The organism is Salmonella sp. JXY0409-18 (genome assembly GCF_020268625.1).
GTDB classification, from domain to species: Bacteria; Pseudomonadota; Gammaproteobacteria; order Enterobacterales; family Enterobacteriaceae; genus Salmonella; species Salmonella enterica.
This window is the reverse complement of the sequence record NZ_CP084216.1, coordinates 749,290-1,210,662: the sequence shown is the minus strand read 5'-3', so window position 1 is coordinate 1,210,662 and position 461,373 is coordinate 749,290. Positions and strand designations below refer to the sequence as shown.

416 protein-coding genes, 9 tRNA genes, 3 rRNA genes, 2 other RNA genes, 6 pseudogenes, 2 CRISPR repeat arrays and 1 other annotated feature (1 of these 439 only partly in view) are annotated in these 461,373 nt (G+C 51.8%); of the genes and pseudogenes, 175 read left to right on the top strand and 261 right to left on the bottom strand.

Annotated features, from left to right (window positions below):
- On the top strand, window positions 1-164 hold the final stretch of the coding sequence (gene mltF, locus LDB27_RS05785) for a membrane-bound lytic murein transglycosylase MltF (protein ID WP_000734243.1). It extends 1,381 nt beyond the left edge of the window; the window shows 164 of its 1,545 coding nt (coding positions 1,382-1,545); its start codon lies off the left edge, out of view; the stop codon is at window positions 162-164.
- A 50-nt stretch (window positions 165-214) separates the two neighbouring features.
- On the opposite strand, the gene tadA is transcribed toward mltF, so the two are convergent.
- Genes tadA through murQ form a run of 4 tightly spaced genes read right to left on the bottom strand, consistent with a single transcriptional unit; the run spans window position 215 to window position 3,695 of the window.
- A complete protein-coding gene (tadA, locus tag LDB27_RS05780) occupies window positions 215-766 on the bottom strand; it encodes a tRNA adenosine(34) deaminase TadA (RefSeq protein ID WP_001134560.1) in 552 nt (183 codons plus the stop codon).
- A gap of 24 nt (window positions 767-790) precedes the next feature.
- The gene (yfhb, locus tag LDB27_RS05775; protein WP_000253558.1) at window positions 791-1,426 is read right to left on the bottom strand and encodes a phosphatidylglycerophosphatase C; all 636 of its coding nucleotides are present in this window, start codon (window positions 1,424-1,426) and stop codon (window positions 791-793) included.
- A gap of 3 nt (window positions 1,427-1,429) precedes the next feature.
- Window positions 1,430-2,791, bottom strand: coding sequence for a PTS transporter subunit EIIC (locus LDB27_RS05770; RefSeq protein ID WP_000361666.1), 1,362 nt, complete (start codon window positions 2,789-2,791; stop codon window positions 1,430-1,432).
- A 10-nt stretch (window positions 2,792-2,801) separates the two neighbouring features.
- On the bottom strand, window positions 2,802-3,695 hold the full coding sequence (gene murQ, locus LDB27_RS05765) for an N-acetylmuramic acid 6-phosphate etherase (protein WP_001048531.1): 894 nt from the start codon (window positions 3,693-3,695) through the stop codon (window positions 2,802-2,804).
- Window positions 3,696-3,810: 115 nt separating this feature from the next.
- Between murQ and LDB27_RS05760 the strand changes: the two genes are divergently transcribed.
- On the top strand, window positions 3,811-4,659 hold the full coding sequence (locus LDB27_RS05760) for a MurR/RpiR family transcriptional regulator (protein WP_000995694.1): 849 nt from the start codon (window positions 3,811-3,813) through the stop codon (window positions 4,657-4,659).
- Between the two features lie 38 nt (window positions 4,660-4,697).
- Here LDB27_RS05760 and LDB27_RS05755 read toward each other — a convergent pair whose 3' ends face one another.
- Both LDB27_RS05755 and LDB27_RS05750 read right to left on the bottom strand, forming a co-directional pair.
- Window positions 4,698-5,615, bottom strand: a complete 918-nt coding sequence (locus LDB27_RS05755; RefSeq protein WP_000684032.1) for an oxidoreductase — start codon at window positions 5,613-5,615, stop codon at window positions 4,698-4,700.
- A gap of 21 nt (window positions 5,616-5,636) precedes the next feature.
- Complete coding sequence (locus LDB27_RS05750) at window positions 5,637-6,833, bottom strand: OFA family MFS transporter (RefSeq protein WP_001276367.1); 1,197 nt, start codon at window positions 6,831-6,833, stop codon at window positions 5,637-5,639.
- Between the two features lie 115 nt (window positions 6,834-6,948).
- Between LDB27_RS05750 and LDB27_RS05745 the strand changes: the two genes are divergently transcribed.
- Window positions 6,949-7,875, top strand: a complete 927-nt coding sequence (locus tag LDB27_RS05745) for a LysR family transcriptional regulator (protein ID WP_001022473.1) — start codon at window positions 6,949-6,951, stop codon at window positions 7,873-7,875.
- Between the two features lie 37 nt (window positions 7,876-7,912).
- Window positions 7,913-8,173, top strand: a complete 261-nt coding sequence (locus LDB27_RS05740) for a YfhL family 4Fe-4S dicluster ferredoxin (RefSeq protein WP_001196290.1) — start codon at window positions 7,913-7,915, stop codon at window positions 8,171-8,173.
- A gap of 111 nt (window positions 8,174-8,284) precedes the next feature.
- On the opposite strand, the gene acpS is transcribed toward LDB27_RS05740, so the two are convergent.
- The 12 genes from acpS to rseD form a co-directional block, all read right to left on the bottom strand.
- Window positions 8,285-8,665: a holo-ACP synthase gene (acpS, locus tag LDB27_RS05735; protein WP_000986043.1), complete on the bottom strand. Its 381-nt coding sequence runs from the start codon at window positions 8,663-8,665 to the stop codon at window positions 8,285-8,287.
- Window positions 8,665-9,396, bottom strand: a complete 732-nt coding sequence (gene pdxJ, locus LDB27_RS05730; protein WP_000818972.1) for a pyridoxine 5'-phosphate synthase — start codon at window positions 9,394-9,396, stop codon at window positions 8,665-8,667. Before pdxJ ends, acpS begins: the two co-directional genes overlap by 1 nt.
- An 11-nt stretch (window positions 9,397-9,407) precedes the next feature.
- A complete protein-coding gene (recO, locus tag LDB27_RS05725; RefSeq protein WP_000399377.1) occupies window positions 9,408-10,136 on the bottom strand; it encodes a DNA repair protein RecO in 729 nt (242 codons plus the stop codon).
- Window positions 10,137-10,147: 11 nt separating this feature from the next.
- Window positions 10,148-11,053 (bottom strand): GTPase Era, encoded by a 906-nt coding sequence (gene era / locus LDB27_RS05720; protein WP_000102230.1) that lies wholly within the window; start codon window positions 11,051-11,053, stop codon window positions 10,148-10,150.
- The gene (rnc, locus tag LDB27_RS05715) at window positions 11,050-11,730 is read right to left on the bottom strand and encodes a ribonuclease III (protein ID WP_001068341.1); all 681 of its coding nucleotides are present in this window, start codon (window positions 11,728-11,730) and stop codon (window positions 11,050-11,052) included. The genes era and rnc overlap by 4 nt, the downstream gene beginning before the upstream one ends.
- Window positions 11,731-12,003: 273 nt before the next feature.
- Window positions 12,004-12,978 (bottom strand): signal peptidase I, encoded by a 975-nt coding sequence (lepB, locus tag LDB27_RS05710; RefSeq protein ID WP_000002563.1) that lies wholly within the window; start codon window positions 12,976-12,978, stop codon window positions 12,004-12,006.
- Window positions 12,979-12,994: 16 nt separating this feature from the next.
- Window positions 12,995-14,794, bottom strand: coding sequence for a translation elongation factor 4 (gene lepA / locus LDB27_RS05705; protein WP_000790154.1), 1,800 nt, complete (start codon window positions 14,792-14,794; stop codon window positions 12,995-12,997).
- Between the two features lie 251 nt (window positions 14,795-15,045).
- Entirely contained in the window at window positions 15,046-15,525 is a 480-nt protein-coding gene (gene rseC / locus LDB27_RS05700) for a SoxR-reducing system protein RseC (RefSeq protein ID WP_000589087.1), read from the bottom strand.
- Window positions 15,522-16,478: a sigma-E factor regulatory protein RseB gene (gene rseB / locus LDB27_RS05695; protein WP_000812021.1), complete on the bottom strand. Its 957-nt coding sequence runs from the start codon at window positions 16,476-16,478 to the stop codon at window positions 15,522-15,524. The genes rseC and rseB overlap by 4 nt, the downstream gene beginning before the upstream one ends.
- Window positions 16,478-17,128, bottom strand: a complete 651-nt coding sequence (gene rseA, locus LDB27_RS05690) for an anti-sigma-E factor RseA (RefSeq protein ID WP_001168374.1) — start codon at window positions 17,126-17,128, stop codon at window positions 16,478-16,480. Before rseA ends, rseB begins: the two co-directional genes overlap by 1 nt.
- 31 nt (window positions 17,129-17,159) lie before the next feature.
- Window positions 17,160-17,735 carry an RNA polymerase sigma factor RpoE gene (rpoE, locus tag LDB27_RS05685; RefSeq protein ID WP_000003307.1) on the bottom strand — a complete coding sequence of 192 codons (576 nt, stop codon included), beginning with the start codon at window positions 17,733-17,735 and terminating at the stop codon, window positions 17,160-17,162.
- Window positions 17,732-17,896: a rpoE leader peptide RseD gene (gene rseD / locus LDB27_RS05680; protein ID WP_014344135.1), complete on the bottom strand. Its 165-nt coding sequence runs from the start codon at window positions 17,894-17,896 to the stop codon at window positions 17,732-17,734. The genes rpoE and rseD overlap by 4 nt, the downstream gene beginning before the upstream one ends.
- Before the next feature lie 263 nt (window positions 17,897-18,159).
- On the opposite strand from rseD, the gene nadB reads away from it, so the two are divergent.
- Complete coding sequence (gene nadB, locus LDB27_RS05675; RefSeq protein WP_000989187.1) at window positions 18,160-19,782, top strand: L-aspartate oxidase; 1,623 nt, start codon at window positions 18,160-18,162, stop codon at window positions 19,780-19,782.
- On the opposite strand, the gene trmN is transcribed toward nadB, so the two are convergent.
- Window positions 19,767-20,504, bottom strand: coding sequence for a tRNA(1)(Val) (adenine(37)-N(6))-methyltransferase TrmN (gene trmN / locus LDB27_RS05670; protein ID WP_000083343.1), 738 nt, complete (start codon window positions 20,502-20,504; stop codon window positions 19,767-19,769). The two genes, nadB and trmN, sit on opposite strands and share 16 nt — an antisense overlap.
- 129 nt (window positions 20,505-20,633) lie before the next feature.
- On the opposite strand from trmN, the gene srmB reads away from it, so the two are divergent.
- On the top strand, window positions 20,634-21,968 hold the full coding sequence (gene srmB, locus LDB27_RS05665) for an ATP-dependent RNA helicase SrmB (protein ID WP_000219174.1): 1,335 nt from the start codon (window positions 20,634-20,636) through the stop codon (window positions 21,966-21,968).
- Window positions 21,969-21,985: 17 nt separating this feature from the next.
- On the opposite strand, the gene LDB27_RS05660 is transcribed toward srmB, so the two are convergent.
- Complete coding sequence (locus LDB27_RS05660) at window positions 21,986-22,885, bottom strand: LysR family transcriptional regulator (protein ID WP_000365861.1); 900 nt, start codon at window positions 22,883-22,885, stop codon at window positions 21,986-21,988.
- A gap of 102 nt (window positions 22,886-22,987) precedes the next feature.
- On the opposite strand from LDB27_RS05660, the gene eamB reads away from it, so the two are divergent.
- A complete protein-coding gene (gene eamB / locus LDB27_RS05655) occupies window positions 22,988-23,575 on the top strand; it encodes a cysteine/O-acetylserine transporter (protein ID WP_000188414.1) in 588 nt (195 codons plus the stop codon).
- A gap of 61 nt (window positions 23,576-23,636) precedes the next feature.
- On the opposite strand, the gene grcA is transcribed toward eamB, so the two are convergent.
- A complete protein-coding gene (gene grcA, locus LDB27_RS05650) occupies window positions 23,637-24,020 on the bottom strand; it encodes an autonomous glycyl radical cofactor GrcA (RefSeq protein WP_000627811.1) in 384 nt (127 codons plus the stop codon).
- Window positions 24,021-24,338: 318 nt separating this feature from the next.
- On the opposite strand from grcA, the gene ung reads away from it, so the two are divergent.
- Window positions 24,339-25,028: a uracil-DNA glycosylase gene (gene ung / locus LDB27_RS05645; RefSeq protein WP_000179978.1), complete on the top strand. Its 690-nt coding sequence runs from the start codon at window positions 24,339-24,341 to the stop codon at window positions 25,026-25,028.
- Window positions 25,029-25,143: 115 nt separating this feature from the next.
- Here the strand turns inward: ung and LDB27_RS05640 are convergent, their stop codons facing one another.
- Window positions 25,144-26,181, bottom strand: a complete 1,038-nt coding sequence (locus LDB27_RS05640) for a tRNA/rRNA methyltransferase (protein WP_000997366.1) — start codon at window positions 26,179-26,181, stop codon at window positions 25,144-25,146.
- A gap of 203 nt (window positions 26,182-26,384) precedes the next feature.
- On the opposite strand from LDB27_RS05640, the gene trxC reads away from it, so the two are divergent.
- The 5 genes from trxC to LDB27_RS05610 all read left to right on the top strand — a co-directional run bounded on the left by trxC (window position 26,385) and on the right by LDB27_RS05610 (window position 32,109).
- Entirely contained in the window at window positions 26,385-26,804 is a 420-nt protein-coding gene (gene trxC, locus LDB27_RS05635; protein WP_001098732.1) for a thioredoxin TrxC, read from the top strand.
- 72 nt (window positions 26,805-26,876) lie between these two features.
- Complete coding sequence (tapT, locus tag LDB27_RS05630; protein ID WP_000183645.1) at window positions 26,877-27,557, top strand: tRNA-uridine aminocarboxypropyltransferase; 681 nt, start codon at window positions 26,877-26,879, stop codon at window positions 27,555-27,557.
- 53 nt (window positions 27,558-27,610) lie between these two features.
- A complete protein-coding gene (gene pat, locus LDB27_RS05625) occupies window positions 27,611-30,271 on the top strand; it encodes a protein lysine acetyltransferase (protein WP_000082636.1) in 2,661 nt (886 codons plus the stop codon).
- A gap of 114 nt (window positions 30,272-30,385) precedes the next feature.
- The gene (gene pssA / locus LDB27_RS05615) at window positions 30,386-31,741 is read left to right on the top strand and encodes a CDP-diacylglycerol--serine O-phosphatidyltransferase (protein ID WP_000949286.1); all 1,356 of its coding nucleotides are present in this window, start codon (window positions 30,386-30,388) and stop codon (window positions 31,739-31,741) included.
- 44 nt (window positions 31,742-31,785) lie between these two features.
- A complete protein-coding gene (locus tag LDB27_RS05610; RefSeq protein WP_001264473.1) occupies window positions 31,786-32,109 on the top strand; it encodes a YfiM family lipoprotein in 324 nt (107 codons plus the stop codon).
- Here LDB27_RS05610 and LDB27_RS05605 read toward each other — a convergent pair.
- From LDB27_RS05605 to rluD, 9 genes are all read right to left on the bottom strand, one after another.
- Window positions 32,106-33,407: an MFS transporter gene (locus LDB27_RS05605; protein WP_000807820.1), complete on the bottom strand. Its 1,302-nt coding sequence runs from the start codon at window positions 33,405-33,407 to the stop codon at window positions 32,106-32,108. The genes LDB27_RS05610 and LDB27_RS05605 overlap by 4 nt on opposite strands.
- 103 nt (window positions 33,408-33,510) lie before the next feature.
- Window positions 33,511-33,966 (bottom strand): DUF4385 domain-containing protein, encoded by a 456-nt coding sequence (locus tag LDB27_RS05600; protein WP_000985653.1) that lies wholly within the window; start codon window positions 33,964-33,966, stop codon window positions 33,511-33,513.
- Between the two features lie 256 nt (window positions 33,967-34,222).
- A 5S ribosomal RNA gene (rrf, locus tag LDB27_RS05595) occupies window positions 34,223-34,338 on the bottom strand.
- Between the two features lie 201 nt (window positions 34,339-34,539).
- Window positions 34,540-37,546, bottom strand: a 23S ribosomal RNA gene (locus LDB27_RS05590).
- Between the two features lie 193 nt (window positions 37,547-37,739).
- Window positions 37,740-37,815: transfer RNA gene (locus LDB27_RS05585), tRNA-Glu, on the bottom strand.
- A gap of 85 nt (window positions 37,816-37,900) precedes the next feature.
- Window positions 37,901-39,442: ribosomal RNA gene (locus LDB27_RS05580) — 16S ribosomal RNA — on the bottom strand.
- The 16S, 23S and 5S rRNA genes sit together here with 1 tRNA gene alongside, the layout of an rRNA operon.
- Before the next feature lie 455 nt (window positions 39,443-39,897).
- Entirely contained in the window at window positions 39,898-42,471 is a 2,574-nt protein-coding gene (gene clpB, locus LDB27_RS05575) for an ATP-dependent chaperone ClpB (RefSeq protein WP_001235092.1), read from the bottom strand.
- A gap of 129 nt (window positions 42,472-42,600) precedes the next feature.
- On the bottom strand, window positions 42,601-43,332 hold the full coding sequence (gene yfiH / locus LDB27_RS05570) for a purine nucleoside phosphorylase YfiH (RefSeq protein ID WP_000992639.1): 732 nt from the start codon (window positions 43,330-43,332) through the stop codon (window positions 42,601-42,603).
- Complete coding sequence (rluD, locus tag LDB27_RS05565; RefSeq protein ID WP_225519927.1) at window positions 43,329-44,309, bottom strand: 23S rRNA pseudouridine(1911/1915/1917) synthase RluD; 981 nt, start codon at window positions 44,307-44,309, stop codon at window positions 43,329-43,331. Before rluD ends, yfiH begins: the two co-directional genes overlap by 4 nt.
- Before the next feature lie 131 nt (window positions 44,310-44,440).
- Here rluD and bamD point away from each other — a divergent pair, with 131 nt between their 5' ends.
- From bamD to pheA, 4 genes are all read left to right on the top strand, one after another.
- Entirely contained in the window at window positions 44,441-45,178 is a 738-nt protein-coding gene (gene bamD, locus LDB27_RS05560) for an outer membrane protein assembly factor BamD (RefSeq protein ID WP_000197659.1), read from the top strand.
- Window positions 45,179-45,449: 271 nt separating this feature from the next.
- Window positions 45,450-45,788 (top strand): ribosome-associated translation inhibitor RaiA, encoded by a 339-nt coding sequence (gene raiA, locus LDB27_RS05555; protein WP_000178449.1) that lies wholly within the window; start codon window positions 45,450-45,452, stop codon window positions 45,786-45,788.
- Window positions 45,789-45,890: 102 nt separating this feature from the next.
- Window positions 45,891-46,016, top strand: a sequence feature (Phe leader region).
- Complete coding sequence (pheL, locus tag LDB27_RS05550; protein WP_010989056.1) at window positions 45,892-45,939, top strand: pheA operon leader peptide PheL; 48 nt, start codon at window positions 45,892-45,894, stop codon at window positions 45,937-45,939. Its footprint overlaps the feature before it by 48 nt.
- Window positions 46,017-46,038: 22 nt before the next feature.
- Window positions 46,039-47,199, top strand: coding sequence for a bifunctional chorismate mutase/prephenate dehydratase (pheA, locus tag LDB27_RS05545; RefSeq protein WP_000200080.1), 1,161 nt, complete (start codon window positions 46,039-46,041; stop codon window positions 47,197-47,199).
- Here the strand turns inward: pheA and LDB27_RS05540 are convergent.
- The 3 genes from LDB27_RS05540 to aroF are packed head-to-tail and all read right to left on the bottom strand — an operon-like array spanning window position 47,160 to window position 50,327.
- Window positions 47,160-48,068 (bottom strand): SMP-30/gluconolactonase/LRE family protein, encoded by a 909-nt coding sequence (locus tag LDB27_RS05540; protein WP_000210991.1) that lies wholly within the window; start codon window positions 48,066-48,068, stop codon window positions 47,160-47,162. The two genes, pheA and LDB27_RS05540, sit on opposite strands and share 40 nt — an antisense overlap.
- A gap of 57 nt (window positions 48,069-48,125) precedes the next feature.
- Window positions 48,126-49,247: a bifunctional chorismate mutase/prephenate dehydrogenase gene (gene tyrA, locus LDB27_RS05535; RefSeq protein WP_000225192.1), complete on the bottom strand. Its 1,122-nt coding sequence runs from the start codon at window positions 49,245-49,247 to the stop codon at window positions 48,126-48,128.
- A gap of 9 nt (window positions 49,248-49,256) precedes the next feature.
- Complete coding sequence (gene aroF / locus LDB27_RS05530; RefSeq protein WP_001168062.1) at window positions 49,257-50,327, bottom strand: 3-deoxy-7-phosphoheptulonate synthase AroF; 1,071 nt, start codon at window positions 50,325-50,327, stop codon at window positions 49,257-49,259.
- Between the two features lie 439 nt (window positions 50,328-50,766).
- On the opposite strand from aroF, the gene LDB27_RS05525 reads away from it, so the two are divergent.
- Window positions 50,767-51,285 (top strand): YfiR family protein, encoded by a 519-nt coding sequence (locus tag LDB27_RS05525; RefSeq protein ID WP_001212376.1) that lies wholly within the window; start codon window positions 50,767-50,769, stop codon window positions 51,283-51,285.
- The gene (dgcN, locus tag LDB27_RS05520) at window positions 51,278-52,498 is read left to right on the top strand and encodes a diguanylate cyclase DgcN (protein WP_001030989.1); all 1,221 of its coding nucleotides are present in this window, start codon (window positions 51,278-51,280) and stop codon (window positions 52,496-52,498) included. Before LDB27_RS05525 ends, dgcN begins: the two co-directional genes overlap by 8 nt.
- A gap of 156 nt (window positions 52,499-52,654) precedes the next feature.
- On the opposite strand, the gene rplS is transcribed toward dgcN, so the two are convergent.
- The 5 genes from rplS to ffh form a co-directional block, all read right to left on the bottom strand.
- Window positions 52,655-53,002, bottom strand: coding sequence for a 50S ribosomal protein L19 (rplS, locus tag LDB27_RS05515; protein ID WP_000065257.1), 348 nt, complete (start codon window positions 53,000-53,002; stop codon window positions 52,655-52,657).
- A gap of 40 nt (window positions 53,003-53,042) precedes the next feature.
- A complete protein-coding gene (gene trmD, locus LDB27_RS05510) occupies window positions 53,043-53,810 on the bottom strand; it encodes a tRNA (guanosine(37)-N1)-methyltransferase TrmD (RefSeq protein WP_000469807.1) in 768 nt (255 codons plus the stop codon).
- Between the two features lie 44 nt (window positions 53,811-53,854).
- Window positions 53,855-54,403 carry a ribosome maturation factor RimM gene (gene rimM / locus LDB27_RS05505; protein ID WP_000043266.1) on the bottom strand — a complete coding sequence of 183 codons (549 nt, stop codon included), beginning with the start codon at window positions 54,401-54,403 and terminating at the stop codon, window positions 53,855-53,857.
- 18 nt (window positions 54,404-54,421) lie between these two features.
- Complete coding sequence (gene rpsP, locus LDB27_RS05500) at window positions 54,422-54,670, bottom strand: 30S ribosomal protein S16 (protein WP_000256453.1); 249 nt, start codon at window positions 54,668-54,670, stop codon at window positions 54,422-54,424.
- Between the two features lie 252 nt (window positions 54,671-54,922).
- Complete coding sequence (gene ffh / locus LDB27_RS05495) at window positions 54,923-56,284, bottom strand: signal recognition particle protein (protein WP_000460052.1); 1,362 nt, start codon at window positions 56,282-56,284, stop codon at window positions 54,923-54,925.
- Window positions 56,285-56,449: 165 nt separating this feature from the next.
- On the opposite strand from ffh, the gene LDB27_RS05490 reads away from it, so the two are divergent.
- The 3 genes from LDB27_RS05490 to LDB27_RS05480 all read left to right on the top strand — a co-directional run bounded on the left by LDB27_RS05490 (window position 56,450) and on the right by LDB27_RS05480 (window position 59,273).
- On the top strand, window positions 56,450-57,241 hold the full coding sequence (locus tag LDB27_RS05490; RefSeq protein WP_001537507.1) for an inner membrane protein YpjD: 792 nt from the start codon (window positions 56,450-56,452) through the stop codon (window positions 57,239-57,241).
- Between the two features lie 19 nt (window positions 57,242-57,260).
- The gene (locus tag LDB27_RS05485; RefSeq protein WP_127913513.1) at window positions 57,261-58,547 is read left to right on the top strand and encodes an HlyC/CorC family transporter; all 1,287 of its coding nucleotides are present in this window, start codon (window positions 57,261-57,263) and stop codon (window positions 58,545-58,547) included.
- Window positions 58,548-58,667: 120 nt separating this feature from the next.
- Window positions 58,668-59,273, top strand: coding sequence for a hypothetical protein (locus tag LDB27_RS05480; protein ID WP_001287934.1), 606 nt, complete (start codon window positions 58,668-58,670; stop codon window positions 59,271-59,273).
- Between the two features lie 34 nt (window positions 59,274-59,307).
- Here LDB27_RS05480 and grpE read toward each other — a convergent pair whose 3' ends face one another.
- Window positions 59,308-59,898 (bottom strand): nucleotide exchange factor GrpE, encoded by a 591-nt coding sequence (gene grpE / locus LDB27_RS05475; RefSeq protein ID WP_001518875.1) that lies wholly within the window; start codon window positions 59,896-59,898, stop codon window positions 59,308-59,310.
- 122 nt (window positions 59,899-60,020) lie between these two features.
- On the opposite strand from grpE, the gene nadK reads away from it, so the two are divergent.
- The 3 genes from nadK (at window position 60,021) to bamE (ending at window position 63,133) form a co-directional block, all read left to right on the top strand.
- Window positions 60,021-60,899 (top strand): NAD(+) kinase, encoded by an 879-nt coding sequence (gene nadK / locus LDB27_RS05470; protein WP_001059159.1) that lies wholly within the window; start codon window positions 60,021-60,023, stop codon window positions 60,897-60,899.
- An 85-nt stretch (window positions 60,900-60,984) separates the two neighbouring features.
- Window positions 60,985-62,646 carry a DNA repair protein RecN gene (recN, locus tag LDB27_RS05465; RefSeq protein ID WP_000880965.1) on the top strand — a complete coding sequence of 554 codons (1,662 nt, stop codon included), beginning with the start codon at window positions 60,985-60,987 and terminating at the stop codon, window positions 62,644-62,646.
- Window positions 62,647-62,794: 148 nt separating this feature from the next.
- On the top strand, window positions 62,795-63,133 hold the full coding sequence (gene bamE, locus LDB27_RS05460) for an outer membrane protein assembly factor BamE (RefSeq protein ID WP_001203445.1): 339 nt from the start codon (window positions 62,795-62,797) through the stop codon (window positions 63,131-63,133).
- 161 nt (window positions 63,134-63,294) lie between these two features.
- Here the strand turns inward: bamE and LDB27_RS05455 are convergent, their stop codons facing one another.
- Window positions 63,295-63,585, bottom strand: a complete 291-nt coding sequence (locus LDB27_RS05455; protein ID WP_001112990.1) for an RnfH family protein — start codon at window positions 63,583-63,585, stop codon at window positions 63,295-63,297.
- On the bottom strand, window positions 63,575-64,012 hold the full coding sequence (locus tag LDB27_RS05450; protein WP_001543334.1) for a type II toxin-antitoxin system RatA family toxin: 438 nt from the start codon (window positions 64,010-64,012) through the stop codon (window positions 63,575-63,577). Before LDB27_RS05450 ends, LDB27_RS05455 begins: the two co-directional genes overlap by 11 nt.
- Before the next feature lie 188 nt (window positions 64,013-64,200).
- Between LDB27_RS05450 and smpB the strand changes: the two genes are divergently transcribed.
- From smpB to LDB27_RS05410, 8 genes and pseudogenes are all read left to right on the top strand, one after another.
- Window positions 64,201-64,683 (top strand): SsrA-binding protein SmpB, encoded by a 483-nt coding sequence (gene smpB, locus LDB27_RS05445; RefSeq protein WP_001518569.1) that lies wholly within the window; start codon window positions 64,201-64,203, stop codon window positions 64,681-64,683.
- A gap of 614 nt (window positions 64,684-65,297) precedes the next feature.
- Window positions 65,298-76,772, top strand: a complete 11,475-nt coding sequence (gene bapA, locus LDB27_RS05440) for a biofilm-associated protein BapA (protein ID WP_001128841.1) — start codon at window positions 65,298-65,300, stop codon at window positions 76,770-76,772.
- A gap of 64 nt (window positions 76,773-76,836) precedes the next feature.
- On the top strand, window positions 76,837-78,246 hold the full coding sequence (locus tag LDB27_RS05435; protein ID WP_225519926.1) for a TolC family outer membrane protein: 1,410 nt from the start codon (window positions 76,837-76,839) through the stop codon (window positions 78,244-78,246).
- Window positions 78,243-80,423: a type I secretion system permease/ATPase gene (locus LDB27_RS05430; RefSeq protein WP_000196158.1), complete on the top strand. Its 2,181-nt coding sequence runs from the start codon at window positions 78,243-78,245 to the stop codon at window positions 80,421-80,423. The genes LDB27_RS05435 and LDB27_RS05430 overlap by 4 nt, the downstream gene beginning before the upstream one ends.
- A gap of 7 nt (window positions 80,424-80,430) precedes the next feature.
- Window positions 80,431-81,594 carry an HlyD family type I secretion periplasmic adaptor subunit gene (locus LDB27_RS05425; RefSeq protein ID WP_072101562.1) on the top strand — a complete coding sequence of 388 codons (1,164 nt, stop codon included), beginning with the start codon at window positions 80,431-80,433 and terminating at the stop codon, window positions 81,592-81,594.
- A 71-nt stretch (window positions 81,595-81,665) separates the two neighbouring features.
- Window positions 81,666-82,028: a transfer-messenger RNA gene (gene ssrA / locus LDB27_RS05420) on the top strand.
- A 165-nt stretch (window positions 82,029-82,193) separates the two neighbouring features.
- Window positions 82,194-82,796, top strand: a pseudogene (locus LDB27_RS05415) (integrase arm-type DNA-binding domain-containing protein); the annotation flags it as partial.
- A gap of 42 nt (window positions 82,797-82,838) precedes the next feature.
- Window positions 82,839-83,423 carry a tyrosine-type recombinase/integrase gene (locus tag LDB27_RS05410; RefSeq protein WP_223173005.1) on the top strand — a complete coding sequence of 195 codons (585 nt, stop codon included), beginning with the start codon at window positions 82,839-82,841 and terminating at the stop codon, window positions 83,421-83,423.
- A gap of 669 nt (window positions 83,424-84,092) precedes the next feature.
- On the opposite strand, the gene LDB27_RS05405 is transcribed toward LDB27_RS05410, so the two are convergent.
- Together LDB27_RS05405 and upx are read right to left on the bottom strand one after the other, a co-directional pair.
- Entirely contained in the window at window positions 84,093-85,436 is a 1,344-nt protein-coding gene (locus LDB27_RS05405; RefSeq protein WP_225519925.1) for a hypothetical protein, read from the bottom strand.
- A gap of 621 nt (window positions 85,437-86,057) precedes the next feature.
- Window positions 86,058-89,876 carry an anti-phage protein Upx gene (gene upx, locus LDB27_RS05400; RefSeq protein ID WP_060647174.1) on the bottom strand — a complete coding sequence of 1,273 codons (3,819 nt, stop codon included), beginning with the start codon at window positions 89,874-89,876 and terminating at the stop codon, window positions 86,058-86,060.
- 1,654 nt (window positions 89,877-91,530) lie between these two features.
- Between upx and LDB27_RS05395 the strand changes: the two genes are divergently transcribed.
- From LDB27_RS05395 to LDB27_RS05370, 6 genes are all read left to right on the top strand, one after another.
- A complete protein-coding gene (locus LDB27_RS05395; RefSeq protein WP_000022120.1) occupies window positions 91,531-92,478 on the top strand; it encodes an ankyrin repeat domain-containing protein in 948 nt (315 codons plus the stop codon).
- 210 nt (window positions 92,479-92,688) lie between these two features.
- Complete coding sequence (locus tag LDB27_RS05390) at window positions 92,689-93,096, top strand: hypothetical protein (RefSeq protein WP_024132306.1); 408 nt, start codon at window positions 92,689-92,691, stop codon at window positions 93,094-93,096.
- Entirely contained in the window at window positions 93,093-94,340 is a 1,248-nt protein-coding gene (locus tag LDB27_RS05385) for a relaxase/mobilization nuclease domain-containing protein (protein ID WP_079849570.1), read from the top strand. The genes LDB27_RS05390 and LDB27_RS05385 overlap by 4 nt, the downstream gene beginning before the upstream one ends.
- 180 nt (window positions 94,341-94,520) lie before the next feature.
- On the top strand, window positions 94,521-94,793 hold the full coding sequence (locus LDB27_RS05380; protein ID WP_000370213.1) for a hypothetical protein: 273 nt from the start codon (window positions 94,521-94,523) through the stop codon (window positions 94,791-94,793).
- Window positions 94,794-94,834: 41 nt separating this feature from the next.
- Window positions 94,835-95,221 carry a hypothetical protein gene (locus LDB27_RS05375; RefSeq protein WP_001530968.1) on the top strand — a complete coding sequence of 129 codons (387 nt, stop codon included), beginning with the start codon at window positions 94,835-94,837 and terminating at the stop codon, window positions 95,219-95,221.
- 29 nt (window positions 95,222-95,250) lie between these two features.
- Window positions 95,251-95,571, top strand: coding sequence for a hypothetical protein (locus LDB27_RS05370; protein ID WP_000708235.1), 321 nt, complete (start codon window positions 95,251-95,253; stop codon window positions 95,569-95,571).
- Between the two features lie 153 nt (window positions 95,572-95,724).
- Here the strand turns inward: LDB27_RS05370 and LDB27_RS05365 are convergent, their stop codons facing one another.
- The gene (locus tag LDB27_RS05365) at window positions 95,725-96,147 is read right to left on the bottom strand and encodes a hypothetical protein (protein ID WP_000650716.1); all 423 of its coding nucleotides are present in this window, start codon (window positions 96,145-96,147) and stop codon (window positions 95,725-95,727) included.
- Between the two features lie 923 nt (window positions 96,148-97,070).
- Between LDB27_RS05365 and LDB27_RS05360 the strand changes: the two genes are divergently transcribed.
- A complete protein-coding gene (locus LDB27_RS05360) occupies window positions 97,071-97,634 on the top strand; it encodes a helix-turn-helix domain-containing protein (protein WP_000072438.1) in 564 nt (187 codons plus the stop codon).
- Window positions 97,635-97,716: 82 nt separating this feature from the next.
- The gene (locus LDB27_RS05355; RefSeq protein ID WP_157747415.1) at window positions 97,717-97,947 is read left to right on the top strand and encodes a hypothetical protein; all 231 of its coding nucleotides are present in this window, start codon (window positions 97,717-97,719) and stop codon (window positions 97,945-97,947) included.
- A gap of 213 nt (window positions 97,948-98,160) precedes the next feature.
- Here the strand turns inward: LDB27_RS05355 and LDB27_RS05350 are convergent, their stop codons facing one another.
- The 3 genes from LDB27_RS05350 to LDB27_RS05340 all read right to left on the bottom strand — a co-directional run bounded on the left by LDB27_RS05350 (window position 98,161) and on the right by LDB27_RS05340 (window position 99,668).
- Window positions 98,161-98,469, bottom strand: coding sequence for a hypothetical protein (locus tag LDB27_RS05350; RefSeq protein WP_001026702.1), 309 nt, complete (start codon window positions 98,467-98,469; stop codon window positions 98,161-98,163).
- Window positions 98,470-98,484: 15 nt separating this feature from the next.
- Entirely contained in the window at window positions 98,485-98,694 is a 210-nt protein-coding gene (locus tag LDB27_RS05345; protein ID WP_000794735.1) for a helix-turn-helix transcriptional regulator, read from the bottom strand.
- A gap of 122 nt (window positions 98,695-98,816) precedes the next feature.
- Window positions 98,817-99,668, bottom strand: a complete 852-nt coding sequence (locus tag LDB27_RS05340; protein WP_000800626.1) for a DUF6387 family protein — start codon at window positions 99,666-99,668, stop codon at window positions 98,817-98,819.
- Between the two features lie 340 nt (window positions 99,669-100,008).
- Here LDB27_RS05340 and drt3a point away from each other — a divergent pair, with 340 nt between their 5' ends.
- Together drt3a and drt3b are read left to right on the top strand one after the other, a co-directional pair.
- Window positions 100,009-101,283, top strand: a complete 1,275-nt coding sequence (gene drt3a, locus LDB27_RS05335; RefSeq protein WP_001530977.1) for an antiviral reverse transcriptase Drt3a — start codon at window positions 100,009-100,011, stop codon at window positions 101,281-101,283.
- Window positions 101,274-103,286, top strand: a complete 2,013-nt coding sequence (gene drt3b, locus LDB27_RS05330; protein ID WP_001185451.1) for an antiviral reverse transcriptase Drt3b — start codon at window positions 101,274-101,276, stop codon at window positions 103,284-103,286. Before drt3a ends, drt3b begins: the two co-directional genes overlap by 10 nt.
- 1,329 nt (window positions 103,287-104,615) lie before the next feature.
- Here drt3b and LDB27_RS05325 read toward each other — a convergent pair.
- The 4 genes and pseudogenes from LDB27_RS05325 to hin form a co-directional block, all read right to left on the bottom strand.
- A pseudogene (locus tag LDB27_RS05325) lies at window positions 104,616-104,836 on the bottom strand (helix-turn-helix domain-containing protein); the annotation flags it as partial.
- Window positions 104,837-104,863: 27 nt separating this feature from the next.
- On the bottom strand, window positions 104,864-105,403 hold the full coding sequence (gene fljA, locus LDB27_RS05320; RefSeq protein WP_000389002.1) for a phase 1 flagellin gene repressor FljA: 540 nt from the start codon (window positions 105,401-105,403) through the stop codon (window positions 104,864-104,866).
- Between the two features lie 67 nt (window positions 105,404-105,470).
- Window positions 105,471-106,991: a FliC/FljB family flagellin gene (locus LDB27_RS05315; protein WP_000079792.1), complete on the bottom strand. Its 1,521-nt coding sequence runs from the start codon at window positions 106,989-106,991 to the stop codon at window positions 105,471-105,473.
- 363 nt (window positions 106,992-107,354) lie between these two features.
- The gene (hin, locus tag LDB27_RS05310; RefSeq protein ID WP_000190917.1) at window positions 107,355-107,927 is read right to left on the bottom strand and encodes a flagellar phase variation DNA invertase Hin; all 573 of its coding nucleotides are present in this window, start codon (window positions 107,925-107,927) and stop codon (window positions 107,355-107,357) included.
- A gap of 690 nt (window positions 107,928-108,617) precedes the next feature.
- On the opposite strand from hin, the gene iroB reads away from it, so the two are divergent.
- The 4 genes from iroB to LDB27_RS05290 all read left to right on the top strand — a co-directional run bounded on the left by iroB (window position 108,618) and on the right by LDB27_RS05290 (window position 115,791).
- Window positions 108,618-109,733 carry a salmochelin biosynthesis C-glycosyltransferase IroB gene (gene iroB / locus LDB27_RS05305; RefSeq protein WP_023230705.1) on the top strand — a complete coding sequence of 372 codons (1,116 nt, stop codon included), beginning with the start codon at window positions 108,618-108,620 and terminating at the stop codon, window positions 109,731-109,733.
- Between the two features lie 80 nt (window positions 109,734-109,813).
- Entirely contained in the window at window positions 109,814-113,470 is a 3,657-nt protein-coding gene (gene iroC, locus LDB27_RS05300; RefSeq protein WP_001111825.1) for a salmochelin/enterobactin export ABC transporter IroC, read from the top strand.
- Between the two features lie 109 nt (window positions 113,471-113,579).
- The gene (locus LDB27_RS05295) at window positions 113,580-114,824 is read left to right on the top strand and encodes an esterase family protein (protein WP_001239938.1); all 1,245 of its coding nucleotides are present in this window, start codon (window positions 113,580-113,582) and stop codon (window positions 114,822-114,824) included.
- Window positions 114,825-114,855: 31 nt separating this feature from the next.
- Window positions 114,856-115,791: an alpha/beta hydrolase gene (locus LDB27_RS05290; RefSeq protein ID WP_000274359.1), complete on the top strand. Its 936-nt coding sequence runs from the start codon at window positions 114,856-114,858 to the stop codon at window positions 115,789-115,791.
- A gap of 41 nt (window positions 115,792-115,832) precedes the next feature.
- Here the strand turns inward: LDB27_RS05290 and LDB27_RS05285 are convergent, their stop codons facing one another.
- On the bottom strand, window positions 115,833-118,007 hold the full coding sequence (locus LDB27_RS05285) for a TonB-dependent siderophore receptor (RefSeq protein WP_001530963.1): 2,175 nt from the start codon (window positions 118,005-118,007) through the stop codon (window positions 115,833-115,835).
- A 1,043-nt stretch (window positions 118,008-119,050) separates the two neighbouring features.
- Window positions 119,051-120,103 carry an SPI-2 type III secretion system effector PipB2 gene (pipB2, locus tag LDB27_RS05280; protein ID WP_024132307.1) on the bottom strand — a complete coding sequence of 351 codons (1,053 nt, stop codon included), beginning with the start codon at window positions 120,101-120,103 and terminating at the stop codon, window positions 119,051-119,053.
- 517 nt (window positions 120,104-120,620) lie between these two features.
- Between pipB2 and LDB27_RS05275 the strand changes: the two genes are divergently transcribed.
- Window positions 120,621-121,550, top strand: a complete 930-nt coding sequence (locus tag LDB27_RS05275; protein ID WP_000178742.1) for a VirK family antimicrobial peptide resistance protein — start codon at window positions 120,621-120,623, stop codon at window positions 121,548-121,550.
- Between the two features lie 293 nt (window positions 121,551-121,843).
- On the top strand, window positions 121,844-122,740 hold the full coding sequence (locus LDB27_RS05270; protein WP_000701508.1) for an antimicrobial resistance protein Mig-14: 897 nt from the start codon (window positions 121,844-121,846) through the stop codon (window positions 122,738-122,740).
- 721 nt (window positions 122,741-123,461) lie between these two features.
- On the opposite strand, the gene LDB27_RS05265 is transcribed toward LDB27_RS05270, so the two are convergent.
- From LDB27_RS05265 to tctD, 3 genes are all read right to left on the bottom strand, one after another.
- A complete protein-coding gene (locus LDB27_RS05265) occupies window positions 123,462-124,475 on the bottom strand; it encodes a HoxN/HupN/NixA family nickel/cobalt transporter (RefSeq protein ID WP_001059350.1) in 1,014 nt (337 codons plus the stop codon).
- A 132-nt stretch (window positions 124,476-124,607) separates the two neighbouring features.
- Complete coding sequence (locus LDB27_RS05260) at window positions 124,608-126,023, bottom strand: sensor histidine kinase (RefSeq protein ID WP_000872340.1); 1,416 nt, start codon at window positions 126,021-126,023, stop codon at window positions 124,608-124,610.
- The gene (gene tctD, locus LDB27_RS05255; RefSeq protein ID WP_001237934.1) at window positions 126,010-126,684 is read right to left on the bottom strand and encodes a transcriptional regulator TctD; all 675 of its coding nucleotides are present in this window, start codon (window positions 126,682-126,684) and stop codon (window positions 126,010-126,012) included. The genes LDB27_RS05260 and tctD overlap by 14 nt, the downstream gene beginning before the upstream one ends.
- 154 nt (window positions 126,685-126,838) lie before the next feature.
- On the opposite strand from tctD, the gene LDB27_RS05250 reads away from it, so the two are divergent.
- The 9 genes from LDB27_RS05250 (at window position 126,839) to csiR (ending at window position 137,378) form a co-directional block, all read left to right on the top strand.
- On the top strand, window positions 126,839-127,816 hold the full coding sequence (locus tag LDB27_RS05250) for a Bug family tripartite tricarboxylate transporter substrate binding protein (protein WP_000744413.1): 978 nt from the start codon (window positions 126,839-126,841) through the stop codon (window positions 127,814-127,816).
- Window positions 127,817-127,827: 11 nt separating this feature from the next.
- Entirely contained in the window at window positions 127,828-128,262 is a 435-nt protein-coding gene (locus LDB27_RS05245; protein WP_001530979.1) for a tripartite tricarboxylate transporter TctB family protein, read from the top strand.
- Between the two features lie 10 nt (window positions 128,263-128,272).
- Entirely contained in the window at window positions 128,273-129,787 is a 1,515-nt protein-coding gene (locus LDB27_RS05240; RefSeq protein ID WP_000382034.1) for a tripartite tricarboxylate transporter permease, read from the top strand.
- Window positions 129,788-130,088: 301 nt separating this feature from the next.
- Window positions 130,089-131,066, top strand: coding sequence for a glutarate dioxygenase GlaH (gene glaH, locus LDB27_RS05235; protein ID WP_000993105.1), 978 nt, complete (start codon window positions 130,089-130,091; stop codon window positions 131,064-131,066).
- A gap of 25 nt (window positions 131,067-131,091) precedes the next feature.
- Window positions 131,092-132,360, top strand: coding sequence for an L-2-hydroxyglutarate oxidase (gene lhgO / locus LDB27_RS05230; protein WP_046380581.1), 1,269 nt, complete (start codon window positions 131,092-131,094; stop codon window positions 132,358-132,360).
- A 21-nt stretch (window positions 132,361-132,381) separates the two neighbouring features.
- Window positions 132,382-133,830: an NADP-dependent succinate-semialdehyde dehydrogenase gene (gene gabD / locus LDB27_RS05225; protein ID WP_001176533.1), complete on the top strand. Its 1,449-nt coding sequence runs from the start codon at window positions 132,382-132,384 to the stop codon at window positions 133,828-133,830.
- A 14-nt stretch (window positions 133,831-133,844) separates the two neighbouring features.
- Window positions 133,845-135,128 carry a 4-aminobutyrate--2-oxoglutarate transaminase gene (gabT, locus tag LDB27_RS05220; protein WP_001095309.1) on the top strand — a complete coding sequence of 428 codons (1,284 nt, stop codon included), beginning with the start codon at window positions 133,845-133,847 and terminating at the stop codon, window positions 135,126-135,128.
- Window positions 135,129-135,258: 130 nt separating this feature from the next.
- Complete coding sequence (gene gabP, locus LDB27_RS05215; protein WP_000531287.1) at window positions 135,259-136,659, top strand: GABA permease; 1,401 nt, start codon at window positions 135,259-135,261, stop codon at window positions 136,657-136,659.
- Between the two features lie 41 nt (window positions 136,660-136,700).
- A complete protein-coding gene (gene csiR, locus LDB27_RS05210) occupies window positions 136,701-137,378 on the top strand; it encodes a DNA-binding transcriptional regulator CsiR (RefSeq protein ID WP_000126152.1) in 678 nt (225 codons plus the stop codon).
- A gap of 21 nt (window positions 137,379-137,399) precedes the next feature.
- Here csiR and lysM read toward each other — a convergent pair whose 3' ends face one another.
- Both lysM and LDB27_RS05200 read right to left on the bottom strand, forming a co-directional pair.
- Window positions 137,400-137,849 (bottom strand): peptidoglycan-binding protein LysM, encoded by a 450-nt coding sequence (gene lysM, locus LDB27_RS05205; protein WP_000522406.1) that lies wholly within the window; start codon window positions 137,847-137,849, stop codon window positions 137,400-137,402.
- A gap of 99 nt (window positions 137,850-137,948) precedes the next feature.
- Window positions 137,949-138,107, bottom strand: coding sequence for a YqaE/Pmp3 family membrane protein (locus LDB27_RS05200; protein WP_000508175.1), 159 nt, complete (start codon window positions 138,105-138,107; stop codon window positions 137,949-137,951).
- 182 nt (window positions 138,108-138,289) lie between these two features.
- Between LDB27_RS05200 and LDB27_RS05195 the strand changes: the two genes are divergently transcribed.
- From LDB27_RS05195 to LDB27_RS05185, 3 genes are all read left to right on the top strand, one after another.
- Complete coding sequence (locus LDB27_RS05195) at window positions 138,290-138,589, top strand: ArsR/SmtB family transcription factor (RefSeq protein WP_000137434.1); 300 nt, start codon at window positions 138,290-138,292, stop codon at window positions 138,587-138,589.
- Between the two features lie 9 nt (window positions 138,590-138,598).
- Entirely contained in the window at window positions 138,599-139,126 is a 528-nt protein-coding gene (locus tag LDB27_RS05190) for a rhodanese family protein (RefSeq protein ID WP_000022017.1), read from the top strand.
- Between the two features lie 78 nt (window positions 139,127-139,204).
- The gene (locus LDB27_RS05185) at window positions 139,205-139,384 is read left to right on the top strand and encodes a hypothetical protein (RefSeq protein WP_000494935.1); all 180 of its coding nucleotides are present in this window, start codon (window positions 139,205-139,207) and stop codon (window positions 139,382-139,384) included.
- 89 nt (window positions 139,385-139,473) lie between these two features.
- On the opposite strand, the gene stpA is transcribed toward LDB27_RS05185, so the two are convergent.
- Window positions 139,474-139,875: a DNA-binding protein StpA gene (gene stpA / locus LDB27_RS05180; protein ID WP_001051100.1), complete on the bottom strand. Its 402-nt coding sequence runs from the start codon at window positions 139,873-139,875 to the stop codon at window positions 139,474-139,476.
- Window positions 139,876-140,774: 899 nt separating this feature from the next.
- Between stpA and alaE the strand changes: the two genes are divergently transcribed.
- A complete protein-coding gene (gene alaE, locus LDB27_RS05175; RefSeq protein WP_000492669.1) occupies window positions 140,775-141,224 on the top strand; it encodes an L-alanine exporter AlaE in 450 nt (149 codons plus the stop codon).
- A 34-nt stretch (window positions 141,225-141,258) separates the two neighbouring features.
- On the opposite strand, the gene LDB27_RS05170 is transcribed toward alaE, so the two are convergent.
- A complete protein-coding gene (locus LDB27_RS05170) occupies window positions 141,259-141,609 on the bottom strand; it encodes a DUF2002 family protein (protein WP_000281304.1) in 351 nt (116 codons plus the stop codon).
- 161 nt (window positions 141,610-141,770) lie between these two features.
- Here LDB27_RS05170 and LDB27_RS05165 point away from each other — a divergent pair, with 161 nt between their 5' ends.
- Complete coding sequence (locus LDB27_RS05165) at window positions 141,771-142,097, top strand: DUF883 domain-containing protein (RefSeq protein WP_001519557.1); 327 nt, start codon at window positions 141,771-141,773, stop codon at window positions 142,095-142,097.
- 83 nt (window positions 142,098-142,180) lie between these two features.
- Here LDB27_RS05165 and LDB27_RS05160 read toward each other — a convergent pair whose 3' ends face one another.
- On the bottom strand, window positions 142,181-143,515 hold the full coding sequence (locus tag LDB27_RS05160) for a PLP-dependent aminotransferase family protein (RefSeq protein WP_001138466.1): 1,335 nt from the start codon (window positions 143,513-143,515) through the stop codon (window positions 142,181-142,183).
- A gap of 88 nt (window positions 143,516-143,603) precedes the next feature.
- Between LDB27_RS05160 and LDB27_RS05155 the strand changes: the two genes are divergently transcribed.
- The 12 genes from LDB27_RS05155 to emrB all read left to right on the top strand — a co-directional run bounded on the left by LDB27_RS05155 (window position 143,604) and on the right by emrB (window position 156,955).
- Window positions 143,604-144,035, top strand: coding sequence for a carboxymuconolactone decarboxylase family protein (locus tag LDB27_RS05155; RefSeq protein WP_000209815.1), 432 nt, complete (start codon window positions 143,604-143,606; stop codon window positions 144,033-144,035).
- 271 nt (window positions 144,036-144,306) lie between these two features.
- The gene (gene nrdH, locus LDB27_RS05150; RefSeq protein WP_000028870.1) at window positions 144,307-144,552 is read left to right on the top strand and encodes a glutaredoxin-like protein NrdH; all 246 of its coding nucleotides are present in this window, start codon (window positions 144,307-144,309) and stop codon (window positions 144,550-144,552) included.
- A complete protein-coding gene (gene nrdI, locus LDB27_RS05145; protein ID WP_001275402.1) occupies window positions 144,549-144,959 on the top strand; it encodes a class Ib ribonucleoside-diphosphate reductase assembly flavoprotein NrdI in 411 nt (136 codons plus the stop codon). Before nrdH ends, nrdI begins: the two co-directional genes overlap by 4 nt.
- Window positions 144,959-147,076 (top strand): class 1b ribonucleoside-diphosphate reductase subunit alpha, encoded by a 2,118-nt coding sequence (gene nrdE, locus LDB27_RS05140; RefSeq protein WP_001543279.1) that lies wholly within the window; start codon window positions 144,959-144,961, stop codon window positions 147,074-147,076. The genes nrdI and nrdE overlap by 1 nt, the downstream gene beginning before the upstream one ends.
- 10 nt (window positions 147,077-147,086) lie before the next feature.
- Window positions 147,087-148,046, top strand: a complete 960-nt coding sequence (gene nrdF / locus LDB27_RS05135) for a class 1b ribonucleoside-diphosphate reductase subunit beta (RefSeq protein ID WP_000777908.1) — start codon at window positions 147,087-147,089, stop codon at window positions 148,044-148,046.
- Between the two features lie 354 nt (window positions 148,047-148,400).
- Window positions 148,401-149,603, top strand: coding sequence for a glycine betaine/L-proline ABC transporter ATP-binding protein ProV (gene proV, locus LDB27_RS05130; protein WP_000985529.1), 1,203 nt, complete (start codon window positions 148,401-148,403; stop codon window positions 149,601-149,603).
- Complete coding sequence (proW, locus tag LDB27_RS05125) at window positions 149,596-150,660, top strand: glycine betaine/L-proline ABC transporter permease ProW (protein WP_000775015.1); 1,065 nt, start codon at window positions 149,596-149,598, stop codon at window positions 150,658-150,660. Before proV ends, proW begins: the two co-directional genes overlap by 8 nt.
- Before the next feature lie 69 nt (window positions 150,661-150,729).
- The gene (proX, locus tag LDB27_RS05120) at window positions 150,730-151,725 is read left to right on the top strand and encodes a glycine betaine/L-proline ABC transporter substrate-binding protein ProX (protein WP_001216613.1); all 996 of its coding nucleotides are present in this window, start codon (window positions 150,730-150,732) and stop codon (window positions 151,723-151,725) included.
- 164 nt (window positions 151,726-151,889) lie between these two features.
- Window positions 151,890-153,074 (top strand): MFS transporter, encoded by a 1,185-nt coding sequence (locus LDB27_RS05115; protein WP_000165765.1) that lies wholly within the window; start codon window positions 151,890-151,892, stop codon window positions 153,072-153,074.
- A gap of 496 nt (window positions 153,075-153,570) precedes the next feature.
- Window positions 153,571-154,101, top strand: coding sequence for a transcriptional repressor MprA (gene mprA, locus LDB27_RS05110; RefSeq protein ID WP_000378431.1), 531 nt, complete (start codon window positions 153,571-153,573; stop codon window positions 154,099-154,101).
- 126 nt (window positions 154,102-154,227) lie between these two features.
- A complete protein-coding gene (emrA, locus tag LDB27_RS05105; protein WP_225519924.1) occupies window positions 154,228-155,400 on the top strand; it encodes a multidrug efflux MFS transporter periplasmic adaptor subunit EmrA in 1,173 nt (390 codons plus the stop codon).
- Window positions 155,401-155,416: 16 nt separating this feature from the next.
- Window positions 155,417-156,955 (top strand): multidrug efflux MFS transporter permease subunit EmrB, encoded by a 1,539-nt coding sequence (gene emrB, locus LDB27_RS05100; protein WP_001187297.1) that lies wholly within the window; start codon window positions 155,417-155,419, stop codon window positions 156,953-156,955.
- 48 nt (window positions 156,956-157,003) lie between these two features.
- Here emrB and LDB27_RS05095 read toward each other — a convergent pair whose 3' ends face one another.
- From LDB27_RS05095 to pncC, 15 genes are all read right to left on the bottom strand, one after another.
- Window positions 157,004-158,374 (bottom strand): carbohydrate porin, encoded by a 1,371-nt coding sequence (locus LDB27_RS05095; protein ID WP_000645140.1) that lies wholly within the window; start codon window positions 158,372-158,374, stop codon window positions 157,004-157,006.
- A gap of 345 nt (window positions 158,375-158,719) precedes the next feature.
- Window positions 158,720-159,235, bottom strand: coding sequence for an S-ribosylhomocysteine lyase (gene luxS, locus LDB27_RS05090; protein ID WP_001130194.1), 516 nt, complete (start codon window positions 159,233-159,235; stop codon window positions 158,720-158,722).
- A 149-nt stretch (window positions 159,236-159,384) separates the two neighbouring features.
- Window positions 159,385-160,941: a glutamate--cysteine ligase gene (gshA, locus tag LDB27_RS05085; RefSeq protein ID WP_000611821.1), complete on the bottom strand. Its 1,557-nt coding sequence runs from the start codon at window positions 160,939-160,941 to the stop codon at window positions 159,385-159,387.
- A 76-nt stretch (window positions 160,942-161,017) separates the two neighbouring features.
- The gene (locus LDB27_RS05080) at window positions 161,018-161,443 is read right to left on the bottom strand and encodes a YqaA family protein (protein WP_001279499.1); all 426 of its coding nucleotides are present in this window, start codon (window positions 161,441-161,443) and stop codon (window positions 161,018-161,020) included.
- Window positions 161,440-162,006, bottom strand: coding sequence for a fructose-1-phosphate/6-phosphogluconate phosphatase (gene yqaB, locus LDB27_RS05075; protein WP_000271296.1), 567 nt, complete (start codon window positions 162,004-162,006; stop codon window positions 161,440-161,442). The genes LDB27_RS05080 and yqaB overlap by 4 nt, the downstream gene beginning before the upstream one ends.
- A gap of 235 nt (window positions 162,007-162,241) precedes the next feature.
- A tRNA-Arg gene (locus LDB27_RS05070) sits at window positions 162,242-162,318 on the bottom strand.
- 196 nt (window positions 162,319-162,514) lie between these two features.
- Window positions 162,515-162,591 (bottom strand) — tRNA-Arg (locus LDB27_RS05065).
- Window positions 162,592-162,653: 62 nt separating this feature from the next.
- Window positions 162,654-162,730, bottom strand: a tRNA-Arg gene (locus LDB27_RS05060).
- 61 nt (window positions 162,731-162,791) lie between these two features.
- A tRNA-Arg gene (locus LDB27_RS05055) sits at window positions 162,792-162,868 on the bottom strand.
- 3 nt (window positions 162,869-162,871) lie between these two features.
- Window positions 162,872-162,964 (bottom strand) — tRNA-Ser (locus tag LDB27_RS05050).
- Window positions 162,965-163,267: 303 nt separating this feature from the next.
- The gene (gene csrA / locus LDB27_RS05045) at window positions 163,268-163,453 is read right to left on the bottom strand and encodes a carbon storage regulator CsrA (RefSeq protein ID WP_000906486.1); all 186 of its coding nucleotides are present in this window, start codon (window positions 163,451-163,453) and stop codon (window positions 163,268-163,270) included.
- 234 nt (window positions 163,454-163,687) lie between these two features.
- Entirely contained in the window at window positions 163,688-166,318 is a 2,631-nt protein-coding gene (alaS, locus tag LDB27_RS05040) for an alanine--tRNA ligase (RefSeq protein WP_000047221.1), read from the bottom strand.
- Between the two features lie 235 nt (window positions 166,319-166,553).
- The gene (gene recX, locus LDB27_RS05035; protein WP_001294862.1) at window positions 166,554-167,054 is read right to left on the bottom strand and encodes a recombination regulator RecX; all 501 of its coding nucleotides are present in this window, start codon (window positions 167,052-167,054) and stop codon (window positions 166,554-166,556) included.
- A gap of 116 nt (window positions 167,055-167,170) precedes the next feature.
- Window positions 167,171-168,232: a recombinase RecA gene (gene recA / locus LDB27_RS05030; RefSeq protein ID WP_000963150.1), complete on the bottom strand. Its 1,062-nt coding sequence runs from the start codon at window positions 168,230-168,232 to the stop codon at window positions 167,171-167,173.
- A gap of 84 nt (window positions 168,233-168,316) precedes the next feature.
- On the bottom strand, window positions 168,317-168,814 hold the full coding sequence (pncC, locus tag LDB27_RS05025; RefSeq protein WP_000132239.1) for a nicotinamide-nucleotide amidase: 498 nt from the start codon (window positions 168,812-168,814) through the stop codon (window positions 168,317-168,319).
- A gap of 194 nt (window positions 168,815-169,008) precedes the next feature.
- On the opposite strand from pncC, the gene LDB27_RS05020 reads away from it, so the two are divergent.
- Window positions 169,009-169,254 (top strand): hypothetical protein, encoded by a 246-nt coding sequence (locus tag LDB27_RS05020; RefSeq protein ID WP_000053776.1) that lies wholly within the window; start codon window positions 169,009-169,011, stop codon window positions 169,252-169,254.
- Between the two features lie 37 nt (window positions 169,255-169,291).
- On the opposite strand, the gene mltB is transcribed toward LDB27_RS05020, so the two are convergent.
- Window positions 169,292-170,371 (bottom strand): lytic murein transglycosylase B, encoded by a 1,080-nt coding sequence (mltB, locus tag LDB27_RS05015; RefSeq protein ID WP_000476811.1) that lies wholly within the window; start codon window positions 170,369-170,371, stop codon window positions 169,292-169,294.
- Between the two features lie 252 nt (window positions 170,372-170,623).
- On the opposite strand from mltB, the gene srlA reads away from it, so the two are divergent.
- From srlA to gutQ, 7 genes are all read left to right on the top strand, one after another.
- Window positions 170,624-171,187: a PTS glucitol/sorbitol transporter subunit IIC gene (srlA, locus tag LDB27_RS05010; protein WP_000573333.1), complete on the top strand. Its 564-nt coding sequence runs from the start codon at window positions 170,624-170,626 to the stop codon at window positions 171,185-171,187.
- Window positions 171,184-172,155 carry a PTS glucitol/sorbitol transporter subunit IIB gene (locus LDB27_RS05005; RefSeq protein WP_001527957.1) on the top strand — a complete coding sequence of 324 codons (972 nt, stop codon included), beginning with the start codon at window positions 171,184-171,186 and terminating at the stop codon, window positions 172,153-172,155. Before srlA ends, LDB27_RS05005 begins: the two co-directional genes overlap by 4 nt.
- 11 nt (window positions 172,156-172,166) lie before the next feature.
- Entirely contained in the window at window positions 172,167-172,529 is a 363-nt protein-coding gene (gene srlB, locus LDB27_RS05000; RefSeq protein ID WP_000111553.1) for a PTS glucitol/sorbitol transporter subunit IIA, read from the top strand.
- An 11-nt stretch (window positions 172,530-172,540) separates the two neighbouring features.
- Window positions 172,541-173,320 carry a sorbitol-6-phosphate dehydrogenase gene (gene srlD / locus LDB27_RS04995; RefSeq protein WP_001077372.1) on the top strand — a complete coding sequence of 260 codons (780 nt, stop codon included), beginning with the start codon at window positions 172,541-172,543 and terminating at the stop codon, window positions 173,318-173,320.
- Between the two features lie 76 nt (window positions 173,321-173,396).
- Window positions 173,397-173,756 carry a transcriptional regulator GutM gene (gutM, locus tag LDB27_RS04990; RefSeq protein WP_000255198.1) on the top strand — a complete coding sequence of 120 codons (360 nt, stop codon included), beginning with the start codon at window positions 173,397-173,399 and terminating at the stop codon, window positions 173,754-173,756.
- 197 nt (window positions 173,757-173,953) lie between these two features.
- On the top strand, window positions 173,954-174,727 hold the full coding sequence (gene srlR / locus LDB27_RS04985; protein ID WP_000804536.1) for a glucitol operon DNA-binding transcriptional repressor SrlR: 774 nt from the start codon (window positions 173,954-173,956) through the stop codon (window positions 174,725-174,727).
- Window positions 174,720-175,685, top strand: a complete 966-nt coding sequence (gene gutQ / locus LDB27_RS04980) for an arabinose-5-phosphate isomerase GutQ (protein WP_001278206.1) — start codon at window positions 174,720-174,722, stop codon at window positions 175,683-175,685. The genes srlR and gutQ overlap by 8 nt, the downstream gene beginning before the upstream one ends.
- Here the strand turns inward: gutQ and norR are convergent.
- Complete coding sequence (gene norR, locus LDB27_RS04975) at window positions 175,682-177,202, bottom strand: nitric oxide reductase transcriptional regulator NorR (protein ID WP_000010814.1); 1,521 nt, start codon at window positions 177,200-177,202, stop codon at window positions 175,682-175,684. The genes gutQ and norR overlap by 4 nt on opposite strands.
- 185 nt (window positions 177,203-177,387) lie before the next feature.
- Between norR and norV the strand changes: the two genes are divergently transcribed.
- Both norV and norW read left to right on the top strand, forming a co-directional pair.
- Entirely contained in the window at window positions 177,388-178,827 is a 1,440-nt protein-coding gene (gene norV / locus LDB27_RS04970; RefSeq protein WP_000026004.1) for an anaerobic nitric oxide reductase flavorubredoxin, read from the top strand.
- Window positions 178,824-179,957, top strand: a complete 1,134-nt coding sequence (gene norW, locus LDB27_RS04965; protein ID WP_000086343.1) for an NADH:flavorubredoxin reductase NorW — start codon at window positions 178,824-178,826, stop codon at window positions 179,955-179,957. Before norV ends, norW begins: the two co-directional genes overlap by 4 nt.
- 96 nt (window positions 179,958-180,053) lie before the next feature.
- Here norW and hypF read toward each other — a convergent pair whose 3' ends face one another.
- The 12 genes from hypF to hycA all read right to left on the bottom strand — a co-directional run bounded on the left by hypF (window position 180,054) and on the right by hycA (window position 191,905).
- Entirely contained in the window at window positions 180,054-182,294 is a 2,241-nt protein-coding gene (gene hypF, locus LDB27_RS04960) for a carbamoyltransferase HypF (RefSeq protein ID WP_000963426.1), read from the bottom strand.
- Window positions 182,295-182,439: 145 nt separating this feature from the next.
- Entirely contained in the window at window positions 182,440-182,985 is a 546-nt protein-coding gene (gene hydN, locus LDB27_RS04955) for an electron transport protein HydN (protein ID WP_001078787.1), read from the bottom strand.
- Window positions 182,986-183,185: 200 nt separating this feature from the next.
- Window positions 183,186-183,995: a hypothetical protein gene (locus tag LDB27_RS04950; protein ID WP_000936697.1), complete on the bottom strand. Its 810-nt coding sequence runs from the start codon at window positions 183,993-183,995 to the stop codon at window positions 183,186-183,188.
- Between the two features lie 26 nt (window positions 183,996-184,021).
- Window positions 184,022-184,492, bottom strand: a complete 471-nt coding sequence (hycI, locus tag LDB27_RS04945; protein ID WP_000132985.1) for a hydrogenase maturation peptidase HycI — start codon at window positions 184,490-184,492, stop codon at window positions 184,022-184,024.
- Entirely contained in the window at window positions 184,485-184,895 is a 411-nt protein-coding gene (locus LDB27_RS04940) for a formate hydrogenlyase maturation HycH family protein (RefSeq protein WP_000003725.1), read from the bottom strand. Before LDB27_RS04940 ends, hycI begins: the two co-directional genes overlap by 8 nt.
- Window positions 184,892-185,659: a formate hydrogenlyase subunit HycG gene (gene hycG, locus LDB27_RS04935; protein WP_000067419.1), complete on the bottom strand. Its 768-nt coding sequence runs from the start codon at window positions 185,657-185,659 to the stop codon at window positions 184,892-184,894. Before hycG ends, LDB27_RS04940 begins: the two co-directional genes overlap by 4 nt.
- Window positions 185,659-186,201 (bottom strand): formate hydrogenlyase subunit HycF, encoded by a 543-nt coding sequence (hycF, locus tag LDB27_RS04930; protein ID WP_000493767.1) that lies wholly within the window; start codon window positions 186,199-186,201, stop codon window positions 185,659-185,661. The genes hycG and hycF overlap by 1 nt, the downstream gene beginning before the upstream one ends.
- 9 nt (window positions 186,202-186,210) lie before the next feature.
- Window positions 186,211-187,920 (bottom strand): formate hydrogenlyase subunit HycE, encoded by a 1,710-nt coding sequence (gene hycE / locus LDB27_RS04925; RefSeq protein WP_001288155.1) that lies wholly within the window; start codon window positions 187,918-187,920, stop codon window positions 186,211-186,213.
- 17 nt (window positions 187,921-187,937) lie between these two features.
- Complete coding sequence (locus tag LDB27_RS04920; RefSeq protein ID WP_000110563.1) at window positions 187,938-188,861, bottom strand: respiratory chain complex I subunit 1 family protein; 924 nt, start codon at window positions 188,859-188,861, stop codon at window positions 187,938-187,940.
- A gap of 2 nt (window positions 188,862-188,863) precedes the next feature.
- Window positions 188,864-190,690: a formate hydrogenlyase subunit 3 gene (gene hycC, locus LDB27_RS04915; protein WP_000097041.1), complete on the bottom strand. Its 1,827-nt coding sequence runs from the start codon at window positions 190,688-190,690 to the stop codon at window positions 188,864-188,866.
- Window positions 190,690-191,298: a formate hydrogenlyase subunit HycB gene (hycB, locus tag LDB27_RS04910; RefSeq protein WP_001079163.1), complete on the bottom strand. Its 609-nt coding sequence runs from the start codon at window positions 191,296-191,298 to the stop codon at window positions 190,690-190,692. Before hycB ends, hycC begins: the two co-directional genes overlap by 1 nt.
- Window positions 191,299-191,443: 145 nt before the next feature.
- The gene (gene hycA / locus LDB27_RS04905; protein ID WP_000158075.1) at window positions 191,444-191,905 is read right to left on the bottom strand and encodes a formate hydrogenlyase regulator HycA; all 462 of its coding nucleotides are present in this window, start codon (window positions 191,903-191,905) and stop codon (window positions 191,444-191,446) included.
- A gap of 209 nt (window positions 191,906-192,114) precedes the next feature.
- Between hycA and hypA the strand changes: the two genes are divergently transcribed.
- The 6 genes from hypA (at window position 192,115) to flhA (ending at window position 198,100) form a co-directional block, all read left to right on the top strand.
- Window positions 192,115-192,471 (top strand): hydrogenase maturation nickel metallochaperone HypA, encoded by a 357-nt coding sequence (gene hypA, locus LDB27_RS04900; protein ID WP_000544461.1) that lies wholly within the window; start codon window positions 192,115-192,117, stop codon window positions 192,469-192,471.
- A gap of 68 nt (window positions 192,472-192,539) precedes the next feature.
- A complete protein-coding gene (gene hypB / locus LDB27_RS04895) occupies window positions 192,540-193,412 on the top strand; it encodes a hydrogenase nickel incorporation protein HypB (RefSeq protein ID WP_000337631.1) in 873 nt (290 codons plus the stop codon).
- Window positions 193,403-193,675, top strand: a complete 273-nt coding sequence (hypC, locus tag LDB27_RS04890; protein ID WP_000334871.1) for a hydrogenase 3 maturation protein HypC — start codon at window positions 193,403-193,405, stop codon at window positions 193,673-193,675. The genes hypB and hypC overlap by 10 nt, the downstream gene beginning before the upstream one ends.
- Window positions 193,675-194,796, top strand: coding sequence for a hydrogenase formation protein HypD (hypD, locus tag LDB27_RS04885; RefSeq protein ID WP_001212962.1), 1,122 nt, complete (start codon window positions 193,675-193,677; stop codon window positions 194,794-194,796). The genes hypC and hypD overlap by 1 nt, the downstream gene beginning before the upstream one ends.
- Window positions 194,793-195,803, top strand: a complete 1,011-nt coding sequence (gene hypE / locus LDB27_RS04880) for a hydrogenase expression/formation protein HypE (protein ID WP_001059959.1) — start codon at window positions 194,793-194,795, stop codon at window positions 195,801-195,803. Before hypD ends, hypE begins: the two co-directional genes overlap by 4 nt.
- Before the next feature lie 218 nt (window positions 195,804-196,021).
- The gene (gene flhA / locus LDB27_RS04875; RefSeq protein ID WP_000122691.1) at window positions 196,022-198,100 is read left to right on the top strand and encodes a formate hydrogenlyase transcriptional activator FlhA; all 2,079 of its coding nucleotides are present in this window, start codon (window positions 196,022-196,024) and stop codon (window positions 198,098-198,100) included.
- A 61-nt stretch (window positions 198,101-198,161) separates the two neighbouring features.
- Here the strand turns inward: flhA and LDB27_RS04870 are convergent, their stop codons facing one another.
- Window positions 198,162-198,506: a nitrous oxide-stimulated promoter family protein gene (locus LDB27_RS04870; RefSeq protein ID WP_001117938.1), complete on the bottom strand. Its 345-nt coding sequence runs from the start codon at window positions 198,504-198,506 to the stop codon at window positions 198,162-198,164.
- Window positions 198,507-198,687: 181 nt separating this feature from the next.
- On the opposite strand from LDB27_RS04870, the gene sitA reads away from it, so the two are divergent.
- The 4 genes from sitA to sitD are packed head-to-tail and all read left to right on the top strand — an operon-like array spanning window position 198,688 to window position 202,119.
- Window positions 198,688-199,605: an iron/manganese ABC transporter substrate-binding protein SitA gene (sitA, locus tag LDB27_RS04865; protein ID WP_000182930.1), complete on the top strand. Its 918-nt coding sequence runs from the start codon at window positions 198,688-198,690 to the stop codon at window positions 199,603-199,605.
- Window positions 199,602-200,423 (top strand): iron/manganese ABC transporter ATP-binding protein SitB, encoded by an 822-nt coding sequence (gene sitB, locus LDB27_RS04860; protein WP_000083153.1) that lies wholly within the window; start codon window positions 199,602-199,604, stop codon window positions 200,421-200,423. The genes sitA and sitB overlap by 4 nt, the downstream gene beginning before the upstream one ends.
- On the top strand, window positions 200,420-201,280 hold the full coding sequence (gene sitC / locus LDB27_RS04855; RefSeq protein ID WP_001104336.1) for an iron/manganese ABC transporter permease subunit SitC: 861 nt from the start codon (window positions 200,420-200,422) through the stop codon (window positions 201,278-201,280). The genes sitB and sitC overlap by 4 nt, the downstream gene beginning before the upstream one ends.
- A complete protein-coding gene (gene sitD / locus LDB27_RS04850; protein WP_000480209.1) occupies window positions 201,271-202,119 on the top strand; it encodes an iron/manganese ABC transporter permease subunit SitD in 849 nt (282 codons plus the stop codon). The genes sitC and sitD overlap by 10 nt, the downstream gene beginning before the upstream one ends.
- A gap of 98 nt (window positions 202,120-202,217) precedes the next feature.
- Here sitD and avrA read toward each other — a convergent pair whose 3' ends face one another.
- The 10 genes from avrA to prgH form a co-directional block, all read right to left on the bottom strand.
- Window positions 202,218-203,126 carry a type III secretion system YopJ family effector AvrA gene (avrA, locus tag LDB27_RS04845; protein WP_077906402.1) on the bottom strand — a complete coding sequence of 303 codons (909 nt, stop codon included), beginning with the start codon at window positions 203,124-203,126 and terminating at the stop codon, window positions 202,218-202,220.
- A 160-nt stretch (window positions 203,127-203,286) separates the two neighbouring features.
- Window positions 203,287-204,042, bottom strand: a complete 756-nt coding sequence (gene sprB / locus LDB27_RS04840; protein WP_001246665.1) for a transcriptional regulator SprB — start codon at window positions 204,040-204,042, stop codon at window positions 203,287-203,289.
- A gap of 384 nt (window positions 204,043-204,426) precedes the next feature.
- Window positions 204,427-205,314, bottom strand: coding sequence for an invasion transcriptional regulator HilC (hilC, locus tag LDB27_RS04835; protein WP_000243998.1), 888 nt, complete (start codon window positions 205,312-205,314; stop codon window positions 204,427-204,429).
- Between the two features lie 343 nt (window positions 205,315-205,657).
- On the bottom strand, window positions 205,658-206,110 hold the full coding sequence (locus LDB27_RS04830; protein WP_000612177.1) for a type III secretion system effector protein OrgC: 453 nt from the start codon (window positions 206,108-206,110) through the stop codon (window positions 205,658-205,660).
- A 15-nt stretch (window positions 206,111-206,125) separates the two neighbouring features.
- Complete coding sequence (gene orgB / locus LDB27_RS04825; protein ID WP_000916655.1) at window positions 206,126-206,797, bottom strand: type III secretion system linker protein OrgB; 672 nt, start codon at window positions 206,795-206,797, stop codon at window positions 206,126-206,128.
- Entirely contained in the window at window positions 206,754-207,353 is a 600-nt protein-coding gene (gene orgA / locus LDB27_RS04820; protein WP_001591231.1) for an oxygen-regulated invasion protein OrgA, read from the bottom strand. Before orgA ends, orgB begins: the two co-directional genes overlap by 44 nt.
- A complete protein-coding gene (gene prgK, locus LDB27_RS04815; protein ID WP_000621238.1) occupies window positions 207,325-208,083 on the bottom strand; it encodes a type III secretion system inner membrane ring lipoprotein PrgK in 759 nt (252 codons plus the stop codon). The genes orgA and prgK overlap by 29 nt, the downstream gene beginning before the upstream one ends.
- A complete protein-coding gene (gene prgJ, locus LDB27_RS04810; protein WP_000020431.1) occupies window positions 208,080-208,385 on the bottom strand; it encodes a type III secretion system inner rod protein PrgJ in 306 nt (101 codons plus the stop codon). Before prgJ ends, prgK begins: the two co-directional genes overlap by 4 nt.
- An 18-nt stretch (window positions 208,386-208,403) precedes the next feature.
- Complete coding sequence (prgI, locus tag LDB27_RS04805; RefSeq protein WP_000235228.1) at window positions 208,404-208,646, bottom strand: type III secretion system needle filament protein PrgI; 243 nt, start codon at window positions 208,644-208,646, stop codon at window positions 208,404-208,406.
- Between the two features lie 24 nt (window positions 208,647-208,670).
- A complete protein-coding gene (prgH, locus tag LDB27_RS04800) occupies window positions 208,671-209,849 on the bottom strand; it encodes a type III secretion system inner membrane ring protein PrgH (protein WP_000450196.1) in 1,179 nt (392 codons plus the stop codon).
- A gap of 315 nt (window positions 209,850-210,164) precedes the next feature.
- On the opposite strand from prgH, the gene hilD reads away from it, so the two are divergent.
- The 3 genes from hilD to iagB all read left to right on the top strand — a co-directional run bounded on the left by hilD (window position 210,165) and on the right by iagB (window position 214,345).
- Window positions 210,165-211,094 carry a transcriptional regulator HilD gene (hilD, locus tag LDB27_RS04795; RefSeq protein WP_000432699.1) on the top strand — a complete coding sequence of 310 codons (930 nt, stop codon included), beginning with the start codon at window positions 210,165-210,167 and terminating at the stop codon, window positions 211,092-211,094.
- 1,089 nt (window positions 211,095-212,183) lie between these two features.
- Window positions 212,184-213,845 carry a transcriptional regulator HilA gene (hilA, locus tag LDB27_RS04790; RefSeq protein WP_001120090.1) on the top strand — a complete coding sequence of 554 codons (1,662 nt, stop codon included), beginning with the start codon at window positions 212,184-212,186 and terminating at the stop codon, window positions 213,843-213,845.
- A gap of 17 nt (window positions 213,846-213,862) precedes the next feature.
- Window positions 213,863-214,345 carry an SPI-1 type III secretion system invasion protein IagB gene (gene iagB, locus LDB27_RS04785; RefSeq protein ID WP_000558932.1) on the top strand — a complete coding sequence of 161 codons (483 nt, stop codon included), beginning with the start codon at window positions 213,863-213,865 and terminating at the stop codon, window positions 214,343-214,345.
- Between the two features lie 53 nt (window positions 214,346-214,398).
- Here the strand turns inward: iagB and sptP are convergent, their stop codons facing one another.
- From sptP to invF, 22 genes are all read right to left on the bottom strand, one after another.
- Window positions 214,399-216,030: an SPI-1 type III secretion system effector GTPase-activating protein SptP gene (gene sptP / locus LDB27_RS04780; RefSeq protein WP_000922293.1), complete on the bottom strand. Its 1,632-nt coding sequence runs from the start codon at window positions 216,028-216,030 to the stop codon at window positions 214,399-214,401.
- Complete coding sequence (gene sicP / locus LDB27_RS04775) at window positions 216,017-216,409, bottom strand: chaperone SicP (protein WP_001147854.1); 393 nt, start codon at window positions 216,407-216,409, stop codon at window positions 216,017-216,019. The genes sptP and sicP overlap by 14 nt, the downstream gene beginning before the upstream one ends.
- A gap of 26 nt (window positions 216,410-216,435) precedes the next feature.
- A complete protein-coding gene (locus LDB27_RS04770; RefSeq protein WP_000692250.1) occupies window positions 216,436-216,696 on the bottom strand; it encodes a hypothetical protein in 261 nt (86 codons plus the stop codon).
- A gap of 43 nt (window positions 216,697-216,739) precedes the next feature.
- Window positions 216,740-216,988: an acyl carrier protein gene (locus LDB27_RS04765; protein WP_001055579.1), complete on the bottom strand. Its 249-nt coding sequence runs from the start codon at window positions 216,986-216,988 to the stop codon at window positions 216,740-216,742.
- An 18-nt stretch (window positions 216,989-217,006) separates the two neighbouring features.
- A complete protein-coding gene (sipA, locus tag LDB27_RS04760; RefSeq protein ID WP_000258807.1) occupies window positions 217,007-219,064 on the bottom strand; it encodes an SPI-1 type III secretion system effector SipA in 2,058 nt (685 codons plus the stop codon).
- A gap of 18 nt (window positions 219,065-219,082) precedes the next feature.
- Complete coding sequence (gene sipD / locus LDB27_RS04755) at window positions 219,083-220,105, bottom strand: SPI-1 type III secretion system needle tip complex protein SipD (protein WP_000932250.1); 1,023 nt, start codon at window positions 220,103-220,105, stop codon at window positions 219,083-219,085.
- Between the two features lie 70 nt (window positions 220,106-220,175).
- A complete protein-coding gene (sipC, locus tag LDB27_RS04750) occupies window positions 220,176-221,405 on the bottom strand; it encodes an SPI-1 type III secretion system needle tip complex protein SipC (protein WP_000909019.1) in 1,230 nt (409 codons plus the stop codon).
- Window positions 221,406-221,432: 27 nt separating this feature from the next.
- Window positions 221,433-223,214 (bottom strand): SPI-1 type III secretion system needle tip complex protein SipB, encoded by a 1,782-nt coding sequence (sipB, locus tag LDB27_RS04745; protein ID WP_000245782.1) that lies wholly within the window; start codon window positions 223,212-223,214, stop codon window positions 221,433-221,435.
- Between the two features lie 2 nt (window positions 223,215-223,216).
- Window positions 223,217-223,714 carry a SycD/LcrH family type III secretion system chaperone SicA gene (gene sicA, locus LDB27_RS04740; protein WP_000386309.1) on the bottom strand — a complete coding sequence of 166 codons (498 nt, stop codon included), beginning with the start codon at window positions 223,712-223,714 and terminating at the stop codon, window positions 223,217-223,219.
- Window positions 223,715-223,851: 137 nt separating this feature from the next.
- A complete protein-coding gene (gene spaS / locus LDB27_RS04735; RefSeq protein ID WP_000097719.1) occupies window positions 223,852-224,922 on the bottom strand; it encodes an SPI-1 type III secretion system export apparatus protein SpaS in 1,071 nt (356 codons plus the stop codon).
- Entirely contained in the window at window positions 224,909-225,700 is a 792-nt protein-coding gene (spaR, locus tag LDB27_RS04730; RefSeq protein ID WP_000498968.1) for an SPI-1 type III secretion system export apparatus protein SpaR, read from the bottom strand. The genes spaS and spaR overlap by 14 nt, the downstream gene beginning before the upstream one ends.
- A 3-nt stretch (window positions 225,701-225,703) precedes the next feature.
- Window positions 225,704-225,964 (bottom strand): SPI-1 type III secretion system export apparatus protein SpaQ, encoded by a 261-nt coding sequence (gene spaQ, locus LDB27_RS04725; protein ID WP_000342503.1) that lies wholly within the window; start codon window positions 225,962-225,964, stop codon window positions 225,704-225,706.
- Between the two features lie 25 nt (window positions 225,965-225,989).
- Window positions 225,990-226,664 carry an SPI-1 type III secretion system export apparatus protein SpaP gene (gene spaP, locus LDB27_RS04720; protein ID WP_000526016.1) on the bottom strand — a complete coding sequence of 225 codons (675 nt, stop codon included), beginning with the start codon at window positions 226,662-226,664 and terminating at the stop codon, window positions 225,990-225,992.
- Window positions 226,654-227,565: an SPI-1 type III secretion system protein SpaO gene (spaO, locus tag LDB27_RS04715; protein WP_000058729.1), complete on the bottom strand. Its 912-nt coding sequence runs from the start codon at window positions 227,563-227,565 to the stop codon at window positions 226,654-226,656. The genes spaP and spaO overlap by 11 nt, the downstream gene beginning before the upstream one ends.
- Window positions 227,565-228,575, bottom strand: coding sequence for an SPI-1 type III secretion system protein SpaN (spaN, locus tag LDB27_RS04710; protein ID WP_000503092.1), 1,011 nt, complete (start codon window positions 228,573-228,575; stop codon window positions 227,565-227,567). The genes spaO and spaN overlap by 1 nt, the downstream gene beginning before the upstream one ends.
- Window positions 228,575-229,018: an SPI-1 type III secretion system protein SpaM gene (spaM, locus tag LDB27_RS04705; protein WP_000555884.1), complete on the bottom strand. Its 444-nt coding sequence runs from the start codon at window positions 229,016-229,018 to the stop codon at window positions 228,575-228,577. Before spaM ends, spaN begins: the two co-directional genes overlap by 1 nt.
- Window positions 228,996-230,291 carry a SctN family type III secretion system ATPase InvC gene (gene invC, locus LDB27_RS04700; protein WP_000856766.1) on the bottom strand — a complete coding sequence of 432 codons (1,296 nt, stop codon included), beginning with the start codon at window positions 230,289-230,291 and terminating at the stop codon, window positions 228,996-228,998. The genes spaM and invC overlap by 23 nt, the downstream gene beginning before the upstream one ends.
- A complete protein-coding gene (spaK, locus tag LDB27_RS04695; protein ID WP_001164066.1) occupies window positions 230,288-230,695 on the bottom strand; it encodes an SPI-1 type III secretion system chaperone SpaK in 408 nt (135 codons plus the stop codon). Before spaK ends, invC begins: the two co-directional genes overlap by 4 nt.
- 23 nt (window positions 230,696-230,718) lie before the next feature.
- Window positions 230,719-232,776, bottom strand: coding sequence for a type III secretion system export apparatus protein InvA (invA, locus tag LDB27_RS04690; protein ID WP_000927219.1), 2,058 nt, complete (start codon window positions 232,774-232,776; stop codon window positions 230,719-230,721).
- Between the two features lie 24 nt (window positions 232,777-232,800).
- Entirely contained in the window at window positions 232,801-233,919 is a 1,119-nt protein-coding gene (gene invE, locus LDB27_RS04685) for a type III secretion system gatekeeper InvE (protein ID WP_000612171.1), read from the bottom strand.
- On the bottom strand, window positions 233,916-235,604 hold the full coding sequence (gene invG / locus LDB27_RS04680; RefSeq protein ID WP_000848100.1) for a type III secretion system outer membrane ring protein InvG: 1,689 nt from the start codon (window positions 235,602-235,604) through the stop codon (window positions 233,916-233,918). The genes invE and invG overlap by 4 nt, the downstream gene beginning before the upstream one ends.
- A complete protein-coding gene (gene invF, locus LDB27_RS04675; RefSeq protein ID WP_023217563.1) occupies window positions 235,601-236,251 on the bottom strand; it encodes a type III secretion system transcriptional activator InvF in 651 nt (216 codons plus the stop codon). Before invF ends, invG begins: the two co-directional genes overlap by 4 nt.
- Window positions 236,252-236,707: 456 nt before the next feature.
- On the opposite strand from invF, the gene invH reads away from it, so the two are divergent.
- The 4 genes and pseudogenes from invH to LDB27_RS04655 all read left to right on the top strand — a co-directional run.
- Window positions 236,708-237,151, top strand: a complete 444-nt coding sequence (invH, locus tag LDB27_RS04670; RefSeq protein ID WP_000715100.1) for an SPI-1 type III secretion system invasion lipoprotein InvH — start codon at window positions 236,708-236,710, stop codon at window positions 237,149-237,151.
- Window positions 237,152-237,582: 431 nt separating this feature from the next.
- A complete protein-coding gene (locus tag LDB27_RS04665) occupies window positions 237,583-238,032 on the top strand; it encodes an STM2901 family protein (RefSeq protein ID WP_000381617.1) in 450 nt (149 codons plus the stop codon).
- The gene (locus LDB27_RS04660) at window positions 238,017-238,364 is read left to right on the top strand and encodes a DUF1493 family protein (RefSeq protein WP_001555786.1); all 348 of its coding nucleotides are present in this window, start codon (window positions 238,017-238,019) and stop codon (window positions 238,362-238,364) included. Before LDB27_RS04665 ends, LDB27_RS04660 begins: the two co-directional genes overlap by 16 nt.
- Before the next feature lie 49 nt (window positions 238,365-238,413).
- Window positions 238,414-238,506, top strand: a pseudogene (locus tag LDB27_RS04655) (GNAT family N-acetyltransferase); the annotation flags it as partial.
- 72 nt (window positions 238,507-238,578) lie between these two features.
- On the opposite strand, the pseudogene LDB27_RS04650 reads toward LDB27_RS04655, so the two are convergent.
- Window positions 238,579-239,004: pseudogene (locus LDB27_RS04650) on the bottom strand (transposase); the annotation flags it as partial.
- 226 nt (window positions 239,005-239,230) lie between these two features.
- On the opposite strand from LDB27_RS04650, the gene pphB reads away from it, so the two are divergent.
- Window positions 239,231-239,887 (top strand): protein-serine/threonine phosphatase, encoded by a 657-nt coding sequence (gene pphB / locus LDB27_RS04645; RefSeq protein ID WP_000420445.1) that lies wholly within the window; start codon window positions 239,231-239,233, stop codon window positions 239,885-239,887.
- A gap of 171 nt (window positions 239,888-240,058) precedes the next feature.
- Here the strand turns inward: pphB and LDB27_RS04640 are convergent, their stop codons facing one another.
- Window positions 240,059-240,580 carry a hypothetical protein gene (locus LDB27_RS04640; protein WP_000858986.1) on the bottom strand — a complete coding sequence of 174 codons (522 nt, stop codon included), beginning with the start codon at window positions 240,578-240,580 and terminating at the stop codon, window positions 240,059-240,061.
- A gap of 158 nt (window positions 240,581-240,738) precedes the next feature.
- On the opposite strand from LDB27_RS04640, the gene mutS reads away from it, so the two are divergent.
- Window positions 240,739-243,306, top strand: coding sequence for a DNA mismatch repair protein MutS (mutS, locus tag LDB27_RS04635; protein WP_001005808.1), 2,568 nt, complete (start codon window positions 240,739-240,741; stop codon window positions 243,304-243,306).
- Between the two features lie 55 nt (window positions 243,307-243,361).
- Here the strand turns inward: mutS and LDB27_RS04630 are convergent, their stop codons facing one another.
- Both LDB27_RS04630 and LDB27_RS04625 read right to left on the bottom strand, forming a co-directional pair.
- The gene (locus LDB27_RS04630; protein ID WP_001070472.1) at window positions 243,362-243,742 is read right to left on the bottom strand and encodes a DUF4440 domain-containing protein; all 381 of its coding nucleotides are present in this window, start codon (window positions 243,740-243,742) and stop codon (window positions 243,362-243,364) included.
- On the bottom strand, window positions 243,739-244,947 hold the full coding sequence (locus tag LDB27_RS04625) for an MFS transporter (protein ID WP_000222408.1): 1,209 nt from the start codon (window positions 244,945-244,947) through the stop codon (window positions 243,739-243,741). Before LDB27_RS04625 ends, LDB27_RS04630 begins: the two co-directional genes overlap by 4 nt.
- A gap of 87 nt (window positions 244,948-245,034) precedes the next feature.
- Here LDB27_RS04625 and LDB27_RS04620 point away from each other — a divergent pair, with 87 nt between their 5' ends.
- Window positions 245,035-245,967, top strand: coding sequence for a LysR family transcriptional regulator (locus tag LDB27_RS04620; protein WP_225519923.1), 933 nt, complete (start codon window positions 245,035-245,037; stop codon window positions 245,965-245,967).
- A gap of 41 nt (window positions 245,968-246,008) precedes the next feature.
- Here the strand turns inward: LDB27_RS04620 and LDB27_RS04615 are convergent, their stop codons facing one another.
- The 6 genes from LDB27_RS04615 to ltnD are packed head-to-tail and all read right to left on the bottom strand — an operon-like array spanning window position 246,009 to window position 252,087.
- Window positions 246,009-247,505 (bottom strand): GntP family permease, encoded by a 1,497-nt coding sequence (locus tag LDB27_RS04615; RefSeq protein WP_000202725.1) that lies wholly within the window; start codon window positions 247,503-247,505, stop codon window positions 246,009-246,011.
- Window positions 247,502-248,452 carry a D-erythronate dehydrogenase gene (denD, locus tag LDB27_RS04610; RefSeq protein WP_001165727.1) on the bottom strand — a complete coding sequence of 317 codons (951 nt, stop codon included), beginning with the start codon at window positions 248,450-248,452 and terminating at the stop codon, window positions 247,502-247,504. Before denD ends, LDB27_RS04615 begins: the two co-directional genes overlap by 4 nt.
- 39 nt (window positions 248,453-248,491) lie before the next feature.
- Window positions 248,492-249,268, bottom strand: a complete 777-nt coding sequence (locus tag LDB27_RS04605) for an HPr family phosphocarrier protein (RefSeq protein ID WP_001136942.1) — start codon at window positions 249,266-249,268, stop codon at window positions 248,492-248,494.
- 4 nt (window positions 249,269-249,272) lie between these two features.
- Window positions 249,273-249,911 carry an aldolase gene (locus LDB27_RS04600; protein ID WP_000209068.1) on the bottom strand — a complete coding sequence of 213 codons (639 nt, stop codon included), beginning with the start codon at window positions 249,909-249,911 and terminating at the stop codon, window positions 249,273-249,275.
- Window positions 249,908-251,170: a 3-oxo-tetronate kinase gene (gene otnK, locus LDB27_RS04595; RefSeq protein ID WP_000912488.1), complete on the bottom strand. Its 1,263-nt coding sequence runs from the start codon at window positions 251,168-251,170 to the stop codon at window positions 249,908-249,910. Before otnK ends, LDB27_RS04600 begins: the two co-directional genes overlap by 4 nt.
- Window positions 251,164-252,087 (bottom strand): L-threonate dehydrogenase, encoded by a 924-nt coding sequence (ltnD, locus tag LDB27_RS04590; protein ID WP_000206950.1) that lies wholly within the window; start codon window positions 252,085-252,087, stop codon window positions 251,164-251,166. The genes otnK and ltnD overlap by 7 nt, the downstream gene beginning before the upstream one ends.
- A gap of 196 nt (window positions 252,088-252,283) precedes the next feature.
- Here ltnD and ygbI point away from each other — a divergent pair, with 196 nt between their 5' ends.
- Complete coding sequence (gene ygbI / locus LDB27_RS04585) at window positions 252,284-253,048, top strand: DNA-binding transcriptional repressor YgbI (protein ID WP_000613185.1); 765 nt, start codon at window positions 252,284-252,286, stop codon at window positions 253,046-253,048.
- Between the two features lie 18 nt (window positions 253,049-253,066).
- Here ygbI and LDB27_RS04580 read toward each other — a convergent pair whose 3' ends face one another.
- Window positions 253,067-253,471, bottom strand: a complete 405-nt coding sequence (locus LDB27_RS04580; RefSeq protein ID WP_000423338.1) for a MarR family winged helix-turn-helix transcriptional regulator — start codon at window positions 253,469-253,471, stop codon at window positions 253,067-253,069.
- Window positions 253,472-253,641: 170 nt separating this feature from the next.
- Here LDB27_RS04580 and LDB27_RS04575 point away from each other — a divergent pair, with 170 nt between their 5' ends.
- From LDB27_RS04575 to LDB27_RS04565, 3 genes are read left to right on the top strand one after another with little or no spacing between them, the layout of a single operon-like run.
- Window positions 253,642-254,235: a non-oxidative hydroxyarylic acid decarboxylases subunit B gene (locus tag LDB27_RS04575; protein ID WP_001237180.1), complete on the top strand. Its 594-nt coding sequence runs from the start codon at window positions 253,642-253,644 to the stop codon at window positions 254,233-254,235.
- The gene (locus LDB27_RS04570; RefSeq protein ID WP_000863168.1) at window positions 254,235-255,662 is read left to right on the top strand and encodes a non-oxidative hydroxyarylic acid decarboxylases subunit C; all 1,428 of its coding nucleotides are present in this window, start codon (window positions 254,235-254,237) and stop codon (window positions 255,660-255,662) included. Before LDB27_RS04575 ends, LDB27_RS04570 begins: the two co-directional genes overlap by 1 nt.
- Window positions 255,663-255,672: 10 nt before the next feature.
- Window positions 255,673-255,909: a non-oxidative hydroxyarylic acid decarboxylases subunit D gene (locus LDB27_RS04565; RefSeq protein WP_000562967.1), complete on the top strand. Its 237-nt coding sequence runs from the start codon at window positions 255,673-255,675 to the stop codon at window positions 255,907-255,909.
- A 45-nt stretch (window positions 255,910-255,954) separates the two neighbouring features.
- Here the strand turns inward: LDB27_RS04565 and rpoS are convergent, their stop codons facing one another.
- On the bottom strand, window positions 255,955-256,947 hold the full coding sequence (gene rpoS, locus LDB27_RS04560; protein ID WP_000081498.1) for an RNA polymerase sigma factor RpoS: 993 nt from the start codon (window positions 256,945-256,947) through the stop codon (window positions 255,955-255,957).
- A 62-nt stretch (window positions 256,948-257,009) separates the two neighbouring features.
- On the bottom strand, window positions 257,010-258,092 hold the full coding sequence (gene nlpD, locus LDB27_RS04555) for a murein hydrolase activator NlpD (RefSeq protein WP_223149274.1): 1,083 nt from the start codon (window positions 258,090-258,092) through the stop codon (window positions 257,010-257,012).
- On the opposite strand from nlpD, the gene LDB27_RS04550 reads away from it, so the two are divergent.
- The gene (locus tag LDB27_RS04550; protein ID WP_223148970.1) at window positions 258,022-258,180 is read left to right on the top strand and encodes a peptidase; all 159 of its coding nucleotides are present in this window, start codon (window positions 258,022-258,024) and stop codon (window positions 258,178-258,180) included. The two genes, nlpD and LDB27_RS04550, sit on opposite strands and share 71 nt — an antisense overlap.
- A 138-nt stretch (window positions 258,181-258,318) precedes the next feature.
- On the opposite strand, the gene LDB27_RS04545 is transcribed toward LDB27_RS04550, so the two are convergent.
- The 10 genes from LDB27_RS04545 to cysD form a co-directional block, all read right to left on the bottom strand.
- On the bottom strand, window positions 258,319-258,945 hold the full coding sequence (locus LDB27_RS04545; RefSeq protein WP_000253542.1) for a protein-L-isoaspartate(D-aspartate) O-methyltransferase: 627 nt from the start codon (window positions 258,943-258,945) through the stop codon (window positions 258,319-258,321).
- Window positions 258,939-259,700: a 5'/3'-nucleotidase SurE gene (gene surE, locus LDB27_RS04540; protein WP_001221538.1), complete on the bottom strand. Its 762-nt coding sequence runs from the start codon at window positions 259,698-259,700 to the stop codon at window positions 258,939-258,941. Before surE ends, LDB27_RS04545 begins: the two co-directional genes overlap by 7 nt.
- Window positions 259,681-260,730: a tRNA pseudouridine(13) synthase TruD gene (gene truD / locus LDB27_RS04535; protein ID WP_000134246.1), complete on the bottom strand. Its 1,050-nt coding sequence runs from the start codon at window positions 260,728-260,730 to the stop codon at window positions 259,681-259,683. The genes surE and truD overlap by 20 nt, the downstream gene beginning before the upstream one ends.
- A complete protein-coding gene (gene ispF, locus LDB27_RS04530; protein WP_001219244.1) occupies window positions 260,727-261,206 on the bottom strand; it encodes a 2-C-methyl-D-erythritol 2,4-cyclodiphosphate synthase in 480 nt (159 codons plus the stop codon). Before ispF ends, truD begins: the two co-directional genes overlap by 4 nt.
- Complete coding sequence (ispD, locus tag LDB27_RS04525) at window positions 261,206-261,916, bottom strand: 2-C-methyl-D-erythritol 4-phosphate cytidylyltransferase (RefSeq protein ID WP_000741649.1); 711 nt, start codon at window positions 261,914-261,916, stop codon at window positions 261,206-261,208. Before ispD ends, ispF begins: the two co-directional genes overlap by 1 nt.
- An 18-nt stretch (window positions 261,917-261,934) precedes the next feature.
- Window positions 261,935-262,246, bottom strand: coding sequence for a cell division protein FtsB (gene ftsB, locus LDB27_RS04520; RefSeq protein ID WP_000517480.1), 312 nt, complete (start codon window positions 262,244-262,246; stop codon window positions 261,935-261,937).
- A 190-nt stretch (window positions 262,247-262,436) separates the two neighbouring features.
- Window positions 262,437-262,760, bottom strand: coding sequence for a DUF3561 family protein (locus LDB27_RS04515; RefSeq protein ID WP_001537530.1), 324 nt, complete (start codon window positions 262,758-262,760; stop codon window positions 262,437-262,439).
- A gap of 50 nt (window positions 262,761-262,810) precedes the next feature.
- Window positions 262,811-263,416 (bottom strand): adenylyl-sulfate kinase, encoded by a 606-nt coding sequence (cysC, locus tag LDB27_RS04510; RefSeq protein ID WP_001173663.1) that lies wholly within the window; start codon window positions 263,414-263,416, stop codon window positions 262,811-262,813.
- The gene (cysN, locus tag LDB27_RS04505) at window positions 263,403-264,842 is read right to left on the bottom strand and encodes a sulfate adenylyltransferase subunit CysN (protein ID WP_001092269.1); all 1,440 of its coding nucleotides are present in this window, start codon (window positions 264,840-264,842) and stop codon (window positions 263,403-263,405) included. Before cysN ends, cysC begins: the two co-directional genes overlap by 14 nt.
- Before the next feature lie 9 nt (window positions 264,843-264,851).
- The gene (gene cysD / locus LDB27_RS04500; protein ID WP_000436059.1) at window positions 264,852-265,760 is read right to left on the bottom strand and encodes a sulfate adenylyltransferase subunit CysD; all 909 of its coding nucleotides are present in this window, start codon (window positions 265,758-265,760) and stop codon (window positions 264,852-264,854) included.
- A gap of 250 nt (window positions 265,761-266,010) precedes the next feature.
- On the opposite strand from cysD, the gene LDB27_RS04495 reads away from it, so the two are divergent.
- On the top strand, window positions 266,011-267,057 hold the full coding sequence (locus tag LDB27_RS04495) for an aminopeptidase (protein WP_000490481.1): 1,047 nt from the start codon (window positions 266,011-266,013) through the stop codon (window positions 267,055-267,057).
- A gap of 14 nt (window positions 267,058-267,071) precedes the next feature.
- Window positions 267,072-268,015: a CRISPR direct-repeat array (repeat unit 29 nt; unit sequence CGGTTTATCCCCGCTGGCGCGGGGAACAC).
- 84 nt (window positions 268,016-268,099) lie between these two features.
- On the opposite strand, the gene cas2e is transcribed toward LDB27_RS04495, so the two are convergent.
- Genes cas2e through casA form a run of 7 tightly spaced genes read right to left on the bottom strand, consistent with a single transcriptional unit; the run spans window position 268,100 to window position 273,987 of the window.
- Window positions 268,100-268,393, bottom strand: a complete 294-nt coding sequence (cas2e, locus tag LDB27_RS04490) for a type I-E CRISPR-associated endoribonuclease Cas2e (protein ID WP_000062281.1) — start codon at window positions 268,391-268,393, stop codon at window positions 268,100-268,102.
- A 2-nt stretch (window positions 268,394-268,395) separates the two neighbouring features.
- Window positions 268,396-269,313 carry a type I-E CRISPR-associated endonuclease Cas1e gene (cas1e, locus tag LDB27_RS04485; RefSeq protein ID WP_225519922.1) on the bottom strand — a complete coding sequence of 306 codons (918 nt, stop codon included), beginning with the start codon at window positions 269,311-269,313 and terminating at the stop codon, window positions 268,396-268,398.
- Window positions 269,310-270,017, bottom strand: coding sequence for a type I-E CRISPR-associated protein Cas6/Cse3/CasE (cas6e, locus tag LDB27_RS04480; RefSeq protein WP_000281417.1), 708 nt, complete (start codon window positions 270,015-270,017; stop codon window positions 269,310-269,312). The genes cas1e and cas6e overlap by 4 nt, the downstream gene beginning before the upstream one ends.
- Complete coding sequence (gene cas5e, locus LDB27_RS04475) at window positions 270,017-270,742, bottom strand: type I-E CRISPR-associated protein Cas5/CasD (protein ID WP_000666424.1); 726 nt, start codon at window positions 270,740-270,742, stop codon at window positions 270,017-270,019. The genes cas6e and cas5e overlap by 1 nt, the downstream gene beginning before the upstream one ends.
- 9 nt (window positions 270,743-270,751) lie before the next feature.
- Window positions 270,752-271,810 (bottom strand): type I-E CRISPR-associated protein Cas7/Cse4/CasC, encoded by a 1,059-nt coding sequence (cas7e, locus tag LDB27_RS04470; protein WP_001530225.1) that lies wholly within the window; start codon window positions 271,808-271,810, stop codon window positions 270,752-270,754.
- Between the two features lie 22 nt (window positions 271,811-271,832).
- Complete coding sequence (casB, locus tag LDB27_RS04465; protein ID WP_000935101.1) at window positions 271,833-272,435, bottom strand: type I-E CRISPR-associated protein Cse2/CasB; 603 nt, start codon at window positions 272,433-272,435, stop codon at window positions 271,833-271,835.
- A 16-nt stretch (window positions 272,436-272,451) separates the two neighbouring features.
- A complete protein-coding gene (casA, locus tag LDB27_RS04460) occupies window positions 272,452-273,987 on the bottom strand; it encodes a type I-E CRISPR-associated protein Cse1/CasA (protein WP_001049217.1) in 1,536 nt (511 codons plus the stop codon).
- A gap of 561 nt (window positions 273,988-274,548) precedes the next feature.
- On the opposite strand from casA, the gene LDB27_RS04455 reads away from it, so the two are divergent.
- Together LDB27_RS04455 and sopD are read left to right on the top strand one after the other, a co-directional pair.
- The gene (locus LDB27_RS04455) at window positions 274,549-277,248 is read left to right on the top strand and encodes a CRISPR-associated helicase/endonuclease Cas3 (RefSeq protein ID WP_000192882.1); all 2,700 of its coding nucleotides are present in this window, start codon (window positions 274,549-274,551) and stop codon (window positions 277,246-277,248) included.
- A 383-nt stretch (window positions 277,249-277,631) separates the two neighbouring features.
- Window positions 277,632-278,585, top strand: coding sequence for an SPI-1 type III secretion system effector SopD (gene sopD / locus LDB27_RS04450; RefSeq protein WP_001145539.1), 954 nt, complete (start codon window positions 277,632-277,634; stop codon window positions 278,583-278,585).
- Window positions 278,586-278,672: 87 nt separating this feature from the next.
- On the opposite strand, the gene cysH is transcribed toward sopD, so the two are convergent.
- The 3 genes from cysH to cysJ form a co-directional block, all read right to left on the bottom strand.
- Complete coding sequence (gene cysH / locus LDB27_RS04445) at window positions 278,673-279,407, bottom strand: phosphoadenosine phosphosulfate reductase (protein ID WP_000080397.1); 735 nt, start codon at window positions 279,405-279,407, stop codon at window positions 278,673-278,675.
- A gap of 75 nt (window positions 279,408-279,482) precedes the next feature.
- Complete coding sequence (gene cysI / locus LDB27_RS04440; RefSeq protein ID WP_001290664.1) at window positions 279,483-281,195, bottom strand: assimilatory sulfite reductase (NADPH) hemoprotein subunit; 1,713 nt, start codon at window positions 281,193-281,195, stop codon at window positions 279,483-279,485.
- On the bottom strand, window positions 281,195-282,994 hold the full coding sequence (cysJ, locus tag LDB27_RS04435) for an NADPH-dependent assimilatory sulfite reductase flavoprotein subunit (protein WP_000210922.1): 1,800 nt from the start codon (window positions 282,992-282,994) through the stop codon (window positions 281,195-281,197). Before cysJ ends, cysI begins: the two co-directional genes overlap by 1 nt.
- Window positions 282,995-283,429: 435 nt before the next feature.
- Here cysJ and queD point away from each other — a divergent pair, with 435 nt between their 5' ends.
- Entirely contained in the window at window positions 283,430-283,792 is a 363-nt protein-coding gene (queD, locus tag LDB27_RS04430; protein ID WP_000108313.1) for a 6-carboxytetrahydropterin synthase QueD, read from the top strand.
- Between the two features lie 87 nt (window positions 283,793-283,879).
- Here the strand turns inward: queD and LDB27_RS04425 are convergent, their stop codons facing one another.
- The 5 genes from LDB27_RS04425 to mazG all read right to left on the bottom strand — a co-directional run bounded on the left by LDB27_RS04425 (window position 283,880) and on the right by mazG (window position 290,990).
- Window positions 283,880-284,677 carry an MBL fold metallo-hydrolase gene (locus tag LDB27_RS04425; RefSeq protein ID WP_001207994.1) on the bottom strand — a complete coding sequence of 266 codons (798 nt, stop codon included), beginning with the start codon at window positions 284,675-284,677 and terminating at the stop codon, window positions 283,880-283,882.
- A 97-nt stretch (window positions 284,678-284,774) separates the two neighbouring features.
- A CRISPR array of direct repeats spans window positions 284,775-285,840; the repeat unit is 29 nt; unit sequence CGGTTTATCCCCGCTGGCGCGGGGAACAC.
- Between the two features lie 296 nt (window positions 285,841-286,136).
- Window positions 286,137-286,808, bottom strand: coding sequence for a 7-carboxy-7-deazaguanine synthase QueE (gene queE, locus LDB27_RS04420; RefSeq protein ID WP_001199956.1), 672 nt, complete (start codon window positions 286,806-286,808; stop codon window positions 286,137-286,139).
- 135 nt (window positions 286,809-286,943) lie between these two features.
- Window positions 286,944-288,242 carry a phosphopyruvate hydratase gene (eno, locus tag LDB27_RS04415; RefSeq protein WP_000036734.1) on the bottom strand — a complete coding sequence of 433 codons (1,299 nt, stop codon included), beginning with the start codon at window positions 288,240-288,242 and terminating at the stop codon, window positions 286,944-286,946.
- An 82-nt stretch (window positions 288,243-288,324) separates the two neighbouring features.
- Window positions 288,325-289,962: a glutamine hydrolyzing CTP synthase gene (pyrG, locus tag LDB27_RS04410; RefSeq protein WP_000210864.1), complete on the bottom strand. Its 1,638-nt coding sequence runs from the start codon at window positions 289,960-289,962 to the stop codon at window positions 288,325-288,327.
- Window positions 289,963-290,189: 227 nt separating this feature from the next.
- Window positions 290,190-290,990, bottom strand: a complete 801-nt coding sequence (gene mazG, locus LDB27_RS04405; protein ID WP_000210451.1) for a nucleoside triphosphate pyrophosphohydrolase — start codon at window positions 290,988-290,990, stop codon at window positions 290,190-290,192.
- A 605-nt stretch (window positions 290,991-291,595) separates the two neighbouring features.
- Between mazG and LDB27_RS04400 the strand changes: the two are divergent.
- Window positions 291,596-291,739, top strand: a pseudogene (locus LDB27_RS04400) (fimbrial protein SteA); the annotation flags it as partial.
- A gap of 18 nt (window positions 291,740-291,757) precedes the next feature.
- Here LDB27_RS04400 and LDB27_RS04395 read toward each other — a convergent pair.
- The 4 genes from LDB27_RS04395 to rlmD form a co-directional block, all read right to left on the bottom strand.
- Window positions 291,758-292,054 carry a type II toxin-antitoxin system RelE/ParE family toxin gene (locus tag LDB27_RS04395; protein ID WP_001261199.1) on the bottom strand — a complete coding sequence of 99 codons (297 nt, stop codon included), beginning with the start codon at window positions 292,052-292,054 and terminating at the stop codon, window positions 291,758-291,760.
- Window positions 292,020-292,376 carry a type II toxin-antitoxin system ParD family antitoxin gene (locus tag LDB27_RS04390; protein ID WP_000480218.1) on the bottom strand — a complete coding sequence of 119 codons (357 nt, stop codon included), beginning with the start codon at window positions 292,374-292,376 and terminating at the stop codon, window positions 292,020-292,022. Before LDB27_RS04390 ends, LDB27_RS04395 begins: the two co-directional genes overlap by 35 nt.
- A gap of 84 nt (window positions 292,377-292,460) precedes the next feature.
- Window positions 292,461-294,695: a GTP diphosphokinase gene (relA, locus tag LDB27_RS04385; protein WP_000226841.1), complete on the bottom strand. Its 2,235-nt coding sequence runs from the start codon at window positions 294,693-294,695 to the stop codon at window positions 292,461-292,463.
- A gap of 51 nt (window positions 294,696-294,746) precedes the next feature.
- Window positions 294,747-296,042 (bottom strand): 23S rRNA (uracil(1939)-C(5))-methyltransferase RlmD, encoded by a 1,296-nt coding sequence (gene rlmD / locus LDB27_RS04380; RefSeq protein WP_000046865.1) that lies wholly within the window; start codon window positions 296,040-296,042, stop codon window positions 294,747-294,749.
- Window positions 296,043-296,099: 57 nt separating this feature from the next.
- Between rlmD and barA the strand changes: the two genes are divergently transcribed.
- Window positions 296,100-298,856 (top strand): two-component sensor histidine kinase BarA, encoded by a 2,757-nt coding sequence (barA, locus tag LDB27_RS04375; RefSeq protein ID WP_000186399.1) that lies wholly within the window; start codon window positions 296,100-296,102, stop codon window positions 298,854-298,856.
- 43 nt (window positions 298,857-298,899) lie between these two features.
- On the opposite strand, the gene LDB27_RS04370 is transcribed toward barA, so the two are convergent.
- The 8 genes from LDB27_RS04370 to syd form a co-directional block, all read right to left on the bottom strand.
- Window positions 298,900-300,042 carry a glycerate kinase gene (locus LDB27_RS04370; RefSeq protein ID WP_000706486.1) on the bottom strand — a complete coding sequence of 381 codons (1,143 nt, stop codon included), beginning with the start codon at window positions 300,040-300,042 and terminating at the stop codon, window positions 298,900-298,902.
- 77 nt (window positions 300,043-300,119) lie between these two features.
- Window positions 300,120-301,460 (bottom strand): glucarate dehydratase, encoded by a 1,341-nt coding sequence (gene gudD / locus LDB27_RS04365; RefSeq protein ID WP_000107109.1) that lies wholly within the window; start codon window positions 301,458-301,460, stop codon window positions 300,120-300,122.
- A gap of 20 nt (window positions 301,461-301,480) precedes the next feature.
- Window positions 301,481-302,821 carry an enolase C-terminal domain-like protein gene (locus tag LDB27_RS04360; RefSeq protein WP_000211804.1) on the bottom strand — a complete coding sequence of 447 codons (1,341 nt, stop codon included), beginning with the start codon at window positions 302,819-302,821 and terminating at the stop codon, window positions 301,481-301,483.
- Entirely contained in the window at window positions 302,818-304,176 is a 1,359-nt protein-coding gene (gudP, locus tag LDB27_RS04355) for a galactarate/glucarate/glycerate transporter GudP (protein WP_000097015.1), read from the bottom strand. The genes LDB27_RS04360 and gudP overlap by 4 nt, the downstream gene beginning before the upstream one ends.
- A 481-nt stretch (window positions 304,177-304,657) precedes the next feature.
- Window positions 304,658-305,107 carry a flavodoxin gene (locus tag LDB27_RS04350; protein WP_000807739.1) on the bottom strand — a complete coding sequence of 150 codons (450 nt, stop codon included), beginning with the start codon at window positions 305,105-305,107 and terminating at the stop codon, window positions 304,658-304,660.
- 18 nt (window positions 305,108-305,125) lie between these two features.
- A complete protein-coding gene (gene truC, locus LDB27_RS04345) occupies window positions 305,126-305,908 on the bottom strand; it encodes a tRNA pseudouridine(65) synthase TruC (protein ID WP_000890034.1) in 783 nt (260 codons plus the stop codon).
- On the bottom strand, window positions 305,908-306,237 hold the full coding sequence (locus LDB27_RS04340; protein ID WP_225519921.1) for a YqcC family protein: 330 nt from the start codon (window positions 306,235-306,237) through the stop codon (window positions 305,908-305,910). The genes truC and LDB27_RS04340 overlap by 1 nt, the downstream gene beginning before the upstream one ends.
- Window positions 306,238-306,848: 611 nt before the next feature.
- Entirely contained in the window at window positions 306,849-307,394 is a 546-nt protein-coding gene (gene syd, locus LDB27_RS04335) for a SecY-interacting protein (protein WP_000343990.1), read from the bottom strand.
- Between the two features lie 68 nt (window positions 307,395-307,462).
- Between syd and queF the strand changes: the two genes are divergently transcribed.
- From queF to xni, 5 genes are all read left to right on the top strand, one after another.
- The gene (gene queF / locus LDB27_RS04330) at window positions 307,463-308,311 is read left to right on the top strand and encodes an NADPH-dependent 7-cyano-7-deazaguanine reductase QueF (RefSeq protein WP_000100465.1); all 849 of its coding nucleotides are present in this window, start codon (window positions 307,463-307,465) and stop codon (window positions 308,309-308,311) included.
- 113 nt (window positions 308,312-308,424) lie between these two features.
- Window positions 308,425-309,789: a nucleotide 5'-monophosphate nucleosidase PpnN gene (ppnN, locus tag LDB27_RS04325; protein WP_000627973.1), complete on the top strand. Its 1,365-nt coding sequence runs from the start codon at window positions 308,425-308,427 to the stop codon at window positions 309,787-309,789.
- A gap of 564 nt (window positions 309,790-310,353) precedes the next feature.
- A complete protein-coding gene (sdaC, locus tag LDB27_RS04320; protein WP_000450462.1) occupies window positions 310,354-311,643 on the top strand; it encodes an HAAAP family serine/threonine permease SdaC in 1,290 nt (429 codons plus the stop codon).
- A gap of 58 nt (window positions 311,644-311,701) precedes the next feature.
- Complete coding sequence (gene sdaB / locus LDB27_RS04315; RefSeq protein ID WP_000626384.1) at window positions 311,702-313,069, top strand: L-serine ammonia-lyase II; 1,368 nt, start codon at window positions 311,702-311,704, stop codon at window positions 313,067-313,069.
- 169 nt (window positions 313,070-313,238) lie between these two features.
- The gene (gene xni, locus LDB27_RS04310) at window positions 313,239-313,994 is read left to right on the top strand and encodes a flap endonuclease Xni (protein ID WP_001530269.1); all 756 of its coding nucleotides are present in this window, start codon (window positions 313,239-313,241) and stop codon (window positions 313,992-313,994) included.
- Window positions 313,995-314,085: 91 nt separating this feature from the next.
- Here xni and fucO read toward each other — a convergent pair whose 3' ends face one another.
- Together fucO and fucA are read right to left on the bottom strand one after the other, a co-directional pair.
- Window positions 314,086-315,234 carry a lactaldehyde reductase gene (gene fucO, locus LDB27_RS04305; RefSeq protein WP_000013562.1) on the bottom strand — a complete coding sequence of 383 codons (1,149 nt, stop codon included), beginning with the start codon at window positions 315,232-315,234 and terminating at the stop codon, window positions 314,086-314,088.
- A 16-nt stretch (window positions 315,235-315,250) separates the two neighbouring features.
- Window positions 315,251-315,898 carry an L-fuculose-phosphate aldolase gene (fucA, locus tag LDB27_RS04300; RefSeq protein WP_000440831.1) on the bottom strand — a complete coding sequence of 216 codons (648 nt, stop codon included), beginning with the start codon at window positions 315,896-315,898 and terminating at the stop codon, window positions 315,251-315,253.
- A 555-nt stretch (window positions 315,899-316,453) separates the two neighbouring features.
- Between fucA and fucP the strand changes: the two genes are divergently transcribed.
- From fucP to fucR, 5 genes are all read left to right on the top strand, one after another.
- Window positions 316,454-317,770, top strand: coding sequence for an L-fucose:H+ symporter permease (gene fucP / locus LDB27_RS04295; protein ID WP_000528622.1), 1,317 nt, complete (start codon window positions 316,454-316,456; stop codon window positions 317,768-317,770).
- Window positions 317,771-317,801: 31 nt separating this feature from the next.
- Window positions 317,802-319,577, top strand: coding sequence for an L-fucose isomerase (fucI, locus tag LDB27_RS04290; RefSeq protein ID WP_000724123.1), 1,776 nt, complete (start codon window positions 317,802-317,804; stop codon window positions 319,575-319,577).
- Between the two features lie 100 nt (window positions 319,578-319,677).
- Window positions 319,678-321,096 (top strand): L-fuculokinase, encoded by a 1,419-nt coding sequence (gene fucK, locus LDB27_RS04285; protein ID WP_000806777.1) that lies wholly within the window; start codon window positions 319,678-319,680, stop codon window positions 321,094-321,096.
- A 1-nt stretch (window position 321,097) separates the two neighbouring features.
- A complete protein-coding gene (gene fucU, locus LDB27_RS04280) occupies window positions 321,098-321,520 on the top strand; it encodes an L-fucose mutarotase (protein ID WP_000920848.1) in 423 nt (140 codons plus the stop codon).
- Window positions 321,521-321,577: 57 nt separating this feature from the next.
- Entirely contained in the window at window positions 321,578-322,288 is a 711-nt protein-coding gene (gene fucR, locus LDB27_RS04275; protein WP_000642331.1) for an L-fucose operon activator, read from the top strand.
- 58 nt (window positions 322,289-322,346) lie between these two features.
- On the opposite strand, the gene rlmM is transcribed toward fucR, so the two are convergent.
- The 4 genes from rlmM to LDB27_RS04255 all read right to left on the bottom strand — a co-directional run bounded on the left by rlmM (window position 322,347) and on the right by LDB27_RS04255 (window position 325,345).
- On the bottom strand, window positions 322,347-323,447 hold the full coding sequence (gene rlmM, locus LDB27_RS04270) for a 23S rRNA (cytidine(2498)-2'-O)-methyltransferase RlmM (RefSeq protein WP_001045494.1): 1,101 nt from the start codon (window positions 323,445-323,447) through the stop codon (window positions 322,347-322,349).
- Window positions 323,440-323,835 carry a DUF423 domain-containing protein gene (locus tag LDB27_RS04265; RefSeq protein ID WP_000203913.1) on the bottom strand — a complete coding sequence of 132 codons (396 nt, stop codon included), beginning with the start codon at window positions 323,833-323,835 and terminating at the stop codon, window positions 323,440-323,442. The genes rlmM and LDB27_RS04265 overlap by 8 nt, the downstream gene beginning before the upstream one ends.
- A gap of 18 nt (window positions 323,836-323,853) precedes the next feature.
- A complete protein-coding gene (gene gcvA / locus LDB27_RS04260) occupies window positions 323,854-324,771 on the bottom strand; it encodes a glycine cleavage system transcriptional regulator GcvA (protein WP_000044409.1) in 918 nt (305 codons plus the stop codon).
- A 346-nt stretch (window positions 324,772-325,117) separates the two neighbouring features.
- Window positions 325,118-325,345: a YgdI/YgdR family lipoprotein gene (locus tag LDB27_RS04255; RefSeq protein ID WP_000750393.1), complete on the bottom strand. Its 228-nt coding sequence runs from the start codon at window positions 325,343-325,345 to the stop codon at window positions 325,118-325,120.
- A 192-nt stretch (window positions 325,346-325,537) separates the two neighbouring features.
- Between LDB27_RS04255 and csdA the strand changes: the two genes are divergently transcribed.
- The 3 genes from csdA to rarD all read left to right on the top strand — a co-directional run bounded on the left by csdA (window position 325,538) and on the right by rarD (window position 328,373).
- Window positions 325,538-326,743: a cysteine desulfurase CsdA gene (gene csdA / locus LDB27_RS04250; RefSeq protein ID WP_000991051.1), complete on the top strand. Its 1,206-nt coding sequence runs from the start codon at window positions 325,538-325,540 to the stop codon at window positions 326,741-326,743.
- A complete protein-coding gene (csdE, locus tag LDB27_RS04245; protein ID WP_000184198.1) occupies window positions 326,743-327,186 on the top strand; it encodes a cysteine desulfurase sulfur acceptor subunit CsdE in 444 nt (147 codons plus the stop codon). The genes csdA and csdE overlap by 1 nt, the downstream gene beginning before the upstream one ends.
- A gap of 299 nt (window positions 327,187-327,485) precedes the next feature.
- The gene (rarD, locus tag LDB27_RS04240; protein ID WP_077906266.1) at window positions 327,486-328,373 is read left to right on the top strand and encodes an EamA family transporter RarD; all 888 of its coding nucleotides are present in this window, start codon (window positions 327,486-327,488) and stop codon (window positions 328,371-328,373) included.
- A 51-nt stretch (window positions 328,374-328,424) separates the two neighbouring features.
- Here the strand turns inward: rarD and tcdA are convergent, their stop codons facing one another.
- Window positions 328,425-329,231, bottom strand: coding sequence for a tRNA cyclic N6-threonylcarbamoyladenosine(37) synthase TcdA (gene tcdA, locus LDB27_RS04235; RefSeq protein WP_000117742.1), 807 nt, complete (start codon window positions 329,229-329,231; stop codon window positions 328,425-328,427).
- 109 nt (window positions 329,232-329,340) lie between these two features.
- Window positions 329,341-330,438 (bottom strand): murein transglycosylase A, encoded by a 1,098-nt coding sequence (mltA, locus tag LDB27_RS04230; RefSeq protein WP_000678621.1) that lies wholly within the window; start codon window positions 330,436-330,438, stop codon window positions 329,341-329,343.
- A 207-nt stretch (window positions 330,439-330,645) separates the two neighbouring features.
- On the opposite strand from mltA, the gene LDB27_RS04225 reads away from it, so the two are divergent.
- Window positions 330,646-330,722 (top strand) — tRNA-Met (locus LDB27_RS04225).
- A 29-nt stretch (window positions 330,723-330,751) separates the two neighbouring features.
- Window positions 330,752-330,828, top strand: a tRNA-Met gene (locus tag LDB27_RS04220).
- A gap of 109 nt (window positions 330,829-330,937) precedes the next feature.
- Here LDB27_RS04220 and amiC read toward each other — a convergent pair.
- A complete protein-coding gene (gene amiC / locus LDB27_RS04215; RefSeq protein WP_000011919.1) occupies window positions 330,938-332,191 on the bottom strand; it encodes an N-acetylmuramoyl-L-alanine amidase AmiC in 1,254 nt (417 codons plus the stop codon).
- Window positions 332,192-332,423: 232 nt separating this feature from the next.
- Between amiC and argA the strand changes: the two genes are divergently transcribed.
- Window positions 332,424-333,755 (top strand): amino-acid N-acetyltransferase, encoded by a 1,332-nt coding sequence (gene argA, locus LDB27_RS04210; RefSeq protein ID WP_000588963.1) that lies wholly within the window; start codon window positions 332,424-332,426, stop codon window positions 333,753-333,755.
- A gap of 102 nt (window positions 333,756-333,857) precedes the next feature.
- Here the strand turns inward: argA and recD are convergent, their stop codons facing one another.
- From recD to rppH, 12 genes are all read right to left on the bottom strand, one after another.
- Entirely contained in the window at window positions 333,858-335,693 is a 1,836-nt protein-coding gene (gene recD, locus LDB27_RS04205) for an exodeoxyribonuclease V subunit alpha (protein WP_000155138.1), read from the bottom strand.
- Complete coding sequence (gene recB, locus LDB27_RS04200; protein ID WP_001000546.1) at window positions 335,690-339,235, bottom strand: exodeoxyribonuclease V subunit beta; 3,546 nt, start codon at window positions 339,233-339,235, stop codon at window positions 335,690-335,692. The genes recD and recB overlap by 4 nt, the downstream gene beginning before the upstream one ends.
- Window positions 339,228-342,116, bottom strand: a complete 2,889-nt coding sequence (ptrA, locus tag LDB27_RS04195; protein ID WP_001635456.1) for a pitrilysin — start codon at window positions 342,114-342,116, stop codon at window positions 339,228-339,230. The genes recB and ptrA overlap by 8 nt, the downstream gene beginning before the upstream one ends.
- Window positions 342,117-342,293: 177 nt before the next feature.
- Entirely contained in the window at window positions 342,294-345,665 is a 3,372-nt protein-coding gene (gene recC / locus LDB27_RS04190) for an exodeoxyribonuclease V subunit gamma (RefSeq protein ID WP_000946813.1), read from the bottom strand.
- Between the two features lie 15 nt (window positions 345,666-345,680).
- Complete coding sequence (locus tag LDB27_RS04185) at window positions 345,681-346,001, bottom strand: prepilin-type N-terminal cleavage/methylation domain-containing protein (protein ID WP_000019285.1); 321 nt, start codon at window positions 345,999-346,001, stop codon at window positions 345,681-345,683.
- The gene (locus LDB27_RS04180) at window positions 345,986-346,393 is read right to left on the bottom strand and encodes a DUF2509 family protein (RefSeq protein WP_001078532.1); all 408 of its coding nucleotides are present in this window, start codon (window positions 346,391-346,393) and stop codon (window positions 345,986-345,988) included. Before LDB27_RS04180 ends, LDB27_RS04185 begins: the two co-directional genes overlap by 16 nt.
- Window positions 346,390-346,953: a prepilin peptidase-dependent protein gene (locus LDB27_RS04175; RefSeq protein ID WP_000029156.1), complete on the bottom strand. Its 564-nt coding sequence runs from the start codon at window positions 346,951-346,953 to the stop codon at window positions 346,390-346,392. Before LDB27_RS04175 ends, LDB27_RS04180 begins: the two co-directional genes overlap by 4 nt.
- A complete protein-coding gene (locus LDB27_RS04170) occupies window positions 346,944-347,414 on the bottom strand; it encodes a prepilin peptidase-dependent protein (RefSeq protein WP_000744672.1) in 471 nt (156 codons plus the stop codon). The genes LDB27_RS04175 and LDB27_RS04170 overlap by 10 nt, the downstream gene beginning before the upstream one ends.
- A gap of 184 nt (window positions 347,415-347,598) precedes the next feature.
- On the bottom strand, window positions 347,599-348,393 hold the full coding sequence (gene thyA, locus LDB27_RS04165) for a thymidylate synthase (RefSeq protein ID WP_000816247.1): 795 nt from the start codon (window positions 348,391-348,393) through the stop codon (window positions 347,599-347,601).
- 6 nt (window positions 348,394-348,399) lie between these two features.
- Window positions 348,400-349,275, bottom strand: coding sequence for a prolipoprotein diacylglyceryl transferase (lgt, locus tag LDB27_RS04160; RefSeq protein WP_000204647.1), 876 nt, complete (start codon window positions 349,273-349,275; stop codon window positions 348,400-348,402).
- A 215-nt stretch (window positions 349,276-349,490) separates the two neighbouring features.
- On the bottom strand, window positions 349,491-351,737 hold the full coding sequence (gene ptsP / locus LDB27_RS04155; protein WP_000957887.1) for a phosphoenolpyruvate--protein phosphotransferase: 2,247 nt from the start codon (window positions 351,735-351,737) through the stop codon (window positions 349,491-349,493).
- A gap of 12 nt (window positions 351,738-351,749) precedes the next feature.
- Window positions 351,750-352,280: an RNA pyrophosphohydrolase gene (rppH, locus tag LDB27_RS04150; protein WP_000564481.1), complete on the bottom strand. Its 531-nt coding sequence runs from the start codon at window positions 352,278-352,280 to the stop codon at window positions 351,750-351,752.
- Window positions 352,281-352,962: 682 nt separating this feature from the next.
- Between rppH and mutH the strand changes: the two genes are divergently transcribed.
- From mutH to LDB27_RS04130, 4 genes are all read left to right on the top strand, one after another.
- Window positions 352,963-353,658, top strand: a complete 696-nt coding sequence (gene mutH / locus LDB27_RS04145) for a DNA mismatch repair endonuclease MutH (RefSeq protein ID WP_001274930.1) — start codon at window positions 352,963-352,965, stop codon at window positions 353,656-353,658.
- Between the two features lie 181 nt (window positions 353,659-353,839).
- Entirely contained in the window at window positions 353,840-354,553 is a 714-nt protein-coding gene (locus tag LDB27_RS04140) for a TerC family protein (RefSeq protein WP_000895635.1), read from the top strand.
- A 169-nt stretch (window positions 354,554-354,722) separates the two neighbouring features.
- Window positions 354,723-354,941 (top strand): YgdI/YgdR family lipoprotein, encoded by a 219-nt coding sequence (locus LDB27_RS04135; RefSeq protein ID WP_000758662.1) that lies wholly within the window; start codon window positions 354,723-354,725, stop codon window positions 354,939-354,941.
- A gap of 190 nt (window positions 354,942-355,131) precedes the next feature.
- Window positions 355,132-356,172, top strand: a complete 1,041-nt coding sequence (locus LDB27_RS04130) for an NADP(H)-dependent aldo-keto reductase (RefSeq protein WP_000558960.1) — start codon at window positions 355,132-355,134, stop codon at window positions 356,170-356,172.
- An 86-nt stretch (window positions 356,173-356,258) separates the two neighbouring features.
- On the opposite strand, the gene lplT is transcribed toward LDB27_RS04130, so the two are convergent.
- Together lplT and aas are read right to left on the bottom strand one after the other, a co-directional pair.
- Window positions 356,259-357,461 (bottom strand): lysophospholipid transporter LplT, encoded by a 1,203-nt coding sequence (gene lplT, locus LDB27_RS04125; protein WP_000004690.1) that lies wholly within the window; start codon window positions 357,459-357,461, stop codon window positions 356,259-356,261.
- Window positions 357,454-359,613 carry a bifunctional acyl-ACP--phospholipid O-acyltransferase/long-chain-fatty-acid--ACP ligase gene (gene aas, locus LDB27_RS04120; protein WP_000896101.1) on the bottom strand — a complete coding sequence of 720 codons (2,160 nt, stop codon included), beginning with the start codon at window positions 359,611-359,613 and terminating at the stop codon, window positions 357,454-357,456. The genes lplT and aas overlap by 8 nt, the downstream gene beginning before the upstream one ends.
- A gap of 592 nt (window positions 359,614-360,205) precedes the next feature.
- Here aas and galR point away from each other — a divergent pair.
- The gene (galR, locus tag LDB27_RS04115) at window positions 360,206-361,234 is read left to right on the top strand and encodes an HTH-type transcriptional regulator GalR (protein WP_000201030.1); all 1,029 of its coding nucleotides are present in this window, start codon (window positions 360,206-360,208) and stop codon (window positions 361,232-361,234) included.
- 10 nt (window positions 361,235-361,244) lie between these two features.
- A complete protein-coding gene (locus tag LDB27_RS04110) occupies window positions 361,245-362,267 on the top strand; it encodes a LacI family DNA-binding transcriptional regulator (RefSeq protein ID WP_000968338.1) in 1,023 nt (340 codons plus the stop codon).
- 9 nt (window positions 362,268-362,276) lie between these two features.
- Here LDB27_RS04110 and lysA read toward each other — a convergent pair whose 3' ends face one another.
- Entirely contained in the window at window positions 362,277-363,539 is a 1,263-nt protein-coding gene (gene lysA / locus LDB27_RS04105; protein ID WP_023262699.1) for a diaminopimelate decarboxylase, read from the bottom strand.
- 117 nt (window positions 363,540-363,656) lie between these two features.
- Here lysA and LDB27_RS04100 point away from each other — a divergent pair, with 117 nt between their 5' ends.
- The gene (locus LDB27_RS04100) at window positions 363,657-364,592 is read left to right on the top strand and encodes a LysR family transcriptional regulator (protein ID WP_000741803.1); all 936 of its coding nucleotides are present in this window, start codon (window positions 363,657-363,659) and stop codon (window positions 364,590-364,592) included.
- On the opposite strand, the gene LDB27_RS04095 is transcribed toward LDB27_RS04100, so the two are convergent.
- From LDB27_RS04095 to LDB27_RS04070, 6 genes are all read right to left on the bottom strand, one after another.
- The gene (locus LDB27_RS04095; protein ID WP_000848629.1) at window positions 364,564-365,271 is read right to left on the bottom strand and encodes an aspartate/glutamate racemase; all 708 of its coding nucleotides are present in this window, start codon (window positions 365,269-365,271) and stop codon (window positions 364,564-364,566) included. The two genes, LDB27_RS04100 and LDB27_RS04095, sit on opposite strands and share 29 nt — an antisense overlap.
- 112 nt (window positions 365,272-365,383) lie before the next feature.
- Window positions 365,384-366,802 (bottom strand): arabinose-proton symporter AraE, encoded by a 1,419-nt coding sequence (gene araE / locus LDB27_RS04090; RefSeq protein WP_000253650.1) that lies wholly within the window; start codon window positions 366,800-366,802, stop codon window positions 365,384-365,386.
- A gap of 351 nt (window positions 366,803-367,153) precedes the next feature.
- The gene (gene kduD, locus LDB27_RS04085; protein ID WP_000602477.1) at window positions 367,154-367,915 is read right to left on the bottom strand and encodes a 2-dehydro-3-deoxy-D-gluconate 5-dehydrogenase KduD; all 762 of its coding nucleotides are present in this window, start codon (window positions 367,913-367,915) and stop codon (window positions 367,154-367,156) included.
- Window positions 367,916-367,971: 56 nt separating this feature from the next.
- Window positions 367,972-368,808, bottom strand: coding sequence for a 5-dehydro-4-deoxy-D-glucuronate isomerase (gene kduI / locus LDB27_RS04080; RefSeq protein WP_000383274.1), 837 nt, complete (start codon window positions 368,806-368,808; stop codon window positions 367,972-367,974).
- A 429-nt stretch (window positions 368,809-369,237) separates the two neighbouring features.
- Window positions 369,238-370,416 (bottom strand): acetyl-CoA C-acetyltransferase, encoded by a 1,179-nt coding sequence (locus LDB27_RS04075; protein WP_000665979.1) that lies wholly within the window; start codon window positions 370,414-370,416, stop codon window positions 369,238-369,240.
- A gap of 122 nt (window positions 370,417-370,538) precedes the next feature.
- The gene (locus tag LDB27_RS04070) at window positions 370,539-371,402 is read right to left on the bottom strand and encodes a LysR family transcriptional regulator (RefSeq protein WP_001270773.1); all 864 of its coding nucleotides are present in this window, start codon (window positions 371,400-371,402) and stop codon (window positions 370,539-370,541) included.
- A gap of 103 nt (window positions 371,403-371,505) precedes the next feature.
- Here LDB27_RS04070 and LDB27_RS04065 point away from each other — a divergent pair, with 103 nt between their 5' ends.
- Window positions 371,506-371,961: a multidrug/biocide efflux PACE transporter gene (locus LDB27_RS04065; RefSeq protein ID WP_001530217.1), complete on the top strand. Its 456-nt coding sequence runs from the start codon at window positions 371,506-371,508 to the stop codon at window positions 371,959-371,961.
- Between the two features lie 141 nt (window positions 371,962-372,102).
- The gene (locus LDB27_RS04060; protein WP_000036842.1) at window positions 372,103-373,332 is read left to right on the top strand and encodes an amino acid permease; all 1,230 of its coding nucleotides are present in this window, start codon (window positions 372,103-372,105) and stop codon (window positions 373,330-373,332) included.
- A gap of 30 nt (window positions 373,333-373,362) precedes the next feature.
- On the opposite strand, the gene rcnR is transcribed toward LDB27_RS04060, so the two are convergent.
- Window positions 373,363-373,635, bottom strand: a complete 273-nt coding sequence (gene rcnR, locus LDB27_RS04055) for a Ni(II)/Co(II)-binding transcriptional repressor RcnR (protein ID WP_000019953.1) — start codon at window positions 373,633-373,635, stop codon at window positions 373,363-373,365.
- Window positions 373,636-373,756: 121 nt separating this feature from the next.
- Between rcnR and LDB27_RS04050 the strand changes: the two genes are divergently transcribed.
- Window positions 373,757-374,599: a nickel/cobalt efflux protein RcnA gene (locus tag LDB27_RS04050; protein ID WP_000503689.1), complete on the top strand. Its 843-nt coding sequence runs from the start codon at window positions 373,757-373,759 to the stop codon at window positions 374,597-374,599.
- Between the two features lie 209 nt (window positions 374,600-374,808).
- Here LDB27_RS04050 and LDB27_RS04045 read toward each other — a convergent pair whose 3' ends face one another.
- The 9 genes and pseudogenes from LDB27_RS04045 to LDB27_RS04005 form a co-directional block, all read right to left on the bottom strand.
- On the bottom strand, window positions 374,809-375,567 hold the full coding sequence (locus LDB27_RS04045) for a transcriptional regulator (protein ID WP_000134789.1): 759 nt from the start codon (window positions 375,565-375,567) through the stop codon (window positions 374,809-374,811).
- A complete protein-coding gene (locus LDB27_RS04040; RefSeq protein WP_000093334.1) occupies window positions 375,554-376,060 on the bottom strand; it encodes a CaiF/GrlA family transcriptional regulator in 507 nt (168 codons plus the stop codon). The genes LDB27_RS04045 and LDB27_RS04040 overlap by 14 nt, the downstream gene beginning before the upstream one ends.
- Before the next feature lie 109 nt (window positions 376,061-376,169).
- Window positions 376,170-377,252, bottom strand: coding sequence for a fimbrial protein (locus tag LDB27_RS04035; RefSeq protein WP_000147770.1), 1,083 nt, complete (start codon window positions 377,250-377,252; stop codon window positions 376,170-376,172).
- Window positions 377,249-377,992: a fimbrial biogenesis chaperone StdC gene (stdC, locus tag LDB27_RS04030; RefSeq protein ID WP_000798493.1), complete on the bottom strand. Its 744-nt coding sequence runs from the start codon at window positions 377,990-377,992 to the stop codon at window positions 377,249-377,251. The genes LDB27_RS04035 and stdC overlap by 4 nt, the downstream gene beginning before the upstream one ends.
- Before the next feature lie 40 nt (window positions 377,993-378,032).
- Window positions 378,033-380,522, bottom strand: coding sequence for a fimbrial outer membrane usher protein StdB (gene stdB / locus LDB27_RS04025; RefSeq protein WP_000705475.1), 2,490 nt, complete (start codon window positions 380,520-380,522; stop codon window positions 378,033-378,035).
- Between the two features lie 119 nt (window positions 380,523-380,641).
- Window positions 380,642-381,229, bottom strand: coding sequence for a fimbrial protein (locus LDB27_RS04020; RefSeq protein WP_001244645.1), 588 nt, complete (start codon window positions 381,227-381,229; stop codon window positions 380,642-380,644).
- A 718-nt stretch (window positions 381,230-381,947) separates the two neighbouring features.
- Window positions 381,948-382,580 carry a YfdX family protein gene (locus tag LDB27_RS04015; RefSeq protein ID WP_000835258.1) on the bottom strand — a complete coding sequence of 211 codons (633 nt, stop codon included), beginning with the start codon at window positions 382,578-382,580 and terminating at the stop codon, window positions 381,948-381,950.
- A 46-nt stretch (window positions 382,581-382,626) separates the two neighbouring features.
- On the bottom strand, window positions 382,627-383,163 hold the full coding sequence (locus tag LDB27_RS04010; RefSeq protein WP_001038499.1) for an STM3031 family outer membrane protein: 537 nt from the start codon (window positions 383,161-383,163) through the stop codon (window positions 382,627-382,629).
- A gap of 806 nt (window positions 383,164-383,969) precedes the next feature.
- Window positions 383,970-384,140, bottom strand: a pseudogene (locus LDB27_RS04005) (VapC toxin family PIN domain ribonuclease); the annotation flags it as partial.
- Window positions 384,141-384,330: 190 nt separating this feature from the next.
- On the opposite strand from LDB27_RS04005, the gene LDB27_RS04000 reads away from it, so the two are divergent.
- Complete coding sequence (locus tag LDB27_RS04000) at window positions 384,331-385,137, top strand: DUF1460 domain-containing protein (RefSeq protein ID WP_077906403.1); 807 nt, start codon at window positions 384,331-384,333, stop codon at window positions 385,135-385,137.
- A gap of 121 nt (window positions 385,138-385,258) precedes the next feature.
- On the opposite strand, the gene LDB27_RS03995 is transcribed toward LDB27_RS04000, so the two are convergent.
- Together LDB27_RS03995 and actS are read right to left on the bottom strand one after the other, a co-directional pair.
- A tRNA-Gly gene (locus LDB27_RS03995) sits at window positions 385,259-385,332 on the bottom strand.
- A 79-nt stretch (window positions 385,333-385,411) separates the two neighbouring features.
- Window positions 385,412-386,170, bottom strand: coding sequence for an amidase activator ActS (actS, locus tag LDB27_RS03990; RefSeq protein ID WP_000244328.1), 759 nt, complete (start codon window positions 386,168-386,170; stop codon window positions 385,412-385,414).
- A gap of 264 nt (window positions 386,171-386,434) precedes the next feature.
- On the opposite strand from actS, the gene idi reads away from it, so the two are divergent.
- A complete protein-coding gene (gene idi, locus LDB27_RS03985) occupies window positions 386,435-386,980 on the top strand; it encodes an isopentenyl-diphosphate Delta-isomerase (protein ID WP_000133994.1) in 546 nt (181 codons plus the stop codon).
- Window positions 386,981-387,055: 75 nt separating this feature from the next.
- Here the strand turns inward: idi and lysS are convergent, their stop codons facing one another.
- From lysS to xerD, 5 genes are all read right to left on the bottom strand, one after another.
- Window positions 387,056-388,573, bottom strand: a complete 1,518-nt coding sequence (gene lysS / locus LDB27_RS03980) for a lysine--tRNA ligase (RefSeq protein ID WP_000003339.1) — start codon at window positions 388,571-388,573, stop codon at window positions 387,056-387,058.
- Window positions 388,574-388,582: 9 nt separating this feature from the next.
- Window positions 388,583-389,681 (bottom strand): peptide chain release factor 2 gene (gene prfB / locus LDB27_RS03975; protein ID WP_010989230.1). Its coding sequence is split into 2 segments (ribosomal slippage): window positions 388,583-389,605 and window positions 389,607-389,681, totalling 1,098 coding nucleotides; the frame shifts between segments, so codons are not numbered across the junction.
- A gap of 104 nt (window positions 389,682-389,785) precedes the next feature.
- On the bottom strand, window positions 389,786-391,519 hold the full coding sequence (recJ, locus tag LDB27_RS03970; RefSeq protein WP_000813394.1) for a single-stranded-DNA-specific exonuclease RecJ: 1,734 nt from the start codon (window positions 391,517-391,519) through the stop codon (window positions 389,786-389,788).
- Window positions 391,520-391,524: 5 nt separating this feature from the next.
- On the bottom strand, window positions 391,525-392,238 hold the full coding sequence (gene dsbC / locus LDB27_RS03965) for a bifunctional protein-disulfide isomerase/oxidoreductase DsbC (RefSeq protein ID WP_000745614.1): 714 nt from the start codon (window positions 392,236-392,238) through the stop codon (window positions 391,525-391,527).
- 23 nt (window positions 392,239-392,261) lie between these two features.
- A complete protein-coding gene (gene xerD / locus LDB27_RS03960; RefSeq protein WP_000434302.1) occupies window positions 392,262-393,158 on the bottom strand; it encodes a site-specific tyrosine recombinase XerD in 897 nt (298 codons plus the stop codon).
- Between the two features lie 112 nt (window positions 393,159-393,270).
- Here xerD and fldB point away from each other — a divergent pair, with 112 nt between their 5' ends.
- Window positions 393,271-393,792 (top strand): flavodoxin FldB, encoded by a 522-nt coding sequence (fldB, locus tag LDB27_RS03955; RefSeq protein WP_001055885.1) that lies wholly within the window; start codon window positions 393,271-393,273, stop codon window positions 393,790-393,792.
- Window positions 393,793-393,844: 52 nt separating this feature from the next.
- Here fldB and LDB27_RS03950 read toward each other — a convergent pair whose 3' ends face one another.
- Window positions 393,845-394,258: a protein YgfX gene (locus LDB27_RS03950; RefSeq protein ID WP_000244756.1), complete on the bottom strand. Its 414-nt coding sequence runs from the start codon at window positions 394,256-394,258 to the stop codon at window positions 393,845-393,847.
- Entirely contained in the window at window positions 394,239-394,505 is a 267-nt protein-coding gene (gene sdhE / locus LDB27_RS03945; RefSeq protein ID WP_000351186.1) for an FAD assembly factor SdhE, read from the bottom strand. Before sdhE ends, LDB27_RS03950 begins: the two co-directional genes overlap by 20 nt.
- 249 nt (window positions 394,506-394,754) lie before the next feature.
- Between sdhE and ygfZ the strand changes: the two genes are divergently transcribed.
- Window positions 394,755-395,735, top strand: coding sequence for a tRNA-modifying protein YgfZ (ygfZ, locus tag LDB27_RS03940; RefSeq protein WP_000874170.1), 981 nt, complete (start codon window positions 394,755-394,757; stop codon window positions 395,733-395,735).
- 115 nt (window positions 395,736-395,850) lie between these two features.
- Here ygfZ and trhA read toward each other — a convergent pair whose 3' ends face one another.
- The gene (gene trhA, locus LDB27_RS03935; protein WP_000250289.1) at window positions 395,851-396,510 is read right to left on the bottom strand and encodes a PAQR family membrane homeostasis protein TrhA; all 660 of its coding nucleotides are present in this window, start codon (window positions 396,508-396,510) and stop codon (window positions 395,851-395,853) included.
- 163 nt (window positions 396,511-396,673) lie between these two features.
- Window positions 396,674-396,985: a N(4)-acetylcytidine aminohydrolase gene (yqfB, locus tag LDB27_RS03930; RefSeq protein ID WP_001182972.1), complete on the bottom strand. Its 312-nt coding sequence runs from the start codon at window positions 396,983-396,985 to the stop codon at window positions 396,674-396,676.
- A gap of 157 nt (window positions 396,986-397,142) precedes the next feature.
- On the opposite strand from yqfB, the gene bglA reads away from it, so the two are divergent.
- Window positions 397,143-398,576, top strand: coding sequence for a 6-phospho-beta-glucosidase BglA (gene bglA, locus LDB27_RS03925; RefSeq protein ID WP_001230152.1), 1,434 nt, complete (start codon window positions 397,143-397,145; stop codon window positions 398,574-398,576).
- A 47-nt stretch (window positions 398,577-398,623) separates the two neighbouring features.
- Here the strand turns inward: bglA and LDB27_RS03920 are convergent, their stop codons facing one another.
- From LDB27_RS03920 to LDB27_RS03885, 8 genes are all read right to left on the bottom strand, one after another.
- Entirely contained in the window at window positions 398,624-399,517 is an 894-nt protein-coding gene (locus LDB27_RS03920) for a transporter (RefSeq protein WP_000819364.1), read from the bottom strand.
- Window positions 399,518-399,972: 455 nt separating this feature from the next.
- Window positions 399,973-402,846 carry an aminomethyl-transferring glycine dehydrogenase gene (gene gcvP / locus LDB27_RS03915; RefSeq protein ID WP_046380621.1) on the bottom strand — a complete coding sequence of 958 codons (2,874 nt, stop codon included), beginning with the start codon at window positions 402,844-402,846 and terminating at the stop codon, window positions 399,973-399,975.
- Between the two features lie 162 nt (window positions 402,847-403,008).
- On the bottom strand, window positions 403,009-403,398 hold the full coding sequence (gene gcvH / locus LDB27_RS03910) for a glycine cleavage system protein GcvH (protein WP_001295377.1): 390 nt from the start codon (window positions 403,396-403,398) through the stop codon (window positions 403,009-403,011).
- Between the two features lie 25 nt (window positions 403,399-403,423).
- Complete coding sequence (gene gcvT, locus LDB27_RS03905; protein WP_000068738.1) at window positions 403,424-404,518, bottom strand: glycine cleavage system aminomethyltransferase GcvT; 1,095 nt, start codon at window positions 404,516-404,518, stop codon at window positions 403,424-403,426.
- A gap of 454 nt (window positions 404,519-404,972) precedes the next feature.
- Complete coding sequence (gene ubiI, locus LDB27_RS03900) at window positions 404,973-406,175, bottom strand: FAD-dependent 2-octaprenylphenol hydroxylase (protein WP_001192144.1); 1,203 nt, start codon at window positions 406,173-406,175, stop codon at window positions 404,973-404,975.
- A 125-nt stretch (window positions 406,176-406,300) separates the two neighbouring features.
- A complete protein-coding gene (gene ubiH / locus LDB27_RS03895; RefSeq protein WP_000111152.1) occupies window positions 406,301-407,479 on the bottom strand; it encodes a 2-octaprenyl-6-methoxyphenyl hydroxylase in 1,179 nt (392 codons plus the stop codon).
- Complete coding sequence (pepP, locus tag LDB27_RS03890; protein WP_000193681.1) at window positions 407,476-408,792, bottom strand: Xaa-Pro aminopeptidase; 1,317 nt, start codon at window positions 408,790-408,792, stop codon at window positions 407,476-407,478. Before pepP ends, ubiH begins: the two co-directional genes overlap by 4 nt.
- A 25-nt stretch (window positions 408,793-408,817) precedes the next feature.
- A complete protein-coding gene (locus LDB27_RS03885) occupies window positions 408,818-409,396 on the bottom strand; it encodes a YecA family protein (RefSeq protein ID WP_000027236.1) in 579 nt (192 codons plus the stop codon).
- A 166-nt stretch (window positions 409,397-409,562) separates the two neighbouring features.
- Here LDB27_RS03885 and zapA point away from each other — a divergent pair, with 166 nt between their 5' ends.
- The 3 genes from zapA (at window position 409,563) to LDB27_RS03870 (ending at window position 410,734) form a co-directional block, all read left to right on the top strand.
- A complete protein-coding gene (zapA, locus tag LDB27_RS03880) occupies window positions 409,563-409,892 on the top strand; it encodes a cell division protein ZapA (RefSeq protein WP_001276011.1) in 330 nt (109 codons plus the stop codon).
- 41 nt (window positions 409,893-409,933) lie between these two features.
- Window positions 409,934-410,117, top strand: a non-coding RNA gene (ssrS, locus tag LDB27_RS03875) — 6S RNA.
- Between the two features lie 20 nt (window positions 410,118-410,137).
- The gene (locus tag LDB27_RS03870) at window positions 410,138-410,734 is read left to right on the top strand and encodes a 5-formyltetrahydrofolate cyclo-ligase (protein WP_001528060.1); all 597 of its coding nucleotides are present in this window, start codon (window positions 410,138-410,140) and stop codon (window positions 410,732-410,734) included.
- 380 nt (window positions 410,735-411,114) lie between these two features.
- Here the strand turns inward: LDB27_RS03870 and serA are convergent, their stop codons facing one another.
- Both serA and rpiA read right to left on the bottom strand, forming a co-directional pair.
- A complete protein-coding gene (gene serA, locus LDB27_RS03865) occupies window positions 411,115-412,347 on the bottom strand; it encodes a phosphoglycerate dehydrogenase (RefSeq protein ID WP_001151627.1) in 1,233 nt (410 codons plus the stop codon).
- Between the two features lie 266 nt (window positions 412,348-412,613).
- Window positions 412,614-413,273, bottom strand: coding sequence for a ribose-5-phosphate isomerase RpiA (gene rpiA / locus LDB27_RS03860; protein ID WP_000189741.1), 660 nt, complete (start codon window positions 413,271-413,273; stop codon window positions 412,614-412,616).
- 153 nt (window positions 413,274-413,426) lie between these two features.
- On the opposite strand from rpiA, the gene argP reads away from it, so the two are divergent.
- Complete coding sequence (argP, locus tag LDB27_RS03855; RefSeq protein WP_000828345.1) at window positions 413,427-414,320, top strand: DNA-binding transcriptional regulator ArgP; 894 nt, start codon at window positions 413,427-413,429, stop codon at window positions 414,318-414,320.
- Window positions 414,321-414,487: 167 nt separating this feature from the next.
- On the opposite strand, the gene LDB27_RS03850 is transcribed toward argP, so the two are convergent.
- The 6 genes from LDB27_RS03850 to epd all read right to left on the bottom strand — a co-directional run bounded on the left by LDB27_RS03850 (window position 414,488) and on the right by epd (window position 420,659).
- Window positions 414,488-415,234, bottom strand: coding sequence for an oxidative stress defense protein (locus LDB27_RS03850; protein WP_000669859.1), 747 nt, complete (start codon window positions 415,232-415,234; stop codon window positions 414,488-414,490).
- Window positions 415,235-415,327: 93 nt separating this feature from the next.
- Window positions 415,328-415,963, bottom strand: coding sequence for an arginine exporter ArgO (argO, locus tag LDB27_RS03845; RefSeq protein ID WP_000626876.1), 636 nt, complete (start codon window positions 415,961-415,963; stop codon window positions 415,328-415,330).
- Window positions 415,964-416,163: 200 nt separating this feature from the next.
- Entirely contained in the window at window positions 416,164-417,024 is an 861-nt protein-coding gene (locus LDB27_RS03840; RefSeq protein WP_000389833.1) for a small-conductance mechanosensitive channel MscS, read from the bottom strand.
- A gap of 222 nt (window positions 417,025-417,246) precedes the next feature.
- Window positions 417,247-418,326 (bottom strand): class II fructose-bisphosphate aldolase, encoded by a 1,080-nt coding sequence (gene fbaA / locus LDB27_RS03835; RefSeq protein WP_000034387.1) that lies wholly within the window; start codon window positions 418,324-418,326, stop codon window positions 417,247-417,249.
- Between the two features lie 101 nt (window positions 418,327-418,427).
- A complete protein-coding gene (gene pgk / locus LDB27_RS03830) occupies window positions 418,428-419,591 on the bottom strand; it encodes a phosphoglycerate kinase (RefSeq protein ID WP_000111274.1) in 1,164 nt (387 codons plus the stop codon).
- 21 nt (window positions 419,592-419,612) lie between these two features.
- Window positions 419,613-420,659, bottom strand: coding sequence for an erythrose-4-phosphate dehydrogenase (gene epd, locus LDB27_RS03825; RefSeq protein WP_000218329.1), 1,047 nt, complete (start codon window positions 420,657-420,659; stop codon window positions 419,613-419,615).
- Window positions 420,660-421,032: 373 nt separating this feature from the next.
- On the opposite strand from epd, the gene LDB27_RS03820 reads away from it, so the two are divergent.
- From LDB27_RS03820 to LDB27_RS03800, 5 genes are read left to right on the top strand one after another with little or no spacing between them, the layout of a single operon-like run.
- A complete protein-coding gene (locus LDB27_RS03820) occupies window positions 421,033-421,458 on the top strand; it encodes a PPC domain-containing DNA-binding protein (RefSeq protein ID WP_000218562.1) in 426 nt (141 codons plus the stop codon).
- 25 nt (window positions 421,459-421,483) lie between these two features.
- On the top strand, window positions 421,484-422,062 hold the full coding sequence (locus LDB27_RS03815; protein WP_000124005.1) for an ECF transporter S component: 579 nt from the start codon (window positions 421,484-421,486) through the stop codon (window positions 422,060-422,062).
- On the top strand, window positions 422,063-422,770 hold the full coding sequence (locus LDB27_RS03810) for an energy-coupling factor transporter transmembrane component T (RefSeq protein ID WP_000553266.1): 708 nt from the start codon (window positions 422,063-422,065) through the stop codon (window positions 422,768-422,770). It begins immediately after the preceding gene.
- The gene (locus LDB27_RS03805; protein ID WP_001530229.1) at window positions 422,758-423,435 is read left to right on the top strand and encodes an ABC transporter ATP-binding protein; all 678 of its coding nucleotides are present in this window, start codon (window positions 422,758-422,760) and stop codon (window positions 423,433-423,435) included. The genes LDB27_RS03810 and LDB27_RS03805 overlap by 13 nt, the downstream gene beginning before the upstream one ends.
- On the top strand, window positions 423,429-424,118 hold the full coding sequence (locus tag LDB27_RS03800; protein ID WP_000956933.1) for an energy-coupling factor ABC transporter ATP-binding protein: 690 nt from the start codon (window positions 423,429-423,431) through the stop codon (window positions 424,116-424,118). Before LDB27_RS03805 ends, LDB27_RS03800 begins: the two co-directional genes overlap by 7 nt.
- Here LDB27_RS03800 and LDB27_RS03795 read toward each other — a convergent pair.
- The 7 genes from LDB27_RS03795 to tkt all read right to left on the bottom strand — a co-directional run bounded on the left by LDB27_RS03795 (window position 424,087) and on the right by tkt (window position 431,942).
- Complete coding sequence (locus tag LDB27_RS03795; protein WP_000401540.1) at window positions 424,087-424,803, bottom strand: nucleoside/nucleotide kinase family protein; 717 nt, start codon at window positions 424,801-424,803, stop codon at window positions 424,087-424,089. The genes LDB27_RS03800 and LDB27_RS03795 overlap by 32 nt on opposite strands.
- Window positions 424,788-425,309, bottom strand: coding sequence for an MltR family transcriptional regulator (locus LDB27_RS03790; RefSeq protein ID WP_001530277.1), 522 nt, complete (start codon window positions 425,307-425,309; stop codon window positions 424,788-424,790). Before LDB27_RS03790 ends, LDB27_RS03795 begins: the two co-directional genes overlap by 16 nt.
- Before the next feature lie 213 nt (window positions 425,310-425,522).
- On the bottom strand, window positions 425,523-426,494 hold the full coding sequence (gene glpX, locus LDB27_RS03785) for a class II fructose-bisphosphatase (RefSeq protein ID WP_001519647.1): 972 nt from the start codon (window positions 426,492-426,494) through the stop codon (window positions 425,523-425,525).
- Window positions 426,491-427,765 (bottom strand): zinc-binding dehydrogenase, encoded by a 1,275-nt coding sequence (locus tag LDB27_RS03780; RefSeq protein WP_000853168.1) that lies wholly within the window; start codon window positions 427,763-427,765, stop codon window positions 426,491-426,493. Before LDB27_RS03780 ends, glpX begins: the two co-directional genes overlap by 4 nt.
- 23 nt (window positions 427,766-427,788) lie before the next feature.
- Window positions 427,789-429,168: a PTS mannitol transporter subunit IICB gene (locus LDB27_RS03775; protein WP_000400411.1), complete on the bottom strand. Its 1,380-nt coding sequence runs from the start codon at window positions 429,166-429,168 to the stop codon at window positions 427,789-427,791.
- 27 nt (window positions 429,169-429,195) lie between these two features.
- The gene (cmtB, locus tag LDB27_RS03770; protein WP_001518319.1) at window positions 429,196-429,639 is read right to left on the bottom strand and encodes a PTS mannitol transporter subunit IIA; all 444 of its coding nucleotides are present in this window, start codon (window positions 429,637-429,639) and stop codon (window positions 429,196-429,198) included.
- Window positions 429,640-429,950: 311 nt separating this feature from the next.
- Window positions 429,951-431,942 carry a transketolase gene (gene tkt, locus LDB27_RS03765; protein ID WP_000098648.1) on the bottom strand — a complete coding sequence of 664 codons (1,992 nt, stop codon included), beginning with the start codon at window positions 431,940-431,942 and terminating at the stop codon, window positions 429,951-429,953.
- A gap of 275 nt (window positions 431,943-432,217) precedes the next feature.
- Here tkt and LDB27_RS03760 point away from each other — a divergent pair, with 275 nt between their 5' ends.
- Entirely contained in the window at window positions 432,218-432,976 is a 759-nt protein-coding gene (locus LDB27_RS03760) for a M48 family metallopeptidase (RefSeq protein WP_000701825.1), read from the top strand.
- A 100-nt stretch (window positions 432,977-433,076) separates the two neighbouring features.
- On the opposite strand, the gene speB is transcribed toward LDB27_RS03760, so the two are convergent.
- The 5 genes from speB to LDB27_RS03735 form a co-directional block, all read right to left on the bottom strand.
- Complete coding sequence (gene speB / locus LDB27_RS03755) at window positions 433,077-433,997, bottom strand: agmatinase (RefSeq protein WP_000105550.1); 921 nt, start codon at window positions 433,995-433,997, stop codon at window positions 433,077-433,079.
- Window positions 433,998-434,224: 227 nt separating this feature from the next.
- Window positions 434,225-436,201 (bottom strand): biosynthetic arginine decarboxylase, encoded by a 1,977-nt coding sequence (gene speA / locus LDB27_RS03750; protein WP_001278580.1) that lies wholly within the window; start codon window positions 436,199-436,201, stop codon window positions 434,225-434,227.
- An 8-nt stretch (window positions 436,202-436,209) separates the two neighbouring features.
- Window positions 436,210-436,341: an acid stress response protein YqgB gene (yqgB, locus tag LDB27_RS03745; RefSeq protein WP_000729109.1), complete on the bottom strand. Its 132-nt coding sequence runs from the start codon at window positions 436,339-436,341 to the stop codon at window positions 436,210-436,212.
- An 85-nt stretch (window positions 436,342-436,426) separates the two neighbouring features.
- A complete protein-coding gene (locus tag LDB27_RS23880; protein ID WP_001751809.1) occupies window positions 436,427-436,576 on the bottom strand; it encodes a hypothetical protein in 150 nt (49 codons plus the stop codon).
- Between the two features lie 59 nt (window positions 436,577-436,635).
- Window positions 436,636-436,935 (bottom strand): hypothetical protein, encoded by a 300-nt coding sequence (locus tag LDB27_RS03735; RefSeq protein WP_001543499.1) that lies wholly within the window; start codon window positions 436,933-436,935, stop codon window positions 436,636-436,638.
- Between the two features lie 55 nt (window positions 436,936-436,990).
- On the opposite strand from LDB27_RS03735, the gene metK reads away from it, so the two are divergent.
- The 8 genes from metK to ruvX all read left to right on the top strand — a co-directional run bounded on the left by metK (window position 436,991) and on the right by ruvX (window position 444,380).
- Entirely contained in the window at window positions 436,991-438,145 is a 1,155-nt protein-coding gene (metK, locus tag LDB27_RS03730; protein WP_001062140.1) for a methionine adenosyltransferase, read from the top strand.
- A gap of 492 nt (window positions 438,146-438,637) precedes the next feature.
- Window positions 438,638-440,032, top strand: a complete 1,395-nt coding sequence (galP, locus tag LDB27_RS03725; RefSeq protein WP_001113171.1) for a galactose/proton symporter — start codon at window positions 438,638-438,640, stop codon at window positions 440,030-440,032.
- A 78-nt stretch (window positions 440,033-440,110) separates the two neighbouring features.
- Window positions 440,111-440,608, top strand: a complete 498-nt coding sequence (locus LDB27_RS03720; RefSeq protein WP_000856775.1) for a SprT family zinc-dependent metalloprotease — start codon at window positions 440,111-440,113, stop codon at window positions 440,606-440,608.
- 94 nt (window positions 440,609-440,702) lie between these two features.
- Window positions 440,703-441,410 (top strand): deoxyribonuclease I, encoded by a 708-nt coding sequence (gene endA / locus LDB27_RS03715; RefSeq protein ID WP_000286123.1) that lies wholly within the window; start codon window positions 440,703-440,705, stop codon window positions 441,408-441,410.
- A gap of 76 nt (window positions 441,411-441,486) precedes the next feature.
- Window positions 441,487-442,218 carry a 16S rRNA (uracil(1498)-N(3))-methyltransferase gene (rsmE, locus tag LDB27_RS03710; RefSeq protein WP_001222488.1) on the top strand — a complete coding sequence of 244 codons (732 nt, stop codon included), beginning with the start codon at window positions 441,487-441,489 and terminating at the stop codon, window positions 442,216-442,218.
- 19 nt (window positions 442,219-442,237) lie between these two features.
- Complete coding sequence (gshB, locus tag LDB27_RS03705; RefSeq protein WP_000593248.1) at window positions 442,238-443,185, top strand: glutathione synthase; 948 nt, start codon at window positions 442,238-442,240, stop codon at window positions 443,183-443,185.
- Window positions 443,186-443,400: 215 nt separating this feature from the next.
- Window positions 443,401-443,964, top strand: a complete 564-nt coding sequence (locus tag LDB27_RS03700) for a YqgE/AlgH family protein (RefSeq protein WP_001053171.1) — start codon at window positions 443,401-443,403, stop codon at window positions 443,962-443,964.
- Entirely contained in the window at window positions 443,964-444,380 is a 417-nt protein-coding gene (ruvX, locus tag LDB27_RS03695) for a Holliday junction resolvase RuvX (RefSeq protein WP_001285491.1), read from the top strand. The genes LDB27_RS03700 and ruvX overlap by 1 nt, the downstream gene beginning before the upstream one ends.
- A gap of 46 nt (window positions 444,381-444,426) precedes the next feature.
- Here ruvX and LDB27_RS03690 read toward each other — a convergent pair whose 3' ends face one another.
- Together LDB27_RS03690 and LDB27_RS03685 are read right to left on the bottom strand one after the other, a co-directional pair.
- Complete coding sequence (locus tag LDB27_RS03690; protein WP_000098324.1) at window positions 444,427-445,113, bottom strand: IclR family transcriptional regulator; 687 nt, start codon at window positions 445,111-445,113, stop codon at window positions 444,427-444,429.
- Window positions 445,114-445,240: 127 nt separating this feature from the next.
- Window positions 445,241-446,221 carry a type IV pilus twitching motility protein PilT gene (locus LDB27_RS03685; protein ID WP_001055647.1) on the bottom strand — a complete coding sequence of 327 codons (981 nt, stop codon included), beginning with the start codon at window positions 446,219-446,221 and terminating at the stop codon, window positions 445,241-445,243.
- A gap of 17 nt (window positions 446,222-446,238) precedes the next feature.
- Between LDB27_RS03685 and LDB27_RS03680 the strand changes: the two genes are divergently transcribed.
- The 5 genes from LDB27_RS03680 to hemW are packed head-to-tail and all read left to right on the top strand — an operon-like array spanning window position 446,239 to window position 449,545.
- Complete coding sequence (locus LDB27_RS03680) at window positions 446,239-446,943, top strand: YggS family pyridoxal phosphate-dependent enzyme (protein WP_000997812.1); 705 nt, start codon at window positions 446,239-446,241, stop codon at window positions 446,941-446,943.
- A gap of 18 nt (window positions 446,944-446,961) precedes the next feature.
- A complete protein-coding gene (locus LDB27_RS03675; RefSeq protein WP_001094848.1) occupies window positions 446,962-447,528 on the top strand; it encodes a YggT family protein in 567 nt (188 codons plus the stop codon).
- Entirely contained in the window at window positions 447,525-447,815 is a 291-nt protein-coding gene (yggU, locus tag LDB27_RS03670; RefSeq protein WP_001277205.1) for a DUF167 family protein YggU, read from the top strand. Before LDB27_RS03675 ends, yggU begins: the two co-directional genes overlap by 4 nt.
- A gap of 7 nt (window positions 447,816-447,822) precedes the next feature.
- Entirely contained in the window at window positions 447,823-448,416 is a 594-nt protein-coding gene (locus LDB27_RS03665) for an XTP/dITP diphosphatase (RefSeq protein ID WP_001174769.1), read from the top strand.
- Complete coding sequence (gene hemW, locus LDB27_RS03660; RefSeq protein WP_001096527.1) at window positions 448,409-449,545, top strand: radical SAM family heme chaperone HemW; 1,137 nt, start codon at window positions 448,409-448,411, stop codon at window positions 449,543-449,545. The genes LDB27_RS03665 and hemW overlap by 8 nt, the downstream gene beginning before the upstream one ends.
- Window positions 449,546-449,635: 90 nt before the next feature.
- On the opposite strand, the gene LDB27_RS03655 is transcribed toward hemW, so the two are convergent.
- From LDB27_RS03655 to trmB, 5 genes are all read right to left on the bottom strand, one after another.
- A complete protein-coding gene (locus tag LDB27_RS03655; protein WP_000252190.1) occupies window positions 449,636-450,643 on the bottom strand; it encodes a DUF1202 domain-containing protein in 1,008 nt (335 codons plus the stop codon).
- 132 nt (window positions 450,644-450,775) lie between these two features.
- Entirely contained in the window at window positions 450,776-451,822 is a 1,047-nt protein-coding gene (ansB, locus tag LDB27_RS03650; RefSeq protein WP_000394187.1) for an L-asparaginase 2, read from the bottom strand.
- A 188-nt stretch (window positions 451,823-452,010) separates the two neighbouring features.
- Window positions 452,011-452,730: a DUF2884 domain-containing protein gene (locus tag LDB27_RS03645; protein ID WP_000984835.1), complete on the bottom strand. Its 720-nt coding sequence runs from the start codon at window positions 452,728-452,730 to the stop codon at window positions 452,011-452,013.
- 49 nt (window positions 452,731-452,779) lie between these two features.
- Window positions 452,780-453,106, bottom strand: coding sequence for a YggL family protein (locus LDB27_RS03640; RefSeq protein ID WP_001107559.1), 327 nt, complete (start codon window positions 453,104-453,106; stop codon window positions 452,780-452,782).
- Window positions 453,106-453,825 carry a tRNA (guanosine(46)-N7)-methyltransferase TrmB gene (trmB, locus tag LDB27_RS03635; RefSeq protein WP_225519920.1) on the bottom strand — a complete coding sequence of 240 codons (720 nt, stop codon included), beginning with the start codon at window positions 453,823-453,825 and terminating at the stop codon, window positions 453,106-453,108. Before trmB ends, LDB27_RS03640 begins: the two co-directional genes overlap by 1 nt.
- Before the next feature lie 154 nt (window positions 453,826-453,979).
- Here trmB and mutY point away from each other — a divergent pair, with 154 nt between their 5' ends.
- The 4 genes from mutY to LDB27_RS03615 all read left to right on the top strand — a co-directional run bounded on the left by mutY (window position 453,980) and on the right by LDB27_RS03615 (window position 458,006).
- A complete protein-coding gene (gene mutY / locus LDB27_RS03630; protein ID WP_001148959.1) occupies window positions 453,980-455,032 on the top strand; it encodes an A/G-specific adenine glycosylase in 1,053 nt (350 codons plus the stop codon).
- A gap of 27 nt (window positions 455,033-455,059) precedes the next feature.
- Window positions 455,060-455,335, top strand: coding sequence for an oxidative damage protection protein (locus LDB27_RS03625; protein WP_000091706.1), 276 nt, complete (start codon window positions 455,060-455,062; stop codon window positions 455,333-455,335).
- Window positions 455,336-455,447: 112 nt separating this feature from the next.
- On the top strand, window positions 455,448-456,533 hold the full coding sequence (gene mltC / locus LDB27_RS03620) for a membrane-bound lytic murein transglycosylase MltC (protein ID WP_000976289.1): 1,086 nt from the start codon (window positions 455,448-455,450) through the stop codon (window positions 456,531-456,533).
- Window positions 456,534-456,749: 216 nt separating this feature from the next.
- Window positions 456,750-458,006 (top strand): nucleoside permease, encoded by a 1,257-nt coding sequence (locus tag LDB27_RS03615; RefSeq protein ID WP_001049804.1) that lies wholly within the window; start codon window positions 456,750-456,752, stop codon window positions 458,004-458,006.
- Between the two features lie 61 nt (window positions 458,007-458,067).
- Here the strand turns inward: LDB27_RS03615 and LDB27_RS03610 are convergent, their stop codons facing one another.
- Window positions 458,068-460,203, bottom strand: coding sequence for an ornithine decarboxylase (locus tag LDB27_RS03610; RefSeq protein WP_000839742.1), 2,136 nt, complete (start codon window positions 460,201-460,203; stop codon window positions 458,068-458,070).
- Between the two features lie 425 nt (window positions 460,204-460,628).
- Between LDB27_RS03610 and LDB27_RS03605 the strand changes: the two genes are divergently transcribed.
- Window positions 460,629-461,336, top strand: coding sequence for a DUF554 domain-containing protein (locus LDB27_RS03605; RefSeq protein WP_000234473.1), 708 nt, complete (start codon window positions 460,629-460,631; stop codon window positions 461,334-461,336).
- The last annotated feature ends 37 nt before the right edge of the window (window positions 461,337-461,373 follow it).

Here is a 461,373-nt window from a genome sequence, read left to right as displayed (position 1 = left end):
AGGAAGCGGAAGCCATGAAACTGGCGCAGGATTACCCGGCGGTGTCGCCGGAGGAGCTGAATAAAGCGCCCTTCCCCCTCCTGTCGTTTTTATCGCAGTCATCAGGCTACCTGACGCATTCGCCGTCTTTACTGTTTACGCCGCAGAAGAAAGAAGAAAAATAGCGTGATGGTCTTATCGGATGGCGACGCGTAACCTCTTATCCGGCATTGCGCTATACTGTCGGCCCCGCGCCTTGCGCACGGTCGGCTTTCTTCAGGGCTTTAATTTCCTGACGACGCATACGGAAAAAATCACTGAGCAGCGTCGCACATTCATCGCGCAGCACCCCTTCAATAATGTCGACCCGGTGATTCATTCCCGGATGGTGCAGCACATCAATTAGCGATCCGGCCGCGCCGGTTTTTGCATCGCGCGCGCCAAAGACAACGCGTCCAATGCGGCTATGCACCATAGCGCCTGCGCACATCACACAGGGTTCCAGCGTGACATACAGCGTGGTATCCAGTAACCGGTAATTCTGCAATACCAGACCTCCCTGACGCAGCGCCATTATTTCAGCATGCGCAGTAGGATCGTGGCGGCCAATGGGTCGGTTCCAGCCTTCGCCAATGACACGATGGTTATGCACCAATACCGCGCCAACCGGAACCTCGCGTTCGTCCCAGGCGCGTTTCGCCAGCGTCAGCGCGTGGCGCATCCAGTATTCGTGATCTAATTCGACATCAGACAAAGAGATAACTCCGGTAATGAAAGCGGGCGGCATTATACACAGACGCTATGCGTTTCACTATTCGAGCTGCTGCAGCTCGCCGTGCGGCGTCACCCGCCAGCGATGCTGGCAAAAATAAAGCAGCGGGTTATCCTGTTTGCTGTCGCTGTAGCCGCTATAAAGACGCAGCGGCGTACCGATTTTACGTTCCAGTTGCGCGACTTTTTCATGGCCCAGACAGCGCACGGTTAATACCCAGCCGCCATACCGTCGCGCCATCTGGCTGGCGATGAGGTTAACGCGCGGCAACCACGGCGTATCAAAATAGACTTGCTCTACCAATGATTGCGGAGAACCGGTAATAAGCCAGATATCCGCGTCAGAGCTCAATAGATAGGTGGTCAGACGCTCCTGTACAACCGGAAACGCCGTGACGTTAGCGCGAAACCAACGGACAAAATCCGCCTGATGCGCTTGCAAACGCGTTTCGCTATGGCCAAAAGTACAGCCCCACAACAACAGACTCATCGGCCAGCGGGCCGCACGCCCTTTTACCAGTAAGCCGATACCGATAATGGGTAACAACGGCAGTACGAGCAGCGCATTTAGCGGCTGACGGCGCAGCAAATAACGCAGAAAACTGCCGAACATATCCTGTTGATGTAACGTTCCATCCAAATCAAAAAAGACGACACGACGCTCGTGGCTGACCAAACCTTACTCCTCTGGATCATTGAACCCCAGCAGCCAGGTAAAAATAAACCCGGCAATTACCGCTATTAAATAGCCTAACAGATAGAACAGGACTTTTCCGGCAACAATTGTTAATGCCAGCGGCAAACCGGAAATACCAAAGGTAATTACCGTCGCCACTTTCCAGTAGCTGATCAACGCCCCGCCTACCGCGCCGCCAAGGCAAGCGCCAATAAATGGCTTACCCAATGGCAGCGTGACGCCAAAAATCAGCGGCTCGCCAATCCCCAGCAGTCCGACCGGAAGCGCGCCTTTAATCACCTTTTTGAGTCGCGCATTGCGGGTTTTCATCAGTACGGCAATGGCCGCGCCTATCTGACCAACGCCCGCCATCGCCAGGATGGGAAACAACGCGTTATAGCCGTGCGCTTGCACCAGCTCCACATGAATAGGCACCAGCCCCTGATGTAGCCCGGTCAGTACCAACGGCAGGAAGGTTCCGGCTAACACCGCGCCCACCAGAAAACCGCCGCGATCGATAGCCCAGGACGCGCCGTGAGCGATAGCGTCTGAAATCCAGCCGCCAAGCGGTTGCAGAGCGACAATCGCTACCGCGCCGGTGATAACAGTCGTCAATAAAGGGTTAAGAATTAACTCCAGCGACCCCGGCAGCAGCTTACGGAACTGGCGCTCAATCCAGCACATTAACGCCACCACCAGCAGGACGGCGATGACGCCGCCCCGTCCCGGCTGAAGCGCCTCGCCAAAGAGCGTAATCTGCGCCAGTTGCGGGCTGGAAAGGATCCCCGCCATCACGCCGCCTAACGCCTGCGATCCGCCAAAGACTTTCGCGGTATTGACGCCAACCAGAATGTTCATGATAGCGAACACCGCGCTGCCAAATATCCCCATCAGGCCCAGCAGGTTAGGATAGTGGACGGCAACGTCGCCGACGATATCCGGACGTTTAAGAATGTTGATAATGCCGGTAATCAAGCCGGATGCGATAAAGGCGGGGATAAGCGGAATAAAAATATTCGCCAGCTTACGCAACGCATCGCTCATCGGCGCTTTATACTTCGCTTTCACCTCGGATTTGGTACGCGCCATAGCGTCGTCCGGCTTTACACCACCTGCGGCAATCTGCACGCGCATCGCATCAACCACCTGCGCAGCCTTCCCCGGCCCAACGATCAGCTGATGTTGCTCCCCTTGCTTTACGTATCCACTGACGCCAGGCAACGCTTTTAAGCGCGGAATATCCAGTTGGCTGTCGTCCTGTACCTCCACCCTGACTCGCGTCATACAGTTTTCCAGGCGCAGAATATTTTGCTCTCCGCCGATACCACGTAAAATATCGCTGGCGAGCGCTGCCGTCTTATCCATACACACCTCTTTAGTGTTCTAACGCCGCCCTTAAAAAGCCCTGATGAGCGGCGAGTTTTTCCCTGGCGGCTGCAGCATCCAGCCCCGTAAGCGCCATCAAAATGGCGGGCTTAACCTCAAAATCGGTCTGTTTCAGCAACGTTTCCGCCTCTTCACGACCTATCCCGGTCGCTTCAACGACCATCCGACACGCACGATCGACCAGTTTGACGTTGGTGGCTTTCATATCCACCATCAGGTTTTGATAGACCTTGCCGAACTTCACCATCGCGCCGGTAGAAATCATATTGAGCACCATTTTCTGCGCGGTGCCGGATTTCAGCCGCGTGGAGCCGGTAAGCGCTTCCGGCCCGACAACGGGCGAAATAGCGATATTAGCCTCCCGCGCAATAGGCGAATCTGGATTACAGGAGACGGCAACAGTGGTACAACCGGACTGTCGCGCATAGCGCAGGCCGCCAATCACATAGGGTGTACGACCCGACGCCGCGAGCCCCACGACCAGATCCTGTTCTTGCAGATTTAGCGCGACAAGATCGTCTTCGCCTGCCTGTTGGCTGTCTTCCGCGCCTTCGACCGCTTTCAGCAACGCGCCCGGCCCGCCGGCAATCAGCCCGACGACCAGACCGTGCGGAACGCCAAACGTCGGGGGGCATTCTGAGGCATCCAGTACGCCAAGCCGACCACTGGTGCCCGCGCCCATATAGATGATACGTCCGCCAGACTTCAGCGCCGCCGCAGCGGCATCCACCGCACGCGCAACGTCAGGCAGAGTGGCTTTTACTGCTTCCGCTACCAGCGTATCCTGTTCATTAAAACGCTTAACTAATTCAGGGGTAGGCAACGCATCCAGATCCATCGTTTGCGGGTTACGGGTTTCAGACACTAAGGTACCAAGATTCATTTTTGTCCCTCTGGAATTTTTAATTCATAATAAGCGTCCATGATGGAATAGAATATTCCCCCAGGCGAGTGAAATTTCGTTTTGTCGTCGCCATCACGTTTCGCAGGAGCTGCCCATGAACTGTTTGATTCGTATTCGCCAGCGTTATCCGGATCTCGCGCAAAGCGACAGGAAACTGGCGGATTATCTGCTCGCGCAACCGGATACGGCGCGGCATCTGAGCTCGCAGCAACTGGCGGCCGAAGCGGGCGTCAGCCAATCCAGCGTAGTCAAGTTCGCGCAAAAACTGGGGTTTAAAGGGTTTCCTGCATTGAAACTGGCTATCAGCGAAGCGTTGGCCAGCAATCCTAATCCGCATTCCGTTCCCGTTCATAACCAGATTCGCGGCGACGATCCGATGCGCCTGGTCGGGGAAAAATTAATTAAAGAGAATGTGGCGGCGATGCACGCCACGCTGGACGTTAACAGTGAAGAAAAGCTGTTAGAAAGCGTCACGATGCTGCGCCACGCCCGCCGTATTGTGATCACCGGGATTGGCGCCTCTGGGCTGGTGGCGCAAAATTTTGCCTGGAAGCTACTGAAGATTGGCATTAACGCGGTGGTTGAGCGCGATATGCACGCCCTGCTGGCGACGGTGCAGGCGCTGGCGCCGGAGGATCTGCTGCTGGCGATCTCTTATTCCGGGGAACGGCGCGAGCTGAACCTGGCGGCGGACGAAACATTACGCGCAGGCGCGAAGATCCTGGCCATTACCGGTTTTTCTCCCAACGCCTTGCAGCAGCGCGCCACCCGCTGTCTGTATACGATTGCTGAAGAGCAGGCGACGCGCAGCGCCGCTATCTCCTCGACACATGCGCAAATGATGTTGACCGACTTACTGTTTATGGCGCTGGTACAACAGGATTTAGAGCGGGCGCCGGAGCGTATTCGCCATAGCGAGGCGCTGGTAAAAAAACTGGTTTGAAAATGGCTCTTCCGCCTCATGCAGAAGAGCTATCAAGTTTATTGCGCTTCTTTAGCGTGAATCAATTGCGTCAGGAGTTTGTTAACCGGTACGGCAATATTGTTCTGAGCGCCGATTCGCGCAATCGCACCATTTAAATAGTCGATTTCGGTCAGTCGGCCTTTATGTAAATCCTGATGCATAGAAGGATAGTGGTGGCCGCTCTCACGCGGATCGAACACTTTCTTCACCGTATTCATCACCATTTGCTCAGTCAACGGAATATTCTGGCTGGCAGCAACTAACACAAACTCATCAACTACCGCTTGCGCTAAATCTAAAGCACCAGGCCGCTGACCAAATCCGCCGACATTACAATCCAGTAGCGCGCAATAGGTGTTCATTACGCTATTAAAGGCTGCTTTCTTCCAGATCGATAATAATACGTCAGGGCTTATTTCAGCATTCAATCCAGCGCTATTAAGGGTGGCAATGACCTTAGCCTCTTGAGCCGAATCATGGCTGGCAATCGGCTGCAGTTCAATCGTTCCGGTACCGGTGGCCATAATATGCCCAGCCCCCTCCAGTTCGCTGGACCATAACGTCACACCCGCATAGATTTTCTGCCGATCGACATATTTCTCCAGCGTTTCGATATTTCCCAGGCCGTTAGATAAAATCATCACTACTTTCGCGGCTGGCAGTAATGGCTTAATACGCTGTAACATGCTATCCAGCTGCATGGCTTTGGTAAACAGAATAACCAGCTCAAACTCCCCCTGGGATTCATCAGCCAACATAGCAGGGATGGGGTAATACTTCTGAGTCGTTTCCGTTTCGACAAACAACCCCTTGCTACGAATAGCGTCAACATGCTCCTGCCAGCTATCGATAAGCGTCACGTCGTGCCCGGCCTCCAGCAGCATATAGCCAAAACGACATCCCATAGCGCCTGCACCTGCGATTGCAATTTTCATTTTTATTTCCTTATTATCTGATTAATAAATTTTGGCTAAAACCGTTGCGACATATTTTTTCGTTATCAGGGTCAACACGACTCCAATAAGCAATAGCACCGTGGTCAAAATAAATACCGTATTGTAGCTTCCGGTATATTTTGCAATAGCGGACGTGACGTAAGGAGCAATAACCGCACCGACGGCAAAACCAAAATACATAAAGCCGTAGTTTAGTCCCTGGTTACGCATACCAAAATTCTGGCTGGTCAAGCCAGGGAAGATAACTAATATACCGGCATAAGCAAAGCCCACGCCCAGAGCGCTGAAATAGAATACCGAAGTATTGCCGTTGAAGAACAACAATAGCAGCATACAGACGCAGGTAAAAAGATAAACGATAACCAGAGTATTGTAGCCGCCTAATTTATCGGTTAACCCTCCCCAGAACAGGCGACCAATTGAGTTAAATATCGATACCAGGCTAACGACTAATGCACCGGACAGTAAACCGTACTGCGTCATACCAATTTGCGCAGAGCTTGAGCTAATTACCATCCCAGAGAACACGCCCAGCGCCAGAATCATAAACAGCAGCCAGAAGCGCAGATCTTTCAGCATGTGCCGATAGTCTTTATCCATTGGCGATGCTTTAATTCCTCCGCTATCTTTTGCTGGCGCGCTACGAATAAAGAACTGGACGATAAAAATAACCACCAGATAAACAATGCCCAGATATAACAACGCCCGACTAACATCGTGAGTTTGCGCCATAAAATATTCGGCCAGGCGGGTGCAAAGTAGCGTCCCGACGCCAACACCCGCCAGTACGATACCGCTGGCAAGACCGCGACGGTCAGGGAAAAATTTCAGAATATTATTCAGATTACCCGTAAAAGCCAGGCCCGATCCCAACCCGGCAATGACGCCGTAGGTTAAAAACAGCATGGGCAAATTATCCACAAACCCGGACAAGATAAAACCTAAAGAAAACAGGATACCGCCGATAACTATCGCCTGCTTTCCTTTACCATTGTCGATCATTCTCCCGCCCCAAATCATCGGTAAAGGAATGATCCCCATGTTGATAGAGAATGCTAACGCCAGCGTAGCCGGATCCCAGTGATATTGCGCCATGAGTGGTGTTTTGAAATAGCTAAATGCGTAGACGCCCCCGAGCACAAAATTGATGCACACGTGAGCGGCAAGCATTCCCCAGCGGTTGATTGATGCCGACATAATTTTCCCTTTTTAAAATGCACTGATCACAGTTTAAAAAAAGCAAAATAGGCAAACAATTTGGTATTTTTTATAATCGTTATAACAAAACCCAATCGATTGGCATTAAATTTTAATGAATATCAAACAACTACATTCCTTCCTGATATTGTGTGATGAATTACATTATGGTCGGGCAGCCAGTCGCCTGTTTATCACTCAGCCATCATTAAGTCAGCAAATCAAACAACTTGAGTCATCACTTAAAACAATATTATTTAAGCGAAAAGGTAGAGGAATTAAATTAACAAAAGCAGGTATTATTTTGCAACGACACGCTAACAAAATAATGCTGGATTTAAAAAATGCCGAAAATGAACTTCTTCCCTATCAGGATCAACAGCGCGATACTATTTCAATCGGGGTGTCAGGCAGCTACCTGGTCCTGCCCGCTTTTCGCAGCTTTATGGCGCACCATCCGGAAATATCTTTAAATGTTAAAGAGTTCTCAACTGAGCAAACCATTAAAAGGCTGACGGATAGCGCCGTTGATATTGGCATTGTTTATCGAACAGCGCTCCCTGCCCAGCTAAGTTCGACCATGCTGTTTGAAGATGAAATTATCGCTGCAATCCCACTTTCTCATCCTCTGGCGACACGCGAACGTCTGCAGCTAAAAGATTTAAACGACCAGCCCATTATCGTGCTTAATGACTCTCTGCTATTAAGAGGGATCATCACCACTGAATTTAATAACCGCAAAGTCGTTCCTAACGTCATCTGCGAACTGGATAACCACTACTCATGCCTTGAGTATGCCGAAGCGCAGATTGGCATCGCATTTATTACCCGCTCGCTAACCCATTTATCGACACCCAAAAATGTTCGCCTGGTTTCACTGGGCATCCCCGCATTCTTTATTCCTGTCATGCTGGTGCACAGTAATGACCTTTCACTGGATAACGCAACCATCTGCCTGCTCAAGCAGATCAAAAATTTTTACACTGTAGATAACAAATCAGCGCCAGAAAAGAGCTGGCCCGAGCAGAAAATAGGCGTATAATGCCCGCCCGATTTGTGTTGTTTCTGAGAATTTCCTGATGGCGCTGTTAATCACCAAAAAATGTATCAATTGCGATATGTGCGAGCCGGAGTGCCCGAATGAGGCGATTTCAATGGGCGACAGCATTTATGAGATTAACAGCGACAAATGCACCGAGTGTGTAGGCCATTACGAAACGCCGACCTGTCAGAAAGTCTGCCCAATCCCCAATACGATTTTGCAGGATCCCGCCCATGTCGAAAGCGAAGAACAGTTGTGGGATAAGTTTGTTCTGATGCATCACGCAGATAAACTGTAAGCGGGTTAACGCACTTCCAACGCAACAATGCCTGATGGCGCTATGCTTATCAGGCCGACAATATATCGGCCTGTAGGTCAGATAACGTGTTTACGCCGCCATCCGGCAAATCTAACTTTCCAGAATGACCGTAGCGCAGGCGTAATGGCGTTCATCGGCCAACGTGACATGCATGTGCGCCACACCGAGTTTTTCCGCCAGCGTTAACGCCTCGCCCCACAGCCGCAAACGTGGTTTTCCCAGCTCATCGTTAAACACTTCGAACTGATTAAACGCCAGACCGTTGCGGATGCCGGTGCCAAAAGCTTTCGCTGCCGCCTCTTTGACCGCAAAACGCTTGGCGAGAAAACGCACCGGCTGCTGATGCGTCTCCCAGATAGCCCACTCGTTGTCACTGAGCACACGCCTTGCCAGACGTTCGCCGGAACGGGAGATCACTGCCTCAATGCGGGCAATCTCTACAATATCCGTTCCCAGGCCGAGAATCGCCATTAGCCGCGCGCTTCCAGCATCAAACGTTTCATTTCAGCCACCGCCTCTTTCAGGCCCGTCATCACCGCCCGACCAATAATGGCATGACCGATATTAAGTTCGTGCATTTCCGGCAGCGCGGCAATAGCTTTGACGTTATGGTAGGTCAGGCCATGACCCGCATTTACTTTTAGCCCCAGGCGAGCCGCCAGGGTCGCGGCGCTGGCAATACGCGCCAGCTCTTTTGCCTGTTCCGCATCGGTTTCTGCGTTGGCGTAGCAGCCGGTATGGATTTCGATAAACGGCGCGCCGACTTCCGCCGCCGCGTTGATTTGCGTTTCATCGGCATCGATAAAGAGCGAAACCTGGATGCCAGCCGCCGCCAGGCGCGCACAGGCATCACGCATTTTATCGCGCTGTCCGGCCACATCCAGACCGCCTTCGGTGGTGACTTCCTGGCGTTTTTCCGGCACCAGACAACAGAAATGCGGCCTGGTTTCTACGGCGATCGCCAGCATCTCTTCGGTCACCGCCATCTCCAGATTCATACGCGTATGCAGCGTCTGACGCAGAATGCGCACATCGCGATCGGTAATGTGGCGACGATCTTCGCGTAGGTGTACGGTAATGCCGTCCGCGCCTGCCTGTTCAGCAATAAACGCCGCCTGTACCGGATCCGGATAGTCGGTGCCGCGCGCATTACGTAACGTGGCAATGTGGTCAATATTGACGCCTAACAGTAATTCAGCCATGACAATCCTCGTTAATCTTTCTTCGTTTTTACTGTGCGTTTGGGCATAAATTGCCGGAACAGCTCCCGGCTTTTTAACGGTTTTCCCCCAAGATACGGCTTTAATGCCATACGGGTAAAGCGTTTAGCGGCACGCAAGGTATCTACATCCGGGAATTCCCGCGCATCCAGCGCTTTCAGGTGCCGTCCGGTAAAGGTGTTGTTATCGATGACGACGCTGGCGAAAAAGCCTTTTTCTTCGCGGTAACGGTAGGTCATGGTGTCATCCACCCGTTCGCCGCTGCCTGCACAGTGGGTGAAATTGACGCCATACCCCAGATGTCCCAGCAACGCCAGTTCGAAACGTCGCAACGCCGGTTCAGGCGAGCCGGTGGTTCCCGCCAGCGCCTGAATACAGTTCAGATAATCAAAAAAGAGTTCGGAGAAGCGCGTTTCATATTCCAGTACGCGAGAGAGGAGTTCGTTGATATACAGGCCGCTATAGAGCGTAATACCGCTTAACGGCAGCGCCAGAGAAACTGCCTCGGCGCTGCGCAGGGTTTTCACCTCGCCGCGTCCGCTGTAGCGTAGCAATAACGGCGTAAAAGGCTGTAACGCGCCTTTCAGATTGGAACGTTTAGATCGCGCGCCTTTGGCGACAAGGCGCACGCGCCCCGATTCTTCCGTGAAGACGTCCAGCATCAGGCTGGTTTCGCTCCAGGGGCGACTGTGCAGAACAAATGCGCGCTGCCACCCTTCCACGCGGTGTTAACTCACAGATCGTCTACGTAACCGAGACTGCGCAGAGCGCGTTCGTCATCGGCCCAGCCGGATTTCACTTTCACCCACAGTTCCAGGTGTACCGGCGCTTCGAACATCTCCTGCATATCTTTACGCGCTTCAATACCAATGGTTTTGATCTTGGCGCCTTTGTTGCCAATTACCATCTTCTTCTGCCCTTCGCGCTCGACGAGGATCAGCCCGTTGATATCATAACCGCCGCGTTCGTTGGTAACAAAACGTTCAATCTCAACGGTAACGGAATACGGCAGCTCGGCGCCGAGAAAACGCATCAGCTTTTCACGGATGATTTCAGACGCCATAAAGCGCTGAGAGCGATCGGTGATGTAATCTTCCGGGAAGTGGTGAATAGCTTCCGGTAAATGTTTACGCACGATACCGGCAATGGTATCGACGTTCATACCCGTTTCAGCAGAGATCGGTACGATATCAAGAAAGTTCATCTGGCTTGCCAGGAACTGGAGGTGCGGCAGCAAATCGGCTTTTTCCTGCACGTTATCCACCTTGTTAACGGCGAGAATAACCGGCGCTTTGCCATCGCGCAGTTTGTTCAGGACCATTTCATCGTCCGGCGTCCAACGGGTGCCTTCCACAACGAAAATCACCAGCTCAACGTCGCCAATCGAACTGCTCGCCGCCTTATTCATCAAACGGTTAATGGCGCGCTTTTCTTCCATATGCAGACCCGGGGTATCGACATAGATTGCCTGATACGGGCCTTCGGTATGAATACCGACAATGCGGTGGCGCGTGGTCTGCGCTTTACGGGAAGTGATCGAAATCTTCTGCCCAAGCAGTTTGTTCAGCAAGGTGGATTTGCCAACGTTCGGACGCCCGACGATGGCAATAAATCCGCAGTAAGTTTTGTCAGTGCTCATTCCAACTCCAGTTTTTTCAGCGCCTGTTCGGCGGCAGCCTGCTCCGCCTTACGACGGCTGGAACCCGTGCCAACCACCGGTTCGCTCAGGCCGCTGACCTGGCAGTGGATAGTAAATTCCTGATCGTGCGCCTCGCCGCGCACCTGCACAACCAGGTAAGATGGCAGCGGCAGATGGCGACCCTGCAAATACTCCTGCAAGCGCGTTTTCGGATCTTTTTGTTTATCGCCCGGACTTATCTCATCCAGACGAGTTTTATACCAGTTAAGGATTAACTGCTCGACGGTCTGGATATTGCTATCGAGAAATACTCCGCCGATTAACGCTTCCACGGTGTCCGCCAGAATGGACTCTCGACGGAATCCGCCGCTTTTTAATTCGCCCGGCCCTAAACGCAGGCACTCGCCTAAATCAAATTCACGGGCTAATTCCGCCAGCGTATTACCACGTACCAACGTGGCGCGCATACGGCTCATATCTCCCTCATCCACCCGTGGGAAACGGTGATAAAGCGCGTTAGCGATAACGAAGCTCAGGATTGAATCGCCTAAAAATTCCAGGCGTTCGTTATGTTTACTGCTGGCGCTGCGGTGAGTTAATGCCTGCTGCAACAGCTCCTGATGATTAAAAGTGTAGCCCAGCTTCCGTTGAAGCCGATTAATTACGATGGGGTTCATGCGATACCAATAAATGAATGCGTCAACAATCCAGCACACGAAACAGACCTGATACACGTCATCTGTCCTGCCGCATCGCTGCAGTGGAAAGAAGGTTGTCTATAACCAACGCTGTTTCGTGTGCCGTGGCGACCAAACGGCGCCAACCTAAAACTTCGGGGGAATATTCTATACACAACGACAGGGGATGTCGTTAGTCTGAGGGAATTTATCCAGGAAATAATTCACGCTGCCGCTAAAAAGACGGCAGCGTGAACGATCATTTCGTCACAGTTAGTGAATACCGCCGATACGACTCAGGCGTACGCCTGTCGGCCACTCCCCTTCCTGCTTGTCAAAGCTCATCCAGATAGCGACCGCTTTACCGACCAGATTCGCTTCCGGAACAAATCCCCAGTAACGGCTATCCGCGCTGTTATCGCGGTTGTCGCCCATCATGAAATATTGCCCCGGCGGTACAACCCAGGTCGCCAGCGGTTGCCCTGGCTGTTGGTAATACATGCCCAACTGATCCTGAGCTATCGGCACCATCAGGATGCGGTGGGTCACATCGCCTAACGTCTCTTTACGTTCGGTCAGGCGAATGCCGTTTTCTTTTGTCTCGTTTAGCGGAACCTCAAAGAAACCGCTGGTCGCTTCTCCGCCGTTACGGCGGGCAAAGGTCTGTACAAAATCGCTCGGCTCAACGTTAGAGTAGGTAACCGGCAGCGCATTTTCGCACGCCTGACCGGAGCTACAGCCAGGCTGAATCGTCACCTCTTTTGCAACCGGATCATAAGTGATTTTATCGCCCGGCAAACCGACGGCGCGTTTGATGTAATCTAACTTAGGATCTTCCGGATATTTAAATACCACAATATCCCCGCGCTTTGGATGACCGGTTTCAATCAGGGTTTTCTGGTAGATCGGATCTTTAATGCCGTAGGCAAATTTTTCCACCAGAATAAAATCGCCGATAAGCAGTGTCGGCATCATTGAGCCTGACGGGATCTGAAAGGGTTCATAAAGAAATGAACGAACGATCAGAACGATCGCCAGAACCGGGAAAACCGACGCCCCGGTCTCCAGCCAGCCCGGCTTAGGCGACACTTTATTGAGCGTAGCGTTATCCAGCGCATCTCCCGACGCCGTTTGCGCGGCAGCCTGGCGCGCCCGACGTTTTGGCGCGAAAACAAACTTATCAACGCACCATAAAATGCCCGTCACCAGTGTGGCTATCACCAGAATCAGGGCAAACATGTTCGCCATGCCAACTCCTTAGGGATTATTTATTGTCTTTACCGACATGCAGAATGGCTAGGAACGCCTCCTGAGGCAGCTCGACGTTACCGATCTGCTTCATGCGTTTCTTACCTTCTTTCTGTTTCTGCAGCAGTTTTTTCTTACGACTGATATCACCGCCGTAGCACTTCGCCAGCACGTTTTTACGTAACTGTTTTACCGTCGAACGGGCAATAATATGCGTACCAATCGCCGCCTGAATCGCGATATCAAACTGCTGGCGTGGGATCAAATCTTTCATCTTCTCCACCAGCTCGCGACCACGGCTTTGCGAGTTATCGCGGTGCGTGATCAGCGCCAGCGCATCGACACGCTCGTTGTTGATTAACACATCAACACGCACCATATCGGAAGCCTGGAAGCGCTTGAAGTTATAATCCAGAGACGCATAGCCGCGCGACGTCGATTTCAGACGGTCAAAGAAGTCGAGCACCACTTCCGCCATCGGGATTTCATAGGTCAACGCGACCTGGTTACCGTGATACACCATGTTAGTTTGTACGCCGCGTTTCTCAATACACAGCGTAATAACGTTACCTAAATAGGCTTGTGGTAACAGCATATGACATTCGGCGATAGGCTCGCGCAGTTCATAAATGTTATTCAACGGCGGCAGCTTGGAGGGGCTATCAACATAGATAGTCTCTTTCGCCGTTGTTTCTACTTCATAAACCACGGTCGGCGCAGTGGTGATCAGATCCAGATCGTATTCGCGCTCCAGACGCTCCTGAATGATCTCCATGTGCAACAGGCCGAGGAAGCCGCAGCGGAAACCAAAACCCAGCGCCGAGGAGCTTTCCGGTTCATAAAACAGTGAGGCGTCGTTCAGGCTTAGCTTGCCGAGCGCGTCGCGGAAACTTTCATAATCGTCGGAGCTGACCGGGAACAGACCTGCATAGACCTGCGGTTTCACCTTCTTAAAGCCCGGCAACGCTTTTTCCGCTGGGTTACGCGCTGAGGTTAAGGTATCGCCAACCGGCGCGCCGAGGATATCTTTAATGGCGCAGACCAGCCAGCCTACTTCGCCGCACTTCAGCTCGGTACGATCAACCTGTTTCGGCGTGAAGATCCCCAGGCGGTCAGCGTTGTAGGTCTGCCCGGTGCTCATCACTTTAATTTTGTCGCCTTTACGCATGGTGCCGTTTTTAATACGCACCAGCGATACCACGCCCAGGTAGTTATCGAACCAGGAGTCAATAATCAGCGCCTGCAGCGGGCCGTCCGGATCGCCTTGCGGCGGCGGGATATCGCGCACCAGGCGTTCCAGAACATCCGTCACGCCGACACCCGTTTTGGCGGAGCAGCGTACCGCGTCCGTCGCATCGATACCGACAATGTCTTCGATTTCTTCCGCCACACGCTCCGGATCGGCGGCCGGCAGGTCAATCTTGTTAAGCACCGGCACCACTTCAAGATCCATTTCCATCGCGGTGTAGCAGTTCGCCAACGTTTGCGCTTCTACGCCCTGGCCGGCATCCACCACCAGCAGCGCGCCCTCGCAGGCGGCTAACGAACGGGAAACTTCATAGGAAAAGTCAACGTGTCCCGGCGTGTCGATAAAGTTCAGTTGATAAGTTTCACCATCAGACGCTTTAAAATCCAGCGTCACACTCTGGGCTTTAATAGTAATACCGCGCTCACGCTCAAGATCCATCGAATCAAGTACCTGAGCTTCCATTTCACGGTCAGACAGGCCACCGCAGATTTGGATAATACGGTCAGACAGCGTCGATTTACCGTGGTCAATGTGAGCAATGATCGAAAAGTTACGTATGTTCTTCATAGAGATAAATTATTATGCCTTACGCCTGGTTGACCAGACTTTAGAGGTCGCTGTTCTGAGCTTAACGTCTGTTTTAACTGAAACGCCGCATTCTACACTACAACGCTAAGGCGAGGAAATGTTCATAGTGTAAGGAGAGCGGGAACTGGAAAACGCCTCGCTTTTTTCCTGTAAAACACCGCAACGCAGGAAAAGCGCATGCTTATCGGGACAACAACCCAACGCGGCAGGTGTACCGTTGGGCAAAACGTTTACTGGCGCGTTTCGATTGAGGTAGTTTCGACGCGAACAAGGTCCGGCGGGAGGGCAACGTTTAAAATCACCGGCTGCCAGGCGTCGCGCTCCGCCAGTTTTCGGGAATAGCCGCGGGCAACCAGAAAACCGCCCACGCCGCCCAGCACGGCCCCGCTTAATGCGGCAAGGTCAGATCCAAACAGCATCTGAAAAAGCGCCGCACAAAGAAATAGCCCTGCTAAAGGCGACATATAGACCAGCAACGCCGAACCTAAAAGGCTTTTTTCGGCGATGCCCAACTCGACTTTCTGCCCCGGCGCCAGCGGCTCCGCGCTTGGCACAACAATGGTATGCGTGGTTTGCGGCCCTAATTTATTCAGCACGCGACTGCCGCATCCCGCACGGGAGGCGCAGCTGCTGCATGACGCTTTAACGTCGCAGCTCACCACCGCCTGACCATTCTGCCAGGAGACAACGGTTGCCCACTCTTTAATCATTGTACTGCCCTGAATTTGATACTGTCGGCAATGCGCTTCGCCGTTTGCGGCGGAAGCTCGCCGACAATGGTGATTTCCGCGTTGTCGCGAACGCTGCTATAAACCGTTCGGCGCCCGGTGCGCAGCATCTGATCGCTGCTGTTTTGCGTCGCCCGGTTCACATTGACGGAAAAGCTAAACAGACCGTCAGAATAAAGCCGCGATTCGATAGGCAGGTTATCCATCGTCGGCAACGGACGACGGCTGCTGGAAACTTCGCTAAAGCCTTGCGGTACCCAGGATGGACTCCAGTTAAATTTCGTTTTTTCGCCACCGGGAACAGAAAGCAGCGGCGGCAGATTCGCCTTCGCCAGCGCCTGCATGTTGCTGCCGATATCCTGACTCACCGTGAACGCAATAACGCGGAACTGCTCCAGCGTCTCGCCATCGCGATCCAGCAGATCAACGCGCATCGGCAGTTTGGTGTCCATGTCCATCCAGACGATATAGCTGTAACGCGTACCATCGCGCGCCACAACGCGGATAACTTCGCACAATCTGTCTGCGATACGGGTGCGTCCGACAGAAATAAAGTCGTAGTAAGGCGCCAGGCGCTTGAAGTCGGTGTAAATCAGGGAAGGCAGAGAATCGACAATATAATCACCGTTCAGGGTGAACGGCTCAAGGCCCGGTTCAAAATAACTGATTTCATTACCACGCTGTACGACCTCCCGGCGGGGACCGTCCAACTGTAGCAATTGCGCAAGCGGGCGACTATCCAGGCGTGCGTGTCGATAACGTAGAGATTCAACGCCTTGTTTCGTGATGCTGACGAATGACAGCTCGTAATTCAGTGACTGACTGGCGATGTTCATCTGCTGCAATAACGCCCCGGACGCAGGGTCGGCCGAGGCGTTTACTGAGAAGAACAGGCTAGCCGCCACAAGGGACATGGCAAACCAAAGTTGCTTCATTACTGCGATTGCGTTCCTAAAGTTTGGATTCCTGGCACCTGTACCGCGGCTTGCTGGGTTTGCGCCTGCTCAAACTGAAGCTGTTCGGAGTGCAGTCGGCGCTGCAGTTCATAGTCCTGCAACATGGCATTAATGCGACGACGCTGCTCCTGTACCTGCTGTTGCTGACTGCCGACAGGCGCTGCTTCAGAAGGCACTCCCAGACTTACCGGGCTGGCTTTCCCCATCATAGGCAGGGTATTGAAAACCGGCGTTTCAGGTTGTTGGGATGTTTCAGATTGCCCATTATAGTGCTGGACACCGACGATAACTGCAAGTGAAACGCACGCCGCCACGCCCATTTGGGTAAGCTGCGCCGCCCACGGACGCACTTTTTTCCAGAACGGCATTTTCTGCCATTGCTGCGGAGCGGGTTGGGCCTCAGGGATTAATGGCGACACCTGACGTACTGGCTCGTTTTCAATAGCGGCCATCACGCGAGCGGATATATCGAAATGGAGAACGTCAGGCGTATCCCCCCGCATTGAATCGCGGATCAGGTGATAACTCTCCCAGGTTTTCTGCATTTCCGGGTCGTGCGTAAGCGCTTTGAGCAGCTCACTATCCAACGTTTCGCCATCCATCAAAGCGGAAAGTTTTTCTTTCTGCATGCCTAATACCTTTTCCAGTATCCCGCTATCGTCAACGCCTGATAAGCGGTTGAACTTTATTATCAATAGCTTCCCGCGCCCGGAAGATACGTGAACGCACCGTCCCCACCGGACAATCCATGATAGCCGCTATCTCTTCATAGCTCAGGCCATCCAGCTCCCGTAAGGTGATTGCCATACGTAAATCTTCCGGGAGGGACTCAATAGTTCGGAAAACTATCTGTCTCAGTTCTTCTGACAACATTAAGTTCTCAGGGTTCGAAATTTCTTTCAGCGCGCCGCCGCTTTCAAAGTTTTCTGCTTCAATCGCGTCTACATCACTGGAAGGCGGACGACGCCCCTGCGCAACCAGGTAGTTCTTCGCGGTATTGACCGCAATGCGATACAACCAGGTATAAAAAGCGCTATCCCCCCGGAAAGAATCCAGCGCGCGATAGGCCTTAATAAATGATTCCTGTACGACATCGGGAACGTCGCCCGATGGCACATAGCGGGAAACCAGACTCGCCACTTTATGCTGGTAGCGCACTACCAGTAAGTTAAAGGCTTTCTGATCTCCCTTCTGGACCCGTTCAACCAGGACCTGGTCCGTTAACTGCTCGCTCATCCGAGGTAATGTCTCCCCAAACCAAATTTCCACGCGCTTTCGAAACGCCACTCCATAAGCCGCACTATGAGCAAGCAACAGGTTAGAGTGTCTATGTTTCGTAAAGTTCCGTTACGCATTTGTTTTTGTTTGTCATGTTGTAGACAGGTCTTATCTTCCATTATAAGTCTACAGATGCTGAACAACGCACTATCTGTACAGAAATGCCCATTTCGTCGTTTGCAGAGTAACCTAACAGCATCTTTATTTCACTACAAAATCCGACGCTAACACCCTGCCCTATAAAATATTTTTTGCCGTTTATCTCTCGCCGTATTTTTATTTTATGTTTAATAAGCACAACACCAGCGAAATCATCACGTGCTTTTTAGCGCCATATAGTGCTAATCTGCCGCAACCGTGTTTAGTAAATTAAACAAAAACCATGATGACAACTCCTGAACTGTCCTGTGATGTGTTAATTATCGGCAGCGGCGCGGCCGGACTCTCGCTGGCGCTGCGTCTGGCTGAAAAACATAAGGTTATCGTCCTGAGTAAAGGGCCGGTGAGCGAGGGCTCCACGTTTTATGCGCAGGGCGGTATTGCCGCCGTGTTTGATGAAACCGACAGTATTGCGTCGCATGTCGAAGATACGCTGATTGCCGGCGCCGGAATTTGCGATCGCCACGCGGTGGAGTTTGTCGCCAGCAACGCTCGTACCTGCGTGCAGTGGCTTATCGATCAGGGCGTGCTGTTTGATACGCATGTCCAGCCAAACGGCAAGGAGAGCTATCATCTCACGCGTGAAGGCGGCCATAGCCATCGCCGTATCCTTCATGCCGCTGACGCTACCGGAAAGGAAGTCGAAACCACGTTGGTCAGTCGGGCGCAAAATCATCCTAATATTCAGGTGCTGGAACGCAGCAACGCCGTTGATTTAATTATCTCCGATAAAATGGGTCTGCCAGGGCCTCGCCGGGTCGTCGGCGCCTGGATCTGGAATCGCAATAAAGAGTGGGTTGAAACCTGTCATGCGAAGTCGGTGGTGCTGGCGACCGGCGGCGCCTCAAAGGTTTATCAATACACCACTAACCCGGATATTTCCTCCGGCGACGGTATCGCGATGGCCTGGCGCGCAGGCTGTCGGGTCGCTAATCTGGAATTTAACCAGTTTCATCCCACCGCCCTTTATCACCCGCAGGCGCGTAATTTTCTCCTTACCGAAGCGCTGCGCGGCGAAGGCGCATACCTTAAACGTCCGGACGGTTCACGGTTTATGCCGGACGTTGACGAACGCGGCGAACTGGCGCCGCGCGATATTGTCGCCCGCGCTATTGACCATGAGATGAAACGACTCGGCGCAGACTGTATGTTTCTCGATATCAGCCACAAGCCTGACGATTTTGTCCGCCAGCACTTCCCGATGATCTATGCGAAACTGCTCGATTTGGGGATGGATTTAACCAAAGAACCGATTCCCGTTGTTCCTGCCGCGCACTATACCTGCGGCGGCGTGGTTGTCGATGATTATGGTCGTACCGATGTAGACGGCTTATATGCCATTGGCGAAGTCAGTTACACCGGCCTGCACGGCGCTAACCGTATGGCGTCCAACTCGTTGCTGGAATGCTTAGTGTACGGCTGGTCCGCAGCAATGGATATCGACAGGCGAATGCCTTCTGTCCACAGCGTTGACGTCCTTCCCGCCTGGGATGAAAGCCGCGTGGAGAACGCCGATGAGCGGGTGGTGATTCAGCATAACTGGCATGAACTGCGCCTGCTGATGTGGGACTATGTGGGCATTGTGCGCACGACGAAACGGCTGGAGCGCGCCCTACGGCGTATTACTATGTTGCAACAAGAGATTGACGAATATTACGCCAACTTTCGCGTCTCGAATAATTTACTGGAGCTGCGCAATCTGGTGCAAGTGGCCGAACTGATTGTGCGTTGCGCGATGATGCGTAAAGAGAGCCGGGGGCTGCACTTTACGCTGGATTATCCGCAACAACTGGCTGAATCAGGCCCATCGATCCTTTCGCCGTTAACGCCTCACATAAACAGATAAAATGCCTGGGTCAGCGCCGTATAACTTTCAGAATAATGCTGGTCTGACCCGCGAATTACTAATCTGTCGCTAAAGCACTCTCCGGCTTGCGGGGAGAATGCGAGCAAAACCCGGTGCGGCAAGCGCGCTTCGTTTTCCGCAACGTCAGTACGTAATCGCAAATGCCATCCCATGTTGAGCGCTTGCTGTGTAAAAGCGTTACCTATTTGTTCCGGCAAGACTACGCAAAAAAAGCCGTCTTCGGTAATACAATCCGCCGCAATAGCCAATAACGTCTGGTGATCCAGCGTAGCGGTGTAACGCGCCTGCTCCCGCTGCGGCGTGGCGCATTCCACACCGGGTTCGTAATAAGGCGGGTTGCTGATAATAAGATCAAAGCGTACCGTCTGGCGAGGCGCCCAACGCTGAATATCGTCAGTATGCACCGTTATTCGATGCGGCCAGGGAGAGTGAGCAACGTTTTCCTGCGCTTGCATGGCAGCCCCGGCATCCAGTTCCACGGCGTCAATAGGCACATTGTCATCCGTCCGCTGCGCCAGCATTAACGCCAGTAGACCGCTTCCAGTACCGATATCCAGAATTCGCTTTACATCCGCGACCGGCGCCCACGCCCCGAGTAAAATACCGTCAGTTCCCACTTTCATCGCACACCGATCGTGTGCGACAAAAAACTGTTTAAACGTAAATCCGTTACGACGAAGAACGGAGCCAGACTGAGACATGTAAAAACAACCTTGCAAAAAACGGCGACAGCGCCGGGTGAAAACAATACCTGAGAAGGGATATCCATACAAACAGATGAAGATTGCGGCCGTAACGTCTATAATCAGCGCCCCACACAGAGGTAGAACATGACTGTAACGACTTTTTCCGAACTTGAACTCGACGAAAGCCTGCTGGATGCCCTCCAGGATAAAGGTTTCACTCGCCCGACCGCCATTCAGGCTGCCGCCATTCCGCCTGCGCTCGATGGCCGTGATGTACTCGGTTCTGCGCCGACAGGCACCGGTAAAACGGCGGCATATCTGCTGCCGGCGTTGCAGCACCTGCTCGACTTTCCGCGTAAAAAATCGGGGCCGCCGCGTATTCTAATCCTGACGCCAACCCGCGAACTGGCAATGCAGGTTGCCGATCACGCTCGTGAACTGGCTAAGCATACTCATCTGGATATCGCCACGATTACCGGCGGCGTGGCCTATATGAACCATGCTGAAGTGTTTAGCGAAAACCAGGATATCGTGGTCGCCACGACGGGCCGTCTGCTGCAATATATAAAAGAAGAGAATTTTGACTGCCGGGCGGTTGAAACACTGATCCTTGACGAAGCTGACCGGATGCTCGACATGGGCTTCGCTCAGGACATTGAACATATCGCTGGTGAGACCCGCTGGCGTAAACAGACGATGCTGTTCTCCGCCACGCTGGAAGGCGATGCGATTAAAGATTTTGCCGAGCGCCTGCTGGAAGACCCGGTTGAGGTTTCCGCCAATCCGTCAACCCGCGAGCGTAAGAAAATTCACCAGTGGTACTACCGTGCCGACAATTTCGAACATAAAGTTGCGCTGTTGAAGCACCTGCTAAAACAAGACGATGCAACCCGTTCTATCGTGTTTGTACGTAAACGTGAACGCGTCCATGAACTGGCTGAAACGCTGCGTCTGGCAGGGATCAACAATTGCTATCTTGAAGGCGAGATGGCGCAGATCAAACGTAACGAAGGTATTAAGCGTCTCACCGACGGTCGCGTTAACGTGCTGGTCGCGACCGACGTCGCGGCACGCGGGATTGATATTCCTGACGTCAGCCACGTCATTAACTTCGACATGCCGCGCAGTGGCGATACCTATCTGCATCGCATTGGTCGTACAGGCCGTGCGGGTCGCAAAGGCACTGCAATCTCGCTGGTAGAAGCCCACGACCATCTGTTGCTGCTGAAAATCGGTCGCTACATCGAAGAGCCGCTAAAAGCGCGCGTCATTGATGAGCTTCGCCCGACCACGCGTGCGCCCAGCGAAAAGCTGACCGGCAAACCGTCGAAAAAAGTGCTGGCGAAACGCGCCGAGAAGAAAAAAGAGAAAGAAAAAGAGAAGCCGCGTGTGAAGAAACGTCACCGCGATACAAAAAATATCGGTAAGCGCCGCAAGCCAAGCGGTACGAAAATGCAGGAGCAATCCAGCGAAGAGTGATGATACTGCCGGGTTCGTTAACCCGGCATTTTTTTATCTTCCACGGTAAAACACGCCTCCATACACTGCATAAATATCTGCATTGCCGGGCTGACCGCTTTCCCGGCATGATGGGCGCACAGCGCCATGATCGATAGCGACGGCGCGCCAAACGGCAGCTCTTTCAACTGACCGGTACTAAGTTCTCGTTCAACGGTAAAACGTGGTAAAAAGCTGATGCCCAGGTTAGCAGCCACACACTGTTTAATGCTTTCAATACTCCACAGTTCAATGGTGTTTTCCAGCGTAATCCGCCTCTGCCGTAGCGTACTTTCAAACAGCTGGCGGAAGACACATTGCGGTTCATTGATGATGAAGCTACAGGGAATATGCTGATCTGGCTGCGTAAAATCAGCATCCTGTAGCAGTGGAGAGGCCACCAGCGCCAGCGACTGCTCCCCCAGTTGCTGCATCGTGAGCGCATCATCATTACCTACGCGATAAAAAACGCCCAGATCGACCTCGTCATTCAGCAACGCATCACGTATTACATAGCAATTCAGCGACTGTAGCGACAATCTGACATTCGGCGCTCGCAGCTTAAATCGTTGTAAAACCTGCGGCATTTTGTACGCCAGTAAGGTTTCACCTGTCGCCACGCGCAGCTCCCCGCCGGGTTCCGCATCCTGTCTTGCGGCTTCACGAATCGACTCCATCACACGCGTCAGTTCATGGATATGCGGCATCAGCTTTTTCCCCTCATTGGTCAGACACATTCGGCGCCCTATTTTCTCGAACAGTTGCAGGGAAAACTCACGTTCAAGCTGTTGAATATGAAAAGTTACCGTCGACTGAGTACAGCACAGCTTTTGCGAAGCCCGCAGAAACGAGCCCTCTTCCACTACCGTTTTCAGCGTAATAAACCGACGCAGATCCATAACCACCAACCTATCGAAAATCTCGAATTCAGAATTAAAAAACATTCATTTTTTTAAATATTTCATATCGGGTACTGTCTGCTAAAACAGAGGAGATGACAAGTGACACCGATGCTTTTAAGCGCTTTCTGGACTTATACATTAATCACCGCCCTTACCCCCGGCCCAAACAATATTCTCGCGCTTAGCGCAGCAACTGCACATGGTTTTCGGCAGAGTATTCGTGTACTGGCAGGTATGAGTCTGGGATTTTTGGTCGTCATGCTGCTGTGCGCCGGGATCGCGTTTTCCCTTGCGGTTATCGATCCGGCAATCATTCATTTACTCAGTTGGGTGGGGGCTGCGTATATCCTGTGGCTGGCGTGGAAAATTGCCACCAGTCCAGCGGCGGATGAGAACGCCAGACCAAAACCGGTTGGCTTTTGGGTAAGCTTTGGCCTGCAGTTTGTGAACGTCAAAATTATTCTGTACGGCATTACCGCTCTGTCTACATTTGTTTTACCGCAAACGCAGGCGCTGAATTGGGTCATCGGCGTCAGTATATTGCTGGCATTGATCGGCACGTTCGGTAATGTGTGCTGGGCGCTGGCGGGACATCTGTTTCAGCGGGCGTTTCGCCATTATGGTCGCCAGTTAAATATCATTCTGGCGTTACTGCTGGTGTACTGCGCGGTGCGGATTTTTTACTGACCCAAATAAAACAAAAGCGGAAAAGGCCCGGCCTCTTCCGCTTGTTATTACCGGATAAGCCTTACAGGCTTTCGGTAAAGGTACGAGCGATAACGTCGCGCTGCTGTTCCGGCGTCAGGGAGTTAAAACGCACCGCATAACCAGAAACACGAATAGTCAGCTGCGGGTATTTTTCCGGATGCTTAACCGCGTCTTCCAGAGTTTCACGACGCAGAACGTTAACGTTCAGATGCTGACCGCCTTCAACGCGTACTTCCGGTTTAACTTCCATCGGAATTTCACGGTATTCAATCTCGCCCAGTTTGCTGACAGCCACAACTTCATCTTCAGCAAAGCCGGATTTTGCAACGATGCAGCGCGCTTCGCCTTTTTCGCTGTCCAGCAGCCAGAAGGAATTCAGCAGGTCGTCGTTAGCGGCTTTAGTAATCTGGATACCTGTAATCATGTGATGCCTCCCCAGGCAAAATTATTTGATTTCGGTCGGCCTAATCCCGGCCAATTGGTAAAACCATTGTTGCTTGAGTGTATATATACCCTTCGATCACCCTTCATTCTTTGATTTAAATCAATAAAAACCACACCATAAAAAGGGTGATGAAGGGAATTTATTGTTTTACATCAACTTACACCATTCAGACCTATAAACTTTTTACATAAATTTTCAACTATCTTTTGTAGGTAACCGTTTTTGTAGCACGCAGGATTTTGCACTGCAGAAAGAAGCAGTTAAGCTAAGGGAACTGGAAATTCGCAGGAGAGCGAGATGGCGACTGAGTTAACCTGGCACGATGTGCTGGCTGATGAGAAACAGCAACCTTACTTTATCAATACGCTTCACACTGTTGCTGGCGAGCGTCAGTCGGGTATCACGGTCTACCCGCCGCAAAAAGATGTGTTTAACGCCTTTCGCTTCACGGAACTGGGCGACGTTAAGGTGGTGATCCTGGGACAAGATCCTTACCACGGCCCCGGCCAGGCACATGGTCTGGCGTTTTCCGTGCGTCCTGGGATCGCTCCCCCGCCGTCATTAGTGAATATGTACAAAGAGCTGGAAGCCTCCATTCCCGGCTTTGTTCGCCCCGCGCACGGTTATCTGGAAAGCTGGGCGCGCCAGGGCGTACTGTTACTGAATACGGTGCTCACGGTACGGGCAGGCCAGGCGCATTCTCATGCCAGCCTGGGGTGGGAAACTTTTACGGATAAAGTGATAAGCCTGATTAACCAACACCGCGAAGGGGTCGTCTTCTTGCTGTGGGGCTCGCACGCCCAGAAGAAAGGCGCGATTATTGATCCACAGCGCCACCATATTCTGAAAGCTCCGCATCCCTCGCCACTCTCTGCGCACCGCGGATTTTTTGGCTGTAACCATTTTGCGCTAACGAACCAATGGCTGGAACAACACGGCGAGAAAACTATCGACTGGACGCCAGTATTACCGGCTGAGAGTGAATAACGTTGGCGACTCGCCGTTTTATCGCCCGGATAACGGCGCGAAAGCGCCTTGTCTGACCGGGCGGTAGGAAGTACATCATTGGCCCGGCGCGCGTTGCGTCACCGGGCTGCAGCCCTTACGCTTTATTCTGTCGCCACCACTCGGCGAGGAGTACGCCTGTCGCAACCGACACATTCAGGCTTTCCACGTTCCCGGTGCCGTTAATTTTCACGCACAGATCGCCGGGTTCGCGCGCCGCTTCCGGCAGGAAGTCATATTCACGGCCTAAGACCAGCACCATCTTTTCCGGCAGGGTCGTACTAAAGAGCGCCTGACCGCGATCGCTGGACGTCGTCACCACGGTGTACCCCGCCTGACGAAAATCATCCAGTACGTCAACAATGCTTTCACCAGTGATCGGCTGGACATGCTCCGCCCCGCCTTCCGCGGTACGAATCGCCGCGCCGGACTCCAGCAACGCCGCATCCTGTACCACCACGCCTTTCACGCCGAAGTGCGCGCAGCTACGCATCATGCCGCCCAGATTATGCGGGTTAGCGACATCTTCCAACGCCAGCACGCAGTCTTGATCCGCCGCCTGCTTTACCCATTGCTTAACGGTCGTACCGTTACGCTTTTTAATCAGGAAACACACGCCGCCGTGGTGCTCAGTCCCGGAAGCTTTTGCCAGTTCGGCTTCATCCACCACATGGTAGGCTTTACGATTCGCCGCCATCCAGCGCAGCGCCTCTTTAAAACGCGGCGTTACGCTTTGGATAAACCATGCGCGCACGATGGCGTCAGGACGGCTCTGGAATAGCGCCTGGCAGGCATTTTCGCCGTAGACGCGCGTCTCTTCCGCACGCTGGCGACGCAAAACTTCAGGGTCGATAAAACTTTTACCGCTAATACCACCATGATCGACTTTCTCAGGCGTTTCATCGCCTGGCGCACGGGACACGGTGCGCCACGGCGAAGTTTCATGTTTACGGTCACGGCTCTGATTATTTCGCTCATCACGGGCGGGGCGACGTCCACCGTCAGTGCGAGACTTTGCTGGGCGGCCTCCCCCTTTCCCGGTACGCGGGTTATGGGTGCGTTTATCAGAGTCATCATCACTACGGACATACATCACTTTGACTTTGCCGCTTTTGTTTTTTAATTCATCGTTCATGCTTTTCTCCACCAGCGCTGCGCGAAGCGCGAAGATTACCCGATGTGCATCCGGTTAGCCATGATTTCGTTTAAAAGCTTGCGACTATTGTACTCATTGAATAAAACACATTGTTGTTTAGCACAGACTCCTCGATAATATGTAACATTATAGAAACATCCCGCGCGTAGCGGGACGTCTTCCGACGTATTCAGAGGTTAGCTATGAACACCGTTTGTACCCACTGTCAGGCCATTAACCGCATCCCCGACGATCGGCTTCAGGACGCGGCAAAATGTGGACGCTGCGGTCATGAGTTGTTTGACGGAGAAGTCATTAATGCGACCGGCGAAACGCTGGACAAACTGTTGAAGGACGATCTTCCAGTGGTGATCGACTTTTGGGCACCCTGGTGCGGCCCTTGCCGTAACTTTGCGCCAATCTTCGAGGATGTCGCAGAAGAGCGCAGCGGTAAAGTCCGTTTCGTCAAAGTGAATACCGAGGCGGAACGGGAACTCAGCGCCCGTTTCGGTATTCGCAGCATCCCGACGATTATGATTTTTAAACATGGACAGGTGGTCGATATGCTTAATGGCGCAGTGCCTAAAGCGCCTTTCGACAGCTGGCTGAACGAAGCGCTGTAAACGCCACGGGGCGCATCTTGTGCCCCGTTTTCACCTCTGCCACAATAGCGTTTTTCTCCGCAAACGCTTTCTATGACCAATAACGCTGTCCTTCAGTTACGCGCCGAACGGCTTGCGCGCGCTACACGCCCTTTTCTTGCCAGAGGCAATCGGGTTCGCCGCTGTCAACGCTGCCTGCTGCCGCTAAAATCTTGCCTGTGTGATACGTTAACGCCTTCTCAGGCGAAAAGCCGTTTTTGTCTGGTCATGTTTGACACTGAACCGATGAAACCCAGCAATACCGGCCGACTGATAGCCGATATTTTGCCGGATACCGCGGCGTTTCAGTGGTCGCGTACCGAGCCGCCGCAGGCGTTGCTGGAGCTGGTACGGCATCCGGATTATCAGCCGATAGTGGTCTTTCCTGCGTCCTACGCCGGCGACGCGCGCGAGGTCATTTCCACCCCGCCCGCCGGGAAACCGCCGCTGTTTATTATGCTGGACGGCACCTGGCCCGAAGCACGTAAAATGTTTCGTAAAAGCCCTTATCTGGATCATCTGCCGGTCATTTCCGTCGATTTATCGCGTCTTTCAGCTTATCGTCTGCGTGAAATCCATGCCGAAGGGCAATATTGTACCGCCGAAGTCGCCATAGCGTTGTTAGATCTGGCGGGAGATACCGAGGCGGCAACCAGTTTAGGTGAACATTTCACCCGTTTTAAAACGCGCTATCTGGCAGGAAAAACGCAACATCCGGGAAACGTCACAGCATAAAATAGCGAAAGCGTTTAAAATTATCCGGTCACTTCTGTGTAAGGGAAACCGGTATGAGCCAGCAAGGACTGGAAGCGCTACTGCGACCAAAATCGATCGCGGTGATTGGCGCATCAATGAAGCCCCACCGCGCGGGTTATCTGATGATGCGTAACTTGTTGGCGGGCGGATTCAATGGCCCCGTTCTTCCCGTGACGCCCGCCTGGAAAGCCGTTTTAGGCGTCATGGCCTGGCCGGATATCGCCAGTCTTCCTTTCACCCCCGATCTGGCTATTTTATGCACTAACGCCAGCCGAAACCTGGCGTTACTGGACGCGCTTGGCGCGAAAGGTTGTAAAACGTGCATTATCCTTTCTGCTCCCTCGTCACAACATGAAGAACTTCTTGCCTGTGCCCGGCATTATAAAATGCGTCTGCTGGGTCCAAACAGTCTTGGGCTCCTCGCGCCGTGGCAAGGGCTGAATGCCAGCTTTTCTCCCGTCCCGATTAAACAGGGCAAGCTCGCTTTTATTTCCCAGTCTGCCGCCGTTTCTAATACTATTCTTGACTGGGCGCAACAGCGTGAAATGGGCTTTTCCTACTTTATCGCGCTGGGCGATAGCCTGGATATTGATGTCGATGAACTACTGGACTATCTGGCGCGCGACAGCAAGACCAGCGCGATTTTGCTCTACCTGGAACAGTTAAGCGACGCCCGCCGTTTTGTTTCCGCCGCCCGTAGCGCTTCACGTAACAAACCGATTCTGGTGATTAAAAGCGGCCGAAGCCCGGCAGCCCAGCGTTTACTTAATACCAGCGCGGGAATGGATCCTGCGTGGGATGCGGCCATCCAGCGCGCAGGCCTGCTGCGAGTCCAGGATACGCACGAGCTTTTTTCCGCCGTCGAAACACTGAGCCATATGCGTCCGCTACGCGGCGACAGACTGATGATTATCAGCAATGGCGCCGCGCCTGCCGCGCTGGCGTTAGATGAGTTGTGGTCGCGTAACGGCAAACTGGCGACGTTGAGCGAAGAGACCTGCCTGCAATTACGGCAGGCGCTTCCCGCGCACATTGATATTGCCAATCCGCTGGATCTGTGTGATGACGCCAGCAGCGAACATTACGTCAAAACGCTGGATATCCTGCTCGCCAGTCAGGATTTTGACGCGCTTATGGTTATCCACTCTCCCAGCGCTGCCGCGCCGGGTACGGAAAGCGCCCATGCCCTGATCGAGACGATTAAGCGCCACCCCAGAGGCAAGTTTGTTACGCTGCTGACAAACTGGTGCGGCGAGTTCTCGTCTCAGGAAGCAAGACGGCTATTCAGCGAAGCCGGATTACCAACCTACCGCACGCCGGAAGGCACGATTACCGCGTTTATGCATATGGTGGAATACCGGCGTAACCAGAAGCAACTGCGGGAAACGCCAGCGTTGCCGAGTAACCTGACGTCCAATACCGCTGAGGCGCATAATCTGTTACAGCGGGCGATTGCGGAAGGCGCCACCTCACTGGACACCCATGAAGTACAGCCGATTTTACACGCCTATGGGCTGCATACGCTCCCAACCTGGATTGCCAGCGACAGCGCTGAAGCGGTGCATATCGCCGAACAGATAGGCTATCCGGTAGCTCTCAAGCTGCGCTCGCCTGACATTCCGCATAAATCTGAAGTTCAGGGGGTCATGCTTTACCTGCGGACCGCAAGCGAGGTACAACAGGCCGCAAACGCCATTTTCGATCGTGTAAAGATGGCCTGGCCGCAGGCGCGGATTCACGGTTTGCTGGTACAAAGTATGGCTAACCGCGCCGGCGCGCAGGAGCTGCGTGTGGTGGTCGAGCACGATCCGGTGTTTGGTCCTTTGATTATGTTGGGTGAAGGCGGTGTAGAGTGGCGTCCGGAAGAGCAGGCGGTCGTCGCGCTGCCGCCGCTCAACATGAATCTGGCGCGCTATCTGGTGATTCAGGGCATTAAACAGCGGAAAATTCGCGCCCGTAGCGCGCTGCGTCCGCTGGATATTGTCGGTTTAAGCCAGTTGCTGGTCCAGGTTTCAAACCTGATTGTCGATTGCCCGGAAATTCAGCGTCTGGATATCCATCCGCTGCTGGCTTCCGCCAGTGAGTTTACCGCGCTGGATGTGACGCTGGATATTGCCCCGTTTGATGGCGATAACGAAAGTCGACTTGCGGTACGCCCCTATCCCCACCAGCTTGAAGAGTGGGTGGAGATGAAAAACGGCGATCGCTGCCTGTTCCGTCCGATCCTGCCGGAAGATGAGCCCCAACTGCGACAATTCATCGCCCAGGTCACCAAAGAGGATCTTTACTACCGTTATTTCAGCGAGATCAACGAATTCACCCATGAAGATTTAGCCAACATGACGCAGATCGACTACGATCGAGAAATGGCCTTTGTGGCCGTGAGGCGGATGGACAACGCTGAAGAGATCCTCGGCGTAACGCGCGCGATCTCCGATCCTGACAACGTAGATGCCGAATTTGCCGTATTGGTGCGTTCAGATCTCAAAGGGTTGGGTTTAGGACGCCGTTTAATGGAGAAATTGATTGCCTATACTCGCGATCACGGATTGAAGCGGCTGAACGGTATTACGATGCCGAACAATCGCGGCATGGTCGCGTTGGCCAGAAAACTGGGATTTCAGGTCGATATCCAGCTCGAAGAGGGCATCGTGGGATTGACGCTGAATCTGGCCAAATGTGATGAATCATGAGTAATGTACTGGAAATGTTGACCACTTTAACGGGTACTGATGTTATTATTGCTCGCTTATGTCGTCTGCATAGCACAGAGGACCCTTCAATGAACAGAGAAGAAATGCACTGTGATGTTGTCAAAATTTAAGCGTAATAAACATCAACAACACCTTGCCCAACTCCCTAAGATTTCTCAGTCAGTTGATGATGTAGATTTCTTTTATACTCCTGCTACTTTTCGGGAGACACTGCTGGAGAAAATCGCCAGCGCGACGCAGCGTATTTGTATCGTTGCCCTGTATCTGGAACAGGACGATGGGGGTAAAGGTATACTCGACGCGCTCTATGCGGCTAAACGGCAGCGTCCTGAACTGGACGTGAGGGTGCTGGTCGACTGGCATCGCGCGCAACGCGGGCGCATTGGCGCAGCAGCCTCGAATACCAATGCAGACTGGTATTGCCGACTGGCGCAGGAAAACCCCGGCATTGATGTCCCGGTTTACGGCGTACCGATTAATACGCGAGAAGCGCTTGGCGTACTGCATTTTAAAGGCTTTATCATTGATGATAGCGTCCTGTACAGCGGCGCCAGCCTGAACGATGTCTATCTCCATCAGCATGACAAATATCGCTACGATCGCTACCAGCTGATTCGCAATCGGCAAATGGCAGACATCATGTTTGACTGGGTGACGCAAAATCTGATGAATGGCCGTGGTGTGAATCGTCTGGATAATACCCAGCGTCCGAAAAGCCCGGAGATTAAAAACGATATCCGCTTATACCGTCAGGAGCTGCGTGATGCGTCATATCATTTTCAGGGTGACGCTAATGACGAGCAGCTCTCCGTTACGCCGCTGGTCGGGCTTGGAAAATCCAGTCTGCTGAACAAAACCATTTTCCATCTCATGCCCTGTGCGGAGCATAAGCTCACCATTTGTACCCCTTACTTCAATCTACCAGCGGTACTGGTGCGGAACATTATTCAGCTACTGCGCGACGGAAAGAAAGTCGAAATCATTGTTGGCGATAAAACCGCGAATGATTTTTACATTCCGGAAGATGAACCGTTCAAGATCATTGGCGCGCTGCCCTATCTCTATGAGATTAACCTGCGCCGCTTCCTGAGCCGTTTACAGTATTACGTCAATACCGATCAGCTTGTGGTGCGTCTGTGGAAAGATGACGACAATACCTATCATCTGAAAGGGATGTGGGTAGATGATAAATGGATGCTACTCACCGGCAACAATCTGAATCCTCGCGCCTGGCGTCTGGATCTGGAAAACGCCATTCTGATCCACGATCCTAAGCAGGAGCTTGCCCCTCAGCGGGAAAAAGAGCTGGAACTTATCCGAACGCACACAACCATCGTAAAACATTATCGTGACCTGCAGAGCATTGCCGACTATCCGATAAAAGTGCGTAAACTGATTCGCCGCCTGCGCCGGATCCGCATCGACAGATTAATTAGCCGTATCCTGTAATCGAAGCCCCGTCCTGTACGGGGTTTTCTCTTAGGAGTGAACTGGTGCGCGTGTTGATTCCTTTTACGGTGTTGTTTCTCTCCGGGTGCAGCCATCTGGCTAACGACCACTGGAGCGGTCAGGATAAAGCCCAGCATTTTATGGCATCAGCGATGCTATCGGCAGCCGGTAATGAGTATGCGCGTCACCAGGGAGTAAGCCCTGACCGCAGCGCAGCGATAGGGCTGATGTTTTCTTTGAGTCTCGGAGCCTCAAAAGAACTCTGGGACAGCCGCCCGGAAGGCAGCGGCTGGAGCTGGAAAGATTTTGTCTGGGATGTCGCTGGCGCGACAACCGGTTACGCTATCTGGCAAATGGCGCGATACTAAAGGCGCAAGCCCTTTCCTTTACGGTGCAACATCAGCGAAACCAGGAAAGCCAGAACGGCCATCGCGGTAACATACCAGAAGAATGAACTCTCCATACCGACAGATTTTAGCGACAGCGCGACATATTCCGCAGAGCCGCCAAATAACGCGTTTGCTACCGCATAGGATAAACCGACGCCCAGGGCGCGAACCTGCGCCGGAAACATCTCCGCTTTCAGGATCCCGCTAATCGAGGTATAGAAACTCACAATCAATAGCGCGCACATCACTAAAGCAAATGCGGCATAAGGCGACGTCACATTCTGCAACGCGGAGAGAATTGGAACGGTGAAAAGCGTCGCGAGCGCGCCAAAACATAGCATAGAAGTGCGCCTGCCAATCTTATCGGATAACGCGCCGAATAACGGCTGCACCAACATGAAAACACACAGCGCGACCGTCATAATGCCGCTGGCGACATTGGCATGCATACCTGCTGTATTTACCAGATATTTCTGCATATAGGTGGTGAAGGTATAAAAGCACAGCGAGCCTGCCGCGGTGAAACCAAGCACCATCAAAAAGGCTTTGCGATTACGCCACAAACCTTTCAATGAACCGGCTTCTTTTAACGCGCGAGTCTCATGCTTCGAGGTTTCATCCAGCTGGCGACGTAGCCATAACGCCACAACTGCCAGCACGGCGCCCAACGCAAAGGGAATACGCCATCCCCAGGCACGAAGTTCAGCATCTTCCAGAACCTGCTGCAAAATCACAACGACCAGCAAGGCCAGTAGTTGGCCACCGATAAGCGTAACGTACTGAAACGACGCGAAAAATCCCTTACGACCTTCAAGCGCAACTTCACTCATATATGTCGCGCTGGTCCCATACTCTCCCCCTACCGAGAGCCCCTGAAATAACCTTGCAACAAGTAGCAGCGCCGGTGCCCAGGTGCCGATGGTATCGTAACCAGGTAAGCAGGCAATCACCAGCGACCCCATGCACATCATGCACACCGAAATCAACATTGAGGCTTTGCGCCCGCGTCGATCGGCAATGCGTCCAAACAGCCAACCACCGATAGGTCGCATTAAAAAACCGGCGGCAAAGACGCCTGCCGTTTGCAAAAGCTGAGTGGTGGTATTACCAGAAGGAAAGAAGATATGTGCAAAATAGAGCGAGCAGAAAGAGTAGACGTAGAAATCAAACCATTCCACTAAGTTTCCGGAAGATGCCCCCACGATAGCCCATATGCGTCGCCGCATCTCCGGAGCCTCAGCGTTGTTTTTATCTATACGCTGAATAATTTCTGCCATACTGTTCTCCTTGTTGCCAGGCTTAATCGGCCTTTTATTTTGGAGATTCAGATTACGCGAGACCAAAAAGTAAATAAAGTGTTAATTATTTGTTTGCTAATTTTTATCCCCACCGTGCCTGATGCTGGCGTTTCCGTTTCAGATAGTCTTCGTCCTGACGAATTTTATCCCACCAACCTTTGAAAACCGTTGCCGCCGCGGCCTTAATAGGATCATTACCCCGTGTATTCAGGCTGCCGTCTTCTGCATACTTTTTACCGCCTTTATAGTTAGCGTATCGCCTGGCGCGGGTGTACCCCATCTGAATAAATTTACGCGCCATGTCCATACCAACGAAATCATCCTGCTGCCGGTAAGCTTCGAACAACTGGTAGATCTGCTCTGCGGATTTCATCGCCGATGCTTCATCTTTATAGCGCCAGAAAGGAAGAATTTCGCTTTTGTAGGGTTCAACCAGTAGCACCCCCTGCTCGCCTCGTCCAACCTGATACAATTCAGGCTGCTGGCGGAAGTCGATGCTGGAAAAGTCTTGCTGGTAGTTAAAAGGTTTGATAGCCAATGAAAATCCTCACTGCTTATATAAGCACGTGTAAAGGATAGTTCATCGTTAACGATTGGGTGGGTTGTGCTCTTATCGGTTCTACAAGAACACCAGCTTCGTAGGCGGGATAATTGCTGTAGGCCGGATAAGGCGGAGCGGCCATCCGGCGGTGCCGGTTGCCTGATGGCGCTGCGCTTATCAGGCCTACGATTTTACAGTTACCGCACACGCAAAAAAGCCCATCCGTCAGGATGGGCTTCTTCACTTATTTGATGCCTGGCAGTTCCCTACTCTCGCATGGGGAGACCCCACACTACCATCGGCGCTACGGCGTTTCACTTCTGAGTTCGGCATGGGGTCAGGTGGGACCACCGCGCTAGTGCCGCCAGGCAAATTCTTTTATGCTCAGTACGCAATTCTTTATCGCATCAGCGGCGTTGCCTGCGCTCGTAAAGTCAGTCACATACTTCTGTATGCTCCTTCCTTTCCTTCGCTTGCCGCCTTGCTGCTGCGCAAATTATTGCGTACTCAACTCTGAATCTGAGCTGAAAATTGTTGTCTTCTCAACCGCCAAAACATCTTCGGCGTTGTAAGGTTAAGCCTCACGGTTCATTAGTACCGGTTAGCTCAACGCATCGCTGCGCTTACACACCCGGCCTATCAACGTCGTCGTCTTCAACGTTCCTTCAGGAGACTCTAAGTCTCAGGGAGAACTCATCTCGGGGCAAGTTTCGTGCTTAGATGCTTTCAGCACTTATCTCTTCCGCATTTAGCTACCGGGCAGTGCCATTGGCATGACAACCCGAACACCAGTGATGCGTCCACTCCGGTCCTCTCGTACTAGGAGCAGCCCCCCTCAGTTCTCCAGCGCCCACGGCAGATAGGGACCGAACTGTCTCACGACGTTCTAAACCCAGCTCGCGTACCACTTTAAATGGCGAACAGCCATACCCTTGGGACCTACTTCAGCCCCAGGATGTGATGAGCCGACATCGAGGTGCCAAACACCGCCGTCGATATGAACTCTTGGGCGGTATCAGCCTGTTATCCCCGGAGTACCTTTTATCCGTTGAGCGATGGCCCTTCCATTCAGAACCACCGGATCACTATGACCTGCTTTCGCACCTGCTCGCGCCGTCACGCTCGCAGTCAAGCTGGCTTATGCCATTGCACTAACCTCCTGATGTCCGACCAGGATTAGCCAACCTTCGTGCTCCTCCGTTACTCTTTAGGAGGAGACCGCCCCAGTCAAACTACCCACCAGACACTGTCCGCAACCCGGATCACGGGTCCACGTTAGAACATCAAACATTAAAGGGTGGTATTTCAAGGCCGGCTCCATGCAGACTGGCGTCCACACTTCAAAGCCTCCCACCTATCCTACACATCAAGGCTCAATGTTCAGTGTCAAGCTATAGTAAAGGTTCACGGGGTCTTTCCGTCTTGCCGCGGGTACACTGCATCTTCACAGCGAGTTCAATTTCACTGAGTCTCGGGTGGAGACAGCCTGGCCATCATTACGCCATTCGTGCAGGTCGGAACTTACCCGACAAGGAATTTCGCTACCTTAGGACCGTTATAGTTACGGCCGCCGTTTACCGGGGCTTCGATCAGGAGCTTCGCTTGCGCTGACCCCATCAATTAACCTTCCGGCACCGGGCAGGCGTCACACCGTATACGTCCACTTTCGTGTTTGCACAGTGCTGTGTTTTTAATAAACAGTTGCAGCCAGCTGGTATCTTCGACTGACTTCAGCTCCATGAGTAAATCACTTCACCTACGTGTCAGCGTGCCTTCTCCCGAAGTTACGGCACCATTTTGCCTAGTTCCTTCACCCGAGTTCTCTCAAGCGCCTTGGTATTCTCTACCTGACCACCTGTGTCGGTTTGGGGTACGATTTGATGTTACCTGATGCTTAGAGGCTTTTCCTGGAAGCAGGGCATTTGTTGCTTCAGCACCGTAGTGCCTCGTCATCACGCCTCAGTGTTAAAGTGAACCGGATTTACCTGGAACACACACCTACACGCTTAAACCGGGACAACCGTCGCCCGGCCAACATAGCCTTCTCCGTCCCCCCTTCGCAGTAACACCAAGTACGGGAATATTAACCCGTTTCCCATCGACTACGCCTTTCGGCCTCGCCTTAGGGGTCGACTCACCCTGCCCCGATTAACGTTGGACAGGAACCCTTGGTCTTCCGGCGAGCGGGCTTTTCACCCGCTTTATCGTTACTTATGTCAGCATTCGCACTTCTGATACCTCCAGCAACCCTCACAGGCCACCTTCGCAGGCTTACAGAACGCTCCCCTACCCAACAACGCATCAGCGTCGCTGCCGCAGCTTCGGTGCATGGTTTAGCCCCGTTACATCTTCCGCGCAGGCCGACTCGACCAGTGAGCTATTACGCTTTCTTTAAATGATGGCTGCTTCTAAGCCAACATCCTGGCTGTCTGGGCCTTCCCACATCGTTTCCCACTTAACCATGACTTTGGGACCTTAGCTGGCGGTCTGGGTTGTTTCCCTCTTCACGACGGACGTTAGCACCCGCCGTGTGTCTCCCGTGATAACATTCTCCGGTATTCGCAGTTTGCATCGGGTTGGTAAGCCGGGATGGCCCCCTAGCCGAAACAGTGCTCTACCCCCGGAGATGAATTCACGAGGCGCTACCTAAATAGCTTTCGGGGAGAACCAGCTATCTCCCGGTTTGATTGGCCTTTCACCCCCAGCCACAGGTCATCCGCTAATTTTTCAACATTAGTCGGTTCGGTCCTCCAGTTAGTGTTACCCAACCTTCAACCTGCCCATGGCTAGATCACCGGGTTTCGGGTCTATACCCTGCAACTTAACGCCCAATTAAGACTCGGTTTCCCTCCGGCTCCCCTATTCGGTTAACCTTGCTACAGAATATAAGTCGCTGACCCATTATACAAAAGGTACGCAGTCACCCCACCACTAAGCCCCCTCTGCTTCTTTTGCGGTTGAACGTCGCTTTCGCTCCGTTAACCGCATCCTCAGCAAAGGATGCGTATGTGGAGTTCACCACTGGCTTAGTGGTGGGGCTCCCACTGCTTGTACGTACACGGTTTCAGGTTCTTTTTCACTCCCCTCGCCGGGGTTCTTTTCGCCTTTCCCTCACGGTACTGGTTCACTATCGGTCAGTCAGGAGTATTTAGCCTTGGAGGATGGTCCCCCCATATTCAGACAGGATACCACGTGTCCCGCCCTACTCATCGAGCTCACAGCATATGCGCTTTTGTGTACGGGGCTGTCACCCTGTATCGCGCGCCTTTCCAGACGCTTCCACTAACACACATGCTGATTCAGGCTCTGGGCTCATCCCCGTTCGCTCGCCGCTACTGGGGGAATCTCGGTTGATTTCTTTTCCTCGGGGTACTTAGATGTTTCAGTTCCCCCGGTTCGCCTCATTAACCTATGGATTCAGTTAATGATAGTGTGACGAGTCACACTGGGTTTCCCCATTCGGAAATCGCCGGTTATAACGGTTCATATCACCTTACCGGCGCTTATCGCAGATTAGCACGTCCTTCATCGCCTCTGACTGCCAGGGCATCCACCGTGTACGCTTAGTCGCTTAACCTCACAACCCGAAGATGTTTCTTGTGATTCATCATCGTGTTGCGAAAATTTGAGAGACTCACGAACAACTTTCGTTGTTCTGTGTTTCAATTTTCAGCTTGATCCAGATTTTTAAAGAGCAAATATCTCAAACGTGACTCGTAAGTCAGTTTTGAGATACTGATGGCAACGCCTTTCACACATTACCGCGCAAGTGGCGTCCCCTAGGGGATTCGAACCCCTGTTACCGCCGTGAAAGGGCGGTGTCCTGGGCCTCTAGACGAAGGGGACGTATCAGTCTGCTTCGCAAGACGCCTTGCTATTCACTTTTCATCAGACAATCTGTGTGAGCACTGCAAAGACCGTTTCTTTAAGGTAAGGAGGTGATCCAACCGCAGGTTCCCCTACGGTTACCTTGTTACGACTTCACCCCAGTCATGAATCACAAAGTGGTAAGCGCCCTCCCGAAGGTTAAGCTACCTACTTCTTTTGCAACCCACTCCCATGGTGTGACGGGCGGTGTGTACAAGGCCCGGGAACGTATTCACCGTGGCATTCTGATCCACGATTACTAGCGATTCCGACTTCATGGAGTCGAGTTGCAGACTCCAATCCGGACTACGACGCACTTTATGAGGTCCGCTTGCTCTCGCGAGGTCGCTTCTCTTTGTATGCGCCATTGTAGCACGTGTGTAGCCCTGGTCGTAAGGGCCATGATGACTTGACGTCATCCCCACCTTCCTCCAGTTTATCACTGGCAGTCTCCTTTGAGTTCCCGACCTAATCGCTGGCAACAAAGGATAAGGGTTGCGCTCGTTGCGGGACTTAACCCAACATTTCACAACACGAGCTGACGACAGCCATGCAGCACCTGTCTCACAGTTCCCGAAGGCACCAATCCATCTCTGGAAAGTTCTGTGGATGTCAAGACCAGGTAAGGTTCTTCGCGTTGCATCGAATTAAACCACATGCTCCACCGCTTGTGCGGGCCCCCGTCAATTCATTTGAGTTTTAACCTTGCGGCCGTACTCCCCAGGCGGTCTACTTAACGCGTTAGCTCCGGAAGCCACGCCTCAAGGGCACAACCTCCAAGTAGACATCGTTTACGGCGTGGACTACCAGGGTATCTAATCCTGTTTGCTCCCCACGCTTTCGCACCTGAGCGTCAGTCTTTGTCCAGGGGGCCGCCTTCGCCACCGGTATTCCTCCAGATCTCTACGCATTTCACCGCTACACCTGGAATTCTACCCCCCTCTACAAGACTCAAGCCTGCCAGTTTCGAATGCAGTTCCCAGGTTGAGCCCGGGGATTTCACATCCGACTTGACAGACCGCCTGCGTGCGCTTTACGCCCAGTAATTCCGATTAACGCTTGCACCCTCCGTATTACCGCGGCTGCTGGCACGGAGTTAGCCGGTGCTTCTTCTGCGGGTAACGTCAATTGCTGCGGTTATTAACCACAACACCTTCCTCCCCGCTGAAAGTACTTTACAACCCGAAGGCCTTCTTCATACACGCGGCATGGCTGCATCAGGCTTGCGCCCATTGTGCAATATTCCCCACTGCTGCCTCCCGTAGGAGTCTGGACCGTGTCTCAGTTCCAGTGTGGCTGGTCATCCTCTCAGACCAGCTAGGGATCGTCGCCTTGGTGAGCCGTTACCTCACCAACAAGCTAATCCCATCTGGGCACATCTGATGGCAAGAGGCCCGAAGGTCCCCCTCTTTGGTCTTGCGACGTTATGCGGTATTAGCCACCGTTTCCAGTAGTTATCCCCCTCCATCAGGCAGTTTCCCAGACATTACTCACCCGTCCGCCACTCGTCAGCAAAGCAGCAAGCTGCTTCCTGTTACCGTTCGACTTGCATGTGTTAGGCCTGCCGCCAGCGTTCAATCTGAGCCATGATCAAACTCTTCAATTTAAAAGTTTGATGCTCAAAGAATTAAACTTCGTAATGAATTACGTGTTCACTCTTGAGACTTGGTATTCATTTTTCGTCCGAGGACGTTAAGAATCCGTATCTTCGAGTGCCCACACAGATTGTCTGATAAATTGTTAAAGAGCAGGTGCGACGCGGCTTTCAGCTCACCGTCGCGAGGTGGCGTATATTACGCTTTCCTCTTTTTGAGTCAAGCGTTTATTTTCGCTTTCCTCACAGACTTCTTAACGAAGCCTTTCTGACCCGGCGGCCTGTATGCCGTTGTTCCGTGTCAGTGGTGGCGCATTATAGGGAGTTATTAGAGCCTGACAAGACCTAAATGCAAAAAAAAGCTCAACCGTTCACTTTTCAAACAACATTTGAACCAAAAGCCTATTTTCGCCTGGTTTTTAAACAAAAACGAGCCCGTCAGGGCCCGTTTTATTCAAATTTGTGACTTACTGCACTGCCACAATACGATCATCATTGGCTTCAAGGCGAATCACTTTGCCAGGAACCAGTTCACCAGACAGGATTTGCTGCGCCAGTGGGTTTTCGATCTGCTGTTGAATAGCACGTTTTAACGGACGCGCCCCGTAGACCGGATCGTAACCGTTGGCGCTCAACAGTTTCAGCGCCTCGTCGGAGATATGGATTTCATAACCACGTTCTTCCAGACGTTTGTACAGACGCTGCAGCTGGATCTGAGCAATAGAAGCGATGTGTTGTTCACCTAACGGATGGAATACCACAACTTCATCAATACGGTTGATAAATTCCGGACGGAAGTTTTGGCTAACCACACCCAGCACCATCTCTTTCATTCGACCGTAATCCAGTTCGCCAAAGCGCTCCTGAATGAGATCGGAACCGAGGTTAGAAGTCATAATGACCACCGTATTACGGAAGTCGACCGTTCTCCCCTGCCCGTCAGTCAGTCGACCGTCGTCCAGCACCTGCAACAGAATGTTGAATACATCCGGATGCGCTTTTTCCACTTCATCCAACAAGATGACGGAATAAGGGCGACGGCGCACCGCTTCCGTCAAATAACCGCCTTCTTCATAGCCGACATATCCCGGAGGCGCCCCGACCAAACGAGACACGGAGTGTTTCTCCATAAACTCAGACATGTCGATACGCACCATCGCGTCGTCGCTGTCAAACATAAAGTTAGCCAGCGCTTTACACAGTTCGGTTTTACCGACCCCCGTCGGCCCAAGGAACAAGAAGGAACCAATCGGACGATTCGGATCGGACAGCCCCGCGCGGCTACGACGTATGGCGTTCGATACTGCTTCAACGGCTTCATTCTGCCCGATCACACGGCTGTGTAACTCTTGTTCCATACGCAACAGTTTTTCACGTTCGCCTTCCAGCATTCTGGCAACCGGAATACCGGTCCAGCGCGCCAGCACTTCGGCAATTTCCGCATCCGTTACTTTGTTACGTAACAGACGCATGGTTTTACCTTCCGACTGGGTCGCGGCTTCCAACTGTTTTTCCAGCTCCGGAATTTTGCCGTACTGCAGTTCAGACATTCGCGCCAGATCGCCCACACGACGCGCCTGCTCAATGGCGATCTTCGCCTGCTCCAGCTCCGCTTTAATAGTTTGCGTACCAGAGAGCGACGCTTTTTCCGCTTTCCACTCTTCTTCTAACTCAGAGTACTGGCGCTCTTTATCGTCCAGTTCTTCGTTGAGCATATCGAGACGTTTTTTACTCGCCTCGTCAGACTCTTTCATCAACGCCTGCTGTTCCAGTTTGAGCTGAATAATGCGGCGGTCGAGCCTGTCCAGCTCCTCCGGCTTAGAGTCAATCTGCATACGAATGCTGGATGCCGCTTCATCGATGAGGTCGATAGCTTTATCCGGCAACTGACGGTCGGCGATATAGCGGTGAGATAATGTTGCCGCCGCCACAATCGCCGGGTCAGTGATCTGCACATGGTGGTGCAGCTCGTAACGTTCTTTCAGGCCACGCAGAATAGCGATGGTGTCTTCCACTGAGGGTTCTGCGACAAACACTTTTTGAAAACGACGTTCCAGCGCCGCGTCTTTTTCAATGTACTGACGGTATTCATCCAGCGTGGTGGCGCCCACACAGTGCAGTTCACCACGCGCCAGCGCCGGTTTCAGCATATTCCCGGCGTCCATTGCGCCATCGGCCTTACCTGCGCCAACCATGGTGTGCAGCTCATCGATAAACAGGATGACGTTGCCTTCCTGTTTTGCGAGGTCGTTCAGCACGCCTTTCAGACGCTCTTCAAATTCGCCGCGATATTTCGCCCCGGCCACCAGCGCGCCCATATCCAGCGCCAGTACGCGGCGACCTTTTAAGCCTTCAGGGACTTCACCATTAATAATGCGCTGCGCCAGCCCTTCAACAATTGCCGTTTTACCGACCCCTGGCTCACCGATTAACACTGGGTTGTTTTTAGTACGACGTTGCAGCACCTGAATGGTGCGGCGAATTTCTTCATCACGACCGATAACCGGATCGAGCTTGCCCTGTTCGGCGCGCTCGGTCAGATCGACGGTATATTTTTTCAAGGCCTGACGTTGGTCTTCAGCCCCTTGATCGTTCACGCTTTCACCTCCGCGCATCTGTTCAATTGCCTGAGTGATATTGGCCGTGGTCGCACCGGCTGATTTCAGCAGATCGGTTAACGTGCCGCGAGACTCAAGCGCCGCCAGAACAAACAGCTCTGACGAAATAAAATTGTCCCCCCGTTTTTGCGCCAGCTTGTCGCAAAGGTTCAGTACGCGTACCAGTTCCGAAGAAGGCTGTACGTCGCCGCCGGTGCCTTCCACCTGCGGTAAACGGCTCAGCGCCTGATCGATAGCGGTGCGCAACTGGCCAGCATTAATGCCGGCGGAGGTTAATAAAGGACGTATCGATCCCCCTTCCTGGTTCAGCAAGGCGCTCATTAAATGAAGAGGTTCGATGAATTGGTTGTCGTGCCCCAGCGCAAGCGACTGGGCATCGGCAAGAGCAAGCTGGAATTTGTTAGTAAGACGATCCAGACGCATAACTCCTCCCATAACAGGTCAAAATTGCTACTGGAGATTAAATGAGGTCATCCCTCAATTATTCAAGGTGAATGACCTGAATTATGTGAAAAGAAAGTTACCCGTACCGGATCGTCTTGATTCTTTAGGTTATATCAGCCAAATAAAACTTGCCATACGACCTGTCGTCTTGTCGCGACGATAAGAGAAGAAAGTCTCACTTTCGCTAAAGGTGCAGCGATCCCCGCCATAGACATGTTCAACGCCGGTATTCGCCAGACGTTGGCGTGCAAGCTGATAAATATCCGCCAGAAATTTTTCCCCGTGCGGCAAAAATGCGCTATCGGCTTGCGCATCTTTTGCTAAAAATGCGTCACGCACTTCCGGCCCCACTTCAAACGCGGTCGGGCCGATCGCCGGACCTAACCAGGCGATGATATTTTCTGGTTTGTCAGCAAAGCAGGTGACAGTTTCCTCCAGTACGCCTTCACATAATCCGCGCCAGCCCGCATGAGCCGCCGCCACTTCTGTTCCCTCACGGTTACAGAATAGCACAGGCAGGCAGTCTGCCGTCATTACCGCGCAGACGGTTCCTGGCGTATTGCTGTAAGACGCATCCGCACGTTTGGAGGCATAAGGTTCCCCGGTAAGCCTCAACACATTTTTACCGTGAACCTGTTCAAGCCAGACAGGTTTCGAAGGCAGATTGCCCGCCGCAAACAGACGCTTGCGGTTCTCTTCAACATGCTCCGGGTTATCGCCGCAATGCGCACCCAGATTCAGCGAGTCGTAAGGCGGTAAACTCACCCCGCCAATACGGGTAGAACTACAGGCTGCGACGCCTTTCGGCAGCGGCCACTGCGGGACAATCAGTGCATTCATAACCAGTCCACATCATCTTTATGATCTTCGAAATCGGCGCGCATCGCATCGATAAGGTCCACCATATCTTGTGGAATCGGCGCGTGCCACTCCATTTCGATACCCGATACAGGATGGTAGAGACGCAGCATCGTTGCATGAAGCGCCTGGCGGTCAAACTTACGCAACGTGGAAATAAACTCTTCCGATGCGCCTTTCGGTGGACGTGGACGACCACCGTAGACCTGATCGCCCACTAACGGGTGCGTAATATGCGCCATATGCACGCGGATCTGGTGCGTACGCCCGGTCTCCAGACGCAGCCTAAGACGCGTGTGCACACGGAAATGTTCCATAATGCGGTAGTGGGTCACCGCCGGTTTGCCCATGGGATGCACCGACATATGGGTACGTTTGGTCGGGTGACGACTGATGGGTTCATTCACCGTTCCTCCCGCCGTCATATGTCCGATCGCGACCGCTTCATATTCGCGGGTGATCTCGCGCAGCTGCAAAGACTCCACCAGGCGCGTTTGCGCCGGAACGGTTTTGGCCACCACCATCAGCCCCGTCGTGTCCTTATCCAGACGATGCACAATGCCCGCGCGCGGAACATCCGCAATCGGCGGATAATAATGTAGCAACGCGTTCAGTACCGTACCGTCCGGGTTACCCGCGCCAGGATGTACCACCAGATCGCGTGGTTTGTTGATAACCAGAATATCGTCATCTTCATAAACAATATCTAACGGGATATCCTGCGCTTTAAAACGAATCTCTTCGTCGATCTCCGCATCAATAGCCACCCGCTCGCCGCCTAACACTTTTTCTTTTGGCTTATCGCAAAGTTGACCATTGACCAACACGCGCTGATTCAAAATCCATTCTTTTATACGCGAACGTGAATAATCCGGGAACATTTCGGCCAAAGCCTGATCTAAGCGTTGACCGAGTTGGTTTTCGGAGACCGTTGCGGTGAGTTGTACTCGTTGTGCCATATACAGCTTCTTCGTTTAACGTTGGGTTTTACGGCTTTGCCGTTTAATATAGTGTGCTATTGTAGCTGGTCTTAACCGGGAGCAGGAACAGAGAATCTCCCGTAAAACATTTTGAGGAAAGTCAAAACGTCATGACGCGCATGAAATATCTGGTGGCAGCAGCCACGTTGAGCCTGTTTCTGGCGGGTTGCTCGGGTTCAAAGGAAGAGGTGCCCGATAATCCGCCGAATGAAATCTACGCGACTGCTCAGCAAAAGCTGCAGGACGGTAACTGGAAACAGGCAATAACGCAATTGGAAGCGTTAGATAATCGTTATCCATTCGGACCGTATTCTCAGCAGGTGCAGTTGGATCTTATCTACGCCTATTACAAAAACGCCGATTTGCCGCTAGCGCAGGCCGCCATCGATCGTTTTATGCGTCTTAATCCAACGCACCCTAATATTGACTATGTCATGTACATGCGCGGCCTGACGAACATGGCGCTGGATGATAGCGCGCTGCAAGGTTTCTTTGGCGTCGATCGCAGCGATCGCGATCCGCAACATGCTCGGGCGGCGTTCAATGACTTTTCGAAACTGGTACGCAGCTATCCTCATAGCCAGTACACCACCGATGCCACTAAGCGTCTGGTATTCCTGAAAGACCGTCTGGCGAAATATGAATATTCCGTCGCAGAGTACTATACCGCGCGCGGCGCATGGGTTGCGGTCGTAAACCGGGTAGAAGGTATGCTACGCAATTATCCTGATACGCAGGCCACGCGCGATGCATTGCCGCTGATGGAAAACGCCTATCGTCAGATGCAGCTGAATGCGCAGGCTGACAAAGTCGCGAAAATTATTGCCGCTAACAGCAAAAACACCTGAAGCAATACCAACAAGCAAAACGGCAGCCTTCCGGCTGCCGTTTTTTTATTCGGTATCTGATGCAACAGAAATGATTTCACTGCAACGCATCCAGTCAAATATGGCCTGCTTTCAGGCATTCCTCAAGTAAAAGATCGCTTCTTCCTGCGATGCCTCACAAAAAGTTCGCCTTGACAAAAAGTGACAAAATAATGTGATTTACATCACACATTTTGACATTAAGAACGGTATGCTGGAATCACCAAGACGGGAAAGACAAGAGGTAAAATTTATGACAATGAACATTACCAGTAAACAAATGGAAATTACTCCGGCAATCCGCCAACATGTCGCAGACCGTCTCGCCAAACTGGAAAAATGGCAAACTCACCTGATTAATCCTCATATCATTCTGTCTAAAGAGCCACAGGGCTTTATTGCTGACGCCACCATTAATACACCGAACGGACATCTGGTCGCCAGCGCAAAACACGAAGATATGTATACCGCTATTAATGAATTGATCAACAAGCTGGAACGGCAGCTCAATAAAGTGCAGCACAAAGGCGAAGCCCGTCGTGCCACCGCATCGGTGAAAGATGCCAGCTTCGTCGAAGCAGAAGAAGAGTAGTCCCTTACATTGAGTGTATCGCCAACGCGCCTTCGGGCGCGTTTTTTGTTGACAGGATTAAAACAGTACGAGTACTGTACTTACGTACACAAAGGAAACAGTTATGAAGCTAACCCGGTTTTTCTTCGCATTCTTTTTTATCTTCCCCTGACCGGGAGGCGTTTCGTCATGTGATAAAGAATGCGAAGACGAACAAGAAGGCCTCCCCCACCGGGAGGCCTTTTTTATTGATAACAAAAAAGGCAACACTATGACATCGGAAAACCCATTACTGGCGCTGCGAGATAAAATCAGCGCCTTAGACGAAGAGTTACTGGCCTTACTGGCAAAACGACGCGCGCTGGCGATTGAAGTGGGACAAGCAAAACTACTGTCGCATCGTCCGGTTCGGGATATCGATCGTGAACGCGCGCTGCTGGACAGGCTCATCCATCTCGGTAAAGCCCACCATCTCGACGCACACTACATTACCCGTCTGTTCCAGCTTATCATTGAAGACTCCGTGCTTACTCAGCAGGCGCTGCTGCAACAACATCTGAATAATACTCACCCTCATTCGGCACGTATTGCGTTTCTTGGGCCGAAAGGCTCCTATTCTCATCTCGCGGCGCGCCAGTATGCCGCACGTCATTTTGAGCAATTTATTGAGAGCGGTTGCGCAAAATTCACCGATATTTTTCATCAGGTCGAAACCGGCCAGGCCGATTACGCCGTGGTTCCGATAGAGAACACCAGCTCCGGCGCTATCAACGATGTGTACGACTTATTGCAACACACCAGTCTGTCAATTGTCGGTGAGATGACCGTCACTATCGATCACTGCGTGCTGGTTTCCGGCGCTACGGATCTGAATACCATCGAAACGGTGTACAGCCATCCGCAGCCGTTCCAGCAGTGCAGTAAATTTTTGAGCCGCTATCCGCACTGGAAAATCGACTATACCGAGAGTACGTCGGCCGCGATGGAAAAAGTCGCGCAGGCGAACTCTCCGCGCGTCGCGGCGCTCGGCAGCGAGGCAGGCGGCATGTTGCACGGTTTACAGGTGCTGGAACGCATCGCCGCAAACCAGACGCAGAATATCACCCGCTTTCTGGTACTGGCGCGCAAAGCCATCAACGTTTCCGATCAGGTTCCGGCAAAAACCACTCTGTTAATCGCCACCGGGCAGCAGGCTGGCGCGCTGGTCGAAGCGCTGCTGGTGCTGCGTAACCACAATCTCATCATGACGAAACTGGAGTCGCGCCCCATTCACGGCAATCCGTGGGAAGAGATGTTTTATCTCGATATTCAGGCGAACCTGGAGTCGCAGGTAATGCAAAGCGCGCTAAAAGAGCTGGGCGAGATCACGCGCTCAATGAAAGTGCTTGGCTGCTATCCCAGCGAAAACGTCGTGCCGGTAGAACCTGCCTGACGTTCAATAAAACGGCTTTTCTTCATCCCTGCGACGGCTACCTGCAGGGTGAAGATGGCGCCGGAGAGCGGATAATCCGCCACTTCCTGAGCAGACATATTTTCTCTGGTAGTTGTAATAAACAGCGTTTTCATATCTGCGCCGCCAAAGCAAACCATCGTCGGACAACGTACCGGCAACCGGTACTCTTCCAGCTGCTCTCCTTGCGGTGAGAAACGCGCCACGCGCCAGCCGTCAAACATCGCGCTCCAGTAGCACCCTTCACTATCCATCGCCGCGCCGTCGGGAAGTCCTTCTCCTTCGCCAAAATGGCGAAAAAGTTCACGCTTACCCGGTTCGCCATGCTTATCAAGTAACGTGCGGTATATCACGCCATTCGGCGTATCGGAGGTATACATCCACTGGTTATCCGGGCTGAACGCCAGGCCGTTGTGTCCCTGGATATCGCACTGGATCACTTTTGCCGTCAGGTCATGATCGATCCGCATCAGCAACGCGCCATTATAGTCACCTGGCGCCCAGAACGTTCCGGCATAAAAACGTCCATCGCCATCAGTGCCGCCATCGTTGAAACGCGCCAGTTTCGTATTAGAGGGATTGTCGCAAACCTTACGCTGCAATAATCCATTTTTATCGGCCAGCCAGATAGCATGACGCATGGCCACAATAAATCCGCCCTGCTCACGCAAGGCAAAACAGCCCACTTCTTCCGGAAACGCCAGCACGCTATGCGTCCCGCTCGCCGGATGGTAACGATGGATCTCCTGTTCCAGGATATCGGTCCAATACAGCGCGCTTTCATCCTCGCTCCATGTGGGGCATTCTGGTAGATGTCCGACATAATCAAATAAAACGTGCGGCGTAGTCATAACGGTTCCTTAAACGAAAAAAGCCAGCAAAGCTGGCTTTTAGTATAGATGTCATCGTTATGGTCGGCTGTCATTCGCCTGACGCAATAACACACGGCTTTCATTCTGGAAACGTCTGGCATAATCGCCAAACCAGTGTTCAACTTTGCGAAAACTGTCGATAAAAGCCTGCTTATCGCCCTGTTCCAGTAACCCGATCGCATCGCCAAAACGTTTATAGTAACGCTTGATAAGCGCCAGATTGCGCTCCGACGACATAATAATGTCCGCATACAGCTGCGGGTCCTGGGCGAACAGACGCCCGACCATCGCCAGCTCCAGTCGATAAATCGGCGATGATAGCGCCAGAAGCTGCTCAAGCTGGACGTTCTCTTCCGCCAGATGCAGCCCATAAGCGAAGGTAGCAAAGTGGCGCAACGCCTGGATAAAAGCCATGTTCTGATCGTGCTCGACAGCGCTAATTCGGTGCAACCGCGCGCCCCACACCTGGATTTGCTCAAGGAACCACTGATACGCTTCCGGTTGACGCCCGTCACACCAGACCACCACCTGCTTCGCCAGGCTCCCGCTGTCCGGACCAAACATCGGATGCAAGCCCAACACGGGGCCATCATGGGCCGCCAACATTGCCTGCAACGGACCGCTTTTCACCGATGCCAGATCGACCAGAATACAGTCGGACGGCAGGGGCGGCAGTTGCGCTATGGCCTGTTCAGTAACATGAATCGGCACGCTGACGATCACCATTCCGGCATTGGCGACAATGTCCCTGGCGCGCGGCCAGTCCTGCTGTTCCAGAATACGGACCTGATAGCCCGACAGCGTGAGCATTTTTTCAAACAGACGCCCCATCTGTCCGCCGCCGCCCACAATGACGACCGGACGCAGAGAAGGACAAAGCGTTTTGAACCCCTTATCATTTTCGCTGGAGTAAGATTCGCGCATTACCCGGCGCAGGACATCTTCAATGAGATCGGGCGGGACACCGATCGCTTCTGCTTCCGCCCGTCGTGAAGCCAGCATAGAGGCCTCACGCTCCGGCACGTAAATAGGCAGGCCAAAACGGCTTTTCACCTCGCCGACTTTGGCAACCAGTTCCAGGCGCTTAGCCAGTAAATTCAACAACGCTTTATCGACATCATCTATTTGATCGCGTAACGCGGTCAATTCAGCAACCATAACAACCTCTTATGCGACGCGCACCGCCAGCTGGCCGCTCAAATCTTTATGAATTTCACGTAACAGGGCATCGGTCATCTCCCAGCTAATACAAGCATCGGTGACGGAAACGCCATACTTCATTTCGCTGCGCGGCTGTTCGGAAGACTGATTACCCTCATGAATATTACTTTCAATCATTAAGCCAATGATTGAACGATTGCCATCTTTAATCTGCGCAACCACAGATTCGGCAACGGCTGGCTGGCGGCGATAATCTTTATTGGAGTTACCATGACTGCAATCTACCATCAGCGAAGGACGTAGTCCCGCCTGTTCCATCTCTTTTTCACACTGAGCGACATCTGCCGGGCTATAGTTTGGCGCTTTGCCGCCACGCAGAATCACATGGCCATGCGGATTTCCCTGGGTTTGCAATAACGCAACCTGACCGGCCTGGTTAATGCCAACAAAACGATGAGGTTGCGCAGCGGCGCGCATGGCGTTAATCGCTGTCGCCAGGCTGCCATCCGTGCCGTTTTTAAAGCCGACCGGCATAGAAAGCCCAGACGCCATTTCGCGGTGGGTTTGCGATTCGGTTGTGCGCGCGCCTATCGCCGACCAGCTAAACAGATCGCCCAGGTATTGCGGGCTGTTCGGATCCAACGCTTCGGTCGCTAATGGCAACCCCATATTCACCAGTTCCACCAGTAGCTGACGCGCTATTTTCAACCCGGCTTCCACATCAAATGAGCCATCCATGTGAGGATCGTTAATCAGCCCTTTCCAGCCGACGGTAGTCCGCGGCTTTTCAAAATAGACGCGCATTACCAGATAGAGGCTATCGCTGACCTCTGCGGCAAGGGCTTTAAATCGACGGGCATATTCCAGAGCGGTTTCAGGATCGTGAATAGAACAAGGACCGCATACCACCAACAGACGCGGATCGCGCCCGGCAATAATGTCAGAAATGATTCCCCGGGACTGCGCTATCTGCGCTTCCTGCGCCAGACTCAACGGAAAGGCCGCTTTAAGCTGCTCCGGCGTCATTAATACCTGTTCATCGGTGATACGTACGTTATTCAGCGCGTCTTTTTGCATGATGGCGATCCTGTCTTTTCTTGTTTGCGATAGTTGATCCTCCACGAGGATGTTTAAACCATACCATAAAAAGTAAAGATTTCAATCCATATTACGTAAAATAAACTTTACACCATGCGCAATCGTCGATTAAACCCCTTCATTTCGTATCAAAAACTTTACACAACAAGTGAATTATTTTATTCCCAGCCTCAGAAAAGCGGTAAAATGAGCGATGCTCGCTATTTTTTGATTATTTTTTCTCCGCACACATATTTTTACTTTCTGATATAGGGTGATTAATACCATTATCACAAGAATTTAATATCAGGGATGCCATTTAAATTATTCATATTATCAATAAGAAATAATGACGATATGGCAAAATAATGTTATTTTGCTACAAACAATCACGGATGTATTTTAATGCTTTACGACTGAAGATGGTGGGGACTTGTTAATGCGTTTTTCTCACCGATTTATCCTTCTGTTATCGCTATTATTAGCAAGCTTGCCTCTGTATGCTCAACGCGTCACGGAAGAAGAGAAATCCGTACGCGCCATCGTCTCCGGTATCGTCAGTTATACACACTGGCCGGCGTTATCCGGGCCGCCAAGGCTATGCATATTTTCATCTGCGCGTTTTGTCAGGGTACTTAGCGAAGAGGCTGACTGGGCTTTCCCTTATCAACCGCTTGTCATCCGTACCACACAAGAAGCCCTGAGCGCCCACTGTGATGGTTTTTACTTTGGCAATGAATCGCCAGCTTATCAGGTGGAGTTAACGCGTCATTATCCAGTTAATGCCTTGTTATTAATTGCCGAGCAAAATACCGAATGTATTATTGGCAGCGCATTTTGTCTGATCATTAACAATGATGAAGTCAAATTTTCCGTCAACCTGGACTCCCTCTCGCATAGCGGCGTGAGAGTAAATCCAGAAGTATTAATGCTTGCACGGAATCAAAAGCATGAATAAGGAATTTTCTCTGTCCAGACCAACATTTAAACGCACACTTCGGCGGATTAGTATAATCAGCGTGCTGCTTACGATGACATTGATCTGGCTATTAATTTGCGTTGCGTCTGTCCTTACGCTCAAACAGTATGCGCAAAAGAATCTCGATTTGACCGCCGCCACAATGGCCCATAGCCTTGAAGCGGCACTGGTATTTTCCGATAACACGGCCGCAGCGGAAACGCTCGCCACACTGGGACGCCAGGGACAATTTTCAGCGGCGGAGGTCCGCGATAAAAATGGCCGTATTATCGCCTCATGGCGCTATGATGCGCGAGCCGCAGACGATAAGCTCATTGGCTTAATTAGCCACTGGCTTTTTCCATTGCCGGTATCGCAACCCGTCTGGCACAACGGCAGGGCCATCGGCGAAGTACGGCTTGTCGCCCGCGACAGCCTTATTGGTCATTTTATCTGGCTATCGCTGGCAGTGCTGACAGGATGTATTCTGCTGGCATCCGGCATTGCCCTGCTGCTCACGCGTTATTTACACAATGGCGTTGTGGATGCGCTGCAAAATATTACTGAAGTTGTACACGACGTTCGCACTAACCGAAATTTTTCACGCCGGGTACCTGATGAGCGTATTGCGGAATTTCACCTGTTTGCGCAGGATTTCAATAGCCTTCTGGATGAGATGGAAGAATGGCAGCTACGGCTTCAGGCTAAAAATGCCCAGTTACTACGTACCGCGCTGCACGATCCGCTGACGGGGCTTGCCAATCGCGCAGCATTTCGCAGCTGTATTAACGCGCTGATGAAGGACAATTCCGCTCGTAGCAGTTCGGCATTGTTATTTCTGGATGGCGATAACTTTAAATATATTAATGATACCTGGGGACATGCGGCAGGCGACCGCGTACTTATAGAGGTTGCCAAAAGATTAGCGGAATTCGGTGGTAGCCGTTATCAGACTTACCGACTCGGCGGCGATGAATTTGCGATGGTGCTTTACGATGTACATTCGGAATATGAAGTACAACGTATTTGCGCAGCGCTATCCCAGGCGTTTAATCGACCTTTTGAACTGCATAACGGCCAGCGGATAACGATGACCATGAGTATTGGCTTTGCGCTGACATGGGAACATGCCACTGCCGAAAAACTACAAGAACTGGCCGATCGAAATATGTATCAGGCTAAACACCGGCGTGCGGAACGCTCTCTAAACTAAGGAACGGGCCTGGCCGTTTCTGACTCAGCGTTGAGACCACAGACCCAGCCTAATCATGCAACCGTCTATGGCGTGGAGCAAACCCATAAAAAAGGGGCCAGCGTAATGCCAGCCCCTTCTTTTCTACAAGCTTTCGGATGTTGCGAAAGCGCGTTCTTAGTTAAGACGCTCTTTGATACGAGCCGCTTTACCAGTACGCTCACGCAGGTAGTACAGTTTAGCTTTACGAACAGCACCACGACGTTTAACAGCAATGCTGTCAACTACCGGAGAGTGAGTCTGGAAGACACGCTCAACGCCTTCGCCGTTGGAAATTTTACGAACAGTGAATGCAGAGTGCAGACCGCGGTTACGAATAGCGATAACCACGCCCTCGAATGCCTGCAGACGTTTCTTGGTACCTTCAACAACCCATACTTTCACTTCCACGGTATCGCCCGGACGGAAGGAAGGTACGTTCTGCTTCATCTGCTCTTGTTCAAGTTGCTTAATAATGTTGCTCATAATTTAATCTCTTATCCTGGGTAAACTGATATTCGGGGGCCTATGCCATCCCATCATGTTTATGCTGCTGTTGTGCGTGTTCTGTTTTGAACTCCGCCAGCAACCTTGCTTGCTCTTCAGTCAGAGCCAGGTTTTCCAGAAGTTCAGGTCTTCTAAGCCAGGTTCGGCCCAGCGACTGTTTCAAACGCCAGCGACGTATCTCGGCATGGTTTCCCGACAGCAATACTGGCGGTACTTCCATCCCCTCTAACACTTCAGGGCGCGTATAGTGCGGACAATCCAGCAACCCATCAGCAAACGAATCTTCGATTGCTGATGCTTCATGCCCCAGAACTCCCGGTATAAACCGGGCGACGGAGTCAATCAGCGTCATTGCCGGTAGTTCGCCACCGCTGAGAACGTAATCGCCAATTGACCATTCTTCATCAATTTCGGTCTGAATTACGCGCTCATCTACGCCTTCGTAGCGACCACACACCAGAATGAGTTTCTGATTCGTGGCCAGCTCGCTAACGCCCGCTTGATCAAGCTTGCGTCCCTGAGGCGACAGATAAATCACTTTAGCGCCTTCACCTGCCGCGGCTTTTGCTGCGTGAATGGCGTCCCGCAAGGGTTGCACCATCATTAACATCCCCGGTCCGCCGCCGTAAGGACGATCGTCCACGGTACGGTGCCGGTCATGCGTGAAGTCGCGAGGACTCCAGCTTTGGATGTTCAGCAGGCCTTTTTTTACTGCCCGGCCAGTTACCCCGTAATCGGTAATTGCGCGGAACATTTCAGGAAACAGGCTAACTATGCCAATAAACACAAGCCAATCCCCATAACGCCATTTATTACCGTTTATTCGGTGGTTTAAAAACCAGGATCCCAGTCTACTTCGATAGTACGAGTAGCGAGATCGACTTTCTTGATAACCTGCCCATCGAGGAACGGTACTAGTCGTTCCTTGATACCAAATGCATCTTTCAGGTTCGCCTTAATGACGAGAACGTCATTCGACCCGGTTTCCATCATGTCGATAACTTTACCGAGATCGTAGCCTTCAGCGGTGACTACCTGGCAGCCCATCAGGTCTTTCCAGTAGTAGTCTCCCTCCTCAAGCGCAGGAAGTTGCGAGGAATCCACGACAATTTCGCAATTGGTCAGAAGATTCGCGGCATCTCGATCGTCAACGCCTTTCAGCTTGATGATCAGATCCTGATTGTGGTGCTTCCAGCTTTCCAGCTGTACCTGCTGCCACTGACCCGCCTTCTGGATAAACCAGGGCTGATAGTCAAAAATGCTTTCGGCGTCTTCAGTGGAGGAAAACACTCTGAGCCAACCACGGATACCGTATGAAGAACCCATTTTCCCCAGTACAACCGGTTCAGCGGGTACTTGTGCGGCGAGTTGCTTGCTCATCATGACCACCGTGACAGATTAAGCTGCTTTTTTTACTTCTTTGATCAGCGCCGCAACGCGATCGGAAATGGTTGCGCCCTGGCCAACCCAGTGAGCGATGCGATCCAGATCCAGGCGGGTGCCTTCTTCTTTTTCGCTAGCGATTGGGTTGAAGAAACCAACGCGCTCAATGAAGCGACCGTTGCGTGCATTACGGCTGTCGGTGACAACAACCTGGTAGAACGGACGCTTTTTAGCGCCGTGACGAGCTAAACGAATAGTTACCATAACATCCTCTTGTGTGAATAAAACAACCGGGCCCCATCGAGGAACGGAGCCCGGCGTCATATTAAAAGCCCGAAAATTTTACTGATTTCTGGGAAAAAAGCAATCAACATGTGATGAAGCTTGATTCCAGGGCGTGACCGTTGCAGCCAGTTTGGCGTCGGCGTGCGCGCAGAAAGCGGAGCGTACACGCAGTACGTGAGCATTTCGAGCACACTCCGGCGTCAAAATGGCAAATAAGGTAGCCCGATATATTTATCTACCCGGGAAGCCTGGCGGCATCATCCCCTTCATACTCCGCATCATCTTCGCCATCCCGCCCTTCTTCATTTTCTTCATCATGCGCTGCATGTCGTCGAACTGTTTCAGAAGGCGGTTAACGTCCTGCACCTGCATCCCACAGCCTTGTGCGATACGGCGTTTACGGGAACCTTTGATGATTTCCGGCTTCGCGCGCTCTTTCAGCGTCATCGAATTGATGATCGCCTCCATACGCACCAGCACTTTGTCATCCATTTGCGATTTAACGTTGTCCGGAATCTGCCCCATGCCCGGTAATTTGCCCATCAGACTGGCCATACCGCCCATGTTTTTCATCTGTTTGAGCTGTTCCAGGAAGTCGTTCAGGTCGAAACCGTCGCCTTTCTTCAGTTTGGTCGCCAGCTTTTCAGCCTGTGCGCGGTCAACTTTGCTTTCGATATCTTCGATAAGAGACAGTACGTCGCCCATGCCGAGAATACGTGAGGCGATACGATCCGGGTGGAACGGCTCCAGCGCGTCGGTTTTCTCGCCGACACCGAGGAATTTAATCGGCTTGCCGGTGATATGACGAATAGAGAGCGCCGCACCGCCACGCGCATCACCATCGACCTTGGTCAGCACCACGCCGGTTAACGGCAGCGCTTCGTTAAAGGCTTTTGCGGTATTCGCGGCATCCTGACCGGTCATCGCATCGACGACAAACAGCGTTTCTACTGGCTTGATAGAAGCGTGGACCTGTTTGATTTCGTCCATCATCGCTTCGTCAACGTGCAGACGACCGGCGGTATCCACCAGCAGCACGTCGTAGAATTTGAGCTTCGCTTCTTTCAGCGCGGCGTTGACGATATCAACCGGTTTCTGGCCGACATCAGACGGGAAGAAATCCACGCCAACCTGTTCAGCCAGCGTTTCGAGCTGTTTGATCGCCGCCGGGCGATAGACGTCGGCAGAGACGACCAGCACTTTCTTCTTGTGCTTCTCGCGCAAGAATTTACCCAGCTTACCGACGCTGGTGGTTTTACCCGCCCCCTGCAGACCCGCCATCAATACTACGGCTGGCGGCTGCGCAGCTAAATTCAGCGTCTGGTTCTCTTCGCCCATCGCCGCAACCAGTTCGCTACGGACAATCTTGACGAACTCCTGCCCAGGGGTCAGGCTCTTGTTAACTTCATGACCAACCGCTTTCTCTTTTACGCGATTGATGAACTCACGCACTACCGGCAGCGCAACGTCAGCCTCCAGCAGCGCCATGCGCACTTCGCGCAGCGTCTCTTTAACGTTGTCTTCAGTAAGGCGCCCACGGCCACTGATATTGCGCAGCGTGCGCGACAAACGATCGGTTAAATTATCAAACATTGTCTCTCGCCTGGGGTGGAAACGGTTGGTCGCCGCAGCGACACAGTTACAGAATTTCGCCACAGTATACCATGAAGCCGTCTTTGTTGTTATGCAACGGTTGGAGCTGCGGTCACGTAACGCTATACTGCTTCTCTTTCTCACTGGTCAACTGTCGACACAACTATGCCCGTTTTTGCTTTACTTGCCCTTGTCGCCTACTCCTTCAGCCTCGCGCTGATCGTTCCCGGACTGTTGCAAAAAAACAGCGGCTGGCGGCGTATGGCTATTCTTTCTGCGGTCATCGCTCTGGTGTGCCATGCTGTCGCGCTGGAATCGCGTATTCTGCCCGGCGGCGACAGTGGACAAAACCTGAGCCTGCTGAATGTCGGTTCGCTGGTCAGCCTGATGATCTGCACGGTAATGACCATTGTCGCGTCGCGTAATCGCGGCTGGCTACTTCTGCCCATTGTCTATGCTTTTGCGCTGATTAACCTGGCCTTCGCCACGTTCATGCCTAATGAATATATTACGCATCTGGAAGCGACCCCAGGCATGATGGTGCACATCGGTCTGTCGCTTTTCTCTTACGCGACGCTGATAATCGCCGCTCTGTATGCGCTACAGCTGGCGTGGATCGACTATCAGTTGAAGAACAAAAAGCTGGCGTTTAGTAATGAAATGCCGCCATTGATGAGCATTGAGCGCAAAATGTTTCATATCACGCAGATTGGCGTCGTACTGCTGACCCTTACTCTGTGTACCGGCCTGTTTTACATGCATAACCTGTTCAGTACTGAAAATATTGATAAAGCCGTGCTCTCTATCGTGGCATGGTTTGTCTATATCGTTCTGCTGTGGGGGCATTACCATGAAGGCTGGCGGGGTCGGCGGGTCGTGTGGTTTAACGTCGCAGGCGCGGGTATTCTGACGCTGGCCTATTTTGGTAGCCGCATATTACAGCAATTTGTAAGCTAAGCTTTTAAAGGAGTTTCCCCTGGAACACATCTCCACCACCACGCTGATTATCATATTAATCATCATGGTGGTCATCTCGGCCTATTTTTCCGGTTCCGAAACTGGAATGATGACGCTAAACCGTTACCGTTTACGCCATATGGCGAAGCAAGGTAATCGCTCGGCAAAACGGGTAGAAAAATTACTGCGTAAACCCGACCGACTGATAAGCCTGGTGCTGATCGGCAATAACCTGGTCAACATTCTTGCCTCGGCGCTCGGCACGATTGTGGGTATGCGGCTTTACGGCGACGCCGGCGTGGCTATCGCCACTGGGGTACTGACGTTTGTCGTGTTAGTTTTTGCCGAAGTCCTGCCCAAAACTATCGCCGCGCTCTATCCGGAAAAAGTGGCCTATCCCAGCAGCTTCCTGCTGGCGCCGTTACAGATACTGATGATGCCGCTGGTGTGGTTACTTAACACCATCACCCGCCTGCTGATGCATCTGATGGGAATTAAAACGGACATCGTGGTCAGCGGGTCGTTAAGCAAAGAGGAATTACGCACTATCGTGCATGAATCCCGTTCGCAAATCTCTCGCCGCAATCAGGATATGCTGCTATCGGTCCTCGACCTGGAAAAGGTCAGCGTGGATGACATCATGGTACCGCGTAATGAAATTATCGGGATCGATATCAATGACGACTGGAAATCTATCGAGCGGCAGCTTACCCACTCCCCGCACGGACGCATCGTGCTCTATCGCGATTCGCTGGATGACGCCATCAGTATGCTGCGCGTGCGCGAAGCCTGGCGGTTAATGGCCGAGAAAAAAGAGTTCACCAAAGAGATGATGCTGCGCGCCGCCGATGAAATCTATTACGTCCCGGAAGGTACGCCGCTCAGTACGCAACTGATCAAATTTCAGCGCAATAAAAAGAAAGTCGGACTGGTCGTCAACGAATATGGCGATATCCAGGGGCTGGTCACCGTGGAAGATATTCTCGAGGAGATCGTTGGCGACTTCACCACATCGATGTCGCCGACACTGGCGGAAGAGGTCACGCCGCAAAACGACGGTTCGGTCATTATTGACGGTACCGCCAACGTCCGGGAAATCAATAAAGCGTTTAACTGGCACCTGCCGGAAGATGACGCGCGCACCGTCAATGGGGTGATTCTGGAGGCGCTGGAGGAAATTCCGGTTGCTGGCACGCGCGTGCGCATTGAGCAGTACGATATCGATATTCTCGATGTACAGGAAAATATGATTAAGCAGGTAAAGGTTGTACCGGTAAAGCCGCTGCGCGAGAGTGTGGCGGAGTAACACAATGGCGAACTCCGGTTCGCCTTTTTTATCGCCGTCTTTTAAGATTCCATCAATTCCTGCCATTTACTTAACAATGCAATAATGACTTTTCAAGCATTCAGAAAGGATATTGATGTTATGTCAGAAGATTACGTAATTGAATGGGAAAAGAATTTTGCAGACGACCTCAACGTCGTCGCCAGCGTTATTTTATCGCACAACCCAACCTTATGGCCCACTATTTTCTCTCAACTTTCGACGCAACCTGAAATCTTTGAAGACGAAGATGAAGACGAATATGGGTTGCAGGACGTTCTGGATTGTAGCGGTGGCGATCTCGGAAATAACGATCTGGCACAGGCATTTTTACAAGTTCTACGCGGCGAAGGATTAATTCACCTCGTTGACTGGAAAGGTGAAGATGAAGAAGGCGAACTGGCTAATTTTGCCGCAGATCGCTTTTATGAACTCACAAAAAACCTGACGGATTCTGAGGAATTAAGAAATCTTCTTGTCGAAATAACCCAAGAGGATGAAATCTCCGATGTCTGTGAAGCCGGAGACCGTTACCTTGACGAGATCTTTGAACGCATTCAGACCGAACTCAATAAAAGGGGCTTCCAGATTTTTGATCTGAATGAAGGAGCTGACACCTATAATGTGGTCGTTCTGCCAATGAGCGAATATAAAAAAATAGAGGATTTCAACACGCCGTGGCTGGAAGTGCAGGATTTTTTAAGCTAAAAAAATGGCCGACTTTACATCGGCCATCAGACTTTTACTTCGCCTTCGCTACAGTCACCATCGCCGCGCGAATGGTACGACCGTTCAGCGTATAGCCTTTCTGCATAATACCCAGCACATTGCCTGCCGGAACCTCTTCCGACTCCACCATCGCAATCGCCTGATGCACGTTCGGGTCCAGCGGCACGTTGGTCTCAGCAATCACTTCCACGCCGAACTTACGCACCACATCCAGCATAGACTTCAGCGTCAGCTCAATCCCTTCGACCATTGCCGCCATATCCGGATTGGCTTTGTCTGCGACTTCCAGCGCGCGATCCAGGCTATCGATTACCGGCAGCAATTCGTTGACGAACTTCTCGAGAGCGAATTTATGCGCTTTTTCGATGTCCTGTTCAGTACGACGGCGCAGGTTTTCCATTTCCGCTTTGATGCGCAACACGGTGTCGCGTTCGCGAGTCTGGGCTTCTGCAAGCTGAACTTCCAGATTCGCAATTTTTTCATCGCGCGGATCCACCTGCTCAGCAGAATCGTTTGGTTCAACTGCCTCAACCTCTTCGTGCTGATCCATGATAATTTCTTCCGGGGCTTGCCCCTCAGGCGTTTTCTGTTCTTTACTACTCATGAATTTCTCCGCGTTTTTTTCGCATTCATCTCGCTAACTTCGCTTATTATGGGGATCAGATTCAGGGTTTCAAGGGAAGTACTCACATTGTCATCAATCTTCGCTACAAGGACCTCAGAAAAATGAATAATCATTTCAAGTGTATCGGCATTGTGGGGCATCCGCGTCATCCCACCGCACTCACGACACATGAAATGCTCTACCGTTGGCTATGCGATCAGGGTTATGAGGTCATTGTGGAGCAACAAATCGCCCACGAATTACAGCTAAAAAATGTGCCAACCGGCACGCTGGCGGAAATTGGTCAACAGGCGGATCTGGCGGTAGTCGTGGGCGGCGACGGCAATATGCTTGGCGCAGCGCGTACGCTGGCGCGTTATGACATCAATGTGATTGGCATTAACCGCGGTAATCTTGGCTTCCTGACCGATCTCGATCCGGACAACGCCCTGCAACAATTATCTGATGTGCTGGAAGGGCGCTATATCTCCGAAAAACGTTTTCTGCTGGAAGCGCAGGTCTGCCAACAGGACCGCCAGAAGCGTATCAGCACAGCCATTAATGAAGTGGTGCTGCATCCGGGAAAAGTGGCGCATATGATCGAATTCGAGGTTTATATTGATGAAACCTTCGGTTTTTCACAGCGATCTGATGGTCTGATCATTTCTACGCCGACAGGCTCCACCGCCTATTCGCTCTCCGCAGGCGGCCCTATTCTGACCCCTTCACTGGATGCAATCACCCTGGTGCCGATGTTCCCGCATACCTTGTCGGCGCGCCCGTTAGTCATTAACAGCAGTAGCACGATTCGTCTGCGTTTTTCGCATCGCCGTAGCGATCTGGAAATTAGCTGCGACAGCCAGATAGCGCTGCCTATTCAGGAAGGAGAAGATGTGCTGATTCGCCGCTGCGACTACCACCTCAACCTGATACATCCCAAAGACTATAGCTATTTCAATACATTAAGCACAAAACTCGGTTGGTCAAAAAAATTATTCTAATTTTACGTTAGCCTCTTTACTGTATAAAAAACCAGTTTATACTGTATTTAATTACAGTCATGGTTTTTCATACAGGAAAACAGCTATGTTGGCGCAACTGACCATCAGCAATTTTGCTATCGTTCGTGAGCTTGAGATCGATTTTCAGAGCGGAATGACCGTCATTACTGGTGAAACCGGCGCGGGTAAATCTATTGCGATTGATGCCCTGGGTCTGTGTCTGGGCGGTCGCGCTGAGGCCGATATGGTCCGTACCGGAGCGACCCGCGCCGATTTGTGTGCCCGCTTTGCGCTGAAAGACACGCCTGCGGCATTGCGCTGGCTGGAAGAAAACCAGCTTGAAGAAGGTCGCGAATGCTTACTTCGCCGCGTTATCAGCAGCGATGGCCGCTCACGGGGCTTTATTAACGGCACCGCTGTGCCCCTGTCTCAATTACGCGAGCTCGGTCAGTTGCTGATTCAAATTCATGGTCAACATGCGCACCAGCAGCTTACCAAACCCGAACAGCAAAAATCGCTGCTGGATAGCTATGCCAACGAAGCCGCTTTAGCGCAGCAGATGGCTGCCCGCTACCAATTATGGCATCAAAGCTGCCGCGATCTCGCCCATCACCAGCAACAAAGCCAGGAACGCGCCGCGCGCGCGGAACTGCTGCAATATCAGTTAAAAGAGTTGAACGACTTTAATCCGCAGGCCGGCGAATTCGAGCAAATTGACGAAGAGTACAAACGGCTGGCCAACAGCGGGCAGTTGCTTACGACCAGCCAGAACGCTCTGGCGCTACTCGCGGACGGCGAAGACGTTAACCTGCAAAGCCAGTTATATAGCGCAAAACAACTGGTTAGCGAGCTGGTGGGTATGGACAGCAAGCTTTCCGGCATCCTGGATATGCTGGAAGAAGCCACTATTCAACTCACCGAAGCCAGCGATGAATTACGCCACTATTGCGAGCGTCTGGATTTAGACCCCAATCGCCTGTTTGAGCTTGAACAGCGCATCGCTAAACAAATTTCGCTGGCGCGAAAACATCACGTCAGCCCGGAAGCGTTGCCGCAGCTTTATCAGTCACTGCTCGAAGAACAGCAGCAGCTCGACGATCAGGCCGATTCGCTGGAAACGCTGACGCTGGCGGTTAATAAGCATCACCAACAAGCGCTGGAAACGGCGCAAGCGCTGCATCAACAGCGTCAGTTTTACGCCCAGGAGCTGGGGCAGTTGATCACTGAAAGTATGCATTTACTTTCAATGCCGCACGGTCTGTTTACTATCGACGTGAAATTTGATGAGCATCATCTGAGCAACGACGGCGCCGATCGCGTGGAGTTTAAAGTGACGACAAACCCAGGTCAGCCGCTGCAACCTATCGCTAAAGTCGCGTCTGGCGGTGAACTGTCGCGCATTGCGTTGGCTATTCAGGTGATTACCGCGCGCAAAATGGAAACGCCGGCGCTGATTTTTGACGAGGTCGATGTTGGCATCAGCGGCCCAACCGCCGCCGTGGTCGGTAAACTCCTGCGTCAGCTTGGCGAATCCACTCAGGTGATGTGCGTCACTCACCTGCCACAGGTAGCCGGGTGCGGTCACCAGCACTTCTTTGTCAGTAAAGAAACAGACGGGGCAATGACCGAAACACATATGCAACCTTTGGATAAACGTGCGCGTTTACAGGAACTGGCCCGCCTGTTGGGAGGAAGTGAAGTTACGCGTAATACGCTGGCAAACGCAAAAGAACTGCTGGCGGCGTAAACTTTTTTACCTCCCGAAGGTCTGAGTTCACAACAAAAACGCCGTAAGACCCGACAGCAAAAGGTTTTAAAGTGATGAAAGGTCTATTATCATCGGCATATTAATATGAGCCACGTACTGCTCAGGCCCGAAAAGGAACCCAATCACTATGCGCTGTAAAACGCTGACTGCTGCCGCAGCAGTACTCCTGATGTTGACCGCAGGCTGTTCCACTCTGGAGCGAGTGGTTTACCGACCTGACATCAATCAGGGGAACTATCTTACACCTACGGATGTCGCCAAAGTGCGTGTTGGTATGACGCAACAACAGGTTGCGTATGCTTTAGGCACGCCGATGATGACCGATCCTTTTGGTACGAACACCTGGTTTTATGTCTTCCGCCAGCAGCCAGGACATGAGAACGTGACGCAGCAGACTCTGACGCTCACCTTTAACAGCAGCGGCGTGTTAACCAATATTGATAACAAACCGGCGTTGACGAAGTAATTTTGTGATACCGCCTGATGAGGTTACGTTCATCAGGCCTGCAAACCTCTCCCCCGCCATTTGGTACGAATTTGCCTGATGGCGCTACGTTCATCTGGCTTACAGGCACACCTGTGCTTCAGGTGTGGTACGGCTTTCACACCGTTATCCGGCAAGGTTAATTATCTGCCAGCCGATTTTTCGGCGCGCTGGCGGCGTAATGCTTTTGGATCGGCGATTAAGGGACGGTAAATTTCAACCCGATCGCCATCCTGCACCGTATCGGTGAGTTTTACCGGACGACTATAGATGCCCACTTTATTTTTCGCCAGATCGATATCTGTGCGCAATTCCAGCAAGCCGGAAGCGCGAATCGCCTCTTCGACCGTCGCGCCCTCCTCCAGCGTTACGCGCTGCAAATACTGCTTTTCCGGCAGCGCATAAGCCACTTCAACCACAAGTTTATCCGGCACGGTAAACCTCTTTGGCGCGAACCGTAAACGCCTGCACCATGTTGGACGCTAACTCTTTGAATACACGACCAAACGCCAGCTCAATGAGTTTATTGGTAAACTCAAAATCAAGCTGAAACTCAATACGGCACGCCTCGGGGCTGAGCGGGGTAAATTTCCAGCCGCCGATCAGCTTTTTAAAGGGGCCATCCACCAGATGCATCAGAATGCTCTGGTTACGCGTTAGCTGATTACGCGTCGTAAACGTCTTGCTGATACCCGCCTTCGACACGTCAACAGCCGCCGTCATCTGTGCTGGCGATGACTCCAGGACGCGACTACCAACACACCCAGGCAAAAACTGGGGATACGATTGCACGTCATTCACTAACTGATACATCTGTTCCGCACTGTAGGGGACTAAAGCAGTCCGACTAATCTGAGGCATAGCAATTCCCATCAACATAAATCGTGTAAATAATACCACTTATCAGCGAGTAAAAAAAATGCTGTCCCCAACCGTCATGCCTTAATTGTGCGTGCATAGCCCAACTCATGCTAAGATAGATTTTTGCACCTCATCAGGACGTAATGGGGTGTTTTCGATATCAGATTACCTATGAATTCACGACACTTATGACGAAGAAAAAAGCACATAAACCGGGCTCAGCCACCATCGCGCTGAATAAGCGCGCCCGGCACGAATACTTTATCGAAGAAGAGTTCGAGGCTGGTCTCGCCCTGCAAGGCTGGGAAGTAAAATCTCTGCGCGCAGGAAAAGCCAATATCGGCGACAGTTACGTTATCCTCAAAGATGGCGAGGCCTGGCTGTTTGGCGCAAACTTTACGCCGATGGCGGTCGCCTCGACACATGTCGTATGCGACCCAACCCGAACCCGCAAACTGTTGTTAAATCAGCGTGAGCTTGATTCGCTGTATGGCCGTATTAATCGTGAAGGTTATACTGTCGTCGCGCTTTCTCTGTACTGGAAAAATGCCTGGTGCAAAGTGAAGATCGGCGTGGCGAAAGGTAAAAAACAACATGATAAACGTTCCGATCTTAAAGAACGTGAGTGGCAACTGGATAAAGCACGCATTATGAAAAATGCAGGCCGATAATAGACATTTTTTGTGACCAGCTTCTCAGTATGAAGCTGGTCAATATTCATATCTCATGCATGCCTCGAAAATATATTCTCTGTGCCTGACGCTTATCAATAGCAATAAATACCACAACAAGAATATATTCTTTGTTTAAAAAATTTTTATAGCCTAATAACACAATACTTCAAATGATTTTTATAAAATTTAATAATGCTGAATACCTTCACAAAAGGTATTGTTTTTATGTTAAAAAAGAAAAAGACGAAGAAATTAAAATTCATTATAAAACATAAAGATAAATAAAAAATCATCATGCGTTGTTAGCCCACCCCACCTCTCCTTAACACAAACTCCGTTATATTTCAGACGCACTAACACCTTTATCAATAGATCTTAATTTGCAGAAAGATTTTTTTCTGACTATATCATCTAATACGAAAGCACTAGTCAGGCACAAAAAACAAAGAGTTATTCGGCGAGAAAACCAGACCTTCACCTACGCTCATAAAAAAGAATATGGCTACGGAAATTCATCTCTCACGATGAACGGGAAGGCTCGTCTACGCATTTTGCCCTGAACGTCGTGCCCGTTAATTAATACACAGAGCAAATCCATCAGGAGCTAATTTATGCCTCTACTCGCCGTGGTTTCGAAATTGACTGGCGTCTCCACCACTGTGGAATCCTCATCGGTCACTCTTAACGCCCCGTCAATTGTTAAATTATCAGTGGCCCGGGAAGAGATTAGTCAACTTACGCGCATTAATCAGGATCTGGTGGTGACGCTCCATTCCGGCGAAACGATCACGATTAAAAACTTTTACGTTACCAACGATCTGGGCGCAAGCCAGCTGGTACTGGCGGAAAATGATGGCACGTTATGGTGGGTAGAAAATCCGCAAGCCGGGCTACATTTTGAACAAATCGCTGATATTAATGAGCTGCTGGTCACTTCCGGCACTTCCCATGAAGCAGGCGGCGCCGTTTGGCCGTGGGTACTGGCTGGCGCGGTGGCGGCTGGCGGCATTGCCGCTATCGCGTCTTCCGGCGGCGGCGATTCCCACCATCATTCGGATGGCGATAATCCGCCCCCCGATAACACCAATCCTGACGGTAATCCCCCTGATAACAGCAATCCCGGCGGCAGTAACCCTAACGGCAATACTCCAGGTAGCAGTAATCCTGTAGATACTACCCCGCCTCTCGCTCCCGGCAAGTTGCTGATTTCAGCGGACGGAAAAACGGTGAGCGGCGAGGCCGAAGCGGGCAGTACCATTACCATCAAAGATCCTTCAGGTAACGTCGTTGGCGAGGGCAAAGCGGATAGCGACGGTAAATTTAGTATTGATCTAACAGCGCCACAGATTAGCGGCGAACAACTTACCGTGACCGCGACTGACGATGCCGGCAATACCGGCCCATCCGCAACCATTGATGCGCCCAACATTCCTCTCCCCGATACACCAGCTATCACCGCCGCTATCGATGATGCCGCTCCCCTCACCGGCACGCTGAGCAATAATCAGTTTACGAACGACAATACCCCCACGCTGGAGGGAACCGGCAGCGCTGGCACAGTCATCCATATTTACGCCAATGGTCAGGAAATAGGCTCCACAACGGTTGATAGCAGCGGAAACTGGCATTTTGCCATTACCAGCGCGCTAGCGGATGGGGAAAATCATTTCACCGCCATTGCGACTAACGTTAAAGGCGAAAGTAGCGAATCAGCCCGCTTTACACTGACTATCGACACACTCAGCCCCGATGCCCCACGCGTTGAACTGATTGCCGATAACACCGGTTTGCTCACCGGGCCGCTACAGAATAATGACCGGACTGACGAGGCAAAACCGCTATTTTCCGGGCAGGGAGAGGCAGGCAATACCATCACGATTAAAGAGGGTTCAACCGTTATCGGCAGCGCTACCGTAGACGAAAATGGACGCTGGACCTTTACCCCGACTACACCGTTAAGCGATGGCGAACATACCTTTACCGTCGAACAAAGCGACAAAGCCGGAAACACGAGCCGCGTGACGACAACGCCTACTATCATTGTGGACACCACGCCGCCTGACGCCGCTATCATTGATAATGTCGCGAAAGACGGCACAACCGTTAGCGGCACCGCTGAAGCTGGTAGTACCGTGTCGATCTATGACCCGGCGGGAAATTACCTGGGCTCCACGATTACCGGAGAAAATAACCACTTCAGCATCACGCTGAATCCGGCTCAGACCCACGGCGAGCGTCTGGAAGCGCGTATTCAGGACGCCGTTGGTAACATCGGCCCCGCCACGGAGTTTACCGCTTCTGACTCACAGTATCCTGCCCAGCCGACTATCCTTACCGTGACGGATGACGCTGGCACCGTTACCGGGCTGCTGAAAAATGGCGATGCCACAGATGATAACCGCCCAACCCTCAGCGGTACTGCTGAACCAGGCAGTACGATATCGATTAACGATAATGGCTTTCCTGTACCGACCTTTCCGCCCATTGTCGCTGACGCTGACGGCAAATGGAGCTTTACCCCCTCGCTGGCACTTGCCGATGGCGACCATGTCTTTACCGCTACCGCGACCAACGATCGCGGCACCAGCGGGCAGTCCGCCTCCTTTACCATTGATATCGACACGCAGCCGCCGGTGCTGGAAGGCCTGGCGGTTAGCGACGTCGGCGACAGACTTACCGGCACTACGGAAGCTGGCAGTACTGTGGTTATCAAAGACAGCCAGGGAAATACGCTCGGTAGTGGAACGGCAGGCGACGACGGTACCTTCTCAATAGGTATTAGCCCGGCGAAAATTAACGGCGAAACATTAAGCATTAGCGTTACCGATAAAGCCACGAATAGCGGTCCGGTAGAAACGCTGAACGCGCCGGATAAAACTGCGCCAGCGGCACCGGACGGCCTTATCGTGGCGACCGACGGTCTGTCCGTAAGCGGTCAGGCGGAAGCCGGGGCAACGGTCACTATCCGCGACAGTAGCAACACCGTACTTGGCAGCGCCGTCGCTAACGGCAACGGACAATTTATCGTTCCGCTGAATACGGCGCAGACTAACGGCCAGGCGCTTATCGCTACCGCCACCGATGTCGCGAAAAACGAAAGCGCCGCCGCGACGGTTATCGCGCCGGACAGTACCGCGCCGGAAATGCCAAAAAACGTGGTAATTAGTGAGGATGGCACTAGTATCAGCGGCACCGCCGAACCGGGTAGCGCCATCACGATCGCCACGCCGGATGGCACGCCGCTCGGCAGCGGCAAAGCAGATGGCGAAGGTCATTTTACCCTTCCCCTCGTCCCCGCACAGACCAACGGCGAACAGGTTACCGTCACCGCCACCGACAGCGCCAACAACGTCAGCCCGCCAACCACAGCGCAAGCGCCCGATATCACCGCCCCGGATAAGCCCATTATCACTCAGGTGCTGGACGATGTTGAAAGCTTCACCGGGCCGCTGGTTAACGGACAAACCACCAACGACAACCGTCCTACCCTTAGCGGTACGACGGAGGCCGGCGCGCGTGTCGAAATTTTTGATAACGGCGTTTCGCTGGGACTCGCCACGCTACAGCCCAACGGTGGCTGGACGTTTACGCCGTCGCAAAATTTAGGTGAAGGCGCGCATCAACTGACAGTAATCGCAACCGACGCTAAAGGCAATGCCAGTCCGGCCGCGTCATTCGACCTGGTGGTCGATACGCAATCGCCGCAGCAACCGGTAATCACCTTCATTACAGATGATGCGCCAGGTATTCTCGGTAGCGTCGCGCATCTGGGGCTCACTAACGACAGCACGCCAACGATTAACGGTACAGGTGAACCGGGTTCCACAGTACACCTGTATCAGAATGGTGCCCGGATAGCAGATATTATCGTCGGTAATTCCGGCGTCTGGAGCTACGCTTACACCACGGCCTCGCCACTGGCGGACGACACCTACACCTTTACCGTGACGGCCAGCGACAGTAACGGCAACACCACGCCTTTTTCGACCGATTTTACGATTACCATTGATACCCAGGCCCCTGCCGCCCCCGGCGTTATCGGCGTAGCTGACGGCGACGGAAATACGATTGATACCAATCAGATTACCCAGGAATCCCAGCCCCGGTTGAGCGGTAGCGGCACCGCAGGCGACACAATCATCCTTTACGATAACGGCAATGCCATAGGTCAGGCGCTGGTCGGCACGGACGGGCGCTGGCAGTTTACGCCGCCTGCCGCGCTGGGCGACGGCGACCACCTTCTGACCGCTCGCGCCAACGATCCGGCGGGGAACGAAAGTCCCGAATCCCTCAGCTTTACCCTGCGCGTCGATACCCAGGCGCCGGATGCGCCGCAGATCGTGTCAGCCGCCATCACAGGCGGAGAAGGCGAGGTGCTACTGGCAAACGGCAGTATTACCAATCAGCGTATGCCGGCCCTCAGCGGCACCGGCGAACCCGGCGCCATCATCACCCTGTACAATAACGGCGTAGAACTGGCTACCGTCCAGGTCAATCCACAGGGTAGCTGGACCTATCCGCTAACCCGTAATCTGAGCGAAGGGTTAAACATCCTGACGGCCACCGCCACGGATGCCGCAGGCAATAGTAGCCAGACCTCCGGCGTTTTCTCCGTTACCCTTGATACCCAGCCTCCAGCGCAGCCTGACGCGCCGCTAATCAGCGATAACGTCGCGCCGGTTATCGGCAACATCGGCAATAATGGCGCAACGAACGATACCACGCCGACCTTCAGCGGCACGGGAGAGATCGGCAGCACGATTATTCTCTACAATAATGGCAGTGAAATTGGTCGCACAACGGTAGGCGATAACGGAAGCTGGAGCTTTACGCCTGCGGCACTGACGCCAGAAACCTATACCATTACCGTCACGGAAACCGATATAGCGGGCAATATCAGTCCACCTTCCGCCTCAGTCACTTTTACGCTAGACACCACTGCGCCCGCCAATCCAGTTATCACTTTTGCCGAAGATAACGTCGGCGAAGTCCAGGATACTATTGTCAGCGGCGCAACCACTGACGACAATACACCGGTCATTCACGGCACTGGCGACATCGGCAGCATTATTACGCTCTATAACGGCAGCAGCGTTTTAGGCGTAGTCACCGTCGATGAGACCGGCACCTGGACGCTGCCGGTGACCAGCGCGTTGCCGGATGGCGTCTACACCCTGACCACCATTGCCGCCGATGCCGCCGGAAACAGCAGCGGCGTATCGAACAGCTTTACCTTCACCGTCGACACCGTTCCGTTGCAGCCGCCCGTCGTCAATGAAATCCTCGACGATGTTGCGCCAGTGACCGGGCCATTAACCGATGGCGCCTTTACTAACGATCGGACGCTGACTATCAACGGCAGCGGCGAAAACGGCAGCACCGTCACGATTTACGACAATGGCGTGGCAATCGGTACGGCGCTCGTCACCGACGGGGTCTGGACATTCAATACGCCCGAATTATCAGAAGCCAGCCATGCGCTAACCTTCAGCGCGACTGACGATGCTGGAAATACCACGGCGCAAACCCAACCGATCACCATTACTGTGGATATCACCGCCCCGCCCGCGCCAACGATCCAGACGGTGGACGACGATGGCACGCGCGTCGCCGGACTTGCCGATCCTTACGCTACCGTTGAAATTCATCATGCCGATGGCACCCTGGTCGGCAGCGCTGTCGCTAATGGCACCGGTGAATTCGTCGTTACGCTCAGTCCGGCGCAAACCGATGGCGGTACGCTGACGGCAATTGCTATCGATCGCGCGGGGAATAACGGCCCGGCTACGAATTTTCCCGCTTCCGACAGCGGTCTGCCCGCCGTCCCGGCCATCACGGCGATTGAAGATAATGTCGGGAGCGTACAGGGGAATATTGCGGCGGGCGGCGCCACGGACGACACCACGCCGACGCTGCGCGGCACCACGGATATCGGCTCTACCGTTGAAGTTTTCATTGATGGCGATTCGGCAGGCTTTGCCACCGTTGACGCCAGCGGGAACTGGATCTTTGAGATCGCGACGCCATTAAGCGAAAGCACACATTACTTCACCGTCCAGGCAACCAATGCGAATGGCCCGGGCGGCCTGTCCGCACCGGTCGGGATCACTGTCGATCTTAGCGCGCCGGCGCAACCGGTTATTACCAGCGCAACGGATGATGTCCCCGGCATGACCGGTACGCTGGATAACGGCGCGCTCACCAATGATTCACGCCCGACGCTCAACGGAACGGGAGAAGCAGGCGCCACCATCCGCATTCTGGATAACGGCGTAGAAATCGGTTCCGCCACGATAGATCAAAGCGGCAACTGGCGCTTCACCCCGAACGCGCCGCTGGAGAGCATCGCACATATCTTTACCGCCGTGGCGACCGATCCCGCCGGCAATAGCGGCCAGCCTTCGGACGGCTTTACGCTGAACATTGACGCGCAGGCGCCAGATGTGCCGGTTATCACGTCCGTGATTGACGATAACAATCAACCGACCGTCCCGGTGTTACCGGGGCAATCCACCGACGATCGGCAGCCAATACTGAACGGAACTGGCGAACCTGGCGCGACAATCACCATTTTTGATAACGGTACGCCGCTTGGCACGGCTCAGGTAAGCGAAAACGGTAGCTGGACCTTCCCGGTGCCCCGCAATTTGTCAGAGGGAAGCCATAATCTGACAGTTAGCTCTACCGATCCGGCGGGCAATACCAGCGCGGTCTCCGCGCCGTGGACGATCGTGGTCGATATTACGCCTCCGGCGATCCCGGTTCTCACCTCCGTCGTGGATGACCAGCCCGGTATTACCGGCAACCTGGTAAGCGGGCAGCTAACGAACGATGCGACGCCCACCCTGAACGGGCGCGGAGAGGCAGGCGCGACGATTAATGTCTATCTTGACGGTAATCCCGCGTCCATCGGTACCACGACGGTGAATAGCGACGGCACGTGGAGTTTTACGCCACAGACGCCGCTTGCAAACGGTAGCCACACGTTCACCCTTAGCGCCACCGATCCGGCGGGTAATAGCAGCGCGGTGTCCAGCGGATTTGTGCTGACGATTGACGCCACACCGCCCGCCGCGCCGGTTATCGCCAGCGTGGCAGACAATACGGTGCCGGTGACGGGCATCGTCCCCAACGGCGGCTCGACGAACGAAACCCGACCAACACTTTCGGGTACCGGTGAGGCGGGTACAACCATCTCGATTTATAATGGCAGCGCGCTGGTCGGCACGGCGCAAGTTCAGGCCAACGGTAGCTGGAGCTTTACGCCGTCTACCTCGCTGGGCGCGGGCGTCTGGAACCTGACGGCGACAGCAACCGATGCGGCAGGCAATACCAGCGCCGCGTCCGAAATACGCTCGTTTACTATTGATACCACGGCTCCCGCCGCGCCTGTTATTGATACGGTCTACGACGGTACGGGCCCCATTACCGGCAATCTGAGTTCAGGACAGATCACAGACGAGGCGCGCCCTGTCATTAGCGGCACCCGTGAAGCCAACACAACTATTCGTCTCTACGATAACGGCACGCTGCTGGCTGAAATTCCCGCCGACAATAGCAGTAGCTGGCGCTACACGCCCGATGCCTCTCTGGCGACGGGCAACCATGTAATTACCGTCATTGCCGTTGATGCCGCAGGCAACGCCAGTCCCGTTTCAGACAGCGTTAATTTCGTCGTCGATACCACGCCGCCGCTGACGCCGGTAATCACATCAGTCAGTGACGATCAGGCGCCAGGCCTCGGCACGATCGCGAACGGCCAAAATACCAACGATCCTACGCCAACCTTCAGCGGCACCGCAGAAGCCGGCGCCACGATCACGCTCTATGAAAATGGTACGGTCATTGGCACGACAACGGCTCAATCTGACGGCGCGTGGAGCGTCTCCACCTCAACGCTGGCAAGCGGAACGCACGTCATCACCGCCGTCGCCACCGATGCCGCAGGAAACAGCAGCCCGAACAGTACGGCTTTCACCCTGACGGTCGATACCACCGCGCCGCAAACGCCAATCCTGACGTCCGTGGTGGATGACGTCGCGGGCGGGGTCACAGGAAATCTCGCTAATGGTCAGATAACCAATGATAACCGCCCCACGCTGAACGGCACTGCCGAAGCGGGCAGCGTGGTCAGTATCTATGATGGCAACACTCTGCTTGGCATCACCTCGGCTAACGCGGGCGGCGCGTGGAGCTTCACGCCGACGACAGGGTTAAACGACGGCACGCGCACATTAACAGTGACCGCCACCGACCCGGCAGGCAACGTTAGCCCGGCCACCAGCGGTTTTACTATCGTGGTCGATACCCTTGCGCCAACGGTTCCGCTTATAACCAGCATCGTTGATGATGTCCCGAACAACACCGGCGCCATAGGCAATGGACAATCGACCAACGACACACAGCCGACGCTCAACGGTACCGCGGAAGCCAACAGCGCGGTAAGCATCTTCGATAATGGCGCGCTGGTCGCGACCGTGAACGCCAATGCCAGCGGCAACTGGAGCTGGACGCCAACCGCCGCGCTCGGCCAGGGAAGTCACGCCTATAGCGTTAGCGCCGCCGATGCGGCTGGCAACGTTAGCGCCGCTTCGCCATCGACAACGATTATCGTGGATACCATTGCGCCCGGCGCGCCCGGCAACCTGGTCATCAATGCTACCGGTAATCGGGTGACGGGCACCGCGGAAGCAGGCAGTACAGTGACGATTACCTCTGAGACTGGTGTGGTACTGGGAACCGCCACCGCCGACGGTACAGGCAGCTTCACCGCCACACTCACGCCCGCGCAGACCAATGGTCAGCCGCTACTGGCATTTGCCCAGGATAAAGCAGGCAACACTGGCATTGCCGCCGGATTTACCGCGCCCGATACGCGCGTGCCGGAAGCACCGATCATCACCAACGTAGTGGATGATGTGGGTATTTATACCGGCGCTATCGCCAACGGTCAGGTCACTAATGACGCACAACCCACATTGAATGGTACCGCTCAGGCGGGCGCCACGGTGAGCATTTATAACAACGGGGCGCTGCTCGGCACCACCACGGCGAACGCCAGCGGAAACTGGAGCTTTACCCCGACAGGCAATTTGACCGAAGGCAGCCACGCCTTCACCGCCACCGCGACTAACGCCAACGGTACAGGCAGCGTCTCCACCGCCGCGACGGTGATTGTCGATACGCTGGCGCCCGGTACGCCGTCAGGTACGCTCAGCGCCGATGGCGGTTCACTTTCCGGACAGGCTGAGGCAAACAGCACCGTAACCGTCACGCTGGCGGGGGGCGTGACGCTCACCACCACCGCCGGCAGCAACGGCGCATGGTCTCTCACCTTGCCGACAAAACAAATTGAAGGTCAACTCATTAACGTGACGGCCACTGACGCTGCGGGTAACGCCTCCGACACGTTAGGCATTACCGCGCCGGTTCTGCCGCTGGCGGCAAGGGATAACATCACCAGCCTTGATCTGACCTCGACCGCCGTCACCAGCACGCAAAACTATTCGGATTACGGCCTGCTGCTGGTTGGCACGCTTGGCAATGTCGCCTCGGTTTTGGGTAACGATACCGCTCAGGTTGAGTTCACCATTGCTGAAGGTGGTACGGGCGACGTCACCATTGATGCCGCCGCAACGGGAATCGTGCTTTCGCTGCTCAGTACTCAGGAGATTGTGGTACAGCGCTACGACACCAGCCTCGGCGCCTGGACGACGATCGTCAACACCGCCGTTGGCGACTTCGCGAATTTGCTTACCCTGACCGGGAGCGGCGTTACTCTGAACCTGAGCGGCCTGGGCGAAGGCCAGTACCGGGTACTCACTTATAACACCAGTCTGCTCGCCACCGGGTCATATACCAGCCTGGATGTCGATGTACACCAGACCAGCGCAGGTATTATTAGCGGGCCAACCATCAGTACCGGCAACGTCATGGCTGATGATACCGCGCCGACGGGCACCACGGTCACCGCCATCACCAACGCCAACGGCGTCAGTACGCAGGTCGGCGCAGGCGGCGTGGATATCCAGGGACAATACGGCACGCTGCACATTAATCAGGATGGCAGTTACACCTACACGCTGACTAAGCCCACGGCAGGATACGGACATAAAGAGAGCTTCACCTACACCATCACCCAGAATGGCGTCGGTAGCAGCGCCGCGCAACTGGTTATCAATCTGGGTCCCGCTCCTGTACCGGGCAGCGTGATAGCGACAGACAATAACGCCTCACTGGTCTTTGATACTCACGTTAGCTACGTCAACAACGGTCCCTCGACACAAAGCGGCGTCACGGTATTAAGCGTCGGACTTGGTAATGTACTGAACGCGAATCTGCTTGATGATATGACTAATCCGATCATCTTTAACGTTGAAGAAGGCGCTACGCGAACCATGACGTTACAGGGAACCGTCGGCGGCGTCTCACTGGTTTCCACGTTCGATCTGTACGTTTATCGCTTCAACGATGCCATTCAACAATATGAGCAGTTCCGGGTGCAAAAGGGCTGGATTAACACCCTGCTGTTAGCCGGACAGTCCCAGCCGCTGACCCTGACGTTGCCTGGCGGCGAATACTTGTTCGTGCTGAATACCGCCAGCGGCATTAGCGTCCTCACTGGCTATACGCTGGCGATTTCCCAGGACCACACCTATGCCGTTGACAGTATCACCGCCAACACCACCGGCAACGTACTGACCAATGATGTCGCCCCTACGGACGCCCTCCTCACTGAAGTAAACGGCGTGGCGATTGCGGCGACCGGCACGACGGAGGTAAACGGGTTGTATGGCTCGCTCATCATTGACGCAAGAGGCAACTATACCTACACGCTGAAGAATGGCGTCGGTGCCGACAGCATTAAAACGCCGGACAGCTTTATCTATACGGTCAAAGCGCCAAACGGCGATACCGATACGGCCTCGCTCAATATCACGCCAACCGCCAGGGCGCTGGATGCGATTAATGATGTCAGCGATACCCTTAGCGTCGCCACGCTTCAGGATACCGCTGCCTGGCTGGACTCCAGCGTCGGCAGCGCCAGTTGGGGGCTACTCGGTAAATCGGGCAGCGGGAGCGGCACCTTTGACGTTGCAACGGGCACCGTACTTAAAGGCGCGTCACTGGTCTTTGATGTCTCCACGCTCATTACGCTGGGCAATCTGAATATTAGCTGGGCCATTCAGGAGAACGGGACCGTCATACGCAACGGAACCGTTCCGGTGGCGAATATCACGCTGGGCAGCGCGACGGTGACCGTCAACCTGAGCGGCCTGGAGCTGGATGCCGGAACGTACACGCTTAACTTTACCGGCACCAATACCCTGGCCGGGGCGGCGACGATCACGCCACGCGTCATCGGCACCACCGTCGATCTGGATAATTTTGAAACGTCCGGAACGCATACCGTTCTCGGCAATATTTTTGACGGCAGCGATGCGGCGGGGGCGATGGATCAGCTTAATACGGTGAATACCCGCCTGAGCATTAGCGGGTATAACGGCAGCGCCGCCACGCTGGACGCCGCGGCGAATACCACCAGCGCCACGATTCAGGGACATTACGGCACATTGCAAATTAACCTCGATGGCGCTTACACCTACACCCTGAATAATGGCGTCGCGATGTCGTCCATCACCAGTAAAGAGGTCTTTACCTATCAACTGGATGACAAGATGGGTCATACGGATAGCGCCACATTGACCATTGATATGGCGCCGCAAATCGTCAGTACCAACCAAAACGATGTTCTCATCGGCTCCGCCTATGGCGATACGCTGATTTACCACCTGTTAAACGGCGCGGACGCGACCGGCGGCAATGGCGCCGATCGCTGGCAAAACTTCTCCACCGCGCAGGGCGACAAGATCGATATCCACGAACTGCTGACCGGCTGGGATCATCAGGCGGCGACGCTGGGTAACTTTGTTCAGGTTCATACCAGCGGCGCCAATACGGTGATATCCGTCGATCGCGACGGCGTCGGCAGCGCGTTTAAATCCACTGACCTTGTCACTCTGGAGAATGTGCAGCTCACGCTAAATGATCTTTTGCAAAACAACCACCTGATAACCGGCGGTTGATAAAAAAGCCCCGAACGCCACGACGTTCGGGGCAACAAGCGGTGATATTTAAAAGGGATAAACTATGGGAAGAGTCGCGCCTGTCGCCATCGTACTGGCATTTGCTTTGTTTCATCACCAGCCCCGGGGCGCAGAAGCGCCGCCAATGATTACATCCGAAGGATTAGCAACGGACCAGATGCTTCCTTCGCTGGATGGCTCCGCCGCTGAGTTGCCGCTCAGCGCCGCCGCGCCGGGCAACCTGACGCTCAATGACGCGGTCAATCGCGCCGTTAGCTGGCATCCTTCTATTCGCGAAGCCGTCGGCAAACTGCTCGCACAGAATGAACAAATAGAGGTCGCCAAATCGAAATATTATCCGCAAGTCAGCGCTGGTGTGAACAATGGGTACAGCAATACCTACACCGATCACGGGTATAGTCCCTCGCTGGTGCTGTCGGTATCGCAAATGCTTTATGACTTCGGCAAAGTGGCAAGCCAGGTTCGCGCCGAAACCGCAGGCGCAGCGCAGCAACAGGCCAATGTGTTGCTCAGTATTGATACCGTCGCGCACGAAACCGCCAACGCCATTGTACAAACGCAGAGCTGGCAGCAAATGGTAGAAGCGGCGGAAGAACAGCTCGTCGCGCTGGACAGCATCGGTAAACTTATCCGGCAGCGCAGCGATGAAGGCGCTACGTCGCTATCTGACGTAGTGCAAACCGAAGCCAGAATCGAATCCGCCCGCTCGCAACTGGCGCAGTATCAGGCCAATCTCGGCAGTGCGAAAGCCTCACTGATGCGCTGGCTGGGCTGGAATTCGCTTAACGGCATCAATAATGACTTCCCGGCGAAACTTGCTCGCAGCTGTGAGACGGCAACTCCCGACGATCGACTGGTGCCCGCGGTACTGGCCGCCTGGGCGCAGGCCAACGTTGCGCGGGCGAATCTGGACTATGCCAGCGCGCAAATGACGCCGACAATTTCGCTCGAACCTTCCGTTCAACATTATCTTAATGATAAATATCCCAGTCATGAAGTGCTGGATAAAACCCAGTATTCCACCTGGGTGAAAGTTGAGATGCCGCTTTATCAGGGCGGAGGGCTGACTGCCCGACGCAACGCCGCCAGCCATGCGGTAGACGCGGCTCAGTCGACCATTCAGCGCACCCGGCTTGATGTCCGCCAGAAACTGATGGAGGCGCGCAGCCAGGCAATGAGTCTTGCCAGCGCGTTACAAATCCTTCGTCGGCAACAGCAGCTTAGCGAACGCACGCGCGAACTGTATCAGCAGCAATACCTTGACCTCGGTTCCCGCCCGCTGCTCGACGTGCTTAATGCGGAGCAGGAAGTTTACCAGGCGCGTTTTGCCGAACTGCAAACGGAAAGCCAGTTGCATCAGTTGCAACTGAACTGTCTGTATAACACCGGCGCGCTTCGTCAGGCGTTCGCGTTAAATCATCGCAGCATTCAATCCGTGGAGATCCAGCCATGACCCGCGCCGCCCCCGATGTAGAAGAGGTACTCAGTGAGCGCGCGCTAAGCCAATGGGCGCAGGCCATCAGCTATGTCGCCGGTCATTATCGCGTTGCCTGTTCTCCCGGTTCAATTCAGGCCAACGCCCCGTGGTTTAGGGGTAAAAGCAGAACGACCGCCTTAACGCAGCTCGCGCGGCAGGCGGGTTTATCCTTTCATGCGCCGGACATAGACAAAACGGCATTTAGTCAGTGGCGATTGCCGTTGGTTGTCGAGCTCCGGGACAGGCAGTTATTGGTCATCGAGCATGTTAATGGCGAAGATGCGGTAGACGTTTTTGTGATTGAAGAAGAGGGTCAGCGTAACCGCCTGACGCTCAGCGAGTTATTGCCGGAGATCCTCTATGTTGCCGCGCTACGCCCGCTATCGGCGCTCAAGGATAGCCGCGTCGATCGCTATATCTCCCGCTTTAAACCCGACTGGATGCGCGAGCTGGTTCTGCAGGATATTCGCCCTTATTTACCGGTAATGGTCGCCGCCTTTCTGATTAACGTGCTGTCGCTGGCCGGGATTGTGTTCTCTATGCAGGTTTACGATCGAGTGATCCCCGCTCAGTCATATCCTACCCTGTACGTGCTCTCCTTCGGCGTGCTGGTAGCGGTGCTGTTCGGTTTTCTCCTGCGTGAAGCGCGTACGCACATTATGGACGTGCTCGGTAAACGCGCCGATATGCGCATTTCCGATCGGGTATTCGGTCATGCGTTAAGGCTGCGCAACAGCGCTATCCCCCGTTCCACCGGCAGTTTTATCTCGCAGTTACGCGAACTGGAGCAGATCCGCGAGATGATTACCTCTTCAACGCTGGCGACCATTGTCGATCTGCCTTTCTTTTTCCTGTTTATGATAGTCCTGGCGATTATTGCCCCACCGCTGGCATGGATAGCGCCCGTGGCGGCTCTGCTGATGATCCTGCCGGGCGTCGCACTGCAAAAAAGACTGTCTGTCCTCGCCAACCAGGCCGCCCACGAAGCGACGCTACGCAATGCAGTCTTGGTCGAAAGCGTTCAGGGGCTGGAAGATATTAAACTGATGCAGGCGGAGAACCGCTTTCTTCAGCAGTGGAATAGCTATATCCGTATTACCGGCGAGTCGGGTCTACGCACCCGCAAACTCACGCAAGGGCTTATCAGTTGGGGGATGTCGGTACAAAGTCTGGTGTATGCCGCAGTGATTATGTTCGGCGCACCGATGGTCATTGAAGGCAGTATGACTACCGGCGCCGTGGTCGCCGCGTCGATGCTCGGCTCGCGGATGATCGCGCCAATGGCTAACCTGTGCGGCGTGCTGGCGCGCTGGCAGCAGGTGAAAGCGGCGAAGATGGGTCTCGACAACATTATGCAACTGCCCACCGAAACACAGCATGACGATAGCCTGATACACCGCGACATCCTCCACGGGCATTACCTCTTTGAAAACGCTCAGTTTCGTTACCATAACGACGATCAACGCATACCGTTGCGCCTCGTGCGTCTGGAGATCATGCCAGGCGAGCGGATTGCGATACTGGGGCGTAACGGTGCGGGTAAATCCACACTTTTACAGGCGATGGCGGGTGGCCTGGAGATGATTCAGGGAGATGCCCGGCTTGATAATCTCAGCTTGTCGCACATCGATATGGCGGATTTACGCCGCAACATCGGCTTTCTTAGCCAGAACGCGCGGCTTTTCTTCGGCACCCTACGAGAGAACCTGACGCTCGGCGCGCCGCACGCCAACGATGAACAGATTTTTGACGCGCTCGAAGTCAGCGGCGGCGCCGTCTTCGTCAGGCGGCTGGCAAAAGGGTTGGATCATCCCATTATGGAGGGTGGTAACGGCCTGTCCGGCGGGCAGCGTCAGTCCCTGTTGCTGGCGAGAATGCTGCTGCGCTCCCCCAATATTGTGCTACTTGACGAACCCAGCGCCTCGCTGGACGAGCATACGGAGCGAGAGTTTATTCAGCGGTTACATCAGTGGCTTGGCAACCGTACCCTGGTCGTCGCGACGCACCGGGTACCAATACTGGAGCTGGTTGAGCGTGTCATTGTCCTGAAAGAAGGACAACTGGTGATGGATGCGCCAAAAGCGCAGGCGCTTAACGCGGATCGAATGCAAAGTCACCGTCGGGAGTGGAAAAATGAAAATCAATCAGCATGATGCCGCGATGGACGATTTCGATATTCAGCGTGAACGGGCGTTTTCCGGCGCGAGTCGTATTGTTCTGATCTGCTCACTGTTATTTCTCATTCTCGGCATCTGGGCGTGGTTTGGCCGGCTGGATGAGGTTTCCACCGGCAACGGGAAAGTGATCCCCAGTTCACGCGAACAGGTTCTGCAGTCGCTGGATGGCGGCATTCTGGCGCAGTTGACGGTGCGGGAAGGCGACAGAGTTCAGGCTAACCAGATTGTCGCCCGGCTTGATCCGACGCGTCTGGCGTCCAATGTTGGTGAAAGTGCGGCAAAATATCGCGCTTCACTCGCCTCCAGCGCACGGTTAACTGCGGAAGTCAGCGACTTACCTCTCGCCTTTCCCGCTGAGCTGAACGGCTGGCCGGATCTGATTGCCGCAGAGACGCGTCTCTATAAAAGCCGCCGCGCGCAGCTGGCCGATACCGAAGCCGAGCTACGGGATGCGCTGGCGTCGGTTAATAAAGAGCTGACCATTACCCAGCGGCTGGAGAAAAGCGGCGCGGCCAGTCATGTTGAAGTGCTACGCCTGCAACGACAAAAAAGCGATTTAGGCTTAAAAATTACCGATCTGCGCTCACAATATTATGTGCAGGCACGCGAAGCGTTATCGAAAGCGAACGCTGAGGTCGATATGCTCTCCGCCATTTTAAAAGGACGCGAGGATTCCGTCACCCGCCTTACCGTGCGTTCGCCGGTACGCGGCATTGTTAAAAATATCCAGGTCACGACGATTGGCGGCGTGATCCCGCCTAACGGCGAGATGATGGAGATAGTGCCGGTAGACGATCGTCTGCTGATTGAAACCCGCCTTTCGCCGCGTGATATCGCCTTTATTCATCCCGGCCAACGCGCATTGGTTAAAATTACTGCTTACGATTACGCCATTTACGGCGGGCTTGACGGCGTGGTGGAGACCATTTCACCGGACACCATTCAGGATAAAGTGAAACCGGAAATTTTCTACTATCGCGTGTTTATCCGCACCCACCAGGACTATCTACAAAATAAATCAGGACGCCGTTTTTCGATTGTTCCAGGCATGATCGCCACGGTGGATATCAAAACCGGTGAAAAAACCATTGTCGACTATTTAATCAAACCGTTTAATCGCGCGAAAGAAGCGCTGCGCGAGCGGTAAATCGTTGAAGATAAGAAGATACGGGGGCTGGTCACGCGTGTCACAAGTCTGTTATACTTACCTTACACATTGGGGCTGATTCTGGATTCGACGGGATTTGCGAAACCCAAGGTGCATGCCGAGGGGCGGTTGGCCTCGTAAAAAGCCGCAAAAAAATAGTCGCAAACGACGAAAACTACGCTTTAGCAGCTTAATAACCTGCTTAGAGCCCTCTCTCCCTAGCCTCCGCTCTTAGGACGGGGATCAAGAGAGGTCAAACCCAAAAGAGATCGCGCGGATGCCCTGCCTGGGGTTGAAGCGTTAAAACGAATCAGGCTAGTCTGGTAGTGGCGTGTCCGTCCGCAGGTGCCAGGCGAATGTAAAGACAGACTAAGCATGTAGTACCGAGGATGTAGGAATTTCGGACGCGGGTTCAACTCCCGCCAGCTCCACCACTTTTTAGTTGTTTGAAGTACAATGAAGTCTACTAAGCCCGCACAGCACAAGCTCTGCGGGCTTTTTTACGTCTATTGTCGTCCAGTGAGAATTGCTGAGAACTATCACTTATGGCACCCTGAATGGGACCCACTAAGAAGGGTCCAAAAACCGAGGGTCCCCAAATGGCAAAAATCGCTAAGAAGCTCACTGACACTGAAATCAAAAGCACCAAGCCAGCCGACAAAGAAATCAACTTGTTTGACGGAGATGGTTTGATACTACGAATCGCTCCCCTCTCGAAAGGAGGAAAGAAGAATTGGTATTTCAGGTATGCAGTGCCAGTCAGTAAAAAAAGAACCAAAATGAGCCTTGGGACCTATCCTCACCTTACACTTGCAAGAGCCAGAGCCTTACGAGATGAATATCTTTCCTTGCTTGCTAATGGCATTGATCCCCAAGTTCATAACAACGATAAAGCTAATGCCTTAAAGAATGCTACTGAACACACTCTCCAGGCCGTGGCAAGGAAATGGTTGGATGAGAAGGTAAAGACCTCAGGTATCTCACAAGACCATGCAGAAGACATCTGGCGGAGCCTTGAACGAAATATTTTACCCGGTCTGGGTAATGTGCCAATCAATGAGATCCGTCCCAAGCTCTTAAAACAGCATCTTGATCCAATTGAACAACGAGGAGTACTGGAAACTTTGCGACGGCTCATTTCCAGGTTGAATGAAATTTTCCGTTGGGCGGCTACAGAAGAGCTGATTGAATTTAACCCCGCAGATAATCTGAGCCAACGTTTCAGTAAGCCTAAAAAGCAGAATATGCCTGCCCTACCCCCCTCTGAACTCCCTCGCTTTCTGGCAGCACTGAACAATGCATCTGTCCGTTTAGAAACAAGACTACTGATTGAATGGCAACTTCTCACATGGGTTCGCCCCGGTGAAGCTGTCCGCGCAAGATGGTCTGATATAGATATGGATAACAGCATGTGGAACATCCCGGCTGAATTTATGAAGATGAAAAAACCTCATAAGGTTCCATTAAGCAAAGAATCTCTTCGGATACTTAAATCTATGGAATCAATCAGTGGGCATCGCGAATGGGTATTTCCCAGTATAAAAGCCCCACTCAATCATATGCATGAACAGACAGCTAACGCAGCAATTATCCGTATGGGATTTGGTGGTGAGCTTGTGGCACATGGAATGCGATCTATAGCAAGAACGGCAGCAGAAGAATCAGGAAAATTCAGGACCGAGGTGCTCGAAGCAGCACTTGCCCACTCTAAAAAGGACGAAATCATTGCAGCATATAATCGTGCGGAATATATTTCAGAAAGAGAAAAACTTATGCAATGGTGGAGTAATTATATTCAGTCACAACGACTTAAAACTATCGCAGCCTAAATGGACGAAAGGCTACTCCAAAAGTAGCCTTTCCAATATCCCCATAACATGGGGCAATTAGCAAACTATATACAGTACAGGATACATGTCATAAAACCATTCTGCATGACACACACCATTCATAATATACTTTAAAAGATTGTCAACAGGAGGTAATGGTTTATTTCAAAAACAGATTAAAAATACACCCTGAGAAAAAATGTTCCTCTCACCCTTTCTAAATAGAATTATTTAAAATCAGTACAAATGAAGCTTGAAAGAACTGCATTAAAAATGCTTCGCTTGTACAAGCGAACCAATAAATCCAGAGCTTCACCTGCGCTGCAATCGAAGCATTTAAGGTCAACAGAAACGAAGCTAGCTTTTTCATTTTGTAAAACATCTACTACAGTTTTTTGTCATCTTTTAACTAAAGCAAGGGCTAACTCTGCGAAGCCGCTGCGCTTGCTTCTCCGAGTTCCCCTTGCTTTTCAGCCCTTCGGTTAGAAAAGAACAGCCAGAGCCAGTAAGCACATATCCATTGAACTGCGGCCAATCTTTTGCGACACACTGCTATAGAATGGTCGACTTTGGCACGGAGCGTTCAAGCTAACTGAGCTGAAGGTCCGTTGTGAGCGATAAGCAGACCTGACCTTAAATATTTTATATTTATCAGAAAGGACACTATTCCTAATCCGGCAAAACTGGTGGATTAGTAGCTTTAATCGCTGCTGCATAATAACAACCTTCGTTGTTATTAATAGACATTGATTTCCAAGGGGATTCAGCGCAGATATTACTATTATTAGCTCGAATTGATGCACAGCAAACAGTATAAAATGGGCATTTATTACGCGGTGAAATATTTAATTCTTCTGTCTTTATGATTTCACCAGAAAATTTAAAGTGAATAAATATAAAGTGAAAACAAGCGCGTAGCATTTTCGAACCAAATAAAATTGAATCATTATTTTCAGGTAAGCAAAAGTCATACATAATATCACGCTGTGGTTCATTATCATCTCCATGTCTTACCTGGATGATAGTGCAACCACCGAATTTCTGTATTACTTCATTCATAAACTCAGTTTTTTCTGTTATTTTTTTTATTATGTCTAACTCAAAAAACGGTTTTTGCTTTCTATAGTTCAAATTGTTACTTATTCTGTTAAGAGTAAGCTTGATAAAGTTTCCCATCGGTTCATCAACAGGAATCATTTGAATTATTTGATTAAGTGACTCGCTTATTGTTCGATCTTGTTCGCTTAATTGTTTTTTCACCTCCGCCACTAGATGTTCATACCTACAATCAGAATGTAATAATTCACATTTATGTATTAGGTTGAATAATACTTGGGGAGGATTATTAGATTGCAAAGAAGCTAACATACAACAAATAATATCTTCATCATTTAATGACGGAGCAATTTTCGCCGCTAAGCCTTTGATAGTATGATACGGATAAAAGGGTGCCTCTTGAGGGGAGCCATTCATCGCATTAATACACCTACATTCAAGCATAAAAGCTGCGGATTCAAGTGTTTCAAGCACGCCTAAATCTAGATCGTATTTGTTTTCAGAATGAGAAATTGTACACTTTATTAATGATGTACATATAACACTACCGTCAGCAACCTCCATGTCATGGATTATTGCATCCTCAAAATACAAGTCGTTTACTTTTGCATAATAAGGTAATTTACATTCATGCAGACTCCTATTGGAACGAATGTAACTGAGAAAATTTTTGTTTGATTCGATATGTGCTGGATCCATGTCATTTGAACCAAGACATACATCCTGATTGTCCATTGCCCAGCGAAAATTAGACCACAGGATGTTTTGCGTGCAAAAAATAGAAAATCCATTAATTGTGGAAATATTATGAAGAAAATGAATCCACTCATGAAAAAACACGCCAAACTGTTCTGGATTAATGAATCCATCTAATTTTTCAGGATCAGTAAACGCTGGAAAATCCTTGCGCAAAGTGATAATTTGTGATTCTGGCAAATAAGAAGCATAAGTAGTCATTCACATTCCTCTAAATCTTTAAAATACCTGAAAAAATGAAGCTGAATATTATGTAATTTAAGCTTTATATAATAAATAAAAATCATCATACAAAAGAAGCTCTATAGATTTAACTTAAAAACCTTTAATTTATTATGGTTCATGATTATTTAGCACCTACGTTATCATACCTTTGCAAGAGTTATCTTGGCAACTTCCGCTCCTGGCACAGAGCGAACCTTCATTGACGCCATGCCAGTGTCAATGAAATCGCTCGTCTGGACGTTCAGATTATTCTCTCCAGCGCTGGCAATTCATCACTTCTGGCTACGCGTACAGCTCAACATCCGCTGGCAACCGTCTAAGGTGAGGGCACACTGTGCCTCGGAAAGTGTTTATACCTCCCGGAGTTTTCCTTCCGTAATGAGTAATTTGTGCCATGATTTTTATACCCCTTGAAATCTAAAACGGGATATATGTTTTTGAACGCGCTGACCGCCGTGATGTCAGCAATTTTGTCTGTTTTCCTCTCGGTGCAAAAAAAAATCATTTTGAGCATGTAAGATCATCCTTGATTTAAAACTATCAGTAGTAGGAACGATTAACTTAGTTGCCAGGGCGTCTTATCGCACAGCATATCTATCAAAAGTTCAGAAGATCACTTGGGCGGCCAACATTAGTTCCTGCCAAAGCCTCAATCTTGGATTGAGCATAGGCAATGGGAGATGCTCCACTGAAAACGAGCCACGATACAATCTCGGGATTCGCTATCGAAGTGAACTTGGCAAAATTATCGATGTTTTCTTTGGCTAGTAATACGCGTTTAAGGTGTTTCTTGAGTTTATCTGGTTTGCCCTTTATGTCATCACCTTGATATTCAGATAGTTGCGAGGCAACTTCTGAGTAATTACGAGCAAGTGAGAGGTCCTTACATTCGATAACGAGAACTTGATTGCGGTCTGAGCGCCAGGCAAGAAGATCAATATCCCCCGGATCACCTGGTAGATTCCTGCGAAGAATTTCAGGAAAGCCTATGCCACGTCGAACTGTCCAGCCTATTTCACGAAGTTCTCTCTCCAAAGTTTTTTCGAATGTGTGTCCTTCCCGCGCTCCACCTAACCAAGTGTCTCTCATACCCTCTGTGCGAAAGAAGTCACGCTTAAATTGCCCAGTGTATGCGCCATCGAAAACGTATTTAAGGGACAGATTCAAGAGTCCTGGTGCGATAACAATTAGTGGATCGTGACTCTCTTCAATCTGTAACAAGGGACGTACAGCAACTGAAAGGCGTCGGCCAAACCTCCAGGGATATATATCAGAAAGGTCAAATCCATCGGGCACTACATCCCATTTCGGACGCGCGCTAAGGATAAACTGGTTGAGGAACGCATCAATAGTTTCATCTGCGAGCCCAGCCGATTTAGCAGCATCCGCTAATTGGCTTCTTCGCATCTCGAAGATTGCTGATTCTTGCTCTATTCCGATGGACTCAAGGAACTGGATAAATCGCATTCCATCCTCGAGAGTGAAGCCCATTTCTGCTTTCCAGAATGCAAGGAAAATATCGGTTTGGTCCTCGGTGGTTTCAGCCGCAACACTATCTTGTTTGCTATTCTCATCATCCCCTCCGGCAGTTTTCACATAGTGTTGCTCGAATTGTGCCGCTTGTTCCTCAAACCGTTCGTTAGTAACTTTTGAAAGCATTGGTTCAAGCACCATTTTGCCGAGTTCATCGCGAAAGAGGAGATCACCTAAGGGGGAGATGCGAATATCAGCAGGCAAAGCACCGAAACGTACGGCATCTGACATACCACCTATGCGAAAAAGCAGTGATGCCCGTGCAAGAAGTTTACTGAGTGCCATATCAGAAGGTTCAATTCCACCGCTTGTCGGGCACACACAGATGGCAAGTTCAATGATTAGCCGGGAAGTTAACGCTGCGCCCGCATAACGGCTCATTTCTTGAGCTATCGTCTCTTCGACACCCTCTTCTCCTGCATGCAAGCCAAGGACCGCTGCTGCAGTACTACGCCAGTGCGCCTCTTCACAACGTGCCTTTACAACGTTTTCAAGTAATCGCATTACTGTCTGTTTACGGTCAAATCTTGAAAGTTCGCTTAGTAAGTCTTGGATCAGCACATCAACCACATCATTAAGGAGCTTTCCAACTTCCTTTTTACCCTGATATCGTGATGGTGCATCTGTCGAAACAGCACGCCATGCTAGCTCAATTCGGGCTGCGGCTGAGTCGATATCTTCAATAGCTAAAAGACGTTTAGTTAGTGAACGGCCTAAATATTGGTTGAAGTCATAAGCCTGCATTATGTGGAAGCTGCGCGCTCTGTCATTGGGCACCGCTATCTGCTCAACAGTGACCCCTTTGTCTACTGGCTCTTTCATCCGAAGAAGTGTGGCAAACGCCGTACCGAGTGCGCGCACCAGAGCTCGTTCTGCACGGTTATCCGGTAGACGAAAACCTGCAAGATACCCATCTTGAAGAACCACACGAATCGCCCCATGCTCATGGATTCGTTCAAGTCGCCAAAATGTATTCATATCATCAGAAAAATTCTCACCATCAAATCTGCCGATATTGTCGTTACCATCAAAATGCAGATACACCTTTAATGATTTTTTTATTGGTTGCTCACTCAAGACCTCCAGTGCCTCGCCAATCCGCCCAATCCATGTTCGAACCATTTTGGCAAGCTCAACGAGGAGCATCCAATCTTCCATTTCTGGAGCTTCGAGCGTTACCCAAAGATTACCCTGCCCCTCATATACACAGGTCAGCCGTTGCGCTTCAAGATCATCAATTGATGCGTAGCACTTGCTCTGACGCTCGGTGGGAAAGAAATCTTCTGCCGAAGGCCTCATCACTCGATGCCATTTACCATTGTTGTCACTAATGCGATGCCGGTCATATCCTGTGTCTGCCGCTATTCGTATACCACGGAGTAAATTCGTGGGAATCATTAACATTAGCGGGTGTTCCGGTGTGATACGGTCATCTGGTAACTGGTCATGAGGAACCATATGGCCATCATTGGCACGTATCCACCCAAGAAGATTGAGAGTTCCGCTCATATTGATTAATCGAACACCAGCTTGCCTGATCGTTTCGACTGCGTCTTGCACACGCCAGAAGGCAATTGGTGACATATCGGGTAATGCCCCGAACCGGACAAAGTCCGCACCAGACATCCATTCAAATCCCCAACCATCTGGCAGTTGGGGAGGGACCCCCATAAAACCCGCCCCCCACCCACATGCAATGCGCACGACGATGCCACGCTGAAAGCCGGGTTGTTTGGCGAGGTCAACTGTAATTTGTTCAACAGAGTTATCTAGAAATTGCGTGGTCTCTTCATCTAGCTGTAGCAAGTTGTTGAAACCGGTATCGGCATATTGCTGTATGGAAGGCAAAACGAACTGAAGTACCATCAAATGACCAGCATCCACGATGGAGGTTACCATCGTTGTTCGGCTCATTTTGTACTTCTCCCATGTCAGTCTTCTTAACCTTCCTCCATTACCGAAGACCGGCATCTCGGAGAAAGTAAGGCTGTAGACGTTAGCTAACGCTTTGTCTAGCTCGCTCAATTCTTCTGTGCGCTTTGCAAATGTTATCACTGCCTGGCGAAGTGCAATGGTCATGGCGGTAGGAAGTACAACCACAATACCATCGCGTGTGCGGAGCAATGGCCGTTGTTCAAGCATTCCCTCCCCAGGGACCTGATTTCCAAGCATACTTATATGAGAAGGTTCAAGAATGAAAGGTGCTAAGTCAGCAAGTTTGATCCCCTCAGCTCGAAGAGAACGCTCGGACAACGTTACCCTTGAACAGAGCGTTTTCTCATCAAGACCAGCGGTGTCAAGAGAGTCAGGGAATTCGTCTGCGCCTTCCTGAAAACGATAAAGGCCAGAGCGAGCACAAATGACATCTGAGAGACGGAGAATTGCCTGTATAGCAAGTTTCAGCGAGCGATAGCGGTGCGTATCCGGCATGTCGGATACAATTTCGACCATTAATTGTGTATAAAAACCTGCCGCCTCCCAAACCCCCTCTAGCACACGGTAATCACCTTTTTTATTATCAACAAGGGCGACGAAGACGTCCTCAGCAGGATCTTCTCCAACGATACTACTCGACTCCCCAATAGTGACATACCAGCGTTTCACGTCATCGATATTTGCTATCTGCTGACCTTTGCAGTGAATTAGTGCAAGGCTCGTCAGAAGCTCAAAGCGCAAACACTGAGATTGGTGTGCCGGGAGAGTAAGAAGGCTGGCGAGTAAAGCTACCGTGCTGTCACGCTCAAAATTGACAAACTCAGTGACAACCAATGCGTTGCTCTTTGCTATGTCATCAAATGAGTATTTAAACGTTATTCCATCAGCCTGCTCGTCCATTTCTTCAAACAAGGTATGTACATCCATATGAGAGAGATGCTCGTTCACGGGAACTCCTGGCTAAACATTTGTCAACTTGGATTGAGGACTCATAGCGGAGATGATGACTTTAAGTCAATGTATAACAGATGTTTTTCTGATTTTAGTCTCTTTTTCCGTACATTTTTAAGATGACTATTATCCATAAGCAGCATTTTGAAGTTTTTTCCGACTCTTGTTGGTTTTAGTTCGTATTTTTAATTCAACCAAACAGCCCCTTCAAGTCAGTACCGGACTATGCCAAGGATAATGTGCTGAACTGCTCCCTTAACGTCGATACAGTGTGGACTTACAAACGTCCGCTCTTGGCACTAAGCGGACGAGCTTAGTGAGCTGAAGGTCTGCTGTGAGCGAGAGAGGGTCATTCACTCCCTGAGAATTACACTTTGAAGTGAGTCAGGGTATGTGCGATTACTGGTTACGAATATTGAGCGAGAATCACGTGCGGATCGCCGGTTTTCTTTCGAACAGTAGGTGCTCTGAACCTACCCACATGATGTGTACGCGGCCCTAAGCAAAGTTCTGGTTTTCAAACTATTTCGGGCTGAGACCGATCCTACCTGCGAATATTAGACACGCGACTAAGAGAGTAGACTCTTTGCCAGCGTGCCGAAAATTTCTCCCTTTTGATAGGAACGATTGTCCATGAAAATCAACTATCGATCAGAGCAGCGGAGAAAGCAGGCATAAATGTTTTCTCAGATATGAATTCCTTAGCTTTATTGGTACACCTATGAACAATAGTTTGATTCGAATTAAAGGTTATACCTGAGCACAGAATAATTGAGATAATATGAGCCAATTTTTCTCCTCACTCTAACATTCACACAATGGATAGAGTTGAAGCAATTCTTATTGATGGAACACTGTTACTGAAAAACCTTCCTGCTATTTAAAATTTCGACAAAATGCGGCCCTACTCTCTGAATAGAATACCCCCTCATTTATAACCCTATCAATACCAGATATTTTTTAACTTCTACTTCTGACAACAATGTAGTTTTACCAGAAAACACACAACCTTATTAATGAGCAATAAAAATAGCACTTTTTGCCAAGCTAAATTTTCTTCATATAAAACATTGAATTAAATTAAATCCATAAATAGAAAACGCTTGCGTATTTTTATTATTAAAAATAAATTTGATTTATATTTATTTAATAATATATATTCAATCTGTAAATTAAATAAAGGAGAATAAAAAATTGAAAAAACAAAATTACCCAACACTAACAAACTATCTTTCTAAAACAAAAAAGAACACTGATCTCTACAGGTTATACAATCCACAATTTTCCGTTTTCGGGAAAACTGAAAATGAAGAACAGAATTTTTACTTTTGTTACTTCTCCCGGCATATGATCACCGAAAGAAATATCTTAACCCTCTTTTCAATTCATACCTTTCTCTCTTACAACGTAAGCAAGAAAGAAACAATCAAATCATTCACGCACTTCCTCCGGAATGCCAACAAAGATACCTTCAACAATGCATTCCAGTTTCGCGGGTGCAATATCATTTATCATAACAAGAAGAGAGAAATTAAAGAAATTTCATGGTTTTCCTTTTCACGGATCTATGACGACATAGTAAAAATAAAAGAATATAGAACAAACAATAATACTTACAACAAAATTGCAGCCTAATAGAGGAGACGACACAATGAGTATCCATAAAGAACACGGTTTTTTATACTGCAAGACTAAAAAAGATGTCCAGGAATGCATTACCGCAGGCTTCGATATTAACTCTCTCATATATGCGGGTCGAAATGCACTGTTCAATAACCGTCACACTAGTGCGGTTAAAGCCATGATTGAAGAAGGAATGCGTTTAGACCATACAGATCATTACGGAAACAATGCGCTATTTACCAATGACTCCCCTAAAATACTCAACCTCTTAATAGATTCCGGAATCAATATTCACCATACAAATAACAATGGGGAGAATTGTCTTTTCAGTCATAACTTTGACAGGAAAAACGCAGAAACCCTTATTAAGGCGGGCGTTGACATTCATCACACAGATAATAATGGACAAACGCTTCTTTATAAGACCTTCAGTAAGGTTTACTTTGATTACTGGGTGAATAAAGGTTGTGATCTTAATCACAGGGATAAGTATGGCAACACGGTTCTGGATTTGTCTGGCCGTAAAGGTCACATATATGATTTTATCGCAATGGCCCTTACTCGTCATCTTGATAAAATTGATACTCCCCCTACACTTTTTAAACACTTATCGATTGAGTCCTTACCCTTGTTGGCGTTACTGCATAAAAAAGGCATTCATTTCACGGTAGATCAACACTGTACATTTTCACTTTACGTGAGAGAAATGAAAGCATTTTTTGTCGAATTAAAATCCTATACAGATATTGGTCATGTTCAATTTTACAATATGGACAATAAGCACATTGGCAGCTACACGGGGATCGAGACAGTAAAATGGTTTATTCGCAACGGTATCAGAATAGACGACGAAATACTCATAGAACGTTCTGATGCAGATAAGATCTTTGGTTATATCGCGGGGAGAGATAAAAAAGAATTATTCAAGGTGATAAAATCAGAAATTATTCAATCACCTAAACGAAAGAGGATTTAACCATTTTCATTCATAATTCTCCCTTCAGCTGTTAGAAAGGTCACACATTGTGGAAAATGTGATGATAAACACTAATGAGTAAGAGATTTTAATAAACCTCTCACTCATTTTACTTTTAACTCTTCACATCGTTTTTTTCACTGCAATAACTTGACTTTTTTATCTCATCAATTATCTATAGTTATACCTACAGTCATCATATGGATAATAATGAATAACAATATTGATAATAATGAAGACAAATCAAAAAAAACACGCCGAGGAAAATTTCACACAGATACACTGCCATCTAATGAAATACGAAATCACTGTGTCAGCGTGAGATTAAATGCAGACGAACTAATTATACTCAACAATAAAAGAGGCCATTATAAAAAAGGAGAATGGCTAAGAATGGCGTCCCTGCATAAACTCCCGTCAGTACTACCTGAAATAAACCGCGAAGCCTGGATTGAACTCGGCAGGCTTGCGCAAGATTTAAATCACCTGTTAACGCATCTCGACCATAAAAGTCCTGATAGTGAACTGACCCGTACTGAACTGTTTGCCATCAGGCGACAGATAAAAGCCCTTCGTGAACATCTTATCCCTTCCACTTTCTGGAGTGACAATAAATGAAAGGCATGCAGAAAATAAAAAGAGGTAAACAGTTTGCAGGTGTTGTTCTCTACAGCCTGAAATCAGGCTCTCACCACAAAATTGAGCCTTATGTCATTGGCGGTAACATGACGGGCAGCAACGCCACCGAACTAATCAGTGAGTTTGATAGCGTTAAAAAAATGCGCCCCGATGTCGCCAAATCTGTCTGGCACAATTCACTTCGCCTTCCAGAAGGAGAATCACTGACAGTCAGGCAATGGACAGCATTTGCGGATGAGTATATGGCCCGGATGGGTTTTACCGACACACATTTGCGTTGCTATATCCTCCACGACGATTTTTGTGACCAGCACATCCACATAATAGCTAATCGCATTAACATGGCCGGTGGAAAGTTGTACCTGGGGAAAAATGAAAATCTCATCAGTACCCGTATTATCAGCGAGCTGGAAATAGTGCACGGACTCACCCGAACCACACCAGCAACCGGCGTTCGTCGTCAGAGTAAAAGGAAACCTTCCCGCAATGAACTAATGATGGCGGAACGGACAGCAGCTCCCTGCCCTAAGTCACAGTTGCAGACCCTGATCGATAATGCATTAACCTGCCGTCCCGATTTACTCACCTTTGTTCGTTTACTGGAACAGGAAGGTGTGGCCTGCAAACCTAACATTGCGTCGACAGGGAAAATGAACGGTTTTTCATTCCTGTATCAGGGAATAGCTTTTAAAGCTTCTCAGCTTGGAAAACAGTATGGCTGGTCAACTCTGCAGAAGTTGATTGAGAACTCCCCGGAGCAATTAATGTTGCTAAAGAAAACACGGGCTCCTGCTTCAGTGCCAGTGCCAGTGCCAGTGCCAGTGCCAGTGCCAGTGCCAGTGCCAGTGCCAGCAAAACAACTTGAAGCATCAGCAGGGTACAAGGAAACTCTTCAGGAAAAAATCCGCCAGCTTGAAGTGAAAATACAGGAAGAAAGGCAAACTGATACAGTTCCAGTCATTCAACTGAAAGCCCGACTGCACATCACCAGTCGCCAGATAACACAAGAGCGCCAGAATCGGGTAATAGCATGGCTTCCTTTTATCCCCCCATTTTTGGCTCTGCTCCACCGTTGGGGCCAATCCCTGCTACACGCCGTTACATGCAGCTTCAGACATTTCACTCGATTTCATCTGCTTACACCACCCTCTCATCCTTCCAATAAAAATCATTATAAACAACCTGTTAGTAACACCCCTTCTCACACCCCACAAATCAACTAGCTCAAACATAACTGAGAGTCAATAAAATATTGATCGTTTGTATAGATCAATTTTCTAGTTATGATAGTTATAAACTATCATGATGCAATCATCGATCGGTACAAGCAATTTTACTAAAGAGAATCATTCACCGAAAATGCTCAAAAAGACATCAGCTTAAATCAGGTACACGGAGTCACGATGGATAATCAAACGATAAGTTGCCCCTTCTGCTTTACACAAAGCCCTCACGGTGTGCGGATTTGCAAAGGCTGTCATGCAAAGGTCGCTTACGGTGAAAGTCCGCTCAGTGTGGCATTCCTGTTTCAATTCGTGGCATTAGGTCTCGCCTGGTTAGTATTTTCATTGACCGAAAGCACGCTCATCTCCGTCATTACTTTTTTCGTAAGCTGTATTGTTCTTATCTATAAAATTAAAAAAATGTATGCAGACAGAGTTATTTTTATACGCTGACATTAACTTTACGCTATATAAAATTTAAAATGAGAGAATAAATGAACAGGTTTATAATATTTTTGTTTTTAACTATTACCTTCCTGCTTTCCGGATGTTCTTCCACAGGAAACCAGAGTCTCAGAAACGAAACATCGCAAAGTCTGCAGTCGAAAATAGTTAAAAACAAAACCACAAAATCAGAAATAACTTCCGCGCTTGGCGAACCGGATACCAGAACCACGCTTGATAGTGGCAATGAATCCTGGCGATATTTTATGGTCAACAATCAGATTAACGCCTCTTCATTCATTCCGATCGTCGGATTATTTACTGGTGGTTCACAGTCACAGGCCAGAACGCTGGATATTGATTTTAAAGGGGACATTGTAAGCCAGTGGTCATTCTCCGAGAACAACAGTACCACCCAATCAGGCCCTGTCCATTAATGACAATGCCACAACCAGGGAATCCTTTTATGAAAATTTATGCCGCTATCACACTCGTTACTGCTGTCTTTTTCCTGAGCGGCTGCAACAGCGAACCTTCAGAGCAGGATCTTTATAATGCCATGAATAAAGTCGTAGAGCAGACAAATGCCATCGTTAAATCACTGGCAGGTAAAGATGTCCCGAAAGATGCACTGCGGGAATTAAAATCAGTCAAAAAACACGACTGTGCAAAAATCTCGGATAAAAGCTACAAATGCAACGTGACAGTTGTTGTCAATAGCGACAAACGCACTGCAGCGATCACAGTGGTCAAAACGGATGATGGCTGGCAGACCATTGAAAAATAGGGCCACTCAGTAATATGTTTAGGCAGGACGTCGAAGAACCGGCTCCTGCTTTTTTCTGCAATCAACGCCGTATCACAGACATGACCAGGCGTCTAAAGACCGTTGCGGTACGCCGCTGTCATCACACTGACCTGACTTAACCATCCCGTTGGTTCATAACCTTTTCCTGCCACCAGGGCGCGGAGTGTATGTCATCGAACCCGCAATACGTTTTTTCTCATACTGTGCCAGCAAATCGGCATAGACACGCTCCGCCCTGGCAACATCCTGTGAAATGTAGTTTACCAGCGAGTTGAGCGACTGAAGCAGCGTGTTGCCGTTGGCGAACTGGCTGAGCAGATTGCCGTTGAGACAGGACGCAACGCCAGAGAACATCTGCATAATATTATCGACGTGAAAACAGGAATTGCTGTACTTCGCCTGCGCATAAAAATACTTCAGATGGTAACCGACAAACAACACATAGAATTTTCGGTAAAAGTCATTGCCCTTTGGGCTATGACAATGTCTGGTAATGTATTTATCAATCACCCATAGAAATTTTTCTTCCTGATCCTGAGTATGATCATCTTTCATAAAATATTCCTTTTTTAGTTTTTATATTTAAGTACTATCAGATCTGAATATAAAATCAATACTCACGCTAAAATATTTTTCTTTATACAAACAAAAAGTTTTTTTATCAAAATATCCCCGTCTGTTGGCACAGATAGGATAATCAGAGTAAAACATTCTTATTGATATAATGTATTTCTCCAGCTGTGTTTTTCAATATTTAAGATAAAACCCTTCAGGAATATTTTTAGCAGAGTGCTACGCACCGGCTCCCGCCCGCAACTTCGCATGCGTCTGTTATTTCATGATTTCATCAACAGTAAAAGCACTACAGACAAGTGTAATATGCAGCGCTGCTGAGTGCCCATAGCACTCACTCGCTGAAGCAGAACGGATTTTTCCGATGGGTTTTCGGCGTGAGCCGCAGTCTGAAAGCAGGTTAATCATTGTTATCTGACCACTGGTGCGAAGCGTATTTCATTCAACAGGTACTCATGGCAGCGAAGCCCTGAAGCCCAGTTGCGCCACATGCAGGAGGCGCTGGCTTCATTAAAAGCAGTAACATAACAGGAGGAAAACCAATAATGACAGTGTTTATCTGCGAGTACACACGAAAATTTTTTGGATAAAAAACGCGAAGCTGTGGTTTCTTGTTTCTTTATTACTCTTTTATCATGTAAAAACAAAAAATAAAAAAATTATTAAAATCAATAAATTAACAAACCATCAAAGTTATAAATTTCACTACCTAAAGTTATTCATCTCATAACAGGTGATTGTAAAACTTACCACCCTTCGTAATAACTCTCATAACCCATTACATTCACGCCTGATCATTATTTTTTTCATCAAAAACAAAATAAATTATATTTTATCAAAAAATACTATTGACAATTAATTTAAATCTGCCATAAGTAATATCACAATAATAAAAAGGAGGCATTATGTCAAATACCAATATCATGTTAAGCAGACAACAAAAATCCGTTATAGCAAAAGCCCTTGACGTCAGCCCTGAAGAATTAGAAGAAATAAGTATCAAAACCAGCATACACAAAAAAACGTCATTTCGTGACGACTTCTCACTGGTATTCAAAGGTAACATTGCCACTCTCGCGAGAATGAAACTGACACCCACGTCATTTAAAATCGTTATCTATCTGTTTTCGATCCTGGATTACGGTAACATTCTTATTAATTTTTCACAGTCCAAAATTGCAAAAGAACTCGGACTATGTAAATCCAATGTTTCACGTGCATTCAGAGAATTATTTGAGAAGAAAATACTGCTTCGTGACACCGAACATGACCATGTTTACCTGAACTCAAATCTCTGTGTAAAAGGCATTCCGCGCCGCTTCAATGAAGAGCAGATGGATAAGTTTAAAAAGTCTAGGATAGATACCGAGGATTTTGACGATGCCTTCAATCTTTACCATTCGGGCAGGAAAGTAAAGCCAAACAGAAAGCCCGTAACCCTGTTTCCTGCGGACGACATACCATTTTAATCCCTATTGTGCGGGTAGTAATCATGGCTCTCACCTGCACATTAACTGAGGACTCATTTATAATAAAAAAAGAGGATCATTTATGGAACAAAAACGCCCTTCATACCTTCTTACAGATAAACACGCATCAGCGAAAAGAAAGCAGAACGAAGAAACAGCTAAAGCATTTTACCTTCTCACACACATTGCCGCGAAAAAAACCTGTCAACCGCATTATACATCTGAGTTTTCAGCGTGCAAAAATAGTGGCGCTGAAGGAAGGCGTACATATCACACCCGCCCGGTTCTATCGGGCTATCAATGCATTGATTGATGCGAACACAATTGCGCGTACAGAGTTTAAATATCAGTATATCCTTAACCCTGCATACTTTAGATTTCTGAAAACAGACCCAACATAGTAATCTACAGGGCTATGATTTTTCATTCCCGCAATATCCCCCAATAAATTGAATGAAGAACAACACCATTCATTGTCACTTCCGTAAAGTTTAAGACTCCGTTCCTAAACTTTACTCTGTAAGACTCACACAGGCATACCAATACTATAATAGATCACTGCTTTCGCTACTCCTTCTACGTAATCCCGTGATTTTATTATATCAAACCACAAATCAAATATATCAGCCTGAGCAAGCATATTCATTTGACGGACTTCTTCCAGCATTTCCATTCTGTCGTCAGTAAATAAACGACTCAGCAACTCAATGGCCTCCATGACCTTTTCAGTTGGCTCCAGTTTTTCAATACGATCAATATAAAAAATTTCGTCAAAAAGGTTATCATCAATAATTTCCCAATAGCCTTCGTACTGCTCAAAATCACTTATGTTCATTTTTATCCCTCTTGTTTACGCTACATGAGATCTTGAACTGTTAATGACCGCATCAATCCACTCGTCTATCTCACTCTCGACAAAAGCCACTGCGCGGGCGCCAATCTTTACTGGTGCAGGAAACCGTCCTTCGCTAATCAGACGATAAATCCAGGCCTTTCCATAGCCCGTACGCTGCAGGACTTCAGGAAGACGGATAAGGCGGGTTGGTTGATTGTTTTTCATATTTAGTACCCCTTCTTCGTTTCGTTGAAACCACTGTAAGGCTGATCCCAACAAAAAAGGAGCGTGCTTCCTGTCTGCAGGGCTGTCCTTGTACCAAAGATGTAAAGATCCAAAAATTCATCTCAGCCAGAATCCGCGAGTTTCATCACGTCCGAAACTCTCATATTTTTAATGTGAGCGTTACGGTTAATGAACAGATTGAACTGCTTGATAAAGTCGATTGTGGCTGCTTTCATCGCAAGGGGTCGATCGGAGTCTTTTATATGGTTCTGCTGACGAACGACAGATTCATCATCGTCGTCGGTATACAAAAGGCGGGAAAGACGATCATCTGAAATTCTCACTTCGTGTCTTTTTGCCCAAAGTAAGATATCCAGCATTGCCACCAAGCGATAGCTGATGATTTTTTTGATTGTCCCATACCCAAACCTAACCACACCGGATTGATCTATCGTGACATTCTTAATCTTTCGCCATTGAGGGAGTACCGATTTTATGGAGGCGGTTATCTCATCATCTGTGCCACTCGCGAGATCAATTTCTAGCATTACGGTATTTTCACATAACGGCGCCATCACCTCAGACACATAGGCCTGATGGTGCGGTAAGTTAACGCCGTAAACATCTCCGCCATCCCATGTAAAGAGCTCTGCTGACAGTGCAGAAACGCCGAGCTGCGCCAGTCTGGTGATATCCGTCAAGAACACATGAGGAGGGTTGTAGAGGCAGTCATAATCCGCCTCGAAATCCAGTGACGTTTCATCGAAAAGGAGAGGCCTTCCATCGAAAATTTTGACCATATACTGCCACAGCCCCTTCTTCTCCTCATCACTCGGCCCAGGCTTGTAAAGCAGAGCCCTCGCCCAAAGTTCGTAGTAAAGAGCATAAAGAGTACAATTTTCCAGTGCCCGGTAGTTATCGATATCAAACCAGGTTCTGATCTCCTGATTGTGCTCTCGCGACCAGTTTTTCATAGATACAGTCTCCATCATACTCAGAGGCGCATACCCCTTACATATCTCAGGTTTATCTGGCTTAGGCTATGACGCTAACCCACTAGAGAATCGGAGAAAAGTAAAGACTGTTTGATTTGTGAGCTTGATTGATTGCAATTTAAGCGCTCGACACAGGGCAGGATGCCAAACACCTTCAACAGAGAGGTCGGTAGCTCCAGCATATGCAAGCTAACGTTGCTTTGGAACTTCAACTAAGTACCAAGAGTGGACGGTTCCTTAGTATCAGGCAAGTATATGATTGCACCTAGCGGTGTAAAGAGTTATAAAAAAGCATAAAACGTTGTATTGTGAGACTTTAATGAACCGGCAGCCATTTACTTCATCAGCACTTAAACGTAATTTAAGCGAAAGTGAGAAAGCCTATTATTTTAGCAAAGGAAATAGCGAAAAATTAGAATCATTAATTAACGATGCAGTATTAATTGCCAATGAAAATTTTCGTTCTGGAGTCAGTGTCAAAAAATTAAACATCAAGGGGCGTTGTGTTTATTCCGCATCGAATTTAAAAGAAAAATTAATACTGAGGCATTGCAATTCCAATCTGAAGTGTCTGGAATCACTTTTGCCTAAACAAAGAAATAAAATAATTGATGAATTGAAGCTTTATCTTAGAGAAGGCACACAGTTTAGGGTTTATCGGCTAGATATAAAGTCTTTTTTTGAGTCCATCCAGTTGCCCCAGCTTTTTAAATATATGCATGATGAGTCGAGACTATCCAGGCATACTAAAAACCTGCTAGAATGGTATCTTAAAGCTTGTGAGCGTATTCATGCCACACAAGGCTTACCTAGAGGGCTTGAAATTAGTCCAATGCTATCTGAATTATATTTGTCAGAGTTTGATCGCAATATCAATCGACATCCAGAAGTATTTTATTACTCCAGGTTTGTAGATGACATGGTGATTATTTCAAGTGGGAATGAAGACCAAAAGACCTTTATGAAACAGGTAGTGGATTTCCTTCCTAACGGTTTGAAACTAAATAAAAACAAGCTAAACATATCCCCTTTAATTCCTAAAAGAAGTAAAGGGGATAATAATAATGATAAATTACTCCATAAATTTGATTTCCTTGGTTATTCTTTTGCAGTTATAGATACACCATTAGCAAAGAATACAGTAAACATCATATATAGAAAGATAATTATTGACCTATCAAGCGGTCGATTGAAAAAAATAAAAACAAGAATATCAAGAGCCTTTTATGCATTTAAGAATAATGGTGATTATAAGCTATTACTAGACAGGATTTCTTTTCTAACTAGCAATAGAGATTTAAACAGAAAAATTAAATCACTGAGTTCAACTGAGAAGACCAAAATTAGCACCGGAATATATTATAGCAACGCTCGGCTTGACGAAAACTCCAAGACACTAAAGCAACTGGATAACTTTTTAATTTATTGTGTAATGTCAAATAGAGGGCGTTTGAATAGTGTTGCCAAGCATTCTTTAAGTATAAACCAAAGAAAGGAATTATTGCGAAATAATTTTACGAAAGGTTTTTCTGCAAGAATTTATAGGAAATATAATTTTCAACGTTATACAGAGATTACTAAAATATGGCTCTAAAAAAGAATATTAAACTTGATAAAAAGGATTATACCAGAGCTTTGTTGTGTGATACCCAACCAGCAGACTGTCCGATTATTTTCTCAAATGATGGGCTTTATGCTAATTTGGCATATTTTGATGTTAACTATAAAACATCAACAGATTTTACTCCTCTTTCATCTTTCTTAAAAAAAATAATTAACCCATCGTTGGACTTGTCTATTACGGTTGATGAAAGAGAGCAGAAAAGGAAAAAACAGAGCTTCCCTTTCGGTTACTGTATTGTTAAAGATTCTTTTAGCTTGAGACGTCTTTCTTTAATTCATCCGAGATCTCAACTTAATTATTGTGAGTTTTACAAAAATTATTCATCAGTTATAACCTACAATTCATCAAAGAGTAATTATTCAATAAGATATCCTAAGAAAGTTGCCAATTCATTCTTTTTATATGAGAAGAATGGAGCGGAAAGATATAAAGGGGAGGATATTGAAACTACTGAGGATGAATTAATGAGGAAGTACTCTTCTTCATATTTTTCGTATGGTGGTTTCAATAGAATATATAAATTATTCCAAAGTAAATCTTTCTTTGAACTTGAAAAAAGATTCTCTATAATGTGGATGCTGGATGTATCACATTGTTTTGATAGTATCTATACTCACTCAGTGTCGTGGGCTTTAAAAAATAAAGCTTACATTCGCAAGCATGTAACTAACAGTAATCAGTTTGGTCAAGAATTAGATACATTGATGCAGCGAAGTAATAATAATGAAACAAATGGCATCCCAATAGGCTCTGAATTTAGTAGAATATTTGCCGAATTGATCTTCCAACGAATCGACAATAATATTGAGTTGGATCTTATGGATGAGCATGGGTGGAAAAATAAAAAAGACTATGTGATATTAAGGTATGTTGATGATTTTATTGTGTTTTGCAATAATGAATCGAATGCAGAAATAATTTCTAAAACTATTAATGTGAAATTAAATGAGTTTAATCTCCAACTAAATAAAAATAAATTCAAAAAATATTCAAGACCATTCTGCACTAGCAAAACAGGACTTATTATCAAAGTTAATGAGTTAATTCAAAATTTGGAATCAAAATTATACGAAAAGCATGACGGCAATATTGTTCTTAATAAGATAAGAAATAAGCATGATTTGAAAGTATATATGATTAATAACATTAAGTCTATATGCTTAGATAGTCAGGCTTCTTATTCAGATGTATCGTCCTATTTGTTATCCTCACTGTCTAAAAGATTAATAGCACTTATCCATCACTTTTCTTTTGAGAAAAATAAAGATGAAGAATTTAAAAAAATCAAAGATGTAATATTTACACTATCTGATTTAATGTTATTCTTTTTTAGCGTTAATCCAACAGTATCATCCTCGTACAAATTATCTAAATCAATGATCATTATTAATGATTATTTGAAAGGGATTTCAAGTGATTATAGTAATATTTTTATGACATCATTGGTAAATACTGCTGAAAATATCAATTTTGGTGATAATGACAATGGATTATTTATAGATGATTTTATATCCATTGAAAAGGTCAATTTAATTTTGGCAGCAACGTTTTTTGGGGATAACCACCTGGTAAGTGAATCTTTTTTTGATGGGATTTTGCACCAAAAGAAATTAGATTACTTTACAATCATATCCTTATTATTCTATTTCAGGAATAGAAATTCATTTCAGGCACTTAAGAGTATAGTTGAAAGAAAAATTATAGAATTACTATGTCCAGATATGGATTTGTTACAGTCTTCGGAGAAGGCACATTTATTTTTGGATGTAATGTCTTGTCCATTTGTATCAATAAAAACAAGAAGATTTATATATATAAGATATCTAAAGTCTTTTGAGCCAAAAAATCTAAGAACCCACTCTGAGATTGAGAATGATTTGCAATCAATGCTCCAATGCTACTGGTTTGTCAAGTGGGATGAGTTAGATCTTTTAAAGATGATAGAGAAAAAAGAATTGAAGGAAACTTATTGATCTGATAAAACATTAATGTGGTCAGTTTCGAAATACTTACGCATTATTGGTAAGATAAAATCTTATGTTACCAATAATGTGATTTCGCTAGATTTGGAATCGGCTTAACTGCTTAAACTTATGCTAACAGAATTGCTTAAGACCTAACCATTCTTTGGAATGAGATGGGGCTTCCAGGTCCAGTTGAGAGTAGTCACTTACTGTTTGTAGCTTAACCGAAACGGTTTGTGTTACTTACACACCTGATGTTGAGAAGCTGGCCACACCTTCATCTAGTTTTCTAACTCATTCTGTGTTGAATAGAATGCGTTTTTTGGTTACAAATACCTATTTTACTTGTAATATCCAATTATTTCATCATGTTGCGTATGTCTAACCCCCTATGATCATGACTCTACTACCAGTGGTTTAAAAGACATATCATAGTCCTGAATGGCTTTAGTATGCGAACTCACAGTCGATACTAATGTCCGTTTTTCGCTCAGGTGCCATAAAAACCCTAACCAAAACTGAAGTGCGTATGGCTATGCAAAATCTGGAATCGATCTACTACTGGTCAACCAGCGCGAAATTTTGTGTAGGAGCGCATTTTAGACTCGATTGTTATCTGCTTCTGCGTTCTACTACGTTTTCATATACCCTAAATTCACGACCAATATCGCTACTCTGCCAACTGGCCGCTTCGAGCACGAACGTACAAAGTATACCATCTGCTCAAATGGACAACTTTAGTGAGCCAGTACACAGTGAATGAATAACTCGAAAGGTGATTAATAGCCAAGCATTTTTTGCCTTTTTTTATAATGAATTACAATGCAATTGGAGTACATCTCATTGTAGTTGCTATAGAGCAGCTTTCGTTACACCCTCAGTGTTCAGACGCTACGAGCCCCACCACATTCACAGTTAATGTGTTAAGGAGTTTATTATTTTAACATAACCAAGCTTGCAGGAACCATGCGAAGGCGGTGGCTCAAGTTTATGGTTCCCTCATGGGACCCAAGGTAAGATATGTTTCTATTAAATATATAAATATCAATATATTATATAATATATTTTAGGGACGCCAGCACCAAATGATGATCCGGATACGTCCGGTGAAGTACAGAAAGCCCGCACGGCACAAGCCCTGCGGGCTTTTTTACATCTATTGCCGCCTGGTGAGGATTGCTGAGAGCCTCACGGGCATTGACGTCAAATGACGCAATGGGTGACAGGGCAAAACGCCAAAAGTCTCACCAATAACTCCCGAAAGAATTGGAATACGAGAGTCAAAGAAAATAGAACACTCACTGAGAGTCCTGCCTGGCTGGGGCAAAGCTCGCAGTCAGACTGTCGAGCATAAAGATAAGCAGTTGCCCGTGAGACGCCAGGATGTTGGGCTACGGTATCCATAGATTTACGAAGATTCAGCAGACCTTCTTTGCGAAGCTTAATGATCAATTCTTTTCTGTCAGCTGCTTTAAGCGTCCTGGCCGTAGTGGCACGAGCAGCGGCGAAACTATCTATGCGCTGTCGAATGGTCTCTGTCCTCCAGGATCAATATTTTCTGACGGAATTTTTTATTACCGTATGCGTTATTCAGCGTAGTCCGAAGACGTGATCCTGCTCACCCAGTCAAACATAACTTGCATATGATTGCCATTGGGTTTCCTCACACCAACCTGACACGCATTTACGCCTGTCGTTTTGCCAGTCAAAACCTGTCCATACTTCATATAGATTTTGATACCGACTCCCTGTTTATAGCACTTATTGCAAATCGAGAAATAATCTCTTCTTGATGGAGTATCTTGCTGAAGATTAAATTCGTCAGCCGGCACCAGCGAAAGATTAAAAGCGTCATTACCTGATAATTCTTCAAGAATTGCCAGAGACTCTAATTTAACTTCAATGCGATTATTTCCTTTAGGTTTATCCGAAGCCAGAATCAAATTTTCCCTCGGATTAAACTTCGCAATGTAGCCTGTGATTATCCGTGCATTATTACTCACCAATCGGACAGGGATATCATTAAAGCGTAGAAATTGAACTCGACGAGCAAGCATAGAATAATCCCGCGGCCATATTTCAGCCTCTCGCCCGTAGGAAATATCATTTACAGCCATACATTCCATAAAGATATATTCATCTATGCTGAATGAAAAAGCCCCGAATTCACGGGGCTGAATAAAACGAAATAAATTAACGTAACAGAGACAGCACGTTCTGCGGGACCTGGTTAGCCTGTGCCAGAACGGAAGTACCGGCCTGCTGCAGGATCTGCGCGCGAGACATGTTGGAAACTTCGGTCGCATAGTCAGAATCTTCGATACGGCTACGCGCTTCAGACAGGTTGTTTACGGTATTGCCCAGGTTGGTGATAGCGGAGTTAAAACGGTTCTGTACCGCACCCAGGTCAGAACGCAGCGCATCCACCTGCGCCAGCGCGGCATCAATTTTCTGCAGCGGGTTTTCGGTGGTTTTAGCGGCTGCTTCAGCCAGCTCTGGCTGTGCTTTAAAATCATGACCAGCGGCTTTGCTGGCATTATAGGTTTTACCGTCGATAGTAACGACTTCGGTTTTACCGTCTACGCCACCCAGTTGGTTAGCCGCTGTTTTGGTAGTGCCGTCAGCAGCGGTATAACTTGTGGTTTTAGCTTTAATTGCTCCTGTCGCTTCATCGTAATCTGCGGCGTAATACTTATCGCCAGCTTTAAGCGCATAACCGCCTTCAATTGTCTTACCATTTTTATCGGTATAAGACATTTTGACCAACTCAGCGCCATTAGCATCGGTAGCGTCAACGCCGCCAGCAATTAAGGCATTTTTAGCATCTGCGGAAACAACTGCCGGTGTATCTTTTAACTCCTGTACTTCTGTTTTAGTTGTCGCACCAGCAGGCATTGTGGTTTTAGTTGCGCCAGCCGCAAGGGTTACTGTACCGTCAGTAGCAACGTTAACTTCATAATCGCCATTTTTGTCGAGATCAGCACCAGTAAAGCCACCAATAGTAACAAAGTACTTGTTATTATCTGCGTCAAATTTAACCGCACTACCTGTTACACTAGGTGCACCATTCGTACCACCCGTAGCCGCTTTAATAGCTGCATCATCAAGACCCGATACATCCAGTGTAGTACCATTATTGGCATAAGCTTTCGTTGTTACTGCTGTATCTTTCACATCATACGCTTTCTGCACGTTCAGTGAATCCAGACCCAGGGTCTGAGAGTTGATCTGCTTCAGATCGATATCGATAGTTTCACCATCGTTGGCACCAACCTGGATGGTCAGGGTGTTGTCCTGCGCCAGGACTTTCACGCCGTTGAACTGAGTCTGGCCGGATACACGGTCGATTTCGTTCAGGCGCTGGGTGATTTCAGCCTGGATGGAGTCGAGGTCAGACTGGGAGTTGGTGCTGTTAGCAGACTGAACCGCCAGTTCACGCACACGCTGCAGGTTGTTGTTGATTTCGTTCAGCGCGCCTTCAGTGGTCTGCGCAATGGAGATACCGTCGTTAGCGTTACGGGAGGCCTGAGTCAGACCTTTGATGTTCGCGGTAAAACGGTTAGCAATCGCCTGACCTGCCGCATCGTCTTTCGCGCTGTTGATACGCAGACCAGAAGACAGACGCTCGATAGCGGTGCCCAGTGCGGACTGGGATTTGTTCAGGTTATTCTGGGTCAGCAGCGACAGACTGTTAGTGTTGATTACTTGTGCCATAAAATTTTCCTTTTGGAAGGTTTTTGATAACCAATGTTATGCCAGGCTTACCTGTGTCATCCAGGTTATCGACACTTAAGGCATAAACTTTACTACTTTTTCTATCCGTAAATGCTTACATCTAACAGTTTGATTAAAAAGCCTTTCTATGTGAACACTGCGTCTGGTAGTGTTTTGAGCGATGTCGTCTATAGCTGGATATAACATAGGCTTTATCGTGAGTGTGTTATACTATATATGTTAATGCGTTGAATTTTTTCTCTTTTTTATTAGATGCTGTCTTTTTCGTATACCCTTTCGGTTTATTCATGCCATACGTCTGTATTACAAAAATGTTATATCCATCCTGTTGTAATTTTTATTTTAATTCATTCGTTTTTTTATACGATTTGCCGGAAAGTATCTGTATAAGGTGGATACGCCAATACCAAAAATAATAGCTAATTGCTGCCGAGGATGGCCTTTCTCTAATAGTCGGCTAATCTGTTCCTGTTCATGTCTATTGATCGCCCGAGGGCGCCCTCCCAGTCGTCCTTGCGCTCTGGCGGCAGCCAGTCCGGCAAGGGTTCGCTCGACAATTAATTCTCGCTCCATTTCGGCCAGTGCTGACATTACATGAAAAAAGAATCGCCCCATCGCGCTACTGGTATCAATACTATCGGTTAAAGAATGGAAGTGAGCTCCACGTTCATGTAATTCTGATATTAACGCCACCAGGTTTTTCACGCTGCGGCCCAGTCTGTCTAATTTCCAGACGACAAGAGTATCGCCTTTATTTACATACTTTAACGCTCGTTTCAGGCCGGGGCGGTTTGCAATCTTGCCACTGATACGGTCCTCAAAAATGCGGTCACAATTTGCACTAGTAAGCGCATTACGCTGTAAATCGATATTTTGGTCAATTGTTGACACCCGAATATACCCAATAGTAGCCATGATTTTCTCCTTTACATCAGATAAAGAAGAATTTTAGTCGCTTTTCTCATGGGAGATTGTTTTATCAAAAACCTTGGTTTTCAAGAACCAATAAATCGTGTGGCTAATGCGCTATAAAAATCGCAGAGCGGTGACGATATTCCGCATAAGGAGCTGTTCGTTCGTAACATTCGAACGGTGACGTTAAAGCCGGTTTCATTGGTTAATGAAGACGAAGGGGACAAAATTACTACAGAGTTGATACCACAGAGATAGTCCAGGCTCGCAGGTGATACGAGATTTAACGCCGTAAAATCTGCACAGAGCACGATCTGCCGCCGGACACCATTAAATTGCCCCGCAACGCGTTATCAATACTACTACCTACGCTTCCCGTTACCTTGTTGTCGGTACGTTTACCTCATTGTCTGAAAGGTTATTTGCAAAGTTATCATTAATAATCCACGGGCGTCTGGTATGCGAATCCAGTTCCCCAATCCTGGCGCTTTGCCTGTGCGACCATACGCGCGTAAATAAGCCTGAAACCAAACTTCACCGCTTAACGCTCTCCTCTTTCCCGATTTTTACGCAAAAAATCATCACATGATCAAGTGTCGTATTAGTTATTGCATTTTACAAATGATATTGGTAATTATTATCATTCTCATTAACGACTTGTTCGATTTATGACGTGGAGAGAGAGGATTTCTCATGCGTATTCTGTTTGTCGGTCCACCACTGTATGGACTGCTATACCCTGTGCTGTCCCTGGCGCAAGCGTTTCGTGTTAATGGCCATGAAGTGCTGATTGCAAGCGGTGGAAAATTTGCACAGAAAGCAGCCGAAGCTGGGTTGGTGGTATTTGACGCTGCGCCTGGTTTCGATTCGGAAGCGGGTTATCGCCGTCAGGAGGCATTACGAAAAGAAAATAACATTGGAACAAAAATGGGGAACTTCTCATTCTTCAGCGAAGAGATGACTGACCCGCTGGTCGCGTTCGCCGGGCAGTGGCGACCAGATCTCATCGTCTACCCTCCCCTTGGGGTCGTTGGACCACTGATTGCCGCTAAGTATGACATTCCGGTAGTGATGCAAACCGTCGGCTTCGGTCATACGCCCTGGCACATCAAAGGCGTGACGAAATCACTTTCTAACGCCTACCGCCGCCATGGGGTCAGCGCGCCACCAAGAGATCTGGCGTGGATAGACGTCACACCGCCCAGCATGAGCATACTGCAAAATGACGGAGAGCCGGTTATCTCCATGCAATACGTCCCGTATAACGGCGGCGCCGTCTGGGAAGAATGGTGGGAACGTACACCTGATCGCAAGCGTCTTCTGGTCAGCCTCGGCACCGTCAAACCGATGGTGGATGGCCTGGATCTGATTTCCTGGGTAATGGATTCTGCCGGCGAAGTAGATGCCGAAATCATCCTGCATCTTCCGGCAAACGCCCGCTCGGATTTACGTTCGCTGCCGCCGAATGTCCGTCTGGTCGACTGGCTTCCGATGGGCGTTTTCCTTAACGGCGCCGACGGTTTTATCCACCATGGCGGCGCAGGCAACACCCTGACGGCGCTACATGCCGGCATTCCGCAGATAGTCTTTGGTCAGGGTGCCGACAGACCCATCAATGCCCGCGCCGTGGTCGAGCGCGGATGCGGAATTATTCCCGGTAAGAGCGGGCTTACGAGCAGCATGATCAATACCTTCCTCGGTAATCACGCGCTTCGCGAGGCGTCGCAGGAGGTCGCGGCGGAAATGGCGGCCCAGCCTTGCCCGACCGAGGTGGCAAAAAAACTGATCGCCATGCTGCAACACGGCTAACCGCGGCAGCGCAATGACAATGTGGCGGCTGAACCCAGCGTGTGTCGCCATATCTCATCTTTCACCGATAAGGAGGCTTAATGCCCGCGACTCATTCCCCCATGCCCGCTCGTGCCTGGATAGTTCGCCTTGCCCGCGTGTGTTGGGAACGTAAAACACTGAGTATCATTGTCATCGTAGCATCAGTATCGACCATTTTACTGGCTGCGCTGACGCCGTTAATAACGCGTCAGGCCGTCAATGACGCGATAGCAGGCGATACGACCCGCCTGCCGTTACTTGCCTGCGGCCTGCTATTAATTGCCCTTTTTGATTTTATCGGGAATTACGTGCGCCGCGGCTATGCCGGAGAACTCTCGTTGTGGGTTCAGCATACGTTACGTAGCCGTGCGTTCGACAGTATTCAAAAACTGGACGGCGCAGGCCAGGACGCCTTGCGTACCGGGCAGGTCATTTCGCGTACCAACAGCGATCTTCAACAGGTACACACCTTGCTACAGATGTGTCCGGTGCCGCTGGCGGTGCTCACTTACTATGTGGCCGGTATCGCGGTGATGCTATGGATGTCGCCATCCATGACGCTTATCGTGATTTGCGTACTGGCCGCCCTTGCTATTACCGCCCTGCGCGCCCGTCGCCGTGTTTTCGCGCAAACGGGGCTTGCCTCAGACCGGCTGGCGCACATGACGGAGCATATGCGCGAAGTATTGGAACAGATCTCAGTGGTGAAGTCCTGCGTGGCGGAGTTGCGCGAAACGCGTTGGCTCGATGGTCAATCGCGGCAGATGGTGCGGGTACGCATCGGCGCCGCTATCTCGCAGGCGATGCCGGGCGCAACCATGCTGGCGCTACCGGTGATAGGGCAGATCGTCCTGCTGTGCTATGGCGGCTGGTCGGTAATGAATGGGCGCATCGATCTGGGAACCTTCGTTGCGTTCGCGAGTTTTCTCGCTATGCTGACCGGCCCTACCCGCGTACTGGCATCGTTTTTGGTTATCGCACAGCGCACACAGGCGTCGGTGGAGCGCGTCTTCGCGCTTATCGACACGCGTTCTCGCATGGAAGACGGTACTGAGTCGGTTGAAGGTCAGATTATCGGGCTGGACGTGGAGAAGATGAGTTTCCACTACGACAACGGTAACCGTATCCTCAATGAGATCTCGTTTTCCATTCACGCCGGTGAAACCGTGGCAGTGGTTGGCGCATCCGGCTCAGGGAAATCAACGTTGCTGATGTTGCTGGCGCGCTTTTACGATCCCACCTCTGGCGGGGTGTGGCTCAACACCACTGCGGGTCAACAGAATATTCGCGACCTGAAACTGACGGCGCTTCGTCGTCGCGTTGGCGTAGTGTTTGAAGACGCGTTTCTGTTTGCCGGTACGGTGGCGGAAAACATCGCCTATGGGCACCCGCAAGCGACTCAGGACGACATTCGACGCGCCGCCGATGCCGCAGGCGCCAGCGGGTTCATCAATGCGCTACCGCAGGGGTTCAACACCCGACTGGCCGAACGCGGAAGCAACCTCTCCGGCGGCCAACGCCAGCGTATTGCGCTAGCCCGGGCACTGATTACCGCGCCGGAACTGCTGATTCTCGATGACACCACCTCGGCGGTCGATGCCGGTACTGAAGCGGAAATTAACACGGCTCTTGGTCGTTATGCCGATAATGAGCATATGCTGCTGGTGATTGCACGCCGCCGTTCAACACTGCAGTTAGCCGATCGGATCGTCGTGCTGGATAAAGGCCGCGTCGTGGATATCGGTACCCAGGCGGAGCTGGATGCAAGGTGTCCGACGTTTCGCTCGCTGATGAGCGGCGAGGGTGATTTTCTCGCCCTCGCCCCGGCGGAACAACGTGCGCTATGGCCAACAACGCCGACGGTAAAATCCGACGACGCGCATGAGCGCCAGCCCCCCGCCGGAAAAGGTTTTGTCGACCGGATGACGCGCGTTCCGGAACGCGCCGTACAGATGGCGCTGGCAGGCCACGGGCGTCAAGTCTCATCGCTGCTGACGCCAGTAGCCTGGATGTTCGTCAACGCCGCCCTGCTTATCGCGCTTGATTCCGCCGCAGGCGTTGGCGTGCTGGTGCTTTTGCAGCGCGGTATTGACTCAGGCGTTGCCGCAGGGGATATGTCGACTATTGGCATATGCGCCCTGCTCGCGCTGTGCCTGGTAGCGATCGGTTGGTGCTGCTATGCGCTGCAAACGATCTTCGCCGCCCGCGCGGCAGAGTCGGTACAGCATACGGTACGCTTACGCAGCTTCAGCCACCTGCTACGCCTGAGTCTTCCCTGGCACGAGAAACACATCGACTCGCGTCTTACTCGCATGACCGTCGACGTTGATTCACTCGCCCGATTTCTGCAAAACGGTCTTGCCAGCGCGGCCACCAGCATCGTGACGATGGTCGCTATCGCCGCGGCAATGTTCTGGCTTGACCCCATTCTTGCATTAACGGCATTAAGCGCCGTGCCTGTAGTGATGCTGGCGACGTGGATTTACCGCCGTTTGAGCTCGCCTGCCTACGCCCAGGCACGGCTGGAAATTGGTAAGGTGAACAGTACGCTTCAGGAAAAGGTCTCCGGTATGCGGGTAGTGCAGTCACACGGCCAACAGAAGCAGGAAGCCGCCAGGCTACGGGCGTTATCAGACAACTTCCGCGCCACCCGCGTGCGGGCGCAAAAATACCTTGCCGTTTATTTTCCGTTCCTGACCTTCTGCACCGAGGCCGCCTATGCCGCCGTGCTTTTAATCGGGGCGACCCGGGTCGCCGAAGGCGAAATGACGCCCGGGATACTGGCGGCGTTCTTCCTGCTATTGGGCCAATTTTATGGCCCGGTACAGCAGTTGTCAGGCATTGTTGATTCCTGGCAGCAGGCGACCGCCAGCGGCAAACATATCAATGCGCTATTGGCGACTGAGGAAACGGAGAATATTGAACCGTCCTCCATAACGCCTGGCACTGGCGGCGCGCTACGTCTGGAGGCATTGACATTCCGCTATCCCGAAAAAACGCAACCTGTGCTTGATAAGCTCTCGCTCACCATTCCGCCAGGAACGGTAGTCGCGGTGGTCGGACGTAGCGGCGCCGGCAAATCGACGCTGATCAAACTGCTGGCCGGGCTCTACTCTCCCGGCAGCGGGCAAATCCGTGTCGGTGAGCGCCTAATTGATGCCGCGTCGCTTAGTGATTATCGTCGCCAGACGGGGCTGGTCACTCAGGATGTCGCATTATTTAGCGGCGATATTGCCGAAAATATCCGCTATTCGCGGCCAGACAGCAGCGACACGGAGGTGGAGATCGCGGCGCGACGGGCGGGACTCTTTGAAACTGTGCAACATCTGCCGCTGGGGTTTCGTACTCCGGTCAATAACGGCGGCACGGATCTGTCCGCGGGCCAGCGTCAGTTGATTGCCCTCGCCCGCGCGCAACTGGCGCAGGCGCACATTCTGCTGCTCGACGAGGCGACAGCGCGTATCGACCGCAGCGCCGAGGAGCGCTTAATAACCTCGCTTACCGGAGTGACGCATACCGAGAAACGCATCGCGCTTATCGTCGCGCACCGGCTGACCACCGCTCGCCGCTGCGATGTTATTGTCGTAATCGATAAAGGATGTATCGCTGAATATGGTAGCCATGAGCAGTTGATAGCGGCTCATGGCCTGTATGCTCGTCTGTGGCGGGACAGCGTCGGCCAGACACGCGATACGCAAGGAGAGGTCACAGGATAGTTTTTATCGCCACGATTTACGCAAAAGAAAGCCCGCAAGCGGCTGTTCCTGTAACAGCCGCTTTAGCTATTGATACTGACCGAAATATAAATGAGATGGAATACAAAGAATGAGACTGAGCCCGCCCGTCGCTCCTGTCGCTATACAGACCGCTACGCGCCTTCGCCGCCAACTCGCCGCCGGAAGCCAGGTTGACGCTTCTCACTTCTGGCGAGAAGCAAACTCGCTCGCGCTGCCGCTGGTGACAGCCATTAACGGCGCAGACGATGAACGGGAAGTCACCTTCCTGTGGCGTGCCGCCTCTCCTCTGCGGGGGGTTTATGTTCGCCTGAACCGTGTCACCGATAAAGATAACGTGGCGAAAGGTATGATGACGCAACTGCCCACAACGGATATCTGGCATCTGACGCTTCGCTTACCAGCGTCCTACTGCGGTTCCTATACGATGGTCGAAATACCACCGGAAACCCCGGACGAGACGGTGTTGCAGCTTGGAAGCCGTTTCGCCTCCCTTGTCGGGAAGGCGGACCCGCTGAACAGCACGCCGGGAATAAATGTTCGGGGCAATGCGCAGGAATCCGTTCTGGCGCTGGATCACGCCCCGGCACAGGAGGAGTGGTCAGGCTGTCGCGCTTACGCCGGGCAGCTTTTCACCTCAGAACATCGGCTCGCCGGACAACGTCGCCGTGTGCGGCTGTATCTTCCTGACGTTCCTGTCGTACAACCGCTGGGCTTACTGGTACTCACGGATGGCGAGATCTGGTTCGACCATCTTGGGGTAAGTGCCGCCATTGACGCTGCCATCCGCAGCGGACGCATCGCGCCGGTGGCCGTACTCGGCATTGATAACATCAACGCGCGTGAACGCGTCGCAATCCTCGGCGGTCGCCGCGAGCTGGTGCTCGACATTGCCGAACGCCTGCTGCCAGCCCTTCGCGCCAAATACCCGGAACGGCGGTGGGCGGACCGTACACAAACGGTGCTGGCAGGGCAAAGCCTCGGCGGCGTGACCGCGCTGATGGCGGCCCGCCACGCGCCAGAGAGCTTCGGCCTGGTGCTGAGCCACTCCCCCTCAATGTGGTGGACGCCGGACAACCGCAATCGCCCGGACCATTTCAGCGCAGAAGAGCGTTCATGGGTCAGCGAACATGTGTTATCCGCGCCCTCGCCAGCCGTACGTACGCATCTGTGCGTGGGATCGCTGGAAGGTTCGACGGTCCCGCAGGTCAAACAGTTGCATGAAAAATTGCGCGCCGCCGGCGTCGAAAGCCATTGCAGCGTGTACACCGGCGGTCACGATTATGCCTGGTGGCGCGGCGCGCTGATTGACGGATTACGTCTACTGCCCCGATAAAACTTCACCTGCCAAAAAGGAATCACATCCGATGTATGGTCGCCAGTACCACAACAAGTGCTATCGCATGGCGCTATTTTTAGTGAGTTTTTGTTTTAGCGCGCTGAGTTATGCGCAGCCGGATATGCAGCCATTAGGGCCGAATATTGCTGATAAAGGTTCGGGATATTACCATTTTAGGGTCAATGACTTTCAATCTGCTGATGGCGCAAGACATTACCGGGTATGGACCGCTATTCCCAATAAAGCCGCCCCGCCGTCGGGTTATCCTGTCTTATATATGCTGGACGGCAACGCAGTGATGGACAGGCTGCCGGAGGCGCTGCTCAAACAACTGGCAGACCACTCGCCGCCGGTGATTGTGGCGATTGGCTATCAGACTAACCTGCCGTTTGATCTTAACGGCAGAGCTTATGACTATACGCCGGCGCCGGGAATCGATCGCGATGGCAGTGAAAATAACCCGCGTTTTCATCGTAAAACCGGCGGCGGGCCAGCGTTCCGCCAGCTACTGGAGAGACATATCGCGCCGCAGGTGGAACAAGGAATAACCATCAACCCCGAACGGCGCGGGGTATGGGGACATTCTTATGGCGGCCTGTTCGTTTTGGACTCCTGGCTGTCGTCATCCTTCTTTCATATCTATTACAGCGCCAGCCCGTCACTCAGCAGGGATAACTTTGCCCTGTTGAATCGCCTTACGACAGTGAAGCCGTCGCCGTTCTGCCATAAAAAACTCATCATAATGGAAGGTTCAGCGTCGAATGGGGATAGCAGGCAACGCCAGATGGCCGAGCTCCTGCAAAAAGTTCAGGAGACCGTGAGAACGCTTGAGAACAACGGCGTTAACGCGGCCCTGCAGCATTACCCGGGCATGGGCCACGGGCCCATGTTTAACGCCTCTTTTCGTAGTGCATTGCTGGATATCAGTCGCGAACCGGCAAGCCAAGAACCACGCTGCCATTAACCCGTCGCCAGAATATGCCCGCCAGCGGCGGGCATAACCCATCAAAACGAGGCCGTCACACCGGCATAATAAGCCCGACCCGGTTCGTTATAGGTATTTGCCCCTTCGGCGGAGCGATAGATCTGTTTATCGAAGATATTGCTGATACCGACATTAAGACGCAGGTTCTTATTGATATCGTAGTTAACGTTAGCGCCGACCAGTGAGTAAGCCCCCAGCGCTTTCCCGGACAATCCTTTGGTCTCTTCACTACGCGACTCCGCATGTGTTCGCGGTTTTTGCTTGCCGTATAACGTCCAGTTGACGTTAGCGGAGAGCGCGCTGGTGATAGTCCAGTCGAGGAAGGTATTCACCGTATATTTCGGGATTATCGATAAGGGATTACCGGTATCTTTTTGCTCAGAAGCGATCATATAAGTCGCATTGGTATTCCAGTTCAGACGGTCCGGCATCAGCGGAACAGCCATGCTGGCTTCAATACCTTCAATCAGCGCTTTACCGCCGTTCTGCCACTGCAATACATAAGCGCCAGATGCGCTTCTGCCAATAATCTGATCACCTGCGACAATCTTATTCTGATAATCGTTACGGAAATACGTTACGCTTGCGTGGTAATCGTCTACGGTAAATTCCAGCCCAATCTCTTTATTGATACTAATTTCAGGATCGAGGTTCTTATTACCAACCAGGTAACAGCCGCCCGACGTAATATCTTTTGGACAACCGTTGCCTTTCGAATAGAGTAAATACCCCTCACTGGTTTGATACAAGTTCGGTGCCTTAAAGGCCCGGGCAATACCGGCTTTCACCTTGACGTATTCACCTAACTCCTGGGAAAGGTTAAGACTGGGACTAAAATTACTCCCGGATTCGCTCAAATAGTCAAAACGCAGACCCGGAATAATATTGGTACCGGCCATGGGTTCGATATTATCTTCAACGTACAGCGCACTGATTTCCGATTTATTTTTGCTGCTACGGTTAGCCGCCGAACCGGGAATCCCGGCGATATTGCTATCCTTAACCGTCAGACTGGTAGAGGAAGGATCGTTCAGCTCATCGCGGTTCCACTCCGCGCCGACGGTGAGCGTTTGCTCAAATAGCCATATCACCGGGACATTCACCTCGCCGCTGGTGCGATACGAGGTCAGGCGGTTAGTGGTGAACGTCTGGTCGTTGGTAATACGCCCCTCGCCGCCGCCGGAGAGCCCCTCATTCATGCGGGTATTATCGGTTTTTTCATAGTAGAACCCCAGGCGGCTTTGCCCCCAGTTCCAGATGCCGTTATGAGTTAGACCGTAATTCTGCCGGTACAGGCGATTGGTCTCCCGCCCGGACTGCGCCAGACTTTTGGTAACCGCGTTTGAAGTACTGTTTTGCGTATCGCCGGCATAGATATTCCCCTGCCGACTGTATCCCGCTTCAAAATCAAGGATTTGCTGCGGGGTCATTTTCCATGAGAAGACGCTATTAATATCTTTATTGGTGACCCCCTCCCGTCCGGCGGCATTTTTGGTACCGGCGGAGGAGTTAATATCCCAGCTATCGGCATCGGTTCTGTTGAGATTACCGTACAGGCGCATCGTCAACGTATCTCCAGCCAACGGGCCGCTAAGGCTAAAGTTACCCCGCCGGGTGTTACCTTCTTTGCTGCTTTCCGGCTGGTTGGTATAGAGCGACAGCGAGCCGTGCCAGTCATTAGTGGGGCGTTTGGTGATGATATTCACCACCCCGCCAGCGGCACCGGAGCCATAGCGCGCGGCGGCGGGCCCACGGATCACTTCAATACGCTCTACCATCTCCGGCGGCACCCAGTTCGTATCGCCACGGGTGTCGCGTTCTCCGCGCCAGCTATAGCGAACCGAATTTCGCGACGTCACCGGCACGCCGTCAATCAGCACTAAGGTATTTTCCGGCCCCATACCACGAATATCAATTTGTCGGTTATTTCCGCGCGTTCCCGAGGCACTATTGCCGGTAAGATTAACCCCAGGCATCTTACGAATAATATCGGCAAGATCGTTAACGGGAGGATTCTTCTGAATATCGTCACGAGTAATAATCGAAACGCCCGGCTGTTGCTTTAATACTTGCTCGGCGGTGGATTCAACCACCATCGTTTCGCCGTTGTCGTCAGTAGATTCTGCTGCTGATAATGGACTATTAACCCCTGTAGAAACCACGGTTATTAACCAGAGGAACTTATTAACTCTCATACCCATTCCCTAAATAATGTCTAAAGTAGCGCTGTTGCCCTCAAGCTCACATCCTTGCCAGGTTACGTCTATATAGTAATTATTATCATATGCTAATGATAATAATTATCATTCAATTAAGGAAAAGGCAATCTTTCGACCACAAAAATCTGGTAATAAAAAAACGGAAACGGGATTTTGCAATATGACTCTCTGTCCGAGCTCCGCTTTGCCAGTAAATCCGGGAAGGGGGGCAGAATGCGCCTACTGAACGGAGGTTTTACAAAACAGGAGTAGAGAAATAAAACTATTTTTCAAAGCGTTAATGACAAGAAACACCCTGGTAAGATGGTATAGCGCGGTTCAGGGTTCACCGGCGCTTCCCTGCCGACGGCGAACCGTTCTTACAGTTTGCCAGCGACTTTCCCTCTGGGTAATGGTGGGATCGGATACGATTGTAGTCATTCGATATTTGATGATGAAAGTGATGTTGGCGCCAAAATACAAAGCGCCTGGTAATATTTATCAGGCGCTTTGCAGACTGAAAACCGTCAGACATCGGTTTCTCGTTCTCCATGATCTACCGGGAAAAATGGCAACCCACAGTTAGTGGGTTTTACTGTCGGGTCTTGAGAAGTACCTTCTTGTATTCCCAAGTCGTCCAGGAGACGCCGCAACCAATAAAGCTCAATCGCCTGCACTTTTCTCTGTCGTTTGTCTTCCCTTTCAGAAGGCGGGCGAATATCAGACTCATGAGTACATGTAACACAATAACCTTTTAACTCTATCCACTTAGGCTTAGGGGGGCCCTTAGGCTCGGGAGGCGTTGGGCTGGCAACGCACGAACAGGCACTTATACATCCAGGCATAGCGTTTTCCTTTTCAAACAATTCGCTTTAGTTGGAAGTTCTACTTGAGAAAATAGAAATGGTTATTCAGATATTTTTACCGTCGCATGCTCCTGTAATAATAAAAGATACTGTAAATAATTTACTCTCAGCTACTATTCAGTAGCACATTGTCATTCTTACATTGCTTTTATTTCAGATTTACGTCAAATAGGGCTAAATATTTTCACTATAAAATACGTTAAAAAGTGTTTGTGTACTTGTAGACATTGTGGCGTCTTCGGTACGCAAATCGGTTAGTGTACAATCTTTAAAACTGGTATTTCTTAAATTAGCCTCAGACAAATCAGCCCCGTCCAGGTTCGTAGCAGTAAAACTAGCCTTTTGCAGGTTTGCCCGAGTTAAGACAGCGCCTTCCATAATAGCAGCCATTATAGTAGCACCCTTTAATGTCGCACCGCTCATATCGGCACGTATAAGGGTTGAGCCTGAAACATTAGCGTGATCCATATTCGCACCGGAACAATTACATTCTACCATGCTACAGCCTAACAGACTTGTGTGTTGTAAATTGGCGCCAGTAAGATTAGCGCGATCGAGGGTAGCGCCACACATAATACTATCTTCCAGACAGGCGTTCGTTAAGTTACTGTCGCCTAATGATGCTCCCGATAGATTTGCGCCCTTAAAATTTGCACCGTCACAATCCGCCATAAACAGTATTGCCCCCTCTAAATCTGCGCCGCTTAAGTCTGCGTCACATAAATTTTCTGCCGTCAGATTTGCTCCGGTAAGGACAGCGCCTTTAAGATTCATGCCTCCCTGGGCAGTTAATATTACAGAATCCTGAGGAAGAGAAAATTCGCATCTGAATAGTAAAGCTCGACATATTTTTTCAAAAGAGACAAGCGGAATTTCTCTTGTCTCAGAATGGTCGCCTTTACTGACTCGTACAATAACTTGTCCAGCTTCGTTATTCTCACCAGGAAGATTAAATTCGACACGACACCCATCCATATCCTCCAGTATGATGTTTTCTGGCAACGGAGCACCTCTGTCAGACATTGAACTTTTCAATGTATCAGCCATAGTGTCTATCAATTCCTGATATTGTGCTTCATTTTTCCGACGCACCCCACCACAGGTAAAAAAGTTAATGATATGTTCCAGAATAGTTTTGGGAGAGGTGGCTTGCCGCATAGCAGCAGAAGTCCCCGCGCCAAAAGCAGATGTAGCCATACCGGCCAGACTACCGAGTGAACGCTGCATATATTTTCTCCCAGAGAGAGCAACACAGTACATGATAAAATTTATCATATAGATTTGCATTTAGAGATAAGGTGAATACCCCCTTTGCGTCTGGTTACATAATCACGTATCACGGTGCTTTGCTGTCTGACTTACACAATATCAGCCAAATAAATATATTGGCTTATACTCGTCATACTTCAAGTTGCATGTGCTGCGGCTGCGTTCCCTCACCCCAGTCACTTACTTTAGTAAGCTCCTGGGGATTCGCTCGCTTGCCGCCATCCTGCAACTCGAATTATTTAGAGTATAAACATTATTTAAAATAATAAACGCGGCATTCGTTTTAATACTACGTTCAGGACTCATCCCACTCATTAGCAGAAAATCTATTAAAAAGCGTGTTCAGGCGTTTTATTGCTGCCATTGATAAACTGTTTAACAACGTCGTCTGTACAGGCCTTCTTCGTTGCCTTTACGTTTAACTCAATCAGGCTACCGTCTCGGTTATAAGTCTATCGAGTAGTAGGGACGTAGTATGACGATGCAGCAAAGTGATATGGAAAGATATAATCCATTATTAATGTTAAAAGAAGTCATGGCGCAGACGCCTTATCGCCATAAACGCTGGGGAGAGCGTAAGTTTCGCTATAAATTTGTATTACGTTGCCTTATTAACCCCGTAACGACAATTAAATACTTCAATGAATTATGCCATCTGTCTCAGCCCAGAACGCTGATCATTCATCGTCCCCTATTGCCGGCAAAAATCCAGCGGCCCTATTTGTATACCGGGCTTAGCATACGTTGCCGGGCAAGAGCTATTCTGGAACACTACCAGTTCGTTCAGTCCTTTCCGGAAAGTAAAATTAAAAAGATCCTTCTGTCCGAGGAACAAATCTTACTCGCTCACCTGGAAGGAAAAAACGGTGCTCTGGTAGATATCTACTGCGGTCCCTGTGGCTATGACAGAGAAGGTGAGCTGACATTAACGCTGTGCTTCAATGATACGCCGTTGGCACGTTTATCATTTTCCTTTATCCGCCATGAAGGGAAGCAAATAGCGCTGGTTGCCGGGTTACAAGGGCCCAGTAAACATATCGGCCCACAAGTCATACGTAACGCCACCAAAGATTGTTACGGTCTCTTTCCTAAACGGATGCTGTATGAAGCATTTGCGACATTGATGCAGGCCTGTAATGTCGACGAGATTTATGCGGTAAGTGAAAACAACCATGTTTATCGTCAACTCAGGTACTTATTCCAGAAGAAAAAAACTTTTGTGGCCAGCTATAGTGAATTCTGGGAGTCGCTAAACGGCGTTAAGAAAGGTGCCTTATATCATCTGCCATCACAGGTGATGCGTAAAGCTCCTGAAAGTATCCCCAGCAAAAAACGCGCAGAGTATCGGAAACGCTATCATATTCTGGATACAATAATACAAGAGGTTAACAGCCTCTCCCGGTAGAACTATTTCATACACGGATGTGCAGATCCTGCTACCGTTCAGCGGATCTCTTTGAAATCTGTATCGCTACTGAATGATTAAATATAGAATGGCTTGCGAGTGAATAGCGCGGCATTAAACCGTCGCTTTCACTCATGCTATGATCAACATCTTAATCTTATTCCCTTCACCATAACGTCATCGATTAGCATGTTAACCATTAAATACAAGCTAAACATTTGTCACATTTTTATTTGGTTAAGCAAAAAAATAATACAAAATAGAATTTTCAGTAAGCCAAGTCAGGAGTTTTGGTGAAAATACAAGAAGTTAAGCGTATATTAACCCGCTGGCAGCCGTCTTCCTTTACCCTATACCGGGAGGTGTTTGCGCAATACGGCGGTAGTATCAATATGCACCCAGATATTGTTGATTATTTTATGAAGCGCCATAACTGGCATTTTAAATTCTTCCACTATGAAGAAGATGATAAGATTAAAGGCGCCTACTTTATTTGTAATGATCAGAATATTGGCATCCTGACGCGCAGAACCTTCCCGCTATCGTCAGACGAGATACTTATTCCGATGGCACCAGATTTACGCTGCTTCTTACCCGATCGTACTAACCGACTTTCGGCGTTACATCAGCCACAAATACGCAATGCCATATGGAAACTCACCAGAAAAAAACAAAATTGTCTGGTCAAAGAAGCGTTCTCTTCTAAGTTTGAAAAAACACGCCGTAATGAATATCAGCGATTTCTTAAAAAAGGCGGAAGTGTAAAAAGCGTTGCTGATTGTTCTTCTGATGAACTGACTCATATTTTTATCGAGTTATTTCGGTCTCGTTTCGGCAACACTTCATCCTGCTATCCCGCTGATAACCTTGCCAACTTTTTTAGTCAACTGCATCACCTTCTGTTTGGGCATATTCTTTATATTGAAGGGATACCCTGTGCATTTGATATCGTACTGAAATCTGAAAGCCAGATGAACGTCTACTTTGACGTATCTAATGGTGCAATTAAAAATGAGTGCAGGCCACTCAGTCCCGGCAGCATACTAATGTGGCTAAATATTAGCCGCGCCAGAAATTACTGCCAGGAAAGACAAAAAAAATTACTTTTTTCCATCGGCATACTAAAGCCTGAATGGGAATATAAGCGCATGTGGTCGACCCCCTATTTTACCGGGAAATCGATTTGCTAAAAAGAAAGCCTGGACGTAAATATGTTTTTTACGTCCAGATTTTTCATAAATCCTGATGAACTGATAAAAAACTAAAATTTAATCAGAATTTAAAAAATAAGTTAACCACCATATAATCATAATGACAATTACTCGAAATTCACTTACACTATACTCGGTTTTATGGAATTGATTAACACGGTATGTTACAGATAACGTGCTAAAAAGCGTGCAGCGGTTATACATTTTCATATGTGTGTGTCATTAACCTGGCGTCAGGAACAGATGATGATGACAACCACCATTTTATCTCTTCTGGCCTGGCATACCGTCAGTAGATTAAAGGTGTAGCCTTGCTTTATGGCATTACAAAAATGCGGGTGGGGTCTATGCTCAATGCATACGTTATTTGTAACAACGCTCTTGTGCATAAACAATACGTTATTGTCAACAGCACTGAACGGGTACAGTGGTTCTTGCTGACAACAGGCTTAAAGATCGCCTTAACACGGGATACCTGATAACTGGATTATATTATGACACATGCAGACTGGCTGATTCTTGGGTATACAACTGTTATTATTATTTTTGGTATTGTATGTTATATCGGATTGCTTAAATTGATAACGAAAGGCAAGCATGAAAAATAACGCACTTACCGGGAAGAATATACTCTCAGGAGATAAAATGCTTCGGCAATGATATGACACCACTGCCGAAATGTTATTTTTACAGAAATCAATCAGATATTGAGGGTGATTTTATCATAGCCGCGCCAGCGATAATTCAACAACGAGAGCAGCCAGAATAGCACAAAAGCGCCCACTACCCAGAAGCCCACATTCCCCATATGATCGTTAAGCGTGCTTACGGTCTGCCAAAATGTTCCGCTTAACTGTAACGCATCATCAATCAACCCCAGCGCCTCAAGCCCGCCAATCGCCAGCGCGACAATGACAGATGCGGCGGTAATGGTCATATTATAATAAAGCTTACGTAATGGATGCGAGAAAGCCCAACCGTAAGCGCCGACCATGACAAAGTTATCCAGGGAATCCACCAGCGCCATCCCGGCGGTAAACAGCACAGGAAAAATCATCATCGACCAGAGAGATAGCCCCTGGTTAGCTGCTGAAGCGGAAATGCCCAGCAACCCAACCTCGGTTGCGGTATCAAATCCCAGACCAAACAGAAAACCGACAAAATACATATGCCAACTGGAAGTGACCAAACGAAACGTACGCTGAAATATACGCGTCATCAGCCCGCCAGGTATCGCCTCGTCATGCGCCCTCACTGACTCGCCGCGGGTAACCGAGCGAAATTGCCGCCAGACGTTGAACAAAATAAACAGGTTAAGCAGGGCCATCGCCAGCAGAAAAAAAGCGGAAACAGCCGTACCAATCAACGAACCATATTGATGCAAAACATCAATACGATCGCGAAATGCCATCGACGTCACAACAATCGCCAGACATGCCAGAACGACAATGGTCGAATGACCCAATGAAAAAAACGCCCCCACGCCTAAAGGCGTTTTACCCTGCTGCATCAGTTTACGGGTGACGGTATCGATGGCTGCGATATGATCGGCATCAACCGCATGACGCAGCCCAAAGCTATACGCCAGTATGGCTGCGCTTAGCATGACTGCATGGTGATGAAAAACACAGAACGCCCAAATCCAGGCCAGGATGTTAACCCCAACAAGAAAGACGGTTAATGCTATTCCCCGTCGTTTAGTATGATTATTCATGCCCCTGCACCCACTATATTTTTAATTAACGCTACGGTTTGTAGGGGAAATGTATGATCATTTGATTAAAACGTCACACCTCAAGATGCGACTTTTTGTAAACGTGCTTTACCGCTGACACATTTGTGCGCATTACTGCGGAACAAGGCTTAAAAAGCGTATCCGAACGTATAACCCTCCCAACGCTTCGCTACGGGAAAAATGGGGATGAGTACGGTGCAGGCGTGCGATATCATTGACCAAAGCCAGACCAATGCCCGCCCCGGCCACATTTCCTACATTATCGAGCCGGTGGAACGGCTGTAGCGCCAGATGGATGTGTTCATCATCAATACCGGGGCCGCTATCTTCGACAACCAGCGTCACGGCATCACTATCCCGTTCAAGCCGCGCGGTGACGATGCCTTGCTCAGGCGTGTATTTCAGCGCATTATCCAGCAAGTTTCCGCACAGCTCGCTAAGCAGTACCTCATCCCCCTCGATCCACATCGCTTCCTGTTCGCCTTCGTAGCCCAGGTCGATATGTTTACTCCGCGCCTGCGCCAGGCGGGTAAAACAGCCGCTCTGTACGATATCGTACAGATTCACCGGGGAAAAACGCCGCTCGCCCTGCTCTTTATGCTTTACCGCAGAAAGTTGCAACAATCTTTCCGTGAGCTGAATGGTGCTATCCAGCGTTACGCTCATCGCCTGCAGACTTTCGTACCAGTGATGAGGGTGCTGGCTGGCTAACGCCACCGCCGCCTGCGTTTTTAACACCGCCAGCGGCGTTTTTAACTGGTGAGAAGCATCGGCGCTAAAGCGTTCCTGCCGGGAGAGGATGCCGCGGAGCCTGTCAATGTAGCGATTAAACGCCACGATTAACAAGCGTGTTTCCGACCACGGCAGCAGTTCCGGCAGCGGCGTTAACAGACCCGGTTCGCGGCGTACCATTAATGACGAAAGTTGACGCATAGGGCGCAGGATCCGGCGTAATAACCAGCCAACCAGCACCAGGGTCAGCAACACCAGCAGCCCCTGTGAGATCCAGGAAGAGAACAGCAGTTGGCCCGCCAGATAACGACGGGACTGCAGCGTCTCTGCGACATAAATCTCCGCCATGCCGATAATGCCGCCTTCGTTGACCGGCTGTAGCAAACGCGCCACGCGGATCGCCTCGCCGCGATACTCGGTATGATAGAACCACGCCAGCGCCGGATAAAGCCGGGTACGAGGCGTAGCAGGCGGCATGGCGGGCAGATCGTCATAACCGGAAATGACCTTTCCGGAAGGGTCGACGACTTTGTAATAGAGTCGATCATTCATATTAAGCTCGAAGCTATCCAGCACCACCCAAGGCACGTTAACTTCCAGATGGTTATTGCGCACCACCAGCCGTTCCGATACCGTTCGCGCCGAGGAGAGCAACGTACGGTCATAAGCCTGAGTGGCGGCCTGTAGCGCATTGACATAACTGTTAAACGCCGACAGCCCCCATAGCAGAATCAGCGGCAACCCCAGGAACAGCAAGAGTTGCAGGTACAACGATTGCGGCTTAACCCACTTCATCGCCGCGCTCCAGCACATAACCCAGGCCGCGCAGCGTCGTAATTCGTACATCGCTTCCCTGGAGTTTTTTACGCAGTCGATGAATATAAAGTTCGATGCTTTCAGGGCTTACCTCATCGTTCAGGCTGAACACCTGTTCAAAAAGCTGCTGACGCGAAACCGGCCGCGTTCGTCGGTACATCAATACGGTTAAGAGCGCCTGCTCACGCGGCGTCAGCGCTAACGGCTGTCCCTGTAACAGAAAATACCCTTCATCATGAAAGATCAATTCCCCCAGTTGCTGAACTTCATGAACCTGCCCAGCGCTGCGTCGGAGCAAGGCCCGTAAACGGGCATCCAGCTCTTCCAGTTCAAAGGGTTTCGGCAGATAGTCATCCGCGCCGACGTTGAGACCTTTTACGCGATCCGCCACCGCGCTTCGCGCCGTGAGCAGCAAAACGGGCAAGGTCTGACCGCGTTTACGCAGCCGTTGCACCACCTCCAGTCCATCCATTCCCGGCATATTGATATCCAGCACCGCCAGCGCGTACATTTCACTGTGCAGAAGATGGTCAGCCGCCAGGCCGTCAAATACGCAGTCCACGGCAAAGCCGTTTTGCACCAGCGCTTTCTCCAGCCAGTGAGCCAGCTCACGGTTATCTTCCGCCAATAAGAGACGCATATCACATCCTGTAAAGTTTCTGCCGCATTGAAAGGGAATTGAAAGGTTATTGTTTTAACAATCACGCAACCGAACTGCTACATGTCGGCTCACATAATCACAAAAATCTTCTTCCGAACCTGAAAAATCCGGACGTCCGGCGTGAGGATAAAAAATGAAAAAACAATTACTTCGTACCCTTACTGCAAGCATTTTATTAATGAGTACCTCTGTTCTGGCGCAGGAGGCGCCGTCGCGAACAGAATGTATCGCGCCAGCCAAACCTGGCGGCGGTTTCGACCTTACCTGTAAGCTGATTCAGGTGAGTTTGCTGGAGACTGGCGCAATCGAGAAACCCATGCGGGTAACGTATATGCCCGGCGGCGTCGGCGCTGTGGCCTATAACGCGATAGTCGCCCAACGCCCTGGCGAACCCGGGACTGTGGTCGCCTTTTCCGGCGGTTCGCTGCTCAACCTGTCGCAGGGGAAATTTGGTCGCTACGGCGTGGATGATGTGCGCTGGCTGGCAAGCGTGGGCACTGATTACGGCATGATCGCCGTGCGTGCGGATTCCCCGTGGAAAACGCTGAAAGATCTGATGACGGCGATGGAAAAAGATCCCAACAGCGTGGTCATTGGCGCTGGCGCCTCTATTGGCAGCCAGGACTGGATGAAGTCGGCGTTGCTGGCGCAAAAGGCGAACGTCGACCCGCACAAGATGCGCTACGTTGCCTTTGAGGGCGGCGGCGAGCCGGTGACAGCATTAATGGGCAACCATGTTCAGGTTGTCTCCGGCGATCTCAGTGAAATGGTGCCTTATCTGGGCGGCGACAAAATCCGCGTGCTTGCCGTCTTTTCAGAAAATCGTCTGCCGGGCCAGCTTGCCAATATCCCTACCGCTAAAGAACAGGGCTACGACCTGGTGTGGCCGATTATTCGCGGCTTCTACGTCGGGCCAAAAGTCAGCGATGCCGATTACCAGTGGTGGGTGGATACCTTCAAGAAGCTCCAGCAAACCGACGAGTTTAAAAAGCAGCGCGATCTGCGCGGCCTGTTTGAGTTCGACATGACCGGCCAGCAGCTCGATGACTACGTGAAAAAACAGGTTACTGATTACCGTGAACAGGCGAAAGCCTTCGGACTCGCGAAATAATCGCGGAGGCAATGATGAGCGATCGTATCTTTGCGGGTATCTGGCTGTTGCTCTGTATCGCCGGGCTATTCATCGCCTGGCAGATCCAAAGCGAATACAGCTATGAACCCGTCGGCCCCCGCCCTTTTCCGCTGGGGATTATCGGCCTGATGGCGCTCTGCGCGCTGGCGCTGTTATTACACCATCCCGACACGGTGAGCTGGCCGCGCCGCCATGTTCTGCAAAAGCTAATTACCATGATCATCATCCTGTTGATGTACGCCTGGGGATTCGAATGGCTGGGTTTTCCCATCGCCACCGCGCTTCTCACCATGGTTATCGGGATGCTGTTCGGCGCCACGATTCCGGCGGCGGGTATCTCCGGCGCGGTATTAGGCATTCTGCTGTGGTATGCCTTTGACCGGCTGCTTGATGTCACCTTACCTCTCGGCGCCTGGCTGAGTTAACGGAGCAACGATGGATACCTGGATATATCTTTCTCAGGGCTTTGCGGTGGCGATGACGCCGGAAAACCTGGTTATCGCGTTGATTGGCTGCTTCGTGGGCACGATCGTCGGTCTGCTGCCGGGCCTGGGACCGATCAACGGCGTGGCAATCTTACTGCCGCTGGCCTTTGCGTTGCATCTGCCTGCGGAGTCGGCGCTAATTCTGCTGGCGACGGTGTACATTGGCTGTGAGTATGGCGGCAGGATCTCCTCCATATTGCTCAACGTCCCCGGCGATGCGGCGGCGATCATGACGGCGCTGGACGGTTACCCGATGGCGCAGCAAGGGAAAGGCGGCGTAGCGCTGTCGATTTCCGCAGTCAGCTCATTTTTCGGTTCATTAATCGCTATCGGCGGCATCATTCTGTTCGCCCCTTTACTGGCGCAATGGTCGCTGGCCTTTGGTCCGGCGGAATATTTCGCCTTAATGGTTTTTGCCATCGCCTGTCTTGGCAGCATGATGGCGCAAAACCCGCTTAAATCATTTCTGGCAGCGCTGATCGGTCTTGGCCTTGCGACCGTCGGCGTGGACGCCAACACCGGGGTTTATCGCTTTACCTTTGACAGCGTTCATCTTTCCGACGGCGTACAGTTTATCGTCGTGGTGATCGGCCTGTTCTCGGTATCAGAAATACTTTTAATGCTGGAACATACCAGCAGCGGGCAAACAATGGTCCGCAAAACGGGTCGAATGTTGTTCAACCTGAAAGAAGGCGCGCAGTGTATCGGCACCACCCTGCGTTCTTCGGTAATCGGCTTTTTTGTCGGCGTATTGCCCGGCGCCGGGGCGACCATCGCCAGCGCCATTACCTATATGACCGAGAAAAAACTCAGCGGCAACAGCGATAGCTTCGGCAAAGGTGATATTCGCGGCGTCGCGGCGCCGGAGGCGGCAAACAACGCCTCTGCCTGCGGCTCCTTCATCCCGATGCTGACGCTGGGCGTTCCCGGTTCCGGCACTACGGCAGTGATGATGGGGGCGCTGACGCTGTACAACATCACGCCAGGCCCGGCAATGTTCACCGAACAGCCGGATATCGTCTGGGGACTCATCGCTGCGCTGCTGATTGCGAACGTGATGCTGCTGATCATGAATATCCCGTTGATCGGTCTGTTCACCCGTATGCTCACCATTCCGCTGTGGTTCCTGGTACCCGCCATCGCTGCCGTATCGGCGGTAGGGGTGTATGCGGTACACAGCACCACCTTCGATCTGGTGCTGATGGTCGCGCTCGGCGTGTTAGGGTACATTTTACGTAAAATGCACTTCCCCATGTCGCCGCTGATCCTGGGATTCGTACTGGGGGAAATGCTGGAGCAGAACCTGCGCCGCGCACTCTCCATCAGTAACGGCAATATGGCGATTTTGTGGCAAAGCGGCGTTGCCAAAGCCCTGCTGATCATGGCGATCATGGTCATTGTCGTACCGCCAGTGTTACGTCTGATCCGTAAACACAGCCGTAAACCGCAGGTTGACGCCGGTTAATTGACTGCTGAAATACATTGTACTTGTCCGGCCTACGCGCTCATGTGCCAGGCCGGGCAACCCCGCCAGCATCACTCTCCCATAACTCGCTCATTTTACCCCCCTTCTTGCCGTTGTCAGGCTCGTGGCGCCGTTAACCTCACCTTTCGCATTGTTAAATATTTGTTGTTTTTGATCACAATAATTAAACAAAAGCGGTTATTTCATACGCGTTCCTGAAAAATGTCGATATTTTTAATTTATGGCTACGAAATGAGCATCGCCATGTCTCCCTGACCATCTACCGAGAGGAATGATTCTGATGAATGCACTGACTGCCGTAAAAGCGAACACAGATGATTTAGCCCAACGCCATACTGGTTTCACCCTTGCCCCTTCGGTGCAGTCGCCGCGCCTGCTGGCGTTAACGTTTACGGCGGATACCACAAGACAATTTCTCCATCAGGTTGCGCAGTGGCCGGTGCAGGCGCTGGAATACAAATCTTTCTTACGTTTCAAAATCGGCAAGATCCTCGACGATCTGTGCGGCAATCAGCTACAACCGCTGTTGATCAAAACGCTCCTCAACCGTGCACAAGGCGCGCTGTTGATCAGCGCCGAAGGGATCGATGATGTCGCACAGGCAGAAGAGATGGTCAAACTGGCGACGGCGGTGGCGCATCTTATTGGTCGCTCCAACTACGATGCGATGAGCGGCCAGTATTACGCGCGTTTCGTGGTCAAAAACGTCGACAACTCCGACAGTTATCTGCGCCAGCCCCACCGCGTAATGGAACTGCACAATGACGGCACCTATGTTGAGGAGGTGACCGACTACGTGCTGATGATGAAAATCGACGAACAAAATATGGAAGGCGGTAATTCGCTGCTGCTGCACCTTGATGACTGGGAACATCTGGAGTCGTTTTTTACCCATCCGCTGGCGCGTCGCGTCATGCGCTGGGCGGCGCCGCCAAGCAAGAATGTTAGCCATGACGTCTGGCACCCGGTGTTTGATGTCGACCAACAAGGCCGCCCGGTCATGCGTTATATCGACCAGTTCGTCCAGCCAAAAGACTTTGAAGAAGGCGTCTGGCTCAGCGAGCTTTCAGACGCGCTGGAAACCAGTCAAAACATCCTCTCCGTACCGGTACCGGTCGGCAAATTCCTGTTGATTAACAATCTGTTCTGGCTACATGGACGCGATCGTTTTACGCCGCATCCTGACTTGCGTCGCGAACTGATGCGCCAGCGCGGTTACTTCGCCTACGCCGCCAGCCATTATCAAACTCACCAATAAGCGCCACGGCGAAGGAATTATGCGGATGTATGATTTTGTGATTATCGGCGGCGGCATTATCGGCATGTCGACCGCTATGCAACTTATTGATGTCTACCCGGATGCGCGCATCGCGTTGTTGGAAAAAGAGTCCGCGCCAGCCTGCCACCAGACCGGGCATAACAGCGGCGTGATCCATGCTGGGGTGTACTACACGCCCGGCAGCCTCAAAGCGCAGTTTTGTCTGGCAGGCAATCAGGCGACCAAAACCTTTTGCGATCAAAACAACATCCGCTACGACACCTGCGGCAAAATGTTGGTCGCCACCTCGGAGCTGGAAATGGCGCGGATGCGCGCGCTATGGGAGCGGACGGCGGCCAACGGCTTAGAGCGCGAGTGGTTAAGCGCGGCGGAGCTGCGTGAACGCGAACCCAATATCATTGGCCTGGGCGGGATTTTTGTCCCTTCCAGCGGGATTGTCAGCTATCGCGATGTCGCGACGGCCATGGCGAACCGCTTTCAGGCCAAAGGCGGCGAGATCATCTACCATGCCGAGGTCAGCGCGCTGACAGAACATGCCGCTGGCATTGTTATTCGCACCTCGCAAGGTCGGGAAATCGAAACCGCTATGCTTATCGGCTGTGCAGGGCTGATGGCGGATCGGCTGGTCAAAATGCTGGGCGTGGAGCCCGGTTTTATTATCTGCCCGTTCCGCGGCGAGTACTTTCGTCTAGCCCCGCGACACAACCGGATCGTTAACCATTTGATCTACCCGATCCCCGATCCGGCAATGCCGTTTCTCGGCGTCCATCTTACCCGCATGATCGACGGCAGCGTTACGGTCGGGCCGAATGCGGTGCTGGCGCTTAAACGCGAAGGCTACCGTAAGCGCGACGTTTCCTTCACCGACACTCTGGAGATTTTTCGCTCCGCCGGCATCCGTCGCGTACTGCAAAACCATCTGCTTTCCGGACTGGGCGAGATGAAAAACTCGCTGTGCAAAAGCGGCTATTTGCGGCGAGTACAAAAGTATTGCCCCAGCCTGACCGTCAACGATCTCCAGCCCTGGCCGGCAGGCGTGCGGGCGCAGGCGGTTTCGCCGGACGGCAAACTGATTGATGATTTTCTGTTTGTCACGACGCCGCGTTCCATTCACACCTGTAACGCCCCCTCCCCGGCGGCGACATCCGCGATACCTATCGGCGCGCATATCGTTAGCAAAGTTCAGGCGCTACGCGCAAGCCAGAGCAACCCCGGACGTACGCTGCGTGCGGCACGCAGCGTGGACGCATTACACGCCGCATTTACCCGTTAACCCTTCAGACAGGAAGCAATTATGCAACTTAACGACTCTACCCTGTTCCGCCAGCAGGCCTTTATCGATGGCGACTGGCGCGACGCGCGCGGCGGCGATGTCATCCCCGTGAGCAACCCCGCCAACGGGAAACCGCTCGGCAATGTGCCCAAAATGGGGGCGGAAGAGACGCGCGACGCCATCAACGCCGCCAATCGCGCCCTGCCCGCCTGGCGCGCGCTCACCGCCAAAGAGCGAGCCAATATCCTGCGTCGCTGGTTCAATCTGATGATGGAACATCAGGACGATTTGGCGCGTCTGATGACGCTGGAACAGGGCAAACCGCTGGCGGAAGCGAAAGGCGAAATTAGCTACGCCGCCTCGTTTATTGAATGGTTCGCCGAAGAGGGGAAACGTATCTATGGCGACACGATTCCAGGTCATCAGGCCGATAAACGGCTGCTGGTGATTAAGCAGCCCATCGGCGTCACCGCCGCGATTACCCCGTGGAACTTTCCCTCGGCAATGATCACCCGTAAAGCCGGCCCCGCGCTGGCCGCAGGCTGCACAATGGTACTCAAACCCGCCAGCCAGACGCCGTTTTCCGCGCTGGCGCTGGCGGAACTGGCCCGGCGCGCCGGAATTCCCGCAGGCGTATTTAACGTCGTTACCGGTTCGGCAGGCGATATCGGCGGCGAGCTGACCAGCAACCCGCTGGTACGCAAACTGTCGTTTACCGGCTCGACGGAGATTGGCCGCCAGCTAATGGAACAATGCGCCAAAGACATTAAAAAAGTGTCGCTGGAGTTGGGCGGCAATGCGCCGTTTATCGTCTTTGACGATGCCGATCTGGATAAAGCCGTCGAAGGCGCGCTGGCTTCGAAGTTTCGCAACGCCGGGCAGACCTGTGTCTGCGCCAATAGATTGTATGTTCAGGACGGCGTTTACGATCGTTTTGCGGAAAAACTCAACCAGGCGGTAAATAAGCTCGCGGTCGGCGACGGCCTGCAAGCCGACGTTGCTATCGGGCCGCTGATTGATGAAAAAGCCGTGGCGAAAGTCCAGGAGCATATCGCCGATGCGCTGGAAAAAGGCGCCCGCGTCATTACGGGCGGTGAAGCGCACAAATTGGGCGGCAACTTCTTTCAACCGACCATTCTGGCGGATGTTCCTGATAACGCGAAAGTCGCCAAAGAAGAGACATTCGGGCCGCTCGCGCCTCTGTTCCGCTTCAGCGACGAGGCGGATGTCATCAGGCAGGCTAACGATACCGAGTTCGGCCTGGCAGCCTATTTTTATTCACGCGATTTAAGCCGCGTTTTCCGCGTCGGCGAAGCGCTGGAATACGGCATCGTCGGTATTAATACCGGCATTATCTCCAACGAAGTCGCGCCTTTCGGCGGTATTAAGGCCTCCGGATTAGGCCGTGAAGGTTCCAAATACGGCATCGAAGATTATTTAGAAATCAAATATATGTGCATCGGCCTTTAACAGGAGAGTCGCTAATGAATACCAATCACGCTTTAATGCAGCGCCGTCATAACGCCGTTCCTCGCGGCGTGGGCCAGATTCACCCGATTTTCGCCGAGCGGGCGGAAAATTGTCGGGTCTGGGATGTCGAAGGCCGTGAGTATCTCGATTTCGCGGGCGGCATTGCCGTCCTGAACACCGGTCATTTACATCCGGGCATTGTTTCAGCGGTCGAAGCGCAGCTGAAGAAATTGTCGCATACCTGTTTTCAGGTGCTGGCCTATGAACCGTATCTGGCGTTGTGCGAACGCATGAACCAGAAGGTACCGGGCGATTTCGCCAAAAAAACGTTGCTGGTCACGACCGGTTCAGAAGCGGTTGAAAACGCCGTGAAAATCGCCCGCGCGGCGACAAAACGCAGCGGCGCTATCGCGTTTAGCGGCGCTTACCACGGTCGTACCCACTACACGCTCTCTCTGACCGGGAAAGTACACCCGTACTCTGCTGGTATGGGATTGATGCCAGGCCATGTCTACCGCGCACTTTATCCTTGCCCGCTACACAACATCAGCGACGACGACGCGATCGCCAGCATTGAACGCATCTTTAAAAATGATGCCGCGCCGGAAGATATCGCCGCCATTATTATTGAGCCGGTACAGGGCGAAGGCGGATTTTACGCTGCCTCTCCCGCGTTTATGCAGCGACTGCGCGCGCTATGCGACCAACACGGCATTATGTTGATTGCCGACGAAGTGCAAAGCGGCGCGGGCCGGACCGGTACGCTGTTCGCCATGGAACAGATGGGCGTTGCGGCAGATATTACCACGTTTGCGAAATCGATCGCCGGCGGCTTTCCGCTGGCAGGCGTTACCGGCCGGGCAGACGTGATGGACGCTATCGCGCCGGGCGGTCTGGGCGGCACCTATGCCGGAAACCCGATTGCCTGCGCCGCCGCGCTGGCGGTACTGGACATTTTCGAGCAGGAAAATCTACTGCAAAAGGCAAATACGCTTGGCAAAACGCTGCGCGATGGCCTGATGGAGATAGCGGAAACGCACCGTGAGATTGGCGACGTGCGCGGACTGGGCGCCATGATCGCCATTGAGTTGTTCGAAAATGGCGACCCCGGCAAACCGAACGCGGCTCTGACCGCCGACATTGTGGCCCGCGCCCGCGAGAAAGGGTTAATTCTGCTCTCCTGCGGTCCTTACTACAACATCTTGCGCATCCTCGTTCCACTCACTATTGAGGCCTCGCAGATTCGGCAAGGCCTGGAGATTATCGCCCAGTGCTTTGATGAGGCGAAACAAGCGTAATGTCCAATAAGCAGCGTCGGATGGCGACGTAACTGTCTTATCCGGCCTACAAAAACCGTTTCGATTGTAGGCCGAATTAAGCCAGGCGCCATCCGGTAAACGAGCGCAATAACAATAAAGAGGTTTTAGGATGGGGCAATTGTCAGAATCACATGCATTAGGGGGCGGGCTGAAATCACGCCACGTCACCATGTTATCGATCGCCGGCGTCATCGGCGCCAGCCTGTTTGTCGGCTCCAGCGTGGCGATTGCGGAGGCCGGCCCTGCGGTACTGCTGGCCTATCTGTTCGCAGGACTTTTAGTCGTCATGATTATGCGAATGCTGGCTGAAATGGCCGTCGCCACGCCGGATACCGGTTCTTTTTCCACCTATGCGGATAAAGCGATCGGCCCCTGGGCCGGGTATACCATCGGCTGGTTATACTGGTGGTTTTGGGTGCTGGTTATTCCGCTGGAGGCCAATATTGCCGCCATTATTCTGAATTCATGGATACCGGGTATTCCGGTGTGGCTATTTTCATTAGTGATTACGCTTGCCTTAACCGGAAGCAATTTATTGAGCGTCAAAAATTACGGCGAATTCGAATTCTGGCTGGCGCTATGTAAAGTGATTGCTATCCTGGCGTTTATCGCGCTGGGCGCGACGGCGATTAGCGGTTTTTATCCATATGCCGAGGTAAGCGGTATCTCCCGGCTATGGGATCACGGCGGTTTTATGCCTAACGGCTTCGGCGCGGTGTTAAGCGCCATGTTGATCACCATGTTCTCTTTTATGGGCGCGGAAATCGTCACTATTGCTGCCGCGGAATCCGATACGCCGGATAAACATATCGTACGCGCCACCAATTCTGTTATCTGGCGAATTTCCATCTTTTACCTGTGTTCCATTTTTGTGGTGGTGGCGCTGATCCCGTGGAATATGCCGGGTCTGAAAAGTGTAGGTTCGTACCGTTCGGTACTGGAGCTGCTTCATATTCCGCACGCAAAATTCATTATGGACTGCGTGATTTTGTTGTCGGTGACCAGTTGTCTGAACTCCGCATTATATACCGCCTCCCGGATGCTCTATTCCCTTAGTCGCCGCGGCGATGCGCCTGCGATAATGGGAAAAACTAACCGTAGCAAAACGCCCTGGGTGGCGGTTCTCCTCTCTACCGGCGCGGCCTTTTTAACCGTTGTCGTCAATTATTACGCCCCGGCAAAAGTGTTTAAATTTCTTATCGACAGTTCTGGCGCCATCGCGCTGCTGGTCTATCTGGTGATTGCGATTTCGCAATTGCAGATGCGTAAAATTCTGCTGGCGCAGGGCGGAGAAATTAAGTTGAAAATGTGGCTTTATCCGTGGCTCACCTGGCTGGTTATCGGCTTTATCTGCTTTGTCCTGGTGGTGATGCTGTTTCGACCGGCACAACAACTAGAAGTCATTTCGACGGGGCTGTTAGGGCTGGGCATAATAGGTACTGTACCCATTATGTCTCGCTGGAAAAAACTGATAAGGTGGCAAAAAGCCCCCCTGCAAAACCTACGTTAGTTATTCCCGGCGTCAGCCGGGAAGCTTCTCAGGAGTAAAAGATGACCGCCCTTTCCCAACCGACGGCCATAGATGGCTATCGCTGGCTTAAAAATGACATTATTCGCGGCACTTATCAGCCGGATGAGAAACTGCGGATGAGTTTATTAACCGCCCGCTATGCGCTCGGCGTAGGGCCGCTGCGCGAGGCGCTGTCGCAACTGGTGGCGGAACGGCTGGTCACCGTGGTGAATCAAAAAGGCTATCGCGTGGCATCCATGTCAGAGGCGGAACTCCTCGATATTTTTGACGCGCGCGCCAATATGGAAGCGATGCTGGTACGCCTGGCGATTGAACGCGGCGATGATGCGTGGGAGGCGGAGATCCTGGCGCGAGCGCATATGCTCAGTAAACTGGAAGCCAGCGATGCCAGTGAACATATGCTCGATGAATGGGACCAGCGCCACCAGGCGTTCCATTCCGCCATTGTCGCCGGGTGCGGCTCCCACTATCTGCTACAGATGCGTGAACGCTTATTTGACCTGGCGGCCCGCTACCGCTTTATTTGGTTACGTGAAACCGTTCTGTCCGTCGAGATGCTGGAAGATAAACATATTCAGCATCACACGCTAACCGAAGCGATACTGGCGCGCGAGGCGGCACGCGCCAGCGAATTAATGCGTCAGCATTTGCTGACGCCGATTCCCATTATTCGCCAGGCGATGGCAGGAAAAATGTAGCCTGGCGCGGCCTGATAGCCATTATTCTTCAGGAATACGCAACACTTGTCCCGGATATATTTTTTCCGGGCTTTTCAGCATCGGTTTATTTGCCTCGAAGATTTTATTATACAGATTGGCGTTACCATACACTTGCTTTGAAATAGCGCTCAGGGTGTCGCCTGATTTTACGGTATAAAACTGACTTTCAGCCGCTGGCGTCGTGGTTTTAACCTGATCGTCAACGCTGCTAATCCCGGCGATATTCCCCACGGCAACCAGAATTTTTTCTTTTGCCTCCTGACTCAGCCCATCACCCGTCACTGTCGCTTTTCCATCCGCAATTTGCACATTCACTTTGTCAGCGTCGGGTATTCCCGTTTTATTTAAATGTTCCTGGACTTTTTTCGCCTGATCGTCCTTATCATGATTAGCGGTTACCGCGTCCCAGAGTTTTTCACCTGCATCTTTTACAAAATTGAAAAGTCCCATATTCACCTCGCTTGTCAAAAATACACACAAAGAAAAGTGTAGCAGAGGGAATGAGGTTATCCTGATAAGCGGCGCTTATGCGCCGCCGGTGGCCGGTAATTAATGACGCATCTGAACCCAAAATGCGTGGATAAGCCCCGGAATATATCCGAGTAATGTCAGCAGGATATTAAGGATAAATGCCCAACCGAACCCTTTTCCTAAAAGTACGCCGAGCGGAGGCAAAATAATCGTAAATACAATTCTCCAGAAACCCATATACACTCCATACAAGCAAAATTAGTCATTGTTTAAAAAGAGATTTTATCTCTAAGCATAGTCAGTTTACCTGAGCCTGCCAGTCGCGCGCCGCGCTTTTACCCTCCTTTACGCTTTTTACGCTGGCATCAGGTTGACGTTTATTTTAGAATTAACTAAATTTAGAAAATGCTTAAATAACTATGACAGAGCTTGAACAACTTCAGGCCAGCGCAGAACAGGCGGCGGCCCTGCTCAAAGCGATGAGCCACCCAAAAAGATTACTGATTTTATGTATGCTTTGCGGTTCGCCAAAAACCAGCGCAGGCGAACTGGCGCGCATTACCGGGCTAAGCCCCTCCGCGACATCGCAACATCTGGCGCGGATGCGGGAAGAAGGGCTGATTGATAGTCAACGCGATGCCCAGCGCATTCACTATTTCATTAAAAATAAGGCGGTTAATACGATTATCGCCACGTTAAAGAATCTCTATTGTCCATAAGGAGGCACGATGTCCATTGGGATAGTTTCCCCCCGTGAGGCGCAAGCGCTGATGGCGCAAGGCGCGAAACTGATTGATGTGCGCGACGCCGATGAATATCTGCGCGAGCATATTCCACATGCGCAACTGGCGCCGCTCTCCCGGCTTGAACAGGGCGATTTGCCCGCCAACCTGCGAGCGGAACAGATTATTTTTCACTGTCAGTCAGGTAAACGAACCAGCAGCAATGCAGCAAAACTACAGGCCATTGCCGCCCCTGCTCAGGTCAGTCTACTGGAAGGCGGTATCGACGGATGGAAAGCGGCAGGATTGCCCGTCACAGAAGACAAATCGCAACCGTTGCCACTGATGCGTCAGGTGCAAATCGCCGCCGGCGGGTTGACGTTGCTTGGGGTGATTCTGGGCTATACGGTCCACGGCGGCTTTTTCCTCATTAGCGGTTTTGTCGGGGCCGGGTTAATGCTGGCAGGCATGACCGGCTTCTGCGGAATGGCGCGACTACTGGAAAAAATGCCCTGGAATACCCGTACTCATTAAGCGGTACCTTCACCACGCGTCGGTAAGTGTGTAGTAGACTGAAGGCGGGTTTATAGCATTGTTCAACAGGAGGGCGTGATATTCACACCAGGCGATTTTGTACAGCCCCGAATGGGGGGGCCGAAACTGAAAGTGATTGAAGTCAACGAGGATCATATTGTCGCGGTACAGGCCAGCAATGAGCAGGGCGAAAAATTGATCCTCAAAGCGGAAGATGTCACCCCCTATTGCGAAGAGGGCGATTTTGGCGTGTGCTGATTTATCAGAATGAGCATGGCGCAACGTTCCCTGAGTCCCGGTTAATAGAGACAGGAAACGAAGCGCCATCCGTTAAAGGTTATCCGTGATTAGATTAAGAAATCATCCAGAGATTTCCCCGCCGCCAGCGCCTGGGCAATCGGTTTAGGCGTACGACCTTGTCCGGTCCAGGTTTTTTCTTCGCCATTGAAATCAGTAAAACGATATTTTGCCGGACGCGGCTGGCGCTTTTTAGCAGAACGCGGCATTGCTGAATCCATGGCAAATAACTCTTCCGGGTTAATACCGTCTGCTTTCATCAGCTCCAGAAAGGCATTAATTTTCTCCTGCTTCTCGGCAAGCTGGCGTTGCTGCAATTCTTCTTCTTCGCGTCTTTCTTTAGTGACAACCCTGAATTTTTCGAGCATTTCTTCAAGAACGTCAATGGAGAATTCGCGAGCCATAGCACGCAGCGTGCGGATATTATTTAAGTTCTGTAACATCAAATTCATATCAATAAAAACCTTTTAACGCAGAAAACAAAAAACTATTACAGGCGGTATTGTATGCGATTATTGATTATATTTCCAGATCCTAAAGTTCATACAGATATACTCAGTATAACTCCATTAATTATATTAATCTGTTAACCAGAAGGTTATATTCATTACCCCCTGTGTATTTCAGGTTATTCTGCCTACGGTATATCTGTAGGTTTCCCGTTCAGCTGTTTATACCCTTCATACTTCAAGTTGCTTATGTGTTGGCTACGGATTACCCGGCCCATCCATGGGCCTCGCCCTGACGGGCCGTCGCACGCGACGTTCAAATCTGCTCCCGGCAGATTTGCCGCTCACCCCAGTCACATCGTTATCTATGCTCCTGGTGACTCACTCTCTTGCCGCCTTTAAGCAATTCGAAATCCATAGAATATATAGCGTATTGCGTATCTCAGTAGCCACGGTGACCCTCACGGTGGCTGACCTTATACAGAAGTGAATATTTCATCATAATAAGAGATTAACCATTCAAAAATTATCATCAGAGCTTTATGCTAAAAATCACCCTGCAATAGCTATGATTATGCTGAGAAAAGTAGAACGCGTGCCGTTAGCCGAGAATAGATCGCATCTGACAACATTTGGAATGTGGCTGAAAATCGCCAGAAAAACAATGCATTATAATACATTGATTTAAAAGTAATTAATGACTAACAACAACGAAAATCTCGCCGCGAGCAAAAAACACACAATCGTAGAGTATTTTATCGACAAAAAGCCTATAAATAAAAATATTACACTAGTTGATAGTTATTATATAGGGATATACTCTATGCAAAGACAAAAGTGCTTTATGATTTCACTACCAACCATCACTTCATTCTGATCGATACGCTACAAGGAGCATTAACATGTTCTCTCCACAGTCACGCTTGCGTCATGCCGTAGCAGACACGTTTGCGATGGTTGTTTACTGTTCTGTTGTGAACATGTTGATCGAGATATTCCTCTCCGGAATGAGCTTTGAGCAGTCGCTTTCTTCCAGGCTGGTGGCGATACCTGTCAACATTTTGATTGCATGGCCATACGGCGTTTACCGCGATCTGATTATGCGCGTCGCGCGTAAGGCAAGCCCGGCGGGATGGGCCAAAAACCTGGCGGATGTATTGGCTTATGTCACCTTTCAGTCACCCGTTTATATTATCATCTTGCTGACCGTCGGCGCCGGCTGGCATCAGATAGTGGCCGCCGTGAGTTCAAACATTGTTGTTTCAATGTTAATGGGCGCGGTTTATGGCTACTTCCTGGATTATTGTCGTCGCCTGTTTAAAGTGAGCAGCTATCATCAGGCTAAGGCATAAGTTAACGTCGCGACTGGCATTGCCAGTCGCGCTTTTAGTCGCTTTTTTCGTCGCCAAAAAGCCCGTTCAGATAACGTTCTAACGCTATTCGGGAGCTAAAGCCGTGGGGAATACCGTAATGTTCGTGGGTCTCGCCGCCTAAATAGAGCGGAAAATTTTGGTAGTGATCGCAGGTTTTAATATCCGAAGCCGGGTCAGCCAGTGATGAGCTACGGTCTTTTAATCTGGGGTGAATGATCAGCGCGGTACGCCCCATACGCGCCTCGCGGTTAACATAAACATAATTCTCGCCGCGTCGATAACCATACGTCTTATTCGTCACCACATCGACGGTAAACCCTGCCTTTTCCAGTACCCGCGCCACCTCGTCAGGTCGTAAATACATATTTTATCCTCATTCTCTTTTACTGCGGGCTTACCTTACCCGATAGCGCGTTATCAACGCTTTCAGAAAAGTCCAGAAACGCATGATATCGCCGTAACAAGCCTCAGCAGGTAAAAATATGAACTACACTGAAAGCTACATCGAAATCAATGGAGGATCATATGCTTAACAAACCGAACCGAAACGACGTCGATGATGGTGTTCAGGATATTCAGAATGATGTCAATCGATTAGCCGACAGTCTGGAAGATGTCCTTAAATCCTGGGGAAGCGATGCGAAAGACGAAGCCGAGGCTGCGCGACGTAAAGCACAGGCGTTGTTGAAAGAGACCCGGGCGCGGATGCAGGGTCGTACTCGCGTAAAACAAGCCGCCTGTGATGCGATGGGGTGCGCGGATACGTTTGTGCGTGAAAAACCCTGGTGTAGCGTAGGAACCGCCGCAGCGGTAGGGATTTTTATCGGGGCGCTGCTCAGCCTGCGTCGCTAACGACGTGCGCTGCCGGATGGCGACATACTTTATTGGGCCTGCATCATTGCCGCAGGCCCAGGTCGCGCCATTCGGCGAAACGGTTACTGTATCGCCTGTCGAAGCTGCCATGCGACCTGTTTCGCCATGCCAGCGGAAGTAATATTGGTAAATGACAGTAAAATGCCCCCCTTTCCTGATGAAACCACTCGCCAACGGCTTAGCGCCTGTACCGCCAGTCCGGCCTGATTCGCTTTCGCTACCTGCGCTTTATCATCGCCTTCAACCTCAATAACCAATTGAATACCGCCTTTCTGTAATGTCACAACAAATCCCTGTTCCGCCAGCGCCTCTTCAATCCATAACCGTCGCTGAGCATAATGTTGACGCATCTTTTTCAGATGTCGCCAGAAATGGCCATCACGGATAAAATCAGCCAACGTGTGCTGCCATAACAACGGTACGCTACAGGGCATCAGCGACGCCTGCTGGCGGAAATGCTCAATCTGCTTTATCGGTACCACCAGCCAGGCGGTACGTAATGCCGGGAAGAGCGACTTACTGAACGTTCCGGCGTAAATCACTCGCTGCGGGGCATCCAGACTCTTGAGCGGCGGAAGCGGTTTACCGTGATAACGAAATTCGCTGTCGTAGTCATCTTCAATAATCCAGGCCTGCACATTCGCCGCCCATGCCAGAAGTTGCCGTCGGCGAGTTAACGACAGCGCTACCCCCAACGGACTTTGGTGGGCGGGCGTCACCAATGCAAAGCGCCCCTGCGGGCAATCCCGCATCCCCGCCGCGACATTCAGCCCATCGGCATCGACCGGAATCGGCGCCAGCGTAATCCCCTCCTGCGTTATCACCGGGCGAATTAACGGAAAACCGGGATCTTCCACCCACATGCTGTCTCCCGGCACAGACAATGTACGCAGGATCAGCCGCATAGAATCCGCATATCCGGAGGTAATAAATACCTGTTCCGGCAGGCATTCAATGCTACGCGAAACCCGCAGGTAATCGACTATCGCCTGGCGCAAAATCGCCTCGCCGCAGACGTCGCCTAATGCCAGATCGAAGCGCGTCTGCGTGCGCAACCGACGCCCCATCACTCGCGCCCACTTCTCGCGCGGAAAGAGATCCAGCGCCGGTAACCCCATCTGAAAGGGTTTCGGTTCCGGACTTTCTCCGGCAAAAACAGCGGGTATCGGCGGCGCCGTCTCAAACCGTAGAGCGTTGCTCACAAACGTGCCTGCCTGGCCACGTCGCTCCAGCCAGCCCTGCGCCACCAGCTCGCCATAGGCATTTTCCACCGTGGCGCGAGAAACGCCCAGTTCCTGCGCCCACGTCCGGCTGGAAGGCAAACGCGTTCCGGGCGCGAGTTCTCCTTGCTCAATGGCCGTTTTTAACTGACGAGCGATGTGCTGATAGCGCGGCATATGGTCTGCTTTTTCTGTAAAAATATGGCTCTCTTTTACAGACCATTATAGTGCTACAGTGCTCGTCATCAACACGAGGAGACACATGATGACGACGTTACGCCAACCCTATTATGAACTGAGCCCGGAGGTTTACAGCGCTCTGGTGCAGGCGAAAAACGCGCTGGAAAAGAGCACGCTTGACCCCACGCTGATGGAGCTGATTTACCTGCGTGTTTCGCAAATAAATGGTTGTGCATTTTGCCTGGAGATGCACAGTAAAGCGTTGCGTAAGGCTGGCGTAAATCAAGCTAAATTAGATGCGCTGGCAGGATGGCGGGTAAGCCACCATTTCAGCGAGCAAGAGTGCGCGGCGTTAGCCTGGGCGGAATCGGTGACGCACATTGCTGAAACCCACGCCGAAGATAATGTTTACCTGCCGCTGCTCGATCATTTCAGCGCGCGTGAAATCAGCGATCTGACCTTCGCCATCGGTTTAATGAACTGCTTTAACCGTCTGGCGATCGGTATGCGAATGTGACGCATTGTTGCCGGATGGTGCTGATGTCAGCCAACTCTGTTATGCGTGAACCTGCAGGCCGGATCGGGTGTTCACGCCGCCATCCGGCAAAAATTAGCCATGCCGCCCCTACCCCGCTGCGTTCATCAGCGACGTTAAAACCAATCGAAAATTCCCATATCTTGTATGGTTGAATCTTAATTCAACTACATCTAGTATTTCCTGTATCAACATCCGACAATCCGACGCGTTTCATCGCGCCGTTTTCTCATTTTAAATGGAAATACGAATCATGAGCATTACTATTTACACTCGCAATAACTGTGTTCAGTGCCACGCCACAAAGCGGGCGATGGAAAGCCGTGGATTTGAATTTGAGATGGTGAACGTCGATCTGGTGCCGGATGCAGCGGATACGCTCCGGGCGCAAGGATTTCGTCAATTACCGGTGGTGATGGCGGGCGATTTGAGCTGGTCTGGCTTCCGCCCGGACATGATTAACCGTCTGCACCCGACACCCCACGCGGCAAACGCATGAGCGCGCTCGTCTACTTCTCCAGCAGCTCTGAAAATACGCACCGTTTTATGCAGCGTCTGGGGCTGCCTGCCACGCGTATTCCGCTCAATGAACGGGAGCGAATTCAGGTAGACGAACCGTACATTCTGGTTGTGCCGTCATACGGCGGCGGCGGGATGGCCGGTGCGGTGCCGCGACAGGTGATCCGCTTTTTAAATGATGAACACAACCGGGCGCGCATTCGCGGCGTTATCGCCTCCGGTAATCGCAATTTCGGCGATGCCTGGGGATGCGCTGGCGATGTGATAGCACAAAAATGCGGCGTTCCCTGGCTGTACCGCTTTGAGCTCATGGGCACACAACGCGACATCGATAACGTCCGAAAAGGAGTAAATGAATTTTGGCAACAACTATCCCGGAGCGCGTAATGCAGGAAACCATGGATTACCACGCCCTGAACGCGATGCTGAATCTTTATGATAAAGCAGGCCATATTCAGTTCGACAAGGACCAGCAGGCGATCGACGCCTTCTTTGCCGCCCACGTCCGCCCGCATTCCGTGACGTTTGCCAGCCAGCATGAACGTCTGGAGACGCTGGTTCGGGAAGGGTATTACGATGACGCTGTCCTCGCGCGTTACGACCGCGCCTTCGTCCTCCGCCTGTTCGAGCACGCCCACGCCAGCGGCTTTCGCTTCCAGACGTTTCTTGGCGCCTGGAAGTTCTATACCAGTTACACGCTGAAAACCTTCGACGGCAAACGTTATCTGGAACACTTTGAAGATCGGGTGACAATGGTGGCGTTGACGCTGGCGCAGGGTGACGAAACGCTGGCCACCCAACTGACCGATGAAATGCTTTCTGGTCGCTTTCAGCCTGCTACCCCGACTTTTTTAAATTGCGGTAAACAGCAGCGTGGGGAACTGGTCTCCTGCTTCCTGCTCCGTATCGAAGACAATATGGAGTCGATCGGGCGAGCGGTGAATTCGGCGCTGCAACTCTCCAAACGCGGCGGCGGCGTCGCGTTTTTACTCTCCAATCTGCGCGAGGCGGGCGCGCCGATCAAACGCATTGAGAATCAGTCTTCCGGCGTGATCCCGGTGATGAAAATGCTGGAAGACGCATTTTCGTATGCCAACCAGCTTGGCGCGCGCCAGGGGGCCGGCGCGGTTTATCTCCATGCGCACCACCCGGATATTCTGCGTTTTCTGGATACCAAACGGGAAAATGCTGACGAAAAAATCCGGATCAAAACGCTCTCTCTCGGCGTGGTGATCCCGGATATCACCTTCCGGCTGGCGAAAGAAAACGCGCAAATGGCGCTCTTTTCGCCCTATGACGTACAACGACGCTACGGCAAACCGTTTGGCGATATCGCCATTAGCGAACGGTACGATGAATTAATTGCCGATCCACACGTGCGTAAAACCTATATTAACGCCCGTGACTTTTTTCAAACACTGGCGGAGATTCAGTTCGAATCCGGGTATCCCTACATCATGTTTGAAGATACGGTAAACCGCGCGAATCCCATTGCTGGTCGCATTAATATGAGCAATCTGTGCTCGGAAATTTTACAGGTCAATAGCGCCTCCCGTTACGACGATAACCTTGACTATACCCACATCGGGCATGACATCTCCTGCAATCTCGGCTCGCTGAATATCGCTCACGTCATGGATTCACCGGACATTGGTCGTACCGTAGAAACCGCTATTCGCGGCCTGACGGCGGTGTCGGACATGAGCCATATACGCAGCGTGCCCTCAATAGCCGCCGGTAATGCCGCCTCTCATGCCATCGGTCTGGGCCAGATGAATCTGCATGGCTATCTGGCGAGAGAAGGCATTGCCTACGGTTCGCCGGAGGCGTTGGATTTCACCAATTTCTATTTTTACACCATTACCTGGCATGCCGTGCATACTTCAATGCGGCTGGCCCGCGAACGCGGCAAAACCTTCGCCGGATTTGCGCAGTCGCGCTATGCCAGCGGCGACTATTTTACGCAGTATTTACAGGACGACTGGCAACCGAAAACGGCGAAAGTCAGGGCGCTATTTGCCCGCAGCGGCATTACGCTGCCCACACGAGAAATGTGGCTAAAGCTGCGCGACGATGTGATGCGCTATGGCATCTATAACCAAAATTTGCAGGCGGTGCCGCCGACCGGTTCGATTTCTTACATTAATCATGCGACTTCCAGCATTCATCCGATTGTGGCCAAAATTGAGATTCGCAAAGAGGGCAAAACCGGGCGTGTGTATTACCCCGCGCCGTTTATGACCAATGAAAATCTGGACATGTATCAGGATGCCTACGATATCGGTCCGGAAAAAATTATTGATACCTATGCCGAGGCCACGCGCCACGTCGATCAAGGACTGTCGCTCACCCTGTTTTTCCCCGATACCGCCACGACCCGCGATATCAACAAAGCGCAGATCTATGCCTGGCGAAAAGGTATTAAGTCACTGTATTACATCCGGCTTCGCCAGTTGGCGCTGGAAGGTACTGAAATTGAAGGCTGCGTATCCTGCGCGCTATAAGGAAAGCCATATGAAATTATCTCGTATTAGCGCCATCAACTGGAACAAGATCCAGGACGACAAAGATCTGGAGGTGTGGAACCGGCTGACCAGTAACTTCTGGCTGCCGGAAAAAGTGCCGTTATCGAATGATATTCCGGCCTGGCAGACGCTGAGCGCCGCCGAACAGCAGCTCACCATTCGCGTGTTTACGGGTCTTACGCTGCTTGACACTATCCAGAACATCGCAGGCGCGCCGTCGTTAATGGCAGATGCCATCACGCCGCATGAAGAGGCAGTACTGTCGAACATCAGCTTTATGGAAGCGGTACACGCCCGCTCTTACAGTTCTATTTTTTCCACGCTGTGCCAGACAAAAGAGGTTGATGCCGCCTACGCCTGGAGCGAAGAAAACCCGACGCTACAGCGTAAGGCGCAGATTATTTTGGCTCATTACGTCAGCGATGAACCGCTAAAGAAAAAGATTGCCAGCGTCTTTTTAGAGTCTTTTCTGTTCTATTCCGGCTTCTGGCTACCGATGTATTTCTCCAGCCGCGGTAAGCTCACGAACACTGCCGACCTGATTCGTTTAATCATTCGCGATGAAGCGGTTCACGGTTATTATATTGGCTATAAGTATCAGATAGCGCTACAAAAACTATCGGCAATCGAGCGTGAAGAGTTAAAGCTTTTCGCGCTGGATTTGTTAATGGAACTGTACGACAACGAAATCCGCTACACAGAAGCATTATATGCGGAAACCGGCTGGGTTAACGACGTCAAAGCCTTCTTGTGCTACAACGCCAATAAAGCCTTAATGAACCTGGGTTATGAGGCGTTATTTCCGCCGGAGATGGCAGACGTGAATCCCGCAATCCTTGCCGCGCTCTCGCCGAATGCCGACGAAAACCATGATTTCTTTTCCGGCTCAGGTTCATCTTATGTGATGGGGAAAACAGTCGAAACCGAAGACGAAGACTGGAATTTTTAATCTTACGGGCATGGGAAATAACGTTACATTTTCCATGCCTTTATTTCAAGCAATACCGTGTTAAATCGCGCAAATATTACAACATGTCCTACACTCAATACGAGTGACATTATTCACCTGGATTCCCCCAATTCAGGTGGATTTTTGCTGGTTGTCTCAAAAAATATCTCTCCCTCCCCATTCGCGTTCAGCCCTTATATCATGGGAAATCACAGCCGATAGCACCTCGCAATATTCATGCCAGAAGCAAATTCAGGGTTGTCTCAGATTCTGAGTATGTTAGGGTAGAAAAAGGTAACTATTTCTATCAGGTAACATATCGACATAAGTAAATAACAGGAATCATTCTATTGCATGGCAATTAAATTAGAAGTGAAGAATCTGTATAAAATATTTGGAGAGCATCCGCAGCGTGCCTTCAAATATATTGAAAAGGGACTATCGAAAGAGCAAATACTGGAAAAAACGGGGCTATCGCTTGGCGTTAAAGACGCCAGTCTGGCCATTGAAGAAGGCGAGATATTTGTCATCATGGGATTATCCGGCTCGGGTAAATCCACAATGGTACGCCTTCTCAATCGCCTGATTGAACCCACCCGCGGACAGGTACTGATTGACGGCGTTGATATTGCCAAAATATCAGACGCTGAGCTTCGCGAGGTGCGCAGGAAAAAGATTGCGATGGTCTTCCAGTCATTTGCGCTCATGCCGCATATGACCGTGCTGGATAATACGGCATTCGGTATGGAATTAGCGGGCATCGCGGCGCAAGAGCGTCGCGAAAAAGCGCTGGACGCCTTGCGTCAGGTAGGGCTTGAGAATTACGCTCACGCCTATCCGGATGAACTTTCCGGTGGGATGCGTCAGCGTGTTGGACTTGCCCGCGCGCTGGCAATCAACCCTGATATCTTATTAATGGATGAAGCGTTTTCCGCCCTCGATCCATTAATTCGTACCGAAATGCAGGATGAGCTGGTGAAATTACAGGCGAAACATCAGCGCACCATTGTCTTTATTTCCCACGATCTTGATGAGGCTATGCGTATTGGCGACAGGATTGCCATTATGCAAAATGGCGAGGTCGTACAGGTTGGTACGCCGGATGAGATCCTGAATAATCCGGCAAATGATTATGTCCGCACGTTCTTCCGTGGCGTGGATATTAGTCAGGTCTTTAGCGCCAAAGATATTGCCCGTCGCAGTCCGGTCGGCTTAATTCGTAAAACGCCAGGTTTCGGTCCCCGTTCGGCACTGAAATTATTACAGGACGAAGACCGTGAATATGGTTACGTCATTGAGCGTGGCAATAAATTCGTGGGCGTCGTGTCCATCGACTCATTAAAAGCGGCATTAAGCCAGGCGCAAGGGATTGAAGCGGCGCTTATCGACGACCCTTTAGTCGTTGATGCGCAAACCCCACTCAGCGAGTTGCTCTCTCACGTCGGTCAGGCGCCCTGCGCGGTGCCGGTTGTCGATGAAGAACACCAGTATGTTGGCATTATTTCAAAACGTATGTTGCTACAGGCTTTAGATCGCGAGGGGGGTAACAATGGCTGATCAAACGAATCCGTGGGATACCGCACAGGTGGCCGATACTACGACGCAAACGGCTGATGCCTGGGGAACACCGGCAGGCGTAGCCACGGACGGCGGCAGTACCGACTGGTTGAACAGCGCGCCCGCGCCAGCCCCTGAACACTTTTCTCTTCTGGACCCGTTCCATAAGACGCTGATCCCGCTGGATAGCTGGGTCACAGAGGGAATCGACTGGGTCGTCACCCATTTCCGTCCCCTTTTTCAGGGGATTCGTGTGCCGGTGGATTACATTCTTAACGGCTTTCAGCAACTGCTGCTGGGAATGCCCGCCCCTGTGGCGATTATTCTCTTTGCGCTGATTGCCTGGCAGGTTTCCGGCGTGGGCATGGGGATCGCGGCGCTGATATCGCTGATCGCCATCGGCGCGATCGGTGCCTGGTCGCAGGCGATGATTACCCTGGCGCTGGTGCTGACCGCCCTGTTGTTCTGCGTCGTGATCGGATTACCGATGGGAATCTGGCTGGCGCGCAGCCCGCGTGCGGCCAAAATAGTTCGTCCGCTGCTGGATGCGATGCAGACCACGCCCGCGTTTGTCTATCTGGTGCCGATTGTCATGTTATTCGGCATCGGTAACGTGCCGGGCGTGGTGGTGACGATTATTTTTGCTCTACCGCCGATTATACGCCTGACGATCCTGGGCATTAACCAGGTGCCTGCCGACTTAATTGAAGCGTCGCGCTCGTTCGGCGCCAGCCCGCGCCAAATGTTGTTCAAAGTGCAGCTACCGCTGGCGATGCCCACCATTATGGCAGGTGTTAATCAGACGCTGATGCTGGCTCTCTCGATGGTCGTCATCGCCTCGATGATTGCGGTCGGTGGGCTTGGCCAGATGGTACTACGCGGTATTGGTCGTCTTGATATGGGGCTGGCAACCGTCGGCGGCGTCGGCATTGTGATTCTCGCCATCATTCTGGACCGTCTGACGCAGGCCGTCGGGCGCGACTCGCGTAGCCGCGGTAACCGTCGCTGGTATACCACCGGTCCTGTTGGGCTAATCACCCGCCCTTTCGTTAAGTAACTCTCCTGACGCCCGGTGACGCTGCGCTTACCGGGCTTACAACTCCCTACCATAATTAAAGGAACAACGATGCGACATACTGTGATATTTGCCTCAGCGTTTGCCACCCTTGTCACCGCCAGCGCTTTCGCTGCCGACCTGCCTGGCAAAGGCATTACCGTCCAACCTATCCAAAGCACTATTTCTGAAGAGTCCTTCCAGACGTTACTGGTCAGCCGGGCGCTGGAAAAGTTGGGTTATACCGTAAATAAGCCGAGTGAAGTCGATTACAACGTAGGCTATACCTCCATCGCCTCTGGCGATGCGACGTTTACCGCCGTGAACTGGCAGCCGCTGCATGATGATATGTATGCCGCAGCAGGCGGAGACAAAAAGTTTTACCGCGAGGGTGTCTTCGTCTCCGGCGCTGCGCAGGGCTATCTGATCGATAAAAAAACCGCCGAGCAGTACAACATCACCAATATCGCTCAGCTAAAAGATCCGAAAATCGCCAAAATCTTCGATACCAATGGCGACGGAAAAGCGGACATGATGGGCTGCTCGCCGGGCTGGGGCTGCGAAGCCGTGATCAATCACCAGAATAAAGCGTTTGATCTGCAAAAAACCGTTGAGGTCAGCCACGGTAACTATGCGGCGATGATGGCTGATACCATTACCCGTTTTAAAGAAGGCAAGCCGGTGCTGTATTACACCTGGACCCCGTACTGGGTGAGCGACGTAATGAAGCCGGGTAAAGATGTCGTCTGGCTACAGGTGCCGTTCTCCTCCCTGCCGGGCGAACAGAAAAATATTGATACTAAACTGCCGAACGGCGCGAACTATGGGTTCCCGGTTAATACCATGCATATTGTCGCCAATAAGGCATGGGCGGAGAAAAACCCGGCGGCGGCGAAACTGTTCGCCATCATGAAGCTGCCGCTGGCGGATATCAACGCGCAGAACGCCATGATGCATGCCGGTAAATCGTCTGAAGCCGATGTTCAGGGCCATGTGGACGGCTGGATCAACGCCCACCAGCAGCAGTTTGACGGCTGGGTGAAAGAAGCGCTGGCCGCGCAGAAATAAGATCGTTTTTTATGCCGGATAAGGCGCAGTTCATGCGCCGCTATCCGGCCAACGCAATCTCTCCTCAAAGCGCACGATTCATCACGTCACCGTTCCCCTTTATTCATCAACATCCGCTATGATTGTTTTCCCAGGAAATAATTATCTGAATCACGATTACCATCATGACGAAACCCACTCATGGGCTTAGCCCGGCGCTGATCGTTTTAATGTCTGTCGCCACGGGTCTGGCGGTCGCCAGCAACTACTACGCCCAGCCGCTGCTTGATACCATCGCGCATCACTTTTCGCTTTCCGCCAGCTCCGCAGGGTTTATCGTTACCGCCGCGCAGTTGGGCTATGCCGCTGGCCTGTTGTTTCTGGTGCCGCTCGGCGACATGTTTGAACGCCGAACGCTGATTGTCTCCATGACGTTGCTGGCGGCTGGCGGAATGCTGATCACCGCCAGCAGTCAGTCGCTTAGCATGATGATACTCGGAACGGCCTTAACCGGACTGTTCTCCGTGGTGGCGCAGATTCTGGTTCCGCTGGCCGCCACGCTTGCGACGCCCGCCACCCGCGGTAAAGTGGTCGGCACCATTATGAGCGGCCTGTTGCTGGGGATCCTGCTGGCGCGAACGGTCGCCGGACTGCTGGCAAACCTCGGCGGTTGGCGCACCGTATTTTGGGTAGCGTCGGCGCTGATGGCGCTGATGGCCGTCGCGTTGTGGCGCGGACTGCCAAAACTCAAATCCGACACCCATCTTAACTACCCGCAACTGTTGGGTTCTGTATTCAGCCTGTTTATTCACGATAAGCTGCTGCGTACCCGCGCGCTGCTGGGCTGTCTGACCTTTGCTAATTTCAGCATCCTCTGGACGTCAATGGCCTTTTTGCTCGCCGCGCCGCCGTTTGGCTACTCCGAGGGAATGATTGGCCTGTTTGGCCTGGCGGGGGCCGCCGGCGCTTTAGGCGCGCGTCCGGCGGGCGGATTTGCCGATAAAGGTAAATCTCACCTCACCACCACGTTCGGCTTACTGCTGCTGTTACTCTCCTGGTTGGCTATCTGGCTTGGGCACACCTCGGTACTGGCGCTGATTATTGGCATTCTGGTACTGGACCTCACCGTTCAGGGGGTACATATCACCAATCAGACGGTCATCTATCGTTTGCATCCGGGTGCGCGTAACCGGCTCACCGCCGGCTATATGACCAGCTACTTTATCGGTGGCGCCGCGGGGTCGCTGATTTCCGCCTCCGCCTGGCAACATGCTGGCTGGGCCGGCGTTTGTCTGTCGGGTGTCACGGTAGCCTTACTTAATTTACTGGTCTGGTGGCGAGGTTTTCACCGACAGGAAGCCGTAAATTAAGCGGATAGTGAGCGTTTACCTTTGTTTAAGCTCCTTAGGGTGTTAAGGAGCTCCCCAGTCTGTTAAGGTTATGCTATTCATTTATCATGGTTATTTTTATACCGGTGAAGAATAATATAATTCTATGGAAAGCCCTGCATCCCCATCTGCTCCCAGGCCAATAGCGCCCGTTCAAGGATTCGAAGGTCGTTCACCGATAGCTATCCGTGATATTCCGGTGGCTTTTGCATCGGGTTGTAAGGCCGTTTACCCGGCTTTCGCCCCTCCCGCTTATCGTTCTCTCCTGATTTTTTCATGCAGGCACTCACGCTTTTCTCGTCATTCCTGGACTTGCCGCAGGCGGCGCTTTACCGGGCCCAATGTTCCCGCTGGCGTCTCAGTCTGCGTATCATTGGTTGCTTTATAGCCTGAAAGAATGATTTTGTATTAATAATACATTTACTTTATTTGTCACTGTCGTTACTATATCGGCTGAAATTAATGAGGTCATGCCCAAATGGATAGTTCGTTTACGCCCATTGAACAAATGCTAAAATTTCGCGCCAGCCGTCACGAAGACTTTCCTTACCAGGAAATTCTTTTGACTCGTCTTTGTATGCACATGCAAGGCAAGCTCCTGGAAAACCGCAATAAAATGCTGAAGGCTCAAGGGATTAACGAGACGTTGTTTATGGCGTTGATTACGCTGGAGTCTCAGGAAAACCACAGTATTCAGCCGTCTGAATTAAGCTGCGCGCTGGGTTCATCTCGCACCAATGCGACACGCATTGCAGATGAGCTGGAAAAACGCGGCTGGATTGAGCGTCGTGAGAGCGATAACGACCGCCGTTGCCTGCATCTGCAATTAACGGAGAAAGGCCAGGCATTTTTGCAAGAAGTGCTTCCACCTCAGCATCATTGTCTGCATCAACTCTGGTCATCACTTAGCACTGCCGAAAAAGATCAACTTGAGCACATCACTCGTAAACTCCTGACGCGTCTTGATCAAATGGAGCAGGAAGGCACTGTTCTTGAGGCGCTGCGCTAAAGCGCCGACCCGCTCAAAAATCCAGATTAATAACAGGAAAGCGGACAGGCCGGCACGCGTTACTGCTGGCCTTTCTGACAACAGGTCGGCTCAGCCGATGTGAATAATAAGATCGTGGAGAACAACATGAGCGCAAATGCGGAGATCCAAACCCCGCAGCAACCGGCTAAGAAGAAAGGCAAACGCAAAACAGCGCTGCTACTTCTTACCTTGCTCTTTGTTATTATTGCCGTGGCATATGGAATTTATTGGTTTTTAGTATTGCGTCATATTGAAGAGACAGATGATGCTTACGTGGCAGGGAACCAGGTTCAAATCATGGCGCAGGTGTCAGGCAGCGTGACGAAAGTCTGGGCTGATAACACCGACTTTGTAAAAGAGGGCGATGTTCTGGTCACGCTCGATCAGACTGACGCCAAACAAGCGTTTGAAAAAGCTAAAACGGCGCTGGCCTCCAGCGTGCGTCAGACGCACCAGTTGATGATTAACAGCAAGCAGTTGCAGGCGAATATCGACGTGCAAAAAACCGCCCTGGCGCAAGCGCAAAGCGACCTTAACCGTCGTGTGCCGCTGGGTAACGTCAATCTTATTGGCCGTGAAGAGTTGCAACACGCCCGCGATGCCGTCGCCAGCGCGCAGGCACAGCTGGATGTTGCCATTCAACAGTACAATGCCAACCAGGCAATGATACTCAACAGTAAACTGGAAGATCAGCCCGCGGTTCAACAAGCGGCGACCGAAGTGCGTAACGCCTGGCTGGCGCTGGAGCGTACCCGCATCGTCAGCCCAATGACCGGTTATGTCTCCCGCCGCGCCGTCCAGCCTGGCGCGCAAATCAGCCCCACCACGCCGCTGATGGCCGTGGTGCCTGCAACCGATCTGTGGGTGGACGCTAACTTTAAAGAGACTCAATTAGCGAATATGCGCATTGGGCAGCCAGTGACGGTGATTACTGATATTTATGGCGACGACGTAAAATACACCGGTAAAGTCGTCGGTCTGGATATGGGAACAGGCAGCGCCTTCTCCCTGCTGCCCGCGCAAAATGCGACGGGTAACTGGATTAAAGTGGTTCAACGTCTGCCGGTACGCGTCGAACTGGACGCCCGCCAGTTAGAACAACATCCGCTGCGTATTGGTTTATCGACGCTGGTCACCGTGGATACCGCTAATCGCGACGGTCAGGTACTGGCCAGCCAGGTACGAACGACGCCGGTTGCCGAAAGTAACGCACGCGAAATTAATCTCGCGCCGGTCAATAAACTGATCGACGACATCGTACAGGCTAACGCGGGTTAATCCTGAGGTGCGTGTGATGCAACAGCAAAAACCGCTGGAAGGCGCGCAGCTCGTCATCATGACGATCGCGCTGTCGCTGGCGACATTCATGCAGGTGCTGGACTCCACCATTGCCAACGTGGCGATTCCGACCATCGCCGGGAACCTGGGTTCTTCCCTAAGCCAGGGGACATGGGTTATCACCTCTTTCGGGGTGGCGAACGCTATCTCGATTCCCTTAACCGGCTGGCTGGCGAAACGTTTTGGCGAAGTCAAACTGTTCATGTGGTCGACGGTCGCCTTTGCCGCAGCCTCCTGGGCCTGTGGCGTATCCAGCAGCCTGAATATGCTGATCTTCTTCCGCGTGGTGCAGGGCGTGGTCGCCGGGCCGCTGATTCCGCTCTCGCAAAGCCTGTTGCTGAATAACTATCCGCCTGCAAAGCGCTCCATTGCGCTGGCACTCTGGTCAATGACCGTCATTGTCGCGCCGATTTGCGGCCCGATTCTGGGGGGCTATATCAGTGATAATTACCACTGGGGATGGATTTTCTTCATCAACGTGCCGATTGGCATCGCCGTCGTCCTGATGACGTTACACACGCTGCGCGGACGTGAAACGCATACCGAACGGCGACGTATTGACGCCGTCGGGCTGGCGTTACTGGTGATTGGCATCGGCAGCCTGCAAATTATGCTCGACCGCGGTAAAGAACTGGACTGGTTCTCCTCGCAGGAAATTATCATCCTGACCGTGGTCGCCGTCATCGCCATCAGTTTCCTGATCGTCTGGGAACTGACCGACGATCACCCTATCGTCGATCTTTCTCTTTTTAAATCGCGTAACTTCACTATTGGCTGCTTGTGCATCAGCCTTGCCTATATGCTCTATTTCGGCGCCATTGTTCTACTGCCGCAGCTTTTGCAAGAGGTGTACGGCTATACCGCAACGTGGGCAGGTCTGGCGTCGGCGCCAGTCGGTATTATTCCGGTAATTTTGTCGCCGATTATCGGACGCTTCGCGCATAAACTGGATATGCGCAGGCTGGTCACGTTCAGCTTCATTATGTACGCCGTCTGTTTTTACTGGCGCGCCTGGACGTTCGAACCGGGTATGGATTTCGGCGCTTCCGCATGGCCGCAGTTTATTCAGGGATTTGCCGTCGCCTGCTTCTTCATGCCGCTGACCACCATTACGCTCTCCGGGTTACCGCCCGAACGGCTGGCGGCGGCATCAAGCCTGTCGAACTTCACGCGAACGCTGGCAGGTTCAATTGGCACCTCGATTACCACCACTATGTGGACCGATCGTGAGTCGCTACACCATGCTCAGCTCACGGAGTCGATTACGGCGTATAATCCAAACGCTCAGGCTATGTACGATAAACTGGAAGGCTTAGGGATGACGCACCAACAGGCGTCAGGCTGGATAGCCCAGCAAATCACGAATCAGGGGCTGATTATTTCCGCCAACGAAATCTTCTGGATGTCGGCGGGGATCTTCCTGGTGCTGCTCGGCCTGGTGTGGTTCGCCAAACCGCCCTTCGGTGCGGGCGGCGGCGGCGGCGGCGCGCACTAACTATCTGATAAAAGGGATCTGCGGATCCCTTTTTTAGTAGACCAACAATCAGAAGAAATATTTGAATCTCAGACGCCCGCCGTAACGCGCATCTTCACTGTTATCGCCATTATTCGGATTGGCCTCTACCCATGAAGCATAGGCACCGAGGTAGATGTTAAAGTTTTTCATATCCATCACGTTGGGGAATAAATATGAGGCATGAATAGTGTGAATGTCATAATTGCCGGGATCGGTGATCCAGCAATCGTCCTCACAAACGGCATCGATATTAGTAGCATTGAAGGCTTCGATTTTGTTATGCGCATAGATATAACCCAGTTCAAATCGATGCCACAGCGCATTCACCCCAGCGGTAAAATCTGTCTCATCGGTCGCATCCATATAGGCGGTATTCAGGTTAATCACTGCGCCATCTTCCGGGTCAGTTTTTTGACCATTCCAGGTCATGGTAAAACCATAGCCCGTACGATCTGACTGATCGATCCACTTCCCATTCTCATAGTAGCCATAGGCGTTGTTAACGACGTTACTTTCCATCGCTATCGCCGTTGAAAAACGCCCGTTTTGCCAGGCGATAACCGGACGGACGTAAGCCACATTTTTATCGTTGCTTAAATCCATTCCGTGGTACTGCTTCTCGGTATATAACGTACTGCCATTTTCCAGCAATGTGTTAACTTCGAAATACCAGTTGTCGATGGTTTTACTCAGCAGGAAGTTACCCCCACTGTCGCTACGTCCCCGTCCTTCTTTCATCATATAGATATAGCCGTAACCGTCACTGTAAAGATCGTTCGCTGTATTCCCCGAATATTCAATAAACGTATCCTGATTCAGCGGGAACATATCGTAGGCTTCAAAACGACCAACCTTAATTTTCCAGTCATTCTCACGACCAAAGAAGAAAACGGCATCATCAAGGTTCATTTTTCCGGTCAGGTCCGCCAGAGGCTGTACAGAGAACCCGGCAAAATTACCGTTGTCCAGCCGCTGGTAGCCATCAAAGCCCAGTAACAGGCGTCCGTTAATATCCCAGCGTTCATTGGTTCCTGATGCCCAATCTTTATTTGCTGACGTTCTCATCGAGGTCAGGCTACCGGAACGGCTTGCCGCATCCATATTAAATTCGACATCGCCATAGAACTTAATATCGCTGAATCCGGATAAGGTCAGCTTCGGCGGCGTTTTACCTGCTGCTATGGGCTCGGCGGACTGGACATTCACCGTCGGCGTAGCGGCGACCTGCTGCTGTTTCAGCGAGCGAATTTGCGCCTCGGCATCGGATGCCCGTTTTTCAGCATTAACAACACGTTGCTCCAGTTCAGCCAGACGCTGCTCAATAGTGATATTATTCGCTGCCCAAAGGTTATGAGAAAAGCAAGCACCGATCATCAGCGCCAAATATTTAGCCTTCATTTTTTATCCCTTAAGTTTGATGTATACCAGATAAGATTTGCTAAAAACCCCATCGACCGGCTATTAGTAGAGTCTTGTTATTACCTGGATATCTGGCGCATTCCATTATGTTTTTCTATTAATTATTTATGATTTTTAGTTTATGTGATCAATACACTCTGGCATCGTGAGTTATCCGCCTTTTCTGTTTGCCAGATCACATTTTATTATTTAACAGGCCAGGCATTACTTAATTTAAAACGTATTCTCGCCGCAAATATAATAAACGCAAATTATATTAAGCAATAAAAAACCCCGGCCATAAACCGGGGTTAATTTAAATACTGGAACCGCTTACCAATAAGACTAAATATGCAGTTCCTGCAGTTTTTCTTTCGGTAGCGCCAGCTCTTTATTGCTGTTCACGCGTACATCACGCTCCAGAATATGACGGGCAATGTCCTGCGCTTCACTGAGCGAGTGCATCTGATACGTACCGCACTGGTAAACGTTCAGCTCCGGGATCTGGTTTTGATCCTGCACTTTCAGCACATCCGCCATCGCCGCTTTCCACGCGTCGGCAACACGCTGCTCGTCCGGCGTGCCAATCAGGCTCATGTAGAAACCGGTACGGCAGCCCATCGGCGAGATATCGATAATCTCAACGCCGTTACCGTTGAGGTGGTCGCGCATAAAGCCAGCAAACAGATGCTCAAGCGTATGAATCCCTTTTTCCGGCATCACTTCTTTGTTCGGAATGCAAAAACGCAGATCAAACACGGTGATTGCGTCGCCATGCGGGGTGTTCATCGTTTTTGCAACCCGGACCGCCGGCGCTTGCATCCGGGTATGATCGACTGCGAAGCTATCTAATAATGGCATTTAGTCACCTCCGATAATTTTTTAAAAATAAACTGAACTCTTTGTTCCGGGGCGAGTCTGAGTATATGAAAGACGCGCATTTGTTATCATCATCCCTGTTTTCAGCGATGAAATTTTGGCCACTCCGTGAGTGGCCTTTTTCTTTTGGGTCAGGCGTGTTTCGCAAGCCACGCGGCAAACGGCTCGGTATCCGCCGCCTCAATCTCCTGCTGACGACGTACTGAAGCGTCACGTTCAGCAATAAACTCTTCTTCCTGTAAAATCTCCAGCGGCTCTTCGCGTAACAGATTACGGTAAGCCTCACCGAACGCTTTCCCGGTGCCGCCAATGCCTTCATCAATCATAGACCGTAGGATCCGGGCGGAGAATGTCAGTTCAGGATTATCAAAGCAGGCGACCAACTCATCACACACCTTTTGATACTCCTCTCCCCCGTGGATACTGTCCAGCGTTTGCGCCACGCGTTTCAGATCGCGGAAGAGATCTTTTCCTACTTTGGGCAGCGGGAACTGCGCAGTTTCACAGCCAATGCCTAACGTCAGGCCCGGCTTACGCCCTTCCAGAATAACGCGATTCCAGTTTGTACGCGTACATAACAGCTCATCGCTACTCATTTCCGGCGCATCGGCCAATACGCACCAGACCATAAACAGATCGAGGAAGCGCACCTGTTGCTCGTCTACGCCGATCGGTGAGAACGGGTTAATATCGAGAGAACGAACTTCAATATACTCAATACCACCACGCAGAAGCGCGTCAGAAGGCGATTCGCCGCTGCGCGTCACGCGCTTGGGACGAATGGGCGCGTACAGCTCATTTTCAATTTGCAGAACGTTGCTGTTAATCTGTAGCCGCTTACCGTCTTTTTCCACACCAATCCGCGCGTACTCCTCGGAAGGGGTTTTAATCGCGCGCTTCAGACCTGCCACATACTCATGCAAATCGTTAAACGTAATTCCGAGATTGCTTTGCGACTTATTGGTATAACCCAAATCGCTCAGACGTAGCGACGTCGCGTACGGCAGGTAGTACATGCCGCAGTCCGTTTTTTCAAACGGTAATGTGGTTGGCTTTCCTTGCAGGAAAGAGGAACAAATGGCCGGAGACGCGCCAAACAGATAGGGGATGACCCAGCCAAAACGGTAATAGTTGCGAATCAGACGAAAATAGCCGGCAGAAATTTTTTCTTTTGCCGCTTCGCCTTCCGTAACGCCGCATTTCGCCTGCCAGAACGCCATCGGTAATGAAAAATTGTAATGTACGCCGGAGATGGTTTGCATCAAGGCGCCATAACGATTTTTCAGCCCTTCGCGATAGAGCGTCTTAAAGCGCCCGGTATTTGATGTGCCGTACTGCGCCAGCTCTATGTCCTGCCCTTCCGCAATATAGCAGGGCATACTTAATGGCCACATCCGCTCATCGCCCAGTTTCCTGGCCGTATACCGATGGAGATCGCGCATAAAAGTGAGCATATGCTGGATATCGCCATCGACTGGCGTAATAAACTCCAGTAGGGCTTCCGCAAAATCCGTGGTAATCCATTTATGGGTCAGCGCTGAACCTAACGCTTCAGGATGACCTGTTGTCGCCAGCGTGCCATCAGCATTGACACGCAGCGTTTCGCGCTCTAACCCGCGCTGTATCCCCTTTAACGCCTGAGGATGTTTTTCCAGCCAGGCCAGAGCCTGTGATACGTCCGGGATCAAATTGACCTCCCGCCTGTCCAAATCGTTTTAATAAGCATAACTGTAATGGCGGCCATACATGCCAAACCTACAATTATTACCACCACATCATGCCCTGAACCGTCGCCGCTGCGAGCGCAACATAGCGCAGCGCCTTACCAAGACACAAAAAAAAGATCGTCCGCCCCCACGGGATGCGCATCCATCCCGCTAACAGGCACAACAAATCACCGATGACCGGCATCCAGCTTAATAATAGTGTGGCTGCGCCATAACGCTTTAGCCAGCCAGTCGCTTTTTCCTGCCAGCGCGACGTTTTGCGCAGCGGAAAGAAACGCCCAAGAATAACGTTAGTTACCCCTCCAAGGCTATTACCCATTGTTGCTGTTAAGACTAAGACCCAGGGATGGCTGACGCCGGAGACCAGCATAGCAACCAAAACCACCTCAGAATTACCGGGTAACAGCGTCGCGCTGAGAAAACTACTGGCAAACAGAGACAGGAGCGACAGTCCGTCACTCACAATAGTCGGACATCCACGGCATCCATTCCCGCCGCCCGCGCCGCCTGTAAACCAAAATCGGCATCTTCAAATACCACGCACTGCGTCGGCATGACGCCCATCCGCTGGGCGCACAGTAGGAAGGTGTCAGGCGCGGGTTTGTGATGCTGTACGTGATCTGCCGCCACAACCGCATCAAAATAACGACGCAGCCCCAGATGCGCTAACAGGGCTTCCGCGATAGCGCTTTCGCTACCGGTACCGACCGACATGGGACGCCGCCCATGCCACGCTTTGACCACCTCAACCAGCGGCAGCGGTTCTACGCAGTCCAGCAGGATGCTTTTTACCGCGTCGGTTTTCTCACGCGCCAGTGACAGGGGATCAAGATCGGCATGGTTAAGCTCAATGATTGACTGGGCGATAAGCCAGGTTGGCGAACCGTTAAGCGCGACCATTGCCTGTTCATCAAAACGAAGACCATAGCGCCCCAAAACCTCACGCCACGCTTTGCGATGCGTGGGTTCGGTATCCAGGAGAGTACCGTCCATATCAAAAATCAAACCAGCATAACGTGCGTACATCGTGTTCTCGCAAACCGAATAACCAGACAGTACTTTATCGCAATTGGTTGATTTTGTCGCTAATAGAGATGAAGAGGTATATTCAGGATAAGGGGAAAAGCGATTGCAGGGCAGTGACGTATCCGGGAGGATTATTCGCCTTATGGGCCGTTGCTGACGCAACGTTATCCTTCTGATGCCAGCGGTGATTACCGCTATCTTATCTGCATCTTCATCGCTGAAAGTATGAAGAATATGGTGCATCCGGGAGGATTCGAACCTCCGACCGCTCGGTTCGTAGCCGAGTACTCTATCCAGCTGAGCTACGGATGCATTGGGAAACTTGCTTTACTGCTGATATTGATACCGCGGTGAAAGCCGTATCAATTAAGAGATGGTGCATCCGGGAGGATTACTCGCCTTACGGCTCGCCCTTCGGGCCGTTGCTGACGCAACGTTATCCTTCCTGGTGCCAGCGGTGATTACCGCTATCTTATCCGTATCTTCATCACTGAAAGTACGGAGAATATGGTGCATCCGGGAGGATTCGAACCTCCGACCGCTCGGTTCGTAGCCGAGTACTCTATCCAGCTGAGCTACGGATGCATCGGAAAACTTGCTTTACTGCCGATATTGATACCGCGGTGAAAGCCGTATCAAGTAAGAGATGGTGCATCCGGGAGGATTCGAACCTCCGACCGCTCGGTTCGTAGCCGAGTACTCTATCCAGCTGAGCTACGGATGCATCGGGAAACTTACTTTACTGCAGATTTTGATACCGCGGGAAAGCCGTATCAAGTAAGAGATGGTGCATCCGGGAGGATTCGAACCTCCGACCGCTCGGTTCGTAGCCGAGTACTCTATCCAGCTGAGCTACGGATGCAAATGGCGGTGAGGCGGGGATTCGAACCCCGGATGCAGCTTTTGACCGCATACTCCCTTAGCAGGGGAGCGCCTTCAGCCTCTCGGCCACCTCACCACACGCCTCTTACGAGTGCTTCGAAGAACTTGTTCTGCTCATCGTCGCTGCGTGGCGCACATATTACTTTCTGGGACTTATAAGTCAAACAATTTTTCCAGAGCTTTTATCGTTTGCACACTTCACGCTCAATTAGTCTGTAAAAAAGCCAAAAAGAGTGTTTTATCAACAGATAATTTGATGACACGCTGGCCGCCAAAAGCGCACCATATCAACAGTGGGGTTGAAAAAAGTCATGAAGGGACAACGAGGGCGAGCGAGAAGAGAGGCTGCGTCTCACCCGAAAAGTGAGACGCGAAAACCTTAGTAACTGGACTGCTGGGATTTTTCAGCCTGGATACGCTGGTAGATCTCTTCACGATGGACAGAAACTTCTTTCGGGGCGTTCACGCCAATACGCACCTGGTTGCCCTTCACCCCTAAAACTGTCACGGTGACCTCATCGCCAATCATGAGGGTCTCACCAACTCGACGAGTCAGAATCAGCATTCTTTGCTCCTTGAAAGATTAAAAGAGTCGGGTCTCTCTGTATCCCGGCATTATCCATCATATAACGCCAAAAAGTAAGCGATGACAAACACCTTAGGTGTAAGCAGTCATGGCATTACATTCTGTTAAACCTAAGTTTAGCCGATATACAAAACTTCAACCTGACTTTATCGTTGTCGATAGCGTTGACGTAAACGCCGCAGCACGGGCTGCGGCGCCAACGAACGCTTATAATTATTGCAATTTTGCGCTGACCCAGCCTTGTACACTGGCTAACGCTGCAGGCAGAGCTGCCGCATCCGTACCACCGGCTTGCGCCATGTCCGGACGACCGCCACCCTTACCGCCTACCTGCTGAGCGACCATACCAATCAATTCCCCTGCTTTAACCCGGTCGGTCACATCCTTCGACACGCCCGCAATCAGAGAAACCTTACCTTCAACAACCGTTGCCAGTACGATAACGGTAGACCCCAGTTGATTTTTCAGATCATCAACCATGGTTCGCAGCATTTTCGGCTCAATACTAGCAAGCTCGCTGACCAGGAGCTTCACGCCGTTGAGATCGACCGCTTTACTGGAAAGATTTGCACTCTCCTGCGCTGCGGCCTGGTCCTTCAACTGCTGCAACTCTTTTTCCAGCTGACGTGTACGTTCCAGCACGGCACGCACTTTGTCGCCCAGATTCTGGCTGTCGCCCTTCAGCAGATGCGCAATATCGTTTAAGCGATCGCTTTGCGCATGAACGGTGGCCATAGCGCCTTCACCGGTTACCGCCTCAATACGACGAATGCCCGCTGCGGTGCCGGACTCAGAGATAATACGGAATAGACCGATATCACCGGTACGACTGGCGTGAGTACCGCCGCACAGTTCGGTAGAGAAATCGCCCATGCTCAGAACGCGTACACGTTCGTCATATTTCTCGCCAAACAGCGCCATGGCGCCTTTCGCCTTCGCCGCGTCGAGATCCATGATGTTCGTTTCAATCGGCAGGTTGCGGCGAATTTGCGCATTCACCAAATCTTCAACCTGACGAATCTCCGACGGCTTCATCGCTTCATTGTGCGAGAAGTCGAAGCGCAGCACTTTATCGCTAACCAGCGAACCTTTCTGTGCAACGTGTGTCCCAAGCACCTGGCGCAACGCCGCGTGCATCAGGTGCGTGGCGGAGTGGTTCAGACGGATACGTGCGCGGCGCGCTTCATCTACGTCAGCCTGTACCGCATCGCCCACTTTCAGAGCGCCCGCAGACAATTTGCCGATATGACCAATCGCCTGACCATATTTTTGCGTGTCGTCCACAGCGAAAGTAAATCCAGCGCCTTTCAGCTCGCCTTTATCGCCAACCTGACCGCCTGATTCCGCATAGAATGGGGTCTGATCCAGCACGACAACCGCTTCCTGTCCCGCGTTAATCGCTTCAACCGCTTTACCATCGACAAACAGCGCAGTCACTTTGCCGTTCAGTTCCAGATGGTCATAACCTTTAAATTCAGAAGCGCTATCAACGCGGATCATCGCGTTGTAGTCCGCGCCAAAACCGCTAGCTTCGCGCGCGCGACGGCGTTGCTCTTCCATGGCTGCTTCAAAACCGGCTTCGTCGACTTTGATATTGCGCTCACGGCAGACGTCCGCCGTTAAATCGACCGGGAAACCATAAGTATCATACAGACGGAAAGCGGTTTCGCCGTCCAGGGTATCACCCTGCAATTTCGCCAGTTCTTCATCCAGCAGCGCCAGACCGCGCTCCAGCGTACGGGCGAACTGCTCTTCTTCCGTTTTCAGAACCTGCTCGACCTGCGCCTGCTGACGTTTCAACTCTTCGCCTGCGGAGCCCATTACCTCAATCAGCGGCCCAACCAGCTTGTAGAAGAAGGTCTCTTTCGCGCCCAGCATGTTGCCGTGACGCACCGCGCGACGAATAATGCGACGCAGCACATAGCCACGGTTTTCATTCGACGGCAGCACGCCATCGGCAACCAGGAATGCGCAGGAACGGATGTGGTCGGCGATAACGCGCAGCGATTTATTACCCAGATCGGTGGCACCGGTGACTTTCGCTACCGCTTCAATCAACGTGCGGAACAGGTCGATGTCATAGTTAGAGTTAACGTGTTGCAGTACCGCGGCAATACGCTCCAGCCCCATACCGGTATCTACAGACGGTTTCGGCAATGGTTCCATCGTCCCGTCAGCCTGACGGTTGAACTGCATAAAGACGATGTTCCAGATCTCAATATAGCGATCGCCGTCTTCTTCCGGGCTTCCCGGAGGGCCGCCCCAGATGTGGTCGCCATGATCGTAGAAGATTTCGGTGCACGGACCGCAGGGACCGGTGTCGCCCATCTGCCAGAAGTTATCCGATGCGTATGGCGCGCCTTTATTGTCGCCGATACGGATGATACGCTCGCGCGGGATGCCGACTTCTTTTTCCCAGATCTCATAGGCTTCGTCGTCGGTTTCATAGACGGTGACCCATAAACGCTCTTTTGGCAGAGCAAACCAGTTTTCACCGGTCAGTAATTCCCATGCGAACTGAATGGCGTCGTGTTTGAAGTAATCGCCGAAGCTGAAGTTGCCCAGCATTTCGAAGAAAGTATGGTGACGTGCAGTGTATCCGACGTTTTCCAGATCGTTGTGTTTACCCCCCGCGCGTACGCAACGCTGGGAAGTGGTTGCACGGGAATAATTACGTTTATCGAGCCCAAGGAAAACATCCTTGAACTGGTTCATCCCGGCATTGGTAAACAACAGAGTGGGGTCATTGTTAGGCACCAGGGAACTGCTGGCAACTACCTGATGCCCTTTACTATGGAAAAAGTCGAGAAACGCCTGACGGATCTCAGCGGTGCTCTTGCTCATAATTATCCTGAAATCAAGCTACACTTCATCCTTCAGGCCGCCTCTGCGTTGGCTGCGAGTTTCCCGGTCACGCGTTCCCGAGGCTCACTTGCCGCTTTGATGCGGCTTGAATGATTTTGTGTATTTAAGGAATATTCGTCGCAGACGCTGTTCGCCGTTAAGCAACCCGCGTCCAGACGGAAAAAGTGGGAATAAGATAAGTTTTCTTTACCGGGAAGTAAAATCCCGTATGCGCTCAATCTGCAAAATTTCGCCATATTTGCTGGATATCGTCCATCAGATACCCGCGATAGAGCAAAAAGCGCTGTACCTTAACCTTTTCTGAAAAGTTTGAAGGGAGCGGCTCGCCATATTTGCGAATGGCCTGTTCACGTGCCATTTCACTCCAGTCAATTTCACATTCTCGCATTGCTTTTTCAGTCGATTCACGGGAAATGCCTTTCTGATTCAACTCCTGGCGAATACGCGCCGGGCCATAGCCTTTGCGGCTACGACTGGCGATAAAGCGCATCACGAAGCGCTCGTCATCAAGATAGTGATGTTCGTGGCACCAGGCGATCACGCGTTCATAATCGTCTGCCGTCGCATCAATCTCTTCCGGCCCATTTTTGCCCATCACCGGCGCGGAGAGTTTACGCCGTAATTCCTGCTCGCTGTGATCGCGGACAGCAAGAATACGTACCGCACGATCAAGGAGACGAGCATAAGCGGGACGGCGCGATGTGGGTTCACTCATAAAAAACCTTAACAGGGAGAAATGCCAAAAGGGCCGCATAAATGCAGCCCTTGATGGTAATTTAACGTTTTGCTGAATGGCGGCTTCGTTTTGTCCGACCCACCATCACCTGATGATTAAAAATCTTCGTTGGTTTCTGCAACGCCTTCGCTATCGTCAACGGCGAAATCGGGCGTGGCATTCTGATTACTCAACAGTAATTCACGAACCCTTTTCTCGATCTCTTTCGCTGTCGCCGGGTTCTCTTTCAGCCAGGTAGTCGCGTTCGCTTTGCCCTGGCCAATCTTCTCGCCGTTGTAGCTGTACCATGCGCCCGCTTTCTCGATCAGCTTCTCTTTCACGCCCAGATCAACCAGTTCGCCATAGAAGTTGATGCCTTCGCCGTAGAGGATCTGGAACTCGGCCTGCTTAAACGGCGCGGCGATTTTGTTTTTCACCACTTTCACACGCGTTTCGCTACCCACGACATTATCGCCCTCTTTCACCGCGCCAATACGACGGATATCAAGACGAACAGAGGCGTAGAATTTCAGAGCGTTACCGCCGGTGGTGGTTTCCGGGTTGCCGAACATCACGCCAATCTTCATACGGATCTGGTTGATGAAAATCAACAGCGTGTTGGACTGTTTCAGGTTCCCCGCCAGCTTACGCATCGCCTGGCTCATCATACGCGCCGCGAGGCCCATGTGAGAGTCGCCAATTTCGCCTTCGATTTCCGCTTTCGGCGTTAGCGCCGCTACGGAGTCGACCACAATGACGTCCACCGCGCCTGAACGCGCCAGCGCGTCACAGATTTCCAGCGCCTGCTCGCCGGTATCCGGCTGAGAACAGAGCAGGTTATCGATATCGACGCCCAGCTTGCGTGCGTAAACAGGGTCAAGCGCGTGTTCCGCATCGATAAACGCACAGGTTTTACCTTCACGCTGCGCAGCGGCAATCACCTGTAGCGTCAGGGTCGTTTTACCGGAAGATTCCGGCCCGTAAATTTCGACGATACGCCCCATCGGCAGACCGCCCGCACCGAGTGCGATATCCAGTGAAAGCGAACCGGTGGAGATAGTTTCCACATCCATAGAACGGTCTTCACCCAGACGCATGATGGAGCCTTTACCAAATTGCTTTTCAATTTGGCCCAGTGCTGCCGCCAACGCTTTCTGTTTGTTTTCGTCGATAGCCATTATTACTCCTGTCATGCAACTTGGTATTGAACCGGATAGTGAATTCGTACTGTTGAAGCAATTATACTGTATGCTCATACAGTATCAAGTGTTTTGTAGAAATTGTTGCCACAGGGTTTGTAGCGCGTACGTCGTCGCCTGTCGACGCACCGATTCACGGTCGCCGCTGAAGCATTCCCGACGCGTAATCCCTTCTCCACTGACGCTGGCGAAAGCAAACCACACCGTACCAACCGGCTTTTCTTCACTGCCGCCATCCGGCCCGGCAATTCCGCTAATAGCGACAGCAAAATCGGCGCGAGCGGCCTTCAACGCCCCGATCGCCATTTCGACCACTACGGGTTCGCTGACCGCGCCATGCTGCGCCAGAGTCTCTTCACGCACGCCAATCATCTGCGCTTTGGCTTCATTACTATAGGTGACAAAGCCGCGTTCAAACCAGGCGGAGCTTCCGGCGATGTCGGTAATGGCTTTCGCCAGCCAGCCGCCGGTACAGGACTCTGCTGTCGTTACGGTCGCCCCGCGCGCTTTTAACGCCAGCCCGACCTGCTCGCTAAGCCGCATCAGTTCACTGTCAGTCATCATGACCTCTGTCAGTTAGAAATCTTGCCGCACAAGATAGCACTTTCTCACCAGAGATGGGGACGAGCAGTCGATTTTACGAGTCGGATTCCGAAAAAATGCCAGCAGGTTATTTATGCAGAATGAAAGAGGTAACACATGACTAAATAGCAGTACCATGTCGCTAAATTTACACGCACGGAGAGAAAGCAAGGATGTCACTCAAAAAAACGGAAAGCACACAGCACAAACTAAAACAAACCACCCAACTACGGCTGTGGGCCACAATTGGCGGCGTCTGTTCACTTGTCATGGGAGTACTGAATATATTGTCGTCAGGCTATTTTGAACCGTATGATGGCGGTCAAATTATCTTAGGCCTGGGATGTCTGGGATATAGTCTGGCACTATCAAAGAAGATATCCCATTTGCAGGCAGAGAATCAGCCCCAAAAGCCATAATAATAGCGGAGGGGGTGCTCCCCTCCCTAAGCGTAAATTAGCGCACCCGCGCCAGCGCTACCGCCTGGCCCAGCTGCCAAACCGCCATCGCATAATGCGTGCTGTGGTTATATCGGGTAATGGTGTAGAAGTTCGGCAAGCCGTACCAGTACTGGTAGCCCGTACCGATATCCAGACGCAGCAGGCTGGCTTCCTGATGATTGCCCAACGATTGCTGCGGCGTTAAGCCTGCGGCGGCAAGCTGAGAGAGGCTATATTTTGTTTTGAAACCATTCGCCAGCCCAGGCGCCTGACCATTCGCCGGCACCGCAACCGTATCGCCTTTCACCCAACCATGCGCCTTGAAGTAGTTCGCCACGCTGCCGATGGCATCAACCGGGTCCCAAAGGTTGATGTGATTGTCGCCATTGAAATCGACCGCATATTCTTTATAGGAAGATGGCATAAACTGGCCGTAGCCCATCGCGCCCGCAAAGGAACCTTTCAGATTGAGCGGATCGTCTTGCTCATCGCGCGCCATGAGCAGGAAGGTTTCCAGCTCGCCGGAGAAATATTCCGCCCGACGCGGATAGTTAAATGACAGCGTCGCCAGCGCGTCCAGAATCCGCGTTTTCCCCATGATACGTCCCCAGCGGGTTTCCACGCCGATAATCCCCACGATGATTTCCGGCGGTACGCCGTATACCTGCCAGGCGCGGTTCAGCGCGTCTTCATACTGATTCCAGAACGCGACGCCGTTTTGCACGTTATCCGGCGTAATAAATTGTTTGCGGTAGCGCAACCAGGCGCCATTTGGTCCAGCGGGCGGCTGAGTGGTCGGCGCTTGTCTGTCCATCAGACGCAGGACGTAATCCAGTCTTTTAGACTGCGAGAGGATCTCCTGCAGTTGCTGACGGTCGAAACCGTGTTTACTGACCATTTTATCAATGAACTGCTGCGCATTAGGGTTGTTGGCGAAGTCGCCGCCCATTTGCATGACGTTATGCTGCGGCTCAAGCAGGAAGCCGCCGGAAGGCGTGCCCGTCGTCGCTTGAGTCTCGGAAGATTTTGGCTTGCTGCTACAGGCAGCAAGCAATACGCAAAGTGGAAGTAACGCTACATAACGACGCTTGAACATGAGACATCCATTAAACAAATTCAGCCAGGAAGAAGTATGGTAAAGCATCCCCCGCCGCACAAGGAAGCGGCACAAGAGAATAAATCACCTTTCTCCTCTTTTCAGTTTGTATCTGCTCCCCTACCCCACAAACTTTCAACTTAAAATATTTTTCTTTTATTTTGAGATCACAATAACACTTTTGAATCTTTCAACATGATTAAAATGAATAGGAAATTAGCAAGAAAACTAAAAACCCTACAGGAGAGAACAATGATCGAAACCATTACACATGGTGCGGAGTGGTTCATCGGGTTATTCCAGAAAGGCGGAGAGGTGTTTACCGGTATGGTGACAGGTATTCTTCCGCTACTGATAAGCCTGCTGGTTATCATGAATGCGCTCATCAATTTTATCGGCCAGCAGCGTATTGAGCGTTTTGCCCAACGTTGCGCCGGAAATCCGCTATCTCGTTACCTGCTTTTACCGTGTATCGGGACATTTGTTTTTTGTAATCCGATGACCCTGAGTCTGGGACGCTTTATGCCGGAGAAGTACAAGCCGAGCTATTACGCGGCGGCCTCCTATAGCTGTCACTCCATGAACGGTCTGTTTCCGCATATCAATCCCGGCGAACTGTTTGTTTATCTGGGTATCGCCAGCGGACTCACCACGTTAGGGCTTCCTCTCGGCCCGCTCGCAGTGAGCTATCTGCTGGTAGGTCTGGTGACGAACTTCTTCCGCGGTTGGGTAACCGATCTCACCACCGCTATTTTTGAGAAAAAAATGGGGATTCAACTTGAGCAGAAAGTTCATCTGACAGGAGCGGTATCATGACACGGGTTCGTATTGAGAAAGGCGCCGGCGGCTGGGGCGGCCCGCTTGAACTGGACGTTACGCTAGGCAAAAAGATCGTCTATATCACAGCCGGTACGCGCCCGGCGATCGTCGACAAACTGGCGCAACTAACAGGCTGGCAAGCGGTGGACGGCTTTAAAGAAGGCGAACCGCCGGAAGCGGAGATCGGCGCGGCCATTATCGACTGTGGCGGTACGCTGCGCTGCGGTATCTATCCGAAACGCCGGATTCCAACCATTAATATTCACTCGACGGGTAAGTCCGGCCCACTGGCGCAGTATATTGTTGAGGATATTTATGTCTCCGGCGTAAAAGAAGAAAACATTACTCTTGTCGGCGAAACGCCTGCCAGTCCCCAGCCTGCCAAAACGACATTAGGACGTGACTACGACACCAGCAAAAAAATCACCGAGCAGAGCGACGGGCTGCTGGCAAAAGTTGGTATGGGAATGGGCTCCGCCGTGGCGGTACTGTTCCAGTCCGGTCGCGACACCATTGATACGGTTCTGAAAACAATCCTGCCGTTTATGGCGTTCGTTTCGGCGCTGATCGGCATCATTATGGCCTCAGGTCTTGGCGACTGGATCGCCCACGGCCTGGCGCCATTAGCCAGCCATCCACTGGGGCTGGTGACGCTGGCATTGATCTGCTCTTTCCCGCTGCTGTCGCCCTTTCTCGGCCCTGGCGCGGTTATCGCTCAGGTCATTGGCGTCCTGATCGGCGTTCAGATAGGCCTGGGCAATATCCCCCCGCATCTGGCGCTTCCCGCCCTGTTCGCGATTAACGCGCAGGCGGCCTGCGACTTTATCCCGGTCGGCCTGTCACTGGCGGAAGCGAAACAAGACACCGTTCGCGTCGGCGTACCTTCCGTGCTGGTCGGACGCTTCCTGACTGGCGCGCCCACGGTACTTATCGCCTGGTTTGTTTCCGGCTTTATCTATCAATAAGAGGTTCAGACATGAGCGTGATTTATCAAACCACCATCACCCGTATCGGCCAGAGCGCGAAGGAGGCGCTCGGCGAACAGATGCTGATTACGTTTCGGGAAGGCGCGCCGGCGGATATCGAAGAATTTTGCTTCATCCATTGTCATGGCGAACTGACCGGCGCGCTGCAGCCTGGCGCGCGGTGTGAATTGGGCCAACATTGCTATCCGGTCACGGCGGTCGGCAGCGTAGCCGAGCAAAACCTGCGTGAACTGGGGCATATCACTTTGCGCTTCGATGGTCTGCGTGAAGCGGAATTTCCCGGCACCGTACACGTTGCGGGGCCTGTACCGGACGATATCGCGCCGGGCTGTATTTTGACGTTTGTCGCTTAAGGAGAAAAAACATGAATCAAGTTGCCGTTGTCATTGGCGGAGGCCAGACCCTGGGGGCATTCCTTTGCCGTGGGCTTGCAGAAGAAGGATACCGCGTGGCGGTCGTTGATATTCAAAGCGATAAAGCCGCGAATGTCGCCCAGGAAATTAACGCCGATTTTGGCGAAGGTATGGCGTACGGTTTTGGCGCTGACGCTACCAGCGAGCAGAGCGTGCTGGCGCTGTCCCGCGGCGTAGACGAGATTTTCGGGCGCGTCGATCTGCTGGTTTACAGCGCGGGTATCGCCAAAGCGGCGTTTATCAGCGATTTCCAGCTGGGCGATTTTGACCGCTCGCTACAGGTGAATCTGGTGGGCTATTTCCTCTGCGCCCGTGAGTTTTCCCGCCTGATGATCCGCGACGGCATTCAGGGGCGCATTATTCAGATTAACTCTAAATCCGGCAAAGTGGGCAGTAAACACAACTCCGGCTACAGCGCGGCGAAATTCGGCGGCGTGGGGTTAACCCAGTCTCTGGCGCTGGATCTGGCGGAATACGGCATTACCGTACACTCGTTGATGCTCGGCAACCTGTTGAAATCGCCAATGTTCCAGTCACTGCTGCCGCAATACGCTACTAAACTGGGCATTAAGCCCGACGAGGTGGAGCAGTATTACATTGATAAGGTACCGCTCAAACGCGGGTGTGATTATCAGGATGTGCTGAACATGCTGCTATTTTATGCCAGCCCGAAAGCGTCTTATTGCACCGGGCAGTCGATCAACGTAACCGGCGGTCAAGTGATGTTCTGACCGTGAATTGCCGGATGGCGCCGTAGGCCGGATAAGACGGTTACGCCGCCATCAGGCAAAACAACAGGAGCACATTATGGTTTCCACTCTGATTACCGTCGCTGTTATCGCCTGGTGTGCGCAACTGGCGCTGGGCGGCTGGCAGATTTCCCGCTTTAATCGGGCTTTCGATAAACTTAGCCAACAGGGACGGGTCGGCGTCGGACGCTCCGGCGGGCGTTTTAAGCCCCGGGTGGTGGTTGCCGTGGCGCTGGACGAACAGCAGCGGGTGACGGACACTTTATTGATGAAAGGCCTTACGGTATTCGCCAGACCGGTTAAAATTGCCGCAATGCAAGGAAAACATTTGCATGAATTACAGCCTGATGTGATCTTTCCCCATGATTCGCTCGCGCAGAATGCACTATCATTGGCGCTTAAACTGAAACATGGGTAATTTCGTTGTGAATGCGTATAGCTTGCGAAATTATCATTTTGCAACCAATACCCTAAATAATTCGAGTTGCAGGAAGGCGGCGACGCAGTGAATCCCAGGAGCGTACATCAGTACGTGACCGGGGTGAGCGAGGAAAGCCAACGCACATGCAGCGTGAAGTATGACGGGTAAATACATAAGTCAGGGTAATCACGCCTATGAAACCTCGTCAGCGTCAGGCCGCGATTCTGGAGCACCTGCAAAAACAGGGAAAATGCTCGGTTGAAGAACTGGCCCAGTACTTTGACACGACAGGCACCACTATCCGTAAAGATCTGGTCATTCTGGAAAATGCCGGAACCGTCATCCGCACCTATGGCGGCGTGGTGTTGAATAAAGAAGAGTCCGATCCGCCTATTGATCACAAAACGCTTATCAACACCCACAAAAAAGCGCTGATAGCCGCAGCCGCTGTGAAATATATCCATGATGGCGATTCCATTATTCTGGACGCCGGAAGTACCGTGTTACAGATGGTGCCGTTGCTTTCGCGTTTTAGCAACATCACGGTGATGACCAACAGCCTCCATATTGTTAACGCGCTATCGGAACTGGACAACGAACAAACTATCCTGATGCCCGGCGGCACCTTCCGTAAAAAATCGGCGTCGTTTCACGGTCAACTGGCGGAAAACGCCTTTGAGCAATTCAGCTTTGATAAACTTTTCATGGGAACTGACGGTATTGACCTGAACGTCGGTGTGACCACGTTCAATGAGGTTTACACCGTCAGTAACGCAATGTGCAATGCAGCACGCGAGGTGATTCTGATGGCGGACTCCTCAAAATTTGGTCGTAAAAGCCCCAATGTGGTGTGCAGTCTGGAAACCGTCGACAAACTGATCACGGACGCGGGGATCGATCCGGCATTTCGTCAGGCGCTGGAAGCAAAAGGGATTGAAGTAATCATAACCGGAGAAAGCAATGAGTGATGCACTACTAAACGCGGGCCGTCAGACCTTAATGCTGGAGCTACAAGAAGCCAGCCGTCTGCCGGAGCGTCTGGGCGATGATTTTGTCCGCGCCGCCAATATCATTATTCACTGTGAAGGCAAAGTGATCGTTTCCGGTATTGGTAAATCAGGTCATATTGGTAAAAAAATCGCCGCGACGCTTGCCAGTACCGGTACTCCCGCTTTTTTTGTTCATCCGGCGGAAGCACTGCATGGCGATCTGGGGATGATTGAAAGCCGCGACGTGATGTTATTTATCTCCTATTCCGGCGGCGCAAAAGAACTCGACCTCATCATCCCGCGTCTGGAAGATAAATCCGTCGCGCTGCTGGCGATGACCGGTAAACCTCACTCTCCGCTGGGGCGAGCGGCAAAAGCCGTTCTGGATATTTCCGTCGAGCGTGAAGCCTGTCCGATGCATCTGGCGCCGACATCCAGTACCGTCAATACGCTGATGATGGGCGATGCGCTGGCGATGGCGGTCATGCAGGCGCGCGGTTTTAACGAAGAAGATTTCGCCCGTTCGCATCCGGCTGGCGCACTGGGCGCGCGTTTGCTCAATAATGTGCATCACCTGATGCGCCAGGGCGATGCAATACCGCAGGTGATGCTTGCCACCAGCGTGATGGATGCCATGCTGGAACTTAGCCGTACCGGGCTGGGGCTGGTGGCGGTTTGCGATGAGCAACATGTTGTGAAAGGCGTCTTTACCGACGGCGACCTGCGTCGCTGGCTGGTGGGCGGCGGCGCGCTCACCACGCCGGTAAGCGAAGCCATGACGCCCAACGGTATTACGCTCCAGGCGCAAAGCCGCGCCATTGACGCCAAAGAGCTCCTGATGAAGCGCAAAATTACCGCCGCGCCAGTGGTCGATGAAAACGGCAAACTCACCGGCGCCATTAACCTACAGGATTTCTACCAGGCGGGGATTATCTAATCCTTCAGTCCCAGACGCTTCGCCAGCCGATGCAGGTTGGCGACGTCGGTTTCCAGCGCCCGCGCGCTGGCCGCCCAGTTATGATTATTTTGCGCCAGCGCCTGGCGAATCATCTCTCGCTGGAAGTTCTCCGTCGATTCGCGCAAATTGCGGCAGGTCGGCAGCGCCAGAAAGCTTTCCGCAGGCGGCGCGGGTAAAACGTCCTCTGACAAGGCAAAATGCTGCGCCTCCAGTATCACCTCATCCCCTGCCCGGGTCGCTCTCGCCAGTACAACCGCACGGTGAATGGCATGTTCCAGTTCCCGGACGTTGCCCGGCCAGCCATAGTTGAGTAAATGGCGGCGCGCGCCGGGACTCAGCACCACGCGGGACAGCCCCAGCCGCAGTCGGCACTGCTCGCAAAAATAGCCCGCCAACAGCACCACATCATCGCCGCGCTCGCGCAGCGGCGGCACAAAGAGCGGGAAAACGCTCAGGCGATGGAACAGATCGGCGCGAAAACGCCCCGCCAGCACCTCTTCACGCAGGTCACGGTTGGTCGCCGCCAACACCCGCACATCCACGCGCAGGCTACGATCGTCGCCGACGCGCTGAATATCGCCATACTGCAACACGCGAAGTAGCTTGGCCTGTAGCGCCAGCGACAGTTCGCCAATCTCATCCAGAAACAGCGTACCGTTGTCCGCCATTTCGAACTTACCGCTACGATTACTGATAGCCCCGGTAAAAGCCCCTTTTACATGACCAAACAACTCGCTCTCCGCCACGCTTTCCGGCAGCGCGGCGCAGTTGAGATAGACCAGCGGATTGACCGCTCTGGGGGAGCCCTGGTGAATAGCTTTCGCCACCAGCTCTTTACCGGTCCCCGTTTCACCGCCGATCAGCACGTTAAGATCGGAGCCCGCCACAATCTCGATCTCTTTTTTCAACTGTGTCATCGCCGGCGACAGGCCGATCATGTGCGTCTCTTTTATCGGTTCAAACACGCCTGACGACCCCGGCAGCATGTTCTGGCTTTCCAGTTGTTCAATTAACAGCGCATTACTCAATGCCCCGGCGGCCAGCGCGGCGACAAGCCGTAGCTCTTCATCGCTAAATACCTCGAACTGCTCCGGCGTCATAGCATCAAGGGTCAGCGCACCGATGAGGTTCTGTCCGGCAAACAGCGGCAGACCAACACAGGCGTGGACTTTCAGGCTTTCCTGCCCGGGAATTAACCCGTCATACGGATCGGGTAAATCGCTATCAGCCGGAAAACGCACCACGTCCCCCGCGCGGGCGATGGCTTCCAGGCGCGGATGCCCTTCCAGGGTAAAACGTCTGCCGAGGACGTCCTGCGCCAGGCCATCAATCGCCAGTGGAATAAATTGTCGTGATTCATAACGCAACAGCGCCGAGGCGTCGCACGCCAGCACCTGACGCAGCGTAGTAATCAGCCGCTGAAAACGATCCTGATGCCCAATACCGCGTTGTAACTCAATGGCGATGCCCGCCAATACCTCCACGGAAAAACTCATGGTTACCTCATTGTCATTTTGACAACCTATAGTGTCATATTGACAGCATCATTTATAGTCTTTTTGACTACACCAAAAATAAAAAACCAATATAAATTCATATAAATCAATCATATGAAAAGTTGGCACACTACCTGCAATAAGCAAAACAACTTTTTGTAAACGTTGAATGAATTGAGGTGGTTATGTCTATTCTGGTTAAAAATAATATTCATTGGGTTGGCCAACGCGACTGGGAAGTACGTGATTTTCACGGCACTGAATACAAAACGCTGCGTGGCAGCAGCTATAACAGCTATCTCATTCGTGAAGAAAAGAATGTGCTGATCGATACCGTCGATCATAAGTTTAGCCGTGAGTTTGTGCAAAATCTGCGCAGTGAAATCGACCTCGCGGACATCGACTACATCATCATTAACCATGCCGAAGAAGACCATGCAGGCGCGCTGACCGAACTGATGGCGCAGATCCCGGACACGCCTATCTACTGTACCGCCAACGCCATTGACTCTATCAACGGCCATCACCATCACCCGGAATGGAATTTTAAGGTGGTGAAAACCGGCGATACGCTGGATATCGGCAACGGCAAGCAGTTGATCTTCGTGGAAACGCCGATGCTGCACTGGCCGGACAGCATGATGACCTATATGACCGGCGACGCGGTGTTATTCAGCAACGACGCCTTTGGTCAGCACTACTGCGACGAGCGCCTGTTCAATGATGAAGTGGACCAAACTGAACTGTTTGAACAATGCCAGCGCTACTACGCCAATATCCTGACGCCGTTCAGCCGTCTGGTAACGCCAAAAATTACCGAAATCCTCGGCTTCAACCTGCCGGTGGATATGATTGCGACCTCACACGGCGTGGTATGGCGCGACAACCCAACGCAAATCGTGGAGCTGTATCTGAAATGGGCGGCAGATTATCAGGAAGATCGTATCACTATTTTCTACGATACCATGTCGAACAATACTCGCATGATGGCGGATGCCATCGCACAGGGTATCAATGAAGTGGACCCGAACGTGGCGGTCAAAATCTTTAACGTCGCCCGCAGCGATAAAAATGAAATATTGACCAATGTCTTCCGTTCGAAAGGCGTGCTGGTCGGCACTTCTACCATGAACAACGTGATGATGCCGAAAATCGCTGGTCTGGTGGAAGAGATGACCGGCCTGCGCTTTCGCAACAAACGCGCCAGCGCCTTCGGTTCTCATGGCTGGAGCGGCGGCGCGGTGGATCGACTGTCCACGCGCTTACAGGATGCCGGTTTTGAAATGTCCCTGAGTCTGAAAGCAAAATGGCGTCCGGATCTGGATGCGCTGGAGCTGTGCCGTCAGCACGGTCGCGACATCGCGCGTCAGTGGGCGCTTGCTCCGCTGCCGGAAATCACACAGAAAACCACGCCAGCCGAAGAAACCACAACCTGCGCCGCCGCAGACCTCGGCCCTAAAATGCAATGCAGCGTATGCCAGTGGATTTACGACCCTGCGCTGGGCGAGCCGTTGCAGGATGTCGCGCCGGGTACGCCGTGGAGCGACGTGCCAGATAACTTCCTGTGCCCGGAATGTTCATTAGGTAAAGACGTGTTCGACGTACTGGCGACGGAGGCAAAATGAGTCGGGGGATCATCATTATTGGATCGGGCTTCGCCGCCCGCCAGCTCGTCAAAAATATCCGTAAACAAGATGCGCATGTGCCGTTAACCCTGATTGCGGCGGACAGTATGGATGAGTACAACAAGCCCGATCTCAGCCACGTTATCAGCCAGTCGCAGCGCGCCGATGATCTCACCCGCCAGTTAGCGGGGGAATTTGCTGAACAGTTTAATCTGCGACTGTTCCCGCATACCTGGGTTGCTGACATTGATGCCGATGCCCATGTGGTGAAAAGTCAGGATAAGCAGTGGCAGTACGACAAGCTGGTACTGGCGACCGGGGCGACAGCCTTTGTACCGCCGATTACAGGACGTGAGTTAATGCTTACTTTGAATAGCCAGCAGGAGTACCGCGCCTGTGAGACACAACTGCGCGACGCGCAGCGAGTGATGATTGTCGGCGGCGGTCTCATTGGCAGTGAATTAGCGATGGATTTCTGCCGCGCCGGGAAAACGGTAACGTTGATGGATAACGCCGCCAGCCTTCTCGCCTCACTGATGCCACCGGAAGTGAGCAGTCGCTTACAGCATCACCTGACCGATATGGGGGTGCATCTGCTGCTGAAATCGCAGTTGCAAAAACTGGAGAAAACCGAAGCCGGTATCCGCGCTACGCTGGTAAGCCAGCGTAATATTGAGGTCGATGCGGTGATTGCCGCCACCGGCTTACGCCCGGAAACCGCTCTGGCGCGCCGCGCCGGGGTAGCCGTCAACCGCGGCGTCTGCGTGGATAGCTATCTACAGACCAGTCACCCGGATATTTATGCGATCGGCGACTGCGCGGAGATCAACGGTCAGGTGCTGCCCTTCCTGCAACCGATCCAGTTAAGTGCGATGTACCTGGCGAAAAATCTGCTCGGCGGCAACGCGCCGCTGAAGCTACCGGCGATGCTGGTCAAAGTCAAAACGCCGGAACTGCCGCTGCATCTGGCGGGAGAAACTCAGCGCCGTGATTTAAGCTGGCAGATTACCGCAGAATCTGACGGTATGATTGCCAAAGGCATGAGCGGAGAAGGCCAACTACGCGCCTTTGTGGTGAGTGAAGACCGCATGAAAGAGGCCTTTGCACTACTGAAAACGTTGTCCGTATAAGCCTGTGATGCCGGATGGCGCCGCTTCGCGTCTTATCCGGCCCACGAGTGAGCATCTATTTACAGGCCGAATAAGGCGCAGCCGCCATCCGGCGCCCTACACTTCCCTTAACGCTCGCGCTGCGGCAATCACGCCCTGTCCAAACGACAGCCCGCCGTCGCCCGCTGGTAACCGCTGCGGAAATAACAATTTAAAATCAGAAAGATAAAAGGCAAGACGCGCGCGCAGTAAGCGGTTGTGTATCACCCCGCCGCTGAAGACCAGAGTGGTTATCCCCCGCGCCGTAGCCTGCTGGCGCATTAGCGTGGCAAACCCGCACGCCAGCGCATCATGAAAAGCCCAGGCGCGTTGCGCGGGCGTGGCCTGCCAGTTCAACCATTGCCGCCAGAAAACAGCGACGTCCAGTTGAGCGCCGTTAAGCGGCATCGTTACCGGATGCTCAACGTTAGCGCATTGAGAGGCCAGCGCCTCCAGCGCGCAGGCGGCCTCGCCCTCATAGCTAAGCGATGCTGGCGCGCAGCGAAGCGCGGCAGCCACCGCGTCAAACAACCTCCCGCAGGAAGAGGCCAACGGGGCATTGACGCCGCGCTCAATGGCGCGCGCCAGGACACTCCAGTTTTGCTGTTGCAGCCCCGCTGTCTCCGGGTAATCCTGCCAGTCCGGCACAAAGCGCAGGCACTGCGCTAACAGATTACGCCACGGCTGTTTGGCAGCCAGATCGCCTCCCGGCAGCGCCACGGCGGGTAAACCACCTAAATGTTCGCATTCGCGATAATTGACCCGCAAACATTCTCCGCCCCATAGCGCGCCATTCTCACCCATGCCGATACCGTCTACCGTCAGGGCAATCACCTCTCCGCCGTCCAGCGGCCAACCATGCTCGGCCAGGCAAGCCGCCGCATGGGCATGATGGTGTAACACCGTCTCTGTCGGCAGACGCATCTCACTGGCCCACTGACTGGAAACATAGCCCGGATGCGCATCACAGACGATACGCTCTGGCGTAAAATCGTAGATTGACTGGATCAAACGCAATGCCTCGCGCCACTGCGCCTGGATACCGTCATCGCTGAGATCGCCCAAATGTTGGCTGACAACCGCCTGTTCGCCGCGTACCAGACAGAACGTGTTTTTCAGATCCGCGCCCAGACAAAGTATCGGCGGCACATCGCGAAATCCGGGCGGCAACGCAATCGCGTCCGGCACGTATCCCCGCGAACGACGCAGCATTTCGCCGCTGTCGCGCACGACAGAGTCGTCCATGCGCTGAACAATGTCGCGATTGTGCAACAAAAAACCATCGGCAATATCGTGTAAATCGTCCAGCGCCTGTTCGTTGGTGATGGCGGGCGGTTTGCCGCTCAGGTTGCCGGATGTCATCACCAGCGGGTAATTGAGCGCCTGCAACAAGAGATGTTGCAACGGGTTGGCTGGCAGCATCACGCCCACCTCCGTAAGCCCTGGCGCGATGCCCTCACTCAGCGAAGGTACATACTGCTTATCCACCAGTACAATCGGGGCCGCTGGCGTGGTCAGCAGCGAACGCGCCGCGCTCGGCAGCGTTTGCGCCGTGGGCAACATCACCGCCAATGGTTTCGCCGGGCGATGTTTACGCGCCCGCAGCATCGCCACTGCGTTATCGTTGCGCGCATCGCAGGCCAGATGAAAACCACCCAGCCCTTTAACGGCAATAATGCCTCCAGCGTTCAGTTGGGCGACCGCCGCCTGCAAAGCCGCCTCTTTTTCCGCTCGTTCATGTTGGCTCCGCCACTCAAGATGCGGCCCGCATGACGGACAGGCAACGGGCTGGGCATGAAAACGGCGATCGTACGGATCGCGGTATTCGCTGTCGCATTCCGGACACAAGGGAAACGCCGCCATCACCGTAAATGGCCGGTCATAGGGCATAGCGCGAATAATGGTGAAGCGTGGTCCGCAGTGGGTGCAATTGATGAAAGGATAACGGTAGCGCCGCTCGCCAGGGGTATTCATCTCGGCAAGACATGCCGGGCAGGTCGCCGCATCCGGCACGATTTGCGTGTTCATCGAACCGCCTGCGCTCTGACGAATAGCGAAATCCGTCGGTGCGCGCTCCCATATCAACGACGCGTGTTCAACGCTGTCAATGCGCGCCAGCGGCGGGCAATCCTGATAGAGCGCGGCAATAAATTGCGACGGCTCTTCCAGCAGCCGAACGACGACGCCGTCGCCGTCATTACACACGTCGCCGTGTAATCGCAACTGCTGCGCCAGCTGCCAGACAAAAGGACGAAAACCGACGCCCTGTACTTTGCCCCGAATGCGTAGCTGTACGCCGGAAGGTGTGTCTATCGCCATCTTATTTTCCCGCCATCATCGAACCCGGATGCCTGATGGCGCGACGCTTATCAGGCCTACAACCGCACGGACCGTAGACCGGATAAGGCATTGATACCGCCATCCGGCAATGCTTTGTGGCGTATTCTACGCGCAATCGCAGAAATCAGAAAAGCAGCGATGCCGTTGAATCCAGCGCCGCACGACGGCGTTTTTCCGCGCTCAGCTGTTCAAGCTTATTGCGGTCAACGCAGATGAGGGCGTGCGTTGGGCAAGCGGCCATACAGGCTGGACCAGCTTCACGGTGGTGACATAGATCGCACTTGTTGGCTTCGGCTTTTTCGGCACGCACGTTCAGCCCCGCGCCGCTATTGCGAACCACCGGACGTACCACCACGTCCATGGCGCCGTAAGGACATGCCACTACGCAAGTTTTACAGCCAATGCAGCGTTCCTGCATCACATGAACAAAGCCTTTGTCACGGCTGATGGCGCCATTCGGGCAAACGTTGGCGCACGGCGCGTCTTCACACTGGCGACACAGCGTTGCCGTGGAAACGTTCACGCCTTTGATGACATGGATACGAGGTAAAAAGGTTTCAGGGGTCAGCGATGCGCAATCCTGATTTTCCTGATGGGATACGACGCAAGCCACTTCACAGGTACGGCAACCAATGCACTTACTCGCGTCTGCAATGATGAAACGGTTCATCAAATTCTCCAGCAATAACAGATGATGTGCCGATATATACACGAATCGTGCCAATTTTTATTTCATTGTTATTTAAGAATATTATTTCTATTTTCGTGAGCATTTACGTGTCATCGTCACAAGTGTCGATGACACGTAATGTCGCCAGTGGTGGTCAAGATTTACAGTGATAGCCATCCGATTCTGCACCGAAACTGGCATCAATCCTGATTAACGCCCGGCAATACGTTACCGCGTATTAAACAGCGCTGCGTAAGGGAAAGATCGTCCGTTTGCGGATTCCTTCCGGCAATAGGTTTGATAATTAATTTACGGCCAGGATAGTGATTAAAGCGGGTCAGCGCCGGATAACTCAACCGGCCAAACCAGCCGTGTACGCGCTGCCAGCGGGCGTCCTTCACCTGATATAAATTGGTTATCCAGTAGCCTGAGTCAAACTGCATATCCAACAGTTGCGTGCGACCATTGCCCTGTAAATCAAGCAAATCATCGACGCCAGTATCGGTGGCGGTATAAAACCCCCACGGTTCAAAGACGCAGGGGCGGCCATTATTGAGAAAGGTGAAAATGATGTATTGCGCGCTCGGCGCCAGGCCCAACCCAGGATTGCCCAACCAGATAACCAGATCCTGAATGCCGTTACGATCGAGGTCAGCGCGATAAAATTGCGCATTACCCGCCAAATTAATCAGCCTTCCCACCGGGACAACCCACGAATTACCGGCTCTGTCTTTTCCGCTAATCCGCCATTCGTTATCTTTTTTCGGCTCCGGCAGTAGCGTCACGCCACTGACTCCGACCTGGCGAAAATGCCAAGTCTGGTCGGGCGATACAGAATAAGGCAGGGTCAACAGCGGCTTCAGCGCACGCTTTTGCGCATATTCACCGTCGCTCATCGGCAGGTAACCGACAAAATCGGTGGCCAGCGCGCGCACGGCGAGGCAGAGAAATAGCAGTCCGCTCCATACGATAATCTTCACGTCCTTCTTACAACCTTTGCCGGGTAACACAAATTATCCCTAAATATGTGCGCATTTTACGCCTCCGGCGCTTCCAGCGCGGCAAATCCGCCGTTTCCCTGCCATCCTTCCAGGCGCTGATAGACAGTGTTTACCGCGTCCTTAATCGGTTGAGTCATCGGATAATAAAACCCGACGATATCCGGCTGGATACCAAGAAAAATCACCTCGCCGACATCCTCTTTCAGCTGATCGACCAGGTAGTTCAGCGGCATATTGTGGGTGGTCATCATAAACATTTCGGCGATATCATCCGGATCGATAATGCGGATCTCGCCCGGATTAAGCCCCATGTCGGTGGCGTCGACAATCAACAGACGCTGCGGGCGCAGTTCGCGAATCGCCACAATGTCGTTTTCCGGCGCGCTGCCGCCGTCGATGACAACCCAGTTGCCCTTCGGCTGCGCCGCGCACATTTCCGCCAGTAGCGGGCCTGCTCCGTCGTCGCCCATCATGCTGTTGCCGACACAGAGTAAAACGTCAGTCACGAAGCCTCCTCACCATCAGGTAGATGGCGCTTTCCTGATGAATGTCATGCAGCATACTGAGCATCAGTTTGCTCCATTCTTGCTGCTGCGGGGTCTGCGCGGCACGCGCCTCATCAAACGCGCGCGCCAGCATTTGCACATGGTTGAAATCGATGACGATCTCGCCATACTTCGGCACGCCTTCCATTTTACGCCGGGCATCACTACCGGCTTCCAGGGTGGCGATCCACGCCAGATACTCATCCCATGGGCAGGTGAGCGCGGCCTCCAGACAATCGATAACCCCCAGGTGGTGACCAATCGCCAGGCTGTAATAGACAACCTGCTGCGCCTCGGCAGGCGTCGCATCGTTCTCATCAATAAACTTACGGCTCAGTTGACTGAACACCACCTGTTCGCTCATCGGATACGCGCCTCTTCAACAACATGATTGAGATGGGTGACAATTTCGGTTAAACGCGGATCGTTTTCCGCTTCCAGCCAACGCGCCACTTGCTGCTCGCCCTGCCCCAACTGTGTCAGGTAATCATCAGCGATCTGACGACCATAGCGATAACCCGCCAGCCGGCGCGCCGCGCGATCCACCTTCACGCGCAGCGGCTGCACCATATCCGGATGCAGGATCTCTGCGGGCTGATCGTCCAGCTCACCCGGCGCGCGGGCGTGGATTTTCTGCTCCAGCAGGCCAAGCGCCATCGCAAAGCCATACAGCGTGGCGGCAGGCGTTGGCGGGCACCCCGGAATGTAGACATCTACCGGGACGATTTTATCCGTACCTCCCCATACGCAGTACAGATCATGGAAGATGCCGCCGCTGTTGCCGCAGGCGCCGTAAGAGATACAAATTTTCGGGTCCGGCGCCGACTGCCAGGCGCGCAGCGCCGGAGAGCGCATGGCGCGGGTCACCGCGCCGGTAAACAGCAGAATATCGGCATGACGCGGCGACGGTACCACTTTGATGCCGAAACGCTCGGCATCAAACAGCGGCGACAGCGTCGCAAAGATTTCGATTTCACAGCCGTTACAGCCGCCGCAGTCCACGCGGTAAACGTATGCCGAACGCTTAATATTTTTCAGTAGAGACGCCTTCATGCTGGCGATGGATTCATCCACCGTCATCGGTACCGGAATGCCGTTGGCGTCACGCGGGCCTAATAAATTGCTCATTAGCTGACCTCTTTCATATGGCGAGTCAGTTCAATACGGTCGGACGGCACCAGGCATTTCTGACGCTTACAGTCCGGGCAGGTCTCAAAGCTTTCGCGGTGGTTTTCCGCGCGGCTGTCGCCGTTGTGCGCAAGCAGCGCAATGGCGTAGTCAATCTCTTTCTGTACCGCGAAAGGACGATTGCACACGCGGCAGTTGCACAGCGCGAAGCGGGACTGTTGCAGGAAGTCTTCTTTCTTCCACACTGCCAGTTCGTACTCTTGCGACAGTTTAATCGCCGCCGTCGGGCACACCTCTTCGCAGCGACCGCAGAAGATGCAGCGGCCAAGATTGAACTGCCACGCCAGCTCATTGGTCGCGAGATCGGTTTCCACCGTCAGCGCGTTCGACGGGCAGGCATTAACGCAGGCGGCGCAGCCGATGCACTGCTGCGGATTATGTTCCGGCTTGCCGCGGAAGTTTTTATCAACCGCAATCGGCTCCAGCGGATAAGACGAGGTCGCTGTGCCGGTTTTGATAACTTTTTTGATAAAGGTAAACATGGCGATTCCTTATTTCAGCGGCGAGTTTTTACGCTCAATGCTGTAGCGCTCAAGTTCTTTGTACGGCACGACTTTGCTCTTCTTCTTACGCACATCGACCACGGTCATCCGGTCGGTACAGGAGTAGCACGGGTCGAGGCTGCCGATAATCAGCGGCGCGTCGGAGACGGTGTTGCCGCGCAGCATATAGCGCAGCGTCGGCCAGTTGGCGTAGGTCGCCGCACGGCAGCGCCAGCGGTACAGCTTCTGGTTGTCGCCGGTCATGCTCCAGTGGATATCGTCACCACGCGGCGCTTCAGCGAAGCCGAGCGCAAAACGGTGCGGAATATAGGTAAAGCCTTCCACCATCAGCGGGCCGCCCGGCAGATTATCCAGACCGAAATCGATCATATTCAGCGAGGTGTAGACTTCGTTGATACGGACTTTCAGACGAGAAATCACATCGCAGCCCTGCTCGCTATGTACTTCCATCGGCAGCAGACCGTAACCGACAAACGGGTGGTCGGCGCGGGTGTCGCGGGCGTGACCGCTGGCGCGCACCATCGGGCCGACATTACTGAAGTCACGGGCAATTTCCGGGTCCAGACGGCCGATACCCACGGTACGCTGTTCCATATTCGGCGTGCTCAGCAGCATGTCCACCAGCTCCTGCACGTCACGACGCATCTGCTGCGCCAGTTGACGGGTCTGGATCATGTCTTCTTTCAGCAGATCGCGGCGAATCCCGCCGATCAGGTTCAGACCGTAAGTTTTGCGCGCCCCGGTCAGTATTTCCGCCATCTTCATGGAGGTTTCACGCACGCGGAAGAACTGCATAAAGCCGGAGTCAAAGCCGGTAAAGTGGCAGGCCAGGCCGAGGTTGAGCAGATGCGAGTGCAGACGTTCCACTTCCAGCAGAATAGCGCGGATCATTTGCGCACGTTCCGGCACCTGAATGCCCATCGCGTTTTCCACGGAAGTGGTGTAGGCGGTGCTGTGCGCGAAGCCGCAGATACCACACACGCGATCCGACAGGAACGTCACTTCGTTATAACCCATACGGGTTTCCGCCAGTTTTTCCATGCCGCGGTGGACATAGAACAGGCGGTAGTCGGCGTCGATAATGTTTTCGCCATCGACGAACAGACGGAAGTGGCCCGGCTCATCGGAAGTGACATGCAGCGGGCCAATCGGCACCACGTTATTTTTCTTGTCACCCAGCTCGTTAATGAACTCGTAGGTTTCCGCATCGGTGGTCGGCGCCGGGCGCTGACGATAATCCATGCTGTCTTTACGTAGCGGATACAGCTCGTCCGGCCAGTCGTCCGGCAGCACCAGACGGCGCTCGTCCGGCAGACCGACCGGGATTAAACCGTACATGTCGCGTACTTCGCGCTCACCCCACACGGCAGCCGGCACGCGCGGCGTAACGGATGGGAATTCCAGCTTATTGGCATCCACTTCAACGCGGACGGTAATCCAGCACTTCGTGCCCTGCTCCATCGACAGCACGTAATAAACGGCATAGTGGCCGCACAACTGGCGTTCGTCATTACCGAACAGCACCGACAGCCACCCACCCTGCTGGTAGTAAAGAAACTCCACCACTTCCGGCAGATAGTTCACTTTTACCGTAATAGTCAGCTGATCTTTGGTCTGCCAGGCTTCGTCCAGCACGACGCCCGGAAACGCCTGGTGCAGCGCCGCAAGGTATTGTTGACCTAATTTTTCTTCAGACATGCTCAAACTCTCTTAAATCACGCCGCCAGCAAGGAGACGAAGGCTAAAAACGCAAACCCAAAACCGGCCCAGGTCACGCGTGAAGTGGCGCAAAAACGCAGTCGCGCCATGCTGTTTTCAAACAGGGCGATCACCAGTACGCCGACAATCAGCTTGACGACGGCAATCACCAGCGCCAGCAACAGTCCGCCTGCGCTGAAGGTTTCCATCTGTCCCCACGGCAAAAACACGCCGACGAACATTTGCAGCACCACCAGTTGCTTAAGGCTGATGCCCCATTTCAGCACCGCAAAGCCGCTACCGCTGTATTCGGTCAACGGCCCTTCCTGCAACTCCTGCTCCGCTTCCGCCAGGTCGAACGGCAGCTTGCCCATTTCGATAAAGGTGGCGAAGGCGCAGGCGCACAGCGCCAGAATCAGCGGAATACTACGCGCGACAGGCCAGTGATAAATGGTATCGGCGATATTGCTGATATGAGTTGAACCCGCCACCTGCGCGGCGACCCACAGACCCAGCAGCAGAATCGGCTCCACCAGCACGCCGAGCATCGCTTCACGGCTGGCGCCGATCGCAGTGAACGGACTGCCGGTATCCAGGCCTGCAATAGAGAAGAAGAAACGGGCGATGGCGAACAGGTAAATCAGGGTGATTAAATCACCCAGTTGCGGCAACGGAGATCCAACGGTGACGACCGGCAGCGCGGTGGCGATAGTCAGCATCACGCCGACCATCACAAACGGCGTCAGGCGAAAAACCCAGCCGGAATCCGCAGGCGCAATACTCTGACGACCGAGCAGTTTGATAATGTCGCGGTACTCCTGCAACACGCCCGGCCCACGGCGATTGTGTAGACGGGCGCGTGCCACGCGAGTAATACCGGACAGCAATGGCGCAACGGCAAATAGCACCAGCGCCTGAATTAACGGATAAAACACACTCATTTTCAGGCTCCTCGTGAAACCACAATCACCACCAGCACCGCCAGCTCAATCAGCGCCAGACGACGGAATAGCACCGCGGCCGCCGCGTTCTGCCAGCCCGGCACCAGCGATACCGGGTTCAGCCATTTACGCAGTTTAAGTACCGGGGCAAAGGCCTCTTTCACCGGCATGGCGAAACCGTGCGCGGTAATCACCATCGACTGCTCATGGTCGTAGCCGCACACCCAGGCCGCGCCGCGAGAACGCGACGGCAGACGGTTGCCTTTGAACATCGCCATAATGATGAACGGCAGTAGCGGACAGGCGACCAACAGCAGCGTGATCATCGGCTGCGATACGGTGGTGTGCGCGGTTTCCAGCGGCAACGGTACCGCAGTGGAAATCATCGGCAGCAGCCACGGCGCGGCAACCCCGCCCAGTACGCAGCAAATCGCCAATGCCACCACGCTGACGCCCATCAGGATCGGCGCGCAGCTGGCGTTTTCAGCTTCCTTCGTGCGCGGCGCGCCAAGGAACGTCACGCCGTAAACTTTCGCCATACACATCACCGCCAGCGCGCCGGTAATCGCCAGGCCAACCGCCAGCAGCGGTCCTAACAGACGACCAACAAACGCGCCGCTGTTGCCCAGTTTGAAGAAGGACTGGTAAATCACCCACTCGCCGGCAAAGCCGTTCAGCGGCGGCAGCGCGGCCATCGCCATCAGACCGACCAGCATGGCGATAGAAATAACCGGCATCCGTTTACCAATACCGCCCAGTTTTTCGATATCGCGATGGCCGGTACGGAACCAGATGCTGCCCGCGCCCAGAAACAGCACGCTTTTAAACAGGCTATGGTTCAGCAGGTGATAGAGCCCGCCGGTCAGACCCAGCGCGATCAGTACCGGCTGATTGAGAGCAATCCCGGTAACGCCTGCGCCCAGCCCGAGCAAAATGATGCCGATATTTTCCAGCGTGTGATAGGCCAGCAGGCGCTGAATGTTATGCTCCATCAGCGCGTACAGACCGCCGACAAAGGCGGTGATCATCCCAAGCACCAACAGCGCCACGCCCCACCACAGCGGCGCATTGCCGCCAAGCAGAGATAGCGTGAGAATGCCCAGCAGCCCGATTTTCATCACCACGGTCGAGAACAGCGCGGCGGCGGGAGCGCTGGCGTTGGCGTGCGCCTGCGGCACCCAACCGTGTAGCGGGATAATCCCGGCCAGCAGACCAAAACCGATAACGCCGAGCAGCCAGATATCGGAGCCCAGCGGCAGTTGCTGAGCGCGTTGATCCAGCAGCCCCAGATCCAGCGTGCCGTAGCGCTGCCACACCAGCCAGCAGGCGATTGCCAGCAGCAGCGTACCGAGACGGCCCAGCGCAAACCACAGTTTGCCCTCTTTGCTACCGCCGGTGAGGAACACGGCGCAGAGCGCCATGATTTCCGCCATCACCACCATCGTCCCCAGATTACTGGCGACCACGGCGCAGACGGCTGCCGCCATTAGCAGGTTGATTAACAGCCCGTTGGCTTTTACCTGTGGATGGCGATGCCAGTCGATATTGAACAGGCTGACGAACAGACCGCACAGCCCCAGCGTAATCAGCCAGATAGCATTCAGCGGCGTAATTTGCAGCATGTGACCGGTAAACGGCATCACGCCGCTCACCGTAACGGCGCTGGTCAGCGCGGTGAACCCCGCGCCAGCCGTACACAGGCTGCCGACCGCGCCGCCGATACCGGCAATCCAGCCGCTCAGCGCTTTATGAAACGAAAACAGAAACGCCAGAACGGCGGCGGCGGCAAACCACGCGACGCCGCTAGTAATCAGTGAAAGTGAACTCATTATGCATCCCCACTCTGAGCCTGCTGAAACAAGGTGAGATCGCCAAAATCGGTATTAAACGTCAGCTCACGTTTACGTTTGCTGGCGCGGGCGATATCCGTGTTATCCACCAGGTGTAGCGCTTTAGTCGGGCACATCCGCACACAGGCCGGGCCTTGCTCGTCAAAGCTGCACAGGTCGCATTTCACCGCGATAGCGCGTACGCCCGGTACCCAGTCGAGCAACGTACTGACGCGCGCAGGCGCTGGCGGCGCTGGCGGCGCTTTCGGCGTATTGGCGTTCGCCGGAATATGCAGCGGACGGCTGCCGGAAAACTCAATAGCGCCAAACGGACAGGCAATACCGCACAGTTTACAGCTCACGCACAGGCTTTCATTAAGCTGGACAGCGCCGTCAACGCGATTAATCGCGTTAACCGGGCATACCGTGGCGCATGGCGCATCTTCACAGTGGTGACAAAGCTGCGGCGCAGATTCTTTTTCATTCAGCATCACTTTCAGGCGCGGCATTGACTGCAGGCCATGCTGGCGATGCGTCTCTGAACAGGCGGCCTCACAGGTGTGGCAGCCGATACAGAGAGTGGAGTCAGCAATTACAAAACGATTCACCAGGCATTCCTCAGGTGATTGTCATTTTTGACGAAAACATGCCGTTGAAATGTCATTTTCGACACTTATCGACACGCCCATCCCCAAAACATTCATGACATGGCGCAACGCCACATCGCGAATCAAAGCGGGCAACGCCTCAGGCTTATACCGCCGGGCTGTTTCCCTTTACCAATTGACGCAAATTAACCGGCGAGTTGGTTTCTACAGCGGTATAGAGGCTGTCGTAAACGCTGGCGATTTTTTCCAGATAGTGCTCCAGCACCTGCTCGCGATCGCGGTTGTTAACCCGTTCGTCAACCTTGCCGTCGATATCGAGCTGCGCCTGTGCAATCAATTGTTTATCTTCGCCATCTTTGGTTTCAACGTAGTACTCAATGGTGTGGCTGTTAAAACCATCCGCCAACGCGACGTAAATACGAAAGTGCTCAAACAGGACAAAGCAAAGATCCCTTTCCGGCGCGCAGCTCATTGCGTGATGCAGGCGCGCTTTCGAGAGGGTGATCCCCTGAACCAGCGAGTTGCAGTAAATATGCCACTGGTCCTGTAGGCGACGATGCCGTTGCGCGATGTAATCGGCCTTTTCGCTTATTTCCCAAATAGTCATGTCAGGTTACCCGTTTAACAGAGATGCCTGCGTTAAGCATTTTCCATGCCAATTTTTAACTTGTTGTTTTTAATGGCAGACGAGCGCAGTTACTGCCGTTTCGACGCGGTGACGACATGTCATTTCGTCATCGTCGACATTAACCTGCCAGGGGATACAAATATTGGCATAAATATTGCTTTACAGGGGCAACCACTACGGGAGGCGATATGCACGAAATCACCCTCTGCCAACGGGCACTGGAATTGATTGAACAACAGGCTTCAGCATACGGTGCAAAACGTGTGACAGCCGTCTGGATCAAAATTGGCGCATTTTCTTGCGTGGAAACCAGCGCTCTTTCCTTTTGTTTTGATCTGGTATGCCGCGGCACGATAGCAGAAGGTTGTAAACTGCACCTCGAAGAACAGGAAGCCGAATGCTGGTGTGAGCATTGTCAACAATATGTCACGTTGTTAACCCACCGTGTACGTCGTTGTCCGCAATGTCATAGCGATACGCTGCGAATTGTGGCCGATGACGGCTTACAAATTCGGCGCATAGAGATTGATGAAACTGAAGATTAATGCCGGATAGACGCTCGCGTCGCCATCCGGCAGAAAGCCTGTAACAAGAAAAAGATCAGGAGTAAGCGATGTGTACGACTTGCGGTTGCGCTGAAGGCAACCTTTATATAGAAGGCGATGAACATAATCCGCACTCAGCGTTTCGTAGCGCGCCCTTTGCCCCAGCGGCTCGCCCGGCGCTGAATATTACCGGCATTAAAAAGCCTGACTTTGCCCCAAGTCAGACCGCAGAAGGCGATCTGCATTACGGCCACGGCGAAGCCGGAACCCACGCGCCTGGTATGAGTCAGCGGCGGATGCTGGAGGTTGAAATCGACGTGCTGGACAAAAATAATCGTCTGGCTGAGCGCAACCGCGCCCGTTTCGCCGCCCGCCAGCAACTGGTGCTCAACCTGGTGTCCAGCCCCGGATCCGGTAAAACCACCCTGCTGACCGAAACGCTGATGAAATTGAAAGACCGTGTACCGTGCGCGGTGATTGAAGGCGACCAGCAGACAGTGAACGACGCCGCCCGCATCCGTGCTACCGGCACGCCCGCCATTCAGGTCAACACCGGTAAAGGCTGCCATCTTGACGCGCAAATGATCGCCGACGCCGCGCCGCGCCTGCCGCTGGATGACCATGGTATTCTGTTTATCGAAAACGTCGGTAACCTTGTCTGCCCGGCCAGCTTCGATCTGGGCGAAAAGCATAAAGTCGCAGTGCTTTCCGTGACCGAAGGTGAAGATAAGCCGCTGAAATATCCCCATATGTTTGCCGCTGCGTCGCTCATGCTGCTCAATAAAGTCGATCTGCTGCCCTACCTCAATTTTGACGTTGAGAAGTGCATCGCCAGCGCGCGTGAAGTGAACCCGGAGATTGAAATTATCCTGATTTCCGCCACCAGCGGCGAAGGCATGGATCAGTGGCTGGCCTGGCTGGAGGCGCAGCGATGTGCATAGGCGTGCCGGGTCAAATCCGCGCCATTGACGGCAATCAGGCAAAAGTTGACGTCTGCGGCATTCAGCGCGACGTCGATCTCACATTAGTCGGCAGTTGTGATGAAAACGGTCAGCCGCGTCTGGGTCAGTGGGTGCTGGTTCATGTCGGATTCGCCATGAGCGTCATTAACGAAGCGGAAGCGCGCGACACGCTCGACGCGCTACAAAATATGTTTGATGTTGAGCCGGACGTCGGCGCACTGCTGTATGGTGAGGAGAGATAATGCGTTTTGTTGACGAGTACCGTGCGCCGGAACAGGTAATGCAGCTCATTGAACACCTGCGTGAACGCGCCGCCCTTCTTCCTTACACTGCCGAACGTCCGTTGCGCATTATGGAAGTCTGCGGGGGTCATACCCACGCGATTTTTAAATTTGGTCTCGATCAGTTACTGCCCGAAAACGTGGAGTTTATTCACGGCCCCGGTTGTCCGGTCTGCGTGCTGCCGATGGGACGCATCGACAGTTGCGTGGAAATCGCCAGCCATCCGGAGGTGATTTTCTGCACCTTTGGCGATGCCATGCGCGTGCCGGGGAAACAGGGGTCTCTGTTGCAGGCTAAAGCGCGCGGCGCGGATGTGCGTATTGTTTATTCTCCGATGGACGCGCTGAAACTGGCGCAGGATAACCCGACCCGCAAAGTGGTATTTTTCGGGCTGGGCTTTGAAACCACCATGCCGACCACCGCCATCACGCTACAGCAGGCAAAACAGCGTGACGTGCGAAACTTCTACTTTTTCTGCCAGCACATTACGCTGATCCCGACGCTGCGTAGCCTACTGGAGCAGCCGGACAACGGCATTGACGCCTTTCTTGCGCCAGGCCACGTCAGCATGGTCATCGGCACCGAGGCGTACCAGTTTATCGCCGCCGATTTTAATCGCCCGCTGGTGGTGGCTGGATTCGAACCGCTTGATCTACTGCAAGGCGTGGTCATGCTGGTTGAGCAGAAAATAGCGGCCCTAAGCCAGGTTGAAAACCAATACCGTCGCGTGGTGCCGGATGCCGGAAACATGCTGGCGCAGCAGGCCATCGCCGATGTATTCTGCGTTAATGGCGATAGCGAGTGGCGCGGTCTGGGCGTGATTGAATCCTCCGGCGTCCACCTGACGCCAGAGTATCAGCGCTTTGACGCCGAAGCGCATTTCCGCCCAGCGCCGCAGCAGGTCTATGACGATCCGCGCGCCCGCTGCGGCGAAGTGCTGACCGGCAGATGCAAGCCGCATCAGTGCCCGCTATTTGGTAAAACATGTAATCCAGAGACCGCGTTTGGCGCGCTGATGGTCTCTTCCGAAGGCGCATGCGCCGCCTGGTATCAGTATCGTCAGCAGGAGTGTGAAGTTTGAACAATATACAACTCGCCCACGGTAGCGGCGGCCAGGCTATGCAACAGTTGATTAATAGCCTGTTTATGGAGGCCTTTGCCAACCCGTGGCTGGCGGAACAAGAAGATCAGGCGCGTCTGGAGCTGGCGCAACTGACGGCGGAGGGCGACCGTCTGGCGTTTTCTACCGATAGCTATGTGATCGATCCGCTCTTTTTCCCCGGCGGCAATATCGGCAAACTGGCGATTTGCGGTACGGCGAACGACGTTGCGGTGAGCGGCGCGATCCCCCGCTATCTCTCCTGCGGCTTTATCCTTGAAGAAGGGCTGCCGATGGAGACGTTAAAAAGCGTGGTCAATAGCATGGCGGCGACCGCGCGGGAAGCGGGTATCGCCATAGTAACCGGCGACACCAAAGTTGTGCAGCGCGGCGCGGCGGACAAATTATTTATCAACACTGCCGGCATGGGGGCGATTCCCGCCGATATTCACTGGGGCGCGCAAACGCTGAGCGTTGGCGATGTGCTGTTAGTCAGCGGTACGCTTGGCGATCACGGTGCCACTATTCTCAACCTGCGTGAGCAACTGGGACTGGATGGCGAGCTGGCGAGCGACTGCGCAGTATTAACGCCGCTTATTCAGACGCTGCGTCATATTGACGGAGTGAAGGCATTGCGTGACGCCACGCGCGGCGGCGTGAATGCGGTCGCCCATGAGTTTGCGGCGTCCTGCGGTTACGGTATTGAATTGTCCGAATCCGCACTGCCGCTCAAACCTGCCGTGCGCGGCGTCTGCGAGCTGTTGGGGCTGGATGCCCTGAACTTTGCCAACGAAGGAAAACTGGTGATTGCCGTTGAACGGCAGGCCGCAGATCGGGCGTTGGCGGCATTACGCGCGCATCCGCTGGGACGTGATGCAGCGCTGATTGGCGAAGTCGTGGAACGCAAAGGCGTTCGCTTAGCCGGACTCTATGGCGTGAAGCGAACCCTTGATTTGCCACACGCCGAACCATTACCTCGTATATGCTAGCAGCCTGTTGGCAGCATACTGTAGGCCGGATAAGACGCATTTGCGTCGACATCCGGCATTAACGCTGCATTAACGCCTGATGGCGCTTTGCTTATCAGGCCTACGGATTGTGTGACCAGCGAGTTTGCGGTCAGCCATCCGGCAATAACTTACGACTTATACCTATAATTCATTTACCGTTTTCGCACCGTTTTGCGGTATTTTCCTGGAAAAGCAACATGTCGTATACACCCATGAGCGATCTTGGACAGCAAGGCTTGTTCGATATCACTCGTACCTTATTGCAGCAGCCCGATTTGGCGTCGCTCAGTGAAGCGCTTTCGCAACTGGTAAAGCGTTCAGCGCTCGCCGACAGCGCCGGCATTGTGCTATGGCAGGCGCAGTCGCAACGCGCACAATATTATGCGACGCGAGAAAATGGCCGTCCTGTTGAATATGAAGATGAAACCGTACTGGCGCACGGCCCGGTACGTCGCATCCTTTCTCGCCCCGATGCATTGCACTGTAATTTCCATGAGTTTACCGAAACCTGGCCGCAGCTTGCCGCGAGCGGCCTCTACCCTGAATTTGGTCATTACTGTCTGCTTCCTTTAGCCGCGGAGGGCCGTATTTTCGGCGGCTGCGAATTCATCCGTCAGGAAGATCGCCCCTGGAGTGAAAAGGAATATGACCGTCTGCATACGTTTACCCAAATTGTCGGCGTGGTCGCCGAGCAAATTCAAAACCGGGTAAACAATAATGTCGATTATGATCTGTTGTGCCGCGAACGCGATAACTTCCGTATTCTGGTTGCGATTACCAACGCCGTCCTGTCGCGTCTGGATATTGATGAGCTGGTAAGCGAAGTCGCAAAAGAGATCCACCACTATTTCAATATCGACGCGATCAGCATCGTGTTGCGCAGCCATCGCAAAAATAAGCTGAATATCTACTCCACCCACTACCTTGATGAGCATCATCCGGCGCACGAACAGAGCGAAGTCGACGAAGCCGGCACGCTCACGGAGCGCGTCTTTAAAAGTAAAGAGATGCTGCTTATCAACCTCAACGAACGCGATCCGCTTGCCCCCTACGAACGCATGCTGTTCGATACCTGGGGCAATCAGATCCAGACGCTTTGCCTGCTGCCGTTGATGTCCGGCAAGACGATGCTTGGCGTGCTCAAACTGGCGCAGTGCGAAGAAAAAGTGTTTACCACCGCCAACCTCAAGCTGCTGCGTCAGATTGCCGAACGGGTAGCCATTGCCGTGGATAATGCGCTGGCCTATCAGGAAATCCACCGACTGAAGGAACGCCTGGTCGACGAAAACCTGGCGCTCACAGAGCAGCTTAATAACGTCGACAGCGAGTTTGGCGAGATCATCGGACGCAGCGAAGCGATGTACAACGTGCTAAAGCAGGTTGAGATGGTGGCGCAAAGCGACAGTACCGTGCTGATTCTGGGCGAAACGGGAACCGGTAAAGAGTTGATTGCCCGCGCCATTCACAACCTGAGCGGACGTAGCGGGCGCAGGATGGTAAAGATGAACTGCGCCGCGATGCCGGCGGGGCTGCTGGAAAGCGATTTGTTTGGTCATGAGCGCGGCGCGTTTACCGGCGCCAGCGCGCAGCGGATTGGCCGTTTCGAGCTGGCGGATAAAAGCTCGCTGTTTCTGGATGAAGTGGGCGACATGCCGCTGGAGCTACAGCCTAAGCTGCTGCGCGTCCTTCAGGAGCAAGAGTTTGAACGTCTCGGCAGCAATAAACTGATCCAGACCGACGTGCGGCTGATCGCCGCGACTAACCGCGATCTGAAAAAAATGGTCGCCGATCGCGAATTCCGTAACGATCTCTACTATCGGCTGAATGTATTTCCGATCCAGCTTCCTCCGTTACGCGAACGTCCGGAAGATATTCCACTACTGGTCAAAGCGTTCACCTTCAAAATCGCCCGCCGAATGGGGCGTAATATCGACAGCATTCCCGCCGAAACGCTGCGCACGCTCAGCGGCATGGAATGGCCGGGGAACGTTCGCGAGCTGGAGAATGTCGTCGAGCGCGCCGTGCTGCTGACGCGCGGCAATGTGCTACAACTGTCGCTGCCGGATATTACCGCCGTAACGCCCGATACTTCGCCTGTTGCGACTGAAAGCGCCAAAGAAGGCGAAGATGAATATCAGCTTATTATACGCGTGCTGAAAGAGACCAATGGCGTAGTGGCTGGACCAAAAGGCGCGGCGCAGCGTCTGGGGCTTAAACGAACCACCCTGCTGTCGCGTATGAAGCGATTGGGTATTGATAAAGACGCGTTAGCGTAACGGGTTGCCGGATCTGATCCGGCCAGGAGATGATGCGCGCCGTAGGCCTGGCGCTTCCCCTTCACTTCTTGCGCTGATATTTTTCCGGCAATTCCGGAACGGGGCGCTTATCGTCGATAAGGTGCCGCACGGTCAGGACAGGATGCCGCCAAAGCATTCGCGGACCTGCCCAACGCATAATCTGCTTCATCTCCTCGCGTTTAGCCGGCTGATAGCAGTGCACCGGGCACTGCTTACAGGCGGGTTTTTCCTCGCCAAATACGCATTTATCAAGACGTTTTTGCGCGTAGGCGAACAGCGCGTCGTAATGCCCCTGCACCGCTGACGCCTGTGGGCACTGGCTTTCATACAGCGCGATCATTTTTTTGATCGTCAGTTTTTCACGAGCGATACGTTTACCAGGCATCGTGCTCTCTCCGAACATTAAGGTGTATTTATTTTACACCTTATCCCTCTTTAGCACTATCACTGCATATCGTCGCCATTTCGCAAATAAGAATTATTTTCATTTATTCATACCTTGTGCTATATAACATAGCAAAGGCTATATTCGATGATTAATTAACCACATTGTTGCGAGGGATACTATGACGAATCTACATCGTCTGAAAACACTCCTGATTGCCGGTATTGTTGCGATACTCGCGCTATCGCCAGCCTATGCAAAAGAGAAATTTAAAGTCATCACCACGTTTACCGTTATTGCCGACATGGCGAAAAACGTGGCGGGCGACGCAGCGGAAGTCAGCTCAATTACCAAGCCCGGCGCTGAAATCCATGAGTATCAGCCAACGCCCGGCGATATTAAACGAGCGCAGGGGGCACAGCTTATCCTCGCGAATGGTCTGAACCTGGAGCGATGGTTCGCCCGCTTTTATCAGCACCTTTCCGGCGTGCCGGAAGTCGTCGTCTCCACCGGTGTCAAACCGATGGGCATTACCGAAGGCCCGTATAACGGTAAACCGAACCCGCACGCCTGGATGTCGGCAGAAAACGCGCTGATTTATGTCGATAACATTCGCGACGCCCTGGTGAAGTACGATCCGGATAATGCGCAGATCTATAAGCAAAACGCCGAACGCTATAAAGCGAAAATTCGCCAGATGGCCGATCCGTTGCGTGCCGAACTGGAAAAAATTCCCGCCGATCAGCGCTGGCTGGTCACCAGTGAAGGCGCGTTCTCTTACCTGGCGCGCGATAACGACATGAAAGAGCTTTATCTCTGGCCAATTAACGCCGATCAACAGGGGACGCCAAAACAGGTGCGTAAAGTGATTGATACCATTAAAAAGCACCATATTCCCGCCATCTTTAGCGAGAGTACGGTTTCCGATAAACCGGCCCGTCAGGTCGCGCGTGAATCCGGCGCGCATTATGGCGGCGTACTGTATGTCGATTCTCTGAGCGCCGCTGACGGCCCTGTGCCAACCTATCTGGATCTGCTGCGCGTCACGACCGAAACCATCGTCAACGGCATTAACGACGGACTGAGGAGTCAACAATGAGTCAATCTGCGATTACCGTTGATCAAGTCACGGTGACGTATCGCAACGGTCATACCGCCCTACGGGACGCCACTTTTCAGGTGCCTGGCGGTTCAATCGCCGCGCTGGTAGGCGTAAATGGTTCCGGTAAGTCTACGTTATTTAAAGCGTTAATGGGCTTTGTGCATCTTGCGCAGGGCGATATCACTATCCTGCAACAGTCAGTCAACAAGGCGCTGAAAAAAAACCTCATTGCTTATGTTCCGCAATCGGAAGAAGTGGACTGGTCATTTCCGGTGCTGGTAGAAGATGTGGTGATGATGGGACGCTACGGCCATATGGGCTGGCTACGCCGTCCCACTGCGCATGATCACGCCTGTGTTGACGCCGCGCTGGCGCGGGTGGATATGCAGGAATATCGTCACAGGCAGATTGGCGAGCTGTCCGGCGGGCAGAAAAAACGTGTGTTTCTTGCCAGGGCCATCGCTCAGGATGGACAAGTAATCCTGCTGGATGAACCTTTTACCGGCGTGGATGTAAAAACCGAAGCGCGAATCATCGATCTACTGCGGGAACTGCGCGATGAAGGCCGCACGATGCTGGTCTCAACGCATAATCTCGGCTCCGTCACCGAGTTTTGCGACTATACGGTAATGATTAAAGGAACCGTACTGGCCAGCGGCCCTACCGAAACCACGTTTACCGCCGCGAATCTGGAACAGGCGTTTAGCGGCGTTCTACGTCATATCGCGCTAAGCGGAGGTGAAGAGCACATCATCACCGATGACGAGCGCCCCTTTATTTCCCGGCGCGTGGCCAGCGGAGGAAAATCGTCATGAACTGGCTTGTTGAGCCGTTTGGCTACCAGTATATGCTCAACGCGATGTGGGTCTCCGCGATGGTGGGCGGTCTGTGCGCGTTTCTCTCCTGCTATTTGATGCTCAAAGGCTGGTCGCTCATTGGCGATGCGCTATCTCACTCTATTGTGCCTGGCGTCGCTGGCGCCTGGATGTTAGGGCTGCCCTTCTCGCTCGGCGCGTTTCTTTCCGGCGGACTGGCGGCAGGCAGTATGCTCTTTCTTAACCAACGCTCACGCCTGAAAGAAGACGCGATTATCGGGCTTATCTTCTCCTCTTTTTTTGGCGTCGGCCTTTTTATGGTGTCGCTCAATCCGATGTCGGTGAATATCCAGACGATTATTCTCGGCAACGTGCTGGCGATCGCGCCAGCGGATATTGCGCAACTGGCGATTATCGGCGCGGTCTCGCTGACGATTCTGCTGTTAAAATGGAAAGATTTAATGGTCGTCTTTTTCGATGAAACCCATGCGCGTTCTATCGGGCTTAATCCGGGTCGACTAAAGCTGTTGTTTTTCACTCTGTTGTCCGTCTCCACCGTGGCGGCCCTGCAAACCGTTGGGGCGTTCCTGGTGATCTGTCTCGTCGTCACGCCGGGCGCGACGGCCTGGTTACTCACCGACCGTTTTCCACGTCTGCTCATGATTGCCGTCGTGATTGGCAGCCTGACCAGTTTTCTGGGCGCATGGCTTAGCTACTGGCTGGATGGCGCCACGGGTGGAATTATTGTCGTCATGCAAACCTTACTGTTCATCACAGCCTTTATTTTCGCCCCGAAACACGGTCTGTTAGCCAACCGTCGACGCGCCCGCCTGCAGAAGGAGCCGACATGTTCTTAACAACGTTACTGGAACCCTTTCAGTTTGATTTTATGGTGAACGCCCTTATGGTTTCGGTCATTGTGGCGATTCCCTGCGCCTTACTGTCCGTGTTTTTAGTGTTAAAAGGCTGGGCGTTAATGGGCGACGCAATGAGTCATGCGGTATTCCCCGGGGTCGTGCTGGCATATATTGTGGGGATCCCCCTGGCGATTGGCGCTTTCATTGCCGGATTATTTTGCGCTATCGCGACCGGCTATCTGGACGATAACAGCCGCATCAAACGTGATACGGTGATGGGCATCGTCTTTTCCGGGATGTTTGGCGCAGGTCTGGTGCTCTATGTTTCTATTCAATCGGAAGTGCATCTGGATCACATCCTGTTTGGGGATATGCTGGGCGTATCGCTGGGGGATATCGTACAAACGTCGGTTATTGCACTGGGTATTGCGTTAATCATAGGGCTGAAATGGAAAGATCTCCTGCTACACGCTTTTGACCCGCACCAGGCGAAAGCCAGCGGGCTGAATACGACGCTACTGCATTATGGCCTGCTATGTATGATTGCGCTGACTATCGTCGCCACGCTGAAATCGGTGGGCATTATTCTGTCGATTTCATTGCTTATCGCCCCCGGCGCAATTGCCATTTTGCTGACGCGACGCTTTGCGCGCGCGCTGGGATTAGCGGTGAGTCTGTCAGTTATTACCGCTTTTGCGGGCGTCTATCTGTCTTTTTATCTTGATAGCGCGCCAGCGCCGACCATCGTGGTATTATTTGCCATCGTGTTTATTGCGGTATTTATTTACGCAACATGGCGCGACAGGCGTAATGAAATCGTACCAGAGGCGCAAGGTTAACACTTTTTTGCCTGCTATTCAGGAAACATACAGTCATAATATAGAGTAGTCTTATGGCGCTGGAAGGATTACCTCTGGCAGGCAACCTTATAACTTCATTACGGTTTAAGTAAAGACTTATATTCAGCTATCCTTTTTTTATGAGCGGATATAGAGAGTTTTTTATCGTTTAGCATAACGGCATTGTTATCGAATCGCTCATAAAGCGTTTCATTCTTTTTGTTTACTATACTGCTTCCCGCCGCCGGATTGGCCTGCACATATTCATTTAATCGTTGTACGCCTTGAGTATGTTTGTAAAAACTCACCGGCAGATAGCGGTCTGCTTTATCGGACGGGAGAAAAGGTTCTTCACCACACAGACGTTCACAAATATTATCTTCATGAATTTTTACTAAGTTCATAAATTCAAGATGAAGTTTTTTGGCGAGCGCCAGGCTAAAAATACCGCATTCAGAAGAGCTTCGTTGAATGTCCAGCTCGACCATAGCAAAATAACAATCAGGCAATTGTTCACGTTCAAGAGCTGCTTTGGTCCTCAATGCCAGTAAAGCAGGTCCAAAAGCGCTACACGCTGCTGGTTCGAACAAAATCACCGATGTCTTTCCGTCCATAACTCTAAAATCGACGACTGAAACATGGATACCTGAACTTCCCATATTTACGATAAATCGGGCAGATTCAACGCCTTCCATTCTGGTCTCCTTTATAGAGGAAACAAGCTCATGGACTGACATAACAAATTTAAGATTTAACTCTGGATACTTCTTATTGGCCTGTGCAACAAGAAAAGGCATCATTTCGAGATCGGTTTCCTCGTAACTGATATGAATCCAGCTGCCATCTATAATTTCACTTTCCAGACGCTCAACAATACAGGTCAATGCTTCGGTGTTTAGCTCCCCGCTGACGTCAGACTGAGGCGATAAACTCGCCCCCATATTACGAGTCGTAGGACTTAGCATACTTCTCCCTCCACATGATAGCTCCTGCACCGAAAATATCATCTTTAACTTTTCAGATTCAATATATTGCCTGCAAAAATATGCCTCAATGATTGAGCCAGGCTACCAACCACCTCCGGATGATTATATATAAGAATTACTACTCAAAAAATCTTTTTTATAATAAAAACTCAACACATGGTCATAAATGATAAAAAATAGTTTAATTCATTCCTACCGCAATCGGTAACGCGCAATTATCGTCAGGTACAGCAGGGTTATGTGCAAAAGCAGTGCGCTGTAAATGCGCGTCTAGTTTCAGTCCCCGGAACAGCGATAGCGGTGAAGAGTCCATCCCCAAACGATACATAACCTTCTTACGATAAATACTAACGGTTTTTGTTCCCAGACCAAATTTTTTCGCCAGTTCAATTGCCGGATGTCCCGAGGATAATAATATCAGCAGCGCATATTTCGCCTGAGTGACGCCGGGAGGTAGATTCCACCAGGCGTATTGATTGATATTAAACAATACCTCTTCCGGCGTCTCGCCGGCATTAAAAGCATACGTAGCAGCCACGGTTTTCTTTTGTGGCCTGTGGCAGAAACGCAGCCAGGCTTCCGGAAGACGAAGCTTCTCTCGATCCGAGCGGATAGCGCAGGATAGTTCGTCTTTTAAAACATAATCCATAACGCCAAAATATTGCAGCACACAGCGATCGATATAATACAAGCGATCTGCCACTACCAAAACTTTACGGTTCTGCAACCGCGTCTGCAACGCATGAAAAAGATAAACATGCTCATGCGGGTTCAAAGCTAAAATCAGCCCGGCGTCCGGCATATCGGATAGAGAATGCAAAAGTGCAGTTAATGAGTTACACGTTTTAACGCACTTTTCCGGATATTTTTGCTTAAAAATAGACTGAAGGGCATAACAATTAGTCCAGTTAATACCGTATATAATTACATTTCTCATTTATTTATCCTTTTTTGAAAACTGACCACAGCTTCGGTAATGATTTTTCTTCCTGGGCGACTACTGCGCAAGTAGATAACGCCTTCTTACTACAAAGGTAATAAGACCAGATACGTTATTACATGCGCAATGTCGTTACCGAAATGAATTCCTTTTACAAATCTGATAATGATTAAATTTGCTGTTTTACTTTACTGTAATCTCTTAGAGTACAACGATTACCCGACGCCTGGTGGCCATGTATGTCTGGCAATGAACGCTTTCGATTCCCTTTCATTAACTATATATCACTGGTGTAGCGATACTGAAATATACACTACGATTAAAAAAATATTTGGTATCTGTAACGCAAACAGATAGTAACGTTTAAAATAATTTCACAAATCAATGGTTCATCGTACGCATAAAGCTAAGCGGTGTAATCTTAAAATGCCGTTTAAAAATAGCGATAAAATAAGAAGGCGTATCATAGCCACACATCGTCGCGACTTGTGAAATATTTCCAGCCCCCATACGTAATAATTTTATAGCCTGATTCATACGAGCATCCAGATATATTTTGCTAAAACTCACCTCTTCAGCGGCCAGTTTTCGCTTCAGACTTGATACGCTCATAAACAGCTTTCCTGCTACCTCAGCCTGTGACCATTTGCGGGTGAGATCGCTGATAATAATGTTATAAACTTTCTCTTTTGTCGTAATTTTTATTGCTCGCTCAAGGAAATCAAACCCACCGGGCTTACGTACAAATGCTGATATAAGATACATCAATGAGAAATATGAATAATCATGATCATCAATACTCACGTTACTACAAACCCGTGGACATGCCACACCATGCAAAATAGAGTCAAAAGTATCACTCATCCCTGGCAACAAGTCCGCATGAAAAAAATACTTTGGTTTCGTTTTTAATGATAGCTCTCGATCATTATAGTTTCTTGTACTGTAAAAAACTTTGTAGAATTTTTGCATTAAGTCATAGGAAACTTCCAGTGAAGAAAAATCAATATGCCCTTCTATTTCGCTCATACTAAGCGTGATTGTTTGATCTTTTTCCAATAAAAATAAACACGGCGCAGATTGTTCGATGAACTCCCCAAATTCGTTTTCAATTCGCAAACTGCCTTTATTAAGTTTAAACAATAAGCAGTTTGCGACATAATAGTCTCTTACGTCAGCTAATCCATTTATTAATGGAAATTTGTTCGGCTGTTGAAGGTGATTATTGCTAATGGCCTCAACTGATTTATTCATTGAAGGCAATACCATATTTTATCCTGTGTGCTATAAGGAACTCAAAATCGTTATATTCTTATAAACAAATAATTAAAACTCACAGAGATGATTTAAATCCGATTTTTTTATTATTATAGCCAATAATTACATTCCAACGCGCGTTCATTTCGTCACAAAAAGATACTCTTACAAACTTTATGCACAATTTTGTAATGGAAGCTTACAATATTAATATAATCATTTCAGAATAAAACGGCTGGTAGACACCTTAATAATCCATATACATCAATAAGATAGATACACTGGCATGGTGCATTTTCTGCATTATTTGCTAATGTATACACCATACCTTATCACAAATCGCCAGCAATGGGGGTCACCAGTCAATTGCCTCTTTGTTTTCCCCGCCCGATAAAATAATCTCCTGCATCCAGGAGGTCATTTGTGACTGCGCATTCATTGTACCAACTAATACCCCGTTTAAAGCCTCATATAAATGAGTGCCCGGTTCAACTTTTGCTAACATGTTTTGTAGCATAGCCGTTTGCTGCTCAAAAGAAACAAAAGCCGAATCACCACTTTTCGGATCTTTGAAGGCATTCATCTCTTGATAAATGCTATCTTTAAGCGTTTCAGAAGAGGCTGACTCAGGAAGCGCCAAAAGTCGTTGGTAGAATGCATCATAAAGATCAACGTCGCCGCCATTGCTTAAAGGCGCGCTATCCACATTATTCAGCATAGCGGCCCTGGCACTCAACGAAACCACACCCGTCGCTTCAGTATCCGCTGTCGGGACCAAATAAGAAGTCGGAATCGTACCCGGTATCACCTTATAACCTCCATTTTACAATGCTTGCGTTTTTGTCTTCCATTCATCAATAAGTGCGTTAATGGCGTTATCAGAAATCGTCCGGCAGTCTTGTGGAAGTTCATCAAGATGATGCTTAATGACGCCTACTGCCGTTTCAACAAATTGTTCAGGTGAAAATTCTGCGATCTGATCGCCGCAACTCATGATAAAGCGCTGTTCCTGATGATATTTAAGATTAAAAGTGCCTGGCCAGTTCTCCATAAGCAACACCATCAGTTTTTGGTGATCTTTTTTCGCGTTAACTGGTAGTGTTAAAAAAAGTTGCCCCTCAGGCTTATCGAAATCCCTTAGCCACTCATCCAGGACGGTTAAAAGCGTTTCGGGATGGTCGACCGCAGCTGAAAATAACTCGCGGGCATAAATCTGTATTTTTTCCATCCACTTCCAGGCCATTGTCTGATTATCAGTAAGATAAGCGGCGACCTGCTGTAACGCGTCTATCATTCCCTGCTCGTAACCTTCCTGATAGGCGTACATCCGCAAGGTCTTTGCCTCTTCTTCCGCCTCTCGCAAAATACGCTTAGCCCGTTGATGCGCCTGCTGTTCTAATCTTTCAATAGAGAAATAACGTTCCAGCGTTTTACGCTTTATCAGTATCCCCTCAACAGGCGAAAGCGGGGACGGAATTGGGATATTTTTGAGCATATTGTAAGGCCAGTAGCAAAATTGACATTTCTACAGCATCCTGCTTCGATGCCTCCTCAATAAATGGAGGAAAAAGCAAAGGAAAACGCTGTGCTAAAGATTCAGGTAAAAATTCATTCAGGGCATTTAACTGTGCATACCCGACGCTAAGTAAAAACCGGTGATTCGGCGCCTTATTGCAGACAGATAAACTTGTTCCCTGATGCATTGCCAAAAATGCTTGCGCCCAATCCGGCAGGCCAAGCAAGGCTCCCTGCCTTGCCAGATCGGCTCTCAGTTTATGGCAACCGAGTAAATACGCTACTTGCGGCAGTCGGCGCCACTGACGCAGCCACAGCTGCGTCAGTGAGTTTTGAATACACTCCTTTTCTCCGTTCTTAAGCCGCCATGCCGCCAGTATTAACTCATTTGCCGCCGCCCTGGCGGCGGGTCTGACAATCATTTCCGGCGCTATCTGCAACCGCTGAGGATGGATATACGATAACGGATCAAAAATGATTCTTTGCCAGATAATGGGTAATGGCTGCCTATTCATTTGACGATTTCGCCTTATCATCAGCCGTTATGCCTTTCTTATTGCGGGCATAATGGTTTTTGTAATACCAGACGCCAAAGCCTGCTGACATCACGGATAACAAAATAATCAACACAATCCAACTGGTTGCAAAAGAATTACGTTTTACTGGTGTGCCGGGAGCCTGTAATTGGGCATCAGAACGTTCTGACAACACAACAGAAATGTTGTCATAATCCACATCGGCAAAACTATTCTTTAAGAAACGCTTGATATCGCTGATCTGATGCGCAAGCGGCGAACCTCGTTCATATACGGCTAATGCCGACAGATGAACAGGTTTTGGCGGGCGGCCATTTTCACCAGCATCAATATCATAACTAATATGGACCCTGGCGGAGAGCACGCCCTCCATCGTCTGTAATGACTGTTCCAGTCGCTGTTCAATAGCCGAATATAACCTGGCCTTTTCAGCTCGCGGAGACGATACCAGCGAATCCGCCGGGAACATCTGCGCTATTTCCACCCGCGGCCGGGGAGGAAGCTGATAAGTTTTAATCCAGTACACCGCAGCGGTAAAATCAGGCTCAGCAACGGTAATGCTATAGCCCAATTTTCCGCTATCAATTTTATTCGCCTCTATATTGTGCATTTGCAGAACGGCAATGACCTCATTAGCCTGTTCCTGGTCCAGTCCTTTTAAAAGATCCTTATCCTTACAGCCGGCAAGGGTCATTACCAGCAGAAAGGTATATAGATATCGACGAATCATGAGCGTAATAGCGTTTCAACAGCCCCGACTCCTTTACGAGTAAGGGTACTTACCATAGAAACATACAGGTTATAATCTGAAATCATCTCTTGCGAAATAGCCAGCTCTTTAGGATCCGTCACCAGATTAGGGTCCTCAATCCTGTTGGTAATCGTCTGTTTATCCACAGCCGTGGCAATCGCCGAACCAGAAAAAGCCTGGAGTAGCCGGTCATCCAGCGAGACAATGTCCGTTTCCATAGACCTGATATTGACCGCCTGCCCTATAACGGCATTCTCAGGGACAATAGTTGCAATCGACATAATCCACCTTATAACTGATTAACGGAAGTTCTGAATAATGGCAGCATCAATATCCTTAAAGACTTTTACCGTGTTCGATTGCGCGTTACGGTACAAGTTATATTCCGAGAGCTTACTCTGATACGCCGCCAGTAGCGCCGGATCGGAGGGTTTTGCTGCTAATTTATCCAGCGCCTCTGTTACCTGCGTTTGTAGATTATCAACGCCCGTATCAAATTTTGCTGAGACGTCATCCAGATAGCCTGACCAAGGTGTTGCCATAATGACTTCCTTATTTGCGTTAAATTAAAGTGGGCTTGGGAAATACCAATGGCCTGGGCTCATTTTGATATAACCTTCCGCCCCGTACTGAAATGAGCGCCCCTTGAGCCAGTCATCTTTTAATTCGATCGCAAACTGCACATAGCGTCCTCCCCATGTGCGGTAATAGCTATCGACAAATTGACGGGCTCTGAGTATTTCTACATCATCGAGCGCCCCCTGAATAACAAACGTTACGCCCCCCTTATGATTCCTGCGGGAATAAGGTAACGCCTGCTGTTTTAGCCCCGCTTCCGCCTGGCCTGCGGCGGTAACATCGTCCATCAACGTGATGTTAACCGAATCCGCGTAAGGCATTAGCGCTCTCAGCTTTTGACTTAACACCTCGAGCTCTTTCTTGCTCATCGTGTTTCGCTGGCGGCTTAGCCAGAAAACGGGTTTACGCGGCTCATCGAAATGAAGCCGATAATAAGCCAGCTGCGGATAATAGGTATCCAGCCAGGTAGAGATACGCTTATTTTCTTCGTTTTCGTTAATCACTCGCGCATTTTTATCATAATCGCCCCTCGCTAAAACCTGACGAGCCCACAGTGTATCTCTTTCATTTTGCGCAGCGACATAGAGCATTTTGTCCCGTCCTGGCAACACCTGAAAGCGCTCCTTCTCCTGCCCCAATAACGAATCGAGCTCTGCGGCCTGCCGCTGCGGCGAGTTAAGTATCCATAACGTCCCCACCGTCCCAATTCCCAATATAAAAAACCCGGCCAGTGCTGCTACAATTCCGTTTTTAAAACGTGGCTCGTTCTTTTTTGCAGACGTTTCTAACTTCTCAGGCTGCTCGGGCACCCACGGCTCGCTTTCCGGGCGAATCAGGATAAGCAATTCACCGACCTGTATTGGCGTATTTAATTGCACCGAACGAGATTCAGAATTTCCTTCTTTCAGCTCATGGAGTATAATTTCGGTCGCATCCGTATCCACCTGGATTTCAAAATTTACTCCGCCATGGTCCAGCGGGATAAAAAAGCTATCGGCAGGTATATCAGGGAGTTGGCCTGAAGCAGTGAGCGCATCACTCTGACCTACCACAAAGAGTGTTCGGCCTGTCAGCAATGGAAACTCACAGCCGTTCAGTGAGCTGTTAAGTAATCGAACTATGTATGGCCCTGGGCTTGTTATCGTCTTCTCTTTTGATGTTTCCATATATACTGTTAGCGATGTCTGTCGTTCTCGATAGCAGCAGATTACCGCACAGGACACAGGGATTCCTGATGAAAATAGAATGAAAAGTGAGAAATAAAATCAATTTATTCTGTATAATGCGTCTCAACACATATTAAAAGAACCATCATCCCCATTGGGGCTTAAACTACTGTAGATAAATTACCCAAATTTGGGTTCTTTTGGTGTAACAATCAGACCATTGCCAACACACGCTAATAAAGAGCATTTACAACTCAGATTTTTTCAGTAGGATACCAGTAAGGAACATTAAAATAACATCAACAAAGGGATAATATGGAAAATGTAACCTTTGTAAGTAATAGTCATCAGCGTCCTGCCGCAGATAACTTACAGAAATTAAAATCACTTTTGACAAATACCCGGCAGCAAATTAAAAGTCAGACTCAGCAGGTTACCATCAAAAATCTTTATGTAAGCAGTTTCACTTTAGTTTGCTTTCGGAGCGGTAAACTGACGATTAGCAATAATCACGATACGATTTACTGTGACGAACCTGGGATGTTGGTGCTCAAAAAAGAGCAGGTAGTTAACGTGACGCTTGAAGAGGTCAATGGCCACATGGATTTCGATATACTCGAGATACCGACGCAACGACTTGGCGCTCTCTATGCACTTATCCCAAACGAGCAGCAAACAAAAATGGCGGTACCCACAGAGAAAGCGCAGAAAATCTTCTATACGCCTGACTTTCCTGCCAGAAGAGAGGTATTTGAACATCTGAAAACGGCGTTCTCCTGTACGAAGGATACAAGCAAAGGTTGCAGTAACTGTAACAACAAGAGTTGTATTGAAAATGAAGAGTTAATTCCTTATTTTCTGCTGTTCCTGCTTACTGCTTTTCTCCGACTCCCGGAGAGTTATGAGATCATCCTTAGCTCGGCTCAGATAACGTTAAAGGAGCGCGTTTACAACATTATATCTTCGTCACCCAGTAGACAGTGGAAGCTTACGGATGTTGCCGATCATATATTTATGAGTACGTCAACGCTCAAACGGAAACTTGCAGAAGAAGGTACCAGCTTTAGCGACATCTACTTATCGGCAAGAATGAATCAGGCAGCAAAACTTTTACGCATAGGCAACCATAATGTTAATGCTGTAGCATTAAAATGTGGTTATGACAGCACGTCCTACTTCATTCAATGTTTCAAAAAATATTTTAAAACTACGCCATCGACATTCATAAAAATGGCGAACCATTAACATTTTTTGTATCTGTCATTCAAGTAAAGATTTTTATTAAAATTGTAATAATTTAAAATTCAGACTGCGCATTAACACGCTATATCAGAATGGGAGGCTATTCAATATCATTGTTCTGTCCGGAAGACAGCTTATACTGATATCTCTGGTAATTTAAAGTAAGGCTGATTATATAACACGATTTTTGTGAACTTGTCATCGCTATGATGACTAGTAAACCGATATTGCCTTATTCACAGCGTAAGAATTCGTCCAGATGACACTATCTCCTTCCGGCTTTAATCCTGTGGATTAAGGCCGGCATTTTATTCATATTTATACATCATCCGTTCCCTCTGAGAACTATTTGCCTGAACGGTCTACACCGAAACAGTCACGCTTGTTAGCTTTCTGCCAGGCATACCTCTTCTCTTCCTCCTGATATCGATATAATGCCTGGGGGCCAGCCTGAGGATGATACTGCTCATAACCCCCCTGCCTTTTTCACGCTATAGCTGAAGGGAGTAAAGAAAAGACGATATCATTATTTTGCAAAAAAATATAAAAATAAGCGCACCATTAAAAACAGTCTTTCATTTATATTTTGGCACCTAAGACAAATTACACTCTTAAACTTTCAACGAATGGTCATTTAGTGGAAATCTTCGAGAAAAATGGTTCTGATGGTGTAATTATCAGACCATTAACCATGAAGATATAATAAGCAGCATTTACACCCAAAAAAAATGCAGTAAGATAGCTACAAAACTAATCTCTATTGCAATGAGGCCAAGTTAAATATGTAAATATTTAGATGCCCGGCGCTGACTCTCTGCACCAGGATATACGACAGCGTCCATTCGATAATCACGGTTAGTTATAACAATATTATTACCAACATGTCAGTTATTTAAAGCACAGGCATAAGCTAAATAATCAAATGTTAAAAACATATAAACCCGAGCCCGTACAATATGACATTAAGCTCATAATAAAAGCTCAACCTGACCGTTAGTACTAACAGCAGAATTACTGAAACAGTAGATTCTATCCTAACGACTTGTATTAGCTATTATAACTTTTCACCCTGTAAGAGAATACACTATTATCATGCCACATTTTAATCCTGTTCCTGTATCGAATAAAAAATTCGTCTTTGATGATTTCATACTCAACATGGACGGCTCCCTGCTACGCTCAGAAAAGAAAGTCAATATTCCGCCAAAAGAATATGCCGTTCTGGTCATCCTGCTCGAAGCCGCCGGCGAGATTGTGAGTAAAAACACCTTACTGGACCAGGTATGGGGCGACGCGGAAGTTAACGAAGAATCTCTTACCCGCTGTATTTATGCCTTACGACGTATTCTGTCGGAAGATAAAGAGCATCGTTACATTGAAACACTGTACGGACAGGGCTATCGGTTTAATCGTCCGGTCGTAGTGGTGTCTCCGCCAGCGCCGCAACCTACGACTCATACATTGGCGATACTTCCTTTTCAGATGCAGGATCAGGTTCAATCCGAGAGTCTGCATTACTCTATCGTGAAGGGATTATCGCAGTATGCGCCCTTTGGCCTGAGCGTGCTACCGGTGACCATTACGAAGAACTGTCGCAGTGTTAAAGATATTCTTGAGCTCATGGATCAATTACGCCCCGATTATTATATCTCCGGACAGATGATACCCGATGGCAATGATAATATTGTACAGATCGAGATAGTTCGGGTTAAAGGTTATCACCTGCTGCACCAGGAAAGCATTAAGTTGATAGAACACCAACCCGCTTCTCTCTTGCAAAACAAAATTGCTAATCTTTTGCTCAGATGTATTCCCGGGCTTCGCTGGGACACAAAGCAGGTTAGCGAGCTAAATTCGATTGACAGTACTATGGTTTACTTACGCGGTAAGCATGAGTTAAATCAATATACCCCCTATAGCTTACAGCAAGCGCTTAAATTGCTGACTCAATGCGTTAACATGTCGCCAAACAGCATTGCGCCTTACTGTGCGCTGGCAGAATGCTACCTCAGCATGGCGCAAATGGGGATTTTTGATAAACAAAACGCCATGATCAAAGCTAAAGAACATGCGATTAAGGCGACAGAGCTGGACCACAATAATCCACAAGCTTTAGGATTACTGGGGCTAATTAATACGATTCATTCAGAATACATCGTCGGGAGTTTGCTATTCAAACAAGCTAACTTACTTTCGCCCATCTCTGCAGATATTAAATATTATTATGGCTGGAATCTCTTCATGGCTGGTCAGTTGGAGGAGGCCTTACAAACGATTAACGAGTGTTTAAAATTGGATCCAACGCGCGCAGCCGCAGGGATCACTAAGCTGTGGATTACCTATTATCATACCGGTATTGATGATGCTATACGTTTAGGCGATGAATTACGCTCACAACACCTGCAGGATAATCCAATATTATTAAGTATGCAGGTTATGTTTCTTTCTCTTAAAGGTAAACATGAACTGGCACGAAAATTAACTAAAGAAATATCCACGCAGGAAATAACAGGACTTATTGCTGTTAATCTTCTTTACGCTGAATATTGTCAGAATAGTGAGCGTGCCTTACCGACGATAAGAGAATTTCTGGAAAGTGAACAGCGTATAGATAATAATCCGGGATTATTACCGTTAGTGCTGGTTGCCCACGGCGAAGCTATTGCCGAGAAAATGTGGAATAAATTTAAAAACGAAGACAATATTTGGTTCAAAAGATGGAAACAGGATCCCCGCTTGATTAAATTACGGTAAAATCTGAGAGAGGAGATATGCATTATTTTTTTATCATCGTAATCTGGTTGCTTAGCATAAATACGGCATGGGCTGATTGCTGGCTTCAGGCTGAAAAAATGTTCAATATTGAATCCGAACTACTTTACGCTATCGCCCAGCAGGAATCGGCGATGAAACCAGGCGCCATTGGTTATAACCGAGATGGTTCAACCGATCTTGGCCTGATGCAAATTAACAGCTTCCATATGAAAAGGCTGAAAAAAATGGGGATTAGTGAAAAACAGTTGTTACAGGACCCCTGCATTTCTGTCATTGTGGGCGCATCCATTTTATCAGATATGATGAAAATCTACGGTTATAGCTGGGAGGCCGTTGGCGCTTATAATGCCGGGACGTCACCGAAACGATCGGATATAAGGAAGCGTTATGCTAAAAAAATTTGGGAGAATTACAGAAAATTAAAAGGGATGTCAGCAGAAGAGAAAAACAAAAGACTTTCTATCGCGGTAAACAAATAATTATACAGAAATAGCTTACTTTCAGATAGTTCTAAAAGTAAGCTATGTTTTTATCAGCTTGCCGTCGTCATAAGCAACTGGGCTTGCATTGCTTTTAGTTGTACAAACTGTGAGGCGTCTTCCAGCATTCTATTGTTCCGTGAATCCCGGAAATCTGCACGTACCTGCTCCAGATTACTATGAGGATTATCCTTAAGTACAAGAGCCGCCGCCATCGTTCCGGTTCTCCCCACTCCGTCCAGACAATGAATCATCGGTAAATACTTATCTGATGAACTACGCCCCGGCGCGCCATTTTGGTTACTATTTTTCACCCTATCTGCCAGGTATTCTAACTGATCAGTAGACGGTAACGGCTGGTGATCTGGCCAATTTTTCACATGCAATACCGGGATTGTATACTGCTTTTCCCCGCAGGACAGGTGCATATTGTATTGGTCTATCGCTCCTCCCTGACTGGCTGAGCTCACTTTTTGGCTGTTGGTATGCACCTCGCCAAAAGTGTAGCTCCCTCTGAAATAGGGTGGTAATTGTTTTGCCTGCATCTGATCTTCCGACGTTAACACCACCAAGCACGAGCATTCTTTTTCAAGAAGCATTTTCATATGCGCTTCCAGCGCATCCGGCGTATTTTTTGGGTACGAACCGGCTAATGCCACAGGCTTACCGTCAAAAGTTAACGTATTCACTGGCACAGGCATTCCATCGCTCAGTTTCACTTGGGTTTGCTGATTAATTGGAATGCTGCTGACCGCAAACCGTGCCAGGCCCAGTGTCGGTCCGCTCATCGTCTGTGGCATTGGCGCGCCGGCTTCTATTTTCTCAAGTTCAGCTGTAACGTTTTTCAGTTCTTTAGCAATAACGTGAATTTTTTTTACAGCCTGGGTTAATTCATGAGTAGAGGCTTTATCAATCCACCTCTCAACCACTCCCCCACAGGTTCCCCATTGTGAGAACCTGTCTGCTCCTATCTGAATATTTTTTAACGTTGTAACATAATCATTAAGTTGTTTAGCCTCTGGAATTTTATTTAAATTCTGTAAATTCGTCATTAATGAACGTAGCGGGCCGTTACCTGAAGCCATCTCCTGGAAGTTTTCTCGCAGGCTATTTCCATCCATTTGTTCCAGTTGCGGTAATGTTCTTTTAAGTCCCTTTAGCGCGATATCGAGTAAAGGTTGCTTACTTTCTGCTCCAACATCGTTATTTTTTTCTGCCACTTTTGTATCGCCGCCTTTTATGACTAAAGCGGCATTCATGACACCAACATTATCCTTGCTCTTAATAAGGTTTATAAACCCTTCGTCAGCAGCTTTTACACACTCCGTGATCTGCACTGCTAAACGTTGGGTAAGGGGTTTGTTCATATTTATACGGGACATTAACAGTGCGTTATTGACCGCTGTTTCCCCATATTTTTCCGTTAGTGCCTGGAGAAATGTTTGTAAAATTTTCTGATCCTGTCCTTTGATGTTTTCCGTATGTTTTTGCACCACTTCAGTGTTTTTAAATAACGGCATTTTTCCAAGCCAGGTTAATACTTTTGACGAAAATTTTTCAGGCGCAACATATGCCTTATCAGTATTTTCCTTAGCAATATAAAGTCGGGCATCATTCGACACACCAACTTTTGAAAACGAAGACAACGTTAAATTATTCAATTTTCTCTCCTCATACTTTAGCATATTCCTGCAGTATGTTTTTGAGCGCTTCCTGCTGATTCACAAATGACTCAAGCTGCGATATAATATGGTAAGTATTTGTCAGATCGGTAATTGCATGTATAAACAACAACGTCTCAGCGGCCTCAATATACGCTAACGTACCTTCATTATTCGCAGCCAGTTCACCATTAATCACCATAATCTGCCGCCAGATAGAATCGCCACAAACAGGCGATAACGGTATAATCATACCGTTCAATAACCAGATATCATCTTTAGCTTCAATAGACGTAAAAATATCGCTATCGAGTAGTAATAAGCACTGATTGTTGTCGTCAAAAGTGAGCGGTAAACCCAATTTCTCACCAATATTAGCGATAATATCCTGGTGTGCTTGCAATTTACTTTCCTCTTGAATTATATCTTTTATAAGATTGCTTCTTCAAATTTAATCTGGTTACACAATGTCTTGATATTTTTTCGCGCCCATCGCCGGGCGCAATATTTCTCTCCTTTAATCCAGTAGAATAGCCATTCACTACGCATCGGAACACATATCAGTAGCTCCTTCGGATCATTTTCAACATGACGTAACTTGCCTTTAATAACAAAACGCGGACTGTCAGCAATATCATCATATATTGCAGCCATACCTGAACCGGGTACTACATGTGTGATGATTTTCATAACAATTAATCTTGTTCAATTGTTGTCGAGCGAGAGAAAAATACTACACCCTGGACTCAAGACTTTTTTTAACAACACGGCATATATCCGCAAAGGTCGTCATATCAGGAAGATCGTTTTCATTGCAACTAATGTCAAACTCCTCACTAAGACCAAATACAATATCAATTAAATCCAATGAGTCAGCGTAAAGATCCTCAACCAGATGGGTCTGACCATTGATACTATCAACATCAACGGCAATACAGGAGGTGATAACTTTTTTGACTCTTGCTTCAATATCCATATTCATCGCATCTTTCCCGGTTAATTAACGCTGCATGTGCAAGCCATCAACGGTAGTAATAACCCGATCCACGCCAGGTTTATTCAGGTATGACTCGTAAGCCGGGCCAGCTCGCCAGCTACCGTCTCCGATAAGGCCGTCCAGCACATTACTTAACACATAGTCAGTTTCCCCTTTTTGCCTGGTCAACCCCGCCTCTCTGGCAAACTGCAATGCAATCTCAGCCAGTTTTTCTTTTTGTGGATGATGAGTAATGACCTCTTTGAGCGTCTCCATTTTCGCTTTCAATGCTGGGTGCTTGTCAATATCGCTACATTGCGCTTTCAACGCTGCACTCTTTATCGTGTCATTGGGTAATATTTCCGCACGCAAGCCGTCAAACGCTCTGCGTACAGGGAACGGTGTCGAGGTATCCGGCTCCAGGGCTTTACGTATCACACCCAAAAACGCCTCACGGGCGTTGAAATGCATTGAATGCATATTCGTAACGCTCGGTACTGTTGAGAGGAAACTATTTTGCTTAAACTTCAAACCAGAAAATGGGCCAGTCTTATCTGTCTGGCTATTATCATTATCGGTCGTACCGGCTTTATTACCTGTAATTACCGTCGAGTCTGATTGTAAGGTATCGATTTTAACATTCTCGACGCCAGCCAGTTGACTGGCAAGCGGCTTCACATTCACAATCTCTGCCGTCTGGCTTTGCTGTTTATTATCATCAACGCCGTGCACCGTGGCCTGTACCGGCTTGCCGATAATGCTCTTGCTGGTTACGCCATCGACTTCATCAAAAGAGGTTGTTTCACCCGTAGTGCCCTTTTCTGACGTGACCACCTTTCCATCTTTACTTTCGGAAGAAGCGTTGGTCACAGCCTCTGCCGTCGCATGAGCCGTAATGTCAATTTTACCTGCGATGCCATGGTCAATTGCCCCTGTGCTGGCGCTGTGTGCCGTCTCCGTTTGATGCGTAGTCGAATCCACACGCGAATGACTATGACTTACGTTGCTGCTGTTAGTCGAATGGTGTGACTCGCCATGGCGTTGGCTGTTATCAATAAATGTTCGGCTATTATCAATCGTCTTCCGGCTATGATCATGGTTGCTATTATCGATATGGCGCTGGCTATTATCGACATGGCTTCGGCTATTGTTAATATGCTTACTGTTATCCACGCTATGGTTACTGCTATCAATATTAATATTGATATTAATACCCGTAGGTTCTGCTTTTTTCCCACCATCAGGTACTGGTCCAGCCGCAGGTTCCGGAATTTTAGGGTCAGGCAGTTTATCTGCAGGAATTTGTGCAAAAACATTACGTAGTAGCAGGGGTATCAACGTTTGCATTTCAAGGTGCCGGGCTTCCCGTCCTACGCTGGTACCCTGCTCTTGCGTTAATTTTTGGTGGCACATATCAAGCGCCTTAACCGCCTTCGCCGCCGCGGCGTCAACAAGCTGCGTAAGATTGCTACGGGTTAACGGATCTAACGTACAGCCAAAGTTATGTTCAATGCAGCTGGCAATATAGGGCATCACCTCCTGCATAACAAGATTCGTCGATAATTTACTTAATTCACCGCCAGTGTTATTTTTGATAATATCTAACAGCTGCTTTTCCAGGTTTTCCAGCTTCGCTTCCGCTTTCTTTGTTTCTGGCAGCCATGGCCCAAAAGCTGACTTTTCTTTCAGGCCATCTTTTATGATTTGCGTGGTATACTCTGCCCCCACCTTCATCAGTAGCGTCTTCGCCTCAGGAGAATCACTGGTGGCGTTGAGCGCTGAACGAAAGAGCCCGGCAAATTCCATTATCGCTTTCTTACCGGCGACATTATTTGAATTGGTGAAAATTTCTTTTAACGCCTCAGCGTCTTTCCCGCATTTAAACAACGCATCCAGACTCGCCTGTTTGATCAGCGCGGGAAAATCTTCCAGTTGCGGGCCTTTAATTTCCCCTGACAGCGTCGCTGTGGCACTTTCTCTGACTGCGGAAAGATTCGCCGCAAGATTCGTGGCCTGCGTTTTGATCTCGGTCTGCATACCTGGCATTATGACGGGGGGCTGAGTTCTTACACTTGTAACCATTATTAATATCCTCTTCTGTTATCCTTGCAGGAAGCTTTTGGCGGTTTCCAGGCTGCTACTTATCGTACTGCTCAGCACTTTTACCAGGTTGTCGTACAATGAATTGGCATTGCTGTATTTTTGCGTCAGCGTCTGTAATGTGGTTTTCAGATTTTCTTCCTGTGCTTTAAAACCCGACTGCCAGGCTTGATATTTGGCGTTATCCAGTTCAAGGGCTGAACCCGATCCTATTCCATTAAGATCGCTAACCATTTTGCTCAGTGGCCCCGTATCCACCAGTACGACATAACCAGAACCAGACGCCTTTAGACAGCTGTCCGGTAAATTCAATTCTTTAATCCACTGCTCAGCTTCCGCTTTCGTTGCTGTTGTCACTCCGCTGCCAGTTTGCGAGGGAAATAAAATCGTATTTTTATTTATTTGAGTGTATTTATTAATTAAACTACTTATTTCACTTTTAAGTGAGTCAACATTTAGCTTAATGGTATTTCCATCCTTACCAGGCGATAACCAGCCTCCCATTTTGGAAAGAATATCACTGAAGGCCTGATAAAAATCGGTATAGACTGCGACAACGTTTTCATAAACGCCCAGATAGCTGTCACCTATCGCCGATATATTTTGGGAAACCATATCCCAAATCTCAGCATCAGAAATGGTTGTTCTCGGTTGCGCCATAGGCGAAGCGCTAAATAAGGCCGACGTCGGCGCAGAAAACGCGCTCCGCAGGTTCTCATTTTGTTCTGCGGATAATGACACGCCAGACTTCGCCAGAGCATTCAGGCTGCTGGTCAACTGTTGGCGCGCCAGCGTGCGCTCGTCATTATTCTCTTCAGAGATCGGTGGCGTTGACTGCAGCGTCTGCTGTGCCTGCTGGATTTTAGTAGCCGCCTGCGATAATGAAATGATATCTGTGCCGCGATGTTCTGTGGTAGACGGTACCACGGCAGTCTCGACGTGCTCGCTCGCCGAGGGAGTCTGCGGCCGTTCGGCAACGATCCCCGGATGAGGAGAAGCGGAATAATTTTGAATATTAAGCATAATATCCCCAGTTCGCCATCAGGAGCGCGATTAAATCACACCCATGATGGCGTATAGATGACCTTTCAGATTAAGCGCGAATATTGCCTGCGATAGCAGCAAGTGCGGATGCTTTCGACTGGTTAATGCTCTCCATTGTTTTCAGCATTTCCTGAATCAGGCTGGTCGATTTACGTGAACTTTCACGGGCTTCGTCCGATGCGGTGCTGGCAACACGGTTATTCACCTGGCTAATTTGCTGCTCGGAACGTTCCTGAGTAGCGGCGTACTGCCCGGACGCCCCTGCAATACCACCGACCGTGACCGAGTTCTTCATAATCAGATCGCCCGTCATCTGCATCTTGCGCGCATCAATTCGGGTCATATCCATGGTATTCTGCTCAAGACGAATATCGGATTCGACAGACTCAAGACGTTTCGACAGAATAGCCTGATGTTCAGGGGAGATTTGTTTATTACTGTCTTTAATACCCAGACTTTCCGTGGCGCTGGTTCCGGCATTAGATTTAAGCGTCGCATCATTAAGATTTTTCGTCGCATCGGTACCGGTTTTCTTCATATTTAACGATTTCAGAGAATCGACACCTTCAGCACCGAGTTTGACGCTATTCTGCCCGTTCAGCACGTTTTTAATACTGTGGCTTTCAGTGGTCAGTTTATCGATCTTCGCGGCATTATGTTTAAGCGCGCCTCTTTCATTCTGCAGCCCCTTATATTCCAGTTTGGCGCCCACGCCAGTGATCCCCAACTGAAGCGCGCTCTGGGAAATACTACCGGACAACGCATTCATCCCTTCGCGCATCATGGAGCTTGCCGTCGTTTTAGCTGCATCAAAACTGACTAATGACAACTTACCAGACAGTTTGCTATCAGCCTGGTTCAACGTCAGCATTAACGTATTCGCGGCAGCCAACAGCGCAACGGCACTGGAAGACATTCCGCTAATATCAAAAAACTTTCCGACTTCTGCCTGCTGCTCGCGTAACTGGGTTTGCACAACCTCATTCGCTTTAGTCGTGACATTATTTGCCAGGGCATTCAAATCCTGATTCATGTCGGTATTTTGAATACTGGCTTTTAAAAAGGACGTGATCGTTCCGGGGGTTTGCGTTAATACCCCTGGCGCAGGCGCGCTCAGTGTAGGACTCAACCCCAGGTCACTGACTTTACTGCTGCTAATACCAATACTATTCAGAATATCTTTAGCGCTAACGGATTGCGAAGCTGTCTGTGAACTATTCTCAACAGAATGATTATTTAAATAAGCGGCGGGATTTATTCCCACATTACTAATTAACATATTTTTCTCCCTTTATTTTGGCAGTTTTTATGCGCGACTCTGGCGCAGAATAAAACGCGAAGCATCCGCATTTTGCTGTACCGCAGAAGACATAGCTTTTTGTAGTTCCGCCGTTACCTTCTGGTTTTCACCAAATATTTCTACGGATTGTTTAAGCCACTGCTGAATCTGATCCATGGCAAAACGGGCGAGCATAAAATCAGCAAGCGCCTCGCTGGCATTTTTAATAAATACGCCCTCGGCAACACCACCGGCTGACTGGGCTGCGGTATTCGTGACTTCCATGCCCAACGCCACTTTATTTAGGGTATTACCTACCAGCTCTTTACTTAAGGCATTCGTTTGCAGGCCCATCTTGCTACCCACATTACCCAGACCGCTAGTAATACGTTGCATCCCCTGGGTAAAGAGTTTGCTGCCGTTTTGTGCCAACTGTTTCAGCACGTTAGGCACCAACTTCTTAATCGTTTCGCCCATCATTTTGCTCAGCGCGTTACCCAGTTTCGCCGCCGCGCCTTTCCCGACAACTGCGACCACCACAATGACCGCTACCATGGCAATAGCGGCGACAATCGCACCAACAATGCTGCCGGCCATCTCTGCCGTTTTCTTATCGACGCCTAATCCTTCCAGCGCTTTGGTAATCGCCTTGCCAATCAGCTCCATTAACGGCTTCAGCACATGCTCCATAATCGGGTTTAGCGCCTGCTGAATAAACGACACCCCCGTCGCCGCCTTCACAATTTCATCGGCCACCATTACCGCAAGTCCCACCGCAGCCAGCGCCAGACTCGCCCCACCGGTAAAAACAGCGGCCACAACGCTGACAATGGTTAGCAGCGCGCCGAGGACTTTCCCGATACATCCCATAATGCGGTTCGTTTCCTCGGCTTTGCGCGTCTCTTCCTGGAATTCAGCCGATTTCTTTTCCATCTCCGCCTGACGCCCTTCCTGCAAGGCGTTGAAAAGCGCAAGATCGTTTTGCAGGCTTTCTTCCGTATTTTTGCCCACAATCTCAATAAACATGGCCATGAGCATAGTGAGGCGGGCGACATTTGACAGATTATCCTGCTCACCCTGGGAAACCTGATTCTGAGAGGCGGCATTAGCCGTTCCCTGGAATTTGGTCAGAATGTTATCCGCTTTCTCGGCTTTCGCTTTGGCGTCTGTGCCTGCTTTAACCGTCGCATCCGTGGCCTTATCTAATGCCTCTTTCGCCTCTGTCGCTTCTTTTCCGGCCTGTTCTACCGCGGCTTCAGCTTGTGCATAGCCGGGGTCAGCCGGGTCCAGCGATTGCAATTTATTTTGCGCCTGCGTCAGTTTTTTGGCCGCTGCGTCATAAACACTCTTGGCGGTATCCGTCTTTTTGATGCTGGCTTCATAGAGATCCGTCGCCTCCTGAGCCTCTCCCAGAGCTGTCTGGAATTCTTTCGATACCTGAATCCCCATCTCTTTTTGTGACTCAATCATCGCCTGCCATACCGCCAGACGAGACTCCAGTTGAGACAGCGAAACATCGCCCAGTAGGGTCATTAACTTGCCAAGCAGTAATGTCAATTGCCCTTCGCTGGAGAGTTTTTCCCGGGCGGCGTCCGTAGGCGGCTTTAGACCCACCGTATTAATAGCGCTCTCGCCGGACTTTGTTCCGGCTTTAAGGTCGCCCGCTTTCGTTGCCACCACATCTTTAAAAGCTTTATCCGCCGCTTTTAAAAAGTCCGTGTTCTTACGAACGCCTTCAAAAGCCGCCTCAGCGAGGCGCGGATTTTGGGTATATCCGCTACGGCTAATGCTACTTGCGTCATTTACCATAATTATTCCTTTTCTTGTTCACTGTGCTGCTCTGTCTCCGCCGTTTTTAGCGCCTCCAGATAGACCAACGCTTTTGCCCGCAGAGACTCATCTTCAGTACGTTCATTGACAAGTTCAAAACACTGCCTGGCTTTTGCCGCCTTACGCATTAATAATTGACACTGCCCGGTAAAAAAAACGGGGCGATAATCATTTTTAAGTAACGTAAACGCTACTGCATAAAGGTCACATGCTTTCTGAAATTGTTTTTTCAGTTGGCATACTGCCGCCAGTCCCATGGTGTAATCGGGATTGTAAAAATCATAAATGCATAAGAAACGAAAGAATGTCTCAGCTTCATCCAGTCGTCCCTGGTTATAAAACTCATAAGCATGAGCATATAAACCGTCCATCATATCTTGAGGGATCCCATGAACGTCTTTTAGCGTGGCGCCTTCACTAACGGCATCCCAAATCATTTCCGCAACACGTTCTTCGCTGACATTATTTTGATAATCCATTACTTACTCCTGTTATCTGTCACCGACTTTGTAGAACTTAACTACTGCGTTTATCTGATGCAGTTATTAAACCCCGACGGTGGTTAGTGAACATTCAAAAAACGCCCAATGAATACATCGCTACTGCTTTACGCGGCTCAATGCCGTACCTCGTTTTCTTGTGGCTGAATAACGTCTTTGCCCGCGTTTTCTACCTCTTCCAGCCAAACCAGAAGACGTAAAACTTCATCAATTTCTTCCAGACTCACCAGATCATAACGGCGATGGGTTTTGAAAAGACTGCGCGCCAGTTTGATATCGACGATCACAGGTACGCCAACCTTCTCCGCATAGGCGCGGACGGCCAGTGCGCGCTGATTCGTTTCATACACTGAGATCATCGGAATCGGCATCAGTTCGGGTTTAAAATAAATCCCGATCGTAATATGCGTGGGGTTGGCAACAATCAGGCGTGAGTTTTCAATATCGGATTTCACCTGTTCAGACAGAATTTCCATATGAACTTCACGTCTTTTAGATTTAACCTCTGGGTTCCCTTCCTGCTCCTTCATTTCACGCTTCACTTCTTCCTTATCCATTTTCATATCTTTCATGGTCAGGAAATATTCCGCAATAGCATCCAATAATAAGACAATCAATGCGCAAGCAAGGCAAGTTAATACCAACGCGAGGAGAAGCTCACGCCAAATGACGGCAATACCTACAATATTGCCATTTAGCTGAGAAAAGATTTCAACCTTATATTTCTTCCAGCAAATGATGGCGGCCACCACAAAGGATGAGAGATACAGTAGGGTTTTGACCGTATCTTTAACCGTTCGCATACTAAAAAGTTTTTTCGCCCCTTCTACCGGGTTTAACGCCGATAAATTAGGTTTTAATGCTTCTGTCGCCAGCACAAAACCGGCCTGTAATAACGCCGGTAATGCGGAACACACTAAGCAGAGCAGCATAAATGGAATCAGATATTTTAACCCTATCCCAAAAACGGCCAAACTGTAGTCAGCCATGCTCTGATCAAAATTATCCGCAATAATGATCTTAATTATCCCCATAAACTCATTAAATGAGCCATACGACACCAGATAGGCAATTCCTCCCAGCGTCAGGCAGGCGATAATGAGATCTTTACTTTTAAATGACTGGCCTTTTTTAGCGGAGTCTTCCAGCCGTTTTTTAGTCGGTTTTTCTGTTTTATTCGAGGACATGCGTCGCCCCTCGCTCGTAAAACCAACTGCTTAATCCTGTGGCCTGGAAAGAGAGTCGCAGTACATTGTCCGGTAGCACCGGAGAGAAATAAAGCAGCATAATTAAAACGGCAATGCCGCTTTTTACCGTCAGTGAAATCGCAAAGGCGTTCATTTGCGGAGCAAAGCGCGACAATAAACCCAGGAATACTTCTGACAGCAACAGCACTAATACCACCGGACTGGCCAGAACCAAGGCGTTTTGAGCCACCTGATTAATAAACGTTAATAGCGGCGGTAATGAAGGCGTGCACTCGTTCATCGGATCGCATAGCTGATAGCTTTTATTTAACACGTCAACCATCGTGACCAGACCGCCGTTTTGTAAATAAACGACAGCGGCAAACATATTCAGGAAATTAGCCATTTCCGAGGTATCAATACCGTTTGCCGGATCGATACTGCTACTTAGCGTTGCCCCTCGCTGGTTATCGATAATACAACCCAGCGCATGCATAACCCAAAAAGGCCATGACAGCAGACAGCCCAGCATGACGCCTACCGCCGCTTCTTGCAGAACTAACGGGATCATCGCCACCGATAAAAACGGCGGCGCCTCGTTCAATGCATGCGGCCATACTCCCAATGCCACCAGGATGATAATGGCGTTTCTCGGCGCGCCGCTTAATACCCCGCTATTCAAAAACGGCATGAAGAAAAAAATCGGCGCCACGCGAGCAAACCCTAGTGCCGCAGACGCAACCAGGTGATGAATTTCAAAGTACAACGCGTAAAACATTTTTTACCCCTTAGCCAACGCCAGGAATATCACCTGACGCCCGTAAGAGAGTAAAACTTCGCCATACCAGCCAGAGAGTAAAAACAAGCATAAACACACGCCAAGTAATTTAATGCCAAAAGGCAGCGTCTGTTCCTGTAATTGCGTTACCGTCTGGAATAACCCTACCAGGAGGCCGATAATCGTTGCGACAATCGTCGGCCACCCTGACAGGATCAAAACAAGATAGAGCGCCTTATTACCTGCAAACACTAAATCATCCATTTAACTATCCCGTCTCGTAATGATGTCATGTTGCAATGTCCATATACTGTAAAATCAATCCCTTAGACAGTAATGTCCAGCCATCAAGCGCGACAAAAAGCACCAGCTTAATAGGTGTAGATATCGTCACCGGACTCATCATCATCATCCCCAGCGCCAGTAGCACGCTGGATACCACTAGGTCGACGACAACAAAGGGCAAATAGAGATAAAAACCAATTTTAAACGCGCTTTTTATTTCGCTCAGCGCATAAGCAGGTAATAACGCAAATATTGATGGTTTTTCAATTTCATCTTTGTCACGCTTTACCGTCTCGGTCTCTTCTCCATACTGACGCTTCAGTTGCGCGTTTTCAAAAAACTGAACTAACTCGCGATCTGAATATTTGATCAGATAATCGCGATAACCATCCAGACCTTCATCAACGTGTTTACTTAATGACGAAATATCATTAAAGGTGACATCTTCGTCCTCAAAATAGACGTAGGCATCATGCATTATGGGCCACATAACAAACATAGAAAGCAGCAATGCGACGCCGTTAAGCGTCATATTTGAAGGTATCTGCTGCAATCCCAGGGCGTTACGCACCATGACAAATACAATAGAAAATTTAACGAAACAGGTTCCTGACGCAATAATAAATGGCAACAGGGTGGAAAATGCCAGTAAGGCAATTAATGAGATATCATTCCCCATTACCAGACTCGCTCAGCCATTCATGGATCTCAACGCCTAAGGTGTCATTCATCTGTACCAGTTCGCCATTACCCAGCAAAACACCATTCGCCATAATTTCAACGTTAAGTTCAGCATTGGTCGGCAGTGATAATAGCTGCTGCTGCCCCATGGTTTCGAGTTCGGCGAGGGTAACGTTCTTACGATACAAAACAAATTCCAGTTTGACGGGCAATTGGTTCAAGCCAGGCAGAGTTTCTGCAGTTTCAGTTGTATTATTTTCTTCTTCGATATGTTGAATATCTAACGTTTCCACAATAATTCCCCCTTCAACACGGTTGAAATGACCTAACTTTTTCGCGTAGCAATAAACTTCCGCACGGGAAGTACGAATCAGGAGTACATCTCCGATCCCGATTCGGCCCAGCAACGAACGCTGCGTATCACTGCTACCGATTACAAAGCGCAACGGCCAATGCAGCATTTTCGGCCTGCCGCCCCCGACTGCAGGCAGTTCAGGAAGATATTCAAACCACAGGCCGCCCCGATCGCTCATAATGTGCAACAATTTCCCTTCCGGCAGCGCGCTTCCCGGCACGGGGTTCTCTACGCATAAACGCCGACAGGACAAATGCGGCACGGGCAACTCAAACGGTCGCTCTGTTGCAGCAAGCCAGGGAACGACCAGGTGCTCAGCGCCAGCAGAAACCGCCGCCCCCGCCAGAGCGGGAGAGACATGCTCAAGCCAGTCCCCAGGTTGAATCCACGCCGACCACCGTTTTTCTGCATCGCTCAACCGAACCCACATTCCCTGTCGCGTCGGATATTCCAGCGTAGCTTCCTGGCCATGGCGCTGGCATTCTGTCGCGGTTTGCGCCAATAGCCATTCGCGACGATCAATCTGTCTCACACGCAATGACATCAGGCGTCATCCTCCTCGCCAGATTGCTGTCTGTGCTGTTGCTGCTGCGGATTTTGTTGATCGTCTCGCGTCAGGTGCCAGCGCTGGGGATTACCGTTTTGCCATTGATCATGCAAACGATGTTCAACCTGCGTATTTGACGGTATTAACGAAAACTCCCCTGCTTGCCGCGCCTGAATATTGACGGAATAGTCATTTCCCCAGCGCTGAAAACGGTAAGTCAGTGAGCTATCCTCCCCTTTCACGCCATCGGCAGTGGGAAAAATAGTCATCATCGGCTTTGATTGCGCCGCTAAAGGCATTTTTTCATCGCCGCCGGTTAATTGGCTAAGATCGGCGATAGTGGTTGGTTGCAGCGGAAGCTGAGAAACATCTTTAACCTTTTTATGATCTTTATCGTCAGGCTTACCGGTATTGGCTGCGGCCATTCGGGCAGGTGCGACATCCCGCGCCAGCGGCGCGCCCTCTTTACGAACGCCTTCACCCGCGATGGCTTTATTATCCCCAGGCAATGCCTTGATATTATCGTCAGAGATTCCCGTGGCGTTATCGGTTACTTCACTAACGGATTCCACAGCTTTTAAATCAGCAGATAATTTTTTACCACTTACGCTTTCTAACGGCCTATTTTTAGACGATAGCAACGCTGCGGATTTATCTACTTTGGCCTCCGCAGAGATCAAACCGACAGATTTTTCAGCAGTGACTTTCAACAGTTTTTCAGCAATCCTGAGTTCGCCTTTTCCGTTATGATGCAGACCAGAAACGTTGCCATTGTGATGTTCTGATTTCGCTAGCGCGCCATGTCGCCATGCCGCCAGCAATACCGGTAAAGCCGTTTCTTTATGCATTACGAAAGCATCGCCATAGTCGCGATCTTTTTTATGATCGGAATATTCTGTCTTATGTTTTTCCACCGCTTTTTTTAATGCTTCTGATAAACCGCCAACCTCATCCTGCTGCGGCAGTAAAATGTTCCCGGATGAACTGACAGCTGACACATCGCCCATTAAATTATCTCCTCTGACTCGGCCTCTTCCTGCTGTATCTCTCGCTGGATATAGTGTCTTTTCTGACGGATTATCCAGCGTTGATAGTTCCCTTCTTTGCGCAACCAATATTTACTTTTTTTCTGAAACTCTTCCCTTTTCTTTTCCAGCTCGCTCCGTTTTTCCTGAATTTGTATAATCTGGAGTTCTAAATCTTTTATCTGCCGGCGAACAATAGACTGCTTACGTAATAACGTATAAATTTCCTCACGACTGAGCTGTCTGTTTTCTGCACGCAGCGTATCTAATAACAATTTCAGACCCGCTATTTGTTCAAGGATCGCCTCCTCCTCGGCCTGCAGCCCGCGGTCCTCATCCTGATAGCGAAGTAATATCGACTCACACTGTGAATGAAATACCGTACAGCGCCGCTGCAATACTTTAATTCTGGTCAGCGAATGCATTCATACCGCTCAACGTGTCATCAAAGGATGAATATTGCGCTACCGGCTGGCATAACCAGGCTTTCAGGCTATCCCGCATCTGCATCGCCCGATCGTTATCGATATTTTCGCCAGGACGATATTCTCCCAAGTCAATGAAAAGCTGGAGCTCTTCCAGACGCGTCATTAATTTACGCACGGCAGATGCCTGTTCAGCATGTGTCGGCGTCGTGACTTGTCCAAAAACGCGGCTTACGCTTTTCAGTACATCGATTGCCGGGTAATGTCCCTGCCCGGCCAGCTTTCTGCTCAGATACAGGTGACCGTCAAGGATAGAGCGAATTTCATCCGCCATCGGGTCCGCCTCTTCCTCGCTTTCCAGCAGTACCGTATAAAAGGCAGTAATGCTTCCCTCGCTGGTCGCCCCGGGGCGTTCCAGCAAGCGGGGCAAATTATCGAATACGGAGGCGGGATAACCTCGACGGGCCGGACGCTCTCCCGACGCCAGTGCCACGTCTCGCAAAGCACGCGCATAACGGGTCATGGAATCGATAAAAAGCACGACCCGTTTTCCCTGGTCGCGAAAATATTCCGCTACGGTTGTCGCCAGTTGCGCTGCATTGCAGCGATCGACCGAGGGGAAATCGGAAGTGGCAAAAACCAGCACGCATTTTTCTTTCTTATGCGAAGCGCGCAACATATCCACGAATTCAGTGACCTCGCGGCCTCGTTCACCGATAAGACCAATAACAAAAACATCCGCCTCCGTTTGCTCGATCAGCATATGCATCAGCATGGTCTTACCGCATCCTGCGGAGGCAAAAATGCCCATTCGCTGGCCTACGCCACAGGTCAATAACCCGTCAATCGCGCGCACACCGGTAATCAGCGGTTCACGGACGCCAACGCGCGAAGCGTAAGAAGGCGGTGCGACATCAATAACGCGTTCTTCGCTAATCGGCGCCACTTCAGGGGTAAAACGCTCAACGATTTTCCCTGTCGGATCCAACACCGCGCCTAATACCGAGTATCCCACCCACGCCGATAACGCACGTCCAGTGGGATAAAGCACGACATCGCGGCTCAGCCCCTGGGCATTGCCGATAAGGCTCAGCACGGTGCGTTCCCGCTGTAAGCCAACCACCTGCGCACGTGCAACAACCTGTTTTTGGTGCCAGCCACGGCGTATTTCACACAGTTCGCCAATGGCTACATCGCGCAATTCCGCCTCAATAATTGGGCCGGTTATTTTTTGTGGGTAGGCCAGATATTGCAGTAAACGAGGTGTTTTCATCTCATTAGCGACCGACTAAAAACTTCCAGATAGTTGTAAAACCCATTCAAGGCAGTAGAGAACTTTTCACCGTCAGATAAAAAATCCGGATGCACTAAGGCTTTAAGCGTTAGCTCCCCATTCTGCTCCCCCAGTAGTAATTGCCCGCCGCGGGCAAAATGGCATCCTTCCATTATGGTCATTAAGATTTCATAAGCCCGCTGTTGTAATACCACCATGCTGTCAGCACCCAATTGCGCCCAGATCCATACATCATCGTCCTTGACGCTGATACAGATACTTGGCAATGCAAATAAATCCAGAACAATTGTTGAATGGCTATCTATTCCTCCGATGAGTGAAGGATCGCAACCACTTACTTCCAGTGCGGAACGAACTAATTCAGCGATATCCAAATGTTGCATAGATCTTTTCCTTAATTAAGCCCTTATATTGTTTTTATAACATTCACTGACTTGCTATCTGCTATCTCACCGAAAGATAAAACCTCCAGATCCGGAAAACGACCTTCAATCATTTTCTTAATAAATCGACGGACATCGACAGACGTAAGGAGGACAAGATCTTTATGTGCAATCAATAAATCATCCAACTTAAGTGTAATGAGATCCATCAAATTAGCGGAGGCTTCCGGGTCAAGGCTGAGGAAGGTACTGCCAGAGGTCTGACGGATCCCTTTGCGAATAACATCCTCAACTTCAGCAGATACCATTACTGCTCGTAATTCGCCGCCATTGGCGAATTTATGGCAAATATAACGCGCCATTGCCCCACGAATATGCTCCACAAGGTTAATGACATCTTTTTCTCTTGGCGCCCACAATGCGAGCGCTTCCATAATTAATTTCATATTACGCACGGAAACACGTTCGCTTAACAAACGCTGCAAAACTTCAGATATACGTTGTACCGTGGCATGTCTGAGCACTTCTTTAAGTAAATCAGGAAATTTCGCTTCCAGTTGGTCCAGCATATGTTTTGTTTCCTGAATACCGAAATATTCATTGACGTTGCGCGCCAGCGTCACCGCCAGACAGTGGTAAAGCTCATCAAGCGCGTTCCGCAACACATAGCCAAGCTCCCGCAGTTTCTCCCCCTCTTCATGCGTTACCCAGAAATACTGACTGCTACCTTGCTGATGGATTGTTGGATTAATGCCAAAGGAAACAACTTCATCGGAATAATTTACCACTCGCATCAAATCAAAATAGACCGTAAATTGTTCAACACGGATCTCATTAATCAACAATACGATGCTGTTATCGTCCAGACCCTCGCCATCGCGTAACAATACTTCCGGCAGGCGCACGCCATAATCAATAAAGAACTGACTACGTAGACGCTCCGCAAGTTGAGCTTTTTCCAGATCTTCACGCCGGCTCTTCGGCACAAGTAATATCAACGGTACGGTTTCTGTAGAGACTTTATCGAGATCGCCAATCAGTCCCAACGACGACCCTTCTTTTTCCTCAATACTGAGCGGCTGCTCGCCTTTACTGGTTTTAGGTTTGGCGGCGCTACGTTTTGCTTCACGGAATTTAAAATAGAAGAGTACGCTTAAAACCACCGATAAAATAACAAATACCGGCAGCGGGAATCCCGGCAGAGTTCCCATTGAAATGGTCAAAATAGCCGTAACAACCAATACAAATGGGTTGTTCAACAGCTGCGTCATGATATTCCGCCCCATATTATCGCTATCGCCATTTACGCGAGTCACGATAAAACCGGCACTAATCGCAATCAACAATGCGGGGATCTGGGCGACAAGACCATCACCAATGGTCAGCATGGTATAAGTAGACAGGGCGGAGGACAAATCCATACCATGGCGGGTCATCCCCACCGAAATACCGCCAATAAAGTTCACAAAGATAATAATGATGCCGGCAATAGCGTCACCTTTGATAAACTTCATCGCACCGTCAAAGGAACCGTAAAGCTGGCTTTCCCTTTCCAGTACACTTCGCCGTTCGCGCGCGGCATCCGCATCAATAATACCGGCCTTCAAATCGGCATCAATACTCATCTGTTTACCGGGCATACCATCCAGAGAAAATCGGGCCGCGACTTCCGCGACGCGTTCTGAACCTTTGGTAATAACGATAAACTGGACCACGGTGACAATAGAGAAGACAACAAAACCCACCGCCAGGCTATCGCCAATAACGAATTGCCCGAACGTGGCGATAATTTCACCGGCATCGGCTTCAATCAATATAAGACGGCTGGTACTGATCGATAATGCCAGACGAAAGAGCGTGGTAATTAACAGTACCGCAGGAAACGTTGAAAAACTGAGGATTCTGTCAATGTAGAACGACCCCATAAACACCAATATCGCCAGTACGATATTCAGTGCGATCAGGAAATCAACCAGATAGGTAGGTAATGGAATGACGAACATAGAAATGATCATCACCATTAGTACCAGAATCAGTAATTCAGGTCGTAAACGAGCACTGTTAAGTAGAGAAAGCAGCACTATAGGTATCCTGTTAATATTAAATTAAGACAGCTTTTCAATAGTACGACGCTGTTCTGCCATTTCATGCTTGTAGGCAATATCGGTCATACTACGTAACGCCATTAACAATTCTTCCTGCCAATATTCTTCATAAAAGAGTGAAGAGGGTATGGCTTTACATACTTGATAAAATATCTGCAAAAAGGATGCATGTTCTTTATGACTAAGCAATAACGCATTCAAACCTATAATATCGGCTAACAGCGAATCCACTTCATGTGGCTGTTGCAATAGCGAAAGCATCAGTAGTAGCCACGACGACTCCTCCGCATTAAACGCTTTGGTAAACGAATACGACAATAATGTACTCACAAACAGTAGGTCAGCGGAGCGCAACATTTTAAGTTGCGTCAGACGTCGTAAAAGCTGGCCAAACTCCAGACGCGAACAGCTGGCGTCATTCGCGTCAATATCGGTTAATAGCGAACCCTCGATAAAATCCAGTACCACCAGTCGACGTTGATAGCCATAACTGGCTATCCAGTCAGAGTAAATCTCCACTTCATGTGATTCACTCTGGATAAATTGCCGATAGCTGGCGCGCAATAAGCCTGGTTTTAACGATAATGTTTTCCCAAAAAGCCGGGCCTTCAACGCACAATTAATCCCTGCCTTGAGGGTCTTCGGATCGGTTTGCTCTTCAACGTGCTTAAGTAACGACTCCAGCTTTTTCCGCACGATCTCTTCCAGATCTTTACGACGAAGCAATTCGCGTAACACAAGGACTAAATCACTGGGGTCAGGAAATAAGCTACGCGCCTGACGTAAAAAATCTTCTAACGCGCCGCCATGTACGCTAATTAGCTTTAATATTTGCTTCGCCTTCGGTAAAGCCTCATCCTCCAGCACGCGTTCAAAACTATTAGATAAATTACTGGATTTTTTTTCATAATCGCGACGGTTACGAAATTGCGCCAGCGCCGCTGACATTTCGTCCGTCGACTGGACAAATTTTTGTACTTCCGCCCCTGGAGACGAATCCTCTGCGGCCTGTTGTATTTCCGCCTGCTGCGCATCAGTATGCTGGGTCGCATCCTGGTGAGATGTCTGCCGGGATAATATTCTGGAAAATGAAATACCGGAGGTTGAGCCAGGAATCATTTAATTGCCTCCTGACCTCTATCCAGATAAACACGAACCCATTTCTGTAACTTATCGTCCCCACTCCAGGCACCGCTTTGTTGCAGAATATTGTTTACCGATTCGCTGGCATCCGGCGTTAACGGGTCGACAATTTCTTTTGGTTCAATCATGAATACACGAACAACATTACTTTTATTCTTACTGGAATAACGGAACAGGCTACCAATAAGCGGTAATTTGCCTAAAAACGGAATACTTTGGACAGTATCGGTATTTGCATCCCGTGTATAACCCCCGACCAGCAAACTTTTTCCGTGCGGAACTCTCGCAATAGTGCTAATTAACGTTCGCCCGACTTCGGGTAACGCATCTACGGAGGTGGTAGTATCGGATTGCGGCGTCTTATCGTTGCCATCTTCAATGTCCAGCGACATTTCTATCTGACCATCTGCGGAAAAACGGGGCAGCACTCGGATCATTGTTCCGTATGTTACATGCTCAAGCGCCACATTACGTTCCCCAATCAGCTTGGTGTAAAACGTTCTGTTGTTATCAAAAATAGCGGGAACATTTTCCTGAGTCAGTAATACCGGGCGCGAAACCACCGTCGCCTGTTTCTTCTCTTCTAACGCATTTACCGCGGCGATGAATCGACTGCCATCAAGGGTACTTATTGAAGCCTGGTTTAATGACACGCCAAGTTTGTCCCCAATAGTAATGCTGCCGCTCCATGAAGTGCCCAAACGCTCCAGATCGCTTTTATTAAGATCGACAATCCACAGGGATAATTCTACGTGACGTTTGGCGACATCCAGCGCTTTAACCAGCATTTCGATAAAATGCACCTGCTCAGCCGTTCCTTTTACTAACAAACTGTTGGTATCCGGATAGGCCACGATTTTAATATTGCCCGCCGCGGCATTTTGCTTTAAAGCTTCCTGCAGACTCATGCCACCGGCATAATTTGCTGCTTTACCTTTTTCTCCATTCGCTGAAAACGCTGGCATCGCCGGAGGTTCGCTACTGACAATATTACCTAAGGGTTGCTCTTCTCCCTGCAATAACCTTTCAATCGCCGTAGCAATACCGGGGATAACCATTTTCTGATCGCGCAGATTGTAGGTACGATCGCCCACGAAGGTATTGTTCAGACGCATCACCCCTATTTTCTGGCGTCCCAGCTCAATACCATCGTTTTGCTTGTCCATCATGGTGGCGGCGTTGACCACCATATCAACATAGACGGGTGGCCCTGAAACATAGAATGTTCCTTTACGGTTATCGCCACGTAGCGGGTAATTTTTGTTATATAAACCTGAGCGTTTTAGAAAATTGTTGAACTCATTGAGTGAGACGTTGCGTAAAGAAACCACGGCATTGCGCATTTCACTGGCGTCATAAATATAGATAGCCTGCCCATCGAAATACCAAATCAGCCCCAGTTGTAGGGAAAGCTTCTCCAGTAATGCGTTAGGATCGTGAAACTCAAAGTTGCCCGTAATTTTTTTTCGTGCCGCCATTTTGCTAACAATGACAGGCTCCTTTAGCTGTAGCGCCATGGCATCGAAAAATGTCCGCAGGCTATCGTCTTTCGCAACAAACCCACTTCCCGTTACAGGTATTTTTTCACTAGAATAACCAGGTGCAACCAGAACAAGCGCGGCACATGCCAGCACTCTGGCCAAAAGAATATGTGTCTTCATTTGTCTGCCAATTGAATAATATTTGATAATTTCCGAGGCGAAACGCCGATCAGCTCTTTGATCTCACTAGAAAAATGTGAAGGCGATGAGTAACCATGATTAACGGCTAATTGGGTGATGTTCTCGTGGCCTTCTACACTATTCAGCAGCGATTGCGCCATACGCCAGTTTCGTAATTCACTCTTCGCTTTTCCGCCCAACGCTCTGCTGCACAAACGACGAAAATGGGTATAAGAAACGCCATAGTCTTCTCCCAGCATTCTCATCGTGTTGCCGCTGGTTGACTGAGCGAGTAAATAGCCAACCAACCAGTAACTCTCGCTTTTTCGTAACAGCGCCAGTACCTTATTGAAGGCCGGAGAAGGCGTAATAATTTGCTGCAAAAACCAGTACTCGCAGCGTTTACGATCTTGCCAAATAGCGCGAAACTCAGGACTCAGCAAAACCCATTTATCGGATTCAGCATATGTCGTGTCCACTAATCCTGCGCCATCGATAAATGCCAGTAATTTGCTGAGTACTTCAATTTTTAACGGTCGAAAAACCAGGTCTCCTGATACTGGTGCGACAACGGCCTGCTCGCAAAAAAGCAGCGCGCCTTCCTGAATCAGGCAGTTTTCATTGCGTCGGCTTTCAGAAAATGACATATGCAGCTTTTGCGCGGAACACGTCTGTATAAACCATGCTTCCGGGCTGCGGATTTTCCGCTTCTCTCCTTCTTTAAGTACTTCCTGCGTATTTAGCATAGTTGTCAGCACCAGTTAAAAATCATTTTAATATGTAAACAATACCGGGAGCGAGTGGCAAAATCCTGATGCAATCATTATGAAACTGATGCCACCCGCTAATTAAATTGGCCCACTTGCACAGCGCTTGATAATTTAAAATAGAAAATCAGCTCATAGTGTATAAATTCTGGCTTATTATTCTGCAGCAGCAAAAAATCAAATATTGTCATCGGGATGAAGAATTAATTATTTATATCAGAAGTTTTTTTTGCTAGCATTCCTGAAACGCATTCGCCCCCTTATCACTATTGTCAGATAACGTTCTGACGGTTGTGTAAAAACATTGTGCCTCATTCTTCTGTAGTTGGAGTTAATATGAAAAAATTTTATAGCTGTCTTCCTGTCTTTTTACTGATTGGCTGTGCCCAGGTGCCCCTCCCTTCCTCCGTGAGCAAACCGGTACAGCAACCTGGCGCTCAGAAAGAGCAACTGGCCAACGCAAATAGTATTGATGAGTGTCAGTCTCTTCCGTATGTGCCGTCAGACCTTGCGAAGAATAAATCATTATCAAACCAGAACGCTGATAATTCCGCATCAAAAAATAGCGCAATCAGCTCAAGCATTTTTTGCGAAAAATATAAACAAACCAAAGAACAGGCGCTCACCTTCTTCCAGGAACATCCACAATACATGCGTTCGAAAGAAGATGAAGAGCAACTCATGACCGAATTTAAAAAAGTTTTACTTGAACCAGGAAGTAAGAATTTAAGCATATATCAGACGTTACTTACTGCCCATGAAAGACTGCAAGCCTTATAAGGCCATATCACAGTTGGCTGAACTCATCATGATATAATTAAGACCATATTTTGCATTGCCACTTAATATCAATATAATTATTATAGCTATGGTCACTTTTACGGTTGGCCATTTGTCTCTTACGTTGCATTTATCAATCTGCTTTTTGATACAGCAGCACCTCGCTGCTGCTTTTTTTATTTGCGATAAAGAACTGCCTCCCAGACTCGGGAAAATAGCCGAAACTTATACTGACAAACTATCGTCTCGTATATCGCGGTAAACTGACATCCCCCTCTTTCTCCACATGTTGGCATTCTTACGATATCCCATCCACTTTTCGCGGATAACGTTCTTTTTACCCGTGACAACGTATTGACGACCAAGCTAGTATAGCGGCAGAAACGTCCCGATGTCTGGAATGAATGGCAAACAGTCTATAAGGTGATTGAATGGATACGACAGAAGAACTAAACGGAACCTACTTCTACCACGGACAATCGAACCTGTCAGCAGGTGAACTATTTGATGTAATTTTCCTTGAGCAATTTTGTGATGAACCTGGGATTGGCATTGAGTCAGGTGCTGCTATCCTCGCCGGGCAACCGTGGTTAAAAACCAGAACGAAACCGGGAGAGGCAATCAAAGGGACAAGTGTTATCTCCAGGTATGGGAGAATGCTTTTACGAAATGCACGAACTCCTTTTGGTATTAGAGTTCCTACACCCGTTGGTATAAGAATGCGAAAAACAAATAATCTTGCCGCAGTCATAGCACGATATGTTCCATGGTTAGGTTGGGTTGGTCTTGTGAATTCAATTTACCAGGTATCAAGGAGAACTCAGGCAAAATACAACCTAATAGCACGCCCTAAAGATCGTATACAATGGACATCCTTTTGATGGACACAATTCAGCAAGAGGTGTTAGCACTCTTCCGTGAAGAGATTCCCGGATATTTAGACAGCAATTGGAAAGAAATCCCTTTAGAACTTGATTCTGATTTATTTGAAGCTCCAGGCGATGACCTGCATGAAGCTTTGGATAAATTTGAAAAAAAATTTAATGTAGATTTATCACAAGTTAAATGGTCGTGTTATTTTCCCTGGGAGAATACTCCACTGCTTACACGATGGTTTAAATTAAAACGGGAAGATGTAGAACGAACTCGTACACCTTTAACAATCAGAATGTTTTCTGAGTCAGCGAAAGCTGGGAAATGGCTTTATGATTAGTGAAAAATATGTCGAATTAATCAGGAGTTAATTACTATGAATTTTGTTATTTGGCGCAGTATCATTAAACGATCAACCCCTTTCCTTGTTGCTGTCGTTTAAAACGCTTTATGCTACTTTATCTGCATCTGGTAGGTTATGACAACATGAGGCTTTGTTGAATAATTCAGAATCGGCCAACGATAAGGATACAGGACTCCCACCGGAGCACTCGTTATACGAGCCTGACGCTGGTCGACATTGCCAACAACATCATCCGGTTCAGCGCTTTGAGCATCGCCATCGCTTCACCCACCTGCGCGTCATAGTTTCGCAGGCTCAGATGGCCGCCCAGCAAGGTTTTGATACGGAACATGACCGTTTCCGCTACTGAACGACGGTGATGGCCCACTTTCTTTTTCCAGACCTCATTGCTGCCGCTCAGATGTTGATTTGCCACCGCGTGGTTACGCTCATGGTACTTGCCCGGCCAATATCGCGCACCGCTTCGTGGCGGGATTAGTGGCCTGATTTTTTTCCTCAACAACACATCATGGCAATAGCGCGTGTCATAAGCGCCGTCAGCCGAGGCTTCCCTGATTTTACAGTGAGTCTTGCTAATCAGCCCCGGCAGTGCCTGCGTATCCGTCGTGCCGCTGAGCGGGAAAGTATGCCTTTGCAATTAATCAGTAAAGTGTTGCGCGAGAAATCGTGCATCTTTCAAGCACATCGTCTACTTTAATTAACCGATTCATAAAATATATATTATCTGTTCATTTCTAGCTTGTAGGCTATTTTAATAACTGTGTATTTTAAAGAATAAAAATTAATATTACCCTACTTCTTTGTTATAATACCAGCCTCCAAAATTGTGCTATAGGAACATCATGGAATTAATTCGTTATGCTGACATCAACAGCGATCTCTATCGCCACATTTGGGTCGTTGGTGATATTCATGGATGTTACTCCTTATTGTTAGCCAGACTAGCTCAGTTAAATTTCTCTCCTGATACCGATCTCTTGATCTCCACTGGAGATAACATTGATCGAGGAAAAGAAAACCTTGAAACACTGAGACTGTTAAATACCTCATGGTTTATTTCTGTAGTGGGTAATCATGAAGCTATGGCGCTTGACGCTTTTGAAACACAGGATGGCAATTTCTGGTATGTAAACGGTGGTTACTGGTACGACTCGGTCACCGAAAAAGACAGGCAAGAAGCCACTGAACTATTACTAACTTTTAAGCAGCGTCCTCACATCATAGAGGTTGAAACGTCCTCAAAGAAGTACGTGATTGCCCATGCCGATTATCCAGATGACAGCTACGATTATGAGAAGCAAGTTGATATTGATAGCGTTCTATGGTCACGCGATCGTCTGCTTGGTTCGTTACAGGGGAATATCCATCCAATACGCGGTGCGGATACTTTCATCTTCGGCCATATGATTGTTGACTACACAACAACATTCGCCAATCAAATCTACATTGACACCGGTTCTTTCTGTTCAGGCAATCTGTCTTTTTTTAAAATAAAGTAATCTGGAAATAGAATTATATAATATCAACCCTCCCTGAATTATGGGCAATGATATAGCCTTCAATAAGTACCATTGCCCATTCGTAATAGCGTCTAAATTTCGCGTTTTTCTGCCCATTTCAGCATTAAGATCGCAGGCCAAAAAAACGAAGCCGTAATCCGACGCAGGTAGTTACTCGATCACCTGAGACGAGTAAAGATCGCACAGCTCCAGATACCTATCGGAAGAAAGCGCAATAACCGTGGTGGCGAAATGGATCGGCTTGCCTTCATGCAACACAATCTTGATTACAGTCTCGAGTTCGGAAGCATCCGTTTCCCTCTTAATTTTGTTGGGATTTCTCTTTGTTGCGAGCATGGTCTGAACTAATTGCCTGGTTACTTGCCTTGTTTCGTCAATATTTGGAAAATCGAACACATTTCCAACTTTTACTTTCAAGACAGAACTTGGCTTCCTACCCTCACTGACATTACGATCTGACGAGGCTACTCTTCGCTGGATTACGTAGGTTTTTTTCGTCAAACTGGCTTTTACCCCGAAACCAGCAGGAGCTTCTCTGTGGTCATCGAAAACAATGTTGAGTTTTTGAGCTGGGTTAGCTTCGAAAACGATTTTTCCAGAGCGACTGAGTGCAGGCTTAACATTGATACTTAACTTGTTGATAATGAAAGGCTGGCTGAGAGTTGTTTTCAAAGTATCACCCCTGTTGTAGTCCAGGAATGATGAGAATGTAACCTGTCACATTTTAGGCTACAGGTGAGCTACAAATTTATGGGTTTATGTGAGTTTATAAGGGTTTTACCTGGGGCCACATGAGCACTTGAAAGAATAAAAAAACGAGTAAAATCAATATGAATGAGTCATTTGATAAGGACTTCTCCAACCACACACCAATGATGCAGCAGTATCTCAAGCTGAAAGCCCAGCATCCGGAGATCCTGCTCTTTTATCGTATGGGAGACTTTTACGAGCTGTTTTATGACGACGCAAAGCGTGCGTCGCAGTTGCTCGATATTTCGCTGACCAAACGCGGCGCATCGGCTGGCGAACCTATCCCTATGGCGGGTATCCCGCACCACGCCGTAGAAAACTACCTCGCGAAACTGGTCAATCAGGGCGAATCCGTCGCTATTTGCGAACAGATTGGCGATCCGGCCACCAGCAAAGGTCCCGTTGAACGTAAGGTCGTGCGTATCGTTACGCCTGGCACCATCAGCGATGAAGCCCTGTTACAGGAGCGTCAGGATAACCTGCTGGCGGCTATCTGGCAGGATGGTAAAGGCTACGGTTACGCCACGCTGGATATCAGCTCCGGGCGCTTTCGTCTGAGCGAACCCGCCGACCGTGAAACGATGGCCGCAGAGTTGCAGCGCACCAATCCCGCCGAACTGTTGTATGCCGAAGATTTTGCTGAAATGGCGTTAATAGAGGGACGCCGGGGTTTGCGCCGTCGCCCGCTGTGGGAGTTTGAGATTGATACCGCCCGCCAGCAGCTAAATCTGCAATTCGGTACGCGGGATCTGGTCGGTTTCGGCGTCGAAAATGCCTCGCGTGGATTATGTGCGGCAGGCTGCCTGTTACAGTACGTAAAAGATACCCAGCGCACCTCCCTGCCGCATATTCGTTCCATTACGATGGAACGCCAGCAGGACAGCATCATTATGGATGCCGCCACCCGCCGCAATCTGGAAATTACCCAGAACCTGGCCGGCGGCGTCGAAAATACCCTCGCCGCGGTGCTTGACTGTACCGTGACGCCAATGGGTAGCCGAATGCTTAAACGCTGGCTGCATATGCCGGTACGAAATACCGACATATTGCGTGAACGCCAGCAGACCATCGGCGCCTTGCAGGACACCGTCAGCGAACTGCAACCGGTGCTGCGTCAGGTCGGCGATCTGGAGCGTATCCTTGCGCGTCTGGCGCTGCGCACCGCGCGTCCGCGCGATCTCGCCCGAATGCGTCACGCCTTCCAGCAGCTGCCGGAGTTGCACGCTCAGCTTGAAACCGTTGACAGCGCGCCGGTACAGGCGTTGCGTAAAAAAATGGGCGATTTCGCCGAGCTGCGCGACCTCCTGGAACGCGCCATTATTGACGCGCCGCCGGTACTGGTCCGCGACGGCGGCGTTATTGCGCCCGGCTACCATGAAGAGCTGGACGAATGGCGCGCGCTGGCGGACGGCGCCACCGATTATCTCGATCGTCTGGAAATTCGCGAGCGCGAGCGTACCGGGCTGGATACGCTGAAAGTCGGCTATAACGCGGTACATGGTTATTACATTCAGATTAGCCGTGGTCAAAGCCATCTGGCGCCCATCAATTATGTGCGTCGCCAGACGCTGAAAAATGCCGAACGCTACATTATTCCTGAGCTAAAAGAGTACGAAGATAAAGTTCTGACCTCGAAAGGCAAAGCGCTGGCGCTGGAAAAACAGCTATATGACGAATTGTTTGATCTGCTGTTGCCGCATCTGGCCGATTTACAGCAGAGCGCCAACGCGCTGGCGGAGCTGGATGTGCTGGTTAACCTGTCCGAACGCGCCTGGACGCTGAATTACACCTGCCCGACATTTACCGATAAACCCGGTATCCGTATTACCGAAGGTCGCCACCCGGTGGTTGAACAGGTACTGAATGAGCCGTTTATCGCTAACCCGCTCAACCTGTCGCCGCAGCGCCGGATGTTGATCATTACCGGCCCCAATATGGGCGGTAAAAGTACCTATATGCGGCAAACAGCATTGATCGCCCTGCTGGCCTATATCGGCAGTTACGTTCCGGCGCAAAACGTGGAAATCGGCCCCATCGACCGTATTTTTACCCGCGTCGGCGCAGCGGACGACCTGGCTTCCGGGCGTTCGACCTTTATGGTGGAGATGACCGAAACCGCGAACATTCTGCATAATGCCACGGAAAACAGTCTGGTATTGATGGATGAAATCGGGCGCGGTACCTCCACGTATGACGGGCTGTCGTTGGCCTGGGCCTGCGCGGAGAATCTCGCGAATAAGATTAAAGCGTTAACGCTGTTCGCTACCCACTACTTCGAGCTGACCCAATTACCGGAGAAAATGGAAGGCGTGGCGAACGTCCACCTGGATGCGCTGGAACACGGCGATACTATCGCGTTTATGCACAGCGTGCAGGACGGCGCGGCAAGTAAGAGCTATGGCCTGGCGGTCGCGGCGCTTGCGGGCGTCCCTAAAGAAGTCATCAAACGCGCGCGCCAAAAACTCCGCGAGCTGGAGAGCATCTCGCCCAATGCGGCGGCAACGCAGGTGGACGGCACGCAAATGTCGTTGCTTGCCGCCCCGGAAGAGACATCGCCCGCCGTTGAAGCGCTGGAGAATCTCGATCCGGACTCCCTGACGCCACGCCAGGCGCTGGAGTGGATCTATCGGCTGAAAAGTCTGGTGTAAACGTGTCGGGCCCGATAGCGGCGCGTTATCGGGCCCACGCGCCGGAACAGGCTTTTCAGGCTGTGACTGTCGTTTCATGTAAATGACGCCAGACTATCCGTCCTCTTTCCCTTTTTAAAATAACCGTCGACCAGCGTACCGTCTCAGCCTGGCCCGGCAGTTGCTGTCGCTCACGATAACGCAGCGCGGCGCCTTCCGGCCACTCCGCCACAAGGTCAATGTGCTCAACCACGATAACCAGCCCCGGGCGACACCCGCGCTGCGCCTGGAAAAAAGCGCCGAGCGCCGGATAATCCAGACAAACACCGCCTGGCGTTATCATCGTAAAATCAGCAGCGAAACGCGCTATCAACGCCTCCAGGCTACCCATCCCCTTACTAAGCCAGTTCTCAATCGCCGCATGGGCGTGAATAATTTCTTCTTTATATGGATTCATGATCTTTCCTTTTTCAGGCACAGAAGCGCCTGTCTATTGTTTAGACAGACAGCGTAAATAAGGGGCAGCAGGGTGATACCGGCGGCGGCAATAAAGGTCCAGCGATAAGCAACCTCAAGCAACATAACGCGCTGGAGCGCGTTTAACAGCAGCGTCAACAGCGTCGCGCCAAGGAAAAAGCTGATCTGACGATTAAGATTCCATAGCGCGCTGGCGTCAGGCATGTCCCGGCGAGCAATAGTCAGGAAAGCGCCACTCTGCGCGGTACTGCTGCACAAACTGCCGCCAGCGCCCATTAAGGCGAATATCATCATCAGTACACGGTGCGATGTCGCAGGCGTAACGTTAGTTAAAAGCAGTATCCCTGCTGCCTGAAGAAGACAGCCGACGATAATCAGCGGACGCGGCCCAAGCCGATTGAAGTAACGTCCGGTAAGCATAATGGCGACAAATGAAGCGATCGACCAGGGAAGCATCAGCGACCCCGCCGCCGCAGGCGATAGCTGCGCGACGTTCTGTAGATAAAACATCCCGACCACGCTGATACCAATGAACATACCCGGCACACACAGATAGACGATCATGGCAAAACGCAGCAGCCTGTCCGTCAACAACGGCAGATGGAGTAATCTTGCTGACGCCATTGTCGTCGACGCGACGTTCAGCCAACGATAAGCGAGCAATAAGGTGAGAACGGCCACCGGCAGCGTGGCAAAGAATATCCAGCGCCAGCCGCACGTTTCCACCAGCAGCCCACCAATCGCAGGCGAACATGCCGGCGCCAGTAGCGCCACCATCATGACAACCGATGACACGCCAGCGCGTTCATGCGGTTTAAACTGTTGCCAGGTTAACGCCTGACCAACCGGGATCAATAAGCCACCGCCCGTCCCCTGCACAATACGCCAGAAAACAAGGCTGTGTAAGGAATCGGCAAAACCTGCGGCAGCGGCGGCAACGCTAAACAGGATGAGCGAAAATATGATCAGCCGTCGAGCGCCGAGATAACGCGAAAGAAACGCGCTAAACGGAACGATCAGCGTTAATCCTGCGATATAACCATTACTCACCCATGCCAGCGCCGATATGGACGTATGCAGATCCACGGACATCGCAGGAAAAGCCACGCTGGCAATAAACAGATTAATCAGATCAAGAAAGAAGCCGAGCAGGTAAACCACTGCCACTTTACTGCGATACGTCATTATGCATCCTCCGTCAGAGGCGCTAATGTAGCCGTCCGGAGAAAGCCAGATAAGTCCGCGCTTCAACGATATACTGTCAAAATAATTTTGACAGTAAAGGAGCTCGCCATGCTCAATTTGCAGCGTATGTCGCTGTTTATCGCCGTGGTAGATAGCGGCAGCTTCACGGCCGCCGCCGCCGCATCGGGCCAAACAAAAGCGGTAGTGAGTTTTAATATTCGGCAGCTTGAAAAAGAGCTTGGCGTAACGTTACTGCTACGTTCCACCCGACGATTGACGCTCACAGACGCCGGCGTCCTCTTTTACCAAAAAGGCGTGAATTTACTCAATGCCGCGAAAAATTTGCAGGATGAAGTGCGTGCCAGCCATAGTGGGCTGGGCGGCGAGTTACGTATTACCACTACGCCCGAGTTTGGCGAACAGGTGGTCATTCCGGTACTGGCGCAGTTTAGTCAGCGCCATCCCGATCTCCGTATTCGGCATATGTCCTCATCACATCATGCCGATTTAATTGCCGAGCGCTTTGATGTGGCGATTCGGCTTGGCTCGCTGGCGGACTCCCGCTATCGCGCCGCGCTGATATCCCGCTTTACCATTCTGCCGGTCGCCGCGCCGCAGTGGCTCGCCCGCCCCCCCGTGTCGTCGCTGGAGTCGTTGGCTCAGGCGGAATGGATTATTCATGAGCGATTACCTACGCCGCTACGGTGGACAGTAACGAATAATCATGGCCAACACTCACGCCTGGAGATAAGCAAAGCCGGCAAAATTTCTGTCGACAGCGCGCGCTCGCTGATGGCCTTCGCTCTCGCGGGAAGCGGCGTCGCATTACTGCCGCAATGGTTAGTCAACACCGCACTGGAGGATGGAACGTTAATTCACGTGTTACCCGACTATCATTTTCCCCGTCAGGGCATTTATGCCGTTTATCCGGACGCCCGCCATGTATCGACAAAAGTACGCGCATTTATTGATTTTTTACGTTCGCAATGGGATTGCGGGGAGCACGCCCCATCATTGTAGCCAGCCCGGGAGCATTGCGCTCCCGGACGGATAATACCGTCTTAATCCTTAACTACCAGCTTGTCTTTGATCCCCTGCGCCTGCCAACGCACCCACAGCATAATTGCCGCCAGAACGACAATCGGCAGTAACGGATCGAGCCAACTGCCGCCGGAACCGAACAGCAGGTTAATCAGCGCCACGCCGGTGCCGCCAATCGCCCAGGCAATGGTCGTCGGTACAGACCAAACCACCATCTGCTGTTTGACATCAGAGACGCCCATCATGCGGTTAACCACCCAGAACAGGCTATCGTTGAAGTAGCCGAAGAACAGCGACCCCATCGTTGCGGCCTGAGCGGCAAGCAACATATTGATGCCGGGGATCTGCGCCAGGATCGGCGCGGAAATCGAGGCGGCAGTGATCATCGCCACCGTCCCCGATCCCTGAATCAGGCGTACCAGCGTCGCCACGATAAACGGGATCAGGATCGGCGAGATCGGCAGGTTGGCAACCTGCTCCGCCAGCTGTTGCCCCGCGCCGCTGTCGCGCAGGATCGCGCCCAACGCGCCGCCAGCGCCCGTGACCAGTAAGATAATCCCGGCGCTTTGCAAGCCCTCTTCCAGACGCTCTGCGGTGGTATGTTTATCCATGCGCGGCACCAGCGTATACACCGCCAGCAGAACGCTGATGGCCAACGCGATCACTGGACTTCCCACAAAGTTGATTGCCTGTACCACCGGATGCGTCGCCAGGCCGGACCATCCTTCTACAGTGGCGAGGGTGGAACAGATAGCCTTCAGGAAGATCAGCACGATCGGCACCACAATAGGCAGCAGAGAGAGCGTCAGGCTCGGCAGATCCTTTTGCTCTTTCTCTTTATTGTACTGCTCCAGCGCGGCATTGACTTCATCGGCGTTCAGCGTGCGCGGCACGAAATCAGGGTAGCGTTTATCCAGCCACTGCGCATAGAACACAATGCCGATCACACAGGGCACCGCCAGCGCCATCCCGGTCAATAACATTGCGCCGATGTCGACGTTAAAAATCCCGGCTACCCCCAGCGGGCCTGGCGTCGGAGGTACCGTATGGTGAGTGACCACCAGCCCGCCCGCCAGCGCGACGCCCAGCGTCAGTAGCGAACGTTTACCGCTTTTCGCCAGCGCTTTCGCCACCGGATAAAGAATGACAAAAGCGGAATCGACGAAAATGGGAATGCTGACAATATAACCCGTGATCGCCAGCGCCCACTCTTCACGGCGTTTCCCCAGCCATTTGATAAAGCTCCAGGCGATACGCTCCGCCGCGCCGGAAACCTCCAGCAAGCGCCCCATCATTACGCCGAGACCAATCACCAGGCCAATGCTGCCCAGCGTCGTACCGAATCCGCTGGTGATGACAGAGAGCGTTTTATCAATGCCCATTCCCCCCAACAGACCGGCGATACAGGCCGCCGCCAGCATCGCGATCAGCGCATGAACACGGGTGCGTAACACCAGCCATACCAGAACGAAAACGGCAACGATCAGGCCGATAATTGGGGTCGGTAAACTTGTCATGACCTCCCCTCCATATCATCTTGTCGAAAGCGTTCGATAATGTCATCGAAGCGTTTATCGGCGACAAAACCTAACGCCAGCGCCCGCTGGTTATCGATACGTCCCGGCCAGGAGGCGACAATTTTCTCGACGCCTTCGTCGCGCTGATGCGTAACCCGATCGCGCGCCGCCTGACCGCCCGCCTGACGCAACGTTTCCAGCATCTCACCCACGGTTACGCTGATCCCGGGTAAGTTGATGCTGCTCGCCTCGCCAGGCGCGGGTAACGTTGCGGCCAGCGACAGGTTATGGATCACCGTCGCCGGGCTGGAAATCCACAGCCGCAAACTTTCCGACACCGGGCAGATGGTCGTCTCGCCCTGCAACGGTTCACGAATAATCGCGCTGACAAAAGAAGAAGCGGCGCGGTTTGGTTTACCCGGGCGAACACAGATCGTCGGCAAACGCAGCGCCAGCCCATCCACATAGCCTTTGCGGGTATAGTCGTTGACCAACAGTTCACAGGCGGCCTTCTGCGCGCCATAAGACGAGCGCGGCGTGAGCGCGGTGGTATCGGTGACGCATTCCGGCAGCGTACCGCCATAAACGGCAAGCGAGCTGGAGAAGACAAAACGAATTTTCTGCGGTTGTCGACGACACGCCTCAAGTAACTGGCGGGTAAGATCCAGGTTAACTTTCCATCCCAGATCGAAATCGTCTTCCGCATGACTGCTGACAATCGCAGCGAGATGATAAACAACAGAGGTATTAGCGGTAATCACATTCTCCAGCACGCCCGGCTGGGTTAAGTCAGCCTCCAGACAGCGTAAACGAGGGGAATCTGATAACCGTGCAGGCATTTTTAAATCAACAAGAAGCAGTTCGTTAAACGCCAGCGATGAGTTTAATAAGGCGCTTGCGAGTTTCTGGCCTAAAAAGCCGCCCCCGCCGGTAATGATAATCTGCATCCGGATGTCCTCTTTATTGTTGTGTAGGGTAGTTCAGGGTTAGCGCCAGGCGTTAAACCAGCCAAGCCCGTCCTGCGTGGTATTCCGTGGTTGGTATTCGCAGCCTATCCAGCCGCGATAACCTACGTCATCGAACAGCCGGAACAGCCATGGGTAGTTGATCTCGCCATCATCCGGTTCATGTCTGTCCGGTAGCGAGGCGATTTGTACATGGGCATAGCGGCCCGCGTACTCGCGAATCAGGTGACTCAAATTGCCATCCACTTTTTGTGCGTGGAAAGTGTCGAGCTGGATGAACACATTCGGGCGGTCAACCTCTTCTGCGATGCCCAGCGCCTGATATTGGCTGGAAAAGAGGTAGCCGGGTTTAACGCCGGGACTCAGCGCTTCGATCAAAATACGTTTATCGTGGGCGGCAAACCGGTCGGCGGCATAACGCAAATTATCGATAAACGTGGCGCGATAACGTGCGCCATCAGCGCCATCCGGCACGACGCCCGCCATGATGTGAACCTGCTCGCATTCCAGCGCCAGAGCGTATTCCAGAGCCAGATCGATATCGGCGCGCGCGTCGTGTTCGCGCCCCGGTAGCGCGGCACGTCCCCACTCGCCCGCCGCGGTATCGCCCGCCGAAGTATTAAACAGCGCCAGCGTCAGATCATGACGCGATAGCTTGGCTTTAATCTCGCTGGCGGCAAAGCCGTAGGGGAACAGAAACTCAACGGCCTGAAAACCGGCTTCGGCAGCGGCGGCAAAACGCTCGGTAAACGGCACTTCGGTAAACATCATCGACAAATTGGCGGCAAAACGCGGCATCGGGTTATCTCCTTAACTGCGCAATTTCTTCGGTGGTTAAATAACGAATCGGGCGTTCGCCAAGGATAAAAATCAGCTTTGCCGTCTCTTCCAGCTCCTCGGTATTATTAGCGGCTTCCTGCAAATTCTCCCCGCACACGACCGGCCCATGATTAGCCAGTAAAAAGGCCTGATGCCGGGCCGCCAGCGCAGCCAAATCGCGAGCAATTCGGTCATCCCCCGGGCGATAGTAGGGAACCAGCGGAATGTCTCCCATCCGCATCACCACATAGGGGGTAAACGGGCGAATCACATTTTGCGGGTCCAGCCCTTCGAGACAGGAAAGCGCCGTTGACCAGGTGCTGTGCAGATGTACCACGGCCTTGCAGCAAGGGTTATTGCGATACAACGCCAGATGAAAACGCACCTCTTTAGACGGTTTATCGCCGCTGAGCCATTCGCCCTGCGGGTCCACTTTGGATAGCCGCTGCGGGTCGAGATTACCCAGACACGAACCGGTGGGCGTCGCCAGAATATTGCCGTCCGGCAGTAACAGCGAGAGGTTGCCTGCCGAGCCGGTGGCATAGCCGCGCTGGAAAAACGAGGCGGCTATCCTGACCATCTCTTCTCGCAAAGCGTGCTCTTCTTTTGCCAGTGTCGTCATACCTGAAACTCCCTTTGAGCGCGGATAAAAAAGGATTCATCGCCAAAATTGCCTGACTTTAGCGCCAGCGAGACCGGCGCATGGAGCGCATTGACCCACGGCACGCCGGGTGAAATGCACGGTCCGATGTGAAAACCGGTAATACCGAGGCTTTGCGTCACCACGCCCGAGGTTTCGCCGCCCGCCACGATAAACCGGGTGATACCGCCTTCCGCTAAGCGAGCGGCCAGCAGGGAAAAGAGCGCCTCTACCGCATGGCTGGCTTCGGTAGCGCCATATTGCTGCTGGATGGCGGCCAGCGCCTGCGTGGAGGCGGTGGCGCTAATCATTGGCGCCAGTTCGCTGTCCTGACTGAGCACCCACTGCGCCAGCGCTTCAGCGTAGGCCTCGCGCGTCTCAGATGACAGGCAGCGCGCCACGTCAACGTCGCGTGTGGGAGCATGTTGTCGATAGAAGGCCACCTGCTGATTCGTCATTTGCGAACAGGAACCGGAAAGCACCACCGCGCGACCGCTCAGCGGATAGCCTGCGGAACGGGCCTGAGAAACGCCGTGCTTCGCCCACTGACGCGCCAGCCCCATTGCCAGCCCGGAACCGCCGGTCACCAGCGGGGCATCACGCAAAACCTCGCCCTGGATTTCCAGGTGCCGCTCATTGAGCGCGTCAAGTACCGCGTAGCGATATCCTTCCTGCTGTAAACGCGACAGCGCCGCACGGGTCGCGGCAACGCCTTCATCAAGCGTCTGAGCCGGAATAACGCCGCAGCGCCCTTGCGCCTGCGCTTCCATCAGACGCGGCAGGTAGCTGTCGGTCATCGGATTGATAGGGTGGTGGCGCATACCGGACTCCGCCAGCAAGTGGTTCATGACAAACAGATAGCCCTGATAGACCGTGCGTCCGTTAACCGGCAGCGCGGGAGAAATCACGGTAAATGAGGTATCCAGCGCCACCATCAGCGCATCGGTGACCGGGCCGATATTGCCTTCGGCGGTACTATCGAAAGTCGAGCAATATTTGAAATAGACTTGCTGGCAGCCCTGTTTTTTCAGCCATACCAGCGCCGCCAGCGATTGTTTTATCGCCTCTTGCGCCGGGCATGAGCGGGTTTTCAGGCTGATAACCACCGCGTCGCACCCTTCCGGTTGCGTCCCGGTTGGGACATCATTGATCTGCACTGTCGGCATTCCGTTTTCGACCAGAAAACTGGCGATGTCAGTCGCGCCGGTAAAATCATCGGCAATGACGCCAATTTTTAACATGACGGCTCCTCAGGCGTGACGCCAGGCAGAGTAATCCCCGAGAAAATTTTGATCACAGCGCTGTCATCCTCTTTGCCATAACCGGCGTTACTGGCGCTGGTGAACATATTTAACGCCGTAGAGGCCAGCGGTAAGGGGAAGCGCAGCGCTTTCGCCGTGTCGGCAACCAGCCCCAAATCTTTGACAAAAATGTCGACGGCCGAATGCGGGGTATAGTCGCCGTCAACGACATGCTGCATACGGTTTTCGAACATCCAGGAGTTGCCGGCGGCATGGGTCACGACGTCATACATCACGTCCAGAGGAATACCGGCCCGCGCGGCCAGCGCCATCGCTTCGGCCGCCGCCGCAATATGCACGCCAGCCAGCAGTTGATGAATGATTTTGACGGTTGAGCCTGCGCCCGGCGTATCGCTGATGCGATAAACGTTGCTGGCAACGGCGTCCAGCACAGGCTTCAGGCGGGTAAACGCCGCCTCGTTCCCGGAGGCCATCACCGTCATTTCGCCCTGCGCCGCTTTTACCGCGCCGCCGGAAACCGGCGCATCCAGTATGTTAAGATTCAATGCCGTCAACGCCGCGGCGATCTCTTGCGCGTCGGCGCTTGAGATCGTAGACGAAACCATCACCGCGCTTCCGGGTTTCATCAGATGGGCGACGCCATCCTCACCGAATAACACCTGTCTGACCTGGGCGGCATTGACGACCAGAATGACTAACGCATCCACGACGCCGGCGAACTCCCTGGCGCTGGCGGCAGCCCCACAAGCCCCTTCAGCGAGCAGATTCGCGCACGCTTGCGGGTTAAGATCGGCCCCCCATGTGGAAAGCCCGGCGCGCAGGCATGAACGCGCAGCGCCCATTCCCATTGAGCCAAGCCCCACAATGCCGACATGAAAATCAGTTCCTGTTGTCATTATCACTCCATGTTAATTTACGTGATATTATGTTTTGTTATGTGAATATAGGCGTTTTTGTAAACAATTGCGGTGAGTTGTTTCACAAAAAATAACAAAATATGTTATTTTTTGTGAAGGCAATCCTCATAGAACTTCACACGCTGTGACGAGAAATCGCGTAAAATCGCGACAGGACTAAAGAAAGGAGCAGACGTTGATACCTACTGAGCGTCGACAAATCATTCTTGATATGGTGGCGGAGAAAGGCATCGTCAGTATCGCTGAACTGACCGAGCGCATGCATGTATCCCACATGACTATCCGCCGTGATTTACAAAAACTGGAGCAGCAAGGCGCGGTAATCCAGGTCTCTGGCGGCGTGCAATCATCGACTCGCGTGGCGCACGAACCCTCGCATCAGATCAAAACCGAACTGGCGACGCCGCAGAAAGCGGCGATTGGCAAACTGGCCGCCAGCCTGGTACAGCCAGAAAGCTGTATCTACCTTGATGCAGGTACTACCACGCTGGCGATTGCCAGGCAGCTGGTTACGATGAATAAACTTACGGTGGTGACGAATGATTTCGTTATCGCCGATTACCTGATGGACAATAGCAATTGCACAATTATTCACACTGGCGGGGCGGTATGCCGGGAAAACCGGTCGTGCGTCGGTGAAGCCGCGGCGACGCTTTTGCGCGGGCTGATGATTGACCAGGCCTTTATTTCCGCCTCTTCCTGGAGCGTGCGCGGTATTTCAACGCCGGCAGAAGATAAAGTCACGGTGAAACGGGCCGTCGCCAGCGCCAGCCGCCAAAAAATTCTGGTGTGCGACGCGACCAAATACGGCCAGGTCGCGACGTGGCTGGCGTTACCGCTGGCGGAATTCAACCAAATCGTCACCGATGACGGCCTGCCGGAAAGCGCAATTCGGGCGCTGGCCAAAGTGGATATCTCACTGCTGATGGCCAAACAATAGCGAAGCGGCGCAAGCCGCTTACGTCATCATCTTGCGTACCAGTTGCGTAAACTGTTCGCGTTCTTCAGCGCTCAGTCGCCCCAAAAACTCATCGTCAACGCGATCCCCCAGTGGTATCGCGGCGGCGAGCAACGTTTGGCCCTGAACGGTGAGATAGACAAAACGCCGACGTTTATCCAGCGGATCGTTTTCTCGCTTTACCAGCCCACGATTTTCCATCCGGCTTAACATCTCCGCCAGCGTCGCTTTAGTGCTGACCGCCGCTTCGGTCAGATCGACCTGTTCAATACCCGGATGTTCAGCAATAACGCGCATCACCGCATATTGAGGTTTGGTGAGCTCCGGTAGTTCATGCTGCCAGCGTGCGGTATGTTGCTGAAAAAGTTGGCGTAACAGATGAAACGCGGTGTTTCGTAACTCCATGAGCGCTCCGGATAAATTAACTTTTTCTATCATAACGACTTATGCACGGTTTTTTAATGACGAATGCTTTAGCTAAACGTGCGCAGGCGTCGGGAGCGATCTTGTCGCAAAGGCCGTGTGGGCGTATTTTGATCAAAATGTTCGTATACGAACGATATTTGAGGTAAGAAATGAGATTGATTGTGGGGATGACCGGTGCGACCGGCGCGCCGCTTGGCGTCGAGCTACTCCAGGCATTGCGGGCGATACCTGATGTTGAAACGCATCTGGTAATGTCAAAGTGGGCGAAAACCACTATTGAACTGGAGACGCCCTACACGCCCGCTGAGGTAGCCGCCCTGGCAGATTATTGTCATAGCCCGGCCGATCAGGCGGCGACCATTTCCTCCGGCTCATTTCGTACCGACGGCATGATTATTATCCCCTGCAGTATGAAAACACTGGCGGGGGTTCGCGCCGGCTATGCCGAGGGGCTGGTGGGACGCGCTGCCGATGTCGTGTTGAAAGAGGGTCGCAAGCTGGTGCTTGTGCCGCGGGAAATGCCGCTCAGCACGATTCATCTGGAAAACATGCTTGCGCTTTCTCGTATGGGGGTGGCGATAGTGCCGCCCATGCCCGCGTTCTACAACCTGCCGCAAACCGTTGACGATATTATCCAGCACATCGTAGCGCGCGTTCTCGACCAGTTTGGTCTGGAGCATACGCGCGCGCGTCGCTGGCAAGGACTGCGACAGGCAGCAAATTTTTCACAGGAGAATGGATAATGGCATTTGATGATTTGCGCAGTTTTTTACATGCGCTGGATCAGCAGGGACAACTGCTGAAAATCAGCGAGGAAGTGAATGCGGAGCCGGATCTCGCCGCCGCTGCCAACGCAACGGGACGAATCGGCGATGGCGCGCCCGCGCTGTGGTTTGACAATATTCGTGGTTTTACCGACGCCCGCGTGGCGATGAATACCATCGGTTCCTGGCAGAACCATGCCATCTCACTGGGTTTGCCGCCTAACACGCCGGTTAAAAAACAGATCGATGAATTTATTCGCCGCTGGGACAATTTTCCGGTAGCGCCGGAGCGCCGCGCCAATCCGGGCTGGGCGGAAAATACCGTCGACGGCGACGCGATCAACCTGTTTGATATTCTGCCGCTGTTTCGTCTGAACGACGGCGACGGCGGATTCTATCTGGATAAAGCCTGTGTGGTATCACGCGATCCGCTCGATCCCGATAACTTCGGCAAGCAGAATGTCGGTATCTACCGTATGGAAGTTAAAGGCAAGCGTAAGCTGGGTCTGCAACCAGTACCGATGCATGATATCGCATTGCACCTGCACAAAGCCGAAGAGCGCGGGGAAGATCTGCCGATTGCGATCACGCTGGGTAACGATCCGATCATTACCCTGATGGGCGCAACGCCGCTGAAATACGATCAGTCAGAGTATGAAATGGCAGGCGCGCTGCGTGAAAGCCCCTATCCTATCGCCACCGCGCCACTGACCGGTTTTGATGTGCCGTGGGGATCTGAAGTCATTCTTGAAGGGGTCATCGAAAGCCGTAAACGTGAAATTGAAGGACCGTTCGGCGAATTTACCGGCCACTATTCCGGCGGTCGCAACATGACCGTGGTGCGTATCGATAAGGTCTCTTACCGCAGCAAACCCATTTTTGAATCGCTCTATTTGGGTATGCCGTGGACGGAAATCGACTACCTGATGGGGCCGGCGACCTGCGTGCCACTGTATCAACAGTTGAAAGCCGAATTTCCGGAAGTGCAGGCGGTAAACGCCATGTACACCCACGGCCTGCTGGCCATCATCTCAACCAAAAAACGCTACGGCGGCTTTGCCCGCGCGGTGGGCCTGCGAGCGATGACGACGCCGCACGGTCTGGGATATGTGAAGATGGTGATCATGGTCGATGAAGATGTCGATCCATTCAATCTGCCACAGGTGATGTGGGCGTTGTCGTCGAAAGTGAATCCGGCAGGCGATCTGGTACAGCTACCGAATATGTCCGTCCTGGAACTGGATCCGGGCTCAAGCCCGGCGGGGATTACCGACAAGCTGATCATTGACGCCACCACGCCGGTTGCGCCAGATAACCGTGGTCACTATAGCCAGCCGGTTGTTGATTTACCGGAAACTAAAGCCTGGGCTGAAAAGCTGACCGCCATGCTGGCCAACCGTAAATAAGGAGTAACCGATGATTTGTCCACGCTGTGCCGATGCACATATTGAACTCATGGCGACTTCGCCGGTAAAAGGAGTCTGGACGGTATATCAGTGTCAGCATTGTCTGTATACCTGGCGCGATACCGAACCGTTACGTCGTACCAGCCGCGAACACTATCCACAAGCGTTTCGCATGACGCAAAAAGATATTGATAACGCGCCAATGGTGCCGAGTATCCCGCCGTTGCTGGCAGAAGACAAACGGTAAAAAAAAAGGCCAGTCTGTCGACTGGCCTTTTTTTGACAAGGGTACTTACTCGCGGAACAGCGCTTCGATATTCAGCCCCTGCGTCTGCAGAATTTCGCGCAGACGGCGCAGGCCTTCAACCTGAATCTGACGAACACGTTCACGCGTAAGACCGATTTCACGACCTACATCTTCCAGTGTCGCAGCTTCATATCCCAGCAGACCGAAACGGCGCGCCAGCACTTCACGCTGTTTGGCGTTCAGTTCGAACAACCATTTGACGATGCTCTGTTTCATATCGTCATCTTGCGTGGTGTCTTCCGGACCGTTCTCTTTTTCATCGGCCAGAATGTCCAGCAACGCTTTTTCGGAATCACCGCCCAGCGGGGTGTCTACCGAGGTAATGCGCTCGTTGAGACGAAGCATACGGCTGACGTCATCAACCGGTTTATCCAGTTGCTCTGCAATTTCTTCCGCACTCGGTTCGTGGTCCAGTTTATGCGACAACTCACGTGCGGTGCGCAGGTATACGTTCAGCTCTTTAACAATGTGAATCGGCAAGCGAATCGTACGGGTTTGGTTCATAATCGCCCGTTCGATTGTCTGGCGAATCCACCAGGTTGCGTATGTTGAGAAGCGGAACCCGCGTTCCGGGTCAAACTTCTCGACTGCACGGATAAGCCCCAGGTTGCCCTCTTCAATCAGGTCCAGCAACGCCAGTCCACGATTGCCATAACGGCGGGCAATTTTTACCACCAGACGCAGGTTACTCTCAATCATGCGACGGCGAGAAGCGACATCTCCACGCAGTGCGCGACGCGCAAAATAGACTTCTTCTTCGGCTGTTAACAGTGGTGAATACCCAATCTCACCAAGGTAAAGCTGAGTCGCGTCCAACACACGCTGTGTGGCCCCTTGCGATAACAGCTCTTCTTCAGCCAGGTCGTTATCACTGGGTTCCTCTTCACTCAAGGCTTTTTCGTCAAAAGCCTCTACTCCGTTCTCATCAAATTCCGCGTCTTCATTTAAATCATGAACTTTCAGCGTATTCTGACTCATAAGGTGGCTCCTACCCGTGATCCCTTGACGGAACTAGCAAGTCAAAGCCTGGTTCCGCCGCTTTATCGCTGCGGTAAATAACGCAGCGGGTTTACGGATTTCCCCTTGTAACGAATTTCAAAATGCAAGCGTGTAGAGCTGGTGCCGGTGCTACCCATAGTAGCGATTTTTTGCCCCGCCTTAACTTCCTGTTGTTCCCGGACCAGCATCGTATCATTATGGGCGTAGGCACTCAGGTAATCATCGTTATGTTTGATGATAATAAGATTACCGTAACCACGCAGTGCGTTACCGGCATATACGACGCGCCCATCAGCGGTTGCGACGATAGCCTGTCCCTTACTGCCTGCAATGTCGATCCCTTTATTGCCCCCTTCGGAAGCGCCAAAGTTTTCGATCACTTTGCCATCCGTCGGCCAGCGCCATGCGGAAATCGGCGCGCTGGTTGACGTACTGCTTGCATTTGGTTCGGTCGTGCTTACCGTTGGTGCCGTTACAGGCGCTGTGACAACCGTCCCAGCAGGCTTGTTGTTTGGCAACATTTTGTTAGCACTTTGTTCACCTGAGCCCTCAGAATACGTAATTGTTGGTTGAGACGCAACTGCAACGGTGGAATTTTGTGCAGACCTGGTCACAACTCCTTGCTGTGCTGCATCCGCCTGGGTGATCGCATTTCCGCCAGTAATTGGCGTACCGGATGCGTTACCAACTTGCAAAGTTTGCCCTACATTCAGGCTATACGGGGCAGAAATACTGTTTCTCTGGGCCAGATCGCGGAAATCGTTCCCGGTAATCCAGGCGATGTAAAAAAGCGTATCACCCTTTTTCACGGTGTAAGTACTGCCACCCGTATAGCTACCTTTCGGAATATTCCCATACTGGCGATTGTATACGATTCGCCCATTTTCCATCTGCACGGGTTGTTCCGTGACCGGTTGAGTTTGCATGGGCTGCGTTACAGGACGCTGAACGGGTTGAATTTGCGGCGCTTGTTGCGGCGTTTGTTGCGTCGTCGCGCCCATTTTTGGCGGCGGTGTGATCAACATCCCGGAATTGGTATTTGATGACGACCCACTGTCCACAGACGTGACCGGCGCCGGAGGGTTTGACGAACTGGTACAACCTGCCAGCCATAGTGAAACCAGTGATAGTGCCGCAATGCGACTAACGGTGAATTTTGGGCTTCCCGCGCTCATTTATCCCCCAGGAAAAAATTTGGTTAACAACCAGTGACGTAAGAACCGTGCAACGCATTAAGTGAACACGGGAAAATGTGTTCACGATACGCTTAACCCACCGGGAATAACCAGGAAAACTCCAGGTATTCGTTTCGGCTTCATCAGGCGTAAGAGTGGGTGTTTGCAGGGCAAACTAGGCCAGCTCTCCCTTGACTAACGGGACGAAGCGAACGGCCTCCACGGTATCGATAATAAATTCGCCGCCCCGGCGACGCACGCGTTTCAAAAACTGCTGCTCATCGCCCACGGGCAGAACAAGAATGCCGCCTTCATCCAACTGTGCCATGAGCGCGGTAGGAATTTCCGGCGGCGCGGCCGTCACAATGATAGCGTCAAACGGCGCACGCGCCTGCCAGCCTTGCCAGCCATCGCCATGACGGGTAGAAACATTATGTAAATCGAGCTGCTTCAGGCGGCGGCGCGCCTGCCATTGCAGCCCCTTAATCCGCTCAACGGAGCAAACGTGATGTACCAGATGCGCCAGAATCGCCGTCTGATAGCCGGAACCGGTGCCAATTTCCAACACCCTGGATTGCGGCGTCAGTTCGAGCAGTTCCGTCATTCGCGCCACCATATAGGGCTGCGAAATCGTCTGACCCTGGCCTATCGGCAAAGCGATATTTTCCCAGGCCTTATGTTCAAACGCTTCATCAATAAATTTCTCGCGCGGCACTGCGGCAAGCGCATTAAGCACCAGCTCATCTCTGATGCCCTGTGCGCGCAATTGTTCAAGAAGAGCCTGTACACGTCCACTTACCATTGCGTGCCAACTCCCACGCTGTCTAACCAGTCTGAAACCACATCATGCGCGCTGTGCGCGGTTAAATCCACATGCAACGGCGTGACGGAGACGTAGCCTTCATCCACCGCCGCGAAATCGGTATCCGGCCCGGCATCGTATTTATCGCCCGGCGGGCCAATCCAGTACAATGTATTACCGCGCGGATCTTCCTGCGGGATTACTTTATCCGCTGGATGGCGGCTACCACAGCGAGTCACGCGGATGCCTTTAACCTGCGCTAACGGTAGATCCGGGACATTCACGTTGAGAATACGCCCGGTACGCAACGGCTCCCGGCTTAACCCTCGCAAAAGCGCGCAAGTCACGGCTGCAGCCGTATCATAATGCTGATAGCCGTTAAGGGAGACCGCTAATGCCGGAAAGCCGAGATGACGACCTTCCATCGCCGCGGCGACTGTACCGGAATAGATCACATCATCGCCCAGATTCGGACCCGCGTTAATACCGGAAACGACAATATCCGGACGCGGACGCATTAAGGCATTAACGCCCAGATAGACGCAATCGGTCGGCGTCCCCATCTGTACGGCGATATCGCCATTATCAAAGGTAAAAGTACGAAGCGAAGATTCCAGCGTGAGGGAATTAGACGCGCCACTGCGGTTACGATCCGGGGCTACGACCTGTACATCAGCAAACTCACGCAGCGCTTTCGCCAGCGTTTGTATACCGGGCGCGTGAACCCCGTCATCGTTACTCAGCAATATGCGCATAATCACCCATTGTGTTGATCAGTTCCCTTACTACGCTGGTGGCAAAACTGCCTGCGGGCAGCCAGAAACGTAACTCGACGGTAACGTCATCCCACCAGTTCCAGCTTAATTGTTGCGGATAAAGCAGCATCGCTCTGCGCGACGCCTCTACTTTTTCGCGCAGCAACAGCGATTGCAACACCGTTTCCTGGGCAATGGCATCTTGCTCAAACGCCAGCGCCGCACGCTGTGTTCCCCACTCTCCGCTGCCCGGCAACGACGCTGTAATCATCAGCTCTTTTTCGTCTACCCGGCGCTGCAATTCAGGCAGTTCTTCAGATGTCGCGACGAACCAGCTTCCACGCCCCGCTAATTGTAGCGCATCGCCGTCAACAACTTGATTAAAGTCTGGTTTCTTCAGCCGCTGGTGAACAATTTGATTAAACAACGCGCTACGTGCCGCCGACAACCAAAAACTGCGTTTATTGCGATCGCGCACCGGCGCGTTACTTTGCGCCCAGCGCAGCGCGCCCTGCAAGTTGCTGCCACCAATGCCGAATCGCTGTGCGCCAAAATAGTTCGGCACGCCGCCATCGCGAATCGCCTGCAATCGCGTTTCGACATCGCGGCGATCGCTTATTTCACGCAACACCAGCGTAAAGGCATTGCCTTTCAGCGCGCCTAAACGCAGCTTACGCTTGTGACGCGCGTATTCCAGCACTTTACAACCTTCCAGCTGAAAGGCGCTGAAATCGGGCATCTCTTTCCCCGGCACGCGCGCGCACAGCCACTGCTCGGTAACGGCGTGTTTATCTTTTTGCCCGGCAAAGCTCACTTCGCGAGCGTGAATTTTCAGGAATTTCGCCAGCGCGTCAGCGACAAAACGGGTATTGCAACCGTTTTTCAAAATACGCAGCAGAATGTGCTCGCCTTCACCATCCGGCGTAAAGCCTAAATCTTCAACCACCACAAAATCTTCCGGATTCGCTTTCAGCAATCCGCTACCTTGTGGTTTTCCGTGCAGCCAGGTGAGATTGTCAAACTCTGTCATTTCGCCGCCTTCATCAGCAACGCGACCGCTTCGCAGGCAATGCCTTCTCCGCGTCCGGTAAATCCGAGCTTTTCCGTCGTCGTCGCCTTCACGTTAACATCATCCATATGGCAGCCGAGATCTTCGGCGATAAAGACGCGCATTTGCGGAATATGCGGCAGCATTTTCGGCGCCTGCGCAATAATGGTGACATCTACGTTGCCGAGGGTGTACCCCTTCGCCTGAATACGACGCCAGGCTTCACGCAGTAGTTCGCGGCTATCCGCCCCCTTAAATGCCGGATCGGTATCCGGGAAGAGCTTGCCGATATCGCCAAGCGCCGCCGCACCCAGCAGCGCATCGGTCAGCGCATGTAACGCCACATCGCCATCGGAATGCGCCAATAGCCCTTTTTCATAAGGGATACGCACGCCGCCAATAATAATCGGCCCTTCTCCGCCAAACGCGTGTACGTCAAAACCGTGTCCAATTCGCATTATGCTTTCTCCTGGTGGATGGTTCGGGTCAGATAAAATTCCGCCAGCGCCAGATCTTCCGGACGGGTGACCTTGATGTTATCCGCGCGACCTTCTACCAGCGCCGGATGAAAACCACAATACTCCAGCGCTGACGCCTCGTCGGTGATGGTCGCGCCTTCATTCAGCGCACGCGTCAGACAATCGTGCAAGAGCTCGCGGGGGAAAAACTGCGGGGTGAGCGCGTGCCATAAATCGGCGCGCTCTACGGTATGGGCAATAGCGTTTTTCCCTGGTTCGCCGCGTTTCATGGTGTCGCGCACCGGACTGGCGAGGATACCGCCGACCCGGCTGTTTTCGCTGATAGCCAGCAACCGCGCAAGGTCATCCTGATGCAAACAGGGTCTTGCCGCGTCGTGCACCAGCACCCACTGCGCCTTTGCAACGGCCTGTAACCCGGCCAAAACGGAATCAGCGCGTTCGTTGCCGCCATCCACAACGGTGATTTGCGGATGATTCGCCAGCGGAAGTTGGGCAAAGCGATGATCGCCAGGACTGATAGCAATAACAACGCGTGTCACCCGAGGATGCGCCAGCAGCGCATGAACTGAGTGCTCCAGAATGGTTTTATTACCGATTGAGAGATACTGCTTAGGACATTCTGTTTGCATTCGGCGGCCAAATCCGGCCGCCGGCACCACGGCGCAAACGTCCAATAAAGTGGCTGCCATGTTAAATCCCTGGATGGTTTATCGATGAGTTTGCCCCGCCGTTGCCGCGCGTTTTGAGGCGTCAGGCACCAGACGATAGAAGGTTTCGCCCGGTTTGGTCATGCTAAGTTCGTTGCGCGCGCGCTCCTCAATCGCTTCCTGGCCACCATTGAGATCGTCAATTTCGGCAAAAAGCTGATCGTTACGCGCTTTAAGTTTGGCGTTTGTCGCCTGCTGCGCGACCACATCATCGTTGACGCGGCTATAGTCATGTATGCCGTTCTTACCGAACCACAGCGAGTACTGTAGCCAGACCAGTAAAGCCAGCAACAGCAGCGTTAGTTTACCCATCCTGCCCCCTGAAAAACGGCATCATCATCCCATAACGTCCTCTGTGACTCCACATTCAGGACGGGATTGCCGCGACAACGCCGGCAAATGTACCACATTTGCCGGATGTTACGTATACCCGAGTAAGGAGAACATAATCTCATTGTTGGTTACGGTTTGAATTATGACCGGAGGCGCAGTGATAACCCGTCTACCCTAATAGCCATATAAATAACGCGCCGAACAGCGCGCCTACGGCCAGTAGAGTAAACATGATGCTAAAAAGTATTTTGCCCTTTACCAGCAAATGCAACGCAATGCCGATAATCACCGATACCGGCATTAACGCGAGGAAAAAGGGCCAGGTATAGAGGAAAAAAAACAGCGTGTTAGGGCCATAAAGCAGAAAAGGGATCCCCAACGCCAGCAGCCATGACACAAAGCCGACCACCGCCCCCGGAAATGCACTGGTGGCGTCATCGTCGACCATGAAGGCGTCTGACCTTGTGAAAGTAATGTTATGGCTATTACGCATATTAAATCCTGTAACCTTGACCATACCGGGCATACAAGCCCGGTGGTGTCTCAGGATCTGATAATATCGCGCCGTCTCAGCAGGTCTAATAATTGGGAAACCAAATTTGTTACTAATTGTTCACCATTAAGATGAACCTGGGGCGAGTCAGGCGCTTCGTAAATGGCGTCGATACCGGTAAAGTTACGCAACTCGCCCGCGCGCGCTTTTTTATACAATCCTTTAGGATCGCGCTGTTCACAGATAGCCAGCGGCGTATTGACATAAATCTCGATAAAACGATCGTGGCCGACGCGCTCTTTTACCAGTTGCCGCTCGGCGCGGTGCGGAGAAATAAATGCCGTCAAAACAATCAGGCCGGCGTCCGCCATCAGACTGGCCACTTCGCCTACCCGCCGGATATTCTCCTGGCGATCGGCATCGCTAAAGCCTAAATCACGGCACAAACCGTGGCGCACATTATCGCCATCCAACAGGTAGGTACTGACGCCACGCTGATGTAACGCCTCTTCCAGCGCGCCGGCCACCGTTGATTTTCCCGAACCGGAGAGTCCGGTAAACCACAGCACCACGCCACGGTGGCCGTGGAGCTGTTCACGGGCGGCGACAGTAACGGGATGAGAGTGCCAGACCACGTTCTCATCATGCAGCGCCATGTTTATCTCCCAGCAAATCGCGGGCGTCCCAGTGCGGAAAATGACGGCGTACCAGCGCATTCAGCTCCAGCTCAAACGCACTGTATTCCACGGGCGGCGTCGCTCCGCGTTCGTCCAGTTCCCGCACCATGCCAGCGCCCACGGTGACGTTAGAAAGTCGGTCGATAAAAATCAGCCCGCCCGTCACCGGATTTTGCTGATAAATATCCAGCGCGAGCGGCTCATCGAATGTCATCTCTACCAGACCAATACCGTTTAACGGCAGGCTCTCGACGTCTCGTTGGGTCAGATTGTTGATATCAATCTGATAGCGAATAGCCTCGATACGCGCGCGGGTTTTCTTACCCGCGAGTTTAACGTCGTAGCTTTGGCCCGGCGCCAGCGGCTGTTCCGCCATCCATACCACGTCGATCGCGGCGTGACGCGCAGGTGCCAGCGTCTCGTTTGCCGCCAGCAGCAGATCGCCGCGGCTAATATCAATGTCGTCGTTGAGTACCAGGGTAATGGCTTCGCCCGCACAGGCTTCTTCTTTATCGCCATCAAAAGTGACGATACGCGCCACGCTGGATTCCACGCCGGACGGCAGCACTTTAATGCGCTCTCCGACTTTGACGCTACCAGACGCCAGAGTGCCGGCATATCCCCGAAAATCAAGGTTCGGGCGATTGACATATTGTACCGGAAAGCGCATCGGCTGACGGTCTACCGCACGCTGTATGTCTACCGTTTCCAGGACTTCCAGCAGCGTCGGACCGCTGTACCAGCGCATATTCGCGCTCTGCGCGGCGACATTATCCCCTTCCAGCGCCGAAAGCGGGACAAAGCGAATATCCAGATCGCCCGGCAACTGTTCAGCAAAGGTCAGGTAATCTTCACGAATACGGGCGAAGGTCTCTTCGCGGTAGTCAACGAGATCCATTTTGTTGATTGCCACCACCAGGTGTTTGATCCCCAACAGAGTGGAGATAAAGCTATGGCGACGCGTCTGATCCAGCACGCCTTTACGCGCGTCGATCAGTAGGATCGCCAGATCGCAGGTGGACGCCCCGGTCGCCATATTACGGGTATATTGTTCATGGCCCGGCGTGTCGGCGATAATAAATTTTCGTTTTTCCGTGGAGAAATAGCGGTACGCGACGTCAATAGTAATGCCCTGCTCACGCTCGGCCTGTAGCCCATCTACCAGCAGCGCCAGATCGAGTTTTTCTCCCTGCGTGCCATGACGTTTACTGTCATTATGCAGAGAAGAGAGCTGATCTTCATAAATTTGCAGGGTATCGTGCAGCAAACGACCTATCAGCGTACTTTTACCGTCATCAACGCTGCCACAGGTTAAAAAACGCAGCAGGCTTTTGTGCTGTTGGGCCATCATCCAGGCTTCGACGCCGCCTTCATTGGCGATTTGTTGTGCAAGTATGGTGTTCATGGCGGCTCCTTAGAAATACCCCTGACGTTTTTTAAGCTCCATCGACCCCGCCTGATCGCGGTCAATCATCCTTCCCTGGCGCTCGCTGGTGGTAGAAACCAGCATCTCTTCGATAATTTCCGGCAGCGTTTGCGCGTGGGATTCCACCGCCCCGGTGAGCGGCCAACAGCCAAGTGTACGGAAGCGCACCATCCTTTTTTTGATGACTTCGCCAGGCTGGAGATCGATACGATCGTCATCCACCATCATCAACATGCCGTCACGTTCCAGAACCGGGCGTTCAGCAGCCAAATACAGCGGCACGATGTCGATGTTTTCCAGCCAGATGTATTGCCAGATATCCTGCTCTGTCCAGTTGGAGAGCGGGAAGACGCGTATACTTTCGCCTTTATTAATCTGACCGTTATAGTTACGCCACAACTCTGGCCGCTGATTTTTCGGGTCCCAGCGATGGAAACGGTCACGAAAGGAGTAAATACGTTCTTTCGCGCGGGATTTTTCCTCATCGCGCCGTGCGCCGCCGAACGCGGCATCAAAACCGTACTTATTCAGCGCCTGCTTTAACCCTTCGGTTTTCATAATGTCAGTGTGTTTAGCGCTACCGTGAACGAACGGATTGATGCCCATCGCCACGCCTTCCGGATTTTTATGTACCAGCAATTCGCAGCCGTATGCGTTGGCGGTACGATCGCGAAAGGCGTACATCTCACGGAATTTCCAACCGGTATCAACGTGCAATAGCGGGAACGGCAACGTCCCCGGATAAAACGCCTTACGCGCCAGATGCAGCATGACGCTGGAGTCTTTACCAATGGAGTACAGCATGACCGGATTAGCGAATTCCGCTGCCACTTCACGGATAATGTGGATACTTTCCGCCTCCAGTTGCCGCAGGTGGGTGAGTCGTTTTTGCTCCATAACCGTTCCTTTGCAATACCGTTTTTTGCTAAACATTTCGATTACACGACTATAGGGAGCGCAGGAGAGTGAATGAAATGACGAATTGGAATGAGTAGTTCCTCAAAGGAATAACGCGGCCCAAAAACCAATATCAAAAAATGCTTAACGTACCGGATTGCCAGCATTTAGGAGCAAATGAAATTGTATTAACACGATCGCGGTTTCATACTAGCCACGTAAAATTTTGTTCTGTATTTAAGGACTCATTATGTTTTCCGCAACGCGCCGCTTTGCCGTCATTCTGGCGCTCGGCGTAGGCTTTATCCTTCCTGCACAAGCAGCATCACCAGGGCCTGGTGAAATAGCGAATACTCAGGCACGACATATCGCCACCTTTTTTCCCGGGAGAATGACGGGCTCCCCCGCCGAGATGTTGTCTGCCGATTATTTACGCCAACAATTTACCCAGATGGGATACCAAAGCGATATTCGAACGTTTAATAGCCGATTTATTTATACCACGAAGGATAATCGCAAAAACTGGCATAACGTGACGGGCAGTACGGTCATCGCCGCCCATGAAGGGCGCGTGCCGCAGCAGATCATCATTATGGCGCATCTGGATACCTACGCTCCGCAGAGCGACGCTGATGTCGATGCCAATCTTGGCGGTTTAACGTTACAGGGAATGGATGATAATGCCGCGGGATTAGGCGTTATGCTGGAACTGGCGGCGCGCCTGAAAGATATACCGACCCATTATGGGATTCGTTTTATCGCCACCAGCGGGGAAGAAGAGGGAAAGCTAGGCGCGGAAAATTTACTCAAACGAATGAGTGACGCTGAGAAGAAAAATACGCTGCTGGTCATTAATCTCGATAACCTGATTGTTGGCGACAAGCTCTATTTTAATAGCGGGAAAAATACGCCGGAAGCGGTGCGTACACTGACCCGCGATCGGGCATTAGCGATTGCGCGCCGTTATGGTATCGCCGCCAACACCAATCCGGGACGCAATCCATCCTACCCCAAAGGAACGGGTTGCTGTAATGATGCGGAGGTTTTCGATAAAGCGGGAATATCGGTGCTTTCTGTTGAGGCGACGAACTGGAATCTGGGTAAAAAAGACGGATACCAGCAACGCGTGAAAAATGCATCCTTCCCGAACGGCAATAGCTGGCACGACGTACGGCTTGATAATCAACAGCATATTGACAAGGCGCTGCCTGGGCGAATTGAGCGCCGTAGCCGCGATGTAGTGCGGATAATGCTGCCGTTGGTAAAAGAGCTGGCGAAGGCGGAAAAAACGTCCTGATAAGCTGGTGAAACGTGTTTATCCCCGCTGACGCGGGGAACACTTTTTAGAGGTGTACACACTGTCGGCCTTTTGCGGTTTATCCCCGCTGGCGCGGGGAACACCACCTTAGCGACGAAATTAAAACCGAGCTCACCGGTTTATCCCCGCTGGCGCGGGGAACACGCTTTGCCCCATGCGTCCAGATCTTCAACGGGCGGTTTATCCCCGCTGGCGCGGGGAACACAGAAAATTATCACTGACGAGTGACAATAACTCCGGTTTATCCCCGCTGGCGCGGGGAACACGGAGGTGATCCGGGATTTAAACAAAATGATTAAGGTTTATCCCCGCTGGCGCGGGGAACACGGTTTACAGACCTCAATAAAAAGACGGCAGGCCGGTTTATCCCCGCTGGCGCGGGGAACACGTCAGCGCCGGCGATTGGGCCGCCGATTTTGTCGGTTTATCCCCGCTGGCGCGGGGAACACAATGCAATTTCCTGACTCCCCTAACCTCAAGGCGGTTTATCCCCGCTGGCGCGGGGAACACAAGTACCGGCAAGTGTGGTAGCGAAGGTTATGCGGTTTATCCCCGCTGGCGCGGGGAACACGCGCTTGATCTCCCGTTATCTAAGGGCCAATCCGGTTTATCCCCGCTGGCGCGGGGAACACTCCGGCGGCAGTACGGGAGGCATCTGCATTCGCGGTTTATCCCCGCTGGCGCGGGGAACACCTTTCATCAGAATGCCTCTGGGAAACCCCGGCCGGTTTATCCCCGCTGGCGCGGGGAACACACGAGGACTCTTTAACAGACGCCCGCGTAACCCGGTTTATCCCCGCTGGCGCGGGGAACACGCATCGGTGGCGCTGGCCAGTTCAAAAATACGCGGTTTATCCCCGCTGGCGCGGGGAACACCTCAAACGAACGCAGTATTTGATCGGATGTTTCGGTTTATCCCCGCTGGCGCGGGGAACACTCTAAATCTACCCAATTGAATTTAAATACTTTTTTAGCGCACAAAAAAACCACCAACTTTTCCTAATTTTTAAAGATCTCTAACTTATTGATTTTCAACAGGTAGAAACGACACCAATCGCAGTCCATCAAGATCTACCGGAATACGTCGATTTTCACCAAAAGTCTGAAACTCAAAACCTGATTCTGTATTTGTCGCCCACGCCATAACAACATTTCCCTCATCTGCCAGAACGGAAACCTGTTGCCATATCATCTCGCGGATCTTTGCGGAAACATCACCAACATACACACCAGCTCGAATTTCCAGTAACCAGACGGCCAGCCTCCCCCGCAGACGAGGAGGAACATTTTCGGTAACGACAACCAGCATACTCATCGTTAGGTACTCCGATGACCGGAATCTCCCAACGCAACAGGAAGAGGGATCGCTATGGGTTGTGAATCTTCAGGAGGTAACGGCGGTTGAATTTCCCCTTCCGCGAGAACATCTTCAATAAGAGGAATCAATTTCGCCAATGTTTTTCCACTGCGGAAGATATCCCGGCAGGCAATACGGACATCACGATCAGGCTCGGCAGGATTACGTCGCGCAATTTCAAATGCTTTCGGTACAACGGTCTCAAATTTAATGATATCGGCAATATCATAGACAAAAGAAAGCGGCTTGCCGGTGTGCACAAATCCAATCGCGGGCGCATATCCGGCAGCCAGTATTGCCGCCTCCGTTACGCCATAGAGGCAGGAGGTTGCCGAGCTGATACACTGATTAATGACATCGCCTTTCTCCCAGTCTTTCGGATCGTAGCGACGTCCCAGCCATTTCACGCCATACTGCTTAGCAAGTAGTGCATAGGTTGCCCGCACACGGCTCCCCTCAATACCACGCAATTGATCTACAGAACGACGGCTCGGCGCGGGTTCGCCAAAACGTAATTCAAACATTTTACGCACGACCTTCAGCCGCAAATCTTCATCCAGTGCAAGTTTCGCCTGATAAAGCAATTTGTCGGAACGGGCACCACCAGGCTGCCCCGAAGCGTAAACGCGTACGCCCGCTTCCCCCACCCACACCAGTAACGTACCCACCGTTGCCGCAAGTCGCACGGCGGCATGGGAAACCCGCGTCCCCGGTTCCAGCATGATGCAGGCCACCGATCCAACAGGAATATGGGTACGTACACCCGTTTTATCGATAAGCACAAACGCACCGTCGATCACATCTATTTGTCCGTACTGGAGAAATATCATCGAAACACGGTCTTTCAACGGGATGGGATTCAGCGACAGCCAGCTCATCTGCGTTTCCTTTTTACCATCAGCATTCCGCAGCCCAGCGCTTTACTTTTACCTAATCCGGAAAATAAAGCCTGTTTAAACAGTGCTGCATCGGTGATACAGAGCGCACCGCTAAAATCAACGCTACTGAAAGTGATCGGTTTTTGCTGGTCTTTACGGACAAAACGATACTGCTGATACGCTTGCACGCATCCACAATGCGCCTGCAATTCACTGTACTCGTCACCAGCCCACATAGCGAAATCATCAGGTTCCGGTGCAATCAACCGGAAACCATGCTGCTGCCCTTGTTGTTCCAGCCACGCCTGCGCGGCCTGCTGTTGAAGCTCCCACCACCGTTCTTTCTCCACACCATTCGCCTTCGCCTGATGTTTCGCGTTCATCATCACGTCACTGCGCTTACCGTTACGGGTTATCACCGGGTTAGCTCGTAGTTGAAAATCAAGCTCAAGACCATTTGTCAGTTGCGGATTAAATGGTTTTGTTTCAATAAGAAACAGGGAGTGCTGCGATAACGGCGGTATTGCCGAGAGCATAAAAAAGCCGCCATGCGCCTCTTCGCGAAACAGAAACTGACGCAATTCCTGTTCCGGAAAGAGCTGCCATAACCACTGGTGGCTGGCATAAGGCCTGGCTGAATTCCACTTTGCCAACATCTCCGGTCGCAAATTATTAAACCGGAGTTGAATACGAGAAAGATACATTATGTTCTCTCCTGCAACGGCCCATTGAAGCGGGTGTAGCCGCCAAACTGCCAGCGTTGGCGGCTAACTGGCTGGTTATTGCTATGCTGCTTTTGTTGCCAGACCAGACTCTCCTCATCAGGATCATCCCAATAACAAATACCCTCACGCAGGGTAAATCCACTTAATTCCGCTGCGGAAATCTCCTCCACAGCATGGGTGAATACCTCTTTTAAGGTGCCGGTCATTAAACGCGCCGCTAACGGTAACGCCAGCGGGCAGGATTTTCTCCCCAGATAGAGCGGAAAATGCGGTGTCAGCAGCGCCTCTCGCAATTCGCTAAGCGAATGTGGTGCATCAGGCGTGGCGCTTATTGCCACATGCCAGTAGCCGTCGCAGCGATATTCTCGCTGCGAGATAAGCGTCCCCACTTCATCCGGCGCGAGAGTCAGTTCATCCCGGCGCGTGTAGTAACGATACTTTTTGTTTTCTCGCGGCGCGCTAACCGTGTGATAATCCCGCAGCCAACGATCTTGTGAAGCCAACGCGTGCACCGCCAGATGATAGTGCCGGTTAAAGTTATTCAGCCGCGCTTCTTCGTCGCGACGAATTCCTAACGCTGCGGCAAGCAGACCCAATAGCGCAGAGCGCGTGGGAACCGTAGCTGAGTGGCGAATCTCGCCAGACGCTTCTTCCCCCCACGACGCCAGCGGCGCATAGAGCTGAAAAACCAGATATTCCTTCATTATTCATCCTTACTGGCTAACAAAGGCCAGTAATTCCGCCAGAGATCCCGTACCTTCCTGAACGTTCAACTCGCGATAATCGTCTGCACAGTTTCCGTATACGCTATCGAAGCTGGCGCGCTGCTGTTTTAAACGGGTTATTGCCGCAGGAATTTGATCGGTATCGCGTACCGGCTGGAAAAATGCCGTCGCCAGAGAACGCGGTTGTTTTTGCCCGACTTCGGCCAACGCATAGGTGGCATAGGCACGAGAAGCGAAGCTGTTTTGTTTACCGGTTGGCGAGACGGTTAACGCTGTTTCAGTGAGTGCCGCAATAGTACGCTTCGCCAGTTCTTCGTTACCACCCAGGTTTTCCACCAGCAGATCGCGGCTGATACAGACATAGGTATAGAAAAGCGCCGAGGCAAAACCCTGCTCGCCCATATGCCCGGAACCTGCGTCTTCCTCTTTATTATTCAGATCGTCAACGGCGGTGAAAAAATCAGACTCAACGGTCACGGCACTTACGCCCAACGCATGGGATACCTGACAAGCAGCCTCGACGTTGAACTCAGGCGATGACGCCAGCATACGGCCAAACAGCGCCATATCTACGCTACGCTGCTCTTTGCGCAAAAGCTTCACTTCTTCATCGTTAGGTTCGCGTTTGTCAGCGATCAGTGTATCAACCAGTTGTTTAATCAAACTAATTTCATGGTTACTGACGTGAACGATCTGCTCAATTTCGAGATTTTTTTCTTCGGGCGCATTTTTATCACTCTTTAACTTGCCAAATTGCGCAGCAATTTTCTCCGCTGCGCTTTTCGCTATTTTCCCGGTAACGCCAGCGGCAATCATCGGACGATAAACATAATCCACGCCAATTCGACGAGTACGCTTACCCATAAATCCATCCATCGCGCCTTCAAAGGTTTCCGATACGCGCCAGGCGCGTTTCAGGCTTTGCGATGATACGCGCAGACGCTCTACGCCGCCCATATACGCTGTTTTCGGTCGCCCAGAGTCATCACGGTTCAGGTTAGCGGGCGCATAAGCAGTCAATAAATGCAGTTGAATAAAAGTTGTCATTATCAAATCCTTCTAAAAATGATTATTTGCCACGCGACGTGGAAAGATATTCGTTCGCCCAACGGATGCGATTTCGTTCAAAGGGGGTACGGAATTCCGGCTGATGGTTTTCGCGTCGTTGCCACTCTTCCATCCACAGGAAAATGCCATCGGCAAGTGAAAGAACATTCACCCCCTCCGTACCGCGAATCTTCACTGCCTGAATCAACAACTGGCAAAATGTTTCCGGGTCGGACGCTTTTTGCAAACGTTCAAAACGCAGAACAGAAACGCACGGCGTAGAACCGTTAAGCTTTTCCCCTAACTGCGCAGCGAAACTAATATTCTCCTTATGACTCTTAATATGCACAGCGACGCTGACAAACAGCGCCAGAGCCATCTCATCAAGAGGTTGCAGTCGCATATGTTTAAGCAGCGTCTGGCGGAGAGCGTCATACCCTTCACATATCATTACGCCATATGGCGGCGCCATTCTTTTCAACTCAGCCCGCCAGACGCGACCGTTGACTCGTTTACCATCCTTGCGCTCATAACGCTCAGACAACGTAGCAAACCAGTCAAGTAGCGCCTTCTGCGCATCGGGGTGGAGAATTCTGCATAACGCTGCGGTATTGCTGTTCAGCATATTTGGCTTCCTTCTGTTATTCGACCAGCGCCAACACATCCTTGCGCGCTTTATGTTTACGATAACTGCTGGCTAAATCCTGTCGGGCCGTCAGCTGGCGCTGCAGGATATCGTCCGGGCAGTCGGGGTTGGTCAGGGCATCACGGTCAAAAACGTGAAATAGATAGTGTGCTAATTCCGCCTCCCACTGACTTACTGCGTGACGAGTCTGCGTATCCTGCCGAAGCGGATCGACAGCCAGCGCCTCTTGCAACGCCCGAAAAGCGGGTTCGGTTTCCTGCCAGAAGGCGATATCCACCATACTGAAATCCATTTTGGCTTCTTTCGGACAATCGAATTTGGCGCTTTTTAGCGCATTTCTCAGCAGTGACAGCGCTTCTGATGCCAGCACCAGCACGGTGTTAAGTGCAGCGAGAAATTGCTCTTCATGGGAAACGCTAATGAGCGGAATTCGGTGCTGATACCAACAGCGAGCCTTGGCGTTATCCATATCAAATGCAAAACACCACAGGCTCATATTGTTCCGCTGTCCGGCGGCACGAACGACCTTCGCAGGCTGCATTTTGTTGAATTTATCCTCGCGATTAAGCATCAGCCCCAGCCAGTCTTTATAACTTAACCCGCCCGGCTGCCCTTTAAACGCCAGCCAGGGTGCGGATGGATCTTTCAGTGCCTGCCGATATGGGGAGAAGGGATGTAGCCAACTGTCGTACTGAACGCCATAATTTTTACTACGCATTTGCAGTAGCAGTGATTCGTGATGCTCCCCGCACAAATCGCAGATACCTGCCACAGTGTGAGTGAAATCCAGTTCTATGCGTCGCGGCATCCCCCAGTAGGCTTGCAATGGGTGCGAGTTATCCGGCGTGACCACATTTCCCGCTTTTTCGCTGGTTTTCGTCGGCGCAAGCCAAGGAAAAATGAGTGGATGCTGTGTAACATTCGGCGGCTCTTCCTGCGGCAAAACGTTAAGCCAAAGTTTTTTCCATAGTGGATATTTATCTTCTTCCTGCGGTACCACCAGCGTAGTCAGCGGACCACCGCCGCGCATCCCTACCCGGTAACCCGCCCCGCCGGCAGGTGAATTGGTTTGAATCGCAAATAGCGCTATCGCCGCGCAGTGGGGGCAAATTTGCTCCACATTGCCACGTTTTACAAAATGATCTTTATTGAGCTTGAGCGTATTACCGCCCGGCGCATCCACCAGCAGCCCGGCAATAGAACCATATTCACTATCGAGAGGATCAAAACTTTGCAGGAAGGAAGGTTTTTGCTCGCCGAACTGTAGAGCCAGAGAAATCGTATTTAACGCCTTCTCCCATTGTTCGAATTCGATACCGTCATGCCAGATATCCGCCCATTCTTCTTTATCTTCCGGCGCGATGGTACATTGTAAAATACCAATCAGCATTTGCCATGCTGCCCCCTGGAAATCGGGCCGGGGGTATGCAAGATCCTGAATGCGGTTATCCAGAAGATCGCGTAATGATATTCTCGTTTTTTCGCCGCTTGAGAATATGACGGGAAGCCATTTTTCCGTAATTAAATTCATCCAGTTTCTCCAGAATAACTGGCCCCAAAGGGCCAGTGCATTACAAACGCCTCAAACCGGCCAAGAGAAATGCAAACATCAACATCATTTCCTCATGACTGAACGTCAAAGAAACCATCATTTATCGCTTCCTTTTCAGGCACTGATGATCTGAACGCCCATTCCATAGTAAGATGCAGTTGTCGAAGCTGCCCCGGTGTTGGACGTTCTATATCCAGAAACCACCTCAACACTGGGGCCTTTCTGTTGAAGTGATGGTAGCAACATGATCTCAAATGATCAAAGAAAATTTTAAGGCTACATGGTACCTCAAACATAAGGCTACATAGTACCTCATATGACACCCAAAACTCAGACCAATTGCATTTATAATTTGTGCTATCCTTTTCCTGTAAGTTCCCCGCGAGGCGAGCGTGGGGATGAACCGGCTACTTGGTAGCCTCAAACGACGTTCCCCGCGTCAGCGGGGATAACCTTGGCTGAACCCAAAAACACCTAGCCAACTTTTCTTATCTCACATTAAAATTGACGTCATTGTACCCTCCTCCCAACAGGAAAAAGATGACGCAGATGGAATATCTGAACTACCTCCGGTATTGGGGGAAAACCAATAAATCAAACAAAGATATAACCCCCCCTTATCATTTACTGGCATACCATTGCCTTGATGTTGCTGCCTGTGGTTATTACATAATTAAAAATAATATTTTTGACTCTAGAAGTATCTTAGAAAAATGTGGAATAATCGGTACAAATGCAGAAAACTGGATAATCTGGTTTCTTGCCAGCCACGATATCGGAAAATTCGCCAGAGGATTTCAAAAATACGCCGAATTCCCAGACTCTCCCTTAGTCTCTCCCGTTAGCGGTGTTTCCGCGTTTGAGAGACATGATTCCTTAGGCTTCTATTTATGGGGTAAATTATTTGAAGCGTGGAGTTCAGGCAGTAATGAAATTATCGCAGGTATTGAACCAGAAAATCGCGCCAGGTTTGAAAGCGCTTTAAATAGCTGGATGCTTATTAGCACCGGGCACCATGGCATCCCGCCGGACACCATGAAAAACAGAAGCTCGCTGGCATTCACCGATGAAGACATTGTCGCAGCAACGCATTATCTGGAAGCATTAAGTGAATTATTTCCTTTCACTCTACCTCAGGAGTGGAAAACCAAAGCAGGGAGAAAATGTTTAAAACAGCACAGTTGGTTTTTCGCTGGGCTTGTCACCCTTGCCGACTGGATGGGCTCGGATGAAAGCCAGTTTCCACTGCTCAGCAGCGCCATGCCATTGAAAGATTATTGGCCTCTCGCTTGTGAAAAAGCCCAACAGGCCATCCTCCGAATGCCGCCGTTATCTCAGCACAGCTATTATCAAGATCACCGGGCATTATTTCCGTTCATTCAGACGCTCACTCCTCTTCAACAACGAGCAAGCGAACTGGATATTTCAGCACCCGGTGCACAGCTGGTTGTCCTGGAAGACGTTACCGGAGCAGGCAAAACAGAGGCCGCGCTGATTCTGACTCACCGCTTAATGTCAGCCAATAAAGGCCACGGTCTCTACGTTGGGTTGCCGACAATGGCCACCGCAAACGCCATGTATCAGCGCCTGGCATCGGCTTATCATGCGCTATTTACCGATGAGTCCAGGCCATCGCTCATCCTGGCACACGGTGGGCGAGAAATGTCGGACTCTTTCCGACAATCCATCTGGCAGCCAACAGAAAATATAGCTGAAGATTATGCCCGTGATGATGGCAACGCGACTACTGAGTGCCATACCTGGTTTGCAGATTCACGCAAAAAAGCGCTGCTGGCGGAAGTCGGCGTAGGTACGCTGGATCAACTCTTAATGGCGGTGATGCCTTTTCGCCATCAATCGCTCCGATTGCTAGGGATGCGCGACAAAATCCTGCTGCTGGATGAAGTGCACGCCTATGATGGTTATATGGTTAAATTGCTGGAAGGTTTATTGCGCTTCCATGCCGCCCAGGGCGGTAGCGCTATTATTCTGAGCGCCACTCTTCCCGCCGCTTTACGGGAAAAATTACTTAATGCGTTTAGCGATGGCGCGGGATTTATGAGCGCTGGTGGTAGCGATAACGCGGGTTATCCATGGTTAAGCCACCTCACTTCCTCCGGTCTGTTAGAGCAACCACTGGCCACACGTCCCGAAGTCCAAAGGACTGTAGCCGTTAATTGGATACAGCAGCGCCAGGAAGCACTGGACATTATTTATCGCGTTGTGGCAACCGGACAGTGCATTTGTTGGATCCGCAACACGGTTGATGATGCGCTGGACACTTACCAGCAGTTGCTACACGAGGGAATCGTTCCAGAGCAGGATCTTTTGCTTTTCCACAGCCGTTTTGCTTTTATCGATCGTATTGCTATTGAAAATAAAACGTTAAACTGGTTTGGTAACAATGCCCCCGTTTCTGAACGACGTGGTAAGGTATTAATCGCCACACAAGTCGTTGAACAAAGTCTCGATCTGGACTTTGACTGGATGATCACCGATCTGGCGCCGATTGATTTATTGATCCAGCGCGCCGGTCGCCTGCAACGCCATATCCGCGATGCCCATGGGCAACAAAAATCTACGCTTCCGGATGAACGCCAGCCACCAGTATTGCATATTCTGGCCCCTCACTGGCAGGAGCAGGCAGAAGAGGGCTGGTTGGGGCAAGAGCTAAAAGGTACCGGCTTTGTTTACGCCGATCATGCCTGCCTGTGGCGTACACAGGCGCTGCTGCGTCAACATGGTGAGATCCGTATGCCGGATAATGCCAGAGCACTCGTTGACGGCGTATACGAGCAGAAAATTGCTGCGCCAGCAGGCTTGCAGACGATCTCTGACGTTGCCTTTGGCAAAGTCCTTAGCCAACGTTCAGTGGCTGCGCAAAATTTATTACGTTACGATCTCGGTTACGATCGAGAAGCCAGCGACTTTTTATGGGATAAAGATAGAGAATTTTCTACCCGTCTGGGTGAAGAGAGTGTTGATGTTTATCTCGCCAGAAAAGACATTGATGGACAGCTACGCCCTTTAGTTGATGAAATAGATTTCTGCTGGGAAAAAAGTCGCTTATCCGTCCGAAAATCATGGTGGCAAAAAAATTCTGGTACATTCCAATGTCCAGATGAGGAAACATTAGCCTGTTTCAGAAAACGCCACCATCGCCCTTCCGGACAGGTTGTGCTGGTATCTGATGCCGGAGAAGCTAGCTATTATAGTAAACGTTTTGGATTGGTTGGATAACGGGTATTATTCTAACTCCGTTGTATAGAGAAGTTATTACATTAGATTCACCAAAATCTTTGTAGCTTCTCTATCTACATCCATTTCCATGAATACCCTTAATTAATTAAATTTAACTACTTCATTTCATCATACTTTATCCCTCAGCATCAACACCATTCATGACAAACCAAAATTTAAAAAAACGACCATTTGCGGCGAATCATCTACCTTTTGTCTGAATTATCGTCACCACAAAGGATTACCAACCATAAATGTGCTGTATTGATAATGCCGTTCAAATTCTCTCCTGTAGTAAACCTTGTCTATTTAATAAAAAAGAGGGAGTTGAACGATATATTTTACTCCGGATATTGAATAATATAAATTTGAAGGAAAATATTATGCCAGTCACTTTAAGCTTCGGTAATCATCAAAATTATACGCTTAATGAAAGTCGGCTTGCTCATCTGTTAAGCGCAGATAAAGAAAAAGCAATCCATATGGGGGGCTGGGATAAAGTCCAGGATCATTTTAGAGCGGAAAAAAAGGACCATGCGCTGGAAGTGTTACACTCCATCATTCACGGTCAGGGCCGTGGTGAACCTGGAGAGATGGAAGTTAACGTAGAGGATATAAATAAAATTTACGCCTTTAAACGGCTACAACATCTGGCCTGCCCGGCTCATCAGGATCTGTTTACTATCAAGATGGATGCCTCTCAGACACAATTTTTACTTATGGTCGGCGACACGATGATCAGCCAAAGCAATATTAAGGACATCCTCAATATATCAGATGATACAGTGATAGAATCTATGAGTAGAGAGGAGAGACAGTTATTTTTACAAATATGTGAGGTGATTGGTTCGAAGATGACCTGGCACCCGGAATTACTTCAGGAGTCGATTTCAACTCTACGAAAAGAAGTGACGAGCAATGCACAAATCAAAGTGGCGGTTTATGAGATGATGCGTCCCGCAGAGGCTCCAGACCACCCGCTTGTCGAATGGCAGGACTCACTTACTGCAGATGAAAAATCGATGCTGGCCTGTATTAATGCCGGTAACTTTGAGCCTACAACTCAGTTTTGCAAAATAGGTTATCAGGAGGTACAAGGTGAAGTCGCTTTTAGCATGATGCATCCGTGCATCTCCTATTTACTACATAGCTATTCACCGTTTGCAGAGTTTAAACCAACAAATTCTGGTTTTTTAAAAAAACTTAATCAGGATTATAACGACTATCATGCAAAAAAAATGTTTATTGATGTAATTCTTGAAAAGATATATCTAACGCATGAACGTTCTTTGCACATTGGTAAAGATGGGTGCAGTCGTAATATATTACTGACATAAAGATAGTCAGTAAAATAACTAATTTAAAATCCGGCTGCCTGCCGGATTTTTCATAGCAGCAAGTATAATTATACCGCGTAAGGACAATTACCCTTCATGCAGCCCGCACTCGCGCTTCAGTCCGAAGAAGCGTGTCTCTTCTTCCGCCATACCCGGCTCCCATTTGCGGGTGGTGTGCGTATCGCCCACCGACAGATAGCCCTGATCCCACAGCGGATGGTATTTCAGACCGTGCTTTTGCAGATACTGGTAAACCGTGCGGTTATCCCAGTCGATAATCGGCAGCACTTTAAACACGCCGCGCTGGATAGCGAGAACGGGTAAATGCGCGCGGCTACCGGACTGCTCGCGACGCAGACCGGCAAACCAGGTCTGCGCGTTTAACTCTTTGAGCGCCCGGTTCATCGGCTCGACTTTGTTGATGTCATTGTATTTCTCAATGCCCTCAACGCCCTGCTCCCACAGCTTGCCGTAGCGCGCTTCCTGCCAGGCCGGACTTTCGCCCGCGCGGTAAACTTTCAGGTTGAGTTTGAGTTTGTCCGTTAACTCATCAATAAACTGATAGGTTTCCGGGAACAAATAGCCGGTATCGGTGAGGATCACCGGGATATCCGGGCGAATCTGGTTCACCAGGTGCAGGCTCACCGCCGCCTGGATACCAAAGCTTGAGGAGAGCACGTATTCGCCGGGCAGATTTTCCAGCGCCCAGACCACGCGTTCTTCGGCAGTCAGCGTTTCCAGTTGGGCGTTGGTTTCCGCCAACGCCAGTACGCGATCGACTTTTGGCAGTTCATTCAATGCGTTGAGATCGAGTTGGGACATAAGTTCCTCACTGTTTGCCTTGCCTGATGGCGCTGCGCTTATCAGGCCTACGCAGACGCCATCCGGCAATTCAGGTTATTCCCAGAAATCACGCGCGGGATCGAGCACCGGGCGAATGATGCCCGCACGCACCGTAAAGTCGCCGAAGCCTTCACCCGCTTCACGCTCTTTCGCCCAGCGCCCAACCAGTTCATCCAGCGAGGCCAGAATATCCGACTCGGTGATGTTTTCTTTATACATCCGTGGGATACGTGTCCCAATACGGTTGCCGCCAAGATGCAGGTTGTAGCGACCCGGCGCTTTCCCTACTAAGCCAATTTCCGCCAGCATCGCGCGGCCACAGCCATTCGGGCAGCCGGTCACGCGCATCACGATATGCTCATCAGGAATGCCGTGTTTTTCCAGAATCGCTTCCACTTTGTCCGTGAACGACGGCAGGAAACGCTCGGCTTCCGCCATTGCCAGCGGGCAGGTCGGGAACGATACACAGGCCATTGAGTTTTCACGCTGCGCGCTCACGGCATTCATCAACCCGTGGTCGCGCGCCAGCGTCTCGATTTTCACTTTCTGGCTTTCCGGCACGCTGGCAATAATCAGGTTCTGGTTAGCGGTAATACGGAACTCGCCCTGATGAATCTTCGCGATCTCCAGCAGGCCGGTTTTCAGCGGGCGCCCCGGATAATCCAGGATACGACCATTTTCGATAAACAGCGTCAGGTGCCAGTTGTTGTCGATCCCTTTCACCCAACCGATACGATCGCCGCGACCGGTAAACTCATACGGGCGGATCGGCTCAAATTTGATCCCCGCGCGACGCTCGACTTCCGCTTTAAACGTCTCCAGTCCCACGCGCTCAAGGGTGTATTTGGTTTTGGCATTTTTCCTGTCGGTACGGTTACCCCAGTCGCGCTGCGTCGTCACTACCGCTTCGGCCACCGCCAGGGTGTGCTCCAGCGGCAGATAGCCAAACTCGCTGGCCGTACGAGCGTAGGTTTTCTTATTACCATGCTCAATAGACAGACCGCCGCCCACCAGCAGGTTAAAGCCGACCAGCTTGCCGTTCTCGGCAATCGCCACAAAGTTCATGTCGTTGGCGTGCAGATCGATATCGTTTTGCGGCGGGATCACTACCGTGGTTTTGAACTTACGCGGCAGATAGGTCTGACCGAGGATCGGCTCTTCATCGGTGGTCGCCACCTTCTCCTGATCGAGCCAGATCTCCGCATAGGCGCGAGTACGCGGCAGCAGATGTTCGGAGATCTTCTTCGCCCACTCGTAGGCTTCAGCATGCAGCTGAGACTCGTACGGGTTAGAGGTACACAGCACGTTACGGTTCATGTCGTTGGCGGTCGCCAGCGCGTCCAGCCCGACCGAATGCAGCATCTGGTGCACCGGCTTAACGTTCTTCTTCAGAATGCCGTGGAACTGGAAGGTCTGGCGGTTGGTCAGACGGATACTGCCATAAATCGTGTTATCCGCCGCGAATTTATCGATCGCCTGCCATTGCGTCGTAGTAATCACCCCGCCCGGCAGGCGGCAGCGCAGCAGCATCGCGTGGCGCGGCTCCAGCTTCTGCGCCGCACGCTCGGCGCGAATATCGCGGTCATCCTGCTGATACATGCCATGAAAGCGTATTAGCAGGAAGTTGTCGCCTTTAAAACCGCCGGTGAGACCGTCGTTCAGATCTTCCGCAATGGTACCGCGCAGGTAGTTGCTTTCCAGCTTCATGCGCTCGGCATCGGACAGTTTACCTTCGACCACCAGTGGGCCTGGATGTTTTTCGCTCATTAGTAGACATCTCGCTGATAACGGCGCTCGACGCGCAGCTCACTTAAAAATTCATCCGCCGCTTCGATGTCCATTGCACCGAATTCAGCAATCACTTCCAGCAATGCTTTTTCGACATCTGCGGCCATACGCCTGGCGTCGCCGCAGACATAAATGTGGGCACCGTCATTGATCCAGCGCCACAGCTCCGCGCCCTGTTCGCGCAGTTTGTCTTGTACGTAGATTTTTTCTTTTTGATCGCGGGACCAGGCCAGATCGATCCGGTTCAGCACGCCTTCTTTCACGTAACGCTGCCATTCAACCTGATAAAGGAAGTCTTCGGTGAAGTGCGGGTTACCGAAGAACAGCCAGTTCTTGCCTTCCGCACCGTCGGCGGCGCGTTGCTGCATAAAGGCGCGGAACGGCGCGATACCCGTACCTGGGCCAATCATAATCACCGGCGTTTCCGGGTTAGCTGGCAGGCGGAAATTATCGTTGTGTTCAATAAACACGCGCACTTCGCCCTCTTCTTCCACGCGGTCGGCGAGGAAGCTGGAAGCACCACCCGCGCGGGCGCGGCCTTCAATATCGTAGCGCACGACGCCGACGGTTACGTGTACTTCGCTTTCGACTTCCGCCTGCGCGGAGGCGATGGAGTACAGACGCGGCGTCAGCGGACGCAGCAGGCCGATTAATGCTTCAGCGTCGAGCTGCGCCGGAGAGAAACGCACCATATCAACAATGGGCGTGGTCGCGGCGTAGTGCTGGAGCTGCGCTTTGTCGCCCACTAATGGCAACAGCGACTCACTGCGCGTCAGGGTCGCGTAGTTCTCAACAATGTTGGCGGTATTCACCGTCAGCTCGAAGTGCCACTCCAGCGCTTCGGCGAGCGGCAGGGTTTTACCATCAACCGTCACCGGCTCATCGCCCTTCAGCCACAGCAACTCAACCAGCTCCTTCACCAGAGCCGGATCGTTCTGATACCAGACGCCCAGCGCATCGCCCGGCTGGTAACGCAGACCGGAGTCGCCTAAATCAATCTCAATATGGCGAACGTCTTTTTCCGAGTTGCGACCGGTGATTTTCTGATTCACGGCGAGGGTCGCGGTCAGCGGCGCGTCTTTGGTATAGGGGCTGGTGTGGATGTCGTTTACCGCGCCAGTAGCGACGGATTGCGAAGGTGCCGCGACAGGTACGCGGGACTTCAGAACATCAACCACGCGGGCGCGCCATTCGCTGGCAGCTGCCTGATATTCAACGTCAGCATCGACACGGTCGAGCAGACGTTCACCGCCCAGTTCCGCCAGTTTGCTGTCGAAATCTTTTCCGGACTGGCAGAAGAATTCATAGGATGTATCGCCAAGGCTAAATACGGCAAACGCGGTATCGGTCAGTTTCGGCGCTTTTTTGGAGAACAGGAATTTATGCAGCGCGACAGCCTCTTCCGGCGGCTCGCCTTCTCCCTGGGTGGACGTCACTATCACCAACAGTTTTTCACTGGCAATCTGTTTGAATTTGTAGTCGCCGGCGTTCACCAGTGTCACATTAAGGTTGGCCGCCAGCAGATCATCACGCAGCGCTTCCGCCACACGACGCGCATTGCCGGTTTGCGAAGCGGAGATAAGCGTAACCCCCAGCATCTTCCGCTCAGGAACAGGCGTGACGGCAACAGCGCCTGAGCGCGGGTTCAGTACGCCCCAAAAATAGCCGGAGACCCAGGCAAGCTGTTCGGGAGTAAGGTCGGTTGTCGCGGCCTGAAGGCGCGCCAGTTGCTCCGGATTAAGCGGAAGCAACCCAGTCAGTGGAGCCGGTGTCGTCATGCGTCGTTATGTTCCAGTAAGCAAAGCGGATCTATACACAAAATCATTCAAGTTCGCTGTAGCCCAGACTGTAAGCTGATCGCGCCCCAGGAGCGTACATAAATACGTGACTGGGGTGAGTAAACGCAGTCAACACAGATGCGGCTTGAAGGATGAAGTGTATAAGCGATAAATCCCAAACTGAGGATAAGGTTAACGGTGAGAGGAATAACAATTAAAGAAGGGTTGGAAATAACAAATAACCAAATGAACTAACCTGTTTTAGTTATCGTGATTAACGCCAAAATCGATTTTATAATTGATTGATAATTATTGAATTTTCTGGAAATTCTTAAATTAATTGCCCGTCACAAGGCGGAGAATGGTTTTAGTTAATGATAAAAAATGCGCTTTCCGGTACCCTACGGCGGTTTTTTTATTGCCTGAGAGTTCATCATGTCCACCACGTTGTATAAAGATTTCACCTTTGAAGCCGCTCACCGCCTGCCTCACGTGCCTGAAGGGCATAAGTGCGGCCGCCTGCACGGACACTCGTTTATGGTGCGTCTCGAAATTACCGGTGAAGTCGATCCGCATACCGGTTGGATTATGGATTTCGCGGATCTCAAAGCGGCGTTTAAACCTACTTACGATCGTCTTGATCACTACTATCTGAATGATATTCCAGGGCTGTCCAATCCCACCAGCGAAGTGCTGGCAAAATGGATTTGGGATCAGGTTAAGCCCGTCGTGCCGCTACTGAGCGCCGTGATGGTGAAAGAAACCTGTACAGCCGGCTGCGTCTATCGCGGCGAATAAGGTTTATTAACGCGTGGGCTGGATGGCAAATTGATTCCAGCCTATCCACACGACGTTTTATCAGTGAAAACATTGTCCAGCGCGGTGTTAAAAGCGCAGCACATCACCGGTTGCAGGTGCGGTTATTTCCGGTAGCCACAACCGCCCCCAGACCCCTGTACAGTGACAACCGCATAGTTTTTCAGGTTTTTGTTCTTGCAGAAAGCGCCTGACTCGCCACATCGTGAACGGTGATGCGCAGCGGAGATGAAATCCGCCGACAAGCGCGTAAATCCGCTTTATACCGGTAATGTTCTGACAGTGCCGGACAATATTTGCGATCCCCCGATGCCCGCATCCCGTAATGATGACTAATCCTTTTGTCGATTGGTAAATCAGTACGCCCTCATCCAAAATAGAGTCCGGCTCCGCATTGTGGCCGCCAAAAATGCCGTAGGCTTCAGGCGCGACCACCGGTATTTCCCCTGACCAGATAAAGTTTTCGCCAATCGGCAGGGGGTCACGCGTGTACATCATTCGGTAGCGTGAATAGTCCACTTCACATGACAATTTTTTTATTTTTCGGGTAATACCGAGAAAAGTCATTGCCGCATAACGTTCACGCGCAATATCGGGATGGCAGATGATTCGACTGTTATCAGGAAGCCACGGCACGCCGCCGCAATGATCGTAATGACCATGCGAAAGCACCACAGCAGACACATCGGACAGGTCGATCCCCATCGCCGACGCGTTTTGCATAAAACTGTCATCAGGGCCGGTATCGAACAAGATCGACGTAGACTCATCCTCGACCAACAGGCTTAATCCTGGCCGGGCCTTCAATGATTTATCCGCTCCAGCTCCCTTATGATTTTCGAGCAATACCCTGATCCTTAACGCCATGGCCTTCTCCTGTATAAAAGCCTCCCCGGGAAAACGCGGCCTTTTTACTTTACAGGTTTGTACCAGCCATTACTGGTACACAGACTATAATTATGCAACGGCTATCCCCGCTGACGCGGGGAACACTCGTAGTCTTCCGGGTAGGCGTTTTCATCCGGCGGTTTATCCCCGCTAGCGCGGGGAACACTCTTTATCAGCTAACCATTTCCAGAACTCGTCCGGTTTATCCCCGCTGACGCGGGGAACACGCGAGCGTTTTGGGTGGCACAAAATCCCCGAGCGGTTTATCCCCGCTGACGCGGGGAACACGTAACTTAATAAGGTCCTGGACATTAATTTTGCGGTTTATCCCCGCTGACGCGGGGAACACAGTGCCGATGCGCGGTATCTGGGGAATTTCGCCGGTTTATCCCCGCTGGCGCGGGGAACACATAAAGGTCGGGGACGATATTGTTACCTGGTGCGGTTTATCCCCGCTGGCGCGGGGAACACGGTGGAATCGCGCAAAACTTTGTTTGTTTCCGCGGTTTATCCCCGCTGGCGCGGGGAACACGGGTACTGACAATAGTACAAATAAAAAAAACGCGGTTTATCCCCGCTGGCGCGGGGAACACTCGACCAAACCAAAGTGTGAGAATCCTGTATACGGTTTATCCCCGCTGGCGCGGGGAACACGGTTTTGGCTATCTGAGCGGCGTCCGCCGCCGCGGTTTATCCCCGCTGGCGCGGGGAATACTGACGCTGGACGAGGCGAGTTCTTTCCCCGGACGGTTTATCCCCGCTGGCGCGGGGAATACATCATAACGGTTTTTTACATATAAGAAGTTGCCGGTTTATCCCCGCTGGCGCGGGGAATACTCCACGATGCCGGCAAGCTCCCGGTCGAGCCGCGGTTTATCCCCGCTGGCGCGGGGAATACTGCCAGGCGTGGGGTTATGACAATGCTGAGGCCGGTTTATCCCCGCTGGCGCGGGGAATACAACAATCAGGTTAGTTCGAATAGCCAGCAACGCGGTTTATCCCCGCTGGCGCGGGGAATACGGGTTCGTTAGCGGGATCTGGTTGCTGCGCCACGGTTTATCCCCGCTGGCGCGGGGAATACTTCTTATAAAATCAATAGGTTAGCTACATAGCCGGTTTATCCCCGCTGGCGCGGGGAATACACTAAACGTATGTCATTGTTTATAAACTACTTTTTGTCCGCACCACATTCTACCAACATAATCGCAACAATTTAAATTATTAAAGAACAGCTAATTTGCTGATTTTGATGCAAAAAAGTTCATAGAATGATTTTTTCTTTAAATTTACCAAAATAGCGTGATCCGTGCATCGCTATGGAAAAATTTATCAGCGCTTTTATACACTCATCGAAATTCACATAGAGAAAATAAACAAGGCGAGGTAATGGATGACTCACAGACGGCATCGGCAGGCCGTCCGTAAAATTAGTAATGCATCAGGCAATATTTAAATATTTATGTGTTTGCATCGACAAACGCCAGTTACGCGCAATACAAGTTTCAATACACAGACGCGTCGCGTCTTCTTTCTGGCTAATGGGCTGCAAAGCAATCACGCGCGGTTTATCATCGCTCAGCGTGGCTAACAGTTCATCCAGCGCCTCAATATCACGAACTCGCCCAACGGGATGCTTGATTTCATTGGCGCGCTCCAGCGCCTGGGAAAGCACGTCATATCCCCCGCGCATATTCACTTTTGGTGAAACCGTGACCCAGGTGTTAGGCGTACAGCGCACTTCGTGCGTCCCGCTGGTTTCAATCTGACAACTAAAACCACTCTTTTCAAGCAGATCGGTGAGCGGCATGAGGTCGTGAATACAGGGTTCGCCACCGGTGATGACAACGTGACGCGCGGTATAGTCCTGACGATTAATCACCGCCAGCAGATCTTCACTGCTCGCAGCACCCCATTTGTCGCTCTCTTTGGTTTTTGCCAGAATGCTGAACAGAGACACTTCCCGATCGCTCAGTTTATCCCAGGTATGCTTAGTATCACACCAGGCACAGCCGACCGGACATCCCTGTAAACGAATAAAAATAGCGGGGACGCCGGTAAAATAACCCTCGCCTTGTAGGGTCTGGAACATCTCGTTAATCGGGTACTGCATAGCGTTCTCTGTTAAGGGGATAATCGTTAATTATTGCAGATTTCGTCTGCCCGGTCATGCACAGCGGCTGCGCTATTGAACAGATACAAAAAAACCCGCCGAAGCGGGTTTATACGTTAAGAGGTAAAAGCAGGATTACGCCTGGCCTTTGATCTCTTTACGACCGTTGTACGGTGCTTTTTCGCCCAGAGCTTCTTCGATACGAATCAGCTGGTTGTATTTAGCAACACGGTCAGAACGGCTCATAGAACCGGTTTTGATCTGGCCTGCAGCGGTACCAACAGCCAGGTCAGCAATGGTAGCGTCTTCAGTTTCGCCAGAACGGTGAGAGATGACAGCAGTGTAGCCAGCGTCTTTCGCCATCTTGATTGCAGCCAGAGTTTCGGTCAGAGAACCGATCTGGTTGAATTTGATCAGGATGGAGTTAGCGATGCCTTTCTCGATGCCTTCTTTCAGGATTTTGGTGTTGGTTACGAACAGGTCGTCACCAACCAGCTGGATTTTGTCGCCCAGTACTTTGGTCTGGTATGCAAAACCGTCCCAGTCAGACTCGTCCAGACCATCTTCGATGGAAACGATCGGGTACTGTTTGGTCAGTTCTTCCAGGAAGTGGGTGAATTCTTCGGAGGTGAACGCTTTGTTGCCTTCGCCAGCCAGAACGTATTTACCATCTTTGTAGAATTCAGATGCTGCGCAGTCCATCGCCAGGGTGATGTCTTTACCCAGCTCGTAACCAGCCGCTTTAACCGCTTCAGCGATAACAGCCAGTGCTTCCGCGTTGGAGCCCAGGTTCGGCGCATAGCCGCCTTCGTCACCCACAGCGGTGTTCATGCCTTTGCCTTTCAGCACTTTTGCCAGGTGATGGAAAACTTCAGAACCCATACGGATGGCTTCTTTAACCGTTTTCGCGCCAACCGGCTGGATCATGAATTCCTGGATGTCGACGTTGTTGTCAGCGTGCTCGCCACCGTTGATGATGTTCATCATCGGAACCGGCATGGAGTATTTGCCCGGAGTGCCGTTCAGTTCAGCAATGTGCTCGTACAGCGGCATACCTTTAGCGGCAGCAGCAGCTTTGGCGTTAGCCAGAGAGACAGCCAGAATGGCGTTTGCACCGAAGTTAGATTTGTTTTCAGTACCGTCCAGGTCGATCATGATTTTGTCGATGCCAGCCTGGTCTTTAGCGTCTTTGCCAAGAATAGCCTGAGCGATCGGGCCGTTAACCGCGCCAACAGCTTTGGTTACGCCTTTACCCAGGAAACGGGATTTGTCGCCATCGCGCAGCTCCAGCGCTTCGCGGGAACCAGTAGAAGCACCTGACGGAGCCGCCGCCATACCTACGAAACCACCTTCCAGGTGTACTTCAGCTTCAACAGTCGGGTTACCACGGGAGTCGATGATTTCACGACCGATGACTTTAACGATTTTGGACATTAGGTTTTCCTCAAGTCACTAGTTAAACTAAAACTTCAGACAAACGGTGCACCGCTTAGGGTGCACCGCTGTTCTAACTTTTTTACTTCGCCTGACGTTTCTGATGCTCGCTGGCGGCTTTAACAAAGCCGGCGAACAACGGATGTCCATCACGCGGCGTGGAAGTAAATTCCGGATGGAACTGACAGGCCACGAACCACGGATGATTCGGTACCTCAATGATCTCGACTAACTGATCATCACCGGAACGGCCTGCGACACGCAGACCCGCTGCTTCAATTTGTTTCAACAACATATTGTTGACTTCGTAACGATGGCGATGACGTTCAACAATCGTCGACGCGCCGTACAACTGACGTACCAGACTGTCATCGCTAAGCTGGCACTGCTGCGCGCCCAGGCGCATGGTGCCACCCAAATCGCTCTTCTCGCTACGGACTTCAACGTTACCGTCTTCATCGCGCCACTCGGTAATTAACGCCACAACCGGGTACTTACAGTCTGGCACAAATTCCGTTGAGTTGGCGTTGTCCATGCCGGCCACGTTACGAGCGAACTCAATCAACGCAACCTGCATCCCCAGGCAAATGCCCAGATAAGGAATATTGTTTTCACGCGCATAGCGCGCAGTGGCGATTTTACCTTCAACGCCACGATAGCCGAAGCCGCCGGGGATCAGGATAGCGTCCAAATCTTTCAGAATTTCGACGCCGCGCGTTTCAACATCTTGCGAATCGATCAATTTGATGTTGACGGTAACGCGGTTTTTCAGACCACCGTGTTTCAGCGCTTCGATCACCGACTTATAGGCATCCGGCAGTTCAATATATTTGCCGACCATGCCGATAGTCACTTCGCCTGCCGGGTTCGCTTCTTCGTAAATGACCTGTTCCCATTCAGACAGGTTAGCTTCCGGACAGTTCAAGCTGAATCGTTTACAAATATAATCATCAAGCCCCTGAGATTTCAACAGGCCTGGAATTTTATAAATGGAATCGACATCTTTCATTGAAATAACGGCTTTTTCCGGCACATTACAGAACAATGCAATTTTTGCACGCTCGTTGGCAGGAACTGCGCGATCGGAACGACAAATCAGAATATCGGGCTGAATACCGATAGACAGCAGCTCTTTCACGGAGTGCTGAGTCGGTTTAGTTTTCACTTCGCCCGCAGCCGCCAGGTAAGGTACCAGCGTCAGGTGCATAAACAGCGCGTGTTCACGACCGATATCTACCGCCAATTGACGAATCGCCTCAAGAAACGGCAGCGATTCGATATCACCAACGGTACCACCGATTTCCACCAGTACCACATCGTGGCCTTCGCCGCCTTCCAGAACGCGCTCTTTAATCGCGTTAGTGATGTGAGGGATTACCTGTACGGTTGCGCCCAGATAGTCGCCACGGCGTTCTTTACGCAGAACGTCGGAGTAGATACGGCCAGTCGTGAAGTTGTTGCGGCGAGACATCTTGGTGCGGATGAAACGCTCGTAGTGCCCCAGGTCCAGGTCGGTTTCAGCGCCGTCTTCAGTAACGAACACTTCCCCGTGTTGGATTGGGCTCATAGTACCCGGATCAACGTTGATGTACGGATCCAGTTTCATGATGGTCACGTTGAGACCACGGGCTTCCAGAATGGCTGCGAGGGAGGCTGCGGCAATGCCTTTACCCAGAGAGGATACGACCCCGCCGGTCACAAAAATATAGTTCGTTGTCATGCGGAACCTGAGAAGTTAGGTTTAAAAGACGATGGAATAACCAGGACGGGAAAGCAGTATACCCGAACATGACCTACGCCACAAACTTTCATTATTCCTCCTCTTCGTCAGGCTGACATTCACACAGGGAGGGAGAAAATAGCCCCTTTGAGGTAAATGTTTTTGACGTAAATCAAGCGCTTGTTATTTAAAAAATCACACAAATCGCTCTTGACCGCCTAAAACCTTTAGAGATCAATTTCCTGGCGTTTTACTTCCTGCCAAACTTCTTCCATTGTTTCCAGGTCCACCCCGGTCATTTCCAGGCCTCTGGCTGCGACAATACGTTCAACTTCGCGAAAACGACGTTCAAATTTATCGTTCGCTTTTTGCAAAGCGAGCTCCGCTTTCGTACCTAAATGACGCGCCATGTTGACCGTGGCAAAGAGCAAATCGCCCATTTCCTCTTCCAGTTTAGCCTGATCAACAACCGCCTGCCGCGCCTCGAACATCACCTCATCGATCTCTTCATAGACCTTATCGACGACCGGTCCCAGCGTCGTCCAGTCAAAGCCCACGTTTGAACACCGTTTCTGGATTTTTTGCGCGCGCATTAAGGCCGGTAAGCTGCGCGGAATATCGTCCAGCGCGGAATGCTGCGCTTTTTGCGCGCGCTCTTCCGTTTTGATTTGCTCCCAGCGAACTAATGCTTCTTCGCTATTATCCGCGGAAAGCTCGCCAAAAACATGCGGATGGCGGCGCTCCAGCTTGTCGCTGATGGCAGCGCAGATATCATTAAAATCGAAGCGGCCTTCTTCCTGCGCCATCTGCGCGTAAAACACCACCTGGAACAACAGGTCGCCCAGTTCGCCGCGCAAATCGTCAAAATCCTCACGCGCAATAGCATCCAGTACTTCATAGGTTTCTTCCAGCGTATAAGGCGCGATGCTGGCGAAGGTCTGCTCTTTATCCCACGGGCAGCCGTTTTCCGGGTCACGCAGGCGCTGCATGAGGGTGAGAAGACGGTCAATTTGATGGTTAGTTGTCATGGTTTTTAATCGGTTGTAAATACTAGCGACAATTGTAACGTATTATTCTTAACCATTCACGCACAGAGACACTACGGCAACGCCTATATAATAAAATATATTGTTAACAGGTGTTGAACGCTACCTCTCCCGTATAATTTTAAAATTATTAATCGATACACAACAATATAATAATCATATAACTAACTTATTAAAAAAACAGATATTTGTACCAGGCATTATAAATAACATCAATTAAGCAAAAAAAATTATGCAAACGCTATAAGTACCCCACCCAAAGAGCCTTCCCTTTCAAAAAAATAAATTATTTCACTTTTACGGAAAAACGAGTAGCATGCACGCCAGTTTAATATCCAAAAAAGACCACTTTTTTGTTTTTTCTGGAATATACATGAAATAAACATATTGAAAGTATTACATATAATATTTTATGAGCCTGTACGATCATTCAGCCCTTAAGAATACACTCATAAAAATGTAGAAATATAATATTTTTATTATGACCTATTTTTTACCCAAAGCCCGCAGCATGGCTCTATGCCGCATATCCCTTGGTATACGCGTACAAAATGCTGCCATAAAATACGTTAATTAAGGATAACACGATGAAGTCATCTCATTTTTGTAAACTGGCAGTAACTGCATCTTTAGTTATGGGAATTGTCTCCGGCGCTCAAGCCGCGGGTAGCAACACAGCAAAGGTCACTTTCCTTGGTAATATTGTTGATTCCCCCTGCTCAATCACACTTGTTTTTTAGATAAAAAGGCTATAACCAATTTACATGCTTACCAGCATCCTGATTCTGGCTCAGAATACGTATCACGATAACTTCCGTAACTGATTGTATAAAATAGATAATATGCCTTTCAAACGGTAAGGCATAAATGTATTCACCCAGTTCAGGTCGAGGCGTGCCAATGTTATTGGCACTCATGATGCTGAATATTTCTGATAGATGATTAATATATCGATCGGCCTGTATTTCGCCAAAATACAGCCAGCCGTAATGCCAGATATTTTCCAGATCTTCACTGGCCTTTGGCGTTAATTTTACCGTTCTCATCGGGTTTGATCATCCCTGTTTTGACCTTCCGTAAAAAGGCGTCCTTTTCCCAAGCCTGGGGCTCTCCGCTGTTCAGACCTTCAGCCAGAAGTTCACGTAACGCCTGAAGTCGTGACTCGGCCTGTTTTTCCCTCAGCAGACGAAGAGACTCTCTGATCACTTCACTTTGTGTTCTGTAATCACCTGATTCTATGAGCGATTCAATAAACTCGCGCAGTTCATCGCCAAGATCAACGGTCATTGTTCTGGCCATAACAGCCTCCACTGTAAGTATAAATCTTACATAAGAGTACACCGGAAATGAAATGTACGTCAAAAACATACCCCATATCTCATGCTTATGGGGTTGGTTAATGCGGCTTTGCTGAACGAGTAGCAAAGCCGCTACATTATTACTGTCTGGGGTTTACCCCCCGTGCAAACGACGGGCATCAATCACATCCGGCACCTGGTTCAGCTTACCGAGCACGCGGCCCAGCACCTGCAGGTTGTAGATCTCGATGGTCATATCAATGGTGGCGATCTGCTGCTTAATGTCGCTGCGGCTGGCGACGCCCAGCACGTTGACTTTTTCGTTAGCCAGAATGGTGGTGATATCACGCAATAAACCGCTGCGATCGTTGGCCTGGACGCGCACCACCAGCGAATATCCCGCCGAGTAGCTTTCGCCCCATACCGCCTCTACGATCCGCTCCGGCGCATGTGAGCGCAATTCCGCCAACTGTTCGCAATCGGCCCGGTGCACGGAAATCCCCCGCCCCTGAGTAATGAAGCCGACAATTTCATCCCCCGGAATCGGCTGGCAGCAGCGGGCAATGTGGTGCATCAAATTACCCACGCCTTCTACCACCACGCGCCCGTCGTCTTTACGACGATTTTGCGGCGCGTATGTTTTTTGCTGAAGCTGTTTCAGCGCCGCTGCATCCTGCTCCTCTGCACTCGGCTTATTGAACTGCGATTGCAGGAAATTCACCATCTGATTAAGACGGATATCGCCGCCGCCTATCGCCGCCAGCAACTCTTCCAGCTCATTAAAGTTGTAGCGCGGCAGCAGATGTTTCTCGGCCTCTTTCAGGCTAATCCCTAAATGCGCCAGCTCATCGTCGAGGATCTGCCGTCCAGCCAGAATATTTTTGTCACGGTCCTGTTTACGGAACCAGGCGTGAATTTTCGAGCGCCCGCGGCTGGTCGTCACATAGCCCAGGTTTGGATTCAGCCAGTCGCGGCTGGGATTCGGCTGCTTCTGCGTGATAATTTCAACCTGATCGCCCATCTGCAACTGATAGGTGAATGGCACAATACGGCCGCCGATTTTAGCGCCAATGCAGCGGTGCCCGACATCGCTGTGGATGTGGTAAGCAAAATCGAGCGGCGTAGAACCGGCAGGCAAGTCAACCACGTCGCCTTTTGGCGTAAAAACGTAGACCCGATCGTCAAACACCTGGCTGCGCACTTCATCCAGCATTTCGCCGGAATCGGCCATCTCTTCCTGCCAGGCGATCAGCTTACGCAGCCACGCAATTCTGTCTTCATGACCGGAACGCACGCCGCCGGACGCGGCGCCTTCTTTATACTTCCAGTGCGCCGCCACGCCCAGTTCGGCGTCTTCATGCATCTGTTTGGTACGAATCTGGATCTCAACGGTTTTACCGCCCGGCCCCAGGACCACGGTGTGGATAGACTGGTAACCGTTCGGTTTCGGGTTAGCGACATAATCATCGAATTCATCCGGCAGGTGGCGATAGTGCGTATGCACTATCCCCAACGCGGCATAGCAGTCCTGCAGACGTTCAGCGACAATACGCACGGCACGCACGTCAAAGAGTTCATCAAACGCCAGATGCTTTTTCTGCATTTTGCGCCAGATGCTATAAATATGTTTTGGTCGTCCGTAGACTTCCGCCTGCACGCCTTCGTTTTTCATTTCGGCGCGCAGATGTCCAACAAACTCTTCGATGTAATGTTCGCGATCGAGACGGCGCTCATGCAGCAGTTTGGCGATGCGTTTGTATTCCGCCGGATGCAGGTAGCGGAAACAGTAGTCTTCCAGTTCCCACTTCAGTTGCCCGATGCCCAGACGATTAGCGAGCGGCGCATAGATGTTGGTACATTCTTTCGCCGCCAGCACGCGCTCATCTTCCGGCGCCTCTTTCACTTCGCGCAAATGAGCGATTCGCTCGGCCAGTTTGATGACCACGCAGCGGAAATCATCCACCATCGCCAATAACATTCGACGGACGTTATCAACCTGCTCCGAAGAAACAGAGTCGTTATGAGTGGCGTTTAGCTGACGGATCGCCGCCATATCGCGCACGCCATGAATCAGGGTCACGATAGATTTGCCGACGCTTTCGCGCAGTACATCTTCGCTGACTACGTTGGCGTCGGCCAGAGGGAACAGTAGCGCCGCCCGCAGCGTGTCGATATCCATACTCAGCGTGGAAAGAATTTCTACCATCTCCACGCCACGCCACAGCAACAGATCCGCATCCGGATGTCCTTGTGTCTGTTGCAGGCAATACGCCCAGGTTTCGGCTAAGCGCTCACACGACTGCTGGCTGGAAATTCCCAGGCTTGCGATCCACTTCTTCGGATCAAATTCACCAGCTTTATTAATATGTGCACTTCTTACCGCGACCATCGTCCTCTCCTTAAGGGACCAGGCCTACCGAAGTCGGTAAGCCGGTAATCATTACATGCGCTCGAACAGAACCATTGATTCCAGATGTCCTGTGTGCGGGAACATGTCGAGCATCGCTAAACGCGTAACCTCATATCCCGCATTGACCAGCGCTTCACTATCGCGCGCCAGCGTCGCCGGGTTACAGGATACATAAACAATGCGAATAGGTTTTAATTTTATAATATGTCGCATCACTCCTGTAGCCCCCGCACGCGCAGGATCGAGTAAGACTTTGTCAAAGCCGTTTTTCGCCCACGGCTGCTTCGTGACATCTTCCTCCAGGTTCTCATGGAAGAATGTCACATTATGTAAACCATTGCGGATGGCGTTTTCACGGCCTTTTTCTACCAGCGCCGGAACGCCCTCAACCCCTACCACGCTTGCCGCGCGCGTTGCCAGCGGCAGCGTAAAATTCCCCATTCCGCAGAACAGATCCAGGACACGATCCTCGGCGCGCACATCAAGCCACTCCAGCGCGCGTGCGACCATTTGCTGGTTTACCACCTCATTAACCTGAATAAAGTCTCGCGGACTGAAGGCTAAACGTAAGCCGTGCGAATCATACCAGGGCGCTTCGCCAGATACCGTTTCCAGTATCTCGCTAAACGGCGCCAGAAACAGAGACAATCCCTCAGAATGCGAAAAGCGTTCCAGTTTTTCTTTATCCGCCGCACTCAATGGCGCGGTATGGCGCAGAATCATCAGCGTACCGCTTCCCGCCTGTACCAGCTCAACATGCCCAAGATGTCGGGTGCCGTGTAAACTCGCCAGACACGCCCTGATTCGGGGCAGCAATGCTTCAAGCTGGGGCGCCAAAACAGGGCACTGTTCGACATTGACGATATCGCTGGAACCCGCTTTGCGAAATCCCATTTGCAGCGGTTTATCCGGCAGGCAATTCAGACTTAACCGCGCACGACGCCGATAACCCCAGGGCTCGCCGGCGATGATGTCATTCACCTCGTGTTTCATCAAACGCGCCAGCGCCGCGCTTTTGCTGCGTTGTTGCAGGGCGATGCTGACATGCTGCTGCTGACAACCGCCACAGACGCCAAAATGCGGGCAGCGCGGCGTTTCTCGTTCCGGGCTATCATTCAAACGGCGCGAAACGCGTGCGCGGGCAAATTGCTTTTTATCTTCTGTAAGAATGACTTCTGCGCTTTCCTCAGGCAATAAACCGGGGATAAACAGCGCCTTTCCGTTATGACGGGCTACGCCCTGACCAAATGAATCGAGGTCATTGACTTTAACGGTTATGATCTGACGCGTCGTCACGCGCCGTTTTGCAGAGTAGAATTGCGCCATCGACCAGCTTTTTCTCAATTTAACAGTGTGACCCTAATTGTCCCATAACGGAACTCCATGACCAACTACAGCCTGCGCGCACGCATGATGATTCTGATCCTGGCCCCGACCGTCCTGATAGGTTTGCTGCTCAGTATCTTTTTTGTAGTGCACCGCTATAACGACCTGCAGCGTCAACTGGAAGATGCCGGCGCCAGTATTATTGAACCGCTCGCCGTCTCCAGCGAATATGGTATGAACTTACAAAACCGGGAGTCTATCGGCCAACTTATCAGCGTCCTGCACCGCAGACACTCTGATATTGTGCGGGCGATTTCCGTTTATGACGATCATAACCGCCTGTTTGTAACGTCTAATTTCCATCTGGACCCCTCACAGATGCAGCTTCCCGCCGGAGCGCCGTTTCCACGTCGTCTGAGCGTCGATCGCCACGGCGATATTATGATTCTGCGCACTCCGATTATCTCGGAGAGCTATTCGCCGGACGAGTCAGCCATTGCCGACGCGAAAAATACCAAAAATATGCTGGGGTATGTGGCGCTTGAACTGGATCTCAAGTCGGTAAGGCTACAGCAATACAAAGAGATTTTTATCTCCAGCGTGATGATGCTTTTTTGTATTGGCATTGCGCTGATCTTTGGCTGGCGGCTTATGCGCGATGTCACCGGGCCTATCCGTAATATGGTGAATACCGTTGACCGCATTCGCCGCGGACAACTGGATAGCCGGGTGGAAGGATTTATGCTGGGCGAGCTGGACATGCTGAAAAACGGCATTAATTCCATGGCGATGTCGCTTGCCGCCTATCACGAAGAGATGCAGCATAATATCGATCAGGCCACTTCAGACCTGCGTGAAACCCTTGAGCAGATGGAAATCCAAAACGTTGAGCTGGATCTGGCGAAAAAGCGCGCCCAGGAAGCGGCGCGTATTAAGTCGGAGTTCCTGGCGAACATGTCGCACGAACTGCGAACACCGCTGAACGGCGTCATTGGCTTTACCCGCCTGACATTAAAAACGGAGCTGAACCCCACCCAGCGTGACCATCTGAACACCATTGAGCGTTCCGCGAATAATCTGCTGGCGATCATTAATGACGTGCTTGATTTCTCCAAGCTGGAAGCCGGTAAGCTCATTCTGGAAAGTATCCCTTTTCCACTGCGCAACACGCTGGATGAAGTGGTTACGCTGCTGGCCCACTCGTCGCATGATAAAGGGCTGGAGTTGACGTTAAATATTAAAAACGACGTCCCGGATAATGTGATTGGCGACCCGCTGCGCCTGCAACAGGTCATTACTAATCTGGTGGGCAATGCCATTAAGTTCACCGAGAGTGGCAATATCGACATTCTGGTAGAAAAGCGGGCGCTCAGTAACACCAAAGTACAGATTGAAGTGCAGATCCGCGATACGGGGATCGGCATTCCGGAACGCGACCAGTCGCGACTGTTTCAGGCGTTTCGCCAGGCCGATGCCAGTATTTCTCGCCGTCACGGCGGCACCGGGCTTGGGCTGGTGATTACGCAAAAGCTGGTCAACGAAATGGGCGGGGATATCTCTTTCCACAGCCAGCCTAATCGCGGCTCGACCTTCTGGTTTCATATTAATCTTGATCTTAACCCAAATGTCATTATTGACGGGCCGTCGACCGCATGTCTGGCCGGAAAACGGCTGGCTTATGTCGAACCGAATGCTACCGCCGCGCAATGTACCCTGGATCTGCTGAGCGACACGCCGGTGGAGGTGGTTTACAGCCCGACCTTCTCCGCGCTGCCGTTAGCGCACTACGATATTATGATTTTGAGCGTTCCGGTGACCTTCCGCGAGCCGCTCACCATGCAGCATGAACGTCTGGCGAAAGCGGCGTCAATGACGGACTTTCTACTGCTGGCGCTACCTTGCCATGCGCAAATTAACGCCGAAAAGCTGAAACAAGGAGGCGCGGCGGCCTGTCTGTTAAAACCATTGACGTCAACGCGCCTGTTGCCAGCGCTGACGGAATATTGCCAGTTGAATCACCATCCTGAACCGCTGCTAATGGATACCAGTAAAATCACCATGACGGTTATGGCGGTTGATGATAATCCCGCTAATCTGAAGCTTATCGGCGCGTTACTGGAAGATAAAGTCCAGCACGTAGAGCTTTGTGATAGCGGACATCAGGCGGTGGATCGGGCGAAACAAATGCAGTTTGATCTGATTTTGATGGATATTCAGATGCCGGATATGGACGGCATACGCGCCTGCGAGTTAATTCACCAGCTTCCTCATCAGCAGCAAACACCGGTTATTGCCGTTACGGCACATGCGATGGCCGGGCAAAAAGAGAAGTTGCTCAGCGCGGGCATGAACGACTATCTGGCTAAACCGATAGAAGAAGAGAAGTTGCATAATCTGTTGCTGCGCTATAAACCCGGCGCCAACGTAGCAGCGCGCCTGATGGCGCCGGAACCGGCTGAGTTTATCTTCAATCCGAATGCGACGCTCGACTGGCAGCTTGCGCTCCGCCAGGCTGCCGGTAAGCCCGATCTGGCACGGGATATGCTGCAAATGCTGATTGATTTTCTGCCGGAAGTGCGCAACAAAATTGAAGAACAACTGGTGGGAGAAAACCCCAACGGTCTGGTCGATCTGATCCATAAGCTACACGGGAGCTGCGGCTATAGCGGCGTACCGCGGATGAAGAACCTTTGCCAGCTTATTGAGCAACAGCTTCGCAGCGGCGTCCACGAAGAGGAGCTGGAGCCTGAGTTTCTGGAGCTGCTGGATGAGATGGATAATGTCGCGCGTGAAGCGAAGAAGATATTGGGCTGATATTCGCCGGATGGCGGCATGACCGCCTTATCCGGCCTATAACTCAGCGTAACTGTTGCCCCGCTTTCAGCGTTGCAGCCACGTTGCGCGCGGTCATTCGTACGTTTTCACTCGCATTCTTCAGCGCGTCCTCCAGCGTACAGATGGTATAAATCACGCTGAAAACGGCATCAAGCCCATGTTCATGAACCACGCCAACATCCGCCGTCAGGCTACCCGCAATACCAATTACCGGCTTGTTATACCGTTTGGCGATGTTTGCCACGCCAATAGGGACTTTACCGTGAATGGTCTGGCTGTCGATGCGTCCCTCGCCGGTGATGACTAAATCAGCATCCGCAAGACACGCTTCCAGATGAAGCGCATCGGTGACAATCTCAATACCACGCCGTAGCTGCGCGCCGCAAAACGCGTATAACGCCGCCCCCATGCCGCCTGCCGCGCCGCCGCCTGCCAGATCCAACACATCGACATGCAGATCGCGGGCAATCAAATGCGCATAGCGAGTCAATGCCGTATCCAGGCGTTCAATCATTTCCGGCGTCGCCCCTTTTTGCGGACCAAAAACCGCAGACGCGCCCTCTTTGCCGGTAAGGGGATTCGTGACATCGCAGGCGACCTCTATATGACACGCCGACAAACGCTTATCCAGGCCGCTGATATCAATGCTGGCGAGTGTTTCCAGCCCAATGCCGCCTTGCACAATATCATTGCCCTGCGCATCCCGTAGCCTGGCCCCCAGCGCCTGCACCATCCCCGCGCCGCCATCGTTGGTGGCGCTACCGCCGATACCAATAATGATATGCTCAACGCCCGCATCCAGCGCATGACGGATCAGCTCGCCGGTTCCCCATGATGTGGTCTTCAACGGATCGCGTTGCGCGGGCGGTACCTGCTCCAGCCCACTGGCGGCCGCCATTTCAATGAACGCGGAACGCGCATCGCCGGAAAGCCCATAAAACGCATTGACGCGATGCCCCAACGGCCCGGTGACCTCAACATGCACGATTCGACCCGCCGTCGCTTCAACCATCGCTTCGACAGTACCTTCTCCGCCATCAGCCAGCGGTAATTTCAGGTAATCGGCGTCAGGCCAGATCTCGCGAAATCCTTGTTCAATGGCGGTCGCTACCTCAAGAGCACTCAAACTTTCCTTATACGAGTCTGGTGCGATCACTATTTTCATAAGTCGTCCTTACGCATGTTGATCCTGTTAAGCATACACCCAGAGAAGGACCGGTTCCTTACGGAACCGGCTCTGACTTAACGCACCATGCAAGGACGCTTATTATCAAACGTCCAGCCAGGAATTAAGTACTGCATTCCCATCGCGTCGTCACGCGCGCCTAAGCCATGCTTTTGATAAAGCTCATGCGCTTTCATCACCTGATCCATATCGAGCTCAACGCCCAGCCCCGGTTTGGTCGGTACTTGCACCATGCCGCCTTTAATTTCAAACGGTTCTTTAGTCAGACGTTGGTTGCCTTCCTGCCAGATCCAGTGGGTATCGATCGCGGTGATCTTGCCCGGCGCCGCCGCGGCAACATGGGTAAACATCGCCAACGAAATATCAAAGTGGTTGTTAGAGTGCGAGCCCCAGGTCAGACCGAACTCATGACACATTTGCGCCACGCGTACAGAGCCTTGCATAGTCCAGAAGTGCGGGTCCGCCAGCGGGATATCGACGGATTGCAGCGACAGCGTATGCCCCATTTGACGCCAGTCGGTCGCTATCATATTGGTGGCCGTCGGTAATCCGGTCGCGCGACGGAATTCCGCCATCACTTCACGTCCGGAAAAACCCTGCTCCGCGCCGCACGGATCTTCTGCATAGGCCAGAGAACCTTTCAGGTATTTACCAATGCTGATCGCTTCGTTCAGCGACCAGGCACCGTTTGGATCGAGCGTGACGCGCGCTTGTGGGAAACGTTTCGCCAGCGCTACGATTGACTCGGCCTCTTCTTCGCCCGCCAGCACGCCGCCTTTCAGTTTGAAGTCGTTGAAGCCGTATTTTTCATAGGCGGCTTCCGCCAGACGCACTACCGTTTCCGGCGTCATCGCCTCTTCATGGCGCAGACGATACCAGTCGCATGGCTCATCCGGCTGGCTCTGATACGGCAGTGGCGTGGCCTTGCGATTGCCGACAAAGAACAGATAACCCAGCATTTCGACTTCGCTGCGCTGCTGACCGTCGCCTAACAGCGAAGCGACGTTGACGCCCAGGTGTTGGCCTAAAAGGTCAAGCATTGCCGCTTCAATACCAGTCACCACATGGATAGTGGTACGGAGATCGAACGTTTGTAAACCGCGTCCGCCCGCATCGCGATCGGCAAACTGGTTGCGAACGGCGGTCAGGACATTTTTATATTCACCCAGCGTTTTTCCCACCACCAGTGGGATCGCATCTTCCAGCGTTTTGCGGATTTTTTCGCCGCCCGGAATCTCGCCGACCCCGGTATGACCGGAGTTATCTTTAATAATGACGATGTTGCGCGTGAAGAACGGGGCATGCGCGCCGCTCAGGTTCATCAGCATACTGTCATGGCCCGCAACCGGGATAACCTGCATTTCAGTCACTACAGGCGTCGTAAATTGAGTACTCATAACTGTGTCCTTATTCAGAATTAGTGACGACCAAAAACAGGGCGTTTGCGGTCAAAAGTCCAGCCGGGGATCAGGTATTGCATCGGGCCTGCATCATTACGCGCGCCGCCTGGCAGCGTTTTATACGCGTCATGCGCTTTTCGCACCTGTTCCCAGTCAAGCTCCACGCCCAGTCCTGGCGCATCCGGAACGGCAATTTTGCCGTTTTTAATTTCCAGCGGATTTTTAGTCAGGCGGCAATCGCCCTCCTGCCAGATCCAGTGCGTATCAATAGCGGTGGGTTTGCCTGGCGCCGCCGCGCCGACATGGGTAAACATCGCCAGTGAAATATCAAAATGGTTATTCGAATGGCAGCCCCAGGTTAGCCCCCAGTCATCGCACAGTTGCGCCACGCGAACGGCGCCGGTGAGAGTCCAGAAATGCGGGTCGGCAAGAGGGATGTCTACCGCATTGAGCATCGCCGCGTGTCCCATTTCACGCCAGTTGGTGGCAATCATATTGGTCGCCACCGGCAGTCCTGTAGCACGGCGGAACTCCGCCATGACTTCACGACCAGAGAATCCTTGCTCCGCGCCGCACGGATCTTCCGCGTAGGTCAGTACATCATTCAGCCCTTTGCACAACGCAATGGCTTCATCCAGTAGCCAGGCGCCGTTCGGATCCACGGTAATACGCGCGTCCGGGAAGCGTTTTTTTAGCGCGCGAACGGTATCAATCTCTTGTTCGCCCGGCAGCACGCCGCCCTTGAGTTTAAAATCTTTAAAACCGTAGCGATCCTGAGACGCTTCCGCCAGCCGCACGACCGCGTCGCTGTTCAGCGCTTCCTGATGGCGCAGACGGTACCATTCATGACTGCCCGGCGTGCTTTCCAGATACGGCAGATCGGTTTTAGTACGATCGCCAATATAGAAGAGATAGCCTAACACGGTGACGGCATCGCGCTGTTTACCGGGTCCTAACAGTTCACAGACCGGCACATTAAGCGCCTGTCCCAGTAGATCAAGCAGCGCCGCTTCCAAAGCCGCCACCGCGTTAACCCGCAGTTCAAACGTCCATGCGCCTTTACCAAAGGTGTCAAAATCAGCGGCCTGGTTGCCTTTATGCACCTGCTGCACCACTTTGTTCAGGCGGGCGACTTCCTGGCCTAATACCATCGGAATAGCATCGACCAGCGTCTGATAAATCACTTCTCCGCCCGGCGCCTCGCCGACGCCAGTATGCCCGGCGTTATCGGTGAGGACGACGATGTTACGGGTGAAGTACGCGTTATGCGCGCCGCCGATGTTGAGTAGCATACTGTCATGTCCGGCAACCGGAATGACCTTCATGTCCGTAATCACGGGACTGGATTGCGTTGTCATGATAATTGTCCTGCGACAGGTTTCAGTTCAATACGCTTAATATCGCCTACCAGCACCAGATAGCTGATGATGGCCACCAGGGCATGTACGCCGACATAGATCAACGCGCCGTTGAAGGAACCGGTGGTGCCAACGATGTAACCAATCGCGATTGGCGTCACAATACCGGAAATATTGCCGAACATATTAAACAAGCCGCCGGAAAGACCGCTGATCTCTTTCGGCGCGGTATCCGCCATTACTGCCCAGCCCAACGCGCCGATACCTTTACCGAAGAAGGCCAACGCCATAAAGCCGATGATCATCCATTCCACGTTCACATAGTTACAGAACACCATAACCATTGACAGCAACATCCCCAGCACAATCGGCGTCTTGCGCGCGATATTCAGGGAGCCAGTACGACGCATCAACCAGTCGGAAATGATGCCGCCCAACACGCCGCCGATAAAGCCGCAGACCGCAGGAACCGAGGCGACAAAGCCCGCTTTGAGAATCGACATGCCGCGCGCCTGGACCAAATAGACCGGGAACCAGGTAATAAAGAAATAGGTCAATGCGTTAATACAGTACTGACCGATGTAAACGCCAATCATCATACGAGAGCCCAGCAGCTGTTTGATCTGGCCCCATTTGACGCTAAACGGTACTTTCGCTTTGGTGTCTTTCTGATCCATATTGATCAGCGCGCCGCCTTCTGCGATGTACTCCAACTCTTTCTTATTTACGCCCGGATGGTTATTTGGTTCATGGATAACTTTCAACCAGATAAAGCTGATGATGATCCCTAACCCGCCCATAAAGAAGAAGACATGCGACCAGCCCACTTCGTGCGTCAGCCAACCCATAATCGGCGCGAAAATAACCGTGGCAAAGTATTGCGCGGAGTTAAAGATGGCCACTGCCGTTCCCCTCTCCTGCGCCGGGAACCAGGCTGCAACGATGCGACTGTTGCCCGGGAAAGAAGGCGATTCCGCCAGACCAACCAGGAAACGAAGCGTAAAGAGGGCGACAATAATGCCGAAACCACTAAAGATATCGACAAAACCCTGCAACAGGGTGAAGACTGACCAAATGAAAATAGACCAGAAATAGACGCGTTTGGAACCAAAGCGGTCCAGCAGCCAGCCGCCCGGGATCTGCCCGATAACATAGGCCCATGAAAAAGCAGAAAAAACATAGCCCATGCCTACCGGATCAAGGCCGATATCTTTGGCCATTTCTGAGCCGGCAATGGACAATGTGGCGCGGTCGCCGTAGTTGAAGGATGTGACGATAAACAGCATCACCACTATCCAGTAGCGGGCGTTCGTGCGTTTCTCCGCACTACTCGCCGCGTGACTTAATGAACTCATTGTTGCACTCCTGAAATTTCGCGTTAGCTACGCTCACTCTGAACTGCACAACCGGTAGGGAATCAGAGATAACGTTTCCTTGTTGCAGCTTTTATTAGGTCGTTTGCTTTGCACGCTGCATGCTTTTATTCACTGGCAGGAGAAGTATAAAAAGCGCGCCACACACACTCACCGTGCAACAACACAGTATTTTGGCGATGAATTACGCCTGTTTATGGCAAAAGCCCAGGACAGTGGAAGCCACTTCACGGAAATGAAATCAGAAGGCGTCAGGCGTCGACGCAGGAGGAATAAAAAGAGAAGAATGTGAAACAGGTCGCTTGATTACATGAAAACGCCCGTAAAAAACTGCCGCTTTTGCGGGCATATGCCCAAAGCTAACACGATTCAGTTACTTTACACTGTGTACAGGTCGTGATTTTGCTTACTGGCAACGCAAGCAAACGAAAAGGTACCCTCCCGTAGGGGGGAGGGATTTACCTCAGGAAAGTAAAGTTCCCCAGTTTTCAACCCAGGGATTGGATTGGCTCTCCGGCTCCGGATGTTCGCTGGCGTCAATGAATAACATCTCCCCCACCCGCTGCGCGCTTTGCTCCTGCAACAGGGCATCAAACTGTTTGCCGCCATTACAGAAATTGGGGTAGCTGCTATCACCTAGCGCAATCACCCCGTAACGCAGGTTTGGTTGAAAACCGACTGTATCTTTAATGCCGTGAAAGAGCGGCGCAATGCTATCCGGTAGATCGCCCTGCCCGGTCGTCGAGGTAACGACCAGCGCAACCTTATCCTGATATTGCTGCCAGTCGGACAGTTCAGGATCTTCAAACACGGTCGCGCTGTGGCCCTGTCTGGCGAGGATCGCTTCCGCTTCTTCCGCCACCAGCAGTGAGTTGCCATACATGGTCCCGACAAAAATACCAATTTCCGCCATTATGCGTATCTCCCTGAATTATGCCTGATGAGTCTCATCCTGCCGGGACGCCGCCGTAAACTCAACCCTTTCATTGTCAGGGAGAAGTCCACGCCAGCCAAACTGTGTCAGCGCCTGCATCCAGGTTTCATCCAACCCGGCCTGAATCATCAACGGCTGTCCGGTGAAGGGGTGCGTCAGTTCAAGCCGACTGGCATGAAGCATCAGGCGACGACAGGCAAAATGCTCTGCGGCGCTGCGGTTTTGTCGCAAATCGCCATGCTTGCTGTCGCCGATGATAGGATGACGCAGATGCGCCAGATGACGACGAAGCTGGTGCTTGCGTCCCGTTTTTGGTTCCAGCTCAACCAGACCATAACGCGTGGTGGGATAACGTCCGGTCGGCACCGCCATTTCGACCGTCGCCAGTCCGCGATACTGCGTTACAGCCGGCTGGGGCGCTTTATCCTCGCGGGCGAATTTATCAGCAATTTTATCGCGCTCTTCCACCAGCGGATAATCCAGTACTGCGTCATCCATCAGCCAGCCGCGCACAATGGCATGGTAGCGTTTACGGATGTGGTGCTGCTCGAACTGCTGCGCCAGACGGCGTCCCGCTTCGCTGGACAGCCCCATTAACAGTACGCCCGACGTGGGTCTGTCGAGACGGTGGGCGGTAAAAACATGCTGGCCGATTTGGTCGCGCACCGTTTGCATGACCACGACTTTTTCGTCGCGATCCAGCCAGCTCCGGTGAACAAGCCAGCCTGCGGGTTTATTCACGGCAACCAGCCACTGGTCTTGATAGAGGATCTCCAGCATCAGGATTTATCGCGGACGAATAGCGCATCCAGATCCTGCAAAACCGCCAGGATCGCCTCCCTCTGCGGATGATCCGCCGCCAGCGCCATTTCATAATAAGGGGCGACGGCAAACGCCTCGGGCAGTGGCTGCGCATTATCAAGTAGGGTATGCATACGTGGGATCAATACCCATTGCAGCCATTCCAGCGGTTCCATGATATCCATAAAAAATGGTTGGGTGCTGGTAAACAGGTGCGCCTGCGGCGCATCCAGCCGCCAGTGGCGATGCTCGCGCAGCAGCGTTTCAAGCACATGTAACTGCTGACGCACACGGTCATGAGTCGTCATGTTAAAAACCTCAATGATGAAAATCTGGCGCGAAGAATAACAAAAAAAAGGGAGCACTGTATAAACAGTGCTCCCGGTTCGTTTCGCAGCATTCCAGCTACTTTTCGTGCTCCCTGCTCATCCGTGACAACTTTTCCTGTGACCTTACGGCCTGTTCATCCTGAACGTTTGCATCCTGCGCACATCGCCCGATGTGATAGCTTCTTCCTGAAGCGTCCCTGGTCATCCAGACCCGCCGAACATCCTGATCGGCTCTCGTTCTCCGTCCTGGAGGTGTCCTTTAACGCATCCTGCGCTTTCCACTTTGCTTCATCCTGAAGCCTTTCCTTGTAACACCATCCTGGCGTGTCCTGCTGAAGCGTCATCATCCTGACGTTCGCTTCGTTGTACGACTCCCTGTCGACGAAGATAGAATCGCCTGTTTCACCTTGTCTTACAAGACACCTACAGACAATACCTTAAGTAAATTTTCATATGAAAGTGCGCAAAAACATTTTAACAGGTTGTTTTATATAGACTTACATAAGAAAACGGGACTCAGTATCCGCTGATATCCTGGCGATCTCCTACAGACTTTGTAAGAGATCTCTCACACCTGTTAGGGCAAACGATTACAGAAGAGGATTAAGTTGCGTAAGGAATTCCGCAAGCGTTGCGGCAAGAACGGTACGATTGCGGGTGCCCAGCGTTTCTTTAATCACCTCGCCGGACAGATTACAGACCGAAATGACCTCAAGCTCATTTTCCTGCGTCGCAATAAAAAGCGTGGGAGGAAGCTTGAGCCGCTTTTGCGTGACCAGGTGGCCTATCAGATTTTCCTGCACGCGCCGAAAGTCATCCTGACTCCAGGTTTGCAGTAGCGTAAGCTTTTCATCCGCGAACTGCGCGGGCATGTCGCCAGCAAACTGCGTGGTGTAAAACGCGTGGAGCGCAGGTTGTACCATAATATCGAAGGCGCGTTCAACCGCGTTTACATTTTCTTCGCCTTCAAAAGGTTGCGGCTGCCAGTAAACGGCATCGCGGGTTGAAGAAATAATGCACGGAGAAGGTACGCCATACAGTTCTTCGCTCAACGGCCAGCTACCGTGTTTTTCTTGCCACGCGTCGCAGTAACGCGTCGTAAAGGCTTTCAATGCCTGCGCTGTCAGTTCGTCCACCAGTTTCTCTCTTCATAAAAGCCAGGATACACTTGGCGCATAGTGTATCTGGTTTATGACGGTGAAACATGTCTTCTTATGAAAACCATCAGGCTCTCGATGGCCTGACTCTCGGAAAATCAACGGATTACCGGGACAATTATGATGCCAGCCTGCTGCAGGGCGTACCGCGCAGTTTGAATCGCGACCCGCTCGGATTAACAGCCGATAATTTGCCGTTCCACGGCGCGGATATCTGGACGTTGTATGAACTTTCCTGGCTTAACAGCCGTGGTCTTCCGCAGGTCGCCGTCGGGCATGTCGAACTGGATTACACCAGCGTTAATTTAATCGAATCCAAAAGCTTTAAACTGTATCTGAACAGCTTTAACCAGACGCGCTTTGACACCTGGGAGACGGTGCGCCAGACGCTGGAGCGCGATCTGCGCGCCTGCGCGCAGGGCAACGTTAGCGTGAGGCTTCATCGTCTTGATGAGCTGGAAGGACAGCCTGTCGCCCATTTCCACGGCACCTGTATTGACGATCAGGATATCAGTATCGACAACTACCAGTTTACTACCGACTATCTGCAACATGCGGTCAGCGGCGAGAAGCAAGTAGAGGAGACGCTGGTCAGTCATCTGCTGAAATCCAACTGCCTGATCACCCACCAACCGGACTGGGGCTCAATACAAATTCAGTATCGCGGGCGCAAAATCGACAGGGAAAAACTGCTGCGTTATCTGGTCTCCTTCCGTCACCATAATGAATTTCACGAGCAGTGCGTAGAGCGTATTTTTAATGACATTCTGCGCTTCTGTCAGCCGGAAACGTTAAGCGTTTATGCGCGCTATACCCGCCGCGGCGGGCTGGACATTAATCCCTGGCGCAGCAATGCCGATTTTGTGCCCGCCACGGGCAGGCTGGCGCGTCAGTAATCTTTTTTGTCAATTTTGCGTGCCGGATTGCGCATGTAAGGTTGTGAAAGGTCATCAGCCAGGGCTATTGTAATCAACAGGGAATGGCGTGTTGCGTCCCATAAGGAGTTTACTTGATTACACATATTAGCCCGCTTGGCTCAATGGATATGTTGTCGCAACTGGAAGTGGACATGCTGAAACGCACGGCCAGTAGCGACCTGTATCAACTGTTTCGTAACTGTTCACTTGCCGTTCTTAACTCCGGCAGCCTGACCGACAACAGCAAAGAGCTGCTGTCCCGCTTTGAAAATTTCGATATTAACGTGCTGCGCCGCGAGCGCGGCGTGAAGCTGGAATTGATTAATCCGCCTGAAGACGCCTTTGTTGACGGGCGGATTATTCGTGCGCTACAGGCTAACCTGTTCGCGGTGCTGCGCGACATTCTCTTTGTGAATGGGCAGATCCATAATGCCGGTCGTTTCCAGCATCTGGATCTTGAAAGCTCAACACATATCACCAATCTGGTGTTCTCCATTTTGCGCAACGCCCGGGCGCTGCACGTCGGCGAAGCGCCAAACATGGTGGTATGCTGGGGCGGCCACTCAATTAACGAAAACGAGTACCTGTATGCCCGTCGCGTCGGCACACAGTTGGGATTACGCGAGCTGAACATCTGCACCGGCTGCGGCCCTGGGGCGATGGAAGCCCCCATGAAGGGCGCGGCGGTCGGTCACGCGCAACAGCGTTATAAAGACAGCCGCTTTATCGGCATGACTGAACCTTCCATTATTGCGGCTGAACCGCCTAACCCGCTGGTGAACGAACTGATCATCATGCCGGATATCGAAAAACGCCTGGAAGCGTTCGTCCGTATCGCACACGGAATCATCATCTTCCCGGGCGGCGTGGGTACGGCGGAAGAGCTGCTTTATTTGCTGGGGATTCTGATGAATCCAGCCAATAAAAATCAGGTGCTGCCGCTGATCCTGACCGGACCAAAAGAGAGCGCCGATTACTTCCGCGTGCTGGATGAGTTTATTACCCATACGCTGGGCGAAGCGGCCCGCCGTCATTACCGCATCATCATTGACGATGCGGCGGAGGTAGCGCGGCTGATGAAGAAAGCGATGCCGCAAGTGAAAGAGAATCGCCGCGATACCGGCGACGCCTATAGTTTTAACTGGTCGATGCGTATTGCACCGGATCTGCAGGTGCCGTTTGAGCCGTCGCATGAGAATATGGCCAACCTGAAACTGTACCCGGATCAGCCGGTTGAAATTCTGGCGGCGGATCTGCGGCGCGCCTTCTCCGGTATTGTCGCGGGGAACGTGAAGGAGGTCGGGATACGCGCCATTGAAGCTAATGGTCCGTATAAAATCCACGGCGATCGAGAGATGATGCGTCGCATGGACGATCTGCTGCAGGGATTCGTCGCGCAGCATCGTATGAAATTGCCAGGTTCCGCCTACATCCCCTGTTACGAGATCTGCGCTTAGCGCTTATGCCCGGTTGCCGCCAGCAGCCGGGCGCTTCCCCCATTCCTTTCATTGCGGTATGGCGATTAACGTATGCCTTCATTTTTTATGATGATCATCAGAGGCATAGCCCGCATTGTTTTATAAACACCATTTATAATTCACCATAAATAGATTGCCAGGCAAACGTTTACCTCACTCCTCTTACCGTGATTTATCGGTTCAAACTCTTATTCTTCGCCAGAATTCACTAAAAACCTTGATTTTTATAGTCAAACCTCCGTATCTTGCGCCCCAATCTTTCCGGCCTTATATCGTTAATGGTAGCCTTCGCGCCCGGAAATTCGTTATGACGTTTTTTTAATAGATTAATGGTCCAAATTTATCCATGTAAGAAGCGGATTATTGCATTTGAGATCGGGATCACTGATAGATTCATCACTTAAATGTATCTTTCCGCCCGAAAATTATTACGGCGAAAAATTATATAAAAAGCGTCCCTAAGCAGATTTCATTTTACGATCAGGTCTTTTTTCATTGGATTAGACCAGCAACCTGATTTTTAGCATCCTCCAGGAGAAATAGATGGAAACCACTCAGACCAGCACTATTGCTTCGATTGACTCTCGAAGCGCATGGCGCAAAACGGATACCATGTGGATGCTGGGCCTTTACGGCACGGCAATCGGCGCGGGCGTTCTGTTCCTGCCGATCAACGCAGGCGTCGGCGGCATGATTCCGCTCATCATCATGGCGATTCTCGCTTTCCCGATGACCTTTTTCGCACACCGTGGTTTAACCCGCTTCGTGCTGTCCGGTAAAAACCCGGGTGAAGACATCACTGAAGTCGTTGAGGAACACTTCGGTATCGGCGCAGGTAAACTGATTACCCTGCTCTACTTCTTCGCGATTTACCCCATCCTGCTGGTTTACAGCGTGGCGATTACTAATACCGTGGAAAGCTTCCTGACCCACCAGTTAGCGATTAATCCGCCGCCGCGGGCGATTCTTTCCCTGATCCTGATTGTTGGCATGATGACCATCGTGCGCTTCGGCGAGCAAATGATCGTTAAGGCGATGAGTATCCTGGTATTCCCGTTCGTCGCTGCGCTGATGCTGCTGGCCTTGTACCTGATCCCGCAGTGGAACGGCGCGGCGCTGGAAACGCTGTCCTTTGATTCCGCCGCGTCTACCGGTAACGGTCTGTGGATGACGCTGTGGCTGGCGATTCCGGTGATGGTTTTCTCTTTCAACCACTCCCCGATCATCTCCTCCTTCGCGGTTGCGAAGCGTGAAGAGTACGGTGAAGGCGCTGAGAAGAAATGTTCTAAAATTCTGGCCTTCGCCCACATCATGATGGTGTTGACCGTGATGTTCTTCGTCTTCAGCTGCGTGCTGAGCCTGACGCCGGCAGATCTGGCGGCGGCAAAAGAGCAGAACATCTCTATTCTGTCTTACCTGGCGAACCACTTTAACGCGCCGATCATCGCCTGGATGGCGCCGATCATTGCGATGATTGCTATCACCAAATCCTTCCTCGGCCACTACCTGGGCGCGCGTGAAGGCTTTAACGGTATGGTGATTAAATCGCTGCGTGGTAAAGGTAAATCCATCGAAATCAACAAACTGAATAAAATTACCGCGCTGTTCATGCTGGTCACCACCTGGATTGTGGCGACGCTGAACCCCAGCATCCTGGGCATGATTGAAACCCTGGGCGGCCCGATCATCGCGATGATTCTGTTCCTGATGCCGATGTATGCCATCCAGAAAGTACCGGCAATGCGTAAGTACAGCGGTCATATCAGCAACGTATTCGTTGTGATTATGGGCCTGATTGCCATCTCCGCTATTTTCTACTCACTGTTCAGCTAAGTCCTTTAGCGCCGCTTACCGCGGCGCTTCTCTATGATACAACCGCAATGGATGCCCTATGATTAGCGTATTCGATATTTTTAAAATCGGCATTGGCCCTTCCAGTTCTCACACCGTCGGACCAATGAAAGCAGGCAAGCAGTTCACGGACGATCTGATTGCCCGCCATATCCTTACAGATGTCACCCGCGTCGTGGTGGATGTCTACGGCTCTCTGTCATTGACGGGTAAAGGCCACCACACTGATATCGCCATTATTATGGGCCTGGCGGGGAATCTGCCGGACACCGTCGATATCGACGCCATTCCGTCCTTTATCCAGGATGTGAACACCCATGGGCGTTTACTACTGGCCAATGGGCAGCATGAAGTCGAATTTCCGGTCGATAAGTGCATGAATTTCCACGCCGACAACCTGTCTCTGCATGAAAACGGGATGCGTATTACCGCGCTGGCGGGCGATAAGGTGCTCTACAGCCAAACCTACTACTCCATTGGCGGCGGCTTTATCGTCGATGAAGAGCACTTTGGTTTGACGAATAGCGAACCTGTTAACGTGCCGTACCCTTACAAAACCGCCGCGGATTTACAGCGTCACTGCCAGGAGACGGGTCTGTCGCTCTCCGGTCTGATGATGCAAAACGAACTGGCTCTGCACAGTAAAGAAGCGCTGGAGCAGCACTTCGCCAGGGTCTGGGAGGTAATGCGCAGCGGTATTGAGCGCGGTATCACCACCGAGGGCGTATTGCCGGGCAAACTGCGCGTTCCGCGTCGCGCGGCGGCGCTGCGTCGGGTGCTGGTCAGTCAGGATAAGACCACCACCGATCCGATGGCGGTCGTCGACTGGATCAATATGTTCGCGCTGGCGGTGAACGAAGAGAATGCCGCAGGCGGACGAGTAGTCACTGCGCCGACTAACGGCGCATGTGGTATTGTTCCGGCGGTGCTGGCGTACTATGACAAGTTTATCCGCGAAGTAAATGCTAACTCACTTGCTCGCTATATGCTGGTCGCCAGCGCGATTGGCTCGCTGTATAAGATGAACGCCTCTATTTCCGGCGCCGAAGTGGGTTGTCAGGGAGAGGTCGGCGTGGCCTGTTCCATGGCGGCAGCGGGTCTGGCCGAGCTGCTGGGCGGTAGTCCGGCGCAGGTGTGTATCGCCGCAGAAATCGCCATGGAGCATAATCTGGGGTTAACTTGCGATCCGGTTGCCGGTCAGGTACAGGTTCCCTGCATTGAGCGTAACGCGATTGCTTCAGTCAAAGCAGTCAACGCCGCGCGTATGGCGCTGCGCCGTACCAGCGAACCGCGTGTATGCCTCGATAAAGTGATTGAGACCATGTACGAAACCGGTAAAGACATGAACGCTAAGTACCGCGAAACTTCGCGCGGCGGCCTGGCGATGAAGATCGTTACCTGCGATTAATTCTCAGCACATTTTAGGATCTGTAGGCCGGATAAGGCGCTCGTCGCCATCCGGCTTTGTTGCCTGATGTCGCTTCGCTTATCAGGCCTACGGATAGCGCTATTTCGCAATGCTCGCCTCCCCCCGCCGTGAATGTTACCCTACGCGCAGGTTTGTAAGGGAGAACACCGTGGCTGCTCATCTGCTTATCGTCGACGCGCTCAATTTGATTCGCCGTATTCACGCCGTTCAGGGATCGCCCTGTGTGGAAACCTGCCAACACGCGCTCGATCAATTGATTATCCACAGCCAGCCAACCCATGCCGTAGCGGTATTTGATGACGACGCGCGCAGCAGCGGCTGGCGTCATCAGCGTTTGCCGGACTACAAAGCAGGACGTCCGCCGATGCCTGACGATTTACATAATGAAATGCCCGCCCTACGCGCCGCGTTTGAACAGCGCGGCGTACGCTGTTGGGCATCAGATGGTAATGAAGCGGACGATCTGGCGGCGACGCTGGCGCTAAAAGTTACCGAAGCCGGACACCAGGCAACCATTGTGTCAACCGATAAAGGCTATTGCCAGTTGCTCTCTCCGGGATTGCGCATTCGCGACTACTTCCAGAAACGCTGGCTGGACGCGCCGTTTATTGAAAAAGAGTTTGGCGTACTTCCCCGACAGTTGCCGGATTACTGGGGTCTGGCAGGAATCAGCAGTTCGAAAGTCCCCGGCGTTGCCGGTATCGGCCCCAAAAGCGCGACCCAGCTATTGATTCAGTTTCAAAATCTGGAGGGAATTTACGCCCATCTGGACGAGGTGCCGGAAAAGTGGCGCAAAAAGCTTGAGATGCATAAAGAAATGGCATTTCTCTGCCGCGATATTGCACGTCTGCAAACCGATTTACATATCGACGGAAACTTACAGCAGCTACGGCTGGCGCGGTAGTTTTGTTGCCGGATGGCGGCGTGAACGCCTTATCCTGCCTACAGGACTGCACGAAATGTAGAGCGGATAAGCGCAGCGCCATCCGGCAAAATTACCAGGCGATATGATACAGTTCGACAATGTCCGCCAGACTCGCTTCACGCGGATTGCCGCCCGTACAGACATCATCGAACGCCGCCTGCGCCAGCGCCGGGATATCCTCTTTTCGAACGCCGACATCACGCAAATGCAGCGGAATTCCCACATCGCGATTTAACGCAAATACGGCTTCCACTGCGGCATTACGCGCCTCTTCAAGACTCAATCCTTCTACCTTCACCCCCATCGCCCGGGCGATATCACGGAATTTCTCGTTGGTAGACCCGGCATTGAAACGCATCACATGCGGAAGCAAAATAGCATTCGCGACGCCGTGCGGCGTGTTGTAAAACGCGCCCAACGGATGCGCCATCCCATGCACCAGTCCCAGCCCCACATTGGAAAACCCCATCCCGGCAACGTATTGCCCCAGCGCCATCGCCTCACCGGCCTCTTTTTCTCCGGCTACGGCGCCGCGTAGCGCGCCAGCAATAATCTCAATGGCTTTGATATGTAATGCATCCGTCAGCGCCCATGCGGCCCGGGTAATATAGCCTTCAATAGCATGGGTTAGCGCATCCACGCCCGTTGCCGCTTTCAGCGCGGGCGGCATACCGTCCATCATATCGGCATCGATAAATGCCGCCTGCGGAATATCATGTGGATCGACACAAACGAATTTGCGCCGTTTCTCTTCATCGGTAATCACATAATTGATAGTGACTTCCGCCGCGGTTCCCGCCGTTGTCGGGATCGCCATAATCGGCACGCTGGGTTTACGGGTCGGCGATAGCCCTTCCAGACTGCGCACATCGGCAAATTCCGGATTGTTACTGATAATACCGATCGCTTTGCAGGTATCCTGCGGAGAACCGCCGCCAATGGCGATGAGATAGTCCGCGCCGCTTTGGGTAAAGACCTTAAGCCCTTCCTGGACAACGGAAATCGTAGGATTAGGGATCACGCCCGCATAGATTTCCCACGCCAGCCCTGCGGCATCCATTCTGCTTGTCACTTTATCGACCACACCGCATTGCACCAGCGTTTTATCCGTAACAATCAGCGCTTTATGATAACCGCGGCGCGTCACCTCATCGGTTAATGCGTCCACCGCTCCCCGGCCAAACCATGCCGTTTCATTCAGAATCATTCTGTTCGCCATCGCCTGTCTCCTGACATCACTCTTCAATACGTAATCCGTAAGTTTTAAATTTCTCCAGTACGATAGCGATCGCCTCGTCATCCAGTACCGGTACCGGATCGACAATGGCCAGCGTACTTAAATAGAGCTGCGCCAGCACTTCCACTTCATGCGCCAGCCACAACGCTTTGTCTAAATTTTCTTCACAAGCGATAAGCCCGTGATGCTGTAACAGTGTCGCTTTACGATTTTTAAGCGCCACGGCAACATAGTCAGAAAGTTCGCGGGTGCCAAAAGTGGCGTAGGGCGCGCAGGGAATAGAGTTTCCCCCTGCGGCGGCAATCATGTAGTGAATTGCCGGAATCGGGCGATTCAGGATCGAGACTGCCGTACAATGGACAGCGTGGTTATGTACCACAGCATTGGCGTCAGGGCGCGTCTGGTATGCCGCCATATGAAAACGCCACTCGCTGGAAGGCAGCTTGCCCTGCTCATGCTGACCGTCAGCATCAATAAAAACAATGTGCGACTCTGTCAGCTTCTCGTAGGGGATCCCCGTCGGCGTAATCAGCATTCCGCCCTGATAACGTACGCTCACGTTACCTGCCGTCCCCTGATTTAACCCTAACCGCGTCATTTCCAGACAGGTATCAATAATCTGCCGCGCCAGTCTATTTCGTTCCATTATTTACCTCTCTCTGTGATTCAAAATGAGACAACAAAACCGCCTTTCGCATCGCGCTGCTGTCCTGTTGAAATAATCGAATAGTTAGCAACTATCATCATACTGAATAAAGAGAAGGGAATTTAAATAACGATATTTTGTGATTCACATCAATTAATTCGCCACGATAAACCAGACGACTACCGTTTCTCTCGCCGATAAATGCCCGCTCTTAATAATATTTTTTAAAACGGGCAAAAATGAAGAATAAGTTACTACTGCCCGTTTTCGTGGCAATAATTTAATTCGGGCATTCAGTCTGTGGTTTTTTAAATTAAACATCTCAAACGGTCATTTTTTTATGAAAATTAAAGTGATGATAATCACAGAACGCTCTGCTCTCAGGTATAAATGTGACCGCCATCATATTAAAAGGCCTTTTTTATTTGAAAATGAATCCATGAGTTCATTCCGGACGCCAATTTATTACCGGTAAGAAAAGCGAACTCACCTAATTTTACGGTCTGGTGACCAGAACCGACCGCACGCAAAAGCTTCTGAACCGATGAGGATGCTATGGGAAACACAACAATACAAACGCAGAGTTTTCGTGCTGTGGATGCAGAGCAAAGCAAGAGCAAGCGCTACATTATTCCATTCGCCTTACTTTGCTCGCTATTTTTTCTGTGGGCTGTCGCCAATAATCTGAATGACATTTTACTACCGCAGTTTCAACAAGCTTTTACGCTAACTAACTTTCAGGCTGGGCTTATTCAGTCAGCCTTTTATTTCGGTTATTTCGTCATTCCAATCCCCGCTGGGATTTTGATGAAAAAACTCAGTTATAAAGCAGGGATTATCACCGGGCTTTTTTTGTATGCTGTTGGCGCCGCATTATTCTGGCCTGCCGCCGAGATAATGAATTACACATTATTTTTAATTGGCCTGTTTATCATCGCCGCCGGTTTAGGCTGTCTTGAAACTGCAGCCAACCCTTTTGTTACGGTATTAGGTCCAGAAAGCGGCGGACATTTCCGGCTTAATCTGGCGCAAACTTTTAACTCCTTTGGCGCTATTATCGCCGTTGTGTTTGGGCAAAGCCTTATTTTGTCTAACGTGCCGCATCAATCGCAAGAAGCGCTTGATAAAATGACGCCGGATCAGCTTAGCGCCTATAAACACAGCCTGGTGTTATCGGTACAAACGCCATACATGATTATCGTCGCCATCGTATTAGTAGTTGCGCTGCTGATTATGCTGACCAAATTTCCGGCCCTGCAAAGTGACGATCATAGCGATGCTAAACAAAGCTCTTTCTTATCTTCTCTCTCCCGACTCATCCGTATCCGCCACTGGCGCTGGGCGGTGCTGGCGCAGTTCTGCTACGTGGGGGCGCAAACCGCCTGCTGGAGCTATCTGATCCGCTACGCCATTGAGGAGATCCCTGGAATGACGCCCGGTTTCGCCGCCAACTACCTGACCGGCACGATGGTGTGCTTCTTTATCGGCCGTTTCACCGGGACCTGGCTTATCAGCCGCTTCGCGCCGCATAAAGTGCTGGCCGCCTACGCCCTGTTTGCCATGCTCCTGTGTCTGATTTCCGCCTTTAGCGGCGGACATATCGGCCTGCTGGCGCTGACGTTGTGTAGCGCATTTATGTCAATCCAGTACCCAACCATCTTCTCGCTGGGTATCAAAAATCTGGGACAGGACACTAAGTACGGCTCGTCTTTTATCGTCATGACCATTATTGGCGGCGGTATTGTCACGCCAGTAATGGGCTTCGTTAGCGACGCCGCAGGCAAAATCCCGACCGCCGAACTGGTTCCGGCATTGTGCTTTGCCGTCATCTTCATTTTTGCCCGTTTCCGTTCACAAGCGGCGACAAACTGAACATTTATCCGAATAACGTGAGGAATCTGTCATGAAAAAAATCAGCTTACCGAAAATCGGTATCCGCCCGGTGATTGATGGACGTCGTATGGGCGTACGCGAGTCGCTCGAAGAGCAAACCATGAACATGGCGAAAGCGACGGCGGCGCTCATCACCGAGAAAATCCGCCACGCCTGCGGGGCACAGGTGGAGTGCGTCATTGCAGATACCTGTATTGCCGGAATGGCGGAATCCGCCGCCTGTGAAGAAAAATTCAGTAGCCAGAACGTGGGCGTGACCATTACCGTTACGCCGTGTTGGTGCTATGGCAGCGAAACCATTGATATGGACCCGATGCGTCCGAAAGCCATCTGGGGCTTTAACGGCACAGAGCGTCCCGGGGCGGTTTACCTTGCCGCGGCGCTGGCGGCGCACAGCCAGAAAGGCATTCCGGCGTTCTCCATTTATGGCCATGACGTGCAGGATGCCGACGATACCTCCATTCCCGCCGACGTCGAAGAAAAACTGCTGCGTTTTGCGCGGGCAGGGTTAGCGGTAGCCAGCATGAAAGGCAAAAGCTACCTCTCCGTCGGCGGCGTGTCAATGGGGATCGCGGGTTCCATTGTCGATCATAACTTCTTTGAATCCTGGCTGGGCATGAAGGTGCAAGCGGTAGATATGACCGAACTGCGCCGCCGTATCGATCAAAAAATTTATGATGAAGCCGAACTGGAGATGGCGCTGGCGTGGGCGGATAAAAACTTCCGCTACGGCGAAGATCAGAATGCCTCGCAGTATAAGCGCAATGAAGCCCAGAACCGCGCGGTGCTAAAAGAGAGCCTGCTGATGGCGATGTGTATTCGCGATATGATGCAGGGCAACAAGACGCTGGCGGACAAAGGGTTAGTTGAAGAATCGCTGGGCTACAACGCCATTGCCGCCGGCTTCCAGGGCCAGCGCCACTGGACCGATCAATACCCGAACGGCGATACCGCCGAAGCGCTGCTCAATAGTTCTTTTGACTGGAACGGCATACGCGAACCGTTTGTCGTCGCCACCGAAAATGACAGTCTGAACGGCGTAGCGATGCTGTTTGGCCATCAACTCACCGGTACCGCGCAGATCTTCGCCGACGTGCGAACCTACTGGTCGCCGGAAGCCGTAGAACGCGTCACCGGCCAGGCGCTTAGCGGACTGGCGGAGCATGGCATTATTCACCTGATTAACTCCGGTTCTGCCGCTCTGGACGGTGCCTGTAAACAGCGCGACAGCGAAGGCAAGCCGACTATGAAACCGCACTGGGAAATCAGCCAACAAGAGGCGGATGCGTGTCTGGCGGCCACCGAATGGTGCCCGGCGATTCACGAATACTTCCGCGGCGGCGGCTACTCATCCCGTTTCCTGACCGAAGGCGGCGTGCCATTCACCATGACCCGCGTGAATATCATCAAAGGCCTGGGGCCAGTACTGCAAATCGCCGAGGGCTGGAGCGTCGAACTGCCGAAAGCGATGCACGATCAGCTCGATGCCCGCACCAACTCTACCTGGCCTACCACCTGGTTTGCGCCGCGTCTTACCGGCAAAGGCCCGTTTACCGATGTCTATTCGGTGATGGCGAACTGGGGCGCTAACCACGGCGTACTCACCATCGGCCATGTAGGGGCGGACTTTATTACTCTCGCCGCGATGCTGCGTATCCCGGTATGTATGCACAACGTGGAGGAGGCGAAGATCTACCGTCCTTCCGCCTGGGCGGCTCACGGTATGGATATCGAAGGCCAGGATTATCGTGCCTGCCAGAATTATGGCCCGCTGTATAAACGTTAATGCGGCTTAGCCCGGTGGCGCAGGCTTACCGGGCCTACGGGCGCGTGAACCGTAGGCCGGATAAGCGTAGCGCCATCGGGCGGCGTTTATGGAGTTATCTATGAAACAAGACGTTATCCTGGTTCTCGACTGCGGTGCGACTAACGTTCGGGCGATCGCCGTTGATCGCCAGGGGAAAATTGTCGCCCGCGCCTCAACCGCTAACGCCAGCGACATTGCCGCAGAAAATAGCGCCTGGCATCAGTGGTCGCTGGACGCCATCCTGCAACGTTTCGCCGACTGCTGCAGGTCACTCTCCAGCGCCCTGTCGGAGTGTGTTGTTCGCGGTATTACGGTGACTACGTTCGGCGTCGATGGCGCGCTGGTCGATGCGCAGGGCGAGCTGCTCTACCCGGTCATCAGTTGGAAATGCCCGCGAACCGCTGCCGTGATGGAAACGATTGAGCGCTCTATCTCGCCCCGGCAATTGCAGACGCTCTCCGGCGTCGGCGCGTTCAGCTTTAACACGCTGTATAAACTGGTCTGGCTTAAAGAGAATCATCCGCGCCTGCTGGAACAAGCTCACTGCTGGCTGTTTATCTCGTCGCTGATTAACCACCGTCTGACCGGCGAGTTTACGACCGATATCACTATGGCAGGCACCAGCCAGCTACTGGATATCCATCAGCGCGACTTTAGTCCGGAAATCCTGCAGGCGACGGGCCTGGCGCGCCGCCTGTTCCCGCGTATCGTGGAAGCGGGCGCCCAGATAGGCACGCTACAGACAGACGCGGCCAGGCTACTCGGTCTCCCGGCGGGTGTGCCGGTGATCTCTGCCGGACACGATACTCAGTTCGCGTTATTCGGCGCTGGCGCGCAGCAAGGTGAACCGGTGCTCTCCTCAGGAACATGGGAGATTCTGATGGTGCGCAGCGGTCAGGTGGATACCTCGCTGCTCAGCCAGTATCCAGGCTCGACCTGTGAACTGGACAGTCAGTCGGGGCTTTATAACCCCGGAATGCAGTGGCTGGCCTCCGGCGTACTCGAATGGGTACGAAAACTGCTGTGGACGCCGGAAACGCCATGGCAAACGCTGATCGACGAAGCGCGCGCTATTCCCGCTGGCGCGGAAGGCGTGCGGATGCAGTGCGATCTGCTTGCCTGCCAAAATGCAGGCTGGCAGGGCGTGACGCTCAATACCACCCGCGGCCATTTCTATCGCGCCGCGCTGGAAGGCCTGACGGCGCAACTGCAACGTAATCTGCGCACGCTGGAGAAAATCGGCCATTTTAACACCACAGAACTGTTACTGGTTGGCGGCGGCAGTCGCAACGCTTTATGGAATCAAATTAAAGCGAATCAGCTTGCTCTCCCTATCAAGGTGCTGGACGACGCGGAAACCACCGTGGCCGGCGCTGCCATGTTTGGCTGGTACGGCGTAGGCGAATTTAATAGCCCGGAACAGGCGCGTGCGCAGGTCAATTATCAGTATCGCTATTTCTGGCCGCAAACCGAACCTGAAATTATTGAGGGAGTATGAAATGCTAAAAACCATTTCACCGTTAATTTCCCCGACACTGCTCAAAGTGCTGGCCGAGATGGGCCACGGGGACGAAATCATTTTTTCCGACGCTCACTTTCCCGCGCATAGCCTGGGCCCGCAGGTGATTCGCGCCGATGGTCTTAGCGTCAGCGATCTACTGCGGGCAATCATTCCGCTCTTTGAGCTGGATAGCTACGCCCCGCCGCTGGTGATGATGGCCGCCGTGGAAGGCGACACGCTCGATCCCAGCGTTGAAGCGCGCTATCGCGATGCCTTGTCATTAGAAGCGCCGTGCCCGGATATCGTTCGTATCGACCGCTATGCGTTTTATGAGCGGGCGCAAAAAGCGTTTGCGATCGTTATCACAGGTGAGTGCGCGAAGTACGGAAATATTCTTTTAAAAAAAGGGGTAACGCCGTAATCTCTTGCCGGTGCGCCCGCATGACGCGGGCGTTCATCGAATGATGGGGTGAGAAAAATGAAAGCGGCACGCCAACAAGCGATAGTCGATCTGCTGATCAATCATAAAAGTCTGACCACCGAAGCGCTGGCCACCCGGCTTAACGTCAGTAAAGAGACCATCCGCCGCGATCTCAGTGAACTACAGACGCAGGGAAAAGTGCTGCGTAATCACGGACGAGCTAAATATATTCATCGTGAAAATCAGGACAGCGGCGATCCATTCCATATCCGCCTGAAAAGCCATTATGCGCATAAAGCCGATATTGCCCGTGAAGCGTTAGCGTGGATAGAAGAAGGAATGACGATTGCGCTGGATGCCAGTTCAACCTGCTGGTATCTGGCCCGCCAGTTGCCGGATATTCCCATTCAAGTTTTTACCAATAGCCATCCTATCTGTCAGGAGCTGGGAAAACGCGAACGCATTGCGCTGATAAGTTCCGGCGGCCAGCTTGAACGTAAATATGGCTGTTACGTTAACCCGTCGCTTATCTCACAGCTAAAATCGCTTGATATCGATCTGTTCATCTTTTCCTGCGAGGGGATCGACAGCGGCGGCGATCTGTGGGACTCCAATGCGATCAACGCCGATTTTAAATCTATCCTGCTCAGACGCGCCTCGCAGTCTTTGCTATTGATTGATAAAAGTAAATTTAATCGTTCAGGAGAGGCGCGCATCGGCCATCTGGATGACGTGACGCATATTGTTTCAGATGCGCCGCAGTCATAGGCCGGATAAGCGTGCGCCATCCGGCGCTGATGACGCGCCGGATGACGGCAGCACGTTTTTATCGCTCGTCGCGACGTCCGCCAACAGCCGCCCACAACCGACGCACGTGCACCGTCACTTCTTCGCGATCGTGATAAAGCTGACGCGCCTGGATCTGCGCATTAACGCCATGCTCATCCAACTGCGCCTGAAGATACGCCAGGTTATGCGATACCTCTTCATAGCGTTTTTTCATCGGCAGTTTAAGGTTAAAAATCGTCTCCCGACACCAGCCGTTCACCAGCCACTGCGCCATTAACGCGGTGACTTTGGCCGGCTTCTCCACCATATCGCAGACCATCCATGAAATATTATTCCGGTTCGGACGGTACCTGAAGCCATCCTCACGCAACCAGGTCACCTGTCCGGTGTCCATCAGGCTTTGCGCCATCGGGCCGTTATCTACGGAGTAGACCCACATATTGCGCTTCACTAACTGGTACGTCCATCCGCCGGGACAGGCGCCCAAATCCACCGCATACATGCCGTTCGCCAGACGTTCATCCCACTCATCTTCCGGGATGAAAACGTGGAGCGCCTCTTCCAGTTTCAGCGTTGAGCGGCTCGGCGCATCAGACGGAAACTTCAAACGCGGGATGCCCATATAAAACGGTGAATTGTTATGCGCGAACGAATAACCGGTATAGCAGCATCCTGGCGCGATAAAAAAGACATGAACGACCGGACGCTTCGGCGTTTCATAATTCGTCAATACGCCCGCATCACGCAAAGCCGCGCGCAGCGGCACCGTAAATTTGCGGCAGAACTTCATCAGTTCTTTACTTTCATTGGTGTCGGCGACTTCAACCCGCAGCTCGCCGCCCTTTTCCACTACGCCCTGCAACATGCCGACAATCGGCGTAATTCTGTCTTCCGGCGGTAAATGTTGCAGCAGTTCACCCACCACAAACCACTGGCGGGCGAAAATCAGCGAACTGAACGGCAGTTCTGAAATCAGCTTTTCGCCATCTTCCGGCTGGTAGCATTCATAAATGACATAGCCTGCGTTCTCTTTTACGCGTGCAAAACCAAATATTTCCCGTTTTCCCGCCTTATCGGTAATTTCTGCAGCGCACTCTTTTTCAAACCCCGGACGGCAGAGCAATACAACTTTATTCATGGCTCGCGCCCTTACGTTTCATACGAATGGCGCCAATCAGTAATAGCGCCCAGCCCACCAGGAAACTGACGCCGCCGACAGGCGTGATATACGCCCACAAGCGCAGATGCGAAAGCGCAAGGCAGTACAGACTGCCGCTAAACAGCACCGTGCCCAGCGCCAGAAAAACGCTGCTCCAGTAAAACCAGATGCTGATACGGCGCTGCATCGCCACCGCCAGGCCAAAGATCGCCAGCGTATGGAACGCCTGATATTGCAGGCCGGTCTGAATCCAGCCCATTTCAACCACGCCCAGGGTTTTACTCAAAACATGCGCCCCGAACGCGCCCAGAGCAACGTAAATAAAACCGCTGATAGCGGCGACAATCAGCATAAAACGGCTGGTCATGGTCATACCCTAAGTTAATTATTGTTCGTAACGAAAACGGAATTTTTCTTGCTCCGTCGCCGCCTTCGCCAAAATCCACTGACGGAAGGCGGCTATTTTACCCAGTTCTGCCTGGCTGTCATGACAAACCAGATAAAAAGCATTCTTACTCACCAGAACATCGTTAAATGGACACACCAGTCGCCCGGCTTCAATTTCCGACTGCGCCATAACATTATTCGCCAGCGCGATCCCCTGTCCGTGAATAGCGGCCTGTAACACCATCGCGCTGTGGCTAAATATCGGCCCTTGCTGAACGTTAATATGGTTGAGCCCTAACTGACGAGTATAGGCCTGCCAGTCACGCCGGGAAGCATCGTGCAATAACGTGTGTTTCGCCAGATCTTCCGGCGTTTTTAACGGTTTTTCGCCTGTGAGTAATAAAGGAGAACAGACGGGCAGTAAATATTCTGCGTATAATTTTTCGACGCGCAAGCCCGGCCAGTTTCCCCGGCCATAAAAAATCGCGACATCGACATCGTCTGCCAGTTTATCTTCCTGACGGTCAACGGCTTGTATCCGAACGTCAATTCCCGGATAAGCTGAGTTAAAGCTGGAGAGCCTGGGCACCAGCCACTGGATGGCAAAACTGGGTGGTAAACTCACCGTCAGCGCCCCTTTAGCACTGCGCGCCTGGAGCTTACGCGTTGCTTCCGTGAGCTGGGAAAATATCTCTTTAATGTCGAGAAAATAGCTTTGGCCTTCTTCCGTCAGCAGCAGCGAACGATTGCGGCGGCGGAACAGTTTTAGCCCCAAAAAATCCTCAAGTGACTTAATTTGGTGGCTTACTGCGGCCTGCGTCACAAAAAGTTCTTCCGCTGCTCGCGTAAAGCTCAAATGGCGCGCGGCAGCATCAAAAACGCGTAACGCATTTAAAGGAGGTAATCGTTTTGACATGGCCTCTGGACTTAATGTCGAATGAATTTAACAAATAGGTAACAACATGTAACCTATTAGTTTTTTTAATCTGAGACATTATAAATTGTCCGTTGAGGTTCTACCAGCAAATACCTATAGTGGCGGCACTTCCTGAGCCGGAACGAAAAGTTTTATCGGAATGCGTGTTCTGATGGGCTTTTGGCTTACGGTTGTGATGTTGTGTTGTTGTGTTTGCAATTGGTCTGCGATTCAGACCACGGTAGCGAGACTACCCTTTTTCACTTCCTGTACATTTACCCTGTCTGTCCATAGTGATTAATGTAGCACCGCCATATTGCGGTGCTTTTTTTTGTATAACAAACGGTTAGTTTTCCAGAGCCACCATCTCTTTCACGTCGGTACGATTGATCTGCTGTTTGTTGCCATTAGCGTCTTTATACGAAATCATACCGGTATCGTTATCGGTCTGGGGTTTACCGTCGGTCACAATGCTACGTCCATCATTGGTGTGCATAACGTAATTAGGACCGGAACAGGCGCTCAGGGCAAAAGTCAGCATACATGCAGAGATAATTGCGGCAGTCTTTTTCATCTTCTTCTCCTTAAAGCTGTTTGTGCTATTTAAAGCGGACTCCGTAACAGGCTTAAACATTCGCCTAACATTATTCAGCATAACCTCCTTTACATAATTCGCCAGGATATACAGACGATTCCGATGGTTAGGACAAACCTTGTATCAGCCGCGCTTTTACGCCACGATCGGTAAACTGAACCGAGGAATATCATGAACGCTTTTAATCCCACGCAGTTTCGCGCGCAGTTTCCCGCGCTAGCCGATGCGGGTGTTTATCTCGATAGCGCCGCCACGGCATTAAAGCCACAGGCAGTCATTGACGCCACGCACCAGTTTTATTGTTTGAGCGCCGGTAACGTTCATCGTAGCCAGTTTGCACAGGCGCAGCGCCTGACGGCGCAATATGAAGCGGCCAGAGCAAAAGCAGCGCGACTGTTAAACGCGCCCGATGAAAAAAGTATCGTCTGGACTCGCGGCACCACCGAAGCGATCAACATGGTGGCGCAGTGTTACGCCCGTCCTCGTCTGCGCCCCGGCGATGAAATTATCGTTAGCGTCGCCGAGCATCACGCCAACCTTGTGCCCTGGCTGATGGTGGCGCAACAAACCGGCGCGCAGGTCATAAAACTGCCGCTTAATGACCGACGTCTTCCTGATGTTGAGCGTCTGCCGGAACTGATCACGTCGCGCAGCCGGATTCTGGCGCTGGGGCAAATGTCGAACGTAACGGGCGGCTGCCCGGATCTCGCAAGCGCTATCAGCGCCGCTCACGCGGCGGGAATGGTAGTGATGGTAGATGGCGCGCAAGGCGCGGTACACTTCCCGGCGGATCTCCAGCAGCTTGATATCGATTTTTATGCTTTTTCCGCTCACAAACTGTATGGCCCGACCGGTATCGGCGTGCTGTACGGTAAGCCGGAGCTTCTTGAGGCGATGTCGCCCTGGCTCGGCGGCGGCAAGATGATCCGTGACGTTAGCTTTGAAGGCTTCACCACTCAAAGCGCTCCCTGGAAACTGGAAGCGGGGACGCCGAACGTCGCCGGGGTCATCGGCCTGAGCGCTGCGCTGGAATGGCTGTCCGATATCGATATTGCACAGGCCGAAAACTGGAGCCGCGGGCTGGCGACGCTGGCGGAAGACGCACTGGCGAAACGTCCGGGCTTTCGTTCGTTCCGCTGCCAGGACTCCAGCCTGCTGGCCTTTGATTTTGTCGGCGTGCACCACGGCGATATGGTGACGCTGCTGGCGGAATACGGTATTGCGCTCCGGGCCGGGCAACATTGCGCCCAGCCATTGCTGGCGGAACTTGGCGTCACAGGGACTCTGCGCGCCTCTTTTGCGCCGTATAATACCCAACATGATGTGGATGCGTTGGTTAACGCCGTTGACCGCGCGCTGGAACTGCTGGTGGATTAATGACAAACCCTCTTTATACCGGACACCCGTTCGGCACAACGGTAACGGAAGAGACGTTACGCGCTATCTTTCTCCCGCTGACCCAGTGGGAGGATAAATATCGTCAGTTGATTCTGTTAGGAAAACAGCTCCCCGCTCTGCCGGATGAATGCAAAGCGCAGGCGAAAGAGATAGCCGGCTGCGAGAACCGCGTCTGGCTGGGCTTTACCCGATCAGATAACGGAACGATGCACTTTTTCGGCGACAGTGAGGGGCGGATTGTCCGCGGCCTGCTGGCGGTATTGCTCACCGCGGTGGAAGGAAAAAACGCCGCCGAGCTGCAGGCTCGTTCACCGCTGGCGCTGTTTGATGAGCTGGGTTTACGCGCCCAGCTTAGCGCCTCACGCAGTCAGGGGCTGAACGCGCTGAGCGAAGCGATTGTTGCCGCAACGCATAAGGGTTGAAATAGCGTAAATATTCTGTCGCCTGACAGCGCCGTCCGCGGCGGTCAGGCGATGCAGATAAAATAATCCAGTCACTTTATTAGTTTCTGCATCAGATTTCCCTGATAAACATTCTTTTGATTTTTATCAGCTATCACAATGAAATTACAATGTTAGAATCCATGTTAAAACGGCGTGAAGATTTTAGAGTAAATAAAGCCACTTGATGTAGCGTAGCAGGAGAACTGGAAAATTCATACGCATCGGGTGAAGTTATAACAGGATATGGATAAGTGGAAAAATATCTGCGTAGCGGTACCATGTTTGTGGTACTGGCATTTATATTATGGGGGTTAACACCTTTATATTATCAATATTTATCAGGGGGAAATCTCGCACAAATATTGATATACCGGGTGTTCTGGTCAATTCCATTATTACTGGCAGTAAGATTGTTATTTCGGCAGCGAACGCGATTTCATGATGCCTGGAAAGATAAAAAATCTTTTTTCTTCTGCATGATCGCCGGACTTTTAATGATTGTCTCATGGTCATCTTTTATTTATGCGCTAACCCATCATCTGGTGCTTGATGCCAGCCTCGGCTATTTTATCAACCCGCTATTTGTTATTGCGCTGGGATGCATTTTTCTTAAAGAAAAACTGTCGTTGTTTCAGGCCATCGCCGTTTTTTCCGGTGTTTGTGGCCTGACTTTTCAAATTATCATGCTACGGCATTTCCCGGCGCTGGCGCTAACCATGGGATTATCATTTGCGCTATATGGCCTGGCACGAAAGTTTATACATTATGATGTGATGACATCGATAACGATTGAAACATTATGGGCATTGCCTGTCTCACTATTAATTTTTATCTTTAGCGATAGCGGGCCAATTATATCCGCTAATACTCCTTTCTTTTTGTATGTTATGACGGCGCCAGTGACAATCATTCCACTGGTATTATTTGCCATCGCGTTAAATCATACCTCGTTGATTGTCACCGGACTGGCGCAATATATAGAGCCGTCTTTACAGTTCTTACTTGCCATTATGATATTTGGCGAGCACATTAATTACGCGGAACTGCTCTGCTTTTGTGCAGTATGGTTCGGGTTGTTTCTATGCATATCTGAAAATTTATATTCCCATTATCTCCGCGCCCGTCTGAAACCGGTGTTCGGCAGGGTACAGCGCTTCTTTCGCTAACAAAGGGCGCAGGGCCGGATACGCGTCTGCGTGACACTCCGCCCCGTCCTTTTATTCTTGTCGCGCCGCTTTAGCCATGATCTTCTTCAGCGCATGGGAAACGGCGACAAAACCGAACGTTGCCGTCACCATCGTCGCCGCGCCGAAGCCAGAGGCGCAATCCATCCGTTTTGGCCCTTCTGCGGTAGCTTTCATCGCGCATACGGAACCGTCCGCCTGTGGGTAAACCAGCGCTTCAGTGGAAAAAACGCAGTCCACGCCCAGTTTACCTTTACTGTTCTTCACTACGCCAAAATTATGTTTCAATCTCTCACGCAGTTTTGCCGCCAGCGGATCCTGGATGGTTTTCGCCAAATCAGCGACCTGGATTTGCGTCGGATCGATCTGCCCGCCTGCGCCGCCAGTGGTCACTAAAGGAACCTTATATCGGCGACAGTACGCAATCAGCGCGGCTTTTGGACGAACGCTGTCAATGGCGTCAATGACATAGGTAAAACCCGCGTCCATATAACCCGCCACATTATCCGGCGTGATGAAATCATCGATAACCGTTACCCGGCACTCCGGGTTAATTTGACGAATCCGTTCGGCCATCACTTCCGCTTTCGCCAACCCGACGTTATCACGCAACGCATGGATCTGACGGTTCGTATTGGTCACGCAGACATCGTCCATATCAATCAGCGTAATCGCGCCGATGCCCGTACGCGCCAGCGCCTCTGCCGCCCATGATCCCACCCCGCCGATTCCTACGACGCAGATATGCGCCTCAGCAAACCGCTGCAGCGCTTTTTCACCATACAGACGCGCGGTGCCGCCAAAGCGTTGGCGCCAGGCATCACTTATCACCACTGACATATGACCTCAGAATAAAAAAAGGTGAGGTTATTCCTCACCCCTGCTCACTATTTTCAGGCCCGATAGCGATCGCGTTATCGGGCAATCCGGTTGTCGCAGAATACCACAATCAGCCGCTAAACACGTTACCGGCGCCCGGCGCGCTTTTTAACACCCAGACGCGACCATAGTGATTATACCATCCGGCACGATGCCCGGCATCCGGGCCAATCCCCTGGTAAATATCAAAGTGCTGGCCTTTAATCGCTCCGCCGACATCCAGTGCGACCATCAAACGTAGCTCATACTGACCGCTAAATTTACCGTTGTTATCCAGCAACGGTACTTCCGCCAACAAGGTCGTGCCAGGCGGAATGATGCTGCGGTCGGAGGCGACGGATGCTCGCCCAATCAGCGGTACAGCGCTGGCGCCTTTGACCGGCGCAAAAGATTGCGGCTTAAAGAAGACGAACGACGGGTTCTGCTCCAGTAATTCACGCACTTCCGCTTCGCTGTGCTTCTCTCCCCATTCGCGTATAGCCTGCATCGACATATCTTCTTTTTTCACTTCACCGCGATCGATAAGTACTTTACCAATACTGCGATAAGGCCAGCCGTTTTTACCAGCATAACTAAAGAAGTTCAGCGGACTACCATCACCGAAATCAATATAACCGCTGCCCTGGACATCCATAATAAAGTTATCCATCAGCGAATTACTCCAGGCCAGGATGTACTTATCGCTCAGCGCGCCTGCGTAGATCTGAGCGCGGGACGGTAAGCGTCCGCGTTTTGGCGGCATACTATAGATAGGGTACTGGAACGCGCCCTGCCGCGTATGGCGAGCCTGAACGACGGGCGTATAGTAGCCCGTGAACTGGACGTTACCGTAGTTGTCGGTGCCTTCCATCTGCCAGGCATCGATACCAAACTGGCGCATAGTGCGCGTATCGCCTCCGGAACGTAACCAGTTCTGGACAGCGTTATAGACGTTGCTTTGATTGGTGTATAAACGTGGCGACGCGGAACGGATCTGGTCGACCTGCTCGGCAAAGTCACCAGCATTAATCGGCGCGCCCACCGCGTCCGGCTGGTTTACCAGGGAGAAGGGCTGGGTAAATTTCCCGTCCTTATATTGCTGACCGCGATCGGTCGGTTTTGATGAACAGGCAGCCAGCATTGCCAGCATTACGCCTGTCGCCACATATTTTGCCCAACGTCCTTTCATGGTGTCTCGTCTTCTGCGTAATCGAAAGTGCCCGGTGAAGATAACAAACCGTCCGAAGTAATGAAATGCGATCGCGATCTCATTATGTAAATTCGTTTAAAAATCGCGCTATCTGCGGTGTATTTGCGCAATTCATGAGAAATTAGCGATTTATATGAAAAAAGGGTTGCAACAAAAGCTCAGCGGAGTATAGTGCGCATCCACGGACGCGGGGTGGAGCAGCCTGGTAGCTCGTCGGGCTCATAACCCGAAGGTCGTCGGTTCAAATCCGGCCCCCGCAACCAATTACAATGAGAATGCAAGTTTAGACGGACGCGGGGTGGAGCAGCCTGGTAGCTCGTCGGGCTCATAACCCGAAGGTCGTCGGTTCAAATCCGGCCCCCGCAACCAACTTAATGAACACCCTTACGGGTGTTTTTTTGTATCTGTCGTCTGGTCCGCAACGACAGTGCGGGCAGCATCCTACTTACCCGCGCAATAAACTCGCCGTCATCTCAGGTTAACTTCTTCTCGCCAGCGTCGCCCCATCGGCAAAATACGCTTTAATGCCCGCCAGAATCGACTCTGCGACCTGTTGCTGGAACGTCGCGGTCTTGAGCTTGCGTTCTTCTTCAATGTTACTGATAAACGCCGTCTCGACCAGAATAGACGGAATATCGGGCGCCTTTAACACCGCAAACCCCGCCTGCTCGACCTTGTTTTTATGCAGGTCATTAATTTTACCAAGCTGCTTCAACACCGCTTTACCGAATTTCAAACTATCGGCAATGGTCAGCGATTGCACCATATCGAACATCGTATGGTCGACATAACGGTCACCGCTTTTGCTCACGCCGCCAATTAAGTCCGAGGCGTTCTGCGTTTGCGCCAGATATTTCGCCGCGGTACTGGTGGCGCCTTTGGTCGATAGCGCGAATACGGATGAACCGCTAGGCTGCCGGCTGGTGAAGGCATCCGCATGAATAGAGACAAACAGGTCGGCGCGCTGTTTCTGCGCTTTCGCCACCCGGACTTTTAACGGAATGAAGATGTCTTCATTGCGCGTCATATAGACCTTCATGTTGCCTTCTTTTTCGATTAACGCGCGCAGGCGGCGGGCTATCTGGAGCACCACGTCTTTTTCACGCGTTTTGTATTTGCCTATCGCGCCGGGGTCTTCGCCGCCGTGTCCCGGATCAAGCATAATAACAATGGGGCGGTCGCGCCCCGCTTTACCGGGCTGCGGCCCGCTTTGCGAAGGCGGCACCTGTTTATCCAGATCGCCTTTATTGTAGTCTTCCAGCAGCGCCAGCAGCGGATCCTGCATATCCTGCGCATTGGCAGGATAAAGATCCATCACCAGACGTTCTTTAAAGCCTGCCACAGGCGCCAGCGCAAATAGCTGCGGCTTCACGTTTTGTTTTAGCTCAAAGACCATACGCACAGTCTTAGGATCAAACTGCCCTACCCTTGCGGATTTGATATACGGATCGTCGCTGCGAATCTGCGCGCCAATGCCTTTAAGCACCGAGTTCAGATTCACATCCTCAATATCTACCACCACGCGGTCCGGGTTACTTAAGGCAAATTGTTTATATTTCAGCAGACGATTCGACTCTACCGTGACGCGGGTATAGCTGGACGCAGGCCAGATACGCACCGCAACGACCTGGCTTACGGCAGCCAGCCCGACCTGGCTCACGCTTAATAGCCACATGGCGCCCGCGCCTTGTAGTAAACGGCGACGGCTGATTGCTGAATTGGCTCCCGACATGCTTCTCCCGAGCAAAAACTAAATAGAGATCATACAAAGTTCATCCAAATTGACCGGAAACTTTAGCGAATGACGCATAATCTGTCATCTATAAAAGGGTAAACATTCTTTTTATATTCACGGCATTACTAAGAAAAGCGATCGGACCGCATAAAATTTACGCTTGCACAGAGGGCAAAAACAGAATAAAAATACACTAATTTCGAATAATAATTCACTAGTGGGGCGCGCAATGATAAAGGAACGTAAAACCGAACTGGTAGAAGGGTTTCGCCATTCAGTTCCCTATATCAACACCCATCGCGGAAAAACCTTTGTCATTATGCTCGGCGGCGAAGCCATTGAGCATGACAATTTTTCCAGCATCGTTAGCGATATCGGGCTACTGCATAGCCTCGGTATTCGCCTTGTCGTGGTGTATGGCGCGCGACCGCAAATCGACGCCAATCTGGCCGCGCATCATCATGAACCGATTTACCACAAAAACACGCGGGTGACGGACGCCAAAGCACTGGAGCTGGTGAAACAGGCCGCCGGTTTACTCCAGCTCGATATTACCGCCCGTCTGTCGATGAGTCTGAACAATACGCCGTTGCAGGGCGCGCACATTAATGTCGTCAGCGGCAATTTCACCATTGCGCAGCCGCTGGGCGTTGATGATGGCGTGGACTACTGTCATAGCGGCCGTATCCGGCGCATTGATGAAGATGCGATCAACCGCCAGTTGGATAACGGCGCGATCGTTCTGATGGGGCCGGTCGCCGTCTCAGTGACCGGCGAAAGTTTTAATCTGACCTCAGAAGAGATTGCCACTCAACTCGCCGTTAAACTGAAAGCGGAAAAAATGATCGGTTTCTGTTCTTCTCAGGGCGTTACCAATAGCGAGGGCGGCATCATTTCTGAACTCTTCCCGAATGAAGCGCAGGCGCGGGTGGAAGAGTTGGAAGCGCTGGGCGATTACAACTCCGGAACCGTACGTTTTTTGCGCGGCGCGGTAAAAGCCTGTCGTAGCGGCGTCCGTCGTTGCCATCTGATCAGCTATCAGGAAGATGGCTCGCTATTACAGGAATTGTTCTCGCGTGATGGTATCGGTACGCAGATCGTCATGGAGAGCGCCGAGCAGATCCGCCGCGCCACCATCAACGATATTGGCGGTATTCTGGAGCTTATCCGCCCACTGGAACAGCAGGGCATTCTGGTACGCCGTTCCCGTGAACAACTGGAGATGGAGATCGATAAATTTACCATTATTCAGCGCGATAATATGACTATCGCCTGCGCGGCGCTGTATCCTTTTGTGGAAGAGAAAATAGGCGAAATGGCCTGCGTTGCGGTGCATCCGGATTATCGCAGCTCATCGCGTGGAGAAGTGCTTCTGGAGCGGGTTGCCGCCCAGGCGCGGCAAATGGGGCTGAGTAAATTGTTTGTGCTGACGACGCGCAGTATTCACTGGTTCCAGGAACGCGGTTTCACGCCTGTCGATATTGAGTTACTGCCTGAGAGCAAGAAAAAAATGTATAACTATCAGCGACGTTCAAAGGTGCTGATGGCGGATTTAGGATAACAAGAGGGGACTGATGGCGCTGCGCTTATCAGGCCTACGCTCGAAAGCATCATTTGGAGGCCGGATAAGACGCTACGCGTCACCATCCGGCGAGAACTCGTCTTATCCGGTACGACTGACTTCATCAAATAAGGTGGCTAATCCGCTGCGCCGCTCCGTACGCGTCACAATCGCGCTTGCCAGGATCCGTTCATCGGCATACAGCGATAACCGCCGCCGCGCCCGCGTAACAGCGGTATACACCAGCTCCCGCGTCACGACCGGCGAACGCTGGCTGGGTAAAATCAGCGCGGCGTGATCAAATTCAGACCCCTGTGATTTATGTACCGTCATCGCCCAGGTTGTATCATGTTCCGGCAGACGGCTGGGCTGAACGGACTTGATCGTGCCGTCCGGCATCACAAACCAGACGCGTAACCCCTGCCCGCGATCGAGCGCAATACCAATATCGCCGTTAAATAGCCCCAACGCGCTATCGTTGCGCGCAATCATTACCGGACGCCCTTCATACCAGCGAGAGTGCGGATGCCGCTGAATTTTTCGTTGCTGCACCATCGCCTGCTCAATGCGGTCATTCAGTCCCCTCACGCCAAATGGGCCTTCGCGCAGCGCGCAAAGCAGTTGATACTCATTGAAAGCCTGAAGGATTGCCTCCGGCGTTGCTTTTTCATGCAGCAACCGCAGGTAGCGACCATAGCCCGCCAGCGCTTCATCCAGCATCCCGGCATAATCGTCGCTGCTTTGCAATGTACGCTTCTCTATATCGCTAAACCCCTGCTGAAAAACAGCCTGGATTGCCGACCTGTCGCCGCAGTTAATCGCCGCCGCCAGCTTGCCGATGCCAGAATCGCTGCCGAAACGATAGCTCTTTTGCAACAAACAGAGGCTATCGCGTAAAGACGCGGCTTGCGTTCCGGCCCCCGCCGGAATGGCGCTCCCTGTTAGTCGACTTAGCTGTCGGGCGCGTTCCGCCGTAAACCCTGCGTTGACATAGGCGCAAATATCGCCCAACACAGCACCCGCCTCAACGGATGCCAACTGATCGCGATCGCCAAGAAAAATGACCCGCCCGTGCGGCGGCAGAGCGTCAATCAAACGTGACATCATCGGCAAATCAATCATTGATGCTTCATCGACCACCAGCACGTCCAGATGCAGCGGGTTGCCCGCATGATGGCGTAATCGCTGGCTGCCGGGCTGTGCGCCCAGCAGTCGGTGCAGCGTACTGGCGTCCTCCGGTATACGCTTTTTCTGCGCATCGGTAAGAGGAAGCTGACGCAACGCCGCGCCGAGCGACTCCGTCAGGCGTGCGGCCGCTTTCCCGGTCGGTGCCGCCAGCCGGATACGGCAACGTTCGCCATCCGCCATTTGAATTAATGCCGCCAGCAGCTTCGCGACGGTGGTGGTTTTACCGGTACCGGGACCGCCTGAAATCACGGAGATACGGCGAGTTAGCGCTACGGCGGCGGCCACCTTTTGCCAGTTCACCTCGTCTGTCGGAGGGAATAGCGCGTCCAGAATACGGGATAACTGATCTTCATCTACGGCGATGGCCTGGTTAACCTCGTTAAAAAAGCGCGCAACCGTACGCTCGTTGCACCACATGCGATTCAGGTAGAGACGATCGCCGCACAGAATTAACGGCGCGGGGCTATCGCCGCAGCTAACCGCCGCAGACGCCAATAACCGCTTTTTCCAGTCGATTGGCGTAGCCGTTTCGCTTATCCAGGCGACCAGTAAGGGATGCGCCTCCTCCGTTAACGTTAAACGCGACAACGGCAGACACACGTGACCTTCACCTGCGTCATGACTAAGCAGCGCTGCCGCCAGCGTCACGGCGGGATCGTCGTTACCGGCGACGGTTAAAGCAAACTGGGCATCAATGGGCCGTAAGAGTTTTTGTTCAACGGCCTCCAGCAACCGCTCCTGGATTGTCATTGCGCCTCCTCACTCATTTCACCTGCAAACATATCATCCAGTTGGTTAATTAACGCCGCCGCAGGGCGAGTGGTAAAAATACCCTGCTGCGGACGTTCGCTATCCACCCCGCGTAAAAAGAGATAGATGACGCCGCCGAAATGGCGTTCATAGTCGTAATTCGCCATTCGATGACGAAGGTAACGGTGCAATGCCAGCGTATAAAGCTGGTACTGCAAATCATAGCGATGCGCCTGCATCGCCGCAGCCATCGCCGTCTGGGTATAAGCGGCGCTATCCTCGCCCAGCCAGTTAGATTTATAGTCGAGCAGGTAATAGCGCCCCTCATAACGGAACACCAGGTCGATAAAGCCCTTTAACATGCCGCGAACCTGCATAAAATCCAGCGCAGGGCAACCTGCTGAAAGCGGGTCGTATCGACGAATCAACGCATCCAGCTCTCCGGCGGTAAGCGGCTGGGCAATCGGCAGATAAAACTCCATTTCGACCTGTTTTTCACGCCCGGTCAGCACGCTCAGACTAACGCCCGTCTCGTTAAGGGGAACATGCAACACGGTGTCCAGCCAGCGGGTAAGTACGGGCTCCCATCGCGTTTCAAAACCACTCAGCTCCAGTTTTTCCTGTACCCATTGGGGGTCTATCGGTTGAGTAAAATCAAGCTCTTCAAACAGGCTGTGCAAAAATGTTCCCGGCGATGCCCCGCGAGGAAAGTGATGCGGCGTCATTGTCGGCGCTTCCGCCGCTTCGCCAACGCCTGCGGCGTCAATGTCGAGACGAGGAATAAGATCTTGCGCCACGCTATGTCCCCGCTGCTGCAAACCGGAATAACTGGTGACGCGCCAGCTATCATAAAGCAGACGTTGCAGCGTTCTGGCGCTGAGTTCCGCGTGCGATGCAGCGGAAATTTGCCAGCGGTCGTTATCCGTATTGCCTGGCGTTCGACACACGATATCCTCGTCGCATAGCGCCTCAATACAGGCGCGAAGGCCTGCGGCATCCATCGGTTCGCCTTTTTGCAGGAGTCGCCCAAGCGCGCTTTGGTGCACATCCGTCTCGCCTTTCTTATCGCTGCGACGCCGCACCAGCGGCGCGACGCCGAGGCTGCAATGCCACACTGCACGGGTCAGCGCGACATAAAGTAGGCGCAGGTCTTCCGCCAGGCGTTCGGCTTCCGCCAGTGCTATGCTCTCTTCGGCGTGACTAAGGTCCAGCACCGCCTCATAGGAGTGCCTGTCGTGATAAAAAGCCTGGTCCTGCACGCGGAAATGGGTGATAAAAGGTAACCAGACCAGCGGGTATTCCAGACCTTTCGATTTATGAATGGTGACGATTTGCACCAGATGCTTATCGCTTTCCAGACGTAGTTGCTGGCTGGAAGCATTGCTATCGGGTTCAAGGATATGTTGCGCCAGCCAACGCACCAGCGCATGTTCGCTTTCCAGCTGCGAACCGGCTTCCTGTAACAGTTCGCTAATATGCAGAATATCCGTCAGCCGACGTTCGCCTCCCGCTGTCGCCAACAGGTTTTCAGCAATATTGCGCGCCGACATTAGCGCGCGCAGCATAGGCATCACGCCGCGTTTATGCCAAATCTGCCGGTAGCCATCAAACTCTTCGACAACCGCATCCCACGCATTTTCATCATTGTTAAGCGTTTCGATATCCAGCGCGGTAAGGCCCATCATTGATGTCGCCAGAGCGCTACGTAGCGTATTCTCACGTTCGGGCGCCATCACCGCCTGCAACACCCACAGCATTTCCTGCGCTTCGAGCGTTTCGAATACGCTGTCGCGGTTAGAAAGATAGACGGAGGGGATCGCCAGTAAGGTCAGCGCATCCCGTATCAGCGCGGCCTCACGCCTGCTGCGCACCAGCACGCTGATATCCGAGGCGCGAACGGGCCGCGACGAATCGCCATTCGTCAGCAGCGCGTCGCCCGTTTGTCCGGCGCGCAGCCAGTCGCGAATTTGCGTGGCGCACACCTGCGCCATATAACTTTGATAATCGCCCGAACCGCAGCTTTCCCCCTCCATTAGCCACAGGGTCATCGCCGGTTGAGGCGCGTCATTCACTTTAAATTGCAGCGACTGGTTTCTGGGCGCAAACTTTACCGGACTGAAGGGAATATCGCGGAACATAAAGGCGTCGTTCATCTGACTGAACAGCTTGTTAACGCTATTCACCATCCCCGGCGCGGAGCGCCAGTTAGTGTCAAGCGTATAGTGCGCGCTCACTTCGCTGCGAGCCTTCATGTAGGTAAAGATATCCGCGCCACGAAACGCATAAATCGCCTGCTTAGGATCGCCAATCAGCAATAGCGCCGTATCGGGTTGATGTCGCCAGATACGGCGAAAAATACGGTACTGTTGTGGGTCGGTATCCTGAAATTCATCGATCATCGCCACCGGAAAACGGGTACGAATCGCCGTAGCCAGCGCCTCGCCGCTTTCACTACGCAGCGCGGTATCTAAACGGCTGAGCATATCGTCAAACCCCAGCTCGCCGCGCCGTCGTTTTTCCTGAGCCACCGTTTCACGGATCTCTGAGAGCGCTCGGGTAAGAACCAGATCTTTAATCGATAGCGGTTCGCCCAACAGGTTATCAATGGCGACAAACAATGGGTGCTGGGGCGTCACGCCGCCAGCTTTGGTGCGCTCAGCTAAAAAACGCTGTGAAAATTTTCCCAACGCCTCGGGTAATTGATAATTTTTGGTCTCTTCTTGCGCCCACGCGGTGATCTTTTCGATCCATTTCGCCTGATTGCCGCGGTTGAATTTTCTGCGATCGATGCCGGATGATTCGATTAGCGCGTCCAGCTCGCTAACCGCCTCACACCACTGCTGCTTCACCTGGTTGATGCGCGCCAGGATCTGTTCATGACGCGATGCCAGCGTCTCCTCCTGCGATGGCGGCGCTTTAATGACCGGCGCTTCGCCCTGCAGATAACGATCGATATCCTTTAAGAGCGCCTTCGGCCCCTTCCATACGTCAAACACCACCTGCGCGATGTCGCGCGGCAGCGGATAGCAATGACGCCGCCAGAAATCGGCGCAGGCCTGATAACGCAACAAAGATTCGTCTTCAATAAGCTGTTGCTCAAACAACATACCGGATTCGAAAGCGTTCAGGCTGAGCATACGCTGGCAAAAACCGTGGATGGTAAAAACCGCGGCCTCATCCATTTGTCGTTCCGCCAGTAATAACCACTGCGCGGCCTGCTTTTTGTCGCTAATTTCTTCCAGCAAGCGGGCATACAGCGGATTATCCGTGCTTTCTCGCAGACAGGCGATGCGCAACTCATGGATATTACTGCGAATTCGCCCACGCAGCTCTTCAGTGGCGGCCTCCGTAAAGGTTACCACCAGCAGTTCTTCAACGGTCAACGGACGGGGAAATGCGGCACTGCCGCCCAGACCGAGCAATAACCGCAGATACAGCGCCGCGATAGTAAACGTTTTGCCTGTGCCCGCTGATGCTTCAATCAGACGCTCGCCTGTCAGGGGCAAGCGCAGAGGATCAAGAGTCTCGGCGACATCATTCATTCTTTTCGCTCATTAGAGGTAACGTTTGCTGCAATGCGCTGACGTTATCCCACACTTTCCAGCCTGTCGGATGCACGTATTCTGCTTTTCCATTCTGGCTACCGGCAATCTGTGACAATATTGCCATACCTTGTGGTTCCACCACCGCCTGGTGGAAGAAGTCGGCAAGCTTTTGTGGCGTCAGCAATTTTATCTGAGCGATGATTTTATCACGCGAGTCAAAGCGCATATTACCCCGATCGAAATCCTTGCTTAAACGGGATGCTTCTTCGCCCAACGTTTGCGGCGCCTGGCGCATTTGCGTAATGATCGCCTGCTGAATTTGGGCGAACTCTTCCGGCTTCATCGCCCTCAGCTTCGCCTCGGCGTCAGGGAAAAATGCCTGATAGCGTTGCCACAGGTAAGAGGGCTGTTTATCGTTGCTCTGTAGCAGGAATCCCATTCCCCACTGACGGCCAACGCTCATCGGAAAGGCGAAAACGGCGTATCCCAGTTGCTCTTCGGTTCGTAGCTGATTGTAAAACCACGGTTGAACAATCTGACCTAACATCGCGCTGTAGGCGGCGCTGACGTACTCGTCGTAGCCGACCGGGACAAAGACCGCTGCTAACGCGGAGTCGGTACTACTGCCCGCTTTTTCAAATATTACGGACTGCTTTTTCTCAACCACCACGTCTTTGTTGCGACACCACGCCGATCCGTTCGCCGCGAGCTGTTTTTGAACATCTTGCGCCAGAGAGGTCGCCTGGGCTTCGCTCATATTCCCTATAACCAGAAATTCCGGACGAGCGCCCGTTTTTAACGCATTACGATAGGCCATTACCTCTTTCAACGTAATGGACGGCAGCAAAGCGCGACGTTCATCACGGGAAAAATAAGGCACCTGCGAAATCATCTGCACCGGCATAATCGCCTGCTCGTAGGCTTTTCCCTTCTCCGCAGAATCCATCATCTGCGTATACCAGGATTTCGCCTGCGCCAGCTGTTCTTCCGTGGCGTCGTAGCTAAAATATCCTTCCAGCAACGCCAGGAAAAGCTGCGGCAAACGCTGGGTATAACCGTTCGCAGTGACCATCAGACCATTGTTGGCGTTAGTAGAAAAGCTAATGCCGCCCACTGCCGCCTGGTTGCTGAGCTGATCGAGCGCCATTCCCGCCAGATAATCATTAAGGGCGAACAGTACCTGATTGCGGGCGCTGTCCATCGCCTGCGGATTACGCAATACCACGCTCACGTCAGCTTTTGGCTCGCTGGCGAAATAACGACTCGGCGCATAAACCACGCGCAAATCCGCTTTATCGACAATCAGTTCTGGCCGCACGTAGTTTTTATCATTCTTAACAAGCGTAAAATCATCAGGAATATAGGGGTTTAACTCCGGCAGCGACAACGCAATGCCCTGTGCTTTTTGCTGCCAGTTTTTAAACGTCTGTTCGCTAATCTTATCGACCTGATAAGGCGCATCCACAAAATACGCAATCTTATTATGGGGTTCCTGGGGACTAATGTACCAGATGCGCGCATTCTGCGGCGTCATCATCGCCAGGCGATTTTTGATAGCGGCAGGATCGTAACGATCGGCGATATTCGCCGCATCCAGCGTATGCGCTACCGGGACGCGGATCATAGTGTCCGCCAGCCATTCGACATAGTCCATATCGCGGGTAATCGACGGATAGCGGAAGTCGAGATCCAGCACATGCGCCAGCTCGTCAAAGTAACGTTTATCTATCCCTTTTTCACGTAACGTATTGAGATAGCTAAAGATAGCTGCGACGACTTCATCACGATTGGCCAAACCTTTATCAGTCAGCGTTGCCGAAATGGCAAATACGCCGCTGTTACCATTAACAATCGGATCGGAATCCGCGCTAATACCTTCGACCAGTCCTTGTTTTTGCAGCCAGTCAGAGAGCGTCCCCGGGCTACGATTGCCAATCAGATAAGAGACCAGTTCATCGGTCTTGCTGCGGAACTGCGCGCTATTGTTATCAATACGAAACTCCACGCGCAACACTTTACGCGGTAGCGCCGGCACGTAATGAATAATGATGCCCTTCTGCGCCTCGGTGATGACAGGTACGTTAATTTCCGGTTTTTTAATCTGTTTATTCGGCACGCGACCATAGGTTGCGGCGGCAATACGCGCCAGTTCCGGCAAGGGTTTATTACTGTAAATCACCGCCTTCATCAGATTAGATGAATAGTATTTTTCATGAAAAGCGATCAACGCCTGTTGCACCGGATTGCCCGGCTTATCGCTTAACGTTTCCAGATTGCCGCCAGAAAAGTGCGAGCCTGGATGCGCCGGGTTAATGGTTTCGGCGCTTACCTGCGCCATACGCATACCGTCGCGGGTACGCGCCATCGTCAGCTCGGCATTCACCGCGTTTCGTTCGCGTTCGGCATACTTTTTATCAAGCAATGGCGCGGCAATAGCGTCGGCCAGGCGATCTACGGCGCCTGGAAGCGCGTCGTTTTCAACCTCCAGGTAGAAGGCTGTTCGATAAGGCGCGGTGCTGGCGTTGTGGCTACCGCCATGTCTTTTAAGGTATTCGGCAAGGCTATCCGCCTGCGGATATTTTTTTGACCCCATCAGGCACATATGCTCAAGATAATGAGCAAGCCCCTGATGAGCCTCAGGATCTTCAAGCGATCCAACGGGCACCACTAACGCTGAAAGCGACTTTACAGCCTGCGGATCGGATACCAGCAACACCACCATGTCATTATCAAGACGTATCGCCTGATACTGCCGGGTATCTTTATCGCTTTTACGGATAGTTTCTTGCAGCGGTTGCCAACCGATATCCGCCTGAACTGCAGGCCCCCAGAGGGCGACCAATAACAATAACGCTTTGAACCAGGTGCTGCGGGGCATTCACGGACCTCATCATTAACTTTCATTCCCACTCATCTGTATGGTCACGTAAACCATCGACCTGAGCAGAACGGGATATTATTGTGCTGAACCAGGCAGCATCTTTTTATCAGTCATCAGTCCGTGACGAAGAGCGCATCATAGTCGAAGCCTTTTAATTGCGCGATTTTCATACAATCAACGAGACTGATTAAAACGAAACAGCGGTAACAGGTAATGTCGGGACTGCGCAATGATAGCCTGCAACGTTTCAGATTCCAGCTGACGCCAAAGACGTTGATACCAGATATCTTCGCCTTCGCCGCTCACCATCATGTTGCCTTCATAAGCCAGTAAAAACTTTGTCCTGGCCTTCTGTAAGGTATCATCATCGTCTAACATGACATCATTTTCAGCGTCATAACAGGCTTTTATCCATGCGCCGCCGCTTTCCGGCAGTACCAATAGCGGAGAAGACATGCCTTCCCGGTAGCCTTCAATCAGTTGCGCCAGGTAAGCCATTGCCTGCGCTTTATCAAGTGGCGGAAATCGCCATTCTCCCTCTTTGCGCAAAAACAGACGACTTTCGCCACTCCCGCCGCTGGCACAATAGACAAGGTGTTCCAGCCAAAGTTGCACACCTTGCGCAACGCTGATTAAAGCGGGACGCCAGCGCAATAATCCATCCTCCTGTACCTGCGGTAGCCAGCCGGTTAGCTGAACGCCATTGCAAAGCAGATCCACTTCCAGGCTTTGGCTCGGCTTACGACAGGCGATGACCCGGCTTGCCAGTTGCTGCATCTCCTGGCATTGCGCATCCCAGAATATTTCGCCAAACGCGCCGTAAGGCAACTCTCCCGCAGCCCGGAAACGGCGGAACAAGCGTTCGGCGTCGTCCTCTTCAACCAGCGTATTGAGCAACTGTTGGTTAAGTTGATATCGCGTCAATCCCTCTAATTCAAACGGTTCCGCATCAGGAATCTCACTCTCTTCCGAGCGGAAATTAACCTGAAGCCGCATCTGAAAAAATGCGCGTACCGGATGGGCCCAAAAACGCTGCAGACTTTCCAGAGTCAATGTTTCCGGCATCGTAAAAGAAAGCGGCTGCACAAAGTCAGAATGCGCTTTTCCCGACTGACTCGCCGCGGGCAACCACTCTCTGGCATAACTTTGCTGTTCGCCGGGTTGGTAATTTTGCGCATCAAAAGGCATACGGGTATGCAGACGCGTAATATGCGCTTTGACTCGTGCTTCGCTCTCATCACAGGTCAGCGTTTCGTCGCCCGGCAAATAGTGGCTTTGTCCGATGTAATCCACCAATTCTTGCACCAGTACAGAGGGAAAGCGTTCGCTATTATCCTGGATGGAGCGACCGATGTAGCTGATATACAGCGTCTGCTGCGCCGAGATTAACGCTTCCAGAAACAGGTATCGGTCATCGTCGCGACGGCTACGATCCCCGCGCATGGGTTTTTGGCTCATCAGGTCAAAGCCCAACGGCGCAAGCTGGCGCGGGTATACGCCGTCGTTCATTCCCAGCAGGCAAACGACTCTGAACGGAATGGAACGCATCGGCATCAGCGTACAAATATTGATGGGGCCCGCCAGGAAGCGCTGGCTAATACGTTCCTGATCCAGACGCTGCGCCAGTTCATCCCGCAGTAGCGAAATCGGTACCGCGTCGCCATATTCCGCCGCGACGCCTTCGGCGATAATGGCCTGCCACTGCTGTTCAATCAATGTCATTGCCGCTTCCGTGTCCGCATCGGGCAGGAAGAAATCATTGAGCATGTCGCGACAAACGGGCAACCACTCTTCCAGCGGTCGCTCCTGCGCCAGACCGCGCCGCCAGATATTAAGCTGCATCAGCAGCGAAGCCAGATGCCCGACCAGCTCAGCAATCAGACCGCTGGATTCGTCATAAGGCAGAACCGACTGCCACTCGCCCTGGGCGCTTTCCATGGCATACCCCAGCAGCATACGCGTCAGGCCAAATTGCCATGTATGCTGTCCCGTGGCAGGAAGTTCCAGCTCGCGTACGTTGTCATCGTCAATTCCCCAGCGAATGCCTGACTCATTGACCCACAAGCGCAAATAACGCAGCCCTTCTTCGTTGATCGTAAAGCGGGCAGCCAATACCGGTACGTCTAACAACGCCAGAACATCCTCGGAGACGAAGCGGCTGTCCGGTAACGAAAGTAGGCTGATAAATGCCTGTAACACCGGATGTGACTGACGCGCCCGCCGATCGGAAATGGCATAAGGCAGATAGCGCTCCGTTGGCGCGCTACCAAATACCGCCTGGATAAACGGGCTATAGCTGTCAATATCAGCCACCATAACGATAATGTCGCGCGGCGTTAGTGTCGGATCGGCTTCCAGCATCGCCAGCAGGCGATCGTGCAGTATTTCCACCTCGCGCTGCGGGCTGTGACAAACGTGAAAAGAGAGGCTGTTATCCTCAGGATCGAGCAGACGCTTATTGTCGCTGCGCGAATACTCCTCAAGATTTACGCCCGCCACCGCATGGCTTTCCAGTTCAAGAATATCCGCCTGAATCCGATGCAAAAGATTATCTGGCGTAATATCAACAAACGCATCCAGCTCCTGGCTGTTTTCCAGTTCAGATAGCAGGTAGATATAATCCCGCCCCAGTTTTCCCCATGAGGCCAGTAGCGGATTACCGATATCCTGTTCGCCGTCGCTGTTAAACAAGGCTTCCGGATTCTGGTTTTCACGGAACAACGGTAAATGACGGTCTTCAAAACTGTGACGACGCTGGCGGGCCATGAGTTTTGCCAGCCAGGCTGGGTCTTTAATGTCCCCCCAGTAATACCGACACGGATTAGTAAAAAGGAGATGGATTTCAATATGTTTGCCCAGCGCCTGCAACGCTCTGAGATACACTGGCGGTAACGCGGAAATGCCGCAAATAAAAACGCGGGACGGCAACCCTGGCGGGCAGGCGGTCGCGCTTTCCAGCGTTTGAATAAAGCGTTGGTAGAGATTGGCGCGATGCCAGCGTGGCTGCCCCAGCGCGGCGGTATATTCCACCAATGCTTTCCACAGCAGCGCCTGCCAGTTTTGCGCCTCCCCCAGACCTTCCACGCTTTTTCCTGCTTCCCACTGCGTAAGCCAGTCAGGCCGATAAACCAGATACTGATCGAACAGGTCGGCAGCGCGCGCGGAAAGCTGAAAGAGTTTGCGTTTATCGGTGTCGTCGGTCAGATAATGGCGCAGCAGTACAAACTCATCCTTATCCAGCAACTGTGGCAGCAAGGTCATCAGTTTCCAGCTCATGCTTTGTTTGCTGAAAGCGCTTTCTTTGGGGATATCCGGCAACACGCGGACAAACATCTCCCAGATAAAACTCGCCGGTAACGGAAAAGCGATATTCGCCGCAATACCAAACTTTTGTGAAAGGGTCATCTGCAGCCACTGCGCCATACCCGTGCTTTGAACCAGAATCATTTCTGGTTCAAAGGGATCATCCAGCCGCTCGCGTTCGACGATGAACTCCATCAACGCTTCCAGCACATCCAGACGATTGGAGTGGTAGACCCTTAACATAATTACTCCTGACGATTAACGATTTGGACAATGCAAGCGCGTCATCTGCCCCTGCCTGCCAGAGGGTGAAACCATCGTGACGCTGATGCTGACACATCCCGATTGCGTTGTCTGCATCCGGTTGGCCTTCCAGCCTTCAGCAGGCGAAAATGGATACAGCGCCGTTTGCTGCCACGCCTGCCGCCAGATCTGGAGATACTGGTGTCGTAATGCAAAACTGTGCATTAATACCCGCTGATAGCCTGACAGCGCGGTGACGATCATTACTATTAGAACCATCGCCACTAAAACTTCCGGGAGGCTAAACCCGCGTTGTAAATTCAGGGGATGCGACATAACGCCACCTCTTTTAACGGACAAAAATCGCTCCAGCCGTGGGGAGAAAAGACAATACTTCCCTGAATGACGTTGCCCAAACGCCATAACGTCATGCCGTCATCTTGCGCCGCCATCACCACCTCATCCCCCGATAATCTCCGCAAACAGACTCTTGCCCCTGAAGAGGAATAGCGCCGACATTCCATTTCGGTTACGCCTGACCATAGCTGCCCCCGCCCCCATTCCAGCGCCGACTGTACGAGCGCCTGGCGTTGTATCGCCAGGCTCTGCGTCGTCACGCGGGCGGCATAGCTGGCCTGCTGCTGATTTACGCCTTGCAGTAGCAGACTACCCAGAATCAGTATTAAAAGCGCCAGTATTAGCGAAGAAGCGCCACGTTCCCGATTCACAGATTAAATCCCGTTACGCTGTATTGCGCGTCAATAACCGTCTGAGGCTCGGCTTTGCTGGCGCCGCGCAGATGCAGCATGAGCACTGGCGAGAATCCCGTTATATCCCGTCGCTCAACGGTAAAAGCCGTGATGAGTACCGTATTGGGATCGGTCATTTTTTCCCATCCCTTCCCCTGGCAAGATGTTGCTCCGCGTAATGTTTCCAGAACGTTATCCTTCATACGGAACCCGGTCTGGTCGGCCTCTTTCGCCGGTATGGTATCCCAGACACCGTTATTATTCCCGTCCCACTGAACGATGACGCATTGCCCCTGTTCAGCAAGATGTAACCCTTCGCCAGTACAGTGGCCATGACAGTAACCCGCACGTTGAAGATGCTTCGCTACGGTATAGGTTCGCTGCCAGATTTCATCTTCCAGCGATAACTGTCGCGTGTTGTGCCAGATCTCACGCTGTAGCGCCGGTAAAAATCGTGCGGATCCAAGCAGTAAAATGGAACCTATCGCCATCGCCAGCACAACCTCCAGTAGCGAGAACCCCCGCGTGGTTATTGACACGTGGCGGCCTCGTTACGCTCGCATAGCCTGATTCGCCCCCAGGAGGAGACGACCAGACGCCACTCTCCGGCAGCGTTTTTCAGTACGATGTGCCCTGCCCATGCCGTATTGCGCAAGCCAAAGAAGGCTAACGATGGCGTGATATCGGCAAGGACGACATCACGCCAGTCGGGCGTAAACACAAAGGGGGAAGATGGCGTACACGATGTTTGCGTAGCAACAGAGCTGACAAAGCACCATGAAACGCCTTCGCTGACCACGCGAAGAATGTGATCGCGGTTATGCCAGTGAGCGTCCTCACGAAGTTGCAGCAGATAATCCCGCACCTGACATGCGGTTTGCCACAGGCGCTGTTGCTGCTGCCAACGTTGCCAGCCATAAAGTCCTGTGGCGCTGAGAATGATAATGAGCGACATCGCGACCACCGTTTCAATGAGCGTATAGCCCTGTTGTTTTTTCATGTCGGCAGTATGGCGGGCGGAGAAAAAATAACGAGCGCCAAATACAGATTGTTCGGCGCGTTACGGAAAAAAGTTCATGTTTTGCAGCGCGTTGCAAAATTTCAGGAATCCGCGCCGAAGATTGAGACAAAGGGTAAAAAAAACCGACGCGCGATGACGTCGGTTATGGCAGGATCGTCAGCGCTTAGATAGCGACCGGCGCTTTAATACCGGGGTGCGGATCATAGCCTTCAATTTCGAAATCATCGAACCGGTAGTCAAAAAGCGAATCAGGTTTACGCTTAATGACCAACTTCGGCAGCGCGCGCGGTTCACGGCTTAATTGCAGGTGCGTCTGCTCCATATGGTTGCTGTACAGGTGCGTGTCGCCGCCGGTCCAGACAAAATCGCCGACGTCCAGGTCGCACTGTTGCGCCATCATATGCACCAGTAACGCGTAGCTGGCAATGTTGAACGGCAGACCGAGGAACACATCGCAGGAGCGCTGATAAAGCTGACAGGAGAGTTTTCCATCTGCGACATAAAACTGGAAAAAGGCGTGACACGGCGCCAGCGCCATCTTATCCAGCTCGCCGACGTTCCACGCAGAAACGATAATACGACGAGAGTCCGGGTCGTTTTTAAGCTGGCTTAAGACCGTGGCGATCTGATCGATATGGCGGCCATCCGGTGTTGGCCATGCACGCCACTGCTTACCATAAACCGGGCCTAAATCGCCGTTCTCATCGGCCCATTCGTCCCAGATGGTGACATTATTTTCGTGCAGGTAAGCGATGTTGGTATCGCCCTGCAAAAACCATAGCAGTTCGTGAATAATTGAACGTAAATGGCAGCGTTTTGTCGTCACCAGCGGAAAGCCTTCCTGCAGGTTAAAACGCATCTGATGGCCAAAAATGGAAAGCGTGCCGGTGCCGGTACGGTCGTTTTTCTGTGTGCCTTCATCCAGCACTTTTTGCATCAGTTCTAAATACTGTTTCATGGTTCCTCAGGAAACGTGTTGCTGCGGGCGGCGGCGATATGCCCAAACCATCATGATCGCGCCAGCGATAATCATCGGGATAGAGAGAATCTGCCCCATGCTGATGTACTGTACCCACGCGCCGGTAAATTGCGCGTCCGGCTGGCGGAAGAATTCAACAATGATACGAAACGCGCCATAGCCAATCAGGAATAATCCGGAGACTGCGCCCATCGGACGCGGTTTGCGAATAAAGAGATTAAGGATGATAAACAGCACCACGCCTTCTAATGCCAGCTCATACAACTGGGAAGGGTGGCGCGGCAATACGCCGTAGGTATCAAAAATAGGCTGCCATTGCGGATGTGACGGCAGCAGCGCAATATCTTCCGCGCGTGAGCCAGGAAAGAGCATGGCAAACCGGAAGTTAGGATCGACGCGCCCCCACAATTCACCGTTGATAAAGTTGCCCAGACGCCCGGCGCCCAGGCCGAACGGAATTAACGGCGCAATAAAATCAGACACCTGAAAGAACGAGCGCTTCGTGCGCCTGGCGAAAATAATCATCACCAGTATCACGCCGATAAGCCCGCCGTGGAAGGACATGCCGCCGTCCCAGACACGGAATAAATAGAGCGGGTTATCCAGAAACAGAGGGAAGTTATAAAACAGGACATAGCCAATTCGCCCCCCCAGGAAGACCCCCAGGAAACCTGCATAGAGTAAATTTTCAACTTCGTTTTTGGTCCAACCGCTTCCCGGACGGTTAGCGCGACGCACCGCCAACCACATCGCGAAAACGAACCCCACCAGATACATCAAGCCATACCAGTGAAGCGCGACGGGCCCAATTGAGAAAATGACCGGATCAAAGTCCGGAAAATGCAGATAGCTACTGGTCATCTGTCACCACAATTTCTTGTTATTTCGCTGAAGAGATAGCGATTGATAAGCGCGCCTGCGCGTTGCAGACGCTCCAAAGGTGCGAATAATAGCACAAGGGTTAAAAGCGAGATGCCGATTACCGTTAAAAGATATGTATACGCATTGTCTTTCATCTTGCAGGCGTGTTGTCTGCGCCGTGAATCCACAGTCACTCTCTTTTCCCGCTCCAGTCGTTACAACCCTCCGCGAATCAATCCCCCCATCCCGCGGCGCTCCATAAACGCCGCCACCTGATGACGCACCTCGGTCGCCATCTGCGCCTCAAGGCTGCGTCTGGCAAGGGTTTGCGCGTCTTCAAAATCGATATGCCGCAGCAGATATTTCACACGCGCTACCGAACGGCCATTCATCGAAAGATGGCGATATCCCAGACCGATAAGAATCGCCACGCACATCGGATCGCCCGCCATCTCGCCGCACAAGCGAAGATCGAGACCATGTTTTTCGGCTTCCTGTGCAATCATGGACAGCGCGCGCAGCATAGCCGGATGCAGACTGTCATAAATACTGGCCACGCGAGTGTTGTTGCGATCTACCGCCAGGATATATTGTGTTAAATCGTTGGTACCGACCGAGATAAAGTCGATCCGGTTAGCCAGATGCGGCAGCATAAATACCATTGACGGTACTTCCAGCATAATGCCGATACGCGGTTTCGGGATCGCATAGCCGATCATCTCCTCGACCTCGCGCCCGGCGCGTTCGATCAGACGCCGCGCTTCATCGACTTCATCAATACTGGTGACCATCGGCAACAAAATACTGAGGTTGCCAGTCGCCGCATTGGCACGCAGCATCGCGCGGACCTGGATCAAAAATATCTCCGGCTGATCCAGCGTAATGCGGATCCCGCGCCAGCCCAGACACGGGTTCTCCTCGCTGATCGGCATATAGGGCAGTTGCTTATCCGCTCCCACATCCAGGGTCCGCAGCGTCACCGGTTTATCGTTAAACATTTGCAGCATCCCTTGATACTGCGCCACCTGCTCTTCTTCCGAGGGAAACCCGCTTTGCAGCATAAAGGGAATTTCAGTACGGTACAGGCCGATACCGTCGATCCGACTGCCTAACTTTTCCTCATGCTCGGGACTGAGCCCGGCATTCAGCATCACTTTGACTCGCTCGCCGCTTTTCAGTTGGGCGGGAAGATTGACGTCGTCCTCCGCCAGACGACTGAGTTCTATCTCTTCACTAATGAGCCGCTGATATTCCTGAATAAGCACGGGTTCAGGATCGACCAGTAATTCACCGCGATAGCCATCCACCACCAACGTACGGCGATGTAGCACCGAAGGTTGGATATCCGCGCCCATGACGGTCGGGATACCGAGCGCGCGCACCATAATCGCCGCATGCGAGTTTGCCGCGCCGTCGCGCACTACAACGCCCGCCAGCCTGTCCTGCGGCAGCTCCGCCAGGGTGGTCGCCGACAGCTCATCCGCGACCAGAATAAAACGTTCCGGCCAAGCGTTTGGCCCCTGAACTGAATCATCAAGGTGGAATAACAGCCGCTGCCCCAGCGTGCGTAAGTCTCCCGCACGTTCTTTGAGGTAGTTATCGGTTAGCGCCGCAAATTGCTCGGCAAATTTTTCGATGATTTTTTTAACGGCCCACTCCGCAACAGCGCCTTTGTCGACCTCGGCGAAGAGTTCGCGACGCAGTCTGGCATCTGAAAGCAGGTGTGAGTACAGATCGAAAATGGCCGCCGTCTCTTTTTGCGCGCCGGCGGCAAAGCGTTTGCTGTATCGTCGGAATTCGTTCGCCGCCTCTTCCAGCGCGCCGGTCAGTCGTTCGCGTTCAAGAGAGGTATCCAGCGTAGACGCTTCGTAAACCTGTTCCATCAGCGGCATGGTCGCGTCTTGCCAGCCCGTTGCGATAGCCACGCCCGGCGCCGCAGGAAGCGCGCGGATTCGCGTCTGCCGGTATTGCCCGAACAGCGCTGTGACCTGCGACTGTGACAGGATAGCCGCCATCTGCGTAGCGAGCGTGACGAGGAAAGACTCTTCGCTTTCATCGTACTGGCGCAATTCGCGCTGCTGTACGACCAGCACGCCGAGAAGTTGGCGACGCTGAATGATCGGCACGCCGAGAAACGCGCGAAAACGTTCCTCTTTTACCGAAGGAATGTATTTAAAGCTGGGATGTTTTTGCGCATCGGCAAGGTTAATGGGTTCCGCCAGCCTGCCCACCAGACCGACGATCCCCTCATCAAACGCAAGCGCAACGGTTCGACCACGCGGTTTTTTCAACCCCCGCGTCGCCATCAGGTAATAACAGCGTCGGTCATGATCGGCCAGGTAAACCGAGCAAACCTCTGTATCCATCGCAAGACAGATATCCGTGACCAGAATATTCAGCGCCTCGTTCAGACGCGGCGCACTGGCCACTTTTTCGACTATTTCGCGCAGGCGAGTGAGCATAATTTGCGTGGCTTAACCTCTTTTACGTCGATAAGCAGGCGCGCTTTGTAGCTTAGGGGGATTATCCTGAAGCGCCATGACAACACTTGCAAACTCTTTCATTACCCTGCGGTAGACATCGCGTTTAAATGACACCACTTGTCGAACCGGATACCAGTAACTTACCCAGCGCCAGCCGTCAAACTCCGGCGTACTGCTGGTTTGCATATTGATTTCGGCGTCGGCGCTCATTAACTGCAAAAGAAACCACTTTTGTTTCTGGCCGATACATACCGGCTTTGTGTCCCAACGCACCAAACGTTTTGGTAACTTGTAACGCAACCAGTTGCGAGTAGAAGCAAGGATCCGCACATCTTTACGGCTTAACCCAACTTCTTCAAACAGTTCCCGGTACATCGCCTGTTCTGCCGACTCCCCTGGATTTATCCCGCCCTGCGGGAACTGCCAGGAGTGCTGACCAAATCGCCGGGCCCACATCACCTGCCCCTGACGATTACAAATTACGATACCTACATTTGGGCGGTAGCCATCGTCATCAATCACCGGACTACCTCAACATAAACCTTATATATGAACGATTGTTTCATACTCCAGTGAGGCGGTAAACCACTCTGTAATAGTGACACAGCCTAATAACAATTGAATAACTCACAGTAAATAGCCGAGTTATAAACAGATGATGACGCCCTTGCGCCATTTTATTCACCTTTTCTGTGGATATAGTTGTGAAGAAGTATGGAATTACCACGGGAAAACCCAGAACAGTCTGAATTCCTCATACTGGAGGCAGTAAAAATAGTTCCTTATATTCATTGTGTTATAGACAAATCTTACATGCCACCTTCATAAAGCGTGACCAGCATCACATCTAAGATCCTTATGCTGATGAAAGATCAACCAGCGTCGGTTTTATCCACAGATTGTGCCAATAACTTACGCACTATTTGTCTGAATTTTCGATTTTCGTCGCACGTCAAGGCTGTAAATGGAAACAGTAGTGGTGGTTTTACACAGTTATCCCAACTTTCTGTGGATAACATAGTGTAAGATCCTGTTTATTGTCAGTGACCAGAATTGGAAAACCCGCTTCAGCGTTGCGCAACACGAAGAAACAACACAAAAAAGGCAATAAAAATCAGTCTATTGAATATAAGACACAGAAAAAGATAAACTCTGCCCATACGGTATAAAATCACTGCTCACTTTTTGACCTAAGGTAATTGTCATGTCCGCTCTTTGTCCGCTACTGACTCCGCCTGCTTCGGAAGCATTGCTGTTAGCCCAGGCGCGGCAGCTTTCCGGCTATACGTTAGGCGAGCTGGCGGCGATGGCCGGCATTACCACGCCTAAAGATTTGAAGCGAGACAAAGGCTGGATCGGCGTCTTGCTGGAGATCTGGCTCGGCGCCAGCGCCGGGAGCAAGCCGGAGCAGGATTTCGCCGCGTTAGGCGTAGAACTGAAAACCATCCCGGTGGATAGTCTGGGTCGTCCTCTGGAAACAACCTTTGTTTGCGTGGCGCCGTTAACCGGTAACAGCGGCGTGACCTGGGAGACAAGTCACGTACGGCATAAATTGAAGCGCGTGCTATGGGTACCGGTCGAAGGCGATCGCAGCATACCGTTAGCCGAACGCCGCGTAGGTTCGCCGCTACTCTGGAGTCCGAGTGAAGAAGAGGACAGGCAGCTACGCCTCGACTGGGAAGAGCTGATGGACATGATAGTGCTGGGCCAGGTGGAACGCATTACCGCCCGCCATGGCGAAGTCTTGCAACTGCGACCCAAAGCCGCCAATGCCAGGGCGCTCACCGAGGCTATCGGCGCGCGCGGGGAACCTATTTTGACGCTACCGCGTGGATTTTATCTGAAAAAAAATTTTACGCAGGCGCTGCTGGCTCGCCATTTTTTATTGCAGAATCCGTAACGTCCATTACACGCAAATGCGCCTCCGCTATGGCTACGCATCGGGCCGATGCCGGATAAACGTAAGCGTATTGTCGCCGCTATTTTACACCGTTCCTGGTTGCGCAAATTCAGCCTGGGCTTTCGCCCGTCACTCGACGGGCCTATAATTACCGCTTCTTTTTTTGGCAGGACTTTGTTCGATGTTATTTGCATGGATAACCGATCCTAATGCCTGGCTGGCGCTCGGTACGCTGACGCTGCTGGAGATTGTACTTGGGATCGACAACATTATTTTTCTTTCTCTGGTGGTAGCAAAACTTCCTACGGCGCAACGAAACCACGCACGGCGGCTTGGGTTGGCGGCGGCGATGGTTATGCGCCTGGCGCTGCTGGCGTCAATCGCCTGGGTCACTCGTCTGACTAATCCGCTGTTTGAGCTTTTCGGCGAAGCGATTTCCGCTCGCGATCTCATTCTGTTACTGGGCGGGTTATTTTTAATCTGGAAAGCCAGCAAGGAGATCCATGAGTCCATCGAAGGCGAAGAAGAAGGGTTAAAAACCCGGGTTTCTTCTTTCCTGGGCGCAATAGTGCAGATTATGCTGCTGGATATTATTTTCAGCCTTGATTCAGTTATCACAGCGGTTGGCCTCTCCGATCATCTGTTTATTATGATGGCGGCAGTCGTTATTGCCGTGGGCGTCATGATGTTTGCGGCACGGCCCATCGGCGAGTTTGTCGATCGTCATCCGTCGGTAAAAATGCTGGCGCTCTCCTTTCTGATCCTGGTTGGCTTTACCCTGATTCTGGAAAGTTTCGACGTTCACGTTCCGAAAGGGTATATCTATTTCGCCATGTTCTTCTCTATCGCAGTAGAGAGCCTGAACCTGTTGCGTAATAAAAAGAATCCGCTGTAATCCTGTCTCGCTCCCCCGCCGGGGAGCGAATACTCACTTTATTTCCTTTCTTCTCACAGATTAAGATTTTGCTGCTTCCGACATGCAGAGCTGCGCGTTATTACTAGACTATTATCAGACATATGATTAACAGACTATTATCAGATGCAGGCTATGTGAGGACAAACGGATGAAAAAGTGGGCAGTTGTAATTTCCGCAGTAGGGTTGGCTTTTGCGGTATCCGGATGCAGCAGCGATTATGTAATGGCGACGAAAGATGGTCGTATGATCCTGACCGATGGAAAACCACAAGTTGACGATGATACCGGTCTGGTCAGCTATACCGATGCACAGGGAAACGAGATGCAAATCAACCGTGACGAAGTGTCTCAAATCATCGAACGTTAAGCGGTGGCCTGTGATCGAGGTCAGCGTTCTGCAAACCTTCAGGCTGCGTCCTGTAACGGTGCGTGGCGACCACGCCCGGTAACAATTACGCCGCGCAGCCTGCAATTTTACTTTCCCTTTTGCCTTCCCTCTGCCATTTTTATTGTCCTTTGTCGGGAATTTCTGACTTCATAATAAAAAGGAAACGGCTATGCACTATCACCGTATACCCCACAGCTCGCTCGAAGTAAGTACGCTAGGGCTGGGCACAATGACATTTGGTGAACAAAACAGCGAAGCCGACGCTCACGCACAGCTCGACTATGCCATCGCAAATGGCATTAACCTTATCGACGCCGCCGAGATGTATCCGGTACCGCCGCGCCCGGAAACACAAGGGCTGACGGAATCCTATATCGGTAACTGGCTCGCCAAACGCGGCAACCGTGAAAAACTGATCATCGCCAGCAAAGTTAGCGGACCGGCACGTAATAATGATCAAGGCATCCGGCCTCATCAGGCGCTGGATCGTAAAAATATTCGCGAAGCGCTACACGACAGTTTGACCCGGTTGCAGACCGACTATCTGGATTTGTATCAGGTGCACTGGCCGCAGCGCCCCACTAACTGCTTCGGTAAACTCGGCTATAACTGGACGGACTCCACGCCAGTAGTAAGTCTGCTGGAGACGTTAGACGCGCTAAGTGAGTTTCAGCGAGCGGGTAAGATTCGTTATATTGGCGTTTCAAATGAGACAGCGTTTGGCGTTATGCGCTATCTGCATCTGGCGGAAAAACATGACCTGCCGCGTATTGTCACTATCCAGAACCCCTATAGCCTGTTAAACCGCAGCTACGAGGTCGGGCTGGCGGAAGTCAGCCAGTATGAAGGTGTTGAATTGCTCGCCTACTCCTGTCTGGCGTTTGGCACATTAACCGGTAAATACCTGAACGGGGCCAAACCCGCAGGCGCGCGGAATACCTTGTTCAGCCGCTTCACACGTTACAGCGGCGAACAGGCGCAAAAAGCCGTTGCCGCCTACGTCGATATCGCGAAGCGTCACAATCTTGATCCGGCGCAGATGGCGCTGGCCTTTGTTCGCCGCCAGCCGTTTGTCGCCAGTACGTTACTGGGCGCAACCACGATGGCGCAGCTCAAGACGAATGTGGAAAGTCTGCATCTGACGTTAAGCGAAGAGGTCCTGGCGGAGATTGAGGCGGCGCATCAGGTTTATACCTACCCGGCGCCGTGATAGTCAGTGCCCGGTGGCGCTACGCTTCCGGGCTTACAGAGACAATGTAAGCCGGATAACGCGCACTCGCCGCCCGGCATATTCACTCAGTATGATGCCTGCCGGCGCTGCCAGATCCACAGCGCCGCGATCGCCAGCGCGAACAGCACGCCAAAGCCGATACCTATCGCCACAGCCGGAACGCCAACCAGCACCGCCAGCGAGTACAGTCCCAGCATTAATAGCATGGCGCTATTCTCGCCCAGATTTTGTACGGCAATGGCATTCCCGGCGCCAACGCTCTTCTTACCGCGCTCCTGGAGCAAAGCGTTAAGCGGCACCACAAAAAAGCCGCCCAGCATACCTATCAACAGCAACAAGGCATAAGCAGGCAGCAATGCGTGCTGTAATGAGAAGATCGCAACCACAACGCCAATCAAAATCCCGGCGGGCATACAGCGCGATACGGTCTCCAGCGTCACCAGTTTTGCCGCCGCGCCCGCGCCGACCACAATGCCTACCGCCACCATGGCGTTCAGGTAAGTCGGCGTGGCGTTATCCGTAATACCCAGCGCCACCGGCACCCACAGCACCAGCAGAAAACGCAGCGTCACGCCTGCGCCCCAGAATAGCCCGGTCCCCACCAGCGAAAAACGCGTTTCACCGTTACGCCAAAGGACAACGCAAGCGCAGAAGAAGCTACGCGTCATCGCCGACAACCGCCAGGATTGTCCTGGACGCGCCGCCACAAGCTTCGGGATAAACAGGTTCGCCGCCACTGCGCCAGCGTAGGCCAACGCGCAGGCAACCAGCGCGGCGATGACATGCCAGTCGGCCAATACGCCGCCCGCGACGGAACCGAGCAAAATCGCCGCAATCGTAGAGGCTTCCATCAGGCCATTGGCTTTCACCAGCTTATCGCCCGTCGTCAGTTCGCCCAGAATACCGTATTTCGCCGGAGAATAAGCCGCCGCGCCAATCCCGACCAACGTATAACCGACAAAAGGATTTATGCCGAGGCAGACACCTGCCGCTCCCGCCAGTTTAAGACCATTGGCGACCATCATCACCCGGCCTTTGGCAAAGCTGTCCGCTATCTGGCCGACAAACGGCGCAAAAAGAATGTAAGCGCCCACAAACACCATTTGCAAAACAGGCTGGCTCCAGTCCGGGTAAAACTGAGCTTTCAGCAGTGCCAGCGTCGCGAACAGCAGCGCATTATCGCCAAAAGCCGAGAGAAACTGCGCGACAATCACCGACAGCATCCCTTTCGACCAGATGGAAGTGTTAGTACGTACTGACTCACTCATGATGTTGTTCCGGCGCATCCACCCAACTTTTCAGCGTCACAAAATCGGGTTTCCCGCTGCCAAGCAAGGGAAGCTGTTTCAGATAACGAATATCACGCGGGACGGCAAGTTCCGGAATACCGTGTTCACGGGCATAGTGCTGTAACTTTTCTCGGGTGAGTTCGCTGTCAGTCGTAAACAGTACCAGCGCTTCACCTTTGCTGGCATCGCTTTTAATGGCGGTAGCGTGCATTTTGTCCGCCGAAACGCCAAGCGCCAGTTGCTCGACCATCTCCAGCGAGACCATTTCGCCAGCAATTTTCGCAAAGCGTTTCGCGCGCCCCTGAATCTGCACAAAACCATTTTCATCGAAGCGTACAATATCGCCCGTGTCGTACCACCCGCGCTCGGTTTCGCCTCTGGCGTTTTCCGCTGACGGCACCTCCAGCACGCCCGGTTTTTCCACGCGCAGATAGCCATTCATGATATTCGGCCCTTTCAGCTGTAGCCGACCGCCGTTTTCAATACCGGGCACCGCCAGCAGACGCGCGTCCATGCCAGGCAGAATGCGGCCAACAGTGCCCGGCTTAGCCGCCATCGGCACGTTAATCGAGACTACTGGCGCGCATTCCGTTACCCCGTAGCCCTCAAGAATGCGCAGACCGAATTTATCCTGCCACAGTTGTTTGGTGCTCTCCTGAAGTTTTTCCGCACCGGCCACCACATAGCGCAGGCGATAAAAATCATACGGATTGGCAAAGCGCGCATAGTTGCCGAGGAAGGTTGACGTACCAAACAACACGGTACAGTTACGGTCATAGACCAGTTCCGGCACAATGCGGTAGTGCAGCGGACTTGGATAAAGAAACACTTCCGCGCCGGTCAACAACGGCGTAAACAGGCCCACCGTCAAACCGAACGAGTGAAAGAGCGGCAGCGCCGACATAAAACGGTCATTGGCGGTGAAATCCGCAATCGTTTTTATCTGCTCGACGTTCGCCAGAATGCTTTTATGGCTGTGCACCACCCCTTTCGGGTGCCCTTCCGAGCCGGAGGTAAAAAGAATGATCGCCGCGTCTTCCGGCTGCTGTTTTACCTGTGCCAGTCGCGGCGCCAGGAGGTGGGCAAAAATCCACAGCTTGTCGGCGGGTGTGACGTCCGCTTTTAAATCTTCCAGGTAAACCCAGCGAACCTGCGTTAGCTGTTCCGGCAGGTGCCATAATTTACCTTTATCGAGGAACTGGCGGGAGGTAAAAATCGTTTTAATTTCCGCCGCGGTAATCGCGCTGGTCAGCCCTTTTACCCCCGCTGTGTAGTTCATCATGGCCGGAATGCGGCGACGAGAAACCGCGCCGAAAATCACCGCCGCGCTGATGGCGGCATTCGGCAGCATTAAACCGATTTTCTCGCCCTCAACGCTGTACTTTTCCAGAATCCGGCCAACAAAAAGCGTCTTGGTCAGTAACTTACGATACGTATCCGGCGTAAAGTTAATGTCCTCAATACAGTTTTTACCTGCGCCGTAACGATATTGCGCCGCCAGCAACGATTCGTATAACGTCTCGCGCGGGCGCACCGCCATACGCGCTTCCATCATGATCTGGTGCAGCATCTCACCCGCTATCTTACGTCTGTCGCGCGCGCGCGGCGCTTCCGGCATCGGTATTTGCGTCGGCGGTAAAATATGAAGCTGAATGCGGGGGAATAAGCGCCGTTTAACCAGACCTTTAAGGCGACTGAAAGGCGTAAGCTCCGCGCCGTCAATACGGAGCGGAATGACGGTTGCGCCCGATTTTGCCGCCACAAAGCCTGCGCCGTCATAAATTTTCATCAGCGAGCCGGTCACGGAAATCCGCCCTTCCGGGAAAATCACCACTGGACGCCCCTGCTCCACCAGACGCACCAGGTGTTTAATGGACATGGGTTTAGTGGGATCGAGCGGCACAAAATCGATCAGCGGCGTTAACCAGCGCATATACCATTGCTGGCTGATGGAGGTATATACCGCAAAGACAGGCCGTACCGGCAAAAACAGCGCCAGTAGCATACCATCGATAAATGAAACGTGATTGGGGGTAATTAAGACCCGGTTCCCCTGTAGCGCCCGGACATCGCCAGTGACGCGCACACGATAAAGCACGCGAAACAGGTTACGGAAAAATCCAAACAGCATTTCAACTCCCTTTGGCCGACAATTCGCTAAAACATGAATTGTGGCAGATTACACGAGTTGCGTAACAGGAGCGATAGCAAAATAGGTTCGAAAAAAAACCTGCGCATCCGCGCAGGTTGGTGCAAGAGACAGGTACGAAGAGCGTACCGAATAATCTCACCAATCAATACCTCTGGGATCTTGATTGTGGGCTTCGCGCGTCTGCATCGCCAGTCCGAAAACGCAAAGGAATAAACGGAAATGCAACGAGTTGTGTAAATTATCCGTTACTGTTACAGGTTCAGGCGAAACAAAAAAAAACCTGCGCATCTCTACGCAGGTTGGTGTAATTCGTGTGATCAACAATGACGTTGATTCCACCTATCAATACCTCTGGGATCACCACTCTATCAACCTGACTCGCTGGCCTGCCAGCAGACAATCGCAACAGCGCTTCGCAAACTGTAACGAAAGATTTGTATTGTCACTTTACAGACGCATTTCTCCCGTGCAGGTCACATTTGCCCGACACGGCGGGGCAAGAGGCTTGAACAGACGTTCATTTTCCGTAAAACTGGCGTAATGTAAGCGTTTACCCACTATAGGTATTATCATGGCGACCATAAAAGATGTAGCCCGACTGGCCGGTGTTTCAGTCGCCACCGTTTCTCGCGTTATTAACGATTCGCCAAAAGCCAGCGAAGCGTCCCGGCTGGCGGTGACCAGCGCAATGGAGTCCCTGAGCTATCACCCTAACGCCAACGCGCGCGCGCTGGCACAGCAGGCAACGGAAACCCTCGGTCTGGTGGTCGGCGACGTTTCCGATCCTTTTTTCGGCGCGATGGTGAAAGCCGTTGAACAGGTGGCGTATCACACCGGAAATTTTTTACTGATTGGCAACGGGTATCATAACGAACAAAAAGAGCGTCAGGCTATTGAACAGTTGATTCGTCATCGTTGCGCAGCGTTAGTGGTACACGCCAAAATGATTCCGGATGCGGACCTGGCCTCATTAATGAAGCAAATCCCCGGCATGGTGCTGATTAACCGCATTTTACCGGGGTTAGAACACCGCTGTGTCGCGCTGGATGACCGTTACGGGGCATGGCTGGCGACCCGACATCTGATCCAGCAAGGTCATACGCGTATTGGGTATATCTGTTCCAACCACACCATCTCTGATGCCGAAGATCGCCTGAGGGGCTATTACGATGCGCTGGCGGAAAGCCATATTCCGGCTAACGATCGGCTGGTGACGTTCGGCGAACCGGATGAAAGCGGCGGCGAGCAGGCGATGACTGAATTATTAGGCCGCGGCAGAAATTTTACCGCGGTGGCCTGCTATAACGACTCGATGGCGGCTGGCGCGATGGGAGTATTAAATGATAATGGCGTGGGGGTGCCGGGCGAAGTATCGCTCATCGGTTTTGATGATGTACTGGTCTCACGCTATGTGCGTCCCCGACTGACCACCATTCGGTATCCGATCGTCACCATGGCGACACAGGCGGCGGAGCTGGCGTTAGCGTTGGCGGGGAAATGCCCTACGCCAGAAGTAACTCATGTATTTAGTCCGACACTGGTACGCCGACATTCGGTATCCACGCCGACGGATACCGGACACCTGTCGACAACCGATTAATCAGGGTAGCATGATGGCGACAATGCTGGATGTTTCCCGCCATGCGGGCGTATCAAAGGCCACCGTCTCACGAGTGCTGAATGGGACGGGGCAGGTAAAAGAAAGCACGCGCCAGAAAGTGTTTACGGCGATGCAGGCTCTGGACTATCGCCCCAACCTGCTGGCACGCTCGCTGGCGAATCGCACCAGCAACAGCATCGGTCTGGTCGTCTCTACGTTTGACGGCTTCTATTTTGGCAGTTTGTTGCGCCGGGCGTCGCGCCAGGCGGAGTTTCATAACAAGCAGTTGATCGTCACCGATGGTCACGATACGCCGGAACGAGAGCAGAAAGCCGTACAAATGTTGGCCGACAGACAGTGCGACGCTATTATTCTTTACACTCGCTATATGGATGAGCCGGCGATTTTGTCGTTGATTGACGCCACGGAAATGCCGCTGGTGATTATTAATCGCAACGTCACTCAGGCCCGCGATCGCGCTATTTTCTTCGAGCAGGAGACGGCGGCATTCCAGGCGGTGGAATATCTGATTACGCAGGGCCATCGCGATATCGCCTGTATTACGCTGCCTGTTCATACTCCCACCGGCACATCACGCGTAGCGGGTTATCGCAAGGCGCTGGAAAAATATGGCATTCCCTGGCAACCGGCAAAAGTGAAATACGGCGATTACACGCTGACGCGCGGCTATGACGCCTGCCGGGAATTACTGGAGGAAGGCGTCACGTTTAGCGCGCTATTCGCCTGTAATGATGACACGGCGCTGGGCGCGGCAAAAGCGCTGCGCCAGGCCGGATTACGCATCCCGCAGGATGTGTCGCTGTTTGGTTTTGACGATGCGCCGGGCGCAACCTGGCTTGAACCGGGGCTTTCAACAGTCTATTTACCCATCGAGGATATGATAGCCACCGCAATCGATCAGGCCGTTCGTCTGGCGAACAGCGAGCCGGTCGCCCCGATCCCGCCCTTTACCGGCACGCTGATTCTGCGCGAGTCCGTCGCCGCAGGCCCGTTTTTTCAACGTCCGGCCTAATGATGCGCTTCAGAGCATCTCCAGCGCTAACAGCTCTTCAATGGTCTGACGACGGCGGATCAGCCGCGCCTGTCCATTGTCAAACAGCACTTCCGGCAGGAGCGGGCGGCTATTGTAATTCGATGACATAGACGCGCCGTACGCGCCGGTATCGTGCAATACGAGGTAATCGCCGGGGATGACCGCAGGTAAGGCGCATGTTTCAACCATTCCCCCTTCCTGCTGCGTAAAAACATCGCCTGATTCGCATAGCGGCCCGGCGACCACCGTCTCGACCCACGGGCCATTTTCAAGCGCGCGACCATCCGCCGCCAGCGCCGAAATACGGTGATAGCTACCGTACATCGCCGGGCGCATCAGATCGTTAAAACCCGCATCTACCAGCACGAAATGGCGGCTTCCCATCTGTTTTACGCTACGCACCTGCGTTACCAGCACGCCTGATTGCGCCACCAGAAAACGTCCGGGTTCGATCTCAAGTTTGACCGCATGTCCCAGATGGCGGGCGATTTGCTCGCGCGCCGCGTTCCACAGGCCATAGTAATGACGCGTATCAACGGGCTCTTCTCCCTCACGATAAGGTATCGAGAGTCCGCCGCCTGCCGAAATCGCCTCCACATCCTGACCACATTCCAGCACCTGGCGTACCATCGCGCCGCAAACCTGCTCCAGATGGCCATAATCGACGCCGGAACCAATGTGCATATGGATACCGACAAGTTTCAGTCGGTATTTCTGCATTACCGCCAGCGCCGCCGGAAGATCGCTATGCCAGATGCCGTGTTTGCTGTTTTCGCCCCCGGTGTTGGTTTTCTGGCTGTGGCCGTGACCAAAGCCAGGATTCACGCGCAACCAGACGCGATGCCCAGGCGAAACCTGACCAAGCTGCGTCAGCATATCTACCGAGCCGGCATTGACCGGAATATGCAGTTCACTGACGCGCGCCAGCGTGGCGGCATCAATCACATCGGCGGTAAAAACGATATCATCAGGGCACGTTTGCGGATCGTAGCCCGCCGCCAGCGCACGTTCGATCTCCCCCAATGAAACAGAATCCACCTTGACGCCCTGCGCGCGCATTAAGCGCAGGATATGAATGTTCGAACAGGCTTTTTGCGCAAAACGCACGACGTCAAACTGCTGCAGGGCGGCTATCTGACGGCGAATAATGTGCGCGTCATAGACCCAGACCGGACAGCCGAATTCAGCAGGCAATCTGAGCAAATTTTCAGCGTTAAGGTCAGTTTCAGCGTGATAATGCGGCAATGACATAACAAACTCCGGAACAGGCTTTTTAACGATTACGCCATACCTTAGAAAGAATAAAAAATATCGTTTTATTGTCAGTCTATGCAAAAATGATATGGGATAAATGATTCAGGGAAACGTATGGCTGCCGTTAATTTACGTCACATTGAAATTTTTCATGCCGTAATGACCGCCGGAAATCTCACCGAAGCGGCGCGGCTGCTGCATACCTCGCAGCCTACCGTCAGTCGCGAGCTGGCGCGTTTTGAGAAAGTGCTGGGATTAACGCTGTTTGAGCGCACACGCGGGCGCTTACATCCGACGGTGCAAGGGCTACGCCTGTTCGAAGAGGTACAACGCTCCTGGTATGGGTTGGATCGTATCGTCAGCGCGGCGGAAAGTCTGCGCGAGTTCCGTCAGGGCGAACTCTCTATCGCCTGCCTGCCGGTCTTTTCACAATCCTTTTTGCCGCCGCTACTACCGCCTTTTCTGGCGCGTTATCCGGATGTCAGCCTGAATATTGTGCCGCAGGAGTCGCCGTTGCTGGAAGAGTGGCTCTCCGCTCAGCGCCACGATTTAGGGCTGACGGAGACGCTTCATGCCCCGGCAGGAACAACCCGTACCGAGTTACTAACGCTAAATGAAGTGTGCGTACTGCCCTGCGACCATCCGCTTACCGCCAAAACGGTACTGACGCCAGACGATTTTCAGGGGGAAAACTTTATCAGCCTCTCCCGCCTGGACAGCTATCGACAGTTGTTGGATACGTTATTTGCCGAACATCAGGTGAAGCGCAGAATGGTGGTGGAAACGCATAGCGCGGCCTCCGTCTGCGCGATGGTGCGCGCCGGAGCGGGCGTTTCGATCGTTAACCCGCTGACCGCGCTGGACTATGCCGCCAGCAGCGTCACCGTTCGCCGCTTCAGCATTGACGTGCCCTTTACCGTCAGCCTGATTCGCCCGCTACACCGCCCCGCCTCCGCGCTGGTTGACGCCTTCAGTAAGCATTTACAAACGCATCTTTCGCGCCTGGTCGAACCGCTGGAGGTTATTCTGGGGCCGATGACGAAAGCATAAAGCTCACGGCATCTGCGGCATGAATTGCCGTGGTATCGAAAACCGGTAGCGCGCTTTGCGTCTGGGGAACAAGCAAACCTATTTCAGTGCAGCCAAAAATAACGCCCTGCGCGCCTTGCGCAGCCAGTTGTTCGATAACCTGTAAATAATAGTGGCGCGACGCGTCAGTGAATGTCCCCTGGCAGAGCTCGTCAAAAATGACCTGATTGATACGCGCCCGATCGTCCGCCTCCGGCACGATGGTCTCAATCGCAAATTGCTGTTCCAGCCGCCCGCGATAAAAATCCTGCTCCATCGTATAGCGAGTCCCTAATAGCGCCACGCGATGCAACCCCTGACGGGCGATAGCTCGCCCGGTAGCATCCGCGATGTGTAGGAAAGGCAGAGAACAACGAGATTCAATAATGTGCGCGATTTTATGCATGGTGTTGGTACACAGCACAATGCCTTCTGCGCCCGCCTGCTGTAACCCCTGCGCGGCCTGCGCCAGGATATCGCCCGCTTTATCCCATTCGCCGCGGCGTTGACATACTTCAATATCGTGAAAATCTACGCTATGCAGCAGTAAGCTCGCCGAGTGCAGGCCTCCCAACTGCTGTTTAATGCCTTCATTGATTAAACGGTAATAAGGGATAGTCGATTCCCAGCTCATCCCCCCCAACAGCCCGATCGTTTTCACTGCGCTCTCCTTTTTTTAAAGCATTATGGCAGTGAAACAAACTTACACATCCGTTTCCAGTCTATTTTTCATCATGCCGGATAACAGGCGTTATCCGGCATGGGAGGGGGGATTACACGCCAATATTTCTTAGCTTCTCGCCCGCCATCAGCTTGCGTTCGATGTGCTCCAGGGTGACATTTTTGGTTTCCGGAATCAGCCAGAAAGTGATGCCGATAAAAGCGATATTCAGCGCGGTGTAAAGCCAGAATGTACCTGCCGCGCCAATGCTGTCCAACAGTGTCAGGAATGTCGCGCCGATGATCATGTTCGATACCCAGTTTGTCGTGGTTGAACAGGTAATGCCAAAATCACGGCATTTCAGCGGCTGGATTTCCGAACACAGTATCCACACCACCGGAGCGGCGCTCATCGCGTAACCGGCGATACACATCATCGTCATCCCAACGGAAAGCCAGGAGAGGCCGCTTGATGCCGTACCGTTATCAAACTGCATCAGGCAGTAGCCCAACACCAATGTCCCTAACGCCATTACGCTGAAACCGATTTTTAACGCCGGTTTACGCCCGGCCTTATCTACCGTAAAGACGGCGATAAACGTCGCGAACATAAAGGTCAGTCCGACCACCAGCGTAGCGATCATTTGCTGTTCCGTGGTGGTAAAGCCGGCCATTTTAAAAATGCGCGGCGCATAGTACATAATGATGTTCATGCCGGTGAACTGCTGCATTGCCTGTAGCAGCATACCGAGGAACACGGCGCGGCGAACATTGCGGTTAGCTTTAAATAATGCCCACCCGCCCTGCTTGAGTTTGAGGCTTTCCCGAATCTCATTCAGTTCATCACGGGCTTTTTCCGAGGTATCGCGCAGCATACGCAGCACCTCTTCCGCTTCAATATGGCGACCTTTTTGCGCCAGCCAGCGCGGACTATTCGGCAGGAATACCACCAGAATAATGAGCAACACCGCAGGCAGCGCCAGTACGCCCAACATCGCGCGCCAGTTGCCGCTGTAGCTGAATGCCGTATCGGATAAAAAAGCCAGCACAATGCCTAACGTCACCATCAGTTGATACATACTGATCATTTTGCCGCGAACATTTTCACTTGCCATTTCAGAGAGATAAAGCGGCGCGGTATAGGAGGCAATCCCTACTGCTACGCCCAGTATCACGCGGGCGCCAATCAATACTTCCACGCTGGAAGCAAACGCCGACCCCAGCGAGCCGAGCACAAACAAAATCGCGCCGGCCATCAGGCTATACTTACGCCCCAGCCGGAATGAAAGCCAGCCGTTAAATAATGCGCCAATTGCCGCGCCAAGCATCATACTGCTGACGACCCATTCCTGCAGCCGGCTGGTCAGTACGAAATGGTCGGTAATAAAAGGCAGCGCCCCGGCGATAACGCCGATATCCAGACCAAATAACAGTCCCGCTACCGCTGCAGAAACCGAAACAAACATATTCATACGTCGTGTGTCGCGAAGCGAACGCGGCGTTAAAGCAGAGTCATGATTAATAGAGACCATATTTTCCTGCCACAACAGAGTAAGACATAGCCTGAAAGTACGGGATACTCTTCCTCAAGTGTCAGGCTGGAAACGGCATAAATATGGATTAAATGGCTACGCTATAGCGATATGTGATGGATATTACACTTTTTAAATTTAACGCCGTTGCCGGGTATTTTTTTAAACCACCAATATTTCAATCAATTAAAGCATTGATCATAGCTATTATTTAACAATATATGGATTAAGTTAAACCCACAATATGGACTATGCTAATGAGATCATAAAAAACCCTGTACCAGGACAGGGCTTTATCAGTTTTTCGGCCAAAGAGTCGATTTTCCCAGAAACGCATTTGTCAGTAGCGGATTAACGCGCCAGCCAACCGCCATCTACCGCTATGGTATAGCCGTTAATATAATCAGCGGCGCTGGATGCCAGGAAGACTACCGGGCCCATTAAATCGCCCGGTAGCCCCCAACGTCCAGCCGGAATACGGTCGAGAATTTCGGCGCTACGTTGTGCATCAGCGCGCAATTGCTGGGTATTATTCGTGAACATATAGCCCGGTGCGATGGCGTTCACATTGATATTGTGTTTCGCCCACTCGTTCGCCATCAGACGTGTTATTCCCATTACGCCGCTTTTCGACGCGGTATAAGACGGAACGCGAATGCCGCCCTGGAAGGAGAGCATAGACGCGATATTAATAATTTTGCCGCCGTTGCCCTGGGCAATAAAATATTTTGCCGCCGCCTGAGACATAAAGAACACGCTCTTGATGTTCAGGTTCATGACGTCATCCCAGTCTTTTTCCGTGAAATCAATCGCATCTTCACGACGGATCAAACCCGCGTTATTCACCAGAATATCAATATGACCGTATTCCGCCACCGCCCGTTCCAGTAATGCCGGAATACCATCGATTTGACGCAGATCGGCTGTCAGGCTTAAAAAACGACGTCCCAGAGCGGTGACGCGCGCAATAGTGTCCGTCGGTTCAACAATGTTAATACCGACAATGTCACAGCCCGCTTCCGCCAGCCCTAACGCCATCCCCTGCCCCAATCCGGTATCGCACCCCGTCACAACCGCGACTTTACCTTCAAGAGAAAATGCATTCAAAATCATTGTTAATCCTTATTTTTGTCATGCCTGTCACGCACAGGCGTTATCACCGGTCGCGACTAGCGCAGATCTTGTACCGCAACGTGATCCATGTCATCGAAGACCTGATTTTCTCCCACCATGCCCCAAATAAACGTATAGGCTTTGGTGCCAACGCCGGAATGTATTGACCAGCTTGGGGAAATAACCGCCTGTTCATTACGCATCACAATATGACGGGTTTCCTGAGGCTGCCCCATCATATGGAAAACGCAACTGTCTTCTTCCATATTGAAATAGAGGTAAACTTCCATACGGCGCTCATGGGTATGGCATGGCATGGTGTTCCATAGATTGCCGGGCGCCAGTTCGGTGAGTCCCATACTGAGCTGACAGGTTTCCAGTACATCCGGTACGAAGTATTTATTGATGGTGCGACGGTTACTGGTGAGGTTATCGCCTAAGGTGACGGGCGCAACGTCGGCAGGCGACACTTTTTTCGTCGGATAAGCGGTATGCGCTGGCGCGCAGTTGTAATAAAACTTCGCCGGTCTGCTCGCCTCATTGCTGACGAAGACCAGCTCTTTCGCCCCTTTACCAATATACAGAGCATCACGATGACCAATGTCATGGCGCTGCCCGTCAACGATAATGGCGCCCGCGCCGCCAATATTAATGACGCCCAGCTCGCGCCGGTCCAGTAACCGGGAAACGCCAAGCTGTTTACCCACCTCTCCGCCGATTTCAACAGAATGGCTGACGGGCATAATGCCGCCGACAATAATACGGTCGATATGGCTGTAGACCATCGTATATTCATCAGCGACAAAAATATTTTCTATTAAAAACTCGCGTCGCAGCGCCTGGGTGTCCAGCGTTTTAGCGTGCTCGCTATGGATGCTTTGCCTTACGTCCACTTTTCCCTCCAATGATAAATCGATCGCAATGGCATAAAATCAAAACACTGTTTTGATTTATTTAACGGCATCATAGTCGCCTGGATGAAGGTTTTCAACAATAAATAAAACAACGTTTCATTTATATGGTTGGTTATTTTTAAAACTGCTGTAGCGATCACGATCGGCGCTAAAACTTATACACTTGTATGATTTTCAGACATGTGCGCCAGGTGCTGTATGCGGTTACTCAGATAAAAATTGGAGCTTGTTTTGGAACGGGGTCTGATGTGCGAATTGAATTAAAAGCGGTATGCGTCTGCAATGCCCGACGCGGCAAGACGTTCTGCGCTATAACGAAAAAGGGGGGGCTGTCACTGGCTTTGCCCTCGTGATAGAGGGCTTTTTATGACGGAATAATGAAGCAGAAAAAGGATGGCTGGCGCAGGATCAATCGCGTTCAATGGTTAAAGCAACGCCCTGGCCGCCACCAATACACAGCGTCGCCAGGCCTTTTCGCGCGTCGCGTTTAACCATTTCGTGCACCAGTGAAACCAGAATTCGACAGCCGGAAGCGCCAATAGGATGCCCCAGCGCAATCGCGCCGCCATTAACGTTTACCCGTCGCTCATCCCATTCCAGCATTTTTCCTACTGACAACGCCTGGGCGGCAAACGCTTCGTTGGCTTCGATAAGGTCGACCTCCGCCAGTTGCCAGCCGGCACGCTCCAGACAGCGCCGGGTAGCATATACCGGCGCAATCCCCATTAGCGCAGGATCGACGCCGACGCTGGCAAACGCGCGGATGCGCGCCAGCACCGGCAGCCCCAGCGCCTGGGCTTTCGCCTCGCTCATCATCATCACCGCGGCGGCGCCATCGTTGATTGAGGAGGCATTACCCGCCGTCACCGAACCTAAACTATCAAACGCCGGGTGCAGCAGAGCTAACCCCTCCGCACTGGCGTCGGCCCGCGGTTGTTCATCCGTATCGACAATTGCGGTCTGCCCATTACGTTGCGTGACGATGGGGACAATCTCATCTTTAAAACGCCCGGTATCAATCGCGGCCCTGGCTTTTTGCTGCGAACTGAGCGCATAAGCATCCTGTAACTCGCGGCTGATGCCATATTCCCGCGCCAGGTTTTCTGCCGTCACGCCAATGTGATAATCGTTGAAGGCATCCCATAAGCCATCATGTACCAGACTATCCACCAGATTGTCGGCATCAGGCAACGCGCCGGTACGGCTATCATTGAGGACATGCGGCGCACGGCTCATATTCTCCTGCCCGCCCGCGATAACAATGTCCGCTTCGCCGCACTGAATAGCCTGCGTCGCCAGGTGCAACGCTTTTAAACCGGAACCACAAACGTCATTAATGGTAATGGCGGAAACGGTTGTCGGCAGCCCTCCTTTGATGGCTGACTGGCGCGCCGGATTCTGCCCGGCGCCAGCCGTCAGTACCTGACCGAGGATGACCTCATCGATAGCGTTAGCGTCCACGCCGGTGCGCTCAATTAACGCTTTTACGACCATGCTCCCCAGCTCGACGGCGGAATGACGGGCCAGCGTTCCCTGAAAACAGCCGATGGGTGTCCGTAAAGCCCCCACTATCACAACCTCTTTCATTACCACCTCAGCGCAAAATGACACCGCCATAGTAGAGCATTGTTAAAATTAGTTATCTTGATTGTTTAAAAAAAGTGAGTTTTATCACAAAGGAAATGACGCTGATTTGACGGTGACGCAGCTTATTTCTGCTGCAAATGGTAGCGAAGCCAGTTCCCCGCCGTTCCGGGCGGCGTTTTCTTGTTCCACAGCAAATCAATAGCAATCGCCCTCGGCCAGCCAGGAACATCCAGCTGCGCCAGCGGTTTTTCCGCCGCAAACTCTTCCACCAGCGCGCAGGGCAATACGCACCAGCCAAATCCCTGAACCGCCATGCTCAACAGCAATAAATAGTTTGGCGCTGACCAGGCCGGGCCGCGCGTAATGTTGGCGTTAGATTCAAGGTAGGTATTCAGACGCAGCTCGCGCCAGGTATGCAGTTGCTCCCATTGCAGGTTCGTCTGCGACGCCAACGGATGCGTGGTCGCCACATAAACCCCCATCCAGCTTTGAACAGGCAGACGCGTCGCGCCAATGTCTGTGGGATAGTCATCACGCGCTTCAATCAGGCCTATCTGGGCGCGCCCTTTTTGCAGCAGGTCGATGACATCATCATTTTCTCCGATCAAACATTCAAACTCGGTATGCGGAAATTGACGATCAAACTGCGCCATTAACTCTTCCAGACTGTCAGGGTGCAGGGTATCAGAGAGGACGAACGTGAGTCTTGCCTCCGTCTCGCCGGATAATGTCAGCGCCACCTCATCCAGACGATCGCTCGCCGATAAAATAGCCTGAACATAGCTAAGCACCCGTTTTCCTTCTTCGGTCAGAACGGGCTGGCGCGAAGATCGATCAAATAATGAAAATCCCAGATCCGCCTCCAGATGCGCAATGGCGGTACTAATGGTGGACTGGCTTTTACGCAGGCGGCGCGCCGCCGCAGAAAACGAACCGCAAGAGACGGTCTCAACAAATGCCATTAACGCTTCAGGTGAGTAACGCATAACATATCTATTTTATCGATGGATGTTATCTTTTAGGTATCACATTAAACGATAAAATAGCGGAAATTTCTTTCGTTTGATTAAGAGTAAGGTTTTTTCGTTTATGCAACATGACGCCATACAACGCCGCTCGCTGCCGGAGCGTATTCTCCATGCTGTCTGTTTTGAAGGTATTGCGACTGCGATACTGGCGCCAACGACCGCCTGGCTAATGCAGCGCTCGGTGCTGGAGATGGGCGGCCTGACGATATTGCTGGCAACGACGGCCATGATCTGGAATATCATTTATAACGCTCTGTTTGATCGACTGTGGCCTGCGCATCAGGTGAGACGAACCGCCAAAGTGCGCGCACTCCATGCGTTAGGATTTGAAAGTGGGTTTATTGTCATTGGCGTGAGTATTGTCGCCTGGGTACTGAATGTCAGCCTGCTACAAGCATTCACCCTGGAAATTGGTTTCTTCCTGTTCTTTTTACCGTACACGATGCTGTACAACTGGGCATACGATGTTTTACGCCAGCGAATAGTGACCCGCCGCCAACAGCGCGTTAGTGCATGATATTGCTCTTTTTTGCCGGGATCGCAACGCTCCCGGCCCTCCTCCTCCACGACATCCATCTGCTTAAAACGCCCCCAACTGACGCTATTTATGGTAAATTGCGCTTCTTTTTGTGTGTTTTATAGTTGATAAATTCAAATAATGTCTAAAATTTGGTCAAAAGATGAGACTCTCTGGAGTTTTGCATTATACGGAACGGCTGTAGGCGCAGGCACTCTTTTCCTTCCCATCCAGTTGGGATCGGCAGGCGCAATCGTGCTATTTATTACCGCGCTGGTCGCCTGGCCGCTGACATACTGGCCGCATAAGGCGCTGTGTCAGTTTATTCTTTCCTCAAAGACTTCTGCCGGTGAGGGAATTACTGGCGCCGTTACTCATTATTACGGCAAGAAAATCGGCAGTATTATTACCACGCTTTATTTCATTGCGTTTTTTGTCGTGGTATTAATTTATGCTGTGGCGATTACCAATTCCCTGACAGAGCAATTAGCGAAGCATATTCAGATAGATATTCGCATCCGGATGGCAGTTAGCTTCGGCGTAGTACTTATCCTGAATATGATTTTCTTAATGGGAAGACATGCCACTCTTCGCGTAATGGGCTTTTTAGTCTTTCCACTTATCGCTTACTTCTTGTTCCTTTCGCTCTACTTAACCGGAAGCTGGCAACCTTCGTTACTGACCGGGCAGATGTCTTTGGATAGTCACACGTTGCACCAGGTATGGATTTCTATTCCGGTGATGGTTTTTGCTTTTAGCCATACGCCCATTATTTCGACGTTTGCCATCGACAGACGGGAAAATTTTGGCGATCAGGCCATGGATAAATGCAGAAAGATCATGAAGGTCGCCTACCTGATTATCTGCCTGAGCGTGCTATTCTTTGTCTTTAGCTGCCTGCTCTCCATTCCGCCGTCATACATTGAAGACGCGCGCAACGAAGGCGTTACCATCCTTTCCGCGCTCTCGATGATGCCCAATGCGCCGGCCTGGCTCTCTATTTCCGGTATTATCGTTGCCGTCGTGGCCATGTCGAAATCTTTCCTCGGCACCTATTTCGGCGTCATCGAGGGCGCAACCGAAATGGTAAGAACCACCCTACAGCAGGTTGGCGTGAAAAAAAGCCGGGCGTTCAATCGCGCGCTGTCTATCATGCTGGTTTCCGGGATTACGTTTATTATTTGCTGTATTAACCCGAATGCCATCTCTATGATTTATGCCATTAGCGGCCCGCTCATTGCGATGATTCTGTTTATTATGCCCACGTTGTCAACGTACCTGATACCGGCATTGAAACCCTACCGTTCAGTAGGTAATTTCATTACGTTGGTCGTCGGTTTACTTTGCGTATCGGTGATGTTTTTCAGCTAAAGTAAAAGATAGCCGGGATATAACTCCCGGCTATTTTATATAAGAATCCAGCACCTTTAATATTACGTCCAGATCTTCTTCACGTCTGGCTTCATCACTCTGATGAACGATATGCTCGGTCAGATGCCCTTTAATCACCTCGCGCATTAAGCCATTTACCGCGCCGCGAATCGCCGCGATCTGTTGTAACACGGCCGCGCATTCATGCGGTTCATCCAGCATTTTTTTTAGCGCTATCACCTGTCCCTGAATCTTGCTGGTTCTGGCTTTAAGCTTTTGTTTGTCCCGGATGGTATGTGACATTGCAACACCTCACTAACATTAACGAATACAAATTATAGCATTACGATGCTACTGGGGGGTAGTATTCCATACTGGGGGGGAGTAGAATGACACCCACATAAAACAACTAAGAATCATTCTCATGGGTGAATTTTCGACACTTCTTCAGCAAGGAAACGGCTGGTTCTTCATTCCCAGCGCCATTTTATTAGGTATTTTGCACGGGCTTGAACCAGGGCACTCCAAAACTATGATGGCGGCTTTTATCATTGCCATTAAAGGTACGGTTAAACAGGCCGTCATGCTCGGTCTGGCAGCAACGCTTTCTCATACCGCGATCGTCTGGTTAATCGCGCTGGGTGGGATGTATCTTAGCCGGGCATTCACCGCACAATCAGTGGAACCATGGCTGCAGTTAATTTCTGCGATTATTATTCTGAGCACCGCGTGCTGGATGTTCTGGCGGACATGGCGAGGCGAGCAGCAGTGGCTGGCGGGAAACCACCATCACGACCACGACCACGACCACGACCACGACCACGACCACGACCACGACCACGACCATCATGGTCACATACATCCGGAAGGCGCAACGTCAAAAGCGTATCAGGATGCCCATGAACTTGCCCATGCTGCCGATATTCAACGCCGTTTTGATGGTCAAACAGTGACTAATGGACAGATCCTGCTGTTCGGCCTGACCGGAGGGCTTATCCCCTGTCCGGCTGCGATCACCGTTTTACTGATTTGTATCCAGCTTAAAGCGTTTACGCTGGGCGCCACGATGGTGCTGAGCTTTAGTCTTGGCCTGGCATTAACGCTGGTGACGGTAGGCGTGGGCGCGGCGATAAGCGTTCAACAGGCAGCAAAGCGCTGGAGTGGTTTTTCGACGCTTGCCCGGCGGGCGCCCTATTTTTCGAGCATTCTGATTGGTCTGGTCGGCGTGTATATGGGAATTCATGGCTATACCGGGATCATGCAGTAAATATGTAACGCTTCTGCTCAGGCCGTATCATTCACTTCGGGTTTCATTCCAGAAGCGTTTTTACTTATCAAACGGTATGAAAGGCCATACATTCAGCGTCCCGCCTGAATTCTGTATTTTACTCCACTACACCACAGGCAAAACATACCCCACCGCCACCGGGTTTAGCCGGCGTTTCAGGGTTTCTGGATAGAGTCGCCGGAGGCGGGTTATTGCGGAGCGATAAACGGAGTTCGCTGCAGTGATTTACAAAACCGGGTACCAAACAGCAGTTCCCGTAATCGGTTCCGCATTCCCAACTTCACCAGTAACCGGTATTTGTCCTGCCAGATTTGCTTCTCCTGCGTATTCAGCCTTCCACACAACGCTGACAACCTTCCCCGTCCACGGTAAACTTCCTGAAGCAAGCGTAACTGGGCCAGGCTCACTCCGCATGCCAGTATCTCCCGGTGCATCAACTGGTCCATATAGTTCATCAACCGCTTCGGATTGTTAAATATCGGTGGCACTTCCAGAAAGCCCGTCACCGGAGCCGGAGATAACAAAAAGGCGTCCAGCTCTCCTGTCCTGCGCAGGCGTGCGCCCCCGGCCCACTGTTCACCCCGCCGCCCCCGGATAAGTATCTCCGCCAGTTCCTGCTCCAGCAGCGCCGGGATGCCGCCGTATACCTTCAGTACCACCCGGTCGCTGAAAAACAGCTCATCGCTGATAATCATAACCGGGTAGTCCGGCAGTATCTGTCTCAGGGAATAGAACAAAAAGAGATGTTCACGGGGACGCAGACACAGTATCAGTATGGCCTCCGGTTTCCGACGTAATTGCTGCAACAGAACAGGCAGCCTGTATGCGGTTTCACAGTTGCAGCTCGGCAGAAATCTCCGGACCAGGTGTGCCACGGCGATCGTCACCGGCCAGCAGTCACCGTAAACGATAATCTGCCGGGCCGGTATCCGGTTATGTTCCGTCATCCTCATTCTCCTTCTTTTTCAGGATCTTTCCCGCATTTCTGTTACTGCACAGCCGGTTCCACAGTTCATTTGCCATCGACCTGTCACCATTACCGACTCGGCGTTTTGATACCGGCGGCGGTCCGGCCTTTTCACGGCGCGTGGACGGGGTGGGACTGTCAAGAACCCGGATAACATAAATCTCATAGCGTCGTGCTTTATTGGGCAGGGTCTGGTGACGGCAGATGCTGACCACCCGTGATGTTTTGCTTCGCAGATAGGCAATCAGGTAGCTGGCCCGTCTGGCCGTGATGTGAAACGCCTCTGCTATCTGGTTACGCTGAACCCAGTTCTGCTGCAACAGGCACCAGTGTGCCACGATGATATACAGGGGCTCGCCGGCATACTGGCGGACACTTACCGGAATAAAACAGGCATCATGGTTGGTCTGTCCGGGATAATGAATATCGTTACCTGAAAAAACTATCTTCCCTTTTGATTTATCAGAAGACATGCAAACTCTCCGTTTTTTTAGTGAAAAAGACCGAGAAGAAAAAAATAATCATAAAGATAAATTTATAGCTATTTTTTAATTAACTATCAGGAAATGGTATTTAATCCTGCTAATTGTAAGTAACAATCACTGTCATTGCGGCTGAAAAAGCACCTGTTTTAATTACCGCACCGGGTATAGCTTCGACCTTTGCTTTATACTGTTTTATAATTCTGCCACCGGCACCGTTATCAAGATGGATAGATCCCATATCTGTTTTCACATTAAATTTAACTGGTGTGTTATTATCCACATCCATTACCGACAGTCTGAAACCATTGTTTTCTTGTTTATTATTCTTAAGAATCACGGTGCTGTCAGCATCTGCCAGTGTCAGACCGTTGGTCCTGAACTCTATAGCCAGTGGGGCGACGAACGGGATCTGCGTTCCGACATTCTGTTGTGCTGTAACGGTGAAAGGTACTTCCCTGGGCACCAGGGTTTCCTTATATTCCGTATAAAAACGCCCCATATTGATAGTATTAGAAGGAGAGATAATAACCTTGCCTGAGTTGTCAGGAATAAACCTGAGATTAAAGGCAGAAACAGGCAAAGCTCTGAATGGAACAGTCGGTGGTTCAACAGACAGTCCGGGTTGTGACGGGCTATAGGGATATATATTAATTTTACTTCCCGGAATGTTTATGTCCAAAAAATTATTATTGAAAACCTGTTCGACAAAAATATGTACTGTAATCGTTCCGCTTCGGTTATATGTTTTTTGCGCTTCCATACGTTGCCCGAATGCTTTTGAACTGGACCAGCCTGAAAACCCTGCCTGTATATCCCTCCACGTAAATGTCACGGGAGTCAAGCTCCCTTCCTGAACAACGATATCCATTCCAAGACCGCGATCTTTTAGCGCAGTGGCTACCTGTCTCATATCGGAAAGCGAAACTGCTGTAGAGTAAACAAGTGAATTAAAACTGCTCCATGTTGTAGTACAGGTATAACTTATGGGAACAGTAATATTCTGCAGCTCCTGCCCTTGTAAATATTGTCCTCCCTTCAGACTGATATTCTGAATATTTACATTTCCATTGGCATCACATTTTGACCAGTCATAGTTTGCCCTCGCAGAATCACAGACAGCAAAGAAAAGAAACACACCTGACAGTATCAGTGATTTCATATTGAATAATCGTCCTGTCATGATGTCGCCCCTGCGTCCTTAAACGCGCAGTTCAGGGCATCGCAGGCGTAGCGATTCATCTGCAGTCCACCGTAATCATCAATATACCCTACCCACAGCGTCCGGGTTTCTGCTGGCAGAACAGCCTTTAAAGGCAGGCTCCCCAGGGGCGGCACCATCACGCCCTCGCGGAAACCGCTGAGCCTGTGGCTACGGTCTGCTCCCAGCCACGCCACAGTGATGTAGTACGGCGTCGGGTTTCTGAGGGTCAGGTGTCCCGCATTCCGCTCAGCGGTCAGCTTTCTTTCCGGCTGGTCACTGCTGCTTCTGATAATGGCTTTCGGACGGTAAAACAGTTTCAGCTGACTCTGCATGGCCAGCTGCAGGACGTTGTCGTCTTCCGGCTTCGGGGGAACGCCCCGCACGTTAAACCAGAACAGTGTTTCCCTGTCCTGAGGGAGCTTATCTGTCAGCCCACGAACCTGGGTAATGCGGACCTGAGATTTCTGTCCGGCATCAATACGCTGCAGCGGCGGCAGCGCCATCAGCGCATCCGTTCTCACCCCGTCAGCATCCGTCACCCAGGACTGCGCCAGGAACGGCGTGGTTTTGTCATCGTTATTCAGCGTGATGGCCACCGTTTTCTGCGGCGCATCCATGATAATACGGGTCCGGTCGACATTGACGGCCGCCGGGCTGCACTGGCTCCATGCTGCCGCCAGCGCGAGTAAAATCACACGGCTTCTTCTGCTGTTTTTCACCTGTTTTCTCCGTTAGTCCTGCTCTGTGACAGGGATATTTTTATCTGCAGGGCAGTAACAGCGGCCCCCGACTGAGTGTCACCGTTTCCGGCAGGGTGAGTCTGCACTGCACCCGGCCATCCCAGGACACGTTCAGGGTCCGGCGGTCTTCCCCGCTGAGGCCTGTCAGGTAGGCCAGACCGTCATCTCCGACCATCCCCGCGGTTCTGCCGCTTTTCCCGGACACTACCAGAGCGCCAAACGGTGGACTGGCGCCATCAGCCAGCCGGATATGACCGAGCACCTGCTCCCCCTGGCTGGCGTCAATCTTCCGGTAGCCCACCGCGCCCTCCGTCAGCACCTGGCTGATGACGGAGCTGCTGACGTCCACGTCCTCCGGCAGGGCGGCCACATCAACCGAAATATCGCTGCGCCGATAGCTGCTGCCGGCGCTCACCACGCCCACCCCGAAGCGGTTGGTCACCCCGCTGTTGCCGTTCACCGGTACACCGGCCACGTCTCCGGTATCTATCATCATGCGAGGCTCATTCCCGGCCATCGACTGGCTGAAGGCGGCGCCGTGGGCGGTGGCGGTCACCGAGCCGTACCAGCTCAGGCCCAGGCTGCGGTACTGCCCGGGCTGCAGGGTGGCGTCCGCTGCCGCCTGGCCCCACGGCAGACGGCTCTGCACGCTGCCGCTGAAGCTGCTGTTACTGCCGGTGTCATAGCGGTTATGACCGGCGCTGATGTTCCATGTGGTGTCCGGGTTATGGAAATCGCTGTAATTCACGGTCTGCTGCAGGCCGCCCCGGTTATCTTTCTGTACGCTGTAACTCACCTGGCGGCTGTCGCCCCACGGGATACTGATGGTGGCGTAGACCTGGTTCTGGCTCCCCCCGCCGGTGTACTGGTTACGGGCAAACGACACCGAGGCCGAGAGCCCCTGAAGGTCGCCGAGACTGAACACTTTGTTGAAGCTGAGCATGTAGTTATTGTTGGACTGCGCATTCCAGTAATTGAGCCGGCTTACCGAGAGGGCAGCGCTCATATTGAGTACCGGAACGGACTGGCTATAAGTCACGGTGTAGCTCTGTTTTTCATGCCATGCATCGCCGCCGTCGGTGGCCCGACGCTGCAGGTACTCCGGCATGGACAGAAAATGGCGGTCCGAGAAGCGGTATCCGACGAACGCCAGGGTACTGCCGGTTTTATCAAACGTTTTGGCATAGTTGATACGGTAGCTGTAACCGGACTGCTTCTGCCCATGCGGCAACCGCGCATCTGAGCGGGTGACGTCCGCAGACAGAGCGCCCAGCAGCCCCATATTCTGGCCGATCCCGAGCGCCGCGGACTGGTAGTCGCCGGTGGAGGCAATGAGGCCGCCATACAGCGACGTGTTGTTAAATGCTCCCCAGGTGGCCTCCCCGAGCAGAAAGTCAGGGCTGACCGTGCTGTTGTTATGCGTCCCGCCGTACAGCGGACGTCCGGCGGCCACCTTATAGCGAACCTGTCCCTGGCGTGCCATAAAGGGGACGCTGGCCGTGTTGACCTGCCAGGTCCGGACGCTACCGTCGCTTTCCCGGACGCTGACATCCAGGTTGCCGCTGATATTCTGGCTCAGGTCGGGAAGCTCAAAAGGCCCCGGCGACACCCGGGTCTGGTACAGAATGCGACCATTCTGGCTGACGGTAACCTGTGCATTACTGTTCGCAATGCCGCTGATTTTCGGGGCATACCCCTGAAGAGAGGGTGGCAGCATGCGCTCATCGCTGGCCAAAGTGAGCCCGGCAAAGCGGAAGGAGTCAAAAATAGCGGAGCTGAGGTACGTCTGTCCGAGCGTCAGTTTTGAGCGCAGTGCTGGCAGGGCACGGAACAGATACGTCTGCGGCAGATAAAAATCGGACTGTGATGCGCCCTGCCCACTGTCAAAACGGCTGTACTGGTAATCGCTCCGCAACCGCCAGGCGCCGAGATTAAACCCGGCGGTGCCGTAGAGGCTGTAGCTGGTAGAGGTTTCCCCCTGCTGCGGCATATAGCGGTTGACCATCAGGTTGTAATCGAGCAGGCCGGCGGTGACGCCGTCGCTCCAGCGTGAAGGGGGGACCCAGTCCGGGTCCTGATATCGCATCCAGGCCTGGGGAATAATGAAGGTCAGACGCTGATTTTCAGCGCTGTACCGTACCTGACTGTCAGCGGAGCGCAGCTCAAGGCATTGCCCGTCCGGGATACCGGTAACGGGTTTCAGGCCATGAATAATCTTATCCTTAAGACCCAGCATGGCCACCATGTCTGTTGTCACACAGATGACGGCCGCGTCGCGTCCGGCAACCGGTACAACTCTGACCGGATACTGTTCCCGTACCGGCTGGTCATTGAGCCAGATATCGAGAATATAGTTACCGGGCGCCACATACCCCTCGCGGCTGAAGGCCGTGAGGTCCACCTTAGACAGGTTCCCGCTGTCCAGCAGGCTGGCATTGAACTCCGTGGCCTGCGACTTCAGGACGGAAAATGTCAGGGTAATCAGAATGGCAAGCCGGGTAATTTTCATGGCATGGCGCTTTCGTGTTGTCGTCCGTGTAACAGACAGCCCGCAGGCATGGTCAGATATAAAAGCCGTCCGAACCCCTCCGTGGACGGCTTCTCCCTGTCGTTATTTACCGCGTAAAATCACAGGTATTTCAGGGTGTAGGTGACAGATGCGTTAACATCGCCAGGAGTTGCGGCATTTGTCAGGGCTATCAGGCGGGCAAAGAAGTTAAGTTCGTTATTCCCGGCTTGCAGTTGCTGAGCTTCGCCATCCGGCATCGGGGTATTGGGTGTAATCAGTGAGGTATTGTCACTTTTCAGAAGCTGCACACCAACATGCTGGGCACTGCCGGTGCTGACGTAAGCTTTACCTGAGGTATCAGCTGTGCCACTGAAAGAGACGGTTACTTTAGACATTTTCCCTGCGGAGCCAGCAGGATTTGAACCTGCATCATTCGGATCGAAAGCACAGTTCTGCAGATGAATGGTGAACGGTTTTGAGTCCGTGGTTGCGTCGGCGGTATTCAGTTTACGGTAAGAAATCTGTCCAAACGGAACGGTGATCGCATCGTCGCCCGGTGCGATATCACAGGGGGAGTTGGTGATGGTGCCAGTAAAGGTAATTTTACCTGAGCCGAACGGGCCTGCTGTTGGTGGATCGACTGCATATACAGAAGCGCCATACATCATACCGGCAGCCGCCATGGCAAGTATTATTTTATTACGCATAGATAATATGTCCTTTGGGTGAATGAGAATTATTTTGCAAAGGCTGAAAACAAATCTGAGGGTATTAATGAAAGCGTTCAGAAAAGATTCGTATGAATAATAAACGCCGGGTGTTAAACGAAGCACCTGAACTTTCCATCGAAAAATATTGATTTCAGCTAATGCCTAATCAGTTGTAAGAAAATTCTTATTCAAATTAAAACAATAAAAATAGATCGATACGATCGATGATTATGATCGTAATTTAAGAATAATCATCAAAGAAATACTTTTTAATGTAATTATAAGCGGATGAATACCTAACAGACAGATATTCGCAGCGGACATGAAATATTTTGTAATATGTTATCGGGAATGTATGTTTTGCTTTTCCATCACACTGGATATTTACAAAACATAATACTAACCATATATAACAATGAAACCACTGGTAGCATAAAAAACTAGATACAACGCAAGTAAAAGGCATTTAATTCCAAAACATTAACTTAATAAATCATTATGAACCATCATAAGCGGAAGGGATAAAAAATAATAAATGAAATGATATTCTTCTGTATTTGTGATGAGCATCACAATAGATATGAATGCAGGTACCCTGACATTACTGAACTTCACGGATGAAATTTAAAAACAATGCCGACAGCACAGAACAAACTGGTAATAGCTGTCAGACATAATGCTGCCTGCTGTAATATATACAGCAGGCTGGGGGATATTAATGCGCGGAATCGTGCTGCACGGGGGCCGTGGGTAATTCCTGAACTGACTGAGAATCCACAATTATGCCATCCTGAGCTGATTTTAGTATCAGACCTGCCTGATAGTATTTTCCTTCGTTCATCAAGGAAAGCGCTGTGGTCACATCCTTACGGGTTTGCTGAAGAGGAATGAGTTCCTGATTTTCAATCATACTGACGCCTGCTAGTTTCAGGGCCTCTATAGTCCCTTTTTTATCTCCTTCTTTCATTTTCTGGTTTGCTTTATTAATAGCATCATTTTTCTGCCCCGCAGGGAGATAATCTTCGGCTACCGTAATCGATGAATTTATCCGAATATAGCGGTCTCCTTCAACTGGGGCTTTTTTATCTGATTTGACATACAGATTCCAGTCAGTGCTGTCATCGTTCAGGAGTTTTTCTGCTTGCGCAGCCAGTTGTTCCGCCTTTTGGGTTCGACCATTAAACAACTCGAATCGCGACATTCCGATATCACGCATGGCCTGCCAGGCCTGTCCGGATATCTTGTCATTATTCAGAGTAACATTATCAGTCATGTTTGTTGCGGCCATAACATTTCCTGAAAACAGGATAACCATCAGCGCAACGCCCGGTATAATATGGCTTTTCATAATCCATCATCTCCACAAAGTAACATTTTTTATCGGGTTATCCTATTCAGAACCGGTAACCCACGCCAAGATTAAAGCCGTTGCTATTAAGGCTTCCGCTGTTATGGGTAGCATCAAAATCCGCACCCTCATAACCCAGATTTATAGCGACATTACTGACCGGGGTATAAGCCACGCCTGCAGAATAACCATATCCGACCTTACTGTCAGACTCATTTATTCCGTGATCACGCTGATGCAATAATACGGGGCCCACTTGACTATACAGACTTAACTGGTTATTTATTTTCCATGAGGGGCCTGCAAGCAGGGAGTAATAACGAGTTGTTACACGACCATTACTGCTTTCATCGGAATAGCGCTGGCTTCCATTTAGCCAGGCAAATGAGGTTGTCAGCCCCCAGTCCGGTGACATTTCATAGTTGTTTGCCAGCCGAACCCCACGCAACGTCCCGGCGTGATTAGTATGGGACTGGGCGTATCCAAGCGAAAATGTACTGGCATTATCGTCTGCCCATACCGGACTGGCTGCAGCAGACAGCAGAACAATACCGGCACTTCCGGCTAATAGCATTTTGTTCATCTTCTTCTCTCCGGTTATTTTTACCTGATGCCTTACTGGCATGTATTAAGTTAAAATCTTTCCGTGATAACAAACTATAAATAAATCTTTTAAATTATGAGCGCTGTTACGCCAGCAAATACCTTTGTCTGCGGCTGTCGGGAGGCTATTCACGAAAATATATCCAGGCCAGAAACAGTATTTAATAATAAATAAACTGAAAAATAAAAACTGACAAAAATAGAAGTTCACTGATATATACCCAAAATAATTCGAGTTGCTTAAAGGCGGCAAGGAAGTGATTCCCCAGGGGCATAGATAACGATGTGACTGGCGGTGAGCGACAAATCTGCCGGGAGCAGATTTTAACGTCGCGTGCGACGGCCCGTCAGGGCGAGGCCCATGGATGGACCGAGTAATCCGTAGCCAACACATAAGCAACTTGAAGTATGAAGGGTATATAACGGGAAAGAAGCCATATCGGCCTGGTAAATCAACGTCTGTGATTTAAGTTGCAGGAAACGGCTATGGTGAGGGGATGCGGCAGTTATCGGGCAGTAACGGCATTGTTCAGTGAGTATCCAGGAAACAAAAAAAGAAGGGAGCGGTACTCCCTTCGTAAATATGTCAGAATACGACATTTTGGTACTCTTTTATTTATTATCTGGCCGTAAAGGTTATGCTGTTGGCAGATATCTCCAGTCAACATAAAAAAATACCGTCAGCTAAAAATGTGATGCAAACCACCATTAAGCAGGTAACCAAATTGACTGTGTCACTAAATCCGGAAAAGAGCATGAATCCGGGGATAACATCAGATGCAAAAATTAGCACCAGTCTTCGATTCGGATACCCGGAATGCGTTCAAATTCGCGGAGATTGTTTGTGACGACGACCAGTCCGCGGCTACGGGCATGGTCAGCAATCATCTGGTCATAAAGCCCGACAGGTGTTCCCTTGCGGGCCAGTTCGGCACGGATTTGACCGGTATGTATCGCCAGCCTAAAGGGGCATGTTGGCTTTGACGATCAGGCAAAAAACAACTGCGAATAAAGTCGTATGATGATCTTCACATTTATCATCATCAGCGTTCATATTACTCAACCTGTAATCAACCTCTGGCGTTTTTCTGTATCCATCACAACCATTTCCGGTAAAGGTAAAAAAGGGATTTGAACCTTTCCGGAGATGATAATGAAGGTAAATGCATGGACAATTTTGCTTATGTCGGCGCATCTGACGGCCTGTGCCGTCCCTGGCACAGAAAAATATCAGACCAGCATGGACAGCGTTACGGCAGAAAAAATAAGCCGGATTATCCAGTCGGATGTCATTCCTTATAAAGGCGAAAACCATGGAGAAGTTATCAGCCGCGTATCGTCTGCTTTTCTCGGAACACCTTATCAGGCAAATACGCTCATCGGTGGGCCCGGAACCCCCGAAGTCCTTGTAGCGAATTTCAACGGCGTGGACTGCTTTACCCTGGCTGATTACGTTGAGGCCCTGGCCCGCAGCGATAATCAGAAATCGTTTCTGCATAATCTTGCCAGGACTCGCTACGCCGCAGGCAAAGTTTCTTATCTCAGCCGCCGGCACTTCTTCTCTGACTGGTTCGCCGCAGCACCGCGTAATGCACGGGATGTAACGCCGTATATCAGCCCTGATTATATCGTTGTTGACAAGCAGCTTAACCATAAACCTGATGGCGGCGAGTACATTCCTGGTCTGGGCATCCATCCTCGTAAAATAAATTATATTCCCGGAAGAGCCATCAACCAGCAGGTCATGAACCACCTAAAAAACGGGGATTATATCGGTGTCTACTCCCCGCTTGACGGGCTGGACGTTTCACATGTGGGTATCGTAGTTCGTCATGATGAACAGGTGTGGTTCAGGAACGCCTCCTCATTGGCCGCAAACAGAAAAGTAGTGGACACACCGTTTATGGAATACATGCATTCCAGACCGGGCATCGTTGTGCTGCGGGCTGAATGATAAAGTCATTACCGGAGTCGCCAGCGGATAATAGCCGTCCGACATAGGCATTGAAACCCTGTGTACTGTGGGCAGTACAGAAAAAATGGCTGTAAATTTGTGGATTTAGTAGATATTTGTCTGGAGCGGGCGAAGGGAATCGAACCCTCGTATAGAGCTTGGGAAGCTCTCGTTCTACCATTGAACTACGCCCGCTTTGAGATGCGTAAGGCATTATAAACCTTACGTTCTGGTTGGCAAGAGACTTACTGGCTGACTGGCGATTAATTCGCCGTCAGCACTTCGGTTTACTCCCCTGCGGCGGCAGATAACGCAGCGGATCGATGGCCGTCGCCCGGTAGCGAATCTGGAAGTGTAGCCTTACGGATGCGGCATCCGTGCTGCCCATCGTAGCGATTTTTTGCCCCGCTTTAACGCTTTGCCCATTATTAACCAGCATGGTGTCATTATGAGCGTAAGCCGTAATGTAATCTTCATTGTGCTTAATCATGATGAGATTGCCGTAACCGCGCAGCTGGTTCCCGACATAGACAACTTTACCCGCTCCCGCCGCATAAACAGGCGTTCCGCGCGCGCCCGCAATATCGATGCCCTTATTTCCGCCCTCTGCGGTGGAATAAGGTAAAATCACTTTACCGTTGGCAGGCCATACCCAACAGCGCTGCCCCACCGGCGGCCAGGAGGATTTTGGCACCGAAGATGACGGTCTGACCGCGGCAGTTTTTGTTGCTGTTTTATTGCTGGTTTTGCGTGTTGAACTGCTACTCTTTGCGCTGCCGCGCACTTTAATTCGCTGCCCCACCTCAATAGTATAAGGCGGAGAAATGCCATTCAGTCGGGCCAGTTCTTTCACGCTGGTTCCCGTGGCGCGCGATATACGATACAACGTATCGCCGCGCTTAACGGTATAGACGGAGCCGGAATACGTTCCTGAGCCGGAATTACTGGAACACCCCGCCAGCAGCAGCCCTGTGCATAACAGCACCGCAATACCCAGGCTATTTTTGTTCAGGCGTCCTGCGCTCAAAACCATTCCTCACTCTATTGACAGACGCCTTATGATAGCAGCCAAATGCCGTATGCCCAATCCATTGACGCCGGAAAGGGTCCGCGCGGATGATGATGCCGCGAATATCCGATATGCCAGCATAATATCGACTCACGGCGCAATGGCGCTCGTCTGCGTTCTGTCAGGGCCTGTTTTGGTAATGCCTTTCTTTCTGTTATGCGCTACGCTGATCGTCTGAGTATATGGCCTGGCCATGCTGCTGGGTCATTTTAATTTTCAGGAGCTTTCATGACTGAGGAACATGTCGTTTTATTGGATGAGCAGGATAAGCCTTCCGGCACACTGGAAAAGTATGCGGCTCATACGCTTAATACGCCTTTGCATCTGGCTTTCTCCTGCTGGCTATTTAACGAAGATGGTCAGTTGCTGGTAACACGACGGTCGCTGAGCAAAAAAGCCTGGCCAGGCGTGTGGACGAATTCGGTTTGCGGTCATCCGCAACAAGGCGAAACCACCGAAGAGGCGATCATCCGCCGTTGTCGGTTCGAACTCGGCGTGGAAATTACCGATCTCACCCCCGTCTATCCGCACTTCAGCTATCGGGCGACAGATCCAAACGGTATTGTGGAAAATGAAGTCTGTCCGGTATTTGCCGCGCGGGCAACCAGTGTGTTGCAGGTTAACAGCGAAGAGGTGATGGACTATCAGTGGAGCGAATTTAAAAGCGTATGGAAAAGCCTTCTCGCTACGCCGTGGGCATTTAGCCCGTGGATGGTCATGCAAGCGTCAGACGAACAAGCGCGTGAACGACTGCTCAATTACTGCCAGCGTTAAAGATTGCCTGATGGCGCTACGTCTGAACGAAGAGATGCCGGATGGCGGCTAATGCCCCATCCGGCAATTTACATCTTATTTCACCGGACGCATCGCCGGGAACAGAATAACGTCGCGAATCGTGTGGCTGTTAGTAAACAGCATCACCATACGGTCGATGCCAATTCCCAGACCCGCTGTCGGCGGTAAACCGTGTTCCAGCGCCGTCACGTAGTCTTCGTCGTAGAACATGGCTTCGTCATCGCCCGCCGCTTTTGCATTAACCTGATCCAGGAAACGCTGCGCCTGGTCTTCCGCATCGTTCAACTCGCTAAAGCCATTACCGATTTCACGACCGCCGATAAAGAACTCGAAGCGGTCAGTGATTTCCGGGTTCACATCATTACGACGCGCCAGCGGAGACACTTCAGCCGGATATTCGGTGATGAAGGTCGGCTGAATCAGATGCGCTTCAGCGACTTCGTCAAAGATCTCGGTGACGATACGGCCCAGACCCCAGCTCTTCTCGACGTGAATGCCGATGCTTTCAGCAATCGCCTTCGCGGAGTCGAAGTTGTCCAGATCAGCCATATCCGTTTCCGGACGATATTTCTTGATCGCTTCACGCATGGTCAGCTTTTCGAACGGCTTACCGAAGTCAAACACTTCATCACCGTACGGAACCTGGGTGGTGCCCAGAACATCCTGCGCCAGCGTACGGAACAGAGACTCCGTCAGTTCGATCAGGTCCTTGTAGTCCGCATACGCCATATAGAGTTCCATCATGGTGAACTCAGGATTATGGCGCACGGAGATGCCTTCGTTACGGAAGTTACGGTTAATTTCGAATACGCGTTCGAAGCCGCCAACCACCAGACGCTTGAGGTACAGTTCCGGCGCGATACGCAGGTACATGTCCAGATCCAGCGCGTTGTGATGGGTGATAAACGGACGGGCAGACGCGCCGCCTGGGATCACCTGCATCATCGGCGTTTCGACTTCCATAAAGCCGCGAGCAACCATAAACTGGCGAATACCGGCCAGGATCTTCGAACGGGTTTTGAAGGTGTTACGGGATTCATCGTTAGAGATGAGATCCAGATAACGCTGGCGATAGCGCGCTTCCTGGTCCTGCAGGCCGTGGAATTTATCCGGCAACGGACGCAGCGCTTTCGTCAGCAGGCGCAGTTCGGTGCAGTGGATAGACAGCTCGCCGGTTTTGGTTTTGAACAGCTTACCTTTCGCGCCGAGGATATCGCCAAGATCCCACTTCTTGAACTGCTCGTTGTAAACGCCTTCCGGCAGATCATCGCGCGCCACATACAGCTGAATGCGGCCGCCTACGTCTTGCAGGGTAACAAAAGAGGCTTTACCCATAATACGGCGAGTCATCATACGGCCCGCGACGGACACTTCAATATTCAGCGCTTCCAGTTCTTCAGCTTCTTTCGCGTCAAACTCTGCGTGCAGTTGGTCTGAGGTACGGTCACGACGGAAATCGTTCGGGAACGGGATACCCTGCTCACGCAGTGCAGCCAGCTTCTCGCGACGTGCCTTCATTTCATTGTTAAGATCGACTACCTCGTCAGCGCCCTGTGCGTTTTGTTCAGACATGTTGATTCCTCATAGCCCTGCTTTCAAACTTGCTTCGATAAATTGATCCAGACTACCGTCCAGTACCGCCTGTGTATTGCGGGTTTCCACCCCAGTACGCAGGTCTTTAATGCGGGAATCGTCCAGGACATAGGAACGAATCTGGCTTCCCCAGCCGATATCGGACTTAGTGTCTTCCATCGCCTGTTTTTCAGCGTTCTTTTTCTGCATCTCCAGTTCATAAAGCTTCGCTTTCATCTGCTTCATGGCCTGGTCTTTGTTTTTGTGCTGCGAACGGTCGTTCTGGCACTGCGTCACAATCCCGGTGGGAATATGGGTGATACGCACTGCGGATTCCGTACGGTTAACGTGCTGACCGCCTGCGCCAGACGCGCGATAGACGTCGATACGCAGATCCGCCGGGTTAATGTCGATATCGATATCGTCGTCCACTTCCGGGTACACAAACGCGGAGCTAAACGAGGTATGACGGCGACCGCCGGAGTCAAACGGGCTTTTACGCACCAGACGATGTACGCCGGTTTCAGTGCGCAGCCAGCCATAGGCATATTCGCCGGAGATTTTGATAGTCGCGGACTTAATGCCGGCGACTTCCCCTTCCGACTCTTCAATGACTTCCGTCTTGAAGCCGCGCGCTTCCGCCCAACGCAGATACATACGCAGCAACATGCTGGCCCAGTCCTGCGCTTCAGTACCACCAGAACCGGCCTGAATATCGAGATAGCAATCGGCGCTATCGTACTCGCCGGAGAACATCCGGCGGAATTCCAACTGCGCCAGTTTCTCTTCCAGCGTATTCAGCTCCGCGACGGCTTCGTTAAACGTCTCTTCGTCGTCAGCTTCTACCGCCAGTTCCAGCAGCCCGGAAACGTCGTCCAGCCCCTGAGTCATTTGATCAAGCGTATCGACGATCGCTTCGAGCGATGAACGCTCTTTTCCTAGCGCCTGCGCGCGCTCAGGTTCGTTCCAGACATCCGGCTGTTCCAGCTCGGCGTTTACTTCTTCCAGACGCTCTTTCTTAGCATCGTAGTCAAAGATACCCCCTAAGAACGTTGGTGCGTTCCGTGAGGTCCTGAATGCGGTTATTCACCGGGTTAATTTCAAACATGGTCTGATTTCTTTTATTTGACTTGTCAAAATGCGGTTATAAGGGCGAAATATTAGCGGATTTCGCCCCTTAATTACAGCGAAAGTGTTGTTAAATCGCCCCGATCATAGCGGCCAAATATCATCGATAATAATCTGTAAACTACGGTTGCCGCGAAACTCGTTAATGTCCAGTTTATAAGCCAGTTCTACCTCCCGCACGCCGTTATCCGGCCAACAGGTCGTATCAATATTAAATGCGATGCCATCCAACAGCGGGCCGCCGCCGACGGGCTCCACCATCACCTTAAGGTGGCGCTCGCCCACCAGACGCTGTTGTAGCAGACGGAAACGACCATCGAATAACGGTTCCGGGAACATTTGCCCCCACGGTCCGGCATCCCGCAACAGTTGCGCCACTTCCATAGACATCTCCGCCGCGCTTAATGGACCATCGGAGATCACCTCGCCTTGCAACAGGGCAGGATCGAGCCATTCCGTCACCAGCTCGCCAAAACGTTGCTGAAACTGCTCGAATTTATGCTCTTCCAGCGACAATCCCGCCGCCATCGCATGACCGCCGAACTTGATCATCAGATCAGGGTAAAGCGTATCCAGCCTTTCCAGCGCATCGCGCATATGCAGCCCCTGAATCGATCGGCCTGAGCCTTTTAGCGTGCCGTCGCCCGCAGGCGCAAAGGCGATCACCGGGCGGTGAAAACGCTCTTTAATGCGCGACGCCAGAATTCCGACCACGCCCTGATGCCATTCAGGATGATACATCGCCAGACCGCCCGGCAGCGTTTCACTACTGCGCTCAAGCTTTTCACACAGGATAAGCGCTTCCGCCTGCATCCCCTGCTCTATTTCTTTGCGCGTCTGGTTAAGCGCATCCAGCTCGCTGGCCAGAACACGCGCTTCGCCGAGGTTATCGCATAACAGTAACGCCACGCCAACGGACATATCATCCAGCCTGCCGGCGGCATTCAGGCGAGGCCCCAACGCGAAGCCTAAATCACTGGCGGCAAGCTGCTGCGGATCGCGATTCGATATCTCCAGCAACGCTTTAATTCCCGGGCGGCATTTCCCGGCACGAATACGACTTAGCCCTTGCCAGGTCAGAATACGGTTGTTAGCGTCCAGCGGCACAACGTCTGCTACCGTTCCCAACGCCACTAAATCCAGCAGCTCCGCCAGATTCGGCGGCGCGATGTTGCGCTCGTCGAACCATCCTTTGTCGCGCAAAAATGTTCGCAACGCCAGCATCAGGTAAAACGCCACGCCGACGCCCGCCAGCGACTTAGACGGGAATTCGCAGTCGCGCAGATTAGGATTAATAATCGCTTCGGCATCCGGCAACGTGTCGCCTGGCAGGTGGTGATCGGTCACGATCACCGGAATCCCCAACGTCTTTGCATGCGCTACGCCGGCGTGGGATGAAATGCCGTTGTCTACGGTGACGATAAGCTGCGCGCCGCGCGCCTTCGCCTGATCGACCACTTCCGGGCTTAAACCGTAGCCATCTTCAAAGCGATTAGGCACCAGATAACTGATGTTGTCACATCCCAACGCACGCATTCCCAATACGCTTAGCGCAGTACTGGTCGCGCCGTCGGCGTCAAAATCGCCAACAACAATAATGCGGGTACCTTCGCGAAAGGCGTTGTAGAGGATCTCCACCGCGTTATCTATGCCGCTAAGCTGTTGCCAGGGCAGCATTCCTTTCACGCTGCGCTCCAGTTCGCGGGCGCTACGAACGCCCCGGCTGGCATATAAACGCCGTAGTAATGGAGGAAGATCGGCGGGGAGTTCCGCCGTCTCATCAGCCTCACGCCGACGAAGTTGTCTCTGTTGTTTCACGCGTATTATTTACCACTGGTCTGTTTTTGATGCTCATCAAGAAACGCTTTCATCTCTTTCGGTCCCTGATAGCCAGGCACCACATAGCCGTTACTCAATACAATGGCTGGCGTACCGCTAACGCCCAACTGCACGCCCAACGCATAATGATCAGCAATGTTCACGTCACAGCTTGCCGGTTTCACGCCCTTACCTGCCATGGCGTCATCAAACGCTTTGTTTTTGTCTTTGGCGCACCAGATAGATTTCATATCCTGCTCCGCCTGGCTTTCCAGCCCCTGGCGCGGGAAGGCCAGATAACGTACCGTAATCCCCAGCGCGTTATAATCTTTCATCTCTTCATGTAGCTTATGACAATAGCCGCAGGTGATATCGGTAAAAACAGTAATGACATGTTTCTCATCCGGCGCTTTATAGACGATCATCTCTTTTTCCAGCGCATTTAGCTGGCTCATCAGCAGTTTGTTCGTCACGTTTACCGGATGCGCGCCGCTCACGTCATACATCGGCCCTTGAATAATATGTTTGCCGTCATCAGTGACGTACAGTACGCCGCTGTGAGTGAGGACGGTTTTCATCCCTGCCACTGGCGAGGCCTGAATTTCCGTACTCTGAACGCCCAGCTTAGCCAGCGACTGACGGATAGCCGCATCATCCGCATGGGCCACGCCTGAAAACGCCGCCGCCAGTAAAGTGAACATCATAAAACGCTTTTTCATAAACTATCCTTTCCTGTCAGCACTCATGCCCGCGGATGGTGCTGTTGATGAAGTTGACGCAAACGCTCCGTTGCGACATGCGTATAAATTTGTGTCGTCGAAAGATCGCTATGCCCAAGTAGCATTTGTACAACGCGCAAGTCGGCGCCGTGATTCAGCAAATGCGTGGCGAAAGCGTGACGTAAAACATGCGGCGATAGTTTTTCGCTATCGATTCCAGCCAGTACCGCATAATGTTTAATACGGTGCCAGAAGGTCTGCCGCGTCATCTGCTGCGCACGCTGGCTGGGGAATAATACGTCAATCGATACGCCATTGAGTAACCAGGGACGCCCATGCTCCAGATACGTTTCCAGCCAATATACCGCCTCTTCGCCTAACGGCACCAACCGCTCTTTATTGCCTTTACCGATAACCCGCACCACGCCCTGCCGCAGACTGATATCGCTCATTGTCAGCCCCACCAGTTCCGACACGCGCAAACCGGTGGCATACAGCACTTCCAACATAGCTTTATCGCGCAACTCCAAAGGTTGATCAATAAGCGGCGCCTGCAAGAGCCGCTCAACCTGCGCCTCGCTAAGATCTTTCGGTAAACGCTGCGGAAGCTTAGGCGAGGCCAACTGCGCGCTCGGATCATCCTCACGATACTTTTCACGGTACAGATGCTGGAAAAAGCGCCGCATAGCGCTTAACAGGCGTGCGGAGCTGGTCGCTTTGTATCCGCCCTCCACCCGTTCAGCCAGCAGCGTTTGTAAATCATCAGCCTGCGCCGTCGCAAGCGTTTTTCCGCGATGATGCAACCACGCAACGACCATCGATAAATCGCGACGATACGCGCTTAATGTATTTTCCGCCAGATTTCGTTCCAGCCACAGGGCATCCAGAAACTGCTCAATACGCGCTAAATCCTGTTCCATTCGCGCTCCCTACTTCACGCTTACTTTTGGTGCATTATGCCTCATTGTGCCGTGAATGCAGTGATTCTGTTACACTACCCGCAACGCTATAGCAGAATCGAGATGTAACGTAATGAACATGGGTCTTTTTTACGGTTCCAGCACGTGCTACACCGAGATGGCCGCAGAGAAAATTCGCGATATCCTCGGCCCGGAGCTGGTGACATTACATAACCTCAAGGATGACGCCCCCGCCTTAATGGAGCAGTACGACGTGCTCATTTTAGGCATCCCCACCTGGGATTTTGGTGAAATTCAGGAGGACTGGGAAGCCGTCTGGGAGCAACTGGACGATCTCAATCTGGAAGGCAAAATCGTTGCGCTTTACGGTATGGGCGACCAGCTCGGCTACGGCGAGTGGTTCCTGGATGCGCTGGGGATGTTGCATGACAAACTTGCCCTCAAAGGCGTTAAATTTGTCGGCTACTGGCCCACAGAAGGCTACGAATTTACCAGCAATAAACCGGTCATTGCGGATGGGCAACTGTTTGTCGGCCTGGCGCTGGATGAAACGAACCAGTACGATCTCAGCGATGAGCGTATACAGACCTGGTGTGAACAAATTCTCGGCGAAATGGCCGAACACTACGCCTGAAGCCTTACTCGCTGTATTTCCCTCTCGACGGAACCGCGTTTGCGCCGTTCCGTCAGTGTTGGCCTGATATCGGCTGCTGTAACAGTATCCGACGCAACTCACGCCATTCCGCTTCTTCCATGCTATCCGCCGCCAGCCATAAATGCTGATGACGTCCAGACTCTGCGCGTAAACGCAACACCATCCCGCTCTTCAGTAACCAGGGCGGACGCAAGAGCGTCCAGTCCTGCCCCTGCCAGCGTAAGCGCCCGTCCATGAGTAGCTTGATCTCTCCCTGACAGGTATTAATCCTGCGCTGGCTACGTACACAGTCAAACACGACCAGCGACAGTAGTATCATCCATAACGGGGTATAACTCAGCGGCCAGGGCATCAATAAAATCACCGCGGCAACCAGCCCATGAATGAGCAATGAGATCCACTGAGCGCGCCATGAGACGCGTAAATCAGATTGCCACAGGACCACGTTCCCGATTCCGTGTCTGAATGAGTCGGACCATCTGTTCCAGTTCAGCGTCAGCCGGTTTACCGTGATTCATCAACCAGTTAAATAAATCCGGGTCATCACTCTGCAACAAACGGACAAAAATACGCTTTTCTTCATCACTTAAACTATCGTACTCATGTTCAAAAAACGGCATGATGGAAATATCAAGTTCGCGCATACCGCGACGACATGCCCAGTGAATACGTGCTTTATTGTGAATATCCATGTTCTTCCTGCCTCGCGAAAATGAAGTACCGGGCTATTGTAACGTGTTTTTGGCGTTGTTTTACGGGAATCTCAGTAATCTGGAACGCGATCGCGAAATAAAAGGCTGGGAATCAATACGTTCATCCGTTTTGGATACCGCCTCGCAAAACGATCAATCCGCTCTCAATGGGCTATTTAAAGCACTTGCAATGACCGATGGCTCTTTTACCATTAACCATTATTGTTGCAGCTAACCAGGACATTATTTATGGCTTTTATCTCCTTTCCGCCACGTCATCCTTCATCGTCAGCCCGCCTGCCGCTGACGCTGATCGCGCTTGACGACTGGGCGCTGTCGTCCATCACCGGCGTAGACAGTGAAAAGTATATTCAGGGCCAGGTCACCGCTGACGTAAGCCAGATGACTGAACAGCAACACCTTCTCGCCGCCCACTGCGATGCTAAAGGTAAGATGTGGAGCACTCTGCGCCTGTTCCGTGAGCGCGACGGTTTCGCCTGGATTGAACGCCGTAGCGTGCGTGAAGCGCAATTAACGGAGCTGAAAAAGTATGCCGTATTTTCCAAAGTGGTCATCGCGCCGGATGACGAACGCGTATTGCTTGGCGTGGCAGGTTTTCAGGCCCGCGCGGCGCTGGCTAATGTCTTTAGCGAACTGCCCAATAGCGAAAATCAGGTGGTCAGAGACGGCGCCTCCACGTTGCTATGGTTTGAACATCCTGCGGAACGATTCCTGCTTGTCACCGATGTCGCGACGGCCAACATGTTAACGGAGAAGTTGCATGGCGAAGCCGAACTGAATAACAGTCAACAGTGGCTGGCGTTGGATATTGAAGCAGGCATTCCGGTGATTGACGCGGCGAACAGCGGTCAATTTATCCCCCAGGCGACTAACCTACAGGCGCTGGGCGGCATCAGCTTCAAGAAAGGCTGCTACACCGGACAGGAGATGGTCGCACGGGCAAAATTCCGCGGCGCCAATAAACGCGCGCTTTGGTTGCTGGCGGGCAAAGCCAGCCGGGTACCGGAAGCAGGAGAAGATCTGGAGCTACAGATGGGCGAGAACTGGCGTCGAACCGGCGCTATTCTGGCGGCGACGCAGTTGGACGATGGTCAGTTACTGGTTCAGGCCGTCATGAATAACGATTTAGAAGCCGAAAGCGTCTTCCGCGTTCGCGACGATGCCAACACCCTGCATATCGTCCCGCTGCCCTACTCGCTGGAAGAGTGATATCACGTTAAAAGCCGGATAGCCTGATAGCGCAACGCCATCAGGCTCGCACGTGCTATTCTCGTAGGCCGGATAAGGTGCGACAGCGCCGCCATCCGGCACGGGCATCCGGGAATTACGCCTGTCCCACATACAAATAGATGGCCAGGAAGTGGCACACGCTGCCACCCAGCACAAAGCCATGCCAGATGGCGTGGTTATAAGGTATGCGTTTGCAAACATAGAAAATTACGCCCAGCGAGTAAACGACGCCACCTACCGCCAGCAGCGTCACGCCGCCTATCGCCAGCTTAATCGCCAACTGATAAACCACTATCAGCGACAGCCAGCCCATTGCCAGATACGTAACCAGTGAAAGCACTTTAAATCGGTGCGCAATCGTCAACTTGAAGAGGATACCGAATAGCGCCAGGCTCCAGATCACAATCATTAGTCCGCGCGCCAGCGGCGAATCCAGACCTACCAGCAGAAATGGCGTATAGGTTCCGGCAATGAGCAGATAGATAGCGCAGTGATCAAATTTCTTTAACCAGATTTTTGCCCGCTGATGAGGAATGGCATGATAAAGCGTTGAGGCAAGAAAAAGCAGGATCATGCTCCCGCCATATAAACTGTAGCTGGCAATAGCCGTCATACCAGCATTCGCCTCTACCGCCTGAACCAACAACAGCACCAGGCCGACAATACCAAATACCAATCCAATGCCGTGGCTAATACTGTTGGCGATTTCCTCAGCCAGCGAATATCCCTGCGTCATTAATGGTTTTTGCACCATAACTTACTCCGGAGAAACGTTCATAACGATGAACTGCGCCTCTAGCGTAACTGAGAATGGTTCCAGTGAACACATGTTAGCTAAAATAAATTCGCAAAATTAAATTTTCTTTCTTATTCAATAATTTAATCACAAAAACTCAACTAACACGCGTTCATATTTATCAAAGGCATTTAAAATCAATCACATAAAATTGCGTCTGGTTGGGATAGATTTCAGCAATGACCCGTTTCAGCTCATCAAGCGACATATTTTCCTGTTGCGCATGTTTTTCGTTCAGCGTATCCAGCGTCACAGTTGACGTTCCTGTCACTTCGATTGTGCAAAAATAGCCATCATCTTCGAACCGCCCCACGCGTAGCATATCGCCTGCTTTAAAGTGGGACTCGGAGGCATCACGAATGGTGATGGTTTTACGCCCTGCCAGAATGTCATTCTGGAAACGTTGAAAGAAAGTAATGTCGTTTGGCTGCATGTGGTTATCCCCTGAATATGAACTCTTGAAGTGGATGTTACGATCTGAATGTGTTCCTGCCCCGACACGCGAGCCCCCTGGAATTTTGCGTACGCTTTACATGTCATTTGGTGCAGAATGAATGATAACAGACTAAATAAATTGAGATTATGCAACAATGAGAAAACTCACCTTGCCAAAAGATTTTTTATGGGGCGGCGCGGTTGCTGCACACCAGGTTGAAGGCGGCTGGAATAAAGGCGGTAAAGGCCCCAGCATCTGCGACGTGCTAACCGGCGGCGCACACGGCGTGCCACGCGAAATTACCCAGAATGTCGTTGCTGGCAAATACTATCCGAACCACGAGGCGGTGGATTTTTACGGACATTACAAAGAAGACATCCGTCTTTTCGCCGAAATGGGGTTCAAATGCTTCCGTACCTCTATTGCCTGGACGCGTATCTTCCCGAATGGCGACGAATCCCAGCCAAACGAGGCCGGTCTGAAATTCTACGACGACATGTTTGATGAATTGCTCAAATACAACATCGAACCGGTCATCACCCTTTCCCACTTTGAAATGCCGTTACATCTGGTCCAGCACTACGGCGGCTGGACCAATCGTAAAGTCGTTGATTTCTTTGTCCGTTTTGCTGAAGTCGTGTTTGAACGCTACAAGCATAAGGTCAAATACTGGATGACCTTCAACGAAATTAACAACCAGCGAAACTGGCGCGCGCCGCTGTTTGGCTACTGCTGTTCCGGCGTGGTGTATACCGAGCATGAGAATCCAGAAGAAACCATGTATCAGGTCTTACATCATCAGTTTGTCGCCAGCGCCCTGGCGGTGAAAGCGGCACGTCGTATTAATCCACAGATGAAAGTTGGCTGTATGCTGGCGATGGTCGCGCTGTATCCCTTCTCCTGCAAACCAGAAGATGTGATGTTTGCTCAGGAATCGATGCGTGAACGCTACGTCTTTACCGATGTACAGCTGCGCGGCTATTACCCGTCCTATGTGTTGAACGAGTGGGAGCGCCGCGGATTTAACATCAAAATAGAAGATGGCGATCTTGAAGTGCTGCGCGAAGGCACCTGCGACTATCTTGGTTTCAGTTATTACATGACCAACGCGGTCAAAGCCGAAGGCGGGAGCGGCGATGCGATTTCCGGTTTTGAAGGCAGCGTACCGAACCCCTATGTTAAAGCCTCTGACTGGGGCTGGCAGATTGACCCGGTGGGCCTGCGTTATTCATTGTGTGAACTGTACGAACGCTATCAAAAGCCGCTGTTTATTGTCGAAAACGGTTTTGGTGCTTACGACAAAGTAGAAGAAGATGGCAGCATCAACGACGACTATCGCATTGACTACCTGCGCGCCCATATTGAAGAGATGAAAAAAGCGGTGACTTACGATGGTGTCGACCTGATGGGCTACACGCCGTGGGGCTGCATCGACTGCGTGTCGTTCACCACCGGGCAGTACAGCAAGCGCTACGGCTTTATCTACGTGAACAAGCACGATGACGGTACGGGCGATATGTCGCGTTCGCGTAAGAAAAGCTTCAACTGGTACAAAGAGGTGATTGCCAGCAACGGCGAGAAGCTTTAACTCCTGCACGTTACCCGCCAGTCGGCGGGTAACACTTTGAACGAGTCTTACCAGGTCTTACCTATTTTAAATTCCCAGCGTACATCTTCCATTTTGGTTGGCGACTTCGCTTCCTGCATTACCGGGAAGAAGGCTCCGGCACCAAACCATAACTTCAGTGAATCGACAGCAATATTAAATGATGGACCAACAACCCATTCGGTAGTTCCAGAATGGTTATTAACTACGCTGCCATTAGACAGTTTTTTCGTTCCAGAGGCATTATTGCTGTAGGCACTTTCCAGACCAAGATCCAGCGGTAAATCGCTAAACATATACCGCACCTGGGTATTCCACTGGAATTCGTTACCTCGTTTCACGTCCTGGTTACCGCGCTCAAATGGTCCCTGATATACAAAACCCATATCCCCTTTAATGTTAGGAGTAAATAATTTTGTTAAAGTGAGTGTTACTCTTCCTCCCCAGGCGCTATTCCCAGGCAAATGATTATCTCCATCTTGCCCGGTGGGTAGTAATAATGCCCCGCCTACCGTAACCCAAAACGGATCACCTCTTCGCTGGCTTATTAAAGCATAATTGACCCCCACCGATTGGTCGCCCATTCCCTCTATGTACTCAGGAGACAGATTGTCTCGTTTGTTATTGATATAGGAACCCACAGTTGATAATTCCAGTCTGTCGGTCAAACCGTAACGAATCTTCAATAACCATATCTGGGAGTAAACATCCGGGCTTCCGTGCCCCTCGATTTGATGATCTTTATCGCGAAATGAGCTATTCACGGCGGTTAATAACTTTCCTTCCGGCAATACTGAACCACCAGAAATAGCGGTATTAACTGGTGCACCTAATAGATTACTGGGATTATTTTCTCCGTTAGCTGCCATTGCATTCATTAATAGAAAATATGTTATTAATGGCAGAAATATAAATCGTTTCATTATTCCCTCCAGGTATAAAAAACAAAGCGCTAAGTTAATAAACATTTACGTTATTTACGCTTATTTTTAATTTATAATTTAAATTAATAACTTGATGAATTTAATATACGGAAATTTTTGTAACTATATTGAGAGGTAAATAACGATTCCGGAGAGAAACTATTTGTAACTACATGTAAATACACCGTGTTATTTTGATTAAATAACAGCAAGGTAAAAATGATGCACAATGAATCATTAGACTCTAAAAAAGCGGTAATTTAATTCTGGCTAATACACTGATACAAACGCCAGGTTGCCTGACAGGAGCCAACGATTTACTGTAATATATTGAATTAGTAACACTTTGTAGCCTGAATAAGGCACTCACACTGCATCCGACATCAACAAAGCGCACTTTATTAACAAGCTGAAAAGGCGCCGAAGCGCCTTTAGAAGACAGTCGAATCAGTAAATTACTGGTAGTCGCTAATCGGTACGCAGGAGCAGAACAGGTTACGGTCGCCATAAACATCATCCAGACGTTTCACCGTCGGCCAGTATTTGTCTGCCACGCCTGCCGGGAATACGGCAACTTCACGGCTGTACGGATGCGCCCACTCGGCGACCAGTTCGTTCTGAATGTGCGGCGCGTTCACCAGCGGGTTATCTTCCAGCGGCCAGACACCGGCTTTCACCTGGTCAATCTCTGCGCGGATAGCCAGCATCGCATCGATAAAGCGATCCAGCTCGGCCTTACCTTCAGATTCCGTCGGCTCTACCATCAGCGTGCCCGCCACCGGGAACGACATGGTTGGCGCATGGAAACCGTAGTCGATCAGACGCTTGGCAATATCCAGCTCGCTGATGCCGGTTTCTTCTTTCAATGGGCGAATATCAAGAATACATTCGTGCGCCACACAGCCATCGCGACCGGTATACAGTACCGGATAGGCATCTTTCAGACGGCTGGCAATGTAGTTAGCGTTAAGAATCGCGACCTGGCTTGCCTGCTTCAGGCCTTCTGCACCCATCATGCGGATGTACATCCAGCTGATTGGCAGGATAGAGGCACTACCGAACGGCGCCGCAGACACCGCGCCCTGACGGGTTAACATGCCTTCGATTTGCACCACGCTATGACCCGGTACGAACGGTGCCAGATGCGCTTTCACGCCGATCGGTCCCATGCCTGGGCCGCCGCCGCCGTGCGGAATGCAGAAAGTTTTATGCAAATTGAGGTGCGAAACGTCTGCGCCAATAAAGCCCGGTGAGGTGATGCCGACCTGGGCGTTCATGTTCGCGCCGTCAAGGTAAACCTGACCGCCGAACTGGTGCACAACTTCACACACTTCACGGATCGTTTCTTCATAGACGCCGTGGGTGGACGGATAGGTCACCATGATGCAAGAGAGGTTCGCAGCATGTTGTTCTGCTTTTGCTCGCAGATCGTCCAGGTCGATGTTGCCGTTCTTATCACACGCCACAACCACCACCTGCATTCCTGCCATATGTGCAGAAGCAGGGTTAGTGCCGTGAGCAGAGGCCGGAATCAGGCAGATATCGCGATGCCCTTCGTTGCGGCTTTCGTGATAGTGACGAATCGCCAGCAGCCCCGCGTATTCCCCCTGTGCGCCGGAGTTAGGCTGCATACAGACGGCGTCGTACCCGGTGAGTTTCACCAGCCAGTCAGAAAGCTGGCTAATCATCTGATGATATCCTTCGGCCTGTTCCGGCGGGCAGAACGGGTGCAGTTCAGCGAATTCCGGCCAGGTGATAGGAATCATCTCGGCGGCGGCGTTCAGCTTCATGGTGCAGGAACCCAGCGGGATCATCGCCTGATTCAGCGCCAGATCTTTACGCTCCAGCGAGTGCATGTAGCGCATCATCTCGGTTTCGCTGTGGTAACGGTTAAATACCGGATGCGTCAGAATCGCATCGTCACGCAGCATACTTTGCTGAATGGAACGGCTATCAAGCGCCACGTCTTTATCCAGTGTTTCAATGTTCAGACCGTGGCTGTCGCCCAGCAAAACATTGAACAACTGCGCCACATTCTCACGGGTGGTGGTTTCATCGAGCGTAATACCAACCGCGTTATGAATATCGCTGCGCAGATTGATCTCTGCCGCTTCCGCACGCGCCAGTACCGCAGCTTTATCAGCTACTTCCACACACAGGGTGTCGAAGTAGTGCGCATGACGCAGCTTTAAGCCTTTCTGTTGCAGACCTGCCGCCATAATATCGGTCAGGCGGTGGATACGATTAGCGATGCGCTTCAGACCAACCGGACCATGATAAACGGCATACAGGCTGGCGATGTTAGCCAGCAGTACCTGCGAGGTACAAATATTGGAGTTCGCTTTCTCACGACGGATATGCTGCTCGCGAGTCTGCATCGCCATGCGCAGTGCGGTATTGCCCGCCGCATCTTTTGAGACGCCGATAATACGGCCTGGCATGGAGCGTTTAAATTCGTCTTTGGCGGCAAAGAACGCCGCGTGCGGGCCACCGTACCCCATCGGTACGCCGAAGCGTTGCGCAGAGCCGAAAACAATGTCCGCGCCCTGTTTGCCCGGAGCCATCAGCAGCACCAGCGCCATAAAATCGGCGGCGACGCTGACCACAACTTTACGGGATTTCAGCTCAGTAATCAGTGCGCTGTAGTCGTGAATTTCGCCCGTGGTGCCTACCTGTTGTAACAGCACGCCAAACACATCCTGGTGATCCAGTGCTTTCGCCGCGTCATCCACAATGACGTCAAAGCCAAAGGTTTCGGCGCGAGTACGCACGACGTCCAGAGTTTGCGGATGGACATCAGAGGCGACAAAGAAACGGTTGGCATTTTTCAGTTTGCTGACGCGCTTTGCCATCGCCATCGCTTCAGCGGCGGCGGTCGCTTCATCCAGCAGCGAGGCGGAAGCCATGTCCAGCCCCGTCAGGTCCAGCGTCACCTGTTGGAAGTTGAGCAGCGCTTCCAGACGCCCCTGAGAGACTTCCGGCTGATAAGGAGTGTAGGCGGTATACCAGCCTGGATTTTCCAGCATGTTGCGCAGGATAACCGGCGGTAGCTGCACGGCTGTGTAGCCCATGCCAATGTAGGACGTGAAGCGCTTGTTACGCCCGGCGATGGCTTTTAATTCCGCCAGTGCGGCATATTCGGTTGCCGCCTCGCCAACCTGCGGCGGAGTCGCGAGCTGAATGTCTTTCGGCACAATCTGACCTGTCAGCGCGTTTAACGACTCGGCGCCAACCGCATTCAGCATCTCTTGCTGCTGCGCGGCGTCCGGTCCGATGTGGCGTTCAATGAAAGCGCCGCGGTTTTCAAGCTGGCTTAACGTCTGTGTCATGGGCGATGGTTCCTGAAACGTGCAGTGAATCGTAGGTGTCTCTAACTCAATTGCCCGGTGGCGCTGACGCTTACCGGGCCTACGCGTGCGAAAACGAATACGCAAAATCATTCGCGTTGCAGTGAGTAGGCCGGATAAGCATTAGCGCCATCCGGCACAACATTATTCGTCTTCTAACAATGCCTCATACGCGGTGGCATCCAGCAGCGATTCAAGTTCGCTTTCATCGCTGGCTTTGATTTTAAAGATCCAGCCACCGGCATACGGTTCGCTGTTCACCAGCTCCGGGGAGTCGCTCAGCGCATCGTTTACCGCCACGATCTCGCCGCTTACCGGCGCATAAATGTCGGACGCCGCTTTTACGGACTCCGCCACGGCGCAGTCGTCGCCCGCGCTTACGGTCGCGCCGACTTCCGGCAGATCAACAAAAACCATATCGCCCAACAGCTCCTGAGCGTGTTCAGTAATGCCAACGGTGTAAGTGCCATCCGCTTCTTTACGCAGCCATTCGTGTTCTTTGCTGTATTTCAGTTCTGCGGGTACGTTGCTCATCAATTAATCTCCAAAAAAGGATGAATCACGCGACGGCTTTGCCGTTACGCACAAAAACAGGTTTAGTCACTTTTACCGGCATTTCACGGTTACGAATTTGTACAATCGCCGTCTCGCCGATGCCCGCCGGAACGCGCGCCAGCGCAATGCTGTAGCCCAACGTTGGGGAAAACGTCCCGCTGGTGATAATGCCTTCTTGCTGATTGCCCTGCGCATCGGTAAAACGCACCGGCAGTTCATTACGCAATACACCTTTCTCGGTCATCACCAGACCGACAAGCTGCTCATGGCCTTTTTCACGCTGCATCTCCAGCGCCTCACGGCCAATAAAGTCGCGGTCAGCAGGTTCCCAGGCGATAGTCCATCCCATATTAGCCGCCAGCGGAGAGATACCTTCATCCATCTCCTGACCGTACAGGTTCATGCCTGCTTCCAGACGCAGCGTGTCGCGCGCGCCAAGACCGCACGGCTTCACGCCCGCCTCCACCAGCGCACGCCAGAAATCCGCCGCTTTTTCATTCGGCATGGCGATTTCATAGCCCGCTTCGCCGGTATAACCGGTGGTGGCGATAAACAAATCACCCGCCTGTACGCCGAAGAACGGCTTCATACCTTCTACTGCATGGCGCTGTTGGTCAGTAAACAGAGTCGCCGCTTTTTCCTGCGCATTCGGCCCCTGTACCGCAATCAGCGACAGGTCGTCACGAACGGTGATGTCGATGGCATAAGGTTCAGCATGTTGGGTAATCCAGGAGAGGTCTTTTTCGCGGGTGGCGGAGTTAACAACGAGACGGAAGAAATCTTCAGTGAAGTAGTAGACGATAAGGTCATCAATCACGCCGCCCGATGCGTTAAGCATACCGGAGTAGAGGGCTTTACCCGTCTTCGTTAGCTTCGCGACGTCGTTTGCCAGCAGATAACGTAGAAACTCTCGTGTACGGCTACCATGAAGATCGACAATGGTCATATGCGATACATCAAACATCCCGGCATCGGTGCGCACAGCGTGGTGTTCATCAAGCTGAGAGCCGTAATGCAGGGGCATCATCCAGCCATGAAAATCGACCATGCGGGCGCCGCATAGCGTGTGTTGTTCGTACAAAGGCGTCTGTTGGGCCATCTTTTCCTCGTTGAATTAGCGGGGGCTAACAACCATTTTCATGGGAAATCTTCGCCACGAAACCTGGCATCGACGCCCTTTTTCCTGCGCCGACGCAAACGTTCTCTTGCTCCTGAACTTACCACCGAACCAGGCGCTAAACCATAAGGCTGAATTTACCATCACATTAGCTTATGACTAAAAAACGCTAAAATCCCATCAGCACAAAAAACCACTATTACGCTAAATACTCGTCATAAAAAGGAAGCTGATACGATTTACCACAACATAAATTAATATTAAATGCGGAAAAAATGTCGAAAATCGCGTTCGCCAAAAATAGTGGCATTAGAAAATATAATGCGAAATAAGCGGTGAAATTAGATTATTTCAAACGAGGAAAGCCCCCCGGGGCGATAGCCGGGAAAGCAAAGTGTGACGGGTTTCAAACTCTTGCTGGCGTGCAGTCAGACGCTTAACGAAGCCATTGCGGAAGGTCGTTTAGCCCCATTGCCTGGCGAAGCAGTTGGGGTTTGACGCCGGGGAGCGTATCCGCCAGTTTCAGTCCGATGTCGCGCAACAATTTTTTTGCCGGGTTTTCGCCGGCAAACAGGTCACGAAAACCTTGCATCCCGGCAAGCATCATCGCCGCGCTATGTTTACGGCTACGCTCATAACGACGAAGATAAAGATGTTGACCAATGTCTTTGCCCTGACGCTGAAGCCGGCGCAGATCGTCCACCAGTTCGGCCGCGTCCATAAAGCCGAGGTTGACGCCTTGCCCTGCCAGCGGATGGATGGTGTGCGCGGCATCGCCGACCAACGCCAGACGATGCGCGGCAAACTGGCGAGCATAGCGGCCCGTCAGCGGAAAAACCTGCCGTTCGCTTTCCAGGCGGCATAAGCCCAGCCGATTATCGAAGGCGATAGTCAACGCCTGGTTAAACGCCTCGTCGCCGCTCTGTTGCATACGCTCCGCATCCTGCGGAGAAAGCGACCAGACAATGGAACACAGATGCGGATCGCTTAACGGCAAAAACGCCAGAATACCTTCACCATGAAACACCTGGCGAGCAACCGCGCCGTGCGGCTCTTCGGTGCGGATAGTCGCTACCAGCGCATGGTGACGGTAGTCCCAGAAAGTTAAGGGAATATCCGCTTTGTTACGCAGCCAGGAGTTGGCGCCATCCGCGGCAATCACCAGACGCGCGGTTAACATCGCGCCGTCTTTTAAAGTCAGGAAGGCGTCGTTTTCCCCCCAGGCGACCTGCTGTAATTCCGCTGGCGCCATTAAGGTGATATCCGCCGCTTGCTGCGCTTTTTGCCACAGTGCATAGTGAATGACGCTGTTTTCAACAATATGCCCCAGATGGCTATATCCCATGCTTGCGTCATCAAACGTAATACGGCCAAAGCTGTCTTTATCCCAGACTTCCATACCGTGGTAGCAACTTGCCCGTCGCGCCACAATGTTTGACCATACGCCAAGACGGGTAAGCAGTTTTTCGCTGGCGGCATTAATCGCCGACACCCGAAGCTGAGGCGGCGCATCGTTCGCCAACGGCTGGGGGACTACGTGATCCAGTACCGCAACGCGCAAACCGCTCCCCTGCAAGCCGCAGGCAACAGCCAGTCCCACCATGCCTCCGCCAACTATTGCTACATCAACACTTTGCACTATTTACTCCTGGAAACCGGAACAATCAAAACCGTAGGCCGGATAAGGCGAAGCTGCCATCCGGCATTTTTACGAACACGATGCCGGATGGCGGCATAAATGCCTTATCCGGCCTACAGATCTGCTTAACGCGCAACCCAACCTAAGGTCCGCTGTGCCAGCGCATCGCGCGCAGGCGGTAATAACTCCATCGCCATTAAACCGATATTGCGCCCAATAACCAGCGGCGCCCAACGATTTGCAAACAGATGGACCAGACCGTTCGTTACGCCAATCGTCGTATCCCGGTCAACCTGACGACGCTGCTGATAGCGCGATAACACGTGCCAGGCGCCAATATCCTCGCCCGCGTCCTGTGCCGCGACCAGCGTTTCCGCCAGGCTCATGACATCACGCAGACCGAGATTAAACCCTTGTCCGGCGATAGGATGCAACGTCTGCGCCGCATTGCCGACCACGACAGTCCGGTGAGTAAACACTTTTGCCGCCGTAGTAAGGGCAAGCGGATACGCGCTGCGCTTACCGGCCTGAGTAATTCGCCCCAGCCGCCAGCCAAACGCGGCCTGCAACGCATGACAGAACTGCGCGTCGGACCAGCTCAGCACCTCATCGCGCTGGTCGAGCGGGTGACACCAAACCAGCGAACATCGGCCATGCGACATCGGCAACATCGCCAGCGGGCCATTGGGAGTAAAACGTTCAAAGGCGCGTCCCTGATGCGGGATCGCGGTCGCGACATTCGCTATCACCGCTAACTGTTCGTAAGGCTCCTGATGCCAGTCAACGCCGCAGGCTGACGCCAGCGCGGAGTGGGTACCGTTAGCCGCCACCAGCACGCTGCCAGCTATCACATTGCCGTTTTCCAGAGTGACGTTAACCTGCTGTTGGGTACGTGACACGCTGGCTACGCGCTCCGGGCAGTGCAGCGTAACGCCCGGCGCTTTACGCAAGAGCGCAAACAGACGCAGCCCGATATCATGCAGCTCCGCAACGTGACCCAACGCTGCCAGGCTGTAATCCTGCGCGTCGAGAGTCACAAATCCGGCATGACCGCGATCGCTGACGTGTACGGTGTTGATTGCCGTTGCGCAATCGGAAATCGTCTGCCAGACGCCAATTCGCGCCAGTTGCTGGCAAGTGCCCGCCGCCAGCGCAATCGCTCTGGCGTCAAAGCCGGGATGGCCGTCGGCTTCAGGCGCTTTCGCTTCAATCAGGTGTACCGGCAACGTCCCATGACTGAACTGAGAGATGGCCAGCGCCAGCGTCGCGCCTGCCATGCCGCCGCCAACGATAATGACGCTCATTGCTGCCGCGCCGCCGCCATTAATGCCTCAATGTCATCCGCCTTCTTCACAACGCCAGCGGTCAGGTTTTCATTACCGGTTTCGGTAATGACAATGTCATCTTCAATTCGAACGCCAATGCCGCGATACGCTTCCGGCACGTCGGCATCCGGCGCGATATAGAGGCCTGGCTCTACGGTCAGCACCATGCCCGGCTCCAGGATGCGGGAGCGATCCGGCCCATAAACGCCGACATCATGAACATCCAGCCCCAGCCAGTGGCTCAAGCCATGCATAAAGAAAGGACGATGCGCATTTTCGGCAATCAGTTGATCAACCTCTCCTTGCAAAATCCCCAGCTTCACCAGCCCGGTTATCATGATGCGCACGACTTCGCCGGTCACCTCCTGAATAGAGGTGCCAGGACGGAACAGTCGCAGGCTGGTCTCCAGCGATTCCAGAACGATGTCATAAATTTCACGCTGAGCTGGCGTGAATTTCCCGTTCACCGGGAAAGTACGCGTGATGTCGCCCGCGTAACCTTTATATTCACAGCCCGCGTCGATAAGCACTAAATCGCCGTCGCGCATTTCACTTTCGTTTTCAGTGTAATGCAGGATACAGCCATTTTCGCCGCTGCCGACAATGGTGTTATAGGAGGGATAGCGCGCGCCGTGGCGATTAAATTCGTGGTGAATTTCACCCTCCAACTGATACTCAAACATCCCCGGACGGCATTTTTCCATCGCGCGGATATGCGCCAGCGCGCTAATTTCCCCGGCACGGCGCAGGACAGCAATCTCTTCCGGCGATTTGAACAGGCGCATCTCATGGACGATCGGTCGCCAGTCAGTCATGGTGGCCGGCGCGGTCAGATTCTGGCGGGAGCCTTTACGCAGCTTCTCCAGCGCAGCCAGAACAATCTCGTCGGCATACGCATATTCGCCCTGCGCGTGGTACACCACATCCAGACCATTAAGCAACTGAAAGAGTTGCTGGTTGATTTCGCTAAACGCCAGCGCCCGGTCAACACCCAGTTTTTCCGGCGCGGCATCCTGTCCTAAACGGCGACCAAACCAGATTTCCGCCGTCAGGTCGCGAACGCGGTTGAACAAAACGCTGTGGTTGTGGGTGTCATCACTCTTAATCAGTACCAGCACGGCTTCCGGTTCGTTAAAACCGGTGAAATACCAGAAGTCGCTACTCTGGCGATACGGATATTCACTGTCTGCGCTGCGCGTCGCCTCCGGCGCGGCAAAGATCAGCGCGGCGCTGCCGGGCTGCATTTGCGCCAGTAATGCCTGGCGACGGCGTTGGTATTCCTGCTGAGTCATGACATGGCCTCCATTTCGTTTTTTCTTAGTGTAGCGTCGGTTTACGCACTTCCGGCGCGGTCGGCTGTTGGCGCGTGAAAGTGTCATGACATAACAGCGCCGCAACACGGACATATTCGATGATCTCTTCGAGCGACATCTCCAGCTCTTCCTGATCTTCGCTCTCATCATAACCAAGCTGCGCAATATTACGCAGGTCGTCAATCGCTTCACCCGTTTCGCCGGTGACTTTATCAAGTTTAGGCTGCGTTACGCCGAGGCCAAGCAAAAAGTGGTTAACCCACCCGGCTAATGCATCAGCGCGATCGAATACGCTGACATCGTCGCCTTCAGGCAGATAAAGCTGAAAAAGAAAGCCGTCGTCTTCCAGCGCGTCGCTGGTCGCCGCGTGCATTTTGCGCAGCGCCTGAGCAAGCTCATGCCCGAAGGCCAGACCTTCGTTCGTCAGGTCGTGCAACAGCGGCTGCCATGAGCTGTCGTTGTTGCCGCCGCAAATCATCCCGCTGATTAAACCATGCATTTCAGCCGGGGTCAGACCGGCCCCTTGTTGATTCAAAAACCGGTTCATTTCGTTGTAACCAGGCATTTCGTTCTGTATAGACATAAGCATTCGTCATCAAAGGGAGGATATTCATGATATGCTACCACTTTGGACCCTGGTGAACCAGAAAAGGGCTTGTATCTTCACACCAGGGTAGCTATAGTGTCGCCCCTTCGCGGACCTTGGGTCTGGAGACGAAGGCAGCGCAGTCAATCAGCAGGAAGGTGGCATGTCTGCACAACCCGTCGATATCCAAATATTTGGCCGTTCACTGCGAGTGAATTGCCCGCCTGACCAAAGGGATGCGTTGAATCAGGCTGCGGACGATCTGAATCAGCGGTTGCAAGATCTGAAAGTTCGCACTAGAGTCACAAATACTGAGCAGTTGGTTTTCATTGCCGCATTGAATATCAGCTATGAGTTAACTCAGGAAAAAGCGAAGACCCGCGATTACGCGGCGAGCATGGAACAACGTATTCGGATGCTACAACAGACCATCGAACAGGCGTTGCTTGATCAAGGTCGCATAACCGAAAAAACGGGCCAAAACTTTGAATAACACTTTTCGCTTTACTATGGTAAAGTGATTGTGAAAACAGAATTTCTCTGAGATGTTTGCAAGCGGGCCAGTCCCCTGAGCCGATATTTCATACCACAAGAATGTGGCGCTCCGCGGTTGGTGAGCATGCTCGGTTCGTCCGAGAAGCCTTAAAACTGTGACGACACATTCACCTTGAACCAAGGGTTCAAGGGTTACAGCCTGCGGCGGCATCTCGGAGATTCCCCTTCTGACTGGCAACAGCCATGACGCAACTTCCCGAACTCTCTTTATCACGACAAGAAATCCGCCGAATGATTCGGCAACGTCGCCGTGCGCTAACGCCAGAGCAGCAACGCCGCTTTGGTCAACAGGCCGCCGCCCGAATGCTCAGCTTTCCTCCCGTCGTGATGGCGCACACTGTCGCCGTGTTTCTCTCCTTTGATGGCGAACTCGACACCCAGCCGCTGATAGAACAGCTATGGCAAGCGGGCAAGCGCGTCTACCTTCCGGTTCTTCATCCCTTCAGCCCCGGCAACCTCCTGTTCCTGCACTATCATCCGCAGAGTGCACTGGTGACCAACCGCTTAAAGATCCGGGAGCCACGGCTTGATGTCCGCGACGTATTGCCGCTGGCAAAGCTGGATGTGCTGGTAACGCCGTTAGTGGCGTTTGACGAAGGCGGGCAGCGCCTGGGGATGGGCGGCGGATTTTATGACCGTACGTTGCAAAACTGGCAGCAGCATAAGATCCTACCTGTGGGCTACGCGCATGATTGCCAGTTAGTGGAAAAGCTGCCGGTTGAAGAGTGGGATATCCCGCTGCCTGCGGTGGTAACGCCATCCAAAATTTGGGAGTGGTAGCCGTGTTTTGCCGATTGACAGCGTCGCTTTTTTAACCTAAATTTCTCGGTGAAGGGTGAGGGAGGCGAACCTCCCTCCTGCGTACTCACTGTTAATATGCTGGGCAAGCGATGATTAACAGGATCAGCAGCATGATGACGTATCTCATCATCGTCCCTTTCCTTTTTAGAGCCCCTGCTTCGGTAGGGGCTTTCCCGTTTCAGCGCTATGCTGAGCCCTTATCGTAAATTCCTTTTATTGCTGTACAACACGCAACGCTGCCTTTAATTACCAATTGCGGCAAGGCTCGAAAACAGAATGTATGCGTTACACGAAGAGATGTTGAGGCAGGGAAACCAGAGAAAGGATGGGCAGGTCATCTCCTGCCCATTTAGAGGAAATTAGTACAGCAGACGGGCGCGAATGGTGCCCGGAATCGCCTTCATCGCCAGCAGCGCTTTCTCCGCCACATCGCCATCGGCTTCTATATCAATCACCACATACCCCATTCGGGCGGAGGTTTGCAGATACTGCGCGGCAATGTTAACGCCCTGCTCGGCAAAGATCTGGTTAAGCGCGGTCAATACGCCCGGGCGGTTTTCGTGGATGTGCATCAGGCGACGACCGCCGTGCAGCGGCAGCGACACTTCCGGGAAGTTCACGGCGGACAGCGTCGAGCCGTTATCCGAGTACTTAATCAGTTTTCCTGCGACTTCCAGACCGATGTTTTCTTGCGCCTCCTGCGTCGAGCCGCCGATATGCGGCGTCAGGATCACGTTATCGAATTCGCACAGCGGAGAGGTAAACGGATCGCTATTAGTGGCCGGTTCCGTCGGGAAGACGTCGATAGCCGCCCCCGCCAGATGTTTCGTCGCCAGCGCGTCGCACAAAGCCGGGATATCCACTACCGTACCGCGCGCGGCGTTAATCAGCAGCGAACCCGGCTTCATCAGGGCAATCTCTTTTGCGCCCATCATGTTTTTGGTGGAGGCGTTTTCAGGTACGTGCAGACTGACCACATCGCTCATATTCAGCAATTCAGACAGGTGCTGCACCTGAGTTGCGTTACCAAGCGGCAGTTTATTTTCAATATCATAGAAATAGACATGCATCCCCAGCGATTCCGCCAGAATGCCCAACTGCGTTCCGATATGGCCGTAACCGATAATGCCAAGCTTTTTACCGCGCGCTTCGAACGATCCCGCCGCCAGTTTATTCCATACGCCGCGGTGCGCTTTGGCGTTCGCTTCCGGCACGCCGCGCAGCAGCAGCAATAGCTCGCCAATCACCAGCTCCGCCACGGAACGGGTATTCGAGAATGGCGCGTTAAAGACCGGAATACCGCGCTTTGCCGCCGCATTTAAATCCACCTGGTTGGTGCCGATGCAAAAACAGCCAATCGCCACCAGCTTCTCTGCGGCGTTAATCACTTCTTCTGTCAGATGAGTACGGGATCGCAGACCGATGAAGTGGGCATCGCGGATGGACGCTTTCAACTGTTCAGCGTCCAGCGCGCCCTTGTGATATTCAATGTTGGTGTAACCTGCCGCACGAAGGCTTTCCAGCGCCTTTTGATGCACCCCTTCAACCAGCAGAAATTTAATTTTATCTTTCTCCAGCGATACCTTTGCCATTTCCCCGATCCTGTCTTTTTTTGCCATCTGATGTTGTGTGTGGATTTGCATCCGTCCTTCAACATATCAAAAAAAATTATCACGGCAATATGAACGTTTGCGCCAGCGTCGTGAAGGAATCGCATACAGCGGGAAATAGCAGATGAAAATACCGGGAATAACTTTTTCTTTGGAGGGATCGGCAGGGCAAACGATTAAACGTGATACATGTCACCAAATTTGCCCTGACCGAATTTTTTACGCGGCAGGAAATACGCCTGGCGGGATCATTTTACGATGGTTTTCACCCCGTCCGGCGTGCCGATCAGTGCGACATCGGCGCCACGGTTGGCGAACAACCCTACGGTCACGACGCCTGGAATCGCGTTAATGGCGTTTTCCAGCGCGATGGGATCAAGGATTTCCATCCCATAAACATCCAGAATCACGTTGCCGTTATCCGTGACCACGTTCTGACGGTACTCCGGACGCCCGCCCAGCTTCACCAGTTGACGAGCGACCGCGCTGCGCGCCATCGGAATCACTTCGACCGGCAACGGGAATTTGCCAAGAATATCCACCTGTTTAGAGGCATCCGCAATACAGATAAATTTCTCCGCCACGGAAGCAATAATTTTCTCACGGGTTAATGCCGCGCCGCCGCCTTTGATCATCTGCATATGACCGTTGATTTCGTCCGCGCCATCGACATAGATACCCAGGCTATCCACTTCGTTGAGATCAAACACATGAATACCGAGGCCTTTGAGTTTTTCAGTCGAGGCGTCCGAGCTGGAGACCGCGCCTTCAATCTGGCCTTTCATTGTGCCCAGCGCATCAATAAAGTGTGCGGCCGTTGAGCCTGTACCAACGCCCACAATGGTGCCGGGCTGTACATACTGAAGTGCCGCCCATCCTACCGCTTTTTTCAGTTCATCCTGCGTCATAGATCGTTTCGCCTGTGGTGTGAAAATACAGCCGCATTATAGAACATTGTCGGGAAAAATCTCCGTGTCCGTACACAGGCTACGGATTTCATCTGTACCGACGGCAAATTTATGTCATAGTGCGGAAAAAAATAACAGGAGCATGACACAACAATGAAACGTCCGGACTACAGAACACTACAGGCGCTGGATGCCGTTATACGTGAACGAGGATTCGAGCGCGCCGCCCAGAAGCTGTGCATCACACAATCCGCCGTCTCACAGCGCATAAAACAGCTTGAGAATATGTTCGGACAACCGTTGTTGGTGCGTACCGTTCCTCCTCGCCCCACGGAGCAAGGGCAAAAATTACTGGCTCTGCTGCGTCAGGTTGAACTGCTGGAAGAAGAGTGGCTGGGCGATGAACAAACCGGCTCTACACCGCTGCTGCTGTCGCTGGCGGTTAACGCCGATAGTCTGGCGACCTGGCTGCTTCCGGCGCTGGCGCCGGTGCTGGCGGACTCCCCTATCCGTCTCAATTTACAGGTGGAAGATGAAACGCGCACGCAAGAACGTCTGCGGCGCGGCGAGGTGGTGGGCGCGGTGAGTATTCAGCATCAGGCGCTGCCCAGCTGCCTGGTAGACAAACTGGGCGCACTCGACTATCTGTTTGTCGCGTCAAAGCCGTTTGCCGAGCGCTATTTCCCCAATGGCGTTACCCGGTCGTCGCTGCTGAAAGCGCCCGCCGTCGCGTTCGACCATCTGGATGATATGCATCAGGCCTTTTTGCAACAGAATTTCGATCTACCGCCCGGCAGCGTGCCGTGCCATATCGTTAATTCATCCGAAGCGTTTGTACAGCTTGCGCGTCAGGGCACGACCTGCTGCATGATCCCTCACCTGCAGATTGAGAAAGAGCTGGAAAGCGGCGAGTTGATCAACTTAACGCCTGGTTTGCTACAGCGCCGGATGCTTTACTGGCACCGCTTTGCCCCGGAAAGCCGAATGATGCGCAAAGTGACCGACGCGCTGCTGGAGTACGGGCACAAGGTGCTGCGTCAGGATTAGCCTCTCTATGAATGCCGGATGGCGGCGTGAACGTCTTATCCGGCCTGCATAACCCATTATTCTCCCGCCACTTCTTTGAAATTCATCACAAAATCATTGCGTTCAGGCGGCAAAAACCGAGAACACCGGGAGAAAACGCGGCCTGGAAGCGCCCAGGCCGGGCGAGATTACTGCGTGCTGGCGGCCGTTGTCGACGTCTGCCCTGTTCCAGGTTCAAGCTGGAATACCACATCGACCTGATCGTCGAACTGAATGGTCGGCTGCTCGTAAGTTTCCTGCGCGGATACCGGCGCAGCATCTGCGGCTTTCATCATTCGCACCACCGGACTCGGCTGATAATTAGAGACATGGTAACGAACGCTGTAAACCGGCCCCAATTTGCTGTTAAAACCGGCTGCCAGCGCTTGCGCCTGATGAATCGCGTCATCAATGGCGGCTTTGCGGGCCTTGTCTTTATAGGCGTCCGGTTGCGCCACGCCCAGCGATACCGAACGAATCTCGTTCAGACCCGCCTTCAGCGCGCCGTCCAGCAGCGAATTGAGTTTATCTAACTGACGCAGCGTCACTTCAACGGTTCGCACCGCGCGATACCCTTTCAGAATGCTTTTACCGTTTTGGTAATCATAATGCGGCTGCGTGCGCAGATTCGCCGCGCTAATGTCTTTTTTCGCAATCTGATTTTGCTCAAGGAAGGAAAGATATTGCGCCACGCGCTCATCGGCCTGCTTCTTCGCCGTCGCCGCATCCTTCGCCGCGACGTTCACTTCAATCGCTAAGGTGGCGATATCAGGCACAGCATCGACGCTTGCCGTACCGGAAGTCACGATGTGCGGGCCTTCCGGCAATTCGCTTGCCTGCGCCGACATTGCACTTAAACCCACTAATGCCGCCAGGGCCATCACTTTGAACTTCACAGTCTCTCCTCCATATTGCAGTCATTGCCCTGATATACAGGGCGCATGCAGGCAAGCTTAGCGGATATCGGCCTGTTGTCCATCAGACAACGCTTAGTTGAAAAGCGCGTGCATATGCGCGACGCCTTCCCGCGCCAGTTGGAAGGCGATAAGCCACATCACCACCCCAACCAGAATGTTGATAATGCGTTGAGCTTTCGCCGTACGCAGTCGAGGCGCAAGCCAGGCCGCCAGTAGCGCTAACCCAAAAAACCATAAGAACGACGCGCTAATCGTGCCGAGAGCAAACCAGCGCTTTGGCTCCATAGCCAGTTGCCCGCCGAGACTGCCCAACACGACAAACGTATCCAGATAAACGTGCGGATTCAGCCACGTTACCGCCAGCATCGTAGCAATAATTTTCCAGCGCCCCTGCTTCATAACCTCGGCGCTGGCCAGCTCCAGATTACTGCTCATTGCCGTTTTCAGCGCGCCAAAACCGTACCATAACAAGAACGCGACCCCGCCCCATGTGACCAGCGCCAGCAGCCACGGCGACTGCATCAGCAACGCGCTGCCGCCAAAAATACCGGCGCTGATCAGGACTAAATCACTTAACGCGCAAAGCAGCGCTATCATGAGGTGGTACTGGCGACGAATTCCCTGATTCATCACAAACGCATTTTGCGGGCCAAGCGGAAGGATCATGGCGGCGCCAAGGGCAAGCCCTTGAAAATAATAAGATATCACGTTAACTACCCTGAGCTGTTTTTCTTAAAGGCAGACTATAGCGCGGGAATATTATTAGCGGAAATTGATAATTTTAATCACTAATAAGAAAAGCTAATGAAGAGACTGAATAACGGATGGCGGCTACGCTTATCCGCTCAATAACCAGAGAATACTGGAGGCGGATAAGCGCAGCGCCGGCAGGCAGCGCGGGAGAAAAATTACTCCGCGGCGTTATCTTTCACACGTTTAAAATTGACGTCCATCTGCGGGTACGGGAAGCTAATACCAGCGGCGTCGAATTCACGTTTAATACGTTCCAGCACGTCCCAGTAGACATTTTGCAGGTCGCTGCTTTTACTCCAGACACGCACCACAAAATTAATTGATGAGGCGCCCAGCTCATTCAAACGTACCGTCATTTCGCGATCTTTTAAAATACGATCGTCGGACTCGATAATCGTCGTTAGCAGCTGTTTCACCTGATCGATATCCGAATCGTAGGCCACCCCAATAATGAATTCGTTACGGCGAACCGGCTCACGAGAATAGTTGATGATATTTCCCGCGATAATTTTGCCATTCGGAATCACAATAATTTTGCCGTCTACCGCGCGCATTGTCGTGGAAAAGATTTGCACGTTCAGTACCGTACCGGCAACGCCGCCCAAATCGACATACTCACCGGCGCGGAACGGACGGAACATAACCAGCAATACCCCAGCCGCAAGGTTAGAGAGCGATCCCTGTAATGCCAGGCCAACGGCTAAACCGGCGGCGCCCAGTACGGCAATAACCGAGGCGGTTTGAACCCCCACGCGACCCAGAGCCGCAATCAGCGTAAAAGCGATAACCCCATAGCGCACCAGCGCAGAAAGAAAGTCGGCCACTGTCGCATCAATATGACGCGCACGCATCAGACGATTTACCGTATTGGAGATCACGCGCGCTACAATCAAGCCGATGATGATAATAGCGATAGCCGCAACAATATTCACAGCATAGCTGAGCAATAACGCCTGGTTGCGTACCAGCCAGGTGCCCGCACCATTTATGCTGTCGACAACATTCAAATCTTCCATTCAATATTCCTTGGTCATAGCAAAACAAGCAAATGAGATCATTCTCACGAAAAGAACTTTTTAAAGGTAAACAAAAACAGAGGAATATGCCATTTTTCGGCATCATCCCAAAAAAGGCAGGTACACTGTGAGTTGGCCGGATGAAAGCGTTAACGCCGCTCTCCGGAAATAACGATAAAAAAATGGCTTCCCGAGGGAAGCCATTTTAATCAACAGACTACATTACAGAACGTCAATCGCGTTCAGTTCTTTAAATGCTTTTTCCAGACGAGCGATCATCGAAGTCTGGCCAGCACGCAGCCATACGCGCGGGTCATAGTATTTCTTGTTCGGCTGATCTTCGCCTTTCGGGTTGCCCAGCTGGCCTTGCAGATACGCTTCGTTTTCTTTGTAGTAGTTCAGAACACCTTCCCAGGTTGCCCATTGGGTATCGGTATCGATGTTCATTTTCACTACGCCGTAGCTTACGGAGTCTTTGATTTCCTGAGCAGTAGAACCGGAACCGCCGTGGAAAACGAAGTTCAGGCTGTTGTGCGGCAGGTTGTGTTTCTTAGAAACATACTCCTGAGAATCACGCAGAATGGTCGGGGTCAGAACCACGTTACCCGGCTTGTAAACGCCGTGTACGTTACCGAAGGAAGCGGCAATGGTGAAACGCGGGCTGATTTTGCTCAGCTCAGTGTACGCGTAATCAACATCTTCCGGCTGGGTGTACAGGGCAGAAGCGTCCATGTGGCTGTTGTCCACGCCGTCTTCTTCGCCACCGGTGCAACCCAGTTCGATTTCCAGAGTCATGCCAATTTTGGACATGCGCGCCAGGTATTTGGAGCAGATTTCGATGTTTTCATGCAGAGACTCTTCAGACAGGTCAATCATGTGAGAAGAGAACAGCGGTTTACCGGTAGCCGCGAAGTGTTTTTCACCCGCGTCCAGCAGACCGTCGATCCACGGCAGCAGTTTCTTGGCGCAGTGGTCAGTGTGCAGGATAACCGGAACGCCATAATGTTCAGCCATCTGATGAACGTGATGCGCGCCAGAGATAGCGCCCAGGATTGCCGCGCCCTGAGGTACGTCAGTTTTCACGCCTTTACCCGCGATGAAGGACGCGCCGCCGTTGGAGAACTGAACGATGACCGGTGCTTTAACTTTTGCAGCGGTTTCCAGAACAGCGTTGATGGAATCAGTGCCCACGCAGTTAACTGCCGGCAGAGCAAAATTGTTTTCTTTTGCTACCTGGAACACTTTCTGTACGTCATCACCAGTGATCACGCCTGGTTTTACGAAATCAAAAATTTTAGACATGTTTCGTTGTCCTGTATCGTCGGGCTTTGGGAAAAAACACGGGCCGCCCTGAATGTCAGATCGGCGATAAATCAACGGGCAGGAATCCCTGCCCGTAACGATTACTTCTTAGCGCGCTCTTCGAGCATCGCTACGGCTGGCAGAACTTTACCTTCCACGAATTCGAGGAATGCGCCGCCGCCAGTAGAAATGTAGGAAATTTTGTCAGCAATGCCGAACAGGTCGATTGCCGCCAGGGTGTCGCCGCCGCCAGCGATGGAAAACGCTTCGCTATCAGCGATGGCATTCGCCACGATTTCAGTCCCTTTACGGAAGTTCGGGAACTCAAACACGCCAACCGGGCCGTTCCACAGAATGGTTTTGGCATTCTTGAGGATTTCAGCCAGCTGCTGAGCGGAAGCATCGCCGATATCCAGGATCTGCTCGTCTTCTTTCACGTCGTTAACGGATTTCAGAGTCGCCGGTGCGGTTTCGGAGAACTCGGTGGCAACGCGAACATCGGTCGGAACCGGGATATCGCAGGTGGTCAGCAGACGTTTTGCTTCGTCAACCAGGTCAGCTTCGTACAGGGATTTACCGACGCTGTGGCCCTGAGCGGCAACGAAGGTATTGGCGATACCGCCGCCGACAATCAGCTGGTCAGCGATTTTAGACAGGGAATCCAGAACGGTCAGTTTGGTAGATACTTTAGAACCACCAACGATAGCCACCATCGGACGAGCCGGCTCTTTCAGCGCTTTACCCAGCGCATCCAGTTCAGCGGCCAGCAGCGGGCCTGCGCACGCGACGTCAGCAAATTTGCCGATACCGTGGGTAGAAGCCTGCGCGCGGTGCGCAGTACCAAAGGCGTCCATCACGAATACGTCACACAGGGCGGCATATTTTTTAGACAGCGCTTCGTCGTCTTTCTTTTCGCCTTTGTTAAAGCGAACGTTTTCCAGAACCACCAGCTCACCTTCGGCCACGTCGACGCCGTCCAGGTAATCTTTGACCAGGCGAACCGGGTTAGACAGTTTGTCTTTCAGGTAGTTAACAACCGGCAGCAGAGAGAATTCTTCGTTGTACTCGCCTTCGGTAGGACGACCCAGGTGGGAAGTTACCATCACTTTCGCGCCCTGTTTCAGAGCCAGTTCGATGGTCGGCAGAGAGGCGCGGATACGCGCGTCGCTGGTCACTTTCCCTTCTTTAACAGGTACGTTCAGATCCGCACGGATAAAAACGCGTTTCCCGGCCAGATCCAGATCGGTCATCTTAATTACAGACATGGTGAATCCTCTCAATGATGCTTAAAGTTTTGTCGACGCTGACGCGTCGAGCCTGAAACCAACTGCGGCCATCGCTAACGTGGTGTCGAGCATCCGGTTAGCAAAGCCCCATTCATTATCGCACCAGACCAGCGTCTTGATCAGGTGGGCGCCACTGACCCGGGTTTGCGTGCCATCAACAATGGCGCTGTGCGGGTCGTGGTTAAAATCTATCGAGACCAACGGTGATTCCGTATAGTCAACTATACCATGAAATGCACCTTGTGCTGCTTTTTGCAGCAACTGGTTGACTTCACTGGCTTTTACTGGTTTTTTCACCGTTACGCTTAAATCGATCGCCGTCACATTAATGGTTGGAACGCGCACCGCAATCGCCTCAAAACGATCGTTAAACTGCGGGAATATACGCGTAATGCCTGCCGCCAGTTTCGTATCTACCGGGATAATCGACTGGCTGGCCGCGCGCGTGCGCCGTAGATCGGAGTGATACGCGTCGATCACCTGCTGATCGTTCATCGCGGAGTGGATCGTCGTGACGGTACCAGACTCGATGCCGTAAGCATCATCCAACAATTTAATGACGGGAATTATGCAATTCGTGGTACAGGACGCGTTTGAGACAATACGATGTTCCGCACGCAGTTGGTTCTGGTTCACGCCAAAAACGACGGTGGCGTCAAGATCGTTGCTGCCCGGATGAGAAAAGAGCACTTTCTTCGCGCCAGCGGCAATATGCGCCTCGCCATGCTCCCGGTTGCCATATACGCCCGTACAATCCAACACGATATCCACGCCCAGTTCGCGCCACGGCAGATCCGCCAGCGTTCGTTCATGCAGAATACGAATGACATCGTCGCCGACAAAAAGCTGCTCGCGCTCGTGGCGAACCTCCCATGCAAAACGCCCGTGGCTGGTATCGTATTTCAACAAATGCGCCATGCCTGCGGCATCCGCCAGCTCGTTGATGGCCACCACGGTAATTTCCGCCCGACGTCCGGATTCATACAAAGCACGAACCACGTTACGCCCGATGCGACCAAAGCCATTAATCGCTATGCGTACGGTCATAGGTCTCCTGCAAGGCTATCCCGATTCAGATGAGGCTGACAGAGTAATGCAGCTCATCGTCGAGTAAAACCTCACCTGTCGCAAACTGCGACTGATTGGTTAATTGTCGAACATTTAATTAACTGAAACGCTTCAGCTAGAATAAGCGAAACGGGGAATAAAAGGAATGTTTGTCCAGTCGAAGAAGACAGTTATCTGACCTGCATCACATTTCATGGCCGCTTACGCTGCAATTTATTCCATATTTAAGAATCACCAGTACATCCGTCAGATCTTTTCATCGCCGCGTCACAAATACTGATTTATATCAGAAAGCGCTGCCGCCAGCGTCTATATTATCAGCGCCACGTCCGAGTCTCGGAGTCCTGTAACGATGACTGTATCTCACCACAATGCCTCTACAGCGCGCTTTTACGCGCTTCGTCTGCTTCCCGGCCAGGAAGTGTTTTCCCAATTACACGCCTTTGTGCAACAGAACCAATTACATGCCGCCTGGATTGCAGGGTGTACCGGCAGTCTGGCCGATGTTGCGCTGCGTTATGCCGGGCAAGAGGCGACCACATCGCTCACCGGCACGTTTGAAGTTATCTCGCTAAACGGCACGCTTGAATTGACCGGCGAGCATCTACATCTCGCGGTATCAGATCCCTACGGAGCCATGCTCGGCGGCCATATGATGCCAGGGTGTACCGTGCGTACCACGCTGGAACTGGTTATCGGCGAACTACCAGCGCTGACGTTCAGCCGTCAACCGTGCGCCATTTCCGGTTATGACGAACTGCATATTTCTTCCCGTTAATTGACGACTCTTTAAGAGGTACTTTATGGCGCGTCGCCCGTTTTCCAGCCAGTCTCTGGTGCTGATTGTCATCGCTATTGCCATCAATATGATTGGCGGACAGCTTATTAGCATGTTGAAGCTGCCTATTTTTCTCGACTCGATCGGCACCTTAATTAGTGCGGTGCTGTTAGGGCCGTTCATCGGCATGTTGACTGGGCTTCTGACCAACTTGCTGTGGGGGCTTCTTACCGACCCTATCGCTGCCGCGTTTGCCCCGGTAGCGATGGTTATCGGTCTGGTCGCCGGGTGGCTGGCGCGCGCAGGCTGGTTTCGTACCCTGCCCAAAGTGGTCGTCAGCGGCGTCGTCATTACGTTAGCGGTGACGCTGGTCGCCGTACCGCTTCGTACCGCGCTTTTTGGCGGCGTTACCGGTAGCGGCGCTGATTTATTCGTCGCCTGGATGCATTCAATGGGCCAAAACCTGGTAGAGTCGGTCGCGATTACCGTCATAGGCGCTAATCTGGTCGATAAAATTCTGACGGCGATCACCGTTTGGGTGCTGCTGCGTCAGCTACCGTTACGTACGACACGGCATTTTCCTGCGATGTCAGCCGTACGCTAAATGCATCCGTTTACCTCGTTAACCTTATGGGCGCTGGCGGCCTGCACCACGCTGCTACTCCCTGCGCAGACCGTGCTCCCGGTTTATAGCGCGGCGGCCTTCCTCTGTCTGCTGGCGCTGAAATCAACGCGGCGGCGGGCGAAGTATGTCGCCTGGCTGATGCTGTCTTTAGGGTTTGGGCTATGGCTGGTACATGGCGGTTGGCTAACGGAATGGATAAGCGGGCAGCCTCGCGATCCGCAACGCTGGATATATGCCGTTACGCTATGGCTACGCCTGCTGGCGATCGTGTCGACGTCGCAGCTATGGATGCAGTATGTGCCGGTTCAGCGGTTTATTCGCGCCCTGTTCGCTTCACGTCTGCCCCCCGGCATCGCTTACCTGTTCGCTGGCCCGCTGCTGGTCGTCGAACAGCTCAAACGACAACTGACGATCGTTTATGAAGCCCAGCGCGCGCGCGGCGTACCTCTGGATGAAGGCTGGTATCAGCGGCTACGGGCGATGCCTGCGCTGATCGTGCCGCTTACGCAAAATGCGCTTAACGATCTGACAATACGCGGCGCGGCGTTGGATATGCGGGGGTTTCGGCTGCATCGAGCCCGAACCACGCTGTGGGCGCCGAAAGATAGCGTGTTACAACGGGTTGCGCGGTATGGCATGGTACTGCTAATACTGGCGGAAGCGGGAGTATGGATATGGTTACGTTAGAGCAGTTTCGTTATCTTCCGTCCGATGCGACACGCCCGCCGGCATGTTTTGATTTCCACTATTCAACACCCGGAATAGTGGCAATAGTCGGCGATAACGGCAGCGGAAAAAGTACGCTGGCGCAACTGATGGCTGGCTGGTATCCGGATTATCTTCCCGGCGATATTGACGGCACAGGCTTACTGCTTGGCGTCCCTATCGGGCGGCTCCCGCTGGTAGAACAGTCGCCCACCATCCAGTTGGTGCAGCAATCGCCATATTTACAGCTTTCCGGCTGTACCTTTAGCGTAGAGGAAGAGGTGGCGTTTGGCCCGGAGAATCTCGGCCTCCATGAAGCGGAAATTCTACGGCGCATTGACGAGGCGCTGACCCTGACAAACTGCCAGTCGTTACGCCATCGCCATCCCGGCACGCTCTCCGGCGGCGAAACGCAGCGGGTAGTGATTGCCAGCGCGCTTGCCATGCAGCCCAGGCTATTAGTTCTTGATGAAGCCTTCAGTCGGCTGACGTCAGCGGCCACCGGGGCGCTGCTGGAACGGTTACAACAGTGGGCGCTGGAACGTCATTCTCTCATTGTGCTTTTTGAGCGTAATCATTTTCCTTTTCTGACGCGATGCCAGCGGGTATGGCAATTGCGTGACGGAGCGCTAACCCCATTATGTTGACGTTAAATCAGGTCGCTTATCGCTGGCCGAATGCCGCAGCTGACTGTCTGCACGCTATCTCGCTTGAACTTCAGGACGGCGAATGGCTGGCGTTGACCGGCGATAACGGCGCGGGAAAATCAACGCTGTTACGGATTATGTCCGGCCTGCTTTCCCCCACTTCCGGCTCGGTAACGCTTAATGGAGAGCCGATTTCGCAGCTTAAAAATCGTCAACGCGCCGCCGCTATCGGCGTACTCTTTCAGGAAGCGGAAAACCAGATTTTCCACAGCAATGTCGCGCAAGAGGTCGCTTTTGGGCTGAAACTACAACGCTTATCGGCGGAGGAAATTTCACGGCGCACGCAGGCCGCGCTGCGGTTATGTCAGCTAACGGACGTCGCCGAGGCGCACCCGCTCGATCTGCACGCCGCGCAGCGCCGGATGGTGGCGGTCGCCAGTCTGGAGGCGATGGCGCCGCCTGTGCTATTGCTGGATGAACCCAGCCGGGATTTTGACGCCCACTGGCTAACCGTATTTGAACACTGGCTGGCGACATGCCGGGCACGGGGAACCAGCGTCGTGGCGATTAGCCATGACGCTGCGTTTACCCGGCGTCATTTTTCACGGGTGGTACGGCTGCATAATGGCGCGATAACGCCGCGTAACATCATTAAGGACACGCCATCCGATATTCGCCCGTAGAGGTCATTTCCAGCATGAGATCGGCTGGCAGGCTACTTTCCAGCACCCGGCGCACATTTGGGCCGTCGGTGCGTTCATAAAAGGTTTCCGCCTCCGCCTGTGATAATCCTCCCGCCAGTTTACGTCCAATCAACCGGGCGCGTAAGGTTTCCGCCGGGGCGCGAATAAATAATGAGAAATCGCAAAACTCCGCTAACGCGCGCCATCTGTCGTCATCCCGCAGGAGCCAGTTTCCTTCCACAATCACGATCGGCGCCGTGACCATAACAGCGTGTTCCACCGGGTCGTGCCACTGTCGGTCGTACTGCGGCCAGGTCGCTTCGCCAGCCCGCACCAGACGCAGATTTTCCGCCAGCTTATCAACGTCAAAGGTTTCCGGCGCGCCTTTACAGGCACGTAAATGATGCGCCTCCAGCCAGCGGTTATAGTAATGAAAGCCATCCATGGGAAGCGTTTGAATTTCCGGCAGGCCAGCATCCTGACGAGAGAGATATTCCCAGAAGGTGGTCAGCGTGGATTTGCCTGTGCCGGGCGGCGCGCTAAGAAAAACGATGGTACGGCGCTCAGGTTTAGCGGCATGTATTTTAGCCAGTTGTTGCAGTAAGGGCTTGTGAACCTTCTCTATTTCATCATCATGATAATGTGCTTCAACGTGCAGCCCATTAACCGTTAATGCGATTTCCACGGCGTTAATTCCTTTAAAATTGTCGTTACCGCCAGCGCCATCGCCGTTTTGACCATACCGGTAAAGCGCACCTCAGACCACGCGGCGAAGTCGGCAAACTTCATCGACTCCAGCGCGCCATATAAGGGCGCATTACGGGTAATACAGTTAACGTTACTGATGAAGTCCCAGGTAATGTCGTCGGCAAAACCGGGAATCGCGTCCTGTTCATGCAGGTACTGATAAAACTGAGAAAAATGGGTGATGTCAGCGTAGAGCCATTTATCCATTTTCCCCAGCGCATAAATCAGACGTAATGCAACGTCGATATCGTCAAGCGGCCCGCTTTGGGCGAGTAACGGCTTCACTGCATATTCCACAATTTCTTCATCATTATCGACAAACAGCGACGGCAGAAAGCGCTTAATGCCCTGGAGCAAAATGTTATGTGCCGTCGTCATAAACGAAAGTAAATTATTTTGAGCATCCAGTTGCTCAAGCACATCGTCTTCTGTCAGCGTCGTCATTTGTGTCCCGATATACTCATCGTCTTTCAAGCTACAGGTGGGCGTGGACTTGCCACCGTCCTTCATCCTGAAAAGCCCAGAGTATATACCCTAAATAATTCGAGTTGCAGACAAGCGGCAAGAGAGAGAACCACCAGGAGCTTACATAAGTAAGTGACTGGTGTGAACGCGCGTCGCCAACGTACTTGCAACGTGAAGAATGACGGGGATAAGTCACCATGAATGCAGAGAGTCTATAATATTACACGTTCGATCTGCGCTACCAATCAGTAAAGTTTGCGTGCGCACACCGTTCGCAACCCGTTGGATCCCGTTAACCAGATCGCCGCCCGTAACGCCCGTCGCGCTAAAGAGAATGTCGTTACCGGCAGCCAGTTCGTCAAGGGAGTAGACGCGGTTAACCGCAACGCCCATTTCTTCGCAGCGTTGACGCTCCTGTTGCGCCACCAGGCGGTTGTCAGCGTTGTCCCCTTTCGCTTCACAAAAGTCGAGCAGCTCCGCCTGCATATCACCGCCCAGCGCTTTTACCGCACAGGCGGAAATTACGCCTTCAGGCGCGCCGCCAATGGTATACATCAGATCATAAGGGTTATCCTGCAAACAGGTCAGGACGCTGGCCGCTACATCACCATCGGGGAGAGCGAATACCTTAACCCCAAGTTGCGTCGCCTGTGTAATGGCCGGTTTCAGCCGCGGTTTATCTAACGTGACCATACGCAGATCCTCCAGCGGCTTATTTAGCGCCCTGGCGACATTTCGCAGATTATCGGTTAACGATAACGCCAGATTGATCACGCCTTTCGCCTGCCGATTTACAACCAGCTTTTTCATATACATATCGGGCGCATGTAACAAGCTGCCCCGGGGCGCAAACGCCATGACGGCCAGCGCATTACTTTGTCCCATGGCGACCATTCGGGTGCCTTCTATAGGATCGACGGCGATATCCACCTCCGGCCCCTCGCCGTTACCCACCTCCTCGCCAATCCACAGCATGGGCGCATGATCGATTTCCCCCTCGCCGATGACGATCCGCCCACGGATGGCGATATCATTCAATGCCTGTCGCATCGCGGTAACAGCCAGCCCATCAATTCTGTTCTTATCGCCGCATCCCGTTTGCGGCCAGGCAGCCAGTGCTGCCTGCTCCGTAATGCGAAATAGCGGCCATGCCAGAGACATCATGCCGCCTCCCCGATATCCACGCCAAATTGCGCCAGCAGGTATCTTTCCGCTTTTTCGTTCCAGATGCCGTGCGTCTCTTCAACCAGACGCGCCAGCTCCCTGAACAACGGATCCGTTTTTCCTTTTTCGGCGAAATCAGTAATCGCCGTCAGCGGCATGGTGACGCCGTTATAGATAAGCTTCTTACCGCCGGGAATATCCGGCAGGTTGAGTACGGTGTCCGGTACTGCATCCAGCCCACCAATATGCGTCACCATGAATGAAGGCTGAAGCTGTCCTGTTGCGCTTAACGTAATAGCCTCTTTCATATCCTCCGTGGAGCCGCCGGATGTCCCTACGACATGGGTACTGTTGTAATGCACATTGTAGAAATTAAACGGTACCTTGAACTGGCTATCTGTCGGCCCGGCAAAGAAATTCAGGCAACCGTCTTCGGCGAGAAGATCGTCAGCCATTTCAACGATGGACGGAACGGCGGCATAAACAAAGACATCATCAAATCCTGCGCCATCGGTTAATGTCCGAAGTTGCGCAGCAGGATCAGCCATGCCCGCGGTATTCACATAGATAAGCTCAATGCCCTTCTCAGCGGCCTGTTTGACCGGCAGCAGTTTTTTAGCCTGCGCCAGGCGGGCTTCATCGATATCGACCACCACAACTCGCGCCGGCTGGATCCCGCCGTTAATGGCATAATCAATCGCACCAATGCCCATCGGTCCGGCACAGGCCAGGAGCGCGATATTACCGCCGGGTTTGACTCCCATCCGATGTTCATAAACATAAGGTGTTGTATGGTAATTGGCGTTATAAGCGCCAATAATGCAGCACATCGGTTCCGCCAGCGATGCCGCGGCAAAATATGAGCCGTGATACGGTAAAACACAGCCCAGATTAATCGCTACTTCCGGGATTATCATGTACGTGGCGTTACCACCAAAATATTCGTAACTGTAGCCAGCAGAATAACCGCTCGGCAGGCCCATCGCCGGTTGTAAAACAAAACGCTGTCCTTTTTTATATTTATCAGTCAGATTTTTTCCTACTTCGACGATAATTCCAGCACATTCATGCCCCGTAATGACTGGATGATTTTCCAGATCATCTGGCACTCGTTTATGTTCACTGCCTAATAAAGCGGCTTTCCAGGTAGAGAGACATACGCTGTCGGAAATTACGCTTACGAGCAGTTCATTCTCCGTAATGTCGGGTAATTCAAACTCACGGATACGGACATCCCGCTTGCCATATATAGCAGCTACTTTCGTTTTCATATTTACTCCAGAAACCTGAAATATTAATTCGATGTCAAATGGTTAAATAAATCATCAAGGCACGGATCGCCAATATAGTTTTTAATAAGTATTAAGGGCTTATCGCTGACTCGCTTAACACGTCCTTCAAGGCTGGCGTGGGTAACGATAATATCGGCATCATCCGGTACATTTTCGATAGCGTAATGTTTAACGTCGATAGTCAGGCCCGCCTTTTCCAGACGTCGGCGGAACGTTGTGGCGCCCATTGCGCTGGAGCCCATCCCCGCATCGCAGACAAAGGCGATACGTTTCACGTCGCGATATGAAAATTTGCCTTCTTGCTTCATGGCTTTCACCGCTTTAGCGGAATCACTAAAAGTATCTTCGCTGTCGGCTTCGCTACTTTTTTCCATTTTCAAAATGAAAGCGGTGATAATAAAGGTCACTGCCGTTCCCGCCGTTACGCCAGCAATCGTAGCAAGGAAAGAACCTTTCGGCGTCAGCGCCAGGTAAGCGAAAATTGACCCCGGGCTTGGCCCTGCAACCAGGCCGCCATCCAGCAGGTTAAACACCCATGTTCCGCTCATCCCGCCGGCAATCATGGCGATGAGTGTTAATGGCTTCATCAGCACATAGGGGAAATAGAGCTCATGAATCCCCCCGAGGAAATGGATAATCATGGCGCCAGGCGCAGATTTCTTTGCCATTCCTTTGCCAAATAGCGTAAAGGCAAGCAGCAAACCTAAGCCAGGCCCCGGGTTAGAGGCCACCATAAAGAAAATGGATTTTCCGGTTTCCGACGCCTGTTGCATTCCCAACGGATAATAAACGCCCTGATCGATGGCATTGTTCAAAAAGAGGATTTTTGCCGGTTCATTGATTAAAGACAACAGCGGCAGATAGCCCGCATGTACCAATGATTCAATACACTCCTTCACAAAGTTATTGGCAATAAGTACCGCCGGACCAATCACTTCAAAACCCAGCAGGCACAAAATCATCCCGGCGATACCCAGCGAGAAGTTATTAATCACCATCTCAAAACCGGCGGGAATCCGCTTTTCCAGCAACCGATCAATATATTTAATGACCAGACCGCCGAGAGGTCCCATAATCATTGAGCCAAGAAACATGGGGATATCAGCACCGATGATAACGCCAATGGTGCCAATTCCCCCCATCACGGCGCCACGCTTTCCACCGACCAGATGTCCACCGGTAGAACCAATCATCACCGGCAGTAAATAAGTAATCATCGGGCCGACAATTTTGGCGAAATGCTCATTTGGCATCCATCCGGTTGGAATAAATAATGCAGTGATAAAACCCCAGGCAATAAAAGCGCCGATATTGGGAATGACCATCGCGGTCAAAAATCCCCCAAAAGCCTGGACCTTTGCACGAGCAGACTTGTGTTCCATATTAATATCCTGTAAAGGAGAGAATAATTATGCGCGAGCTATAATATCCGCCAGCTCTTTTTCTGATTTCGCAGCTAATAACGCCGCTAAAACATCCTCTTCACATAATAGTTCGCTTAACGCCTGAATAGCGCCAATATGTGAATCTGAATCTGCTGCTGACAGGCCGATTAATAATTTTATGCCGTCATCCTCGTCGGTAAACTGCACATCCTGCCTGAGCAATGTTAATGACATCCCGGTTTTTAACGCGCCGCATTCGGGGCGAGCATGAGGCATCGCGACACCAGGTGCCAGAATATAGTAAGGACCATTACTGATTGTTGAATCTTTGATAGCCTGAATATAATTTTCATTTATATAACGATTAGCCAAAAGAGATGACATGGAAAAATCAACAGCTTCCTGCCAATTTTGTGCCAATGGCCTTATTGTAATAGATGCTTCAGGAAAATAATCTATTAACCGCATAAACTATCCTTATTTTATTTTTAGGGTACAACTTGTCGTTAAAAATAAAATACGCGGGCGGCAAAATGAAATCAATCCAGGCGAAAAAGCGAGCGCTTAAAATGACATGATTATAATTTATCTATAAAACAACCTGTTATAATTATAAAAATAAAAAGCAAGCTTCATTTTGTGATGTTAATTGCAAATTCAATAAATAATAAAATATCAAAATTGTGATAAAAATCACAAATAAAGCCTTGTTAGCGATAAAATAAATGTATCTAAAAAAATGGGTCGCCGAAGCGACCCGTTTCATGCCGTATTAAGGATTACAGCAGCGCTTTCGCTTTGGCGATCACGTTGTCCACCGTGAAGCCAAACTCTTCAAACAGCAGCTCTGCCGGGGCGGATTCACCGAAGGTGGTCATCCCGACAATAGCGCCGTTCAGGCCGACGTATTTGAACCAGTAGTCAGCGATACCCGCTTCAATCGCCACACGCGCAGAGACCGCCTTCGGCAGCACGGATTCACGGTAAGCCGCATCCTGTTTGTCGAACGCGTCGGTGGACGGCATGGAAACCACGCGCGCCTTCACGCCTTCGGCAGTCAGTTTTTCGTAAGCGGCAACCGCCAGCTCAACTTCTGAACCGGTCGCAATGAAGATAATCTGCGGCTGGCCCGCACAATCTTTCAGTACGTAACCACCGCGGGCGATATTCGCCAGTTGCTCTTCAGTACGTTCCTGCTGCGCCAGGTTCTGACGGGAGAGGATCAGCGCGGTTGGGCCATCCTGGCGCTCTACGCCATATTTCCACGCCACCGCGGATTCCACCTGGTCGCACGGACGCCATGTGGACATGTTCGGCGTTACGCGCAGGCTTGCCACCTGCTCGACCGGCTGGTGCGTCGGGCCATCTTCGCCCAGACCGATGGAGTCGTGGGTGTACACCATCACCTGACGCTGTTTCATCAACGCTGCCATACGCACTGCGTTACGGGCATATTCGACGAACATCAGGAAGGTGGAGGTGTACGGCAGGAAACCGCCGTGCAGGGCGATACCGTTGGCGATAGCGGTCATACCGAATTCGCGCACACCGTAGTGAATGTAGTTACCCGCCGCGTCTTCGTTGATAGCCTTAGAACCGGACCACAGGGTCAGGTTAGACGGTGCCAGGTCTGCAGAGCCGCCGAGAAATTCCGGCAACAGCGGACCGAAGGCTTCGATGGCATTCTGGGACGCTTTGCGGCTGGCGATTTTCGCCGGGTTAGCCTGCAGTTTAGCGATGAATTCATTCGCTTTCGCATCGAAGTCAGCCGGCATGTCGCCTTTCATACGACGGGTGAATTCAGCAGCTTCCTGCGGGAAGGCTTTCTCATAAGCCGCGAATTTCTCGTTCCATGCGGATTCTTTCGCCTGGCCGGCTTCTTTCGCATCCCACTGGGCGTAGATTTCAGACGGGATTTCGAACGGCGCGTATTTCCAGCCCAACTGTTCGCGGGTCAGCGCGATTTCCGCGTCGCCCAGCGGCGCGCCGTGGGAATCGTGGGTACCCTGTTTGTTCGGCGAACCGAAACCGATGATGGTTTTGCACATCAGCAGGGACGGTTTGTCAGTCACGGCGCGAGCTTCTTCCGTGGCGCGTTTAATGGCGTCGGCATCGTGACCGTCAATGCCACGGATAACATGCCAGCCGTAGGCTTCAAAACGTTTCGCGGTGTCATCGGTGAACCAGCCTTCAACATGACCATCGATAGAGATACCGTTGTCATCATAGAACGCGATCAGTTTGCCCAGTTTCAGAGTACCAGCCAGAGAGCACACTTCGTGAGAAATGCCTTCCATCATGCAGCCGTCGCCCATAAAGACGTAGGTGAAGTGGTCAACGATGTCGTGGCCAGGACGGTTAAACTGCGCCGCCAGAGTTTTCTCGGCAATCGCCATCCCGACGGCGTTGGCAATACCCTGACCCAGCGGGCCAGTAGTGGTTTCAACACCAGCGGTGTAGCCCACTTCCGGGTGACCAGGGGTTTTTGAATGTAGCTGACGGAAATTCTGCAGTTCGGACATCGGCAGGTCATAGCCGGTGAGGTGCAGCAGGCTGTAAATCAGCATTGAGCCGTGGCCATTGGACAGCACAAAGCGGTCGCGGTCGGCCCAGGACGGGTTGGTCGGGTTGTGGTTCAGGAAATCACGCCACAGGACTTCGGCAATGTCAGCCATACCCATCGGGGCACCCGGGTGACCGGATTTGGCTTTCTGTACTGCGTCCATGCTCAGCGCACGAATAGCATTGGCAAGCTCTTTACGTGAGGACATTTTGACTCCAGATCGGATGTTGAAAGGCCATGCCCGTAACGACTTGACGACAGCGCGTTTTGGGCTACGCCGGAAAATTTGCCAACAATTTACCCCAAGCCGCGCGTCATGTACATGGAACATCCTTTTACCGCTTCAGAAATCTCCGGATCGTGCTCGCATGTTGCGCAATTAGCTAACTTGCCTGCCATGCTTTTCTTTATACTTAACCCAGGCGCTAATTCATCTGCAACGGGCGCATTTCAAAATAATATTAATTCGTATGGAAGAGAAAAATGAAAATTCGCGCTTTACTGCTTGCTTTGGGCATGGCGACGGTGCTGACCGGTTGCCAGAATATGGACTCTAATGGACTGCTTTCTTCGGGCGCTGAAGCTTTTCAGGCCTATACGTTAAGCGATGCGCAGGTAAAAGCGCTGAGCGATCAATCCTGTCAAGAGCTCGACAGCAAAGCGAAAATCGCGCCGGCGAGCAGCGAATACGCTAAACGACTGACAAAAATTGCCGCCGCGCTGGGGGATAACATTAACGGCCAGCCGGTGAACTATAAGGTTTACGAGACGAAAGACGTCAACGCGTTTGCCATGGCGAACGGTTGTATCCGCGTCTACAGCGGGCTGATGGATATGATGACCGACAACGAAGTTGAAGCCGTGATCGGCCATGAAATGGGCCATGTCGCGCTGGGTCATGTAAAGAAAGGGATGCAGGTCGCGCTGGGCACTAACGCCGTGCGCGTCGCGGCGGCATCGGCAGGAGGAGTTGTCGGCAGCCTGTCGCAATCACAGCTTGGCGATCTTGGCGAAAAACTGGTGAACTCGCAGTTCTCTCAGCGTCAGGAGTCCGAAGCGGATGATTATTCTTACGATCTGTTGCGCAAACGCGGTATCAGTCCGGCAGGACTCGCTACCAGCTTTGAGAAACTGGCAAAACTGGAAGCGGGTCGTCAAAGCTCAATGTTCGACGATCACCCGGCGTCCGCCGCACGCGCACAGCATGTGCGCGATCGTATGAGCGCGGACGGGATCAAATAACCCCCGAACAGTGCCGGATGGCGGCGTGAACGCCTTATCTGGCCTACAAGCATCAATCAGCTGTAGGCCGGATAAGCGCAGTGCCATCCGGCAAAACAACTTACTCGCCCTTCTTCGCCGCCTGGATATAGAGCATTTCTAATGCCAGCGTCGCGGCCGCCAGAGCGGTGATCTCTGACTGATCGTAAGCCGGCGCGACTTCCACTACATCCATACCGACAATGTTCAGATCTTTCAGACCGCGTACCAGCTTAATGGCGCGATCGGAGGTCAAACCACCGATCACCGGCGTACCGGTGCCAGGCGCAAACGCCGGGTCCAAACAGTCGATATCAAAGGTCAGATAGACCGGCATATCGCCGACGATCTGTTTCACCTGAGCGAGAATATCATCCACGCCGCGATCGTTGACCTGGCAGGCATCCAGCACGGTAAAGCCATTGTCTTTGTCAAACTCAGTGCGAATACCGATCTGTACCGAATGATGCGGATCGATCAGGCCTTCTTTCGGCGCGGTGTAGAACATCGTGCCGTGATCGAATTCGCAGCCGTTAGCGTAGGTATCGGTATGCGCGTCAAAATGTACCAGCGCCATTTTGCCAAAATGTTTCGCGTGGGCGCGCAGCAGCGGCAGCGTGACGAAGTGGTCGCCGCCGAAAGAGAGCATACGCTTGCCTGCAGACAGCAGTTTTTCAGCGTGCGCTTGTAATTTTTCGCTCATTTCACGGGCATCGCCAAACGCATACACTAAATCGCCGCAGTCTACGACGTTCAGGCGCTCGCGCATGTCAAAATTCCACGGGAAACGGTGATGTTCCCAGGCGAGGTTGGTCGACACCTGACGGATCGCCGCCGGGCCATGACGACCGCCAGCGCGACCGGACGTTGCCATATCAAACGGTACGCCAGTGATCACCCAGTCGGCATCGCTGTCATACGGCTGGAAGTTCATTGGCAGACGTAAAAAACCAAACGCATTAGAAACCAGTGAGTTATCGTACTGATGACCTAAGGTGCTCATGTCCTGACCTCTTTTAGAGTCGTTGCATTAAAACAGATGAAAAAAATCCCCTCCGCGTCGTTAAACCCGACGAGGAAGGGATTGATTTGTAAATCGCTATTGCGGCGAATTATCGCCGTTAATTCATACGGGTTCAAGTGAGTATAGCATTCTGCCGGGTGGTGGCTTTACCTTATCCAGCCTGCATTCGTAGGCCCGGTAAGCGCAGCGCCACCGGGCATCAACGGCTACTCATCTTCAAGATAAGTATAACCGTACAGTCCCGCTTCAAATTCCTCAAGGAACTGCTGCTGCAACGCATCGTCCAGATCCGTCTGTTTTACCTGGTCGCGGAAATGCGTTAACAGCGTTTTCGGATCCAGTTGCACATATTGCAGCATATCCGCAACGGTATCGCCTTCGTCCGACAGCTCAACCTCGACGCTACCATCCGGGAAGACAAACACGTCAACCGCTTCAGTATCGCCAAACAGGTTGTGCATGTTACCGAGGATCTCCTGATAAGCGCCGACCATAAAGAAGCCGAGCATCGGCGGATTCTCTGGATCGTATTCCGGCATCGGCATCGTCGTGGCGATACCGTCGCCATCGATATAGTGGTCAATAGCGCCATCGGAATCACAAGTAATATCCAGCAGCACGGCACGACGTTCCGGTACCTGATCTAACCCTTCCAGCGGCAGTACCGGGAAGAGCTGATCGATTCCCCACGCGTCCGGCATTGACTGGAACAGCGAGAAGTTGACGTACATTTTGTCCGCCATTCGCTCTTGCAGTTCGTCGATAATCGGACGATGCGCACGGTTTTGCGGGTCCAGTTGCTTCTGCACTTCATGGCACATGCTGAGATAAAGTTGCTCCGCCCAGGCGCGCTCCTGCAAACTAAACGCGCCGGAAGAGTAGCCGATATGAATATCGTGCAGATCCATTTGGCTATCATGCAGCCATTCACGCAGCGAGCGGCGGGTGCCAGGCTTATGCATCTCCTGCCAGGTTTCCCAGAGATTTTGCAGCGCGCGCGGCGCATCTTCAGCAGGGGCAGTCGGATCCGTGTATTCGTTACGCTCCACGCCGATAATGTTAGAGACCAGTACCGTATGGTGCGCAGTGACGGCGCGGCCAGACTCGGTAATCACCGTCGGATGCGGTAAACCATGCTCTTCGCAGGCATCGCCAATCGCCCAGATGATGTTATTGGCATATTCGTTCAGGCCATAGTTCACCGAACAGTCGGACTGCGAGCGGGTACCTTCATAATCCACGCCCAGACCGCCGCCCACGTCGAAGCACTGGATATTCACGCCCAGCTTATGCAGCTCAACATAGAAACGCGCGGACTCGCGCACGCCGGTCGCGATATCGCGAATGTTCGCCATCTGCGATCCCAGGTGGAAGTGCAACAGTTGCAAACTGTCCAGGCGCCCGGCGTCACGCAGGGTCTCCACCAGTTGCAGCACCTGGGTCGCCGCCAGGCCGAATTTTGATTTTTCGCCGCCGGAGGATTGCCACTTACCGGATCCCTGAGAGGCCAGACGCGCACGCACGCCCAGACGAGGAACCACGTTCAGGCGCTCGGCTTCTTCCAGCACAATCGCGATTTCAGACATCTTTTCGATGACCAGATAAACCTTATGGCCCATCTTCTCGCCAATCAGCGCCAGCCGAATGTATTCACGGTCTTTATAACCATTACAGACGATCACGCTACGGGTCATGCCGGCATGCGCCAGCACCGCCATCAATTCCGCTTTTGACCCCGCTTCCAGCCCCAACGGTTCACCGGAATGGATAAGGGACTCGATCACGCGGCGATGCTGATTGACCTTAATCGGATAAACGAGGAAGTAGTCGCCGTTATAACCGTAAGATTCACGCGCACGCTTAAACGCCGCGTTAATTGAACGCAAACGGTGTTGCAGGATCTGCGGGAAGCAAAACAGCGCCGGCAGACGCTGACCTTGCGCTTCGCGCGCTTTCACCAGTTTGGCAAGATCGACACGCGCTTCCGGTACGTCGGGATCGGGGCATACGCTAATATGGCCCAGCTCGTTGACGTCGTAGTAGTTATTGCCCCACCAGGCAATATTGTAAGTGCGCAGCATCTTGCTGGCTTCCTGGGAGCTCATTGCAACCTCCTGCATGGAGCGTAGTACACCCTGTTCGCCTGCTGACGAAGGCGAACCCATAGACATGTCGTCAGACATAGCGAACCTCAATTTTTATTAGCAAGTGTAAAACAGTTGACCACTATCGCAATCCGAAGACGCGATAACAACCCATAGACAAGCGGATTTTCCAGCAGATAGCGCTGATGCTCCGCCTGCGCGACCGGTTTCTTTTTCATATCATTGTAAACACGTAACCGAACTCACAGATAACGGTTCGGCGAAACCACGAGAAAACTCTTGCGTTAACAAGAGCGCCCTTGTTCAGTCTTCAGCGCCATTGCCGGCTCTGGAATCCTGAGAAGCGCCGAGATGGGTATAACATCGGCAGGTATGCAAAGCAGAGATGCAGATTGCGGGGGACATGCGCGCACCAGAACGATGCGACAAATTCAGCAGAATACAACGGTTCATTATCTCGTATCACCTCCACGGCCGCCTCGTAAGACGAACCCACAAGCCAAAGCAACGTTTTAACCCGGCTGGAAGTGGCGACACGAAGAAAACGTCGTGTGCTTTTGTATGAGCCGCGCGTCGCGTTTTATACCCAGAACGCAGAAAAAAAGCAAAGCATAAATGCGCATAATGTCAGCATTATCAGAAACGTTTACCGCCTGATTTTGACCGACATTGCGACGGCCTTCAAAAAAAGCTGGAAATTGGGCGAAGAAGTGACCTAAAATAGCCGTCCAGATGTTAATCCATCCATACTGATTAACACTCAGACTGCCAGTGTCAGTGACCTTCAGACTCATGGTAGAATCTTCTGTCATGACTATTCCGCACAACAGTTTGAGCTAACTAAATTCTCCTTAGGTGAAATTAAATATGGCAAAACACCTTTTTACGTCTGAGTCCGTATCAGAAGGGCATCCTGACAAAATCGCAGACCAAATCTCTGATGCCGTGTTGGATGCTATCCTGCAACAGGATCCGAAAGCACGCGTCGCCTGTGAAACCTACGTTAAAACCGGCATGGTTTTAGTTGGCGGTGAGATCACCACCAGCGCCTGGGTCGATATCGAAGAGATTACCCGTAATACGGTGCGCGAAATTGGCTATGTGCATTCCGACATGGGCTTTGACGCCAACTCTTGCGCGGTACTAAGCGCAATTGGCAAACAGTCTCCGGATATCAACCAGGGCGTTGACCGCGCAGACCCGCTGGAACAAGGCGCGGGTGACCAGGGCCTGATGTTTGGCTACGCGACAAATGAAACCGACGTACTGATGCCTGCGCCAATCACCTACGCGCACCGTCTGGTACAGCGTCAGGCTGAAGTGCGTAAAAATGGCACCCTGCCATGGTTGCGTCCGGATGCAAAAAGCCAGGTCACTTTCCAGTATGACGACGGCAAAATCGTCGGTATCGACGCCGTGGTTCTCTCTACGCAGCACGCAGAAGATATCGACCAAAAATCGCTGCAAGAAGCGGTGATGGAAGAGATCATCAAACCCATTCTGCCGTCTGAATGGTTAAATACGTCCACTAAGTTTTTTATCAACCCAACCGGTCGTTTCGTTATCGGCGGCCCGATGGGCGATTGTGGTCTGACCGGTCGTAAGATCATCGTTGATACATACGGCGGTATGGCGCGTCACGGCGGCGGCGCCTTCTCCGGTAAAGATCCGTCTAAAGTTGACCGTTCTGCAGCTTACGCTGCGCGTTATGTCGCGAAAAACATCGTGGCGGCAGGTCTGGCGGATCGCTGTGAAATCCAGGTCTCCTACGCTATCGGCGTAGCGGAGCCGACGTCCATCATGGTGGAAACGTTCGGTACTGAAAAAGTGCCTGCTGAACAGTTGATTCTGCTGGTGCGCGAATTCTTCGACCTGCGCCCGTACGGCTTGATTCAGATGCTGGATCTGCTGCACCCGATCTACAAAGAAACTGCGGCTTACGGCCACTTCGGTCGCGAAAACTTCCCATGGGAAAAAACCGACAAAGCGCAACTGCTGCGCGATGCTGCCGGTCTGAAATAATCGCCCGCGCCTGACGCTGTTTTTCAGTCAGGTAAACCATACCGTACTTATCAAGGCCAGCGCCCTGCTGGCCTTTATCATTGCTGATACACACAACGTTATCAGATGTTCCAGCGTGTATTTATACTGACCTTTTTGTGATGCGCAGCACAATCCACTCTCCCCTTTCGTTTCTTCGACTACACTTTTTATCATTCAGTTTCAGTCATCATGAAAGCGGTTACATTCATTTTCATTAAGAACTGACCGCATCACTATCGGTATGCTAATTCTGCGATGAAAATATTACATAATTTTTCAACTTTGTCTGAATACCAGGCGATTGATATGGTTATAAGATTATTAAAACTATTATTTTTCAGATAATTAAATAATCACCGAGATAAATAGTAGTGTAAACGATTACACCATTGTGATTAGCCTCACATCTTTTTACGGCGTACTCACCTACTCTTAACATCGATAAAATTGCTAACCCAACCGGAGGGCATAATGCCTGACAATAAAAAACAAGGGCGTTCCAACAAGGCCATGACATTTTTTGTCTGCTTTCTTGCAGCCCTGGCAGGATTACTTTTTGGCCTGGATATCGGCGTTATCGCCGGTGCTTTACCCTTCATTACCGACGAGTTTCAGATTACCGCACACACTCAGGAATGGGTGGTCAGCTCCATGATGTTTGGCGCGGCCGTCGGCGCTGTCGGCAGCGGCTGGCTCTCCTTTAAGCTGGGTCGTAAAAAAAGCCTGATGATCGGCGCTATCCTGTTCGTCGCCGGTTCGCTGTTCTCCGCTGCGGCGCCTAACGTTGAAGTCCTGATTATTTCTCGCGTGCTGCTGGGTCTGGCCGTCGGCGTCGCTTCCTACACCGCACCGTTGTACCTGTCCGAGATCGCGCCGGAAAAAATTCGCGGCAGTATGATCTCAATGTACCAACTCATGATCACCATCGGGATTCTGGGCGCTTATCTGTCCGATACCGCGTTCAGCTACAGCGGCGCATGGCGCTGGATGCTCGGCGTGATCATCATCCCAGCCATTCTGCTGCTGATCGGCGTCTTCTTCCTGCCGGACAGCCCGCGCTGGTTTGCGGCGAAACGCCGCTTCCATGATGCTGAACGCGTCCTGTTGCGCCTGCGTGACACCAGTGCGGAAGCAAAACGTGAGCTTGATGAAATTCGCGAAAGTTTGCAGGTTAAACAGAGCGGTTGGGCGCTGTTCAAAGAGAACAGCAACTTCCGCCGCGCCGTGTTTCTTGGCATTTTGTTGCAGGTAATGCAGCAATTTACCGGGATGAACGTCATCATGTATTACGCGCCGAAAATCTTCGAGCTGGCGGGGTACACAAATACCACGGAGCAGATGTGGGGCACCGTTATTGTTGGTCTGACTAACGTCCTGGCAACCTTCATCGCTATCGGCCTGGTTGACCGCTGGGGTCGCAAACCTACCCTGACGCTGGGCTTCCTGGTCATGGCGATTGGTATGGGGATTCTGGGTACGATGATGCACATCGGCATCCATTCGCCGTCTGCGCAATACTTCGCTATCGCTATGCTGCTGATGTTCATCATTGGATTTGCGATGAGCGCTGGTCCGCTGATTTGGGTACTGTGCTCCGAAATCCAACCGCTGAAAGGCCGCGATTTCGGCATCACCTGCTCCACCGCGACCAACTGGATCGCCAATATGATCGTCGGCGCAACGTTCCTGACCATGCTGAACAATCTGGGTAACGCCAACACCTTCTGGGTCTACGCTGGCCTGAACGTGCTGTTTATCCTGCTGACCCTGTGGCTGGTGCCGGAAACCAAACACGTTTCGCTGGAACACATTGAACGTAACCTGATGAAAGGTCGTAAACTGCGCGAAATCGGCGCCCACGACTAATCCCTCCACGCTTCCTCCTGCCACAGGGGGAAGCGTTTTTCTTGCAGTCCCTCTTCCGTCGCACTATTCTCTGCCGCTATGAAAACCCCTCGTCTCCCTATCGCTATTCAGCAGGCCGTAATGCGCCGCCTGCGGGAAAATCTCGCCCAGGCGAACCTCAAGCTCGATAGACATTATCCGGAGCCGAAACTGGTGTATACGCAACGCGGCACCTCGGCGGGCACCGCCTGGCTGGAGAGCTACGAAATCCGCCTCAACCCGGTGTTACTGCTGGAAAACATCGACACCTTTATAGCAGAGGTCGTGCCGCATGAACTGGCGCATCTGTTGGTGTGGAAGCACTTCGGACGCAAGGCTCCGCATGGCAAGGAATGGAAGTGGATGATGGAAAGCGTGCTGGGCGTTCCGGCCAGACGTACTCATCAATTTGCGCTGCAATCCGTACGGCGCAATACCTTTCCCTACCATTGCCAATGCCAGCAACATCAACTCACCGTCCGCCGTCACAATCGGGTAGTACGCGGCGAAGCGGTTTATCGTTGCGTTCACTGCGGCGAACCACTGGTCGCCGGGTAGTTCCCGAAACGTCCGGGAACTTTCCTGAGCGGACTGATTGCATACAGACACAACTTTCGTTACGTTGCGGGCTCGTTTTGCTATGGAGTGTGCAATGTACCGTAATTTTTCTTTTGCCGCTGCGTTGCTGGCCGCAGCGTTTTCAGGCCAGGCCCTGGCCGATGGCATTAACAATTTTTCTCAGGCCAAAGCGGCGAGCGTCAAAGTCAATGCCGACGCGCCCGGCAGCTTTTACTGCGGGTGCCAAATCCGCTGGCAGGGTAAAAAAGGCGTCGTAGACCTGGAGTCCTGCGGCTATAAGGTGCGTAAAAACGAGAATCGCGCCAGACGCATTGAGTGGGAGCACGTTGTCCCCGCCTGGCAATTCGGTCATCAGCGCCAGTGCTGGCAGGACGGCGGGCGAAAAAACTGCGCTAAAGACCCGGTCTACCGCAAAATGGAAAGCGATATGCATAACCTGCAACCCGCCATTGGCGAAGTGAATGGCGATCGCGGCAACTTTATGTATAGCCAGTGGAACGGCGGCGAAGGTCAGTACGGGCAATGCGCCATGAAAGTGGATTTTAAAGCGAAAATCGCCGAGCCGCCCGCCCGCGCCCGTGGCGCAATCGCCCGCACTTATTTTTATATGCGCGACCAATACCAACTGAAACTTTCCCGCCAACAAACGCAGCTGTTTAACGTCTGGGATAAGCAGTACCCCGTTACTGCCTGGGAGTGCGAGCGCGATGCGCGTATCGCGAAGGTCCAGGGTAATCATAATCCCTATGTGCAACGCGCTTGCCAGGCGCGAAAGAGCTAACCTACACTAGCGGGATTCTTGTTAACCCATGCCCTGGATAGCCAAACGCCGGGGCCATGACGCGGATTTTTTTATTATGCGTATTCCCCGCATTTATCACCCTGAATTGTTGACGTCCGGTACGCAGATTTCGTTATGCGAAGATGCGGCCAACCATATTGGTCGTGTACTGCGCATGGGACCGGGACAAGCGTTACAGCTGTTTGACGGCAGTAATCAGGTATTCGATGCTGAAATCATTAGCGCCAGTAAGAAAAGCGTTGAAGTGCAAGTGATGAAAGGCGAAATCGACGATCGTGAATCGCCGCTGCATATCCATCTGGGCCAGGTGATGTCGCGCGGTGAAAAAATGGAATTTACTATCCAGAAATCGATCGAACTGGGTGTAAGCCTCATTACGCCACTGTTCTCTGAGCGCTGCGGCGTTAAACTGGATAATGAACGTCTGAACAAAAAGCGCCAGCAGTGGCAAAAGATCGCCATCGCCGCCTGCGAACAATGCGGGCGTAACCGGGTGCCGGAAATTCGCCCGCCGATGGCGCTGGAGGCCTGGTGCGCCGAGCAAGATTCCGGGCTGAAGCTCAATCTTCATCCGCGCGCCCATGCCAGCATCAACACTCTGCCGCTGCCGGTTGAACGCGTCCGACTGCTGATCGGCCCGGAAGGCGGGCTGTCGGCGGACGAAATCGCGATGACCGCGCGCTATCAGTTTACTGATATTCTGTTAGGACCTCGCGTTCTGCGTACTGAGACAACCGCGCTCACCGCCATTACTGCGCTACAGGTGCGTTTTGGCGACTTAGGATGAAGCGTTAACGGAGAAAATAATGATCAAGCTCGGCATCGTGATGGACCCCATCGCACACATCAACATCAAGAAAGACACCAGTTTCGCTATGCTGCTGGAAGCCCAACGTCGTGGTTATGAACTTCATTATATGGAGATGGCCGACCTTTATCTGATTAACGGCGAAGCCCGCGCCCGCACGCGAACGTTGAGCGTGGAGCAAAATTACGATAAATGGTACGAGTTCGGCAGCGAGCAGGAGATTAAACTCGCCGATCTGGACGTCATTTTGATGCGCAAAGATCCGCCGTTTGATACCGAGTTTATTTATGCGACCTATATTCTGGAACGCGCTGAAGAGGAAGGGACGCTTATCGTCAACAAACCGCAAAGCCTGCGCGACTGTAATGAAAAACTGTATACTGCCTGGTTTGCCGACCTGACCCCGGAAACGCTGGTAACGCGCAATAAAGCGCAGCTCAAAGCATTTTGGGAAAAGCATGGCGATATCATTATGAAACCGCTGGACGGTATGGGCGGCGCGTCCATTTTCCGCGTTAAGGAAGGCGATCCTAACATAGGCGTTATTGCCGAAACGCTGACCGAGCTGGGCAACCGCTACTGCATGGCGCAGAACTATTTGCCCGCGATCAAAGATGGCGATAAGCGCGTACTGGTCGTCGACGGCGAGCCGGTGCCTTACTGCCTGGCGCGTATTCCGCAGGGCGGCGAAACCCGCGGCAACCTGGCGGCTGGTGGTCGCGGCGAACCCCGTCCGTTGAGCGAAAGCGACTGGGAAATCGCCCGCCGCGTTGGGCCGACGCTTAAAGCCAAAGGGCTTATTTTCGTCGGTCTGGATATTATCGGCGACCGCTTAACGGAAATTAACGTGACCAGCCCAACCTGCGTGCGTGAAATTGAAGCGGAATATCCGATCTCTATCACCGGGATGTTGATGGACGCCATCGAAGCGCGTCTGGCGAAGTAAAGGTTTATTGCCCGGTGGCGTGCGCTTACCGGGCCTGAGCAATCACGCCGCCCCGGTCGGATAAGGCGGCGCATCAGCATCGCCATCCGGCAGTCTATTGCCCGATAAGGCAGCCGTCCTTTGGCAAAAGACGGCTTATATGAGTGACAACCGTCCGCTTTCCCCACATACTGAACGCTGTCGTTTTTTTGAACCAGGAAACAGACCCTCTGACAATGAATTTACAGCATCACTTTCTTATTGCCATGCCTGCGCTCCAGGACCCGATTTTCCGCCGTTCCGTGGTGTATATTTGCGAGCACAACCAGGACGGCGCTATGGGGATTATTGTTAATAAGCCTTTGGAAAATCTGCAAATTGAAGGGATTCTGGAAAAACTAAAAATTACGCCGGAACCGCGCGATTCGGCAATTCGTCTTGATAAAGCCGTGATGCTCGGCGGCCCGCTGGCGGAAGATCGCGGATTTATTCTCCATACTCCGCCGTCACGTTTCGCCTCCAGCATTCGTATCTCAGACAATACCGTGATTACCACCTCCCGCGATGTGCTGGAAACGTTAGGTACCCAACAACAGCCTTCCGATGTGCTGGTCGCGCTGGGCTACGCCTCCTGGGATAAAGGCCAGCTTGAACAAGAGTTGCTTGATAACGCCTGGCTTACCGCGCCCGCCGATCTCAATATTTTGTTCAAAACGCCCATTGCCGAGCGCTGGCGCGAAGCGGCAAAACTTATTGGCATTGATATTCTGACCATGCCTGGCGTTGCGGGGCACGCCTGATGAGCGACACCTTACTGGCCTTTGACTTCGGCACAAAAAGCATCGGCGTTGCAATAGGACAACGCATTACCGGCACCGCCCGTCCGCTTCCGGCAATCAAAGCACAGGACGGCACGCCCGACTGGACGCTCATTGAACGTTTGCTGAAAGAGTGGCAGCCGGACGAAATTATTGTCGGGCTACCGCTCAATATGGATGGCACTGAACAACCGCTGACGGCGCGCGCACGTAAATTCGCCAACCGTATTCATGGGCGTTTCGGGGTAACTGTCACGCTGCACGATGAACGACTCAGCACCGTTGAAGCACGCTCCGGTCTGTTTGAACGAGGTGGGTATCGCGCGTTGAACAAAGGCAAAGTGGACTCGGCCTCCGCCGTGATTATCCTCGAAAGCTATTTTGAACAGGGGTATTAAAGCCGTTTTTGTCAGCAGGCGGATAACGCGGTCACGGTTGCCAGGCTTACTGGGCAATAAGCTGGTTTAATGCCTTCAACGCCTGTAAACGCGCAGCCGCCTCCGCCTCATCAATCCGCCACATTCCCGCAAAGGCCAGCGCTGCGGCGTGCTTGTCTAGCGGTTGCGCCATAGAAACTTCACCATCAGCGTGATGCCACAGCACGTATCCCCGCTGGCGCTGCTGCGCCACATGCGGTGCCAGATTACGCCACTGCTCCGGAGTAAAACGCTGCATTAGCGCCTCATCGCTTTCTGCCGCCAGTAACGCCACTCCTGTTACCGACTGCCAGGCCGGGCACATGCGAAACCCCGCCAACGCCTGACTTCCCTGCGAACCCGGCGTAGAGTGATAAATATAGATAATCTGGTCTTCCCATAGCACGCCTAATGCCACCACGATGTCTTTGGGCGCATGGCGTTCAAGGATAGGCAACGCATGGGAGAACAGCGCTGAACCGCGAATCGCCTGCGCCGCCAAAGCATGAATGCCTGGCCCGGGTAAATAGCGTCGGTGCTCATCCTGCATCGTGAGTCCAATAGAGGCCATCGTCATTAACAGGCGATTAACGCGCGTGGTATTAATATCCATCAGCCGGGCAAGCTCGCGACATCCGATAGCACGGTCGCTGGAAACCAGATATTGCAGACAGCGAATGCCATCTATCAGGCTTTGATTCGGTTGTGATGACATCGTTAAATGGCTTCGCTGTGGTTTTAACAAAGCTGCGATTTTAACGCCGGTTCGCCAGGATACAAGCCTGTATGCCGTTCAATCCACCGCGCCAGTCAACACTTTCCCCCCTACGCCGCCATCTTCGCTACAGCCGTCCCTGCGCCTGACGCCATTGCGCGCTCTGGGCGAATGTCATCATCCCCTGCTGCTGCCCGGTTTGTATCACGTGGGCCAACTGATGGAGTTTGCCTTCACGGATCAAATTCCCTGTGGCTGGCGTATTAATCAGTAATTCAAACAACGCCACGCGCCCATCCTGCCTGTCGACCTCCAGTTTTTGCGATAGTACGGCGCGCAGACTACCCGCCAGTTGACTGCGTACCGGTTCTTTTTCCTGCGCCGGAAAACTATCCACTAATCTTTCCACCGCCTGCGCCGCACCGCGAGTATGCAGGGTTGCCAGTACCAGATGCCCCGTTTCCGCCGCCGTCAGCGCCAGGCGAATGGTCTCGCTGTCACGCAGCTCTCCCAGTAAAATGACATCGGGATCTTCACGTAACGCCGCGCGCAGCCCGGCGGCAAAAGTGGCGCAATGCTGGCCGATTTCCCGCTGCTGTATCAGGCAACGCTTGCTGGTGTAACGGTATTCAATAGGATCTTCCAGCGTCAGGATATGTTTATCGGCATGTTGATTAAGATATCCCACCATCGCCGCCAGCGTGGTGGACTTCCCGCAGCCAGTAGCGCCAGTGACCAGAATCAGTCCGTTCTCGCTGGCAAGCAGTGCGGGTACTATCGGCGGCGTCTGGATTTCCGCCAGATCAGGACAACGCTCGGGCAATAGCCGTAGCGCCAGCGACGTTCCCTGTTGATGTGTGAACGCACTGGCGCGCAGGCGCCGCGTGCCAGACAGCGAGACGGCGAAATCAAGCTGGCCGTGCGTTCGCCACTGATATTGTTGCGCATCATTAAGCCAATCAAGCAGAAGCCTGTCGACATCAGGCGCGGTAAAAGGCGCGTTCTCCATGCGTCCTTGTTTGCGCCATCGCGCAGGCCAGGCGTTACACAGGTGTAGATCCGAGACGTTATGCTTTACACTAAGCGTCACAATTTCTTCCATATTCATATAAACATCCTCGGAAAATGAACGATATCGCGCATAACCTGGCATACATCCGGGACAAAATCTCCGCCGCGGCGACGCGTTGCGGCCGCTCTTCAGAAGAAGTTACGTTGCTTGCAGTGAGTAAAACCAAACCTGCGAGCGACATCGCAGAAGCCATTGCCGCCGGACAACGGGCATTTGGTGAAAATTATGTACAAGAGGGGGTGGAAAAAATCCGCCACTTTCAGGAAGCGAAAGTGGAAGGCCTGCACTGGCACTTTATAGGCCCTTTACAGTCCAACAAAAGTCGGCTGGTGGCCGAGCATTTTGACTGGTGTCATACCATCGATCGCCTGCGTATCGCCTCGCGGCTGAGCGAACAGCGTCCGGATAATCTGCCGGCGCTAAATGTTCTGATCCAAATTAATATCAGCGATGAAAACAGCAAATCAGGCATTCCGCTGGCGGAACTGGATGAGCTGGCCGCTGCGGTGGCTACACTGCCGCGTCTGCGGCTTCGCGGACTGATGGCGATCCCGGCGCCAGAGTCAGATTATGTAAGGCAGTTTGAAGTCGCACGTCAAATGGCTGTAGCATTTGCCGGGCTGAAAGCGCGCTACCCTGACGTTGATACCCTATCTCTGGGTATGAGCGACGATATGGAAGCCGCGATTGCGGCAGGTAGCACAATGGTGCGCATCGGCACCGCTATCTTTGGTGCTCGTGATTACACAAAAAATTAAGGAAAACTGAGGAACGCCATGAATACGTTGACCTTCCTGCTCTCAACGGTAATTGAGCTGTATACCATGGTGCTATTATTGCGCGTGTGGATGCAGTGGGCCCGCTGTGACTTTTACAACCCTTTTTCCCAGTTCGTGGTGAAAATTACGCAGCCCATCATCGGACCGCTGCGTCGTATTATCCCACCAATGGGGCCGATTGACAGCGCTTCTCTGCTGGTGGCGTTTATTCTTAGCGTTATTAAGGCGATAGTGCTGTTTAAGGTAATTACGTTTCAGGCGATTATCTGGATTGCCGCGGTGCTTATCTTACTTAAAACAATCGGCCTGCTGATCTTCTGGGTGCTGCTGGTCATGGCTATCATGAGCTGGGTGAGCCAGGGTCGTAGCCCGATTGAATATGTATTGATTCAGCTTGCCGAGCCGCTGCTCAGCCCGATTCGCCGTATACTGCCTGCGATGGGCGGCATCGACTTCTCGCCGATGGTTCTGGTGCTGCTGCTGTATGTCGTTAATATGGGGATCGCTGAAGTCTTACAAGCAACAGGCAACATGTTGCTGCCGGGGCTGTGGATGGCGTTATGAGTGCTGTGACTCGCTGCGAAGACGGTCTGGTGTTACGGCTTTATATTCAGCCGAAAGCCAGCCGCGACAGTATTGTGGGCTTACATGGCGACGAGGTGAAAGTCGCCATTACCGCCCCGCCGGTTGACGGTCAGGCAAACAGCCATCTGACCAAGTTTCTCGGTAAACAGTTTCGCGTGGCGAAAAGTCAGATCGTCATCGAAAAAGGCGAGCTGGGCCGTCACAAACAGGTAAAAATTATTCACCCGCAACAGATCCCGCCGGAAATTGCGGCGTTAACTGAGTAGGTATTCCATGCAAAAAGTTGTTCTCGCAACCGGCAACGCCGGTAAAGTGCGCGAGCTCGCGTCGCTGTTAAGCGATTTTGGGCTTGATGTGGTAGCGCAAACGGAACTGGGCGTCGATTCCGCGGAAGAAACCGGCCTGACGTTTATTGAAAACGCGATTCTCAAAGCGCGCCATGCCGCTAAAATGACCGGTCTGCCCGCCATTGCCGATGACTCCGGTCTGGCCGTTGACGTTTTAGGCGGCGCGCCGGGTATCTATTCCGCGCGCTATTCTGGCGAAAACGCGACAGATCAGCAAAACCTGGAAAAACTGCTGCATACTCTACGGGATGTTCCGGACGACAAACGCCAGGCGCGATTCCATTGTGTACTGGTTTATTTGCGTCATGCCGAAGATCCCACACCGATAGTCTGTCACGGTAGCTGGCCTGGCGTTATTACTCGCCAGGCGGCCGGAAATGGCGGATTTGGCTATGATCCCATTTTCTTCGTACCGTCTGAAGGCAAAACCGCCGCAGAACTGACCCGTGAAGAAAAAAGCGCGATTTCCCACCGTGGACAAGCGCTCAAGCTGCTGCTGGATGCGTTACGCAATGGCTAAACTACCGCCGCTCAGTCTTTATATTCATATTCCCTGGTGTGTACAAAAATGTCCATATTGCGACTTCAATTCCCATGCGTTGAAGGGCGAGGTGCCGCATGACGACTACGTCCAGCATCTGTTAAGCGATCTGGATGCCGACGTCGCCTGGGCGCAAGGGCGTGAAGTAAAGACCATTTTTATTGGCGGCGGTACGCCAAGCCTGCTTTCCGGGCCGGCGATGCAAATGCTGCTGGACGGCGTGCGTGCGCGCCTGAATCTGGCGGCGGATGCGGAAATTACCATGGAAGCGAACCCCGGCACGGTCGAAGCCGACCGCTTCATCGACTATCAGCGCGCCGGCGTAAACCGGATCTCCATTGGCGTGCAGAGCTTTAGTGAGCCTAAGCTGAAACGTCTTGGCCGTATTCACGGTCCACAAGAGGCGATGCGGGCAGCAAGACTGGCAAATGGGCTTGGGCTACGCAGCTTTAACCTCGACTTGATGCATGGATTGCCGGACCAAACGCTGGAAGAGGCGCTGAACGATTTGCGACAGGCGATTGCGCTTAATCCGCCGCATCTCTCATGGTATCAATTGACGATTGAACCCAACACTCTGTTCGGTTCGCGTCCGCCGGTTTTACCGGACGACGACGCTCTGTGGGATATCTTTGAGCAGGGCCACCAGTTATTAACCGCCGCGGGCTATCAGCAATACGAAACGTCGGCCTATGCCAAACCCGGTTATCAGTGCCAGCATAATCTGAACTACTGGCGCTTTGGCGACTATCTGGGGATTGGCTGCGGCGCCCACGGTAAAGTCACCTTCCCGGGCGGCAGGATCCTGCGCACCACCAAAACCCGTCACCCACGCGGTTATATGCAGGGACGTTACCTGGAAAGCCAGCGTGACGTGAGTGATGACGATAAACCCTTTGAGTTCTTTATGAACCGTTTTCGGTTGCTGGAGCGCGCGCCTCGCGCCGAATTTATCGACTATACCGGGCTTACGGAAGCGGTTATTCGTCAGCCAATCGACGAGGCTATTGCCCAGGGCTATCTGACCGAATGCGAGCAATACTGGCAGATTACCCGGCACGGTAAACTGTTTTTAAACTCTCTTCTTGAGTTGTTTCTCGCGGAATAACAAGGATAAGCCTGTCGCGCCAGCGGGTAAAATACCTGATGGCGCGACGCTTACCGACCTGTGGCGGTTAATGCGCCGCCGGCAAGCGCATTATTTAATAACCCCTTTACGACGTAAATCGTCCGTATCTTTTTTCCAGCGCTCGTAACCGTCATTAATATCCATGATTTTCATGCGGATATCACTCTGTTGCATCTGAAGTTTCTGTACCGCTATATTCAGCGGATATTGTCCTTTCTCTAACGTTATCCAGTCATTCTGCGCTTTTCGACGCAGTTCTTCTGATTTCAAAAATACCTGCCGCCGCTGCTCGTGTATGTCTAAATCTCTTTTCTGCTGAATAGCCGCTTCATTGCACGGCTCACTCTGCTTACGGCACGCGTCTAATGCCGGTTGATAGACCTCTTTTTCGTATTTCTCGGCATATACGCTGCTATCGTTGGCTTTTACATAATCATCGCGCTCTTTTAACGTCTTTTTAAACGCCTCGGCGCGGGTCAACGGTTTCCCATCAGCACCTTTTCCCCAATATGCGTCCGCTTCTTTTTTAGCTACCGCTATTTTCTTATCCAGGGCAAAGAGTTGTTCTTCAAGACCGGGGATCGACGCTTTCTGCGCACGCCAGGAAGCTTCAATGTTGCCAAACCGATAGTTAAAGTCATCGCTGTTGACGATCAGGTATTTATCATTCGTTTTAATGTCGTCAATAGCCCGGCCCTGATCGCTGGCTGCCATTTGTAATGAGTAATAGCTCACCGTCCAGCCAGAGGCTGGCGTCCCTTTGCTGGTCAACATGGCAGAAAATTTAACGGGACGATCTTTGGTCCAGGTTTTTTCAACAAAATAATAATCCGCCGCCATACCAACGCCGGTATACATATCTTCACGGGAAGAAATATCCCCTTCGGCAGACCAGGTGGCCTGATTGCCCCTCGAATCAAGATTTTTTAAGGTAATGGAATCCAGTTTAAGTATGCCGTGGTACTGCTTACTAAACTGTTCTTTTAAGATGTTATCGGAGGGTTGAGCAACCTCTGCCCAACTATAGCCTGAAATCAGGGCAAACAGCGCTGCGCCAGCAATCCATTGTCGAACCACTTGTGGACCTCCCGTCCAGAGACATGACGCCCACGATTATCATAACAAGGATGATAATTAGCAAGATAATAGTGTTGATTGTGCGAGAGGTCTTCCAAAGATAGCCCCGGCCTTCCGACCGGGGCATTATCTTTAATACTGATTGAACATCGTCTGGATCTGTTTTGGATCTTTAGTCTGGGTTAACGCCAGTTGCAGTAAGACACGCGCTTTTTGCGGGTTCAGCGTGCCAGAGGCGACAAAGCCGTATTTTGCATCGTCCACTTCCGCATCCTGCGTGGTTGCGCCAGTCGGCACACGTGAAGAACGCACCACTACCGCACCGTTGTGCGCAGCGGTCGCCAGGGTATCAAAGACCGTTTTATACAGGTTGCCGTTACCCACACCTGCGCTCACGATCCCGTCATAACCCGCGTCTACCAGCGCTTTTGCCGGCAGATCGGACGCATTCGCATAGTTATAAACGATACCGACTTTCGGCAACGCGGTCAGCTTCGACACGTCGAACGGGGTGGAGGTGGTATGTTTACGCTCTGGCGTACGCTGGTAGTCAATTTTACCGTTGTGGATATAACCCAGCGGGCCGTAGTTAACCGCTTTGAACGTCGCCACGTCAGTCGTATTGGTCTTAGTGACGTCGCGTCCGTCCATGACGGTATCATTCATTACCACCAGCACGCCGCGGTTGGCAGACTGTTTATCAGCCGCTGTTACTACCGCATTATAGAGGTTGAACGGGCCATCTGCGCTCATTGACGTGGAAGGGCGCATCGCGCCGACCAGTACCACCGGTTTATTGCATTTCACGGTCAGATCGAGGAAATAAGCGGTCTCTTCCATCGTATCAGTACCGTGGGTAATCACGAAACCGTCGGTGCTGTCGCACTCGGTATTGATTTTTTTCGCCAGCGTGAGCCAGACTTCATCGTTCATATCCTGCGAGCCAATGTTAACGACCTGCTCGCCTTTCACTACCGCAATGTCCTTCAATTGAGGAACGGCATCCACCAGATTTTCGACACCGACTTTACCTGCCGTATAATTTGATTTTGTTGCTGAATCACCGCCACCAGCGATCGTTCCGCCGGTGGCTAAGATGGTGATATTCGGTAAAGCGAACGCTGCGCCGCTGAAACCCATTACCAGAGCAGCTAATGCCGTTTTCCTGAAAAACTCCATGTTATATCTCCAGTTATGTCAACTGGTCGCATTATCCCTATATTGCAGACGAATAATGTGATGTCATACGATTAACCAGCGATATATATCCAACAGAGAGTATTTTTTAGAGATGGATAACAAAATGCAGGAAAAAACAGAATAAAAAGGCGCAGATACGATCTACGCCATTGTTTAAAAAGGAAAGATTACTTCAGGCTGCCAACCAGCGCTTTGCGGCTATCTTCTAAGGTTACTACGCGGCTACAGACATCTTTGCCAAACTGCTGGAAATCTTTCTCCTGATTTTTCCATTCGTTCTGGATAGCGGTTTGCAAACCACCGAGACTGCCCATCACGCCCTGTAAAGGATTGCCGCCGCCTTTAAGCACCGCTTTGGCGCCCATTTCGTTAATGCTGTCCTGCAAAATACCGCCCATCGCCTGATTCACCAACTGCTGACCGTCGGCACGCACCTGGTCGATAGCCTTATAGTGGAACGTCAGGCCGTCCGTACGATGTTCGATAATACGGTTCATTTGCGCTTTTAATTGCGCATCAAGCTTCGTCAGACGGCTACGCATGTTGCTGCTTTCGCCCACCTCTTTAGCGATGATTTTATCCAGCGCCACGCGGCCTTTTTCGACGCGCGATCGGGCGCCCTCATCAATCCACGGCAGCGCGCTTCGCAGTTCCGCCTGGTAATCTTTCGCTTGCTCGCGTTGCGCGGCGCTAAGGGTGTACTGCTTACCGTTGTACATCACATTGCCGTCCGGCGTGATCACCAGGTTGCCGTTTTCACCTTTCACCTGCACCGTTTGTGGACTCAGGATCACATCGTCACGCGGCGTGACACTGCATTTGTAATCTGCATGAGCGGCCATCGCCGTCAACGTTAGCACTGCCGCCAGCAGCGTTTTGCGCATCATAACTTTCCCTCAAGACAAAGCGGGCCGGCATTTGCCGACCCTGTACTCATTAGTCCCACCAAACGTCGAAAAGTTCGCTGGTTCGGACTTCTTCAAGGTTGCGCGCTTCCAGCCACTTACGCACAATCGCCTGATGTTCTTCGGTACATTTACCGATTTCCTGCATACAAATCAGCCCTTCCCAGGCCAGGTAGCCGCTGCCGTCAAACGCCAGTTTATTAGGCTCAATAACGTCATTAATAAAGTCATCGACAGTCTTATCGATCTGCTCTTCAGATGTACCTTCCGGAAAACGCCATGCCACCGAAAATCCTAATTCCTGGAATTCGTCAATGTGCATTTTTTTACGCAGACGACGACTACGGTTCTTTGCCATTATTTCACCCTCTCGAACATTAAGTCCCATACGCCATGACCAAGACGATGGCCACGTTGTTCAAATTTCGTTACCGGGCGCGATTCCGGGCGCGGTACATAATCATTGCTCTCTGACAGATTTTTGTACCCGTCGATAGAAGACATGACTTCAAGCATGTGTTCCGCATACGCTTCCCAGTCGGTCGCCATATGGAAAACGCCGCCCAATTTCAGCTTGCTCAATACCAGTTCAGCAAACGGCACCTGAACGATACGGCGTTTATTATGACGCGCTTTATGCCACGGGTCAGGGAAAAAGAGCTGAACCATCGATAAAGAATTGTCAGGAATCATTTTATGCAACACTTCTACCGCGTCGTGGCACATGACGCGCAGGTTTTCAACGCCCTCTTCATGAGCGGACGCCAGACATGCGCCGACGCCGGGCGAATGCACTTCAATGCCGAGGAAATTCTGCTCCGGGCGCGCTTTCGCCATCGCCACGAGAGACGCCCCCATGCCAAAACCAATCTCCAGCGTCACCGGCGCTTCGCGAACAAACAACGTGGCGAAATCTACCGGCGCTTCGCTGAACTCGACGCCCATCACCGGCCAGTAGTTTTCCAGCGCGTGTTCTTGCCCCTTTGTCAGTCGCCCCTGGCGACGAACAAAACTACGAATACGGCGCAGCGGGCGACCGTTTTCATCAAATTCCGGTGAAATGACGTCGTTTTTCATAAAAGTGTAGTCTGCTGTGTTTGAGTTCTGAAAACGGGCATTATCCAAAGTTAGTTGCCGGATGCAAGCATGAAGCGCACTGCGGAAAGTTCCGGTTTACACCCTGCGGCCTCTGTGCTGCAATCTTGCCCCCGGCAATAATGAATGAGTTTCCATGCAAGCGTCTCAATTTTCAGCCCAGGTTCTGGACTGGTACGACAAATACGGGCGGAAAACGCTGCCCTGGCAAATTAACAAGACGCCTTACAAAGTATGGCTCTCGGAAGTCATGTTGCAACAAACGCAGGTGACGACGGTGATTCCTTACTTTGAGCGATTTATGGCGCGCTTTCCCACGGTGACGGATTTAGCGAATGCGCCGCTGGATGAAGTGCTCCATTTATGGACCGGGCTCGGCTATTACGCCCGCGCGCGTAATTTGCATAAAGCGGCGCAACAGGTGGCGACGCTTCACGGTGGAGAATTCCCGCAAACTTTTGCCGAAATCGCCGCGCTACCCGGCGTCGGGCGTTCAACCGCCGGCGCGATTCTCTCCCTCGCGTTAGGTAAACATTATCCGATTCTTGATGGAAACGTTAAACGTGTGCTGGCTCGCTGTTATGCTGTTAGCGGCTGGCCTGGAAAAAAAGAGGTGGAGAATACGCTGTGGACGTTGAGCGAGCAAGTGACGCCCGCACGCGGCGTGGAGCGTTTTAATCAGGCGATGATGGATCTGGGCGCGATGGTTTGTACGCGTTCAAAGCCAAAGTGCACCCTGTGTCCGCTGCAAAACGGTTGTATCGCCGCTGCGCATGAAAGCTGGTCACGCTATCCGGGCAAGAAACCGAAACAGACGTTACCGGAGCGGACGGGTTACTTTTTATTGTTACAGCATAATCAGGAGATTTTCCTGGCGCAGCGCCCTCCCAGCGGTTTATGGGGCGGACTCTACTGCTTCCCGCAGTTCGCCAGCGAAGATGAATTACGTGAATGGCTGGCGCAACGGCATGTTAACGCTGATAATTTGACCCAGCTTAACGCGTTTCGCCACACATTTAGCCATTTCCACCTGGATATTGTGCCTATGTGGCTTCCCGTGTCGTCACTGGACGCCTGCATGGATGAAGGCAGCGCGCTCTGGTATAACTTAGCGCAACCGCCGTCAGTCGGACTGGCGGCCCCCGTGGAGCGCTTGTTACAGCAGTTACGTACCGGAGCGCCAGTTTAACGCCCCGGTCGATGAAGAGGATGACTTATGAGCAGAACGATTTTTTGTACTTACCTGCAACGCGACGCTGAAGGGCAAGATTTTCAGCTCTACCCTGGCGAACTGGGAAAACGTATCTATAACGAGATCTCTAAGGACGCGTGGGCGCAGTGGCAGCATAAGCAGACCATGTTGATTAACGAGAAAAAGCTCAACATGATGAACGCCGAGCACCGTAAGCTGCTGGAACAGGAGATGGTGAGCTTCCTGTTCGAAGGCAAAGACGTTCATATCGAAGGTTATACGCCGGAAGATAAAAAATAGGCCCGTTGCTGAATGAGGCTGCGCTTATTCGGCCTGTGAGTTATGCCGGATAAGCTCTTAGCGCCGCTGCCCGGCAACATGGCATAACGACAACACAACATGCACTCCCGGAATGATGAAAAAATTACTCGCGCTTGCTGTTATTGCGCCGTTGCTCATCTCCTGCTCCAGTTCGACCAAAAAAGGCGAGACGTATAATGAAGCCTGGGTCAAGGATACCAACGGCTTTGATATTTTGATGGGGCAATTTGCCAACAATATTGAAAATCTGTGGGGATATAAGGAAGTCCTGATCGCCGGGCCGAAAGACTACGTCAAATATACCGATCAGTTCCAGACCCGTAGCCACATCAACTTTGATGATGGGACCATTACCGTTGAAACCATCGCCGGGACGGAACCTACCGCACATCTGCGCCGGGCCATTATTAAAACGTTGCTCATGGGTGACGACCCAACCTCCGTCGATCTTTACTCCGATGTCGATGACATAAAAATTTCTAAAGAACCCTTCCTGTATGGTCAGGTCCTCGACAATACCGGCCAGCCTATTCGCTGGGAAGGCCGCGCCACGACATTCGCGGATTACTTGCTGAAAACGCGGCTCAAAAGCCGCAGTAACGGCCTGCGTATTATTTACAGCGTCACCATTAATCTGGTGCCGAACCACCTTGATAAACGCGCGCATAAATACATTGGCATGGTACGCCAGGCCTCCCGTAAATACGGCGTTGACGAGTCGCTGATTCTGGCGATTATGCAAACGGAGTCCTCGTTCAACCCGTATGCGGTCAGCCACGCGGATGCGCTGGGCCTGATGCAGGTGGTGCAACACAGCGCCGGGAAAGATGTTTTCCGTTCTCAGGGTAAGTCCGGCACGCCAAGCCGTAACTTCCTGTTCGACCCCGCCAGCAATATCGATACCGGCACAGCGTATCTGGCGATGTTGAATAATGTCTATCTGAGCGGTATTGAGAATCCGACGTCGCGGCGCTATGCGGTCATTACCGCCTACAATGGCGGCGCAGGCAGCGTATTACGCGTATTCTCGAACGATAAAATTCAGGCCGCGAATATGATTAACCGCATGTCGCCGGGGGATGTGTACCAGATATTAACCACCCGACATCCATCTGCGGAGTCGCGCCGCTATCTGTATAAGGTGAATTCCGCCCAGCGATCGTATCGCCGCCGATAAACCATCGCATCCCGCCTCTGGCTGGCACAGGACAGCGGCGGGAAAGGCAAAAGTGTTAACTCCGTCACCATTTTACCTTGCAATCAGAAATTGTTTGCAAATATTTGTCACAGGTAACAAAAAAAGCCCGCCTCTCATTGATAGAATCACACCAAATCACAACGGCAAATGTGCCTTTTAAAACATTCATCCGCTCTCAGGTGTGAGGAAATTAACATGAATCTTAAGCTGCAGCTTAAAATACTTTCTTTTCTGCAGTTCTGTCTGTGGGGAAGCTGGCTCACTACCCTGGGCTCGTATATGTTCGTCACCTTAAAATTTGACGGCGCATCTATTGGCGCAGTTTATAGTTCACTGGGGATTGCCGCCGTCTTTATGCCGACCTTGCTAGGCATTGTGGCTGACAAATGGCTGAGCGCGAAATGGGTCTATGCCCTGTGTCATGTCGTCGGCGCCATCACGCTATTCATGGCCGCGGAAGTCACTACGCCTGGGGCGATGTTCTTTGTGATCCTGCTTAACTCGCTGGCCTATATGCCGACGTTGGGCTTGATCAATACAATATCGTATTACCGCCTGCAGTCTGCCGGCATGGATATTGTGACTGACTTCCCGCCTATCCGTATCTGGGGCACCATTGGCTTTATTCTGGCGATGTGGGGCGTGAGTTTCTCCGGTTTCGAGCTGAGCCATATGCAGCTTTATATCGGCGCGACGCTTTCCGTTCTGCTGGTACTGTTTACCTTTACCCTGCCGCACATTCCGGTGGCGAACCAACAGAAAAACCAGAGCTGGACATCAATGCTGGGCCTTGACGCTTTTGCGCTGTTTAAAAATAAGCGGATGGCGATTTTCTTCATCTTCTCCATGATGCTGGGCGCGGAACTGCAGATCACCAACATGTTTGGCAACACCTTCCTGCATAGCTTTGATAAAGATCCGCTATTCGCCAGTAGCTTTATCGTGCAGCACGCCTCGGTGATGATGTCGATTTCGCAGATTTCTGAAACGTTATTCATCCTGACCATTCCGTTCTTCCTGAGCCGTTATGGTATTAAGAACGTTATGCTTATCAGTATTGTGGCGTGGATGCTGCGTTTCGGCCTGTTCGCTTATGGCGACCCGACGCCGTTCGGTACCGTTCTGCTGGTACTGTCGATGATTGTGTACGGCTGCGCCTTCGATTTCTTCAACATTTCTGGCTCGGTGTTTGTCGAAAAAGAAGTACGCCCGGAAATCCGCGCCAGCGCGCAGGGAATGTTCCTGATGATGACCAACGGCTTCGGCTGTATCCTGGGCGGCATTGTGAGCGGTAAAGTGGTGGAGTATTACACTCAAAACGGCATTACCGACTGGCAGACCGTGTGGCTCATCTTCGCAGGCTACTCGCTGGTGCTGGCCTTTGCGTTCGTAGCCTTGTTCAAATACAAACACGTTCGCGTTCCGGCAAGTTCGCAACCCGTTGCACATTAATTCTTGCCCTGTTTCGCAGGCCGGATAAGGCGTAAATGCCTTATCCGGCCTGCAGGCAACGTTACTTTAAAACATATCCGTACAAGCGTTGAATTCCATCGGCATCAGTCTCGCTATATACCCCCTGCAATTCAGGCGAAAAACCGGGCAACAGATTGATGCCCTCTTCCAGCGCCAAAAAATAACGCTGCGCCGCGCCGCCCCAAATCTCCCCCGGCACCACGCACAGTACGCCCGGCGGGTATGGCAATGCCCCCTCGGCAGCAATACGCCCGTCCGCCTCGCTGATACGCACCAGCTCTACATCGCCGCGAATAAAGGCGCTGTTGGCGTCCTGTGGGTTCATCGCCACATGCGGCAGGCTTTCTTTGCGGAACATCGCTTTTTGCAGATCCTTAACGTCAAAGCTAACGTACAGGTTGTGCATCTCCTGACATAGCTCACGCAGGGTGTAATCGCGGTAGCGAACCGGGTATTTCTGAAAAACCGTCGGCAATACATCCGCAAGCGGCGTATCGTCTTCAATGTGCCGTTCAAATTGCGCCAGCATCGCGACCAGCCGCGCCAGTTTCTCTTCGCTCTCAGCGGGTGTCAGCAAGAACAGAATCGAGTTGAGATCGCACTTCTCAGGCACAATACCGTTCTCACGCAGATAGTGGGCGAGAATGGTCGCCGGGATGCCGAATTCGGTGTACTGCCCACTATCGGCATCAATACCTGGCGTGGTCAGTAACAGTTTACAGGGGTCGACAAAATACTGGTCATCCGCATAACCCTCAAAGCCATGCCATTTCGCCCCGGGCTCAAAACTGAAGAAACGACGATTGCTGGCAATGGTCTCCGTCGGATATGCCTGCCACGGCTTGCCGTCAACCACCAGTGGGATAAAGGGCTGAAGCAGTTTGCAACGGGCGAGAATGGCTTTACGCGCGTCAATGCCCAGCGCAACGCACTCCGCCCACAGGCGGCGACCGCTCTCCCCTTCGTGGATTTTGGCATTGATATCCAGCGCCGCAAACAGCGGGTAGAACGGACTGGTCGAGGCGTGCAACATGAAGGCGTTGTTCAGGCGTTTGTGCGGGCAAAAACGCGCCTGGCCGCGAATATGGTTATCTTTTTTGTGGATCTGCGAGGTTTGTGAGAACCCCGCCTGTTGCTTATGTACCGATTGGGTCACAAAGATCCCAGGGTCGTTTTCATTAAGCTCCAGCCGCAACGGCGAGGTATCCGCCATCATATTGATAAACTGCTCATAGCCTACCCACGCGGAGTCAAACAGAATGTAATCGCAGAGATGCCCGATTTTATCCACCACCTGACGGGCGTTGTAAATAGTGCCGTCATAGGTACCCAGCTGAATGATCGCCAGGCGGAACGGACGCGATGCATCGGCGCTTTCCGGCATCACGTCACGAATCTGGTCGCGCAGGTACGTTTCATCAAAACAGTGCGCATCAATACCACCGATAAAACCAAACGGGTTACGCGCTGCTTCAAGATAGACTGGCGTCGCCCCGGCCTGAATCAGGGCGCCGTGGTGGTTGGATTTGTGATTATTACGATCAAACAGCACCAGATCGCCGCGCGTCAGCAGGGCGTTAGTGACCACTTTATTCGCCGCCGAAGTCCCATTCAGCACAAAGTAGGTTTTATCCGCATTAAACACTTTTGCCGCAAATTTCTGCGCGTGTTTGGCAGAACCTTCATGTATGAGCAGATCGCCAAGTTTCACATCGGCGTTACACATATCCGCACGAAACAGATTTTCACCAAAAAAGTCATAAAAATGACGGCCTGCGGGATGTTTTCTAAAAAACTCGCCATGCTGGTGCCCCGGGCAAGCAAAGGTACTATTCCCCATGTCGACATACTGGGTCAGGGTGCCATAAAAGGGCGGCAGAAGTTCCGCTTCGTAGCGACAGGCTGCGTTTTCCAGCTCCAGCCATTCCTGCGCGTTCCCACCTATTACCGCCGTAACGCCGGCAGGCGCGCTGACGGGTTCATCCACAAGCATAAACACCGGCAGGTGAAAACCGGTGCGTTTAAGCAACGCCAGAATACCGCTACGGCTGTCGGCAGTGGTAATGACGACTGCGGCCACATCGGTAAAGTCGGTACTGTCCAGCGCCACTACGTTTCGGTGGGTGGAGAGACGGGGGATGAGTTCACCGCTGGCGGCAATATTCATTGATTTCATAAGCGCAAATACCCGTTTCGGGAGTAGAGTAACCCCGGACAAAGCCCGATGCCTTGCCCAACGAGATGCCGGGTCAAACTGGATACCAGCTCCGACCGCCAGACATCAGTAAAAACAGACTGTTTCTGATTTTACTGTTGTCCTGCAGTGAGCGTGCGCTGCCCTCACCGCATAGCGGGGACGACAAAAAAAAGGAAAGAAAGGGGCAAACCTCGCGCAGTCAGGCGACAGTGAAGACAATATAAAGGCGCTATGTTCATCCCGGCGAGCCCCATGCTGGCAGGAGAAATTTCGCGCAATCATGGCACCTTTCACCAGACGGCGCAAGGTAAAATCAGCGCTCTATACGTCACAGATAATCAAGCTATTAACAGCTTAATCGCGTGATAATAAGGCAATTTGAAAGACAAATAACAGGAGTCATTGTGGTAATTGGACCTTTTATTAACGCTGGCGCAATTTTATTCGGCGGCGTTATTGGCGCGCTGTTAAGTCAGCGTCTGCCAGAACGGATTCGCGTCTCAATGACGTCTATTTTTGGTCTGTGCTCTCTGGGTATTGGCATTCTGCTGGTGATGAAGTGCGCTAATCTTCCGGTGATGGTGCTGGCGACGCTGGTCGGCGCGCTTATCGGCGAGTTTTGTTTGCTGGAAAAAGGCATTAATGGCGCAGTCGCGAAAATCCAACAATTATTTATGGCATCGGGTAATAAGCCAACACACGACTCATTTATTCAAAGTTACGTCGCTATCATTGTACTTTTTTGCGCCAGTGGCACCGGTATTTTCGGCGCGATGCATGAAGGGATGACCGGCGATCCAAACATTTTGATCGCTAAATCTTTTCTGGATTTTTTCACTGCCATTATTTTCGCCTGTTCGCTTGGCATCGCCGTTTCGGCGATTTGCGCACCGATGTTGATTATCCAGTTAACGCTTGCCGCCTGCGCCACTCTCATTCTTCCGCTGACCACGCCGGCAATGATGGGCGACTTTAGCGCTGTGGGCGGACTGCTGCTGGTGGCAACCGGCTTGCGTGTATGTGGAATCAAAATGTTTCCGGTAGTGAATATGCTCCCGGCGCTGTTGCTGGCGATGCCGATCTCCGCCGCATGGGCGATGTTTTTTGCCTGACTCTGCGTGCAATAACAACAAAGTGGTGATAGATTGT

Bases quoted from the DNA above. Each gene is read 5' to 3' on its own strand.
- tadA (WP_001134560.1), bottom strand. From the start codon at position 766: ATGCCGCCCGCTTTCATTACCGGAGTTATCTCTTTGTCTGATGTCGAA.
- LDB27_RS05770 (WP_000361666.1), bottom strand. From the start codon at position 2,791: ATGGATAAGACGGCAGCGCTCGCCAGCGATATTTTACGTGGTATCGGC.
- murQ (WP_001048531.1), bottom strand. From the start codon at position 3,695: ATGAATCTTGGTACCTTAGTGTCTGAAACCCGTAACCCGCAAACGATG.
- LDB27_RS05760 (WP_000995694.1), top strand. From the start codon at position 3,811: ATGAACTGTTTGATTCGTATTCGCCAGCGTTATCCGGATCTCGCGCAA.
- LDB27_RS05755 (WP_000684032.1), bottom strand. From the start codon at position 5,615: ATGAAAATTGCAATCGCAGGTGCAGGCGCTATGGGATGTCGTTTTGGC.
- LDB27_RS05750 (WP_001276367.1), bottom strand. From the start codon at position 6,833: ATGTCGGCATCAATCAACCGCTGGGGAATGCTTGCCGCTCACGTGTGC.
- LDB27_RS05745 (WP_001022473.1), top strand. From the start codon at position 6,949: ATGAATATCAAACAACTACATTCCTTCCTGATATTGTGTGATGAATTA.
- LDB27_RS05740 (WP_001196290.1), top strand. From the start codon at position 7,913: ATGGCGCTGTTAATCACCAAAAAATGTATCAATTGCGATATGTGCGAG.
- acpS (WP_000986043.1), bottom strand. From the start codon at position 8,665: ATGGCGATTCTCGGCCTGGGAACGGATATTGTAGAGATTGCCCGCATT.
- pdxJ (WP_000818972.1), bottom strand. From the start codon at position 9,396: ATGGCTGAATTACTGTTAGGCGTCAATATTGACCACATTGCCACGTTA.
- era (WP_000102230.1), bottom strand. From the start codon at position 11,053: ATGAGCACTGACAAAACTTACTGCGGATTTATTGCCATCGTCGGGCGT.
- rnc (WP_001068341.1), bottom strand. From the start codon at position 11,730: ATGAACCCCATCGTAATTAATCGGCTTCAACGGAAGCTGGGCTACACT.
- lepB (WP_000002563.1), bottom strand. From the start codon at position 12,978: ATGGCGAACATGTTTGCCCTGATTCTGGTGATAGCCACACTGGTGACG.
- lepA (WP_000790154.1), bottom strand. From the start codon at position 14,794: ATGAAGAACATACGTAACTTTTCGATCATTGCTCACATTGACCACGGT.
- rseC (WP_000589087.1), bottom strand. From the start codon at position 15,525: ATGATTAAAGAGTGGGCAACCGTTGTCTCCTGGCAGAATGGTCAGGCG.
- rseB (WP_000812021.1), bottom strand. From the start codon at position 16,478: ATGAAGCAACTTTGGTTTGCCATGTCCCTTGTGGCGGCTAGCCTGTTC.
- rseA (WP_001168374.1), bottom strand. From the start codon at position 17,128: ATGCAGAAAGAAAAACTTTCCGCTTTGATGGATGGCGAAACGTTGGAT.
- rpoE (WP_000003307.1), bottom strand. From the start codon at position 17,735: ATGAGCGAGCAGTTAACGGACCAGGTCCTGGTTGAACGGGTCCAGAAG.
- rseD (WP_014344135.1), bottom strand. From the start codon at position 17,896: ATGGAAGATAAGACCTGTCTACAACATGACAAACAAAAACAAATGCGT.
- nadB (WP_000989187.1), top strand. From the start codon at position 18,160: ATGATGACAACTCCTGAACTGTCCTGTGATGTGTTAATTATCGGCAGC.
- trmN (WP_000083343.1), bottom strand. From the start codon at position 20,504: ATGTCTCAGTCTGGCTCCGTTCTTCGTCGTAACGGATTTACGTTTAAA.
- srmB (WP_000219174.1), top strand. From the start codon at position 20,634: ATGACTGTAACGACTTTTTCCGAACTTGAACTCGACGAAAGCCTGCTG.
- LDB27_RS05660 (WP_000365861.1), bottom strand. From the start codon at position 22,885: ATGGATCTGCGTCGGTTTATTACGCTGAAAACGGTAGTGGAAGAGGGC.
- grcA (WP_000627811.1), bottom strand. From the start codon at position 24,020: ATGATTACAGGTATCCAGATTACTAAAGCCGCTAACGACGACCTGCTG.
- ung (WP_000179978.1), top strand. From the start codon at position 24,339: ATGGCGACTGAGTTAACCTGGCACGATGTGCTGGCTGATGAGAAACAG.
- LDB27_RS05640 (WP_000997366.1), bottom strand. From the start codon at position 26,181: ATGAACGATGAATTAAAAAACAAAAGCGGCAAAGTCAAAGTGATGTAT.
- trxC (WP_001098732.1), top strand. From the start codon at position 26,385: ATGAACACCGTTTGTACCCACTGTCAGGCCATTAACCGCATCCCCGAC.
- tapT (WP_000183645.1), top strand. From the start codon at position 26,877: ATGACCAATAACGCTGTCCTTCAGTTACGCGCCGAACGGCTTGCGCGC.
- pat (WP_000082636.1), top strand. From the start codon at position 27,611: ATGAGCCAGCAAGGACTGGAAGCGCTACTGCGACCAAAATCGATCGCG.
- pssA (WP_000949286.1), top strand. From the start codon at position 30,386: ATGTTGTCAAAATTTAAGCGTAATAAACATCAACAACACCTTGCCCAA.
- LDB27_RS05605 (WP_000807820.1), bottom strand. From the start codon at position 33,407: ATGGCAGAAATTATTCAGCGTATAGATAAAAACAACGCTGAGGCTCCG.
- clpB (WP_001235092.1), bottom strand. From the start codon at position 42,471: ATGCGTCTGGATCGTCTTACTAACAAATTCCAGCTTGCTCTTGCCGAT.
- yfiH (WP_000992639.1), bottom strand. From the start codon at position 43,332: ATGAATGCACTGATTGTCCCGCAGTGGCCGCTGCCGAAAGGCGTCGCA.
- rluD (WP_225519927.1), bottom strand. From the start codon at position 44,309: ATGGCACAACGAGTACAACTCACCGCAACGGTCTCCGAAAACCAACTC.
- bamD (WP_000197659.1), top strand. From the start codon at position 44,441: ATGACGCGCATGAAATATCTGGTGGCAGCAGCCACGTTGAGCCTGTTT.
- raiA (WP_000178449.1), top strand. From the start codon at position 45,450: ATGACAATGAACATTACCAGTAAACAAATGGAAATTACTCCGGCAATC.
- pheA (WP_000200080.1), top strand. From the start codon at position 46,039: ATGACATCGGAAAACCCATTACTGGCGCTGCGAGATAAAATCAGCGCC.
- LDB27_RS05540 (WP_000210991.1), bottom strand. From the start codon at position 48,068: ATGACTACGCCGCACGTTTTATTTGATTATGTCGGACATCTACCAGAA.
- tyrA (WP_000225192.1), bottom strand. From the start codon at position 49,247: ATGGTTGCTGAATTGACCGCGTTACGCGATCAAATAGATGATGTCGAT.
- aroF (WP_001168062.1), bottom strand. From the start codon at position 50,327: ATGCAAAAAGACGCGCTGAATAACGTACGTATCACCGATGAACAGGTA.
- LDB27_RS05525 (WP_001212376.1), top strand. From the start codon at position 50,767: ATGCGTTTTTCTCACCGATTTATCCTTCTGTTATCGCTATTATTAGCA.
- dgcN (WP_001030989.1), top strand. From the start codon at position 51,278: ATGAATAAGGAATTTTCTCTGTCCAGACCAACATTTAAACGCACACTT.
- rplS (WP_000065257.1), bottom strand. From the start codon at position 53,002: ATGAGCAACATTATTAAGCAACTTGAACAAGAGCAGATGAAGCAGAAC.
- rimM (WP_000043266.1), bottom strand. From the start codon at position 54,403: ATGAGCAAGCAACTCGCCGCACAAGTACCCGCTGAACCGGTTGTACTG.
- rpsP (WP_000256453.1), bottom strand. From the start codon at position 54,670: ATGGTAACTATTCGTTTAGCTCGTCACGGCGCTAAAAAGCGTCCGTTC.
- ffh (WP_000460052.1), bottom strand. From the start codon at position 56,284: ATGTTTGATAATTTAACCGATCGTTTGTCGCGCACGCTGCGCAATATC.
- LDB27_RS05490 (WP_001537507.1), top strand. From the start codon at position 56,450: ATGCCCGTTTTTGCTTTACTTGCCCTTGTCGCCTACTCCTTCAGCCTC.
- LDB27_RS05480 (WP_001287934.1), top strand. From the start codon at position 58,668: ATGTCAGAAGATTACGTAATTGAATGGGAAAAGAATTTTGCAGACGAC.
- grpE (WP_001518875.1), bottom strand. From the start codon at position 59,898: ATGAGTAGTAAAGAACAGAAAACGCCTGAGGGGCAAGCCCCGGAAGAA.
- nadK (WP_001059159.1), top strand. From the start codon at position 60,021: ATGAATAATCATTTCAAGTGTATCGGCATTGTGGGGCATCCGCGTCAT.
- recN (WP_000880965.1), top strand. From the start codon at position 60,985: ATGTTGGCGCAACTGACCATCAGCAATTTTGCTATCGTTCGTGAGCTT.
- bamE (WP_001203445.1), top strand. From the start codon at position 62,795: ATGCGCTGTAAAACGCTGACTGCTGCCGCAGCAGTACTCCTGATGTTG.
- LDB27_RS05450 (WP_001543334.1), bottom strand. From the start codon at position 64,012: ATGCCTCAGATTAGTCGGACTGCTTTAGTCCCCTACAGTGCGGAACAG.
- smpB (WP_001518569.1), top strand. From the start codon at position 64,201: ATGACGAAGAAAAAAGCACATAAACCGGGCTCAGCCACCATCGCGCTG.
- bapA (WP_001128841.1), top strand. From the start codon at position 65,298: ATGCCTCTACTCGCCGTGGTTTCGAAATTGACTGGCGTCTCCACCACT.
- LDB27_RS05435 (WP_225519926.1), top strand. From the start codon at position 76,837: ATGGGAAGAGTCGCGCCTGTCGCCATCGTACTGGCATTTGCTTTGTTT.
- LDB27_RS05430 (WP_000196158.1), top strand. From the start codon at position 78,243: ATGACCCGCGCCGCCCCCGATGTAGAAGAGGTACTCAGTGAGCGCGCG.
- LDB27_RS05425 (WP_072101562.1), top strand. From the start codon at position 80,431: ATGGACGATTTCGATATTCAGCGTGAACGGGCGTTTTCCGGCGCGAGT.
- LDB27_RS05410 (WP_223173005.1), top strand. From the start codon at position 82,839: ATGCCTGCCCTACCCCCCTCTGAACTCCCTCGCTTTCTGGCAGCACTG.
- LDB27_RS05405 (WP_225519925.1), bottom strand. From the start codon at position 85,436: ATGACTACTTATGCTTCTTATTTGCCAGAATCACAAATTATCACTTTG.
- LDB27_RS05395 (WP_000022120.1), top strand. From the start codon at position 91,531: ATGAGTATCCATAAAGAACACGGTTTTTTATACTGCAAGACTAAAAAA.
- LDB27_RS05390 (WP_024132306.1), top strand. From the start codon at position 92,689: ATGAATAACAATATTGATAATAATGAAGACAAATCAAAAAAAACACGC.
- LDB27_RS05385 (WP_079849570.1), top strand. From the start codon at position 93,093: ATGAAAGGCATGCAGAAAATAAAAAGAGGTAAACAGTTTGCAGGTGTT.
- LDB27_RS05380 (WP_000370213.1), top strand. From the start codon at position 94,521: ATGGATAATCAAACGATAAGTTGCCCCTTCTGCTTTACACAAAGCCCT.
- LDB27_RS05375 (WP_001530968.1), top strand. From the start codon at position 94,835: ATGAACAGGTTTATAATATTTTTGTTTTTAACTATTACCTTCCTGCTT.
- LDB27_RS05370 (WP_000708235.1), top strand. From the start codon at position 95,251: ATGAAAATTTATGCCGCTATCACACTCGTTACTGCTGTCTTTTTCCTG.
- LDB27_RS05365 (WP_000650716.1), bottom strand. From the start codon at position 96,147: ATGAAAGATGATCATACTCAGGATCAGGAAGAAAAATTTCTATGGGTG.
- LDB27_RS05360 (WP_000072438.1), top strand. From the start codon at position 97,071: ATGTCAAATACCAATATCATGTTAAGCAGACAACAAAAATCCGTTATA.
- LDB27_RS05355 (WP_157747415.1), top strand. From the start codon at position 97,717: ATGGAACAAAAACGCCCTTCATACCTTCTTACAGATAAACACGCATCA.
- LDB27_RS05350 (WP_001026702.1), bottom strand. From the start codon at position 98,469: ATGAACATAAGTGATTTTGAGCAGTACGAAGGCTATTGGGAAATTATT.
- LDB27_RS05345 (WP_000794735.1), bottom strand. From the start codon at position 98,694: ATGAAAAACAATCAACCAACCCGCCTTATCCGTCTTCCTGAAGTCCTG.
- LDB27_RS05340 (WP_000800626.1), bottom strand. From the start codon at position 99,668: ATGAAAAACTGGTCGCGAGAGCACAATCAGGAGATCAGAACCTGGTTT.
- drt3a (WP_001530977.1), top strand. From the start codon at position 100,009: ATGAACCGGCAGCCATTTACTTCATCAGCACTTAAACGTAATTTAAGC.
- drt3b (WP_001185451.1), top strand. From the start codon at position 101,274: ATGGCTCTAAAAAAGAATATTAAACTTGATAAAAAGGATTATACCAGA.
- fljA (WP_000389002.1), bottom strand. From the start codon at position 105,403: ATGGAATGTATGGCTGTAAATGATATTTCCTACGGGCGAGAGGCTGAA.
- LDB27_RS05315 (WP_000079792.1), bottom strand. From the start codon at position 106,991: ATGGCACAAGTAATCAACACTAACAGTCTGTCGCTGCTGACCCAGAAT.
- hin (WP_000190917.1), bottom strand. From the start codon at position 107,927: ATGGCTACTATTGGGTATATTCGGGTGTCAACAATTGACCAAAATATC.
- iroB (WP_023230705.1), top strand. From the start codon at position 108,618: ATGCGTATTCTGTTTGTCGGTCCACCACTGTATGGACTGCTATACCCT.
- iroC (WP_001111825.1), top strand. From the start codon at position 109,814: ATGCCCGCGACTCATTCCCCCATGCCCGCTCGTGCCTGGATAGTTCGC.
- LDB27_RS05295 (WP_001239938.1), top strand. From the start codon at position 113,580: ATGAGACTGAGCCCGCCCGTCGCTCCTGTCGCTATACAGACCGCTACG.
- LDB27_RS05290 (WP_000274359.1), top strand. From the start codon at position 114,856: ATGTATGGTCGCCAGTACCACAACAAGTGCTATCGCATGGCGCTATTT.
- LDB27_RS05285 (WP_001530963.1), bottom strand. From the start codon at position 118,007: ATGAGAGTTAATAAGTTCCTCTGGTTAATAACCGTGGTTTCTACAGGG.
- pipB2 (WP_024132307.1), bottom strand. From the start codon at position 120,103: ATGCAGCGTTCACTCGGTAGTCTGGCCGGTATGGCTACATCTGCTTTT.
- LDB27_RS05275 (WP_000178742.1), top strand. From the start codon at position 120,621: ATGACGATGCAGCAAAGTGATATGGAAAGATATAATCCATTATTAATG.
- LDB27_RS05265 (WP_001059350.1), bottom strand. From the start codon at position 124,475: ATGAATAATCATACTAAACGACGGGGAATAGCATTAACCGTCTTTCTT.
- LDB27_RS05260 (WP_000872340.1), bottom strand. From the start codon at position 126,023: ATGAAGTGGGTTAAGCCGCAATCGTTGTACCTGCAACTCTTGCTGTTC.
- tctD (WP_001237934.1), bottom strand. From the start codon at position 126,684: ATGCGTCTCTTATTGGCGGAAGATAACCGTGAGCTGGCTCACTGGCTG.
- LDB27_RS05250 (WP_000744413.1), top strand. From the start codon at position 126,839: ATGAAAAAACAATTACTTCGTACCCTTACTGCAAGCATTTTATTAATG.
- LDB27_RS05245 (WP_001530979.1), top strand. From the start codon at position 127,828: ATGATGAGCGATCGTATCTTTGCGGGTATCTGGCTGTTGCTCTGTATC.
- LDB27_RS05240 (WP_000382034.1), top strand. From the start codon at position 128,273: ATGGATACCTGGATATATCTTTCTCAGGGCTTTGCGGTGGCGATGACG.
- glaH (WP_000993105.1), top strand. From the start codon at position 130,089: ATGAATGCACTGACTGCCGTAAAAGCGAACACAGATGATTTAGCCCAA.
- lhgO (WP_046380581.1), top strand. From the start codon at position 131,092: ATGTATGATTTTGTGATTATCGGCGGCGGCATTATCGGCATGTCGACC.
- gabD (WP_001176533.1), top strand. From the start codon at position 132,382: ATGCAACTTAACGACTCTACCCTGTTCCGCCAGCAGGCCTTTATCGAT.
- gabT (WP_001095309.1), top strand. From the start codon at position 133,845: ATGAATACCAATCACGCTTTAATGCAGCGCCGTCATAACGCCGTTCCT.
- gabP (WP_000531287.1), top strand. From the start codon at position 135,259: ATGGGGCAATTGTCAGAATCACATGCATTAGGGGGCGGGCTGAAATCA.
- csiR (WP_000126152.1), top strand. From the start codon at position 136,701: ATGACCGCCCTTTCCCAACCGACGGCCATAGATGGCTATCGCTGGCTT.
- lysM (WP_000522406.1), bottom strand. From the start codon at position 137,849: ATGGGACTTTTCAATTTTGTAAAAGATGCAGGTGAAAAACTCTGGGAC.
- LDB27_RS05200 (WP_000508175.1), bottom strand. From the start codon at position 138,107: ATGGGTTTCTGGAGAATTGTATTTACGATTATTTTGCCTCCGCTCGGC.
- LDB27_RS05195 (WP_000137434.1), top strand. From the start codon at position 138,290: ATGACAGAGCTTGAACAACTTCAGGCCAGCGCAGAACAGGCGGCGGCC.
- LDB27_RS05190 (WP_000022017.1), top strand. From the start codon at position 138,599: ATGTCCATTGGGATAGTTTCCCCCCGTGAGGCGCAAGCGCTGATGGCG.
- stpA (WP_001051100.1), bottom strand. From the start codon at position 139,875: ATGAATTTGATGTTACAGAACTTAAATAATATCCGCACGCTGCGTGCT.
- alaE (WP_000492669.1), top strand. From the start codon at position 140,775: ATGTTCTCTCCACAGTCACGCTTGCGTCATGCCGTAGCAGACACGTTT.
- LDB27_RS05170 (WP_000281304.1), bottom strand. From the start codon at position 141,609: ATGTATTTACGACCTGACGAGGTGGCGCGGGTACTGGAAAAGGCAGGG.
- LDB27_RS05165 (WP_001519557.1), top strand. From the start codon at position 141,771: ATGCTTAACAAACCGAACCGAAACGACGTCGATGATGGTGTTCAGGAT.
- LDB27_RS05160 (WP_001138466.1), bottom strand. From the start codon at position 143,515: ATGCCGCGCTATCAGCACATCGCTCGTCAGTTAAAAACGGCCATTGAG.
- LDB27_RS05155 (WP_000209815.1), top strand. From the start codon at position 143,604: ATGACGACGTTACGCCAACCCTATTATGAACTGAGCCCGGAGGTTTAC.
- nrdH (WP_000028870.1), top strand. From the start codon at position 144,307: ATGAGCATTACTATTTACACTCGCAATAACTGTGTTCAGTGCCACGCC.
- nrdI (WP_001275402.1), top strand. From the start codon at position 144,549: ATGAGCGCGCTCGTCTACTTCTCCAGCAGCTCTGAAAATACGCACCGT.
- nrdE (WP_001543279.1), top strand. From the start codon at position 144,959: ATGCAGGAAACCATGGATTACCACGCCCTGAACGCGATGCTGAATCTT.
- nrdF (WP_000777908.1), top strand. From the start codon at position 147,087: ATGAAATTATCTCGTATTAGCGCCATCAACTGGAACAAGATCCAGGAC.
- proV (WP_000985529.1), top strand. From the start codon at position 148,401: ATGGCAATTAAATTAGAAGTGAAGAATCTGTATAAAATATTTGGAGAG.
- proW (WP_000775015.1), top strand. From the start codon at position 149,596: ATGGCTGATCAAACGAATCCGTGGGATACCGCACAGGTGGCCGATACT.
- proX (WP_001216613.1), top strand. From the start codon at position 150,730: ATGCGACATACTGTGATATTTGCCTCAGCGTTTGCCACCCTTGTCACC.
- LDB27_RS05115 (WP_000165765.1), top strand. From the start codon at position 151,890: ATGACGAAACCCACTCATGGGCTTAGCCCGGCGCTGATCGTTTTAATG.
- mprA (WP_000378431.1), top strand. From the start codon at position 153,571: ATGGATAGTTCGTTTACGCCCATTGAACAAATGCTAAAATTTCGCGCC.
- emrA (WP_225519924.1), top strand. From the start codon at position 154,228: ATGAGCGCAAATGCGGAGATCCAAACCCCGCAGCAACCGGCTAAGAAG.
- emrB (WP_001187297.1), top strand. From the start codon at position 155,417: ATGCAACAGCAAAAACCGCTGGAAGGCGCGCAGCTCGTCATCATGACG.
- LDB27_RS05095 (WP_000645140.1), bottom strand. From the start codon at position 158,374: ATGAAGGCTAAATATTTGGCGCTGATGATCGGTGCTTGCTTTTCTCAT.
- luxS (WP_001130194.1), bottom strand. From the start codon at position 159,235: ATGCCATTATTAGATAGCTTCGCAGTCGATCATACCCGGATGCAAGCG.
- yqaB (WP_000271296.1), bottom strand. From the start codon at position 162,006: ATGTACGCACGTTATGCTGGTTTGATTTTTGATATGGACGGTACTCTC.
- csrA (WP_000906486.1), bottom strand. From the start codon at position 163,453: ATGCTGATTCTGACTCGTCGAGTTGGTGAGACCCTCATGATTGGCGAT.
- alaS (WP_000047221.1), bottom strand. From the start codon at position 166,318: ATGAGCAAGAGCACCGCTGAGATCCGTCAGGCGTTTCTCGACTTTTTC.
- recX (WP_001294862.1), bottom strand. From the start codon at position 167,054: ATGAGTGAACCCACATCGCGCCGTCCCGCTTATGCTCGTCTCCTTGAT.
- recA (WP_000963150.1), bottom strand. From the start codon at position 168,232: ATGGCTATCGACGAAAACAAACAGAAAGCGTTGGCGGCAGCACTGGGC.
- pncC (WP_000132239.1), bottom strand. From the start codon at position 168,814: ATGACTGACAGTGAACTGATGCGGCTTAGCGAGCAGGTCGGGCTGGCG.
- LDB27_RS05020 (WP_000053776.1), top strand. From the start codon at position 169,009: ATGTCACTCAAAAAAACGGAAAGCACACAGCACAAACTAAAACAAACC.
- mltB (WP_000476811.1), bottom strand. From the start codon at position 170,371: ATGTTCAAGCGTCGTTATGTAGCGTTACTTCCACTTTGCGTATTGCTT.
- srlA (WP_000573333.1), top strand. From the start codon at position 170,624: ATGATCGAAACCATTACACATGGTGCGGAGTGGTTCATCGGGTTATTC.
- LDB27_RS05005 (WP_001527957.1), top strand. From the start codon at position 171,184: ATGACACGGGTTCGTATTGAGAAAGGCGCCGGCGGCTGGGGCGGCCCG.
- srlB (WP_000111553.1), top strand. From the start codon at position 172,167: ATGAGCGTGATTTATCAAACCACCATCACCCGTATCGGCCAGAGCGCG.
- srlD (WP_001077372.1), top strand. From the start codon at position 172,541: ATGAATCAAGTTGCCGTTGTCATTGGCGGAGGCCAGACCCTGGGGGCA.
- gutM (WP_000255198.1), top strand. From the start codon at position 173,397: ATGGTTTCCACTCTGATTACCGTCGCTGTTATCGCCTGGTGTGCGCAA.
- srlR (WP_000804536.1), top strand. From the start codon at position 173,954: ATGAAACCTCGTCAGCGTCAGGCCGCGATTCTGGAGCACCTGCAAAAA.
- gutQ (WP_001278206.1), top strand. From the start codon at position 174,720: ATGAGTGATGCACTACTAAACGCGGGCCGTCAGACCTTAATGCTGGAG.
- norR (WP_000010814.1), bottom strand. From the start codon at position 177,202: ATGAGTTTTTCCGTGGAGGTATTGGCGGGCATCGCCATTGAGTTACAA.
- norV (WP_000026004.1), top strand. From the start codon at position 177,388: ATGTCTATTCTGGTTAAAAATAATATTCATTGGGTTGGCCAACGCGAC.
- norW (WP_000086343.1), top strand. From the start codon at position 178,824: ATGAGTCGGGGGATCATCATTATTGGATCGGGCTTCGCCGCCCGCCAG.
- hypF (WP_000963426.1), bottom strand. From the start codon at position 182,294: ATGGCGATAGACACACCTTCCGGCGTACAGCTACGCATTCGGGGCAAA.
- hydN (WP_001078787.1), bottom strand. From the start codon at position 182,985: ATGAACCGTTTCATCATTGCAGACGCGAGTAAGTGCATTGGTTGCCGT.
- LDB27_RS04940 (WP_000003725.1), bottom strand. From the start codon at position 184,895: ATGAGCGAACAGGTGGTGTTCAGTCAACTGAGCCGTAAGTTTATTGAT.
- hycG (WP_000067419.1), bottom strand. From the start codon at position 185,659: ATGAGCAATTTATTAGGCCCGCGTGACGCCAACGGCATTCCGGTACCG.
- hycF (WP_000493767.1), bottom strand. From the start codon at position 186,201: ATGTTTACCTTTATCAAAAAAGTTATCAAAACCGGCACAGCGACCTCG.
- hycE (WP_001288155.1), bottom strand. From the start codon at position 187,920: ATGTCTGAAGAAAAATTAGGTCAACAATACCTTGCGGCGCTGCACCAG.
- LDB27_RS04920 (WP_000110563.1), bottom strand. From the start codon at position 188,861: ATGAGTGTGTTTTATCCGTTAATTCAGGCGCTGGTGCTATTTGCCGTT.
- hycC (WP_000097041.1), bottom strand. From the start codon at position 190,690: ATGAGTTCACTTTCACTGATTACTAGCGGCGTCGCGTGGTTTGCCGCC.
- hycA (WP_000158075.1), bottom strand. From the start codon at position 191,905: ATGACTATTTGGGAAATAAGCGAAAAGGCCGATTACATCGCGCAACGG.
- hypA (WP_000544461.1), top strand. From the start codon at position 192,115: ATGCACGAAATCACCCTCTGCCAACGGGCACTGGAATTGATTGAACAA.
- hypB (WP_000337631.1), top strand. From the start codon at position 192,540: ATGTGTACGACTTGCGGTTGCGCTGAAGGCAACCTTTATATAGAAGGC.
- hypC (WP_000334871.1), top strand. From the start codon at position 193,403: ATGTGCATAGGCGTGCCGGGTCAAATCCGCGCCATTGACGGCAATCAG.
- hypD (WP_001212962.1), top strand. From the start codon at position 193,675: ATGCGTTTTGTTGACGAGTACCGTGCGCCGGAACAGGTAATGCAGCTC.
- flhA (WP_000122691.1), top strand. From the start codon at position 196,022: ATGTCGTATACACCCATGAGCGATCTTGGACAGCAAGGCTTGTTCGAT.
- LDB27_RS04870 (WP_001117938.1), bottom strand. From the start codon at position 198,506: ATGCCTGGTAAACGTATCGCTCGTGAAAAACTGACGATCAAAAAAATG.
- sitA (WP_000182930.1), top strand. From the start codon at position 198,688: ATGACGAATCTACATCGTCTGAAAACACTCCTGATTGCCGGTATTGTT.
- sitB (WP_000083153.1), top strand. From the start codon at position 199,602: ATGAGTCAATCTGCGATTACCGTTGATCAAGTCACGGTGACGTATCGC.
- sitC (WP_001104336.1), top strand. From the start codon at position 200,420: ATGAACTGGCTTGTTGAGCCGTTTGGCTACCAGTATATGCTCAACGCG.
- sitD (WP_000480209.1), top strand. From the start codon at position 201,271: ATGTTCTTAACAACGTTACTGGAACCCTTTCAGTTTGATTTTATGGTG.
- avrA (WP_077906402.1), bottom strand. From the start codon at position 203,126: ATGATATTTTCGGTGCAGGAGCTATCATGTGGAGGGAGAAGTATGCTA.
- sprB (WP_001246665.1), bottom strand. From the start codon at position 204,042: ATGAGAAATGTAATTATATACGGTATTAACTGGACTAATTGTTATGCC.
- hilC (WP_000243998.1), bottom strand. From the start codon at position 205,314: ATGGTATTGCCTTCAATGAATAAATCAGTTGAGGCCATTAGCAATAAT.
- orgB (WP_000916655.1), bottom strand. From the start codon at position 206,797: ATGCTCAAAAATATCCCAATTCCGTCCCCGCTTTCGCCTGTTGAGGGG.
- orgA (WP_001591231.1), bottom strand. From the start codon at position 207,353: ATGATAAGGCGAAATCGTCAAATGAATAGGCAGCCATTACCCATTATC.
- prgK (WP_000621238.1), bottom strand. From the start codon at position 208,083: ATGATTCGTCGATATCTATATACCTTTCTGCTGGTAATGACCCTTGCC.
- prgJ (WP_000020431.1), bottom strand. From the start codon at position 208,385: ATGTCGATTGCAACTATTGTCCCTGAGAATGCCGTTATAGGGCAGGCG.
- prgI (WP_000235228.1), bottom strand. From the start codon at position 208,646: ATGGCAACACCTTGGTCAGGCTATCTGGATGACGTCTCAGCAAAATTT.
- prgH (WP_000450196.1), bottom strand. From the start codon at position 209,849: ATGGAAACATCAAAAGAGAAGACGATAACAAGCCCAGGGCCATACATA.
- hilD (WP_000432699.1), top strand. From the start codon at position 210,165: ATGGAAAATGTAACCTTTGTAAGTAATAGTCATCAGCGTCCTGCCGCA.
- hilA (WP_001120090.1), top strand. From the start codon at position 212,184: ATGCCACATTTTAATCCTGTTCCTGTATCGAATAAAAAATTCGTCTTT.
- iagB (WP_000558932.1), top strand. From the start codon at position 213,863: ATGCATTATTTTTTTATCATCGTAATCTGGTTGCTTAGCATAAATACG.
- sptP (WP_000922293.1), bottom strand. From the start codon at position 216,030: ATGCTAAAGTATGAGGAGAGAAAATTGAATAATTTAACGTTGTCTTCG.
- LDB27_RS04770 (WP_000692250.1), bottom strand. From the start codon at position 216,696: ATGAAAATCATCACACATGTAGTACCCGGTTCAGGTATGGCTGCAATA.
- LDB27_RS04765 (WP_001055579.1), bottom strand. From the start codon at position 216,988: ATGAATATGGATATTGAAGCAAGAGTCAAAAAAGTTATCACCTCCTGT.
- sipA (WP_000258807.1), bottom strand. From the start codon at position 219,064: ATGGTTACAAGTGTAAGAACTCAGCCCCCCGTCATAATGCCAGGTATG.
- sipD (WP_000932250.1), bottom strand. From the start codon at position 220,105: ATGCTTAATATTCAAAATTATTCCGCTTCTCCTCATCCGGGGATCGTT.
- sipC (WP_000909019.1), bottom strand. From the start codon at position 221,405: ATGTTAATTAGTAATGTGGGAATAAATCCCGCCGCTTATTTAAATAAT.
- sipB (WP_000245782.1), bottom strand. From the start codon at position 223,214: ATGGTAAATGACGCAAGTAGCATTAGCCGTAGCGGATATACCCAAAAT.
- sicA (WP_000386309.1), bottom strand. From the start codon at position 223,714: ATGGATTATCAAAATAATGTCAGCGAAGAACGTGTTGCGGAAATGATT.
- spaS (WP_000097719.1), bottom strand. From the start codon at position 224,922: ATGTCCTCGAATAAAACAGAAAAACCGACTAAAAAACGGCTGGAAGAC.
- spaR (WP_000498968.1), bottom strand. From the start codon at position 225,700: ATGTTTTACGCGTTGTACTTTGAAATTCATCACCTGGTTGCGTCTGCG.
- spaQ (WP_000342503.1), bottom strand. From the start codon at position 225,964: ATGGATGATTTAGTGTTTGCAGGTAATAAGGCGCTCTATCTTGTTTTG.
- spaP (WP_000526016.1), bottom strand. From the start codon at position 226,664: ATGGGGAATGATATCTCATTAATTGCCTTACTGGCATTTTCCACCCTG.
- spaO (WP_000058729.1), bottom strand. From the start codon at position 227,565: ATGTCATTGCGTGTGAGACAGATTGATCGTCGCGAATGGCTATTGGCG.
- spaN (WP_000503092.1), bottom strand. From the start codon at position 228,575: ATGGGCGATGTGTCAGCTGTCAGTTCATCCGGGAACATTTTACTGCCG.
- spaM (WP_000555884.1), bottom strand. From the start codon at position 229,018: ATGCATTCGCTGACCAGAATTAAAGTATTGCAGCGGCGCTGTACGGTA.
- invC (WP_000856766.1), bottom strand. From the start codon at position 230,291: ATGAAAACACCTCGTTTACTGCAATATCTGGCCTACCCACAAAAAATA.
- spaK (WP_001164066.1), bottom strand. From the start codon at position 230,695: ATGCAACATTTGGATATCGCTGAATTAGTTCGTTCCGCACTGGAAGTA.
- invE (WP_000612171.1), bottom strand. From the start codon at position 233,919: ATGATTCCTGGCTCAACCTCCGGTATTTCATTTTCCAGAATATTATCC.
- invG (WP_000848100.1), bottom strand. From the start codon at position 235,604: ATGAAGACACATATTCTTTTGGCCAGAGTGCTGGCATGTGCCGCGCTT.
- invF (WP_023217563.1), bottom strand. From the start codon at position 236,251: ATGTCATTTTCTGAAAGCCGACGCAATGAAAACTGCCTGATTCAGGAA.
- invH (WP_000715100.1), top strand. From the start codon at position 236,708: ATGAAAAAATTTTATAGCTGTCTTCCTGTCTTTTTACTGATTGGCTGT.
- LDB27_RS04665 (WP_000381617.1), top strand. From the start codon at position 237,583: ATGGATACGACAGAAGAACTAAACGGAACCTACTTCTACCACGGACAA.
- LDB27_RS04660 (WP_001555786.1), top strand. From the start codon at position 238,017: ATGGACATCCTTTTGATGGACACAATTCAGCAAGAGGTGTTAGCACTC.
- pphB (WP_000420445.1), top strand. From the start codon at position 239,231: ATGGAATTAATTCGTTATGCTGACATCAACAGCGATCTCTATCGCCAC.
- mutS (WP_001005808.1), top strand. From the start codon at position 240,739: ATGAATGAGTCATTTGATAAGGACTTCTCCAACCACACACCAATGATG.
- LDB27_RS04630 (WP_001070472.1), bottom strand. From the start codon at position 243,742: ATGAATCCATATAAAGAAGAAATTATTCACGCCCATGCGGCGATTGAG.
- LDB27_RS04625 (WP_000222408.1), bottom strand. From the start codon at position 244,947: ATGACGTATCGCAGTAAAGTGGCAGTGGTTTACCTGCTCGGCTTCTTT.
- LDB27_RS04615 (WP_000202725.1), bottom strand. From the start codon at position 247,505: ATGACAAGTTTACCGACCCCAATTATCGGCCTGATCGTTGCCGTTTTC.
- denD (WP_001165727.1), bottom strand. From the start codon at position 248,452: ATGCAGATTATCATTACCGGCGGGGGCGGCTTTTTAGGCCAGAAACTC.
- LDB27_RS04605 (WP_001136942.1), bottom strand. From the start codon at position 249,268: ATGCCGCGTTTTGCCGCCAATTTGTCGATGATGTTTACCGAAGTGCCG.
- LDB27_RS04600 (WP_000209068.1), bottom strand. From the start codon at position 249,911: ATGACGACACTGGCAAAAGAAGAGCACGCTTTGCGAGAAGAGATGGTC.
- otnK (WP_000912488.1), bottom strand. From the start codon at position 251,170: ATGTTAAAAATTGGCGTCATTGCCGATGATTTTACCGGCGCGACTGAC.
- ltnD (WP_000206950.1), bottom strand. From the start codon at position 252,087: ATGACAACAGGAACTGATTTTCATGTCGGCATTGTGGGGCTTGGCTCA.
- LDB27_RS04580 (WP_000423338.1), bottom strand. From the start codon at position 253,471: ATGGAGTTACGAAACACCGCGTTTCATCTGTTACGCCAACTTTTTCAG.
- LDB27_RS04575 (WP_001237180.1), top strand. From the start codon at position 253,642: ATGAGATTGATTGTGGGGATGACCGGTGCGACCGGCGCGCCGCTTGGC.
- LDB27_RS04570 (WP_000863168.1), top strand. From the start codon at position 254,235: ATGGCATTTGATGATTTGCGCAGTTTTTTACATGCGCTGGATCAGCAG.
- LDB27_RS04565 (WP_000562967.1), top strand. From the start codon at position 255,673: ATGATTTGTCCACGCTGTGCCGATGCACATATTGAACTCATGGCGACT.
- rpoS (WP_000081498.1), bottom strand. From the start codon at position 256,947: ATGAGTCAGAATACGCTGAAAGTTCATGATTTAAATGAAGACGCGGAA.
- LDB27_RS04545 (WP_000253542.1), bottom strand. From the start codon at position 258,945: ATGGTAAGTGGACGTGTACAGGCTCTTCTTGAACAATTGCGCGCACAG.
- surE (WP_001221538.1), bottom strand. From the start codon at position 259,700: ATGCGCATATTGCTGAGTAACGATGACGGGGTTCACGCGCCCGGTATA.
- truD (WP_000134246.1), bottom strand. From the start codon at position 260,730: ATGACAGAGTTTGACAATCTCACCTGGCTGCACGGAAAACCACAAGGT.
- ispF (WP_001219244.1), bottom strand. From the start codon at position 261,206: ATGCGAATTGGACACGGTTTTGACGTACACGCGTTTGGCGGAGAAGGG.
- ispD (WP_000741649.1), bottom strand. From the start codon at position 261,916: ATGGCAGCCACTTTATTGGACGTTTGCGCCGTGGTGCCGGCGGCCGGA.
- ftsB (WP_000517480.1), bottom strand. From the start codon at position 262,246: ATGGGTAAACTAACGCTGCTGTTGCTGGCTTTACTGGTCTGGCTACAG.
- LDB27_RS04515 (WP_001537530.1), bottom strand. From the start codon at position 262,760: ATGCGTAATAGCCATAACATTACTTTCACAAGGTCAGACGCCTTCATG.
- cysC (WP_001173663.1), bottom strand. From the start codon at position 263,416: ATGGCGCTGCATGATGAGAACGTGGTCTGGCACTCTCATCCCGTTACT.
- cysN (WP_001092269.1), bottom strand. From the start codon at position 264,842: ATGAACACCATACTTGCACAACAAATCGCCAATGAAGGCGGCGTCGAA.
- cysD (WP_000436059.1), bottom strand. From the start codon at position 265,760: ATGGAGCAAAAACGACTCACCCACCTGCGGCAACTGGAGGCGGAAAGT.
- LDB27_RS04495 (WP_000490481.1), top strand. From the start codon at position 266,011: ATGTTTTCCGCAACGCGCCGCTTTGCCGTCATTCTGGCGCTCGGCGTA.
- cas2e (WP_000062281.1), bottom strand. From the start codon at position 268,393: ATGAGTATGCTGGTTGTCGTTACCGAAAATGTTCCTCCTCGTCTGCGG.
- cas1e (WP_225519922.1), bottom strand. From the start codon at position 269,313: ATGAGCTGGCTGTCGCTGAATCCCATCCCGTTGAAAGACCGTGTTTCG.
- cas6e (WP_000281417.1), bottom strand. From the start codon at position 270,017: ATGTATCTTTCTCGTATTCAACTCCGGTTTAATAATTTGCGACCGGAG.
- cas5e (WP_000666424.1), bottom strand. From the start codon at position 270,742: ATGAAGGAATATCTGGTTTTTCAGCTCTATGCGCCGCTGGCGTCGTGG.
- cas7e (WP_001530225.1), bottom strand. From the start codon at position 271,810: ATGACAACTTTTATTCAACTGCATTTATTGACTGCTTATGCGCCCGCT.
- casB (WP_000935101.1), bottom strand. From the start codon at position 272,435: ATGCTGAACAGCAATACCGCAGCGTTATGCAGAATTCTCCACCCCGAT.
- casA (WP_001049217.1), bottom strand. From the start codon at position 273,987: ATGAATTTAATTACGGAAAAATGGCTTCCCGTCATATTCTCAAGCGGC.
- LDB27_RS04455 (WP_000192882.1), top strand. From the start codon at position 274,549: ATGACGCAGATGGAATATCTGAACTACCTCCGGTATTGGGGGAAAACC.
- sopD (WP_001145539.1), top strand. From the start codon at position 277,632: ATGCCAGTCACTTTAAGCTTCGGTAATCATCAAAATTATACGCTTAAT.
- cysH (WP_000080397.1), bottom strand. From the start codon at position 279,407: ATGTCCCAACTCGATCTCAACGCATTGAATGAACTGCCAAAAGTCGAT.
- cysI (WP_001290664.1), bottom strand. From the start codon at position 281,195: ATGAGCGAAAAACATCCAGGCCCACTGGTGGTCGAAGGTAAACTGTCC.
- cysJ (WP_000210922.1), bottom strand. From the start codon at position 282,994: ATGACGACACCGGCTCCACTGACTGGGTTGCTTCCGCTTAATCCGGAG.
- queD (WP_000108313.1), top strand. From the start codon at position 283,430: ATGTCCACCACGTTGTATAAAGATTTCACCTTTGAAGCCGCTCACCGC.
- LDB27_RS04425 (WP_001207994.1), bottom strand. From the start codon at position 284,677: ATGGCGTTAAGGATCAGGGTATTGCTCGAAAATCATAAGGGAGCTGGA.
- queE (WP_001199956.1), bottom strand. From the start codon at position 286,808: ATGCAGTACCCGATTAACGAGATGTTCCAGACCCTACAAGGCGAGGGT.
- eno (WP_000036734.1), bottom strand. From the start codon at position 288,242: ATGTCCAAAATCGTTAAAGTCATCGGTCGTGAAATCATCGACTCCCGT.
- pyrG (WP_000210864.1), bottom strand. From the start codon at position 289,962: ATGACAACGAACTATATTTTTGTGACCGGCGGGGTCGTATCCTCTCTG.
- mazG (WP_000210451.1), bottom strand. From the start codon at position 290,990: ATGACAACTAACCATCAAATTGACCGTCTTCTCACCCTCATGCAGCGC.
- LDB27_RS04395 (WP_001261199.1), bottom strand. From the start codon at position 292,054: ATGAGAACGGTAAAATTAACGCCAAAGGCCAGTGAAGATCTGGAAAAT.
- LDB27_RS04390 (WP_000480218.1), bottom strand. From the start codon at position 292,376: ATGTTTTTGACGTACATTTCATTTCCGGTGTACTCTTATGTAAGATTT.
- relA (WP_000226841.1), bottom strand. From the start codon at position 294,695: ATGGTCGCGGTAAGAAGTGCACATATTAATAAAGCTGGTGAATTTGAT.
- rlmD (WP_000046865.1), bottom strand. From the start codon at position 296,042: ATGGCGCAATTCTACTCTGCAAAACGGCGCGTGACGACGCGTCAGATC.
- barA (WP_000186399.1), top strand. From the start codon at position 296,100: ATGACCAACTACAGCCTGCGCGCACGCATGATGATTCTGATCCTGGCC.
- LDB27_RS04370 (WP_000706486.1), bottom strand. From the start codon at position 300,042: ATGAAAATAGTGATCGCACCAGACTCGTATAAGGAAAGTTTGAGTGCT.
- gudD (WP_000107109.1), bottom strand. From the start codon at position 301,460: ATGAGTACTCAATTTACGACGCCTGTAGTGACTGAAATGCAGGTTATC.
- LDB27_RS04360 (WP_000211804.1), bottom strand. From the start codon at position 302,821: ATGACAACGCAATCCAGTCCCGTGATTACGGACATGAAGGTCATTCCG.
- gudP (WP_000097015.1), bottom strand. From the start codon at position 304,176: ATGAGTTCATTAAGTCACGCGGCGAGTAGTGCGGAGAAACGCACGAAC.
- LDB27_RS04350 (WP_000807739.1), bottom strand. From the start codon at position 305,107: ATGGCGGAAATTGGTATTTTTGTCGGGACCATGTATGGCAACTCACTG.
- truC (WP_000890034.1), bottom strand. From the start codon at position 305,908: ATGCTGGAGATCCTCTATCAAGACCAGTGGCTGGTTGCCGTGAATAAA.
- LDB27_RS04340 (WP_225519921.1), bottom strand. From the start codon at position 306,237: ATGACGACTCATGACCGTGTGCGTCAGCAGTTACATGTGCTTGAAACG.
- queF (WP_000100465.1), top strand. From the start codon at position 307,463: ATGTCTTCTTATGAAAACCATCAGGCTCTCGATGGCCTGACTCTCGGA.
- sdaC (WP_000450462.1), top strand. From the start codon at position 310,354: ATGGAAACCACTCAGACCAGCACTATTGCTTCGATTGACTCTCGAAGC.
- sdaB (WP_000626384.1), top strand. From the start codon at position 311,702: ATGATTAGCGTATTCGATATTTTTAAAATCGGCATTGGCCCTTCCAGT.
- fucO (WP_000013562.1), bottom strand. From the start codon at position 315,234: ATGGCGAACAGAATGATTCTGAATGAAACGGCATGGTTTGGCCGGGGA.
- fucA (WP_000440831.1), bottom strand. From the start codon at position 315,898: ATGGAACGAAATAGACTGGCGCGGCAGATTATTGATACCTGTCTGGAA.
- fucP (WP_000528622.1), top strand. From the start codon at position 316,454: ATGGGAAACACAACAATACAAACGCAGAGTTTTCGTGCTGTGGATGCA.
- fucI (WP_000724123.1), top strand. From the start codon at position 317,802: ATGAAAAAAATCAGCTTACCGAAAATCGGTATCCGCCCGGTGATTGAT.
- fucK (WP_000806777.1), top strand. From the start codon at position 319,678: ATGAAACAAGACGTTATCCTGGTTCTCGACTGCGGTGCGACTAACGTT.
- fucU (WP_000920848.1), top strand. From the start codon at position 321,098: ATGCTAAAAACCATTTCACCGTTAATTTCCCCGACACTGCTCAAAGTG.
- fucR (WP_000642331.1), top strand. From the start codon at position 321,578: ATGAAAGCGGCACGCCAACAAGCGATAGTCGATCTGCTGATCAATCAT.
- rlmM (WP_001045494.1), bottom strand. From the start codon at position 323,447: ATGAATAAAGTTGTATTGCTCTGCCGTCCGGGGTTTGAAAAAGAGTGC.
- LDB27_RS04265 (WP_000203913.1), bottom strand. From the start codon at position 323,835: ATGACCAGCCGTTTTATGCTGATTGTCGCCGCTATCAGCGGTTTTATT.
- gcvA (WP_000044409.1), bottom strand. From the start codon at position 324,771: ATGTCAAAACGATTACCTCCTTTAAATGCGTTACGCGTTTTTGATGCT.
- LDB27_RS04255 (WP_000750393.1), bottom strand. From the start codon at position 325,345: ATGAAAAAGACTGCCGCAATTATCTCTGCATGTATGCTGACTTTTGCC.
- csdA (WP_000991051.1), top strand. From the start codon at position 325,538: ATGAACGCTTTTAATCCCACGCAGTTTCGCGCGCAGTTTCCCGCGCTA.
- csdE (WP_000184198.1), top strand. From the start codon at position 326,743: ATGACAAACCCTCTTTATACCGGACACCCGTTCGGCACAACGGTAACG.
- rarD (WP_077906266.1), top strand. From the start codon at position 327,486: ATGTTTGTGGTACTGGCATTTATATTATGGGGGTTAACACCTTTATAT.
- tcdA (WP_000117742.1), bottom strand. From the start codon at position 329,231: ATGTCAGTGGTGATAAGTGATGCCTGGCGCCAACGCTTTGGCGGCACC.
- mltA (WP_000678621.1), bottom strand. From the start codon at position 330,438: ATGAAAGGACGTTGGGCAAAATATGTGGCGACAGGCGTAATGCTGGCA.
- amiC (WP_000011919.1), bottom strand. From the start codon at position 332,191: ATGTCGGGAGCCAATTCAGCAATCAGCCGTCGCCGTTTACTACAAGGC.
- argA (WP_000588963.1), top strand. From the start codon at position 332,424: ATGATAAAGGAACGTAAAACCGAACTGGTAGAAGGGTTTCGCCATTCA.
- recD (WP_000155138.1), bottom strand. From the start codon at position 335,693: ATGACAATCCAGGAGCGGTTGCTGGAGGCCGTTGAACAAAAACTCTTA.
- recB (WP_001000546.1), bottom strand. From the start codon at position 339,235: ATGAATGATGTCGCCGAGACTCTTGATCCTCTGCGCTTGCCCCTGACA.
- ptrA (WP_001635456.1), bottom strand. From the start codon at position 342,116: ATGCCCCGCAGCACCTGGTTCAAAGCGTTATTGTTATTGGTCGCCCTC.
- recC (WP_000946813.1), bottom strand. From the start codon at position 345,665: ATGTTAAGGGTCTACCACTCCAATCGTCTGGATGTGCTGGAAGCGTTG.
- LDB27_RS04185 (WP_000019285.1), bottom strand. From the start codon at position 346,001: ATGTCGCATCCCCTGAATTTACAACGCGGGTTTAGCCTCCCGGAAGTT.
- LDB27_RS04170 (WP_000744672.1), bottom strand. From the start codon at position 347,414: ATGAAAAAACAACAGGGCTATACGCTCATTGAAACGGTGGTCGCGATG.
- thyA (WP_000816247.1), bottom strand. From the start codon at position 348,393: ATGAAACAGTATTTAGAACTGATGCAAAAAGTGCTGGATGAAGGCACA.
- lgt (WP_000204647.1), bottom strand. From the start codon at position 349,275: ATGACCAGTAGCTATCTGCATTTTCCGGACTTTGATCCGGTCATTTTC.
- ptsP (WP_000957887.1), bottom strand. From the start codon at position 351,737: ATGCTCACTCGCCTGCGCGAAATAGTCGAAAAAGTGGCCAGTGCGCCG.
- mutH (WP_001274930.1), top strand. From the start codon at position 352,963: ATGTCCGCTCTTTGTCCGCTACTGACTCCGCCTGCTTCGGAAGCATTG.
- LDB27_RS04140 (WP_000895635.1), top strand. From the start codon at position 353,840: ATGTTATTTGCATGGATAACCGATCCTAATGCCTGGCTGGCGCTCGGT.
- LDB27_RS04135 (WP_000758662.1), top strand. From the start codon at position 354,723: ATGAAAAAGTGGGCAGTTGTAATTTCCGCAGTAGGGTTGGCTTTTGCG.
- LDB27_RS04130 (WP_000558960.1), top strand. From the start codon at position 355,132: ATGCACTATCACCGTATACCCCACAGCTCGCTCGAAGTAAGTACGCTA.
- lplT (WP_000004690.1), bottom strand. From the start codon at position 357,461: ATGAGTGAGTCAGTACGTACTAACACTTCCATCTGGTCGAAAGGGATG.
- aas (WP_000896101.1), bottom strand. From the start codon at position 359,613: ATGCTGTTTGGATTTTTCCGTAACCTGTTTCGCGTGCTTTATCGTGTG.
- galR (WP_000201030.1), top strand. From the start codon at position 360,206: ATGGCGACCATAAAAGATGTAGCCCGACTGGCCGGTGTTTCAGTCGCC.
- LDB27_RS04110 (WP_000968338.1), top strand. From the start codon at position 361,245: ATGATGGCGACAATGCTGGATGTTTCCCGCCATGCGGGCGTATCAAAG.
- lysA (WP_023262699.1), bottom strand. From the start codon at position 363,539: ATGTCATTGCCGCATTATCACGCTGAAACTGACCTTAACGCTGAAAAT.
- LDB27_RS04100 (WP_000741803.1), top strand. From the start codon at position 363,657: ATGGCTGCCGTTAATTTACGTCACATTGAAATTTTTCATGCCGTAATG.
- araE (WP_000253650.1), bottom strand. From the start codon at position 366,802: ATGGTCTCTATTAATCATGACTCTGCTTTAACGCCGCGTTCGCTTCGC.
- kduD (WP_000602477.1), bottom strand. From the start codon at position 367,915: ATGATTTTGAATGCATTTTCTCTTGAAGGTAAAGTCGCGGTTGTGACG.
- LDB27_RS04075 (WP_000665979.1), bottom strand. From the start codon at position 370,416: ATGAAAGAGGTTGTGATAGTGGGGGCTTTACGGACACCCATCGGCTGT.
- LDB27_RS04070 (WP_001270773.1), bottom strand. From the start codon at position 371,402: ATGCGTTACTCACCTGAAGCGTTAATGGCATTTGTTGAGACCGTCTCT.
- LDB27_RS04065 (WP_001530217.1), top strand. From the start codon at position 371,506: ATGCAACATGACGCCATACAACGCCGCTCGCTGCCGGAGCGTATTCTC.
- LDB27_RS04060 (WP_000036842.1), top strand. From the start codon at position 372,103: ATGTCTAAAATTTGGTCAAAAGATGAGACTCTCTGGAGTTTTGCATTA.
- rcnR (WP_000019953.1), bottom strand. From the start codon at position 373,635: ATGTCACATACCATCCGGGACAAACAAAAGCTTAAAGCCAGAACCAGC.
- LDB27_RS04050 (WP_000503689.1), top strand. From the start codon at position 373,757: ATGGGTGAATTTTCGACACTTCTTCAGCAAGGAAACGGCTGGTTCTTC.
- LDB27_RS04045 (WP_000134789.1), bottom strand. From the start codon at position 375,567: ATGACGGAACATAACCGGATACCGGCCCGGCAGATTATCGTTTACGGT.
- LDB27_RS04040 (WP_000093334.1), bottom strand. From the start codon at position 376,060: ATGTCTTCTGATAAATCAAAAGGGAAGATAGTTTTTTCAGGTAACGAT.
- LDB27_RS04035 (WP_000147770.1), bottom strand. From the start codon at position 377,252: ATGACAGGACGATTATTCAATATGAAATCACTGATACTGTCAGGTGTG.
- stdB (WP_000705475.1), bottom strand. From the start codon at position 380,522: ATGAAAATTACCCGGCTTGCCATTCTGATTACCCTGACATTTTCCGTC.
- LDB27_RS04020 (WP_001244645.1), bottom strand. From the start codon at position 381,229: ATGCGTAATAAAATAATACTTGCCATGGCGGCTGCCGGTATGATGTAT.
- LDB27_RS04015 (WP_000835258.1), bottom strand. From the start codon at position 382,580: ATGAAAAGCCATATTATACCGGGCGTTGCGCTGATGGTTATCCTGTTT.
- LDB27_RS04010 (WP_001038499.1), bottom strand. From the start codon at position 383,163: ATGAACAAAATGCTATTAGCCGGAAGTGCCGGTATTGTTCTGCTGTCT.
- LDB27_RS04000 (WP_077906403.1), top strand. From the start codon at position 384,331: ATGATAATGAAGGTAAATGCATGGACAATTTTGCTTATGTCGGCGCAT.
- actS (WP_000244328.1), bottom strand. From the start codon at position 386,170: ATGGTTTTGAGCGCAGGACGCCTGAACAAAAATAGCCTGGGTATTGCG.
- idi (WP_000133994.1), top strand. From the start codon at position 386,435: ATGACTGAGGAACATGTCGTTTTATTGGATGAGCAGGATAAGCCTTCC.
- lysS (WP_000003339.1), bottom strand. From the start codon at position 388,573: ATGTCTGAACAAAACGCACAGGGCGCTGACGAGGTAGTCGATCTTAAC.
- dsbC (WP_000745614.1), bottom strand. From the start codon at position 392,238: ATGAAAAAGCGTTTTATGATGTTCACTTTACTGGCGGCGGCGTTTTCA.
- xerD (WP_000434302.1), bottom strand. From the start codon at position 393,158: ATGGAACAGGATTTAGCGCGTATTGAGCAGTTTCTGGATGCCCTGTGG.
- fldB (WP_001055885.1), top strand. From the start codon at position 393,271: ATGAACATGGGTCTTTTTTACGGTTCCAGCACGTGCTACACCGAGATG.
- sdhE (WP_000351186.1), bottom strand. From the start codon at position 394,505: ATGGATATTCACAATAAAGCACGTATTCACTGGGCATGTCGTCGCGGT.
- ygfZ (WP_000874170.1), top strand. From the start codon at position 394,755: ATGGCTTTTATCTCCTTTCCGCCACGTCATCCTTCATCGTCAGCCCGC.
- trhA (WP_000250289.1), bottom strand. From the start codon at position 396,510: ATGGTGCAAAAACCATTAATGACGCAGGGATATTCGCTGGCTGAGGAA.
- yqfB (WP_001182972.1), bottom strand. From the start codon at position 396,985: ATGCAGCCAAACGACATTACTTTCTTTCAACGTTTCCAGAATGACATT.
- bglA (WP_001230152.1), top strand. From the start codon at position 397,143: ATGAGAAAACTCACCTTGCCAAAAGATTTTTTATGGGGCGGCGCGGTT.
- LDB27_RS03920 (WP_000819364.1), bottom strand. From the start codon at position 399,517: ATGAAACGATTTATATTTCTGCCATTAATAACATATTTTCTATTAATG.
- gcvP (WP_046380621.1), bottom strand. From the start codon at position 402,846: ATGACACAGACGTTAAGCCAGCTTGAAAACCGCGGCGCTTTCATTGAA.
- gcvH (WP_001295377.1), bottom strand. From the start codon at position 403,398: ATGAGCAACGTACCCGCAGAACTGAAATACAGCAAAGAACACGAATGG.
- gcvT (WP_000068738.1), bottom strand. From the start codon at position 404,518: ATGGCCCAACAGACGCCTTTGTACGAACAACACACGCTATGCGGCGCC.
- ubiH (WP_000111152.1), bottom strand. From the start codon at position 407,479: ATGAGCGTCATTATCGTTGGCGGCGGCATGGCAGGCGCGACGCTGGCG.
- pepP (WP_000193681.1), bottom strand. From the start codon at position 408,792: ATGACTCAGCAGGAATACCAACGCCGTCGCCAGGCATTACTGGCGCAA.
- LDB27_RS03885 (WP_000027236.1), bottom strand. From the start codon at position 409,396: ATGTCTATACAGAACGAAATGCCTGGTTACAACGAAATGAACCGGTTT.
- zapA (WP_001276011.1), top strand. From the start codon at position 409,563: ATGTCTGCACAACCCGTCGATATCCAAATATTTGGCCGTTCACTGCGA.
- LDB27_RS03870 (WP_001528060.1), top strand. From the start codon at position 410,138: ATGACGCAACTTCCCGAACTCTCTTTATCACGACAAGAAATCCGCCGA.
- serA (WP_001151627.1), bottom strand. From the start codon at position 412,347: ATGGCAAAGGTATCGCTGGAGAAAGATAAAATTAAATTTCTGCTGGTT.
- rpiA (WP_000189741.1), bottom strand. From the start codon at position 413,273: ATGACGCAGGATGAACTGAAAAAAGCGGTAGGATGGGCGGCACTTCAG.
- argP (WP_000828345.1), top strand. From the start codon at position 413,427: ATGAAACGTCCGGACTACAGAACACTACAGGCGCTGGATGCCGTTATA.
- LDB27_RS03840 (WP_000389833.1), bottom strand. From the start codon at position 417,024: ATGGAAGATTTGAATGTTGTCGACAGCATAAATGGTGCGGGCACCTGG.
- fbaA (WP_000034387.1), bottom strand. From the start codon at position 418,326: ATGTCTAAAATTTTTGATTTCGTAAAACCAGGCGTGATCACTGGTGAT.
- pgk (WP_000111274.1), bottom strand. From the start codon at position 419,591: ATGTCTGTAATTAAGATGACCGATCTGGATCTGGCCGGGAAACGCGTT.
- epd (WP_000218329.1), bottom strand. From the start codon at position 420,659: ATGACCGTACGCATAGCGATTAATGGCTTTGGTCGCATCGGGCGTAAC.
- LDB27_RS03820 (WP_000218562.1), top strand. From the start codon at position 421,033: ATGACTGTATCTCACCACAATGCCTCTACAGCGCGCTTTTACGCGCTT.
- LDB27_RS03815 (WP_000124005.1), top strand. From the start codon at position 421,484: ATGGCGCGTCGCCCGTTTTCCAGCCAGTCTCTGGTGCTGATTGTCATC.
- LDB27_RS03810 (WP_000553266.1), top strand. From the start codon at position 422,063: ATGCATCCGTTTACCTCGTTAACCTTATGGGCGCTGGCGGCCTGCACC.
- LDB27_RS03805 (WP_001530229.1), top strand. From the start codon at position 422,758: ATGGTTACGTTAGAGCAGTTTCGTTATCTTCCGTCCGATGCGACACGC.
- LDB27_RS03800 (WP_000956933.1), top strand. From the start codon at position 423,429: ATGTTGACGTTAAATCAGGTCGCTTATCGCTGGCCGAATGCCGCAGCT.
- LDB27_RS03790 (WP_001530277.1), bottom strand. From the start codon at position 425,309: ATGACGACGCTGACAGAAGACGATGTGCTTGAGCAACTGGATGCTCAA.
- glpX (WP_001519647.1), bottom strand. From the start codon at position 426,494: ATGATGTCTCTGGCATGGCCGCTATTTCGCATTACGGAGCAGGCAGCA.
- LDB27_RS03780 (WP_000853168.1), bottom strand. From the start codon at position 427,765: ATGAAAACGAAAGTAGCTGCTATATATGGCAAGCGGGATGTCCGTATC.
- LDB27_RS03775 (WP_000400411.1), bottom strand. From the start codon at position 429,168: ATGGAACACAAGTCTGCTCGTGCAAAGGTCCAGGCTTTTGGGGGATTT.
- cmtB (WP_001518319.1), bottom strand. From the start codon at position 429,639: ATGCGGTTAATAGATTATTTTCCTGAAGCATCTATTACAATAAGGCCA.
- tkt (WP_000098648.1), bottom strand. From the start codon at position 431,942: ATGTCCTCACGTAAAGAGCTTGCCAATGCTATTCGTGCGCTGAGCATG.
- LDB27_RS03760 (WP_000701825.1), top strand. From the start codon at position 432,218: ATGAAAATTCGCGCTTTACTGCTTGCTTTGGGCATGGCGACGGTGCTG.
- speB (WP_000105550.1), bottom strand. From the start codon at position 433,997: ATGAGCACCTTAGGTCATCAGTACGATAACTCACTGGTTTCTAATGCG.
- speA (WP_001278580.1), bottom strand. From the start codon at position 436,201: ATGTCTGACGACATGTCTATGGGTTCGCCTTCGTCAGCAGGCGAACAG.
- yqgB (WP_000729109.1), bottom strand. From the start codon at position 436,341: ATGAAAAAGAAACCGGTCGCGCAGGCGGAGCATCAGCGCTATCTGCTG.
- LDB27_RS23880 (WP_001751809.1), bottom strand. From the start codon at position 436,576: ATGAACCGTTGTATTCTGCTGAATTTGTCGCATCGTTCTGGTGCGCGC.
- LDB27_RS03735 (WP_001543499.1), bottom strand. From the start codon at position 436,935: ATGACAGAAGATTCTACCATGAGTCTGAAGGTCACTGACACTGGCAGT.
- metK (WP_001062140.1), top strand. From the start codon at position 436,991: ATGGCAAAACACCTTTTTACGTCTGAGTCCGTATCAGAAGGGCATCCT.
- galP (WP_001113171.1), top strand. From the start codon at position 438,638: ATGCCTGACAATAAAAAACAAGGGCGTTCCAACAAGGCCATGACATTT.
- LDB27_RS03720 (WP_000856775.1), top strand. From the start codon at position 440,111: ATGAAAACCCCTCGTCTCCCTATCGCTATTCAGCAGGCCGTAATGCGC.
- endA (WP_000286123.1), top strand. From the start codon at position 440,703: ATGTACCGTAATTTTTCTTTTGCCGCTGCGTTGCTGGCCGCAGCGTTT.
- rsmE (WP_001222488.1), top strand. From the start codon at position 441,487: ATGCGTATTCCCCGCATTTATCACCCTGAATTGTTGACGTCCGGTACG.
- gshB (WP_000593248.1), top strand. From the start codon at position 442,238: ATGATCAAGCTCGGCATCGTGATGGACCCCATCGCACACATCAACATC.
- LDB27_RS03700 (WP_001053171.1), top strand. From the start codon at position 443,401: ATGAATTTACAGCATCACTTTCTTATTGCCATGCCTGCGCTCCAGGAC.
- ruvX (WP_001285491.1), top strand. From the start codon at position 443,964: ATGAGCGACACCTTACTGGCCTTTGACTTCGGCACAAAAAGCATCGGC.
- LDB27_RS03690 (WP_000098324.1), bottom strand. From the start codon at position 445,113: ATGTCATCACAACCGAATCAAAGCCTGATAGATGGCATTCGCTGTCTG.
- LDB27_RS03685 (WP_001055647.1), bottom strand. From the start codon at position 446,221: ATGAATATGGAAGAAATTGTGACGCTTAGTGTAAAGCATAACGTCTCG.
- LDB27_RS03680 (WP_000997812.1), top strand. From the start codon at position 446,239: ATGAACGATATCGCGCATAACCTGGCATACATCCGGGACAAAATCTCC.
- LDB27_RS03675 (WP_001094848.1), top strand. From the start codon at position 446,962: ATGAATACGTTGACCTTCCTGCTCTCAACGGTAATTGAGCTGTATACC.
- yggU (WP_001277205.1), top strand. From the start codon at position 447,525: ATGAGTGCTGTGACTCGCTGCGAAGACGGTCTGGTGTTACGGCTTTAT.
- LDB27_RS03665 (WP_001174769.1), top strand. From the start codon at position 447,823: ATGCAAAAAGTTGTTCTCGCAACCGGCAACGCCGGTAAAGTGCGCGAG.
- hemW (WP_001096527.1), top strand. From the start codon at position 448,409: ATGGCTAAACTACCGCCGCTCAGTCTTTATATTCATATTCCCTGGTGT.
- ansB (WP_000394187.1), bottom strand. From the start codon at position 451,822: ATGGAGTTTTTCAGGAAAACGGCATTAGCTGCTCTGGTAATGGGTTTC.
- LDB27_RS03645 (WP_000984835.1), bottom strand. From the start codon at position 452,730: ATGATGCGCAAAACGCTGCTGGCGGCAGTGCTAACGTTGACGGCGATG.
- LDB27_RS03640 (WP_001107559.1), bottom strand. From the start codon at position 453,106: ATGGCAAAGAACCGTAGTCGTCGTCTGCGTAAAAAAATGCACATTGAC.
- trmB (WP_225519920.1), bottom strand. From the start codon at position 453,825: ATGAAAAACGACGTCATTTCACCGGAATTTGATGAAAACGGTCGCCCG.
- mutY (WP_001148959.1), top strand. From the start codon at position 453,980: ATGCAAGCGTCTCAATTTTCAGCCCAGGTTCTGGACTGGTACGACAAA.
- LDB27_RS03625 (WP_000091706.1), top strand. From the start codon at position 455,060: ATGAGCAGAACGATTTTTTGTACTTACCTGCAACGCGACGCTGAAGGG.
- mltC (WP_000976289.1), top strand. From the start codon at position 455,448: ATGATGAAAAAATTACTCGCGCTTGCTGTTATTGCGCCGTTGCTCATC.
- LDB27_RS03615 (WP_001049804.1), top strand. From the start codon at position 456,750: ATGAATCTTAAGCTGCAGCTTAAAATACTTTCTTTTCTGCAGTTCTGT.
- LDB27_RS03610 (WP_000839742.1), bottom strand. From the start codon at position 460,203: ATGAAATCAATGAATATTGCCGCCAGCGGTGAACTCATCCCCCGTCTC.